Raw genomic sequence first — 461373 nt, 5'->3', positions numbered from 1 at the left:
CTAGGCGAATCCGATTGGGCAAGCAGAAAGTTTTATCCACGCTTGGCCCGGTAGATCCTGAAACCTTGTCCTTCAGCCTTGATCGCGCACACGCCCAGATGCTCTTCGATCAGCGGTTGATACTTCAGGAAGCTGTTCGCAACCAGGCGCAGTTCGCCGCCGTTTTTCAGATGTTTAGCCGCTTTTCGCAGCAAGTTCTCGGTGGCGAAGTAATCGGTATGGACGCCGACATGGAACGGTGGATTGCTCAGGATTGCACTCAGGCCCATCGGTGCCGCATCGATGCCGTCGCCGGTAATCACATCGGCTTCCAGACCGTTGGCGGCAAGCGTCAGGCGACTGCTGGCGGCAGCGAATGCGTCGACGTCGAGCAAGGTGACCTGATTGTGCGGATAACGACGCTTCACCGCGGCGCCCAACACGCCCGCGCCGCAACCGAAGTCGAGCAAGTGGCCGCTCGGCAACTTGTCCAGATGCTCCAGAAGCAGCGCGCTGCCACGATCCAGCCGACCGTGACTGAATACGCCCGGTAGGCTGATGACTTTCAGCGGACCTTCGGCCAGCGGCAATTCATACGTCTGGGCCAGGCTTTCCAGCGACTTGGCTTCTGGCGCGTTGGCCACGGTGACCAGCCAGAGTTGGCAATGCCGCGCGCTGTCGAGCTTGCGTGGCTTGCCGAACGGGTTCAGTTGCTTGGCCGCGCCTTCGATGCCGCTGCGTTTTTCACCCACCAGGTACAACTCTCGACCGGCCAGGCGCGAGGCGAGGGCGTTGAGGATGTAGTCGGTCAGGTCCTTGGACTTGGGTAAAAACACCACGGCTGTCTCGAACTCACGCTCGGGCGCGTTCACACCAAAATGGCTGCGCTCGGTAAAACGCGCGTCCAGCGCCGCTTGATCGCCGGCGTGCCAGCACCAGCCGTGGGCATCGGGCAGTCGGCCCAGCAAATCGTCGGCGGGCAAACCGGCCAGCAGCACCGAACCCTGGAATAACTCGGCCTGACGAAGCAGTACTTCACTGCGCGGATCCATAACTGCTCCTGTGAAAAAAAGTGCCGCAGTCTATCAACTGACGACCCGCAGCGCTTTACCGCTGAAGTAGCCCAGCGCGTTTTCGGTCAATTGACCGACGATCCGCTGCCGCGCCTCACGACTGCCCCAGGCGTTGTGCGGTGTGACGATCAGCCGTGGGATGTCGTGGGCCAGCAAGGGATTGCCGGCAGTCGGTGGCTCGACGCTCAGCACATCGGTGGCCGCGCCGCCCAGATGACCGTTGCGCAAGGCATCGGCCAACGCCTGTTCATCGATCAAGCCGCCGCGCGCGGTGTTGACCACGAAAGCACCTGCTTTCATCGAGGCCAGTTCTCGGGCACCGATGAAGTGCCGGGTGTGTTCGTTGAGTGGGCAATGCAGGGTGAGGGCGTCGATTTGCGGCAGCAGTTCATCCAGCGGCAAGCGATCCGACCGGGCAGGGCGCCCCGGAATCTGGCCCAGCAGCACGCGCATACCGAACGCTTCGGCCAGCCGCGCGACTGCGCCACCCAATTCGCCATGGCCGAGCAGGCCGAGGGTTTTGCCCTCGAGTTCGACAATCGGGTAATCCAGCAGGCAGAACTGTTTCGCCTGCTGCCAGCGGCCTTCACCGACGGCTTTCTGATAATCGGCCAGGCGCGTGGCCAGGTTGAGCAGCAACATGATCGTGTGCTGCGCCACCGACGGCGTGCCGTAACCCTGACAGTTGCAGACAGTGATGCCGTGGACGCGAGCGGCCGCGAGGTCGACGTTGTTGGTGCCGGTGGCGGTGATCAAAATCAGCGTCAGGTCCGGGCTGGCGGCGATGGCGGCCGCATCGATCAGGATTTTGTTGCTGATGGCCACGGTGGCGCCCTTGAGGCGTTCGATCACCTGATCCGGCGCGGTTTGTGCGAACAGCTGCAAGTCGTCGAAGCAGTCGCGCAACGGGCTGAGGTCGAGATCGCCCAAGTCCAGCGACGGATGGTCGAGGAAAACGGCGCGGCGAGAGTTCGTCATCAACTGTACCTTTTGTGCAGTGAACTGAAGGCGTAATCTGCCGAGCCTACCAGATGAAACAAATGGTTACGCAGTGCCAAGCTGGACACTGGCCCTGTAGGAGTGAGCCTGCTCGCGATGACGGAGTGTCAGGCGACATTTGTGTCGCCTGATAGACCGCTATCGCGAGCAGGCTCACTCCTACAGGGGATGGCGTTACCTAGTGTGTTTCATTTCGACCGATCTGCCCCAGAGGAGCCCCCATGTACTGGACAGAGTTCTTGACCGTTGCCCTGATTCACTTGCTCGCCGTCGCCAGCCCCGGCCCGGATTTCGCCGTGGTGGTGCGTGAGAGCGTGACTCACGGCCGTCGCGCCGGGACCTGGACCGCGCTGGGCGTCGGTACGGCGATTTTCCTGCACGTCGGTTATTCGCTGCTCGGCATCGGCTTGATCGTGTCGCAGTCGATCGTGCTGTTCAACGCCTTGAAATGGGCGGCTGCCGCTTACTTGCTGTACATCGGCTACAAGGCCTTGCGCGCGCAACCGGCCAACCCGGTTGCCGACGATCTGCACAAAGAAGCCGGCGAACGCACACCTCGCGGAGCCTTTACCTCAGGTTTCGTGACCAACGGCCTGAACCCGAAAGCCACGCTGTTCTTCCTGTCGTTGTTCACCGTGGTGATCAACCCGCACACGCCGCTGGCGGTGCAGGCTGGCTACGGGATCTATCTCGCGGCGGCGACGGCCGTGTGGTTCTGCCTGGTGGCAAGATTGTTCAGCCAGCAACGCGTGCGCGCCGGTTTCGCCCGGATGGGTCATTGGTTCGACCGGACCATGGGCGTGGTACTGATCGCCATCGGCGTGAAACTCGCCTTCACCGAGATGCATTGATCACACGCGCAACCGTTGTTGCTGTGTAGGAGCAGCCTCGTTTCACTCGACAGCTCCTACATGTTCGGGTTGCCAGTGAATGCTGGCGCAAAGCTAGCATTTGTACGGCTCTGCAAATCATTCCTTTGGCTGATTTGGTCGGCGTATAAGGGTTCTAGAGTGGTTACCTCTAAAAGCCAACACCGTGCAGTCAGAAAAGGGATTCTTATGTTGCAGACTCGCGTTATCCCCCCAGCCGAAGGCGCTTACCAGTATCCGCTGCTGATCAAACGGCTGCTGATGTCCGGCGCTCGTTACGAGAAAACCCGCGAGATCATTTACCGCGACCAGTTGCGCTACAGCTATCCGACCCTGATCGAGCGGGTTGCGCGGCTGGCCAATGTGCTCACGGAAGCCGGGGTCAAGGCCGGCGATACCGTGGCGGTGATGGACTGGGATAGCCATCGGTATCTGGAATGCATGTTTGCCATCCCGATGATCGGTGCGGTGATTCACACCATCAACGTGCGCTTGTCTCCGGAGCAGATCCTCTACACCATGAACCACGCCGAGGACCGCTTCGTGCTGGTCAACAGCGAGTTCGTCGGGCTGTACCAGGCGATTGCCGGGCACCTGACCACGGTCGAGAAAACCCTGCTGCTGACTGATCTACCGGAAAAAACCGCTGACTTGCCGAACCTGGTCGGCGAGTACGAGCAGTTGCTGGCAGCCGCGAGCACGCAATACGACTTCCAGGATTTCGACGAAAACTCGGTCGCGACCACGTTCTACACCACGGGCACCACCGGTAACCCTAAAGGTGTGTACTTCACCCATCGGCAACTGGTGCTGCACACCATGGGCGTGTCGACCATCATGGGCGCTATCGACAGCGTGCGCCTGCTGGGCACCAACGACGTGTACATGCCGATCACGCCGATGTTCCACGTGCATGCCTGGGGCTTGCCGTATGTGGCGACCATGCTTGGGCTCAAGCAGGTTTATCCCGGTCGTTACGACCCGGAATACCTGGTGGAGCTGTGGCGCAAGGAGAAGGTCACCTTTTCCCACTGCGTGCCGACCATTCTGCAAATGATCCTTAACTCCAAAGCCGCGCAAACTACTGACTTTGGTGGCTGGAAAATTGTGATCGGCGGCAGTGCGTTGAACCGCACGTTGTACGAAGCCGCCAAGGCCAATGGCATTCAGCTGACCGCCGCTTACGGCATGTCGGAAACCGGACCGCTGATCTCGTGCGCGCACCTCAACGACGAGTTGATGGCCGGCACCGAAGACGAACGCACCACGTATCGCATCAAGGCTGGCGTACCGGGGCCTTTGGTGGAGGCAGCGATCGTCGATACCGATGGCAACTTCCTGCCCGCCGATGGCGAGACTCAGGGCGAACTGGTGCTGCGTGCGCCGTGGCTCACCGAGGGCTACTTCAACGAGCCGCAGAAGGGCGCCGAGCTCTGGGCCGGGGGCTGGCTGCACACCGGCGACGTGGCGACGCTGGACAGCATGGGCGTGATCGACATACGCGATCGCATCAAAGACGTGATCAAGACCGGCGGGGAGTGGATCTCCTCCCTGGACCTCGAAGATTTGATCAGTCGCCACGTGGCGGTACGCGAAGTAGCAGTGGTGGGCATCGCCGATCCACAATGGGGCGAGCGCCCGTTTGCGCTGCTGGTGATCCGCGAAGGGCATGAGATCGGGGCTAAAGAGCTCAAGGAACACCTCAAGCCATTCGTGGAATTGGGGCACCTGAGCAAGTGGGCGATCCCGAGTCAGATCGCCCTTGTTACTGAAATTCCCAAGACCAGTGTTGGCAAGCTCGACAAGAAGCGTATCCGCCTCGACATCACTGAATGGCAGGCCAACAACAGCACCTTCCTTTCGACGCTTTAAGCGTCTTCTGGCGTGCCCAAAAGGGCACGCCAGCCCCACCAAGCAAGCGCTTGGCTTGTGAAATCCGAATTTTCAGCCATCCTTGCGGTGCCGACATGCGTCGGACTGGCGAAAGGACTGTTCCAGAGTGGCCGGCAGGTGCAAATCACACTTTAGAGGGATCAAGCTCTACTACCTGCTGGCTATAGTCCGCTCAAGGATTTTTAAGAACGGAGCAAACGCACAAAACGGGGCGATGCAATTTTGGAGTGACTTCGGGACGCCTTGGCTCCCCGTCACCCACAACGTTTTTAGAAGTGCTAACTGCCATAACAATAATGCACATGGAGTAGCGTCGATGACATCAGTAAACCAGTTCTGGCGCCGGGCGAAATTGCCCCTGGCGGTCAGTCTCGCCTCTTCGCTCGCCGGGCCTGCATTCGGCGTCAGTTTCAACGTTGGTGAAATCGAAGGTCAGTTCGATTCATCCTTGTCGATCGGTGCCAGTTGGTCGACCGAGAGCGCCAACAAGAACCTCATCGGCGTCAACAACGGTGGCCGCGGCCTCTCCCAGACCTCCGATGACGGTCACTTGAACTTCGAGAGCGGTAAAACCTTCTCGAAGATCTTCAAGGGCATCCATGACCTTGAATTGAAATACGGCGACACTGGCGTTTTCGTCCGTGGCAAATACTGGTACGACTTCGAACTCAAGGACGAAAGCCGTCCTTTCAAGGACATCAGCGACAGCAACCGCAAGGAAGGCGCCAAGTCCTCCGGCGGCCAGATCCTCGACGCTTTCGTCTACCACAACTACTCCGTTGCCGATCAGCCGGGCTCCGTGCGTCTGGGCAAGCAAGTCGTCAGCTGGGGTGAAAGTACCTTCATCGGCAGCGGCATCAACTCGATCAACCCGATCGACGTTTCCGCGTTCCGTCGCCCAGGTGCCGAGGTCAAAGAAGGCCTGATTCCGGTCAACATGTTCTACGTCTCGCAGAGCCTCACCGATACGCTCTCGGCCGAAGCCTTCTACCAGCTGGAATGGGACCAGACCGTCGTCGACAACTGCGGCACGTTCTTCTCCCAGCCCGACATCATTGCCGACGGTTGCGACAACAACCTGCGCGTGCTGAACAAGCGTTCGACCCTTCCTGCCGCGGCACTGGGCCCATTGACCGCTCTTGGCGTCGACGTCAACAACGAAGGTGTTCTGGTGCGTCGTGGCCCGGATCGCGATGCGCGAGACAGCGGCCAGTGGGGCGCGTCCCTCAAATACATGTTCGAGCCGCTGGACACCGAGTTCGGTGCCTACTTCATGAACTACCACAGCCGTGCGCCGATCTTCAGCGCAACCGGTGCCCCGGCATCGACCTATGCCCGGGTGGCGGCTTTGCCAGCGTCGCTGCGTGCTCTGGCGCCACTGGTTGTCGCGGGTAACTCGAACTACTTCGTCGAGTATCCGGAAGACATCCGCCTGTACGGCTTGAGCTTCTCCACCACCCTGCCTACCGGTACGGCGTGGAGCGGTGAAGTCAGCTACCGTCCGAACGCACCGGTGCAACTCAACTCCACCGACATTCTGTTTGCCGGTGTACGTCCTTTGGGCGGCGCGCTGACCAACGCTTCGTTGCTCACCGGCGTACCGGGTCAGGACTTGCACGGCTATCGCCGCAAAGAAGTCACCCAGTTCCAGACCACCCTGACGCACTTCTTCGATCAGGTCATGGGCGCCAGCCGTCTGACCCTGGTGGGCGAAGTAGGCGTGACCCATGTCGGTGGCCTGGAAAGCACCTCCGACGTCCGTTATGGCCGTGATCCGGTCTACGGCCCTGGTGAACTGCCTGCCACCGGCGGTGCCAACACCTGCTCGGCAATCCTCAACACCAGCACCATCAACGGTGCCGGCCCGGGTACTGCGACCAACAACCGCAGCCGCAACTGCAACGATGAAGGTTTCACCACGTCCACTTCGTGGGGTTATCGCGGTCGTGCCATCTGGGAATACAACGACGTGTTCGCCGGTGTGAACCTCAAGCCGAACGTGGCCTGGTCCCATGACGTTGAAGGTTACTCGCCAGGCCCTGGCGGCAACTTCGAGGAAGGTCGCAAAGCAGTGAGCCTGGGTGTCGATGCCGAGTACCAGAACACCTACACCGCGAGCCTGGCGTACACCAACTTCTTCGACGGCAAGTACACCACCGTGGATGACCGCGACTTCGTTGCGCTCAGCTTCGGCGTGAACTTCTAAGCACTGATTATCAGGACGAACACACCTATGAAAATAACCAAGAGTCTGTTCCAAGTCGGTGTTCTGGGGCTTTCGCTGCTGGCGACCGGCGTGATGGCGGCGGTCCCTGCAGCCGAAGCGGACAAACTGGGCAAGAGCCTGACCCCGATGGGCGCCGAAATGGCCGGCAACGCCGACGGTTCGATCCCGGCCTGGAAGCCGATGGCGAAAAACGCCGGCACCGTTGACGGCAAAGGCTTCCTGTCTGACCCGTTTGCCAGTGAAAAGCCGCTGTTCACCATCACGGCGCAGAACGTTGACCAGTACAAGGACAAACTCGCTCCGGGCCAGTACGCGATGTTCAAGCGCTACCCGGAAACCTTCAAGATGCCGGTTTACCCGTCCCATCGCGGCGCGACCGTGCCGGACGCAGTGTTTGCCTCGATCAAGAAAAACGCCACCAGCACTAACCTGGTGTCCGGCGGCAACGGTCTGGAGAACTTCGAAACAGCCGTGCCGTTCCCGATTCCGAAGACCGGCGTTGAAGTCATCTGGAACCACATCACCCGCTATCGCGGTGGCAGCGTGACCCGTCTGGTGACCCAGGCTACGCCGCAGCCGAACGGCTCGTACAGCCTGGTGTATTTCCAGGACCAGTTCGTGTTCCGCGACAAGATGAAGGATTACGATCCGGCGAACCCGGGCAACATCCTGTTCTACTTCAAGCAGAAAGTGACCGCGCCGGCACGTCTGGCCGGTGGTGTGCTGCTGGTGCACGAAACCCTCGATCAGGTTAAGGAGCCGCGTTCGGCGTGGGTCTACAACGCCGGTCAACGTCGTGTGCGTCGTGCGCCACAAGTGTCCTATGACGGGCCGGGTACTGCGGCGGATGGCCTGCGGACCTCCGACAACCTGGACATGTACAACGGCGCGCCGGATCGCTACGACTGGAAACTCGAAGGCAAGAAAGAGATGTACATTGCCTCCGACAGCTACAAGCTCGACTCGCCTCAACTCAAGTACGACGACATCATCAAGGCCGGTCACATCAACCAGGACCTGGCTCGCTACGAGCTGCGCCGGGTCTGGCATGTGGTCGCCACCCTGAAGGAAGGTCAGCGTCACATCTACGCCAAACGTGACTTCTACATCGACGAAGACACTTGGCAAGCTGCGGTGATCGATCACTACGACGGCCGCAATCAACTGTGGCGTGTGGCGGAAGCTCACTCCCAGAACTACTACAACGTTCAAGTGCCTTGGTACACCCTGGAAACCTTGTACGACCTGCAATCGGGCCGTTACCTGGCGCTGGGCATGAAGAACGAAGAGAAGTCGGCTTATGACTTCGGCTTCACCGCGACCACCAGCGATTTCACACCCGCTGCACTGCGTCAGGACGGGGTTCGTTAACCTGCACTGAACAGAGGCCGCACCCTCGAAAAACGCCCCGACTGGTTCGGGGCGTTTTTTTTGCCTGGCCATCCATGCATCCGTAGGAGCGAAGCTTGCTCGCGAAGGCGTCCGTATCTACATCGCATGTTTTCAGATACACCGCGTCATCCCCGATCGCGGGCAAGCCTCGCTCCTACATTCTTTTTGTAGCCATTTGTAGCAATAACCTTCATTCCCTCTTCGTTTACCGATAGTCTGCGGACATCTGCAACGCCGCCACCCGCAATTCAAACAAGAGCCGGCCATGACTGATCTGTTCCCACTCCTGGGCCCTGCAAGCGTTGCCGTCGCGGCACTGGACGGGCGCTTTTTTCGGCCCCCTTTGCCCGACGGCCATGTGCTGCGGCCTCGTCTATGCGAGCGCCTGAGTGCCGGCCTCGGTGGCAGGCTGTTGCTGGTCAGCGCACCCGCCGGCTTCGGCAAGAGCTCATTGGCGGTGGAGTTCTGCCAAGGGCTGCCGGCCCATTGGCACAGTCTGTGGCTGGGGTTGAGTCCTCGAGACAGCGATCCGGGGCGTTTCCTCGAACGGTTGCTGGAAGGTCTTCAGGATTACTTTCCGAAGCTCGGCAGCAAGGCCTTGGGCCTGCTGAAAATGCGTCAACGCCATCAGCCATTCGCCTTTGAAGAATGGCTCGACGGTTTGCTTGATGAGCTGGCCATCCACCTTTCGCCGATGACGCCTTTGCTGCTGGTGCTGGATGACTATCATCTGGCCCAAGGCCCGGTGCTCGATCGCTGCCTGCAGTTTTTCCTCAATCATTTACCCGATGGCTTGCTGGTCATGGTGACCAGTCGACAGCGTCCGGACTGGCACCTGGCGCGTTTGCGCCTGTCGCGGCAACTGCTCGAATTGCATGAGCAGGACCTTCGCCTGACCCACGATGAAGCCCTCACGTTGCTTGATCGACACAGCACCTCCTTGCGTGGCGAGGCCTTGGAAAGCCTGATCCAGCGCAGTGAAGGCTGGGTCGCCGGTCTGCGTTTCTGGTTGCTGGCGGCCTCTGAGGCGGGCACCGACGGTGCGTTGCCGCAGTCCTTGCATGGCGGGGAAGGGTTGATTCGCGATTACCTGCTCGAAGAAGTCATCGATTGCCTGCCCGCCGAAGTGCAGTCATTCCTTTACGACACCGCGCCTCAGGAACGTTTTTGCAGCGAGCTCTGCGATGCGGTTCGCGAGGCCCATGACAGTGCCGAAATTCTGCGTTTCCTTCAGGCGCACCAGGTGTTCCTGGTGCCGCTTGACGAGCACGGCCACTGGTATCGCTATCACCACCTGTTTTCCGACCTGCTGCGAACCCGGCCCACCGCTCAGTCGATAGTGCCGGCCGCTAGCCTGCATCTGCGCGCCTGTCGCTGGTTCAATGCTCAGGGGTTGCTCGACGAGGCGGTGGAGCAGGCGTTGCGCGCCGGGCACCTGGACGTTGCGGCGAACCTGGTGCAAAACCTCTCTGAAGAACAACTGCTCGCCGAACAGAACGTCGGCATGCTGCTGCGCTGGAAAATGGACTTGCCCGACAGCCTGCTGATCAGCACGCCGCGGCTGATCGTGCTTTACAGCTGGGCCTTGGGGCTGGCCTGTCAGCTGGACGCTGCCGAGGAGCTGGCGGCCCACTTGAGCCGCTTCCTGCCAGCCCCGTCGGCCACCGCGCAGAAATCCATGCTGGCGCAATGGCTGGCGCTGAGCGGCATCATCGCCCGGGGCCGAGGTAATCGCGCGCTCACGCAACTGTACTGCGCCGAAGCGCTGGAGAGCCTGCCGGCCAAGCGCTACGGGCAACGGCTGATGTGTCTGTCGACCTTGTCCAACCTGGCGATTGCCGATGGCGACATGTGGCGCGCACGCAGCTTGAACCGCGAATCGCTGGAGTTGGCGCAGCGGGTCGGCAACCCACTGTTCGAAGCGCTGGCCCATTACGACCGCGCGCGAGTGCTGCAAGCGCGGGGGGAAATCATGCGCTCGCTGCAAGAAGTCCGCCAGGGCCTGCAACGGCTGCAAGGGTTATCACCGCAACGGCTTTACGCCGTGCGCGCGCGCCTGACCTTGTACGAGGGCTTTTTGCTGGCCGTGCGCTTGCAACCGCAAGCCGCACGGGCGCGTTTACAAGCCGGGTTGAGTGAGGCCCGAGCCTGTCGCGATATCAGCGTTTTGATTGGCCATTGTGTGATCGCCCGGCTTGAGGGCAGCAGCGGCGAGTTCGCCAAAGCCTTCGCCGAACTCGCTGAAGCTGAACGCCTGATGCACATCTGGGATGTGCCGCCGATTTACTATCTGGCGATGATCACCCTGGTCAAATGCGAACTCTGGCTGGCTCAGGGGCGTACCGATCTGGCCGAAGCCTGGCTGGCGCGACTGGGCCAGACCTACAACGGCGACCACGCAGCAGCGCCGCCGGAATTCCATCCACAGCTGCCGCTGCATATCGAATTGCAGCAAGCCTTGCTGGAGGTGATTCAGGGGCAACCGATGCTGGCCGAGGGGCGTTTGAACGCGTTGCTTGAGCATGGGCAGCAAACCGGCAGGCAGATGCTCAGCGTGATGGCGTTGACTCAGAAAGTGACGTTGTTGCTGGGGGGCGGGCGCGAACCCGAGGCCCGCAAAACGTTGGCTCAAGCCCTGGAGGCGGCGGCCGGTGGTGTGCTGCAACCGTTTGACGGGTTGTTGGCTGAACATCCGGACTGGCTGCGTAACCAACTTCAACTCGGTGTGCCGACCCCCGTTTCATTGAGCCTTTCGGAAAAACTTCCGGCAGTGACAGCCCGTCCCGCAACAGAGTCATCCGCGGCGGCGGAACAACTCAGTGCGCGGGAAATGGCCGTCCTGCGACTGATCGCCCAGGGCTGTTCGAATCAGGAAATCAGCGATCAACTGTTTATTTCGCTGCACACGGTGAAAACTCATGCCAGCCATATCAACAGCAAGCTGGGCGTCGAACGGCGTACACAGGCGGTCGCTCGGGCGAAGGCGTTGGGCGTGTTGGGCTAGCTGAAGATAAAGCGACCTCACCACAGCAAAACACCCCGAACCAGTCGGGGCGTTTTGTTTGCTCCCCCGGTCTGATTGACAGATCGGGTATTGCTCTCAAGATGAAACCGTCAGGCCACCAGGTCGTGGGCACTGAAGGTGTTGACCCCCACCAGTTGGATTTCGAAGTCTGCGCCGGCGTTGCCGCTGACGTTGCCCGAAAGCACATGGTCGACAAAGCGCAGCTGTCCTGCACCGGTGAAGTCATCGGCACCAATGAAGGTGAAGCCGTTGAAGCCACCGCTCAGCAAATCGGCGTCGAACTTCGTCAGATCGATCTTATCGCCCTGCAGACTGCTGAAGTCGGTGATGACATCACGATTGGCGCCTGTGCCCATTTCGTTCACAGCACTGAAAACAAACCTGTCGGCACCTGCGCCGCCGATGAGGGTGTCCGTACCCGCGCCGCCGTTCAGAACGTTGGCATCGGCGTTGCCGGTCAGGGTGTTGTTCAAGCTGTTTCCCAGCGCTGTAAAGGCCCCGTTGCCGAGCAACAGCACGTTCTCGACGTTGTGCAGGTTGCTCAGATTCAGATCGACAGTGTTGGTCTGGGCAGTGGCGTTGTAGAGGACGTAGAGCGTATCGGTGCCTTCATTGATGTTGTCCTGGACCAGGGCCAGCTCGCCGGCCTGATCAAGGCCGTAGTCGTCGTTGCCCTTGCCCCCGATCAGGGTATCAAGACCGGCGCCGCCTACGAGCTGGTTGTTGCCATCGTTACCGGTGATGACGTTGTTTTGGGCGTTGCCGATGCCATCGATGTTGGCCGCGCCGGTCAGCGTGAGGTTTTCCAGATTATTGCCCAAGGTGTAGGTCACCGAAGAGCGCACGGTGTCGATCCCTCCGGCCAAGGTATTGGTCTCGACGACCACATCACCGATGTTGTCGACGATATAGGTGTCGTTGCCATCGCCGCCGTTCATCAGGTCAGCGCCGAGGCCACCGTCCAGGAGGTTGTCGCCGATGTAGCCGTTGATGACGTTGTTCAGGGCGTTGCCGGTGCCGTTGAGGTTGGTGCTGCCCACCAGCATCAGGTTCTCGACGTTGCTGCCCAGGGTGTAATCGATCAAGGAATAGACGGTGTCGATTTCGCTGCTCAGGGTGCTGGTCTCGACGACCACATCGCCGACGTTGTCGACGCTGTAGCTGTCGTTGCCGGCGCCGCCGATCATGAGGTCAGCACCGAGGCTGCCATCGAGGACGTTGTTGGCACTGTTGCCGGTCAGGGTGTTGTTCAGGTCGTTGCCTATTACCGTAAACGCGCCGGCGCCGAGCAACAGCACGTTCTCGACGTTGTGCAGGTTGCTCAGGTTCAGGTCGACCATGCTGGGAAGGCCCGTGGGCTGGGTCACGGAGGCGTAGGTGACGTAAAGGGTGTCGGTGCCTTCATTAGCATTTTCCTGGATCAGGTACAGCTCTTCGGCCTGGTCGAGGCCGTAGTCGTCGTTGCCCTGGCCACCGATCAGGGTATCCAGACCGGTACCGCCAACCAGCTGGTTGTTGCCATCGTTGCCGGTGATGACGTTGTTTGAGGCATTGCCGATGCCATCGATGTTGGCCGCGCCGGTCAGCGTGAGGTTTTCCAGATTGTTGCCCAGGGTGAAGGTCACCGAAGAGCGCACGGTATCGATCTCGCTGACCAGAGTGCTGGTCTCGTTGACCACGTCGCCGATGTTGTCGACGACGTAGGTGTCGTTGCCGGCGCCGCCGATCATCAGGTCAGCGCCGAGGCCACCATTGAGGACGTTGTTGGCACTGTTGCCGGTCAGGGTGTTGTTCAGGTCGTTGCCCAGCGCGGTAAAGGCTCCGGTACCGAGCAACAGCACGTTTTCGACGTTGTGCAGGTTGCTCAGGTTCAGGTCGACGACATCAGTCTGTGCAGTGGCGTTGTAGAGGACGTAGAGCGTATCGGTGCCTTCGCTGATATTTTCCTGGACCAGGGCCAGTTCGCCGGCCTGATCAAGGCCGTAGTCGTCGTTGCCCTTGCCCCCGATCAGGGTATCCAGGCCCGCGCCGCCAACGAGTTGGTTATTGCCATCGTTGCCGGTGATCAGGTTGTTCAGGGCGTTGCCGATGCCATCGATGTTGGCCGCGCCGGTCAGCGTGAGGTTTTCCAGATTGTTGCCCAGGGTGAAGGTCACCGAAGAGCGCACGGTGTCGATCTCGCCGGTCAGGGTGCTGGTTTCAACGATCACATCGCGGGTGTTGTCGACGATGTAGGTGTCATTGCCGGTACCGCCAGCCAGGTAGTCGGCACCGATGCCGCCGTCCAGAATGTTGTTGCCGGTATTGCCGATGATCACGTTGTTCAGGGCGTTGCCGGTGCCGTTGAGGTTGGCTGCGCCCAACAGTGTCAGGTTCTCGAGGTTAGTGCCCAGGGTGTAATCGAGGGAGGACGAGACCGTGTCGATCTCGCTGACCAGGGCGCTGGTCTCACTGATCACGTCGCCGATGTTGTCGACGACGTAGGTGTCGTTGCCGGCGCCGCCGATCATCAGGTCAGCGCCGAGGCCACCATTGAGGACGTTGTCGGCATTGTTGCCCGTCAGGGTGTTGTTCAGGTCGTTGCCCAGCGCGGTAAAGGCGCCGGTACCGAGTAACAGCACGTTCTCGACGTTGTGCAGGTTGCTCAGATTGAGGTCGACGACATCAGTCTGTGCAGTGGCGTTGTAGAGGACGTAGAGCGTATCGGTGCCTTCGTTAATATTTTCCTGAACCAGGGCCAGCTCGCCGGCCTGATCGAGGCCGTAGTCGTCATTGCCCTTGCCCCCGATCAGGGTATCCAGGCCCGCGCCGCCAACGAGTTGGTTATTGCCATCGTTGCCGGTGATCAGGTTGTTCAGGGCGTTGCCGATGCCATCGATGTTGGCCGCGCCGGTCAGTGTGAGAACTTCCAGGTTGTTGCTCAGGGTAAAGGTCGCCGAGGAGCGCACGGTGTCGATCTCGCCGGTCAGGGTGCTGGTTTCAACGATCACATCGCGGGTGTTGTCGACGATGTAGGTGTCATTGCCGGTACCGCCAGCCAGGTAGTCGGCACCGATGCCGCCGTCCAGAATGTTGTTGCCGGTATTGCCGATGATCACGTTGTTCAGGGCGTTGCCGGTGCCGTTGAGGTTGGCTGCGCCCAACAGTGTCAGGTTCTCGAGGTTAGTGCCCAGGGTGTAATCGAGGGAGGACGAGACCGTGTCGATTTCGCTGACCAAGGCGCTGGTCTCACTGATCACGTCGCCGATGTTGTCGACGACGTAGGTGTCGTTGCCGGCGCCGCCGATCATCAGGTCAGCGCCGAGGCCACCATTGAGGACGTTGTTGGCACTGTTGCCGGTCAGGGTGTTGTTCAGGTCGTTGCCCAGCGCGGTAAAGGCTCCGGTACCGAGCAACAGCACGTTTTCGACGTTGTGCAGGTTGCTCAGGTTCAGGTCGACGACATCAGTCTGTGCAGTGACGTTGTAGAGGACGTAGAGCGTATCGGTGCCTTCGTTGATATTTTCCTGGACCAGGGCCAGTTCGCCGGCCTGATCAAGGCCGTAGTCGTCGTTGCCCTGGCCACCGATCAGGGTATCAAGACCGGCGCCGCCTACGAGCTGGTTGTTGCCATCGTTACCGGTGATCACGTTGTTTTGGGCGTTACCGATACCATCGACGTTGGCCGCGCCGGTCAGCGTCAGGTTTTCCACGTTGGCGCCCAAGGTGAAGGTCACCGAAGAGCGCACGGTATCGATTTCGCTGACCAGAGTGCTGGTCTCGTTGACCACATCACCGATATTGTCGACGACATAAGTGTCGTTGCCGACTCCGCCGATCATCAGGTCAGCGCCGAGGCCACCATTGAGGACGTTGTCGGCATTGTTGCCCGTCAGGGTGTTGTTCAGGTCGTTGCCCAGCGCGGTAAAGGCGCCGGTACCGAGTAACAGCACGTTCTCGACGTTGTGCAGGTTGCTCAGATTGAGGTCGACGACATCAGTCTGTGCAGTGGCGTTGTAGAGGACGTAGAGCGTATCGGTGCCTTCGTTAATATTTTCCTGAACCAGGGCCAGCTCGCCGGCCTGATCGAGGCCGTAGTCGTCATTGCCCTTGCCCCCGATCAGGGTATCCAGGCCCGCGCCGCCAACGAGTTGGTTATTGCCATCGTTGCCGGTGATCAGGTTGTTCAGGGCGTTGCCGATGCCATCGATGTTGGCCGCGCCGGTCAGTGTGAGAACTTCCAGGTTGTTGCTCAGGGTAAAGGTCGCCGAGGAGCGCACGGTGTCGATCTCGCCGGTCAGGGTGCTGGTTTCAACGATCACATCGCGAGTGTTGTCGACGATGTAGGTGTCGTTACCGGTACCGCCAGCCAGGTAGTCGGCACCGATGCCGCCGTCCAGAATGTTGTTGCCGGTATTGCCGATGATCACGTTGTTCAGGGCGTTGCCGGTGCCGTTGAGGTTGGCTGCGCCCAACAGTGTCAGGTTCTCGAGGTTAGTGCCCAGGGTGTAATCGAGGGAGGACGAGACCGTGTCGATCTCGCTAACCAGGGCGCTGGTCTCACTGATCACGTCGCCGATGTTGTCGACGACGTAGGTGTCGTTGCCGGCGCCGCCGATCATCAGGTCAGCGCCGAGGTCGCCATTGAGGACGTTGTTGGCACTGTTGCCGGTCAGGGTGTTGTTCAGGTCGTTGCCCAGCGCGGTAAAGGCTCCGGTACCGAGCAACAGCACGTTTTCGACGTTGTGCAGGTTGCTCAGGTTCAGGTCGACGACATCAGTCTGTGCAGTGGGGGCGTAGGTAACATACAGGGTGTCGATGCCTTCGTTGGCATTTTCCTGGACCAGGGCCAGTTCGCCGGCCTGATCAAGGCCGTAGTCGTCGTTGCCCTTGCCGCCGATCAGGGTATCCAGACCGGCGCCGCCGTTAAGCTGGTTGTTGCCTTCGTTGCCGGTGATCACGTTGTTCAGGGCGTTGCCGATGCCATAGGTGTTGGCCGTGCCGGTCAGCGTGAGGATCTCCAGGTTGTTGCTCAAGGTGAAGCTCGACGAAGATCGCACGGTGTCGATTTCGCCGGCCAGGGTACTGGTTTCAACGATCACGTCGTTGATGTTGTCGACGATGTAGGTGTCATTGCCGGTGCCGCCAGCCAGGTAGTCGGCACCGATGCCGCCGTCCAGGATGTTGTTGCTGGAGTTGCCGGTGATCACGTTGTTCAGACCGTTGCCGGTCCCGTTGAGGTTGGCCCCGTCCACCAGTATCAGGTTCTCGAGGTTACTGCCCAGGGTGTAGTCGATGTAGGAATAGACCGTGTCGATTTCCGAAGTCGATGCGCCGCGTTCGATGACCACATCGCCGACGTCATCGACGATGTAGCTGTCATTGCCAGCCCCGCCATCCATTGTGTCCGCGCCGGCCATGCCATTGAGCAAGTTACTCAGTGCATTGCCGATCAGCGAGTCGTCAAATGCCGAGCCATAGGCGTTTTCAATCTTGGCGCCATAGGCAATCGCCAGCCCTTCATTGAAAGCATCGCCATTCTGGTCGGTGAACGCTTTGCCGATCTGGCTGAACTGACCTTCGTTGAGGTTGATGCGCACTGCGGCCAACTGATTGCTGGCGTCGATACTATCGTTACCGCCAGCGTCCCAGATGGTTTCGAACACCGACTGGGTGGGGGCCCAGGAGTAAACGTTGTTACCTGTCATCCAAAAGTTATTGACGCCATAAAGACTCTGGATCGCCAGAATGTCGAGCACCATTGGGGTAGTGGGCAGATAAGAGTAATTATTGTTGTAGCTCATGACGGTAAACGCAACGTCGTCCAGCGCCGGATCGAGCGTGATCGAGTTTAAACCACCCGGCGCGAACGAGTGCTTGAGGCCTATCGAATGACCAATTTCATGGATAAACGTCATGAAGTCATAGCTGCCTTTATCAGGCGTCAGGTCGTTGGTGTTCGGTCCGATCCAGACATCGCCGCCAACGGGGTCGTCGGAGGGGTAATAGGCCCAGCCTGCCGAATCGTCGTCCAGCTTCGTGTAACCACCGAAGCGCAGATCGCCCACGTTGAATGCATTATCGGTGGTCAGCTGGAAGGTGATGTTGGCGACTGCACTCCATGAGGCGAGTGCCCCGGTGGCCGCCGTCTGCTGCGCAGCCGTCAATGCGTACATGTCTTTGTACTCATTGTAGGGGCTGTAGTTGTAGGCGAACTTGGAGATGGCGGGTGATATAAAACTGTACGTCAGATTGGTCACAGCCCCAGGCATCCACCACTTGGAGCTTTCCCATTGGAAGCCGGAGATTAGACTGTCAACGGCTTTAATACCGGTCAGCGAAGAAGACAAGCTATCTGTATAACCAGTGGGACGTGGCATGTGAAATTCCTGGGAGTAGGTTGCGACCCTTCCTGAATGTGGCCGCTACAATCTGCAATTTTGCATGATAAATAGTGCCATTGACATCATATGGCCACTATTTATTTTGATGAGGCCGACGTATGGCGGCTCCGGTCTTTTGTATCGGCCACCGCCGTATAATCCTGAGAGCCTCAATTTCTCTGTACAAGACGGCCTTGCCCTCCCAGGACTCTTATGAACACCGTAAAACCCACCCTCATCCGCGAAACCTTCCCCGTCGGCCCTTTGCAGTGCAACTGCACAATCATCGGCGATCCGATCACCAAAAAAGCGATCGTGGTCGACCCGGGCGGCAATCACGAACTGATCCTCGCGCGCCTCGATGCCTTGGGTCTGAAGGTGGTGAGCATCATCCACACCCATGCGCACCTGGATCACTTCCTGGCCTCCGGTCAACTCAAGGAGAAAACCGGCGCGACCTTGCACCTGCATAAAGAAGATCAGTTTCTTTGGGACAATCTGGAGATGCAGTGCCAGATGTTCGGTGTGCCTTACACGCCGGTGCCATCGCCGGATCGCTGGCTGGCCGACGATGAAGAACTGGCCTGCGGTTGTGGCGTGGCGTTGCACACGCCGGGTCATACGCCGGGTTCCATGAGCTTTTGGTTTTCCGAGGCCAAGCTGCTGATCGCCGGTGACACGCTGTTTCGGCGTGGGGTAGGGCGTACGGATTTGTGGGGTGGCGATCAGGCGACCATCGTGCGGTCGATCAAGCAGCGGCTGTATACGCTCGACGAAGAAGCGACGGTGGTGACCGGGCATGGTCCGGACACGCGCCTGGGCGATGAAATGCGCGAGAACCCGTTTGTGCGGGCTTAGATGTAACCAACGGAATTTTTGTCGGGCAAAATGATCCAACGCCCGCAAAGGTCTATTGCCTTTGTCCGTTGCACCCCAGAATGCAAAAAAGTAGGAGCTCTTCATGTTCACCAAGCAGCGTTTGATTATTGTCGCTACGGCTGTGGCCTTGCTGTCTGGCTGCGCCTCGCCTAACCCTTACGACAACCAGGGCCAGGCCGACGGTGGCTCCACGGGCATGAGCAAAACCGCTAAATACGGTGGCCTCGGCGCTCTGGCCGGTGCTTTGGCCGGTGCCGCCATCAGTCACGATAACCGTGGCAAGGGCGCGCTGATTGGCGCCGCCGTGGTAGGTGCTTCCGCTGCCGGTTACGGTTATTACGCCGACCAGCAAGAGAAAAAGCTGCGCGCCAGCATGGCCAACACCGGTGTCGAGGTGCAGCGTCAGGGCGATCAGATCAAGCTGATCATGCCGGGCAACATCACGTTCGCCACCGATTCGGCGAATATCGCCTCCAGCTTCTATCAACCGCTGAACAATCTGGCAGGCTCGCTCAAGGAGTTCAGCCAGAATCAGATCGAAATCGTCGGCTACACCGACAGCACGGGTGCCCGTCAGCACAACATGGACCTGTCCCAGCGTCGTGCCCAGAGTGTGACGACTTACCTGACCTCGCAAGGTGTCAGCGGTGCCAACCTGTCGGCTCGCGGTGCCGGGCCGGATAACCCGATTGCCAGCAACGGCGACGTCAATGGCCGGGCGCAGAACCGTCGGGTCGAGGTCAACCTGAAGGCGATTCCGGGCCAGCAGTATTCGCAACCGACCCAGTAGTGACGGCAAAAGCCTGACTGAACCCCAGGCGTAAAAAAGCCCGCCCGATCCTCAGCAGATCGGGCGGTTTTTTTTGTGTCGCCAGTTCTGGCCCCATCGCGAGCAAGCGATGAAAACTTCAGAATTAAAAAAGCCCCCGGACAATCACTCGTCCGAGGGCTTTTTTGTTTCGCGCGAAACCTGATTACTTTTTCAGGCCGTAATGTTCATCGAGCATGCCCGGCGCGTTCGGGGCTTTGGGGGCGTAGTCGCGAGGCGGCTCCTGATTGCGCGGTGGCGTCAGGCGTTCCCGTGGTGCCACGGCAGCATCGGCGTGCAGGGCGGCCAGCAAGCGTTGACGGGTCTGCTCGTCCAAGGCCAGGCGGTTGGCACCCTCGGCGAGGTGATCCTGCACTTCCTGATAGCTCGCAGTGAGTTTCTTGACCAGTGTTGCAGTGCTGTTGAAGTGGGTGACCACCTCGTTCTGATAACTGTCGAAACGTTCCTGAATGTCATCCAGCTGACGTTGAGTGCTGCTAGGCGCGGCATTCGGCACCAGGCGAGCGATCAGGAAACCAATGGCGACACCCACAACCAGGGCAAGAGTCGGCAACAACCAAACTAAGAGCGAGTGTTCCACGAGTCCTTCCTCTATAAACGGCTTTGCTTTACGTTAACGGCTCGAACCTGCGCTGTATACCGCGATTCACTCGCAATAGATTGGCACAGACAATTTGCTAGACGAGTCGACCCGATTCGAGGTCACGGAGTTCCTTCCTTGCTTATGCGCGAAACCCCTGTAGTGATTGATGGCCCGGTCGGCCAATTGGAAGCCCTTTACCTCGACAACGAGCAGTCGCGCGGCATCGCGCTGATCTGTCATCCGAACCCGGTGCAGGGCGGCACCATGCTCAACAAAGTGGTCTCGACCCTGCAGCGCACCGCGCGCGACGCCGGTTTGATTACTTTGCGTTTCAACTACCGTGGCGTCGGTGCCAGCGAAGGCAGCCACGACATGGGTACCGGTGAAGTCGATGACGCCCAGGCAGTTGCCGAATGGCTGCGGGCCAAACACCCGGATTTGCCGCTGACCCTGTTCGGATTCTCCTTCGGCGGTTTTGTTGCAGCAAGTCTCGGCGGGCGCCTGGAAGCCAAGGGCGAACAGCTGAAACATCTGTTCATGGTCGCGCCCGCTGTCATGCGCCTCGGCGATCAGGATCAACTGCCGCAACACGGCGAGCTGACCCTGATCCAGCCGGAAACCGACGAAGTCATCGATCCGCAAGCCGTCTACGATTGGTCCTCGACACTCGAACGTCCCCATGAGCTGCTGAAAGTGGCAGAATGCGGACACTTTTTTCATGGCAAGCTGACCGATCTCAAGGATCTGATCCTGCCACGTCTTTCGAACTGATTGCAGTCTGACAAGCGATTACCCATGACGACTCGTACCCGTATCCTCACCGGCATCACCACCACCGGCACGCCGCACCTGGGCAACTACGCCGGTGCCATCCGCCCGGCGATCGTCGCCAGCCGTGACAGCAATGCCGATTCGTTCTACTTCCTGGCCGACTACCACGCCCTGATCAAATGCGATGACCCGCTGCGCATCCAGCGCTCGCGTCTGGAAATCGCCGCGACCTGGCTGGCCGGTGGCCTGGATGTGGACCGCGTGACCTTCTATCGCCAGTCCGACATCCCGGAAATCCCCGAGCTGACCTGGCTGCTGACCTGCGTTGCCGCCAAGGGCCTGCTCAACCGCGCCCACGCCTACAAGGCCTCCGTGGACAAGAACGTCGAAACCGGTGAAGACCCGGATGCCGGCATCACCATGGGCTTGTACAGCTACCCGGTGCTGATGGCCGCGGACATTCTGATGTTCAACGCCCACAAGGTGCCGGTCGGTCGTGACCAGATCCAGCATGTGGAAATGGCCCGTGACATCGGCCAGCGCTTCAACCACCTGTTTGGCCAGGGCAAAGAATTCTTCACCATGCCTGAAGCGCTGATCGAAGAAAGCGTCGCCACGCTGCCAGGCCTCGACGGTCGCAAGATGTCGAAAAGCTACGACAACACCATTCCGTTGTTCAGCAGCGCCAAGGAGATGAAGGACGCGATCTCGCGGATCGTCACTGACTCCCGCGCGCCGGGCGAAGCCAAAGATCCGGACAATTCTCACCTGTTCACCTTGTTCCAGGCCTTCGCTACGCCGGCGCAGTCCGACGAGTTCCGCAGCGAACTGTTGCAGGGCCTGGGTTGGGGCGAGGCCAAGAATCGTCTGTTCCAGCTGCTCGACAGCGAACTGGGCGAATCCCGTGAGCGTTATTACCAGCTGATTGAGCGTCCGGCTGATCTGGAAGACATCCTGCAAATCGGCGCGAAAAAGGCGCGTTCGGTCGCCACGCCGTTCCTCCATGAACTGCGTGAATCGGTCGGCCTGCGTTCTTTTGTGGCCCAGACCCAAGTCGCTGCCACCACCAAGAAGAAAGCCGCGAAAGCTGCGCGTTTTGTCAGCTTCCGTGAAGACGATGGCAGTTTCCGCTTCCGTCTGCTGGCGGCCGATGGCGAGCAACTGCTGCTGTCGCGCAACTTCACCGACGGCAAAACCGCGGGCCAGGTGACCAAGCAATTGCAATCGGGTCAGCCGTTGGATGTGCGCAGTGAAGACCGCAGCTTCAGCGTCTGGCTGGAAGGCGAGTGCGTGGCCGACAGCCAGACCTTTGCTGACGACACCGCTCGCGACCTCGCCATCGACGCCTTGCGGGTTGCTCTGACGCCTGTTCAGGAATAATCAGCGGCTCGGTCCGACCAAGGGCCGATTGCCATTCTTACGGGCCGTCGCTACAGTGACGGCCCGTTTTTGTTGCCTTGCTAACGAATTATGACGCCCCTAGAACGATATCAAGCTGATCTGAAACGCCCGGAATTCTTCCATGACGCCTCGCAGGAAACGGCGGTGCGCCATTTGCAGCGCCTGTACGACGATCTGGTCGCTGCGTCGAACAACAAACCGGGCCTGCTCGGCAAACTGTTTGGCAAGAAAGACCAGGCACCGGTCAAAGGTCTGTATTTCTGGGGCGGCGTTGGCCGCGGCAAGACTTACCTGGTCGACACCTTCTTCGAAGCGCTGCCGTTCAAGGAAAAGGTCCGCACTCACTTCCACCGCTTCATGAAGCGTGTGCACGAAGAGATGAAGACCCTTGGCGGCGAGAAGAACCCGCTGACCATTATCGCCAAGCGTTTCTCTGACGAAGCCCGGGTGATCTGTTTCGATGAATTCTTCGTGTCCGACATCACCGACGCGATGATCCTCGGCACGCTGATGGAAGAGTTGTTCAAGAACGGCGTGACCCTGGTCGCGACCTCGAACATCGTGCCGGACGGTCTGTACAAGGATGGCCTGCAGCGTGCGCGCTTCTTGCCGGCCATTGCGCTGATCAAGCAGAACACTGACATCGTCAACGTCGACAGCGGCGTCGATTATCGTCTGCGTCACCTCGAGCAAGCCGAGCTGTTCCATTTTCCGTTGGACGAAGCGGCTCATGAAAGCCTGCGCAAGAGCTTCCGCGCCCTGACACCGGAATGCACGGCCGCCATCGAGAATGACGTGCTGATGATCGAGAATCGTGAGATTCGCTCGGTGCGTACCTGTGACGACGTGGCCTGGTTCGACTTCCGCGAACTGTGCGACGGCCCGCGTAGCCAGAACGATTACATCGAGCTGGGCAAGATCTTCCACGCCGTGTTGCTCAGCGGTGTCGAGCAGATGAGCGTCACCACCGACGACATCGCCCGACGCTTCATCAACATGGTCGACGAGTTCTACGACCGTAACGTCAAGCTGATCATCTCGGCTGAAGTCGAGCTCAAAGACCTCTACACCGGCGGTCGCTTGAACTTCGAGTTCCAGCGCACCCTCAGCCGACTGCTGGAAATGCAGTCGCACGAATTCCTGTCTCGGGCGCATAAGCCTTAAACAGATTCGGCATACAAAAAGGGCCTTGCAATTGCAGGCCCTTTTTTATGTCCAGAGTTCACCGCAAACCTTGTAGGAGTGAGCCTGCTCGCGATAGCGGTGTGTCAGTCACATCAATGCTGATGGACGGGCGCGATCGCGAGCAGGCTCACTCCTACATGGGTTTTGTGTGTGGATAGAGAGCTACGCAGCCTGCTGAAACTGCTGCCGATACTGGTTCGGTGACAATTCGGTGTGCTGGCGGAACAGCCGCGCAAAGAAACTCGCATCGTCGTAGCCGACTTCATAACTGATGGTCTTGATGCTCTTGCGGCTACCCGACAGCAAACCCTTGGCCGTCTCGATGCGCAGGCGTTGCAGGTAATGCAGCGGCTTGTCGCCGGTGGCGGTCTGGAAGCGGCGCATGAAGTTGCGGATGCTCATGCCGTGTTCGCGGGCGACGTCTTCGAAGCGGAATTTGTCGGCGAAGTGCTCCTCGAGCCAGTGCTGGATCTGCAGGATGATCACGTCCTGGTGCAACTTCTGCCCGCCGAATCCGATGCGTCCCGGCGAATAGCTGCGCTGCACTTCGTAGAGAATGTCCCGGGCCACGGCCTGGGAGACGTTGGCGCCGCAGAACCGTTCGATCAGGTAGATGTAGAGATCGCACGCCGAGGTGGTGCCGCCCGCGCAATACAGGTTGTCGGCGTCGGTCAGGTGCTTGTCCTGATTGAGCTGGACCTGTGGGAAGCGCTCGGCGAAGGCATTGAAGAAGCGCCAGTACGTGGTCGCTTCCTTGCCATTGAGCAGCCCGGCCTCGGCCAGCCAGAACACCCCGGTCGCCTCACCGCAAAGCACGGCGCCGCGAGCATGTTGCTGACGTAACCAGGGCAGGACCTGTGGATAACGTTGGCAAAGGGTATCGAAATCGTCCCAGAAGGCGGGAAGGACAATGATGTCGGCGTTTTCCAGGCCGCCGTCCACCGGCATGATCACATCACTGAAGCTGTTCACCGGTTTGCCGTCGGGGCTGACCAGTCGGGTTTCGAACGCCGGAGTCAGGCCCTGACCCAGTTGTTTGCCATAACGCAGGCTGGCCAGGTGGAAGAAATCCTTGGCTTGCATGAGGGTGGAAGCGAAAACCCGGTCGATAGCCAGGATGCTGACGCGCCGCAAGGGCGTGGAGACTTGGTTAGACATAATTCAACTTTATTCTTATAGGGGAAAGTGGTCACCAGACGGCTGGATCGTCTTATTTTTTGTCTGATGTGTCCAGTGTCCTGTATCGGATGCGAGGCTTAGTCTCTGAAGGTCAACTCCTTCTAACAATTAACGACAGGTGCCGCATGATCCCCAGAACCTTGTTCAGTTCCGAGCACGAATTGTTTCGCGACAGCGTGCGAACGTTCCTCGAAAAAGAGGCCGTGCCGTTCCATGGGCAATGGGAAAAGCAAGGCTATATCGACCGTAAACTCTGGAACAAGGCAGGGGAGGCGGGGATGCTCTGCTCGCACCTGCCGGAGGAGTACGGCGGGCTGGGGGCGGATTTTCTCTACAGCGCGGTGGTGATCGAAGAGGTCGGTCGTCTCGGCCTGACCGGCATTGGTTTTTCTCTGCATTCGGACATTGTGGCGCCGTACATCCTGCATTACGGCAGTGAAGCGCTGAAGCACAAATACCTGCCGAAACTGGTCTCCGGCGAGATGGTGACAGCCATTGCCATGACCGAGCCGGGCGCCGGTTCCGACTTGCAAGGGGTGAAAACCACCGCCGTGCTGGATGGCGACGAGTACGTGATCAATGGGTCCAAGACGTTCATCACCAACGGCTATCTGGCTGATCTGGTGATTGTCGTGGCCAAGACGGATCCGAAGGCAGGCGCGAAGGGCACCAGTCTGTTTCTGGTCGAGGCCAATACGCCGGGCTTCGACAAAGGCAAGCGCCTGGAAAAGGTCGGCATGAAGGCTCAGGACACTTCGGAGCTGTTCTTCCAGGATGTGCGGGTACCGAAGGAAAACCTGTTGGGGCAAGCCGGAATGGGCTTCGCTTACCTGATGCAGGAATTGCCCCAGGAGCGCCTCACTGTCGCCATTGGCGGGCTTGCGTCGGCCGAAGCCGCGCTGAAATGGACGCTGGATTACACCCGTGAGCGCAAGGCGTTCGGCAAGGCGATTGCCGACTTCCAGAACACTCGCTTCAAGCTGGCGGAAATGGCGACTGAAATCCAGATCGGCCGGGTGTTCGTGGATCGCTGCCTGGAGCTGCATCTGCTAGGCAAGCTGGATGTGCCGACGGCAGCGATGGCCAAGTACTGGGGCACCGACCTGCAATGCAAGGTGCTCGACGAATGCGTGCAGCTGCATGGCGGTTACGGGTTCATGTGGGAATACCCGATCGCCCGGGCGTGGGCGGATGCGCGGGTGCAGCGGATTTATGCGGGGACCAATGAAATCATGAAGGAGATTATTGCGCGGTCGCTGTAATTTGCAGTGACTGGGCTGACGCCATCGCGGGCAAGCCACGCTCCCACAGGAAATCACATACCTGTGGGAGCGTGGCTTGCCCGCGAATGGGCCTATGAATCAATCAAGGTGCAGGATTCGGGTGATCCTTGTGAATCACCTCAATACCCGCCAACACTTCATCGGTAAGTTTCAGCTCGAAACTCGCTAAATTGCTTTCAAGCTGCTCCATGGTGGTCGCGCCGATGATGTTGCTGGTCACAAACGGCTGTTGAGTGACAAACGCCAACGCCATCTGCGCCGGGTCCAGACCGTGTTCACGGGCCAGTGCTACATAACGACTGCACGCAGCTTCCGACTGTGGGTTGAAATAGCGGCTGAAGCGGCTGTAGAGACTCAGGCGACCTTTTGGGGGACGGGCGCCACCTTCGTACTTGCCCGACAGGAAACCGAACGCCAGCGGCGAATAGGCGAGCAGGCCGCATTGTTCGCGGATGGCGATTTCCGCCAGGCCGACTTCGAAGCTGCGGTTGAGCAGGTTGTACGGGTTCTGGATCGACACCGCGCGCGGCCAGCCACGGGCTTCGGCCAGGGCGAGGAAGCGCATGGTGCCCCACGGCGTTTCATTGGACAGGCCGATGTGGCGAATCTTGCCGGCCTTGACCTGCTCGTCCAGCGCTTCGAGGGTGTCCTCCAGCGGCGTCAGGTTGGCTTCGATCTTGTGTTTGTAGCCCAGTTGGCCAAAGAAGTTGGTGCTGCGTTCCGGCCAGTGCAGCTGATAGAGGTCGATGTAGTCGGTTTGCAGGCGCTTGAGGCTCGCGTCCACGGCTTCGGTGATGTGCTGGCGGTTGTGACGCAGGTTTTTGTCTCGGATGTAATCGATGGTGTTGCCGGGGCCGGCGATCTTGCTCGCCAGGATCCAGTCGGCGCGATCACCGCGACTTTTGAAGTAATTGCCGATGTAGCGTTCGGTGGTGGCGTAGGTTTCGGCCTTCGGCGGCACCGGGTACATCTCGGCGGTGTCGATGAAATTGATCCCGGCGCTCTTGGCTCGTTCAATCTGTGCGAAGGCTTCAGATTCAGTGTTTTGCTCGCCCCAGGTCATGGTTCCGAGGCAGAGGGCACTCACGTTCAGATTGGTTCGGCCTAGCTGGCGATAGTCCATCGGGCGCTCCTTGGGCAAAACAATCATAAAAGCAGGTTGAAATATTTTTCGCAATCTGCATAATTGCGCACCTCTTTCTGCAGTGGAAGTGATGCGCCGCCGCCGAAGAATCTTGCCGTTGAACGGACGCGCCGACCCGAGCCCCCGAAAGCGTCTGTATCCGGCTGCCTTTGACTTGTCAAAGTACGCACTATTCAGTAAGATCCGCCGTCTAATTTACAGGGCGGCCCCTGAGGCTATAAAGAATGAAAACTTTTACTGCTAAACCGGAAACAGTACAGCGCGACTGGTTTGTCGTCGACGCTGCAGGTCAGACCCTGGGTCGTCTGGCCACCGAAATCGCGAGCCGTCTGCGTGGCAAGCATAAAGCTGAGTACACTCCTCACGTTGACACCGGCGATTACATCGTCGTTATCAATGCCGAGCAGATTCGTGTAACCGGTGCTAAAACCACCGACAAAATCTACTACTCCCACTCCGGTTTCCCGGGCGGCATCAAGTCGATCAACTTCGAAAAGCTGATCGCTAAAGCCCCTGAGCGCGTGATCGAGACCGCGGTCAAGGGCATGCTGCCTAAGAACCCGCTGGGTCGCGACATGTATCGTAAGCTGAAAGTCTATGCGGGCGCTGTACACCCTCATACTGCTCAGCAGCCCCAAGAACTGAAGTTTTAACGGAATAGTTCATTATGTCGGCGACTCAAAATTACGGCACTGGCCGTCGCAAGACCGCAACCGCACGCGTTTTCCTGCGTCCGGGTACTGGTAACATCTCCATCAACAACCGCACCCTGGAAAATTTCTTCGGCCGCGAAACTGCCCGCATGGTAGTTCGTCAGCCGCTGGAACTGACTGAGACTGTCGAGAAATTCGACATCTACGTCACCGTGATCGGTGGTGGTGTAAGTGGTCAAGCTGGCGCAATCCGCCACGGTATCACTCGCGCACTGATGCAGTACGACGAAACCCTGCGTGGCGCTCTGCGCAAAGCTGGCTTCGTTACTCGCGATGCTCGTGAAGTTGAACGTAAGAAAGTTGGTCTGCGTAAAGCGCGTAAGCGTCCGCAGTACTCGAAGCGTTAATTCGCTTTCGCGTTCAAAAAGAACGCCCAGTTTCCTCGCGAAGCTGGGCGTTTTTTTATGGGCGCGATTTATCAAAGAATTGCTCTGTGACAACTTGCCACAGCCGTAGAAGCCCTATACTGCAAGGCTTGGCAGTGGAGCCCCTCGGTAATTACCTTGTCAGAATTGGGGCTTTTCATTACCATTCGGCAAAATTTTTATAAGTTCAGATTTTTACTTAGTAGACGCCTGATTTAACAGGCCACAAAGCTGATGGGAGAGGACTGAATGAGCAATGACGGCGTGAATGCAGGCCGGCGTCGCTTCTTGGTAGCAGCCACATCCGTGGTGGGTGCTGCAGGAGCGGTGGGGGCTGCGGTCCCGTTCGTGGGGTCATGGTTTCCCAGTGCCAAGGCGAAAGCCGCAGGTGCACCGGTGAAAGTGAATGTCAGCAAAATCGAACCAGGTCAGCAGATGATTGCTGAGTGGCGCGGTCAGCCGGTGTTCATTGTCCGCCGTACCGAGGAAATCCTGGGCAATCTGAAAAAGATCGAGGGCCAGCTGTCTGACCCGACCTCCAAGAACTCGACACAACCGACCTATGTCGACCCGGAAACGCGTTCGATCAAGCCAGAAGTTCTGCTGCTGATCGGTATCTGCACGCACCTGGGTTGCTCGCCGACCTTCCGTCCAGAAGTGGCACCTGCGGATCTGGGCAAGGACTGGGTAGGTGGTTATTTCTGCCCTTGCCACGGTTCCCACTACGATCTGGCTGGCCGCGTCTACAAGTCGCAACCTGCGCCTTTGAACCTGCCAGTTCCCCCGCATTCCTATGAGACCGATGACATCATTGTCATTGGCGTCGATACGGAGAAAGCGTGATGAGCAAGTTCATGGATTGGGTTGATGCGCGCTTTCCCGCCACTAAAATGTGGGAAGACCATCTCAGCAAGTACTATGCCCCGAAGAACTTCAACTTCTTCTATTTCTTTGGCTCCCTGGCACTGCTCGTTCTGGTCAACCAGATCGTTACCGGTGTCTGGCTGACCATGAGCTACACCCCGTCAGCGGAAGAAGCATTCGCCTCCGTCGAATACATCATGCGCGATGTCGAGCACGGCTCGATCCTGCGTATGTTGCACGCGGTCGGCGCTTCGATGTTCTTCATCGTGGTTTATCTGCACATGTTCCGTGGCTTGCTCTACGGTTCGTACCAGAAGCCGCGTGAGCTGGTGTGGGTCTTCGGCATGCTGATCTACCTGGCGCTGATGGCTGAAGCCTTCATGGGTTACCTGCTGCCGTGGGGCCAGATGTCCTACTGGGGGGCTCAGGTGATCATCTCGCTGTTCGGTGCGATCCCGGTCATCGGTAACGACCTGACCCAGTGGATCCGTGGTGACTACCTGATTTCCGGTATTACCCTGAACCGCTTCTTCGCCCTGCACGTTGTTGCCCTGCCGATCGTGATTCTCGGTCTGGTGGTGCTGCACGTTCTGGCGTTGCACGAAGTCGGCTCGAACAACCCGGACGGCGTCGACATCAAGAAATACAAAGACGAAAACGGCGTACCGCTGGATGGCATTGCCTTCCACCCGTACTACACCGTGAAAGATATCGTCGGCGTAGTGGTGTTCCTGTTTATCTTCTGCTCGATCGTGTTCTTCTTCCCGGAAATGGGCGGCTACTTCCTCGAGAAGCCGAACTTTGAAGTGGCGAACGCCTTCAAGACTCCTGAGCACATCGCACCGGTCTGGTACTTCACACCGTTCTACGCGATTCTGCGGGCGGTTCCGGACAAGCTCCTGGGCGTAATCGCCATGGGCGCGGCCATCGCTGTGCTGTTCGTCCTGCCGTGGCTGGATCGCAGCCCCGTCAAGTCGATGCGCTACAAAGGCTGGATGAGCAAGATCTGGCTCTGGGTATTCTGCATCTCGTTCGTGATCCTGGGTGTGCTGGGTGTTCTGGCTCCGACTCCAGGTCGTACGTTGCTGTCGCAGGTATGTACTTTCCTGTACTTCGCCTACTTCATTCTGATGCCGTTCTACACCAGGCTCGAGAAGACCAAACCGGTTCCGGAAAGGGTGACTGGCTGATGAAAAAGCTATTTGCTGTACTGATTCTTGCTGCCATGCCTGTGTTCTCGTTCGCGTCGACAGCGGGTGCTCCTGAGCTGGAAAAGGTCGACATCGACGTTTCTGACAAAGCGGCGATGCAGGATGGCGCGCGTACGTTCGCCAACTACTGCATGGGCTGCCACAGCGCCAAGTTCCAGCGATACGAGCGTGTCGCCGATGACCTCGGCATCCCGCATGACCTGATGCTGTCGAAGCTGGTGTTCACTGGTGCCAAGATCGGCGATCACATGAACATCGGCATGCAGCCGGCAGACGCCAAGACCTGGTTCGGTGCGGCTCCGCCCGACCTGACCCTGGTTGCTCGCGTTCGTGGTACTGACTGGCTCTACGGTTACCTGCGTTCGTTCTATGAAGACCCATCGCGTCCCTGGGGCGTGAACAACAAGGTCTTCCCGAACGTCGGGATGCCTAACGTTCTGGTCGGCCTGCAAGGCCGTCAGGTGGTAGGCTGCAAACAAGTTCAAATCGTCGAAGACGGCAAGAAGCAATACGATCCGCTGACCGGTACGGCTCTGACTCATGAGGCGTGTGACCAGCTGACCGTGGTGCCAAAAACCGGCACGCTGAACGCAGAGCAGTTCGACGAGAAGGTCAAGAATCTGGTGACCTTCCTGGCCTACTCGGCCAACCCGGTGAAGCTGCAGCATCAGCGCATCGGTACCTATGTGTTGCTGTACCTGGCGTTCTTCTTCGTATTCGCTTACTTGCTCAAGCGTGAATACTGGAAAGACGTCCATTGATAAAGCTGTAAGCAATTGCTGTTAATCGCACGCGCCCAGGGGCGTCTCTGAAGGTGTAACGAGTCTGGCCAGCCAGACGTTACGGGAGGCGTCCTCTGGGCGTGTGCGTTTTTCCGTTTCCGATAATTTCAACAAGCGAGGAGGACCGCCATGGGCGTGACCAATCGGTTGGCCTGTTACTCCGACCCCGCCGACCACTATTCCCACCGAGTGCGCATCGTACTTGCAGAGAAGGGTGTCAGCGCAGAGATCATTTACGTGGAAGCTGGTCGCCAGCCGCCTAAACTGATTGAAGTGAACCCTTACGGAAGCCTGCCCACCCTGGTCGATCGTGACCTGGCGTTGTGGGAGTCGACCGTGGTGATGGAATATCTGGATGAGCGTTACCCGCACCCGCCCTTGCTGCCGGTTTATCCTGTGGCGCGTGCCAACAGCCGTCTGCTGATTCATCGTATTCAGCGTGACTGGTGTGGTCTGGTGGATCTGATCCTGGATTCGAAGACCAAGGAAGCCGCCCGCGTCGTGGCTCGTAAAGAGTTGCGTGAAAGCCTGACTGGCGTGTCGCCGTTGTTCGCCGACAAGCCGTTTTTCCTCAGTGAGGAACAAAGTCTGGTGGATTGCTGCCTATTGCCAATACTCTGGCGTTTGCCGATTTTGGGTATTGAACTGCCGCGGCCTGCCAAGCCGCTGCTTGATTACATGGAGCGCTCGTTTGCGCGTGAGGCTTTCCAGGCGAGTCTGTCTGGCGTCGAACGCGATATGCGCTAAGGCTTAAGGAGCCGCTATGAACTCCAGTCGACCTTATCTGGTCCGCGCGCTCTATGAGTGGATTGTGGACAACGATTGCACCCCGCACATGCTGGTCAATTCCGAGTATCCGTCGGTGCAGGTGCCTCAGGGTTTTGCCAGTGACGGACAGATTGTCCTGAACGTATCACCGGCTGCCGTGCGTCATCTGCACATGGACAACGAGGCGGTCAGCTTCGAAGGGCGCTTCGGTGGCGTGCCACACACCCTGTACGTGCCTATTGCATCGATCCTGGGTATTTACGCCCGGGAGAATGGTCAGGGCATGGTGTTCGATCTGGAATCGCCTATGGAAGACGACGAAGAGATCGAGCCGGATGATGATATTCCGCCACCCGACAGCGAGCCGCCGCGTCCCAGCGGTCGACCCAGTTTGAAAGTGGTGAAGTAATAAAAAAGGCGATCCGCAAGGATCGCCTTTTTTATTACGTGTAGGAGCCAGCGGTGCGGCGATCCGACTTGCCGGCGAAGGCGTCTTCGAAATCGCCTTCGCCGGCAAGCCTGGCTCCTACAGGTCAATGGCGATCTCAAGGGTCGCCATCACCGGTCAGCAGATATCAGTCAATGTACTCAAACAACTTCACAATCTTCTGCACACCGGAAACGCTCTGCACCAGATTGGTAGCCTGCGCCGCTTCCTGCTTGGTCAACAACCCCAGCAAGTAAACGATGCCGTTCTCGGTGACGACCTTGATGCGCGAACCCGGGATGTTCGGGTCGGTAAGCATCTGGGTCTTGATCTTGGAGGTCAGCCAGGTGTCGTTCTGGCGAGCAAGGAAGCCGGAGGGTGGCAGGACCTGCAGTTCGTTATGAACCTTCTTAACGCGCTGGACGGCGGAAGCAGCCTGTTCGGCCTTGGCCTTGAGGTCTGCGGTCGGCGTTTGCCCGGCAAGCAGCACGACACCGTTGAAGCTGGTGACGACGATGTGTGAGTCATTGTCCAGGGCCGGATCGGCCTTGGCGACGTTCACGCCGACCTTGGTGTCGATCAGGGAGTCGTCGATCTTGCTGCCGAAGGTGCGCGTACCGCGGTCATCTTCAATCGGCGCTTCACGACTGGCGTTCACCACCGAGGTGCAGCCGCTGATGCCGAGGCACAGGGTCAAGGCCAGAAGGCCTAGGCGATTAGGGGTCATTCTTCACTCCCGAACAGTTGGCTGTCGATCAAATCGCAAAGGCAATGGATCGCCAGCAGGTGGACTTCCTGAATACGTGCGGTGACGTTGGCCGGTACGCGAATCTCGACGTCCTCAGGCAATAGCAGCGACGCCATGCCGCCGCCATCGCGACCGGTCAATGCTACGACAATCATTTCGCGATCATGTGCGGCCTGGATCGCTTGAATAATGTTCGCTGAGTTGCCGCTGGTGGAAATTGCCAGCAATACGTCGCCCGGCTGGCCAAGGGCGCGGATCTGTTTGGAGAAGATTTCGTTGTAGCTGTAGTCGTTGGCGATCGAGGTGATCGTCGAGCTGTCAGTGGTCAGCGCAATGGCGGGCAGGCTCGGACGTTCGCGCTCGAAGCGGTTGAGCAGTTCGGACGAAAAGTGCTGGGCGTCACCGGCGGAGCCGCCGTTGCCGCAGGACAGCATTTTGCCCTCATTGAGCAGGGCGTTGACCATCACCTGGCTGGCTTGCTCGATGTGCGGTGCAAGTACGTCCATCGCCATTTGCTTGGTGTCGATACTGGCCTGAAAAAGCTGGCGAATTCGGGATTGCATGTCCATCTGTGTGACCTTAATTAGCGCGGCTACTCGGCACATGAATGTGCAGCCCGCAAAGCAAAGAGCAAAAGTGTTGGGTAAAGGTGTCCGCTTCGGGGCACACGCGATCAGCTGTCGAAGGCATTCTGCAACCAGTTCAACTGATCGAGGTTGCTGTCGATGGCAACCACGTCGAAGCGGCAGGGGGAATTGGCCCAACGTGACTCGCGCTGAAGAAAATACTGCGCGGCGAAAATCAGTTTCTGCCGTATGCGCCCATCGATGCTGTCGAGCGCTCCACCCCATTGGGTGTTTTTTCTGTAGCGGACTTCAACGAATACTACTGTATCGCCATCAAGCATGACCAGATCAAGCTCGCCGCGTTTACACAACCAGTTCTGCGCCAGCAGGCGCAGACCCTGTTGTTGAAGATGCTCGAGCGCATGGCGCTCGGCATCTTTACCGCTTTGCTGACGTGACCTGTCAGGCATCAGCGCGGGGTATCCGGAAGGCGTTGAACCTGACCGCTGACGAACTGTGCCCACGGCAACTGCCGCACCACGCGCTGGTTCTGAGTCATGCCCAGACTGCCCGACTGGCCTTCAATGCGGCTGTCCGGCAGCGCCTTGAGTTGCCCCAGTCGCGGCGCCAGGCGATACGCATCCACGCCCATCGCGTACAGGCGGCCCAGGCTGCCGGCGGCTTGTGGCCATTGTGCGGTGACCTGTTTGCGCAGCGGATCATTGGCGTCCAGCAACCACGGGGTTTCGCAGAAACGGATGCCGTTCATGTCGTTGTACTGATTGACGTCACCGCTGGCACTGAAAACGTGGGAGGTGGCGTAAACCGGCACATCGCCCGCGTACTGGAAGTTCAAAGTCGGTTTGATCTGCTGGGCCTGTTGCGGAGTCGCAGCCAGGAAGATGAACTCGATGTCCTGACGACGCGAAGGCTGGGCTGCTACCTGCGAGCCAACGGTGCTTTGCAGGCTCTTGGCGCGACCTTCGCTCTGACGCAGCTGGAACATGTCGGCAATCTGCTGAGCCAGTTGAACCGGTTGGTCAACGCGTTCGGTGGCGACGATGCTGCCGCCGTTGGCTTGCCAGTCCTGGCTGAACGCTCGCATCACGCGATCGCCCCATTCGCCTTTCGGCACCATGATGGCGGCACGTTGCAGGCCGTCGGCGCGAGCACGACGAGACACTTCGCGGGCTTCATCTTCAGCGGCCAGTCCAAACTGGAACAGCTGAGCCGGACCTTGTTCGCCTTCGCTGTAGTTCAGGGCCAGGGTAGTGATCGGCAGTTGTGGGCGAGCACTCAGCTGTTTGACCAGCGGTTTTTCCAGCGGGCCAACCACCAGTTGCACGCCGTCGGCCTGGGCCTTGCGGTAGAACTCGTCCAGAGAAGTCAGTTTCGAGCTGTCATAGAACTCAATGGCTGGCGGCTTCTGCCCGGCTTGTTGAGCCTGGTAGTGAGCGGCCATGAAGCCTTCCCGCAGTGCTTTGCCGACCGAGGCCAGTGGGCCGTCTTGCGGCAGCAGCAGGGCGATCTTGCTCAGGGGTTGGCTGGCCAGTTCCTTGAGTTTGGTCAGTGGCAGAGGCAGCTGAATGGCGGCCGGGTGCTTAGGATTCTGGGCGCGCCAGGCGTCGATAGCGGCCTGCTGCTGTTCCAGGGTGCCGGCGGTTTTCACGGCCAGCGCCAGAGCCATCCAGCCGCCGAGGTCGTCGGTGGTGGTTGGCTGCAATTGGTCGGTCGGCAGCGAGGCGACCAGGGTCCAGATCGCCTCGTGGTTTTTGGCGGCCGCTTCACCTTCGAGCATTGGCGCGATGAAGATGCGCTCCCGTGCGGCGGCCAGCGTCTGCCCGTCGGCTTCAAGGGCGCGAGCATGGACAGTGCCAGTGCGAACCTGTTGCTCGACCGGCAACTCGTCCAGGCGTTGCAGGCTCGGATGGCTCAAGGCAGTCAGCGCCGCCTTGGGCTGATTGCGCGTCATGGCCAATTCAGCCGCCAGGGTGCTGGCGAAGACTTGTTGGCCGGGCTTGAGTTGTTCCACCGGAACCTGTTGCAGGATTTGCGCGGACTGACCGGCATTACCCTGACGATAGGCCAGGTCTGCCGCGCTCAGGCGCAACAGCGAGGCTTTTTCCGGATCCTTGCTTTGAGCGGCCTGTTCGAGCAGTTGCTCGATACTGGCGTCCGGGGTCCGTGGAAGTTCGCCAAGGCTGGAAGAGGGCGAGCTGGCGCAAGCCGCCAGCAAGGCAGCGAGGCAGAGGGCAGTGAACAGCCGCAGGCAAGCGATCATGTAGTGTTCCTGATACTCGATCAAATTAGCGTGGAATTGTACCCAAGCACTGGCCGGGGCGCGATGTTACTGGCGTGAATCGATCAATTTAGCTCGTGCAAATGTTGCAACGCTGCACAAACGCCTGAAAAACCCGAGGAGGGCGGGGCGATCGCAAGCGCCGCTACGCGCTACAATGTCGCCTTTTACCGATCATGAGGTGTGCGCTTTGACTGCTCCAGGTGCTTTGAATTCCGCTGCTGGCTCGCTTTATGTGGTGGCGACGCCCATCGGCAACCTGGACGACATCAGTGCACGTGCGCTGAAGATCCTGCGCGACGTCGCGTTGATCGCCGCCGAAGACACTCGTCACTCCCAGCGCTTGATGCAGCATTTCGGCATTCCCACGCCGCTGGCGGCCTGTCATGAACATAACGAGCGAGATGAAGGCAGCCGCTTTATCACCCGTTTGTTGGCGGGCGACGACGTGGCGCTGATCTCCGATGCCGGCACGCCGTTGATTTCCGATCCGGGTTATCACCTGGTGCGTCAGGCCCGTGCGGCCGGGATCAATGTGGTGCCGGTCCCGGGTGCTTGTGCATTGATCGCGGCGTTATCGGCGGCGGGTCTGCCGTCGGACCGCTTCATCTTCGAAGGCTTTCTGCCGGCCAAGGCCGTCGGCCGGCGCGCTCGTCTGGAGCTGGTCAAGGAAGAACCGCGCACGCTGATTTTCTATGAAGCGCCACATCGCATCCTTGAATGCCTGCAAGACATGGAGTTGGTGTTCGGCCCCGAGCGTCCGGCGTTGCTGGCGCGTGAATTGACCAAAACCTTCGAAACCCTTAAAGGATTGCCGTTGGCCGAGTTGCGTGAGTTCGTCGAGTCGGACAGCAATCAGCAGCGCGGCGAGTGCGTGGTGTTGGTGGCAGGCTGGTCGGCACCCGAGACCGAGGACGCGGTCAGCAGCGAAGCCATGCGCATCCTCAATCTGTTGCTCGAAGAAATGCCGCTCAAGCGTGCGGCGGCATTGGCGGCGCAAATTACCGGTGAACGCAAGAATGTGCTCTATCAGGTTGCGCTGGATAAACAGAAGGGCGAGTAAAAAACCGACGCGCAGGAGTGGCCTGGGGCGTTTAGCGCTTGTTCTTCGGCCGCTCTGCCGTTAACCTTCGCGGCGGAGAGTCGATTGGACAGTCGCTGCCCTCTATGAAAATTAGGGGGGGGAGGAAAGTCCGGGCTCCATAGGGCGAAGTGCCAGGTAATGCCTGGGAGGCGTGAGCCTACGGAAAGTGCCACAGAAAATAACCGCCTAAGCGCTTCGGCGCCGGTAAGGGTGAAAAGGTGCGGTAAGAGCGCACCGCACGTCTGGCAACAGTTCGTGGCTAGGTAAACCCCACTTGGAGCAAGACCAAATAGGGTCCCAAGGCGTGGCCCGCGCTGGGACCGGGTAGGTTGCTAAAGATGTCCAGTGATGGCCATCGTAGACGAATGACTGTTCAAGACAGAACCCGGCTTACAGATCGACTCTCCACCTTTTTTCCCTCCCTGCTTTAATCATTGAGCAGGGCGCTGGTAGTAGCAAAATCCCTCCTTCCAGAATCGTTGCCAGAACACTTTCGTAATACCGAAAAAATCTTACTCTTAACAAATTACTTTAACTTTCGAACGCAGCCTTCTGTGCTGATTCAAGTTATCGGACAAATTCATCTGCCAGATTCTCGAATCACCTCCTCCTACGCTCCTAAATCTCAGTTCTGTAAGGGTTTTCCTTTAATCCGCGCCTTGACGGTGCGGTAGCCGCATTCCTATAGTGTGCGCAAGTGGCGGAAAGTGGCATGAAGTGGGTTTTTTGAGCGTAAAACGCTAATATTTGGAGAAACGCTGACGTGTTTCGCGGAGCTAACGCTATCAGTCTCGATGCAAAGGGCCGTCTCGCCATGCCGAGCCGGTACCGTGACGAGCTCGTTTCGCGTAGTTCCGGTCAGTTGATCGTCACAATTGATGCCGTTGATCCGTGTTTGTGTGTTTACCCGCTCGATGAGTGGGAAATTATCGAAACCAAACTGCGCGCACTGCCTTCGCTTCGCGAAGAAAACCGCCGCCTGCAACGTTTACTGATTGGTAATGCCGTCGACCTCGAGCTCGATGGCAGTGGTCGTTTTCTGGTTCCACCGCGTCTTCGTGAATATGCCAAGTTGGATAAGCGCGCGATGTTGGTAGGCCAACTGAACAAGTTCCAATTGTGGGACGAGGATGCCTGGGACGCGGTTTCTGCCGCTGACCTGGCTGCTATTCAACAACCGGGCGCCATGCCTGATGAACTGCGTGATTTGATCCTGTGACTATTGATAGCGGCTTTAACCACATCACCGTACTGCTTGACGAAGCCGTGGAGGCTCTCGCCGTACGTCCTGATGGCTGCTATCTGGACGGCACGTTCGGACGCGGCGGGCATAGCCGGTTGATCTTGAGCCAGCTCGGCCCCGATGGTCGGGTCCTCGGATTCGACAAAGATCCTCAAGCGATTGCCACCGGGCAAACGCTAGCGGCCGAAGACGGCCGCTTTGTCGTTGTGCAACGCAGCTTTGCCGAGCTCGGTTCAGAAGTGGCCGAACGCGGTCTGCACGGCAAGGTCAGCGGTGTTTTGCTCGACCTGGGCGTGTCTTCGCCGCAACTCGACGACCCTGAGCGCGGCTTCAGTTTCCTCAACGACGGCCCGCTGGATATGCGCATGGACCCGTCCCGCGGGATCAGCGCTGCCGAATTCGTCAACACCGCACCGGCGGAAGAAATCGCCCGGGTGTTCAAGGAATACGGCGAAGAGCGTTTCTCCGGGCGCATGGCCCGTGCCGTGGCCGAGCGCCGCGACATCAAGCCGTTCGAGCGCACGGCCGATCTGGCTGAAGTCCTGAAAGTCGCCAACCCGGCATGGGAAAAGGGCAAAAACCCTGCCACCCGCGCGTTCCAGGGCCTGCGCATTCACGTCAACAACGAACTGGGCGATCTGGAAGCCGGCCTCGAAGCCGCGCTGGACTGCCTGGAAGTGGGTGGCCGCCTGGTCGTCATCAGCTTCCACTCGCTGGAAGACCGTATCGTCAAACTGTTCATGCGCAAGCTGGTGAAAGGCGAAGCCGACAACCTGCCGCGCAACCTGCCGGTCCGTCACGTCGCTTTCGAACCGATCATGAAAATCCATGGCAAAGCGCAGTCCGCCTCCGAGGCCGAACTCAAAGCCAACCCACGTTCCCGCAGCGCCGTCATGCGCGTCGCGGAGAAGCTGCGGTGAGCAAGCTTTTCGCCAAGCCACTGCCCGGCGGCAGCTTTTTCATGCTGCTGCTGTTTGTCGGCGTGCTCGTGTCGGCTATCGGCGTGTCGTACAGCGCTCACTGGAACCGTCAGTTGCTGAACGCGCTGTACGCCGAGTTGAGCGTGCGCGACAAGGCGCAGGCGGAGTGGGGCCGGTTGATTCTCGAGCAGAGCACCTGGACCGCCCACAGCCGTATCGAAGTCCTGGCGACCGAGCAACTGAAGATGCGCATTCCTGGCGCCGCTGAAGTGCAGATGGTGGCGCCATGATGAAACTCGAGGGCGCACTCTTTCCATGGCGGTTCCGCCTGGTGCTGGGTTTGCTCGGCGTCATGGTCGCGGCGATTGCCTGGCGTATTATCGATCTGCAAGTAGTTGACCGTGCCTTTCTTAAAGGTCAGGGCGATGCGCGCAGCGTTCGTCATATCCCGATTCCGGCTCACCGTGGTCTGATCACCGACCGTAACGGCGAGCCTTTGGCTGTGAGTACCCCAGTCACCACCCTTTGGGCCAATGCCAAGGAAATGCAAACGGCCAAAGAGAAGTGGCCAGCACTGGCGGCCGCCTTGGGGCAGGACCCGAAAGCCCTGGCCGAACGTCTCGAAGCTCAGGCCAACAAAGAATTCATCTATCTCGTGCGTGGGCTCACCCCCGAGCAGGGCCAGTCTGTGCTCGACCTGAAAGTGCCGGGCGTTTATGGCATCGAAGAGTTCCGGCGTTTCTACCCGGCCGGCGAAGTCACCGCCCACATGGTCGGCTTTACCGACATCGATGACCACGGACGCGAAGGCGTCGAGCTTGCCTACGACGAATGGCTCGCCGGTGTCCCCGGCAAGCGACAGGTGATCAAGGACCGGCGCGGCCGGCTGATCAAAGATGTCCAGGTCACCAAAAACGCCAAGGCCGGCAAGCCCTTGGCGTTGTCCATTGACCTGCGTCTGCAATACCTGGCCAACCGCGAGCTGCGTAACGCGATCATCGAGAACGGCGCCAAGGCCGGCAGCCTGGTGATCATGGACGTGAAGACCGGCGAGATCCTCGCCATGGTCAACCAGCCGACCTACAACCCCAACAACCGTCGCAACCTGCAGCCGGCGATGATGCGCAACCGCGCGATGATCGACGTGTTCGAACCGGGTTCGACCATGAAAGCGATTTCCATGAGCGCCGCGATTGAAACCGGGCGCTGGAAGCCGACCGATACCGTCGAGGTATACCCGGGCACCTTGCAGATTGGTAAATACACCATCAAGGACGTATCCAAGAGCGAAGGTCCGGTGCTCGACCTGACTGGTATTCTGATCAACTCCAGTAACGTCGGCATGAGTAAGGTTGCCTTCGATATCGGCGGCGAAACGATTTTCCGTCTGGCGCAAAAAGTCGGCCTCGGCCAGGACACCGGCCTGGGTTTCCCGGGTGAACGCGTTGGCAACCTGCCGAACTACCGCGAATGGCGCAAGGCTGAAACCGCCACGCTGTCGTACGGATACGGTATTTCCGTGACCGCGATCCAGTTGGTCCACGCCTTCTCGGCCCTGGCCAACAATGGTCGCCTCGCGCCGCTGACCCTGATCAAAACCGACAAGGCGCCGCAAACCACACAGGTATTGCCGGAAGCTGTCGCGAAAACCATGCAAACCATGCTGCAACAAGTGATCGAAGCCCCGCGCGGTGTATTCCGTGCGCAAGTGCCGGCGTATCACGTGGGCGGCAAGTCGGGTACTGCGCGTAAGACGTCGGTGGGCACCAAAGGCTACGCCGAGAATTCCTACCGTTCGCTGTTCGCCGGCTTCGGCCCGATGAGCGATCCGCGCTATGCCATCGTCGTGGTGATCGATGAGCCAACCAAGGCCGGTTACTTCGGTGGTCTGGTATCGGCGCCGGTGTTCAGCAAAGTGATGTCCGGGACACTGCGCCTGATGAACATCACGCCGGACAACCTGCCACCGACCCAAACCGCTAACGCCACACCGGTCGTTCCGCTGAAAGCCAATGGAGGGCGCGGCTAATGTCTCTGAGCCTGAACAAGATTTTTGCCCATGCCGGCCGCGATCTGTTGATCCGCGAACTGACCCTGGACAGCCGCAACGTGCGGGCTGGTGATCTGTTTCTCGCCGTCCCTGGCGGCAAGTACGACGGTCGCGCGCACATCGCCGATGCCTTGCAACGCGGCGCTGCTGCCGTGGCTTATGAGGTTGAAGGCGCAACGGTATTGCCGATCACTGATGCGCCGCTGATTCCGGTCAAAGGCCTGGCGGCGCAGCTGTCGGACATCGCCGGTCGCTTTTATGGCGACCCGAGCCGGCACCTGAACCTGGTCGGTGTAACCGGCACCAACGGCAAAACCAGCGTGACGCAATTGGTCGCGCAAGCCTTGGACCTGCTCGGTCAACACTGCGGCATTGTCGGCACCCTGGGCACCGGTTTCTACGGCGCGCTGGAAAGTGGCCTGCACACCACGCCGAACCCGATTGCCGTGCAAGCGACCTTGGCTGACCTGAAAAAGGCTGGTGCCAAAGCTGTGGCCATGGAAGTGTCTTCCCACGGTCTGGATCAAGGCCGCGTCACGGCGCTGGCGTTTGATGTGGCGGTGATGACCAACCTGTCCCGCGATCACCTGGATTACCACGGCACCATGCAAGCCTACGGCGAAGCCAAGGCCAAGCTGTTTGCCTGGAACGATTTGAAGTGCCGGGTGATCAATCTCGACGACGAGTTCGGCCGCCAGCTGGCTGCGGACAAGCGTGAGTCGCGCCTGATCACCTACAGCCTTGAAGATTCGAGCGCCTACCTCTATTGCCGTGAAGCGCAGTTCAACGACGAAGGCGTGCGCGCCACGCTGGTCACGCCTCAGGGCGAGCACCACTTGCGCAGCACCTTGCTCGGTCGTTTCAACCTGAGCAACGCGCTGGCCGCGGTCGGCGCCTTGCTTGGCCTGGACTACGCGCTGGACGAAATCCTCAAGGTCCTGCCGAAACTTGAAGGCCCGGCCGGTCGCATGCAGCGTCTTGGCGGCGGTAGCCAGCCGCTGGTGGTGGTCGATTACGCCCACACCCCGGATGCGCTGGAAAAAGTATTGATGGCCCTGCGTCCGCACGCCAAAGGCCGCTTGCTATGCCTGTTCGGCTGCGGCGGTGATCGTGATCGCGGCAAGCGTCCGCTGATGGCGGAAGTGGTCGAACGTCTGGCCGACGGTGTGCTGGTGACCGATGACAATCCGCGTACCGAAGACCCGGCAGTTATTTTCGATGACATCCGCGCCGGCTTCACTGCTGTGGATAAAGTTACTTTCGTCGCTGGCCGTGGTCAGGCGATTGCCCAGTTGATCGCCAGCGCTTCGGCGGATGACGTGATTGTCCTGGCCGGCAAAGGTCACGAGGACTATCAGGAAATCAACGGCGAGCGTCACGACTTCTCTGATCTGGTCGAAGCCGATCACGCCTTGACCGCGTGGGAGGTGGCTCATGCTTAAAGCCTTGAAACTGAGCGAGCTGACCGGCGCACTGAATGCACAATTGATCGCGGCCGATGCTACGTTCGATGGCGTCAGCATCGACAGCCGCGCGATCAAGCCGGGCCAACTGTTTATTGCCCTGACCGGTCCACGTTTCGACGGTCACGACTATTTGAACGACGTCGCCAGCAAAGGCGCGGTCGCCGCACTGGTCGAGCGTGAAGTCGCCGACAGCGCGCTGCCGCAATTGCTGGTCAAGGACACCCGCCAGGCGTTGGGCCAACTGGGTGCGATGAACCGTGCGGCGTTTACCAACCCTGTTGCAGCGATCACCGGTTCCAGCGGTAAAACCACGGTCAAGGAAATGCTCGCCAGCATCCTGCGTACGCGCGGTCCTGTGCTGGCGACCCGTGGCAACTTGAACAATGACCTCGGCGTGCCGCTGACCCTGCTCGAACTCGCGCCGGAGCACACCGCCGCCGTGATCGAGCTCGGGGCTTCGCGTCTGGGCGAAATTGCCTACACCGTCGGCATGACCAAGCCACATGTGGCCGTGCTCAACAACGCCGGAACCGCCCACGTCGGCGAGTTCGGCGGGCCGGAAAAAATCGTTGAAGCCAAGGGCGAGATCATTGAAGGGCTGGATGCCGATGGCGTCGCCGTGCTCAATCTTGACGACAAGGCGTTCGACATCTGGAAGACCCGCGCTGCCGGTCGCAAAGTCCTGACGTTCGCCCTGAGCAACGTCAGCGCCGACTTCTACGCCAGCGATCTGGATCGCGATGCGCGCGGTTGCCCGGCCTTCAACCTGCACAGTCCTGAAGGTGTGGAACGGGTTCAACTGAACCTGCTCGGCACCCATAACGTCGCCAATGCCATGGCCGCCGCTGCTGCCGCCCATGCCTTGGGCGTGTCGCTGTTCGGCATTGCCACCGGCCTCGGTGCGGTGCAACCGGTCAAGGGGCGCACCGTCGCGCAACTGGCCACCAATGGCATGCGCGTGATCGATGACACGTACAACGCGAACCCCACCTCCATGTGCGCCGCCGTTGATATACTCGCCGGCTTTTCCGGCCGCACCGTTCTGGTGCTCGGAGATATCGGCGAACTGGGCGATTGGGCGGAGCAGGGCCACCGCGATGTGGGCGAGTACGCCCGTGGCAAGGTTTCTGCGCTGTACGCCGTCGGGCCACTGATGGCCCACGCCGTGAAGGCATTCGGTCCCCAGGCCTTTCACTTCAGCACACAGGCTGAGCTGATCAAGGCCCTGGGCGCCGAGCAAGACACAAACACCACCATTTTGATCAAGGGCTCGCGCAGCGCTGCGATGGAAAACATCGTCGCCGCTTTGTGCGGGTCCAGCCTGGAGAAACATTAATGCTGCTGCTGCTAGCGGAGTATCTGCAACAGTTCTACAAAGGCTTCGCGGTCTTTCAGTACCTGACCCTGCGCGGGATCCTCGGTGTGCTGACCGCGCTGGTTTTGTCGCTGTGCTTTGGCCCGTGGATGATCCGCACGTTGCAGAACCGTCAAATCGGTCAATCCGTTCGTAACGACGGTCCACAATCGCACCTGTCCAAGTCGGGCACTCCGACCATGGGCGGCGCACTGATTCTGTCGTCCATCGGTGTCAGCACCTTGCTCTGGGCTGACCTGAGCAACCGTTATGTCTGGACCGTGTTGCTGGTGACGTTGTTGTTTGGCGCTATTGGCTGGGTCGACGACTACCGCAAAGTCATCGAGAAGAACTCCCGTGGCTTGCCGAGCCGCTGGAAGTATTTCTGGCAATCGGTGTTCGGCCTGGGCGCGGCGATCTTCCTTTATATGACCGCTGCGACGCCGGTGGAAACCACCCTGATCCTGCCGATGCTCAAGGACTACAGCATTCCGCTGGGCATAGGCTTCGTCGTTCTGACGTATTTCGTGATTGTCGGCTCGAGCAACGCGGTGAATCTGACTGACGGTCTCGACGGTCTGGCAATCATGCCGACGGTCATGGTCGGCGGCGGGCTGGGGATCTTCTGCTACCTGTCGGGTAACGTGAAATTCGCCGAATACCTGCTGATCCCTTACGTACCGGGCGCCGGTGAATTGATCGTGTTCTGCGGTGCCTTGATCGGTGCGGGCCTGGGTTTCCTCTGGTTCAACACCTACCCGGCACAAGTCTTCATGGGCGACGTCGGCGCACTGGCGCTGGGTGCGGCTCTTGGCACCATCGCGGTGATTGTCCGTCAGGAAATCGTCCTGTTCATCATGGGCGGCGTGTTCGTGATGGAGACCCTGTCCGTCGTTATCCAGGTTGCTTCTTTCAAGCTGACCGGTCGCCGAGTGTTCCGCATGGCGCCGATTCACCACCACTTTGAACTCAAGGGCTGGCCCGAGCCACGCGTGATCGTCCGTTTCTGGATCATCACCGTGATTCTCGTATTGGTCGGCCTTGCCACCCTGAAGCTGAGGTAGAACGAGTGTCTCTGATCGCTTCTGACCACTTCCGCATCGTTGTCGGCCTCGGCAAGAGCGGCATGTCCCTGGTTCGCTTCCTGGCGAACCGGGGCACGTCGTTTGCTGTGGCCGATACGCGGGAAAATCCACCGGAACTGGCCACGCTCACGCGTGACTATCCGCACGTGGAAGTGCGTTGTGGCGAGCTGGACGTCGAATTCCTGTGCCGTGCCGACGAGCTCTACGTGAGCCCCGGCCTGGCACTGGCGACCCCGGCCCTGCAGGCCGCCGCCGCCCGTGGCGTGAAATTGTCCGGTGACATCGAGCTGTTCGCGCGTAACGCGAAGGCGCCGATTGTCGCCATCAGCGGTTCCAACGCAAAAAGCACCGTCACCACCCTGGTCGGCGAGATGGCTGCGGCGGCCGGCAAGCGAGTCGCTGTCGGCGGCAACCTCGGTACGCCGGCGCTGGATTTACTCAGCGACGACGTCGAGCTGTACGTGATGGAGTTGTCGAGCTTCCAGCTCGAAACCACCGATCAACTCAACGCCGAAGTGGCGACCGTGCTCAACGTCAGTGAAGACCACATGGACCGTTACAGCGGTCTGCCGGCCTATCACTTGGCCAAGCACCGGATCTTCCGTGGTGCGAAGCAGTTTGTGGTCAATCGTCAGGACGCCCTGAGCCGTCCGCTGATGGGCGAGGGCCAGCCATGCTGGACCTTCGGTTCGAGCAAACCCGATTTCAAGGCCTTCGGGATCCGCGAAGAAGACGGCGAGAAATTCCTCGCCTTCGAATTCCAGAACCTGATGCCGGTGCGCGAGTTGAAAATTCGTGGCGCCCACAACCAGTCCAACGCCCTGGCGGCATTGGCGCTGGGCCACGCCGTCGGCCTGCCGTTCGATGCCATGCTCTCGAGCCTGCGCACCTTCGCTGGCCTCGAGCATCGCTGCCAATGGGTCCGTGACCTGGATGGCGTGGGCTACTACAACGATTCCAAAGCCACCAACGTCGGCGCCGCACTGGCGGCCATCGAAGGGCTGGGCGCGGACATCGACGGCAAGGTCGTGCTGATCGCCGGTGGCGATGGCAAGGGCGCCGAGTTCAATGATCTGCGTGATCCGGTGGCGGCCAACTGCCGCGCCGTGATCCTGATGGGTCGCGACTCCGACAAGATCGGTGAGGCCATTGGCGATGCCGTGCCGCTGATCCGCGCCGCTTCGCTGATCGAAGCCGTCGAGCAGTGCCGCGCCGTTGCGCAACCGGGCGACGTCGTGCTGCTGTCGCCAGCCTGCGCCAGTTTCGACATGTTCAAGAATTACGAAGACCGTGGTCATCAGTTCGTCCGCGCCGTGGAGGAACTGGCATGAGCCTGCTCAATATCATCAAGCCCTATCCGTCACCGATCATCACCGGGCGCGGGATCGATCTCGACTTCCCGATGCTCGCCGGTTGCCTGGCGTTGATCGGCCTCGGGCTGGTGATGATTGCATCGGCCTCGACCGAAGTGGGGGCGGTGCAGTCGGGCAGTGCCCTGTACTACATGATTCGCCACCTGATCTACATCGTGCTGGGCCTGGGTGCTTGCATCGTCACCATGATGATTCCGATCGCCACCTGGCAACGCCTGGGCTGGCTGATGCTGATTGGTGCCTTCGGCTTGCTGGTGATGGTGATCATCCCGGGGATCGGCCGTGAAGTGAACGGTTCGATGCGCTGGATCGGCTTCAGTTTCTTTAACGTCCAGCCTTCCGAGATCGCCAAAGTGTTCGTGGTGATCTATCTCGCCGGTTATCTGGTGCGTCGCCAGAAAGAAGTGCGCGAAAGCTGGATGGGCTTCTTCAAGCCGTTCATCGTTCTGCTGCCCATGGCCGGTCTGTTGCTGATGGAGCCGGACTTCGGCGCCACCGTTGTGATGATGGGCGCCGCGGCGGCGATGCTGTTCCTCGGCGGGGTCGGGCTGTTCCGTTTTTCCTTGATGGTGGTCCTCGCGGTCGGGGCGGTGGTGCTGTTGATTCAAGTGCAGCCGTATCGAATGGCGCGTCTGACCAACTTTGCCGATCCGTGGGCCGACCAGTTCGGCGCCGGCTATCAGTTATCCCAGGCATTGATCGCGTTTGGTCGCGGCGAGTGGCTGGGCGTTGGCCTGGGCAACAGCGTGCAGAAGCAGTTCTACCTGCCGGAAGCTCACACTGACTTCGTGTTCTCGGTCCTGGCCGAAGAACTGGGGGCCATAGGTTCCTTGTGCACGGTCGCGCTGTTCGTCTTCGTGTGTGTGCGTGGCATGTACATCGGTTATTGGGCCGAGAAGGCCAAGCAGTTCTTCGCCGCCTACATCGCGTACGGCTTGTCGTTCCTGTGGATCGGCCAGTTCCTGATCAACATCGGGGTGAACGTCGGCCTGCTGCCGACCAAAGGCCTGACCCTGCCGTTCCTCAGTTATGGCGGCAGTTCGTTGGTGATCTGCGGTGCCTGTCTCGGCTTGTTGTTGCGCATCGAGTGGGAGAGTCGAACCCACCTGGGCAGCGAAGAGATGGAGTTCCATGAGAGCGACTTCGCCGAGGAGCCGACCCATGGGCGCTAACGTCTTGATCATGGCGGGCGGCACCGGTGGCCACGTGTTTCCAGCGCTGGCCTGTGCTCGTGAATTCCAGGCCCGCGGTTACACCGTGCACTGGCTCGGAACGCCGCGCGGGATCGAGAACGAGCTGGTGCCGATGGCCGGGATCGAGCTGCACCGGATCAATGCCAGCGGGTTGCGCGGCAAGGGCAAATTGTCCCTGCTCAAGGCCCCGTTCATGTTGCTCAAATCCGTCTGGCAGGCGCGGGCGGTCATTCGTCAGCTGCGGCCGGTGTGTGTGGTCGGCTTCGGTGGTTATGTGACCGGTCCTGGCGGCGTGGCAGCCAAACTGGCCGGCGTGCCGGTGATCGTTCATGAACAGAACGCCGTGGCCGGTACCGCCAATCGGTTGCTGGTGCCGTTGGCCGCCCGAGTCTGTGAAGCGTTCCCCGACACCTTTACCCTGTCGGACAGCCGTCGGACCACCGGTAACCCGGTGCGCACCGAGCTGTTCCTCGAAACACAGCGCCCCGCCCTGGCGGGTCGCAAGGCGCGTTTGCTGATCCTGGGCGGAAGCCTGGGCGCAGAGCCGTTAAACAAGTTGCTGCCTGAAGCCTTGTCGCAAGTCGCCCCAGACCTGCGCCCGGAAGTGTTCCATCAGGCCGGCAAAAACCACGATGAAGTGACTGCAGAGCGCTATCGCGCGGCTGGCGTCGAGGCGCAAGTGCAGCCTTTCATCAAAGACATGGCCCAAGCCTATGGCTGGGCCGACCTGGTGGTGTGCCGCGCAGGCGCATTGACCATCAGTGAACTGGCTGCCGCCGGTCTGCCCTCGATGCTGGTGCCTTTGCCCCACGCGATCGACGATCACCAGACCCGCAACGCCGATTATTTGGCCCGTGAAGGCGCTGCCTTCCTGATGCCGCAAAGAACGACTGGCGCAGCGGATCTTGCCGCACGCCTGACAGAGGTCCTGATGCAACCACAACGACTCAACGACATGGCCACCGCGGCACGCCGCCTGGCCAAACCCGATGCAACCCGTAACGTGGTCGATACCTGTCTGGAGGTGGCCCATGGTTGAGAAACAGAAAGCCATGCCGCAACCGGAAATGCGCCGCATCCGTCGCATCCACTTCGTCGGTATCGGCGGCGTGGGCATGTGCGGCATCGCCGAGGTGTTGTTGAACCTGGGCTATGAAGTGTCCGGTTCCGACCTGAAAGCATCGCCGGTGACCGAGCGTCTCGAGTCCTTTGGCGCGCAGATCTTTATCGGCCACCGTGCCGAGAACGCCGCTGCTGCCGACGTGCTGGTGGTGTCGAGCGCCGTGAACACGTCCAACCCGGAAGTCGCCACCGCGCTGGAACGACGTATTCCGGTGGTACCACGCGCCGAGATGCTGGCCGAACTGATGCGCTATCGCCACGGCATTGCCGTCGCCGGTACGCACGGCAAAACCACCACCACCAGCCTGATCGCTTCGGTGTTCGCGGCCGGTGGCCTGGACCCGACGTTCGTCATCGGTGGTCGTCTGAATGCAGCGGGCACCAATGCCCAGCTCGGCACCAGCCGCTACCTGATTGCCGAAGCCGACGAAAGCGATGCCAGTTTCCTGCACCTGCAGCCGCTGGTGGCCGTGGTGACCAACATCGACGCCGACCACATGGCGACCTACGACGGTGACTTCAACAAACTGAAGAAAACCTTCGTCGAGTTCCTCCACAACCTGCCGTTCTACGGTTTGGCGGTGGTGTGCCTGGACGACCCGGTGGTGCGTGAAATCCTGCCGCTGGTGAAACGCCCGACGGTCACTTATGGCTTCGGCGATGACTGCGACGTGCGCGCCATCAATGTACGCCAGCAAGGCATGCAGACTTTCTTCACCGTGCTGCGTCCTGATCGCGAGCCGCTGGATGTCTCGGTGAACATGCCGGGCAATCACAACGTCTTGAACGCCCTGGCCACCATCTGCATCGCCAGCGACGAAGGCGTCAGCGATGAAGCCATCGTCCAGGGGCTGTCCGGCTTCCAGGGTGTCGGCCGACGCTTCCAGGTCTACGGCGAACTGCCGGTAGACGGCGGCAACGTGATGCTGGTCGACGACTACGGTCACCACCCGACCGAAGTCGCGGCCGTGATCCAGGCCGTACGCGGTGGCTGGCCGGAACGCCGTCTGGTGATGGTTTACCAGCCGCACCGTTACAGCCGCACCCGCGACCTGTACGACGATTTCGTCAATGTACTGGCCGACGCCAACGTACTGCTGCTGATGGAAGTCTACCCGGCCGGTGAAGAGCCGATTCCGGGCGCCGACAGCCGCAAGCTGTGCAACAGCATTCGTCAGCGCGGTCAGCTCGACCCGATCTACATCGAGCGTGGCGTCGATCTCGCGCCGCTGGTCAAGCCGCTGCTGCGTGCCGGAGACATTCTGCTGTGCCAGGGCGCCGGTGATATCGGTGGCCTCGCCCCGAAACTGTTGGCCAGTCCGCTATTCGCGGGTGCTGTTGCCGCGCCGACCGTGGGGAAGTTGAAATGACTGCTGCTTACGCCAACCTCGTCTCCACTGTCGCGCCGAAAGACTTCGGCCGCGTCGCCGTGCTTTTCGGCGGCAAGAGTGCCGAGCGTGAGGTTTCCCTGAAGTCGGGTCGCGCTGTGCTCGACGCGCTACTGAGCGCCGGTGTGGATGCGTTCGGCCTCGATGTGGGCGATGACCTTCTGCAGCGTTTGCTGAACGAAAAGATCGACCGCGCCTTCGTCATCCTCCACGGTCGTGGCGGTGAAGACGGCAGCATGCAGGGCCTGCTGGAATGCCTGGGTATTCCGTACACCGGCAGCGGCATTCTGGCTTCGGCACTGGCCATGGACAAGCTGCGGACCAAACAGGTCTGGCACAGCCTCGGCATCCCGACGCCACGCCACGCGGTACTGACCTCCGAGGCTGATTGTATTTCGGCAGCGACGGAACTGGGCTTCCCTTTGATCGTCAAACCGGCCCATGAAGGTTCAAGTATCGGTATGGCCAAAGTGAGTTCCGCGTCGGAGTTGATCGACGCCTGGAAAGCGGCCAGTACCTACGATTCGCAAGTGTTGGTCGAGCAATGGATTCAAGGTCCGGAGTTCACCATTGCCACCCTGCGTGACCAGGTGTTGCCACCGATTGCCCTGGGCACCACGCACAGCTTCTACGACTACGACGCCAAGTACGTGGCTTCCGATACCCAGTACCGGATCCCGTGTGGCCTGGACAGCAACAAGGAAAAAGAACTGATGGACCTCACGGTGAAAGCCTGTGAGGCGCTGGGTATCGCCGGTTGGGGCAGGGCAGACGTGATGCAGGACGCCGACGGGCAGTTCTGGTTCCTCGAAGTCAACACCGCACCGGGCATGACCGATCACAGCCTGGTGCCGATGGCGGCCCGTGCTGCCGGTCTGGATTTCCAGCAATTGGTTCTGGCGATTCTGGCGGCAAGTATTGCCAGCAACGAAGAGCCGCGGGGTTAAGACCATGCAAGGCGCACAGCTGAGACATCAGCCCCCTCCAGTACCCGGCCGCAAGCCGGTGCCGCGGGGTGCCAGCCGAATGGTGGCCAAAGAGCCGATGTCTGCGCGCCTGCCGAAAGCCAATTTTGGCTTTCTCAAAAGCCTGTTCTGGCCGGTGCTGTTGGTTGCGCTGGGGTTCGGTACCTACGAAGGCGCACAGCGTTTGCTGCCGTACGCCGACCGGCCGATCACCAAGATCAACGTGCAGGGCGACTTGAGTTACATCAGCCAGCAAGCGGTGCAGCAGCGGATCGCCCCGTACGTGGCGTCGAGCTTCTTCACCATCGATCTTGCGGGCATGCGTACCGAGCTTGAAACGATGCCATGGATTGCCCACGCCGAAGTGCGGCGGGTGTGGCCGGATCAAGTGGTGATCCGCCTGGAAGAACAACTGCCGGTGGCCCGTTGGGGCGATGAATCGCTGTTGAACAACCAGGGACAGGCGTTCACCCCGCGTGAGCTGGCGAACTACGAACACTTGCCACAGCTGTTCGGCCCACAACGGGCTCAACAGCAAGTGATGCAGCAATACCAGGTGCTGAGCCAGATGCTCAGGCCGTTGGGCTTCTCGATTGCACGCCTGGAGTTGCGTGAACGAGGCAGCTGGTTCCTGACCACCGGTGCCGGCAGCGCGGGCCCGGGGATCGAACTGCTGCTGGGCCGCGGCAAGCTGGTGGAAAAGATGCGCCGCTTCATTGCCATCTACGACAAGACGCTTAAAGAACAGATTACGAACATTGCGCGCATCGATCTGCGCTACGCCAACGGCCTCGCTGTTGGCTGGCGGGAACCTGTAGCGCCCACGACAGCCCAACCCGCTGTCGCGAAGAATTAAGAAGAGGCAGGACCCATGGCAAACGTGCAAAGCGGCAAAATGATCGTCGGTCTCGATATCGGCACCTCCAAGGTGGTGGCGCTGGTCGGCGAGGTCTCGGACGACGGCACGCTGGAAATCGTCGGGATCGGCACTCATCCGTCCCGTGGCCTGAAGAAAGGCGTGGTGGTGAACATCGAGTCCACCGTGCAATCGATCCAGCGCGCGATCGAAGAAGCGCAGCTGATGGCCGGTTGCCGGATCCACTCGGCGTTCGTCGGCGTGGCCGGCAATCACATCCGCAGCCTGAACTCCCACGGCATCGTGGCGATTCGTGATCGCGAAGTCAGCGCTGCCGACCTTGAGCGCGTCCTCGACGCCGCCCAGGCCGTGGCGATCCCGGCTGACCAGCGCGTGCTGCACACCCTGCCGCAGGATTACGTGATCGATAACCAGGAAGGCGTTCGCGAGCCGCTGGGTATGTCCGGCGTGCGTCTGGAAGCCAAGGTTCACGTGGTCACCTGCGCCGTCAACGCCGCGCAGAACATTGAAAAATGCGTGCGCCGCTGCGGTCTGGAAATCGACGACATCATTCTCGAGCAGTTGGCCTCGGCCTACTCGGTCCTGACCGACGACGAGAAAGAGCTGGGCGTGTGCCTGGTGGACATCGGTGGCGGCACCACTGACATCGCGATCTTCACCGAAGGCGCGATCCGTCACACCGCGGTGATCCCGATTGCGGGCGATCAGGTGACCAACGACATCGCCATGGCGTTGCGCACCCCGACCCAGTACGCCGAAGAAATCAAGATTCGCTACGCCTGCGCCCTGGCCAAGCTGGCCGGTGCCGGTGAAACCATCAAAGTGCCAAGCGTTGGTGACCGTCCACCGCGCGAGCTGTCCCGCCAGGCCCTGGCCGAAGTGGTCGAGCCGCGTTACGACGAGCTGTTCACGCTGATCCAGGCCGAACTGCGTCGCAGTGGCTACGAAGACCTGATCCCGGCCGGCATCGTGCTGACCGGCGGTACTTCGAAAATGGAAGGCGCGGTTGAACTGGCCGAAGAGATCTTCCACATGCCGGTCCGCCTGGGCGTGCCCCATGGCGTCAAGGGCCTGGATGACGTGGTGCGTAACCCGATTTATTCCACCGGCGTTGGCTTGTTGATGTACGGCCTGCAGAAACAGTCCGACGGGATTTCGTTCTCGGGCATCAGCAGCCGCGACAGCTACAGCAATGAAGAACCGAAAGCCGCCTTGCTCGATCGCATCAAGAGCTGGGTACAAGGCAACTTCTAAAGATTTACCGCAGCACCGTTGTAGATACAGGCAGTAGGCGAAAAAACTAGAGAACTGAAAGGAGAGGGAAAATGTTCGAACTCGTAGACAACATCCCCGCAAGCCCGGTAATTAAAGTTATCGGTGTTGGCGGAGGCGGCGGCAACGCCGTCAACCACATGGTCAAGAGCAACATTGAAGGCGTTGAATTCATCTGCGCCAACACTGATGCCCAGGCGCTGAAATCCATCGGCGCGCGGACCATCCTGCAACTGGGCACCGGCGTGACCAAAGGTCTGGGCGCCGGCGCCAACCCTGAAGTAGGTCGTCAGGCCGCTCTCGAAGACCGTGAGCGCATTGCCGAAGTCCTGCAGGGCACCAATATGGTGTTCATCACCACTGGCATGGGCGGTGGTACCGGTACCGGTGCTGCGCCAATCATTGCCGAAGTGGCCAAGGAAATGGGGATCCTCACCGTTGCGGTGGTGACTCGTCCGTTCCCGTTCGAAGGCCGCAAGCGCATGCAGATCGCCGACGAAGGTATCCGTCTGCTGTCTGAAAGCGTTGACTCGTTGATCACCATTCCCAACGAGAAGCTGCTGACCATCCTCGGTAAAGACGCCAGCCTGCTGTCGGCTTTCGCCAAGGCCGACGATGTACTGGCCGGTGCCGTTCGCGGTATCTCCGACATCATCAAGCGTCCAGGCATGATCAACGTCGACTTTGCCGACGTACGGACCGTGATGAGCGAAATGGGCATGGCGATGATGGGCACTGGCTGCGCCAGCGGTCCGAACCGTGCACGTGAGGCCACCGAAGCGGCCATTCGCAACCCGTTGCTCGAAGACGTGAACCTGCAAGGTGCGCGCGGCATCCTGGTGAACATCACCGCCGGTCCTGACCTGTCCCTGGGTGAGTACTCCGACGTGGGTAGCATCATCGAAGCCTTCGCTTCCGAGCACGCAATGGTCAAGGTCGGTACCGTTATCGATCCGGACATGCGCGACGAACTGCACGTGACTGTGGTTGCCACCGGTCTGGGCGCGAAAATCGAGAAGCCTGTGAAGGTCATCGACAACACCGTTCACACTTCCATGGCCTCCCAGCCGCAACAATCGGCGCCCGCTCGTCAGGAACAACCGGCGGTAAACTACCGTGACCTGGACCGTCCGACCGTCATGCGCAACCAGGCTCAGGCCGGTGCTGCGACTGCCGCGAAGATGAATCCGCAAGATGATCTGGACTACCTGGACATCCCGGCTTTCCTGCGTCGTCAGGCTGATTGATGGAATGTATCAGGGCTATGAAGGTGATTGGTGTTCAGCAAAGGTCTGGTCTGCTATTATCGCCAGCCTTTGTTGATACCAGTTCGCAATTTGCGCTGAAGCGGCCCAAGCCATGATTAAACAACGCACACTGAAAAATATTATCCGTGCTACAGGTGTAGGCCTGCACTCCGGGGAGAAGGTATACCTGACCCTCAAGCCTGCACCTATCGACACCGGCATTGTGTTTGTTCGTGCCGACCTCGACCCTGTGGTGCAGATTCCTGCCCGCGCGGAAAACGTTGGTGAAACCACGATGTCGACCACATTGGTCAGTGGTGACACCAAAGTGGATACGGTGGAGCACTTGCTCTCGGCCATGGCTGGCCTGGGCATCGATAACGCCTACGTCGAGCTCTCCGCGTCTGAAGTCCCGATCATGGATGGTAGCGCTGGACCTTTCGTATTCCTGATTCAATCGGCCGGCCTGGAAGAACAGGACGCACCGAAGAAGTTCATCCGGATCCTGCGGGAAGTGACAGTGGAAGACGGCGACAAGCGCGCCACTTTCGTCCCTTTCGAAGGCTTCAAGGTAAGCTTCGAGATCGATTTCGATCACCCGGTTTTCCGTAACCGCACACAAAGTGCAAGCGTGGATTTTTCCAGCACTTCGTTTGTAAAAGAAGTCAGCCGCGCCCGTACCTTTGGTTTCATGAGTGACATCGAGTACCTGCGCAAGCACAACCTCGCACTCGGCGGTAGCGTTGAAAACGCTATTGTGGTCGACGCGGATGGTGTACTGAACGAAGACGGCCTTCGCTATGAAGACGAATTCGTGAAGCACAAGATCCTCGATGCAATTGGTGACCTCTACCTGCTGGGCAATAGCCTGATTGGTGAGTTCAAGGGCTTCAAGTCCGGACATGCATTGAACAACCAGCTGCTGCGCAAGTTGATTGAGCAGACAGATGCTTGGGAAGTCGTGACTTTCGAAGACGCCAGCACTGCACCGATCTCTTACATGCGTCCCGTTGCGGCCGTGTAAGCAAAAAACCTCTCTAGTTTTTAAAGGCTGCCTTCGGGTGGCCTTTTTTTATGTCCCGGTTTTTTGTGGCGTCAGGGCTGGCCCCTTCGCGGGCAAGCCTCGCGCCTACAGGGGTACTCGGTCTACTGTAGGAGCGAGGCTTGCCCGCGAAGAGGCCGGTAGCAACACCGCAGATTTCAAGTCGTGACGACCACCCGATTCCGCCCACCTTCCTTCGCCTGATACAACGCCTTGTCCGCCGCAAACAGCAAACTCTCCAGGCTGATATCAGTCGCTGTCGTCCAGGTGCTGATCCCGATACTGACAGTCATCGGCAAATCGGCACCCTCAACCAACGGCAACTCCTCGACAGCCTTGCGGATGTATTCAGCAATCTGCCGCGCACCCGCGCTATCGGTTTCCGCCAGGATCACCGAAAACTCCTCACCACCGTAACGGGCGGCCAGGTCCGCCGGTCGTCGGACGTGGGCGGTGATGACGTTGGCCAACGAGCGCAGCGCTTCGTCGCCGGCCTGATGGCCATGGCGGTCGTTGAACGCCTTGAAGTGATCGGCGTCGATCATCAGCAGCGACAACGGCTGGCCCGACCGTTGCGCGCGAAACCATTCATGGCGCAGGGCCTGATCCAGCGTTCGGCGGTTGGCCAGGCCGGTCAAGGCATCGGTGGCCGCCAATTGTGCCAACTCCTGCTCGGCGTTGTGGCGCAGGCGCAGTTCACGGCAGAACAGCCAGGTCAGCCAAAGCAGGCTGATGCACAGCGCAATGGTCGCAACGCTGACCACCACCGCCGTGCGTTTCCACGACGCAAACACTTCATCGCTGGAGAGCGCAACGATGACAATCAACGGCAAGTTGCCCACCTTGGAAAACGTGTACAGGCGTTCGTCCTTGTAGCGACTTGAAACACTGGTGAAGCTGCCGTCGCCTTCTTTGACGATGCGCTGGAAGTTGGGGCGGTCGCTGAAGTCCTTGCCAACCAGCTCTTCGGCCAGGCGGGGCTCCTGGGCCAGAAGAATACCGTCCGAGCTGATCAGGTTGACCGAACTGTCACGTCCGATACTCAAGCTGTTGAACAATTGATCGAAGTAACTCAAGCGCATGGCGGCTTCGGCCACACCGAGGAATTCGCCCTGTGAACCGCTGACCCGGCGACTGAAGCTGATGCGCCATTCATGTTCAGCCTGTCTGGACCGGAAGGGGCGGCTGATAAACATGCCCGGATCACGATTATTCACGTGGGACTGAAAATACTCGCGGTCGGCATAGTTACCCTTTCTGGGCTCCACCGAGGCTGAGTCGGCGATGACGTCGCCCTTGTTGTCCAGCAACAAAATGTCGCCCTTGTACGGCGCGGCAGTGGCGCGGTCAAACAGGGCCAGATGGCGGATGGCGGGGGAAACGAGTTTGAGGTCTTCTCGCTGCGAGGCCGCGATCAGGCCGAGCAAGGACAGGTCATAGAGTTCGACATTGCGCAGCACGTCGGCTTCGATCAATTGCACGATGTTGGACGCTGAGCGCGTGGCAGACAGTTCTGCGTTGGCGCGTTCGCGCACCAGCAGGAACGCGACGATGCTCAGAATCGCGATCACCAGCAGCAAACTGCCGAGAACCAGAAGCCGCTCCGACCGGGTCGAACGGATCGGATCGTGAGGTTTTGTGTTGCTCACACTCATGGCTCTGGCTTCTGCTGATAGGGCTTTATGAAAGTTCTGTTGCAAGCATCGGGCAGAATTCCGGGAGCCGTTTGCGTTCAGGGCGCCTGTATAAGTCCCTGATAAACAAAAGGCCAGCAAAACGTGCTGGCCTTATGTTTATTCAAGCTTAGAAGACATTGAGCGGGTAGTCGACGATCACCCGGTATTCATCGGTGTCTTGGTCCAGCGCGCCGTAGCCATTGCCGCCACGGTTGGAGGCCCATTGCAGGCGTATTGCCAGATCCTTGGCCTTGCCGCCCTGCACCACGTACTTAAGATCGATGTCACGTTCCCAGTGCTTGGCGTTTTTGCCGTCGGCGCTGTACCACGAGGCGTAACCGCGGCTGTCCGGATCGACTTTGGTCAGGTCCAGTTCGCCCCGGGAGTACGACAGCGCCGAGGTCAGGCCGGGCAGACCGAGGCCGGCAAAGTCGTAGGCGTACTTGAGTTTCCACGAGCGCTCGTTCGGGCCGTTGAAGTCCGAATACTGCTGGGAGTTGTCGAGGAAAACGCTGTCACCCTGGCTGATGTAGTCGAATGGCGTGTTGCCGTTGACCCGCTGATACGCCGCGGTAACGCTGTGATTGCCCACGCCAACGGTGAAATGCAGGCTGTAGGTGTTGTTGTCGATGTTGCCCAGCAGCGCATCGCCGGTGTCTTGCGTGTGATAGAAGTGCAGGCCCGGGTTGAGGCTGACCAGGTCGTTCAGCGCGTAGGTGTAATCCAGGTCGTAGTAGTACTGGTTCCAGATGTCCTTGAGTTCGGACGCGTACAGGCTGCTGGTCAGCCCTGGCAGACCGCTCCAGGCCACGCCGGCCCAGTTCAGGTGCTGACTGTCGTCACCGTCTGCCAGGCTGCCGTAGGAGGTGCCGATGCGGGTGTGACCGCTCTGGTTGTACGGCTTGGTGAAGCTCGCCTGGCCACCCTCGATCAGGAAACCGTCGACGCTGTGGTTGGTCAGGCTGACACCACGAAAGGTCTGCGGCAGCATGCGGGTCTCGCCGCCCGCAATCACCGGGTTGGCGAGAAACAGGTCGCCGGCCTTCAACTCGGTATCAAATGCGCGCATTTTCAGTGTGCCGCCCGCCGTCGAGAACGACCCTGGCGCTTTGCCGTTGCCATCGCTGATCGGCAGGATGCTAGAGCCGTCCGTGCCGCCACCGCCATCGAGCTTGAGCCCGAGCATGGCGTGGGCATCAACGCCGAACCCGACGGTGCCCTGGGTGAATCCCGATTCGAAAATGCCAAGGAAACCCTGACCCCATTCGATGTTGTCGTCCGTCTGCTGCAGACGGTTACGGTTCATGTAGTAGTTGCGGGCATTAAGGTTGAGGCTCGAACCTTCCACAAAACCTTCGTGGCTGGATTCATCGGCGGCGTGGGCGGTCATCGTTGCAGCGATTGCAATGAACAGCGGGGTAAAGCAGAGAGGGAAACGCACTTGCGGTAAAGCTCCTTGGGGTCAATCTGCACTTCATTATTTGAAGCACAGGATGTTTCTTGTAAGGGGAGACGAACTAAACCGGCTTTAAACCACAACGAAAAAAAGCCGCTGATAGCAGCGGCTTTGAAGACAACTTTTCAAAGGGAAGAGCCTATAAAAAGTGTCGAGGGAAATGGAGCGAGTGCGCGGGATCAGCTGTCTTTCTCAACCTGTGGTCGGGTGGCAGACGTTGACGCTTGAGGGGTTTGCGCAGCCTCTTGGGCCTTGGCGGTCATTTCGCTCTGATGCTGTTCGTATGCGGCGGCGCGGGCGGCATTTTGTGCGACGAAAGTCTGGGACTCTTCAGCCACGGCGAACGGGGACAAGAACAACGAGGACAAAACGAAAGCGCTGGCAATACCCATAGTGTTGGACATCTTTAAAACCTTCTTGCTTGGCAAGTGCTGTTTGGTGCGGCAAAGATAAGGGGGATTGGAGAAGGGAAAAAGAGCAGATTCATGAAAGGACTGTTGCGCTAAAAGCAACAGTAGCCAGGGCGACGCGGTACATGTAGCAGCTGCCGAGCAGCGCGAGGCTGCGTTCGGCGACGAAGTCGTCGTAAACCCTGAATACGCGGTCTACCTGACAGACCGCATCGCCTGATTTTACGACGACTCCGTCGCCGAACGCAGCCTCGCGCTGCTCGGCAGCTGCTACAGGGACCGGTGCAGGGTTAAACGGGGAGATGGATACCGAAGGTATTCATGCCGTGGTCACTGCGCACAAACACATCCCCGCCATGCATCAGCGCAATCGCCTTGACGATTGCTAACCCCAGCCCATGGTTGTTTCCGCTGTTACTGCGCGACGCATCCACCCGATAGAACCGCTCGAACAACCGCGACAGATGCTCGCTGGCAATCGGCGATCCCGGATTCGCAACCCCGATGCTCACCTGATGCTCCTCAACCTCGATCCGCACCTCGATCACTTGCCCGGGCTCGGTGTGCTGCACCGCATTGCTCAGCAAATTGATCAACGCCCGGCGCAGATGCGCAATCTCGATTCGCACTTGTGCATCACCACTGACCTGCACCTGAACCTGCGCGTCTTCAAGAATGAAATCCAGATATTCCAGGGTCGTGGCCACTTCATCGGCCAGCGAGGTGGAGGTCAGTTTGGTCGCCTTGCTGCCCTGATCCGCGCTGGCGAGAAACAGCATGTCATTGATGATCGAACGCAGCCGCTCCAGCTCTTCGAGGTTCGATTGCAGCACTTCGAAGTAGTGTTCCGCCGAGCGTCCGCGAGTCAGCGCGACCTGGGTCTGGCCGATCAGGTTGGTCAGCGGCGAGCGCAGTTCGTGGGCGACGTCGGCGTTGAATGACTCAAGGCGTGAATAGGCCTGCTCGACCCGCTCCAGCGTCGAGTTGAACGAATTGACGAACTGATTGAGCTCCGGCGGCAACGGCGACAAGCGCAAGCGCCCGGAACGCAAGGGCGGCGCCAGTCGCTGGGCTTCCTGCGACAACTTGATCAAGGGTTTGAGACCGATCCGCGCCACCCAATAACCCAGCGCCGACGCCAGCAGCACACCGACAATCGCCAGGCTGATCAGCGCGATCAGCAAATGATGCTGCGTCTGCAAAAACGTCTCGGTGTCGATGCCGATCATGAAGCGCAGCGGCGGTCGTTGATCCTTGGCCGGGAACTGGCTGACCAGCACTTTCAGCGGATAAGGCTGATCCGGCAACGTCATGTCGCGCATCCCCAGCGGCCCTTCGGCAAAGGCGCGGACCTGCGGCGTCAGGTTGCCGTATTCGTAGTGCGGATCGCCGCTGATGATCCAGAAACTGATGCGCTTGTCTTCTTCGCCCAGCAGCTTGAGCTTGTTATTGATCTTCACCCAATGCTCGGGCGTGCCGTAACGCCCGACCGTGGATTCGAGCACGCTGTAACGCGCGTCCAGCTCGGCCTCGGGCAACAGACCCAAGCCCTTATCGACCTGCTGGTACAAAGCCCAGCCGATCAACAGAAACACCAGCAGTGCCACCAGCGTGAACATTCCACTGAGGCGCAGGGCAATCGAATTACTGGACACCGCGGCTCTCCAGCACATAACCCATGCCACGAATCGTGTGCAGCAGTTTTTCGTCGAAAGGCCCGTCGAGCTTGGCCCGCAGGCGTTTGATCGCGACTTCGACGACGTTGGCGTCGCTGTCGAAATTAATGTCCCAGACCATTTCGGCGATGGCGGTTTTCGAAAGGATTTCACCTTGCCGACGGGCCAGCACGCTGAGCAGCGAGAACTCCTTGGCGGTCAGGTCCAGGCGCGTGCCCGCACGGGTGGCCTTGCGGCTGATCAAATCTATCCACAGGTCGGCGATGCTCACTTGCACCGGCTCATGGCCGCCGCTGCGCCGGGTCAGCGCTTGCAGGCGCGCCACCAGTTCGAGGAAGGAAAACGGTTTGCCGAGGTAATCGTCGGCGCCATCGCGCAGGCCTTTGATGCGGTCTTCGACACGCTCGCGGGCAGTGAGCATGATCACCGGGGTTTGCTTGCGCGCACGCAAGGCGCGCAGTACGCCGAAGCCGTCGAGGCCCGGCAGCATGACGTCGAGGACGATCACCGCGTAGTCGCTTTCCAGCGCCAGGTGCAGGCCTTCGACGCCGTCGCGCGCCAGGTCCACGGTGTAACCCTGTTCCGTCAGGCCGCGGTGCAGATAATCCGCGGTTTTTTCTTCGTCTTCGATAATCAGAACGCGCATGACCCCGCCTCAGTCTGTGGTTGCCAGCGCCGGCATCGGTGCGGGTTTGGGCTTATGGAAAAGCCGCTCAAGCCACAAGTATATGACCGGAGTGGTGAACAGCGTCAGCGCCTGGCTCACCAGCAAGCCGCCGACCACCGCGATCCCCAGCGGCTGGCGCAGTTCGGCGCCGGTGCCGTAACCGAGCATCAGCGGCAGCGCGCCGAGCAGGGCGGCGAGGGTGGTCATGATGATCGGCCGGAACCGCGTGATACAGGCCTGGTAGATCGCCTCTTCCGGCGGCAGGCCACGATTACGCTGGGCGTCGAGGGCGAAGTCGATCATCAGGATGCCGTTTTTCTTCACGATCCCGATCAACAACACCAGCCCGATCAGCGCCATGATCGAAAAGTCCTGGCCGCAAATCCACAGCATGATCACCGCCCCGAGCCCCGCCGACGGCAACGTCGAGATGATGGTCAGCGGATGAACGAAGCTCTCGTAGAGCACGCCGAGAATGATGTACACCGCCACCAGCGCCGCCAGAATCAGCCACGGCTGGCTGGCCAGCGAACTCTGGAATGCTTGCGCCGCCCCCTGGAAGTTGCCGCTCATGGCCGCCGGCATGCCGATGTCGACCTTGGCCTGGTTGAGCATGATCACCGCATCGCCCAGCGCCACGCCGGGTGCCAGGTTGAACGACAGGTTGGCAGCCGGGAACATGCCGTCATGGGCGATGGACAGCGGGCCGACCGTTGGCGCATCGAACTTGGCCAGCGCCGACAGCGGCACCATTTCACCGCTCAGCGGTGAGCGCAGGTAGAAATAGTTGAGGCTTTCGGCTTTGCCGCGTTGCTTGGTGTCCAGTTCTAGAATCACGTTGTACTGGTTGATCTGGGTCTGGAATTCATTGATCTGCCGCTGGCCGAACGCGTCGTACAGCGCTTCATCGACATCGCTGGCGGTCAGGCCGAAACGCGCGGCGGCGCTGCGGTCGATGCTGATGTGGGTAATGCTGCCGCCCAGTTGCAGGTCGTTGGAAATGTCGCGGAATGCAGGGTTGGCGCGCAGTTTTTCCGTCAGGCGCTGGGTCCAGGTGCTGAGCGTCGCGCCGTCGTTACTCTTGAGCACGTATTGGTACTGCGCGCGGCTCGGGCCAGAGCTGAGGTTGATGTCCTGGCCTGCGCGCAGGTAGAGCACGATGCCCGGGACTTTCATCAGTTGCGGACGAATCCGGTCGATGAACTGGCTGGCCGAGACATCGCGGTCGCCGCGTTTTTTCAGGGAAATCCAGAAGCGGCCGTTGGCGATGGTCTGGTTACTGCCCGAGACGCCCACCGAGTGGGAAAACGCCGCGACTGCCGGATCTGCGGCGACGATTTCGGCCATCGCCAGGTGTTTTTTCACCATGTCACCGTAGGAAATGTCGGCAGCGGCTTCGGTGGTGCCGAGGACAAAACCGGTGTCCTGCACCGGGAAGAAACCTTTGGGGATAAAGATGTAACCGGCAATCGCCAGGCCCAGCGACAGGCAAAACACCCCGATCATCAATTTCTGGTGGGCGAGGGCGCGGCGCAGCAGTTTTTCATAGCCGGCCAGCAAGCGTTCGCCGAATGTGGGTTTGCTGTGGGAGTGATGCACTGGCGCACGCATGAACAGCGCGGCCAGGGTCGGCGCCAACGTCAGCGAGACCACCACTGAAATCATGATCGTCGAGGTGGCGGTCAGGGCGAATTCCTTGAACAATCGCCCGACCACGCCACCCATGAACAGCAGCGGAATGAACGCCGCCACCAGCGAGAAACTGATCGAGACCACGGTGAAACCGATCTCGCCGGCGCCCTTGATCGCCGCCTCGCGCATGCCGTCCCCGGCCTCGAGGTGACGGTGAATGTTCTCCACCACCACAATCGCATCGTCGACCACAAACCCCACGGCCACCACGATCGCCACCAGCGTCAGGTTGTTCAGGCTGAAACCCATGATGTACATCAGGGCGAAGCTGGCGACCAGCGAAACACCCAACACGGCGGAAACAATCAGCGTCGCCGACCACTGGCGCAGGAACAGCGCCATCACCGCCACCACCAGCATGATCGCGATCAGCAGGGTGACTTCCACTTCGTGCAAGGAGGCACGGATGGTCTGGGTGCGGTCGACCAGCACTTTGACCTGCACCGAGGCAGGCAGCATGGCTTCGAGGCCGGGCAGGGCGGCTTGGATGCGGTCCACGGTTTCGACGATGTTGGCGCCCGGTTGCCGGGAAATCACCAGGTTCACCCCCGGTTTATCACCGGCCCAGGCTTGCACGTAGGCATCTTCCGAACCGTTGACGACTTTGGCGACATCCTTGAGATGAACCGGGGCACCGTCCTTGTAGGAAACGATGAGTTGGCTGTACTCCTCGGGGTGGAATAGCTGGTCGTTGGTCGACAGCGTCGAAATGCTCGACTCGCCGTACAACGCACCTTTGGCCAGGTTGAGGCTGGTGTTCTGGATCGCCAGGCGAATGTCCGCCAAGGTCAGGCCGATGGCCGCGAGTTTGTCGGCGGAGGCTTGAACGCGAATCGCCGGACGTTGCTGACCGGTGATGTTGATTTGGCCTACGCCGTCGATCTGACTGATCTGACGCGAGAGCAGGGTTTCCACCAGGTCGCTGAGTTCGGGACCGGGCATTAAGGTTGAGTTGATGCTGAGAATCAGCACCGGGCTATCGGCCGGGTTGACCTTGCGCCATGTCGGCAGGTTCGGCATGTCTTTCGGCAGTTTGCCGGCGGCGGTGTTGATCGCGGCCTGCACTTCCTGGGCGGCGGTGTCGATGCTTTTGTCGAGGGTGAATTGCAGGGTCAGGTTGGTCGAGCCGAGGGCGCTGCTCGAGGTCATCTGGGTCACGCCGGGGATGGCGCTGAATTGCACTTCAAGCGGCGTGGCCACCGATGACGCCATGGTTTCGGGGCTGGCGCCGGGCAATTGCGCGGCGACCTGGATGGTCGGGAACTCAGCTTCCGGCAACGGCGCAATCGGCAGGCGCGGGAAGGCGATGACGCCGAGCAATACCAGGGCAAAGGTCAGCAGGATCGTCGCCACCGGATGATCGATGCACCAGGCAGAAACAGAACCGTGGCCCTTCATGGCTTCGACTCCGATTGCACCACTTGCGGTGGTTCGGTCAGCACCTGCACGGTCGAGCCGGGCTTGAGCCGCGATTGGCCGTCGCTGACCAGCACATCGCCCGGTTTAACGCCTTTGATGATGTCCTGACCGCTGCCTTGGTAAACCATTTGTACGGTGACGGTTTCGACCTTGTCGCCGTTGACCCGGTACACGAAGTGTTGATCGAGACCACGCTGTACGACGGTGGGCGGGACCACCAGCGCATCTTTGTCCAGGGCTGTCTGAATTTTTACCGTCACCAGCAGGCCCGGCCAGAGTTTCTGCCCGGCATTGTTGAATTCAGCCTTGGCGCGGATGGTCCCGGTGTTGGCGTTGATCTGGTTGTCGATCAGGGTCAGGTGCCCTTCGCCCAGCAGGTTACCGGTTTCACCGTCAGTGTCGGCGCCGATATAGGCCTTCACTTGTGCGCGCTCGGGGTCGCCGATCAGGCCTTGCAGGGTGGGCAGCATTTGCTGCGGCAAGGAGAACTCCACGGCGATCGGGTCGATCTGGGTCACGGTGAACAAACCCTGGGTGTCTGTCATGCGCAGGAAGTTGCCTTCGTCCACCGTGCGAATACCGACGCGACCGGTGACCGGGGAGCGAATCTGTGTGTAGGAGAGTTGCACCTGAGCGGCGTCGATTGACGCCTGATTGCCTTGGGCGGTGGCTTTGAGTTGGTTGACCAGGGCTTGTTGCTGGTCGTAGGTTTGTTTGGATACGCCGTCGTCGACGCTCAGCAGTTTGTAGCGCTTGAGGTTGACCAGGGCGACTTGCAGTTGTGCCTGGCTTTCGCCGAGTTGTGCCCGGGTCTGGTCGAGGCTGGCGCGGATTGAGCGGTCGTCGATGGTGGCGAGCAGGTCGCCTTTGTTCACCAGTTGGCCTTCTTTGACCAGGATTTTGGTGAGGATGCCGTCGATTTGCGGGCGAACTACCACGCTGTGCAGGGACAGGACTGAGCCGATGCCGCTGACGTAGCGGGGGACGTCTTTTTCGGTGACGCTGACGACTCGGACCGGGATTGCCGTGGGCGCGGCGAGTTTGGCGGTGGCGGGTTTGGTGAGGTACCAGGTGCCCAGCGCTGCCAAGGCGATCAGCAGACCTGCGATGAAGGCGGTTTTTTTCTGAATTCGCATGCGAGTGGGGCGCCGGGCTGGGTGGTCGGGAGTGGGGTCAGGTTTGTACCTTCCTTTATAAACCTGTTCGCTGGTCAGGAAGGTGACTGCTAACTGACGGCGCTGTCAGTTTGGGCTTGGCTGTGAGCTTTTGATCTTGGCGGCCTGACAGCCGACCATGTTTTTTCAGGTGTACATATCCATTCCTGCGGTAACGGCTGCTTATGGTTTCGCCCTTACGGCGAGTCCCTTTTGCAAACGCCCAAAAGGAACCAAAACGCTTCGCCCCAGCGTCCGGCCCCTCGCCTAGGCTCGGCGTTCCTTCGCTCCGGCATTCATCTGGGGGCATCGCCTCCGGTCGGCTTCGCTTCGACCTCCTCTCGATGTGTTCGACTTCGTCGAACGGCGCTACGCGCCTACCCCCCAGATGAACGCCTCCACTCAGCCTCCCGAAGGGGCGGGTAGATCAAGATCAAAAGCTGCAGGCGAGCTAACGCTCGGCCTGTTGAGTGGTGAGAAGCAGGTGTACGCCGAATCCTGTAGGAGCGAGGCTTGCCCGCGAAGGCGGCCTGACAGCCGACCAATCTCTTTCTGCTTTCCCCGATTGATCGTTCCATACGCGCAGCAAAGGAATGCCGCCCGGGACGCTCCGCGTTCCATTTTTGTGTTGAACGATGTGTAAAAAACACAGCGTTTTCCCACGCATTTTTCAGGTTGCCGGGTAGGAAGCTTGTTCTCTAACCTTTGGCTGTCGCTGCAAATTCAGCGACCGGGCGTGAGATCCCCGGCTTCTAGTATGCATCTAGCGCCAATGCCACCATAATTGGCGCCAGCTTATCCGCTGCCTGTAAATGCGTTATGGCGGCTGTGTGCGGGCAGACTTCGGTCTGGCCGGGTGCCTACTACCGGTGATCTCACACTGCACATAGCTGCCTCCTCTTCGCCGCGTGAGATCCGGCGAATGGTGGCACCCATTTCAGTAGGAGTTTGTATGGATAAGTTAATCCCCGATCCACCCATCGACACCACCAATCCCAGCGACGAGGTCACCCCGACCGAAGCGCTCATCAAAGACCGCGAAGCCATAAAACGCGCTCTCGATTACTACCTTGATCCGCCCGAGCCGTACACCGCAAAACCGCGCCGCCCCAGCACGATGTTCTTGGTCTCCCCTGATGCTGATTCAGAAAGCCTATTGGCCCATGCCTGTGAGTCTTTGGCGTCGGCGAGTGTGATGAGCAGTGATTTTGCGACGAATCGGGAGGGGCCGCAGCGCCATACGGTGTTGGCGATTCAGCAGGTCATCATGTTGGCGGAGTTGGCGGTGAATCGGGTGTTGGATAGGGTAGAGGTTCCGGCGTAGGTAGCGTTTGGTCAGGTTGACCGCGTTATCGTTCTTCGCGGGCAAGCCTCGCTCCTACGGGTGCGGGGGTTGCTCGCGATTGGGGTGTGTCAGTTGGCACAAAACCCGACGGACTCGCTTGCGGCGTGAAGCTTGCGGCTCTCGAGACAGGTATACTGCCGCCTTTCGCGGCTCGCTGACCGGGCCCGACTCTTTTGCATCACCCGGAGCTTTCATGACTTCCCCGACACAACCGCCGGTTGCCGACGCTTTGAGCGACGACCAGGCAGACCTGCCAGACAGCGTCGACTCCAGCGCAGACAGCGAAGCCAAAGCCGCGATCCCGGCGTTCAAGTTCCCGTTCAAGCCGGGTGATTTGGCCGCCGCGAAGAACGCCAGCCAGCCTTGGTACAAGAATGGCGCGAAGAATGGCCATACCAAGACGCCGGGGGCTGCGCCTCCTGGTACTCGTCGTTCGATGGGTAAGCGCTGAGTTTCAGCTTCTGCGGTGCCTGATTTACCGTCATCGCGAGCAGGCTCGCTCCTACAGTGGTTCTTCTCCGTACACAAAATTTGTGTCCTAAGGAGATCAACTGTGGGAGCGAGCCTGCTCGCGATGAGGCCAGATCAGGCAATAAAACTTCTGAATCAAGCCGCCCGCAACGAAATAAACGCATAGTTCACCGGCAGTTCAGTCGCCACTTGCGCCCCGGCTGCCTGTACTTGCCCGGCGACATCATCGCCAGACACATGAAACTGCCAATCACTGCCTGAGCCCGCCAGCGGCTGTCCGGCAAGTTGATCGATAACCATGGCAAACGCATTCATATCCGGGAGATAAGCGGTAAACCCATCCCCCTTCAACGCTGTAGTCCGAATCCCCAGCAACCCACAAATCGCATCCTTGGTTTGAATGTCATCGCGATCCGCCTGACGTGAGCGCTGGATCAATCCTGCCAGTTCCTGATCCACCAGCTCACCACCGATGATCAGGTCCGGTCCCTGTTCCCACGACTCGGGTGGGCATTCCTTGATTGTCGGGTTCAGCGGGATGTGCGGGTTGATTTCCATCGGGTAGATGCGGCACACCAGCGGTCGGCGTTCGTAGATGCGGCAGAGGTTGTCTTCGTCAAGATTCCGGCAGGGGCCGACGTTGTAGGCGGCGAAGGTGATCGCCACGTACGCCTCGGACGTGCCGCTTCGAACCACCACTGAACGGCGTTCGGCGTGTTCGCGTTGCTGCACGGGCAGGCCCAGGCCGTTGCCAAGGAAACCTTCCACCAACACGATCACCTGACCGCCATCAGCCGCCCACATACGGGCTTCGGCCAGGGTCAGGGGCACGTGGTGGTCGTTGCAGCATTTGCCGCAACCTACGCAGGAAAAAGTCGTATTCATTGAGCGATCGGTCGCTTCCGAGGGCAGGAAGCGGCGCCAGAAAGACACCGCAATGGCGCGTTTCGAAGCAAGTTATGCGCCAGTCACTGGGCTTTGGATGCGGGGCGGATGGAGTCCCATTCGGTGACGTAGGCAGTTTTGGTTTTTTTGTTGTAGAGACACAGCTCGGTGCCTTGCTGGCCTTTCATGTGTTTTTGCGGGTATTGGCCTTGCAGCAGGAGCGCGGTGTAGCCGACGCGGTCCTCGAACTGTGCGGCGTTGCCGACGGGTTTGGCGTTTTTCAGGCCGCTGGCTTTGGTGCAGCTGGCGAGCACGGCTTTGTCGTAGGCGGCCCAGGCGTCGGGGCTGGAGGCGTGGGCCTGGGTGGCGAGGGCGGTGAGGCAGAGGAAGGTCAGGGTTGCGGCTTTCATGGGGCGGGCATCCTTGGACAGTGAGTTGGCCGAGGGGTGGAGTATGCCTGATGGTTTGACGGTGAATGTGTCGGCCCCTTCGCGAGCAAGCTTCGCTCCTACAATGATCACGCATGTCCTGTAGGAGCGAGGCTTGCCCGTGATGGCGGTGTATCAGGCTGGAACCAATTCCCGGCGGACCACATACATCCCGGCACTTTCATACAACCGCTGCGCCCGAAGGTTATCTTCCAATACCTTCAAATCCACAAAGCCTTCCCGGCGATCCTGAAATACTTTGAATGCATGCAGCAGCAACGCACGACCCAGCCCAAGGCCCTGAGCCCGAGAATGCACCACCAGGTTCTTGATGTACGCACTGGTCCAGCACTGGCAAACGCCGACGATGCCTTCGCCATCCAGTGCGATAAAACACAGGCTCGGATCGTATTCAGGATCGGTTTCAAATCGCTGTTGCCAGACATCCAGTGCCGGCACACGACCGCCGCCTTCCTGATAACCGAGCTCCATCAAACGATGAACAGCTTCAGCCAGCTCGGGGCGGTATTGGACGAGGTCTATCCCTTGAGGCCAAGTGATCGCAGGCACAACCTCAGCGAGGTTGCGCCGCATCAGAAAGCAAAATGCCTCGGCCAAGTCTCAGTGACCTTGTTCAGCGACGGCTTTGGCCGCCTCGATCAGGCATCGGGTCAGTTCCGGCGAGGAGAACTTGGTCAGCACTGCGTTGGCCCCGGCGAGGCGCGCTTTCTCGCTGTTCATCGCGCTGTCCAGCGAGGTGTGCAGCAGCACGTAAAGGTGAGAGAAGTCCGGCGTCTCGCGAAGGGTGCGGGTGAAGGCGTAGCCGTCCATCTCCGACATTTCGATGTCCGAGACGATCAGGTTGATCTGTTGTGCCGTGCCTTGCAGGTCCAGCAAGCAGTCGATGGCTTCCTTGGCGCTACGGGCGGTGTGGCATTGCAGGCCGAGGTTGCGCAGGGTGTGCACCGATTGCTGCAGCGCGACCTGACTGTCATCGACCACCAGAATCCGCGCGTTGCCCAGCACTTCGGCGTCTTCCATGCTCAGTTCGGTCGGGGCCGTTTCGATCTGCGCCGGGGCGATGCCGTGGATGACCTTTTCGATGTCCAGCACTTGCACCAGGGTGCCGTCGACCGAAGTCACGCCGGTGATGTAAGAGCGCACGCCGCCAGAGCCGAAGGGCGGCGGGCGGATGTCGGTGGTCAGGCAGTGGACGATCTTGCTTACGGCCTGAACGTGCAGGCCCTGCTTGGAGCGGCTGACGTCGGTGACAATCAGGCAGCCACCGTTCGGGTCTTCCAGCGGCCGCTCCCCGATGGCACGGCTGAGGTCGATCACCGACAACGAAGCGCCGCGCAGGGTGGCGATGCCTTTGACGTGGGGGTGCGACTCTGGCAGCTTGGTCAGCGGCGGGCAGGGGATGATTTCGCTGACTTTCAGCAGGTTGATTGCCATCAGCTTGCCACTGCGCAAGGTAAACAGCAGAAGCGAAAGTGAGTCTGCGCGGGCTTTTGTGGTGGACATAAAAACCTTCTGTGGAAAAAGGTGATGGGCGAGTAAAAAGTCGCCAAATGCTATTGATGCCGGGTTATCGACTTGTTGGGGGCAGGCTTTAGGCCAAATGCCCATTACCGGCCCAACGGCGAACCCCTGTGGCGAGGGAGCTTGCTCCCGCTGGAGTGCGAAGCGCTCCCAAATCAGACCTGTGTGCTATCAGGCTATCCGCATTTACAGGTTTTGCGACTGCTGCGCAGCCGAGCGGGAGCAAGCTCCCTCGCCACAATAGGTTGCGTCACTTCATCCCTAATCGCTTGGCCATCCGCCCTAGATTCGCCCGGTCCAGGCCTAGCTCGCGCGCCGCGCTCGCCCAGTTGTCGTGATGCCGTTCCAGGCAAGCGCTGATCAATTGTCGCTGATAATTTTCGGTCGCCTCACGCAAATCTCCAGCAACCAACGCGACGGGACTGGCAACCGGTTGCTCGGTGGCGGCGACTTCAACGCTGCCAGTGGGCAAGTCCAGATCCGCCGCACTCAAACTCAAAATCTTCGGCCGTTCCTTGCAGTTACCCAGCGCCTTCAACGCGCTGCGACCGATCAAATGCTCCAGCTCCCGCACATTCCCCGGCCAACCATACGCCAGCAATGCCGCCTGTGCGTCGCTGTTCAATCGCAGGCTGTTAAGGCCCATCCGCGAGCGGTTCTGTTCCAGGAAATAACCGCTGAGCAGCAACACATCCCGCCCGCGATCACGCAGGGCCGGCACCAGCAGCGGGTAAACACTCAGGCGATGATAGAAGTCGGCGCGGTAGCGGCCGCTGCGCACTTCTTCGGCCAGGTCGCGGTTGGTCGCCGCGATCAGGCGCACGTCCACCTGATGTTCTTTATCCGACCCCAAGCGCTGCAACTGACCGCTTTGCAGCACCCGCAACAACTTGGCTTGCACGGTCAGCGACAATTCACCGACTTCATCGAGAAACAGCGTGCCGCCATTGGCCAGTTCGAACTTGCCGCGCCGATCGTTCATGGCGCCAGTGAAGGCGCCGCGCACATGGCCGAACAATTCGCTTTCCACCAGCGTGTCCGGCAGGGCGGCGCAGTTGAGGCTGATGATCGGTTTATCCGCCCGGGGCGATGCCGCGTGAATCGCCTGCGCCACCAGTTCCTTGCCGACCCCGGTTTCGCCGGTGATCAGCACGGTCAGGTCGCTGCCGCCCACCAGACTGATCTCTTCTACCAAGCGTTTGTGCGCTTTGCTCTGGCCGATCATCTCGCGGTTCTGCTGGCCGCTGGCCTGACGGTAGACTTCGGCGCGTTGATGCTCGTCTTCAACGCGATTGGCCAGGCGTTCGATGCGCTCGGCAGCGTTGACGGTGGCGGCGGCGAGGCTGGCGAAGGCTTCCAGGGCGTCCAGTTCGATGGGTTCAAACTGTCCCGGGTCGAGGGCGTCGAGGGTCAGCAGACCCCACGGACGCTCGTCGATAAACAGCGGACAGCCCATGCAGTCGTGGACTTCCAGATGATCGTCGAGGCCGTCGACCAGTCCGTCGTAAGGGTCGGGCAAGTCGCTGTCGGCGGCGAACCGCGTCGGGCGGTGGCTGCTGAGCAGCGCTTCAAAGCGCGGGTGTTCGCTGACTTTGAAGCGTCGGCCGAGGGTGTCGGTGCTCAACCCATCGACGGCCAGCGGCACCAGCCATTCGCCATCAAGGCGCAGGAGGGCAGCGGCGTCGCAGGGGAGCAGGGCGCGCATGGCTTCGAGCAGGCGTCGATAGCGCTCACCTTCGGGCAGTTCGCGGGACAGGTCGGAGACCAGCGGCAGTAGGGCAGTGAGCAAAGATTTTGCAGTCATAGTGACTCCGTGTAGTCGGTATGACTATAAGTCAGTCTGTGTCGATATGACTACCATGTTTATAACATGTTGATTTTAAACGTTTAAATTATTGGCATGGAAAGTGATATGCATAGGGTAATCAGTTAGTAATCCAAGTAGCCCAGGAGTCACTTTATGCTTAGCGTTCAAGACCGTGCCATCGTCAAATCCACCGTGCCGCTGCTGGAAAGCGGTGGCGAGGCGCTGATCACTCACTTCTACCGCATGATGCTCTCCGAGTACCCGGAAGTCCGCCCGCTGTTCAATCAGGCCCACCAAGCCAGCGGTGACCAGCCACGCGCCTTGGCCAACGGCGTTTTGATGTACGCGCGGCACATCGATCAGCTCGACCAGTTGGGCGACCTGGTGGCCAAGATCATTAACAAGCACGTGGCCCTGCAAATCCTGCCTGAACACTACCCGATCGTTGGCAGCTGCCTGCTGCGCGCCATCTCCGAAGTGCTGGGCGAAGAAATCGCCACCCCTGAAGTGATGAGCGCCTGGGGTGCAGCTTACGGTCAATTGGCCGAGATCCTGATTGGCGCCGAAACCAGCATCTACGATCAAAAGGAACAGGCCATTGGCGGCTGGCGCGGGGCGCGGGAATTCATCGTCGCGGCCAAGGTCGAGGAAAGCGCGGAAATCACCTCGTTCTACTTCGAACCTGCTGACAAAGGCGCGATTCTGGCCGCTGAGCCGGGCCAGTACATCGGCATGAAACTGATCCTCGATGGTGAAGAGATTCGTCGTAACTACTCGTTGTCGGCGTTGGCCAACAAGGGCCAGTACCGCATCAGCGTCAAACGTGAAACCGGTGGCCGCGCGTCTAACCACTTGCACGATCAGCTGCATGTCGGCTCAAGCATTCAACTGTTCCCGCCATCGGGCGAGTTCACCCTGACCGCCAGCGACAAACCGTTGGTGCTGATCAGTGGCGGCGTGGGCATCACCCCGACGCTGGCGATGCTGGAAGCGGCGTTGGCGACCGAGCGGCCGGTGCACTTTATCCACTGCGCGCGCAACGGCAGCGTTCACGCCTTCCGCGACTGGATCGATGGTTTGGCCGAGCGTCACCCGCAACTTAAACACTTCTATTGCTACGCGGAAGATGACGGCGTGAGTCCGGCAGCGCACAAGGTCGGGTTGTTGAGCCGCGAGCAGTTGGGCGAGTGGCTGCCGGAGCAGCGCGATCTGGACGCTTACTTCCTGGGGCCAAAAGGGTTTATGGCGGCGATCAAGCGTCACCTGAAAGCCTTGGGTGTGCCGGAGAAGCAAAGCCGTTACGAGTTTTTTGGCCCGGCTTCGGCACTGGAATAAGCTGTGTGGCGGCTCGGGAGACCGAGTTGCCTCAATCGCGGGCAAGCCCGCTCCCACAGGTTTTATGTTTGCCCGCAATCGCGCGAACAACACAAAAACTGTGGGGGCGGGCTTGCCCGCGATTGAGGCAACACGGTCTTCCTTCGTAAAAATCCTTCGAAAGTTAATCCCTCCTTAACCGGTTTATCGTCTATTCCCCGATCACCACCGAAGCGCGCCGGGCTCTCAAAGGTTGGAGCCTGCGTGTAGACTTCCGGGCAATCGATCTTTACAAGGGAAACGCGATGAGCGAGGAAACGATGCGGTTGGGACGTGAGCGGCGCTATCTGGTGTTGCTGGGCATCATCTGCCTGGCGCTGATCGGCGGCGCGCTGTACATGCAAATTGTGCTGGGCGAGGCGCCGTGCCCGCTGTGCATCCTGCAACGTTATGCGCTGTTGCTTATTGCGCTGTTTGCCTTCATTGGCGCGGCGATGCGCACCCGTCGCAGCATCACGGTGTTCGAGACGCTGGTGGTCCTCTTTGCCATTGCAGGCGTCGCGGTGGCCGGCCATCACGTCTACACCCAATTCTACCCGGCGGTCAGCTGTGGCATTGATGTGCTGCAACCGATTGTCGACGGCCTGCCGTTGGCGAAGATCTTCCCGCTGGGCTTCCAGGTCGATGGCTTCTGCTCCACGCCGTACCCGCCGATCCTCGGCTTGTCGCTGGCGCAGTGGGCGCTGGTGGCGTTCGTGCTGATCGTGGTGCTGGTGCCGCTGCTCACTTCGCGTAACCGTAAAGCGCTGCGTTGAGGTCATCCGCCACTCCCGCGGCAGACGTCTGAAAACGCCCCGGTCCTCATCAAGAGGACCGGGGCGTTTTGCATTTCAGGGCCTGCGTAAAAAGTTCGTGATGTGTGGCAGCGAAGGGTGCGACACATGTGCGACATGTTGTCACAGCAGGTCTGTCGCAAGGCATTTCACAGGGCTGGATCGGTGCATAGCCAGGCAACGAAATTGGTCTATTCAGGCGTCCGCCGATTTAAAGGCTATCGCGTGCAAGCAGGCAGTTTTAACAGGGGCTGGCGAATCGCCAGAGCCCTTGCGTCACAGGGGCTAGGGCATCGTCGAAGTGCCTGCTTGAGTACTGATAGCTGTCTGAACTGCGCTCGGTAGACCTACAAATTTTGGTGTTTTTGTTGAGAATGAATTTCGATAAGATGCCGCGCTTTTGCAAAAACCGTTAATGATTGTTGCTGGAATGGATAAAAATTATTTCGGGATGAGACATGGTTTATGAATCGCTACATATCTACAATCGCCCGCACTGAATTCCGGCACTGCTCACCTTGAGCAGGAAACAGGGCGTCGAGGAGCTTGAACGCTTCATGCGACTCCCAGGTGTCGGAGCCTTCCAACTATCCGCACCAAATGGAATTGGTCTGTAACAAGGCCTTTGACCACGAATTCGAATAAGAACTTACCGCTAGCCCAGGATTTGTCGAACAGCGTCTGACGCGCGACGGGCAGCCCTTATTCAATCCAAGAAAAATGCCAACCCTTGGCAGGGTGAAGTGTTGGCGATCAAAACCCAACTGCATTGCGCAAGCTGCTTTAGAGGTCGTGAGATGAGTAAAAACAGGTACCCCAGGCTACTAGGCTTATTGCCGCTGCTCGGCACGTTGTTGCTGTCAGGCTGCAACATGACCTTGCTCGATCCCAAGGGCCAGGTTGGCCTGGATGAGCGAAACCTGATCATCACCGCAACGCTGCTGATGCTTCTGGTCGTGGTACCGGTCATCGTCATGACCTTCCTGTTCGCCTGGAAATATCGCGCGTCCAACCAGGATGCCGTCTACACGCCGAAGTGGTCGCACTCCACCAAGATCGAAATCGCAGTGTGGACGATCCCGGTACTGATCATCATTGCCCTGGGTTACATCACCTACAAGTCGACCCACGCGCTGGATCCTTACAAGCCGCTGGAATCCGACGTCAAGCCGATCACCATTGAAGTGGTCGCGCTGGACTGGAAGTGGATGTTCATCTATCCGGAGCAAGGCATCGCCACGGTCAACAAGATCGTGTTCCCGGCCCACACGCCGATCAACTTCAAGGTGACTTCGGACTCCGTGATGAACTCGTTCTTCATCCCGGCCCTGGGCGGACAGATCTACGCGATGGCCGGCATGCAGACCAAACTGCACCTGATCGCCAATCAGAACGCTGAAATGGACGGTATCTCCGCCAACTACAGCGGCGCTGGTTTCACTGGCATGAAATTCAAGGCTATCGCAACTTCCCAGGAAGATTTCGACGCCTGGGTAAGTGAAGTCAAAAAGGCACCTAAACAGCTTGAAGAAGCTGAATACGCAGCCCTTTCCAAGCCGAGCCAGAACAACCCAGTCGAGCTCTACTCCTCGGTCACTCCGAACCTGTTCCAGACCATCGTCGACAAGTACGAAGGCATGAAACCGGGTCCGAAGGTCAAGCACGAGAAGAAAGAGAAAGAAGTGGCCGCTACGCAAGGAATGGACATGAACTCGCATTCAGCTGCCGGGGCAGAGGAGTAAACGATGTTTGGTAAATTAAGTTGGGAAGCGGTCCCGTTCCACGAACCGATCGTGATGATAACCATCGCCATGATCGCGCTCGGTGGTCTGGCGCTGTTCGCGGGGATCACTTACTTCAAGAAGTGGACCTACCTGTGGACCGAGTGGCTGACCTCGGTCGACCACAAGAAAATCGGCGTGATGTACATCATCGTCGCCATGGTCATGCTGCTGCGCGGTTTTGCCGACGCCATCATGATGCGTACCCAGTTGGCCATGGCCACCGAGGGTTCGCCTGGCTACCTGCCGCCTGAACACTATGACCAGATCTTCACCGCCCACGGTGTGATCATGATCATCTTCATGGCGATGCCATTCTTCACCGGCCTGATGAACCTTGCAGTGCCGCTGCAGATCGGCGCGCGTGACGTTGCCTACCCGTTCCTGAACTCCCTGAGCTTCTGGTTGCTGGTGTCCGGCGTGGTGCTGATCAACCTGTCCCTGGGCGTTGGCGAATTCGCCAAGACCGGTTGGGTTGCCTATCCGCCGCTGTCGGGTCTGCAATACAGCCCTGGCGTGGGGATGGATTACTACATCTGGGCGCTACAGCTATCCGGGTTGGGTACGACGCTGACGGGGGTCAACTTCCTGGCCACCGTGCTGAAAATGCGTACCCCTGGCATGAAGCTGATGGACATGCCGATCTTCACTTGGACCTGCACCTGGGCCAACGTTTTGATCGTGGCTTCGTTCCCGATCCTGACCGCTACCCTGGCACTGCTGACGCTTGACCGTTACATGGATTTCCACATTTTCACCAATGAACTTGGTGGCAATCCGATGATGTACGTCAACCTGTTCTGGGCCTGGGGTCACCCCGAGGTGTACATCCTGATTCTGCCGGCGTTCGGGATCTTCTCCGAAGTCATCTCGACCTTCACTGGCAAGCGTCTGTTCGGCCACCACTCGATGGTCTACGCATCGGGTGCGATCTCGATCCTGGGCTTCATGGTCTGGCTGCACCACTTCTTCACCATGGGTTCGGGTGCCAGCGTCAACGCCTTCTTCGGTCTGGCGACGATGCTGATTTCGATCCCGACGGGGGTGAAGCTATTCAACTGGCTGTTCACCATTTACCAAGGCCGTCTGCGTTTCACCAGCCAGGTTCTGTGGACCTTGGGCTTCATGGTGACCTTCGCCATCGGCGGCATGACCGGTGTATTGCTGGCCATCCCGGGTGCTGACTTCGTTCTGCACAACAGCCTGTTCGTGATCGCTCACTTCCACAACGTGATCATCGGCGGCGCGGTATTCGGTTACATCGCAGGCTTTGCCTTCTACTTCCCTAAAGCGTTCGGCTTCAAGCTGCACGAAGGTTGGGGCAAGGCAGCGTTCTGGTTCTGGATCTCGGGCTTCTTCGTCGCGTTCATGCCGCTCTATGCACTGGGCTTCATGGGCATGACCCGTCGTCTGAACGCCACCACCAACCCTGAGTGGGTGCCTTACCTGTACGTGGCCATGTTCGGTGCGGTGATGATCGCTGTGGGTATTGCTTGCCAGCTGATCCAGCTCTACGTGAGCGTGCGTGATCGCAACAAGCCAGAAAACATGTGCGAACACGGCGACCCGTGGAATGCCCACACGCTGGAATGGTCGACCTCGTCGCCACCACCGTTCTACAACTTCGCTGTGCTGCCAAAAGCCGAAACCATCGACCCGTTCACCGAAGCCAAGGAAAACGGTACCGCGTACCAGGCGCCTAGCCGGTACGAACCGATCCACATGCCAAACAACACCGCGACCGGTGTGGTCATGGGGGCTCTGTTGACCGTGTTCGGTTTCGCGATGATCTGGCACATCTGGTGGCTGGCCATCGTTGGCCTGGTTGGCACCGTGGTCTACTTCGTGATCCACGCTGCACGTGATGACCAAGGCTACATGGTGCCGGTCGAGACAATCGAACGCATCGAAGCCGAGCAGCACAAGCGTCTGGTAGCGGCCGGGAAAGTTCCAGCCACCGCCACCCGTGTTGAAACCTCGTTGGAACAGGCTTAAACCATGTCGAACTTAGTGACCAATGCTGGACACACCCATGTCGATGGACATGGGCACGATGACCATCACCACGACTCGGGCGAGATGACCGTATTCGGTTTCTGGCTCTACCTGATGACCGACTGCATTCTGTTTGCGTCGATCTTCGCGGTGTACGCGGTACTGGTTAACAACGTAGCGGGTGGCCCGTCGGGCCACGACATCTTCGAGCTGCCCTACGTGCTGGGCGAAACCGCTCTGCTGTTGTTCAGTTCGATCACCTACGGCTTCGCCATGCTGGCGTTGTTCAAGGGCAAGAAGAACCAGGTGCTGGGTTGGCTGGGCATGACCTTCCTGTTCGGCGCCGGCTTCATCGGCATGGAGATCAACGAGTTCCACGTACTGATCTCCGAGGGCTACGGCCCTAGCCGCAGCGGCTTCCTGTCCGGGTTCTTCACCTTGGTCGGCACCCACGGTCTGCACGTGACCAGCGGTCTGATCTGGATGGCGATCATGATGTACCAGGTGCAGAAAAACGGCCTGACGGCGACCAACAAGACCCGTCTGAGCTGCCTGAGCCTGTTCTGGCACTTCCTGGACGTGGTGTGGATCTGCGTATTCACCGTTGTTTATCTGATGGGGACTATGTAAATGGCTAACGCTCATTCCCACGATAGCCACGACGCCGGCCACGGCAGCGTCAAGTCTTACGCTATCGGTTTCATTCTGTCGGTGATCCTGACCGTCATTCCTTTCGGCCTGGTGATGTACCCGTCGCTGCCGAAGTCGCTGACTCTGTGGATCGTACTGGCTTTCGCCGTGATCCAGGTGCTGGTGCACCTGGTGTACTTCCTCCACCTGGACCGTTCCGCCGCGCAGCGTAACAACGTGATTGCGTTTGTTTTCGCCGCGATCGTGATTGTCCTGCTGGTTGGCCTGTCGCTGTGGATCATGTTCAGCATCCACACCAACATGATGGCGAAGTGAGGTAAGTCCGAATGTCCTTGAAGCACTTTATCCAAATCACCAAACCGGGGATCATTTTCGGTAACGTGCTTTCAGTGGCAGGCGGATTTTTCCTGGCCTCGAAAGGGCATGTCGATCTGGCCATTTTCCTGGCAGCAATGATCGGCACCTCCCTGGTAGTGGCTTCCGGTTGCGTGTTCAACAACTGCATCGACCGCGACATCGACCTGAAGATGGAACGCACCAAGAATCGGGTGCTGGTCCAGGGCTTGATCTCCCTGAAACTGGCGCTGATTTTCGCGACCGTCCTCGGTGTTGCCGGCGTTGCGTTGTTGTACAAGGTGGCGAACCCGCTGGCCGCGCTGTTCGCAGTCATCGGTTTCGTCATCTACGTTGGCTTCTACAGCCTGTACCTCAAGCGCAAGTCGGTTCACGGCACGCTGGTGGGCAGTCTGTCGGGCGCCATGCCGCCGGTGATCGGTTACGTCGCTGTGACCAACAGCTTCGACATGGCCGCACTGACGTTGCTGGTGATGTTCAGCCTGTGGCAGATGCCGCATTCCTACGCCATCGCGATCTTCCGCTTCAACGATTACCTGGCCGCATCGATTCCGGTGTTGCCGGTGAAGCGCGGGATCCAAGTGGCGAAGAAGCACATCCTGCTCTACATCCTGGCGTTCCTCGTGGCGACCTTGATGCTGACCTTCAGCGGCTACGCCGGCATGAGCTACCTCGCCGTCGCCGCGGCCATGGGCATGTACTGGTTGTACATGGCCTGGACCGGCTACAAGGCAGTGGATGACACGGTCTGGGCACGCAAGCTGTTCGTGTTCTCGATCTTCACCATTACCGCGTTGAGCGTGATGATGTCTCTGGACTTCAAAGTGCCGAGCGAGTTGTTGCTGACGTACGCGCCTTAAGCGTCGGATGCTGTAAAGAAAAGCCCCGCCCTTTGAGAGAAGTGGCGGGGTTTTTTGTTGGGTGGCTTTCTGGTGGACCGTGTTGCCCCAATCGCGAGCAGGCTCGCTCCCACATTTTGATCGGAGTTGCGTCAGATGCTGAGTACGACGCTGAACCCCTGTGGGAGTGAGCCTGCTCGCGATGGCCGCGCCGCGGTGTGCCAGAAAAAGGACGTCGTGAATAGTTATAGTGAGAAAAGGCTATAACTGAAAATATGTAGCTAGATATTCTCTACTTTTGACGGGGCGCGTAGTTCTCTTCACAGTGTTTCCGGTAAGTGGTGATTGAAAAGCCCCGCCTCTGATCTAAGAGCGGGGCTTTTTCGTTTACGCGCGGTTGTTACACGGTGCGCCAAGCACCTTCATCACGTCATCGATAATTGCCTTGCTTATGTCCTGCAAGTAATGCGACGCCCAGGCATGTCTGTCGGTGTCGCGGACCATGGCAGCATCGGAGGCGAGGAGTTTGGAGATGTGGAGCAGGTCGGAGGCATGAGAGAGGGCTTCGATCACTGGTACTCCGGCGTTGATGCGGAACAAAGATTGGTTGGCGTGGAGGGAGAAGTGGGTGAGACCGATTGTTTTCAGGTCTTGAGGGTTGGTCATTGAGTGTCACCTCCGGTGGTTGGGCGGGGGTGGGGGATGGGCGGTGCAGCAGGGGTGCAAATTTTGGACAAATCGATAACGTGCATGAGCAAAAACTCCAGAATCAAAGTAGAGCTGCCACGTTCGTTATCAGGCGAATGGGTGGCAGCTATGCGCAGGCTGATAAACCGGTATGCACGACCCGGCAGACCCGAAGGTCTCCCACGCACAGCCGCCATTGCACGATTTTGCAGGCACAAAAAAAGCCTGCAGTCATGATCTGGGGCGCTGGTACGCGCGCATGATACCGGGTTATCAGGCCCGGTCGCTGAGTTGGCAGCGACGATCTGAAGTTAGCGTGCGGTGTTGGGTGCCGCAATCGTAGCGATCTGGTGGCTGGGAATGTCATGCCGCCAGCAAACGTTTCGTTGAATGCATGTTTTTGTGGCGAGGGAGCTTGCTCCCGTTCGGCTGCGCAGCAGTCGTAAAGCCTGCCAGGGCGGTGTGTCTCATGAAATGCAGGGGAGTGCTTTGCACTCCAGCGGGAACAAGCTCCCTCGCCACAGAGACGGTGGGTGGTTACGCTTTGTAATAGTCGAGCAATCTGAAGAACCGCTCGCGCACCTGCGGGCTATCGCTATGCGCGACATTGAAGCGCAGGAAGCTGCTGGCATCGGCTGCTTTGCTCAACAGTGTGCCCGGGGCAAGGACGAAGTCGTTTTCAAGGCCTTTGCTGGCCAGCGTTTCGGCGTGCAGGCCTTCGGGCAATCGTGTCCAGATGAACAGCCCTTCACCCGGTATCGATGACACCGAGCATCCAGCCTCTACCAGCCATCTCGTCACGCGACTGCTCGATTCATACAGGCGATCAACCGTGCGCCGGGTGTGTTTGGCGTAGCTGCCATTGCTGAGCATGGTGCAGGTGATCTGCTCCGCCAGTTCCGAGGTGACGCCACCGCAGGCCAGCTTCAAGGTGATCATTCGTGCGGCCAGTTGCGGCGATAACGCGGTATAGCTGACCCGGCTGTTGGCGGTCAGGGTCTTGGAGAACCCGGAGACGTAACTGACATTGTCCAGACCGCCTGCGGCCAGGCGCGGGGTACGTCTTTGCTGGATGTCGCCGTACAAATCGTCTTCGAGGATGTGCACGCCATAACGGTGACTCAGCTCCAGCAGGCGATAAACCTGGGCTGCGGAGAACGAGTGCCCGGTCGGGTTGTGCAGGGTGCTGTTGGTCATATACATCACGGGGCGATGAGCGATCAGCAATTGCTCGAAGGCTTCCAGGTCCAGCCCGTCGCAATCGCGCGCAATGGTGATGACCTTGGCACCGTGCAGCGCCAGATTGGTGTGCATGTTGAAGTAACACGGATCGTCGAGCAGCACTGTGTCGCCGGGTTTAATCAACAGGCGCATCAGCAGGTCGATGGCTTGCACGGTGTTGCCGGTGGTGATGATCTGATCAACCGACACCTCGATGCCGACGGTCGACAGCTTGACCCGCAACGCCTCGCGCAGCGGGAGGTAACCACCGACCTCACCGTATTCGCCCATCCGTAGCGCAGTGGCGCGAAGGGTGCTGCGCACGGCTTTGAGCAGTTCGTCGGCGGGCAGCCACGAGGCGGGCAGAAATCCGCAGCCGGGGCGCAGCGCGCCGTTGTCCAGCAGCATTGCACGGCGGACGCGGCTGAGCGTGTCTTGGGGCTGCAGGTTGGGACCCGCCGCACTGTGGGGCTGGATGCCCGGGCGGTGAATGTAATGCCCCGATCCTTGGCGTGAGACCACCAGCCCCTTGGCCCGCAATCGGTCGAGCGCGTCGACCACCGTGGATTTACCCACGTTCATCAACTCGGAAAGTTCGCGAATCGGTGGCAACTTGGCCCCGTGAGGCAGGCCACCCTGGCTGATTGCCACAGACAACTGATCGACGATCTGCTGTACCAGCGGCACTCCAGGCTGGAACTCGATGGCGGCGATGACGGCGCGCTGCATTTTACTGGTATCCCTGGCAGTAAAGTTCGCTGGATTCTATACGAACTTGCTCTGATCAAAGCAAGCGTCTGTCTCTACCATCATCTGCGCGTATGCATGATTGATTAAGAGGGTTCAGTTAATGAGTAATCAAATGAGTCGCGACGAACGCTTCCTCGCGATGGCTAAAGAACTCGGCTTTGATATCTACGACGAGAACTCTGCAGGCGGGCGTTACGCGCCGCTGATTCGGCACGATGATGAACTGTATGTCAGCGGACTGGTACCGCGGATGAACGGTAAAATCCAATACCCCGGCCGGGTGGGGCTGGAACTCAACCTGGCCGATGCTCAGGAGGCGGCTGGCATCAGCGCGATACGCGGGCTTGCACTGATCCGAGAGGCCATCGGGTCGCTGGATAACGTCAAGGCACTGCTGCGCATCACGGTCTATGTGAAATCCACTTTCGATTTTATGGACCTCAGTGACGTGGCCAACGGCGCGTCTGACGTCTTCACGCGCGTGCTGGGTGACGCCGGAAAACACACCCGAACGACCGTCGGTGTGTACCAGCTGCCAAAAAACGCCCCGATAGAAGTGGATATGATCGCGGCCCTGTATCCGTTGGCGCGGTAAATCTTTCGGGCAATAAAAAACCCCGCTTGGGGGCGTAATGCTGTTCACGGGCGTTCACATTTGTGGCGAGGGGATTTATCCCCGTTCGGCTGCGAAGCAGTCGTAAATCCGGACAACTCGGTCTGTCTGAACGGGCGCCGGGGGCTGCTTCGCAACCCAACGGGGATAAATCCCCTCGCCACAGGTTTTTTGCTCGCCTGAAGATTGTCTTAAGTGAACAACATTGCCCTTCTGGGGCGGGGCTTTCACGCAATCGTGTTACTGCGCGGCGATGCTGTAGCCGTCGAACGCGGTTTGCTGCTGAAGTGCGGTGATGATGTTCTTGCGGTTGACCGCTTGTTCGGCCCCGGTGTTGTCCAGGAACGTCTCGTTTTCAATCGCCGCGTCCTCACCTTCGCCGACGAACGTGAAGCCGAGGAACTCCAGCGCTTTGCGATCAACATTCAGGCTCGAACGTGGCGTGCGCAGCGGCAGCGTGACGCTCACGCCATCCTTGCTGATGGTGAACACTTCGAGGTCTTTCTTGGCGCGAGCCACTTTGCTCTTACCGGTGCTCGGGTTGCTGATGGCTTGGTGAGTCTGGTTCAGCACCTTCAGTGCCAAGCCGTAGACTAATTCCTGGAACGCCGGGTCGTCCTTGAAGCTGGAGAGGATCCGGCTGATCGGGAACTTGCTGCTCAGGTCTTCCAGCGCGGCAATATCGGACGCTTCGGCGTCTTTCAGTTGTTTGAGTTCGCCCATCAGTTCATAGGCTTTATCGTCGTCGAAGCTGTCGTGAGCCTGGCGAATCGCGACGCGCAGTTCGCGGATCTGGTCGCTTTCCCGGGTGGATTGAAAAGCGTCCAGGACCATCTCGCTGATGGTCTTGGCTTGTGGCACATGCTGTGAAAGATTGATGGAGTTTTCGTATTCCGCTTTGGACGACAAGGTGACTACGGATTCAGCGGTATTGGAATCGGACATTGAAATTTCACTACTTCTTTTAACTTGGGTTTAGGCGAGAAAGCACGGAGCCTTTTCAGGCCGCCTAATCTATTGGACCTGACCTGAGTTGTCACGGATGAACAGGCGGTTGGTCATCATTTTTGGCGTGGAGATGTCATTCGCTGAAGTTCCAGCGCGTTGGTCGCCGCCGCGCCACTGGCGGTGTTGTCGAAGATGCACCAGGTGGGAGCGTCGTCGGCGTGGGTCTGTAACTTTTGAACCAGTTCCCCAAGCCATGGCATTTCGTAACTTGAGTAGTAGATTCGCGGTGATCCGTGCAGTCGGTAGTAGCGGATGCCCTGCCAGGCACCTGGTAAATCGCCATTGGGTAGCGGCGAAGGATCGGCAGCTACTTGGCCAATTCGATGCTCAATCAGTAGCGCCTGCGCCTCAGGTGTTTGCCAGCTGACATGCCTGGGTTCAAACACTGCAAACCCTCTGTAGTGCGAACGGAAGGTGGTGAAGAAGGTTTCGGCATTTTTGACTTCGAATGAAAAGGAGGGCGGGATCTGGATCAGCAGGCACCCAAGCTTCTGGCCCAGATGGGAGCATTGCTCGATAAAGTCATCGATCAACGTTTCACAGTTCAGCAAGCGAGCTTCGTGGGTGATCTGCTTCGGGACTTTGACTGAAAACCGAAAGCCCTCCGGCACACTCTCGGCCCATCGTGTATAGGTTGCCGGGCGGTGAGGCCGATAAAACGAGCTGTTGATTTCCGCGCACGTCAACTGTGCCGCATACCGTTGCAGGTGAGTGCCTGCGGCGGGAAATGCCTTCCACTGTTCGCGGGGCAGGCTCCATCCGGCGCAGCCGGTATACAGGGGCGTCGTGGCAGTCATCAGCGTTTTCTCGCCTCAGCATCAGGTTCAAAGCTGTGACCACCGGAACCAGGCTATTTCCCCATCGAATTCAGGTCCATCGAGCGAACGGCCCATTGTTCTGCCGTTTGTTGATCCACCGGCAAGGAGAAGCGGAAGGTCGCACCGCGTCCCGGAACGTCGATCAACTGGATCTCGCGACCGTGCAGCTGCAGGATCCGATGCACGATCCGCAGCCCCAGCCCGCCATCACGCCGGGCACCGCCAATGTTGAACGGGCGCAGGAACAAACCTTCGCGCAATTGGGGAGCGATGCCGGGGCCGGTGTCGCTGACGGTAACTTCGATAAAAGGCCCTTGAGGGCGCAGGCTCAGTTCGATTTCGCCCCCCTGGGGGGTATCGCGCAGGGCGTTGTCGAACAGGTTGGTCAGCACGCGCTCGATCAGCCCCAGGTCGGCGCAGGCGGCTGAAACGTTAGGCGCGAAGGTGGCCTTGAGTTCGATCTGGCGCGCTTCGGCGGTGAGTTCGAATTTCTGGAAGATGTCCTGCACCAGATCGGTCAGGGAAAAACGCTCCAGCACCGGTTGCACGAAACCGTGTTCCAGCCGCACCAATTCGAGCAGTGATTGCGCCAGGCCGCCAACCTTGCGGCTTTGATCCAGGGCGATGCCCAGATAGCGACGACGGTCGGCGGGGGACAGCGTGGCGTCTTTGAACGATAGCGTTTCCAGATAACCGTGCAGCGAAGCCAGCGGTGTGCGCAGGTCGTGGGAGATGTTTGCCACCAGTTCGCGGCGTTCCTGATCCTGGCGAGTCAGCGAACGCCATTGTTCGCTGAGGCGGGTTTGCATCTGACGGAAAGCTGCGTCGAGTACGGCTATTTCATCGTGGCTCGAGGCCTTTTCTACCGGGTCCGATGCGGGCGGTGTGGAGGGGACGCCGTCGATGTCGAACTGGCTGACCCTTTCGGTCAATCGCCGCAACGGTCGGGTGATCAGGGCAAATGCGGTGAGGCCGGCGATCAGGCACAACAACGCCACCAACCCGATGGACAACAGCGCGGTATTGAGCGCGGCGCTGGTGGCACCGCGTTCGGCGAAGCGGTCGTGTTCTTCACTGAGTAACACCACATAGAGGTAGCCTTCCGGTTTGCCGTTGACCTGCAACGGCGCGGCGCTGAACACTTTGCGACCGTCGGCGCTGCGTGGGTCGTCGCCGAGAATCGGCAGCGCATCGCCTTTGAGCAAACGCTGGATGGGTGCCAGATCAATCCGCTCCCGGTGTATCCGGCCTTCGGGGGCGGCGCTGCCGACAATTTGCCCCTCGGTATTGAGCAGATAGACCTCGACACTGGGATTGACCAGCATGAGTTTGCTGAACAATTCGCGCACGGCATTGGGCATCAGGCCGTTGGTGTCCATCAGCACGGTGTCGCGGGCGATGTGCTGGGCAAGATCGCGCGACAGCCCTTGAACCACTTCCAGTTCATGCATCTTGTTGGAGCGCACTTGCATCCAGGCCGAGGTGCCACAGCACACCAGCAACAGGAGGGCGAACACCAGGGAAAGGCGTTGTGTCAGGGTCAGCCTCATGGCTGCTCCTCCTTGGCCGCGAACTTGTAGCCACGACCCCACACCGTGAGGATGCGCGCAGGTTGGGCCGGATCGGCTTCGATTTTGGCCCGCAGGCGGTTGATATGGGTGTTGACCGTGTGTTCGTAGCCTTCGTGGCTGTAGCCCCAGACCGCGTTGAGCAGGTCCATCCGCGAGAACACCTTGCCAGGCTGTCGGACGAAGAAATACAGCAGGTCGAACTCCCGCGGCGTGAGGTCCAGGCGACGACCGTCGAGAGCGACGTCGCGGGTGATCGGGTCGATGGACAGGCCGTCGGTGGTCAGGCTGCCGGCGTCCATTTTCAGGTTGCGGGCCATGGCATCGACTCGTCGAAGCAGGGCTTTGACCCGTGCGACCAGTTCAAGCATGGAAAAAGGCTTGGCCAGGTAATCGTCGGCTCCGAGCTCCAGCCCCAGAATCCGGTGCATCTCGCTGGAGCGGGCGCTGGTGATGATGATCGGTGTGTAGCGGGCCATGGCCCGTGCCCGACGGCAGATTTCCAGGCCGTCGACACCGGGCAGCATCAGGTCGAGGATCAGTGCGTCCCAGCTTCCTTGCTGCAGCAGTCGCATGCCTTCATCACCGTCGGCGCAGTGCACCACCTCGAACTGCTCATCACGTAGATGCAGGCAGATAAGGTCGGCGATGTGCAGGTCGTCCTCGACCACCAGGACACGTTTGGTCTGTTCCATAAAGCTCAATCCTTTGTAGCGCAATGGGCACATTGTGCGGGTTTTCCTCGGGGCGAGTTATCACGAATTGTTTAACTGCCCGTGAGGATTTGGCGATCAACCCAAGCCTAGGCTGTGTTCCCTATCAGGCACCTGGAATTTTGGAGAAGGCCATGTTTTCACGGCGACAGTTTCTTGTAGCGAGCGGCGGGCTGGGCGCTGCAGCCCTGGTGATCGGTGTGTTGCCAAAATTTGCCGCCCGTACTGCGCTGGTCAGCGACGCCAGTGCGTCGGAGGTGTTCGAGGTGACTCACAGCGACAGCGAATGGCGCGCCATGCTCAGCGCCGAGCAGTACGAAATCCTGCGGGAAGAGGGCACCGAGCGCGCCTACAGCAGCCCGCTGAACAACGAGCATCGCGAGGGGACCTTCGCCTGTGCCGGTTGTGATTTGCCGTTGTTTTCTTCCGACACGAAGTTCGATAGCCGCACCGGTTGGCCCAGCTTCTGGGCACCACTGGAGAAGGCGGTGGCGACTCGCCAGGACCGATCCTTCGGCGTGCTGCGTGAAGAAGTCCACTGCCGCCGATGCGGTGGTCATCTGGGCCATGTCTTCGACGACGGGCCCAAGCCCACCGGCCTGCGTTACTGCATGAACGGTCTGGCGATGACCTTCGAGCCCCAGGCAGCGTGACCCATGGGCTCTTCCTTTCACTCACTTTTTGCAGGTCGATGCTATGTGGCTGCTGGTTCTCGCTTATCTCGGTGGTGTGCTGACGATTGTCAGCCCGTGCATTCTGCCGGTATTGCCCTTTGTCTTCGCTCGCACCGGGCAGCCGTTTATGAAAAGTGGCTTGCCGCTGCTGGCGGGGATGGCGCTGACCTTCGCGCTCGTCGCCTCGTTGGCGGCGGTGGGCGGCGGCTGGGTGGTGCAAGTCAATCAGTACGGTCGCTGGCTCGCGTTGCTGTTCGTGGCACTGTTCGGGCTGACGTTGCTGCTGCCTCGATTGGCCGAGCACCTGACCCGTCCGCTGGTGGCGGCCGGCAGCCGACTGTCGGAAGCCGCGGGCGCCGATGCTCGTCCGCGTCCCGGCGCTTCGTTCCTGATCGGCGTCGCCACGGGGCTGCTCTGGGCGCCTTGCGCCGGGCCGATTTTGGGCTTGGTGCTGACCGGGGCCGCGCTGCAAGGGGCAAGCATCGCAACCACGTTGCTGTTGCTGGCTTACGCCGCGGGTGCCGCAACTTCGCTCGCCGTAGCGTTGTTGCTGGGCGGTAAAGTCTTTGCGGCGATGAAGCGCTCGATTGGCGCGGGTGAATGGGTGCGTCGAGGTTTGGGCGCGGCGATGTTGGCTGGTGTGGCAGCCATTGCCCTCGGGCTGGACACCGGGATTCTGGCGCGGGTTTCGACGGCTTCCACTGGCGGCATCGAGCAGGCGTTGGTAGGTCGGTTGGCCGGTAAGTCACCGAACAACAGCGGGGCGATGATGGCCGCTGGCGGGGCGATGAAAATGTCGGCGAAAGCGCCGGGCTCATTGCCGATTGAAGGCAACCTCCCGCCGCTGGACGGCGCCGTGCAGTGGCTCAATTCACCGCCTCTGACCGCACAGGCATTGAAGGGCAAAGTCGTGCTGGTGGATTTCTGGACTTACTCCTGCATCAACTGCCTGCGCACCTTGCCGTATGTGAAAGCCTGGGCCGAGAAGTACCGCGATCAGGGCCTGGTGGTAATCGGTGTTCATGCGCCCGAATTCGCCTTCGAGCGTGATGTGGGCAATGTCACCAAAGCCATGAAGGACCTGGGCATCAACTATCCGGTGGCGATCGACAATGACTACAAGATCTGGCGTGCTTTCAACAACGAATACTGGCCGGCCCACTATTTTGCCGACGCGCAGGGGCGCATTCGTTATCACCACTTCGGTGAAGGCGAGTACGCCGAATCGGAGCGCGTGATCCAGCAGTTGCTGCGTGAAGCAGGTGCCACAAAAGTCGCCGACGGGCTGATCAATGCTGACGCCACGGGAGTTCAACTCGCCCCGGACATGAGTGAAGTCCAGTCGCCGGAAACCTATGTCGGCTACCAGCGTGCGGAGCACTTCGTGCCTGAAACAGGTTTGGTGCCAGACAAGGTGTCGGCGTACAGCACTCCGTCGCAATTGGCACTCAACGATTGGGGGCTGGACGGTCAATGGAACGTCGGTTCGGAACACGCGACCTCAAGTGCGCCGGCCAGCCGCATCGTCTACCGCTTCCATGCTCGCGATTTGCACCTGGTGCTGGGCCCCGGCGCAGACGGTAAACCGGTGCGTTTCAAAGTGCTGATTGACGGAAAAGCCCCCGGCGATGCCCACGGTACCGACGTGGCCCCCGATGGCAGCGGCAGTGTCACCGAGCAACGGCTGTATCAATTGGTGCGCCAGAACGGTGGCGTGACGGACCGCACCTTCAGTATCGAGTTTCTCGATCCGGGTGTATCGGCGTATGCCTTTACGTTCGGTTGATAGCCCTTTCATTTGTTCAGGAGTCAGACTCATGAAAACCACTTTTACCTGGCGCCGCACCTTGTTGTGTTTGGCGGCTGCCGGCGTCATCAGCCAATGCTCGGCGTTCTCTTTCGGTGCCGCTGATGAGGCGGTCATCATCCCGCCGCCTGCCCTGGATGAAACCACTCAGGCCCACAGCGAAACTGCAGTCTTCGCCGGCGGTTGCTTCTGGGGCGTCCAAGGGGTGTTCCAGCACGTTAAAGGCGTGAAAAAAGCCGTCTCCGGTTACGCAGGCGGTGAAGCGAACACTGCCCGGTATGAGCGCGTCAGCGATGGCGATACCGGTCATGCGGAATCGGTCGAGGTCACCTTCGATCCGTCGCAGGTCAGTTACGGCACCTTGCTGCAGATCTATTTCTCAGTGGCTCACAACCCCACAGAGTTGAACCGCCAGGGCCCTGACAGCGGCACGCAGTATCGGTCGGCGATTTTCCCTGCAAACACTGAACAGCAGCGCGTCGCCCAGGCCTACATTGCCCAGCTCGACGCCGCCCGTTCGTTCAACAAGCCCATTGTAACCAAGCTGGAAACCTACAACGGTTTCTACCCGGCGGAGGAGGAACATCAGGACTTCCTGACCGAGCACCCGACGTATCCGTACATCGTGATCAACGACCTGCCGAAAGTAGCGGCGCTCAAGCAGCTGTATCCGGATCGTTATCAGGAGAAACCGGTACTGGTGAAGGCGGGGATGTGAAGCGCAGTTTGTCTATCGACTGCGTGGGCGCTCCATTGCGATGCTCGACGTTTCAAAGCCCAGGCGCGAAAAGAATTCCGAAGCGCCCTCGCGGCCCGCGCGTAGAACCCAGGTGATGTCAGTGTTCTCTCCCATGACATGCTCGACCAGCGCTCGGCCTATACCTTCACGTCGATACTGTCCGGACACGACAACCATCGACAGATAACCGTTGGACAGACCGTCGGTGATGCCACGGGCAAACCCGACAATGTGGGCTTCCTTCACGGCAAGCGCAGTACGTTGAGAGTTGCCGATCAACTGCGCAAAATGTTCAGTTGATCCCAGGCGGTGAGCCCATCCGTTCTGCTCAAGAAAAAGCCGTACGGATTCCACTTCCGAGGCCAGTACATCGCGGACATGCAAGACGGTACTCATCCCGAAATCACATTCTTGCCCGCAATCTTTGACCGATACAGCGCCTGATCCGCCCTGGCCAGAAGACCGGTCTGCTGCTCTTCTTCAAAGCGCTGAACCACGCCAAAACTCATGGTCACGTGAAACTCTCCCACAGGCGGTAGATTTGAAAGGCCGTGGCGGATTTTTTCGGCGATGGATCTGGCGTCGGCCAGCGAAGTATTGGGCAGGATGAGGATGAACTCGTCGCCGCCCCAGCGCGCCAATAGATCGCCTTCGCGTACGCTGCGTTCCACGCTCTCGACGACCTGAATCAACGCCGCATCTCCCAGCGCATGGCCGTAGTAATCGTTGATGTTCTTGAAGTCATCAATGTCCATGGCGATCAGTGACAGCGGCTGCCGAAAGCGCTGGGCACGGTCGCATTCCTGGGGCAGGGCCTTTTCCAGGCGATAGCGATTGGCGATCGATGTCAGCGCATCGGTTTCCGCCAGTTTGCGGTTTTCTTCAAGCTGAATTTGCAACTGCTGATTGACCCGCGACAACTCCCGGGTGCGTTCTTCGACGATAGCTTCAAGGGATTGATTGCGCCGTTCCATCTCCTCGAAGAGGCGTTTCTTGTCTTCGATACTGCGGTGGGCGCCAACCATTCGCGCCACCGATCCGTCGACATTGCGTGCCAGTATGTAACCGCGATCTTCAATCCAGATATAACTGCCGTCCTTCTTGCGGCAGCGATACTCGGCTTGATAGCCCGGCGCGCGATGATTCAGATAGTCATCAAACACCGACATCACCCGAGGGTAATCGTCAGGGTGAATCACGTTTTCCCAGGTAAACACGGTGTTGTCCAGGGAGTGGACTTCGTAGCCGAGCATTTCGTACCACCCGGGATTGCGGTAGACGAACCCGGTGTTGGCGTTCCAGTCCCAAATGCCGTCACTGACCAGTTCCAGAATGGTGTGCAGCATGTCCTCGTTCAAATCCGACACATTGAATTTCAACGGCTCGATATTCGATGCTTCACCCATCACCGCTCTCCCTGCACTGATATCAAAGTGACCCGTCAGTTGGGGAGATTAGTGCATGGCGTAATGCCCCGGCTAGTGTTTGGCCCACAACTGCATGGCGAAGTCGACGAAGCGACGTAATTTCGGCAAGCGGTAGCGATCCTGGGCGTACACCAGGTGCATCGGCCTGCTCGGCAGTTGGTAGTTCTGCATCAACGCCACCAGTTTTCCGTCCAGCAAATCCTGCTCGACCAACGCGTCGGGCAACATCACGACACCCATCCCGGTTCGAGCGGCCTGATGCAGCCCGGCCGAACTGTTGATCAGCATTGGGCCTCTGACCGCCACCATCACTTCGCCTTCCGGCCCGCTCAGGCGCCATTGTTTTTCCACGGATTGCCAGTCATCGCCGACCGGATAGGCAAAGGACAAGCAGTCATGATGTTGCAGGTCTTCGGGTTTTTCTGGTGTGCCTCGGCGTGCCAGATAGTCCTTCGAGGCGCACATGGTCAGCGTGTAGTCGATGAGCGGACGGGCGATCAGGTTGGACGGTTCAATCGCGCCCAGGCGAAACGCCACGTCGAGTCCGTTTTCGAGAAGATCGGGCCGTCCATTGGTGAGCACCACGTCCAGTTTGACTTGCGGGTAACGCAGGGTGAACTCGCTGAGCGCAGGCGCGAGCTTTTCAGTGCCGAAGGTCAGCGGAGCCGTGATGCGCAAGGTGCCGCTCGGCGTGTCATGGCTCTGTTCGGCCAGACGTTCGGAATCGGCCACCAATCCCAGCACCTCCAGACAGCGCTGGTAATAAGCCGAGCCGAATTCCGTCAGTCGCTGACGCCGTGTCGTACGGTTCAACAAGCGCACACCCAGACGTTGCTCCAGCGCGCGAAGGTGATTGCCGACCATGGTCGTGGACATTTCGCACTGCTGGGCGGCGGCCGTCATGCTGCCAGCCTCTACCACTCTGACGTAAACCGTCATTGCCTGGAACAGATCCATTATCAAGCTCAGCTTTAAGATGATTGAAGTGTTACAGCGTTTATCCAACTCAGGTGGCTAACCATACTGCAAAAACACCGACAATTGATGGAGCTTGATGTCATGACCGCCGCCTGCCTGATGACCACTTACCAACCTCTGGCCCTGAGTTTCAGCAAAGGCCTGGGCACCCGACTTTGGGATCAGGCGGGTCGTGAGTATCTGGATGCGGTGGCGGGCGTGGCGGTGACCAACGTTGGCCACTCTCATCCCAAAATCGTGTCGGCGATCAGCGAGCAGGCCGGACTGCTGCTGCACACCTCCAACCTCTACAGCATCGACTGGCAACAGCGGCTGGCGCAGAAACTGACGAAGTTGGCGGGCATGGAGCGGGCGTTTTTCAACAACTCCGGTGCCGAAGCCAATGAAACCGCGCTGAAACTTGCGCGGCTTTACGGCTGGCACAAAGGCGTCGATCAGCCGCTGGTGGTGGTCATGGAAAACGCCTTCCACGGCCGGACATTGGGCACCTTGTCCGCCAGCGACGGCCCGGCCGTGCGTCTGGGATTCAATGAGTTGCCCGGCGACTTCGTCAAAGTGCCCTTCGGCGACCTCAACGCGCTGGAAAAGGTGCAGCAAGCCCATGGCCCGCGCATCGTGGCGATTCTGATGGAACCGATTCAGGGTGAAAGCGGCGTCCAGTTAGCGCCTGCCAGTTACCTGAAAGCCGTACGCGAACTGTGCAACCGGCGCGGCTGGCTGATGATGCTCGACGAAATCCAGACCGGCATCGGTCGTACCGGCCATTGGTTCGCCTTCCAGCACGAAGGCATCGTCCCGGACGTCATGAGCCTGGCCAAGGGCCTCGGCAACGGCATCCCCATCGGCGCTTGCCTGGCTAGAGGCAAAGCCGCCGATCTGTTCACCCCCGGCAGCCATGGCAGCACCTTCGGCGGCAATCCGCTGGCGTGCCGGGTCGGCTGCACGGTGCTGGACATTATCGAAGAACAGGGCCTGCTGGAAAACGCCAGACTCCAGGGCGAACGCCTGCTGGCCAGACTGCGCACCGAACTGGCGGACGACCCGAACGTCCTGGCGATTCGTGGCCAAGGCTTGATGATCGGCATCGAACTCAAACAGCCGATCCGCGACCTGACCCTGATCGCCGCACGGGATCACGGCTTGCTGATCAACGTGACTCGCGGCAAGACCATTCGCCTGCTGCCGCCGTTGACGATTGATGAGCGGGAAGTGGAGATGATTGTCAGAGGGGTTTGTCGGGCAGTGAGCGCAGCCTGAAATATGTATCTCTGTGGGAATTGCCGAGCGTGCACCGAGCCTTCGACAGTTCCTACAGGGTCTGAATCTCCGCCAGCGTAATCAGTCGTCTTGCAGAGGTTTGTCCTGCACGAAGATTATCAATCGACTTGAGTAGACGTTCAGCGTTGGCTGCGGAACTCAGAAGATAAGTTGTTTCATCGGGTGCTTCGGAGCCGGCCAGCGCGATCTTTCCACTTTTTTTGCGATTTGCTGAGTGCTTGACGGTTTGCATTGGTTTCTCTCAGTTTGATAGCGCCGGATGCTGAGTATCCATCGACTAGCCAAGGGATGTTTCCGAGTCAGATGTAATCCCGATCCGATTTGCCCGTGAGATGAATCGGGACGCTACAGAGTGTTCACGAAGGCCAAAATTTCACTTCGACTCATAAGTTTTATTTTTGAACCGCTGAATCCTTCGAACAGTTGTCGGTGTGCGGAAAACCCACTGGAGTCTTCGCGAACCCGATAACTGCCAGCCCATTCCAGCAACGCTATCAGCAACCCGTCGTTGTCTGGTCTGTTTTCTCGCAGGCGAACATTGGCAACGCAGATTTCGTCGTCAACACACAGCCAGACAAGCGCTGTTGCTCTGTGGATAACTTCGCGGACAATCCAGCCGTAAACACCTTCGATCACCCAGCACTCTTCATCGGCCAGCACCCGCGCCATGCCCAATGCTTCGGCGCGAGGGCGGGCGATGCTGCGTTCGTCTGACGCCCAGTGAACCTGATCAAGATCGGTCCACGGCACGTGAAGTTGTTCAGCCAATCGTTCAGCCAGCCAGCTTTTGCCTGAGCCAGAGTTGCCGATGATCAGGGTTCGGGTGAGGTTCATGGTGACTCACACTTTCAGTCGTCATTCTCAGGCGCAACCATCCGCGTCTTCGGCGCACCGTTTGAGTTGTGCTGATAAATTTCCTGGGGTTGTCCTTTCTCATTGAAGAACACCTGGCCGATCCCCGCCGAATTCCACAGCCGTTCACCTGCTTCAGCATGTTCAGGGATGTGCGGGATGATGCGCATGCGACGGCGTTTGGTCAGCCAGTTGAGCGGCGAGCGCGGTGAGTAGAGCCAGCGGTTGAGGCGGTCGAACCATTCGAGCAGCGAGGGTGGGAATTCGTTTTTGATGCCGCTGCTGGTGATCTGCCAGATTCGCGGGCCGGCCTTGCGGTGTCGGATCAGCACTTCGTAGACGAAGGAATAATGCACATCACCTGACAGCACCACGTAGTTACCGGGTGTCCGCGAGTGTCGGAAAATGTTCAGGATGACCTGGGCCGCGCCGCGATGGGCCATCCAGTTTTCCGCGTCGACCAGCAGCGGATAACCGCACCAACTGAACACTTTTTGTACGGTTTCGATCAGTTTGACGCCGAAGATCGGCGCCGGCGAAACGATGATCGCCGACGGGTGATCGAGCAGTTCCTGTTGCAGCTCGCTGAGCGCCTCCCAGTCCAGCAGACCCGAGGGTTGCTTGAGGTTCATCTCGCTGCGCCAGCGTCGGGTGCGGGTGTCGATGACGACCAGCGCCGGTGTCGTGGGCAGCACGTAATGCCAGTGTTGAAAACCGAGCAGCTCATCGATCAGCTCGTCCTGGACGTCGCGGTCGAGATAATGGTCGTGCCCCGTGGCACTCAACAAACGGGTTTTTTCCACGACACCGACGAACGCATCCGGGTTGTTGCCCCAGCCCTGGCACAGCATGTAGGCGAGCAGCGCGTTGCCGATGATGCGCTTGGAGAACGGGTGGCCGTAGGCCGTTTCTTCCCATTGCGCGGAAAGATTCCAGTCATCGGTGATGTCATGGTCGTCGAAAATCATCAGGCACGGCAGGTGCGCCATCGCCCGTCCGACACCCCCCAGACCGGCCTTGAAGTCATCGATGCGCGTTTGTTCAAGGGCATAACGTTTGCGTCTTTCGGGCGTCAGCACCGGTGGTTGTGGCGCGATCAGTGTCCAGGGTGTCGGCGACCAGACCAGCAGGTACATGGCCATGACTTCGGCGAACGTCACCAGATGGTTGTCGGCACTGCTGCTGGTGAAAATCGGCTTGCGCGCACCGCCGAAAAATCGCTCGCGCAAGGTTTTGTTGCTCTCAAGCGCCGGTAACAAATCCGCACGATGGTAGTAACTGGCCGGGTGCTCGTAGAGTTTGGCGCTGTCGCTGACCACCGCCCCTTCGAGGTGTTCTTCGAACAGCCCCAGTTGTGCGATCAGGGCATGAATCGCCCGCAACATCGGGCCGGCGACATCATCGGCGTACACCTGATCGCCGCTCATCATCAGCAGGGCCGGGCGCTCTGTCGCGGCAGGCGCTGTCGCCAGAAAACGATCGACGCACAGCAAACCATCGGCTGCCGGGTGGTGAGGTTTGCGGCAGGAACCGTGCAGCAACTGATCGATGCGCGAACGCAAAACAAAGTTCGGGCAACGCGCTTCGCCGTACAGAAGATGTGGCGCCCAGTCGGCAATACCGGTCGCCGCGTCATCAATCAGCAGGTCATAGTCGATCTGGGTGTCGCAGGGCAGGGCGGTCGTCAGCGGCACATCGATCAGATGAACGAAGGCATGACGGCCAACCGGGATGACTGTGCATTGCCCGGCGTCGAGGCGAATGTCGCCGACACCTTGCAGGCGTAATGTCAGCGATAAGGTCCGGGTTCCCACCAGCCAGAGCACCAGGCGCGTGGGCTCCAGGCGCCGCAACAGCGGGCCGGCGAGGACCGGTGGTAGAGAGCGGTGGCCGTCGGGGAATGGCGAAGACATGGGCATGCAGGTTCAAGACTCTTGGTGCACAGAGCGCGCGATGATAGCGCAGCCAGCGTCCAGGGTTATCTGATGGCCACTGGCTTGCTGCTAAAGGTGTGCCGTCGAAGGGTGAAGGGCTGGGCAGTACTCATTAGCCATTAAAGATCAGTGCGCATATCACAAACGTGAGGAATGCCGTCACCAGACTGCCAGTTCCGGCGATCAAATGACGCCCGACCGGATACTCATCCTGCTTGAACCTGGCGACTACGAAGAGCCATGTCCCGATGAAGACGCCAAGGATCGACATGATCGTATAAAGAATGACAGCGGGTCGTACTTCTGTCTCAACGGGGCTCGCGAACACCAGCACGATCGTGGCGACAATAAAACTGGCCAGAGCACCTGCCAGGTTGGCGAACCACAGATTGAAGCTGCCACGGTTCCTCACTATCCAGAACCAGATCCCCGCCGACGCAGCGAGGAACACCAATATTGCGAAGAGGACCATTCATTCTTCCTTGTTAACAATGGCTTCCATTGTTCTTTGAGGTGAGGCGATGGCGTGCACGATAGCAAATCAGTGGCGTGGTGTTGAAGTGAGACGGGTGATTCATCAAGGCAGCGAAAGGCTGTCCGCTGTTATGACACTGGTTTTCCCATTGGCCACGAGCCAGCGAAACAACTCGCTCACCGACACCGTATGACTGCGCTCGATCCAGCGCACCACCGCCGGGCCGTAGTGTTCGGTGTAGCGGCTGAGCACCAGTTGGCGGCAGTCTGGCGACAGGCGCAGGGTGATTTCCCGGCAGTGCAGATTGGCTGCGTCGTCCCGGATCATCCGTTGTTGCAGAATCAGGTTATTGCCTTCAGAAACCATCGGCCGGTGCTCCTGTGCATTGAGGTTTGGTGTTCTGCGACGAGCCTTGTTTGCCATCAACCACGTAAGCGGCTCGATGCTCGGCGACCACATTGCGCAGAGCGCTGTAATAATCCGGCAGTTTTTGCAGGCTGTCGGTCAGCGGTAACGCTTCTGCTCGACCATCGACGATGCCGCCGACCGTGTTGATGGTGGACAGCGTGTCGACGGTATCGCTGTTGCTGCCGAACGGATCGACCACAAAACTCAGCACTCGCCCGGCGGCGTCGCGGCTGTTTGAAGTGCCGAACACTGGCAGCTCGACGATCGGACCGTTGCCGATGCCCCACACGCCAAACGTCTGGCCAAAGTCCGCGTCGTGACGCGGGATGCCGGCCATGCCGGAGACATCGATCAACCCCACCACGCCGACCGTGGTGTTCAGCGCAAAACGCCCCAGGGTGTTGACCGAGCGCATCGGGTTGCCTTGCAGCAGGTCATTGATAAAGACCTTCGGCTCACCAAAGTTCGCCACAAAGTTATGCACACCCGTCTGGAAAAAGTCCGGCAAGTAGCGATAGCCGCGAGCGACCGGCGCCAGGGCGTAGTCGTCGACCACCCGATTGAACGCGAAGATGCCGCGGTTGAACGGTTCCGCCGGGTCGTACACCGAGTAGCTGATTTCGGCGCAGGTCACGATGGCGGACGAAGGCGGTTGGCTGCTGCAACCCGCCAGCCCTGCGGCGAATACGGCGATCGAAGTGTTGCGGGCCAGCCAGGGAGCACATTTGAAAGGCAGCATGGACGCGAGTCTCGGGAAGGAATTCACCGAGATGCTGAACCCCGAGCCTTGCGCAAAGATGTCTGGTTTATTGCGGCGCTGACGTTTCATTGCAGGATTGAAATATATGACGCGCCGCCCTGAATGGTTTTAGATGACGGTTCCATTCGCCCCCTCAAGTGACCTTCGGTGAACAGCCTTTTAATTGTGGACGATGACCTTGAGGTCCTTGATCTGCTGAAAAAATTCTTCGTGCAGCACGGCTACAGCGTCGCAGTCGCCACCGACGGCGCGTCGCTGTGGGCGGCCATCGAGCGACAGCCGCCTGACCTGATCATTCTTGATGTGATGTTGCCGGGGGACAGCGGGCTGATCCTGTGTCAGCAACTGCGGATTCGCTACGCTATGCCAGTGATCATGCTGACCGCCATGGGCGAACTCAGTGACCGGGTCGTCGGCCTCGAACTCGGCGCCGATGACTACCTGACCAAACCCTTCGACGCCCGTGAGTTGCTGGCCCGAGTGCGCGCCGTGTTGCGCCGTGTGGACGAGCGCCGCCCGGTAGTGCAGGAGCGCCCACGGCCGCTGATCGACTTCGCCGAATGGCATCTGGACGTCACGCGCCGTGAACTGCGCTCGCCAGACAACGTGATGATCCCGCTCTCGGCCGGCGAGTTCGACTTGCTGCTGGTCTTCGTCGAACACCCCCAGCGCATCCTCACCCGCGAACAACTGCTGGACCTGGCGCGCGGGCATTGCCATGACGCGTTCGATCGCAGCATCGACGTGCAAGTCAGCCGGCTGCGGCGCAAACTCGAATCCGACAGCAAACGCCCGGCGATGATTCGCACCGTACGCAATGGCGGCTACCTGTTCACCCCCAGCGTGACCCGGCGATGAGCTGGCTGAAGCGAATTCGCCGGGACACGGTGGCGCGCTGGATCGCCTTGACGATCATTCTGGCGATGCTCATTTCACTGGCGCTCAACGGGCTGTTTATCCAACTGGCCGGCGTGTGGGCGCGCCCGCCGCTGACCGAAACCGGGTTGCTGGATAAAATGGCCGCCATCACCCGCATCATCCAGGCCGCCCCGGCACCACTGCGCAGCCAACTGGCACAATCCGTCAGCGATGAAGGCTTCACCGTCAGTTGGCACCTTGATCGGCGCGAGCTCAACCTTCCGACGGTGGAGGATCTGGATTCCGAAGTCGGCTCGACCGTTCTGCAGCCGTTGCTCAAATTCGCCGGTCGAATCCAGGTCTATGAGCCGGCCGACTGGACGGAAAACTCGGCGGACGCGCATTACGCGCTGCTGATCGAGTTGCCGGACGCCTCCTGGCTGATGTTCGCCGCACACTCGCGCAATTGGGGCCTCGACGATACGCCACGCTACCTGATCGTCATCTTGTTGGTACTCATCTCTACCACCCTCGTCACACTGATCGCCACTCGCCGCCTCGCCACACCCTTGCAACACTTCGCCGACGGCGCCCGGCGTTTCGGCACGGACTTTCGCGCCCCGCCTATCGAGCCCGTCGGCCCACAGGAAATTCGTCAGGCGATTCTCGCCTTCAACGCCATGCAGGCCCAGTTGCAACACTTCATCCGCGACCGCACGCAAATGCTCGCCGCGATCTCCCATGACCTGCGCGCGCCCCTGACACGGATGCGCTTGCGCGGGGAATTCATCGAAGACAGCGAGCAACAGCAGCGGCTGTTTCGTGATGTGGATGAAATGCAGGCGATGATCAATTCGGCGCTGGAGTTCTTCCGGGATGATGCCCGGCTTGAGCCGGCGACCCAGTTTGATCTGGCGGAGTTGCTGCAAACGTTGCTGGATGATTATCGGGATCAGGGTGTCGACATTGCGTTCAGCGGGCCGCTGCGACTGGTGTATTTCGGGCGACCGTTGGGGCTTAAGCGGGTGATGACCAATTTGCTCGATAACGCGATCAAGTACGCCAGTGAGCCGGCGATTGAACTGATTCCGGATAGTGGGGAAGTGCGGATCAAAGTACTGGATCGTGGGCCGGGGATTCCTGAGTCGAGTCTTGAACAGGTATTCACGCCGTTCTTTCGCCTGGAAGGATCGCGTAACAAAAGTACCGGGGGAGTCGGGTTAGGTTTATCGGCGGCGCGGGCTATTGTGTTGGAGCATGGCGGCGAACTGAAGCTGCGTAATCGGTCGAAGGGCGGGTTGGAGGCATTGGTTGTGTTGCCCGTGCATCCGGCTTAGAGGTTCATTTGAAAACAGGGATTGGCAGATGATTGATTTCAACAACAAAGGCTTCTTCAAACTCAAGCAAAACGATGAATACGCCGAACGCGTTACTTCGCTGTTATTGGATGGGGAGCAGGTGATCGACTCCTACAAATCCATGCGCGATGGCGTGGTGTTTACCAACAAGCGGATCATCGCGGTGAACGTGCAGGGCCTTACTGGCAGCAAGAAAGACTTCACCTCGTTGCCGTACAAAAACATCGTGGCGTATTCGGTGGAAACGTCCGGGACGTTTGATCTGGATTCGGAGTTGGAGATTTACTTTTCGTCGTTGGGGAAGGTGAAGTTTGAATTTACCGGCAGGACATCGATGGTGGAGATCTCGAAGCTGATCTCTCAACATTTGCTCTGAACACATAACCCCTGTGGGAGTGAGCCTGCTCGCGATGAGGGCCGTACATTCAGCATAAGTGCTGACTGAACTGACGCTATCGCGAGCAGGCTCACTCCTACAGGTTTTCAGCCCGCAGGCCAATCTCAGGGGCGTGTGAACCTAAGCCTCCCAACCCGCCCCACTGACCGCCGCTTGCGCCAGAGGATGCAAATCCGCCCCCTGATGCTCCGTCTGCCACGCCAGCAATTCCTTGCGCATGCCGGGCGTCCAGTACATCTGCAGATGATTACGCACACCGAGCACGGCCGCTTGCTGGTCCGGTTCGGTGGCGAAGTACTGGGCAATCTGGTTGACCATTTTGATCAGGTTCTCAGTACTCATCGGCGTACCTCCGCTTTAGCGTCACGGGCCTGACGGCGATCCTTGAGCAAACGGTCCTGTTCGTCGCTGAATTCCTGGTAGCGTTTTTGCCACTCCGAAGGGTGGTAAACGCGGCTGACTTCCACGGCGGTGACCTTGTACTCCGGACAGTTGGTGGCCCAGTCGGAGTTGTCGGTGGTGATGACGTTGGCCCCTGATTCAGGGAAGTGGAACGTGGTGTACACCACGCCCGGGGCGACTCGTTCGGTGACCCGCGCACGCAGTACGGTCTGCCCGGCCCGGCTGCCGATGCCGACCCAGTCACCTTCGTTGATGCCACGGCTTTCGGCGTCGGTCGGGTGAATTTCCAGACGATCTTCATCGTGCCAGGCAACGTTTTCGGTACGCCGGGTCTGGGCGCCGACGTTGTACTGGCTGAGGATGCGTCCGGTGGTCAACAGCAGCGGATAACGGTTGTTGACCTTCTCCTCGGTAGGCACGTAACCGGTGAGCATGAAGCGCCCCTTACCGCGAACGAATTCGTCGATGTGCATCGTCGGCGTGCCGTCCGGTGCGGCGGCGTTGCACGGCCATTGCAGGCTGCCGTGGCTGTCCAGTGCGGCGTAGCTGACGTTGGTGAAGGTCGGCGTCAGGCTGGCGATTTCATCCATGATTTGCGATGGATGTGTGTAGTTCATCGGGTAGCCCAAGGCGTTGGCCAACGCCACGGTGCCTTCCCAGTCGGCCTTGCCGCCCAAGGGCTCCATGACCTTGCGCACTCGGGAGATGCGTCGCTCGGCGTTGGTGAAGGTCCCGTCTTTTTCCAGGAACGAACTGCCCGGCAGGAACACGTGGGCGAACCTGGCGGTTTCGTTGAGGAAAATGTCCTGCACCACCACGCATTCCATGGCCGACAGGGCCGCGGTGACGTGTTGGGTATTCGGATCACTCTGAGCGATGTCTTCGCCCTGGCAATACAAACCCTTGAAGGTGCCGGCCAAGGCCGACTCGAACATGTTGGGAATGCGCAGGCCCGGGTCAGGTTGCAAGGTGACGTTCCACGCCTGTTCGAACTGCGTCCGTACCACTTCGTTGGAGATGTGCCGGTAGCCGGGCAGCTCGTGGGGGAAGGAGCCCATGTCGCAGGAGCCTTGGACGTTGTTCTGCCCACGCAGCGGGTTCACGCCGACGCCTTCGCGACCGATGTTGCCCGTGGCCATGGCCAGGTTGGCGATGCCCATCACCGCAGTGCTGCCCTGGCTGTGTTCGGTGATACCCAGACCGTAGTAGATCGCCGCATTGCCGGCGCCCGCGTACAGACGGGCGGCGGCACGGATGTCGGCAGCGTCTACGCCGCAAATGTCGCCAAGCACTTCCGGCGAGTTTTCCGCACGGCTGACGAACTCGCTCCAGCGGGCAAAATCGCTGCCCTCGCAACGGGCGTCGATAAAGGCTTGGTCTTGCAGGCCTTCGGTGATGATCACATGGGCCAACGCATTCAGCATGGCGACGTTGGTACCGGGACGCAGGGCCAAATGCAGTTCAGCGCGAGCGTGCACCGAGTCCACCAGATCAATGCGGCGCGGGTCGATGACGATCAGCCGCGCACCTTCACGCAAGCGGCGTTTGAGTTGCGAGGCGAACACCGGGTGCGCATCGCTGGGGTTGGCGCCCATCACCAGGATCACGTCGGCCTGCATCACCGAGTCGAAGCTCTGGGTACCGGCGGACTCGCCCAGGGTTTGTTTCAGGCCATAGCCGGTCGGCGAGTGGCAGACCCGCGCACAGGTGTCGACGTTGTTGTTGCCGAACGCGGCGCGCACCAGTTTTTGCACCAGATAGGTTTCTTCGTTGGTGCAGCGGCTGGAGGTGATGCCACCAATGGAGTCGCGGCCATATTTTTGCTGCAACCGGCGGAATTCGCTGGCGGCGTAGGTCACCGCTTCATCCCAGCTGACTTCCTGCCATGGGTCGTTGATGTGTTTGCGGATCATCGGTTTGGTGATGCGATCCGGGTGGGTCGCGTAGCCCCAGGCAAAGCGTCCTTTGACGCAGGAATGGCCGTGGTTGGCCTGACCGTTCTTATCGGGAACCATGCGCACCAGCTTGTCGCCTTTCATCTCGGCGCGGAACGAGCAGCCCACGCCGCAATAGGCACAGGTGGTGATCACGCTGCGTTCTGGCTGACCCAATTCCACCACGCTTTTTTCCATCAGCGTCGCGGTCGGGCAGGCTTGCACACAGGCGCCGCAGGACACGCATTCCGAGTCGAGGAAGTTCTCGCCACCGGCGGCGGCGACCCGGGATTCAAAACCGCGCCCGGTAATGGTCAGGGCAAAGGTGCCCTGGGTTTCTTCGCAGGCGCGCACGCAGCGGTTGCAGACGATGCACTTGCTCGGGTCGTAATCGAAGTAAGGGTTGGACGTGTCCTTCACGTCGGCTAGATGGTTGTCGCCTTCATAGCCGTAACGCACCTCCCGCAGACCGACCTGACCGGCGACGGTTTGCAGTTCGCAGTTGCCGTTGGCCGAGCAGGTCAGGCAGTCCAGCGGGTGATCGGAGATGTACAGCTCCATAACGTTACGGCGCAGGGTCGCGAGTTTGGGCGTCTGGGTGTGCACGGTCATGCCTTCAGTGACCGGCGTGGTGCAGGACGCGGGATAGCCGCGCATGCCGTCGATCTCCACCAGGCACATGCGGCAGGAGCCGAAAGCTTCCAGGCTGTCGGTGGCGCACAGTTTCGGAATGGTGGTGCCCATCAGCGCAGCGGCGCGCATCACCGAAGTACCTTCGGGCACGCTAATGCTGCGGCCGTCGATGTTCAGGGTGATTTGCACCTGGCTTTCGCGGGCCGGGGTGCCAAGATCGATATCGGTTTTCGGGTCGAAGAGAGTAATCATTGCTCGGCCTCCGAGGCTTGCAGACCGAAGTCGGCGGGGAAGTACTTGAGGGCGCTGGCGACCGGAAAGGAGACCATGCCGCCCAATGCGCACAGCGAGCCGTATTGCAGGGTGTCGCACAGGTCCTTGAGGATGATCACCTGCGCATCGCGACCGCTCTGGTCCGGCGCGGCCAGCAGACGGTCGATCACCTCCACACCCCGGGTCGAGCCGATGCGGCAAGGCGTGCATTTGCCACAGGATTCCTCGGCGCAGAACTGCATGGCGAAACGCGCCATGTGGGCCATGTCCAGGCTGTCGTCAGCCACCACCACACCACCGTGACCGAGCATCGCACCGATGGCGGCGAAGGCCTCGTAATCCAGCGGCGTGTCGAATTGCGACGGCGGCACCCAGGCGCCGAGCGGGCCGCCCACCTGCGCAGCCTTCAGCGGACGACCACTGGCGGTGCCGCCGCCGTAGTCTTCCACCAGTTCCCGCAGCGTCAGGCCGAAGGCCCGCTCCACCAGACCGCCGTGGCGAATATTGCCCGCCAACTGGAAGGGCATGGTGCCGAGGGAACGGCCCATGCCGTAATCGCGATAGAACTGCGCACCCTTGGCCAGAATCAGCGGCACCGAGGCCAGCGTCAGCACGTTGTGCACCAGCGTCGGCAGACCAAACAGCCCCTTCAACGCAGGGATCGGCGGCTTGGCGCGGACGATCCCTCGCTTGCCTTCGAGCGAGTCCAACAGCGCGGTTTCTTCTCCGCAGATGTAAGCGCCGGCACCGACCCGCACTTCCATATCGAAGGCCAGACCGCTGCCGCCGACATTGGCGCCGAGGTAACCGGCGGTCCGGGCGATGTCCAGCGCCTGGCGCAGGATTGCAACAGCGTCTGGATATTCCGAGCGCACATAGATGTAGCCGTAAGTGGCGCCGACGGTGATGCCGGCAATGGCCATGCCTTCGATCAGCAGGAAAGGGTCGCCTTCCATCAGCATGCGGTCGGCGAAGGTGCCGGAATCGCCTTCGTCGGCGTTGCACACAATGTACTTCTGCGCCGCTTGGGTAGCGCGTACCGTGCGCCATTTGATCCCGGCCGGAAACGCCGCGCCGCCACGGCCACGCAGGCCTGAATCGAACACTTCCGTCGCGGTTTGCTCACCGCCAACGGTCACGGCCCTCGTTAAACCCTCGAAACCGCCGTGGGCCCGGTAATCGTCCAGCGACAACGGCCGGGTAATACCGGCGCGGGCGAACAGCAGGCGTTGTTGAGTCTTCAGATAAGGCAATTCTTCCACCAGGCCCAAGGCCAGTGGATGCGCGGACGGGTCGCCTTGCAGGGCTTCGAGCACGGACAGCACATCGGCAGCGGTCAACGGGCCGAAGCCGATCCGGCCTTGCGGACTGTCCACTTCCAGCAACGGTTCCAGCCAATACAGGCCGCGAGAACTGGTGCGCTGCAACTCCAGGGGAAGATTGCGTTCCTGAGCCGCAGTGATCAGGGCCACCGCCACCTCATCGGCACCCACGGCACGGGCCAGCGAATCACTGGGCAAATAGAGCGACGGCATCATGCGTCCTCCCGACAAGCGTCGAGCAAGGCATCGAGACGCTCAGCGCTCAGCCGCGCATGCACCCGGCCATCCAATTCCAGAGCCGGCGAGCAGGCGCAAGCACCGAGGCAATACACCGGCCGCAAACTGATGCTCCCGTCGGCGCTGCTGCCGTGATCGTCCAGTTGCAGACGTTCGCGCAACTGCGCGGCAAGCGCTTCGGCACCACGGCTTTTGCAGGACTCAGCCCGGCACAGGCGCAGGATATGCCGGGCCGGCGGCGCGGTACGGAAGTCATGGTAAAAACTGATCACCCCGCGAACCTCCGCCTGACTCTGATTGAGGGCGTGAGCAATCTCGGGGATGGCCGCATCGGGGATGTAACCGATGCGTTCCTGAATATCATGAAGAATGGGCAACAGCGCACCCGCAGAGCCCTTGTGGCGCTCCAGCAGGGTGTTGACCACAGGCAGGTGCAAACTCTCATCAGGCATTCAGCAATCCTCACGGTCACGGACAAACCAGAAGGTCGTCGGTCGTCCGAAAGTGTCGGCTGCGGCACTCACACCACGTCACGGAATCGTGGCAATTTCAGGCCGGTGGCCAGGGCACCCTGAGCGGGCATCTTGTTGTGCCCGGCACGGTCTTCGCCGCACCTCTACAAGGGCATTAAGGCAGCTTGCCACGCTGCTTTTGATTCAACAGCACCAAAGCGACGTGTTCGGTTCTGCCTACGACTATCCATTAAGTCTAGATGAGTGAGGCACGGGGCGTTCACTCACCGGCCTAATGCCCTGAGGGCTTGTCGATGGGGGATGTATAGCAAGCATTGCAGGTGAGAAACAGCATCAGATTCGTGGGCATTTCAGGGAGCAGATGCGTTGGTCTATCCCGCTGTAAACCGAAAGCCATTCACCCTGAGCCGAAAAACAAAAAGCCCCGAAAAACCTCGAGGCAAATCCAATATCCCAGTCACCCCACGAAACCCCTGTGGGAGCCAGCCTGCTGGCGATTGCGCCAGCCCAGCCAACATCAATCTCAATGCCCGGCACCACCCCAAGCAGCTCACTCCCCCAGACGTCACGCCAGCCAACGACCGGAACAAAACCATCGCGCCATCGTTCAACCACTACGCTTCAGGCTTCTCCGCCGCCCGCTTAGCCGCCGATGCAGAAGTCCGACCCCGCTTCAGCACCTTCGCCACATCATCAACCACCGCCTTACCCATCGCCGTCAAATAATGCGCAGCCCAGGCATGGCGGTCGGTGTCTGTGGCATAGGCAGCATCTTCATTCAGCTTCTTGGCGAGAAACAGAAAGTCAGAAGCCATGGATAACGCATCGCCGAGGGGGACGCCGCGAGTGACGTGGAATAGGGCTTGATCCGCGCAGTAGATGACGGGAGTTAGGCCGATGGTTTTCAGCTCTGATTGATCGGTCATTTGCCACCTCCGATGACGGAGAGGCGGAGGGAGAGGGTGGACGGCGGGGCGTTACGCAACTGGGAGTCGCGTAGAGGGAAAAGCCAAATTTTGTAAGAATTTGTTCTAGTCATGGGACAACATCCTTGATTTGAGGAGCTGCCACGAGCCTTCTCACAGGCTTGGGTGGCAGCCGTGCGCGGGGTGAGAAACCGGCAATCAAGGCAACCGGTAAACCCGAAAGTCTCCCACGCACAGCCGCCATAAAGCCATATCGCAGACGAAAAAATACGCCACTACAGGTTTTGGGGCGCTTTGCGCCTTGATTGATTCGGGCTCTCACACCCGGTCGCTGAATTGGCAGCGACGGTGGGTATCGTGTAGGTCTCATTCCTGCAACCTTCGAAATCACTAGATAAAAATTTGGCCAAACACCGCGCAAACTCGGTTTATAAAGGTTCAGCGGCCGGTCGGTGGCGTGGCGCACTTCCATCATGAAACGCACTGAAACAAAGTGGCGCCATCCGTCTGCGGGTTACATATTTACGCTTCGGGTCCTTGCGCATTTACCTCATAATCGCCCGCTTCTACCGGTCTTCTCATCGGTAACTCTGCTTCTCTACTAATCTGTAGCCGCTGCCACCAGATTTTTAATAGCCAAGGAGAAAGGCAATGACAGATAACTGGAACAAGCGTCAGTCGGATGCATCTGCCAAGGATGATCTCGAACGTTTACCAGCCCTGTCTGAATTGCCTGCGACCCTATGAGCCAAGCCGCCTTAGTCAATCCAAGCCTGCTCACCTGGTCTCGTGAGCGCGCAGGTCTCTCCACTGAACAGGTTGCTAAAAAGCTGCCGGTGAAACCTGATCGAGTACAGGAATGGGAGTCTGGCGAGACCAAACCCACATTCCTTCAGGCTCAAAAGTGGGCGAGTCTCGCTCACATCCCATTTGGCTTCCTGTTTCTTCCGCAGCCGCCGGTCGAACAACTGCCTTTACCTGATCTTCGGACCGTCGGTGGGCTTTCGCCTCAACGTCCAAGTCTGGAACTGTTGGACACCGTCAGGGACTCCATACGTAAGCAGGATTGGTACCTGGAGTATCTGCAACACCAAGAGCATCAACCGCTGGCATTTGTCGGTCGCTTCAACAGCCGATCTCGAGTCGCAGAGGTGGTGGACGATATCCGCCGGACGCTTGGCGTGAACCCTGACGCTGCTCGATTGGATTACGACAAATACAGCCGTGCCTTGATCGAGGCAGCGGAAGCAGCTGGCATTTTGGTTATGCGCAGTGGCATTGCTCTAGGAAATACTCATCGCAAACTTGAAGTCAGCGAGTTCCGGGGGTTTGCCATCAGTAATTCCCACGCCCCCGTTGTATTCGTCAACAGTTCCGATGCCCCCACTGCCCGCTTGTTCACCCTGCTTCACGAGTTGGCTCATATCTGGATTGGCAGCAGCGGAGTGTCTGACGGAAACTCCGCCAATGGTCGAGACGAGGAACGATTCTGCAATGCAGTTGCAGGTGAATTTCTGGCTCCCGAAGCCCAGTTCCGCGCTCTGTGGAACGCCGATGTTAACTGGGAAGAAAACCTGGCTCCGATGGCAACTCGATTTCACATCAGTAAATTGGCGATTGGTCGCCGCGCATTAGATCTTGGGTACATAAGCCAGGCCCAATACAGCGCTTATTATCGAATGATCCTCAAGGCTTTTCAGGATGATAAAGGTGGCGCGGGTAACTACTATCGCAACGCCACCGCGAAAAACAGCCCTAGCCTAAGCAAGGCGGTGCTAACTGAAGCAATGAGTGGCCGGATGCTGCTGCGCGATGCGGGGCATTTGCTCGGCGTGCAACCTGCCAAATTAAGGACTCTCGCCAGCATGATTACGGAATGAATCATTTACTCGACGCTAACACATTGATCGAAGCAAAAAATCGTTACTACGGGATGGCTATCTGTCCCGGATTTTGGCAGTGGCTACTACTTAAGAATAAAGCGTTGGCTTTATCCAGCATTGCACCAGTGATGGATGAGCTAACAAAAGGGCATGACGATCTGGCGGGTTGGGCGAAGGACAATTCTAATTTCTTTCACTCCACCACCGATCAGGATACACAACTGGCTTTCATGAATGTTGCGGGACTTGTGGCTGATCAAGCGCATAAGATGAAAGTAGGCGCTATGGAAGAGTTTTTAGCGGGTGCTGACCCTTGGTTAATTGCGAAAGCGATGGCTACTGGGGGTACAGTCGTTACTCATGAAGCGCTAAATCTCGATGCTAAACGGAAATTCATCATTCCCAATATCTGTAAGGAGCTGAACGTTCCTTATTTGAATACGTTTGAGTTGTTGCATAACCTTGAAGCTAGGTTTGTGTTGGCTGCTTGAAGTAAGTGACTTGTTCCAGTCTTTTGGGTTTTCGACGAGATGCATGCTTGTTGCTTTTGTTGAGAACTCAGCAATATTTTTTGACGAATTCTGGCCTGCCACTATAGATGACTTTCAGCCCAAACCGATCATTCGAGACCGGCAGAAAACGGCGAGAAGCAATGGGATGGACTCCTCTCTCCTCGGAATCTGAGTTCCAGACTGAAGGTGCGAACCACAATCAACAGCGAGAAAGAGGTCCCACATGAAGCGTATGTGCATTGGGGTGACTTGGAAAAGAACGTGTTTCAGATCCATAGCGTCACCAGCCAGGAGCCATTCGGCATAGCATTCCGGAGCGTACGCTTGAAATTTAACTAAGGCTTGTAGCGAATTGATAATTTTCTGCTAAACATAAAGCAGTGATTTCTTTTGAAGTAAGTGTTGGGTGGGTTTGTCATGCCTAAGTACAATGAAGATCATCAAATCCGTGTTTTGAAAGCAGTGAGTGAACAATGCACTTTGTCCGGCAACAAACCCAGTTTAGATTTTGAAATAGATGGAATGACCTCTAGTGAGGTAATGCAGCATCTAAGGGTTTTGGAGGAAAAAAAGTTTATCGAGGCTTTTATCCTGGACGATAACGGTTGCCCCATGTATTACCCAATCAGGACGACCAGCGAAGGTGAGAAATATTTGGGGGTCGCTAATAAAACATTTTGGGAGACGTTTGCAGAAGTTGTATCTAGTGTCTTAACTAAATATACAGGTGTGGATTTTAAAGTGTTCTTTAAGTTTTTCCGTGCTGTGTATGAGAAATTAAAAAATGAAAAGGAGTAATAGGGTGAAAAAGATTTTAGGATGCTTGTTTGGGTTGGTCTGGTTATTTTTAACCCCTGCATCACAAGCGTTGGATTTACCTAAAAATGTCCAACTTGGAGCTGAGTTTGTTTGGGGATTAGCAGGCGGCAATACCAGTAATTTTAATGATTTTATAACGCACAAAAATCCAAATATTGGATACGAAATCAGAAGTAGCGTGGAGGCGATACACCCCTTGCGCTCTTCGTTGAGGTCGAATGTAGACCTTGTGAATCAAACGGTTTATGGCGGAGGTGAACAAGATCTAATATTTCGAGTTAATTCAGCGGACATGCCGGCGGTTTATATTAGGCTACACATGTTGAACACGACAGATAAGCCTATTATTTACAGCGTGGTTCCAATGAAAGCTGATGAAATCATAAATTTAATTAATGCAAAAAAGCAATTGTCAATTCCCATGGGGCGATAATGTGATTTAATTGGTTGGTCGATTTTTATTGAGTGTCATTTACTTGTCTGGCAGTTTGGGCGTTTTAATGTGTGTATTTTTGATTGTTTTGAAGTGCAGAATTTTCAAGGGTGCCCGATTTCATTAGGTAACTACAAACTGCCTGCGTGGCATTTATTGCTCGGTGAGTGGGATGGATCGCGAGCGACGAAACTAGGTGGGTAACCTGAGTGAGGGTATATCGAAAAAATGGGACAGATTTATGAAAAAATGGGACATGAAAAAATGGGACAGATTTATTATTCACGCACTCTGGCCAAGCGATGCCCGTTAACTCATACAGTCCGAGCGGGAGCGAGCCTGCTCGCCAAAGCCGTCAGGCCGGTTCCCCGATGCACCACCACTGTACTGCGACCTCATCGTCAGATTGCGTTACGTCATGCCCGTGCTCGATGAAGTTTGCTGGTGTGTGCAACGCAAGAGCATGACTGATCCGCTCTGGCATGAGAGCGTTAGTTTCACCGAGAAAACCCAGATAATAATCTCGGTCATAGAAAATGGTGACCTCGCTCTGATGAACCCATGGCCACACCAGCAGGCAAGCGACGCGGTAGTAACCCTGAGAGTGGTCAGCAGCTTTGGACAGGTGGCTAGCGGCTTCGAGCAGTTGCTGAATGCAGAAGGCCTGAACTTCGATCCTGGCTTGAGGGCCTTGAACCAAGGCCGCGTGCACGGGGATCTTCCAATGTGTGTAGCGCTCCATGTGCCCGGATCGCGGGTGAAACTCGGCGCGAAAACTGGAGGCCCAGCGCTCCAGAGCGCGAAGGCGGCGGGGAATGCCTCTGAGTGGCTTGTTGCTGAGGGCGATTTGCCGCATTGATACGTCCTTGTGATGCCGAAAAAGTCTTTCGTTGTTGTCTACTGGCGCAATGGAAAAGTGGACAGATTTATTTCCATAGTCAGCCACAGCCCTACCCCGTACCAGTCGGTGTAAAGGGGCGCCAAACCTGCCCTAACCCGATTCTTCACTGAATATCTTTCAAGTAATTCTTAAGCGCGATGAGCGGCGCATTAAGCTGCTCCAGTGTCCGCGCACTGATGAAATCAGCTGACAACCGTTGCAGCTCCCGCCCAAGCGGCGTTTCAACACCGCCGATAGCCTCCAACGCCAACCCCGCACAATGCGCCACCCTAAACTGAATCCCCTCAACATCCCCCCGCCGCACCAGTAATCCAAAAACCTCCCGCTCATAATCACTCATGATCGGGTCATCCCGCAGAATCGGACTTTCCCCCTCCCGCTCATAAGCCAGCTTGAGGGCGAATAGGGCAACGGTTTCCAGTGGCAATTCCATTGTTTGAATCCTTGATTCGTTAGCTGGGCGGTTTCGCAGATCTTGCGACGCGGCGGGTTGAGCTCACTTTCCTACAGACGAAAAAAAAGGCCTTGCAAAGCAAGACCTTTCTTAATTTTGGTGCCCGAGGGAGACTCGAATATTAGCATAACTGTATAATTAACATAGTTTTTTGCATGTGTACACTTCCACGTTGTACCGTGAAGTGTACACCCTACCTGCCTCCAATAAGGACTGGTGTGGATGGAAGCTTGATCGGATTTCTCCGTCCAATTTCCGACGAGCTGTGAATAATATCTACAAGAAACTAGTTACGGATAGACTCCCTGGTCTGCCCAAAAAATGCCGAACCGACACATGGCGAACTTTCGCGATTAGTCGGGCGTCATGAGCACAGCAAGCGTTATCTTGATGAACTCCTCGTTTCGATCGATCGTGTCTAGGGCGCCCCGAACATTGTCGGCGACGTCCGCCGATCCGCGCATCTCTACCCAGTTCGAAAGCTCCATGATGGCGGCCTCCAGGGCGAGCTGGTTTTCGTTGATCTTAAGCAGCAGGGAAGGGAGTAAGTCTGAGTTTGGCATTGTGCAATCCTCCGTGAAATTTTCAGCGTAGCAGGGGGATTACTGACCTAGGTAGGGAGTTGCGCATGGTCGGAAGGACGCCGGAAGGAGGGTGCATCCACAGCCGATTTCTGCCTGTCGCGGAGGGCCGCTATCAAAAGCGGCCATCGTTGGGCCGTTGACTGTCCGCGTTGAGTCAAGAATGCGCATCACGGATGTTATGTCAAATAGGTCACCTGTTTTAGCCATGCAGCGGTCAGCTTACGGCGCTTAGGACTCCAGCCATCCGCTTTTCTACCTCATCACGAGTAGCAGCCCATGCGGGTACGGTTTCGAGCAGACGTTGTTGCCAAGCGACCAGATTCGGGAACTCTTCGAAAGGTGCGCCAGTTCGATGGTATTGCGAAAAGGGTGCTGCAATATCAATGTCTGCGAGCGTCAACGCATCACCGACGATGAATTTTCGAGTCGCAAGATGGGATTCCAGAACTTCTGCAGCGTTGCGAATATTGGTCATCGCCAACTGGACGATCGCGTCGGTCTTTGGCTTGCCCATGAACGTCGCACCTGCCCACTCATTGAAGAGAAGGGTGGAGAATATCCGCCATTGCTCACCCGACCAGAACATCCATTGCAAGACCTCAAACTTCTCTGACTGAGTCCGCCCAAGCAGGTGGGAGTTTGCTTTCTCGGCAAGGTAGAGGTTAATGGCTGACGCTTCCCAGATGACGGTATCTCCGTCCTGAAGCACGGGAGTGAGCCCGTGCGGGTTCAGCTTCAGAAACTCAGGGGTATGACTTTCACCCTTGAACAAATCCACATTCATACGTTCGACATCGACGCCCATGATCGCGGCAGCAGCAGTGACACGACGAAGGCTACCCGAGCCCGGGTCGCCGTAGATTTTGATGGACATGGTTTTCCTCACATATTGATGTTTGTTTTTCAATCAAGCTTGCAGACGTTCGCTAACTGGCAGCAGCTCAGAAGGATCTGGTCGGCGGCTGTAGTCCGGATTAGCTTCGGCATAGGTGATCATTCCGTCCCTGCCGACTTCCACATCGGCACGCATGGCGTCGAGCTGGACTTGCAAGTTCATGAATGTCTCCGTCAGGCTGATTAGATGACAAGACCAAGGTAAACTTTTTCTCCAGACAAAATTATCCTGTCTTTTCACAGAACATATATTTGGAATGCGAATGAATGATCGCTGGCTTGAGGTCGAAGTTTTTACCCGTGTAGCGGAGTCGGGAAGCTTCACCCGTGCCGCTCAGGAGCTTGGGCTTTCACAGCCATCGACCTCTCGTATCGTCACCGGATTGGAAACTCGACTGGGCGTGAAGCTCTTGCTACGCACGACTCGGAACGTGGCACTCACTGAAGCAGGGGCTGCGTTCCTGGAGGGGGCTCGCCAAGCTGCTGCCGACCTGGAGGACGCTGAAGACGCGGCTCGTGGAATCGATTCCCTCCGTGGCACCATCCGTCTTGCGGTACCTATTGTGTACGGCACCCGAGCGGTCATTCCCGTTTTGCCCGGTTTTCTCGAGCGTTACCCTGATCTGCGAGTCGAAATCACCATGCGAGATGAGCGGCAAAACCTGGTGGCAGCGGGAGTCGACATGGCAATCCGAATGGGCACGCTTGAGGATTCCACGTTCGGAGCTCGGCAAATTGCTTCAGTGGCGCGAGTGTTAGTGGCGTCGCCGGCATACCTCGCCAAGAGAGGGGTTCCGAAAGTGCCTGAAGACTTGGCGTTTCACGACGCACTCTTGCACGAACAAAGCTTTCCAGAGAAAAGCACATTGAAACTGTTCAAGGCGGGCACGGAGTGGATTGTGACGTTGCGTGGAAGAGTCAAGATCGATGCAGCGCCAGGTATTCTGGCTGCCGCAATGGCGGGTCTTGGCATAGCCAATGTGACAACTATCATGTCAGCACAAGAGCGACACGACGGCAGCCTGATTCAACTGTTGCCCGACTACGAGCTCGAGCCTTTAAAGGCGTATGCCGTATTTCCGTCGGGCCCCAAGCCTTCGGCCAAGGTACGGGCACTGGTAACCCACCTCATCGCCGAATTGGGAAACTAGCGAGCTGAGTCGTGGAAAAAAGTCCGCGCTTAGCCGTTCTTTGCCTTCCATGGATTACAAAGCGTGCTGGTCAAATCCGATGCAATCGGTCGTCAGAACGGATGCAAATGACTAGTCAGGTCAAATGCAAACGAGTGGTCAAGTGGGATGCAATTCGCAGCTGCCCACGTCGCAGGACTACCCGATAACAAGACAATCAGTATGCACGAGACAAGAAGGGCCAGGATCTGAAACCGTCCTGAATCGTTCTTGCGAATGAGAGCTGCTCGAGAGGTGGAATCAGGGGCAACCAACGACTGCTTCTGGCCGATTTCTGCCTGTCGCGACCGGCTAAAAACGACCCATAGCTGCCGCTCATGAAGTCGTGTCCCAATGGAAATGGATGTACTCATCTTCATACTCCGCGAACAGCGAAACGATGAATTCCGTTTTCATTGAGTACATCAATAGCGCTCCTACGAAACCGGTCGACTCATGCAGAGGTTGTTTGAGTGGAGCGACCAATTCAATCGCCTGATCCGCAACCATCTGATTGAAAACAGCTTCAGAGATTTCCTCAAACTGAGCGTCGGAAACGTATCCGGGGAAATAACTTTCACCTCCGGGTCGCCAATCGATCCATTCCGCGTGAAGCCAGAAGTTTAATCCATTCCCTTCTTGCCGCTTGAAGGAGCGGGTTACCCTGATGGTCTCCTGAAATGCCGGGCACTGAAAGGCGCTTGATGGATAGGTGACGTAATAGAGCACGGGACAATCATTGTGCGATCTCCAAAAAAGCAGTTGCTCCCTGGAGAGCTGATCAAAGTCGTTTCTGTTGAACATGGAAGAACCTAATGTTTACACCGTACCAATGGGAAGAGCGACCAGCAGTAGCAAAATGATAGCAAATGTTTTTCGGGAACCGTCAGCGACTGGCCGTTCTCTGCCAGTCGCGTGAGACAGAAAGCGACCCAATATAGATAGTCCGTGTCGAGCGCAACAAACCGTCGGGATGAATTACTCCCCGGATTGCAAGCGCTCGATAGCTTCGAGAAGCTGACCGTCGAAGTACTCGGTTTCATCTCGTTCCTGGTCTTTCATGCGGCGCTTCGCCTCGATGAGCAGGTGTTTGGTCGCGATGTTCTGATTCAAAAAAGTAGCGACCATAAGATCATTCAAACTCTCTAGAGGTGTGTCCCATGCCTCCCTGCAACGCTGAATTAGTCCTGTAGGGGCATCCCCGCTCCATGGACCTAAAATATCCGAGACTGCCAAGGTGGAGGTCATGAGCCTGCCTTTGAGAGAAATTGAAGGGCTGGTAATTTCGCACGCTCGGGAGATTGATGAATAGCGAAATCGAATGCCCGCTTTTGTCTGGTTTCTGCCTGTCACAAAGGTTCGCTATCGATCCTGAGTGAGTAACGAAGCTCTCGGGCGTTTGTGAATATTTCGCCCAGTTTTGCAAAGGCTTCGTCAGCGGCAGCGTTTTGCGCAGAAACGGCGTCCGCCGAACTGCCAGATTACTTCTGATGCGCCGTTTTATTTTCCAGCAGCAATCCGCAAGCCAATGCCAGGAAGCTTTCGGCTACATGTTCGGAAGCCTCTTGCGGATCCTCGGCATTGGCAATCCACAAGGACGCGCCGAGCAGCGCGCCCATGATCAGGCGTGCGGTCGCTTCGGTGTTGACCGCTCGGATCGTGCCTTCATCGATCAGCTTTTGGACGCTGCGCTGAGTGCTGCGGATACAGGCATTCTGGCTTGGCCATTGCGATGGATCGCCCAGCACCGACGGGCCGTCGAGGAACACAATGCGCTGGATTTCAGGTTCCAGGGACATCTTGATGTAAGCGATGGATTCATCGATAAAGCCGTCCCATGTGGTGTTGGCCTTCGCAATGATGACCGACAGTCGCGCCACCATTTCTTCATCAATCTGGGCGATGACGGCCTGTAGCAAGCCTTTCTTGTCACCAAAGTGATGGTAAAGCGCGCCACGGGTCAGCCCGGCTTTAGCGGTCAAATCATCCATCGAACTGTCCGCATAGCCCTTTGCAGCGAATGCGTCCCGCGCCGCCTTGATTAGCTTGCCGCGGGTCTCGGTAATCATGTCTGCACGCTTCTGCGCCATCAGTCCTCTTCCTTATCAAAAAATAACATTCATTGCGTATGTTAGTTGACATACGCTGTGCATGTCGTATTGTGACTTACATACGTGGCGTATGCAATGTGTCTTGGCAGTGTGCTGCTTAGGCGCTGAAACGCCGTCATTCAGCACAGGATACTGACCAATGCGTGAGCAGCGCGACTCTGATATTTCACGCCTCAGCACCAACCTGGGCAAAACCATCGGGTTGATTGTCAACCCTGTTGCCGGCATGGGCGGGCGTGTGGGTTTGAAGGGCACCGATGGCCCTGAGGTTCTGCAGGAAGCGATTCGCCGTGGCGCGCGGCCGGTCTCAAGCGAACGAGCCGCTCTAGCGCTCAAGCGTCTCGCCGCCTCGGCCACGCCATTTCGATTGATGACCGGCGCTGGGGCGCTGGGCGAAGACATCGCCCGCGCCGCCGGTCTTGACCCTGTCGTCGTATACCGAACATCACCAGGATCGAGCCGGCCCGAAGACACTCGCAAGGCTGCGCTCGTCATGGCAGACGCCGCCGTCGATCTGCTGCTGTTCGCCGGGGGCGATGGGACTGCGCGTGATGTGCTGGAAATGGTCAGCGATCGAGTTCCCATCCTTGGTATTCCAACGGGCGTGAAAATGTATTCCGCCGTCTTCGCCACCAACCCCGAGAACGCCGGGAGCCTCGCGGCACGTGTCATGGCCGGCGAGTCCAAGGTGCGCTTTCGCGAGGCTGAGGTCATGGACATTGATGAGGCCGCCATGCGCATTGATCAGGTGTCGGCGCGCCTGTATGGCTACGCGCTCAGTCCGCACGAGCGTCACCTGATGCAAAACGCCAAGGCCGGTTCCGTTCCCAATGAAAACCTAGCGCTCGACTCCGTGGCCCGGCAGGTCGTTCGCCAGATGAAAGTCGGCTGCCTATACCTGCTGGGGCCCGGCACCACGACACGGCGGGTGATGACCGAACTCGGCCTGCCATCGACGCTTCTTGGAGTCGACGCGGTCATGGATGGCGCGCTGATAGGCGCCGACCTCAACGAGCAAGCGTTGATCCTCCTGATGGAATGCCATGAGACACGGATCATCGTCGGCGTGCTTGGCGGCCATGGCAGCTTGTTCGGACGCGGCAATCAGCAGCTCAGCGCCGAGGTGATCCGCCGCACCGGGCGCGAAAACATCATCGTGATCACCTCAATGGACAAGCTCATTTCCCTCGACGCCGGCTGCCTGCGCGTCGACACCGGCGACGCCGACGTCGACGCCATGCTCAGCGGCCACATACGCGTGCACACAGGACCCGACCGGTCCGTCTTTTTCAGGGTTCGATCCTGATCATTTGTTTCATCCGAAAAAACGAGGATAACCCCATGAGCAATCATGTCGCCCACCCCTACATGGCGAACTCTGTTCCCGCACTCAAGCAGGAGATGCTCGATTCGATCGGCGTCGACAGCATCGAGGAACTGTTCCAGCAAATTCCTGAAGGCCATCGCCTGCAACGTCCAATCAACTTGCCGCCAGCACTGAACGAGAGCGAGCTACGTCGGCATCTGGTCAGTACCCTGTCGAAGAACAAAACGTGTGAGCAGAACCTCAACTTTCTGGGCGCCGGCTGCTGGCAGCATCACGTTCCGGCGGCGTGCGACGAGGTTGTGCGCCGCAATGAGTGGCTGACGTCGGTGTTCGGCGAGCCAAGCTCCGACCATGGCCGCAACCAGGCTTGGTTCGAGTTCTGCAGCCAGCTCGGCGAGCTGCTGAACATGGACCTGGTGGGCCTGCCGGTGCGCAGCTGGGGCTGCGCTGCGGGCCACGCCATTCGTATGGCCACGCGCATCACCGGGCGTAACGAGGTGGCAATGGTTCGTGCCATTGACCCGGAACGGCTTTCGATCATTCGCAACTACTGCGAACCGGTCGACATGCCGAGCCACATTGTCGTACGCCTCGTCGACTATGATCCGGCAACCGGCTTGCTCGACCTTGATCACCTTCGCGCCTCGATCGGCGAGCAAACGGCTGCCGTGTATTTCGAAACCCCGTCCTACTTCGGGGTGATCGAACAACAAGGCGCCGAGATTGCGGCGATTGCCCATGCGGTGGGCGCGGAAGTGATCGTCGGCGTCGACCCTATCTCCTTGGGCGTGCTGGCGGCACCGATCGATTTCGGCGCCGACATCGTGGTCGGTACCACGCAACCGCTCGGCGTGCACATGAATTGCGGCGGCGGCGTCAGCGGCTTCATTGCGACCCGCGACGAAGAACTCTACGCCCACCAGTACCCGACGCTGTTCATCAGCATCGGCGAGACCACCAAGCCTGGTGAATATGGTTTTGGCCTGAGCCTGTTCGAGCAATCTTCATACGGCTTGCGTGACAAGGGAAACGATTGGACCGGGCACTCGGTGTACATGTGGGCCATCGCCAATGCCGTGTACATGGCAATGATGGGACCCCAAGGCTTTGAAGACGTGGGCAATGTCATCCTGCAGCGGGCTCACTATGCCACGAGGCTGCTGGCTGACATTCCAGGCGTGCGTGTGACGTTTCCAAGCGGTTTCTTTAAGGAATTCGTGGTGAATTTCGACGCGACCGGACTCAGTGTGAAGGACATCAACAAGCGGCTTCTCGCCCTCGGGATCTTCGGCGGCAAAGACTTGACACAGGACTTCCCGGAGCTGGGCGCCAGCGCCCTTTACTGCGTCACCGAGATTCACACCCAGGCAGACCTTGAGCGTCTGACCGCTGCACTCAAAAAGGTAATCGCACAATGAACACAACACTCAAGGAATACCACGCTCCCGTCTGGAGCGAACCGGTCATTCTGGAGATGGGCTACCCCGGCCGTCGCGGAGTGATTTTTACTGACGTGGAAGCCGAGGTGCAAGCCGCTGTTGGCAATGCCGACGGTTTGATTCCCGCGAATATGCGCCGCACGCGTAAACCGGCGTTACCGGAAATGTCCGAGCCCGAGGTGCTTTACCACTACCTGCGTTTGTCGCAACAGACCCTGGGCATGATGAACATCAGCCTGTTCGGCACCTGCACCATGAAGTACAACGCGCAGATCAACGAGGCGATGGCTTGGCGCCCTGAAATCACTCACGTACATCCGTATCAGGACGAAGATACCCTGCAAGGCGCGCTGGAAGTGGTGCATGGCATGGACACGATCCTGCGTGAGTTGTCTGGGATGGATCAGTTCATCTTCCAGGCTGGTGGCGGTGCCGACGCGGCTTACACCAACTGCGCAGTGACCCGTGCCTATCACGCGTCCCGTGGCGAACTGGCGCAGCGTGACGAAATCATCACCACGATCCAAACTCACCCGAGCAGTGCGGCGACCGCCGCTGCAGCCGGGTTCAAGGTGATCACGTTGATGATCGAGGATAACGGTTACCCGTCCCTCGAATCCCTCAAAGCCGCCGTGTCTAATCGCACCGCCGCGTTGATGGTGAACAACCCCGATGACATGGGCGTCTACAACCCGGAAATCCGCGAGTGGGTGCAGGTGGTGCACGAGGCGGGTGGTCTGTGCTTCTACGACCACGCCAACTTCAACGGTGCGATGACCAAGATTCGGGCACGCGAACTCGGTTTCGATGCGTGCATGTTCATGCTGCATAAGACGTTTGGCGCACCAAAAAGTGGAGTCGGCGGCCCGGCAGTGGGGGCTTATGGGTGTTCGGCGGAACTCGCGCCGTTCCTGCCTGCACCGGTGGTGGCGTTCGACGGTGAGCGCTACAGCCTGGATTACGATCGTCCGCAGAGCGCCGGCAAGATCCGTGAGTTCTGGGGCAACGTTCCGGTGATTCTGAAGGCCTATGCCTGGTCGCGCGCCATGGGTGCGCAAGGCATGGCCGAAGCGTCCGATATCTCGGTTCTGGCCAACAACTACATGGAAAAAGGTTTACTGGCGATACGCGGCGTAACCCGTTCCCACCCCGAGGCCACCAGCCCGCGGATGGAGATGACGCGCTATAGCCTTGAGCAACTCAAGGAAGACACCGGGGTCGACGTCCACGACGTGCAGAATCGCATGAGCGATTTCGGCATCGATCCGATGTGGAGTAGCCATCACCCGTGGCTGGTGCCGGAGCCTTTCACGCCCGAGGCGGGCGAAATGTATGGCAAGGAGGCATTGGATACCTGGATTGCCGTGCTCGCGCACATTAGCGACGAGGCCTATTCGAACCCGGAGATCGTCAAGACCTCGCCGCACAACCAGGCGATTCACCGGATGAAAAGCGCGCCGCTGGAAGACCCGCAACACTGGGCCATGACCTGGCGCTCATTCTTGCGCAAAAACAACAAGCAGACTGCCTGAGCCGTTGCAGCGTCCCCGTGGATAAGGCGGGGACGTTTTCGAAACCTGATCAGAGCTAACAATCAGCCATCGGAAGTTGCCAGCATCGCTACACGCATGGCGACTTCCCCACAGGACAACCTCATGTCGATTTTCGAAACGGGCCTGGCGCCCTCGTCAGTCAACCATATTGCCCTCTCGCCGCTGAGCTTCATCGAGCGTACTGCCTGCGTCTACGGTCAGTATCCGGCGGTGATCCATGGCGCTGTACGGCGCAACTGGCAACAAACTTATGAACGCTGCCGACGCCTGGCCAGCGCCCTGCACGGGCGCGGGATCGGCAAGGGCGATACGGTGGCGGTCATGCTGCCCAACATCCCGGCCATGCTCGAAGCGCACTTTGGTGTGCCGATGATCGGTGCGGTGCTCAATACCCTGAATATACGCCTGGATGCGCAGGCCATTGCCTTCATGCTGGAACACGGCGAGGCCAAGGTGTTGATCACAGACCGTGAGTTCCACGCGGTGATCCGTGAGGCTTTGAGTGGGCTTTCCAATCCGCCGCTGGTGGTGGATGTGAACGATCCTGAGTACGGCGAAGGCAGTGCCGTCAGCGCACTGGACTACGAAGCGTTCCTCCTTGAAGGCGACCCGCAGTTTGCCTGGCAATGGCCCGAGGACGAGTGGCAAGCCATCTCCCTCAACTACACCTCCGGCACTACCGGCAATCCCAAGGGCGTGATTTATCACCACCGTGGCGCTTACCTCAATTCCTTGGGTAATCAGATGACTTGGGCCATGGGCAACCATCCGGTTTATCTATGGACCTTACCGATGTTCCACTGCAATGGCTGGTGCTATCCGTGGACCGTCACCGCGGTGGCCGGCACGCATGTGTTCCTGCGTCGGGTCGATCCGCAAAAAATCCTTACACTGATTCACGAGCATCGCGTCAGCCATCTGTGCGGTGCGCCCATCGTCCTCAACGCGCTGGTCAACCTGCCGGATTCGGCCAAGACCGACATCGATCATCCGGTCAGCGCCATGGTGGCGGGCGCGGCGCCACCGGCCAAGGTGATTGGCGCGGTCGAGGAAATGGGCATCAAGATCACCCACGTTTATGGCCTGACCGAGGTTTACGGTCCGGTGACGGTTTGCGCCTGGCACGCGCAGTGGGATGAACAGCCGCTGAACGAGCGAGCGAAGATCAAGTCACGCCAGGGCGTACGCTACCCAACCCTCGAAGGGCTGATGGTCGCCGACCCGCGAACCCTGGAACCTGTGCCTTGCGACGGGACCAGCCTGGGTGAGATTTTCATGCGCGGTAATACGGTAATGAAGGGCTATCTGAAAAACGCCGAAGCCACGGCCGAAGCCTTCAAGGGCGGCTGGCTCCATACCGGCGACCTGGCGGTTCAGCACCCCGACGGCTATGTCGAAATCAAGGATCGCCTCAAGGACATCATCATCTCCGGCGGCGAGAACATTTCCACCATCGAAGTTGAAGACGTCCTCTATCGCCACCCGGCGGTCCTGGAAGCGGCAGTGGTTGCGCGCCCGGATGACAAATGGGGCGAAACACCCTGCGCGTTTATCACGCTTAAAGTCGGGCATGAGGACACGCGAGAGGCTGACGTCATTCAGTTCTGCCGTGAGCATCTGGCGGGTTTTAAGCTGCCCAAAACCGTGGTGTTCGGCGAGCTGCCGAAAACCTCGACGGGCAAGATCCAGAAGTATTTGCTGCGCGATACGGCCAAGGCACTCTGAAAAGCGCGCCCCTTGGAAACACCTGCGTGGATCGTATGTTGCCCATCGCCGGGATCGGCCCATGCCGGTATGGCAACGGAGCAGGGCTGGGGACATGCCGGCTCGGCTCTCATGGTTCCCCCGAGTGTCCGGAACATCCCGCTATCGTTCAGCCGCAATCAGGTGATACTGCTTGTGGACCTTGTCGTGGTCGGGCGGGGGAGGTCGGTAATTCGCAGGGTTCATTGGACTGCGTAGCGTCAGGCGCGCCGGCATCCTCTTGCAACAAGGTATCGCAGGCAAAAAAATCGGCGGGTCGGCAATGCTTCTCGAGAGCAGCATTGTCGAGATGGAAGGGATATGTTCTGAAAAAAGGCATCTGTGGCCTCCGGTGCAATCCCGATGGCGGGCTGATAAACAGGGGCGGAAAATCAAGATCAGCAGTTGATTGAACCGTTCGCTGCAATCCATTCGATTGATTGACGACTGAGGGCAGCGATCAACAATTAACGGGCTGCAGCAAAGGGCTTGGGGACCTTTTGGACCCGCAGGTCTGGCTGACTACAGCCGCGCTGCTTTCTGCGGTTCGCCGCCGCCCCAATACAGCCAGGTCCAATCGTCAGCATTGCGCTGAAAGACTCCGGTCGCCACATATTGGACGATCGTTGGCTCTTCGTTTTCAAGCGTGTGGCCGTCGATGCGGATCTGCGCCCAGGCAATGTCTCCGCGCATCTAGGACACCACAAGCCGTGGTTCCCAGCGGATGTTCAAGGTGGTCACCCAAGTCACTCCATTCTGCACTGCCTCGGCGCCCATGAAGTACTCGTCCAGGCCGGAGCCGGCGATCGCGACGTCCGGATCGGCGAAGTACTTGGCGACGTCCGAGCCAGGGGTGGAAAACCCCTGCAGAACCTTCTTGATAAACGCATTGAGAGATTCCCGGGTTGCCGGGTCGGTAATCATGGACGGCGACTGGTATCCCGCGAGGCTGTCGATCATAAATACTCCTGATTGCTTGCGCATTGGGGTGGGTTGTCTTCGGTTGAAGATATCTGTCCGTGCGCCAGGCAATTCATACGCGGCGTATGTGTTTATATTATTTGGCATACGCTCCGCATGTCAAGTTGCATGCATGCCGTATGTCCCTGCATAAGCCGCAGCAGGGGAAGGTTGGGAGTGGGGGGGCAACGTGTTCAGAACCAGTGGAGGGTTGGACGCGAACAGTCTTGCAATGACAAAAAAAGCATCCAGCAGCTTGAACGTGAACTACTGTGCTATGCCTTGAGCGCGATCGAACGGCAAGACGCTGGGCAACAGCCCAGCGCACGCCCCTCTACATCGAGGATATTTACAGCCGCAAGGCCATGGGTTGTGAGGTTTACGAAGGCCTTCTGCGCTCAGCTAAGAAATTCAGGACATCGCTGGTCAGTTTTTCTCCGACGCTGGCTCGTCGCCAGATGCTTCGATGAGTGCCTGAGCGCTGGCCATATTGGTTTCCAGTTCGTCCAGGGCCTCTTGGTGTTCCTCTCCCCAGCGATAAAGCATTTCCACTGCTTCGGCGAAAGTTTTGCCCAGCGGCGTTAATGCGTATTCCACCTTGGGTGGCACCACGCTATGAACATGGCGTGTTACCAGTCCTCGCGCCTCCACGTCGCGCAGTGTCTGCACCAGCATTTTCTTGGAAATACCGGGCAACGCCCTCTGTAATTGCCCAGTGCGACAACGTCCACCCGGCCAGCGATCGAGTGCGTGCAGCACGATACTGACCCACTTGACGGCGAATAGGCCCATGACCCTGCGTGGCGCGCAGTTGGCGTCAAACACCAAGTGAATATCATCGATTTTCGGCATTTTATGGTTACCAATTGGTATCTATGTCCCTTGATAGTACCTAATTTCCTATTAGGTTCTATGCCTATAGAGTCCCCTATCAACTTTGCACTTCAATTGAGAGGGACTTTTCATGCCTGCTGCCATTTGGGCTCTGGCCATTGCTACGTTCGGCATTGGTGTCACCGAGTTCGTCATCGTCGGTTTGCTACCCGGGATCGCTGCCGAGTTCGACCTTTCCATACCCGCTGCTGCCTATATGGCGACCAGCTATGCACTGGGGGTGTTTGTAGGCGCGCCGCTGCTGATCATTCTGGGCGCGAGGTTGCCTCAGAAAACCATGCTGGTGTCGCTCATGGGATTCTTCATCGTGGGCAATCTATTGACCGCGCTCGCGCCGACCTTTGCCTGGGCCCTGACCGGTCGAGTCGTCACTTCGCTGACCCATGGCGCCTTTATCGGCATCGGCTCGATCCTCGCTTCAGAGCTAGTGGCACCTAACCGTCGCACCAGCGCCATTGCCTTCATGTTCAGCGGGCTGACGCTGGCCAATCTGATCGGCACGCCCGCCGGTACTTGGCTGGGGCAGATGGTGTCTTGGCGCGCAACCTTTCTGGCGATCACGGTGATCGGTGTCGTGGCGATGCTAGCCGTGGCATTGCTGGTGCCGAAGGGTAAGCAACACAAGGCTCCCAGTTTGCGTCACGAGTTTTCAGCTTTCATAGACGTACAAGTTTTGCTGGCGATGGGCATTACCGTGCTCGGGCCTGCCGCATTTTTCACAGCAATCACCTACATATCGCCCATGATGACGGAGTTGTCGGGCTACACCGACCACGGTGTAACGGGTGTCCTCTTTCTGTTTGGCCTGGGACTGTTCATAGGCAACTTGCTGGGTGGCAAACTGGCCGACCGCGCCTTGATGCCGTTGTTGTACGTGACCTTGGCGGGGCAGGCGCTGGTGCTGTTCGCGTTTTTCTTCGTCGTGGAAAGCCGCGTTGCGTCGGCCTTGTGTGTGTTCCTGATGGCCGGATTCGGCTTTGCCAGTGTGTCGCCGATTCAGCGTCTGGTGATGGACAAGGCGCGCGCCGCCGGGGCGCCCAACCTCGCGGCGTCCGTGAACATCGGGTTGTTCAATCTAGGCAACGCGATCGGCGCCTGGCTGGGCGGTTGGGTGATCGCCCAGGGCTTCGGTTATGCAGCGCCGAATTGGGTAGGCGGGATTCTGTCAACTTGTGCATTGCTGCTGGCGTTGGCTTCTGGCGGGCTCACCGTTGCTCATCTTGCCAAGCGCAAGGGAGGCCTTGCGCCTTCTGCGGGTTGAGCAAATAAACAAGCGAACAATCGTTAGTAAAAGCGTGCGTCGAGTCCCGACCGATATTGTTCATGCGCCGGAACAAGCGCTGGACGCTATATTCGGAATTGGTTTCGACATGGTGCAAAGCACGATCAACCAATAGCCGGACGATCGATACACGACGCATCCCATAAAGTCATGATTTGCGTCACGGCGTCGTCTATTTGTTTGAGTGGCACACCGTCTCGGGCCAGTACCGAAATTCCCAGAAGAAAGCTGTCAAACACCGTGGCCAATGCCTCGGGCACAACCGTTGGTCGCAGCTCCCCGTATGCGATAGCGCGTTCGACACACGCCACGATCCCTGCACGGTTCAAGGATCTTGCGTTAGCCAGCGGCTGGGAGATGGCTTTGCTTTCATCCGTGCAGGCACTCAGCAGACCCAGCGCCACCAGGCATCCTGTCGGGTGGTCGGGCTCACACTGCATTTTCGCGGAGCGCCGCAGCGTGAGTTCGATCGACTCTCTCGGGGGGAACGTGGTGTCAAACAGGCTATCGGTCACCCGTCCGTGGGTGTTCAGATAACGTTCCATCACTTCATTGAACAGCGCCTGCTTTGAGCCGAATGCAGCGTAGAAGCTGGGTGCGGTGATGCCGCCGCCGATATTTGCCTTGAGCTGGCTGAGTGATGTTGCGTCATAGCCGTGCTCCCAGAACAAATGCATCGCCTGAGTAATCGCCACGCTACGGTCAAAGGTGCGTGGACGTCCCATCTGTGCCATATGAACCTCCTTCCGATCACTTAAATACTAATCGATATATAAGTCGTTGACTAGATCGCGGTACACCCCCAATATTATACCGATCGGTATATATGTGAGGTGAAAAATGACTACAGATGAGCGACAGAGCGAAAAACTTCCGCTTGGGGCATTACTTGCACTGGCGATGACGGGTTTCATTTGCATTGTCACCGAGACCTTGCCAGCGGGCTTGCTGCCCGAAATTGGCAGTGGCCTGGGTGTCTCTGCGTCTCTGGCCGGACAGATGGTGACTGTCTATGCGTTGGGGTCGTTGCTGGCGGCAATCCCGCTGACCATTGCCACGCAAAGCTGGCGCCGAAGGACGGTACTGCTGCTGACGATTGTCGGCTTCCTGGTATTCAACACCCTCACAGCGCTGTCTTCCGATTACTGGTTGACGCTGATCGCACGGTTTTTCGCCGGGGTTTCAGCGGGGCTGGCCTGGAGCCTTATCACGGGCTATGCACGGCGCATGGTCGCCCCTCATTTGCAGGGGCGCGCATTGGCGGTGGCGATGGTGGGTACGCCCATCGCGTTGTCGTTGGGTGTGCCGATGGGAACCTGGCTGGGTGGATTCATGGGCTGGCGCATGGCCTTTGGGTTGATGTCCGGCTTGACCCTGGTATTGATCGTTTGGGTGCTGATCAAAGTGCCGGATTACCCAGGCCAATCATCCTCACAGCGCATGCCGTTACGTCAGGTGTTTTTCACCCCAGGCGTCCGCTCGGTATTGGCTGTCGTCTTCACCTGGATGCTGGCCCACAACATTCTTTACACCTATGTCGCGCCCTTCGTTTCCAAGGCTGGGCTGAACAGTGACGTCGATTTGGTATTGCTCACATTCGGTGTCGCGGCGCTTGCGAGTATCTGGCTCACGGGCCGACTGGTAGACCGGCACCTGCGGACAACCGTGCTGGCCAGCCTTGCGACATTCGCAGCGGTTTCGATTTTCCTTGGAGTGTTCTCAGGCTCCGCCGCGGCCATTTACGTGGGTGTCTTCATTTGGGGGCTGACCTTTGGTGGCGCGGCCACCCTGCTGCAAACAGCACTCGCCGACGCCGCAGGCAAGGGCTCAGACGTTGCGCTCTCCATGAACGTAGTGGTCTGGAACAGCGCTATTGCAGGCGGTGGACTGCTGGGTGGCGTGTTACTCGGCCAATGGGGAACGAGTGCATTTGCGGGCGTGTTGCTGGCGTTGCTATTGATCAGCCTGGCCATTGCATTTCGGGCACGGGCGCATGGTTTTCCCCAAGGTCAACGGCACACCACCCAGGCGATCCACGGTCATTGATCGTGGGATAGCACGCCTGCGCATGGTCGTAATTTTCAGTCATAACACGATGGAGAAATAAAATGAAAAAGCGCTTTAGATTGGCCCTCGCAGCCGTCGCAATCACCCTGGCTTTGCCATGCTTGGCTCAAGCGGCAGAGTTTCCTGTTCCAGCGGGATTCAAGAGTGAATTCAAAACCATAGACGGCGTCAAGCTCCACTATGTGAAGGGCGGTTCCGGGCCTTTGGTTTACCTGGTCCACGGATTTGGTCAAGCCTGGTATGAGTGGCACAGCTTGATGCCCGAACTCGCGAAGACTCACACCGTCGTTGCGGTGGATTTACCGGGCCTGGGCGAGTCGGAACCGCCCAAGACCAGTTACACCGGCACTGACGTCTCGAAATATCTGTTCGCCCTCGCGACTCAGCTAAGCGGCAACCAGCCGTTTGACTTGGTTGCGCATGACATCGGTATCTGGAACACCTATCCCATGGCAGTAACCCACCAAAGTCAGATAAGGAAACTGGTCTACATGGAGGCACCGATTCCCGACAAGCGTATTTACGATTTTCCGGCATTCTCACCACAGGGTGAGTCGCTGGTCTGGCATTTCAGCTTCTTTGCCGCTGGCAACCAATTGGCCGAAAAGTTGATCACAGGGCATGAAAAGTTGTTTCTCTCGCACTTCATCAAAGAACACGCGACCAACAAGGATGCTTTTACGCCTGAGCTGCTCGATCTTTACGCCAAGTCGTACGCCAAGCCCCATACGCTGAACGCGTCGTTTGAATACTACCGAGCGCTTAACCAATCGGTCACTGAAAACGTCGAGCTGTCAAAGACTCTCCTGAACATGCCCGTGCTGGCAATCGGCGGTGGAGGGCACGGCGGAATGGGGCAATTTCAAGTGGATCAGATGAAAGAGTACGCGACCAATGTAGAAGGCCAAGTCTTGCCTAATTGTGGGCACTGGTTGCCGGAGGAATGCTCCGCTGAATTGAATCCTCTGGTGGTCAAATTCTTGAATAACTGACGGATGTTCTTGATGTGTGAGGTGGCTGCTATTTGAAACGCGGCGGCCACCGATGTGAGCTGAGTCCGGGATTTCGCCAATGTCGGCTTTTGGCCGATTTCTGCCTTTCGTCACCGGCAGCTATGGGTCTAGGCTGTGTGAAAACGTTTGAGAGCAGTCTGGAAGTCAGAATCGGAACGAACGACGCGTTCCTACGCAAACTTCAGGTCTGCTGACTAACCAAACCCTGGCAGATTTTACGTAGCAACCCAGACTACAAAACGGTGCATGCATTTTCACACAGCCTAGGTCGATTTCTGCCAGCCGCAAACGGACCTAGGCGCCCCTCAAACAGGCTTTTAGGGCGCTACATGATGTTGAGCAATGGCCATTTTCTAGAATTCCCTACAAAACCTAAAGATTAAAAAATTGGTTTCTACCTCGTTCTTTAGCTATATAGAGAGCTTTATCGGCTCGGGCCAGTAGTACGTTATCTGGTTGCAGTGGGTCAAATGTATGTAATGAAAAACCAACGCTTATAGTTAAGTATCCTGTGCTGGAAGCGGAGTGCGGTATTCTCAAGTCTCGCACTAGTTGGCATAGAGTTTCGACGTACCGAGTTGATTGGTCTTTCGTCATGCCGTTGGAAAGAATTACAAATTCTTCACCGCCATACCTGGCTGCAAAATCAGAACCTCGCTGGAAAGACTTATTCAAACTATCAGCGACACGTATTAATGCTTCGTCGCCAGCCTGATGCCCATAAATATCATTGAATGACTTGAAGTTATCGACATCAATCATGGCAAGAGTCAATGAGTCGCTGTTGCGGCGTGCAATTTTACATTGAATTTCGAACTGCGTATCAAAAAAACGACGATTGTAAATGCCTGTCAGCCCATCTTTTATGGATAGTTGTTCGAAGTGTGCTTTCATTTCCTCTAGGGACTGATGCTCGTCGCGAAGTTGCTGTTGTATTAGTATGCGAGGCGTTATATCTTTTTGTATACCTAAAAAATTGGTTACAACTCCATTTTCATCATGAATTGGAGATATGCTTAGCTCATTCCAAAACATCGATCCATCCTTGCGGTAGTTTCGCAAGGTTACGAGGCAGTGCTCACCGTTTTTAACGGCGTTGTGAACTATTTCAAGTTCAGGCTGTTCTTGATCGTTTTTTTGTAGGTATCGGCAGTTAATGTTAGTGATTTCTTCAAACGAGTAACCGGTCATGCGCTCAAACGCAGGATTTACAAAAATCAGCGGATTGTCGTCGATACAATTATCGGAGATGGTGATGCCATCTCGAGAATCCATAACTGCCTGTTTAAGAATTTCAATCTTCATGCAAATTCCGTTAGTAGGATTGAATGGAGAAGCGCTATTTTAAAACGGTATAACATCTAGATAGCACAATTAATTAACTTGCTTAATGTGTAAGTGTAGTCGTTGGAAAAATACAATGTCTGTTTTTTATGCTTTCGATAGCCGTTGCGATTGATTTCAGTCAAAAGTTCCGCAGAAAAGGCCTTGGCTGGCTGATTGCGTCAGAAATGACCTGCATTAGGGCATCAGTAATAAAGGCTTAACTGGTCACTTCTTTTTCGCGCGACCGCTTGGTGACCGGCAGCTTTTGGCCGTTTTCTGACCTTCGCTTAGGGGTTGAACTGCCAGGATTTTCCTAGACGATGAGTGAGTAATTACATGGTCAGCAAATAGTAATAGCGCGTCGATTCAGTGCGCTGGTTTAGATGGTGATTCAAAAACCACGCAAGGTGTTTTCTCTGCCAAGTCCATGGATTGTCGCATTGCCAGCGCTCAGCGATTGCTGTTTGGATAGTCTTTGCCTGACGAAGGTGGCGTTGGCGTGTGGTATGCGACCCGGTCAGGACGCCTGACAGGAACAGTTCCATATCGAATGCCGTGCTCATACTCGACCACCAATGTAAGCCGACACTACGTCGATACGACTGTGTCCGAGTTCATAGCTGATTTGCACTCGGGCCTCCTGATCGAGGCGTCGGTCGAGTTGGTGGCGCCTGCCACCGTTGATGGGTGCGAGATGCTGGGTGATTTGCTCGTAGCGTTCGCACGCATAGGCTGCCCGCAATTCGTGGAAGCCTTTGAGGTTGTGCGTATGGAGGACCTCCCGTGCGGGGCGGACGATTCCCCGTTGGAAATCAAGGTAGCTTTCGTTCGGTGCTAGTAGGTTGCGGCTGCCAAGCGGTAAGACCTGCTCGGCATATCTGAGTGCTTCGCGAACATGGTTATCCACCATGATCCAGCGAGGTGCTGTTGCTCCGCCGCGGCCACCTTTGGTGCCGTCCTGGATGTTGATCCTCCCGAGTTGCTCGGCTTCCCGTTGCAGTCGAGGAAGGTCGGCCAAAATCGCCTCACGCAAACGCATACCGGTGGCTCGCGCTAACTGAGCGATGGCCGCGACGCGCGGCGCCTGGTTTTCGCAAAGCACCTCTACGATCCGGTTCACCTGTTCGCGGTCTTGGCCTTGCGGCACTGAACGACGAACAGTGGTGCGCCGCATTCCCAGCGCCTTACTCGGGCTCGGCACTTTCACATGCTGATCACCGCGAAGCGCGGCCATGGTCCGGTTGACGCTGGACAATCGGTTTTGCGCAGTGGCGATGGCGAGCTCACCTTGTTCAACTTGCTGGCGCAGATGTTCGGCGTAGTCCAACAAGGTCTTCCGATCAATTTTCCGCGCATTGTTAACCCCCGGCCCATCCTCCGAGCGACACCAGCGCACAAACGCCTGCCACCGATCACTGTGCGCCTTGACTGTGCAGTAATGCCCGCCACCAAATAGATCTTTCAGTGCCTGCGGCCCGGCATAACTCAGTTGTCGCCCATAGCCAAAATTGCGTCCATCCCGCCTACCTACAAATCCCATGACCAAACTCCTCTCGAAGCCAAACCTTTGAAACCTTCCCCACGTCATCCCGCCATGGATGTTGAGTGTTATCAGGGATCAAGGCCCCTGCGACCTGTGAGGGTTGTCCACTAACGCGGGACTGACGGCTCTTTACGACCGGGAGCTTGGGCATCTCATGATCTAGCCTCCTAAGCACTTCCGAGGAGGTGGGCGGGTGGAGGCTGCACTGGCTGACGAGACCAGCGCCGCGAGATACTGAGTTGGGTGAAGGAGTGAGGCGATGACCGGGGCGTGCCTGACTGTCAGTCAGGTGCAGTCCATTCCGTGGGCTGCGGCACCATCATCTGCATTGCTGTTGCTGGTGACTTCGGTGTTTGTCACGCAGATTGTCACGAGGGGGAATGCCGCAAAGCCTTGTACGAGGTGGGCTGCAGCAGCGGTAGGAGCGCCCGTCTCTTTCCGGGAGAAAGAGACGGGCGCAGATTGGCGCAAGGAAATGGCCAGGCGGATAGGTTGCTGCAGAGCAGCTATGAAAGGGGTTGGGTTGCCGCAGTGGGCGCACTGGTAAAAGTAGGCATCCATCACATCGCTGTGAGCGTGCGAGCCGCCGGACGCTAATCGCACTTTGGGAGAACCACCACGGTGTGGCATAGCCTTAAAGGTCCTGGCTACCTGGGTTGCTGTCAACGACAGCGCTTTGCCCGATCTTTTCTACGCCTGTGGATAATTCGGGTCAAGGCTCGAATTTTTCGGAGTTCCGCGGCTGTGGATGAAATTATCCACCGGTGGAAATCAGTGGTTTTCCACAGACAGCTGTATGGGCTTTAGGTTTTTTAAGTGAGGTCCATCCAAGCAGGGCGGCTTTGCAGCCCTGTTTGGATGGACCCGCGTGGAAGGCTAACTGTGGAGATCTCACCGGCTTACCAGTGTTGGAATGCGCCACGGTAGTTTTGCAAGGCGATGATGTTGTCGCCGATCGGGTCGAATTGGTGAGGCGTCATGTGATCACTGAATCGCCGCTTAGTCTGTCTCGATAGGCAACTTTTGGAGGTGATCATCTTTGTGTGCATGGGATGCTGTTAGAGGCGGTGCAGAAGGACGCGCGAGGAACTGATTAACGCGAGTATCAAATTGATCGCGAAGGTTGGCTGTAATGCCTTCTTTGAGAGCATCGAGATAGTCCGCATACCACTGCATCATGATCCGACGTTGCGATAGGTATAGGGCTTGGTTGTACTCGCCGGAGATGCCGCCCTCGACGTGAGCCAGTTGGCTTTCGACATGATCCTTCAGCCAGCCATGTTCGCGCAGCAGCGTGCTTGCGGTATGACGAGTGCCATGGCTGACGAGTCGTCCTTTGTAGCCGATCTTGGCGAACACCAGGTTGATCGTGTTTTCACTGATGACTGGCTGCTTTTCACCATTGCCAGGGAATAGATACCGGCTGCGTCCAGTGCTTTGATTCAGTTTGATGAGCATGGCGATCAATTGATGAGGTAGAGGGCTGACGTAATCTCTACGCATCTTCATGCGGGCGGCCGGGATGGTCCATATCCCTTCCTCGAAATCGATCTCTTCCCATTTTGCATAGCGAACCATGCCGGGGCGGCTAGCCGTCAGAATTGTCATCCATGACGCAATCCTCGCTGGTAGCCGGCTGGTGGTCTTGCTTAAGGCATGGAGAAACTCAGGTAGTTCGTGTTCGTGCAGATGTGGGTAGTGTTGAGTGGGCGGTGGAGCTATCGCAATGGCATGGAGTTCGGAGGCCGGATTGTGCTCGCACAGGCCGCGTGCAATGGCTTGACTGAAAATCTGTTTAAGCCAGGTCCGGGTCTTATCCGCAACATTGAAGGCGCCTCGTTTTTCGATGCAGGCCTGCAGTTTTGCGCAGTCGCTTCGAGTAATGAGCTCCAGTTGCTTCTCGCCGAGAGCGGGCAGTAGATCTTTATCGAGATAGTCGCGGATCTTCTTCAACGTCGCGGGGCTGCGGCCGGAGTCCGCTTTGAATTGGTACCAGTACTCCGCTGCTCGCCTGAAGGTGTTGAGCCCGGCCTCCTGCTGCCGCAGTTTGTCATCGCGGCGTTTGGTGCCGGGGTTAGTGCCTTGCTTGAGTAGGTTGCGGCATTCTGCAGCTCGTTCACGAGCTTCCTGCAAGGAGATATGCGGATACACGCCCAGTGACATGCGCGCCGCTCGACCCTGATAGGTGTACCGGAAGTGCCAGTACTTGCTTCCGTTGGGTTTCACCAGCAGGGCAAGACCCGAACTATCACTTAAGGTGAACGGTCTGTCGGCAGGCTTGGACGCTTTGATTTGCAAGGCGGTCAATGGCATTGCTGTACACCTCCGGTTCTCGAACTGGAATATGTACAGAAAATGTACCAAAAAGAGGCTGGCTTGCAAGAGATGGGGGTAGAACCCCAGAGACCAAAAACCCCGCAGTTAGCGGGCTCTAGGGGTGTTGCGTAGACGCTGGTAGTCGTCTATGTACTGCAAATGGTGCCCCGAGGGAGACTCGAACTCCCACTCCTTTCGAAAACGGATTTTGAATCCGCCGCGTCTACCAATTCCGCCATCAGGGCTCAATGGCGGCGAAGTATAGAGATGAGATTACCGTCGGTCAATCAGGTACATAGAGAATTTTCACTATTTCGGCTAGACTTCCGGCCCCTGCTAGACGAACCCCATCATGCGCGTTGCTGACTTTACTTTCGAACTCCCTGATTCGCTGATTGCTCGCCACCCTTTGGCCGAGCGTCGCAACAGTCGCCTGTTGACCCTTGATGGGGTCAGCGGCGCCCTGGCACACCGTCAATTCACTGATTTGCTGGAGCATTTGCGTCCCGGCGATTTGATGGTGTTCAACAATACCCGGGTGATTCCGGCGCGGCTGTTTGGCCAGAAGGCGTCCGGCGGCAAGCTGGAAATCCTGGTGGAGCGGGTGCTCGACAGTCATCGCGTGCTGGCCCATGTGCGGTCCAGCAAGTCGCCGAAGCCGGGTTCGAAGATCCTAATCGACGGTGGTGGCGAAGCCGAGATGCTGGCTCGTCACGATGCGTTGTTTGAGTTGGGGTTCGCCGAAGAGGTGTTGCCGCTGCTCGATCGCGTCGGGCACATGCCGTTGCCTCCTTATATAGACCGCCCGGATGAAGGCTCGGACCGCGAGCGATATCAGACGGTGTACGCCGAGCGCCTGGGCGCGGTGGCGGCGCCGACGGCGGGGCTGCATTTCGATCAGCCGCTGATGGAGGCGATTGCCGCCAAGGGCGTCGAGACGGCGTTTGTGACCTTGCACGTCGGCGCTGGCACGTTCCAGCCGGTGCGCGTCGAGAAGATCGAAGATCACCACATGCACAGCGAATGGCTGGAAGTCGGCCAGGACGTGGTCGATGCCGTAGCGGCTTGCCGCGCTCGTGGTGGTCGGGTGATCGCCGTGGGGACCACCAGCGTGCGTTCCCTGGAAAGTGCCGCGCGTGATGGCGTGCTCAAGCCGTTCAGTGGCGACACTGACATCTTTATCTACCCGGGCCGGCCGTTTCATGTGGTCGATGCCCTGGTCACTAACTTCCATTTGCCCGAATCCACGCTGTTAATGCTGGTTTCGGCGTTCGCCGGTTATCCCGAAGCCATGGCCGCTTATAAAGCCGCCGTCGAGCATCAATACCGCTTTTTCAGCTACGGTGATGCGATGTTTATCACCCGTAATCCCGCACCACGTGGCCCTGAGGACAAAGAATGAGTCGCCAAAGTCGTATGTCGTTTGAGTTGCTTGCTACTGACGGCAAGGCTCGTCGCGGTCGTTTGACCTTCCCACGCGGTACCGTCGAGACCCCGGCGTTCATGCCGGTGGGCACGTACGGCACCGTCAAGGGCATGCTGCCGCGGGATATCACCGCGACCGGCGCGGAAATCATTCTGGGCAACACCTTTCACTTGTGGCTGCGTCCTGGCACCGAAGTGATCAAGAAGCACGGCGACCTGCACGATTTCATGCAGTGGAAAGGCCCGATTCTGACCGACTCCGGCGGTTTTCAGGTGTTCAGCCTGGGCGCGATGCGCAAGATCAAGGAGGAGGGCGTGACCTTCGCCTCTCCTGTGGATGGCGCCAAAGTGTTCATGGGCCCGGAAGAGTCGATGCAGGTCCAGCGTGACCTAGGCTCGGACATCGTGATGATTTTCGACGAATGCACGCCGTACCCGGCGGATGAAGACGTCGCGCGTATTTCCATGGAGCTGTCGTTGCGTTGGGCCAAGCGTTCGAAAGAAGCCCATGGCGACAACACGGCGGCGCTGTTCGGTATCGTTCAGGGCGGCATGCACCAGGACCTGCGCATGCGCTCCCTGGAAGGCCTCGACCAGATCGGCTTCGATGGCCTGGCCATTGGCGGTCTGTCGGTGGGCGAACCCAAGCACGAGATGATCAAGGTGCTGGATTACCTGCCAGGCCAGATGCCGGCTGACAAACCTCGTTACCTTATGGGCGTTGGCAAACCGGAAGATCTGGTTGAGGGTGTGCGCCGCGGTGTGGACATGTTCGATTGCGTGATGCCAACCCGTAATGCCCGCAATGGGCATCTGTTCATTGATACAGGCGTGCTGAAGATCCGTAACGCGTTCCATCGCCATGATGATTCGCCGCTCGATCCGACTTGCGATTGCTACACCTGCCAGAACTTCTCCCGTGCTTATCTGCACCATCTGGACAAGTGCGGCGAAATGCTGGGTAGCATGTTGAATACCATCCACAATTTGCGCCATTACCAGGTGCTTATGGCTGGTTTGCGCGAGTCTATTCAACAGGGTACATTGGCCGCCTTTGTCGATGCCTTCTACGCCAAACGCGGGTTACCTGTTCCGCCTTTGGACTGAGTTTTCTGACCCCAAGATTCAACATTTGCAACTGGAGTGCTAAATGAGCTTTTTTATCTCTAATGCCATGGCTGACGCTGCTGCACCGGCTGCTGCCGGCCCAATGGGTGGCGGTTTCGAGTGGATTTTCCTGGTCGGTTTCCTGGTCATCTTCTACCTGATGATCTGGCGTCCACAGGCCAAGCGCGCCAAAGAGCAGAAAACCCTGCTGGGCAGCCTGCAAAAAGGTGACGAAGTTGTGACCACCGGTGGTATCGCCGGCAAGATCACCAAAGTGTCCGACGACTTCGTTGTTCTGGAAGTTTCCGACACCGTCGAAATGAAATTCCAGAAAGGCGCCATTGCCGCCACGCTGCCAAAAGGCACGCTGAAAGCGATCTAAGTTTCAACTTCTACTCAATCGACGGGGCGCGCAAGGCGCCCCGCGTCATAAGCGGGCGGCGTGATGCTGAACAAATACCCTCTGTGGAAATACATTCTGATCCTGGCGGTGCTGGCGGTCGGTCTGATTTATTCCGCTCCCAATTTATATCCTGATGACCCGGCCATTCAGGTCAGCGGTGCAAGCACTGCGCTGCAAGTCAATCAGGCTGATCTGGATCGTGTGAGCGTTGCGCTCAAGGAATCCGGGATCAGCGTCAAGGCGGCCACTCTGGCTGAGAATGGCAAGGGCGGTCTGATTCGTCTGACCAAGGCTGAAGACCAGCTGCCGGCCAAAGACGTCGTGCGCAAGGCATTGGGTGATGACTACGTCGTTGCACTGAACCTGGCGCAAACCACCCCGCAATGGCTGCGCAGCCTCGCCGCGCACCCGATGAAGCTGGGTCTGGACTTGTCCGGTGGTGTGCACTTCCTGCTCGAAGTGGACATGGACAAAGCCCTCGACGCACGCTTGAAAGTGTACGAAGGCGATGTGAAGAGCCTGTTGCGTAAAGAGAAACTGCGCTATCGCAGCCTGCCGCAAATCGACGGTGCCATTCAGTTGGGCTTCACCGATGAAGCCGCTCGCGAGCAAGCCCGCACGCTGATCCGCAAGAACTTCAACGATTTCGACATTGTTCCGGCCGACCTCAATGGTCAACCGGTGCTTCGTCTGGCGATGACCCCGGCCAAGCTGGCGGAAATCCGCGAATACTCCATCAAGCAGAACTTGACCACGGTACGTAACCGCGTCAACGAGCTGGGTGTTGCCGAACCGATCGTTCAGCGTCAGGGCGCCAACCGCATCGTGGTTGAGCTGCCGGGCGTGCAGGACACCGCAGAAGCCAAGCGTATCCTCGGCAAGACGGCCAACCTTGAGTTCCGTCTGGCGGCTGAGCCGGGTGCGTCGAAAGCCACCTCGGAAAGCTTCGAATTTCGTGAAGGCAATCGTCCCCCGGCACAGATCGAGCGTGGCTTGATCATCACCGGTGACCAGGTTACCGATGCCAAAGCTGGCTTCGGTGAGCAAGGCACGCCGGAAGTGAACATCCGTCTGGATGGCCATGGTGGCGAGCTGATGAGTCGTGCGACGCGCAGCAACGTCGGTCGCAGCATGGCGGTGATCTTCATCGAGCAACGTCCTGTCACCACTTACGTCAAGCAAATGGTTAACGGCGTCGAGAAAGACGTTCCGGTTCAAACCTTCAAAGAAGAGAAGAAGATCATCAGTCTGGCGACCATTCAGTCGCCGCTGGGTGCTCAATTCCGCATCACTGGCCTGAACGGTCAGGGCGAGTCGTCCGAACTGGCGCTGCTGTTGCGTGCCGGTGGTCTGGCGGCTCCGATGTACTTCGCTGAAGAGCGCACCATTGGCCCGAGCCTGGGTGCGGACAACATCGTCAAAGGTATCGATGCGTCGCTGTGGGGCATGCTGTTTGTCTCGCTGTTCATCATCGCCATCTACCGCTTCTTCGGCATCATCGCCACTGTCGCTCTGGCAGTGAACATGGTGCTGCTGCTGGCCCTGATGTCGCTGCTGGGTGCAACGCTGACCCTGCCGGGTATCGCCGGTATCGTATTGACCATGGGTATGGCGGTCGACGCCAACGTACTGATCTTCTCGCGGATTCGTGAAGAGATCGCGGCGGGCATGACCGTACAGCGGGCAATCAACGAAGGCTTCGGCCGGGCATTCACCGCGATTCTCGACGCCAACCTGACAACACTGTTGGTCGGCGGGATTCTCTTTGCGATGGGCACCGGTCCAGTCAAAGGTTTCGCAGTGACTATGTCCCTCGGGATCTTTACCTCGATGTTCACGGCCATCATGGTGACCCGCGCGATGGTCAACCTGATCTTCGGCGGTCGTGACTTCAAGAAGTTGTGGATTTAAGGGGCTGCCATGTTACGTACAATCAACTTCATGGGCGTTCGCAACTTTGCGTTCGGCGTCACATTGTTCCTTACCGTGCTGGCTTTGTTCAGCGTCGCCACCAAGGGCATGAACTGGGGCCTGGACTTCACCGGCGGTACGCTTATCGAGCTGACCTATGAGCGTCCGGCCGATGTCACCAAGGTGCGTGAGCAACTGACCACTTCGGGTTATCACGAGGCAATCGTGCAGAGCTTCGGTGCGACTACCGATTTGCTGGTGCGCATGCCGGGTGAAGACCCGCAGCTGGGTCATCAAGTGGCAGAAGCGCTGCTGAAAGTCGGCGGCGACAACCCGGCGACGGTCAAGCGCGTCGAGTTCGTCGGCCCGCAGGTGGGTGAAGAGCTGCGCGACCAGGGCGGCCTCGGCATGCTGATGGCGCTGGGCGGCATCCTGATCTACCTGGCTTTCCGCTTTCAGTGGAAGTTCGCGGTCGGTGCCATCGTTTCGCTGATCCACGACGTGATCGTGACCATCGGTATCCTTTCGTTCTTCCAGATCACCTTCGACCTGACGGTGCTGGCGGCGGTACTGGCGATCATTGGTTACTCGCTCAACGACACCATCGTGGTATTCGACCGGGTTCGTGAGAACTTCCGTGTGCTGCGCAAGGCCAGCCTGATCGAGAACATCAACATCTCGACCACGCAAACCCTGTTGCGGACCATGGCGACGTCGATCTCCACCTTGCTGGCGATCGCGGCCCTGTTGTTCTTTGGTGGCGACAACCTGTTCGGCTTCTCCATCGCGCTGTTTATCGGTGTGTTGGCAGGTACCTACTCGTCGATCTACATCGCCAACGTCGTGCTGATCTGGCTGAACCTGAGTACTGAAGATCTGATTCCTACAGTGGCTACCGATAAGGAAGTCGACGACCGTCCATAACGGCCATCGCTTTTCCAGCTGTCAGCCGAAAAAGGCGCGAGTTGAACTCGCGCCTTTTTTTATGCTCCAAGGCTGGGAGAAGCGCGGACATGTTCCGCGGGTGATGGTCAGGAGGTTCATGTGAACAAGTCGTTACTGGTTGGTGCGGTATTGGGTGCTGTCGGTGTAACTGCCGGGGGTGCTGTTGCCACCTACAGCCTGGTTAAAAGCGGCCCTGAGTATGCGCAAGTGCTAGCCGTTGAACCGGTCAAGACACAAATCAAGACGCCACGTGAAGTGTGCAAGGATGTAGCAGTGACCCGGCAGGCGCCGGTGAAAGATCAACATCAGATCGCCGGTACGGTGGTGGGTGCGCTGGCAGGCGGTCTGCTGGGTAACCAGATCGGCGGCGGCACCGGCAAGAAAATTGCCACGGTTGCGGGCGCGGTTGGCGGCGGATATGCCGGCAACAAGGTGCAGGAGGGCATGCAGGAGCGTGACACCTACACCACGACGCAAACTCGCTGTAACACGGTGAATGACATCAGTGACAAGGTTGTAGGGTACGACGTTCGTTATTCGCTGGACGGCAAGGAAGGCAAGGTGCGGATGGATCGCGATCCGGGTAACCAGATTCCGGTCGACAAGGAAGGCAAGCTGGTCCTGTCGCAGAATGAGCAGGCTCATTAAGTAGCTCACGTTTTAAAAAGAAGCACTCTGCGGGGTGCTTTTTTTGTGCCCTCGATTTAAGCGACACAGCAAAACCCCTGTAGGAGTGAGCCTGCTCGCGATAGCAATCTATCATTCGAAATAGGTGGTGACTGATACATCGCTATCGCGAGCAGGCTCACTCCTACATTGGGTCTGTGGTGGGGCAGGGGCAAATTCCAGGCATAAAAAAAGCACCCCGAAGGATGCTTTTTTGTGGCCGGTCGCTTAGCGTTTCAGCGAGGCTGGCAGATGCGGCTGGATGGCCGTCAGTACTGCTTTGAAGCACTTGGTGTTACCGGCAACGATGTGGCCTTTCTCAAGGAAGTCGTGACCGCCGGTGAAGTCGCTCACCAAGCCGCCGGCTTCCTGAATCAGCAGGGCGCCTGCAGCCATGTCCCACTCGGACAGGCCCGATTCCCAGAAAGCGTCGAAGCGACCAGCAGCCACGTAGGCCAAGTCCAGGCTCGCCGAGCCCGCGCGGCGGATGCCGGCGGTCTGGCCCACCAGGGCGCGGAACATGCCCAGGTAGTTATCGAGGTTGTCCATCTGGTCGTCACGGAACGGGAAGCCGGTACCCAGCAGGGCGCCGTCGAGGCTGGTGCGGCCGCTGACGCGCAGGCGACGACCGTTCAGTTGAGCGCCGCGACCACGGCTGGCGGTGAATTCTTCCTGGCGAACCGGGTCCAGAACAACAGCGTGTTCCAGGCGACCGCGGTATTTGCAGGCGATGCTGACAGCGAAGTGAGGGATGCCGCGCAGGAAGTTGGTGGTGCCGTCCAGCGGATCGATGATCCACAGGTATTCTTCGCCTTCGATCCCGGTGCCGGCGTGCATGCCGGTTTCTTCACCCATGATCGAGTGATTCGGGTAGGCCTTGCGCAGCGCGTCGATGATTTTCTGTTCGGCAGCGCGATCAACCTCGGATACGTAATCCTTGGCGTCTTTTTCGTCGACCTTGATGGTATCCAGGCGCTCGATGGAGCGGAAGATCAATTCACTGGCGCTGCGGGCGGCGCGCAGCGCGATATTCAGCATGGGCTGCATGGATGTGTCACCTAAGGTTGTTAAAGAAAGCCGGGCATTCTATCAGAACTTTTCTACAGGTGAAGGTCGGTGTTCGCTTTCATAGCTGAACGGTGTGCCCCGCCTCAGAAATACGGTCACTTTTGACGAGTGATCAATGTTGGCGGGCAAGGCGCCGCGCCGACTCATAGCGCGCTATGGGGAGAAGCGGCAACGCAGCATGCCGACATTGAGCGCCGTCAAAAGTGAATCGTTATTTTTGAGGCGGGGCACCCTGTTGAGCTGTAAGATTCTGCTCCCCATTAAAGTGTTCGAGAGCGCCTACCTTGCTGCATAACATTCGTGTCGTCCTGGTCAATACCAGCCACCCCGGCAACATCGGCGGGGCTGCGCGTGCCATGAAGAACATGGGCCTGTCGCGGCTGGTGCTGGTCGAACCGCGGCTGTTCCCGCACCACGAGGCCGATGCTCGTGCTTCCGGCGCCGGGGACATCCTTGAAAACGCGCAAGTCGTCGCCACCTTGGAAGATGCCTTGGTCGGCTGCAATCTGGTGCTCGGCACCAGCGCCCGTGACCGGCGTATTCCCTGGCCGTTGCTTGATCCCCGCGAGTGCGGTGTGAAAGTGGTCGAGGAAGCGGCGTCGGGTGCCGAGATTGCCTTGGTCTTTGGTCGTGAAGATTCCGGCCTGACCAATGAAGAGCTGCAGCGATGTCATTATCACGTGCACATCCCATCAGACCCTGAGTTCAGTTCGCTGAACCTTGGGGCAGCGGTGCAGGTGTTGAGCTATGAAGTGCGCATGTCCTGGCTCGCGGCCCAAGGCCAGCCGAGCAAGGTCGAGAAGGATGAAGTGGCGTCCACCAAAAGTGGTGAGCTGGCGACCATGGATGAGCTGGAGCGATTCTATGAGCATCTGGAGCAAACCCTGGTGGCCATCGAATTCCTCGATCCGGAAAAACCACGGCACTTGATGGCGCGCTTGCGCCGGTTGTACGGTCGCAGCTCGGTCAGCCGGGCGGAAATGAATATATTGCGTGGCATCCTCACGGAAACCCAGAAAGCGGCCCGTGGCGAGCTTCTAAAGCGGAAGGATTAAAAATGTTCGAGCGTTTGCGTGAAGATATCCAGAGTGTTTTCCATCGTGACCCGGCTGCGCGCAACGCCTTTGAAGTTCTGACCTGCTACCCGGGCATGCACGCCATCTGGATCCATCGCCTGTCGTCGGCCCTGTGGGGCATGGGCTGGAAATGGCTGGCGCGGCTGGTGTCGAACTTCGGTCGCTGGCTGACCGGGATCGAAATCCATCCGGGTGCCAAGGTCGGCCGTCGCTTCTTTATTGACCATGGCATGGGCATCGTCATCGGTGAAACCGCCGAGATCGGCAACGACGTCACCCTTTATCAGGGCGTGACCCTAGGTGGCACCAGTTGGAACAAGGGTAAGCGTCACCCGACACTGGAAGATGGCGTTGTGGTGGGGGCGGGCGCCAAGGTGCTTGGTCCTTTCACGGTTGGCGCGGGTGCAAAAGTCGGTTCCAACGCCGTCGTCACCAAGGCTGTGCCTGCCGGCGCGACCGTGGTCGGGATTCCAGGGCGGATCATCGTCAAATCCGATGAAGAGCAGGACGCCAAGCGCAAGGCCATGGCCGAGAAGATCGGCTTCGATGCCTACGGTGTTGGCGAAGACATGCCCGATCCGGTGGCGCGCGCTATCAACCAGTTGCTTGATCACCTGCAGGCAGTCGATGGTCGTCTGGAGGGGATGTGCGGGGCATTGAAGGATCTGGGCAGTAATTACTGTGCGAAAGATCTGCCTGAGCTGCGCGAAGAAGACTTCGCCTGTGTGAAGGACAAGGATCAGAGTCAGGCCAGCTAGACCGAGTCGGCCCCTTCGCGGGCAAGCCTCGCTCCTACAAGGGGATCGTTAATCCTGTAGGAGCGAGGCTTGCCCGCGAAGAACGATAACGCGGTACTGCTGGCTGTAACCGGCCAGCCTTTGCTATGATGCGGCCGCTCTTTTGCGGGTAATCCTGACTAAAGTACTAGGTCTTATAGTTGACTTAAATACTCGGGAATTGCATACTCGCCCCATTCCGAACTCCGTGGTAATTGTCCATGCGACTGACTACAAAAGGCCGATACGCCGTAACCGCCATGCTCGACCTGGCGTTGCACGCGCAGCACGGGCCGGTGTCTCTGGCCGATATCTCCGAGCGCCAAGGCATCTCCCTGTCCTACCTCGAACAGCTCTTTGCCAAATTGCGCCGCAGCAATCTGGTCTCCAGCGTTCGTGGTCCGGGCGGTGGCTACCAGCTGTCCCGCGACATGCAGGGCATCCAGGTCGCCCAGGTGATCGATGCGGTAAACGAATCGGTCGATGCCACCAAGTGCCAGGGCCAAGGTGACTGCCATCAAGGCGACACCTGCCTGACCCACCACTTGTGGTGCGATCTGAGCCTGCAGATTCACGAATTTCTGAGCGGTATCAGCTTGGCTGATCTTGTCACTCGCCGTGAGGTACAAGAAGTAGCCCAGCGTCAGGACCAGCGTCGTTGCAACAGCAAGACGCCACGCCTGGACAAGATTGAAGCGTCCGCCGTCGAATGACAGCCAAAGAGCTAGCGGCACGCCAGCCAGCCTGATTTAGGAGATAGTCCATGAAATTGCCGATTTACCTTGATTACTCTGCGACCACCCCGGTTGATCCGCGTGTTGCGCAAAAAATGAGTGAATGCCTGCTGGTCGACGGAAACTTCGGTAACCCGGCGTCCCGTTCCCACGTGTTCGGCTGGAAAGCTGAAGAGTCCGTCGAAAACGCTCGTCGTCAGGTCGCTGACCTGGTCAACGCCGATCCGCGTGAAATCGTCTGGACCTCCGGTGCCACCGAGTCCGACAACCTGGCAATCAAGGGTGCGGCGCATTTCTACGCCACTAAAGGCAAACACCTGATCACCACCAAGATTGAGCACAAGGCTGTCCTCGACACCATGCGCCAACTGGAGCGTGAAGGCTTCGAAGTGACTTACCTCGAGCCTCAGACCGATGGCCTGGTTACGCCAGCGATGATCGAAGCCGCCCTGCGCGACGACACCATCCTGGTCTCGGTCATGCACGTGAACAACGAAATCGGCACCATCAACGACATCGAAGCCATCGGCGAACTGACCCGCTCCAAGGGCATTCTGTTCCACGTTGACGCCGCTCAGTCCACCGGCAAGGTCGAGATCGACCTGTCGAAGCTGAAAGTCGACCTGATGTCGTTCTCCGCTCACAAAACCTACGGCCCTAAAGGCATCGGCGCCCTGTACGTCAGCCGCAAGCCGCGTGTTCGCATCGAAGCGACCATGCACGGCGGCGGTCACGAACGTGGCATGCGTTCCGGCACCCTGGCGACCCACCAGATCGTCGGCATGGGTGAAGCGTTCCGCGTAGCCAAGGAAGACATGGCGGCCGAGAACATCCGCATCAAAGCCCTGAGCGACCGTTTCTTCAAGCAGGTCGAAGACCTGGAAGAGCTGTACATCAACGGCAGCATGACCGCCCGCGTTCCGCACAACCTGAACCTGAGCTTCAACTACGTTGAAGGCGAGTCGCTGATCATGGCGCTCAAGGATCTGGCGGTGTCGTCCGGTTCGGCCTGCACCTCGGCATCGCTTGAGCCTTCGTACGTACTGCGCGCCCTGGGCCGCAACGACGAACTGGCACACAGCTCGATTCGCTTCACCTTCGGCCGTTTCACCACCGAAGAAGAAATCGACTACGCCGCGCAGAAAGTCTGCGAGGCCGTTACCAAGCTGCGCACCTTGTCGCCGCTGTGGGACATGTACAAAGACGGTGTCGACATTTCGAAAATCGAGTGGGCGGCACACTGATTTCAAGTCGCCGCAAACCGGCCCTGCAGGATTTAGGTTCGCAGGGCTCAAGAGCGACTCTCTGATGAGTGAGGATTAAGAATCATGGCTTACAGCGAAAAGGTCATCGACCACTACGAAAACCCGCGCAACGTCGGCAAGATGGACGCGGAAGACCCTGATGTCGGCACCGGCATGGTCGGCGCCCCAGCGTGCGGCGACGTGATGCGTCTGCAGATCAAGGTCAACGAGCAAGGCATCATCGAAGACGCCAAGTTCAAGACCTACGGTTGCGGTTCGGCAATCGCCTCCAGCTCCCTGGCGACCGAGTGGATGAAAGGCAAGACTCTGGATGAAGCAGAGACCATCAAGAACACTCAGCTGGCCGAAGAGCTGGCCCTGCCGCCAGTAAAAATTCACTGCTCCGTACTTGCTGAAGACGCTATCAAAGCGGCCGTTCGCGATTACAAGCAGAAGAAAGGCTTGATCTAAGCATTAAGCGACGAGTAAGGAGTCAACGATGGCTATCAGCATGACAGAAGCGGCTGCTCGACACGTGCGACGCTCCCTTGACGGGCGCGGCAAAGGTGAGGGGATTCGTCTGGGTGTTCGCACCACGGGCTGTTCCGGCCTTGCCTACGTGCTGGAGTTTGTCGACGAGGTGGTTGCAGAGGATCAGGTGTTCGAAAGTCACGGCGAGAAAGTGATCATCGACCCGAAAAGCCTGTCCTACCTGGACGGCACCGAACTCGATTTCGTCAAGGAAGGGTTGAACGAAGGCTTCAAGTTCAACAACCCCAACGTACGCGGTGAATGTGGCTGCGGCGAAAGCTTCAACATCTGAGGCTGCTCGTGGGTACTCCTTGTCATTACGCTTTATTTGAACTGCAACCGAGCTTCCGCCTGGATCTCGATCAGTTGGCCACGCGCTATCGTGAGTTGGCGCGCGGTGTTCATCCGGACCGCTTTGCAGACGCTTCCGAGCGCGAGCAACGGCTGGCGCTAGAGCAATCCGCGAGCCTCAACGAGGCCTACCAGACGCTCAAAAGTCCCCCCAAGCGCGCGCGATACTTGCTCGCCATGGGTGGTCGCGAGCTGCCGCTGGAGGTCACGGTGCATGATCCGGAGTTTCTTCTGCAGCAGATGGAGCTGCGTGAAGAGCTCGAAGACCTGCAAGACAGCGCCGACCTGGCGGGTGTTGCAGTGTTCAAGCGTCGCCTGAAGACGGCTCAGGATGAACTGAACGAAAGCTTCGCAGCCTGTTGGGATGACGCAGCGCAACGTGAGCAGGCCGAACGCCTGATGCGGCGCATGCAGTTCCTCGACAAGCTCACCTACGAAGTGCGCCAGTTAGAAGAGCGCCTCGACGATTAACCCAGTGCCGCTCCGGTCGCACGCCTGATATACAGATAAGTCCTGATAACGATGGCCCTACTGCAGATCGCCGAACCCGGCCAAAGTCCACAACCGCACCAGCGTCGTCTGGCTGTGGGGATCGACTTGGGCACTACCAATTCGCTGGTCGCTGCATTGCGCAGTGGTCTTTCCGAACCTCTGGCCGACGCTGACGGGCAGGTCATCCTGCCGTCTGCCGTGCGCTACCACGCCGATCGCGTCGAAGTCGGCGAGTCGGCCAAGCTGGCAGCCGCTACCGATCCTTTGAACACCGTGCTGTCGGTCAAGCGCTTGATGGGTCGTGGTCTGTCCGACGTCAAGCAATTGGGCGATCAACTGCCGTACCGCTTCGTCGGCGGCGAGTCGCACATGCCGTTCATCGACACCATTCAGGGGCCGAAAAGCCCGGTCGAAGTCTCTGCCGATATCTTGAAAGTGCTGCGTCAGCGCGCCGAAGAAGCATTGGGCGGCGAACTGGTGGGTGCGGTGATCACCGTTCCGGCCTATTTCGACGATGCTCAGCGTCAAGCAACCAAGGATGCGGCCAAGCTGGCCGGTCTGAACGTGCTGCGTTTGCTCAATGAGCCGACCGCTGCCGCGGTGGCTTATGGTCTGGATCAGCATGCCGAAGGCCTGGTCGCGATTTACGATCTGGGCGGCGGTACATTTGATATTTCAATCCTGCGCCTGACCGGCGGTGTGTTCGAAGTCCTGGCCACCGGTGGCGACAGTGCCCTGGGTGGCGATGACTTCGACCACGCCATCGCTGGCTGGATCATCGAGAGCGCCGGTTTGTCGGCTGACCTCGACCCGGGTGCCCAGCGTCATCTGCTGCAAACCGCTTGCGCCGCCAAAGAAGCCCTGACGAATGTCGCGACTGTTGAAGTCGCTTACGGTGACTGGAAAGCGCAACTGACTCGCAAAGCCTTCGATGCGCTGATCGAGCCAATGGTTGCCCGCAGCCTGAAAGCCTGCCGCCGCGCAGTGCGTGATTCCGGCATCGAACTGGACGAAGTGCACGCCGTGGTCATGGTTGGCGGCTCGACTCGCGTACCTCGCGTTCGTGAAGCCGTCGCTGAAGCCTTCGGTCGCCAACCGCTGACTGAAATCGATCCGGATCAAGTGGTGGCCATTGGTGCTGCGATCCAGGCCGATACATTGGCTGGCAACAAGCGCGATGGCGGCGAATTGCTCTTGCTCGACGTGATTCCGTTGTCCCTGGGGCTGGAAACCATGGGCGGCCTGATGGAGAAGGTGATTCCACGCAACACCACCATCCCCGTTGCCCGTGCCCAGGACTTCACCACTTACAAAGACGGCCAGTCGGCCATGGCGATTCACGTGTTGCAGGGCGAGCGTGAGCTGATCAGCGACTGCCGTTCCCTGGCGCGCTTTGAATTGCGTGGCATTCCGGCAATGGTCGCCGGCGCCGCGAAAATCCGCGTGACGTTCCAGGTCGATGCCGACGGTCTCCTCAGTGTCTCCGCCCGCGAATTGGGTTCGGGTGTCGAGGCCAGCATTCAGGTCAAGCCATCCTACGGCCTGACCGACGGCGAAATCGCCAAGATGCTCAAGGAATCGTTCCAGCACGCCAACGACGACAAGGTTGCCCGAGTGCTGCGTGAGCAGCAGGTCGATGCCCAGCGCCTGATCGAAGCGGTGCAGGCCGCCCTGGATGTCGACGGTGAGCGCTTGCTCGACGCCGAAGAGCGCATGGTGATCGAGCTGCAGATGCAGGAACTGACCGAGCTGATGAAAGGTACTGATGGTTACGCCATCGAGCAGCAGACCAAGCGTCTGTCGCAAGTGACCGACGCTTTTGCTGCCCGCCGCCTGGATTCGACGGTCAAAGCCGCGCTGGCGGGGCGCAACCTGAATGAGATTGAGGAATAACGATGCCGCAGGTCATTTTTCTGCCACACGAAAAGTTTTGCCCGGACGGCATGGTCGTGGAGGCTGAGACCGGTACGTCCATCCTCGAACTGGCGCATGAGCACCATATCGAGATGGAAAGTGCCTGTGGCGGCGTCTGCGCCTGCACCACCTGCCATTGCCTGATTCGTGAGGGCTTTGACTCGCTGGAAGAGGCCGATGAGCTGGAAGAAGACTATCTTGATAAGGCTTGGGGGCTGGAAGCCCAGTCGCGCCTGGCCTGTCAGGCAAAAGTCGGGACCGAAGACCTGACCGTCGAAATTCCGAAATACTCACTCAACCATGCGGCCGAAGCGCCGCACTGATTCAAGGAAGCGACATGAGTCTGAAATGGGTTGATGTGCTGGAAATCGCGATCCAACTGGCTGAATCCAAGCCGGATGTGGACCCGCGTTACGTGAACTTCGTCGATCTGCACAAATGGGTGCTGGCATTGCCGGAGTTCAGTGATGATCCGACCCGCGGTGGCGAGAAGGTGCTTGAAGCCATTCAGGCCGCCTGGATCGAAGAAGCAGACTGAGTCTGCGCCGTACGCCGTTAGGCAATACCAAAGAACCCGCGTATAATTCGCGGGTTTAATTTTTCGCAAATTACCGTTTCTGGAGTTACACCATGGCTGTTCAACGTACTTTCTCCATCATCAAGCCTGACGCTGTTGCAAAAAACGTCATCGGCGAGATCACCACTCGTTTCGAAAAAGCAGGCCTGCGCGTTGTAGCTTCGAAACTGAAGCAACTGTCCAAAGCTGAAGCTGAAGGCTTCTACGCTGAGCACAGCGCTCGTGGTTTCTTCGGCGACCTGGTTGCTTTCATGATCTCCGGTCCGGTTGTCGTTCAGGTTCTGGAAGGCGAAAACGCTATCGCTCTGAACCGTGAGCTGATGGGCGCTACCAACCCTAAAGAAGCTGCTGCCGGCACCATCCGTGCTGACTTCGCTGATTCCATCGACGCCAACGCTGTACACGGTTCGGACTCCGAAGCCGCTGCTGCTCGCGAAATCTCGTACTTCTTCGCAGCTACTGAAGTAACCACTCGCTAAGCATTGGCTTATGAGTGAAGGTGAATCCATGACTACATCGACTGTTAAAACTAACCTGCTGGGTCTGACTCAGCTGGAAATGGAAAAATTCTTCGACTCAATCGGGGAGAAGCGTTTCCGTGCCGGTCAGGTAATGAAATGGATTCACCACCTTGGCGTCGATGATTTCGACGCCATGACGAACGTCAGCAAAGCCTTGCGCGACAAGCTCAAGGTCATTGCTGAAGTTCGCGGTCCTGAAGTGGTCAGCGAGGACATCTCCACCGACGGCACCCGTAAATGGGTGGTGCGTGTGGCGTCCGGCAGCTGCGTCGAGACCGTGTACATTCCCCAGGGCAAGCGTGGCACTCTGTGCGTTTCGTCCCAGGCAGGCTGTGCCCTGGATTGCAGTTTCTGCTCCACTGGCAAGCAAGGTTTCAACAGCAACCTCACCGCCGCCGAAGTCATCGGCCAGGTGTGGATTGCCAATAAATCGTTCGGCAGCATCCCGGCGACCGCCGACCGTGCCATCACCAACGTGGTGATGATGGGCATGGGTGAGCCGCTGCTGAACTTCGACAACGTCGTGGCCGCCATGCATCTGATGATGGATGACCTGGGCTACGGGATCTCTAAGCGCCGCGTGACCCTGTCCACTTCGGGCGTGGTGCCGATGATCGATGAGCTGTCCAAGCACATCGACGTCTCCCTGGCGTTGTCCCTGCACGCACCAAACGACGCATTGCGTAACCAATTGGTGCCGATCAACAAGAAATATCCGCTTAAGATGCTGCTCGAGTCGTGCCAGCGCTACATGTCGTCCCTGGGCGAAAAGCGCGTGCTGACCATCGAGTACACCTTGCTCAAGGACATCAACGACAAGGTTGAACATGCCGTCGAGATGATCGAGTTGCTCAAGAACATCCCATGCAAGATCAACCTGATTCCGTTCAACCCGTTCCCGCATTCCGGTTACGAGCGCCCGAGCAACAACGCGATTCGCCGTTTTCAGGATCAGCTTCACCATGCAGGCTTCAATGTCACCGTACGCACCACTCGCGGTGAAGACATCGATGCCGCGTGTGGCCAATTGGTAGGGCAGGTGCTGGATCGCACCCGTCGCAGCGAACGTTATATCGCCGTGCGCGAATTGAGCGCCGAGAACGATATGGCGCAAAACGCCGCGAAATAAATCAAGAGAGGATCTCAATGTCCCTGCGCTTCGCGCTGCTTTTGCTATTGGCCAGCCTGTGTGCTGGTTGCGTCCTGTCGGGCGATTTCAACCCGATGAAGACCAGCAAAGGGCGCGATGAAGCGCGTACGGCCTACGTGCAACTGGGCTTGGGATACTTGCAGCAAGGCATGACCGAGCGGGCAAAAGTGCCGTTGAAGAAAGCCCTGGATCTGGATGACTCGGATCCGGATGCCAATGCGGCGCTCGGGCTGGTGTTTCAGGCTGAAATGGAACCTGAGCTTGCCGACCAGCACTTTCGCAAGGCGCTGTCTTCCCGTCCCAACGATGCACGAATCCTGAATAACTACGGCAGCTTTCTTTACGAAGAAAAACGTTACAAAGAGGCCTACGAGCGCTTTGAACAGGCGGCCGCCGATACCCTGTATCCTGAGCGTTCGCGGGTGTTCGAGAACCTGGGCATGACCGCTTCGAAGCTGGGACAGCGTGATCTGGCGCAGCAGCAACTGGAAAAAGCCCTGCGTTTGAACCGCCAACAACCGCGTGCATTGCTGGAAATGGCTGAGTTGTCATTCGAAGACAGGCATTATGTGCCCGCGCGTGACTACTACGATCGTTTTAGCCTGCTCACCGAGCAAAATGCACGTAGTCTATTGCTCGGCGTTCGGCTGGCAAAAGTGTTTGAAGATCGCGACAAGGCCGCCAGTTTTGGCCTGCAACTAAAACGACTCTATCCCGGTACGCCGGAATATCAGCAATACCTGTCGGAGCAATGATGAAAGCGGCGCATCCCGAAGTTGTAGCAGCGAATCGCGTTAACCCCGGTGAGACTTTGCGCCAGGCCCGCGAAAGCAATGGCTGGTCGCTGGCCGAAGTGGCCCTCAAGCTCAACCTCACCGTTAATTCCTTGAGCAATCTGGAAGCCGGCGCGTTCGACAAGCTGCCAGGGCACACCTTTGCCCGCGGTTATATCCGCGCGTACGCCAAGTTGTTGGGCATGGACCAGACCGTTCTGGTCCAGCAGTTCGACCAATCCACCGGCACCGACTCCCAGGGCAGCAACGTCCACAGCCTTGGGCGTATCGAAGAACCGGTTCGGGTTTCCCACACAATCTTGCGCATTGTCAGCCTGCTGTTGCTTATTGCGGTGATTGGCGGTGGTTTTATCTGGTGGCAGGATCAAACCTCCCTGCGTACCAAAGACCTGATCAGTCCGAGTCCGGAGCACGTCGAAGTCGAAGGCGCCGATGGCACCACCCAGATCCATCCGCTGGACGAGCCGGAAGACCAGGCCGTCGCGGAAGGTCAGACTGAAGGCACAACCGCGCTTGCGTTGCCGCAAGCCGAGACTTCGGCTGAAGCACCGACCGAAGCTGTAGCGACCGCGCCTGCGGCTCCGACTGCACCAGCACCTGCTTCGCCAGCCCCAGTTGCACCGACGCACAGCACCGCCCCGGTTGTCGCAACTCCGGTCGCGCCAGCCCCGACGGCTCCGGTTGTATCGACCCCGCCTGCAAGCGCTTCGGTCACTCCGACCATTCCCGCTCCAGCGGCAGCTGCTCCGGTGGCCGGCCAAGGCCAGGTTCAACTGCAGTTCACCGCCGATTGCTGGACCCAGGTCACCGATGGCACCGGCAAGGTGCTGCTCAGTGGTCTCAAGCGTAAAGGCGAAAATGTTTCCGTCAGCGGCAAACCGCCGTTTTCCGTACGTCTGGGCTTCGCCCGTGGCGCGCAGGTCAGCTACAACGGGCAGGCGGTCGATGTCGCTCCGTTCACCAGTGGCGAGACTGCTCGCCTGAAGTTGGGTCAATAAGTCATGCACGGCGAATCTCCAATCAAACGTCGCGAATCCCGCAAGATCTGGGTCGGTAACGTGCCCGTTGGCGGCGATGCGCCCATCGCTGTTCAGAGCATGACCAACAGCGACACCAATGACGTGGCCGCCACCGTGGCCCAGATCAATCGTCTGGAAGCGGCTGGCGTCGATATCGTGCGCATTTCCGTGCCGGACATGGACGCCGCCGAAGCCTTCGGCAAGATCAAGAAACTGGTCAAGGTGCCGTTGGTTGCCGACATCCACTTCGACTACAAGATTGCGCTGCGCGTGGCCGAACTGGGCGTTGACTGCCTGCGGATCAACCCGGGCAACATCGGTCGCGAAGACCGCGTGCGCGCGGTGGTCGATGCCGCCCGTGATCGCGGGATCCCGATCCGCATCGGCGTCAACGCCGGTTCCCTGGAAAAAGACCTGCAAAAGAAATACGGCGAACCGACCCCGGCAGCGCTGGTCGAGTCTGCCTTGCGTCACGTCGAGCACCTCGAACGCCTGAATTTCCAGGACTTCAAGGTCAGCGTGAAGGCCTCCGACGTGTTCATGGCCGTCGCCGCCTACCGCCTGCTGGCCAAGGAAATCGTCCAGCCGCTGCACTTGGGCATCACCGAAGCCGGTGGTTTGCGTTCAGGCACAGTGAAATCCGCCGTGGGCCTCGGTATGCTGCTCGCCGAAGGGATTGGCGATACTATTCGCATCTCGTTGGCGGCCGACCCGGTCGAGGAAGTGAAAGTCGGCTACGACATTCTCAAATCCCTGCATCTGCGTTCCCGTGGCATCAACTTCATCGCCTGCCCGAGCTGCTCGCGGCAGAACTTCGATGTGGTCAAGACCATGAACGAGCTGGAAGGGCGCCTCGAAGATCTGCTGGTGCCGCTGGATGTCGCGGTCATCGGTTGCGTGGTCAACGGGCCGGGCGAAGCCAAGGAAGCCCATATCGGCTTGACCGGCGGCACCCCAAACCTGATTTACATCGACGGCAAGCCGTCGCAGAAACTGACGAATGAAAATCTGGTGGATGAGCTTGAACGCTTGATCCGCCAGAAAGCGGCCGAAAAGGTCGAAGCCGACGCGGCAGTCATCGCCCGCGGCTGATCGAACGAATTTAAGGATTTATAGTGAGCAAGTCTCTGCAAGCCATACGTGGCATGAACGACATCCTGCCCGAGCAGACTCCCCTGTGGCGTCATTTCGAGGGCACCGTCTCGCGTTTGCTGGATAACTACGGTTACAAGCAGATCCGCATGCCGATCGTCGAGTTCACCGAGCTGTTCAAGCGCTCCATCGGTGAAGTCACCGACATCGTCGAAAAAGAGATGTACACGTTCGAAGACCGCAACGGCGATTCCCTGACCCTGCGCCCGGAAGGCACAGCGGCCTGCGTGCGTGCAGTGCTCGAGCACGGCATCACCGGCGGCGGCCAGGTGCAGAAACTCTGGTACATCGGCCCGATGTTCCGTCACGAACGTCCGCAGAAAGGCCGTTATCGCCAGTTCCACCAAATCGGTGTCGAGGTGTTCAACCTCGACGGTCCGGACATCGACGCCGAGCTGATCGTGCTGACCTGGCGCCTGTGGGGCGAGCTGGGCATCCGTGATGCGGTCAAGCTCGAACTCAATAGCCTGGGCACCGCCGAGTCCCGTGGTCGCTATCGCGAAGCGCTGGTCGAATTCCTGTCCGCTCACCTGGACAAGCTCGACGAAGACAGCCAACGCCGTCTGAAGACCAACCCGCTGCGCGTTCTGGACACCAAGAACGCCGACACTCAAGCGATCCTGGTCGACGCGCCGAAAATGGCCGACTACCTCGACGACGAATCCCGCGTGCACTTCGAGGGCCTGAAGGCTCGTCTGGACGCCGCCGGCATTCCTTACGTGATCAACCCGAAGCTGGTTCGCGGGCTGGATTACTACAGCAAGACCGTTTTCGAATGGGTCACCGACAAGTTGGGCGCCCAGGGCACCGTGTGTGCCGGCGGTCGTTACGACGGTCTGGTGGAGCAAATGGGCGGTAAGCCGACCACGGGCGTTGGTTTCGCCATGGGCATCGAGCGTCTGGTGCTGCTTCTGGAAACTCTGGAGCAGATCCCGGAAGAGATTTCCCGTCAGGTCGACGTCTATCTCTGCGCATTCGGCGAGGCTGCCGAACTGGCTGCCCTGACGTTGAGTGAGAAGGTTCGTGATCAATTGCCCAACCTGCGCCTGCAAGTCAATGCCGGCGCCGGCAGCTTCAAAAGCCAGTTCAAGAAGGCCGACAAGAGCGGTGCGTTGTATGCGCTGATCCTCGGTGACGATGAAATGGCCCAGCAAGTGGTAGGTTTCAAACCCCTGCGTGGCCAGGGCGAACAACAAAGCATTGCCTGGGATGCGCTTGCTGCACACCTGGCCACCTGCGTCGTGCAGGGTTGAAGCTGTCATAAACAGCCGATTTAGCGATTAAGGAGTATTGGGGTGTCGAGTACCGAAGACGAAAACCTGGCGGATTTGAAGGACTGGTGGACACGCAACGGCAAGCCCCTGGTCACTGGCGGCCTGTTGGCGCTGGTCATCGTGTTCGGCTGGCAGGCCTTTCACAAGTATCAGAGCAATCAGTCGCAAGGCGCCTCGATTCTCTATCAGCAACTGCTGGAAACCACGCTGACGCCTGACGGCAAGCCTGATGCCGCCCGTGTTTCGGAGCTGGCCGGCAAGCTCAACAGCGAGTTCGGCGGTAGCGCTTATGCGCAGTACGGTAGTCTGTTCGTGGCGAAAGTCGCGGTCGACAGCGGCAAGCTGGACGACGCAGCCAGCGAGCTGAAAGCCATTAATGACAAACCGGCCAACCCGGCGCTGGGCGAAATTGCCCGTCAGCGTCTGGCGCAGGTACTGGCCGCGCAGAACAAGGTCGAAGAAGCCCTGAAGCTGCTCGAAGGTGATGCCGACAAGGCATTCCTGGCCACTCGCGAAGAACTCAAGGGTGACCTGCTGGTGCAGTTGGGTCGTACCGACGAAGCAAACGCGGCGTATCAAAAAGCCAAGGCGGCACTGTCGGATGAAGCGGCGGTCGGTGGCCTACAAATCAAGCTGGACGACCTGGCCAAAGGGGATGCGTGACGTGATTCGTTGGAAACATGCAGCATTGCTGGCTCTGGCCATTTTGGCCGCGGGTTGCAGCAGCAACAGCAAAAAAGAACTGCCACCGGCCGAGTTGACCGACTTCAAAGAAGAAGTGGTTCTGCAAAAGCAGTGGAGTCGTTCGATCGGTGACGGTCAGGGCGAAACCTACAACATGCTGGTTCCGGCGATCGAAGGCGATACCATCTATGCCGCCGACGTCACCGGTGTGGTGATGGCGCTGGATCGCAGCAACGGCGACGTCAAATGGAAGAAGGACCTTGAACTGCCTGTTTCCGGCGCCGTCGGCGTGGGTTACGGTCTGGTCATGTTCGGTACCATCAAGGGCGAAATCGTTGCCCTGGACGCGATCAACGGTGAAGAGAAATGGCGCGCTCGCGTGTCCAGTGAAGTCCTCGCACCGCCGGCCAACAACGGTGACGTGGTTGTGGTTCAGACTCAGGATGACCGTCTGATCGGTCTGGATGCCGCCACCGGCAACCAGCGCTGGTTGTATGACAGCACCCCTGCGGTCCTGACCCTGCGCGGCACCAGCGCACCGATCGTCACCAACCGCCTCGCGGTGGCTGGCCTGTCGACCGGTAAAGTGGTCGCTCTCGATATTTCCAACGGCGTGCCGGTGTGGGAACAACGGGTCGCGATTCCACAAGGCCGTTCGGAACTGGAGCGTGTGGTCGATATCGACGGCGGCTTGCTGCTGTCCGGCGGTACCCTGTACGTCGCCAGCTACCAGGGTCGCGTTGCGGCACTGGACCTGGAAAGCGGTCGTCAGCTCTGGCAGCGTGATGCTTCCAGCTATGCCGGCGTCGCTCAGGGTTTCGGCAACGTTTACGTGAGCTTGTCTTCGGGCACCGTTGAAGGCGTCGACGAACGTTCCACCACAGCATTGTGGAGCAACGATTCGCTGGCCCGTCGTCAACTGTCGGCTCCGGAAGTGTTTTCCAGCTATGTTGCAGTCGGTGATATGGAAGGCTACCTGCACCTGCTGAGTCAGGTGGACGGTCGTTTCGTCGGCCGCGAGCGCATCGACAGCGACGGCCTGCGTGCCCGTCCGCTGGTGGTGGGTGACACGATTTATGTGTATGGCAACAGCGGCAAACTGGAAGCCCTGACCATCAAGTAAAGATTTGACTATGCTTGGGGTTTAACCCCCAAGCGGCTTCACCGTTTGTTGGACTGTAGGAGCGAGCCTGCTCGCGATGGACGTCAACGATTACGTTGGTGTCCTGAATAAACGCGGTGTATTGGCGTTTATCGCGAGCAGGCTCGCTCCCTCAGACAAGCACACAGTGATTGCCCCGAGCACCAGCCGCTGCCTCGCAGCGGCTTTTGTATTTTCTGAAATAACGAAGTGGAGAGCCGCATGGTTCCCGTAATCGCCCTGGTGGGCCGACCGAACGTCGGCAAGTCCACCTTGTTCAACCGCCTGACCAGGACTCGCGACGCCATTGTCGGCGACTTGTCCGGTCTGACCCGTGATCGCCAATACGGTGAGGCCAAGTGGCAAGGGCGTTCCTACATTCTGGTCGACACCGGCGGTATCTCCGGTGACGAGCACGGTATGGACGAAAAAATGGCCGAGCAGTCGCTGCTGGCTATTGAAGAAGCCGATGTCGTTCTGTTCCTGGTAGATGCCAAGGCCGGTTTCACCGCCGCCGACCAGATGATCGCCGAGCATTTGCGCAAACGTAACAAGCGTTCTTACGTGGTTGCCAACAAGGTCGACAACATCGACCCTGAAATGGCCCGCGCCGAGTTCGCCCCGTTGGGCATGGGCCACGCGATCCCGATCGCCGGTGCTCATGGTCGTGGCATCACTCAGATGCTGGAAATCGCCCTCAGCGACTTCCCGAAAGACGATGACGAGCTGGAAGAAGGCGAGGAAGAGATCGTTGCCGAAGGCGAGGAAGCCAAGCGCATTCCTGGCCCAAGCGAAAAAGACGGGATCAAGATCGCTATCATCGGCCGCCCGAACGTCGGCAAGTCGACCCTGGTCAATCGCATGCTCGGTGAAGACCGGGTAATCGTCTATGACGAGCCCGGCACCACCCGCGACAGCATCTACATCCCGTTCGAGCGTAACGACGAGAAGTACACGCTGATCGACACCGCCGGTGTGCGCAAGCGCGGCAAGATCCACGAAGAAGTCGAAAAATTCTCCGTGGTCAAAACCCTGCAAGCGATCAAAGACGCCAACGTGGTGATCTTTGTGATGGACGCCCGTGAAGGCGTGGTCGATCACGACCTCAACCTGCTGGGCTTCGCCATTGAGTCGGGTCGTGCGCTGGTGATCGCGATCAACAAGTGGGACGGCATGACGCCGAGCGAGCGCGACTTCGTGAAGGTCGAGCTGCAACGTCGACTGTTCTTCGTTGACTACGCCGACATTCACTTCATCTCGGCCCTGCACGGTACGGGCGTGGGCAACCTCTACGCCTCCGTACAGAACTCGTTCAAGTCTGCGGTCACCCGCTGGCCAACCAACCGCCTGACCACGATTCTGGAAGATGCGGTCGGTGAGCACGCGCCACCGATGGTCAACAACCGCCGGATCAAGCTGCGTTATGCCCACTTGGGTGGTGCTAACCCGCCGATTATCGTGATCCACGGTAACCAGATCGAGAAAGTACCGAAGTCCTACGTTCGTTACCTGGAAAACACTTACCGTCGTGTACTCAAACTGGTCGGTACGCCGATCCGTATCGAGTTCAAGGGCGGCGAGAACCCGTACGAAGGCAACAAGACCTCGCTGACCGACCGTCAGGTCAACAAGAAGCGTCGCATGATGTCGCACCACAAGAAGGCCGACAAAAAGCGCCGCGACAAGCGTTGATTCACTACTTGCCTGACTTCTGTAGGAGCGAGGCTCGCCCGCGAAAGCTACGCTGCGGTGTATCAGGTACACCGCGTCACCGTTCTTCGCGGGCAAGCCTCGCTCCTACAGGACCGGGTTGAAGAAAGGGTGCTTTATGCGCCCTTTTTTTATGGGCGCCGGATGGGCTATCCTCGGGCTCTCCCGCGCCGCCGTTAGAGCCGGGTGTAGAGCAGGGAATCACCGATGATCACCAGTAAGCTGCCGAATGTCGGCATCACTATCTTCACTCAGATGTCTCAGCTCGCGGCGCAAACCGGGGCGATCAACCTGTCCCAGGGTTTTCCCGATTTCGATGCCCCGCAAGCCCTGTGCGATGCGGTCGGTCGGCACATCGCCAGTGGCCACAACCAATATTCACCGATGACCGGCCTGCCGGCGCTACGCCAGCAGATTTCGGCGAAAATCGCCCGCAGCTACGGCGTCAACGTGGATGCCGAGCATGAAGTGACGGTCACTCCCGGCGCCACTCAAGCGATCTTCTGTGCGATTCAGGCGGTTATCCACAGCGGCGACGAAGTGATCGTATTCGATCCGTGCTACGACAGTTATGAGCCGTCGGTTGAACTGGCCGGTGGCCGTTGCGTGCATGTGCAACTCGGTCTGAATGACTTTGCCATCGACTTTGAAAAACTCGCCGACGCGATTACGCCGCGCACCCGGATGATCGTTCTCAACGCCCCGCATAACCCGAGTGGCGCGCTGATCAGTCGTGCCGAACTGGATCAGTTGGCGACGTTGATTCGGGATCGTGACATCTACATTGTCAGCGACGAAGTCTACGAACACCTGGTCTTCGATGGCGTGCCTCACGTCAGCGTGCTGAATCACGAAGAGCTGTATCAACGCGCCTTCGTGGTCAGTTCCTTCGGCAAGACCTACCACGTCACCGGCTGGAAAACCGGCTACGTGGTCGCCCCGCCGGCGCTCACCGCCGAGCTGCGCAAAGTGCACCAGTACGTCAGTTTCTGCGGCGTGACCCCGCTGCAATACGCCTTGGCCGACTTCATGGCCGAACACCCTGAACACGTCGAAGAATTGCCCGGTTTTTACCAGACCAAGCGCGATCTGTTCTGCGATCTTCTGGCGCCGTCGCGTTTCAGCTTCAAGCGGGTGACCGGCACGTATTTCCAGCTGGTCGATTACTCGCAGATTCGCCCGGATCTCAATGACGTCGAGATGGCGCTGTGGATGACCCGTGAACATGGCGTGGCGAGCATCCCGATCTCGGTGTTCTACCAGACACCTCCCGAGGGCCAGCGCCTGGTGCGCTTGTGTTTCGCCAAACGCGAGGAGACGTTGCGTGAAGCAGCGGCAAAACTATGCGTGATCTGAGTGCATTGCCCAATCTGAATGTCGCGCTGATCCAGACCACCCTGGCCTGGCATGACCGTCAGGCCAACCTGGAGCATTTCGAGCAATTGCTTGAGCAGGCTCGCGGGACCGACCTGATCATTCTGCCGGAGATGTTCACCACCGGTTTTTCCATGGAATCGGAAACCCTCGCCGAAGCGGAAAACGGTCCGACCAGCAAATGGCTGCGCGTTCAGGCGGCAAAACTCGACGCAGTGATTACCGGTAGCGTCATCGTCCAGGCCGCCGACGGCAGCCATCGCAATCGACTGCTGTGGGCGCGGCCGGATGGGGAAGTCTGGCACTACGACAAGCGTCATCTGTTTCGCATGGCCGGCGAGCACAACCACTACACGCCGGGCGAGCGCCAGGTGCAGTTCGAGCTCAAGGGCTGGCGAGTGCGGCCGCTGATTTGCTACGACTTGCGTTTCCCGGTCTGGAGCCGCGATGCACAGGACACCGACCTGCTGCTCTACACCGCCAACTGGCCCGGAGCACGCCGCCAGCACTGGAACCGTTTGCTGCCGGCGCGGGCGATTGAAAACCTCTGCTACGTGGCCGCGGTGAATCGCATCGGTACTGACGGCAAGGGTTTTGCCTACACCGGTGATAGCCAGGTGCTGGATTTCCAGGGTGAGACATTGCTCAGTGCCGGGGAAGCCGATGGTGTGTTTCAGGTCGTGCTGAATGCGGCGGATCTGCAAGCCTACCGCACGCGCTTCCCGGCCAATCTGGATGCCGATACGTTCGAATTCACCTGAAATCTTCGTTGCCTGAGCCTGCCTCATCGCGAGCAGGCTCACTCCCACAGTGGATCGCGTGAATAGAGATTTTGTGTGCACCCGAAGCCTCCTGTGGGAGTGAGCCTGCTCGCGATGGGGCCATAACAGGCAACACAAAAACAGCAGGCAAACAAAAAGGCCCCGAGATTTTCACCTAGGGGCCTTTTGCATTACAGCGAACGCTTACGCCGCTTTTGCTTCCGGCTGGCTCAAGGAGCGGTTCAACGCGCTGAACAGGGCCTTGAAGCTCGCGGTGGTGATGTTTTCATCGATACCGACGCCATGCACCGCACGCTCACCGTTCACGCGCAGTTCAATGTAGGCCGCCGCCTTGGCATTGGTGCCCGCGCCGATCGCGTGTTCGTTGTAGTCCATGATCTCCACCGGAATCGGCAGGCCGGCCACCAGGGCTTCCAGCGCGCCGTTGCCCTTGCCGCGCCAGTGCAGGTTGGTTTCGCCCTGACCTTTGCCCGAGACTTCCACTTCCACGGCGCTGTGACCGTTCTCTTCCTGCAGGCGATGGCTGACCAGCGCATACGGGGTGTTGGCCTGCAAATACTCGCTGTGCAGCAAGGCGTGGATCTGCTGGGCAGTCATCTCAAGGCCCAGGCGATCGGTTTCACGCTGCACGACCTGGCTGAACTCGATCTGCATGCGACGCGGCAAGCTGATGCCGTATTCCTGTTCCAGCAGGTAGGCGATCCCGCCCTTGCCCGACTGGCTGTTGACGCGGATCACCGCCTCGTAGCTGCGGCCGATGTCGGCCGGGTCGATCGGCAAGTACGGCACCTCCCACAGCTCATCCGGTTTCTGCTGGGCAAAGCCCTTGCGGATCGCATCCTGGTGGGAGCCGGAGAACGCGGTATGAACCAGGTCGCCGACGTACGGGTGACGTGGGTGCACCTGGATCTGGTTGCATTCTTCGACGACTTTGCGCACGCCGTCGATGTCGGAGAAGTCCAGCTCAGGGTGAATGCCCTGGGTGTAGAGGTTCAGCGCCACGGTCACGAGGTCGACGTTACCGGTACGCTCGCCGTTGCCGAACAGGCAGCCTTCGACACGGTCGGCGCCGGCCATCAGGCCCAGTTCGGTAGCGGCAACGCCGGTGCCACGGTCGTTGTGGGTGTGCAGGCTGATGATCACGCTGTCACGACGGTTGATGTGACGGCCGAACCACTCGATCTGGTCGGCATAGATGTTCGGGGTCGCGCATTCAACGGTGGCTGGCAGGTTGAGGATCACCTTGTGCTCAGGCGTCGGGTTCCAGACTTCGATGACCGCGTCGCAGACTTCCTTGGCGAAATCCAGCTCGGTCGCGCTGAAGGTTTCCGGCGAGTATTCGAAGGTCCACTCGGTGTTCGGCTGCTGGGCCGCGTATTTGACGAACAACTTGGCCGCGTTGACCGCGATGGCCTTGACTCCGTCCTTGTCCTGGTTGAAGACAATGCGGCGGAAGGACGGGGAGGTCGCGTTGTACAGGTGAACGATGGCTTTCTTCGCCCCGCGCAGGGATTCGAAAGTGCGTTCGATCAGATCTTCACGGCCCTGGGTCAGCACCTGAATGGTGGTGTCGTCCGGGATGTGGTTGCCTTCGATCAGGGTACGCACGAAGTCGAAGTCGGTTTGCGAAGCGGCCGGGAACGAGGCTTCGATCTCTTTAACGCCGACCTGCACCAGGGTTTTCCAGAAACGCAGCTTCTTGACCGCGTCCATTGGCTCGATCAGCGACTGGTTGCCGTCACGAAGGTCGGAACTGCACCAGATTGGCGCTGCGGTGATGGTCTTCGACGGCCAGGTGCGGTCCGGGATGTCGATGGTCGGGAACGCGCGGTATTTCGAAGACGGGTCTTTGAGCATGCTCATCGGGAAATCCTTATTGTGTGGGCCGAAAAAAGGCGGCCTGCCGGTGGATCAACTGTTTTTGGGGAAAAGCGTGGGGCGAGGCACCGCGATTCAACCTGGCAGTCGTGCGCTGACGAGGCACAGGCTGCGGTGCTGGCGAAGCTGAATGAGGGTGTGCGAGGTTTTCATGCCTTCAACCCTAACCGCCGTGGTTGAGGATGGCAAGCAGTCGAAAAAAATTGAGAGGAATACTCGAATGGAGGATCTTATCGAGATTTTATTGCGATGAAATCGGTTGATCGTGTTGATCGTTGCGCGAGGTTTAATCGTTGCGCAATTGAAAGTTCAGGCTCTTGTCTCAGTGGGCGCAGCTATTCTTAAAGCCTCAACCAGACGACTGGAATGCAGGAGTCGGCAATGAACGAATCGGATTGGAAGCTTTACAGTGCGCTGCGCCCGAAGGCGCATGAACGGATGTGCATTCGGATCATGGAGGAGGTCGAGCGTACGGTTCTCGACACAAGCCTGGCGCCATATGATCGGATAGAAGCCAGCGAAGAACTGCTTAAGGCCGGGCAAAAAGAGCTGTATTGGGCGTTTGGCGTTTTCAGGTTCTCACGCCATGAGGCCCGCTCTCACTTGCTCGGGTTGTGTGCCCGCGAGTTGATCACGGCTGAAGAATTGGCTGGCTTCTCGGATGAAACTCAAACCTGGATCAACCACTGTTTGGCAGATCGGGAAGTCCACGGGATTGAGGATTTGGAAGCGGAATAAGCCGCGTCCTTGAGATCGCCTACGCGGGCAAGCCTCGCTCCTACAGATCTGGGGTGACCACACGGTTTGGGCACGACGCAAATCTGTAGGAGCGAGGCTTGCCCGCGAAGAGGCCGGCAGCCTCAAAGACGATTCAGGGTTGGAAAGCCCCAATAAAAATCGCCGGATCCACCCGCGCATCATTCAAGCTGACATTCCAGTGCATATGCGGCCCGGTAGCCCGCCCGGTGGCGCCGACTTTCCCGACTACACCGCCGCGAGCCAATTGCTGCCCCGCCTTCACATCAATCTTCGACATATGGCAGAACATGCTGATAAAGCCCTGCCCATGGTCGACAAACACCGTATTGCCGTTGAAAAAGTAGTTGCCGATCAAAATCACCTTGCCCGCGGCCGGTGTCTTGATCGGTGTGCCGGCACCCACGGCGAAATCCAGGCCTGAGTGGGGATTGCGCTCCTCACCATTGAAGAACCGGCGTACGCCGAACTTGCTCGATAGCGGCCCGTTGACCGGTTTGTCCAGCAGCAGGTTGCTTGGCGTGTTCGGGCTGAAAGTGCGGTAAGCAGCGATCTGCTCGGCCAGTTCACCCTCGATGCGCTTCAGATTCTCCGGGTTCGGATTGACCTGCTGCGTGTTTTTCAGGGTGATGTGCTGTTCCGGGTACTTCTTGCTGCCGACCGTGAAACTCAAATTACGGCCGCCGCTGCTGACCTGCTGCGTGCCCGGTTTAACCGTCAACGGTACGCCGACAATCGCCAGCCAATTGCTCTGTTCCTTGACCACCAGCACCGGTTTGCCTTGATAGCTGGCTTTTGGCGCTTGGGCAGACGTGCCCAGATCCACCACGGCCACGCCGCCCGGCACCGGTTTGTTCAACAGGCGGGTGATGTAACTGTCGGCGTGGGCATTGAAGGTCAGGCACAGTAACAACAGCGGAGCTAAAAAACGCGGCATGGATCAATCCAGTAAAGAAAGGGTGACAGGCGTCAGGTGATTGTCTTCGACCCGGACTTGCAGCTCGCCATTGCCCAGTTTGGCTTTCAGCCGTTGACCGGTGTGGGTTTGCTCGGCACTGCGGATCGCGTTGCCGCGTTCGTCCAGCAAAATGCTGTAGCCACGGGCCAACGTCGCGAGCGGGCTGACCACCTGCAGGGTCTGCACCTGACTTTGCAGTTGCAGGCGACGGGCCTTGAGCCCTTCGCGCATGGCTCGCGGCAGGCGCTCGGCGAAACTGTCGAGGCGCTGACGCAGCATCGCCAGTTGCCGTCCGGGATGTTGCCCGGCGAGGCGGGTTTCCAGACGAATCAGCCGTTCGCGGCGGGTGTTGAGGTGGCGTTCGAAAGCGCGGCGCATGCGCATGTCCAGGTCATCCAGACGTTGCGCTTGTTGGCGCAGACGTTCGCCGGGATGGCGCAGGCGACGGGACATGCCTTCCAGACGCAAGCGGTCGCGCATCAACCGGTCGCGGATGCGCATCACCAGGCGACGATGCAGGCTCTCGACCCGGCGCACCAGGTCGCTGGAATCCGGTGCAAGCAATTCGGCGGCAGCGGACGGCGTCGGGGCGCGGACGTCGGCGACGAAGTCACTGATCGAGACGTCGGTTTCATGGCCGACGGCGCTGACAATGGGGGTCACGCAGGCGTCCACGGCGCGGGCCACGGCTTCTTCGTTGAAACACCAGAGGTCTTCCAGCGAACCGCCGCCACGGGCGAGGATCAGCGCATCAAAACCACGGGCGTCCGCCAGTTTCAGTGCGCGGACGATCTGCGCAGTCGCTTCGCGGCCCTGCACGGCGGTCGGGATCAGCGTCAGCTGGATCTGCGGCGCGCGGCGGCGGAATACGCTGATGATGTCGCGAATCACCGCGCCAGTCGGCGAACTGATAATACCGATGCGTTGCGGGTGCGCCGGCAACGGCACTTTGCGCTCGGCGCTGAACAGGCCTTCGGCGCTGAGTTTTTCCTTCAATGCATCGAAGGCCAGACGCAGGGCGCCGTCACCGGCCGGCTCCACGGTGTCGAGGATCAACTGATAGTCGCCACGTCCCTCGAACAGCGAAACCTTGCCGCGCACCTTGACCGCCAGACCGTCCTTCAACGCCTGACGAACCCGCGCTGCGTTCTGCCGGAACAACGCGCAACGCACCTGGGCGCCGCTGTCCTTGAGGGTGAAATACACGTGGCCGGACGCCGGCCGGGCGAGGTTGGATATTTCGCCTTCGACCCAGATGTTGCTGAACACGTCTTCAAGCAACACCCGCGCGCGGCCGTTGAGCTGGCTGACAGTCAGGACTTCACGGTCCAGGCCGAGTCTTGCAAAGGGATCTTTAATCATGGGGCGCAGTTTAAAGGCATTCGGCTAACAATCTCCATGAGCCAACAAAAATCCCCTGTAGGAGCGAGCCTGCTCCGGGCGGCGTTCCGACGATTGCGGTGTGTCAGTCGACATTGATGTTGAATGTTAAACCGCTATCGTCGGAACGCCGCCCGGAGCAGGCTCACTCCTACAGGGGGTTGTGCAGGTTTTGATGAAGTGTTGGACCAGTGCGGTGGGATTCTGCCGGCAGGCGAGGGCGACGGTGCTGTGACAATCCGGGTCGGACAATTGCAGGAAATGGATGTCGGGTGGCGCAATGTCCTGCATCGATTCCGGCAGCAGGGCAATGCCGAAACCGGCCTGAATCAATTGCAGTTGCGTGGTTTTGCGCGACACCACCCGCGCCGCTTTCGGGAAGAATCCCTGACGCATGCACAACTCGGCGGACAGATAACTCAACCCGCCACGCTGCGGATGAGGAATGGAGATAAACGCTTCATCCTTCAGCTGCGCCAGATCGATGCCCTGAGTGGACTTATCCACAGCCAGCCGATGATTGGGCGGAACAGCCAGCAGCAATCGTTCGCTGTACAAAGGAACAATCTGCACGCCTTCACGTTGGCGCAACACCGGCAGGCGCAGCAGTCCAGCATCCAGTCGATTGTCGGCCAACGCTTCAAGTTGCGCTTCGGAAGACAGCTTTGAGATGTCCATGGACACACCGACATGCTGATCCAGATAGTCGCTGATGCCTCGCAGCAGGCGGCCACACATAGGCACGGTGCTGGAGTGGCTGAGGCGCAAGGTGCCGAGTTCTCCATTACCGACCTGGGTGGCCATCTCACTGGCTTTGGTCAGTTCGTTCAGCAGGTTTCTGGCCCGGGGCAAGAAGGCTTCACCGGCCGCCGTCAGTCGGGGCTGGCGTGCGGTGCGCTCGAACAATGGCGTTTGCAGGCGGGTTTCCATGTCCTTAATTTGCCGGCTCAGGGCCGACTGGGCAATGAAAAGTCGTTCTGCGGCCGCGCTGAAACTCCCGCAGTCGGCGATTTCCACGAAGTAACGCAATTGGCGGGTTGAAAGCACCGGTCATGCCTTTTTGAGATGGGTGGGCGGCTTTGAAGATATTAGTCGCAAGACTCGACGCTGGCTAAAGTCATCGCAGGTATTCAAGGAAGCCGTACAGATGAATGTGCTTGAGTTGTTGAGCCAATGGCCATTTGGTGCCATGGATTGGCTGGTAATCGGATCGGGCATTGCCCTGGCCTACATCGTGTTCGGCATCGCCGGATTTGGTACCGCCCTGGTGGCGGGGCCGATTCTGATTCTGTTCATGCCGCTGTCGAAGATTGTGCCATTGCTGGTGTTGCTGGATTTCGTCGCAGCCTTCGGCAATTTGCTGCCTTCGCGGCGGGAGGTGGCGAAGCCCGAGTTACTGCGGCTGCTGCCCTGCATGGCGGTGGGCTGCACGCTGGGGGTGATCTTTCTGCTGAACCTCAAATCCGATCTATTGCTGCTGTTGATGGGGCTGTTTATTAGCGCCTATGCGATTTACAGTCTGTGGGTCAAAACCCGGCCGACGCAATTGTCCGCCGGTTGGGCCGTGCCGATGGGAACAGTGGGCGGGCTGTTCGGGGCGTTGTTTGGCAGTGGCGGCTTTCTATATGCGATCTATTTGAACAGCCGGTTGCCCAAAGAGGCGGCGCGTGCGACCCAGAGTGCGCTGATCAGTTGCAGCACCGTGGTGCGCTTGAGCCTGTTTGCTGTCGCGGGTGTCTACGCCGAGCTACCCTTGTTGGTATTGGCGTTGTGTTTGTTGCCGGCCATGGCCTTGGGGCTGTGGATCGGCCGGCGGTTGACCATGAGATTGTCCCGCGAGGCGTTCGTGCGGCTGGTGACGTGGTTGGTGCTGGCGAGCGGGATTGCCTTGATCGGGCGTTACTTGAGTACTTGACCGGATTTTGTCAGGGATTAAGCTGCCGGCCGCTCTGACGCCTTCGTCGGAATGCCGCCCAGACCAAGCCTCGCTCCTACAGGATTTATGTCGTTCGATGTACTTGCGAACGACTCCGTTCCTGTAGGAGCGAGGCTTGCCCGCGAAAGCGTCAGCCGGTACGCCGCAGAACATCCATCTGACGCAGTAGGCTTGCACCATGAATTCGCAAAGCATCATCGTCCCGAAAATCTCCACGCTGCCGGTGCACGAACCCCGGGCCCGGGCGATTGTGCGCTGGCTGGTGCGCAAAAACATCATCCAGGAAGAGCTGACCACCTGTGGTCGTACCGGCAACCGCATGGCCCACGCCATCGCCGACGGTGCCCGCGCCGTGGTGTTGCATCCGCAAGCGCTGCCGTTCGGCGAACCGATCAATGGCCTGGAGATCATCACCAAGCGTTGCATCTATACACCGGCCAAGGGATTCCTGGAGGAGGCGGGCTGCGCCGAATGCCGCAAGGAAGTCGGCGAAGCGCTGTTCGATAGCCTGGAAGACTGGATGCCGGGGCGTACCGATAACTTCACCTGCCCGGAATGCGGGCATGAAGACGACATCAACGGGTTTCTTTTCCTGCAGGAATGCGGTTTTTCCAACCTGGGGTTCATCTTTAATAACTGGGCCGAGGCCGGGTTCCAGCAGAGCTTTATCGATGAGTTTGCCGATTGGCTCGATCAGCCTGTCAGTTGGGTGAAAGTCGAGTTGTAACCGAAACCGAAACCGAAACCGTAGGATCGAGCGGTGCGGCGATCCGACTTGCCCGCGAAGCTTTTAGCGTCAGTGATGACGCCTTCGTCGGAATGCCGCCCAGACCAAGCGCCTCGCTCCTACAGGATTTGCGTTCCAGACCCCCGTCGATCACCCGCATCGATAATAGACAGAGTTTTACATTGAACCCGAGGGGGTGTCTGACTATAATGGCGCGCTTCCATTTTCCCGCTCGGGAGCCCCCGCGATGCTGCGTATCAGCCAAGAAGCTCTGACATTCGACGACATTCTCCTAGTGCCTGGTTATTCCGAGGTGCTTCCTAACGAAGTCAGTCTCAAGACCCGCCTAACCCGTGGCATCGAGCTGAATATTCCTCTGGTTTCTGCCGCCATGGACACCGTTACTGAAGCCCGTCTGGCAATTGCCATGGCTCAGGAAGGTGGCATCGGCATCATCCACAAGAACATGACCATCGAGCAGCAAGCTGCCGAAGTTCGCAAGGTCAAGCGTTACGAAGCCGGCGTGGTCAAGGACCCGATCACGATCGAGGCCGACGCCACGGTTCGTGAACTGTTCGAACTGACCCGCCAGCACAACATTTCCGGCGTTCCGGTTTTGCACAATGGCGACCTGGTCGGCATCGTCACTTCCCGTGACGTGCGTTTCGAAAACCGTCTGGAAGCCACTGTCCGCGAAGTGATGACGCCTAAAGAGCGTCTGGTCACGGTCAAGGAAGGCGCCGACAAGAACGACGTTCGCGAGCTGTTGCACAAGCACCGCATCGAACGCGTCCTGATCGTCGACGACAAATTTGCCCTCAAAGGCATGATGACCGTCAACGACATCGAAAAAGCCAAGGCTTACCCGCTGGCCAGCAAGGACGATCAAGGTCGTCTGCGCGTTGGCGCTGCAGTCGGCACCGGTAAAGACACCGGTGACCGCGTAGCCGCCCTGGTCAATGCCGGCGTTGACGTGGTGGTGGTCGACACCGCACACGGTCACTCCAAAGGCGTTATCGACCGCGTTCGCTGGGTCAAACAGAATTTCCCTGAAGTGCAGGTCATCGGCGGCAACATCGCCACCGGCGCTGCCGCCAAGGCCCTGGCCGAAGCGGGCGCCGATGCGGTCAAGGTCGGTATCGGCCCGGGCTCGATCTGCACCACCCGTATCGTCGCCGGTGTCGGCGTCCCGCAAATCAGTGCCATCGCCAACGTCGCCGCTGCCCTTGAAGGCACCGGTGTTCCGTTGATCGCCGACGGCGGCATCCGTTTCTCCGGTGACCTGTCCAAGGCCATCGTAGCCGGTGCTTCCTGCGTGATGATGGGCTCGATGTTCGCCGGTACTGAAGAAGCACCAGGCGAGATCGAACTGTTCCAGGGTCGTTCGTACAAGGCTTACCGCGGCATGGGTTCGCTGGGCGCCATGTCCCAGGCTCAAGGTTCCTCCGACCGTTACTTCCAGGACTCCTCGGCAGGCGCCGAGAAACTGGTTCCGGAAGGCATCGAAGGGCGTGTTCCGTACAAGGGCAGCCTGAGCGCCATCATCCATCAACTGATGGGCGGCCTGCGTTCCTCGATGGGCTACACCGGCAGCGCCGACATTGAAGAAATGCGCACCAAGCCTGAGTTCGTGCGGATCACCGGCGCAGGCATGGCCGAGTCCCACGTCCACGACGTACAGATCACCAAAGAAGCGCCAAACTATCGGGTCGGCTGACGCCTCCAGCTACGAGCCACAAGCTATAAGCTGCAAGCGGTACTGCGTTCACGCAGCTACCGCGCAGCTTCCGACTACTTGCAGCTTGCAGCTTGAAGCTTGCAACTGCTTTTCAGAGTTTCTCTCATGGCCCTCGACATTCACGCTCACCGCATCCTGATCCTCGATTTCGGTTCCCAGTACACCCAGCTGATTGCCCGCCGCGTGCGTGAAATCGGCGTGTACTGCGAACTGCATCCGTTCGATATGGATGAAGACGCGATTCGCGAATTCGCTCCAAAAGGCGTCATTCTCGCCGGCGGCCCCGAGTCCGTGCACGAAGCCAACAGCCCTCGCTGCCCGCAAGCGGTGTTTGACCTGGGCGTACCGGTCTTCGGCATCTGCTACGGCATGCAGACCATGGCCGAGCAACTGGGTGGCAAGGTTGAAGGTTCCGAACTGCGTGAGTTCGGTTACGCCCGTGTCGACGTGGTCGGCAAGAGCCGCCTGCTCGACGGCATCGAAGACCACATCGACGCTGACGGCCTGTTCGGCCTCGACGTGTGGATGAGCCACGGTGACAAGGTCACCAAGATGCCGCAGGAATTCCACATCCTGGCCAGCACCCCGAGCTGCCCGATCGCCGGCATGTTCGACGACGCTCGCGGCTACTACGGCGTGCAGTTCCACCCGGAAGTGACTCACACCAAGCAGGGCGGTCGCATCCTGTCGCGCTTCATCCTCGACATCTGCGGCTGTGAAGCGCTGTGGACACCGTCGAAGATTGCTGAAGACGCCATCGCCAACATTCGCGCCCAGGTCGGCACCGACAACGTATTGCTCGGCCTGTCCGGCGGTGTTGACTCCTCGGTGGTTGCCGCGCTGTTGCACAAAGCCATCGGCGACCAGTTGACCTGCGTCTTCGTCGACAACGGCCTGCTGCGTCTGCATGAAGGCGAGCAAGTGATGGCCATGTTCGCCGAGAACATGGGCGTCAAGGTGATCCGCGCCAACGCTGAAGAGCAGTTCCTGAACAACCTGGCCGGCGAATCCGACCCAGAGAAAAAACGCAAGATCATCGGCCGTACCTTCATCGACGTGTTCGATGCCCAGTCCAACAAACTGGACAACATCAAGTACCTCGCCCAAGGCACCATCTACCCGGACGTGATCGAGTCGGCTGGCGCGAAAAGCGGCAAGGCTCACGTGATCAAGTCGCACCACAACGTGGGTGGCCTGCCGGAAGAAATGAACCTCAAGCTGGTTGAACCCCTGCGCGAGCTATTCAAGGACGAAGTCCGTCGTCTGGGCCTGGAACTCGGCCTGCCGTACGACATGGTCTACCGTCACCCGTTCCCGGGCCCGGGCCTGGGCGTGCGGATCCTCGGTGAAGTGAAGAAGGAATACGCCGACCTGCTGCGTCGCGCTGACCACATCTTCATCGAAGAACTGCGCAAGGCCGACTGGTATCACAAAGTCAGCCAGGCCTTCGTGGTGTTCCAGCCGGTGAAGTCGGTTGGCGTGGTAGGCGATGGCCGTCGTTACGCCTGGGTCGTTGCCCTGCGTGCCGTGGAAACCATCGACTTCATGACCGCGCGTTGGGCACACCTGCCTTACGAGCTGCTGGAAACCGTCAGCGGCCGGATCATCAACGAAATCGAAGGCATCTCCCGCGTCACCTACGACGTGTCGAGCAAGCCGCCAGCGACGATCGAGTGGGAGTGATCCCGGCTTCAACTGATCGTCTGTAACACCTGAAAGGCCCCGTGAATTCGCGTTCACGGGGCCTTTTGCGTATCAGAGTCTGCTGGGTTACACCGGCAGACGTCCTTCGAGTGTCATGCCCATGCGGTTGAGTGCTCGTGCAAGAAGGTCAATATTCTGGTAGTTGACCTGATGCACATCAGTCCAGGCGGGGCGGTTAATCAGAAAACCGCCACCCTCCGTTCGCTCAATCATCGTGCGTGCAATCACGCCGGTCCTGCTGCGATGGATCAGCGTCCAGATGTCCTCTGATTTATCGATGGTAAACATGCCTGGGCGGTACAGGAGCCGAAGAATTGCTTCCTGTGTTCTCTGAATGACTGGAGTGGGCATTTCCAGGTTGATGTCGGCATACAGGGTGTCAAAGTCTCCACGCATCGGCGGAGGTGGCGGCTGAACGTCACGGCCTACCTCGATGCCATGGTCTATCTCGATGTGCAGACTCTGGTCAGGACTGACCTCTTCGATCCGCAAACCGATACCCCCCTCCGTTTCGCTGATGCCGGCAATGCCCCTGAACGTGTTGGTGTTTTCCTGGCCGGTCAGCGCCACCCATTTTCCCGGGCTGTAGGCCTCGTTGGCCTGGATGATCGTGTGAGTGAGGTAGTTCTTGATGGATTGTTGCGACAGGGTGCCAAAGGACGCGCCTTCGTACCGATAGCTTGCCAGGCAGTCAGTGGCCTGGATTCGAATGCCGTATTGTCGGGCCGTACGCATGACTTCCAGTGGTGTGAACTGCCCGGCGGGATCGCTCTGAAGCTGTTTTAAATACAGTCCCAGCATGCCGTCCATTTTCCCAGTTTCGGCGAATGTGTTCAGGTCGACTTGACTGAAGTCGTTCAGCAAACGGTGCATGTAGATCGTCTTGACGCCTTGCTTCGCCAGGGTCTGCATGTTTTCGATGAGGAACCGCATGCTCGCAATGCGATCCTGACTTTCACCGACGACGAGCCCGGGCGCGGCATCGAATATCTTCTCAATGAGTTCCGGGACGGTCGTGGACGGCGTGATGACGGGCTGTATCGGACGCGCAGGCAATGAGGCGAAAAAATTCCTTGGGGTATGAAATGTGCGCGCATCTCTCACCAGTACCGTGCGCCGTGCGGCGACGAACTCATCGTACGTGGTCACCCCTTTTAGAGTCCCATCGGGAAGGTTGACGATTTTTATGTGCGTTTCTTTTTTGCCTAGTGCCAGGAAGTTCAGTGAACGGCCATTGGGGGCATCGTATTTCGTCAGGTGTCGGAGCAAATCAGCCGGTGGCCGGGCTTGGGTGGATCCCGTGGAGGATCCGGGAACGGGTTCGACGAGGTCCTTTCCGCCGCCCTTTAACCCACTTTTCGGCGCCAGTTCCCATTCACCCTCGGCATTCAGGCGTACAGGCATGGAACCTGAAGAAGCGAGAGGCTTTTGCGGATCAATGATCGCCCATGTACCGCCGCCGTTGATGTCGGCTTCGTAGCGAACGTAGTAAGCCTGGTCGTTCATCATGATGGCGGTGGAAGGGTTTGAGTCCAGCGAGTAGATGCCCTGGAATTTTCCGCTCGTGGCCAGAGGCGTCTGGCTTTCCAGGATTTCATTGCTTTGCCAATGCTCGGGCACTTCTAACGCTTGCCCGGAATCTTTGGGCAGGGGAGTGAACTCCTCAAGCTGACGGATTACTCCCTGAGCATCATCGGACGCTTGTGTGCCGACAGGTTCATCCGGATGACCGGCCGCCCTCAGATCTGCCATCTCAGCCGCTTCGGCTGCGTCGACCGAAGCTCCCACGTCCTCCAATACACTGACTTCCTTGAGCAGCGGGATGTTGAACAGGGCATTGATGCCGTCGAGCACCGCGCCAATGACGCCGGCCTTGCGTTCCGCCGCCGTCTTGCCATTGACCGCTTTGTCGATGTTCAAACCCATCGCCGCGACACTGGCCCCGATCACCGTCAATGCGATGGGCCAGCCCAGAACGGTCAATGGCCCAAACACATGCAGACCGGCAGTCAGGTAGCCCAGCCAAAGCTGTTTGCGCATCTGTCCATGGGTCACCAGTGTCAGGTCGGCCTCCTCCAGCATCGTGCTCTGGACCGCCCGGCTCTGCCAGGTGAAGGCATCGCCGTCGATGGTGATGTCTTTTTGATTGATCAAGTGGTGGTCGTACTTGCCCCAGGTGCCGACCAGCTGGTTCATCAGCGGGGTGATGGTGTCGTGGACTTCTTTACGGACCGACAGCGGGAAATGGGTCATGAACTCGGTGCGTGGCTGCTCTTCATTCATTTGGAGCAAGATCCACCAGTGCATGTCCGTCAGTGTCGGATGCACGTGGAATGCCTGTGCGGCACCGGGAACGTAGGTGATCTGCCGACCCTTTTGGTCAACGATGCGCAGAATATCGGTGGCGACATGCCCTGCGACATCCAGGGCGCAGACACGAAGATCCGAAGGCGAGGAGGTTTGAGACTGCAGGCTCGCCAAGGTGATTGGCCATACTTCGCCACCGACGACGGCCCTTACGACGGTCTGGAAATCCTCCTCTTCCAGTTGACCGTTTTGCCGCGCCTCCACGGCTTTGCTGAGGTAGTTACATTTGGCCAGGGCCCGGAAGTCATCGAAATGAGTCGTCCAGAACGCGTTCAGTTTATTCAGATAACGTTCACTGAGGTTCATCTCCCACAGATCCGTGAGGACCTTGCTGGGGTACATCCGCACTTCGTTGGTTTCATTGAAAATACTGGCGTTTGCATCCGCAGTGTAAAACCCGCCATTACTGTTCAGTTCGAGGGCGTCGTCTTGATCGGTCACGCGGTACCCATGGATGACCAGTTGCGTCAGGGTCAATGATTCGCAGGGTTTGGGGGCGTGTTCCCAACTCAGAAAGGCCTTGGTGCTGCTGGCCGAGACGTTGTCAAACCGATGCCACCAGACCTGATCCGGGTCCATGTCGGTGATACCGTATTTTTTCAGGATTTCGCTGGCCACCCCATGGGCCTCTTCTTTCAAACCCGGGCAGGCTGTCACGACGACGGGGGCAATCGTTTTCAGCTGCTCCTGGTCGGCTGCATTGGGTAACGTTTCAGTACTCTGATCAACAGGCATGCTCTCGCTCCTTGAGAAATGGGCTGTGAGGATTGCCCATTTGCTCAAGGCAAGTGCACTACATAGTTATGCCCACCTGCATTTCGTGACGGTGTAGGGTCAGCGCCGTGCCACATCCGAAAAGTAGAACTTGTCGAGGGTATGCCGTGATTCGGTGTACTCGAACTGGCGACCGTCCTGCAGGAAGGTCTGGTTGCTGACCACGATCACATGGCTCTGGCCGTCGAGGTCCAGGTGATGCTGGTCGTCCTTGCTCCGGGGCACCGCTTCGATGGTGCGCTGGGCGTAGGCGATTTGCAGTTGCAGAGTCTGTTCGATGAAGGCGTAGATCGACTGCTCGGCGATGTCGCGGGACAGGCCGGGAATCACGTCGCTGACGAAATGGTTGATGTCGAGGATCACGCGTTTCCCATCGATCCGCCGCACTCTCTTGATCCGCGTGATCAGGCTGCCTTCTTCAGCCTTGATGTGTTCGAGCAGCGAGCCTTCGAGGGGGATTTGGGTGAATTCGACCACCTCGGTGCTGACGTCGTTGCCCAGTCGCGGATAAGTCTCCTGGAAGCTGACGATGCCGCCCAACTGGAATTCGATCGGGTTGGTCGACAGCACGAAGGTGCCTTTACCGTGGACTTTCTGGGCGAAACCGCGCTCCTGCAATTGCTCGATGGCCTTGCGCACGGTGCCGCGGCTGGCTTGATAGCTGTCCATCAATTCGGTTTCGGAAGGCAACCGGGCGCCGCGTTCCAGACGTTCGGTGGTGATGCTGGCAAGCAGATCGCTGTAGATCTGGTTGTATTTACTCATGGGGATGGCTCTGTGCCGCGATGTGCTCAAGGTTTCGAACCTTAAGGGCAGGGTAGGGGTTTGTCCATGCGGGTTTAGGTTTCATCGTTCCGGGAGGTAGGAAAAATCGCCGACTGTCGGGTTGGAGGCAAACAAAATCAAACTCGTCTGTACGAGTTGTTGCTTTAACTCGTACAGACGAGTACTTTTCGCTTCGGCGTGCTGCCAAAACAAAAAACTACAGCGGAAGAAAAGCATGAGCCACGACTATCCGAACATCGCCAGCGAGCTGCTGCAAAGCCTCGGTGGCAGCGACAACATTGAGCAGGCCGCGCACTGCGTCACACGCCTGCGCCTGGCCCTCAAGGACCCGAGCCTGGTCAACAGCGCCACGCTGAATCAGATTGATCTCGTGAAAGGTTCGTTCTTCACCGGTGGCTTGTTCCAGGTGGTCATCGGCCCCGGCGAGGTTGAGAAGGTCTACGCCGAACTGCGCCGTCAAACCGGTCTCGCCGCTTCAACCATCGCCGACGTTAAACAAAAAAGCGCCGACAAGATAAACGCCATGCAGCGTCTGGTGCGGGTGTTCTCCGACGTGTTCATGCCGATCCTGCCGGCGTTGATCATTGCGGGACTGTTGATGGGCATCAACAACCTGATTGGCGCCAAGGGCATGTTCATCGAGGGCCAGACCCTGCTGGACGCCTACCCGAAACTCGACGGGCTCTGGAGCCTGATCAACCTGATGGCCAACACCTCGTTTGTGTTCCTGCCGGCACTGGTGGGCTGGTCGGCGGCCAAGCGGTTTGGCGGCAGTGAAATCCTCGGCATCGTGCTCGGCCTGATGCTGGTTCACCCGGACCTGCTCAACGCCTGGAACTATGGCAAGGCAGTCGCCGGTCTCGACGGCCAGAGCCTTCCGTATTTCGACATCCTCGGTTTGTTCCAGATCGAAAAAGTCGGTTATCAGGGCCAGATCCTGCCGATCCTGCTGGCGGCCTACGTGATGAGCGTCATCGAAAAATGGCTGCGGGCGCGGGTGCCAAACGCGGTGCAATTGTTGGTGGTGCCGATCACCACCATCGTCGTCACTGGCGTACTGGCACTGGCCGTGATTGGCCCGGTGACCCGGCATCTGGGTATTCTCATCACTGAAGGCGTGGTGACCCTGTTTGACTTGGCGCCGATGGTCGGTGGCGCGATTTTCGGTTTGCTCTACGCGCCGCTGGTGATCACCGGTATGCACCACATGTTCCTCGCGGTCGACTTGCAGCTGATCTCCACCCAGGGCGGCACGTTCATCTGGCCGATGATCGTCATGTCCAACCTCGCCCAGGGCAGCGCTGCACTGGCGGTGTTCTACATGACCCGCAATGTGCGCGACAAAAGCATGGCCTCGACCTCGGCGATTTCCGCTTATTTCGGCATCACCGAGCCGGCGATGTTCGGGGTCAACCTGCGCTACAAGTTTCCGTTCTACGCGGCCCTGACCGGCTCGGCCCTGGGCTGCATCTTCCTGTCGCTGAACAAGGTCCAGGCCTCGGCCATCGGTGTCGGTGGCTTGCCCGGTTTCATCTCGATCATTCCGCAGTTCATCCCGATGTTCGTGATCGGGATGGTCATCGCCATGGTTGTGCCGTTTGTTCTGACCTGCGGGTTGAGCATGAAAATCGTCCGGCCGGGGTATCGGGTCGCTTGATAGATCGCGTTCGCGGGCAAGCCTCGCTCCTACAGAGTTACGCATTTCAATGTAGGAGCGAGGCTTGCCCGCGAAGAGGCCCTCCAGGCCAGTACAAAACCTATTGAAGGAATAGCGCCATGCAAGACTGGCAACGTTCGGTGATCTACCAGATCTACCCGAAGAGTTTTCACAGCCACGCCGGCAACCCCACGGGTGATTTGCTCGGCGTCGTGGCCAAGCTCGATTACCTGCACTGGCTGGGCGTCGACTGCCTGTGGATCACGCCGTTCCTGCGTTCGCCCCAGCGCGACAATGGTTACGACATCAGCGATTACTACGCCATCGACCCGAGCTACGGGACCATGGCCGATTGTGAGTTGCTGATTGCCGAGGCCGGCAAGCGCGGGATCAAGCTGATGCTCGACATCGTGGTCAACCACACCTCGATCGAACACACCTGGTTCCAGCAGGCCCGCAGCAGCCTCGACAACCCGTACCGCGACTTCTATATCTGGCGCGATCAGCCCAACAACTGGGAATCCAAGTTCGGCGGTTCGGCCTGGGAATACGAGGCGCAGACCGGTCAGTACTTCCTGCACCTGTTCGATCACACCCAGGCCGACCTGAACTGGGACAACCCGAAGGTCCGCGCCGAAGTCTTCAAAATGATGCGTTTCTGGCGCGATAAAGGCGTGGGCGGTTTCCGTCTGGATGTGATCAACCTGATCTCCAAGCCGGCGGACTTCCCTGAGGACAACACCGACGGTCGACGTTTCTACACCGACGGCCCGAACGTGCATGAGTACTTGCAGCAAATGCACCGCGAAGTCTTCGAAGGTCACGACCTGATCAACGTCGGCGAAATGTCTTCCACCAGCCTGGAACACTGCATTCGCTACTCGAAGCCGGATTCGAAAGAGCTGTCGATGACCTTCAACTTCCATCACCTGAAGGTCGATTACCCGAACCTGCAGAAGTGGATTCGCGCCGACTTCGACTTCCTCCAGCTCAAGCGAATTCTGTCCGACTGGCAGACCGGCATGCAGGCTGGCGGTGGCTGGAACGCGCTGTTCTGGTGTAACCACGACCAGCCACGAGTGGTCTCGCGTTTTGGCAACGACGGTGAATATCGGGTGATCTCGGCGAAGATGCTCGGCACCGCGCTGCACTTCCTTCAGGGCACGCCGTTTGTGTATCAAGGCGAAGAACTGGGCATGACCAATCCTGGGTTTGATCACATCGATCAGTACCGCGATGTCGAGACGTTGAACATCTTCCGGCTCAAGCGCGAGGCGGGAGCCAATGATGCCGAGAACATGGCGGCGATCATGCAGAAGTCCCGGGACAACGGCCGGACGCCGATGCACTGGAATGCCGAGCCGAATGCAGGATTCAGTACGGCAGAACCCTGGATTGGCGTGCCGGCCAACGCTGCGCAGATCAACGTCGCCACTCAGTTCGAAGACCCGGGCTCCGTGCTGCATCACTACCGTCAGTTGATTGCCCTGCGCCGAAGTGAAGCGCTGATCTCCGAAGGCGTCTATCGGCAACTGTTGCCGGAGCACACGCAACTCTGGGCGTATGTGCGTGAAGGTGACGGTGAGCGTTTGCTGGTTCTGAGTAACTTCTATGGCACGCCGTGCGAAGTGAAACTGCCGGATGAAGTGATCAGCGAAGCCATGGCCCAGCGTCTGGTCATCAGCAACTACCCGGATTGTCCGCCGCGAAACCGGCAAATTCTTTTAAGGCCCTATGAGTCATTCGTTTTGCACCTGACCGACTGACCAGCCACTAAAAACACCGATTCAAAAAAACACGCAGAACGCTGCGCGGGGGATTTTTGCGCGTCGATTTTGCGGAGCAACACAATAAAAATAATGGGGTGGTTCTTGAAAACAACACTAAATCGCAGCCTTGTCGCTGCGAGCGTATGCCTGGCGTTGCCATTGTCGGCGCAGGCCCTGGAGTTCGGCGGTTACTTGCGCAGCGGCGTCGGGACATCGGTAAACAGTGGTAAACAGCAGTGTTTCCAACTGCCCGGCGCGCAGACCAAATACCGCTTGGGCAACGAATGTGAGCAGTACGCCGAACTCGAACTACGTCAGGATTTGTACACCCTGGACGACGGTTCAGTGCTGAGCGTCGACGGCATGGCTTCGCTGTATAACCAGTACGACAAGGACCTGACGTTCAACGGCGATAACGGCTCGGTGCGCATGCCGCAGATGTACGCGCAGTGGTCGAACATGCCCAGCCTCAACGGCGGTTCGCTGTGGGCCGGTCGGCGTTATTACAAGCGGAATGACATCCACATTTCCGACTTCTACTACTGGAACCAGAGCGCCACGGGCGGTGGTATCGAGGATGTGCTGATCGGCGATCTGAAGTACAGCTACGCTTTTTCGCGCAAAGACAACCTGTACCAGAAGGACTACATCAACCGTCACGATTTCAACGTCGCCGGTTTCCAAACCAACCCCGGTGGTGAGCTGGAGCTCGGGCTGAGCTACATCGACAAACCCGACAGTCGCGACGCACATCGCGGCTGGGCAATCACCACCCAGCATGTGCAAAAAGGCTTTCTGGGCGGCAAGAACAAATTGGCTTTGCAGTACGGCGAAGGCCCAGGCACCGGATTGGGTTATACCGGTAACGTAAGGCTGGACGACAGCAACAAAAGTTACCGGGTGGTGGAGTTCTTCGACTGGCAGGTGACACCGCGGTTCGGTGGGCAAGTCGAGGCGGTTTATCAGAAAGACATTCGTCCGGACGGTGCCGATCAGAACTGGATTTCCTTGGGGATTCGCCCGGCGTACGCGATCACCGAGCAGTTCAAACTGGTGACCGAACTGGGTCACGATCAGGTCGACGCCACGGGCGGCACGCGCAAGCTGAGCAAGTTCACCTTTGCCCCTACGTGGTCGCCCAAAGGCCCGGAATTCTGGGCTCGGCCCGAGGTGCGTCTGTATTACACCTATGCCAGCTGGAACGAAGCGGCCAAACGAGCGGCCAATGAACTGGCTGCGGGTTCAGCGTTGTCCGATACCGGCGCCTTCGGCACGGCGCGGCACGGTTCGAATGTCGGATTGCAGGTCGAGTATTGGTGGAAATAAGCGATGCTGTCGGAGCCTCGCGCTCCATCGGCACTTCAAAGAACAAAACAGCAGGTGACGTCATGGCCACACCCCAACAATTGCAACTGCACGCCCCCTTGTCCGGCGTACTGGTGCCACTGGACCTCGTGCCCGATCCGGTGTTTTCCAGCCGGGTCATCGGCGATGGCCTGTGCATCGATCCGACCTCAAATACCTTGTGCGCGCCGCTGGCAGGGGTTGTCAGCAATGTGCAGGCAAGTGGGCATGCGGTCAGCATCACCAGCGAAAATGGTGTGCAGGTGTTGCTGCACATCGGCCTCGACACGGTGAACCTGGCAGGGAAGGGGTTCACGCGACTGGTGGAGGAGGGCCAGCACGTTGACGTTGGGCAGTCGCTGATCGAGTTCGATGCCGATTTTGTTGCATTAAATGCCCGCAGCCTGCTGACGTTGATGCTGGTGGTCAGCGGTGAACCGTTCACTTGGCTGACGCCTGAAACCGGTCTGGTAGAGAGTGGCCAGCCGCTCCTGAGTTTGACCCCTGTCGAACAGGCAACGGATGCGCCGGTAGGGGAAGAGGACGAAACACTGTTTTCCAAACCGCTGACACTGGCCAACCCGAACGGCTTGCACGCCCGTCCGGCCGCGGTGTTCGCCCAGGCGGCAAAAGGTTTTTCGGCGAGCATTTACCTGCATAAAAAGCAGGAGAGCGCGAACGCGAAATCCCTGGTGGCGATCATGGCATTGCAGACAGCTCACGGTGACGTTTTGCAGGTCAGCGCGGCCGGCCCGGATGCTGAAGCGGCGATCAAGACGTTGACCGAACTGCTCATGACTGGATGCGGTGAAACGGTGGTGGCCTCGGTGCAGGTCGAAACGAAGGCGATCGAGTCTTCATCACTGACGGTGCTGCGCGGGGTTTGCGCATCGCCCGGATCGGCGTTTGGCCACGTGGTGCAGATAGCCGAGCAAAACCTGGAAGTGAATGAGCTCGGCGCTACACGGCAGGTTGAATGCGATCATCTGTCCCGCGCCTTGGCCGAAGCGCTAGTGGCCCTGCAACAATTGCGTGATAACGCCATTGGCGACGCGCAGGCAGACATCTTCAAGGCACATCAGGAACTGCTCGAAGACCCGGGATTGCTGGACATGGCTCACGTGCTGATCAGCGAAGGCAAAAGCGCCGGGTTTGCCTGGCGCGCGGCCACCGAGTCGACAGCCACTTTGTTCAAAAACCTTGGTAATGCCTTGCTCGCGGAGCGGGCAGCGGACCTGGCCGATGTGGGCCAGCGGGTGCTCAAGCTGATCCTCGGTGTACGGGAGCAGGCGATGGAGCTGCCTGAAGGGGCGATCCTGATTGCCGAACAACTGACACCGTCACAGACCGCCGGGCTCGATACCCATAAGGTGCTGGGTTTCGCCACGGTCGGCGGTGGCGCCACCAGCCACGTCGCGATCCTCGCCCGGGCGTTCGGTTTGCCGGCGATCTGCGGGTTGCCTGTGCAAGTGTTGGCACTGGTCAACGGCACCCAGGTGTTGCTCGACGCCGACAAGGGCGAGCTGCAGCTGGATCCGGATTTGCAGGCCATTGAGCAGCTGCAAGCCAGGCGGCAGATTCAACAGCAACGTCAGCAGCATGAGTTGGCACACGCGACGCTGGCTGCCTGTACCCGCGATGGTCATCATTTTGAAGTGACCGCCAACATCGCTTCGCTGGCTGAAGCCGAACAGGCGATGGAACTGGGAGGCGAGGGCGTCGGTTTGTTGCGCTCGGAGTTTCTTTATCTGGATCGCAACCATGCGCCGAGCCATGACGAGCAAGCGTCCACCTACAGCGCCATCGCCAAGGCACTCGGGCCGACGCGTAACCTGGTGGTGCGCACCCTGGACGTCGGTGGCGACAAGCCGCTGGCCTACGTGCCGATGGACAGCGAAACCAATCCCTTCCTGGGCATGCGCGGGATTCGTTTGTGTTTGGAGCGTCCGCAGCTGTTGCGCGATCAGTTCAAGGCCATCCTGAGCAGCGCCGGGTTGGCCCGGCTGCACATCATGCTGCCGATGGTCACGCAACTTTCGGAGTTGCGCCTGGCCCGACAACTGCTTGAAGAAGAGGCGCTGGCATTGGGCCTCACGGAGCTTCCCAAGCTGGGGATCATGATCGAAGTGCCGGCTGCGGCACTGATGGCTGATCTGTTTGCACCCGAAGTGGATTTCTTCTCCATCGGCACCAACGACCTCACGCAATACACCCTGGCGATGGACCGCGATCACCCGCGTCTGGCCAGTCAGGCCGACAGCTTTCATCCTGCGGTTCTGCGATTGATTGCCAGCACCGTGAAGGCCGCGCACGCCCACGGCAAATGGGTCGGGGTGTGTGGCGCCATGGCCTCCGAGACGCTGGCCGTGCCGCTATTGCTGGGGCTTGGGGTGGATGAGCTGTCAGTGAGTGTGCCGTTGATTCCGGCCATCAAGGCTGCGGTTCGCGAAGTGGACCTGGTGGGCTGCCGGTCCATCGCTCAGCAAGTGTTGGGCCTGGAAAGTGCCGGACAGGTGCGCGAAGCATTGCGGCTGTATCACGAGGCGACGGTCGATACTTCACTGGTTCTGGAGAACTGAACATGTTCGAGAAAATGCAGCGAGCGTTCTGGAAAGCGTTGACGCCGGATCTGGTGGTGGATGAGCCGAAAGCTATTGTTCAGCCGGTGTCCGGTTTGCCCACCAATGTCGTGGCCGCGCTGGGTGGCTTGGATAACCTCAAGTCGCAGCAGCCGGTTGCGCTGACCCGGGTTCGAGTGGAGTTGCGGGACGTGGCGCGGATGGATCGGCAGGCATTGAGTGTGGCAGGTGTGCCGGGCGTGATGCTGCTGGATGACGGGGTGGTGCATTTGATCACCGGCCTCCAGCCATAACCGGAACCCTGTGGCGAGGGAGCTTGCTCCCGCTGGGTCGCGAAGCGGCCCCAAAACCTGTAACCGCATTCCATCTGACACTCCGCGATGAATGGTTTACGACTGCTTCGCAGCCGAGCGGGAGCAAGCTCCCTCGCCACAGGTGCTTTGCCAGCACTGATATCCCTGTGTCCCATTGCCGTCCCACCCTTACTGTTTCTCAACCGCAGGTGTATCGTATTCGCCTTTTACAGGCCCACGGGCCTGTCGCTGATACGTGAGGTAGTTGAGTTCATGTCCTTTACCCGTCGCCAAATCCTCGGTGGCCTGGCCGGTCTTGTTGTCGTTGGTGTCGGAGCGGGGGGCGCGTCGAGGTACTGGCTGGGCAAGATGGCCGACGCGGACGCCGGCCATGACTATGAGCTGATCGCGGCACCGCTGGACGTCGAACTGGTCGCCGGGCACAAGACCCAAGCCTGGGCGTTCGGTCCGTCGGCGCCGGGTACTGAACTGCGGGTTCGTCAGGGCGAATGGCTGCGGGTGCGCTTCATCAACCATCTGCCGGTGGCGACCACTATTCACTGGCACGGCATCCGCCTGCCACTGGAAATGGACGGCGTCCCCTATGTATCGCAGCTTCCGGTATTGCCGGGCGAATACTTCGACTACAAATTCCGTGTGCCGGACGCCGGCAGCTACTGGTATCACCCGCACGTGAACAGCAGCGAAGAACTCGGTCGCGGCCTTGTCGGCCCATTGATCATTGAAGAGCGCGAGCCGACCGGTTTCAAGTACGAAAAAACCCTGAGCCTCAAGAGCTGGCACGTCGACGAAGAGGGCGCGTTCGTGGCCTTCAGCATTCCTCGCGAAGCCGCCCGTGGCGGCACTGCGGGGCGCCTGTCGACCATCAACGGTGTCTCGCAAGCGGTGATCGACCTGCCCGCCGGGCAAATTACCCGCGTGCGCCTGCTCAACCTCGATAACACGCTGACGTATCGCCTCAACATTCCCGGCGTCGAAGCGCAGATCTACGCGCTGGACGGCAATCCCGTGGCGCCGCGCCCAATGGGCAAGGAATACTGGCTCGGCCCGGGCATGCGCATTTGCCTGGCGATCAAGGCGCCGCCCGCGGGTGAGGAATTGTCCCTGCGCAACGGCCCGGTTCGCCTGGGCACGTTCCGCTCGGTGGCGAACGCGGAAGCACCTACCGAATGGCCGCCCGCGCTGCCGGCCAACCCGGTGGCCGAGCCGGACCTGGCCAATGCCGAGAAACTCAACTTCAATTTCGAATGGGTGGGCTCGGTGTCAGTCAACGTCGACAACGGCAAACCGCCAAGCCTGTGGCAGATTAACGGCAAGGCCTGGGACATCACGGACAAGACCTGCGCCGACCGTCCGATTGCCAAGCTCGAGAAGGGCAAGAGCTACATTTTCGAATTGAAGAACATGACTCAGTATCAGCACCCGATTCACCTGCACGGTATGAGCTTCAAAGTCATCGCCTCGAACCGGCACAAGGTCATTCCGTACTTCACCGACACTTACCTGCTCGGCAAGAACGAGCGCGCGCAGGTTGCGTTGGTGGCGGATAACCCCGGCGTGTGGATGTTCCATTGCCATGTGATCGACCACATGGAAACCGGCCTGATGGCCGCCATCGAGGTGGCCTGATGCGTCAGATACGTCCCGCCGCGATCATCGACCGCAGCCGCGATCGCGACTTCATGCGTGAAGCACTGGCCCTGGCTGCACAAGGCGCGGCGCTGGGTGAAGTGCCCGTGGGCGCGGTGCTGGTGCAAGACGGCGAAATCATCGGCCGAGGCTTCAATTGCCCGATCAGCGGCCACGATCCGAGTGCTCATGCCGAAATGGTCGCGATCCGCGCCGCGGCGTTGGCCGCCAGCAACTATCGCCTGCCGGGCAGCACGCTGTACGTGACACTTGAGCCGTGCAGCATGTGCGCCGGGCTGATCGTGCATTCGCGGATTGCGCGGGTGGTGTATGGCGCATTGGAGCCGAAAGCGGGGATCGTGCAGAGTCAGGGGCAGTTTTTTACCCAGGGGTTCTTGAATCACCGGGTGTTGTTTGAGGGTGGGGTGTTGGCGGAGGAGTGCGGGGCTGTACTCAGCGAATTCTTCAAGGTCCGAAGAGCAAAACCAACAGACTGACCACCTTACCCTTGTAGGAGTGAGCCTGCTCGCGATAGCGGAGTATCAGTCAATAGTGATGTCGACTGACACACCGCTATCGCGAGCAGGCTCGCTCCTACAGGGCATCTGTATTGGCAGGGAAATTGGGGACTATTTACGGGCGACGATGACGGCGCGCATCGGTGCCGGCAGCCCTTCAATCGTCTTGCTGTGGTCTTCAGGATCAAGAAAATCACTCAACGACTGATACTTCATCCATTCCGTCCCGCGCTGTTCCTCGACCGTGGTCACGCTCACGTCGACGCAACGAACATCCGTGAACCCGGCACGCCGTAACCACAACTCCAGTGCCGGCACTGACGGCAGGAACCACACGTTACGCATCTGCGCATAACGGTCTTCCGGAACCAGCACCTGCTGCTGATCGCCTTCGATCACCAGCGTCTCCAGCACCAGCTCACCACCCTTGACCAGGCAGTCCTTCAGCGCCAGCAAATGCTCGATCGGCGAACGACGGTGGTAAAACACGCCCATGGAAAACACGGTGTCGAAGCCTTCCATGTTCGGTGGCAGGTCTTCGAAAGGGAAGGGCAGGTGCCAGGCATTGGGTTCTGACAAGTAACGCTGCACCGCCTGGAACTGGCAGAAAAACAGCCAGTTCGGATCGACGCCGATCACGCTGTCGGCGCCGGCACCGAGCATGCGCCACATGTAGTAACCGTTGCCGCAACCCACATCGAGGATGCGTTTGCCCTTCAGGTCCAGGTGCGGAGCCACCCGCGACCACTTCCAGTCCGAGCGCCATTCCGTGTCGACATGCACACCAAACAGATCAAACGGCCCTTTGCGCCACGGCGACAACCCCATCAGCGCGGTACGCATTTGCACACGGGTCTCAGCGTCGCAATCGGTGTCCAGCGTCAGGCCATTTAGCAGATCAACTTCGCTCGGCTGAATCTTTGGCAAAGCGTCAAGCGCACTTTGCCAGCGCTCCAGATCGCCGTGACCCTTCTCCATTTTCTTGTCGAGTTGCGCTTGCAGGGTGTTGGCCCAGTCGGCCAGCGGGGTGCCGGCCAGGCGGCGGGCGAGGGGGGACAGATCAATCATGGCAAGGCAATCAACGAGGCAAAGTTAAGACACTGGAACCACGGCACGACTTTCGAGAACCCGGCAGCCAGCAGGCGCTCGCGGTGTTCCTCTAGGCTGTCGGGCTTCATGACGTTTTCGATGGCGCTGCGCTTCTGGGCGATTTCCAGCTCGCTGTAACCATTGGCGCGCTTGAACGCGACATGTAAGTCCGTGAGCAGCGCGTGTTCTTCGAGGTCGTTGAAACGCAGCTTCTCCGACAGGATCAACGCGCCGCCGGGCAGCAGCGATTGGCGGATGCGTGAGAGCAACGCGGTGCGCTGGTCCGGGGCGATGAATTGCAGGGTGAAGTTCAGTGCCACCACCGAGGCTGGCTGGAAGTCGAGGGCGAGGATATCGCCTTCGATCACTTCAACGGGCAGCAACTCCTGGAACATCGAGTCCTGACCGTTGAGGTATTCGCGGCAGCGCTCGACCATCGCCGCAGAGTTATCCACAGCAATGACGCGGCAACCGTCGGTGCGCACGTGACGGCGCAACGCTTGAGTCACGGCGCCCAGGGAGGAGCCGAGGTCGTAGAGCACGCTGTTGGGCTGAGCGAATTGCGCAGCGAGCACGCCGAGGTTCTCAACGATGGTCGGATAACCCGGCACCGAGCGCTTGATCATGTCCGGGAACACCCGCACCACGTCCTCGTTAAAGGCGAAGTCAGGCACCTGGGCCAAAGGCTGGGCGAAAAGGCGATCGGGGTCTTTGCTCACGGCGGTTCCGGCGACGAAGGTGGAAAAGGCCGGCATTTTAGCCAAATTGACGGGGGGATGCGCGGGTTGTCTGACGTGGTGAGGGGATTTATCCCCGTTCGGCTGCGCAGCAGACGCAAGTTTTTGATCCTAAGGCCAAAGGTTCAGGGACTGCTTCGCAGTCCAACGGGGATAAATCCCCTCGCCACAAATTCAACGCGATTTCGGGCCAAACGCCGAGGCCGCAATCCCCCATTGCCCCAGCCAGTAACTGAGGATGATCACATAGGGCGCCGCATCGAACGGCACCACAAAGCGACTGATGCCAATCACGCTATCAGAAAACACAAACGCCACCGCACCGGCCGCCGCCAGCAGCGCCGAGCGTTTAGGCACTTCGGTCCCGAGCCGGGCCAGCGCGCGCCAGAGCATCGCGCTGATGGCCAACCCGTAAACAATCACCGGAATCAGCAATGGGCCCAGTCCGTGGGAAATCAAAATCCCCAGCAGCACCGCGCCAACACCCAACGCAATCAGCAATGGGAACAACGCCAACCGCCGGCAATCGCTCAGGTAAGCCTTCAGATACGCCAGGTGGGCGACCAAAAAAGCTCCGAGGCCGAACACAAACAAATCCCCCGGCCATGCCAGCAACACATCGCCAAGCAGGGAAAAGATCAATCCCAGGCTGATCCAGCGCCGATATTCGCTAGGCGGTGCGTCGTGCAACCAGCCGAGCAAGGCCAACACCGGCAACGGCTTGACCAGCAGACAAAGCAGCGCGGCATGCACGCTCAAGCCATACAGAAAGGTCACCGCGCCCATCAGCGCCAGAATCAGCCAGCCCACGATCAGTTAACCGCGATCGCGCAGTCGAAGGTTTTCACGGCCGGCACTTCCGGTGCCCATGGCTGTGAATAGGTCAACCGCAACCGGCCTGTACCGGCGGCAAACGCCTGAAAGCGCCAGGTCGAAATGCCGGCACTACCGACGATGCCGGCGTCTTCCGGGTTGCTGTACACCTCGGGGCTCAGCGCATGCAGCACGCCACCGGCCGAATCCTGGATCGCCCAGCGATAACCCGTGGTCGGGTTGCTCGGCAAGGTCACGATCAGGTTCTGACCGCTGCGCATTTGCACCGGGCACTCGCTTTGTTTTTCCACGGTCAGGTTCTGTTTTGGTTGCGTGGAGCACGCGGCCAGCAGGGAGAGGGCGAGAGGGACAAACAGGCGAGTGGGGGACATAAGGTCTGTGGCTCCGGCGTTCACGACGAACGGCGAGCATAACTGAAGATGAGACAAATTGTGACGGCGACGGGGGATCGTCGTTGTCAGCGCTGACGCCTTCGCGGGCAAGCATCGCTCCTACAGGGGGTGAGTGTTCGTCGCAAAAAATATCAACGACACACAACCCTGTAGGAGCGAGGCTTGCCCGCGAAAGCGGTGGTGCAGGCGCCACATGACTGTCAGAACAAAATCTTCGCCACATCCGCAAAGCGCTTGGCAAAGTGCACGGTAATCCCTTCCTTCAGGTAATCCGGCAGTTCGTCAAAGCTTCCACGGTTAGGCTCCGGCAAAATCAATTCAAAGATCTTCTGCCGCCGCGCCGCGATCACCTTCTCACGCACCCCGCCAATCGGCAGTACATGCCCGGTCAGCGTCAGTTCTCCCGTCATGGCCACGCCTTTTTTCGGCGGCTGGTTGCGGGCGAGCGAGAGCAGGGCGCTGGCCATGGTCACGCCGGCACTCGGGCCGTCTTTCGGGGTGGCGCCTTCAGGGACGTGCAGGTGGACGAAGGCCTCGTCGAAGAATTTCGGATCACCGCCAAACGACTTCAGGTTGGAGCTGACGTAGCTGTAGGCGATTTCCGCTGACTCTTTCATCACGTCGCCCAGTTGTCCGGTGAGTTTGAAACCACGGTTCAGGGTGTGTATGCGCGTGGCTTCGATCGGTAAGGTCGCGCCGCCCATGCTGGTCCAGGCCAGGCCCGTGATGACGCCGGTGCCGGACAGCACTTGTTCGTTGCGGAACACGGGATGGCCGAGTGAGGCTTCGAGGTCTTTCGGGGCAATTTTGATCACCGCTTTCGGCTCGTCGATCAATTTCACCACGGCTTTTCGCACCAGTTTGCCCAGTTGTTTTTCCAAGTGGCGCACCCCGGCTTCACGGGCGTATCCGTCGATCAAGGCTTTCAACGCGCTGTCGCTGATGCTCAGGCTGCCTTTGGACACGCCGGCCTTTTCCAGCTGCTTGGGCCACAGGTGACGCTTGGCGATGGCGATTTTTTCTTCGGTGATGTAACCCGACAGGCGAATCACTTCCATCCGGTCCAGCAACGGGCCGGGGATCGAGTCCAGGGTGTTGGCGGTGCAGACGAACAGCACTTTCGACAGATCCAGGCGCAGGTCCAGGTAGTGGTCGAGGAATTCGACGTTCTGTTCCGGGTCGAGGGTTTCCAGCAGCGCCGAGGCCGGGTCGCCCTGGTAGCTTTGGCCCATCTTGTCGATCTCGTCGAGCATGATCACCGGGTTCATCACTTCGACGTCTTTCAACGCCTGCACGAGTTTGCCCGGTTGTGCGCCGATGTAGGTGCGGCGGTGGCCCTTGATCTCGGCTTCGTCGCGCATGCCGCCGAGGCTGAAGCGGTAGAACGGCCGGCCGAGGGATTCGGCGATGGACTTGCCGACGCTGGTTTTACCCACGCCCGGCGGACCGACCAGTAATACGATGGAACCGCTGATCTCACCTTTATAGGCACCAACCGCGAGAAATTCGAGGATGCGGTCCTTGATGTCGTCGAGGCCGGCGTGGTGTTTGTCGAGCACCTTGCGTGCGTGTTTGAGGTCGAGTTTGTCCTCGCCAAACACGCCCCACGGCACCGAGGTCGCCCAGTCGAGGTAGTTGCGGGTGACCGCGTACTCCGGTGAGCCGGTCTCTAGGATCGACAGCTTGTTCATTTCTTCTTCGATGCGTTTTTGCGCCTGGGGCGGCAGTACTTTGCCCGTGAGGCGTTGCTCGAACTGTTCGATGTCGGCGCTGCGGTCATCTTTGGTCAGCCCCAGCTCTTGCTGGATGACCTTGAGTTGCTCCTTGAGGAAGAACTCGCGCTGATGCTCGCCGATCTTGCGGTTAACTTCGGCGGAAATCTCTTTCTGCAAGCGCGCGACTTCGACTTCCTTGCGCAGCATCGGCAGGACTTTTTCCATGCGCTTGAGCATGGGCACGCAGTCGAGCACTTCCTGCAGTTCGCTGCCGGTGGCCGAGGTCAGGGCGGCGGCGAAATCGGTCAGCGGCGACGGATCGTTGGGGCTGAAGCGGTTGAGGTAGTTTTTCAGCTCTTCGCTGTACAGCGGGTTGAGCGGCAGCAGTTCTTTGATCGCGTTGATCAGCGCCATGCCGTAGGCCTTGACCTCGTCGGTCGGCTCGGTGGGCTGGTGCGGGTATTCGACTTCCACCAGGTACGGCGGGCGATGGTGCTTGAGCCAGGTGCGGATGCGCACGCGTGTCAGGCCTTGGGCGACGAATTGCAGTTTGCCGTTTTCGCGACTGGCGTGGTGCACCTTGACCAACGTGCCGTACAGCGGCAGGGCGGAGGTGTCGAAATGGCGCGGGTCTTCCGGGGGCGTGTCCATGTAGAACAGGGCCAGGGAGTGGTGGTCGGATTTGCTGACCAGGTCGAGGGTTTCGGCCCACGGTTCTTCATTGACGATGACCGGCAGCACTTGGGCCGGGAAGAACGGGCGGTTGTGGATCGGGATGATGTAGACCTTGTCCGGCAGGTTCTGGCCGGGCAGGGCCAGGCCTTTGCCGGTGGAGTGGTGTTCGGCGTTCTCTGGGTCGGCGTATTCGCTCGGGTCTTCGGGGAATTCTTGCTGGTCGCTCATGGGGCACCTGCGCAATGGGGTATGGGTCTTAGATGGGGCAGGTGGGGGGTGGTTTCAATGGGGCGGGATATTTCTGGGTGTGTGTTCAGGGTATGGACAGGTGCTTTTGACTTGGCGGCCTGTGGGCCGACCATGTTGTGGTTGACCGGGTATATATCCATTTATGCGGTAACGGCGGCTGGCGGTTTCGCCCTTACGGCGACTCACTTTTTTTTCAAACGCCAAAAAAAAGTAAGCAAAAAAAGGCTCGCCCCGAGCGTCCGGCCCCTCGCTTAGGCTCGGCGTTCCTTCGCTCCGGTATCCATCCGGGGACACTGCCCTCCGGTCTGCTTCGCGACGACCTACATGCAGCGTGTTCGACTGCGTCGAACGGCGCTGCGCGCCACTCCCCGGATGAACACCTCCACTCAGCCTCCCGAAGGGGCGGGTGGATCAAGATCAAAAGCGGCAGGCGAGCTAACGCTCGGCCTGTTGAGTGGTGGGAAGCGAAGCGTGTACGCCGATCCTTTGTAGGAGCGAGGCTTGCCCGCGAAGACGGCCTGACAGCCGATCAACATCTTGCTGATGTACCCAATTCTATTGTAGGAGTGAGCCTGCTCGCGATGGCGGAGTGTCAGACGACTTCAATGCCGGATGTCAGACCGCAATCGCGAGCAGGCTCGCTCCTACAAGGGATCAGCTGTTCGGCGAAGGTTTTGGTATGGCGACGTTATCGAGCATCCGGTTCACCGCCAGTTCGGCCAGCATGACGATCTGTTGAATGGCCATCGCCTTGTGCCGGTGCGGGCCTTCCAGATAGTCCGCGAAATCACTCGCCATCACACTGGCCTGCGCCAATGACTCGCAGGTGTGGGCCAGCAGGTCTTCGTCTTTGATATCCGGCGCAATCAAAAACATCGTGCTGGGTTTGCGGATGGCCGGGGATTTGAGGGCGGCGGGGTTGAGGTAGTGATCCAGCGCGCGTTCGGCGGCTTCGTTGAGTTTTTTTGAATCGAGGGATTCGTAGGGGGAAACGTCGTCGGTATGCGGGGGATTCGGGGTTTCTTTGAACATGGGGAAGCTCCATTCGGGGACAGGGAGTTCGCCACGACTGCGACCAAGCAGTTGGGTGGCGAACCGTACGCAGGTTGGTCGACCAGGGAATGGAACCCGGCAGGGCCGAAGCCCTCCCACGCACAGCTCGCCATGAAGCAAGCACGAAATGTGCGCCATTCTAAACCTGGGCGACCAAACCCGGCCGCTGAATTTGCAGCGACCCTGAAAGCCTATCGCCCGGGCTTCCGACACGACAACCGATAGAACCTGTCGGAATCGTCTTCCAAAGCAGCATCGGCTGTAGGACGTTAGAAAATAAATTCAGGCCTGACGCGGCCCAATGCAGGAGCGAGCCTGCTCGCGATAGCTGTTTAACATTCAACATTGAAGTCGTCTGAAACACCGCTATCGCGAGCAGGCTCACTCCTACATTTTTGATTTGCAGCGATGCATAAAAAAGGCGACCCCCTCGCAGGAGTCGCCTTTCCTTTATCTGTCTCTACAACTTATTCCGACAGTTTGTACGCAATCACATAGTCACCCTGCTTAGTACCCAGCGAGCCATGACCGCCAGCCACAACAAGCACGTATTGCTTGCCGTCCTTGCCGGTGTAGGTCATTGGGGTGGTTTGCGCGCCGGCTGGCAGGCGGCCTTCCCACAGTTGCTTGCCGTTTTTCACGTCGTAGGCGCGCAGGTACTGGTCGAGCGTACCGCTGAGGAAGCCGACACCACCGGCGGTGGTGAAGGTGCCGCCCAGGCTAGGTACGCCCATGCTCAGCGGGATCGGAACCGGTGAGCTGTCGCGCACGGTGCCGTTCTTGTGCTTCCACAGGACTTTCGACGTGGTCAGGTCGATTGCCGCCACGTAGCCCCAGGCGGGTGCCTGACACGGCAGGCCCATTGGCGAGAGCAGGGCTTCGAGGACGACGCCGTAAGGCGCGCCTTTGTTCGGCTGCACGCCTTCGGTTTCGCTTTTGCGCGGGCCTTGGGCGGCGATTTCGGCGGCCGGGATCATTTTCGATTTGAACGCCATGTAGCTCGGGTTCACGAAAGCGATCTGACGCACCGGGTCAACCGAGATGCCGCCCCAGTCGAACACGCCGAAGTTGCCTGGGTAAACGATCGAACCCTGCAGCGATGGCGGCGTGAACGGGCCGTCGTAGCGCATGGATTTGAAGTCGATCCGGCAGATCAGTTGGTCGAACGGGGTCACGCCCCACATGTCGCGCTCTTGCAGCGGCGGCGGCATCAGGTTGAGGTCGGATTTCGGTTGGGTCGGCGAGGTGCGATCACCTTCGACAGCGCCTTGCGGAACCGGAACTTCGTTGATTGGCACGATAGCCTTGCCGGTGCTGCGGTCCAGCACGTAGATGCTGCCTTGCTTGGTGGACACGAGTACCGCTGGCTTCACGCCGTCAGCGGTTTTCAGGTCCATCAGGGTTGGCTGGCCACCGACGTCCATGTCCCACAGGTCATGGTGGGTCAACTGCATGTGCCAGCGCACTTTGCCGGTGGCGATGTCGAGGGCGGTCAGGCCGGCGGCGTGCAGTTCCGACTCAGGGGTGCGCGCGCCACCGAACTGATCCGGGGTCTGGTTGCCCATCGGCAGGTAGAGCATGCCGAGTTTTTCGTCGACGGCGAACATGGACCACATGTTCGGCGAGTTGCGGGTGTAGACCTTGCCTTCGGCAATCGGCGTGGTGTCGTCCGGGTTGCCGCTGTCCCAGTTCCACACCAGTTTGCCGGTGTGCACGTCGAACGCGCGGATCACGCCGCTTGGCTCGTCGGTGGAGACGTTATCGGTGACGTGGCCGCCAATCACCACCAGGTCTTTAGTGACCGCTGGAGGTGAGGTGGAGTAGTAGCCGCCGGCCGTGAAGCCGCCGATGTTGGCGCGCAGGTCAACCTGGCCTTTGTCGCCGAAGTCTTCGCACATCTTGCCAGTGTCGGCGTCGAGGGCGATCAGGCGGGTGTCGGCGGTCGGCAGGAAGATCCGGCGTGGGCAGACCGTGCTGACCGGCGCAGGGCTGGCGGTGCCGGTCGGGCTCTGCTCGGAAGCGTAAGCGGCGTCATCGTGATAGGTCACGCCACGGCAAGTCATGTGCGCCCAACCCTTGAAGTTCGCCGCGTTCTGCGTGGAGAGCTTCGGATCGAAACGCCAGATTTCCTTGCCGGTGTCCGGGTCAAGGGCGATCACCTGGCTGTGCGGCGTGCACACGTAAAGCATGCCGTTGACTTTCAGCGGGGTGTTTTCGGCAGTGGTTTCGCCTGGGTCGTTCGGCCCTGGCAGGTCGCCAGTGCGATAGGTCCAGGCTGGAACCAGTTTGTTGACGTTTTGCGGGGTGATCTGCGCCAGTGGCGAGTAACGATCGCCGTGGGCGCTGCGGCCGTAGGAATTCCAGTCACCGTCGGGCATAGCCGGTGCAGTGTTGGTCATGCCCGGCACGCTGTCGCGGTCCAGTTGGCCTTTGATTTCACCCGGGTTGGTGAACTGGCTGGCCAGCGCAGCTACGGCGGCCAGCACCACGGCCACGCTCAGTGCGCCGGTGCCCATCGGCGCAGGACCGGTAATCAGCAGCGGACGGCGGAACCACGGCAGCAGCATGACGAGGCCCAGCGCAAACAACATCGCCAGACGCGGCACCAGTTGCCACCAGTCGAGGCCGACTTCCCACAAGGCCCACACGGTACTGGCAAACAGCACCAGTGCGTAGAGGCCCAGCGCAGCGCGTCGGGCCAGGATCAGCAACACGCCGGTCAGCGTCAGGCCGATACCGGCCAGCAGGTAATACAGCGAGCCGCCGAGCAGGCTCAGCTTGATCCCGCCGGCCAGCATGGCCAGGCCCATTAGCAGAAGCAGAATGCCGAGCAGGGTCGGCAGTAGACGGCTTCGACTCAAAGCACCATCAGTGCTCATAGTGTGGTTCTCCGTGACGTTTCAAGTAGTCCCGCGCAAGTTCACTGTAGATGACGATCCCGCGTGGGCATGGTTCATATAAAAAACGGTTGGACGCCGCATTACCTTGTAGGAGCGAGGCTTGCCCGCGAAGACGGATTAACATTCAACATAGATGTTGGTTTATAGATCGCCTTCGCGGGCAAGCCTCGCTCCTACAGGGTTTTTCGGTGTTGGTTAGAACGATGACTGGATCTTGATCCCGCCAATCAGCGCGTCATCGACCTTGTCCACGCCACCGGGGTGGCGGATGTATTGCAGGTTCGGGCGCACGGTCAGCCAGTTCGTGACGTGCACGCCGTAATAGAGTTCGGCGCTGTATTCGGTGTCCTGGGGCGGCAGGAACGAGGGGTTGTCGTAGTCGAAGACGGCTCGGGCCTGATTGGTTGCTTCGGCGTTCTTGCGATAGGCCGGGTTGACGTGAACCCGGGCGAGGGCAAAACCGATGTCGTCCTTGGTACGAGCATCGAACAGGCCTTTGTAGACGACGCCTGCCTGGACATAGTTGTCGATGGTGTTGGTCTTCTTGTCGTGCATCGTGCCGTTGGCGAACACGCTCAAGCCGCGCGAATTGTCGCTGGCGCGGCTGGTGATCTGTTGCTGCACACCCAGCCAAACGCCGTGCTTGCTCGATGCGCTGCGGTACGCCTCGCCACTCAGGGCTGCGGGCTGACCGTTGCTGTCCTTGTAGGCATCAGTGGCTTTGGCGTTGCTGTAGTAATAACCGGCGCGGTATTCGCCCGGCAGGCCGTTGAGCTTCGGCGACCACACCAGTTCGACCGGCAAAATCGCGCCCTGGGTGCCGCTGCCGCTGAGCTTGAAACCGTTGCCGCGATCGAGGTTCGACGGGTTTTGCTCATACGCGCCGACTTGCGCGTACAGCTCAGGCGTCAGGTGATATTTGACGCGCATCGCCCACTGGCTGACCGGCCAGTTGTACCAGATGCCGCCCACCCAGTTGCCGACCTGCGAGCCGCAAAACGCCAGGTTCTGGAAGTCGCACGGGAAGCTGTTGAAGTCCTCGCCCTCGCCGAAGCGGCCGACCTTGATGTCGAGCTTCTGGTCGAAGAATGTCTGCTGATACCACATCTGCGTCAGACGCCAGGTTTGCCCCCGGCCCCAGACTTCCTGAGCCGAGGTGAAGCCGCCGACGCGGGGGTCGTTGATCCTGTCATTGCTGATGTTGTTGCCGCTGCGCTCGGTGATGGTCAGTTGAAACTCAGCGTCGTCCCAGCCGAGGATTTTCTGCAAGTCCAGATGCGTGCCGAAACCAAACTGATCGCTGTAACGCGCGGTGCGATCGTGATCGTAGCCGCCGTGCAGATTGCTGCCCATTTCGCCGGTGTAATCGACTTTGAAGTCGTAGCCTTTTTCCGAAAGTTCGGTGCGCGTGCCATTCCAGTCGCCGAGCATCCAGGGGGATTCGCTATCGAAAGCGGGGGCGGCCTGGGTGCAGGTGGCAAGGCCAAAAGCGCTGAACCCGGCGATCAGGATCAGGGTTTTTCGACTGGCAATAGCGGTGCAGACAGCGCTGTCTCGCGGGGTTGGGAAATCAGGCATAGAGAAGGAATTCTTGATCTTTTTCTGGGGGAGTGAACGGGAAGCGGCACTATGACGCGGGCAGATGAAGCGTTTCAGCTTGACGGGCGCAAGGATAATGTCCTGTTACAAATAGAGAAAGCGCTTTTGCTGACATGGTGCGTTTCGGATTTGGTAACAGTCCGTGGGGAAAGATCGCAGCCTCGTTTCACTCGACAGATCCTACAGGTGAACGCCAATGTAGGAGCTGTCGAGTGAAACGAGGCTGCGATCTTTTGCGTTTCACCTACATTTAGCTGACAGCACACAGATCGCTTCCCCCCAAGGAAACCCTCGGCTAAGGTGCGCGGCTTCCCATCCCTACATCGCTCGAAGGCCCGGCATGACCGAACAGAACAACAACCCGCTGCACGGCGTGACGCTGGAGCAAATCCTCAACGCCCTGGTTGAACATTACGAATGGTCGGGGCTGGCCGAGCGCATCGATATCCGCTGTTTCAAGAGTGACCCGAGCATCAAGTCGAGCCTGACGTTCCTGCGCAAAACCCCGTGGGCCCGGGAGAAGGTCGAACACTTGTACGTGAAGCTGATGCGCACCAAGCGCCCGCTCTGAATATGGTTATCCTCTCGACGCCAGGTTCTGCCGCGAGGCGTCGTTTTGTTGCGGTGGGCGCGGTGCTGGGCTGGTCGGGACTGGCCATTCAGCTGTACCTGATTCTCTACTCACGCTGGACGCTGGAAGCCAGTTTGCTGGGTGGGTTGATGAGCTTTTTCAGCTACTTCACCGTGCTGACCAATACGTTGGTGGCGGTGGTGCTGACCTGTGAGTGGACCACTCGTGAATCGGCGACGCGTCGCTGGTTTTTGCAACCGTGGGTCAGCAGCGCGATTGCCGTGAGCATCATTGTTGTCGGTCTGGCGTACAGCCTGCTGTTGCGCCATTTGTGGCATCCCGAAGGCTGGCAGTTGCTGGCCGATGAACTGATGCATGACGTCATGCCGCTGCTGTTTCTGGCGTATTGGTGGTTGTGTGTGCCCAAAGGCTCGTTGCGGCTGCGGCATATAGGGCTGTGGGTGATTTATCCGCTGGTGTACTTCGCCTATTCATTGCTGCGTGGGCACGAGTTGGCGGTTTATCCCTATCCGTTCATTGACGTCGGCACGTTGGGTTATCCACAGGTGTTTGTGAATGCGGGGGGATTGTTGGCGGGCTTTGTGGTGATCGCCCTCATTATCATCGCGTTGGACAGGTGGCGTGTTCATTGAACACTGATGGTTGTGTAGTGCGTTTTTGTGGCGAGGGAGCTTGCTCCCGTTCGGCTGCGAAGCAGTCGTAAAATCAGCATACGCGGGCTTTCAGGTAAAGTTCGGTTGCTGGTTTTAGCACTGCTGCGCAGCGCAACGGGAGCAAGCTCCCTCGCCACAATATCGAGTCGCGGTCACTCTTCGTCGCTGTCATCCAGCCGCCAGTAACCCACGGCTTTGACAAACTGCTCATTCAAACCGTGCTCATCAAGCAGCACCCGACGAATCTGCCGTGACACCTTGGTCTCGGTCGCCACCCACGCATACAGATTGCCGCTCGGTACTTGCAGTTGCTTCACGGCGGTCAGCAAATTGTCTTTGCCGCCCTCGCGCAAGACCCAGATCACATTGACCTGCGCAGCGCTTTCCAGGCGCTGCTGCTCGGCGCCGTTCTCCACTTCCACAATCACCAGCGCACGCCGATTGGCGGCCAAACCTTCGAGCCGGCGGGCGATGGCGGGCAGGGCGGTTTCGTCGCCGATCAGCAGGTAGCTGTCGAACATGTCGGGCACGATCATCGAGCCGCGTGGCCCGCCGATGTGCAGGAACTGGCCGGGTGTGGCCTGCTCGGCCCAAGTCGCGGCGGGGCCATCGCCGTGCAGGACGAAATCGATGTCCAGTTCCAGGGCATCGAGGTCGTAACGACGGGGCGTGTAGTCGCGCATCGCCGGCATCGGCCCGTTGTCTTTACCGGCGCCGAGCACCAGGGTTTCCAGCGCTGCTTGCTCCGCTGCGGTTTGCGGGAACAGCAGTTTGACGTGGTCGTCCGTGCCCAGGCTGACGAAACCGGCCAGTTCCGCGCCACCGAGGGTAATCCGGCGCATACGCGGCGTCAGGTCGACCACCCGCAGCACTTGCAGACGACGGCGTTTGATCTCATGCATGACACGGTGAATGGATTGCACGATCACTTCAGTCATTCGGCTTTCTCCTGAACGGGTTGAACGGCAGGGCCATCGACGATGGCTTTGGCGGTGTTGTTGAGCAGGTCGCGAACCCGCAGGATTTCTTCCGGGCTCCAGCGGCCGTGGTGCATTTGCAAGGCGTGACGCAAGTTGTTCACAGCCTCGTGGATCTCGGCCGGACGATCATGGCCGCGCAATGAGCGCTTGCTGACCTCGATGCGCATCCGCACGCCGTCCAGCGCAATGGCTTGCTCGGTCAACGACAGACGTCCGGCGTCGGTGATGCTGTAGCGTTTTTTGCCGCCCTCGGCGTCGCCCAAAATCATCTCGCTTTCTTCAAGAAAGGTCAGTGTCGGGTAGATCACGCCGGGGCTGGGGCTGTACGCGCCGTCGAACATGCTTTCGATCTGGCGGATCAGGTCGTAGCCGTGGCAGGGCTGCTCGGCGATCAGTGCCAACAGCAGCAGTTTCAGGTCGCCGGGGGCGAACACCCGGGGGCCGCGTCCGCCGCGTTCACGGCCGGGGCCTGGGCGTTTTTCGAAGCCGTCGCGGCTGTCGCTGTGGTCCCGATGGGAATGATGGTCTCTCATTTTGCGTCTTCTCTCGTCGTGTTTAGATACAACTTAAGATATATCTTTAGGCTTGCGCAAGCGTTCTGGACCAACGGTCGGCCTCGGGCGCCGCTTGAGGGCCAGGCGCAATCAGCGACGAGGAAGGATGCGTGGGTTGCTCTTTTAGAGTAATTGAACTAATTATAGAAGTTCATCGGTTGGTAATTAGTCCACCCGCATGACATAAGTAGTCTCGGTCTTACGGAAGTTTAATTAGTTCTTGTCTGTGTGCTTTTTCAGTTAAAACTGTGTGTAGTATTTATCTGAGGGTCAAACAATCAAGTTGGTGTTTTTTTAACTTTTTTCCTGCTATTCGAAAGCCATTGTTACTACATGTTCTTCGGAAGTTACGTACTTACTTTATCAAGAGATTGGACGATCATTCTCCGGCGTCGAAAGTTAAGCGAAATCGCCAACACGGGAGTGAATGGCGATGGCTTGTTCAAACTTTCCTCGGTCCAATCCTTTGAAAAAGACAGGTACTCAATAATGTTCAAGAAGCTTGCAATCGCCGTTCCGATGACCCTCCTGGCCCTGAGCGCTTCGATGGCGTTCGCTGCGGAAGAATCGCGCACCTCCATCAACATTACCGCTGACATCCCGAGCAAGGTTTTCCACGCTCAGCCTGTAGACAAAGACTTCGGTAAAGACGAGAGAATGCAGTACGTCGTCGGTACCGGTGTGCTGACGGAGGTCCGTGGCACCTTTGACATTCAACACACCAATGGCTCGGTAGGCGCATACGTCGTAGGCGGTCCTACGCCGCTGTTCAACGGTAATGCGACCTTGAACATTCCTCTGACTTACACCTTCAACGGCAAGGAATTGACCGCCGATTCTGAGGAAGTGGTTGGTGACGTCGAGTCCAACGGTGGTATGCGCGCAGACCTGGTCATTACTGCCGCTAAACCGGGCAACAATCAGGTGGGCGTCTACACCGCCAACCCGGTCGTCATGTTTGATGCCATTCCGCGCATCTAAACCAAAGCACGTTCTTTAAGTAAGCCCTGTCTTACTTGACAACGTTCACCGATCGATAGGGTTTCGCCCCTGTCGATCGGGTTTCAACGAATTTATCTTCAGAGTATTTCGTTCATGTTCCCGATGACTCCCATCGCGACGGCGCTTGCCCTATGTTTTTGTGCAACTGCCCTGGCCACGCCAGCGGATAACGGTACTACACCGCGAAGTCTGCTGGCGCAGGCAAAGGGTTTGCCGAGCGAGTTCGAAGAGCATTTCTTTGATGTACCGCTGGCGGTGCGCGTGGAACTTGATCAACAGTTTCTGGGTGAGGCGATGGTCGTGTTGACCCGCGACGATCGCATCACCCTCGTTGACTTCTCCGATATCAGCGACAGCACGATCAAGCCCAGTGAGCGTGACATCTGGGCCAACTATCTGAAACAGGGAGTGGCGCTGGGCGTCTGCCAGGCCAACTGCCCCGAACAGCTGCTGGCCGTGCACTACAGCCTTGAAAACTCCCTGGTGACGATCCTCACCGAAAACGCCGAGCGCGATGATCAAGTGCAGCTTTATTACAACCAGCCCGAAGGTGGCAGCACCGGGTTGATCGTGCGCAACCAGCTGAACCTCAATGGCGGCCAGAACCAGGACCTCGGTGGTCGTTACGGTCTGGAAGCCAGCAGCAGCCTCGGTAACTGGACCCAAGCCGTCAATTTGCAGCTGTCCCGTCTGGGCGGTGTGGACAACCAGACCTATCACGCCGTGCACGAGCTCTTCACCCAGCGCGAACTCGAAGGCAGCTTTGTGCGGCTGGGCTTATTCACGCCCAACTCGGAAGGCCTGACCCGTCAGCCGCGTTCCTTTGGCGCCAGCCCCGACACCGCGGTCGGCGTCATGTACGGCAGTTCCGACAGCCTGGCCATCAACAACCCGAAGCCGGCGGTCTACCCGATCTACGTCACGGCCAATCGCCAGGGTTCGGTGGAAATCTATCGCGACGGGTTGCTGATCAATACGCAGGCAATGCCGGCCGGTTTGCAGACCCTCGATACGCGGCCTCTGCCCGGCGGCATCTATGAAGTGGAAGTGCGCCTGATCGAAGACGGCCAGATCACCTCCAGCACTCAGGAACTGGTCTACAAACCCAACAACTGGCGCAATCATGACGAGCGCTGGCGCTACAACCTGTTCGCCGGGCGTGAATCGAAAGTGCTCAGCAACTGGGATGAGCAGGCCGACGGCGACATGACCGCCGGCGCCGCGTTCAACTTCCTGCTGCACCCGCGGGTGATCCTCGGCCTGTCGGGTCGACAAGTGAAAGACACCCTGCAATACGGCACGTCGGTCGACTGGGCCATCGTCAATAACGCCAGCGTCTATGCCAACGTCTATCAAACCCAGGACTACGGCACCGGCCTCGACGTGCAGGGGCTTTATTCCTACGGTAGCGGCAGCATCGTCGCCAGCCATAACCGCAGTTGGCTCGACACCACGCGGCTCTACGACACCCTGCCCGATGGCACGCGAGTGCGGCAGCGCAACGTGTTTATCGGCCAGACCAGCAACTCTTCCTTATCGGTGAATCATCGACTCACCAGCAAAAGTTCGGTTAACGCCCGGGTGTCCTACAGCGAAGGCAACACCGAAGGCGTCGGCGTCGATTTGGGCTGGACCCAACGCACGCAACTGTTCGGTAGCGACGCCAATTGGCGCTTGTCGCTGTTCGACAGACCGGGCAGTTTCAGCTCGGGGGATGATCGTAATCGTGGCCTTGATTTGAGCGTAAACATCGCCCTTGGTGGCCCGGGAGAACAGCTGTCCGGCAGCATCGGCACCCGTACCGATCGCGACGGCGGACGCGATAACAATGCCTCGATCACCTACCGCAAAAGCTTGCAGGATCACCTGCTGCAAAGCGTTTCCGCCACGGCCATCACCGACACCTACGGCATCGGTTTGAACGCGCTGGCGACGATGCAATCGGACCTGGCCAACGGCGACGGGTTTATCCAGCGCTCGTCCTACAACAACGACCTCACCGGCGGCCTGAACCTCGATAGCACCGTGGCCGTCGGCGGGCAAAAAATGATCGTGACCAGCCAATACCACCGCAACGGTGCGGGCATGATCATCGATGTCGAATCGGACATCGACGACATCACGTTGCGCGCCGACGATTTGAGCGGCGGCAGCGCGGTACTTAAACCCGGGCGCAATTTCGTGCCGATCACGGCTTACAAAAGCAGCTCTGTCAGTTTCGATTTCGAAGGCAACCATGTCCCCGCCGCGACCATCCAGCCGGCCCGTTCCAGCTATCACTTGAACAAGGGCGGCGTGGATTATCGGCAGATTCGCGTGATGCGAACCCTCACCGTACTCGGCCGCCTGATCGACCCTCAGGGCAACCCGCTCAAGGGCCATCACATCATCAACCACGCCAGTCGCGGGGTGAGTGAGGTGGACGGCTTCTTCTCCATGGAAATGAACGCCGGCTCACCGACCCTGGAAGTGCGCTACGGCAATCAGTTGCTGTGCCAGTTCCGACTCGATCCTAGCAGCGGTCGCACGGAAAACAATGTGCTGATGATCGGCGATCTGCGTTGCACGCCGGACACATTGGCGGACCTGACGCTTGAGACGCCGACGGCAGGCTGATGCCCGGCAAAACGCATTATTTTATGAGGTAAATGACGATGAAACGTCGGTTGGCACTGATTGGTTTTTGTTTGTTCACCCAGACGGCGCACGCCGGGCCGAGCATCAATATCGGCTCGGTTTACGACTACCTGGATGGCGACAAAAGTACGTTCTTGAAACGCGTCTTCAACGGTGGTGACAGCACCGCATTCGTCAAGGTCAACATCCTTGAAATCCTCTACGACGCCGAGGGTAAATCCCGGGAAGTGCCGCTCAAATCCAGTGCCGACGGCACCGCCCGAGACGGCTTGATGGCCAGCCCGGCGCGGCTGATCGTGCCCGCCAGTGGCATGCAGGGCACGCGCTTGCTGTACATGGGCGAACGCGACAAAGAGCGCTATTTTCGCGTGCGTTTCGTGCCGGTGGTGCCCGAGAAAGAAGATGAATTTGCGGTCTCCATTGAAGACCGTGAGGCCTACAAGAAAACCCTCTCTGCCGGGGTTACGGTGCTGGCCGGTTATGGCGCGGTGTTTTTTGTCCGTCCCAAGGACACGCGATACGCCAGCGTGATCGAGAACGAGGCGGCCAGGTACCGGATTCGTAACAACGGCAACACCGTGGTGGTGATCGATGAATTCAAGGATTGCTCGGCCAAGAACGAGCAGGACTGCCAGCCAACCACCAAGCATCACATTCTGGCCGGGCGCACTTTCGAGTTCGAGAAACAGGCCGGCCGCGAGTATCGCTTCACCTTGGTTGAAGGCGAGAGCAACAAGAAACTCGATGTGAAAGGCTGATGATTATGTTCAGAAAACTCACGATTCTGATGGTGTCGGCAATGGCCTGCCATTCAGCATTTGCAGCCCGCGAAGTGCAGCACTTCGAGGTGTTCGTGACGATCCCGAGCCAGGCGTTCTACGTCATTCCCGCAGACCCCGACTGGATTCACCGCGAACAGTCATTGCCGTGGAATCTGGCGACCTCGACGTTGGGCGACTTGCGCAAGTATTTCGATGTGAAGAACGAAGCCGGCTCCATCGAAGCCCGCCTTGAGGGGCGGCCCTACTTGTCCAACGGCATGGATGCCCATGACATTGGTTTGCGCGTGCTGTTCAACGGCCAATTGCTGAGCGAACTGGACAGCAGCGAGGTGGTTTCGATGAGCGATGCCGCGTCGGGTAAGCGTGTGTTGCTGGAGATCGCGCCAGTGCCGCCTGTCGATGGGGTTTACAAGCCCGGAAATTACTTTGGGAGTGTCAATATGATGTTCAATGCGGTGGCGCCGAAATGATGAGTTTATTGAATTCGCGATCAGCCCGGACACTGAATGGCTTTGTATTGACCAGCCTGTTGTACGCTGTGTTTTCAATGCCTGCACAGGCGGTGGTGGCAGAGATCACGGCGGTGTTCGAACCGGATTCGGCAAAGCCGCAGAAGAATGAGTTCATTAACACAACCCGATCCGAGGGCTTCTGTCGTCAGGTTCCGGCGGCTTGCGAACCCTTTGGGCTTTTCAGCCTTGGTGCACCGATTTTGTTCACGGCCAATGCCCCGATCCTGGCCAATCATGCTGACCCTCGCCAGGGTGGCATGGCCCGGGTGCCCTCCGAATGGAGGGACGTGTCTGTGACGCATGAATCAGGCGATTCAAAAGTTCTTTCCGTGCGGATTGGGGGGATTGGTCATGAGGCATCAATCCCTCGCACTATCACTCAGTTAACCGGTGGTGGGGGGTGGGACCAGCTGTGGGAAGGTGGGCGCTGGGTTTATGCTCCTGCTCCTTGTGAAGGCGTTGGTTTGGCCACTGCGGGTCCCGTGGGCTACAACAGCTTCTGGAGGGTCCCGGTCGGTGCTGGCGTGTGCAGCAAAAAGGCACTTTTCGACATTCCGATGTCCTTTAAGTATCTGTATTTCGTGTTCGCCTATGAACTACGAACACCTGACCCGCTGAACATGGCGGCCGGTAAATACACCGGTTCCATTACCTACACGGTCGGACCTCATCAGGACTTCGACATGGGCGATGTCATGATTCCCAATGACAACCAACTGACCCTCAACTTCTCTCTGGATGTGCGGCACACTCTCAAGGTTGAAATTCCTCCGGGGGGCAATCGCGTTGAACTGATCCCTCAGGGCGGTTGGCAAGCCTGGCTGACGCAGGGGCGCAAGCCGACACGGTTGTTTCGGGATCAGACGTTCAATCTGTCTTCGTCGAGTCGCTTCAAGATGAGCCTGGACTGCCAGTACAGCCTGGATGGCAACCGCTGCTCGGTGCGCGACCCGGTTTCAGGTCATGTCGTGCCACTCGACGTCAGCCTGACTCTGCCCAATGGTCTGGTGGATGCCGCCGCTCAACCGGTCAGTCGTCGACCGCTGCGACGCGATGGCAGCGGCACCGAGTTGTTCCAACCACGCTTTTATGTCGATCGCAAGCCTGGAACGTTGCACTTCGAGATTGCGCCGGACGAGGTCGACGAAATGCTCAAACCCGGTATCGCCAGATCTTATTCGGGCAATGTAACGGTCATCTGGGATTCGGAAGTGGGTTAAGGGTTGAACCCTGATGCATCACCTGATGCATCAGGGTTTGCCGATTACTGCTGTGCGTCTTTTTGCAGCGCTGCACGGGTCAGCGTTCTGCTCAGCTCTTTTTCTTCGTAGCCCATGTCGTGAAGCAATCGGCCGTAGACCTCATCGGTCATGTCCTGATCGGTCAGCACCACACTGTCGTCGATATTCAGTCGCCGTGCGAGGTCCAGCAGGCGCTGTTTGAGGGCTCGTCGCTGCGCAATCTGCAGGCCTTTGGAACTCGCCCAGGCCTGTTGTGCTTCGCGCAACTCCTCCAGCAACTCACTCTTGGTTTCGTAAAACCGGGTATTGCGACTGAACTCGTTCGGGTACGTGTCACGCAAGTATTTCTGCCAGAACGGCTGATCGATCATGTCGTTGATCAACCCGTCACCGGCTTCCATCGACATCACCGTATCGAAGGCGGTGTCGAGGGTTTTGGCGCTCACTTTGGCCAGTGGGCGATGCAGCATCGACTCCGATTGCCACGGCAAACCGAGGCGTTGAGCCAGGCCGGTTTCGTAGGCGAGATACACCTCCACCTCATCGGGATTGCCCGCACGGCTGCCGAAATCGGCGCGGGCAATGTCATCCACGCGCGCCAGGCGAGCGGCACCTTTTGCCAGGTTCACCAATTTGCTTTCCAGGACGGCGTTGGACGTCGATAAGGCAAAGGCTTCGGAGGCGAGCACCTTGATGCCCATGTGGTTGAACACCTGAGCCCCGGCATCGGCGCACGTAGTGGGCGCCTTGGCCATTTCGAACAGTTCCTTGCGCAACTCGGTGTCCAGGTCGATGGCTTCGATCATGCGCCATACCCGGCTGCTGAGCTGTTGACGCAAATCACCACCGGCCTGGTAATCGGCCGTGCGTGTCTGTTTCTGGATCAAGGCAAAAAAATCTTCAGAACCAGGCTCGGTCATCAAATCGTGCCAGGCTTCCTCCCGGAAAGTACCCAGCCCCGAGACCTCGGCACTCCACCAGACAGAGTCGTCGTTCATTGGCCACAGGTTCATCGCGTCTCTTGCAGCGTCGGCGTAGACCTGCTTGGGGGCAATACCGACTGACCGTCGATACGATTTGAAAATGACCAGGTTTGCGTCCGAGAGTTGCTTTTCGTACAAGCGGGTTCGCGCCACAAGGAAGGCATCCTCCGAGCCGGGCACGACGGTCGGAATAACGCTGATCGGGTTCTCCTGCAAATCCAGAAAGAAACCACGCGGTCGGCGCTTGCTGGAGGGCCCGAGAAGGCCATCGGGCCAGGTGGTTGCCCCGGTGTTGCTCAAACTCAGGATCCTCAGTTTGGGCATGCGCCCGACGTTCGGGAGCCTGCCCAGTTGCGTGTTGTCATCGAGCCTGAGTGTTTCCATGTGGGTCAGGTTTCGCAGTTGCTCGACGGCGGATGGCGTCAACCTGATGTCGTTGTTCATCAGGCGCAAGGTTCGCAGGTAGTGCATCTTGCCGATGGTTTCGGGGAGTCGCGTCAACCCGCAGTTGCGGGCGCTCAGTTGCCGGAGATGAGAAAAGTCACTCAACAGGCTGGAGGAGGTTTCGGAAAAGTTTGTGCGGTCCAGATTCAGGGTACTGATCTGATCGAGGTAGTGCTTGATGTCCGGCAGTTCCTTCCACCAGCGCTCAAGATCAGGCGTATCGAACTCTACGGACAGGTCCAGCGCATAACCGCCGTCGGCAGTGATACTGCGTTCACCGAAGACGGTGGGTTTTCTGCTGAAACAATCGATGAGTCGATCGGCAATATGCAGCCCGCCACCGCGCACGAACCCTTGTCGATCAGGCCCCCACGCATCAGGTCGCTGGTTTTGCCACCGATGGAGCAGCTTTTGAAGGTCATACAGCTCTCGGTCCAGCCTCGCCAGAGTCTGACGCCCTTGCTCTGGCGAACCCAGGGATCGAACGAAGGTATTGACCTCTCGTTCGTTGAAGTGGGGGTACAAATCCTCCACCCGTTGGGTGAGTGTGGCGGCGGTGGTCGATAAGCCGGGGCCGCGTAACAGCGTCATGTCTTCATGGTCCGCCATCGGAAGGATCGGCGGTGCGGCGAGCGCGGTGCGACGCTGCGCAGGTGTCTCGGTCTTTGCCATCACCCATTGCTTGAAAAACTCACCCTGGCCCGGCCGATAACCCAGCTGCGCTCGTTTGTTTTTCGGCAAGGCGTTGAGGACGGCTTCGTAAAAATCAGCGGCGTCGTGCAGTTTGTGGTTGTCGGCGTCCCAGACTTCAAACAGGTTCCCCTCATCCTTGACCAGCATCCGAACCGTCGACGCGTCCTGCGCACCCACAGTGCTGCGCAAGGGGCCAGCATCGCTGCCTTCGCGAACCTCGATGCGCAATTGCGCGAACGTGTCGGTATGAATCCTCAGTGCGTTCAGCGCCAGGCGTTCGGTTTCCGCCACCCACTGCGCGCCGTCGTGAAAACCTTCATAGGCATGGTTCGTCCGGGCTTCGAAGGCGGCTTCACGCGCACGGCTTTTGAGGCTCAACGGAAGGCGCTGCTCCTGGTTCAGGCGCGTGAGGTCGGCAGCGTCGGCATTGTTGAGCAGCGTCTGTGCCGCACGGGTTGGCAGCTCGGGAAATGTCTGGCGGATGAGTCGGATCTGCGGATCGTCGGACGCTTGCGCACCGTGGTAAAGCTGATTGACGATATCAGCGTCCAGTCGACTGGCTTCATCCGCCAGTCGATTGCGCAATGCTTGCACCCGTTCACTTTTGGCGGTTGACCGACCGAGCAGGGTTTGCAGCTCGTCTTCGCTGAGAAACTCGACAAGGTTGGGCGCAAATTGCTCGCTCATGAGGTTGGACAAACTGGTGGACAGCGTCTGCTCGTCGGTCGCGACGGGATTGCCGTACTGGCGGAATCGCCCGCTCATGTCGACGTTTTCGTAGACCCTCAGGGCTTTTTCCTCAGGCCAGCCATCCAGGTAAGTCGCCAGCGGTTCAAACCAGTAGGAGGACGGATCCAGGGGCTGTCCTGATCGGATTTTTTCAATGGCCTGGCGGGTCTGGCGCTGGATTTTCAAGCGTGTGAGGCTGTCGTCCAGTAACGGTGGCGGGGCCGTGTTGTCGACATGCATTCGGCGCAGCGCAGCATCGTCGGTACCGCTGGCGATTCGAACGTCCTCGAGTTCGGCGTCGCTGAAGCCGTCCACGGAGTGGCCCAGACGTCGCATTAATGTCGGGCGCTCCCATGCTCGCGGGTTTTCGGCTTCGTGGGTCCAGGCGCCGCGGCCGTTGTGTTTCAACTCGGGCAAATAAGCCGTGTCGCGATGGGGGTGTTTGATGCGGTAGTCACCGGTCTGCGGGTCCTTTTGCACGGCGTAGTGCTTGTCGTCCAGAGGCAGAATGTCCTGGCCTTCGTGGGCGTGAAGCCCCTGGGCGTCTGGGCTGGAGTCAGCCGGTAACTTCACTTCGGGTAGCTCGTAAGGTTTGAGGTCGGGATGCCACAGACGAGGTTCGCCATTGGGCAGTGTCACCGGTTTCATGCCTTCGATCAGCGGCGACAGTTTCAAGCGCGCAAGGTTGCCAATCTTCGCACCGGCGGCAAACGCCACCAGCGAAAGAAAGTCTGTGACTGCACCGGTAATATGCTCGGCGGCTTCGGTCCACAGCCCCAATGCCATGTCGACGATGCCTTCGATGACGTCGCTGGTCATCTGATACGCGGAGTAGACCAGCATCAGTTCACCCAACCCTGGAACGAACGGCGTAACCACCATCAGGGCGATGTTGAAGAGGTCCGAGGCTATTTTCTTGAAGTTTTCCCACCAGGCCCATCGGGCATCGGTATCGGCATCGGCGGTGGACACGGCGATGTGTCGGGCGTCGTTGAGAACCTTGTTGAGCTTTTGCTGAAAGAGGTACTCCCAGAGTTCGCCGGGGATCGGTGCGGCTTTGAAATGCAGGCTGGGATGGGTGACGGCAACTTCCCGCCAGCTCGGCCCTTGCTCCAATGGCTCTTTCTGATGCCATTTCACTTCGAACAGACGTTGTTGCAGCCCGCCGAAAAAATGCCCTCGGTCTGATTGATCGACGAACCGGCTGAAGAATTGCTGGTAGGTCATGCCGGTGGACGACACGACGTCGTTGTCGCGCAGCTGACGCGTCAGTTCATCCATGAAAGCGACGGTCGAGGGGTACTCTTTCAGTGGGTGCTCGGGGTCTTGCGGGACGTAAACAATCACCGGTGTCACGTCACGGATGCGTTGTTCCGGCCTCGGCGTGATCAACACGATGCCGGTCAGCAGGCTGTCAAGGATGGACAATTCTGCGAATTGCATCACCCGGCCTTTACGGGTGAGGTTGCGCTGGCCTTCGAGCATCTTCAGGACCAGGTCACTGGCATCGGTGTCGATGTCGCCCGTCAGAACGGCCAGTTGAGCGGCCGCTTTGAACGCGGCTTTCTCGCTCTCGACGATTTTGCGTTTCAAGAAACCCTGGGCGAGGCCGTCACTGGGCAGCAACTGCTCTTCGAGGTATTTCTTGTAGCGCGCGCCAATGTCCAGATTGCGACACAGGGTCTGAAACTGGGCGATGGACATTTTGCGTTTGATCGGCAGGATATCGAAGTGCCCGCGCGCATCGGGCTGGCTGATGAAGTTCGAGTCTGCCTCGCAGGTCTCGTGGCTCGCGAAGTTGTGCAGGGCCGCATCCAGCAGTGAAACGGTTCGGGTCACCACACCGCCGAGATCGCTGGCATACCAGGGCAGCTTTTTCGGTAGATAGAGATACAAACACGTTGTCGTTACATCGACGTCAACCCCGAACTGTTTCAGTAACGCCTCGGTCAGTAACGGTTCGGCGAACTCATAGACGCTTTGTACTTTATCCAGCACCCGGTCGACTGTGTTTTGAGCGGACCAGAGTTCAAGGTTGGCGTCTTGTAACGGCGTGTGATCGAAATCTTTGGTGGTTTGTACCCAATGCCCTGAAGCCGTTTGTGTGAGGCTCAGTTCCCGAATCCGTTGCAGTGAAGCGCCTTTGAACGTTGGGTGGATACGGTTCTGGATGAACCCGTAGTGGCGACCTTTATTGTTATCGGCCGCGGGTGCCGGTAGCGCTGATATACGTCCGTGTAAGTCAGTCATGCTTTTAATGAACCTTGAGCGTTAAGTGGAGTGACCAGCCTAACGCCCGAGGCTCAAAGTAAAAGTCTCAATTACAGCTGCTAAATAAGTGTTCGCCCTCGTAAAGCATTGGAATTATCAATGCCGAAAACAATTAATTACCGCCCTCGTTTCTCAGCGTCGTGCCACCTCCACCGGCAGGCATTGCGTATGCGTACCCGGTTGCAGATACGGCGTGAGAATCGGTGCCATGCCCTTGAGCACCTGTACGGGCAGCGCCGAGGTGAACTTGAAGGCTTCGGCGGTGCGCCCCGGTACGAATGCGGTCAGCGTTCCGAAGTGGTTGTCACCGATGAAAAACACGAAGGTGGCCGTGCGGTTGATCGACTTCGAACTCAGGATCCGCCCGCCGGAACCAATGGCTTCGATGCGGTTATCCCCGGTCCCGGTCTTGCCGCCCATGGCCAAGGGTTTGCCATCGGGTGTGATGAAACTGCCGGAAACACGTTTGGCGGTACCGGCATCCACCACTTGCGACAGGGCCTCGCGCATGGCCGTGGCGACTTCGGACGGCATCACCCGTTTACCGGCGTCCGGGTCGTTGATCAGTTTGGTTTCGTACGGCGTATTGGCCGCGAAGTGCAGGGTGTCGATGCGCAATGTCGGCATGCGCACACCGTCGTTGAGGATAGTGCCGATCAACTCGCCCAGCGCCGCCGGACGGTCGCCGGAGCTGCCGATGGCGGTGGCCAGCGACGGCACCAGGTGATCGAACGGGTAACCGACTTTCTGCCAGCGCTGATGAATGTCGAGGAAGGCTTCGATCTCCAACATGGTGCGGATACGGCTGTCGCGGGCGCCCTTGTGACGACTCTTGAACAGCCAGCTGTAGACTTCCTGACGCTCGAAATGGCTGGCTTTGACGATCTGGCTCCACTTCGCATCCGGGTTGTTCAGCAGGTAGCCCATCAGCCACAGGTCCAGCGGGTGAACCTTGGCGATGAAGCCCTGATCCGGCAGGTCGTAGGCGCCGGGGCTGTAATTTTCGTAGAGCCGTTGCAGGCGTTCATCGGTGAGCTTTTCGGTGAGCTTCGCGCCTTTGAGGTGCGAGCGCACGAAGGTGTTGAAGCTTTCCTGGCTGGCCTGCGGCAGCAAATAACGATGTACTGCCGCCATGCGAATCGGGGTAGGGCGCATGCTGTCGAGGAAGGTATCGAGCCGCGCCTGGGTGTCCTTGTTTTTGTACTTCTTCCAGAATTTGAGCAGGAACGAGGTGCCTTCGCGGTCGGCGAAATTGGCCAGGTATTCCTGACGCCGCGGGTCACGATCGTCCTTGAGCAATTCGGCGCTGTTGTTGGGGCCGGAATACGTGGTGTAGCGCACCAGGTCTCGCATCAGGCGAATGAACGGCAGGTTGATCGACTCACGCAAGGCATCGCGCAAGGTCGGAATGCGGCCGTTGTCTTCCTTGCGGAAGTTGACGAAGGTGTGCAGCCCGCCGCCGGTGAAAAAGGCTTCGCCGGGGCTGGCGGAATATTTGCGGTCCAGCGCGGCGCCCAACATGGTCGACAGGTTGCGGTCCTTGTTCTGAATCAGGTAATCGACGGCCCAGCGGCTCAAACGGTCCTGATCTGGGACGTCGACTTTCTTCAATTCCGGAACCGTCATTTCGGCGTACTTATCGTGCAGCTCGGCCATGATTTGCAGGTAGGTGGTGAGCACGCGCATTTTCGCGGTAGAGCCCAGTTCCAGCTTGCTGCCTTCGTTGATGTCGAACGGCTGGTCGGTGCTGTCGGTCTGCACCCGCACGCGCGCGCCGTCCGGTGTCAGTTCAAACAACGTGAAGCTGTAACGCACCTGGGTGGTGCTGGTGGGGGTGAGCAAGCGTTCGCCCATCAGGCCTATTTGTGTCGCAAACACCGGGTCGGCCAGGTGCTTGAGGTACTCGGTGGTCTGGGTTTGCAAATTGCCTTGCAGGGTACTGGTGGCGGACAGGTCGAGGCGGTCGAGATCGTACAGGGGACGATTGAGCAGCCCGCCCAGGCGGCTGCGCGCCACACTGATGCCTTTGTTGGTTTCAATCGGCTGAATGGTCGGCTGGGTTTGCCAGTCGCGGTACGTCACCTTGCTGGCCAGCGCTGCCGCTGCGAAGGGCGCATCGATCACACCATTCGCCGCCAGCAGGCGGATGTGGCTGTCGGTGAGGTCGGCCAGCTCATCATGGCCCTTGGTCAGGTAGTGAGAAGGGCGGCGCTGGGCGATCATCAGCGAGAGCATTTCACGCAGGGCCAGGCCTTTTTCGGCCATGCTCTTGGGATCCGTGTCAGTGCTGGCCAGCCGTTCATTGGCCTTGTTGAAATCGGCGCCGTACCAGACGCGCAACCCTTCGGCCATGCCATGCACTTCACCGTGCCCCGGTACTGCCGACAGCGGCACGCTATTGAGGTAGTCGCGCACCACATTTTGCCGGGCCTGCAAGGTTTCCGGGCCCGCCTGATAGGCACGTACGGTGGCGGAAATCATCTGCCGGATCTTTTCCGCGCCCGACACCGTCAGGCCGTCGGGCGAGTGCCGGTATTTCTCAAGTTGCGTCGCCAGCGTACTGCCGCCCGCCGACTGGCCCGGCAGGTTTATCAGCTTGGCAACTTGCGACCAAATCGCCATGCCGAACCGCGGCCAGTCCACGGCGGGGTTGGCCAAGGGCTGTTTGGGGTCGAGCAAAAAGCGGTTTTCGATAAACAACAGACTGCTGACCACCACCGGCGGGATCGCGTCGAAGCTTGAATAGAGTTGTTGTGGGTATTTGTATTGGTACAGCGGTGCCGCCTGGCAATCGGTAATCGACAATCCCGTCTGTATTTTCTCCGCGTAGGGCACGAAAAAGCCGTTGTCCGTGTAGTCCATCAGCTTTTGAGAAAAGCGGGTTTGTGACGCGATGACGTAGTCACGCTTGATTAAACGCGGCAGGAATTCACCCAGGGAGCTGTAGCCCAGACGCAAATCGAAAGGCCCCGCGCCTGGATAGCGAATCGCGTCGCTGGGGCCGGGTTTCATTTCATAACTCAGAGACGCAGCAAATTTGCTCACCTCTCGGGATTGAAACTTCGAGGTGCGCATCTCCTTGGCGGCAGCGAGCCCCAGGACAATCAGGATAATCAACAGCAACAACCAGAAAGCCCCCCAGCCGTGCTTCGTACGACTGCTAGAGGGTTTTTCAGGTATAGGCGCTTCATCCACACGTTCAGTCGGAACCACAGTTTTACTCGTATCGGTTTGCCATAACGCGCCCATAGTCGACTGATCCATTCACGCAGATTGATCGGACTTGTCTGAAGCTTAGTCGGTGGTTGGCGATGGTGAAAAAATTGTGAACATACAAATCCCGAATTCTCATCGTTAAGTGCCTGTGGAAAGGAGCTTTTGTGGTGCTGGAGCTTTTTGTGGTGAGAGGTTTATGTGGCGAGGGGATTTATCCCCGTCAGGTGGCGCAGCCGCCCCAAACCGATCACTGCTGTCCATTCAGAAAGACCGCATTCATCAGACTGACGGCTGCTGCGCAACCGAACGGGGATAAATCCCCTCGCCACAGAAGGGAAGTGACGTTACAACCAGCAGGCATCCCAGAGTGGGTAATCACCGATTTTTTCTACCAATCCTGCGCGCAACGGGTTGGCAACAATGTAGCGAGCGAACGGAAGAAGTTCTTCTCCATCGCGGATTGCGCGGTCGTGATAGCCGGTTTGCCACAAAGAGCCACTTCGGCCGGTCGTTTTGTTCACTGCCTGGGAGCATCGTGCTTTGGCAGCACCGATGACATTACCTAAATTGCTGTCGTGCAATTGCATCAGCCAATGAAAGTGATCGGGCATAACCACCCAGGCGATTGAGTTCACCAGCCCGGAGTCGTGAACCCGTCGCATTTCTGCGACAAGCAGGCGACCTAATTGCCAGTCAGAGAATATGGGTTGGCGATCATGGATGACTGCGGTGATGAGATAAGCACGACCGGTTTCGGAGTGTCGGCCCAAGCGCAGACGATGCGAGTTAGGTTGAGTAGGCAATCCATTGCTTCCTTGCAAGACAGTTGAGTGACGCTTTCAGGCTAGTAGGCAGTGATCTGTATCGACGCTGAGACTGTTGAGAGAAATTTCTGATTCTTGCGAAGGATTTGGTGATGAGGACTTTTGTGGCTAGGGGATTGCGTGGTGAGTAGAGCTGTTGTGGCGAGGGGATTTATCCCCGTTCGGCTGCGCAGCAGTCGCAGGCCTTCGGGGCGGCTGCGCCACCCAACGGGGATAAATCCCCTCGCCACAACAGCTCTACTCACCACACAGAGGTGGTAGGGTTGGAATGCTTGGGCTAGAGCCGTCTGACGGTAAATTCTGCCTGGGCAGGGACATGACGATGCACCAATGCTGTGCAATACTCGGCGCCGTTTCAGCCGGTGAAAAATCTTACAAAAGCCAGGTAATGCCCCTCCGCAAGCCGGGCTTTTCCCGGGAGTTCCGGCTGAATGTTGTGGTTTATAGAGTGAAAAACCCTGTACGAAGCTTTTTATACTGCACGCCCCGCTGATCTTGCAGGTTTTTTCCTGCAGGACGGGTTTGCTCACGAAGCAGGCCCGGTTTTTCAGAAGCAATGGCTTACCGGTCAGCGCTTTGTTACTCGGTGGTCATATCCAATAACAAGACGAGGTTGTACCCCTATGCCAGTCGGCAATCACCTGCCCCACGGCGAGACCGCTCAGGGCGGCCCGCTTAAACGTGAACTCGGCGAACGGCATATTCGCTTGATGGCGCTCGGCGCCTGTATCGGTGTCGGTCTGTTCCTCGGTTCGGCCAAGGCCATCGAAATGGCCGGCCCCGCCATCATGCTGTCCTACATCATCGGCGGTCTGGCGATCCTGGTGATCATGCGCGCCCTCGGCGAGATGGCCGTGCACAACCCGGTCGCCGGCTCCTTCAGCCGTTACGCCCAGGACTACCTCGGCCCCTTGGCGGGCTTCCTGACCGGCTGGAATTACTGGTTCCTGTGGCTGGTGACCTGCGTCGCGGAAATCACCGCCGTGGCGGTGTACATGGGCGTCTGGTTCCCCGATGTGCCGCGCTGGATCTGGGCGCTCGCCGCGTTGATCAGCATGGGTTCGATCAACCTGATCGCAGTAAAAGCCTTCGGTGAATTCGAGTTCTGGTTCGCCCTGATCAAGATCGTCACCATCATCGCGATGGTGATAGGTGGCATCGGCGTAATCGCGTTCGGTTTCGGCAACGACGGCGTAGCGCTGGGGATTTCCAATCTCTGGGCCCACGGCGGCTTCATGCCCAACGGCGTGCAAGGCGTGTTGATGTCCCTGCAAATGGTGATGTTCGCCTACCTCGGCGTCGAGATGATCGGCCTGACTGCCGGTGAAGCAAAGAACCCGCAGAAGACCATTCCTAATGCGATCGGCTCGGTGTTCTGGCGGATCCTGCTGTTCTACGTCGGCGCGTTGTTTGTGATCCTGTCGATCTACCCGTGGAATGAGATTGGCACTCAGGGCAGTCCGTTCGTGATGACGTTCGAACGTCTGGGCATCAAGACCGCGGCCGGTATCATCAACTTCGTGGTGATCACCGCGGCGCTGTCGTCCTGCAACGGCGGCATCTTCAGCACCGGGCGCATGCTCTACAGCCTGGCGCAGAATGGCCAGGCCCCGGCCGGTTTCGCCAAGACCTCGAACAACGGCGTGCCACGTCGTGCGCTGCTGCTGTCGATCGGCGCGCTGTTGTTGGGCGTGTTGCTCAACTACCTGGTGCCTGAGAAAGTCTTCGTCTGGGTGACCGCGATCGCCACTTTCGGCGCAATCTGGACCTGGGTGATGATCCTGCTGGCCCAGCTCAAATTCCGCCAAGGCCTGAGTGCCAGCGAACGTGCCGGTCTGAAATACAAGATGTGGCTGTACCCGGTCAGCTCGTATCTGGCGCTGGCTTTCCTGTTGCTGGTGGTCGGCCTGATGGCGTACTTCCCGGACACCCGCGTGGCGCTGTATGTCGGTCCGGCGTTCCTGGTTTTGCTGACGGTGTTGTTCTACGTTTTCAAGCTGCAACCGACCAATGTGTCGCAAGGTGCGGTGCGCTCGGCTTCATAAGTCGCAACGCCTGAAACGCAAAAGCCCCGGTCCATTGGCCGGGGCTTTTTATTGGCTGGCAAGATCCCTGTGGCGAGCGAGCTTTTGTGGCGAGGGGATTTATCCCCGTTGGAGTGCGAAGCGCTCCCCAGCGTCCTTTCAGCCACACCGCATCTACAGGTTTCACGACTGCTGCGCAGCCGAACGGGGCGGTGCGACGTTTCGCTAAATCCCCTCACCACAATGGATACTTTGTCGTTATCAAGCAGTCGCGACCTGGGCTGGCCGATTCAGGCGTTTATTGAAATCCAGCCAAACCCCCAGCAAACCCATCAACCCGGCCCCCACCAACGCTGTGAAGATTTGCATGGCAAACGCATCATCGGTCAAGGCATTGACCATGTCCGCCAACGGCGCCAACAACACTCCAAGGCAAAACACTTCCAGCGAGTAACGCCCCATGCGACTGCATTGCTGTGCCAGCCAGTTTTGCGTCCAGCCAGTGTCCGGCAACAGTTTCGCCGTGACATACGCCAGCGCCAGAAAGTGCAGCAGGCGCACCGGCGACAGGTCGGTCTTGCTGATCGGGTACAGCAAATTGCTCAGGGTGGTCGGTACCATCGCATCATGCAGTTGCGGCCACCGCCACAATACGGTCAATACACCGGCAACGCCTGCGTATAACGCCGCACTCACAAACAATGGCTGGCGCAGCAACGAGTGCCTGTCGGGCAAGCGTGGGCGCTGCGCGTGAATCGCAGCGGCGCCGCCGAGGACGAACAATAGTTGCCAGGCGACGGGGTTGAAGTACCACACGCCGTCCTTGATGGCGGCCAGATTCCAGCCGAACAGCGGCACCGTCAGGTACACCGCGAACGACATCGCCACCACCACCGATGGCTTGCGCACAAATATCGGCAGCACCAGCGGCAAGCCTGCCAGCAGCACGATGTAGAGCGGCAACGGATCCATCAGGTTCGGTTTGAAGCGCAACAGCAACTCATCGATCAAGGCTTGCTGCGGATTGCTGATGAAGTGGTGCATGCCCATCTCCTCCACCAGATCGCGGGTTTCCACATGGCTGTTGGCGAAGAACACGATGCCCATCAGCATCGCCAACAGGAAAATATGCACCACATACAGCACCCAGGCACGACGCAGGATTTTTACGCAGGCAATCAAGTAACCGTCGCGGGCCAGGATCTTGCCGTAGGCCAGAACGGCGGCGTAGCCGGCGAGGAAAACGAAGATTTCGGCGGCATCACTGAAACCGAAGTTACGCAGGGTGATCTGACCCAACGGGTTGTGGGGCACGTGATCCCAGAAAATGAAGATCAGTGCAAGGCCACGGAAAAAGTCGATCCGGTGATCGCGTTCAGTCGTCATGGCTGCGGGCTCTTGAACGGGTTTTGAAGCAGGAGCGCCGGCGACACAAAAGGTTGCGCGCCGCACATTGGCGGCGCGCAGGGTGAAGGGATTCGCCGGCAATTGCAAAGTGCGGATATTACGGAATGTCTCAGTGCATCGCTGAGGGAGCAACCGCTTGTCTAAAAGCTGCGCAGGTCGGCGATCTCTGACTACCGTCGAGATTCAAAGCTTTATCGATTGAAGGCGGAATTCCCAAGAGGCGCCGGCATGAGGATCAGCGAATGGCTCGACAAAGAGCTCACAGGCCGTCAGGTCGGGTTGTTGTTTCTCTTTGCGACGCTGCTTTACATCCTCCCGCTGATCCTCGCAGATTTTCCTTACATCGATGACAACTGGCGCGCCCTGGCCGCCGGTACAGGTTGGGCGCAGGAGGGCCGGTTGTTCGCGCAGTGGTTCTACAACCTGCTGACCTTCAGCGGTGCTGCGCCGAACATCTTCCCGTTACCGCTGTTGATCGCCACGCTGGCGATGAGTACGGCCCTGACCCGGCTGACGTTCCACTACTTCCCCGAACCGACGTTTGCCCATTGCCTGGTGCTGCTGCCGCTTTGGTACAACCCGTTTTTCCTGCAAAACCTGTCGTATCAATACGACGGGCCGACCATGGCGCTGAGCCTGGTGGCGGTCATCTATGCGATCACGTTTCGAAGCCCTTCGCGCATCCGGCAACTGCTGATCCCCGCCGCGCTGATTGCATTGGCCATCGGGCTTTATCAGGTCAGCTTCAATGTGTTTCTCGGGCTCTGTTGCCTGGAGTGGTTGCGGGGGGTGAACGACAAATTGGCATGGCCTGCGTGCTACCGATTGATCGGCAGCAAAGTCGCACAAGTGGGGCTGGCCGGGTTGATCTATTACGCCACCGCCTATTCCTTCATGACTCAAGGCCGTACTGCGTTGTTGAACGGGGCAGCGGCTCCGTTGCAGCAAATTGAAACCAATGCGGGGAGGGTGCTGGAAAAAATCGTGCTGTTGTTCCATGGCGGCTTTACTTGGGTGTTCGCCGCGTTGTTGCTGTGCGCCATCGTCGGTGCCATGCGCGTAGGGCAACGCGTACTGGAACGTGAGGACACGGGGCTGACAAAAACTGTGATCGGCATGCTGTGCCTGTTGATCTTGCCCGTCCTGATGTTGCTGGTGCCTGGGGCCTCGCTATTTTTCCGTGACTTCAATGAAGGCGCCCGCACCTTGATGGGCTTTGCTGTCGTGCTGGTATTGCTGTTCTACCTGAGTCATCGGGCGCTGGCGCCGGTGCATGAAAAACTGCCGTTGCTGTTGCTGGTTCCGCTCATTGCGATGCTCTCGCTTGCCTTCGCTTATGGACGGGTGCTGACGTTACAAAAGACCTTCGCGAGCCAGGCGCTGTATACCTTGAGTGCCGACATTGCATCTCGTCCGGCGTTGCGCGAAGCCAAGCGTATTTACATGTCGGTGACTTACTCCGATCACTGGCTGATTGGGGCTGCCGGGTCGTTCAGGCAGATGCCGGTTTTGCATTACCTGCTGAACAACGACTTTTTCATGCTCGCGGAAAACCTGCCCAAGGCAGGCATCGCCAATGTGGTCAGGGAAAAGGAGCGGCGCAACGCCACGCTGGTGGGGTATCAGGGTTATCCACCGCTGGTGGACAGCCTGTTCTATCGCATTTATCTGCTGGGGGACTACGGCTTTATTGTCATGAAAGAACCCGCCCGAATACCTTCGCTGCAGTGGTAAACGGACAGGACCATCGGTCAGAAATGCCGCGCTACCTGTTAGTTCTTACAGTAGACGCACACCTGCCCCCGACTTTAGGTTTGACACCTACCTGAAACGGGAACAGTTCAAGGAACGAACATGAAAGCCTTATGGAAAGCACTCTCCACTTACGCAGTCGTTGGCGTGGCCAATACGCTGATTCATTGGCAGATATTTTACGTACTGACTACAGCGGCCGAGTTTAGCCAGGCCTCCAGCAATTTTTCGGCGTTTTGTGTGGCAGCGACGTTCTCATTCTATGTGCATGCGCTTTACACGTTTGAGGCCGGAGCGTCGGTGGTTCGTTATCTGATCTATGTGTTCTTTATGGGAGTAATGAGTTTCGTGGTCGGGTATTACGCCGATGTCTGGAAAATCCACGGGCTGGTGACCGTCGCGTCGTTCTCGCTGTTGAGTCTGATCTGCGGGTTCTTCTTTTCCAGATTTGTCCTGTATGGCGAGCGCGAAGCGTAAAAGTTTCGCTGTTGAATCTCGATTTTTTCGATGGCCTGTTTTAGGGGGAGCGTCGAAGCATGTGCCATGGAGGCGATTGTGAGTTTTGAATATATAAGGAATATAACGTCAATTGCATTGAAGTCTAAATGGGCCCGGAGTGTGTGGCTACTTATGATGCTTGTTATGTTGCTAGCAGTCGGGGTTAGATTTTATGGCTTAAGTGCTCCATATTTTTGGGGTGATGAAGCTTTTAGTTTGCGTTTGAGTTCCCTGTCTCTTACCGATATATGGTTTTACGCCGGGCGTGATGTGCATCCGCCTCTTTATTATTATGGTCTTCATTTTTGGGTGGATATTTTTGGTGGTGGTGAATATGCGACAAGGTCGCTAAGTGTGTTTTTTGGTGTGGCTACTGTGTTGGCAAGTATGAGGTTGGTGTCGATTGTTACAAATACAAAAGATGCGCTTTTGTGCGGGTTTTTTATGGCGCTGCTCCCAATAGCAGTTCGTTATAGTCAAGAAGCCAGAATGTACAGTTTATTATGGTTTCTTCTGATCGCGACGTTGATACCGCTTGTCAAATGGGTAGAGCAACCATCACAGAAACGTCATGTTGTTGTTTACGTTTTGTTAATGAGCCTGGCAATGTACACGCACTATTTTGCGATGCTGGCTTTATTGTCGCATTGGGTCTATTTGGGAGTGTTGAACTGGAAGCGGCGCGGCGAATGCAAGTATCTAACGCATCCCGTGTGGGTGATCGGTAACGTAGCGTTGTTTGTTCTTTATCTACCTTGGCTGTTAAGTCTGGCCAAGCTGATTATTAACATGAAGCTAGTGGGTTCGAATGGGGCTTTCTGGTGGATCCCTGGTATTTCTTTTAATTCGTTTCCATCAATTATCTGGGAGTTTTTTATCCTCCATAAAGGTCGGGATCTTAACCTTTTTGTTTATTGTCTGATTCCATTCGCTATTGTTGTAGGTGCGATCTACGGGGTGAAGTGCGATAGGGGGGCGCATAAGTTTTCGGTTTTGATTGTTTCATATACATTTTTCCCGTTGCTGATGGCTGCTATTGTGTCGATAGCCGTTCCGATATGGAACGTCAGATATTTAGGGTTTTCATCGATAGGCGTGCCGATAATTTTGGCCATTGCGCTGGGACACACTCGATGGTGCTATCGAGTTACTATTATTGGTTTGTTGGCTGTGCTGCAAGTGGTTGGTTTACTCAATGTGTATAGCCAAAGTGATGATTTGAATTTTTCTCGAGATAAACGGCGTTTTCCCTTTGAAACAGTGCTGGAGACTGTCAGGGAGCGTGCGGTTTCTGGCGATAGGATTATTGTCGAAGGTGGTATTTGGTATTACTCGGTTGATTTTTATAATAAGTCGGGAATTCAACCATTGCTTCATGAGGTTCAGTGGAAAGAAAACCCGCGAGTAGAGAGTTATGGCTTCTTGTCTTTGCTCAGTTCTGCTCGAAATTCTGTATTCGTCGATGATATGGAAAAATTGCCGTTTGGCACCAGTCGGGTGTGGTGGATCAGTGTTCCTGGCGTGTCAGATGTCTCCAGTTTTCCAACTGTCTGGCGTGAACGTTATGTTCAAAGTGCGGGCTTGATAAAACTCCGATTATTTGATATCGGATCGTGATTTTACACGGTCGGACGTATGATTGATTACTTCATTGCTGGACAGGTATTTGTATGTTTGTTTTCAGTTTGATCTTCATCGTGAGGAGGGCCGATCGTTAAGATTGGAACTCACACATTACTTACGCAGCAACCCCCTCATCAGGCTCAAAACTATCCGCCCGCGCCATCTGCCACATCCGCGAATAAAACTCGCCATTCACCTCGCCCGTGAGCAATTCCCCCGGTTTCAAGAACACATGCAACTGCGAGAACAACTTGATCTCGGTTGCCGACATGCGCCGCACCAGATGCTTGGCCGACAGCTGTGACGGGTGATCGAGGCCGGCGGCCGCGAGCATTTCCGCCAGGGCCTTGAGCGTGTTGCGGTGAAAGTTGAAGACGCGCTGGGCCTTGTCCGGGACTACCAGCGCACGCTGGCGCAGGGTGTCTTGAGTGGCGACGCCGGTCGGGCATTTGTTGGTGTGGCAGCTTTGTGACTGGATGCAACCGATGGCAAACATGAAGCCGCGCGCCGAGTTGGCCCAGTCGGCGCCGATGGCCAGGACGCTGGCAATGTCGAAGGCGCTGACGATCTTGCCGCTGGCGCCGAGTTTGATTTTGTCGCGCAGATTCAGGCCCACCAGCGTGTTGTGCACGAACAACAAACCTTCGCGCATGGGTACGCCGATGTGGTCGGTGAACTCCACGGGGGCGGCGCCGGTCCCGCCTTCCTTGCCGTCGACCACAATGAAGTCCGGGAGAATGCCGGTTTCCAGCATGGCCTTGGCGATGCCCATGAATTCCCACGGGTGGCCGAGGCAGAACTTGAAGCCCACCGGTTTGCCGCCGGACAGTTCGCGCAATTGCTGGATGAAGTGCATCAGTTCGATCGGCGTGGAAAACGCGCTGTGCCGCGACGGTGAGATGCAGTCTTCGCCCATCAGGATGCCACGGGTTTCAGCGATCTCTTTGGTGACCTTGTGCTTGGGCAAAATGCCGCCGTGACCGGGTTTGGCGCCCTGGCTCATTTTGATTTCGATCATCCTCACTTGCGGCGTTTGCGCCTGGGCGGCGAAGCGCTCCGGGTCGAAACGGCCGTCAGGGGTGCGGCAACCGAAGTAGCCACTGCCGAGTTCCCAGGTCAGGTCGCCGCCGTTTTCCCGGTGATAAGCGCTGATGCTGCCTTCGCCCGTGTCGTGGGCAAAGTTGCCGAGTTTGGCACCCTGGTTCAACGCGCGAATGGCGTTGGCGCTGAGCGAGCCGAAGCTCATGGCCGAGATATTGAACACCGAGGCCGAGTACGGTTGGGTGCATTGCGGTCCGCCAACGATGACGCGAAAAGCGCTCGGATCGCTCAACGGCGCCGGGCGCATCGAGTGGCCGATGAATTCGAAACCCGATTGGTACACATCGATCAGCGTGCCGAAGGGCTTGTCGGCGCTTTCATTCTTGGCCCGTGAATAGACCAGCGAGCGCTGGGCCCGGGAGAAGGGCAGGGCGTCGCTGTCGGATTCGAGCAGGTACTGGCGGATCTCCGGGCGAATGCCCTCCACCAGATAGCGAATATTGCCCAGGATCGGGTAGTTGCGGCGCACCGCGTGAGGGCTTTGCAGCAGGTCGAACAGGCCCACGAGGCTCAATACGCCGGTCACGGCGGTGATCGGCCACAGCCAGTCGTGTTCCAGGAAGGGCAGGCTGGCGAGGGTGAATATCACGCAAGCGGCAAAGAAGGCGTAGCGGCTCAGGAGTGACAGGCTCATACGGGTTCCTTGGGTTCGGACTCGGTTAGCAGGTACACACGGGCCCTGTAGGAGCGAAGCTTGCTCGCGAAAGCGGTGTATCAGCCAATATCAATGTTCAATGTAAGGGCCTCTTCGCGAGCAAGCTTCGCTCCTACAGGACCGTGCTGTGTCAGGCGTTTTGAGCCTGGAGGAATATCGAAAACAGCTCCGACTGGGATTTGATCCCCAGCTTGCTGTACATGTGTTTCTTATGGACTTTCACGGTTTCAGCAGAGATTTCCAGCTTACGGGCGATTTCTTTACTGGAGCAACCGCTGAGCATCAAACGCCCGACATCCAGCTCCCGGGCGGTCAATTGCGCGCCCTTGAGTTGTTGCACCGAAGCCTCCAGTTGAACCCTCCAGTCGGCCTGAACCGGTGTTGGCGCGAGGGCCACGGCTTCGTTGATTTCGTAGGGCAGGCGCTGGCGCAACAGGCCGAGCACCCAAGGCTGGATCAGCGACAGCAAGGCAATCTGCTGGCCACTGAAACGCTGCTTGCTGCCCAACGACAGGCACAGCGTACGATCGCCTTCGAGCTGGCAATTGAACTGGATTTCATCGGCCACCACATTCAGACGAAAGTAGCGTTGGTAATACTCGGTCAGCTCGAAATGCTCCGGGGCCACTTCCGACAGACGATAGAGCCCGGTGCGCGACTGCTCGCGGCAGGCGATGTAGAAAGGGTCGAGCAGGTACAGGCCGCGCAGGTAATCCTGGAACAGCTGATCGGGGCTGCCGTCCTCGCCAGGGCATTCGGCGAACACTTGCGGGTGCTGGTCAGCGCTGAAAAGCAGGGCCACCCAGCTGTCGAAGGTCACGTATTGATCCAGCAGGCGCACCAGCTGCGTCCAGAAATTAGGCTTGTCCAGGGCGTCGATCAGTTGCCCGACCGAGCGGTGCCAAGCGATATCGTCTAACGAAAGTGTCATGCCTCTACCCCTATCGGGTTACCCCAGCGGCGTGATTCCCCGGCCGGTGTCTTGCTGCGCATACTGGCGCACAGACACCGACCGGGCAATCTTTCTGCCGCCCGGCCCATAACAAGGACTACCCATGAAAGTCGAACTCGCCCAGTTGGCGGGCCGTGACAACGGCACCGCGTACAACCTCGAACGGGCCTTGGCGGCCATCGCTGCCTGCAATGCGGACACGCAGATGATCGTGTTCCCGGAAACCCACCTGATGGGCTTTCCGTCCGCCGACACCGTGGCCCAAACCGCCGAACCGCTGGACGGACCAACGGTCAGCGCCATCGTGGCGGCAGCCCGCGAGCGCAACATTGCCGTGGTGATCGGCATGGCCGAGAGCGACAACGGCCGTTTCTACAACACCACGCTGCTGATTACCCCTGAAGGCATCGCGCTGAAATACCGCAAGACCCACCTGTGGGCATCGGATCGCGGCGTGTTCGAAGCCGGCGACCGTTACGCCACCTGTGAGTGGAACGGCGTGCGGGTCGGCCTGCTGATTTGCTACGACATCGAGTTCCCGGAAACCGCCCGCGCCCTGGCGCAACTGGGCGCCGAATTGCTGATTGTCACCAACGGCAACATGGACCCTTATGGCCCGACTCACCGCACCGCGATCATGGCTCGCGCCCAGGAAAACCAGGCGTTTGCGCTGATGGTTAATCGGGTGGAAGAGAGCGATGACGGGTTGGTGTTTGCCGGCGGCAGTGCGCTGGTCGATCCGCTAGGCACCTTGTTGTTCGAGGCCGGGCGGGAGGAAGGGCAGTTTGCGGTTGAGCTGGATTTCAGCCGGTTGGAGGCGGCACGCAAGGACTATCGGTATCTGGATGATCAACGGCTGAAGTTGCCGGGTGAGATTGTCGAGCAGCCTTCTGGTGTGCGGGAGTTGCTGATTCCTTCGCGCTGATCCGGATTTTGCATCGTTCTGACTGGCCTCATCGCGAGCAGGCTCACTCCCACATTGGATTTCTGTCGTTCACACAATTTGCGTCCACTGAAGATCCCCTGTGGGAGTGAGCCTGCTCGCGATGAGGCCCTTACAGACGACACACCTGTTCGACCGATCACCAAAACAACAACACAACACCCGAAATTTTTGCGCCGAACTCGGCTCTGCCATAAATCTAATAAATTCGGAGTAGTCGCTCATGGCTCGTTTGCAACGCACCCTGTCATTGGGTTCGGTGGTGCTGTTCGGCATCGCCTACATGACGCCGATCATTGTGCTCGGCACGTTTGGCATCCTCGCTCAATCCACCGAAGGCATGGTCCCGGCCGCTTATCTGGCGGCGCTGGTGGCGATGGTTTTCACCGCCATGAGCTACGGCCGAATGGCCTCGGCGTTTCCCGTCGCAGGCTCGGCCTACAGCTATGTGCGCAAGGCCATCAGCCCGAAACTCGGTTTCATCGCCGGCTGGGCGGTGCTGCTGGATTACCTGTTTCTGCCGATGGCGATCTGGCTGATCGGCGCCGCCTACCTCAACTCCGCGTTCCCGGCCGTGCCGCAGTGGATCTGGGTGTTGGCGTTCATCGGCATCACCAGCGCGATCAACATCGTCGGCCTGAAACTGGCCAACGGCATCAACGCCTTGCTGATGCTGGTGCAGTTCCTGGTGCTGATTGCCTTCGTTGCGCTGTGCGTCCACTACGTCGGTGGTGATGCGAGCACGCCGTTGTGGTCGATCAAACCGTTCTTCAACGGTGACATGCAGATGCCGCTGATCATGAGCGGTGCGGCCATCGCCTGTTACTCATTCCTCGGATTCGACGCAGTCAGCACCCTGACCGAAGAAACCCGCGACCCGCGCCGCACCATCCCGCGGGCGATCATGCTGATTACCCTGATCGGCGGGCTGATCTTCGTCAGCGTCTCGTACTTTGTGCAGATCGCGCACCCATCGTTCCAGTTCGACAGCGTCGACTCGGCGGCCTATGAAATCGCCCGCAATATTGGTGGCGACCTGTTCGTGTCGATCTTCCTGATCGGCCTGATCGTCGGCCAGTTCGCCTCGGGCCTGTCGGCTCAGGCCAGCGGCTCGCGGCTGTTGTTTGCGATGGGCCGCGACGGCGTGCTGCCAAAATCATTTTTCGGTACGTTGCACGAACGTTTTGGTACCCCGGTCAGTAGCATCCTGTTGTGCGCGGTTGTGGCGTTGCTGGCACTGAAACTGGACGTCACCACCTCGACCTCGTTCATCAACTTCGGCGCGTTCCTGGCGTTCAGTCTGGTGAACCTGTCGGTGATCTTTCACTACTGGATCGGCGGCGAGAAGAAGGGGCTGCGTGAGTTCGTGCTGTTCCTGTTGTTTCCGTTCATCGGCCTGGTGGCAGACTTGTGGCTGATGGTCAGCCTCGATCACCTGGCGATTTACCTGGGCCTGAGTTGGCTGGCGATTGGCGTGGTGTACCTGGCGGTGCTGACCGGTGGATTCCGCCGCCAGCCACCGGAGATGGATTTCCAGGAGGCCACCTGACCTCTGGACAATGCATAACCCTGTGGGAGTGGGCTTTTGTGGCGAGGGGATTTATCCCCGTTGGGCTGCGAAGCGGCCCCGGCATTTCAAAGTCAAACCGCATGTAATGGGTTTACGACTGCTGCGCAGCCGAACGGGGATAAATCCCCTCACCACAAGGCTCACTCCCACATTTACTACGGTGTTCAGGCCGCTGAGGTTGTCTGGTGCACGGGCAACTCGACCCGGAAGGTGCTTCCTGCGCCCACCTCGCTACGTACCGAAATATCCCCCCGATGCTTCTTCACAATCCCATAAGACAGAGACAACCCAAGCCCTGTCCCCTGGCCCACCGGTTTGGTGGTGAAGAACGGGTCGAAGATTTTCTGCAGGCTGTCCGGTGCGATACCCGACCCGGTATCTGCCACTTCAATCCACACCCGTTCACCCTCAAGCCCGGTGCGCAGGGTGATGGTGCCGCGCTGCGGGCCCATCGCCTGGGACGCGTTGACGATCAGGTTCATGATCACCTGGTTGATTTGCGATGGCAGGCATTCGATGTCGGGCAGCGGCTGATAGTCCTTCACCACATCGGCCTTGTACTTGAGTTCATTGGCGACAATGTTCAGGGTCGATTCGATGCCCTGTTGCAGATTGGTCCACTGCCATTCCTGGTTGGAGTCCACGCGGGAGAAGTCCTTCAGGTCTTTGACGATCTGCCCGACGCGGATGATGCCTTCCTTGGATTCCTTGATCAGCAACGGGATGTCGTCGCGCAGAAATTCCAGTTCGATCCGTTCACGTAACTGCCCGAGCCGTTCGATCACCTCGTTTGAAGCAATCGCTTCTTCGGCCTCGCGATAGGCATCGAGCATTTCCTGCAATTGCTTGAAGTAGCCATCAAGGCTACCGAGGTTGGAGGAAATGAAGCCGATGGGGTTGTTGATTTCATGGGCGACGCCGGCGGCCAATTGCCCCAGGGACGCGAGTTTTTCCGATTGCACCAGTTGCGATTCAAGCTGTTTGCGCTCGTCGATTTCCCGCTGCAAGGCCTCACTGGCCTGTTTGAACTCGGTGGTGCGCTGATCTACCAGATGCTCCAGGTGGCTCATCTGCACATAGGCGCGTTCGGTCATTTCCCATTTGTTCAGCAGGGTGTTGGCCATCTGCTGGACTTCGATGTTGTCGAAGGGTTTTTTCAGGATCAGCAAGCGATCATGGGCTTGTAGACGGTCCAGCAGTTCATCCCAGGAATAGTCGGAGTACGCGGTACACACCACCACTTGCAGGCGCGGGTCTTCCTGCCACAGGTGTTCGATGGTCTGCGCGCCGTCCCAGCCCTCAGGCATGCGCATGTCGACGAACGCGAGGGCGTAGGGGCGGCTTTCCTGCAAGGCCTGAGTGAGTTTGCCCAGGCCTTCCTGACCGCCATAAGCCGAATCCAGTTCGAACAGGGCCGTGGTGGGTTTGACTTCACTGCCAAACAGCGTGGCTTCCATCTCGTCCAGTTCGACGTGCTGCACCGAAACCGGTGTGAGGATCTTGCGAAAGTCATCATGAATGGACGGCGTGTCGTCGATCAGCAGAATGCGCCGGTTCGAAAGCTCACTCATGCCTCCTCCGTGACGGTTTTCAGCGGGATCTGCAGGGTGAACTGCGCACCTTTGCCAGGCCCGTCACTGTGGGCGCTGAGGTGGCCGTTCATTTCGATCGCCGCCAGTGCGCAGCTGTGCAGGCCAAAGCCGTGACCTTCCTTGCGGGTGGTAAAACCGTGGGCAAAGATGCGCGTCATGTTCTCCGGCGCGATGCCTTCGCCATCATCCTTGACGCTGATTTGCAGGGTGGAATCTTCGACGATTTTTACCCCCAGGGTCATTTGGCGTGGACGATTGCTGAGGTCGGACATGGCGTATTTTGCATTGCTGATGAGGTTGATCAGGATCAGCAGCAAGCGGTGCTTGTCCCCCATGACCTGCGGCACCTCGTTGTACTCCTTGACCACCGTGACGTGATGCCGGGTCAGGGCGCCGGAGTTCATGCGCAAGGCGTCTTCCAGCAGTTCGCTGATGTGCAGCGGTTCCATCAGGCTGTTGGCGCCGGCGTAGGACTGCTGGGTGGCGACGATGTCCTTGATGTGATCGACGCTTTTGGTCAGTTGGGCCAGTTCCTCGGTCATGCTTTGCTGTTCGAGGGCAATGGCGTCGACCAATTGATTCAGGTAGCCGGGCAGCAACTTGCCTTTCTCGTCCTGGGTCAAAAAGGTGCCCAGATCGCCTTGATGTTCGTTGACCAGCTGCATCGCCTTGCCCAGCCCTTGAGCCTTGCTGCTGCGCAGTTTGCGACTGACCAGGTCGGCGGAAATGTTCACGCTGTTGAGCACGTTGCCGACGTTGTGCAACACATTGGTGGCGATTTCGGCCATGCCGGCCTGGCGCGCGGTGTCCAGCAGTTCACTCTGGGTATCCTTGAGCTCGCGGGTGCGCTCCTCGACCCGTTTTTCGAGGTCATCATTGGCGGTTTTCAAGGCTTTGTTGACGCGATTGATCACCGTGAAACTGCGCATCAGGTGAATCGCCAGGTACACCAGCAACAGCACCAGCAGCACTGAAAACACCAGCATGTAAAAGTGATAACGCTGGTCGATGGCATCGGTACGCTGCTGATCGTTGTTCAGCAGATCGGTGATGTCGTCCAGCCGTTCGGCCACGGGAATGGCCTCGATGTTTTCCAGCAAGCGGTTGACCACCGGTTGTTCACGCAGGATCAGCTGGATGTGGCTGTCGAGAATATCCAGCGGACTGTGGAATTGCTCCGGCAGTCGCAGTTTGTTCACTTTCAGTTTGCTCAGGCCCACCAGAATTTCGGCGGCCTTGCCGTCAGAGGTGACCATGGCGAATTCCATGGTGCTCAGTACCAGGTCATACGTGTCGTTGGCGATGTTTTGCAGTTGCAGTTTGTCTCCGTCCTGCAACTGGGCGAGGGGTTCCTGAATGTCGTCTTCGGCGGTCGGCAGAAACGCCAGTGAATTGCGCAACACGGCATTGTGCGACTTGAACTGTTCCACCAGCCGGGTCTTTTCCTCGATGGCGCTCAGGTACGCATCATGGCTGGTGAGCCACACGGGCGAGTCGTTGCGGCCGTGATTCGATTCCATCGTGTCGAACCGTTGCCACAACTTCGTCATCTCGGTCAGCGGTGCGACCAGCGGATCGTAGTTATGGTTGATGGCAATCCTGGCCTTGAGGATTTCCGTTTCCCATTGCGCGTTCAGCTGTTTCATCCGGGAAACCAGATCCCGGGACTCGGTGTAGGTCGACGTCTGGTCCGAACTGGATTTGAGGTACAGAAACAGCAGTATCGAGGCGAGTATCAGGGCCACGACACTGAGGAGTGCCAGGCTGCGTCGGCGGGACATTTTCATAACGGCTTGCCCTCCCATTCACCGGTCAGGGTCTTGAGGAATTGGATGATCAGCACCTTGTCCTCGGCGGAGGGGATGCGCCCCAGCTGGAACGTGAACATCACGTCCACAGCGTCTTCGAGGGTTTTGGCCGAACCGTCGTGAAAGTACGGTGCGGTCACCGCAACGTTGCGCAGGCTCGGGACCTTGAACACGTTTCGGTCCTCCTCGTCCTTGGTCACCAGGTAGCGACCCAGGTCGGTTTCGGTCGAGTTGCCTCGGGTCTTGAAGTAATCGCCCATCACCCCGAACTTCTGGAACATGTTGCCGCCGATGTTGACCCCTTGATGGCAGGTGATGCAGCCGTAGTCCTTGAAGCGTTGGTAACCGTATTTCTCCTCGCGGGTGAGAATGTCGGTGTCGCCCAGCAGGTATTGGTCGAAACGCGAGTTGGCGCTGATCAGCGTGCGCTCGTAGGTGGCCAGGGCGTTTTGCACATTGTTCATGGTCACGCCGTCCGGGTAGGCGTCGCCGAACGCGGTTTGATAAGCCGGATCGGCGGACAGCGTTTGCACCACGTGTTCCCAGTTGCTGCCCATTTCACTGGGGCTCTGCACCACGGTGTGGATTTGGGTTTCCAGGGTGTCGGCGCGACCGTTCCAGAACTGCCGGAAGTTCAGGCTGGCGTTGAATACGCTGGGGGTGTTGATGGCGACTGGAAGGCCGTTGAAGCCGATGGAAAACGCCTTGTTGTCGGCACCGCCGCTCTCCAGACGGTGGCAACTGGCGCAGGAAATGCTGCTGTTGACCGACAAACGCGGCTCATTGAACAACTGGCGACCCAATTCGACCCGCAGAGGATTTTGCTGTGGGACGGCCGGCAGCGGTTTGAGCGGCTCGTTCAGTGGCGCACCGCTGGCGATCAAACAAAACCCGAGCAAGGGCAGCAGAAGAAGACGATGGAAGGATGGCGACATCTGATGATTCCTTGGCTGATGGCCCGTGTGTCGCTGCTTATCGGTCATGTGGCGGCAGGAGGAGGGGATTTCACCGACGTCAGGTATTGCACGAACGCATCCGGCGCCACGGCTTTGCTGAAGTAATAACCCTGGCCTTCCTCGCACTGATGGGCCTTGAGGAAATCCAGCTGTTCGAGGGTTTCCACCCCTTCGGCGATGATGGTCAGCTTGAGGCTCTTGCCCAGGCTGATGATGGCGCTTACCAGTGCCGCGTCGTTGCTGTCACGGCTCAGGCCGCGAATGAACGACTGATCGATTTTCAGCACGTCGATGGGAAAACGGCGCAGGTAACTCAGGCTGGAATAACCGGTGCCGAAGTCGTCAATGGCCAGCCGCACCCCCATTGCCTTGATCCGGTTCAGGGCGGTGACCGTGGCATCGATGTTCTGCATCAGCACGCCTTCGGTAATTTCCAGCTCCAGCAATGACGGGTCCAGGCCGGTCTGTTCGAGGACCTGTTCAATGCCGTCGACAAAGCCTCGCTGGCGAAAATCGATGGCCGACACATTCACCGACATGCACAGCTTCGGCAGGCCGGCTGCCTGCCAGGCGCAGGCTTGTCGACAGGCTTGGGCCAGCACCCATTTGCTCAACGGCACGATCAAGCCGCTGTCTTCGGCCACCCCAATGAAATCCGACGGGTAAACCCAGCCGTGCCCCGGTTTCTGCCAGCGAATCAAGGCCTCTGCACCGACCACCTCACCGGTGTTCAGGTCCAGTTTTGGCTGGTAATGCAGGACAAATTCGTCCCGCTCCAGTGCCAGGCGAATACCCGACTCGATGCTTTGCTGATCCCGGGCGCGCTGGTTCATTTCATCGATGAAAAAGCGAAAGTCGTTAGGGCCGCTTTCCTTGACGTTGCGCATAGCGGTTTCGGCTTTCTTGATCAGCGCGATGGCATCGAAGCCGTCATCGGGGTAGATGCTGATGCCCAGGCTGGCGGTCACGCTCAGGTCATGGCCGGCGATGTGCTGGGGCGTGCAGATGGCGTTCAAGAGTTTTTCGGCGATGCCTTTGGTCTGTTGGGGATGGCGGATATCGGCGAGGATCACCACGAATTCGTCAGCGCCGTAGCGAAACACCGAATCGGACTCGCGCACCGTGGACACCAGGCTATGCCCGACCCGTTTGAGCATCTCGTCACCGGCCGGATGGCCCAGGGCATTGTTGATGCGCTTGAAGCGATCAAGGCCCAAAAACATCACCGCCAGTTGCTTGTCATGGCGGCGGGACAACGCCAGCGACTGGTTCAATCGATCACCGAGAAGCGTGCTGTTGGGCAGTTCGGTCAATACGTCGTATTGCAGTAAGTGAGACACCTTGAGCAGTTCGTGGACCCGCGCCTCGATGGTTTGCTCCAGGCTTTGCACTTTCGTCTCCGCGTCGTGCGTCATCTGCCATTTCCAGGTCAGGGCGCTGGCCATCTGACGGATTTCCAGACTGTCGAAGGGTTTTTTCAACACCAGCAACTGGTCGCCGAACTCCAGCCGTTCAGCCATGTCTTCCCAGCTGTAATCCGAAAAGGCGGTGCACAACGCGATTTGCAGATGCGGGTCGATCTTCCAGAGTTGTTCGATGGTTTCCAGCCCGTCCCAACCCGGCGGCATGCGCATGTCGGTGAACGCCATGGCGTAGGGGCGCCCTTCGGCCTGGGCACGTTTGACCAGTTCGAGGGCTTCCTGACCCTGATAGGCGGAATCGAGCTGGAAGGTGAGCCGAGCCCGTTGTTGCGTGCCGAACAACGCTTCTTCGGTGCCGGCCAGGGTCTGTTCACCTTCGGTATCGGGGCCGAGGATCTTGCGAAAATCCTGATGGATCGAGGGCGTGTCGTCGATGATCAGGATGCGCCGGTTGGTCTGAACGGACGAAGTTCTCATCCCTGGCCCTCCGTGGTGTGCGGGTTGTCCAGAGTCGGCCCGTTTGTAGGGCTTGTAGGTACGATAATGCCGGTTTTGAGCAATTGAGCGGCCTGTTGGCTGCTGACCGCTTTACTGAAGAAGTAACCCTGAGCGTTCATTGGCGAGCCTGTGGCCATCAGCGAACTGCGCTGTTCCTGGGTTTCGACACCTTCAGCGATGATTCCGATCCCTACATCTCGAGCGAAATTGATAATCGCGCGCAACGTGTTGGCGCTCGCCGGGTCGCGGGCCGCCGTGTCGATAAAGGCCTGGGCGAGTTTCAGGTGATTGACCTGGTAGGTCTTGAGGTAGTCGAACGAGGAATATTCGGTGCCGAAGTCATCGATGGCGATCTTCACCCCCAGTTCCCGCAGGCGCGGCAGCACGTCGTTGTGGGTCCATTTGGTCTGGGCCAGGGTCGCTTCGGTGACATCGAAGCGCAGGTCCCAGGCGCACAGTTCCCAGCGCGCGGTGGTGCGCAGCACGTCATAGATCAGCTCGGGCCCGCTTTTCAGCTGGGCCAGGGACAGCTTGATGGCAATGACCGGCGGGGCCATGCCTTCGTCGCGCCACTGGCGCATTTGCTGGCAGGCGCGATCCAGCACCCAGTGACCGAGGGCGATGATGGTGCCGGTTTTTTCCGCGGCCGGCAGGAACGCCGGCGCTTCCAGCAACCCACGCTCGGGGTGGTTCCAGCTGACCTGGGCTTCCATGCCGAGGATCCTTCCGCTGCTCAGGTCGACTTCCGGCCAGTAATTGAGTTCGAGTTCTTCATGTTCAATGGCGGTTTTCAGATCGTTGGCGATGGTCATGCGCTCGACCACCTCCTGATTGATCTCCTCGGAGTGGAAGTGATACTGGTTGCGGCCCTTTTCCTTGGAGCGATAGAGCGCCATGTCGGCCTGGTTCAGCAGTCCTTCGGCGCTGGTGATGAGCGGCGAATAGCTGCTGATGCCGATGCTGACCGAAACGCGTACGTCATTGCCGGCCAGGGAGTAGGGCAGCACCAGCGCATCGCGGACCTTGGCGGCTAAAGATGCAGATTGTGTCGGGTCGCCGACGTCCAGTTGCAGGATGGCGAACTCGTCGCCGCCGAGGCGGGCGACCACATCGTTTTCGCGCACACAGGCCTTGATGCGCCGGGCGACTTCCTGCAGCAACAGGTCGCCCACCGGATGACCGAGGGTGTCGTTGATTCGTTTGAAGTGATCCAGGTCCAGATAGAACATCGCGAACGGTGTGGCGCCCCGACGCGCGGCGGCGAACGCCTGGTGCAGGCGCTCGATCAGGGTGGCCCGGTTGGCCAGCCCCGTGAGCCCGTCGGTGCGGGCCAGCAGGGCGATTTTCTCCTCGGCGACCTTGCGTTCAGTGATGTCGATGATGATGCCTTCGACTTCCAGCAAACGTCCTTCGGCGTCACGCACCGGGATATAGCGGTTTTCGACCCAGCGCCAGGCACCGTCGCCGGTGCGCATCCGGAACTCGATGGACGCGCCTGCCGCATGGCGGTCCAGCACCCGGGCCATGGCCGTGTCGACCTTCGATTGGTCGTCCGGGTGGATCAGCTCCTGGGCCCAATTGGCCGAGGCGACCAGGTTCGCCGCGACGTGACCGTACTTGGTGATGTTGTGGGAGATGTACATCAGCGGAAACAACGGTTCGCCCCGCAGGCGATACAGAATGGTCGGGCTGTTCTGCACGATGATGTTGGCGTCGGACAGCTCCCGGGTGCGTTCTTCGACGGCCTGTTCCAATAGCGACATCTTCAGCTCGGCGTCTTCGGTCATCTGCCATTTGGCGGTCAGTGCGCTGGCCATCTGCCGGATTTCGATGGCATCGAAGGGTTTTTTCAGGATCAGCAGGCGATCGCCCAGCTCCAGGCGTTCGTCGATGTCTTCCCAGGAATAGTCGGAATAGGCAGTACACAGCGCCACTTGCAGCTTGGGATCGACTTGCCACAGCCGTTCGATGGTTTGCAGACCGTCCCAGCCCGGCGGCATGCGCATGTCGATAAAGGCCATCGCGTAGGGCAGGTCGTTGGCCAGCGCCCGCTCGACCTTGTCCAGTGCTTCGAGGCCCTGAAACGCCGAGTCGAGCATGAAACTTTGCAGTGTGGCCGTCGCTTGAGTCCCGAACAGAGCGTTTTCGGCGCTGATCAAGTCGTCGTCATCGACCGATGGCGGGCTGAGGATCTTGATGAAGTCCGCATGGATCGAAGCGGTGTCATCGACGATAAGAATCCGACGGTTGGTACGCGCCAGCAGCGTATTCATAGGCATACGCCGGGAGCAGCGGCAGTGTGGAGCGGTGTGCTCATAGGGGCATCCTTTCCCTGATCACGTGGCAACGGTACAGATAATGGATCCGAGTTAGCAGAGCATAGTCGCCCGTGCAGCACTTCGCCCGGGTCACTGAAACGAATCATTTCCAGGGGGCCTTGCTGGAAATCATCTAGCCTGTAGCTCAGGCACGGCCAGAAACGGAGTGTTTTGGCTGATGACTGACGCAACAACGCCCGTTTCGCTTGAGGTAATGCCATGGAAGAGCAACTCCCCACGACTGTCACCTATAAACCAACGATTCTGCTGGTCGACGATGAGGAATCGATCCTCAATAGTCTGCGCCGGCTCTTGCGCGGCCAACCCTACGACGTGCTGCTGGCCACCAGCGGTGCCCAGGCCCTCGACATCATGGGCAAACAGCTCGTCGACCTGGTGATGAGCGATGCGCGGATGCCCAATATGGACGGCGCGACGCTGCTGGCGCACATCCACCAGCGCCATCCCGACACTCTGCGCATTTTGTTGACCGGTTATGCCGACCTGACGATGATCGTCAAAGCGATCAACGAGGGGCAGATTGACCGTTACATCAGCAAACCCTGGCACGATGAGGAGTTGCTGCTGACGTTGCGACAATCCCTCGCCTACCAGCATTCCGAGCGCGAACGGTTGCGCCTGGTGCAGGAGACGTGGGATCGCAACGAGGAATTGAAGTTACTCAACGCGACCCTGGAAAAACACGTCGCGTCCCGCACCTCCGAGCTGCAGCAGACCGCCGACATGCTCGACCTGGCCTACGAAGAGCTCAAACACAGCTATGTCACCGGCACTGAGGTGTTTTCGTTGCTGGCCAACCTGCGTTTACCGCCGGCCAAGCAGACGAACCGGCAGATCATCGAACTGGTGCGGGTGTACTGCAAACGCCATGGCCTGGACGAGGGCAGCACCCGCGACCTGACCATGGCCGCGGCGCTCTACAACATCGGTAAGCTCAGTTGGACCGACAGCATGATGACCGCGCCTGCGGACCTGCTGGACCACCATGATCAGGAGCGCTATCGCGGTTATCCGAAGCAGAGTGAATCGTTGTTGATGACCCTCGATCCGATGAAAGATGCCGCTCGCCTGATCCTTCACCATCAGGAGCGCTGGGATGGCACTGGATTCCCGGACAGGCTCAAGGGCGAGGCGATTCCGCTGGGGGCGCGGTGGCTGAAACTGGCGGTGGATTTCATCGAGTTGCAGCGTGGGCTGATCCTCGAGCGCCAGATGAACAGCGATGAAGCCCTGGTCTATATCCGCCAGTACGCTGGCAAACTTTACGACCCGGCGCTGGTTGAGGACTTCATTCAGGTCTGCGCCGCGTACTTGAGCGATGTGTCGCTGGCCGATCCGACGGTCAAGGTACTGACCACCCGGGACCTGGCGGCGGGCATGATTCTGGCGCGCAACCTCAATGCCGATAACGGCATGTTGCTGCTCAATGCGGGCAAGGTGCTGAGCGGGCCACTGGTGGAAAAGCTGATCGCTTTCGAGGCGATGGAAGGGGCGAAGTACAGTGTTTTTGTGAAGGTGCCGGAGGAAGTGGAGGGCGCAATTCTCGAAGTAGGTCAGGTGGTCCAGACCCAACAATGATCTCCTGTAGGAGCGAGCCTGCTCCGGGCGGCGTTCCGACGATGACGGACTGACATTCACCATTGATGTCGACTGGAAGACCGCTATCGCGAGCAGGCTCACTCCCACAAAGAGCTCGGTGGTGCTTTGCGGGATTTTTCGGGATGACGCAGAACCCGTGCCCATGTGATCCTTGTGATTTTTTACCCAAGGCCAATCCCGATCCATGACGCTTTCATCTACCGCTTCCCCCCGCATCATCCGCATTGCCGCCGCCCTGCTGATCGGCCCCGACGGTCGCACGCTGTTGGTCCGCAAGCGCGGCACCGAAGCCTTCATGCAACCCGGCGGCAAGATCGAGGCCCACGAGCAACCGGTTCACGCCCTGGCCCGTGAACTGGAAGAAGAGCTTGGGCTGGTCATCGACCCCGAGCACGCCATCTACCTGGGACCCTTCTCGGCTCCCGCCGCCAACGAGCCGGGTTTTGTCGTACAGGCCGAACTCTTTCAGCTGACCATCGATTCAGACGTATCGCCTGCCGCGGAGATCGAAGAAGTGCGCTGGATCGATCCGGCTACCGACGGCGATCTCACGCTGGCGCCATTGACACGGGACCTGATCCTGCCGTTTTATCGAGCTTCGCTGACCGCGACCGCTTGATCATTTACGGACCAGGACTGCCCCATGATCCCGCTTCAAGATTTGCTGATATTCGCCGCTGCCGCGTTGCTGATGGTGCTGGCGCCGGGGCCGAACATGATCTACCTGATCTCCCGTTCGATCTGCCAGGGGCGCAAGGCCGGCGTGACCTCGTTGCTCGGCGTGGTCGCAGGGTTTTTCGTGCATTTGTTCGCCGCCGCGGCCGGCCTGACCGCGGTGTTTCTGGCCGTGCCGATGGCTTACGAAGTGCTGAAGTGGGCCGGCGCGTTGTACCTGGTGTGGCTGGCCTGGCAGGCGGTCAAACCCGGGGCGCGTTCACCGTTCGAAGCGCAGCAGTTGCCGCCGGACTCGTCGCGCAAATTGATCACCATGGGGTTTCTCACCAGCGCACTGAACCCGAAGATTGCGGTGTTTTACCTGTCGGTGTTTCCGCAATTCATCTCACCTGAGCATGGCTCGGTGTTCACCCAAAGCATCGTGCTGGGCCTGACCCAGATCAGCGTCAGTTTCTGCGTCAATCTGCTGATCGCGATATTCGCGGCGGGCATCGCGTCGTGGTTCGTCAACAACCCGACCTGGCTGGCGGTGCAGCGTTATTTCATGGGGTTTGTCCTGTCGGCGCTGGCGGTGCGGCTGATGCTTGAGCAACGACGGACGGCTTGACCATGTGGATTGAACGACTGGATGCCAGTCATGCCCTGGACTATCGGGCACTGATGCTTGAAGCCTACGACCTGCATCCGCAGGCCTTCACCTCAAGCGTACGCGAGCGCGCCGCGATGCCGCTGAGCTGGTGGGAATCGCGCCTGACCAGCAAGCTCGATGTGGTGCTTGGGGCGTTTGAAGAGGGCAAGTTGGCGGGTATCGTCGGACTGGCCTTCGAACCCCGGGAAAAGGCCCGGCACAAAGCGACGTTGTTTGGCATGTACGTGTCTGGAAAGGTCCGGCAGCGTGGGGTGGGTCAGCAACTGGTGCAAGCTGCGCTGGCCGAAGCGCAGAACCATCAAGGCCTGCGGTTGATCCAGCTGACCGTCACCGCCGGCAACGAAGCCGCGTTCAACCTGTACCAGCGATGCGGCTTCACCCAGTTCGGCCTCGAACCCATGGCGGTACGCGTCGGCGAAGACTACTTCGACAAAATCCACATGTGGCGCGAGATCTAAGGATTACATAGATCCTGTAGGAGCGAGGCTTGCCCGCGAAGGCGTCGTGACAGTCGACATCTACTTGGCTGACACACCGCTTTCGCGGGCAAGCCTCGCTCCTACAGGGGTATGTGGTGTGTTATCGGACGGCGCTGACACCGTCGAGCGTGGAAAATGATGTGTCTTTGGCCGTCAGCAAGAAATCACGCATGTACGGCGCATCCAGCATGTCCGCGCGAATCCCCGCATACAGCGTCGCAAACAATCCCTTCTCGCCCAGCCGCTTGGCCTTCACGTAACCCCGTGAGCTGTATTCGTGCAGCGCCCAATGGGGCATGCCGCACACGCCACGTCCGCTGGCCACCAATTGCATCATCATCACCGTCAGTTCAGAGGTGCGGACCTGCGCCGGTTCGATGTCGGCGGGTTCGAGGAAGCGGGTGAAGATGTCCAGCCGATCACGTTCCACCGGGTAGGTGATCAGCGTTTCCGTGAGCAGATCTTCCGGAACGATGTAGGCCTTGCTCGCCAAACGGTGCTGGTTGGCCACCGCGAGCATCGCTTCATAAGTGAACAACGGCACGTAAGTGATCCCGGCCAGTTCCAGGGGGTCGGAGGTCACCACCAAGTCCAGATCGCCACGGGCCAGGGCCGGCAGCGGTGCGAAGGAGAAGCCTGAGGCCAGGTCCAGCTCGACTTCCGGCCAGGCATCGCGGAATTGATCGATGGTCGGCATCAGCCACTGGAAGCAACTGTGGCACTCAATCGCCATGTGCAAACGGCCGGCCGTGCCGCCCGCCAGGCGCGCGATATCACGCTCGGCGCCGCGCAGCAGCGGCAGGGTGGCGTCGGCCAGTTGCAGCAGGCGCAGGCCGGCGCTGGTGAACCGCACCGGTTTGGTCTTGCGCACAAACAGCGGCATCCCCAGCCGTTCCTCAAGCTCCTTGAACTGGTGGGACAGGGCCGACTGGGTCAGGTGCAGGCGGTCGGCGGCATCGACCAGGCTGTCCGCTTCGCGCAAGGCGTGCAGGGTCTTCAGATGACGGATTTCAAGCACCGGATGGCTCCATGAGGAAAACTTGTGATCAACACGAAAAGGTTGAGTTTGTCTCATGTTGGGTTGGCTGTCGACAATAGCGCCATGTTTTACAGCCTCTTTTACAGGAAGAAACTCACCATGGCTCTGGCCCACACACTTGGTTTTCCGCGCATCGGCGCTGACCGCGAACTGAAAAAAGCCCTCGAATCCTACTGGAAGGGCGACCTCGATCAGGACGCGCTGAAAAGCGTCGGCCGCCAACTGCGCGCCACCCACTGGCAATTGCAGAAAGACGCCGGCATCGACCTGCTGCCCGTCGGCGACTTCGCCTGGTACGACCAGGTGTTGACCCATTCCCTGACCTTCGGTGTGATCCCCGAGCGTTTCGACAGCGCCAAGGATTCGCGCGGCCTGCCGACCCTCGACACCCTGTTCGCCATGGCCCGAGGCGCCACGGCTGCCTGCTGCGGCGGTGAACACAGCAAAGCGCAATACGCCCAGGAGCTGACCAAGTGGTTCGACACCAACTACCACTACCTGGTCCCGGAATTCACCGCTGACCAGCAATTCAAACTGAGCTGGGAACAGCTGTTCGACGAAGTCGACGAAGCCAAGGCGCTGGGCCACAACGTCAAACCGGTGATCATCGGCCCGCTGACGTACCTGTGGCTGGGCAAAGCCAAAGGCAATGACTTCGACAAGCTCGACCTGCTGGAACGCTTGCTGCCGATCTACGGTGAAATCCTCGGTCGTCTCGCTGCTCAAGGCGTGGAATGGGTGCAGATCGACGAACCGATCCTGACCCTCGACCTGCCACAGTCGTGGAAAAACGCTTTCGAACGCGCTTATCACATCCTTCAATACTCGCCGCTGAAAAAACTCGTGGCCACCTACTTCAGTGGCCTGGAAGACAACCTCGGCCTGGCGGTCGGCTTGCCGGTGCAAGGCCTGCACATCGACGCCGTGCGTGCGCCGGATCAACTCGGCCAGGTGCTGGATCGTCTGCCGACCTACAAGATTCTGTCGGTGGGCCTGGTCAACGGGCGCAACGTCTGGCGCTGCGAACTGGAGCAAGTCCTCGCGCAACTGCAACCGGCCCAGGAACGCTTTGGCGACAATCTTTGGGTCAGCAGTTCCTGCTCGTTGCTGCACAGCCCGGTGGACCTGGAACGCGAAGACAAACTCGACCCGGAACTGAAAAGCTGGCTGGCGTTTGCGGTGCAGAAGTGCGGGGAAATCGCCGTGCTGCGCGATGCCCTCAACGACCCACAATCGCCCAAGGTGCAAACCGCCCTCGCCGAGAGCCGAGCGATTCAGGCCAGCCGCGCCGAGTCACCGCGTATCCACAAAGCGGAAGTGCAGGCACGGATAAATGCCATCAGTGACAAGGACAGCCAACGCCATTCGCCGTTTGCCAAACGCATCGAGCAGCAACGTGCACGCTTGAAACTGCCGCCATTCCCGACCACCACCATCGGCTCGTTCCCGCAAACCGGTTCGATCCGTCTGGCGCGCCAGGCCTTCAAACAAGGCAAGCTGTCGGCCAACGATTACACCGACGTCATGCACAGCGAAATCCGCCACGCGGTGCAAGTCCAGGAGCGCCTGGGCCTGGATGTGCTGGTACACGGCGAAGCTGAACGCAACGACATGGTCGAGTACTTCGCCGAGCAACTGGACGGCTACCTGTTCACCCGTTTCGGCTGGGTGCAGAGCTACGGTTCGCGTTGCGTCAAACCGGCGATCATCTACGGCGACCTGAGCCGTCCGAACGCCATGACCGTCGACTGGATTACCTATGCACAGAGCCTGACCGGCAAGGTCATGAAAGGCATGCTCACCGGTCCCGTGACCATGTTGATGTGGTCGTTCCCCCGCGAAGATGTGTCGCGAAAAATCCAGGCGCAGCAGTTGGCCCTGGCCCTGCGTGACGAAGTGGTCGACCTGGAAAACGCCGGCATCAAGATCGTGCAGATCGACGAAGCGGCGTTCCGTGAAGGCTTGCCGCTGCGCCGGGCGCAATGGCAGGAATACCTCGATTGGGCGGTGGAAGCTTTCCGTCTCAGCGCTTCCGGCGTGCGGGACGAAACCCAGATCCACACCCACATGTGCTACAGCGAATTCAACGACGTGATCGAGTCCATCGCGGCGATGGATGCCGACGTGATCACCATCGAAACTTCGCGTTCGGACATGGAATTGCTCGAGGCTTTCGAAGCGTTCGACTACCCGAACGACATCGGGCCGGGCGTCTATGACATCCACTCGCCACGGGTCCCAGACACGGCTGAGATGGTCAAGTTGATGAGCAAAGCCGTTAAACGCATTCCGGCGGAGCGGTTGTGGGTGAATCCGGATTGCGGGTTGAAGACCCGGGCGTGGCCGGAGACAGAGGCGGCGTTGGTGAACATGGTGGCGGCGGCAAGGCAGTTGCGGAGTCAGTTGGCTTGAAGCACTCAGTGGGGGAGCGGGCAATCCTCTAACGCCGGTCAGTTAAGGGCGATACTGAACCGTGACGAGGGAGCAACCCCCTTCGCCACTCTCGTTCTATCGCTTGACGACCCGCTGTATCGGTGAAGATCAGCGGGTTTTGTTCTTGTTGCGTTTTGAGCATCGACGACGGCTTAAACAGATCCATCCTTTCCTGCGTTGCTCTATGCGGACGTTGCGTTAGAGAGCTGTTGCACAATGATCCACATAATCATGGGGTCATTTCCATTCGGTGTAGATTGGTGGTTGAGAATCTGTAATGTTGCACTATTGTTGTTGGCGATAAATTCGCCTACCAGATCATATTGCTGGAATCTCGGAGGCGTCACTCCGGGTGTCTCCAGTAGATTGTCGATACGTAAGTTAAACAGAGGATCGTAACGTCCTCCCGACCCGGTGAAGTTCACCACTCGAGTCGTGAACCGATACCTTGCCCCTTTTGCCAACTGAAAGGATTTATACAAGATTGCGCCCGCATGGTTGTAGCCCGCTGGCGTGATGTTAAAAAACACGACTCGATTTGCGTATGTCGAAATCGAGCCCGTTCTTCCTCCCGGGCCGACAATCCAACCATTCATGCCACCAGCGAAGTCGGTCACATCATTTAGATCAGGGTGAATAGTGACGGTCCAGTCGGGAGAGATTTGCTGACCGTCCGGTGTTTTAGCGGTCAGGTTGTGGCGACCCAATCCGATATTGACGACCCGCCTCCAGATCCCGCTAACGTCCGTAGTTACCGTGCCTATTGGCGCTGCACCATTGAACAAATGGACCATGCTATTTGGTGTTGCCGTCCCTACGAGTTCAGGTGTTGTATCGTCGCACGCACCACCGTTGACGACTTGCCCGGTAATGGCCCCTTGATTGTCAATAAGCTGCGTAATCATCGGCCTTGCCAGCATTTCCGATTTGATCGTCAGTTCCAGCATACGGAAGAACGTATCAACGCCGCCCTTATCGCTGAAATTGGCGATCGACAATCCATAAACCTGCGTGCCGTCCTTGAACTGTTTGAGTTGTTCCCGAGAGATGACTCCGCTCAATCCGGTGCACACATGATTGGCGGTGATCACCCCATCGAACAGCATGATGACGTATTCGCTCCCGTCGGATTTTTGCCCGCTCAGGGCTACCCGCATCCGGGTGCCGATGGCAATGAACAGCCAGGCAATCAGCGTCCAGTGGGCATCGCCCGTGAAGTTGTTGAGGTTCAGGACCTTGTGATCCGGCGCCTCCTTGATGGTCATGCGCGGGTAGTTGATGTCTTCATTGGCAATGGACGTGACTTCATACTTTGTGGGTGCGGAGCTTTGATCATGTATGCCTTCCTGCTTTACGACATACCAGAAGGACATGAACGTACCCATGTTGGCGGGGACGACGGTCAATGGCAGAGTGAAGGTCAATGTTCCGCTGGCGCTACCTTGAAGTGTCGCAAGCACCGGGCTGCCAAAGCCATCGCGCCCTTTGATGAAGAGCGTGACACGATGGGTGGGGTCCATCCCGGTGTAGGTGACTTTGACCGTGGCAAGTTTCTGAGTGTTTTGCGGATTGATGATATTGCCAGGTGAAGCCTGCACCAGCTTGGGCGGCGGCAGCACCAAGGCCTTGGCGCCGATTCGCAGCACCAGTTCGGGGGCGGTCAGAGGCAGTTCGCGGTTGCGCGCGATGTACCAGTCCACGGTGATCACTTGATTGAGCAGTGCGTTGATAAGCTCATAAGCCAGTCTGAACTCAATGTCTTTGTCGAGATGGGCCGTGGTAATGAGCAATGAGTCTGCAAAAACAAGATTGCCGTCCGGTCCCCGTACTTCCAGGTGAACCGTGTCGCCGAGGCGCGTGTGACCCTTGGCCGGGCAAATGGCTGGGGTGCCGAAAGGAATATCCTTCGGATCGAGCACGCCGTTTTCGTCTTTGCCGACATCGACGACGTTCAGGACATTGGTCACTTGACCGATACGCAGCCGACTGACGTAGGACTCCAGAGGCGTGGCATGCCCGATGCCGGTGACGATATAGGACAGCTGGACCGAACCGTCCTGATAGGTCCCAAAGTGTGTTGTTTCCCAGTCGAATGGCACGACGATGCCGACCCCCGGAATTACCATGCCCTGGGTGACAAACCGTTCGTAGGTTTGCAGGCGGGTGGTGCCGCCGGAGCTTGTACTCAGACAGGTCAGTATCACCTTGTCACCGACCGACAGGCCTTCGATTCCAGGTCCGGCATAGACCACCGTCTCGGCCAGATCTGGCGACAGGACTGCCCCGTGGGCTTGCGGCGCAGTAGGCGCTGGAGCCCGGTATTTTTCGCCAGTCAGCCTTGGGGAATAGGGGTAAGACGGTGTCCGTACTACCGAACCCGACACCATTCTGATCCTGTGGTAGCTCAGTTTTATCGTCGTCGGGACCAGTTTTTTCACGAGTTCGAAAGGGATCTTGAACGTCACGACCCCCGCCTTGTAATCCAGCGGACCAAAGACTTCGCTGAACCCGGTAGCGGCGTCGTGAAGGGTCAACTCCACTTTATCGCCAGCGGCAGCGTCTGCACGTCGCACCAGAACATCAACATCCATGGGATCGCCGTCGAGATCGTCGACCGCCAGGACATCGTCATGGGTGAGTGGCACTGACGGCGCTTCAAGATAGGTGGTGTCCGGTTCCAGCGTACCTACACCGATGTTGGACGTCAGGCTGCTGTTGTGTACCTGGTCATGGATTTTGTAACTCACCAGCAACGGGTCGGCAGGGCCGATCAGCTTGAGGATCGCCGAGGAGACAAACACCACGATGTCCTGACCGACTTGTCCGGCATCAATGACGAACTCGACGATCTGATTATCGATCGTCAGTACGATCCGGTCTCCCATGGTCATGACTGGCCAGGCCGGGATGATGAAGTCAACGCCGGCTTCGACCATCTCCTTGTCAATCACCGCCGGGAAGCGCGGGGCCTCCAGAGGTACACGTTCGCGGGTGTTGCCGGTTGGATCGAGGCTGTCCGGAAAAGTTGGCTTGAACCATACGGTTATCTCTTCTGAACGTTCCGGTCCACTGCCACTCGTGCGTTCGACGGTGTACCACGTCCGATGGATGCCGGGTTTTTCGACGGCCGTTCTGGGAATGAAGCTGACGATGTCCTCATTGTTGTGATCCCGGGGGACGATCACAGTCTTGATCAGTGTGCCTCGATCCGTCGGGTCAGGGGTCTGCCCCGGTTCAAGGCGTTTGCCCATGTACAGGCGCAAGGTGTCAAACGCTGCCATCAGGGGATAGGAGGGGAAAAGGACCCACCATCCAAGCCCGGGACCTGCGGTCTCATCCGCGTTGACCCCATGGGAGGCAGTCGGGTAGTCGACCACGTGCCAACCGGGGATCAGGATGGGGAATATCCTGAACGCTCCATCTTCTGAGAACAGGCTTTGCGACCTGACTTCAGCGAACAAGCCGACCGTTAGTTGCGGGCTTCCTTTTTTCAGCGCGGCCAGTTGTTCTTGTGTGTAAAAAGAAAAGGCAGTCATGGTTGGTCTCCGACTCGCACCAAAGCGCGCGAACCGGGGCGGCAAGGCGCGTCAGAGACTGATTGAAAGCTCAAACCTGCAGGCTGGCTACTGTCAGAAATAACAGGTTAAGACTGGTTTCTGACCAGTGGTAGGCATCAACACTTCACACGACCGCTCGGCAAACTTCATCAAACTGTCACGTAACTGTGGCAGCGCGCTTGATCAAACTTCATCAAACTCGCGCTCTACTGGGGTTCTGCGTTTCGGTGTTTTTTCATGCGTGCACGATTTTTATCAACAGCGGCCTTCCTGGCCGCGTTGTTGTTTGGATTACCGTCTTTCGCGGCGTCTCGTTGCGATGTCAACGTTCCCACCCAACATGCCGATCTGGCGCAGGTGAGCCTGGCGTACCAGAGCATCGGCCGTGCGTCCGACCCGGCGTTGCTGCTGGTGATGGGCCTGGGCGGGCAGTTGATTCACTGGCCGGACGAGGTGGTGGTCGCGCTGTGTCAGCAGGGTTTTCGGGTGATTCGCTATGACAATCGCGACGTCGGCCTGTCGACCTGGCGGCAAGCGCCCGCGGACGCCAACCTGACTTTCGAGGTGTTGCGCTACAAACTCGGTTTGCCGGTCGCGGCGCCGTACACCCTGACCGACATGGCAGACGATGCCTTTGGCCTGATGGATGCGCTGAAGGTCGAGCAATTCCACGTATTGGGCGCGAGCATGGGCGGGATGATTGCCCAGCACATGGCGGCGATGGCGCCGCAACGGGTCGAGAGCCTGACCCTGATCATGACCACTTCCGGGGCCGAAGGCTTGCCGGCGCCGAGTGCGGCGTTGGTGCAGTTGTTGTCGCGGCGTAGCGCGCCGAATCGCGAAGTCGCGCTGGAGCAACAGGCGGATTTACTGGCAGCGTTGGGCAGCCCGACCGTGAGCGATGATCGGCAGGCTTTGCTGCATCAAGCGGCGCTTTCTTATGATCGCGCGTTCAACCCGGAAGGCGTGAAGCGCCAGATCATGGCGATCCTCGCTGAGCGCAGTCGCGTGGCATTGCTTAACCAATTGCGCGTCCCGACGCTGGTGGTCCATGGAACCGCCGATCCGCTGTTGCCGGTGATGCATGGCGTACATCTGGCGGCGCATATCCGTGGCAGCCAGTTGAAGCTGATTCCGGGGTTGGCGCATCGATTCCAGGAAGCGTTCAAGGTGCCGTTACTGGCGGCGGTGTTGCCCTACTTGCAGGCCCATCGCGAAGACACCTCGCATTGGGCGCAGATTGATCCAGTGCCAACCCCGAATCTCCTGTAACCCCCAATCAAACCTGGGAAATAAAACCCTGTGGTGAGGCAATGCTGTTCACTTAAGACAGTCTTCAGTCGAGCAGGAACCTGTGGCGAGGGGATTTATCCCCGTTCGGCTGCGAAGCAGTCGTAAATCCAGACAACTCGGTCTGTCTGAAAGGACGCGGGGGGGCGGCTTCGCCACCCAACGGGGATAAATCCCCTCACCACAAAGGCTCCCTTGTCTTAGTTGGCTATGTCGATGGAACGAGGTTGTCGAGCATCCGGTTCACCGCCAGTTCACCCAGCATCACGGACTGCTGAATGCCCAGCACGGTGTTGCGATGCGGGCCTTCCATCAATGCGGCGAAGTCACTCAACATCACGCTCGCCGACGCAAGGGATTCACAGGCATTGGCCAGCAGGGTTTCGTGATCGATGTCGGGGGCGATGGTGTAGATGGTGCTGGGGCGGCGTGGGGTGTCTTTGGGGATGACCGGTTTGAGGTAGTAATCGAGGGCGCGGTCGGCGGCTTCGTTGAGTTTTTTTGAGTCCGGGGCTTCGTAAGGCGAAACGTCGTCGGTTTCCGGTGGGTTCGGAGTAAGTTTGAACATAAGTAAATCCTCAGGTTGAGCCGCATTCATCTCGCTACTAAACGAAGAGGGAGGCAGCTGTGCGCAAGTTAGTAGACCGGGAGGATTCAAAACCGGCGCGCCCGAGGGCGCCAAGCGCACAGCCGCCATCGAATACAGGCGCAAACCTGACTGAATGACACTTGTGCTGCCGTTAGAACCTACCCGGGCTACTAAACCCGATCACTGTGAATCAGTGACACGAACCAAGTTACCGACGGCCCCCCAGGCGCACAAGCCGGCGGATTCTGACGTTGTTGTAGGCGACGGCGCAAGGCGCTGTAGCTTTCAGGAAGTAACCTTAAACAGAACTAAACACACCCTCCCAAACACCCAAATCCCTGTAGGAGTGAGCCTGCTCGCGATAGCGGTGTATCAGCCAATACAAATATCAACCGACACGACGCCATCGCGAGCAGGCTCACTCCTACAAGGGACCTGCGCGCGCCAGCCTTCGGGTGTATCGTTCAAACTTTCCGCCGCCTTTCCAGCCTGCGAGGTGAATGATGAGTACCCCCCTGAAAATCGATTTCGTCAGCGACGTGTCCTGCCCGTGGTGCGTGGTCGGCCTGTATGGCCTGACCCGGGCGTTGGAAGTGCTGCGTGATGAGGTCCAGGCCGAGATCCGTTTTCAGCCGTTCGAGCTGAATCCGAAAATGGGGCCGGAAGGGCAGAACATCACCGAACACATCACTGAAAAGTACGGCTCGACCCCTGAGCAATCGCAGAAAAACCGCGAGATGATCCGCGCCCGTGGCGCCGAGGTCGGGTTTGCGTTTCGCACCGATGGCAACAGCCGCATCTACAACACCTTTGATGCGCATCGGTTGCTGTTCTGGGCGGGGCTGGAAGGGTTGCAGTTCAATTTGAAGGAAGCGCTGTTCAAGGCGTATTTCACCGATGGCGGTAATCCGTCCGATCACCAGCAGTTGGCGCAGATTGCTGAAAGCGTCGGGCTGGACCGGCAGCGGGCAGCGGCGATTCTGGCGTCCGATGAGTTTGCCAAAGAGGTGCTTGAAGAAGAGCAGTTGTGGTTGTCGCGCGGGGTGAGTTCGGTGCCGACGGTGGTGTTTAACGGGCAGTATGCGGTGAGTGGTGGGCAGCCGGTTGAGACCTTTGTCGGGGCGATCCGGCAGATCATGAGTGAAGCAAAGGGCGGGACCGTTAGCTGATCACCGGGAATGCTTCTGTGGCGAGGGAGCTTGCTCCCGCTGGGCTGCGAAGCGGCCCCAATGTCAGCACCGTTGTAGCCAGGCAGACCGCATTCGCTGGATTTACGACTGCTGCGCAGCCGAGCGGGAGCAAGCTCCCTCGCCACAGGGGGGCGGTTACCTGACGATTTTGTCTACGTGGATGCCTAGTTTCTTCAAGCGATACCAGAAGCTGCGCTCAGAGATCCCGATCAACTGTGCCGCTGCGGCCTGCACGCCGTTGCTCTGCGCCAGGGCCGCCAGAATGTAGGCCTTTTCGACCTCGGCCAACGCCGCTTCCAGATCCGCCGGCACGCTGCCTTCGGTGACCAGAACGCCGCTGCTGCCAGCGTTTGAGGCAAACAGATAAGCCGGCAAATCTTCCTCTTCAATCACCGCCCCCGACGCCACAATCGTCGCCCGTTCCACGCAATTCTGCAGTTCGCGAATATTTCCCGGCCACGAGTAATTGGCCATCGCCTGCAAGGCTTCCGGACTGAACCCGGTAAAACGCTTGCCCGCCGTTGCGCCCAGGGTGTGAGCAAAATGTCGGGCCAGCGGCGCGACGTCTTCAACCCGTTCGCGCAGGGCCGGCAGGGGGATCGGGAACACGTTGAGGCGGTAATAAAGGTCTTCGCGAAACTCTTTGTTGGCCACCGCGTCCAGCAGGTTCTTGTTGGTCGCGGCAATCACCCGCACATCCACTTTACGCTCGCGCGGATCGCCCACCGGCTCGATCACCCGTTCCTGCAACGCCCGGAGGATTTTCGCCTGCAAGGCCAACGGCATTTCGCCGATCTCGTCGAGAAACAGCGTGCCCTTGTCGGCCTGCATGAAACGCCCGACGCGGTCCGCCACCGCGCCAGTAAACGCGCCTTTGCGGTGGCCGAACATTTCGCTTTCCAGCAAGCCTTCCGGGATCGCCGCACAGTTGACCGCGACGAAGGGTTTGTCGGCGCGGTTGCCGTGTTTGTGGATCGCCCGGGCGACCATTTCCTTGCCGGTGCCGCTTTCGCCGGTCAGCAGAATCGTCGCGTTGCTTTCGCGAACCGAATCGATGGCGTGCAGCACCCGACGGAAGCTCGGGCTGTCACCGATCAGGCTGTCGATCTGCTGATGCTCGTCGAGCTCGGCGCGCATGCGCTGGTTGTCTTTGAGGATGTCGCGAAATTGCAGGGCTTTGCTGACGGTGATGTCCAGTTCGTCGATGTCGAACGGCTTGGCGATGTAGTCGAAGGCGCCGTTGCGCATCGACTGCACGGCGTTTTTCACCGTGCTGTAGGCGGTCATGACGATCACCGGCAACTGCGGAAAACGCGTTTTGATTTCTGCCAGCAGTTGCGGGCCGTCCATGCCGGGCATGCGCCAGTCGCTGATCACCAGGTCGATGTCCTCGCACTCCAGCACCTTGAGCGCGTGCAGGCCATTGCCGGCGGTGAACACCTGAATGCCGTTCTGACCCAGGGCCGATGCCAGCAGGTCGCAGAGCTTGGGCTCGTCGTCGACCACCAGTACGTTATGTGTCATCGCTGCCCTCGTCGAAGTCTTCACCGTTGGCCGGAATGTACAGCGTGAAGGTGGTGCCGGCATCTTTTTCACTGACGCATTCGATGCGCCCGTCATGACTTTCCATGATCGAGAACACCTTCGCCAGCCCCAGCCCGGTGCCCGAGGCCTTGGTGGTGACGAACGGCGTGAAGATCCGTTCGAGCATATCCGGTTCGATGCCCTGGCCGGTGTCGCAGACGCTGATCACCGTGTAGTGCTCGTCACTGCTGATGCTGACCGTCAGCCGCCCGCCATCGGGCATGGCGTCGATGGCGTTGACGATCAGGTTCAGGCCGGCCTGCTTGAGTTGCCGCGCGTCGGCGTGAAGGGTCGCGCCGGGTGCCTGATCGTCGATTTGCACATCGACTTTGTGGCTGGCCAGTTCCGGGGCGCAGAAACCGATCAGCTCATCCACCAGTGGCCGCGCCGCCAGGGTCGAGCGCATGGGCGCACTGGGCTTGGCGAAGTCGAGGAAATCGGTGATGAGGTCGTTGATGCGGCTGACTTCACTGACTACGTATTCCAGGTGACGCTTGTCGGTCTCGGGCAAATCGGCGCGCCGGTGCAGCAATTGCGTGGCGGTTTTGATGATACCCAACGGATTGCGGATTTCATGGGCCAGGCCCATGGCGACTTCGCCCAGCGCATGCAGTCGGTCGCGGCGGCGCAGTTGCGATTCCAGGTGCTGCAACTCGGCGAGGCGTTCGCTCATGTGGTTGAAGGTGCTGCTCAGTTCCGCCAGTTCGTCGCCGCCGGTGACTGGCAGGCGCTGGCGATAATCCCCGGCAATCACTGCTTGCACGCCTTTGGACAGCCCGCGCAACGGCTTGGTCAGGCGCTGCGACACCAGCCAGCCGACCGCCAGGGACGCCGCCGAGCTGAGCAGGAAAATCAGGATGAACAGGTTGCTCTGGTTCACCAGCCCGACCAAGCTGGTGTGGCGCAGCAGACCGCTGAAGATCACGCCTTGCAGTTCACCGTTTTCGTTAAGGATCGGCCGGTAAATACCGCTGTAGCGATTGGTGAATTGTTCTATGGGTTGTTTGGTGTTGCGCAGGATCTGTTCGATTTTCTCCGGCACGGCGGCCGGGTGATCTTCGAAGCGCTGGGTGGAGAAGATCTCCGAGAAATCATTGGCCTTGGCCAGGTACAGCCGCAGGTCGAGGGAATGCACGTCGGCGACGCTGGTGAGGAAACTGCTGTCCAGGTACGTGGCAATGACCAGTTTGTAATCGACGCCGTCCTGATCGGTCTCGAAGGTCGAGACCACGGTGCCGGTTGCGACGCCGCCGACTTGCAGCGTCTGTAACACTGCTTTGGGCTCGGTGCTGATTTGTCGGACGATGTCATCGGCGGCGGTGCTGAACACCACTTTGTGATCGCTGTTGCGCACCAGCGCCACGACATCGATGCCCATGGAGTCGGCGATGTCGCTGGTCAATTTGTCGTGTTTGCTCGACAACCGATCCGTGGGCGGGCGCGTGTAGCGCAGGAACAACTGCGCGGCCCGGGCGTTGTCCCGCAGGATTTCGCTGATCTCGTCCTCGACGATCTTGGTCGATTCCTGCAGCCAGATCCGCACGTTGCTGTCGAAAATCTGCGACAGGGTGGTGGCCGCCAGTTCCGCCGCAATCATCGTCGGGATCACGCTGACCAGCCAGAACGCGAGCACCAGTTTGCGCTGCAGGCTCCAGCCGGAGAGGGCGAAAGGTCGGGCGGTGGCGGGGCGGTCTTTCATCATTGGGTTTCGCTTATCGCAGCAGCCATGGCGGAATCGGAACGGTCCGGTCGAATGAACATTTTCACCACGCGCAGCAGGCTGTCGAGCAAGCGATTGCGATGGCGGAAAAACACGGTGTTGCCGGTAAACGAGCAACCCAGGCGCAGCTTACTGGCATAGCCGGCCTGACCGCACGCGTAGATCGGGATGCCGTGTTCAATACAGTAGTCGACATTGGCCAGCCAACTGCGCACGTACAGGTTGTGATCGCGGGTTCGCGTCAGGTCATGTGCGAAGAATTTGTCGACCAGGCGTTGCTCGTCCAGCAACACCAGGTTGAACGCTACCAGCTCTTCGCCGACCCAGTAGAGCACGCACGCGGCGCGTTCATCGAGGTGTTCGAGGACCTGGCGAAAGTAGTCCGGCGGCAGGCGTTCGAAGGTCAGGTCGCTGCGCTCTAGGGTGGCTTCGTACAGCGCCATCATTCGCGGCAGCAGGTCTTCGACAGAGCGCCGCCACTCGATGCGCGGACCTTGCCCGCGCAAGGTACGGCGCAGGTCTTTACGCGTGGATTTGCCGAGGGTGCCGAGGTACGCGTCCACGGAACCAAAACGGATCGGCAGTTCGGCGCTGGGCAGACCGGGCATGCTCTGCAGGCCGGCGCCCTGGCACACCTGCAACCACTGCGGGTCCCGCTGGGAGGCGTCCTTGACCGCCAGCAGACCGATGCCGGCCTGATCGGCGTCGTTGCGGGCCAGGGTCAATAATTGCTCAAGCAAGGCCGGTCGCCGTGCGGGGTCGATCTGGCGTGCGGTCCCGACGTGGCATTGTTCCGCCACCGGCGAGCCGAGGGCGTAGAGGCGCACGTCGAACAGCCCCGGCCACCAGCGGCGCAATTGTTCGGTGACGCGTTTGCCCGAACCCTGAACCGTGGTGTCCAGCGAATACGCGGTGGTAAACGCCACCGCCGCCGCGACCAGAACCTCGTCCTCGTACAGCGCCAGATAACGCCACTGAAAATCCGCAATGCCCGCCTGTTCAACGGCCCGGTAATACTCCCAGCCCTCCAGTTCAGCGGGGAAACAGTCATTCCAGGCAGCGCGGTCGATGGCTTCGATCGTCGAAAAGGCAAGGGCAGTGATCACATCGGTTCCTTAAAATTTCTGTTACTTGCGGGCCATTTCCGATCTGTACATCTTTGCGCCATCGCACAATCCCTGTAGCAGCTGGCGAAGCCTGCGTTCGGCTGCGAAGCAGTCGTAAACCCTGACAACTCGGTTTGCCTGATACACCGCAGCGCATGATTTTACGACTGCTTCGCAGCCGAACGCAGGCTTCGCCAGCTGCTACAAGGGTCGAGCGTTCGTCAATGTGTCAGGCCAGCTGCCGGTAGTCCTGGCGCACGGGTTGCGGGGCGGTTACCTGTTGCATGAAACGGTGCTGGATGAAGTCCGCGCTCAGCTCCACGACACGGCGGTATTGCAGGTCGACGGTGATCATGTGGTAGCAGTCGTCGAGCAGGATCTTCACCACCGGGCCACCGAGTTTGCGTTCCACATAATCGGCGTTCCAGCGGCTGGTGATGTCGTCTTCGCGCGAGTGCAAAACCAGCGCTTGAGTGGTGATCTGCGGCATGCGTTTTTTCACCGCGGCCACCAGCCGATGCAGTTCCCGGACACTCACCCCGGACATGGTCAGCAGCCCGGCATTGCTGCTTTCACCGGCCTTCATCTGCCGCTCGACGATGGCGCGCAAGCGTTCGTCCTTGATGCCGAACGGAGATTTTTCGTTGAAGCGGCACAGGTGGACGCCATACGGAATCGCCATCAGCAACGGTGTGAGCACGGCGACTTTGGGCATGTTCCAACCGTCGTAGCGCAGGGTGGTCGAGTACAGCAGCAAACCTTCGATCTGCCCCGGATGCTCGGCGGCCAGGTACATCGACAGCACCGCGCCCATCGACAAGCCGCCGACGAACACATGCTGATGTTTGCGCCGCACACCGATGAAAGTGTTGCGCGCGCTCTCGTACCAGTCGCGCCACCCGGTGGCTTGCAGGTCGGCGTTGTCCCCGCAGTGGCCGGCCAGGGTCGGCACGTAGACCGTGCAACCGGCCTTCGCCAGGCCCATGGCGACCCGGCGCAACTCGGTCGGCGTGCCGGTGAGGCCGTGGATCAACAACACCGCGACCTCCCCGTTGCCGAGAACGAAACCGGCGCTGCCTTCGCCCATGTCGATCTCTGCTGCACTTGAAAAAAAATCGTTCATCGTTTCATCGCCCGATGCAGCAGACGGTCGAGCAACGCGATGCCGAGGTCGATTTCCGGGTAGCTGATTTCCAGCGACGGCGCGAGGGTGATCACGTTCTTGTAGTAACCGCCCACATCGAGGATCAGGCCCAGGCGTTTGCCGTCGATTTCGATGTCGCCCTTCATGCCTTCTTCGACCATGAAATCCAGGGTGGCCTTGTCCGGCGTGAAACCGTCCGGCCCACAGATTTCACAGCGCAGGGCCAGGCCCAGACCGTCGACGTCGCCGATGATCGGGTAGCGTTTCTGCAAGTCTTTCAGGCCTTCGAGGAAGTATCTGCCCTTGTTCATCACCATCGCACCGTAGTCGACTTCGCTGGTCATCTTGAACATTTCCAGACCCACCGCCGTGCCCAACGGGTTGGAGGCGAAGGTCGAATGGGTCGAGCCTGGCGGGAAGATTTTCGGGTTGATCAGCTCTTCCTTGGCCCAGATACCGCCCAACGGATTGAGACCATTGGTCAGCGCTTTGCCGAAAACGATGACGTCCGGTTTGACGTCGAAGTGCTCGATCGACCACAGCTTGCCGGTGCGATAGAAGCCCATCTGGATTTCATCGACCACCATCAAGATGCCGTGCTGGTCCAGCACATGCTTGAGTTCGCTGTAGAAGTTCATCGGCGGAATCACGTAGCCGCCGGTGCCCTGGATCGGCTCGACGTAAAACGCGGCGTATTCGCTCTGGCCGACTTTCGGGTCCCAGACGCCGTTGTATTCGGTCTCGAACAGGCGGGCGAATTGCTGCACGCAGTGGCTGCCGTACTCTTCCTTGGTCATGCCTTTCGGGCCGCGGAAGTGGTACGGGAACGGGATGAAATTGGCGCGCTCGCCGAAGTGGCCGTAGCGGCGGCGATAGCGATAGCTGGAGGTGATCGACGACGCGCCGAGGGTCCGGCCGTGGTAACCGCCCTCGAAGGCGAACATCAGGCTTTTGCCGTTGGTGGCGTTGCGCACCACTTTCAGCGAGTCCTCGATGGACTGCGAACCGCCGACGTTGAAGTGCACACGACCGTCGAGGCCGAACTTGTTCTTCGCGTCCACGGCGATCATTTCCGAGAGCTCGATCTTGCCTTTGTGCAGGTATTGGCTGGCGATCTGCGGCAGGGTGTCGATCTGCTGTTTCAGCGCGTTGTTCAGGCGCGGGTTGGCGTAGCCGAAGTTGACCGCCGAGTACCACATTTGCAGGTCGAGGTAGGCCTGGTCTTCGGTGTCCCAGACGTAGGAACCTTCGCAGCGACTGAAGATGCGCGGCGGATCTATGTAGTGAACGGTGTCGCCGTAGGAGCAGTATTTGGCTTCTTTATCCAGAAGGACCTGGTCTTCTGCGGTGGCGATTCGAATATCAGACATGGTGGAAGAGTTCCTGTGTTTCTACGTTGAAGGAGGTGGCGTTGGCGGCGTTGGCCCTGTCGTTGGTATGGCGCAGCAGAGCGAGCAACGCAGGCAGTTCGGCGAAGCTGTCGAAGCGGGCGTAGGCGATGCCGTTACGCTCGCAGTGCTCGGCCAGGCGATCCTTGGCGAACACGAAATCGGCAGTGGCGGCCACGCACATGTCGGACTGGCCGTCGCCGATCACCAGCACCCGTTTGGTGCTAGGGGTGGATTTGCATTTGCAGTTGCCGGAGGCGGCGCGGCAGGCGTCACTGGCATGCGGGAAGTCGATGCGCCAGCTCTGGTGGTCGAGTTGGCGCAAGCGGTTGGCGAGGATCGGCAAGAGGCTGACGTAGTTGCGCGCCAGGATCCGTGCGATACCTTGCTCGATGCCGTCGCTGACCACTTCAAGGGACGCGCCGAGGCCGATCACGTGGTCGACGAAGTCGGGGAAGTCCGGGTCGATCTCGATGGTGTCGAAGAACCCGAGCAGCTCGGAAGGTGTGGCCTTGACCAGCGAGAGCTGGCGGCTGAGGCATTCACGCGAACCAATGTCGCCCGCCAGCCACTCGTTTTCGATCGCTTCCCAGCTCGGGTCGGCGAACCGCTGGAGGATGCTGTCGATCACGTCGGTGCGGGTGATGGTCCCGTCGAAATCACACACGATATGCCAGTCATTCATCTCGGTACCTATTGGGCAGAATGCGCTGTTTGCGCTTGCCAAGGGGGTAGAGCAGGGACTGTGCCAATCGGGTTTGGCCCAGCGGGGCTGGGGTTTTGGCGTGTGTGGGTGTCGGCGAAGCTACAATTTTTGTAGGTCGCTACAAACAACATGAGTGCTTGCGCGGGACGCGCGATTCGGGGATTGATGCGCGCATGTCCAGTTCAAGGAATTGCCTCATGTCGAGGATTACTGTTGCTCTATTCGCCGCGCTGACGTGCCTCTCGGCCAACGTTTCAGCGGACGGCATTACCGGTGAGGCAGGGGTTGGCCTCAGCTATCAGCCACACGATCCGACCGGCAGCCGCTACGAAACCCGGCCGGTGCCGTACCTCGATCTGGACTGGGGCGATGTCAGCCTCAGTACTGATGACGGGCTGACTTGGGACGCATTGAGCACCAATGGTTTCAGCGCCGGACCGTTCGTGAATTACCTGCCGGGGCGCACCTCCAACGGCGAGCTGCATGGCTTGCGCGACGTACCTGACATGGGCGAAGTGGGCGGCTACGTGCAGTACGCGCCGGCTGATTTCTGGCGGGTGTTTGCGTCGGTCGGGCAAGCAGTGGGCGGGCGCGGCGGCCAGGGCGGGGTGTTGGGGCGCGTCGGCGGGGAGGTGGGTTATCCGCTGGGTGGCGGGGTGATTGGCAGCTCCAATCTGACCGTGCATTTTGCGGATGCCCGGCAGAATCAGACGTTTTTTGGAGTGAGTGGCGAAGAGTCTCAGGCTTCAGGGATTCGGCCGTACAACGCCGGTGGTGGATTGCAGAATGTGGCGTTGACACAGAGCTTTGAGTTTCCATTGGCGCCGCAGTGGTCGTTGCTGACGAGCGCGAGCTGGATTCACCTGACGGGGTCTGCGGCGGATAGCAGCATTGTCAAAGAGGTCGGGGATACCAACCAGGGTGAAGTACAGGCGGCACTGGCCTACAAGTTCAACTGAGCACTTGTGGCGAGGGAGCTTGCTCCCGCTGGGCTGCGAAGCGGCCCCGAAATCTGATAACTCGTTCCTCCAGGAGTACCGCGTTAGCCTGTTTTACGACTGCTGCGCAGCCGAGCGGGAGCAAGCTCCCTCGCCACAGGTGTTGAGGTGAATTTCAGGTTTCTTCACCCTCGGCCAGCAACGCAATCCCACCCATAATCACCGCCACACCCACCCAGTGCAGCACGCTGATCTGCTCGCCCAGCCCCAGCCACGACCCGAGCAACACCCCGACAAACACCAGCGAACTCAGCGGAAACGCCAGGGACAAACTGCTGCGCCGCAAGATCAGCATCCACACGAAAAACGCGCCGATGTAGCAGGCAATCGCGAACCACACCCCCGGATTAACCGCCACGGCCAGCAGCCATTGCAGGTTGAAATCCATCTGCCCCAGCTGATCTCCACCGACCTTGGTGGCGATCTGGCCGGCGCTTTCAAAGCCGATCAACAGCGCCCACAGCACCACCGTGCCGAGGCGCTCATGCAGCCAGTCGGTCTTCCCTCTGATCATCGATTGAGCCTCATGCATGGGCGACACACACGAGCATCACGCCCGCCGTAATCACTAACGTTCCGAGCCAGCGCCGCCGGCTGACGGTCTCGCCGAGGATCAGTTTGCCGGCCAGCACCACGCCGCAATACGCCAGCGCCGCTGCCGGAAACAACAGACTCAGGGGCGCCCGGGACAGGGCTTCGAGCCAGACGAAAAATTCGATCACGTAAGCGCCGATTCCGCACCACAACAGCGGCGCGTTGAACACCTGGCCCCAAAACGCATTCAGTCGAAACCCGCCTTCGAGTTCCGGCAAACGGTCCAGGCCGAGCTTGAAACAGAGCTGGCCGATGACGTCCAGCACAATGGAAAACGCCACCAGCACAATCACGGTGTAGGTCATGGAAACAGCTCCTCGAACAGATCGATCAAGGCCTGATTGGTCGCCGAATTGCGCAGCAGATCGGCTTCGCTCCAGCGTTCGGCCGGGGGCTGGTCGGACTTGGCTTCCCAGCGTTTGAGCGCGTTGCTGAAGGCCGGGCGGGCGTACTCGCCGCAGATGTCGATGCCGATGATTCGCTTGCTGGCCGCCAAGGCCCTGATGGCTTGCAGCAAATGGCTCAGGCGCATGCCGCCCTGGTCCCAATTGGTCGCCGCGTCTTCGCTGGCCAACACGTCCTTGTCGACGGTGATCCACACCGCGCGGGTGGGCAGGCTGGCGATCATCTGATCGAGAAACACTGGCCAGTCGAGTTCCGCCAGATTGCGCCAGTGCAGCAGGTTTTCCTGCTGTTGATGCCCGGCGCCGTCACCGACCCGCCCCCAGACTTTCGAGGGCGGGTGCTGCCACGGAAACAACTGCAACACGCCGCGTTTGAGCGCTTTTACATTGCCGCCCTTGAGCTGCGGATTTTGCAGGTCGTCGCTGCACGGGCCGAGGGTGACGATGCGCTGGACGTTTGGCAGTTTCAGCGCCTGATTGACCCACGAACCGCAATGCCGGCGCGGCGCGAAGCGGACCCAGTCGGGGTGATTGTCGAAGTGGATCAGGCTCACCGGTTCCGGCAAATCAGTCAGGAAAGCCGGGGTCAGATGGTGGTAATCACCAGAGCCGACGAAGAAAATTTCCGGTTGTGGGCCGATGTGCCGGGGCCGTTGCTGCAAGCGTTCGGCGAAGCGGCGCCAGGTTCGTTCGCTGGACCACAGGCGCAGTTTCGGGCCGAGGTCGAGCAGGTCGAGACGTTTGGCACGGCCGCTGTCGAGCAGCCATTTGATGGGCGCCTGGGCAGTCAGGCTGTGGTCGAGATCTAAAATGTTCAAGGTCGCAATTCACCCTTGTCGGACCCTCCCAGACACCGGCTTCATCGATCATGAAGGCCGGCCGAGGGGGCTTTTGGGGGTAAATGCAAGGGACGGGCCAGCCACCAACCATCAGACACCGCAGACCTTGTAGGAGCGAGGCTTGCCCGCGAAGGCGGTGTCCAGCCGCAAGAGATGCGTCGGATGTACCGGCCTCTTCGCGGGCAAGCCTCGCTCCTACAGAGGGGAGGTGCTAGACGTGGAGGCGGACCCAGACGGTGACGAGGAGGGTGGCCGCCATCAGCCACGCGACGGCCGCGACCGCTAACGAAGCCTCTAGCCGCATCCGGTCGACCATCACATACAACGTCGCCAGATAAACGAAGTACGGAATGATCGACCACATCCCGAACACGATGGTGGTTTTCAAATCATCCAGCGAACGTCCCTTGCCGACGATGTAATGCGCAATCAGCGCAAAGGTCGGAAACAGCGGCACAAGGCCTGCGATGTAATAGTTTTTGGTCTTGGCCAGTGCAGCCAGAATCACCACGACAGCCGCACCCAGCGCCGCTTTCAGCATCAGGTCCATCAGTGGCTTAGCCCGTATTTTTTGACTTTGTCGAACAGCGTGGTCTTGGCCATCCCCAGTTCCAGGCTGGCCTGGGTCAGGTTGCCGCCGCTACGTTGCAACGCGTCGCTGAGCAAATTGCGTTCGAACGCTTCCACCGCTTCGGCGAAGGCCAAACCCTGATTGCTGCCGCTGGCGCCGGACTTCTTGAACGCCGGCAGGCCGAGGGCAAAACGTTCGGCAACGTTACGCAGTTCGCGCACGTTGCCCGGCCAGTCGTGGCTCATCAGGTTCGACAGGGTCTGGTTGTCCAGGTCCGGCACGGCGCGGTCGAAGCGCAGGGACGACTGCTGCAGGAAGTGTTCAAACAGTTGCAGGATGTCTTCGCGACGTTCGCGTAGCGGTGGCAGTTCCAGGGTCACCACGTTCAAGCGGTAATACAGGTCGCTGCGAAACTCGCCGGCCTTGCTCGACTCGTCGAGGTCGGACTTGGTCGCCGCAATCACCCGACAATCCACGGCCACGCTCTGGTTCGAACCCAGGCGTTCAAGGGTGCGTTCCTGCAACACCCGCAGCAGTTTGATCTGCAAGGGCAGGGGCATGCTTTCGACTTCGTCGAGGAACAGCGTGCCGCCGTCGGCGTGTTCGATCTTGCCGATGCGCCGTTTGCCAGCACCGGTGAAGGCATTGGCCTCGTGGCCGAAGATTTCGCTTTCGAACAGGTTCTCCGGCAAGCCGCCGCAGTTCAGCGCGACGAACTGTTTGGTGTGCCGACGACTGAAGTCGTGCAGGCAGCGCGCAACCAATTCCTTGCCGGTGCCGGTCTCGCCCTCGATCAGCACGTTGGCCGACGTATCGGCGACGTTGGCGATCAGTTCACGCAGGTTCTGCATGGCCGGCGAACGGCCGATGATCCGGCCTTCCAGGGAATCGCGCTCCGCCAGTTGCCGACGCAACGAAGAGACTTCCCGGGCCAGGCTACGTTGCTCCAGCGCGCGACGGGCGACATCCACCAAGCGTTCCGGCGAGAAGGGTTTCTCCATGAAGTCGTAAGCGCCTTTCTGCATCGCGCCGACGGCCATGGAGATGTCGCCGTGGCCGGTGATCAACACCACCGGCAGGCTGCGATCGCGGGCCTTGAGGCGGGTCAGCAGCTCCAGGCCATCGATGCCCGGCAGGCGAATGTCGCTGATGACGATGCCGGCAAAGTTGTCGCCAACCCGTTCCAGCGCTTCTTCGGCACTGCCCACGCCCACGCAGGGAATGTCTTCCAGGGTCAGCGCCTGCTGGCAGCCGAGCAGCACATGGGGGTCGTCTTCGACGATCAGCACACTAAGGTCGTTGTTCATATTGGCTCGGCGTGAGTGGGGCTTACCAACGGTAAACTGAGGACGAAGGTGGTACCACCGCTGGCCGGGTGCTCGACACCCAGATGCCCGCCGGTGGCAGCGGCCAGGCTGGCGGAAAGGGTCAGGCCGAGGCCCAGGCCTTGTTCGCCGGGTTTGGTGGTGAAGAAGGGTTCGAACAAGTGCTTGCGCGCTTCGGTGTCGATGCCGTGGCCGTTGTCGCGTACCCGAAGGCGATATTTGCCATCGAACTCCTCGCCTTCCAGCCACAGCTCGGGCAAAGGTTGAGCCTGCATGGCGTCGAGGGCGTTGCCGATCAGGTTGACCAGAATCTGCTCGAGGCGGGTCTGGTCGATCTGCACCTGCACATCATTAAAGTCACGATGCACTTGCAGATGCGCGCTCTCCACGCGACCGCCCAGCAGTTGCAAGGCGGCGTCCATCGCTTTGCCGAGGCTGGCCCGGCCTTTGTCGTCACCGCGACGGGCGAAGGAGCGCAGGCTGGCGGTGATCCGGCCCATGCGGTCGATCAATTCGTTGATGGTCTTGAGGTTGGTGCTGGCGACATCCAGCTGACCGCGTTCGAGAAAGCGCACAGTGTTGCCGGACAAGGTGCGCAGCGCCGCCAGCGGCTGGTTCAGTTCGTGGGCGATGCTGGTCGACATCTGCCCGATGGCGGCGAGTTTTCCGGCCTGCACCAGTTCATCCTGGGCGCGGCGCAACGTCTCTTCGGCCTGACGCCGTTCGCGGATCTGGCCCTTGAGGCGTTCGTTGCTGGCGCGCAGGTCGGTGGTGCGTTCGGTAATCCGACGCTCCAGTTGATTGTTCGCTTCCTGCAGGGCTTCACGGGCGGCGAGGCGGGTGGCGATCACTTTGCGCCGCTCGTTCCAGGCAATTAGCAGGAACGCCACGAGGGCAAATGCCACCGCCACCAGAATCCCTTGGTTGATCGCTTCACGGCGCAAATCCTGTAGCGGCGTGAGCAGGGTGAAGTTCCATGGGGTGTCGCTTAGCGGGCGGGTTTGCGAGAGGTAGCTGATGTCCTCTTGATCGGATTCCACTTCGCTGTTGGCGGGGAAGGTCAGTTTTTCCTCGCCTTCGGCCAGTTTTTCCCGGGCCAGCGGTTGCAGTTCGTTCAGCGGGAACCAGTAGTACTGAAGGCTGCGAGCCAGTTTTTCTTTGGTTTCGTCGCTCAAGGGCACAACCGACTTGAGCCGTCGCGCCGGATCGCTGGACAGAATGATGATGCCGTTCTCGTCGCTGACGAAGGCTTCGAGGCGTGCGCGTTGCCAGCGTTCTTCCATGGCTTCGAGGCGCACCTTGACCACCGCGACGCCGATGATTTTGCCGTGCTCTTCCAGGCCGTGGGCCAGGTAGTAACCGGGTTCGCCGCTGGTGCTGCCGATGCCGTAGAAGCGCCCCGGCTGACCGCGCACGGCGTTCTGGAAATAGGCGCGAAAGGACAGGTCTTCACCCAGGTAACTGTCGACATCGCGCCAGTTGCTGGTGGCCATGACGCGGCCGGTGGTGTCCATCACGTAGATAGCCCGACTGCGGCTGCGCCGGTTCAGGCCTTCGAGGTAGTCGTTGACGGTCTGCCGGTGTTCCGGTGACGGGTCGGCCAGCAGTTTTGAAACACTGGATTCAAGTTCCAGCAGGCTGGGGAGGTAGGTGTACTTGCTGATCTCGCTCTCGACGGCGCGGGCGTGCAGTTCGAGCTGACGCTGGCCGTTCTCGCTGAGGCTGCGAATCCCGTAGTGTTCACTGACCCAGAAGCCGAGGTAACCCAGTCCGATCATCAGGGCGATGACCAGCGGTGGCAGGAACAGGTGGCGAATCAGACGGGGTTTCACGGCGAGTGATGGCGGCGCGGCGCGATAGAGAGTGGGGTCGCATTTCATCACAGATGCCTTGGGTCAACCAGCTTGCTCTGGTTTCCAGTCGAACGCGGAACCTGTGGCGAGGGAGCTTGCTCCCGCTCGGCTGCGAAGCAGTCGTAAAACCGGCAAATGCGGTGTGTCAGACAAAAATGCATTTGCAGGTTTTGGGGCCGCTGCGCGACCCAGCGGGAGCAAGCTCCCTCGCCACAAGGGCAAGCCAGTACCGTCTTAGTGCTGCAGAATCTTGTTAAGGAAATGCTGTGTACGCTCGGCGCGGTGGCTGATGTCGCCGAAGAACTCTTCTTTCTTGCAGTCTTCGATGATCTTGCCCTGGTCCATGAAGATCACGCGATCCGCCACTTTGCGGGCGAAGCCCATTTCGTGGGTCACGCACATCATGGTCATGCCTTCGTGGGCCAGTTGCACCATTACGTCGAGTACTTCGTTGACCATTTCAGGGTCCAGCGCCGAGGTCGGTTCGTCGAACAGCATGACGATCGGGTCCATCGCCAGCGCACGGGCAATTGCCACGCGCTGTTGCTGGCCACCGGAGAGCTGGCCCGGGTGCTTGTGGGCGTGAGCCGAGAGGCCGACGCGCTCAAGCAGTTGCAGGCCTTTCTGGGTGGCTTCTTCCTTGCTGCGGCCCAACACCTTGATCTGCGCGATGGTCAGGTTTTCGGTGATGGTCAGGTGCGGGAACAGTTCGAAATGCTGAAACACCATGCCGACGCGCGAGCGAAGTTTCGGCAGATTGGTCTTCGGGTCGGCGATGGACGTGCCATCGACCACCACGTCGCCTTTCTGGAACGGTTCCAGTGCGTTGACGCATTTGATCAGGGTGGATTTGCCGGAGCCGGACGGCCCGCATACCACGATCACTTCGCCTTTTTTGACCTCGGTGCTGCAGTCAGTCAGTACCTGGAAGTCGCCATACCACTTGTTGACATTCTTGATAGAGATCATACGGCAAACCTTTTTTGCAGACGCTTGACCAGCAGCGAGGCGGCAAAGCTGATTGTGAAGTACACGAGACCTGCGAAGATCAGGAACTCATTGGAGCGACCGATGATGTCGCCACTGGCACGCGAGGCATTGAGGAAGTCCACCAGGCCGACCGCGTAGACCAGCGAAGTGTCCTGAAACAGGATGATGCTCTGTTGCAGCAACAGCGGGGTCATCTTGCGGAACGCTTGCGGCAGGATGATCAAACGCATCATCTGGCCATAGCTCATGCCCAGCGCTTGCGCGGCGCCCATCTGACCCTTGGGGATCGACTGCACACCGGCCCGGACGATTTCGCAGAAGTACGCCGCTTCGAACATCATGAAGGCCACGATGCAGGAGGCGAACGCGCCAATCGGGGTGTCTTCGCCGGTGATCCAGCGCAGCACGAACGGCACCGCCAGGTAGAACCAGGTGATGACCAGCAGCAACGGGATCGAACGGAAGTAGTTGACGTAGGCACCGGCGATGTTCGACAGCAGCTTGCTGTGGGACAGGCGCATCAAAGCCAGGATCGTGCCGAGGATGATCCCGCCGACAACGCCCAGCGCCATCAATTGCAGGGTCATGACCATGCCGTTCCACAGACCCGGCAGGGACGGGATGATGCCCGAGAAGTCGAATTCCATCATTTACCCCCTACGGAGATCAGGCCCGGTACGGCAACTTTCTTCTCGACCATGCGCATCAGCAGCATCAGGCTCATGTTCAGGGTGAAGTAGATCAGCGTCGCCAGGGTGAAAGCTTCGAACAGGTTCGCGGAAAACTCGGCGGTCTGTTTGGTCTGTGCGAGCAATTCCATCAGGCCGATCAGCGAGGCGACGGAGGTGTTCTTGAACACGTTCAAGAATTCCGAGGTGAGCGGCGGAATGATGATCCGGTAGGCCTGGGGCAGCAGCACGTTCCAGTAGATCTGTGGCAGCTTGAAGCCCATGGCGCGAGCGGCCGCTTCCTGGCCTTTGGGCAGCGCCTGGATGCCGGTGCGCACTTGTTCGCAAACGCGGGCGGTGGTGAACAGGCCCAGGCAGACAACAACGCTGAGGAACGCAGAGGTGGTCGGGTTCAGGTCCTGTTTGTACCAGTCCTGCAGGTTTTGTGGCAGCAGATCGGGTACCAGGAAGTACCAGATGAACAGCTGAACCAGCAGCGGCACATTACGGAAGAGTTCGACGTAGCAGGTCGCGATGCCCGATACGATGCGATTCGGCACGGTGCGCATGACGCCCAGGATCGAGCCCAGCGTCAGCGCGATGATCCAGGCCACGATGGCGATGGCGATGGTCCAGCCCAGACCGGTGAGGTACCAGTCGAGATAAATCTCGCTGCCCACGCCGGTGGACTTGAAGAACACGCCCCAGTCCCAGTTGTAATTCATTAGGGTCTCCCCTCAGATCGATCGATGTACAAGTGCCCGCCTGGGGAAGCTCCGTTCCCGCCCAACCATAGTAGTCAGGCACACACGAGCGGCTCGACAGCCACCGGTTCGAGTGTTTCCAAAAATGCCAGCAGGGAGTGACTACCTCCTGAAAGGGCAGCGGCCCTTTCAGGAGGTAAGGTTAGTCAGAAATCAGGATTTCTTGTCGTCAGCCGCTTTATCGGTCGGATTGGCGATCAGGGCCTTGAGCTCGTCGCTCATCGGGAAGTTCAGGTTCAGGTTTTTTGGCGGGATTGGCGACATGAACCATTTTTTGTAGATTTCGTTGATCTCGCCCGACTTGTAGGTCGCAACAATCGCGTCGTCCACGGCTTTCTTGAACGGTGCGTCGCCCTTGCGAACCATGCAGCCATAGATTTCGTAGGACTGCGGGTCACCGGTCACTTCCCAGTCACTCGCCTTCTTGGCTTTGGCCGCTTCACCGGCCAGCAGCGCGTCGTCCATCATGAATGCGACGGCACGGCCCGATTCCAGCATCTGGAAGGATTCGCCGTGGTCTTTGGCGGAGATGACGTTCATGCCCATCTGCTTGTCGGCGTTCATCGACTTGAGGAGGCGCTCGGACGTGGTGCCCGCGGTGGTCACGACGTTCTTGCCTTTCAGGTCGTCGAAATTCTTGTACGTGGAGTCTTTCTTGGAGAGAAGACGCGTACCGATCTCGAAGATGCCGACGGAGAAGTCAACTTGTTGCTGACGCTCCACGTTGTTGGTGGTGGAGCCGCACTCGACGTCCACGGTGCCGTTTTGCACCAGCGGGATACGGGTTTGCGAGGTCACGAGGTTGTATTTGACCTGGAGGTTCGGCATGTCCAGGTCTTTCTTGATGGCTTCGACGATTTTCAGCTGGATATCGTGGGAGTAGCCGACCGGTTTGCCGGAAGCGTCCGCGATATAGGAAAACGGAATGGAAGCGTCACGATGCCCGAGGGTGATGGTGCCGGACTCTTTGATCTTCTTCAGTGTGCCGGTGAGCTCGGCAGCGAAAACTGGAGTGCTAATCAGAGCGGCAGCAATGGCTGCGCCCAGGATATGGGGAACGATGCGCATCAAATTTTCCTCGACATTGTTTTTTTTATGGAGCCAGTTCATCGGCCCTTTTGTGCTTCGAATGCCTGATGGTTCCTGAAGTGGGGTGCAACAGGCATTCGTCCAAGAGTGTAGAGCATGACTCGTGCCAGGCCAGGCGACAAGGATCAAGCTATTGATTTATAAGATTATTAAATATTTATGGCGTTAATTTTTGCGCAGGATAATCCGGTTAACCGAATCGACCGACAGGTCGCGTTCGGAAAACCGAATGCAATCTATCGACTTGCGCATATTCCCTGTAGGAGCGAGCCTGCTCGCGATGAGGCCATCAGATCCAGCATTGATGGCGCCTGACACTCCGCTATCGCGAGCAGGCTCACTCCCACAGGGGGGATAGGTATCTGGCGGAATGCAAAAAAGCCCCTGAATCGTGAGATTCAGGGGCTTTCGTTCAAGCGGATCGGCGATCAGGCCGCTTCGATCTTGCTGCGATTCTGCTCGACCTTGCTCAGGTAATCCGCCAGTTTCTGCTGTTCGGCGGGGGTGGTGAACAAGCCCAGCTTGCTGCGACGCCACAGAATGTCATGGGCGGTGGTCGCCCACTCTTCGCTGCACAGGTAATCGACTTCGCGGGTATAGAGACCGCCGCCGATGTGTTCGCCCAGGTCGCTGAGGTTCTGCACGCCTTCCATCATGCGCCAGGTGCGGCTGCCATAAGTGGTCGCCCAGCGGCGTGAAATTTCAGACGGGACCCAGTCGAACTTGTCGCGAATCAGCGAGCTCAACGCCTGCGGGGTGGTCATGTCTTCACCGCCCGGCAATGTCGCGCTAGCGGTCCAGGTTGGCTTGATGTGCGTGAAGTACGGCGCCAGTTGTGCCAGTGCCGACTCGGCCAGTTTGCGGTAGGTGGTCAGCTTGCCGCCGAACACCGACAGCAATGGCGCTTCTTCGCCAGTGCCCGAAAGCGCCAGGGTGTAGTCGCGGGTGACGGCCGACGGGTTGTCGGATTCGTCGTTGCACAGCGGACGAACACCGGAATAGCTGTGCAGGATATCGTCGCGGCTGATCTGCTTCTTGAAGTGGGCGTTGACCACTTTGAGCAGGTAATCGGTTTCGCCTTCGGTGATCGCCACTTTGGCCGGGTCGCCGGTGTATTCGCGATCGGTGGTGCCGATCAGGGTGAAGTGGTTCAAGTACGGAATGGTGAACACGATGCGCTGATCTTCGTTTTGCAGAATGTGCGCGTGTTCGCCTTCGTACAGTTTCGGCACGATCAGGTGGCTGCCTTGGATCAGGCGAATGCCGTACGGCGATTCCATCTTCAGGTCGTCACGAATGAACTTGGCGACCCACGGGCCGGCAGCGTTCACCAGAGCCTTGGCGCGGATCGAAAACAGGCTGCCATCGGCGCGTTCCAGGTGCAGATGCCACAAACCCTTGGTGCGACGGGCGCTGACGCAACGGGTCTGGGTGTGAACGTGGGCGCCTTTCTCGCGGGCGGCCATGGCGTTCAGTACCACCAGGCGCGCATCGTCGACCCAGCAATCGGAGTATTCGAAGCCTTTGGTGATTTCGCTTTTCAATGGGCTGTCCGGACCGAACTTCAGGCTTTTCGAACCTTCGAGTTTTTCCCGCTTGCCGAGGTTGTCGTACAGGAACAGGCCGGCGCGAATCATCCAGGCTGGTCGCAGGTGCGGACGGTGCGGCAGCACGAAGCGCATTTGCTTGACGATGTGCGGCGCCTTGGCCAACAGCACTTCGCGTTCGGCGAGGGCTTCGCGCACCAGGCGGAATTCGTAATGTTCGAGGTAGCGCAGGCCCCCGTGGATCAGCTTGCTGCTGGCCGATGAAGTGTGGCTGGCCAGGTCATCCTTTTCGCAAAGGAACACCGAAAGGCCGCGGCCGGCGGCATCCGCTGCGATCCCCACGCCATTGATCCCGCCACCGATGACGGCGATGTCGTAGACCTCAGCGAGAGGGGGCGTAGGCAAGGTAGAAGTGGGCATCGGCTGGCCTCGGGCTCTTTTGATTTTCTGTATTGGAATACGAACATTAATGTTCATTTGCGAAAATAGTAGCCCATTAAACCGCCCACAGCCAGTCAACTTCGATTGAAAATACTGATCGAAGGGCCGAGAAAGGAAAATTTACGAACATTGAACGTGGAGAGGAGGGGAGGTGGCGCGTGCTGTTGTAGGAGCCAGGCTTGCCGGCGAAGGCGTACTCAAGGCCGCCTTCGCCGGCAAGCCTGGCTCCTACGAGGTTGTTTAACCGCCTTCGGTGTTAAACAACCTCCAACCGAATCTTGTGCTGACTCAACAACTGCGCCAACGCCGGCACAGGCTGCTGATCGGTGACCAGGCAATCAATCAGGCTGATCGGCCCCAGACGAATCATCGCGTTGCGCCCGAATTTGCTGGAGTCAGCCGCCAGAATCACCTGCCGGGCATTGGCGATGATCGCCTGCGACACCCGCACTTCCTGATAATCGAAGTCCAGCAAGCTGCCGTCTTCATCGATACCGCTGATGCCGACCAGGGCAAAGTCGACCTTGAACTGGTTAATGAAGTCGACACTCGCCTGACCGACCACGCCGCCATCGCGCCGCACATTGCCACCGGTCAGCAGAACGTCGAAGTCGTCCTTGGCGCTGAGCATCGAGGCCACGTGCAGGTTGTTGGTGATGATTTTCAGGTGGTTGTGGTTGAGCAGCGCCCGGGCAATCGATTCGGTGGTGGTGCCGATATTGATGAACAGCGAGGCGTGATCCGGAATCTGAGCCGCAATGGCTTCACCGATACGCTGCTTTTCATCGCGCATCTGGTCGGCGCGCATGGCGTAAGCGGTGTTTTCGACACTGGAATCGTAGGCCGCGCCGCCATGGTAGCGACGCAACAAATTGGCTTCCGCGAGCTGATTGATATCGCGGCGGATGGTCTGCGGTGTAACGACGAACAGCGTGGCCATTTCCTCGATGCTGACATAGCCGCGTTCGCGGACCAGTTCGAGGATTTGCTGCTGACGGGGAGGCAGATTCATGGGGCTTCCTTTGGCTGCCGTGCAAAATTTGCCCATGATGCCGCAGGAATCCGCTCCCGACCAGTTACAACCCTGCTGTTGGCTTATTCAGCGCCTTCATGCGGTTCCCAGTCGCGGGTGCGGCTGACGGCTTTTTTCCAGCCTGCGTAGAGTTTTTCCTTGGCGGTTTCGTCCAGGGTCGGTTCGAATTCGCGTTCGATCACTGCCTTGCCGCGCAACTCATCCAGGCTGCCCCAGAAACCGCACGCCAGGCCGGCCAGGTAAGCCGCACCCAATGCGGTGGTTTCGCGCATTTGCGGACGCTCGACCTGAGTGCCGAGAATGTCAGCCTGGAACTGCATCAGGAAGTTGTTCGCGACCGCGCCACCGTCCACGCGCAGGGATTTCAAGCGTTCGCCGGAATCCTGTTGCATGGCGTCCAGAACATCGCGGGTCTGATAGGCAATCGACTCCAGCGCTGCACGAATGATGTGATCCACACGTACGCCGCGGGTCAGGCCGAAAAGGGCGCCACGGGCATACGGGTCCCAGTACGGTGCGCCGAGACCGGTAAAGGCTGGCACCAGGTACACGCCGTTGCTGTCCTTGACCTTGTTGGCGAAGTATTCGGTGTCGTGGGCATCGTTGATGATCTTCAGCTCGTCACGCAACCACTGAACGGTCGAACCACCGTTGAATACCGCGCCTTCCAGTGCGTAAGCCACTTCGCCACGCGGGCCGCAGGCGATGGTGGTGAGCATGCCGTGCTTGGACTTCACGGCTTTGTCGCCGGTGTTCATCAGCAGGAAGCAGCCGGTGCCGTAGGTGTTTTTCGCCTGGCCTGGCTCGACGCACATCTGGCCGAAGAGGGCCGCTTGCTGGTCGCCGGCGATGCCGCCGATGGCGATGCCGCTTTTGGTGTGGCCATAGATTTCGGACGAGGACTTCACTTCCGGCAGCATCTCGCGCGGAATATCCAGCACCTCCAGCATCTTCTCGTCCCACTCAAGCGTGTGGATGTTGAAGAGCATGGTGCGCGAGGCGTTGGTGTAGTCGGTAACGTGGACCTTGCCGCCGGTAAATTTCCAGATCAGCCAGCTGTCGACGGTGCCGAACAGCAATTCACCTTTGCGCGCACGCTCGCGGCTGCCTTCGACGTTGTCGAGGATCCATTTGAGTTTGGTGCCGGAGAAGTACGGGTCGGTGACCAGGCCAGTAGTGTCGCTGATGTATTGCTCGTGGCCATCGCGCTTGAGCTGCTGGCAGATTTCGGTGCTGCGGCGGCACTGCCAGACGATCGCGTTATAGATCGGGCGGCCGGTGGTCTTGTCCCAGACCACGGTGGTTTCGCGCTGGTTGGTGATGCCGATGGCCGCGACCTGGTCGTGATGCAGGCCGGCTTGCGCCAGGGCCTCGACCATCACGGCGCTTTGGGTGGCGAAGATTTCCATCGGGTCGTGTTCGACCCAACCGGCTTGCGGGTAATGCTGGACGAATTCGCGCTGGGCGGTGCAGACCACGTTCGCGTCACGATCGAAAATAATCGCGCGGGAGCTGGTCGTACCCTGATCGAGGGCAATGATGTAGTTCTTATTCTGAATGTCGGTCATGTCGATTGCCTTGGACGAAAAAAGGGAGAGAGGTCCGGCGCGCGATCTTATGGGCAGGATCACGCGCCTACGGTATCAAGAAGTTCTTGGTTTGCCGTCAATGGCCGGTGTTGCGTCCTTTGTAGCAGGTGTGGCGTTGGGCAGATGACGGGCAATCAGCCCGCGATACGCGGCAGCGCCGAGGCAGGCACCGACAATCGGTGCAAAAATCGGAATCAGGAAATACGGGATATCGCGGCCGCCAGTGAGGGAAATTTCACCCCAGCCGGTGAAGAAAGTCATCAGCTTCGGACCGAAATCACGCGCCGGGTTCATCGCAAAACCGGTCAGCGGGCCCATCGAGCTGCCAATCACCGCAATCAACAGGCCGATCAGCAGCGGTGCCAGAGGCCCCTTTGGCAGACCATTGTTGTCGTCGGTCAGGGACATGATCACGCCCATCAGGATGGCGGTGATGATGACTTCGACCAGGAAAGCCTGGGCGGTGGACAGGGCCGGGTTGGGGAAGGTGGAGAACACCGACGCCAATTCGAGGCTGGCCTGGGTGCCACGAACCATATGGTGAGTTTGTTCGAAATCGAAGAATAAATTGCTGTACAGCGTGTAGACCAAAAATGCCCCGCAGAACGCGCCGGCAATTTGAGCGAGGATATAAAACGGCAGTTTGCGCTTTTCGAAGTCGGCAAAAATGCTCAGGGCAATGCTCACGGCAGGATTGAGGTGAGCCCCGGAAACCCCAGCGGTCAGGTAGATCGCCATGCTCACGCCGACGCCCCAGATGATGCTGATTTCCCATAGGCCAAAGCTGGCACCCGCGACTTTGAGCGCAGCAACGCAACCGGTGCCGAAGAAGATAAGCAGTGCAGTGCCCAGAAACTCGGCCATGCATTGGCTTGAGAGCGACGGTTGTTGTAAAGCAGTTGTCATTGAAAACCTCGTTTTTGTTGTTGTCTGGCGCTTCTTTCATCATGGCCAAAGCGCGTTTTCCACCGAGGCAGAATCCCCATCCTGTTCTCGGCCTGCTGCTGGGTGCTGCGATGACACATTCGTACGGTATTCAGATTCGAAAAAATATAGACAAGAAACGCCGCTGTCAAAGGTCGAAAGTGAACCGTCAGTCACAATTCAACTATTAGTCACGTGAATGATCGTATCGTTCACGCAACGGCCTTAACCTGGACGAACGGCGCAAGGCGCTGCCAAGCCTTTGAAACAGTGGCGCAATAGAGCCTTTTGCCGATCAATGTCCTAGAATTCAGCGCAGGATTTTTCTACTGCCGCCCAGTCTGGAGCTGCCATGACCCCCGCATTGGATTTGTTGAAAAAAGTTCGAGCCGAACATCGCGTGCACAGTTATGAACATGATCCGAAGGCTGCGTCTTATGGGCTGGAGGCCGCGGAGAAACTCGGACTGGACCCGGCTCAAGTGTTCAAGACCCTGCTGGCGGCTAGTGAGAAAGGTGAATTGCTGGTGGCGGTGGTGCCGGTCGTCGGAAGTCTGGATTTGAAACATTTGGCTCACGCTGCTGGCGTGAAAAAAGTCGAAATGGCCGATCCTGCCGCGGCGCAACGCGCGACGGGTTACCTGTTGGGCGGTATCAGTCCGTTGGGGCAGAAAAAGCGTTTGCGCACCTTTATCGACAATTCGGCACAGCCCTTTGCCAGCATTTTTGTCAGCGCCGGTCGACGCGGTCTGGAGGTGGAATTGGCGCCGGCCGTGCTAGCCGAACACACCCAGGCAACGTTCGCTGATATCGGCCGTGCCTGACGAGGGCTTCCGGCTCGGCGCTGTATGGTGGAAATTGACGGGCTCTGTCACTGGTGTCGGGTTGGCGGCAGCTTCATGCTCCGTGGCCTGACAAAGGGAGAAGGTTATGCAGCTTGAGTTTCATCAGGTCGATGCGTTCAGTGATCGGCCGTTCAGTGGCAACCCGGCGATGGTGTATCGGCTCGAGGCTTGGCTCGCCGATGAGTTGATGCAGAAGATCGCCGCCGAGCACAACCTCGCCGAAACCGCCTTCGTGGTGCGCGAAGGGCAGGGCTGGCATATTCGCTGGTTTACCCCGACCACTGAAGTGCCGTTGTGCGGTCATGCGACCCTGGCAAGCGCGTATGTGTTGTTTGAAATCTATAAGGAACCGGTCGAGCGCCTGGACTTCTTCTGCAAATCCGGCCCGCTGAGTGTGAGTCGTGAGGGTGGGCGCTTGTGGCTGGATTTCCCGGCCATCGTGCCGTCTGAAGTGGGCGTGACCCTGGATGTCGAACGCGCCTTGGGCGTCGGAGTGGTCGATGTGCTGGGTTCAAATGAATTGTTCGTGGTGCTGGAGTCCGAGCAGGCTGTGCTCGATTGTCAGCCCGACATGGTCGCCCTGGCCAAGCTTCCGTGGCCGGGCGCCATCGTCACCGCCAAGGGCAGCAAGCATGATTTCGTGTCCCGATACTTTGCCCCGGCGATTGGCATCAATGAAGACCCGGTGACCGGTTCGACCCATTGCAGTTTGATCCCGTATTGGTCGAAGCGGTTGGGCAAGTCGAGTCTCAGCGCTTATCAGTGCTCGAAGCGAGGCGGGGAGTTGTTCTGCCGGCTGGAAGGGGATCGTGTGAAAATCGGCGGGAATGCGACGCTGGTTGCGAGCGGAACACTCATTCTCGCCTGATATCCTGTAGGAGCGAGGCTTGCCCGCGAAGGCGTAGTGTCAGGTAATGATGATATCGACTGATACGACGCTTTCGCGGGCAAGTCGGATCGCCGCACCGCTCGCTCCTACAAAATCAGGTATCAGCTGGTGGTGCTGTAACGGCGGACACCGGACTCTACCGCCGGGATCTGCGCCGCCGTGCTGCCTGACGCCTGGAACAGCACCAGATGCTCAGCCGCAACTCGAATACCGACTTCGGCACCAACTTGATGATCAGCATGGCTCGGGAAAATCGATTCAAGCTGTGCACCGGTCGGCATCTGCAAACGGTACAACGTCGATGCCCCCTGGAAAGACTTACCGACAATCCGCGCCTTCAAACCGCTGTCGGGTGCGTAAACGATATCGTCCGGGCGCAGCAACACGTCTACCGCACCGCCCACTGGCCAAGTGTAGGCACGATTACCGCGTAACTCTCCCAGTTCGGTCTGCACCGACTCCGGGCTGCTCAACTGGCCGCGAATGAAATAACCCTGGCCAATGAAGCTGGCCACAAACGGTGTCAGCGGTTCGTGATACAGGTTGTAGGGCGTGTCCCACTGTTCCAGCCGGCCTTCCTTGAAAACCCCCACGTGATCGCTCACTGCGAAGGCTTCTTCCTGGTCGTGGGTCACCAGAATCGCGCTGGTACCACGGGCCTTGAGAATGTCGCGCACCTCATGGCTGAGCTTGCGCCGCAGTTCGCCATCAAGGTTGGAGAACGGTTCGTCGAGCAACAGCAATTGCGGTTCCGGTGCCAGTGCGCGGGCGAGTGCGACACGCTGTTGCTGCCCACCGGACAACTCATGCGGGAAGCGTTTGCCGAGGTTTTTCAGGTTGACCAGTTCCAGCAGTTCTTCGGTGACGCGATCCTTTTGTGGATGCTTGCGGATTCCGAAGGCGATGTTTTCGGCCACGCTCAAATGTGGAAACAGGGCGTAGTCCTGGAACACCATGCCGATCCGTCGTTTCTCCGGGGCGAGGGTGAAACCGGCGCGGGAGATGGTCTCGCCCGCCAGCGTGATTTCACCTTCGTGCACCGGTTCGAAACCGGCAATTGCCCTTAGCGTGGTGGTCTTGCCGCAGCCCGAAGAGCCCAGCAGGCAACCGATATCGCCGGCATTCAAATGCAGGTTGAGGTTTTGCACCACTCGCTGGTCCTGATAGCCGCAAGCGAGGTTGCGCAGTTTAAGCAGTAATGGATGGCTCATGCGTGGTGGTACGAAGGCGGGACGAGAAACTCGAGCAGGGCCTTTTGTGCGTGAAGACGGTTTTCCGCTTGATCCCAAGCCACGGATCGCTTGTCATCGAGCACGTCGAGGCTGATTTCCTCGCCACGGTGGGCCGGCAGGCAGTGCATGAACAGCACATCCTCGGCAGCCAGGTCGAGCAGGGCGCGGGTGACCTGGTACGGTGCGAACAGCTTCAGGCGCTTGGCGGTTTCTTCTTCCTGGCCCATGGACGTCCAGACGTCGGTGCTCACCAAATGAGCGCCACGCACGGCCTCCTTCGGATCGCGGACGATAGTCACGCGATCACCGGCCGTGGCCACGAATTGCGGGTTGGGCTCAAAACCTTCAGGGCAGGCAATGCGCAACTGGAAGTCGAACTGGATCGCCGCTTCTATATAGCTGTTGCACATGTTGTTGCCGTCGCCGATCCAGGCCACGGTCTTGCCCTGGATCGAGCCGCGATGTTCGAGGAATGTCTGCATGTCGGCCAGCAACTGGCATGGGTGCAGGTCATCGGACAGGCCGTTGATCAGCGGAACGCGTGAATTGGCGGCGAACTCGGTCAATGTGCTGTGGGAAAATGTACGGATCATCACCGCATCGAGCATGCTCGACATGACAATGGCGGCGTCGCCGATCGGTTCGCCACGGCCCAGCTGAGTGTCGCGCGGCGACAGGAAAATCGCCTGGCCGCCGAGCTGGATCATGCCGGCCTCGAACGAGATGCGGGTGCGCGTGGAGGACTTCTCGAAAATCATCCCGAGCACGCGGTTTTTCAGAGGCTCGAACAGTACGCCGCGGTTACGCAGGTCCTTGAGCTCAACGCCTCGACGGATCACGCTGACCAGCTCTTCGGGCGTGCAATCCATCAGGGAGAGAAAGTGCCTTGCGCTCATCATTGACTACCTTTTTGCAACAGACCGCAGATACTCAAAGCCTTGTTTAACTGAAAAACGGGCGAGACCTGCGGCGTAAGCCGCACGGGGCGACGAAATAGGGGGAGGCGCGATATTGACATTAAATGTCGCGTTTTTCCAATAGGGGGCTGTTTTTACAGCTTCCAACATGTTTCAAGCTTTACAACCGTTTGAGCTGTGCACCGTGGCATTGATCCAGGTTGCGCAGGCCCAGAGCAACATTTGTACACGTTGCCGAAGCTGGAATGCAATAAATGCCGTGATCAGGCTCGACATCCGACTAAGAGTGACAGACCCGTTGAGCAGCGCTCTCTGCCCTCGAACTGCGCTGCGTCAGTGGCGCCGTTTCAAGGTGGCGGAGTCGTTTGCTGTTACGTTTTCAGGTGCCGGGTATCGGGCTGCGCTCGGGTATTATCCGCCCCATTGCGGATTCTCGACTGCGTAAAGTCAAACACTCCCAGGGAGGGAGCGCTGTATGGCGATCAATAAAACCGGACACACTGGCCTTACGCGACTTCGTCGTGTTTCCCCGGCATTCGATATGGCTGTGATTTCCACGGTCATGGGCTTCGCGATTATCGCCAGCACGATTTACCCGGGCGTTCCGAGTGCCGTGGTTGGCGCCATCGTCGGCGCTTTTATCGGCGTGAAGAATTTCAAGGATGACGCGATTGCAGATTGATTCAACCCAGTTTTTGGTATTGGGAGGATTGATCGCAATTGGAATCTATCTGGGGGCTTCACTACTCGCCCGGTCGACGCCCGACCTGAAGCATGGCGCTGCGTTGGTGGTCGCGTGGTTCACCGTGGTGAGCGTCATTGATATTGCTTTGCAGGTTTATCAAGCCGAGCCTCATCAGCTGGGCATCCTGGCAAACCAGAAAGCGATTATCCTGATCGGTTCCGGCGTCATGCTTTGGCTGGCTGTCGGCGGAATATGGACGGCATTGACCTCACCTCTTAAAAAGAAGGCGCTGAAGATTTCTCAGCCTCAGTGAGTATGTCTGTGTGGCCGTACTCATGTTTTGACAAAGCCTCAAGGCGCCGGCTGTCACTGTGTCAGGCCTGAAACATTTGCTTATGCAAAGTGCTGGGTTATAACTAACTCACGAGTGACGCAGGAAGCCTTCGGAATGGAATCGAAAGAACAGCTGTTAATGGATTTACTCGGCCTCACGGCCCGTTCCTTGACCCACCTCACTGCTTCCATGACGTCGATGTCCTTCGAGTTGATGCGCAGTGACGACGAAGTGACCAAGGCGGCCGGTCGACGCATGATCGACCGCATGGCAACCATCAGCACGGGGCTCGACGAGCACTGGCGACTGATCGGCGAGCTCACCGGCGTACATGTCGCCCAGGAACAGATCGAAACCGTCCAAGAGATCCAGTTGCAGGCGCCGCCCCGGTTACCGCCGAACTGATTTATGCGTGGCCATCGGCTGGCCTGATGGTCGCCGATTCACAAGACGAACGTCGCTGGCGCAGTCGCGGATCACGCGCCATAGTTTTGTTCCCGCGGCTGATATTGCCCGCCCAGAACAAAACAGAGACTGGCCATGACCAAGACTCTCCATCACCGTGCCTGCCACCTGTGTGAGGCCATCTGCGGCCTGACTATCGAGACTTCCGAGGTCGAAGGCCGTGGCGTGCAGATCACCTCGATCAAGGGCGATCCGCTGGATACGTTCAGCCGTGGGCATATCTGCCCCAAAGCGGTTGCCCTGCAGGACATTCAGAACGATCCGGATCGACTGCGTCAGCCGATGCTGCGAGTGGGCAGCGAATGGCAGCCTATCGAGTGGGAAGACGCCTTCCGCCTTGTCGCTGAGCGCCTGGCGGCGATTCAAGAGCATCACGGGCAGAACGCGGTGGCGGTTTATCAAGGCAACCCCAGCGTGCACAACTATGGCTTGATGACCCACAGCAATTACTTCCTGGGCCTGCTGAAAACCCGCAACCGGTTTTCCGCGACCTCGGTCGATCAGTTGCCTCATCACCTGACCAGCCATTTAATGTACGGCCACGGCTTGCTGTTGCCGATTCCGGACATCGACCATACCGATTTCATGCTGATTCTTGGCGGCAATCCTCTGGCTTCCAATGGCAGCATCATGACCGTGCCGGATGTGGAAAAACGTCTGAAGGCGATTCAGGCCCGGGGCGGCAAAGTGGTGGTGGTCGATCCGCGTCGCAGCGAAACGGCGGCGATGGCCGATCAGCATCTGTTCGTGCGCCCCGGTGGCGATGCGGCGCTGTTGTTCGGCTTGCTCAACACCTTGTTCACCGAAGGCCTGACCCGCGACAGTCATTTACCGGTTGACGGTCTGGAAGACGTGCGTCAGGCGATCGCGACATTTACCGCCGACACCATGAGCCCCTTGTGTGCGGTGCCGGCAGAGCAAATTCGCCAACTGGCCCGGGATTTCGCGGCGGCGCCGACTGCGGTCTGCTATGGGCGGATGGGCGTCTCGACCCAGGCTTTCGGCACGCTGTGTCATTGGCTGGTGCAACTGATCAACCTGGTCACCGGCAACCTCGACCGCGTCGGCGGTGCGTTGTGCACCGAACCGGCGGTGGATCTGGTGGCCTCGACGTCGGGCGGGCATTTCAATCTGTGGCAGAGTCGCGTGTCCGGGCGTCCCGAGTACGGTGGCGAATTGCCGGTGTCGGCGCTGGCAGAAGAGATGCTGACGGGTGGGGAAGGGCAGGTCCGTGCGCTGATCACCGTCGCCGGCAATCCGGTGCTATCCACACCCAATGGCCGACAACTGGAACAGGCGCTGGACGGGCTGGAATTCATGGTCAGCATTGACCTGTATATCAATGAAACCACGCGCTATGCCGACCTGATCCTGCCGTCGACCTCGGCGTTGGAAAACGATCACTACGACACCACGTTCAACATGTTCGCGGTGCGTAACGTGACCCGTTTCAACCGGGCGATCCTGGGCAAACCTGAAGGTGCGTTGCACGACTGGGAGATCTTTGTTGGCCTGGCCCAGGCCTTTGCGGCGAAGACCGGCAAGGAGCTGAAACCGACCATTCCACCCGCGCAGATGATCGATCGTGGTCTGCGGATGGGGTTTTATGGCGATGCCTCGCCACACAAGCTTTCGTTGGCGACGCTGTTCGATCACCCGCATGGCGTCGATCTGGGTCCGCTCAAATCCAACCTGGCCCCACGCCTGAAAACCGCCAATCAGCGAGTCCAGGCCGCGCCGGCCGCGATCCTCGCCGACCTGGCCCGCTTCGCCACGCTGCAAGCACCGGCTGCTGAAGAATTGCTGATGATTGGCCGCCGCCATGTGCGCAGTAACAACTCGTGGATGCACAACTATCACCGTCTTGTGAAGGGTAAGCCGCGCCATCAATTGTTGATGCACCCGGATGACCTGGGCAGTCGTGGACTCAGCGATGGGCAGCGTGTGCGGGTCAGTTCGCGGGTCGGCGTGATCGAAGTTGAAGTGCTCGCCAGCCTGGATATGATGAAAGGCGTGGTCAGCCTTCCTCACGGTTGGGGCCATGCGCGCCCTGGCGTGCAGATGACGATCGCCAGTGGTCAACCCGGTTCCAGCGCCAATGACCTGACCGATGAGTGTCAGCTCGACGAGTTGTCGGGGAATGCGGCGTTGAACGGTGTTCCAGTGACCGTGGCGGCGGCTTGATCGTGTCTGTCGGGCAGACCGAGCATGGCGCTCGGCTTTCCGTTACAATGCGCCACCGTGCCGACCCTTGAGTCGGAAAGTTCAGCCGAGGTGCTCCATGGATATCATCGAAACGATTAAAGAGCAGATTGCTAACAACACCATTCTGCTTTACATGAAAGGTTCGCCGAATGCCCCGCAGTGTGGCTTCTCCGCGAAAGCCGCGCAGGCCGTGATGGCATGTGGTGAAAAGTTTGCGTACGTGGACATCCTGCAGAACCCGGAAATCCGCGCCAACCTGCCAAAATACGCCAACTGGCCAACCTTCCCGCAACTGTGGGTCGGTGGTGAGCTGGTCGGCGGTAGCGACATCATGACCGAGATGGCTGCTGACGGTTCGTTGCAGACCACGATCAAGACTGCTGTTGAAGCGGCTGCTGCGAACAAGACCGAAGCCTGATTCGGTACCTTTTGTAGGAGCGAGAGTTGCCCGCGAAAAGGGCGCCTCGGTCTATCAGGAAATACCGCGTCATCGTTCTTCGCGAGCAAGCATCGCTCCTACAAGAGAGATCATTAAAAAGCCCCGCCTCTTTAAAAGAGAGCGGGGCTTTTTACTGTCTCGAATTTAGCAGGTACTCACTTACTCGTCTTCGCCCATCTGCGATTGCAGATAGTTCTCAAGACCGACTTTATCGATCAGGCCCAATTGGGTTTCCAGCCAGTCGATATGTTCTTCTTCGGATTCAAGAATATCTTCGAGCAGTTCACGGCTACCGAAGTCGCCAACGGTCTCGCAATGTGCGATGGCGACCTTGAGGTCAGCATGACCGGTTTTTTCGATACGCAGGTCACACTCAAGCATTTCCTGGGTGTGTTCGCCGATCTGCAGCTTGCCCAGGTCCTGAACGTTCGGCAGACCTTCGAGGAACAGAATGCGCTTGATCAGCTTGTCGGCGTGTTTCATCTCGTCGATGGATTCGTGGTATTCGTGCTTGCCGAGCTTGTTCAGACCCCAATCTTCGTACATGCGCGCATGCAGAAAGTATTGATTGATCGCGACCAGCTCATTGGCAAGGATCTTGTTGAGATGCTGGATGACTGTAATGTCGCCTTTCATGATGGGGTCCTGCCCTGTATTAGCTGTCTATAAGGCAGAGTTTGAGCCGCACAACTAAGAGTGTCAAACCTAAGTTATTGAAACTTAAGTGAAAATTAATCGGAATAAGAATGTTTGTGTTCCGCGTCTAGAGCGTAAGCAGTTGATTTTCAGGCATAAAAAAACCGGACTTCAAGTCCGGTTCTTTGGAATACGGTAATTACGCAGCAGTAAATTCTACCGGGAAAGGAATCGCAGCCTGGGCCGATTGTAATTTGGTCAGGGTTTCACGCACCACTTCCTTGGCAAGGCAGGCGCATTTACCGCATTGGCTGGCTACGCCGGTAGCCTGACGGACTTCTTTATAGCTGCAGCAACCTTCATAGATTGCATCGCGGATTTGACCGTCGGTGACGCCAGTGCAGAGGCAGACATACATAAGTGAGAACCGTCGCTGGTTGTGACTCAATTGCGATGGATCTTAATGTTAACGAGAATGATTGTCAAAGTGGTTTCTGAAAGCTTTGCGTTATAAGCGCGTGAGACTGACGAACGGTTTTCCTCCAGGCGATCTGCCATTAGCTGCTGCGACGGTCAATTTGATGAGCCGGTGAAAAACCGTTGAGGACAGCTCAAAAACGCCGTGTATGATGGTCGGTCCTTGCGAAGGGGGTCGTGTCACAGGGCTGTCGCCTGAGGGTGGCAGGCTGACGCGAGCCCAGTTCTTCACGTTAATAGACCAGGAGATATTCAATGAGCGTACTCGTAGGCAAACAAGCCCCGGACTTCACCGTACCGGCCGTTCTCGGCAATGGCGAAATCGTAGACAGCTACACCCTGTCCTCGGCCATCAAAGGCAAATATGGCCTGGTGTTCTTCTACCCACTGGACTTCACCTTCGTTTGCCCATCCGAGCTGATCGCTCTGGACAACCGCATGGCTGACTTCAAGGCTCGTAACGTTGAAGTGGTCGCGGTGTCGATCGATTCGCACTTCACCCACAATGCATGGCGCAACACCCCGGTGAACAGTGGCGGTATCGGCCAGGTTCGCTACACCATGGCTGCCGACATGAAGCACGAAATCGCCAAGGCCTACGACGTTGAGTCCGAAGGCGGCGTGGCTTTCCGTGGCGCGTTCCTGATCGACGACAAAGGCGTTGTCCGTTCGCAGATCATCAACGACCTGCCGCTGGGCCGTAACATGGAAGAGCTGATCCGTCTGGTCGACGCGCTGCAATTCCACGAAGAGCACGGCGAAGTTTGCCCTGCCAACTGGAAAAAAGGCGACAAAGGCATGAACGCTTCGCCAGAAGGCGTCTCGGCTTACCTGACCGAGCACGCTGCGGCGCTGTAAGCCCATGCGTCAGGCATAAAAAAACCGGCCGCTGAGGCCGGTTTTTTTATGGGCGGGATAAATCCAGCGACCATGATCAGTCGTTGAAATCTTCCCAGCCACCCATTTGTTTCCAGCGATTGACGATGCCGCAGAACAGCTCGGCGGTCTTCTCGGTGTCGTAGCGTGCCGAGTGAGCCTCGCGACCATCAAAATCGATGTCCGCCGCCTGGCAGGCCTTGGCCAGTACGGTTTGACCGTAAGCCAGACCGGCGAGGGTCGCGGTATCGAAGCTGGAGAACGGATGAAACGGGTTGCGCTTCATGTCCAGGCGCGCGACAGCGGCGTTAAGGAAACCCAGGTCGAAGCTGCTGTTATGCCCGACCAGAATCGCCCGTTTGCAGCCGTTGGCTTTCAGGGCCTTGCGGATGCCACGGAAGATGTCGGTCAACGCGGCTTCTTCGCTCACCGCCATACGCAGCGGGTGATCGAGTTTGATCCCGGTGAATTCCAGCGCGGCCGCTTCAATGTTCGCGCCTTCAAAAGGCTCGACGCGGAAGAAATAGGTGTGATCGGGGTACACGAACCCTTTTTCGTCCATGGCGATAGTGGTCGCGGCGATTTCCAGCAAGGCGTCAGTGGCAGAGTTGAAACCACCGGTTTCAACGTCGACAACAACTGGCAGGTACCCACGGAAGCGAGCAGCCATCGGGTGGCGCGAACCACCTCCGCCGCCTTGACCGTCCTGTTCGTCGTCGAAATGGTCTTCACTCACGCGTGTTCCTCCAGCAGGCGCCAGCGCAGTTTTTCACCGGCGCGCAGCGGGATTACGGTCAGCTCGCCAAATGGCAGGCTGGTTGGGGCGGTCCACTCATCGCGGACCAGGGTGATGCGGTCGGTGTTCACCGGCAGGCCATAGAAGCGCGGGCCGTTGAGGCTGGCGAAGGCTTCGAGCTTGTCCAGTGCGTTGCGTTGTTCAAAGGCTTCGGCGTACATCTCGATCGCCGCATAAGCGGTGTAGCACCCGGCACAGCCGCAGGCCGCTTCCTTGGCGTGCTGGGCGTGGGGCGCCGAGTCGGTGCCGAGAAAGAACTTGTCGCTGCCGCTGGTGGCGGCGTCGAGCAGGGCTTCCTGATGGGTATTGCGCTTGAGGATCGGCAGGCAATAGAAGTGCGGCCGAATCCCGCCCACCAGCATGTGATTGCGGTTGTACAGCAGGTGATGCGCGGTGATGGTCGCGCCAACGCTGGCCGAAGCCTCGTTGACGAACTGCACGGCGTCCGCGGTGGTGATGTGTTCGAACACCACTTTGAGCGTCGGGAAACGCTCGACCACACGACGCATGTGCTCATCGATGAAGAGTTTTTCGCGGTCGAACACATCGACATCGCCACGGGTGACTTCACCGTGAATCAGCAAGGGCATCCCGACTTCGGCCATGGCCTCAAGTGCAGGGAAGATCTTGTCGATGCTGGTGACACCAGAGTCCGAGTTGGTGGTCGCGCCGGCCGGGTACAGCTTGGCGGCGTAAACGAAACCGCTGGCCTTGGCCTCGCGAATTTCTTCGGGCTGGGTTCGGTCGGTCAGGTAAAGCACCATCAACGGTTCGAAACGACTGCCGGCCGGGCGTGCAGCGAGAATCCGCTGGCGATAGCCGTCGGCTTCAGCGGCGTTACGCACCGGAGGTACCAGGTTGGGCATGATGATGGCGCGACCAAAGGTGCGCGCGACATCCGCAACGGTATTGGTCAACACAGCACCATCGCGAAGATGAATATGCCAGTCGTCGGGACGCAGCAGGGTCAGGCGGTCGGACATGAGTGGATTCCAGGCGGGTCAAACTGAGGGGAATGCTACCGGAAAAGACTCTCTCAGGCACTCGCTATCAAGTTTTGCAGGAACCTTCCGATATCCAACAGGTATGCCGTAAATATGTGTGTCGGTCTTTTTGTTGTCGAAGCCAGTGGAGCCTCCCGTGCGCCAGCGTTATTTAGCCTTGCTCAGTGTGTTTGCCAGCCTCCCTGCGATGGCGCTCACTTTCCAGACACGTCTGGAGAGCATCGAGTGGACGGTCGAAGGTGACAAGTTCGAGTGCCGCCTGACTCAACCGATTACCGATTTCGGTTCGGGTGAATTCGTGCGCCGTGCCGGCGAGCAGGCGACGTTTCGTCTGAAAGCCTACAACGCGATGATCGGCGGCGGGTCCGCGACCCTGCTGGCGGCCGCTGCGCCGTGGCAGCCGGGACGTGGCGACATCAACCTGGGTTCGGTGAGAATCGGCAGCGGTAATGTGTTGTTCAACAGTTCGCAAGTTCAGGCCGGGCGCCTGATCAGCGGGTTGATGGACGGCCGCAGTCCGGTCATTCGGCATTCATCCGGCGATGGTCGGGTGTCTGAAGTGCGCCTGTTGCCGGTCAAGTTCAGCAAGGCCTTCAACGACTATCAGGGTTGCGTTGCGAAACTGCTGCCGAAGAATTTCGAGCAGGTCAAACAGTCCGAGATCGGCTTCCCGGGTGAAGGCGTCGATCTCGATCCGCAAGCCAAGTCTCAGTTGCAGGTGATGCTGGAGTTCATGAAGGCTGACCCGACGGTCAATCACATCGAACTCGACGGGCACTCCGACAACAGCGGCAATCGCCTGACCAACCGCGAGTTGTCACGCCGCCGCGCGCTGGCGGTGATGGACTATTTCAAGGCCAATGGCATTCAGGAGTCACAGATCACCATGCGTTTCCACGGTGAGCGATACCCTGTGTCGCCAAACACCAATGCCAGCAATCGCGCGAAGAATCGCCGGGTCGCCGTGCGCCTGGAACGGGTGGCTCCGACCGAGAAAGTCGCGCCTCAATCCACGACCCCGGGAAGCGCACCTGCGACTTCCTGAACCCGTCGACATCGTCGCTCGTTCGACAGAATCTGTCGCTTCGTCGTCATAAGCTGTCGCGCCTCTGTAAATTATTCCGTATGACCGGTAGACTTCACGGCTTTCCGTAGAACCCCGTGGAGTGATGGCATGGCGGACGTAAACAAGGTCGTTCTGGCGTATTCCGGCGGCCTGGACACTTCGGTGATCCTCAAGTGGCTGCAGGATACTTATAACTGTGAAGTGGTGACCTTTACCGCTGACCTGGGTCAGGGCGAAGAGGTCGAACCTGCACGCGCCAAGGCTCAGGCCATGGGCGTGAAAGAGATCTACATCGACGATCTGCGCGAAGAATTCGTGCGTGATTTCGTCTTCCCGATGTTCCGCGCCAACACCGTTTACGAAGGCGAGTACCTGCTGGGTACTTCCATCGCTCGTCCGTTGATCGCCAAACGCCTGATCGAAATCGCCAACGAAACCGGCGCTGACGCCATTTCCCACGGCGCCACCGGCAAGGGTAACGACCAGGTTCGTTTCGAACTGGGCGCCTACGCCTTGAAGCCAGGGGTGAAAGTGATCGCTCCGTGGCGCGAATGGGACCTGCTCTCCCGTGAAAAGCTGATGGATTACGCTGAAAAGCACAACATCCCGATCGAGCGCCACGGCAAGAAAAAATCCCCGTACTCGATGGATGCCAACCTGCTGCACATCTCCTATGAAGGCGGCGTGCTGGAAGACACCTGGACCGAGCACGAAGAAGACATGTGGAAATGGACCGTCTCCCCGGAGAAGGCTCCTGACAAGGCGCAGTACCTGGAACTGACCTACCGCAACGGCGACATCGTTGCACTGGACGGCGTCGAAATGACTCCGGCCACCGTGCTGGCGACCCTGAACCGTATCGGTGGCGAACACGGTATCGGCCGTCTCGACATCGTCGAGAACCGTTACGTGGGCATGAAGTCCCGTGGCTGCTACGAAACCCCTGGCGGCACCATCATGCTGCGCGCTCACCGTGCGATCGAATCGATCACCCTGGATCGCGAAGTGGCTCACCTCAAAGACGAGCTGATGCCTAAATATGCCAGCCTGATCTACACCGGTTACTGGTGGAGCCCTGAGCGTCTGATGCTGCAACAGATGATCGATGCGTCCCAGGCACACGTGAACGGCGTTGTGCGCCTGAAGCTGTACAAGGGCAATGTGATCGTCACCGGTCGCAAGTCTGACGAATCGTTGTTCGATGCCAACATCGCGACCTTCGAAGAAGACGGCGGCGCCTACAACCAGGCCGACGCGGCGGGCTTCATCAAGCTCAACGCCTTGCGCATGCGTATTGCCGCGAACAAAGGCCGGAAGCTTTTCTGAGACCTTTGAAGCTGCAACGACGGTAATGGAAATGTGGCCTTGTCGATGACAAGGCCACACATCTGAAAAAGGGAGTATTCCTGTCGGAGCATTGGTTTCAGCTTTCTTGTTGTTCATACACATACGATTTTGTCTGCTATTGCTCTCGGATTTTCTTCGAGAGCTGTCTTCTGCTATCGGTACTCAAGCCATAGTCGTCATGCCATGTGAGCTCAGATTGTAAGCAATCCAGAACGTAGTGCTGTTGCGTTTCCTGGTTTGTTTCGAATGCTTGTGTGCGCCTTCCTTCAGCAATGCCTCTGAATCGGTACACGTGAGAAACACGATCACGCGTGCAGGGTTTTCCTGTGGTTGCTGGACCTTCTCCATCAACGTGTTGAAATCCATTTTGCTGCTCATCCATCGCGCGTCGACGATGTGCAGATCTTTTAGTGACACCGTTGAACGTACGTGATGCTCAACCAAATGCTCGGGTGTGTGGCTCTGCAAGTGATCGGCATCGGTCATGGCCTTTATGAAATGCTTTCCTTTCTCAAAATCAGAGGGCGCGTAAAGCGATCGATAGTTGAAGTTGAGTGTAGCGAAGAATAGAAAGAGCAAATAAAAAGGGAAGCTGATAAGGAACCAGATATAGACCTCTCGTTCCTCGTTATCGAGAAAGGGAAGAGAAATAGCGGCCGATGTCTCAGACAGCGTTGCAAATATCGCAATGATTGTCATGGGGTTGGTAATTCTTGTTTTGAATTTGATCATGTTTTTTGCTCATGAAAGATTGTCTTTTCTCGTTTGGTTTATGGGGAGGCTGCGGGTGTGGGTAGATTAAAGTGTGGCCGGGAGGGGCTTATATTGTTTTGTGGTTTCCTTTTAGTTGGTTTTTTAGTGGGTGTTCATAGTAGCTGTATTGTTTGTGGGTCGGGTACTATTGTTGTGCTTGTTTTTAATAAGTGCGTGTTGGTTTCTGTTTTTGAAGTGTTGCATGATGTTAAGTTTGTTGTGGTGGTTTAAGGTGGAGGGGTAGGGTTTTAACTATCTGGTGTGAATCTTTATTTGACAAGAATGGTTGCTTTTTAAGCGTAGCTCAATCGTCAGCGCTTGTCGGGTCGTTTGGATAGAATCCTGTTTCTTTGATTTTCTGATGTAAATCGATACAAGAAAATTTCAAAACGAACAGCGTCGACTGGACGGTAAAATTTAAGACACACAGTATTCGCCTGATTTTTGTAAGACTTATCCTTTTTGTTTGTAGGGAATGTCTCTCGGTGCAGGTGGCCGAGGGGGGCGGCATGCCATGGATGAAACGACTAGGCTATTGTGCGGGCTCTAAAAATTCGAACAGCGAAATTGGACTTGCCCATGAATAAAGTGCTGATCGTGGATGATCACCCCGTCATTCGTCTTGCGGTACGTATGCTGATGGAGCGTCATGGCTACGAAGTCATTGCAGAAACAGATAATGGCGTGGATGCGTTACAACTAGCCCGCGAACTTATGCCGGATATTGTAATTCTGGATATTGGAATACCCAAACTGGATGGGCTGGAAGTCATCGCACGCCTGACCTCGACGGCGATGCCTATTAAAGTTCTGATATTGACCTCTCAGGCCCCCGGGCATTTTTCCATGCGTTGCATGCAGTCGGGTGCAGCGGGATATGTCTGCAAACAACAGGATCTCACTGAATTGCTCAGTGCGATAAAGGCCGTACTCTCTGGCTACAGTTACTTTCCGAATCAAGCACTGCACACCGTGCGCTCAAGTCTTGGGAATGCCAGTGAAGCCGATATGGTTGATCGTCTGTCCGGACGCGAAATGATGGTGCTGCAACAGTTGGCCCGAGGAAAGACAAACAAGGAGATTGCCGATGGAATGTTCCTCAGCAATAAAACCGTCAGTACTTACAAGACCCGTCTGTTGTTGAAACTCAATGCTCGCTCCCTGGTCGATCTGATTGAGCTGGCTCAACGCAATGGACTGGTATGAGAGCAGTGGCGATTGAGGGATTGGCACTTAGTAAAAAGCCTCCGTTTCGGGAGGCTTTTAGGTGTCAAAGGTCAAAATCGTAATCGGCCAATTGCTTTTGCAGTCGGCGCTCCTCCAGCAGGTTATCGATGGTGCGGCGTTTGCTCAGGTTGGTCTTCGCCACTTCAACCACCGGTTCAGCGTCATCGGCCTCAACGGGTGTGAAGTCGTCATCTACGTCCAATTGCTCTTTGCCAGTGCTCATAAGGTTAACTCCAGGCTAAGACTGCCTTTGGCGCCCCTTATATCGACAATCTCTCGGCGGGTAAAAAAGATTTTTTCAATCGATGCATCAATAAATCTAATAGCGCCTCAATCGTCCGAGGTCTTTTGCTTGTATTCGCACAGGTCTTCGATCCGGCAGCTACCGCAGCGAGGCTTGCGGGCCAGGCAAACATAGCGTCCATGCAGGATCAACCAATGGTGGGAATCGAGCAGGTATTGCCTGGGGACAAACTTCATCAGTTTCATCTCCACCTCGACCACGTTCTTGCCTGGCGCAATGCCTGTGCGGTTGCTGACCCGGAAAATGTGGGTGTCCACGGCCATGGTCAGTTGGCGAAAAGCGGTATTGAGCACCACGTTGGCGGTCTTGCGGCCGACGCCGGGTAGCGCTTCCAGCTCTTCTCGGGTTTGCGGTACTTCGCCGTCATGGCGCTCCACCAGCAAGCGACAGGTTTCGATCACGTTTTTCGCTTTGCTGTTAAACAGGCCAATGGTCTTGATGTATTCCGACAGCCCTTCAACCCCCAAGGCATGAATCGCCGCCGGTGTATTGGCCACCGGGTAGAGTTTGGCGGTGGCCTTGTTCACGCCGACATCGGTTGACTGGGCGGATAGAATGACGGCAATCAGCAATTCGAACGGCGAGGAATAGGCCAGTTCGGTCTTCGGTTCCGGGTTGTCTTCGTGAAACCTGCGGAAAATTTCCAGACGTTTTGCGGCATTCATGGGCAGTGCGTTTCCTCGAAATCAGTCAGTGTGAGGGAGTCGGGCGGTTCCAGGCTTGCCAGGCGGCAATCAGCAGTCCCAGGAGAATGAATCCGCCAGGGACCAGCGTGGCCAAGTGCAGGCCGCCGGTGCCGATAAGTTCGCGCAGCAGACCAAGGCCGACCATCAGCGCGCCAAACAGGCTACACAAGCGCAGGCGATCAAGTCGCGATTCCTGAAAAAAGCCATTGTGTTCCAGCACCACGCATTGCACGGCGATCAATCCTGTATAGATCCCCACGTGCTGATGCCATTGAAGTGACCCGACCTGCGCGGCAAGTTCCGCACAACTGGTCAACGTGGCAGCCAGCAGGATGCTGGCAAGCAAGCGGGTGGACGGAATCAGCCGTGATCGCAAGGCGCCCATGCTGACGTCATAAGCATTGATCACCACGAAGAACATCAGCCACAGGCCCAGGGCCGTCAGCCAGGCGTCCGTAGCGCCGATCAGAGGCGCAAGCATCAGTGAGTTTCGTAGCGTTGCTGACTTATTCATGAGCGCTGCTCCCGATCAGCTGTTGCGGATGTTCATCGAAATAGCGCAACGCGTCATGGACGGCGCTGATCACCGCTCTTGATGTAATGGTCGCGCCCGCTATCTGATCGAATTGACCCTGGTCTTTCTTCAAAGCCCAGCCCGTGTCGCCGGGGTCGGTTCGAGACTTGCCGGTGAATACCTGAAGCCAGGCATTGGGCCAGTCTGCAATCTTGCCGCCCAGCGCAGGGGTTTCCGATTGCTTGAGGGTCTTGACCCCCAGCAACTTGCCGTTTGCGCCGATGGCGACCAGCAGCTCGATGGAACCCTCGTAGCCCAGCGTCTGACTGCGCAGCAACACCGCGCGAGGTTGGCCGGCCTTGGTCGCCAGATAGCCACCCAGCAGCATGCTGTTAGCCAATTGAATGTCTTTGAGGGCAAGCGGCTGGTCCAGCGGTTGATTGTCGTAGCTGTCGGGCGCAAGCAGGTCCAGCAGGTTGCGGCTGTCGATCAAGCGCTGTTGCGCGCTGATGCGCGGTTCGCTGGTGTGTTGCACGAAGTACGTCGTGCCAATCCCCAGCCCGGCCAGCAGCGCCAGCATCACAACGCTCGTCGCTCGGTTCATGGGGCAACCTGCTCTTGCCTGGACGCGACAATCCGCTCCAGCGCCGGGACGCAAAGGTTCATCAGCAGCACGGCAAACGCTACGCCGTCCGGGTAACCGCCCCAGGTTCGAATCAGGTAGGTCAGCAATCCCACGCCGGCACCGAACAGGAGTCGGGCGCCGGGACTTTTCGCGCCGGACACCGGCTCAGTGGCAATAAAGAATGCACCCAGCATGGTCGCGCCGGTGAGCAGGTGAAACAGCGGCGAGCCATGGGAGTCGGAGCCCGATCCGTTCCAGCACAGCAGGCTGATGATGAACAGGCTGGCGAGCATGCCGACCGGTGCGTGCCAAGTGAACACCCGCCGTTGCAGAAGAAACGCGCCGCCAGCGAGAAAGGCCAGGTTGACCCATTCCACGCCGCGTCCGCCGAGGCGGCCGAACGCCGGGTTGCCGGCGAAGAGTTCGTCCATGGTCAGGCTTTTGTTGATCCGCAGGCTGTCCAGCGCCGTGGCCTGGACCCAGGCATCTGGCATCTGGCCGAAGCCGAAGACCTGCTGCAAACCATCAAGCAGATTCATGCCGTGCGATGACGGCCAGAGGGTCATTTGCTGGGGAAAGGTCACCAGCACCAGGGCAAAACCGAGCATCGCCGGGTTGAACGGATTCTTGCCGACGCCGCCGTAGAGGTGTTTGCCAAGCATCGCGAATGCCGCCGCACTGACCGTCAGCCACCATGGGCAATAGGGCGACAAGGCCAGAGCCAGCAACGTCGCGCTGACCAGGGCGCTGCCGTCGCTCAGGGTCGGTTTGATCGATCGCTTGCGCAGTTGCAACACCGCTGCTTCAACGGCCAATGCGCTAACGGCCGCCAGAATCAGGTTGATCAACACGCCCCAGCCATACAACCAGAACAACACCAGCATGCCCGGCACGGTGGCCAGCAACACCAGCTTCATGGCCTGCTGAAGGCGTTCGTCGACCGATTCAAGGGGCGACATAGGCATCCACCTGGCGCTCGGCGTCCTTCACCGCGAGTTCCAGCGCTGCAATCTGTTCAGCCTCTGCTTCGCTGGTGCGCGCTTTATTGAGTTCGGAACGGCGCATGGCCAGCTGGATCTTCGCCCGTTTCAGCTCGGCGTCCTTCGCTGGAGCGACTGGCGTCGGAGTTGGCGGCGCGCTGCTTTCCAACTGCGCCAAGGCTTGCTCGGCCGCTTCGAACTGCTGTTGCAGCACGATCAGTTGCGACTGCTGCTCGAACGTCGGCGGATGACCGAAGGCCTTGAGCGACTTGTTCAGTTGCGCGCGACTCATCGCCACATCGATCTTGGCTTTTTTCAACGCCGCATCGGCGTTTGCCGCTTTTTGCGCGCGCACCCGCTCAAGCGCTGCCTGAACCGGGTCGAGCGTCGTCACTTCGTTGTGCGGCACGGCGCGTTGGGCACGGGCCTGACGTTCGGCGAGTTTCTGTTCTTCTTCACGCCGCAAGCGGGCGTTGCGCTGTTCGAAGCGACGCCGCGCATGATTGCGCTTGGCCGTCCGGGCGCGTTGTTCCTCAAGGCTGAACGCCAGGCCCCCCACAATTGGCAGCACCGTGGCCAAGGGCAACGGCCGCATCTCGATGCAATCCACCGGGCAGGGCGCCACACACAGGTCGCAACCGGTGCATTCGTCGACGATCACCGTGTGCATCAATTTGGCTGCGCCGACGATCGCATCCACCGGGCAGGCCTGGATGCATTTGGTGCAACCGATGCATTCGGCTTCGCGAATATAAGCGATTTGCGCCGGTGCCGAGCCGCGACTGACGTCCAGTTCCAGCACCGGTACGTGCAGCAAGTCAGCCAGCGCCGAGATGGTTTCACTGCCACCTGGCGGGCACTTGTTGATCGGCTCGCCGCTGGCGATGCCTTCGGCGTACGGCTTGCATCCGGGGTGGCCGCACTTGCCGCATTGGGTCTGCGGCAAGAGGGCGTCGATGCGTTGAATCAGACTCATGTTTTGATCAGCCCGCTGAATCCGAGAAAAGCCACTGCGATCAATCCGGCGCCGATCAACTCGATCGGCAGGCCACGAAAGGGCAGGGGAACATCGTTATCGAGGGTGCGCTGGCGCAGGTCGCTGAAAAGACTCAGCACCAGCCAGAACCCCAGCCCGGCGCCGAGGCACAGGGCAGTGGCGTGAAAGAATCCTTGGTCGTCCCGGGCGTTGAGCAATGTCAGCCCAAGCACGCCCGCGTTGCCCAGCAGCAGAGGCCAGAGGCCATCGAACGCAAGTTTTGGAAATAGCCGCGACAGCAGCTTCAACATTGGGCCAATCAGCAGGACGCTCAATGGCAGGAATACGAAAAGGTGCAGCGAAGTCAGCTCCAGCGGCACCAGCAGCCAGTGCCAGGCTGAGTAGCTCAACAGGCCGACAACCAGCATCAGACAGGTCGTCGCAATGCCCAAGGCATGGACCTGATCACGCTCGCTGCCCAGCAGCGGATCGACGCCCAGCGGCCAATGCAACACGAGGTTGTTGATCAGGGCAGCGCTGATAAGCGTAAGAAGCATCTCGGTCATGATCGTGCCGGTTGAAATAGGGCTTTTTAACAGAGCGGTCTAAAAAGCTTAGGCATTATCCGGCAAGGACGGAGGGTGGGGCCAGATATGAAAATCCCACAGTCACACCAGGCACGACTGTGGGATCGGTTTACCGCAGAACCTTACTTGATGCGCTGACCCGGCTTGGCGCCGCTGTCGGGGCTGAGCAGGTAGATTTCCTCACCACCAGGGCCGGCTGCCATCACCATGCCTTCAGAGATACCGAACTTCATTTTCCGTGGCTTGAGGTTGGCGATCATCATGGTCAGACGACCATCGAGCTTGGACGGGTCCGGGTAAGCGCTCTTGATGCCGGAGAACACGTTGCGTTGCTCGTCACCGATGTCCAGGGTCAGGCGCAACAGCTTGTCGGCACCTTCTACATGCTCGGCCTTGACGATCAAGGCCACGCGCAGGTCGACCGCAGCAAAGGCGTCGAACTCGATTTCCGGCGACAGCGGATCCTTGGTCAGTTCGCCGTTGCCGGCCGGCGCAGCATCACCGGTATCGGTCTGGCTGGCGGTCAGGTCTTCTTTCGAGGCGTCGCTCATGGCTTGCACTTTTACCGGGTCGATACGGGTCATCAACGGCTTGAACTCGTTCAGTTGATGGTTGCTGAGTAAGGTGGCGTGGTCGTCCCAGGTCAGCGGCGCGACGTTCAAGAACGCCTCGGCATCGGCGGCCAGCAGCGGCAGCACTGGCTTGAGGAAGATCACCAGTTGGCGGAACAGGTTGACGCCCAAGGCGCAGATGGCCTGGACTTCGTCCTGCTTGCCTTCCTGTTTGTTCAGCGACCACGGCGCCTTGTCGGCGATCCAGGCGTTGGCACGGTCGGCCAGGCCCATGATCTCGCGCATGGCACGGGCGAAGTCGCGAGCCTCGTAGGCCTCGGCAATGCTCGGTGCTGCAGCGAGGAACGCTTCGGTCAATTCTGGCGCGGCGTTGCCGGCCACCAGCACACCGCCGTTACCCTTTTGGATGAAACCGGCGCAACGGCTGGCGATGTTGACGACTTTGCCGACCAGGTCGGAATTGACCTTCTGCACGAAGTCTTCGAGGTTCAGGTCAAGGTCATCGACGCCACGGCTCAGCTTGGCCGCGTAGTAGTAGCGCAGGTATTCCGGCGACAGGTGGTCCAGGTAAGTCCGGGCCTTGATAAAGGTGCCACGGGACTTGGACATTTTTTGACCGTTGACGGTCAGGTAGCCGTGCACGTTGATGCCGGTCGGTTTGCGGAAACCGGCGCCTTCGAGCATCGCTGGCCAGAACAGGGCGTGGAAGTTGACGATGTCCTTGCCGATGAAATGGTACAGCTCGGCGGTGGAGTCCTTGCCCCAAAACGCGTCGAAGTCCAGCTCCGGCGTACGATCGCAGAGGTTCTTGAAGCTCGCCATGTAGCCGATTGGTGCGTCCAGCCAGACGTAGAAGTACTTGCCTGGCTCGTCGGGGATCTCGAAACCGAAGTACGGCGCATCACGGGAGATGTCCCACTGTTGCAGGCCGGCATCCAGCCATTCGGCGATCTTGTTGGCCACGGCTTCTTGCAGGGTGCCGCTGCGGGTCCAGGCTTGCAGCATTTCCTGGAAGTCCGGCAGTTTGAAGAAGAAGTGCTGGGAATCCTTGAGCACCGGGGTGGCGCCAGAGATCGCCGACTTCGGATCCTTCAGGTCGGTCGGTGCGTAGGTTGCACCGCATTTTTCGCAGTTGTCGCCGTACTGGTCTTCAGTGCCGCATTTCGGGCAGGTGCCCTTGATGAAGCGGTCGGCCAGGAACATTTTCTTTTCCGGGTCGAAATACTGGGTGATCGAGCGCTGGGCGATGTGCCCGGCGTCACGCAGCTTCAGGTAGATCTGGCTCGACAGCTCACGGTTTTCTTCGGCGTGAGTGGAGTGGAAGTTGTCGAAGTCCACCAGGAACTCGGCAAAGTCGGCGCTGTGTTCAGCCTGGACGTTGGCGATCAGTTGTTCCGGGGTGATGCCTTCCTTTTCCGCGCGCAGCATGATGGCCGAACCGTGAGCGTCGTCGGCGCAGACATAAATGCATTGATTGCCGCGGTGCTTCTGGAAGCGCACCCACATATCGGTCTGGATGTATTCCAGCATGTGGCCAAGATGGATCGAACCATTGGCATAGGGCAGGGCGCTGGTGACGAGGATCTTGCGTGGCTCGGACATGGGGCTCGGCTACTTGATGAAACGGAGGTCGGCCACTATAAAGCGCCGGCGCATATTTTTCACCCCCGCGACTGGCATCCACGGACCCTTGTAGCAGCTGGCGAAGCCTGCGTTCGGCTGCGCAGCAGTCGCAAATTCAGACAACTCGGACTACCTGAGGCACCGCGGCGTCTGGTTTTACGACTGCTTCGCAGCCGAACGCAGGCTTCGCCAGCTGCTACAGGTATTGGGTATTCGTCACATTCTGAAAGCATGCCGTCCAGGCCATAGAACGGTTAGGATACCCGCCTGATTTTCCAGTCTTGCTATCGGAGTTGCCCATGAGCGTCGTCAATCGCGCAGCGGTGGAAGCCGTCCTTCGCCAATACACCGACCCTTACCTGAACCAGGACCCGGTCAGCGCCGGGTGCGTGCGCGGCATCGACATCCAGAGCGATCGCGTCAGCGTTCAACTGGAACTGGGCTACGCCGCCGGTCTGTTCAAAAGTGGCTGGTCGCAGATGCTGCAAATGGCGATCGAAGGCCTCGACGGCGTGACCAGCGCTCGCGTTGAGATCACCAGTGTGATCGCCGCGCACAAGGCTCAGGCGCAGATTCCGGGCCTGGCCAACGTCAAGAACGTGGTGGCCGTGGCGTCCGGCAAGGGCGGTGTGGGCAAATCCACCACCGCCGCCAACCTCGCGCTGGCCCTGGCCCGTGAAGGCGCCAAGGTCGGGATTCTCGACGCGGACATCTACGGTCCAAGCCAAGGCATCATGTTCGGCATCCCTGAAGGCACCCGACCAAAGGTCAAGGATCAAAAGTGGTTCGTGCCGATCGAATCCCATGGCGTCGAAGTGATGTCCATGGCGTTCCTGACCGACGACAACACCCCGATGGTCTGGCGCGGGCCGATGGTCTCCGGCGCGCTGTTGCAACTGGTTACGCAAACCGCCTGGGGCGATCTGGATTACCTGGTCATCGACATGCCGCCAGGCACCGGCGACATCCAGTTGACTCTGGCGCAGAAAGTCCCGGTGGCCGGTGCCGTCATTGTCACCACCCCGCAAGACCTGGCGCTGCTGGACGCGCGCAAAGGCGTGGAGATGTTCCGCAAGGTCAACATCCCGGTACTGGGCGTGGTGGAAAACATGGCCGTGCACATCTGCTCCAACTGCGGGCATGCCGAGCATCTGTTCGGTGAAGGTGGCGGGGTGAAACTGGCCAATCAGTACGGCGTCGAACTGCTGGCGTCGTTACCGCTGGCAATGGCTATCCGCGAACAGGCCGATGGCGGCAAGCCAACGGTGATTGCCGAGCCGGACAGCCCGATTGCGCTGGTGTACCAGGAACTCGCCCGCCACGTCGGCGCGCGGATTGTGTTGCAGGAAGCGGTATCGCCGGCGATGCCGAACATCACCATCAGCGACGACTAAACCGCTTTTTGTAGGAGCCAGGCTTGCCGGCGAAGGCGTCTTCAAGGCTGCTTTCGCCGGCAAGCCTGGCTCCTACAAGGGCCGTGGTGTGGCTTTAGATCCGCAACCCGCCATCCATTTCCAGAATCCGGCCGGTGTAATAGTCGTTCTCGAAAATGTACGCCGCCGAATGGGCGATCTCTTCCGGTTTGCCCATGCGCTTGAGCGGAATCCCGGCCGTCATCTTCTCCAACGCTTCAGGCTTCATGCCCAGCGTCATCTCTGTTTCGATAAAGCCCGGTGCAATGCCCGCCACGCGAATGCCGTAACGCGCCAGTTCCTTGGCCCAAGTCACGGTCGCCGCAGCCACGCCAGCCTTGGCGGCGGAGTAGTTGGTCTGGCCAACGTTGCCGGCACGGGAAATCGAGGAGATATTGATGATCGCGCCGCTGTTGTTCAGCTCGACCATTTTTGCCGCGACTTCACGGGTGCACAGAAACACGCCGGTCAGGTTGACGTCGATGACGGCCTGCCATTGGGCCAGGCTCATCTTGGTCATTTCGCCATCCTTGACCTTCAGCAGCAGGCCGTCGCGCAGGATCCCGGCGTTGTTGATCAGGCCATGAATCGCGCCGAAATCTTCGGCCACCTGGGCAACCATGTGTGTCACTTGCTCTTCATTGGCAACGTTGCACAGATAAGCCCGAGCTTCGACGCCCTTGGCTTTGCAGGCCGCGACGGTGTCGTCGAGCTTTTCCTGGTTCAGGTCCACCAATGCCAGCTTCGCGCCTTTACCTGCGAAATACTCGGCCATGGAACGGCCTAAACCCTGGCAACCGCCCGTGATAATGATTACTTTGTCAGTGAGTTGCATTCGCATGCCCCAATAGCAGGTTCAGAGTGGTTTCCTTCCTAGAGGGCCTCTCGATCTGCACCTGATGCGGCCTGGTTGCACATGAGAACTGCCCCGATGGCGTACTGGAACTTATCCCCAGGCGCCTGTCCGTTTTTTTGACGGATTCTATATAAGGAGTCATAAATTGAGCGTTGAAGCGGCCAAGAATGCCCGAGAATTGCTTCTCAAGGAATACCGTGGGGTCCTGTCGACGCACTCCAAGTCGATGCCCGGCTTCCCGTTTGGCTCCGTGGTTCCCTATTGCCTGGACGAGCAGGGCCGGCCGCTGATCCTGATCAGCCGCATCGCCCAGCACACCCACAATCTGCAGAAAGATCCGAAATGCTCGCTGTTTGTGGGTGAGCGCGAGGCCGACGATGTACAAGCCGTTGGTCGCCTGACTTACCTGGCTGAAGCCGAAAAGCTCGAAGACGAGGCCGCGATCGAAGCAGCGGCCGAGCGTTACTATCGCTATTTCCCTGATTCACAGAGCTACCACAAGGCCCACGATTTCGATTTCTGGGTGCTCAGGCCTGTGCGTCACCGCTACATCGGCGGTTTCGGCGCGATTCACTGGGTCGACCACCTGACTGTGGCCAACCCGTTCGCCGGCAAAGCCGAACTGAGCATGGTTGAGCACATGAATGCCGATCACGCCAAAGCCATCGCCCATTACGTTGAGTTGGCAGGCTTGCCGAAAACCGAGCCGGCGCAACTGGCGGGTATCGACACCGAAGGCATGCACCTGCGCATTGGTCAGGCGCTGTACTGGCTACCGTTTCAAGCGCCTTGTAATACGCCGACACAAGTGCGCGAAGCCTTGGTTTTCCTGGCTCACGCCGAGCATTGGCCGAAAAATGAAGTGGCCGACGCTTGAATTCACGAAACGGCGACGTCATCTAGGGAAGACTGGCAAGGCATTCTTGCGTTGAGGAACCATTTGATGCGCCCTTTTTTATTGCTCTTTGTACTGTTTCCGGTGTTGGAGCTGTTCGTATTCGTCAAGGTCAGCGGGGCCATCGGGTTTTTCCCGGCCCTGCTGCTGATCATTCTCGGCTCGATGCTCGGCGTGTTCGTGCTGCGTATCGCCGGACTGGCCACCGCGCTGCGTGCTCGTGAAAGCCTGAACCGCGGCGAGCTGCCGGCCCAGACCATGCTGGAAGGTTTGATGCTTGCCCTGGCGGGCGGTCTGTTGATCCTGCCGGGGTTCGTCACTGACGTGCTCGGTCTGATCATGCTGCTGCCGATCTCCCGTCGGCTGCTGGCCAATAAAATGCGTCAGCGTGCCGAAGAGGCGGCGATCCGTCAGCGTGCGTTCGCCGACGATCTTCAGCCACGTGGCGGTCCTGTTCCGCAGCAGCCGCTGGGCCGCGAGCCGAACGTGATCGAAGGCGAGTTCGAACACCGCGATTCCAAGTAAAGCGTTTCAGCTGCACGGCACCTTCGGGTGCCGTGTTCGTTTTCAGGGCATTGATGCAAAAAATTTCGATCCCCGCCCTTGTAATAAGCTTATGCGCCCTTATGTAACGGTCACCGCAAGGTTTCTGGCGATCACGCCAGACAGACTTCCGCGGTTCGCTTGACGAACCGCACCCGGCACCGCCGGATTTGTTAAACCCGCCGGGAATACACCGGCCGATGAAAACCACAATTAGGAGAGATCGACAATGAAGCTTCGTCCTCTGCATGACCGCGTCGTCGTCCGTCGCAGCGAAGAAGAAAAGAAAACCGCTGGCGGTATCGTCCTGCCAGGTTCGGCTGCTGAAAAGCCAAACCAGGGCGAAGTCCTCGCTGTAGGCCCAGGCAAAGTCCTGGACAACGGTGAAGTGCGTGCGCTGTCCGTGAAAGTGGGTGACAAGGTTGTGTTCGGCCCTTACTCCGGCAGCAACACTGTGAAAGTTGACGGCGAAGACCTGCTGGTCATCGGCGAAAGCGAAATCCTCGCTGTCGTCGAAGGCTGATTCCCCGCTCATTTTCCCGCTACTACAAAGTATTTAAGGAATATCGATCATGGCTGCTAAAGAAGTTAAATTCGGCGATTCCGCCCGTAAGAAAATGCTCGCCGGTGTCAACGTCCTGGCTGACGCAGTAAAAGCGACCCTGGGCCCTAAAGGGCGTAACGTGATCATCGAGAAGAGCTTCGGCGCTCCGACCATCACCAAGGACGGCGTGTCCGTTGCCAAAGAAATCGAGCTGAAAGATCGCTTCGAAAACATGGGCGCGCAGCTGGTCAAAGACGTTGCCTCCCGTGCCAACGATGACGCAGGCGACGGCACCACCACCGCTACCGTTCTGGCTCAATCGATCGTCAACGAAGGCCTGAAAGCCGTCGCTGCCGGCATGAACCCGATGGACCTGAAGCGCGGTATCGACAAAGCGACCATCGCAATCGTCAAAGAGCTCAAAGCCCTGTCCAAGCCTTGCGCTGACACCAAGGCAATCGCTCAGGTCGGCACCATCTCGGCCAACTCCGACAACTCCATCGGCGACATCATTGCCGAAGCCATGGAAAAAGTCGGTAAAGAAGGCGTGATCACCGTTGAAGAAGGCTCGGGCCTGGAAAACGAACTGTCGGTTGTTGAAGGCATGCAGTTCGACCGTGGCTACCTGTCCCCTTACTTCGTCAACAAGCCAGAGACCATGACTGCCGAGCTGGACGGTCCGCTGATCCTGCTGGTCGACAAGAAAATCTCGAACATCCGTGAACTGCTGCCAGTACTGGAAGCCGTTGCCAAAGCAGGTCGTCCACTGTTGATCGTGAGCGAAGACGTTGAAGGCGAAGCCCTGGCGACTCTGGTTGTGAACAACATGCGCGGTATCGTCAAAGTGGTTGCCGTCAAGGCTCCAGGCTTTGGTGACCGTCGCAAGGCCATGCTGCAGGACATCGCTGTCCTGACCGGCGGTACCGTTATCTCCGAAGAGATCGGTCTGAGCCTGGAAAGCGCTACCCTGGAACACCTGGGTAACGCCAAGCGCGTAGCCGTCACCAAGGAAAACACCACCGTCATCGACGGCGCCGGCGTTGAAGCTGATATCCAGGCTCGCGTTCTGCAAATCCGTCAGCAAGTGGCCGACACTTCCTCCGACTACGACCGTGAAAAACTGCAAGAGCGTCTGGCCAAGCTGTCCGGCGGCGTTGCAGTGATCAAGGTTGGCGCTGGTTCCGAAGTTGAAATGAAAGAGAAGAAAGCCCGCGTTGAAGACGCCCTGCACGCTACTCGTGCAGCCGTTGAAGAAGGCGTGGTACCTGGCGGTGGCGTAGCGCTGATTCGCGCTCTGCAAGCCATCAGCGAACTGAAAGGCGACAACGCTGATCAGAACGTCGGTATTGCTGTACTGCGTCGCGCTATCGAATCGCCACTGCGTCAGATCGTTGCTAACTCCGGCGACGAGCCAAGCGTAGTTGTCGACAAGGTCAAGCAAGGTTCGGGTAACTTCGGTTACAACGCTGCTACCGGCGAATACGGCGACATGATCGAAATGGGCATCCTCGACCCTACCAAAGTGACTCGTTCTGCTCTGCAGGCTGCGGCGTCCATTGGTGGCTTGATGCTGACCACCGAAGCCATGATCGCTGATGCTCCGGACGACAAACCAGCTGGCGGCGGCATGCCAGACATGGGCGGTATGGGCGGCATGGGCGGCATGATGTAAGCCAGCCATACCCCGTACATAAAAACCCCGCCGGCGATGAGCCAGCGGGGTTTTTTATTGCCCGTCGCAAAGATGTGTTGTTTGTGAGGGCCTCTTCGCGGGCAAGCCTCGCTCCTACTGGCTAATGGTGCGCCACGCTCTTGTAGGAGCGAGGCTTGCCCGCGAAGGCGTCAGTTCAAACGCTGATTGGTTCTACCTTGCTGACCCGACCAGCCTTGGATGCCGGTCGGTACAGGATGTAGTAATACGACCCCAGACAAATCAACCAGCAAAAAATCGCCGTCCACACGTTGTGCGAAAAGAAGTGCGCCCCCTGCATCATCCGGCTCACCGAAAACACCGTGCCCAGTGCAAACGCAAACACAAACGCCTGGCGCGCCAGACGCGGACGCCGGTCACGCAGTACAAAGAACAGCGCAAACAGCGTAAACCCGGTAGCCGCATGACCGCCCGGCCAGCAACGGCCAGGCTTGTCGGTGGGCGGGCGCGGGCTAAGCAATTCGCTGTAGGTTTCGTGACCGCCGAATTGCTCGAGACTCCAAGGGCATTGCACCGCCGTCACCGCTTTGACCGGCGTCACGAACGAGGTCGCCAGCGCCAGAGACAACACCAGGCAGCCCAATTCACGTTTGAACGGTTTGAGCCTGTCCACGAAAAAGGCGCCAATGAAGCCGAAGATGGCAAACACCGAAAACGCGATGACCACTTGCTTGGCGCGGTCATGCAGAATGTTCTCAAGGAAGTAACTGTGACGCCCGATGAAGTCCCCGGCGACCGGGTCGTAGAACAGCTTGGCCAGGTCCATGTCCAGCGACGTCAGTTCCAGCAGCAGCAAAATGATCGCCGCAGTGGCAGGTACGCCCAGGCACAACCAGAAGTTGAGCGGTCTGGAAGCGGGGCGGGCAGCGGTCGAAGCCATGGCAATTCCTTGGTCGGTGAAGGGTTCTGGAGAGCGCATCCGCGCGGAGTCTGAGCCCGGTGCTGTCGCCAACGTGTGAATCGATAGTGAAAAACTTGTTAAGCCGTCATCGGCTTTTTCTTTCCGATTTACAACTGCACGCAGTCCTAGCCCTGAGCCACACTTGGCCTTAAGCTGCGCGGGCCACGACGGCCGTTACTGTGTACGGAGGAGGTGCCCATGCGAATTCTATTGGTTGAAGACAACCGCGATATCCTGGCCAATCTGGCCGATTACCTGGGGCTCAAGGGCTACACCGTGGATTGCGCGCAGGACGGTTTGTCGGGCCTGCACCTGGCGGCTACCGAGCATTACGACTTGATCGTGCTCGACATCATGTTGCCCGGCATCGACGGCTACACCCTGTGCAAACGCCTGCGTGAAGACGCCCGCCGCGACACGCCGGTGATCATGCTCACCGCGCGCGATCAGCTGGATGACCGGCTGCAAGGCTTCAAGTCCGGTGCCGATGACTACCTGATCAAGCCGTTCGCCCTGTCCGAACTGGCGGCGCGCATCGAGGCGGTCATGCGTCGTGCCCAAGGCGGCGGTCGTCGAGCCTTGCAGGTGGGCGATTTGAGCTACGACCTCGACACCCTGGAGGTGACGCGCGAAGGTCGTCTGCTGAAACTCAACCCGGTGGGCCTGAAGTTGCTGGCCGTGCTGATGCAGAAAAGCCCGCATGTATTGCGCCGCGAAATTCTCGAAGAAGCCCTGTGGGGCGATGACTGCCCGGACAGCGACAGCTTGCGCAGTCACGTCCATCAACTGCGTCAGGTGATCGACAAGCCATTCGCCAAGCCCTTGCTGCAAACCGTGCACGGTGTGGGTTATCGCTTGGCCGAGGGCCGTGATGGAGTTTAAGCAGAGCCTTGCCCAGCGGATCATCATCGCCTTTGCGCTGATGAGCGCACTGGTGGCAGGCGCCTTCGCCATGGGCATCGTGGCGACCGTGCACCTGGTCGAAGAGAAGTTGATTTCGGCCGGGCTGGGCGGCGATTTGCAACGGCTGTTGCTGATGGACAGCGTCTCGGACTGGAGCCATCGCCCCGAGCCGGACCAGCTGTTCTATTTCAGCGGAGGGCCAGGGGACTTTGAGTTACCCAAGGATCTGCGGCACCTGGATTCCGGTTTCCACGAGGTCTTTCGCGAGCAGCTGTCGTATCACGCGATGGTCGAAATCGTCGATGGCCGGCGTTACGTATTGCTTCAGGACCAAAGCGATTTCGAAGAGCGTGAGCGGGTGCTGTTTGCTGTGGTGCTGGTGGGCTTCGTGCTGAGCCTGGCGCTGGCGGTCTTTCTCGGCTGGGTCCTGGCGCGCAAAGTGATGGCGCCGGTGGTGCGGCTGGCCCGCCAGGTGCGTCATCGCGATCAATTGCTGGGTCTGGCGCCGCCTTTGGCACCGGATTATGCCGCCGACGAAGTGGGCGAGCTGGCCGTTGCCTTCGACGCCACCCTTGGGCGTTTGCGCCAGGCGTTGACCCGTGAACGATTGTTTACCAGTGACGTCAGCCACGAACTGCGCACGCCGTTGATGGTGCTGGCCAGTTCCTGTGAGCTGCTGTTGGAAAACCCCGGTATCGACCAGCGCGGCCGTGCCCAGGTCGAACGAATCGCCCGTGCGTGCGCAGAGATGCGCGAGTTGGTGCAGACGTTTCTGATGTTGGCCCGGACCCAGCGAGAAGACGCCAGCATCGCGCCGCAGCAGTCGCTGAGTCAGGTCGCCGATGGGCTGCTCAACCAATGGCGCGAACCGATTGAAGCCAAGGGGTTGAATCTGATCTTTGAGCCGGGCAGTCCGCCCGGCACCTGCTACAACGCAACCCTCTTGCACGCCGTCATGGGCAACCTGTTGCGTAACGCACTGCATTACACCGAACGCGGGTTCATCCGCTTGACCCTCACGGCCACCGGTTTCACGGTCGAGGACAGCGGCGTGGGCATTCCCGAGGAAAAACGCGAGGCAATGTTCGAACCTTTCGTGCGCGGCAGCGAAAAGCGCGGCGAGGGCCTGGGGCTTGGGCTGTCACTGGTGCAGCGGATCTGTGAGAACCAGGGCTGGAACGTCAGCCTGACTAACATGGAGCCCAATGGCTGTCGTTTTGAAGTGGCGTTGAGTCAAGGATAGCGGTGCTAAGAAATCGAGACATCGAGCCATGACTGCCACTCTGAAAAACCTTGAAATGATTGCGCGTTTACATAACAATTTTTTCACAAAGGCATGACCTGACGCTGACACTACGCTACCTAAGGTAGATGTCATCAGAAGTTCAGGAGACCTTAATGATGGACGGCCCGATCAAACTAGATTTTTCCGAAAAATACGACGACCAGCACGCTCAACGATATTTGCGAAAGCATCAGGATGGCCTCGGTCGTCGACTGTCCCACTGGCGTGACGAGCAGTTGGCGCGAAAGGCGCTGGCGCTGGTCGGTGAGCCTGGGCTGGTCCTTGATTTGCCTTGTGGTGCGGGGCGTTTCTGGCCATTGCTGGCGGAAAAAGCCAATCGCGCGATCATCGGGGCCGACAACTCCGAGTCAATGCTGAAGATTGCCACCCAGGCGCAACCTGTCGACGTGGTGAAACGGGTGCAGCCCTTGCACACTTCTGCATTCGACATCGCCTTACCCGACAACGCTGTCGACAGCATTTTCTGCATGCGTTTGCTGCATCACATCGGTGAAGCCGAGCATCGACTGGCTATTCTGCGCGAATTTGAACGAGTCACGCGTGACAGCGTGATCCTCTCGTTGTGGGTGGACGGCAATTTCAAAGCCTGGAAACGCAAGCGTTCAGAGAAACGGCGTGGACAGGAAGGTTACCAAAACCGATTTGTGTTACCGGCGGCCACGGTAGAGAAGGAGTTTGAACAGGCGGGGTTCCGTATCCAGGAACAACTGGACTTTTTACCGCTCTATGCCATGTGGCGAGTTTACGTATTACGCAAGAGGTAACAGGATGGCAGTGCAATGTGCAGCAGAAACGGACGTCGCTTCTCAGGACCGCTTCGACTACTTCTGGAATCAGCGCGGTGAATGGGTAGAAGAACCCAACGTCCGTCGCGGTGGAGAAAGTGGCGTGGAGCGTGTCATGGGCAGCGATGGACAACTGCTCTACGCCAAGCGGCAGACCGGGCATACCTATCGCAGCTGGCAGCACCCATTCGGCCGCCCGACCGTGTTGCGCGAGCAGGATGCGCTCATTGGCCTGCGCGCACTTGATGTGCGGGTTCCTGAAATCGTTTTCTGCGGCGCACAGCGCGACCCTGTGCACAAATGGCGCGCATTGCTGGTGACCAAGTCGCTGGATGGCTTTGAGGAGCTCGAACATTGGTATGCCGGCGGCGGTCGCGAGCGCCATGGTGAGGTGGTGCATGATCGCGTCTTGAAGGAACTGGCCGACAATCTTGCCCGCATGCACAAGGGCCGTTGGCAGCACAGCTGCATCTATATCAAGCACGTATTCGTGCGGGTTACCGGCGAAGACGACTCGGCCAAGGTCGAGATTGCCTTGATCGACCTGGAGAAGTGCCGACAGCGCTTGACCGCCTATCGCGCGGCTGCTCATGACCTGAAGCAACTGCGTCGCCACTCGTCGTTCAGCACGACGGACTGGCGCAAACTCGTCTATTTTTATGAGACGGCGTTTGGCAGCGCCATCAAAGGTTTATAGCAATGAAACTAGAAATTGCACGAGGTGTTTTTTTGATAGGAGCCTTGGCAGTTGCTTCATTGGCGGTGGCAGCGTGGGAGCAGCCCCGCACGCAAGTCCTCAGTTCAGTGAGCGCTGATGCTCACTGTCCGTTGCCACGGGTTGCCAAGGCATCCGTGGCATCCCAACCCGATCATGATTTATTGCTGTTCATGTTCGGACTTTCTCAGGGAATGAGGCCACAGAGTTGAACAGATTGAAGCCAAAATAAAAGGCCTCGCCAAAATGCGAGGCCTTTTTTTGTGCCCGGATTTCAAGCCTTACACCAGACCAATGTGGGAGTGAGCCTGCTCGCGATAGCGGTGTGTCAGGCCACATCAATGTTGGCTGATCGGCCGCCATCGCGAGCAGGCTCACTCCCACAGGGGTTATGGGTTCGCTTTAGAGTCGGGTTTGGCTAAAAGGGTGTAGATGCATGGCAGCACGAACAATGTAAACAACGTCCCAATCGACATCCCCGTTGCGATCACCATGCCGATATCGAACCGGCTGACCGCCCCTGCGCCCGTGGCGATGATCAACGGCACCATGCCGAACACCATCGCCGCCGTGGTCATCAACACCGGACGCAGGCGGATCGCCGCCGCTTCTTCCACCGCCTCGCGAGGTGTCAGCCCCTTCTCCTTGCGCAACTGGTTGGCGAATTCGACGATCAGGATGCCGTGCTTGCTGATCAGCCCGATCAAGGTTACTAACCCCACTTGGGTATAAATGTTCATGCTCGACCACCCAAGGAACAGCGGAATCAGCGCGCCGCAGATCGACAGCGGCACGGTCACCAGGATCACCAGCGGATCACGGAAGCTTTCGAACTGGGCCGCCAGCACCAGGAAAATGATCGCCAGCGCCAGCGCGAAGGTCACCCATAGCGCGCTGCCTTCCTGCACGTATTGCCGCGACGCGCCAGCGTAATCCATGGCAAAACCGGCCGGCGCTTCTTCCAGCGTGATCTGCCGCACGGTGTCGATGGCTTCACCCATGCTGACCAGTGGCACCCCGGACAGGATCGCCGAGTTGAGTTGCTGGAACTGGTTCAACTGCCGTGGACGCGCCCGGTCTGTGACAGTGATCAGGGTCGACAGGGCCAGCAGTTCGCCTTGGGTGTTCTTGACGTAATAGTTGTTCAACCAGTCCGGGTTGTCCCGGAAAGGTCGTTCGACCTGAGCGATGACTTTGTAGCTGCGGCCCTCAATGGTGAAGCGGTTGATCTCCGCCTGACCCAGCAACGTCGCCAGTGTTCCGCCGAGGTCCTGCATGGACACGCCCATCTGCGCAGCTTTCGCCCGATCGATATCCACGACGACCTCGGGTTTGTCGAAGGCCAGGTCGACGTCGACGAAGGCGAACTTGCCGGACTCCATCGCCCGTTTTTTCACCCGGTCCATCACTTGCAGCAGCGCTTCGTAATCGTTGGCCGTGTTTATCACGAACTGAAACGGTAACCCTTCGCCAGTGCCGGGCAGGGAGGGCAGGTTGAAGCCGAAGACCTGCAAACCCGAAATGCTCTCCAGTTTGCGCTGGACCTCGGGCAGGATTGCCATCTGCGTGCGGTCGCGTTCGTTCCATGGTTTGAGCAGGAAACCACCGATCCCCGACTGCACGCCGTTGAATCCATTGATCTGGAACGAGGAGTAGTACTCGGGAAACTCTTTGAAGATCGTGATGAATTCGTCGGTGTAGGTGTTCAGGTAGTCGAGGTTGGCCGGTTGCGGGGCGTTGGCCAGCATGAAAATGATGCCCTGGTCCTCGTCGGGCGCCAGTTCCGACTTGGTGAACTTGAGCAGCACCGGAATCAGGCACAGCACGATTATTGCAAACACCAGCACCACCGGCCGGGTGTTGAGGGTGCCGTGGAGCATGCTTTGGTATCGGCGCTTGAGGCCTTCGAAAATCATGTCCAGACGATGGGCCAGACCGCTCGGGTTTTCATCGTGACGCAGGAGCAGGGCGCACATCATCGGCGACAGGGTCAGCGCGACCACGCCCGAAATCACCACCGCCCCGGCCAGCGTCAGGGCGAACTCCTTGAACAGCGCCCCCGTAAGCCCGGTCAGGAAACCGATGGGTGCATACACCGCCGCCAGGGTGATGGTCATCGAGACCACCGGCATGGCGATCTCCCGGGCGCCTTCGAGGGCCGCATCCATCGGCGTCTTGCCTTCCTCGATGTGCCGGTGAATGTTTTCCACCACCACAATGGCATCGTCCACCACCAGCCCGATGGCCAACACCATCGCCAGCAGGGTCAGCAGGTTGATCGAGTAACCCATCATCTGCATGAAGAACATCACGCCGATCATCGACAGCGGAATGGTCACCACCGGAATCACCACTGAACGCAGTGCCCCGAGAAACAGAAACACCACCACGATCACGATCAGCACGGCTTCGAAGAGGGTTTTCACCACTTCATCGATCGAGGCCTGGATGAACAGCGTGGCGTCGTAAGCGATTTCGCCTTTGAGGTTGGGCGGCAGCTGGGCTTCCAGTTCCGGCATGATCTTGCGCACTTCCTTGATCACGTCCAGCGGGTTGGCGCCCGGCGTGGCCTTGATGCCGATGTACACCGAGGGGGTGCCACCGAAGGAACTGATCGAGTCATAGTTTTCCGCGCCCATCTCGACCCGCGCCACATCGCTGAGCAGCACGCGACTGTCGCCATCGACCTTGAGCGGAATCGCTGCAAACGCATCGGCGGACTTGAGCTCGGTGTTGGCATTGATGCTGGTGACGACGTACTCGCCTTTCACTTCACCGGCGGCAGAGAGGAAGTTGTACTGGCGCACCGCGTTGGTCACGTCGCTGGCGCTCAGGCCGAAACCGGCCAGCTTCACCGGGTCCAGCCACAGGCGCATGGCGAACACCTGATTGCCAAGAATCTCGGCTTCAGCCATGCCCGGCAAGGTCGCCAGTTTCGGCTGGATGACCCGCGACAGGTAGTCGGTAATCTGCGGGTTGCTCAGCTCCTTGCTGAAGAAACTGATGTACATGAGTGCCGAGGCGTCGGCGGCTTCCTTGCTCAGCACCGGGTCTTCGGCGTCCTGAGGCAGCTGGTTTTTCACCTCGTTGGCCTTGGCCAGCAGTTCGGTGAACAAACGGTCGCTGTTCGCGCCGATGCGCGCGTAGATCGAGATCACCGAGAAGTTCTGGCGACTGACCGAGGTCATGTAGTCGATGCCCTCGGCGCTCGCCAGGCTTTGCTGCATCGGTTGAGTGATGTAGCCCTGAATGGTTTCGGCATTGGCCCCGGGGTACGCGGTGGTCACCGTGATCAGGGCGTTTTCCATTTGCGGGTATTGGCGCAGCGGCAGCTTGCTCCAGGCCTGAAAGCCCAGCAGCACAATCAACAGGCTGACCACGGTGGCGAGCACCGGGCGGCGGATGAACGGGTCGGTAAAAGCCATGTGGATTCCTTGATCAGTCAACGCGAGGCTGACTGCTCTTCTCGGCTAGGGTCTTGTCGTCGCTGATGGCAATGTGTGCGCCGTTGTCCAGTTTGATCTGTCCGGCCGTGACCACTTTTTCGCCGTTCTGCACGCCTTTGGTAATCATCACCAGCCCGTCGCGGCGCTCGCCGGTTTCGATGAAACGCCGTTCGGCGATCAGGATCGGCTGGCCCTTGTCGTCTTTTTCGAGGCTGCCGTCTTCGGCTTTTTTCTGCGCGACGACGTAGAGCGAGTTGCCGTACAGCGTGTAAGTGATCGCGCTTTCCGGCACGACGATGCGCAACTGCGGGTCGGGCAGCATCACTTGCAGGCTGGCGAACATGCCCGGCAGAAGTTTGCCGTCGGGGTTGGCCAGGGTCGCGCGGACCTGCACGTTGCGGGTGCTGTTTTCGACTTTCGGGTTGATTGCGCTGATGGTGCCGGGGAAGGTCTGTGTCGGGTAGGCCGAGACAATGATCTTGACCGACTGGCCGATGCCGATCTTCGGCACCGACTGTTCTGGCACGAAGAAGTCGACGTAGAGGCTGCTGAGGTCTTGCAGGGTGGCGATCATGGTGCCGCTGGCGACGTAGTCGCCGACATCGACCTGACGAATACCGATGGTGCCGCTGAACGGGGCGAGAATGCGCTTTTTCGCCAGCGACGCCTTGAGCTGGTTGACCGTGGCCTGATCCTTTTTCATGATCGCCGTGAGTCGGTCGAACTCACCTTTGGAGATCGCCTGGCTTCCCACCAGTTGGCTGCCGCGGTTGTAATTCACGGTCGACAGCCCGAGGTCCGCCATCGCGGTTTCCAGCAAAGCCTTTTCCACGCCGCTGTCGAGCTGCACGATCGGCTGGCCAGCCTTGACCTGCTGCCCGGACTCGAACTGCACATCCATGACGGTGCCGGCAATCTCCAGGCTCAGGTCTACCCCTTGCAGCGCCTTGAGGGTGCCAACGGACGGCAAGCGGGCTTGCCACGGGCGTTCGGCGGCAGTGGTCGCGGCGACACTGATCGGCGGTTTCGGCGCGGAAAAGCCTTGAATCATCGTGTAGATGGAGAAGGCTTTATAACCGGCCAGGACCAGCACGATCAGCAGAACAACACCCAACATGATCAGCATGCGGCGACGCAGCATATTTCCACTTCCTTGGAGAAAATCAGGTGAGACAGGGGGGCACATTACTCCGAGAGTGGCAGTGAATCCAACTGCCACTTATTACAGGATGACGCAAAACCTGTAGGAGCGAAGCTTGCTCGCGAAAGCGATGTATCAGTCAGCATTTAAGTTGGCTGACATACCGCTTTCGCGAGCAAGCTTCGCTCCTACAGGGAGTGGGGGTATCAGACCAGGTGAAGGTGGTTGTCCCAGAGGCCTGCGGGAAGATCGAGCGGTTTTGCAACCAGATTTGTCTGGCGGCAATCGTAGTACCGGCAGCGGCCCTGACCGGAAGTCACCACAAAACCATCAGCCACTGCGCCAACCCCTGCGCAATCGGGAAGTGGCGCATCCAGGCGCACTTCGCCGCTGTCCATGTCCCAGATGAAAACGCGGTTGCCGCGCGGGGCGGTCAACGCGATCAGGCGCAAGTCACTGTGGACCGCAACGCTGGCGGTGTAATGCCCCATCGCCTGCAACTGATGCTCCGGCACCGGGAAGGCCACGAACGGTTGGCCGGGACGCTTGATTGCCAGCAGCTCCGAAGACTCGTGGGACGGCCCCATGAACTGCTGACCGGCGACGATGGTGCCGTCGCTGGCGATCCCCAGATGACGCACGCTGTTCATCTGCTGGGCGAGGGTTTCCTTGCTCAGCAGGGTGCCGTCGCGTTGCATCAACACCAGGCTCGGCTCCATGGCATTGAGGTTCATCTCGACCCGGCTTTCGGCTTCGGTGCGAATGCCGCCGTTGGCCACCACCAGGGTTTCGCCATCCGGCATCCACGACACCTGATGCGGGCCGATGCCATGGGTGGAAATTTCGCCGCTGTGCACCAGCCGCTCACCTTCGAACTTGTACACACCCAACAGGCCGCGACCCGGATCGGAGGTGTCGTTTTCGGTGGCGTACAGCCAGTCGCCGCTCTTGTGAATCACCGCGTGACCGTAGAAATGCCGGTTCGGCAGCGAGGCCACGGTTTGCAGGAGCGTGCCGTCGCGCAGGTCGATCAGGTAACTCTCGGTGCCTGGGCGGCGGGCGACGAACAGCGCAATCGGCAGCGTCGGGTGGTTGATGATGTCGTGGCAACGCTGGCCGACCTGAGTGGCGAACACCCGGGTGCCGTCCAGCCGATAACCGACGGCGTAATGCTTGCCGTCGCCATCATCCCGCGCCGACAGCAGCAGCGGGCTTTTGTCCTTTTGCTTGAACAGCGTCCAGCCGCCCAGTGTCACTGCTCCCAGCAGCAAACTACCTAAAGTCAGAGCCTGACGTCGCAGCATGGCACTCACCCTCATCAGTCACCGTCGTTGGCATTGAAGCCCAGTTGGATGCCCAGCGCCTTGGCCAGTTCGCCTTCGTGCAGGCGATGGACGACGTTGAGGCTGTCGTAGATATCGTTGAGTTGCTGGCGACCGGCGTCGTCGTTGAGCATCTCGGTCAGCGGACGCTGATTGCTGGCGAACAGTTTCAGAGACGCGGCGTAAGCGGCATCGATCTTGTCGGCCAACGGTTTCTGCTCGCTCGGCAACAGGCCGCGCAGGCCTTTGTTGTCGACGCCTTCCCACACGGTTTTGGCGGCGGCGAGGCTGGCTTCAAGGCCGGTCAGGGACGACTGGCTGCGCCATGCATCGGCCTGGAACGGTTGCGGCACCCCCTTGCTCTGGCGGCCCATCGGTGTGCCAAGTTTTTTCTTCAAGGTGTCGAGGGCGGTGACCTGGACACGCAGCAGATCGGCGATGGCTTCGTGGGAGTCGGCGTAACGCTGGTTGGGGAATTTGCTCATTTGCGCGAGCATGCCGTCGGTGTTGTTCCAGCTTTGCAGAATCTCTTCGGCCAGCAGTTTCTGACGCTCGCCAATCGCCTTCAGCAGTGGGCAGTACTTGGCTTTTTGCGCGTCGTTGGCCACGTCCGGTTTACTGTCGAACAGAATGTATTCATAGGCCGAGAGGCCTTGCACCACGACGCTGGACTTGGCCAGGGCGGCGGCGTCGATCTGCGGCTGCGCGGTAACAAGTTGCTCGACCTGACGGCCGACCAGGTTTTTCTTGTCCGGCCAGAACTGCACCTGCCAGGCGCGATTGCCTTCGGCCAGCGGCCCGATCAGCAGCGGTTGCAACTCGGCCCAGGCTTTCTGCGCATGCAGGAAGTCGGCGCGGGCGGTGTCGAGGTTTTCCTTGCCTTCGCAGTAGGCGAGCGCACTGACGGCCAACTGGCGGTCGGCTTCAACCCAACGGGTGTACGTCGGCAGGATCACCGATTTGGCGATGGCGGCCGAGGTAACGGCTTGCGGGTCCTGTGGCGAGCAAGCGCCGAGGGCGAGTGCGGCAAGGCTGGTGAACAACAATTTGGGACGGAACATGTCGGGCTCCCGCGATGGAATACGGTTTAAAGGGAATTCAAAAACGCCAGCAACGCAGCGCGCTGCTCGGCATTGAAAGACAAAACCTGTTGCTGGGCCGCTTGCGCTTCGCCGCCATGCCAGAGCACGGCTTCAAGCAGATTGCGCGCGCGGCCGTCATGCAAGAACTGGGTGTGGCCACTGACCGCCTGCGTCAGACCGATGCCCCACAACGGCGGGGTGCGCCAGTCGCGGCCACTGGCCTGGAATTCGCTGCGGTTGTCGGCCAGACCGTCGCCCATGTCGTGCAGCAGCAGATCGCTGTAAGGGCGAATCACTTGATTGGCCAGTTCAGGTTCGGCGGCGTTGGCGGCGGTGGTGTATTTCGGTGTGTGACAGGACTGGCAGCCGGCCTGGAAAAACAGGTTCTTGCCGGCCAGCACTTCGGGCGCGTTGACGTCGCGGCGGGCTGGAACAGCCAGGTTGCGGCTGTAGAACAGCACCAGGCGCAGGATGTTATCGCTGACTTCCGGCTCGCCATTCGGGCCGCTGCCGTTGGGGGCCTGTTTGCAGTTTGTTTGCGCGTCGGTGCAGTCGTCGAAGGGGCGCAGGCTGGTGGTCAGGCCCATGTCGCCGGAAAACGCGTGAACGTTCTGTTGATTGAGGTTCGGTTGCCCGGCTTTCCAGCCGAATCGGCCCAGGACGGTCTTCTGTTGTACGTCGTCCCAGACCCGGTTCGGACGTCCGGCGATGCCGTTTTTGTCCTTGGCCTGGGCCTCGGCGTTGGCCAGGATCGCCTCGTCGGGGATGGCTTCGAGCAAGCCCAGGCCAATCATCGGCGGGGCAACGCGGGCCGAGAAACGGGTGTCGGGGTGCATCGGGCCGTAACCCAGTTGGGTGATGTTCAGGCTGGGCTTGCGCAGCTCGATTTCGGTGCCGTCCTTGAAACGGATCGGAACGGGCGTGTAATCGACACGCACTTTGCCTTCCGGGGTTACGCCGGGCACAGCCATGTCCTGGAACTGGCCACCGTAGACTGGCTCGGGGACCACGCCGAGCTGCTCGATGACCTTGGCATACGCCGGCGCATCCGGGATCGACAGGCGCACCAGCATCGATACCGCGTTCACGGCATCGGGCGTCGGCGGATGACCGCGACCGTCCTTGATGTGGCAGCCCTGACAGGCGTTGGTATTGAATAGCGGACCGAGGCCGTCCCGGGCGGTGGTGGTCGAGGGGGCGATCACCCAGGGGTTGCGGAAGAAGCTGTTGCCGACGCTGAAATCCACGCGCCGTGACGGCGACAGGTTCGCGGAGGGCAGGGAGAAAGCGTTCTGATCGGTCTTGCGCACGGTCGCTGCGCCACCGGACCGGGCTTCACCGGGTTCGGCCTTGGTAAAACGCGGGGCGTCATCGCAGGCACTCAGGCCCAGGGCCAGAAACAGTGCGGACAAGCGAAGAAGCAGCGAGGGCATCAGACATCCTGCAAGACGAGCAAAACAAGGGCGCAAAGTCTAACAGGGCAGGGGGGATTGAATAAGAGGAATTATCGTTTGGTTGATGTGGGGCATGTATTCACAGAAGACCGAGGCGCGGCCATCGCGAGCAGGCTCGCAGAATCTGCGCAGGTCTTTGTAGGAGCGAGGCTTGCCCGCGAAGGCGGCATTGCATTCAGCATCTATGTTGGCTGACGCGGCCCCTTCACGGGCAACGCTCCCACAGGATCCGCGCAAGACTTTGTAGGAGCGAGGCTTGCTCTCGAAGGCGGCATTGCATTCTGCATCTATGTTGGCTGACGCGGCCCCATCGCGGGCAACGCTCCCACAGGATCCGCGCAAGACTTTGTAGGAGCGAGGCTTGCCCGCGAAGGCGGCATTACATTCAGCATTGATGTTGACTGACGCGGCCTCATCGCGGGCAAGCCACGCTCCCACAGGATCCGCGCAAGACTTTGTAGGAGCGAGGCTTGCCCGCGAAGGCGGCATTGCATTCAGCATCTATGTTGGCTGACGCGGCCTCTTCGCGGGCAAGCCTCGCTCCTACAGAGGGGCGTGTCAGGCGGGCATGAAAAAGGCGACCCGAAGGTCGCCTTTTATTCAGCCAGCGTTGATCAGAACTCGTGATCAGCGTTGTCCGGGTTCAGGTCGGTGATGCCCAGTTTGCCAGCGGCGGCTTCGATCGAACCGGTCTGCTTGACCAGGGATGCGATAGCGTCACGGACGATCTGGTTGCCAGCGGTGTTGCCGGCAGCGATCAGCTGGTCGTAGTGCTCACCCTTGTTGGCGTGATCGACGATGACCTGCATCTTGGCTTCAGTGGCGGCCAGATCGGCTTTCAGTGCGGTGTCGGCAGCCGGGTCGGCTTTGGCCACCAGGGACGACAGGCTGGCGCCGGTCATTTTGGTGCCGTCGACGCGGGTGTATTCGCCCAGGTAGACGTTACGCACACCCTTGGCATCGTAGAACTGCGAGTTATGGGTGTTGTCGCTGAAGCAATCGTGTTCGTCTTCAGGGGAGTTGGCTTCCAGGGAAACCTTCATGCGCTCGCCCGCCAGTTCGCCCAGGGACAGGCTGCCCATGCCGAACAGCATTTTGCGCAGGCCGGTATCAACCGGTTCGGCTTCCAGGGTGGCGCGGTAGTTGTCGGCCACGTTCGGCTTCCAGTTACCGACCATTTCTTCCAGGTCGCTGACCAGCAGCTGGGTCACGGATTTCAGGTAAGCGCGGCGACGATCGTTGTGACCGCCAGTGGCGCCTTTGCCTTCGAGGTAATCGGAGGCTGGACGTTTGCCGGCGCCAGGGCCGGTGCCGTTCAGGTCCTGGCCCCAGAGCAGGAATTCGATGGCGTGGTAGCCGGTGGCGACGTTGGCCTCGGAACCGCCCAGCTCGTTCAGGCTGGCGAGTTTTTCCGGGGTGATGTCTTTGACGTCGATCTTGTCTTCGCCGACCTGAACCTGGACGTTGGCGATGATGTTGGCCGTGGCGCCTGGGTTACCCAGTGCGTGCTCGTAGGATTTGTCGACATAGTCGATCAGGCCTTCGTCCAGTGGCCAGGCGTTCACCTGACCTTCCCAGTCGTCGATGATGGTGTTGCCGAAACGGAACACTTCGCTCTGCAGGTAAGGAACGCGGGCAGCAACCCAGGCAGCCTTGGCGGCTTTCAGGGTGTCGGCGTTCGGCTTGGCGAGGAAGGCGTCGACGGCGGTTTGCAGGGTTTTCGCGGTGGATTCGGCATCGCTGTAAACGGCGAAGACGATGTCGGCGTAATGCGCGACAACGGCTTTGGCAGCGGCTTCGTCGACTTTGCTGGTAGCGGCAGGTGCGGTGGCTGGAGCCGGCGCGGTCGTGCTGGCGGCCGGCGTAGGCGCTGGAGCTGCAGCTTTGTCTTTGCCTTCGCCACAACCGGCGAGGGAAATAGCGATGGCCAACAGACTGGCGGTAGCCAGAGGCATACGAATCATGGCGAACATCCTGCTTCGAGAGGGGGTGGTATGGCGCAGCGAGTGCGCAAAACTGCGACATAATGCAAATCTTTCGCATTATGTGTAAAGGGTTGTAGCTGGAAATATTTCTTATTCACACAAGAGTTGTGTCGTGGATCAAAAGATCGCAGCCTCGTTTCACTCGACAGCTGCTACAGAGGCACACGGACCCGTAGCAGCTGTCGAGTGAAACGAGGCTGCGATCTTTTGATATCTACAAAATAGCTGCGTTACTGCGCTGTGCCTGTTTCAGGTAGGCACTCAATTCCCGCGCCGGCAGCGGTTTGCTGTAGTGGTAGCCCTGACCTTCATGGCAGCCTTCGGAGATGATGTAGGCCTCTTGCTCGGCGGTTTCCACGCCTTCGGCAATCACCTGCATACCCAGGCTCTTGCCCAGCTGGATGATCGCCCGAACGATGGTGGCATCGTCGTCGTCATCGAGCAGGTCCTGCACGAAGCTCTTGTCGATCTTGATCTTGTCCAGCGGCAGGCTTTTCAGATAACTCAAGGACGAATAACCGGTGCCGAAATCGTCGATCGCAATCAATGCGCCGGAGCGACGCAGGCTCAACAGATGCTGGGCGGCGGTGCTGATGTCTTCCATCAGGCCGGTTTCGGTGACTTCCAGCTCCAGGCTGCGAGGAGGAAGGCGGTACATCTGCAGCAGGTTGTTGACCACCCGCGGCAGCTCGGCGTGGTGCAGTTGCACCGTGGACAGGTTCACCGCCATGCGCAGGTCGCTGAAACCCTGGTCATGCCATTCGCGCAATTGTTTGCAGGCCTGATCCAGCACCCATTCGCCGATGGCGATGATGGTGCCATTCTGCTCGGCCAACGGGATGAATAGGTCGGGCGGCACCAGGCCATGCTCGGGATGCTGCCAGCGAATCAGCGCCTCGACGCCCACCACCCGGTGATCGCGGTAGCTGATTTGCGGTTGGTAGACGAGGTAGAACTGGTCCCTGCGCAGGGCGTCGCGCAGGTCTTTTTCCAGTTCCCGGCGGCGGCGCATCTCGGTGTCGACGCTGGCGATGTAGAACTGATAACGGTTGCGCGAGCGGGTTTTCGCCAGCGTCATGGTCTGCTCGGCTTTTTGCAGCAGTTTCTCGGTGCTGTCGCCGTCCTCGGGAAACAGGGTGATGCCGATGGTCGCGCGCAGGCGGATTTCCTGATGATCGAGGGCAAACGCCGCTTCCAGATCATCGAGAATGCTTTGCGCCAGTTCAGCGGCTTCATAAGGTTGTTCGATATCGGCCTGAACCAGGGCGAATTGGTCGCCACCGAGACGGGCGAGGGCGCCGAGGCGACCACTGTGAGCGCGCAGGCGATCGGCCAGGGCCAGCAGCAGTTGGTCGCCGGTCTGATAGCTGAACTGTTCGTTGATCCCTTTGAAGTCGTCCAAGCCCACCACCAGCACCGCAACCCGACGTTGCAATTTGCCAGCGTCGACCAGGATCTTGTCCAGTTGCTGCTGCAATTGCTGACGGTTCGGCAGGCCGGTGAGGAAGTCGTACTGGGCCATGCGCAGCAGGCTGTTTTCCGCTTCGTGGCGCAGGTGGGTATTGCGTTCGATGGATTCGAGCAACTGGTTGGCGGTGTTGATCCAGATACCCAGTTCGTTCTTTTCGTGGCCCTTGAGCTGCGGAATCTTGTGTGCGCTGGGGCGGTCCGGATTGATTTCGGTCAGGTGTTCGATGATTCGCGACAGCGGTTTGGTCAGCAGCCAGTGGTAGACCAGGTACAGCACCAGGCCCATGGCCAAGGCGCGTAACACGCCGGAGATGAAGATGATCACCGAGCTGACGATGAAACCCTGCCCGTAGGTGGCGGTGTCGAGGGTGATGCTCAGGTCGCCGTAATATTCGCTGTAGGGGCCGCGGCCTACCAGTTGGGTGGTAAAGGTGCGTTCTTTGCCGAGGATCAGGTCGGTCAGCCAGCGGCTGTTTGAATGCTGCAACTCACGGGATTTTTGCGCGAGCATGGCTTCGTTGGGATGGCCGATGGAGGCCTGGCGCACGGCGTCGTCCTGGAACAGGCCTTCGATGACTTGCATGCCCATTTCCCGGTCCAGGCTGTAGACGGCCTGGGTGGAGGGGTCGCGGAACATGTCGAGGATGCGCTCGGCATCGTTGGCCACGGCCTGGCGTGTTTTATAGGCATCGAAAACGATCTGCGCGCAGCTCAAGACCACGCCGACGATCAATGCCGACAGGAGCACGACCCGGAGCAACTTCACCGACAAGCTGTTCTTGAGTTCCAGCTTCAAAGGGGTATTCCTTGTTCCGTGCGGGTAGCATCAAGTTGCCATGAGTATTGGCAATCCCGTGTTGGCAGTCAAAGGGACAATCAATCTCAGGGTTTTTTGCCGGTAGCTTGGCAGAAATGCTGTTGTTTTGAGTATTTGCCCTATTAGTACTGTGTCGGTAGTTGGGTCCTTCAACTTGAGGGGGATTGGGACTATTTTTCCGTTTGTTGATGGTAGCCTGCTGTGGCGTGGGGGCAAGGGACTGAACGCTGGTTTCATTGTCGGACATTGGCCTGGTTGCTTGGCGGCCTTATAGCCGACCATGTTCTTGTTGGTTGTGTACATATCCATTCCTGCGGTAACGGCCACTTATGGTTTCGCCCTTACGGCGACTCCCTTTGGCAAACGCCCCAAAGGAAGCAAAGGTCTTCGCCCCAACGTCCGGCGCCTCGCCTAGGCTCGGCGTTCCTTCGCTCCGGCATTCATCTGGGGGCATCGCCTCCGGTCGGCTTCGCTTCGACCTCCTCTCGATGTGTTCGACTTCGTCGAACGGCGCTACGCGCCTACCCCCAGATGAACGCCTCCACTCAGCCTCCCGACGGGGCGGGCAGATCAAGATCAAGATCAAGAGCAGGCGAGCTAACGCTCGGCCTATTGAGTGGTGAAAAGCGAAGCGTGTACGCCGATCCATTGTGGGAGCTGGCCTGCCAGCGATGGCGGCCTGACAGCCGACCAATTTCTTTCTCCTTCCCCCGATTGATCGTTCCCTACGCGCAGCAAAGGAATGCAGTCCGGGACGCTCCGCGTTCCATTTTTGTGTTGAGTGATGTGTAAAAAACACAGCGATTTCCCACGCATTTTTCAGGTTGCCGGGTAGGAAGCAGTCTCTCTAATCTCTGGCTGTCGCTGAAAACTCAGCGACCGGGTGTGAGAGCCCGGCAACTTATGGTCATCCAGTGTCTGTACACGCATAATCGCCGCCAGCTTACTCGCTGCCAGTAATTGCGTTATGGCGGCTGTGTGCGGGCGGACTTCGGTCCGGCCGGGTGTCCATAACCGGTCTTCTCACCTCGCACATAGCTGCCACCTCTTCGCCGTGTGAGAAGCGGCAAGTGGAGGCTCCAACGCTGGAGAAATTCAATGGACAAATTAATCCCCGATCCACCCGTCAACACCGCACCCACCTCCGAAGCCCCCGAAGCCGAAACGCTCCTCCGAGACCGCGAAGCCATAAAACGCGCCCTCGACTATTACCTCGACCCGCCAGACCAATATCTCGAAAAACCCCGTCGCCCCAGCACCATGTTCATGATCACCCCCGACATGGACAGCGAAAGCCTCCTGGTCCAAGCCTGCGAGTCCCTGGCCTCGGCCAGCGTCATGGCCAGCGATTTCGCCGCGAACCTGATCGGCCCGCAGCGGCACACGGTGTTGGCGATTCAGCAGATCATCATGCTGGCGGAGTTGGCGGTGAACCGAGCCTTGGATAACGTCGATCCGGCGTAGTAGTTCAAAGACCGCGTTATCGTTCATCGCGAGCAGGCTCACTCCCACAGAGGGCGTTGTCGTTCGCGAATTCTGCATACGACGCAAATTAACTGTAGGAGCGAGCCTGCTCGCGAGGCGGCCGGACAGCCGACCCATTTTTCAAGGCCGCTCAGGGCTCTCTGACTTTTCTCCAGCCCATAAAAAAACCCGGCATAAACGCCGGGTTTTTTGTCTGGCGTCGATCTTAAGCCTTGAAGGTTTTGCCTTCAAATTGCTCAGCCACGAATTTCCAGTTGACCAGGTTCCAGAACGCTTCGACGTATTTCGGACGAACGTTGCGGTAGTCGATGTAGTAAGCGTGTTCCCAGACGTCGCAGGTCAGCAGCGGGGTGTCGCCGTTGGTCAGCGGGTTGCCGGCGCCGATGGTGCTGGCCAGGGCCAGGGAACCGTCAGCCTTTTTCACCAGCCAGCCCCAACCGGAACCGAAGGTGCCGATGGAGGTTTTGCTGAATTCTTCTTTGAACTTGTCGAACGAACCGAAAGAAGCGTTGATGGCTTCAGCCAGCGCGCCGGTTGGTTGACCGCCGGCGTTTGGCGCCAGGCAGTTCCAGTAGAAAGTGTGGTTCCAGACCTGCGCGGCGTTGTTGAAGATACCGCCCGAGGAAGATTTGACGATTTCTTCCAGAGTCTTGCCTTCGAACTCGGTGCCTGGCACCAGGTTGTTCAGGTTCACGACGTAGGTGTTGTGGTGCTTGTCGTGGTGGTATTCCAGAGTTTCCTTGGAAATGTGCGGCTGCAGGGCATCGTGTGCGTAAGGCAGCGGCGGCAATTCGAAAGCCATGATGATTCTCCTAATCAGGTCAGTTGCGGTGAGCGCAAGGCCGATCACGGGCGGCCAGACAAGCGCCGGGGAGTTTGTACTCTTTGCGGCGCATCGAATCGGATCATAGCACCGGGGGTGCGGCATAACCACGCAACAACTGTGTGGAATAGAGGTTCCAGAGCCTTTTGGAATAATCAGCCGGCAACGATTAATTGAAAGGCCACTGCAAACATCATTACCGCGACCAACAGATCGAGAATCCGCCAAGTGCTCGGCCGGGCCAGCCACGGCGCCAACCAGGCGGCGCCCAGTGCCAAGGTGAAAAACCACAACAACGACGCGCTCGCGGCCCCCACCACATAAGCACCGGGCTCGGTTTGTTGCGCGCCGAGCGAGCCGATCAACAGCACCGTATCCAGATAAACGTGCGGGTTGAGCAGGGTCACGGCCAAGGCGCTGAGCATCACCGCGCGCAGCGAGCGCACCGTCTGGTTTTCACCTTGTTGCAGGCTTTGTTTCGAGCACGCCCGGCGCAGCGCCTGGCTGCCATACCAAATCAGAAATACAGCACCACCCCAGCGGGCGACCGCCAACAAGGTCGGGTTTTGTGCGAGCACCGTCGCCAGTCCGAACACCCCGGCGGCAACCAATAAGGCATCGCAGGTCACGCACAACGCCGCCACCGGCAGGTGATGTTCACGCCGCAGGCTTTGCGCCAGCACAAACGCATTCTGAGTGCCGATCGCCATGATCAGCCCAGCGGCCACCAGCAGGCCGTTCACATAGCTTTGCCACATAAGGTTTACTCCGCGTTGGCTGCCAGGTCCCGCAGTACTTGCAGGGCGCGTTGAGCATCGGTTTGACCGACGAATAAATGGTCGTGGTAGTACCCGGCAATCACGTTGCAACTGATGCCGGCCTGGCCCAGTGCCGTGGCGAACGCGGCGGTCAGGCCGACGGCTTCGAGGGCCGAATGCACGTTCAAGGTGATCCAGGCCGCGACGTAGTCGAAGCTGAAACCGGCCTGTTCGGCGTGGGAACGTTCCAGAATCACTGTCAGGCCTTCCTGCTCGCGAAAGCTGCCGACGATCTCGAGACCGTCGGGCAACTTGCCGTCGCGCAGCGTGCAGAACACGTATTCGCCGTCGTTGAGCTGCGGGCTCATGCTGCGCAGCAGCGTTGCCAATGAAGTTTCGCCAGCCATGTCGGTGATCCTTGTTCAAGAGTTCTTGCTGGCCATTCTCCGGTGCAACGCTGTATAAGAAAAACCAATCATGCTGATCGCTCATTAGGAAAACTGATGTTCGACTATAAATTGCTTTCTGCCTTGGCCGCCGTGGTCGAGCAGGCCGGGTTCGAGCGCGCTGCGCAGGTGTTGGGTTTGTCGCAGTCGGCGATCTCCCAGCGCATCAAGCTGCTGGAGGCGCGGGTCGGCCAGCCAGTGTTGGTGCGGGTCACACCGCCGGCGCCCACCGAGATTGGGCGGCGCTTACTCAACCATGTCCAGCAGGTGCGTTTGCTTGAGCGCGATCTACAGACGCTGGTCCCGGCGCTGGATGAAGAAGGTCTGCCAGAACGCCTGCGCATCGCCCTGAATGCCGACAGTCTTGCGACGTGGTGGGCCGCAGCCGTCAGTGATTTCTGCGCCGAGCAACACCTGCTGCTGGATCTGGTCGTGGAAGACCAGACGGTCGGCCTCAAACGCATGCGCGCTGGCGAAGTGGCCGCGTGCATCTGCGCCAGCGAGCGCCCGGTGGCTGGCGCACGCAGCGTGTTATTGGGCGCCATGCGTTATCGAGCGCTGGCAAGTCCAGCATTTATCGCCCGACATTTTCCTGAAGGCGTGCGGGCTGATCTGCTGGCCAAAACCCCGGCGCTGGTGTTCGGCCCGGACGATTTCCTACAGCATCGCTACCTCGCATCCCTCGGTGTCGATGGCGGTTTCGAGCACCATTTATGCCCATCGTCTGAAGGCTTCATTCGCTTGACCGAGGCCGGACTGGGCTGGGGCCTGGTGCCGGAATTGCAGGTGCGCGAGCAACTGGAACGCGGTGTTTTGCTGGAGCTTTTGCCAGATAAGCCCATCGATGTGCCGCTGTACTGGCATCATTGGCGCAATGGCGGTCAGCTTCTGGGGTTGCTGACCGATCAATTGGTGCGCTCATCCAGGCAATGGCTGGTGCCCTGGAAGCAGTCATAAGCGTCAAGCTGCAAGCTGCAAGTGAAGCGCTTGCGGACCGTTTTTAACTTGCAGCTTGTAGCTTGAAGCTCACAGCTGCATTTGTTGGAGCTCTACATGAAAATTCTGGTCACCGGCGCAAGCGGCTTCATTGGCGGACGCTTTGCGCGTTTCGCCCTGGAGCAAGGCCTGGACGTGCGGGTCAACGGTCGCCGGGCCGAAAGCGTCGAACACCTGGTGCGCCGTGGCGCCGAGTTCATCCAGGGCGACTTGAGCGACCCGGAACTGGCCCGCGAGCTGTGTTCCGATGTCGAGGCGGTGGTGCATTGCGCCGGCGCGGTCGGTGTGTGGGGGCGTTATCAGGACTTTCACCAAGGCAACGTGCAGGTCACCGAAAACGTGGTCGAGGCCTGCCTGAAGCAGCGCGTTCGGCGCCTGGTGCATTTGTCGTCGCCGTCGATCTACTTCGATGGTCGTGATCATCTTGGGCTGACCGAAGAACAGGTGCCTAAACGGTTCAAGCATCCCTACGCCGCCACCAAATTCCTCGCCGAGCAAAAAGTCTTTGGCGCACAGGAGTTCGGTCTTGAAACCCTGGCCCTGCGCCCGCGTTTCGTGACCGGGGCCGGTGACATGAGCATCTTCCCGCGACTGCTGAAGATGCAGCGCAAGGGGCGACTGGCGATCATCGGCAACGGCCTGAACAAGGTCGATTTCACCAGCATGCAGAACCTCAATGAAGCGTTGCTGAGCAGCTTGCTGGCCAGTGGTTCGGCACTGGGCAAGGCCTACAACATCAGTAACGGTGCGCCGGTGCCGTTGTGGGACGTGGTCAATTACGTCATGCGCAAGATGGAAGTCCCACAAGTGACGCGCTACCGTTCCTACGGTCTGGCTTACAGCGTTGCCGCGCTCAATGAAGGGGTGTGCAAGCTGTGGCCGGGTCGTCCCGAGCCGACGCTGTCGCGACTGGGCATGCAGGTCATGAACAAAAATTTCACCCTGGACATCAGCCGCGCCCGGCATTATCTGGATTACGATCCGAAAGTCAGTCTCTGGACGGCCCTGGATGAATTCTGCGGCTGGTGGAAGGCCCAGGACATTCGCTGACTTTCCAGTTACCCGTCTGCCAGCACTGAACCGAGTTTGGCGTTGAGGGTCAATCGGTGCGGCAGTGGGGTTTATACTCGCCGCATATAGCGATCACCGCGTTCTACAAAGGTTGACTCAATGTCCATGCGTAACGATGCCAACGACGACTTCGATTTACCGAGCCTGCGCGCAGACGTCCCCGATGACGATGATTTTCCGACCACGACCCGCACCTCCGTGCATTCGCGGACGGCGCCGGTCGTCAAAGTCAAAAGCGCCAGCACCGGCCCTCTTTGGGCTTTGGTTGGCGCGTTGTTCTTTGCCTTCGCCGGCCTTGCCTGGTGGAGCTTTCAGCAGATTTCGCTGATGGAACAGCAACTGGTGGCCACCCAGGAAAGTTTCGCGCGCATCAGTGAGGATGCGGCGGGGCGCTTGCAGGACATTTCCGGCAAGGTGGTCGCCAGCCAGACCAACGTCACCAGCGACAGCGAAGCTTTGAAGCTGCAAATCAAGCAGTTGGAAACCCAACTGCTGGATCAAGGCAAGCAGCAGCAAGGCGTTGTCGGTCAGACCAGCGATCTGGACAAGCGTCTGGCACAGATGACTGCGCAAACCACCGATCTGGACAAACGCCTGGCGCAGATCACCGCCCAGAGCACCGAACACCAGACCACCAACACGCAATTGCAGGCGCAGGTCAAAGCCTTGAGCACCGAGTTGGCCGCGCTGAAAAGCACCCCGGACGACAGCAGTAAATTCGACGCCCAGCTCAAAAGCCTCGGCGCCGACATCGTAGCGCTGAAGAAACAAGGCAACCCGAGCGCCGCTATCGAGCGTCTGGAACAGGACATGATCGTGCTCAAAAGCGAGCAGGACAACCGCCCGTCTCCTGCGCAAGGCGCCACCAATATTGCGGAGTTCGACGCTTTCCGCGGGCAAACCACCCGCAACATCAACACCCTTCAGGCGCAGATCCAGAATCTGCAGCAACAACTGCGCGCCCGGCAGTAAACCTTCGGCGACCCTGTGTAGCCGCTGTCGGACCTGTAGCAGCTGTCGAGCCCCAGCGAGGCTGCGTCCGGCTGCGTAGCAGTCGTAAAATCAGCCAACACGGTGTTTCAGGTAAACCGAGTTGATTGGATTGACGACTGCTTCGCAGCCGGACGCAGCCTCGCTGGGGCTCGACAGCTGCTACAGGGTTCTGAATGTTCGTACATATCCCATTGCCGTCTACGCTCTTGAAACACCGAAAAGAACGAGGGATGCATTATGGGGGGGCTGCACAAGTTAGCCGTGCTCGGCGGGATGCTATTGCTGTGCCTGGGGCAGGTTCAAGCCGCCACAGTGGAAAAGGACGACAGTCAGGCGGCCAAAGCCTTGCTGGAAAAAGCCCTGGCTTATTACCACGACAACGGCGACAAGGCCTTCGCCGCCTTCAGTCGCCAGGGCGAGTTTGTCGACAAGGATCGTTACGTCTTCGTGGTCGATACCAAGGGTGTGATGCTCGCCAGCGGCGGGCCGTCTTCGGCGTTGATCGGGCGTGATGTGTCTGAAACCCTCGGGCCGGATTTGCAGAAAGCCTTCAAGGACGCCTTGAACGTGCCGGAGGGCAATGGCATTCAGCAGGCTGAATATCGCTGGCAGAACTGGTCCGACGGCAAGGTCGAGCGCAAGCATGTGTTCTACCAGCGCGTTGGCCAGCGGATTATCGCCGTGGGTTACTACCTGCCACGGGCGTCGGCGGAGCAGGCGATGGCCTTGCTGAACAAAGCGTCGACCGACCTGGCCAAGGACGAAAAGGGCACGCTGACCGCGATCAATTCCCTCAAGGGCGGTTACTTGCAGGATGACCTGTACGTATTCGTCGTCGACTTGAACACCCAGCGTTACGTGGCCCACGGCACCAATCTGCGGCTGATCAATACAGACTTCGGCAAGATCAAGGACCCGGAAGGCAAACCGGTGGGCGAGCCGATCCTGGCATTGATCGCCAAACAGGATGACGGCGAATACGAATACCGCTGGAAAAACCCGGTGACCGGCAAGGTTGAAGACAAGCATGCCTACCTGAAAAAGGTCGGGCATTTTCTGGTGGCTGTCGGGTATTACAGCCCTTGATTCATTTGTGTCTGTGAGGACGCCTTCGCGGGCAAGCCTCGCTCCTACGGGGATTACGCTGTTCCTGTAGGAGCGAGGCTTGCCCGCGAAAGCCGCAACTCGGTCTATCTATCGAACCTTATCTTCCCGCCCACGCAACACCATATTCGGCATCGCAATCGCCGCCGCCAACCCCAACAACGACACCGCCGCACTGACCATCAACAAATGCTGGAAGGTCAGCAGCAACTCAGCACGCAAGGCGTCCTGCGCATCCCCCGGCGCAGCGTTCAAGCCATCCAGCAACACATTCCCCGAACTGCCCTCGGCAATCAGCGACGAGCCGGCCAGATGGGCAAAGCTCGAATCCTGCAGCAACGCCAGCAGCAGCGCCGACATCAACGCCACCCCCACCGCGCCGCCCAGCGAGCGGAACAGGTTGGTGGTGCTGGTGGCGACGCCGATATCCCGTTGTTCCACCGAGTTCTGCGTCCCGACCAGGGACGTCGGGAACTGCATGCCGCCGGCAATCCCGCTGAGCAACATAAACAGACTGCTGAGCAAGAAAACCTGGGGCGGACTGAACGCCATGCCGAGAATCGAGATCGGCATAAGGAGGGCGCCGGCCAGGATCATCGGTTTGTAGCGCCCGGTCACCGACGTGCGGCGTCCGGCAAAATAAGCCCCGATCGGCAAGCCCATGGCCAGCGGCAACAGGTGCAGCGCAGCGCTGTCGGCCCCGGCGCCGGTGACGCTCTGGAAGCGCAGCGGCATCAGCACGATCAGCGAGATGGCCTGGAAACTGGTGAAGAAAATCGTGCACCAGCACAGGATCGCGTTGCGGTTGGCGAACAGATGCATCGGCAGCAACGGCTCCCGTGCCCGGCGTTCATGCCAGACAAACAGCGCCAGCACCAACACCGCACACCCGAGCAGGCCCAGCACTTCGGCGCTGCGCCACGAGTGGCCCTGACCGACTTGGGTGATGCCCAGCAGCAGCGCGGTCAAACCGATGATCATCAGCAACGTGCCGAGGTAATCGATGATCGGTTTGCGTTGTGGCACAGGCAAACCCACCAACGTGCGATTGGCCACCAACCAGGCGCCCAGGCCCAGCGGCAGGTTGATCAAAAATACCCAGCGCCAGGACAGGTATTCGGTCATGTAGCCGCCGAGCACCGGACCGGCGACACTGGCCACGGCGTACATGCTGCTGAAATAACCCTGATAGCGACCGCGCTCCCGGGGTGGGACGATGTCGCCGATGATCGCCTGGCTGACCGAAATCATCCCGCCCGCGCCGATGCCTTGAATGATCCGCGCCAGCACCAGTTGCTCCATGCTCTGGGCCATGCCGCAGAACAACGAAGCGAGGGTGAACAGCCCCATGCCGAACAGCATCAACTTGCGTCGGCCGTACAGATCGCCGAGTTTGCCGTAGATCGGCACGGCCACGGTCATCGCCACCATGTAGCCGGAAATCACCCAGGCCAGCAGGCTGACGTCCTTGAATTGCGCGGAGATGGCCGGCATTGAGACGGCGACGATGGTCTGGTCCAGCGCGCCAAGAAAAATCGCCAGCATCAGGGCGATCAACACGCTGCGAATGGCCGATTTAGGCGTTTCAGGCTGGTTGAGATTGGTCACGGGCAGAACCTGCGGGCAGTGATTGACCCGCAAGGCACCAGGCGAGCGGGGATGCTCGCCAGTGTATCAGGGCGTGTCATCCATTATTTCCCGCGTCGCGTTGCCGCCTGAAAGCGGGCCAGGCAAGGCGAAGTCCGAAGGTAAGGGTTGTTTCCTTGCCGAGGACTTCAACGCAGCATGGCCCGCTTTCAGGCGACAACCCGAAGGGCCGGGCGTGCTGTTGCGCAGGGCTGCGTTGCTCGGAGCTTATTTGGAATGACCAAACCGCGCTCCTCGCGCCTTGCCCTGCGCAACAGCACACCCGGCGCGACGCGGGAAATAATGGATGACACGCCCTCGGGTAGCAGGCTATTCGATAGCCTCATAAGGAAGCCCGACGTAATTTTCTGCAATGGTTTTTCGACCCGCTTCGGAGTGGACGAAGTAGTCCAGCTCCGACTCGCTGATGCGCTGACTGAAGGCGTCGTGATCATCGAAACGGTGCAGCATCGAGGTCATCCACCACGAAAATCGTTCGGCTTTCCAGATCCGGCGCAGGCAGATTTCGGAGTACTTTTCCAGCAAATCCAGACGCCCCTCACGGTAAACCTTCAGCAAAATCGTGAACAAGGTGCTGACGTCGCTGGCCGCCAGGTTCAGGCCTTTGGCGCCGGTAGGCGGAACAATGTGCGCCGCGTCGCCGACCAGAAACATGCGCCCGTACTGCATCGGTTCGACCACAAAACTGCGCAGCGGCGCGATGCTCTTTTCGATAGACGGCCCGGTCACCAGCGATTCGGCTAACGCCGCGGGCAGACGCGATTTGAGCTCGTCCCAGAAGCGCTGATCCGACCAGTCCTCGACTTTCTCGTCCGCCGGCACCTGGAGGTAATAACGTGTACGGGTCGCCGAGCGCATGCTGCACAGGGCAAAACCACGCTCGTGGCGGGCGTAGACCAACTCCTCGTGGACCGGCGGCGTATCGGCGAGAATCCCGAGCCATCCAAACGGATAGACCCGTTCGAAGACCTTCAGGCATTCCGTGGGAATCGATTGCCGCGCCACACCATGGAAACCGTCGCACCCGACGATGTAGTCGCAATCGAGACGATACGTCTCGCCATCCTTCTCAAACGTCACGAATGGTTCTGCGGTTTTCATCCCGTGCGGTACGACGTTGGCGGCCTGGTAAATGGTCTGCGCGCCTGCCTCCCGACGAGCGGCCATCAGGTCGCGGGTGACTTCGGTCTGGCCATAGATCATCACGGTTTTGCCACCGGTCAGGGCTTGCAGATCGATGTGCACCCGGCGCCCGTCGAGGGCCAGTTCGAAACCGCCATGGACGAGCCCTTCGGCGTCCATGCGCTGACCCACCCCGGCCTGGCGCAACAGCTCTACCATGCCTTGTTCGAGGACACCGGCGCGGATCCGTCCGAGCACATAGTCGGGGGCCTGGCGTTCGAGGATCAGGGTGTCGATTCCGGCGTTATGCAGCAACTGGCCGAGCAGTAAACCGGCGGGACCGGCGCCAATGATGGCGATTTGGGTTTTCAGCATTTTCATTGTTTTTATGACTCGCAAGCTTCACGCGGCCACGGCCGGTGAATGATTTTTATGGATCGAGTGCTTGCATTTTTCCCTTGCGGGTCTGTCAATTGAAGGTGAAAACTGAGCCGATACCTGTACATTCTGCCAATCGGTGCGATTATCGCCCGTAAACCCCTGAGGCCTGGATTGAAGTGATGAACAAGCCTGACCTGCCTTCGATTCCAGTGTTCAAGCTCTACGGTGAAAGCCTGGATTGGCCGACCCCCGACTTGCTGCACTGTGAAACCATTTCCAAACGCAGCCGCGAACACCAATGGGAAATCAAACCCCACCGTCACGCTGATTTATGCCAGTTGCTCTTCGTATTCAAAGGTCAGGCAGAGCTTGAAATCGAAGGCAAACAGACGCAACTGACTGAACCGGCCATCCTGATCCTGCCGCCGTTATCGGTGCATGGTTACCGGTTTTCCGAGGACGTCGAAGGGTTCGTCGTGACCCTCGCCGCGCCGTTGGTTGCCCATCTTCAGGCGCAACTGGGCAACTCGGTGAACACCCTGTCCCAGGCCGAAAGTTACCCGGCGGGCAAGGAAAGCGACTACCTCAACAGTCTGTTTTCGGCGCTACAGGACGAATACACCGGCCACCAGCCCGCGCGCGAGATGCTCATGCATTCGCTGGTCAGCGTGATCATGGTGTGGGTCAGCCGTCAGGTGATTTCGCGCCGCAACGCCAGTCAGCGTCCGCAACGGGCTCGGGAATACCTCAATGGTTTTATCCAGCTGGTCGAAGAGACCTACCGCCAGCACGTCAAGGTCGAGGACCTGGCGCATCGGCTGGGGATTTCCGTGTCCCACCTCAATGGCACCTGCCGTGAACTGGCGGGGCAACCGGCGTTGCAGATCATGCATGAGCGCCAATTGCTGGAGGCCAAGCGCTTGCTGACCTACACCAGCATGACCATTTACGAAATGTCCGACGTGTTGGGGTTTTCCGATCCGACCAACTTCACGCGCCTGTTCCGACGCCGGGTGGGGATCTCGCCCAAGGCTTTCCGCGACCGCTTGAAGGCCGATCAGGACAACGAGGCCTGAGCGCCTTCGTTACCGAAGGGCGTTGAGGGTCGCGTTGTGGGGAATGCAGCGCTCGAAGTTACAGCTCGCGTAATCGCGGGGCAGTTGTCGCAGCTGCTCGACACGCCAGGCGGCAGTGCCATACAGCGCCAGCGTCGCCGCGCAGGTGATGAAAATGGCGAGGTATCTTCTTGTTTTGATGTTCATGGCGTTGACCTCTGAACGAATACCCTTCGGTACTCCTTTCAGCATAGGTCAGCGCGGGTGAGTTGCCAGTAACACATCCTGCGTATGTACCTCGACATTCAGAACACTGATATCCCCCTGTGGGAGCGGCGGTGCGACGATTCGACTTGCTCGCGAAGAGGCCGTGCCAGTCGACATCACTGTTGAATGACAAACCGCTATCGCGAGCAGGCTCACTCCCACCAGGGATTGGTGTCGAACACAAAAGCTGCGGTATCCCCAATCAAACTGTGGGAGTGAGCCTGCTCGCGATAGCGGAGTTTCAGGCAACAGTGATGTTGAATGTCAGACCATCATCGCGAGCAGGCTCACTCCCACCAGGGATTGGTGTCGAACACAAAAGCTGCGGTATCCCCAATCAAACTGTGGGAGTGAGCCTGCTCGCGATAGCGGAGTGTCAGGCAACAGTGATGTTGAATGTCAGACCATCATCGCGAGCAGGCTCACTCCCACCAGGGATTGGTGTCGAACACAAAAGCTGCGGTATCCCCAATCAAACTGTGGGAGTGAGCCTGCTCGCGATAGCGGAGTGTCAGGCAACAGTGATGTTGAATGTCAGACCATCATCGCGAGCAGGCTCACTCCCACCAGGGATTGGTGTCGAACACAAAAGCTGCGGTATCCCCAATCAAACTGTGGGAGTGAGCCTGCTCGCGATAGCGGAGTGTCAGGCAACAGTGATGTTGAATGTCAGACCGTCATCGCGAGCAGGCTCACTCCCACAGTTTGATGTGGTTACAGGCCGATATCCCACGCTGGTTCTTCGGGAAATCTCAGCACCAGGAAATCCAGCATGCTGCGCAGCGCCGCCGGCATGTGCTTGCGTGAGGCGTACACCGCGTACACGCTCATCTGCCGTGGCTCGGCCTGGGGTAGCAGGCGAATCAGCTCGCCACTGTGGATATGCACACCGGCCTGATAACTGGGCAGCATCGCCACGCCCGCCCCGGCAATTGTTGCGCGCAGCAGGGTGCTGGCTTCATTGGCGCTGATATTGCCCTGCACCGGCACCGACACCGGCTCGCCGTCCTCCTCGAAATGCCAGAGGCTTTTGCCGAAGTAGGAGTGGGTCAGGCAGTTGTGCTGGCTCAGGTCCTCGACCCGTAGCGGCGTCGGGTGTTCGCGCAGGTAAGCGGGGGAGGCGCAGATCACCGAGCGGCAGACCGTCAGCCGCCGGGCGATCAGGTTCGGGTCCAGGTCGTTGCTGGTGCGGATCGCCAGGTCGATGCGTTCATCCACCAGGTTCACGGTGCGGTCGAGCATCTGCATATCGATGCTGACACCGGGAAAGCGTTTGACGTAAGCCGCCATGGCATCCGCCAGTTGCGCCTGGCCGAACGAGGTGCTGACGCTGATGCGCAGCAGGCCGCGTGGCGCCTCGTCCGGCTCGCTGACAGCCGCTTGCATGTCGGTGGACAAGTCGAGCATCTGCCGACAGCGAGGCAGGATTTCGCTACCGGCGGCGGTCAGGCTCAATTTGCGCGTGGTGCGGTGCATCAGGCGTGCGCCGACCCAATCTTCCAGCTCTGCCAGATAACGCGAAACCACTGGCCGTGACAGGTCCAGATGATCGGCGGCGGCCGATTGGCTGCCGAGGTCGACCACCGAGACGAACACCCTCATTGCTTGTAGACGATCCATGATTTGCCCGCTTTCAGAAACAAACTATGTTCAAGCATCGCATTTTTTGTACTGAGTCAGGCAACTAAGCTCTGTCCCATCGCCAAACACGGCATTCGGACCACGGAGCAACAGATGATCGGCTTCACCTCTCTCAAGCGCATTTTGCTGGCCACCGCCACCCTCGGCTTCGCGGCCCACGCCGCGGCGGCATCGACCCTGACCCTGGACGTTTACAACCCGGGCGACAAAGCGATCTTCCCGGTGACCTCGGTTCTGGTCAGCGGCGAGAAAGAAGCGATTCTGGTGGACGCGCAATTCGGCAAATCCCAGGCCGAGCAGGTGGTCGAAAAGATCCGCGCCAGCGGCAAGCAACTGACCACCATCTACATCAGCCACGGTGACCCGGATTACTACTTCGGCCTCGACACCCTGACCGCCGCATTCCCGAACGCCAAAGTGCTCGCCTCGCAGCCAACCGTTGATCACATCAAGCACACCGTCGACGGCAAACTGGCGTTCTGGGGGCCGAAGATGGGTGACGACGTGCCGGCCAAAACCATCGTGCCAGGCGTACTCAAGGGCGACAGCCTGATGCTCGAAGGGCAGAAGTTGCAGGTGGTGGGCCTGGACGGCAAGCAGCCTGACCGGACCTTTGTGTGGATCCCGTCGATCAAGGCTGTCGTGGGTGGTGTGGTCGTCGCAGAAAACATCCACGTGTGGATGGCCGACACCCAAACCGCCCAATCCCACGCCGATTGGTTGACTACGCTGCACTCCATCGAAACCCTGAAACCGAAAACCATCGTGCCGGGTCATTACCTGGGTCAGAGCGCCCGTTCGCTGGCCGCCGTGCAGTTCACCGCCGATTACATCAGGGCCTTCGACGAAGAAACCGCCAAGGCCAAAGACTCAGCCGCGCTGATCGCTGCCATGAAAAAACGCTTCCCGGCAGTGGGCGAAGTGAGCTCGCTGGAACTGAGCGCCAAAGTCGCCAAGGGCGAGATGAAGTGGTAACCGGATTTATTGACTGAGGAGACCTTGTGGCGAGGGAGCTTGCTCCCGCCGGAGTGCGAAGCGCTCCCCCGCAGTGTGTCAGCCACAGCACATTCTCAGGTTAACTGCTGCGCAGCCGAGCGGGAGCAAGCTCCCTCGCCACAATGATGGGTGCCAAACGAGTCAATACGCTTACCCCCAAGCCAACTGGAGAACATCATGAGCAAAATCGCAATCATCGGTGCCACCGGCCGTGCCGGCAGCCAACTGCTGGAGGAAGCCCTGCGTCGTGGTCACAGCGTCACGGCCATCGCCCGGGACACGTCGAAGATCGGCCCGCGTGCGGGTGTGGTCACCAGGAATGTTGATGCCCTGGATGCCGAAGCGTTGCAATCCGCCGTCGAAGGCCATGACGTGGTGATCAGTGCGGCGCACTTCGCGACCCTTCCTGCCAGCGCCGTCGTCGGGCCGGTGAAAAAGGCCGGGGTGAAACGTTTGCTGGTGGTGGGCGGTGCGGGTTCTCTGTTGCTGCCGGATGGCACTCGCGTCATCGACAGCAAGGACTTTCCGGAGGCGTACAAGGCTGAGGCCAGTGCCGGAGCTTTGTTTCTGGAGAACCTGCGTCAGGAAAAGGATCTGGACTGGACCTTTCTGTCGCCGTCGGCAGAGTTTGTCGAAGGTGAGCGCACGAGCTCGTTTCGCGTTGGGAAGGATGATTTGCTGGTGAGCAGTGCAGGGCGGAGCTGGATCACGTTCGCCGATTATGCGATTGCGATGCTCGATGAAATCGAAGCGCCGAAGCATTCGCGGCAGCGGTTCACAGTCGGATACTGATCCCCGCAACACCACAAACTTGTAGCAGCTGGCGAAGCCTGCGTTCGGCTGCGCAGCAGTCGTAAACCCTGTATCCACGGTTTTCCTGGCACACCGCGGTGTATGGTTTTACGACTGCTGCGCAGCCGAACGCAGGCTTCGCCAGCTGCTACAGGGTGCAATTCTGCGCAAGGCTCAGCGCGCCTGAGCCTGCTCCACCAACCACCCCATCAGCTCGCGCAACTTCGGCGAAGGGCCGGGTTTTTCCGGGAACACCAGGTAATACGCCAACCCCGTCTTCACCTTCAATTCAAACGGCATGACCAGCCGCCCGGCGCTCAGGTCGTCGCCAATCAACGACCAATCCCCAATTGCCACACCGGTCCCTTGGGATGCCATCGACATCGCCAGGTCCAGGGTTTCGAAATGCTGGCCCTTGCCGACATTGCTCAAGCGAACATCGGCGCTGGCCAGCCAGGCTTTCCAGTCGCGTTCGTCGCGGGTCGGGTGCAACAGCATGTGTTGTTCCAGATCTTCCGGCGCCTGCAACGGCACCGGTCCTTCGAGATACGGCCGGGAGCAGACCGGCGTCAGTTGCTCATCGAACAGCCGATGGGACGTCAGTGACGTCTGCGGTGGTACGCCATAGATCACCGCCGCATCGAACTGCTCGCGATGAAAATCCACGCCGTGTTTCACCGTGGTGGTCAGTTCCACCGGCACATCCGGGCGCTCCCTTTGCCACTGCACCAGGCGCGGCAACAACCAGCGCATCACGCACGTGGGTGCCTTGAGTTGCAGGGTTTTGCGCTTCTCGCCGATCTGCTCGACCGCCTCGTCGATCAAGCCGAAAATCTGCTGGACCCGTGGCAGCCACTCCCGCCCTTCGGCGGTCAGGTCGAGGCCGCGGGCCTGGCGGATAAACAGTTCATAACCCAGATGTTCTTCCAGCCCGGCGATCTGCCGACTCACCGCGCCTTGGGTGATGTACAGCTGTTCGGCCGCCCGCGTGAAGTTGCAGCACTGCGCGGTGATCAGAAAAGTGTGCAGCGCCGGCAGGGGAGGCAATCGTTTCATGGGGATCCAAGGTATGACGTGAGGACATGGCTAGTATGACTTTTTATCCATTGTTGCGGCTACGTGTCGCCCGTTCCAATGAGGCCATCCCTGGACCTGCCCACGCATCATAAACACTGCGCAGGCCCGGCGTCTCAAACGAACAAAAAGGGCAAAGACATGGCGACGTGCGGCGAAGTATTGGTCAAGTTACTCGAAGATTACGGTGTCGAGCAGGTGTTCGGCATTCCCGGGGTTCATACCGTGGAGCTGTATCGCGGGCTGGCCCGTTCGAGCATCAACCACGTCACGCCGCGTCACGAACAGGGTGCCGGTTTCATGGCCGACGGTTATGCGCGTACCAGCGGCAAGCCGGGTGTGTGCTTCATCATCACTGGCCCCGGCATGACCAACATCACCACCGCCATGGGCCAGGCCTACGCCGACTCGATCCCGATGCTGGTGATCTCCAGCGTGCAATCGCGCAGCCAGTTGGGCGGCGGTCGCGGCAAGCTCCACGAGCTGCCGAACCAGAGCGCTTTGGTCGGCGGTGTGGCAGCGTTCTCCCACACCTTGATGTCGGCGGCTGAATTGCCGGGCGTGCTGGCGCGTGCATTTGCGCTGTTCCAGGCCGGTCGTCCGCGTCCTGTGCACATCGAAATTCCGCTGGATGTTCTGGTTGAAGAAGCTGACGACTTGCTCGCCAGCCTTCCAGTCAACATCGACCGTGCCGGCGCCTCGCCGAGTGCGATCAGCCGCATGACCGCGCTGCTGGCCGGTGCCAAACGCCCACTGATTCTGGCCGGTGGCGGTGCCATCGATGCGGCCGCCGAGCTGACTGAACTGGCCGAACTGCTGGACGCGCCAGTGGCCCTGACCATCAATGCCAAAGGCATGCTCGAATCCAATCACCCGTTGTTGATCGGTTCGACCCAAAGCCTGGTCGCGACCCGCGCCTTGGTCGCCGAAGCCGATGTGGTATTGGCCATTGGCACCGAACTGGCCGAGACCGATTACGACGTCACGTTTGCCGGCGGCTTCGAGATTCCCGGCGTGTTGCTGCGTGTAGACATCGACCCCGACCAGACCGTGCGCAACTACCCGCCGAAAGTCGCTCTGGTGGCTGACTCGCGCAACGCCGCGCAAGCGTTGCTGAGCGAGCTGTCCAAGCACTCGCTGGCCGTGCGCCGCAACGACTGGGGCCAGGTCCGCGCTGCCCGTCTGCGCGAAGACCTCGCCGCCACTTGGGATGCGCCGACCCTGGCCCAGACCCGCTTCCTCGAAACCGTCCTGCACGAATTGCCGGACGCAGTCTTCGTCGGCGATTCGACCCAACCGGTGTACACCGGCAACCTGACCTTCAACCCGGAACGTCCGCGTCGCTGGTTCAACTCGTCCACCGGTTACGGCACCCTCGGTTACGCCTTGCCGGCAGCGATTGGCGCCTGGCTCGGCGGCAGCGTTGAAGGCGGCGTGCGTCCTCCGGTGGTGTGTCTGATCGGTGACGGCGGCCTGCAATTCACCCTGCCGGAACTGGCCAGCGCCGTTGAAGCGCGCACCCCGGTGATCGTCCTGCTGTGGAATAACCAGGGCTACGAAGAGATCAAGAAATACATGGTCAACCGCGCCATCGAGCCGGTGGGCGTGGACATCTACACCCCGGACTTCATCGGTGTGGCCAAGGCGCTGGGCTGTGCGGCCGAAGCGGTCAACGGAGTCGAGCAACTGCGCAACGCACTGCGTGCCGCCGCCGACCGTCAGGGTCCGACGCTGATTGAAATCGATCAGACTCAGTGGATGAAGGCGGTGTCGAAATGAACTTTCCGACGACTCTGGACGGCCTTTATATCAATGGCCAATGGTCGGCGGGCAACGAACATTTGCGGGTGATCAACCCGGCGACCGAAGCCCTGTTGACCACCGTAAATGGCGGCGATGAAAAAGCCGTCGATCAAGCGGTCACCGCCGCCACCAAGGCTTTCGGCGACTGGTCGAAAACCACCGGTGCCGAACGCGGCGCGATCCTGCGCCAGATCGCTGCGGGCGTTCAGGCCGGGCGTGAACACCTGATGAAGTTGCAGTCGAGCAACAACGGCAAGCCGCTGTTCGAAGCCGCCATCGACGTCGATGACGTGATCGCCACGTTCGAGTATTACGCAGGTCTGGCCGAAGGCCTCGATGCCAAACAAGACAGCAACGTCGAGCTGCCCACCGACGATTTCAGCGCTCGTGTGCGCCGTGAACCGTGCGGTGTGGTCGGCCTGATCGTGCCGTGGAATTTCCCGATGGTCACCACCGCCTGGAAACTCGCCCCGGCCCTGGCGGCTGGTTGCTGCGTGGTGCTCAAGCCTTCCGAAGTCACGCCGCTGCCAGAGCTGGAACTGGCCGCGATCATCGCCGAAGCAGGCTTGCCCGCCGGTGTGTTCAACCTGGTTTGCGGCACAGGTCTGGCCGTCGGCGCACCGCTGTCGGCCGACCCTCGTATTGCCAAAATCTCCTTCACCGGCAGCAACGCGGTCGGTGTGCAGGTCATGCAACGGGCGGCGGAAACCGTCAAAGGCGTGAGCCTGGAGCTGGGCGGGAAATCCTCGCTGCTGGTACTTAAGGACGTCGACATCGGACTGGCCGTGGAAGTGGCCTGTGGCGGCGGTTTCTTCAACGCCGGGCAGATGTGTTCGGCCACCAGCCGCGTGCTGGTCGCTGATGAACTGGCGGATGAGTTCTTATCAAAGTTGAAAATCCGCGCCGAAGCCATTCGCGTCGCCGACCCGTTCGACCCGGACGTCGAAATGGGCGCACTGGTCAATCAAGCGCAATACCAGCGGGTGCTGGGCCACATCGATCATGGTTTGAGCGCGGGCGCCAAGTTGATCTGCGGCGGCAACCGTCCGGCAGACCTGTCGCGCGGTTATTTTTTGCAGCCGACGATTTTCACCGAAGTGCCCCTCGACAGTGCGTTGTGGTGTGAAGAGATTTTCGGGCCAGTGATTTGCGTGCGCAGTTTTGCCTCTGAAGCCGAGGCGATTGCCTTGGCCAACGACAGCCAGTTCGGTCTGGTGGCCAGCGTGGTTACGCGCGACGTGGAGGCGGCGGATCGCGTCGCCAACGCTTTGCAGGCGGGGCTCGTGTGGATCAACGCGCCGCAGGTGATCTTTCCGCAGACCGCCTGGGGTGGCTACAAACAGAGCAGCATCGGCCGCGAATTGGGGCCGTGGGGTTTGCAGGCTTTCCAGGAAATCAAACACGTGATTCGAGCGGTCTGACGGCTCGAAAAGGGTCAGCGCATGCCTCGCGATGAGGCATGCGCTGGCGTCATGGCTTCAATGAGTTTTTATCGATAGTCAGGTGTTTTACACGACTTCAGGATGAACCCGCTGGTTCAGCCAAACCCCCGAAAATACGAGGGATAACGCTGATCCGGGCGCGCGGATGCAACAGTTTCGACCTGCCTTATACCTACAAAAACAAAGGGAGTCCGTAATGGGCGAGCATGATCTGAACAGACGTCAATTCATCAAAACCGTGGGCGTGGCCTCGGTGGCAGCGGCGGCCATGAGCTTGCCCTTCGTCAAGGCCAATGCCAGCGACACGCGCTTCCAGGGCAAGACCCTGCGCTTGCTGACCTGGTCCGATGACACGGGCCTGGCCGCATTGCGCAACATCGCGGCAACCTTCGAAGACAAGTACGGCTGCAAGGTCATCGCTGACCGCACCGGCAGTACGTCGGAAATGGTTGCGAAACTCAAGGCAGCGGGTGATCGTCCGCAGTACGACATCATCACCCTGGCCGGCGTCGGCGCTGAAGGTCTGGCCGCGGCCAACCTGCTGGAAAAACCCGACCTCAACCGCATTCCCAACCTGGTCGACGTACCAGAGAAATACCGCACCGGCGCCAATGGCCACGGTATCGGTTACCTGCTCTGGTGCAACAGCCTGGTCTACAGCACCCGCACCATCAAGGAAGCACCGGACAGTTACGCCGCCCTGTGGGACGCCGAGCTGTCGCCGAACATCTTCCTGCCGCCGCCGAACTGGACCGAAGCGATGGACCTGATCATCATCGCCGCCAAACTGGCCGGTGGTGACGAGCACAACATCGAGCCAGGCTTCAAGAAACTCGCCGAGCTGAAAGATCGCGTGGTGACCCTGGGTGAAAACCCGAACCAGATCGCCGAACTGTTCCGCACCGGTTCCCTGGACATGGGCGGCCTGTACGCACCGGCCTTCTTCCCGAAACAGATTCGCGATCCGGCCTACGGTCTGGGCGCCACGTTCGGCATGAAGGAAGGTTTTTACACCGACCTGATGCTTTCGGTGATGCCGAAGAATCGTCCGGGCGATACCGACCTGGTCTACGCCTTCATCAACCACTCTCTGGACCCGCTGGTGCAGGGCAAGATGGCTGAGGATATTTACAACGGCCCGGTCAACGCCAAGGCGATCATCTCCGCCGAAGCGCGCAAGAGCCCGTACATCCTCACGCCGGAGCAGATTGCCGAAAAGGCGATCATGCACGACAACGCCTTCCTGGCCTCCGTGCATGACCAATGGATTCGTCGTTACACGGAAATCTTTTCTTCCTGATCGAGTGGCGAACACAAGATCTTCAAACCACTGAAGATCCCTGTAGGAGTGAGCCTGCTCGCGATTGCGCACTGACATTCAACTTCGATGTCGGCTGACAGATCGCCATCGCGAGCAGGCTCACTCCTACAAGGGGCCAGTGTGGTTTTGAGGCTTGTGTACGCCAGCTGCTTTCCATTGACGAGACCCTTGCTATGGAACACCAACCTTTGACTCATCCGGTCGCCGCCGCTCCATCGCGCGCTAACCGGGGTGTTTCGCCGACGGCGCGTGCCTGGTTTTTCCTCTCGCCGTCGATGCTGTTTCTGGGCGTGCTGATTGCCGCCAGTCTGCTGGTCCTGCGCATGAGCGTGGGCACCAAAGGCGCGGAATGGACCGGGTTCAGCCTGGCCAGTTACGCCCAATTGCTCGAACCCTATTACCTCAAGTCCTTGCTGCTGACCCTGCGCCTGGCGCTGATCAGCGCGGTGATCGCGGTGGTGCTGGCGATTCCTGTGGCCTACACCATGTCGCGGCTGACCTCACCGTTCGTGCGACGGATCTTCCTCGCCGCCGTGCTGTTGCCATTGCTGGTCAACCTGCTGCTGCAAAGCTACGGCTGGCTGGTGATTCTCGGCCCGGGCGGGATGCTCAATCAGGCGCTGATGGGCCTGGGCCTGATCAAGCGTCCGATCATGCTGCTCTACAACCAGAACGGCGTACTGATGGGCCTGGTGCAAACCGCGTTCCCGTTGGCCGTGCTGCCGATTGCCAGCGCCATGCGCGGCGTTGCGCGTACGTATGAAGAAGCCGCCGCCACCCTGGGCGCGAGTCGCTTTCAGGTGTTCCGCCAAGTGGTGCTGCCGATGAGCATGCCGGGGATCATCACCGGCGCGACGTTGGTGTTCGCCTACAACGCCAGCAGCTTCGTGGTGCCGTTGTTGCTCGGTGGCCGGCGCGTGCCGATGTTGGCGGTGATGGTGCATGACCAGATCGCCCCGCTGATGAACTGGCCCGCCGCGTCCGCTGCCGGCGTGGTGCTGATCGTCACCACCCTCGCGATCATGACCTTGTCCGAATTCATCACTGGCCGTCGTCGGCGCATGCTGGAGGCTTCGCAATGAGCACGTTGACCAAAAAGCGTTATGGCCTGCTGCCCGGCGAGACCGGCAAGTTTGCTGGCATCCTCTCGGGCTTCATCCTGCTGCTGGCGGTGTTGCCGATCCTGACCATGATTGTCATGTCGTTCAGCGGTGCGTCGAACCTCGACTTCCCGCCGAGCAGTTACAGCCTGCAATGGTACAAGGCGGCCTGGCACACCTTCGTGTCGCCGGATTCCAGCGATGTGCTGAGCCTGGGCAAAGCCATGACCACCAGCCTGATGGTGGCGTGCCTGACCATGATCTTCGCGACCATTGTCGCGGTGCCGGCGGCTTATGCGCTGACCCGTTGCGAATTCCGCGGCAAAGCCGTGGCGCTGCAATTGATGTCGCTGCCGCTGGTGTTTCCGATGGTGGTGTTGGGCCTGGCGTTGTTGCTGGTGTTCGACAGCCTGCCGTTCCAGATGACCACCTCGCGATTGGTGATTGCTCACGTGATTCTGGCGTTGCCGTTCGTGGTGAAAAACTGCACCGCGGCGATGCTCTCCATCGGCAGCGAAGTCGAAGAGGCCGCGCAAATGCTCGGTGCCTCACCGCTGCGGGCGATTATCGATGTGGTGGTGCCGTTGATGAAGTCGGGGATTCTGGCGGGCATGCTGCTGGCGTTCATCGTTTCGTTCAACGAATTCACCGTGACCTATTTCCTCTACACCATCGACGTCATGACCGTGCCGATCTGGATGTACAGCCGCACCGTGTCATCGCTCGACCCCACCGTATTTTCGTTTGCCGTGCTGATCGTGCTGATCGACTTCGTCCTGATCTGGGCGCTGGAGAAGCTGGTTGGTGAAGGTGGCGTTTCGTTCTGATTTCTTGAGGTGATTCATATGTCTGGTCTGATTCTGGAAAACGTCGAGAAACATTACGGCTCGGCCTGCGCGGTAAAGGATGTAAACCTGCATTTGCCGGAAGGCAAACTGGTGTGTTTCCTCGGCCCGTCGGGCTGCGGTAAAACCACCTTGCTACGGATGATCGCCGGGCTCGAAACCCTGAGCGGCGGCGAGATTCGCCTGGACGGTGAAGACATCGGCCACACGCCGGCGCATCAGCGCAATTTCGGCATGGTGTTCCAGTCCCTGGCGCTGTTTCCGCACATGACGGTGGGGGAGAACATCGCCTATCCGCTGAAACTGCGTGGCGTCAGCAAGGCTGATCAGCAGGCGCGGGTGGTGGAGTTGCTTGAGCTGATTCAACTGCAGGAAATGATTGATCGCCCGGTGGCCAAACTCTCCGGCGGTCAACGTCAGCGCGTGGCGATTGCCCGGGCGATTGCCAACCACCCGAAAATCCTGCTGCTGGATGAACCACTGTCAGCGCTGGACGCCAAGCTGCGCGAGTCGATGCAGGTGGAAATTCGCCAACTGCAACAGCGCCTGAACATCACCACCATTATGGTGACCCACGATCAGCGCGAAGCCATGACCATGGCCGACATCGTCGTGGTGCTGGGTGAGCATCGGGTGCAGCAAGTGGGCACGCCGATTGAAATCTACCGGCACCCGGCCAACGAATTTGTCGCGGATTTCATCGGCTCGGGCAACATCTTCCCGGCCACGGCGCTGGGCAACGGCAAGATTGGTTTGCCGGGTGGCGATGCGCTGGAAGTGCCGATCTGCAGCAGCATTGTGGTCGGTGAGAAAGTGAAAATGCTGATTCGTCCTGAGGACCTGCAACTGTCCCATCCGCAGGCGACGGCGGGGAACCGGTTGCTCGGCACGGTGACGTTTGTGCGTGATATCGGCGCGACGATTGAAACGACGGTGGAGTGTTCCGGGGTGTCGTTTACGGCGTTGAGTACGCCGTGTCAGGGGTTTGGGTTGAGCATTGGTAATCCGGTGTCGGTGACGTTGCCGGCCGAGGCTTGCCGCGTGCTCGGCGCCTGACTTTAGAGCCTGGCTGGATTTTCTGACCTCATCGCTGGCAAGCCAGCTCCCACAAGGTTCATGGGTGTTCACGTAATTTGTGATCACCCACAATCCCTGTGGGAGCTGGCTTGCCAGCGATGGCGTCATCCGCAACTCCACGGAATCCGGATCAGACAGACAACCGCAACCGCGCCAAATCCCGCAGCGGCGGCGCGCCGAACAGCCGGCTGTACTCCCGGCTGAATTGCGAAGGGCTTTCATACCCCACCCGATACCCCGCCGCCGAGGCTTCCAGCCCTTCGGCCAGCATCAATCGCCGCGCTTCCTGCAAGCGCAACTGCTTCTGATACTGCAACGGGCTCATCGCCGTCATCGCCTTGAACCGGTGATGCAACGTCGACACGCTCAGGTTCACTTCCTTCGCCAAGTCATCGATGCGCAGCGGTTGCTCATAATTGCCGTTGAGCCACTTGATTGCCTGGCTGATGCGGTGGCTCTGGCTATTGGCGATGGCAATTTCATACAGCCGATGCCCCTGCTGGCTGCGCAACAACCGATAAAGAATCTCCCGACGAATCAGCGGCGCGAGCATGGCGATGTCTTTCGGGGTATTGAGCAATCGAGCGAGACGCAGCACGGCGTCGAGCATTGCGGAGTCGATCCGTTCGACATACAAGCCGCGTCCCGTTGGTCGGGTCGGTACGCCGAGGGGGCCGGCGTCGGCAATCAGCGCAGTGATTTCTGTCGGGTCGATGTCTAGTCGCACCGCGAGAATCGGCTCTTCAGACGTGACATTCACCACTCGTCCGCTCAGGGGCATCGAGACCGACACCACCAGGTAATTCAGCGGGTCGTAATTGAAGTATTCGTCGGCCAGCCTGACCTCTTTGCGACCCTGCGCCATGATGCACAACGCAGGTTGGGCCAGCACCGGGGCAAAGTCATGGGACTTGCTGTGTTTGGACATGAACAGCGAACCGACGGCAGTCGCATAATTGCCATCGTCGGTGGTGTTGCGACGGATGATAGCGGCCAGTTCTGCGCGCTGTTTCTCCATGTCGGCATCCAGCGGGGCTTGAAAGTGATCGAGCGACGACATGCAAGGCATCCTCGGTGGTGCGTTGGTAATGGGGCGAGCTTAAGTTTGTGCAAGACGATGCGGTAGACACATCCTGCCTCAACCTTGCCTGATTCTGCACGGGGTGAATAAACGGCGCTTCTATGACAGGCCAGCCCAAGGGAAACTTGCTTGAAAGCCGTGTTTCATTGGCACGAGGACTTTTACAGGTTGTTACAGGTTTTGCGAAACGCCGCGCAGGATTGTGCAAAAAGCCGGCAGGAATCGACTAACCGCGCTTCCCTCGGCGCGCTTAACCTTTGATCCTGTCGCAGCCCGTCCCACGGCTGCCACTCGAGTACCTGGGAGGGTTGAACATGTCTACGCAGATCCCCGTCAGTCATATGGCGTTTGTTCGTGCCCGCGCCGGGCGTTCGGCGGAGCTCGGTGTGCGCCTGAGCGCCTTGATCGAGCCGTCCCGCAGCGCGCCGGGTTGCCTGAGCTTTTCCCTGCAGCATTCGCAATGCGATCCGGAATTGTGGCTGGTGTCCGGTTTCTGGACTCACCAGCAAGCGATGAACGCTTATTTCGGCACGCCAGCGATGGAGATTTTCGCCGAGCTGGTGCAGGAGCTGGTGGTCAACAGCCTGGATTTTCATACATTCATGGATGTATCGGCCGACCAGGCGCTGTGGCAGTCCCGGTCACGGGTACACAAAATGGCGGGTTGAGGGTTTAATGGCTCCATTCTTAATCAGCCAGGATCCGCGACATGGCACGTAAAGCCTTTGAAACCTTCGAAGCCGTATCCGCCGTTGTACCGGGCGAGGCTGGTTACCACGCCGCGATCGCCGTCAAAGCCATCGGTGGCACCGGTGCGCCACGTTTTCACAAAGTGCTTGAAGGGCAAATCTTCAAGACGGCCAACGAGGCTGATCTGGCCGCCGCCAAAGAGCTGACCCGCCTTAAAGACGTCAAAGAAGACGCCGACCTGCTCTGGTAATCACTTGACCGCCCCCGGGCGGAACATCTTGAACAATGCCTCTGGCCCCAGCTGAAAGTAATCCGCTGGCCCGCCGCCGCGCAGAATCGGTTCTGCCGCGGCGGTGTCGTACACCCCATCCTTCAACAGCCACTTGGCGATATGCACGGCGACCACTTCGCCGAGAATCAGCCAGCTCGGCACCACGTCCCCGTCCGCCCGCTGCAACTGAATGATTTGCGTGACCTTGCATTCGAAGGACACCGGGCTTTCAGCCACCCGTGGTACTTGAATGATTTTCGAAGCGACCGGGGTCAACCCGGACAGTTCGAACTCGTTGACCTCGGGCGCGACCATGGCGCAGCTCTGGTTCATCTGCTCGGCCAGTGGACGCGTGGCCAGGTTCCAGGCGAACTCACCGGTCTGCTCGATGTTGTTCAGGCTGTCTTTACGGCCGACGCTGGAAAACCCGATGATCGGCGGAATGTAGTTGAAGGCGTTGAAGAAACTGTAAGGCGCCAGGTTCAGGCGGCCGTTGGCGTCCTGGGAGGAAATCCAGCCGATGGGGCGAGGGCCGACGATGGCGTTGAACGGGTCATGCGGCAAGCCGTGGCCGTTGGCGGGTTCGTAGAAATGGATGTCGTCGGGCATGGAAAGGCTTTCCTGGGGCTTATTCGGAGATCGCGCCATAGTGCAAGGACGACCACCGAATTTCCAGTCGACTTAGTACCTGTAGGAGCGAGGCTTGCCCGCGAAAGCGGTGTATCAGTCAACCAAAGTGTTGAATGTGACGACGCCTTCGCGGGCAAGTCGGATCGCCGCACCGCTCGCTCCTACAGGGGACTGTGTGGATTCAATGAAAAAGGGGCAGACCCGTTAAGGTCTGCCCCTGTTTTTATTGCGCGGGCGGACTCAGTCCGTCTCGATCCGCGAATGCTTGCGGGTGTCTTTCATGGTGATGTACACCAGCAACGACACGGCAATACACGCCGTCACATACCAGTAGTAACCGGTTTCCATACCGATGCTCTTGAACCACAGCGCGATGTATTCAGCGGTGCCGCCGAAGATCGACACGGTCAGCGCGTACGGCAGGCCGACGCCCAGCGCACGAATCTCGGTCGGGAACAGTTCGGCTTTCACCACCGCGTTGATCGAGGTGTAGCCGCTGACGATGATCAGTGCCGCCATGATCAGGAAGAACGCGCCCCACCAGCTCTGAATCGTGTGCAGGGTGGTCAGGATCGGCACGGTGAACAGCGTCCCCAGAACACCGAAGGCAATCAGGATCGGACGACGACCGACTTTATCCGACAGCCCGCCGATGATCGGTTGCAGGCACATGAACAGGAACAGCGTGGCAGCGGAAATGGTGGTGGAGTCGGAGATGCTCATGCCGACGGTGTTCACCAGGTATTTCTGCATGTACGTGGTGTAGGTGTAGAACGCCAGGGTGCCGCCCATGGTCAGGCCGACCACGGTCATCAGTTCCTTGGGGTGGCGCATCAAGGTGCGCATCGCGCTTTCCTTGGCCTTCTCTTTCTTGGTGAACGACTCGGTTTCTTCCATGCCACGACGCAGGTACAGCGCGACCACGGCACACAGCGCGCCGATGGCGAACGGGATGCGCCAGCCCCAGGCGTACAGCTCTTCGGTGGTCAGCACTTGTTGCAGTACGATCAACACCGCCAACGCGATGAGCTGACCCGAAATCAGGGTCACGTACTGGAAGCTGGAGTAGAAGCCGCGACGTTCCTTGGTCGCCATTTCACTGAGGTATGTCGCCGAAGTGCCGTACTCGCCACCGACCGACAGGCCTTGCAGCAGGCGGGCGAAAATCAGCAGGATCGGTGCGCCAATGCCAATGGTTTCATAACCGGGGCTCAGGGCAATCAGCAGCGAGCCGAAACACATCAGGTACACCGAAGCCATCAGTGCTTTCTTGCGACCGGCCTTGTCGGCGTACAGGCCCATCAGCCAGCCACCGATCGGGCGCATCAGGAAGCCCACGGCGAAGATCGCGGCGGTGTTCAGCAGTTGTGCGGTGGTGTCGCCTTTGGGGAAAAAGGCCTTGGCGAAATACAGGGAGAAGGCAGCGTAGACGTACCAGTCGTACCACTCGACCATGTTGCCGACAGAGCCGCTGAAGATCGACTTGATGCGACTGGCGGTGGTTCTTTCTTTGGCGGGCACGGCAGCCGACCCAAGGGGCAGGGCGTTGGAGTTATCCATTGAAGGATCCTTCGTTTAATTGTTTTTGTGGAGCGCGTGGAAACGCAGCCTGCCTGGGCTATAGCAGGAGGTGTGCCATATCAAAGAGGGCTGGTTTAGAGGGGTTGCGGGGGACTCAGTGAGCGGAAATCCGCTTATGCTGGAATGCGTGTGAGCGGAAAATCGCTTACAGGTCGTGAGACGATTTGTCTGTGCCGGCCTCATCGCGAGCAGGCTCGCTCCCACAGGGTCATGTGTACACAGTTCAAATGTGGGAGTGAGCCTGCTCGCGATGAGGCCAGAAGAAGCACTGCAAAAATCAGCTGTCTTGTAGAAACATCTCGCGGGTCAGGCCATGCCGCTGCATCTTTTCATTGAAGGTCCGGCGCGGCAGTTGCAACTCTTCAAGCACCGCTTTCACATCGCCCTTATGCCGGGTCAACGCCGAGCGCAGGCAATGCGCTTCAAACGCTTCAGCCTGCGCCGCCAGCGACTGCCCTGGATCGATGCCCACCGGTTCCGGCTCACCCAGCCCCAGAACCTGCCGCTCGGCGACGTTCGCCAGTTCGCGCACATTGCCCGGCCAGTCGTGGCTCAGCAGATGGCTCAACTGCGGGCCGCTCAACGGTGGAAAAGTGCGCCCCAAGCGCTCGGCGGCATTTTGTGCAAACGACTCGAACAACAACGGAATGTCTTCACGCCGTTCACGCAAGGGTGGCAGGCGCAATTCAGCCACGTTCAACCGATACGCCAGGTCTTCACGAAAACGCCCGGCCCGTGCCTCATCCAGCAGGTCCGGCTTGGTCGCGGCAATGATCCGCAGATCCACGCGAATGCTCTGGTTGGAGCCCAATCGCTCCAGCTTCTGCTCCTGCAACACCCGCAGCAATTTCACTTGCTGGGCCAGCGGCATGCTTTCGATTTCATCGAGAAACAGCGTGCCGCCATCGGCGTATTCAAGCTTGCCGATACGCTTGCCCGAAGCGCCGGTGAACGCGCCGCTCTCGTGGCCAAACAACTCAGCCTCGAACAGCTGCTCGGGAATTGCCGCGCAGTTCAACGCCACAAACGGCTTGTCGGCGCGCGGCCCGAAGTCGTGCAGGCAGCGGGCGACCAACTCCTTGCCGCTGCCGGTTTCACCACGGATCAACACGTTGACCGGCAGCGCCGCCAGATCCAGCACCTGCCGACGCAACGTCTGCAAGCCACGGGACACGCCCAGCAGCGTCGCGTCGAGTTTGGCGCGATTGTCCGCCAGCTCATGCAGCGCGCGGTTTTCCAGCACCAGCCGGCGCTTGTCCAAGGCCCTGCGCAAACTGCTCAGCAGGGCTTCCGGGCTGAAGGGTTTTTCCAGGAAGTCATACGCGCCGTCGCGCATCGCTTCGACCGCCATCGGCACATCGCCGTGGCCGGTCAGTAGAATCACCGGCAAATCGGGATCACGCCGCTGAACTTCGGCCAGCAGCTCAAGCCCGGTCATGCCGGGCATGCGCACGTCGCTGAGGATCACGCCCGGGAAGTGGCTGGGCAATTGCGCCAGGCACTCATCGGCGCGGCTGAACAGCTGCACCTCGAAACCCGACAGGCTCAACCATTGTTCAACGGCGCTGCGAATGCTGCTTTCGTCGTCGACCACCATCACTGAATTCAGCATGGGCCGGGGGCCTCCAGGTCGATGGGCAAGGTCACGGTGAACACCGCGCCGTTGTCGTGATTGTCGGCGCTCAAGCGACCGCCCGATTCGTGAACGATGGCAAAGGATACGGCCAAGCCAAGGCCCAGACCATCACCCACCGGTTTGGTGGTGAAGAACGGATCGAAGACGTTCGGCAGATGCTCTTCGGCGATGCCGCCACCGTTGTCGGTGACCGTCAGGCGCCAGAGTTGCTCGTCGGCTTCGAGGCGGATTTCCAGGCGTTTGCAGGGTTTGTCCTGCATCGCATCCAGCGCATTGCGCAGTAGATTGATCAACACCTGTTCCAGCCGAATCGCGTCGCCGCGCACCCACGCCGGACGCGTCAGGTGCAGCACGGTGCTGACCTGTTCATCTCGCAGGCGCGCGTCGAGCAATTGCAGCGATTGGTCGACCACAGCCGCCAGATCAAGACGTTCGCGCAAACCGCTGGGGCTTTTGCGCGCAAAGGTTTTCAGGTGGCCGGTGAGGGCGGCCATGCGCGTCAGCATGTCGTCCACCGGTTTCAACGCCTTGTAAGCGTCGTCGACCCGACCGTGATCGAGCAGCAGCCTCAGCGTCGCAAGCTGCATGCGCTGGGCGGTCAGCGGCTGATTGATTTCATGGGCGAGGGCGGCGGACATCTGGCCGAGGGCCGCGAGTTTGGCCGATTGCACCAGACCGTCCTGAGCAGTGCGCAGGTCGCGGGTGCGCTCTTCTACTAATTGTTCGAGTTCTTCACGGCTGCGCTGGCGCATCTTCGCCAGACGCCAGCGCTGGTTGAGGAACAGCAACAGAAACACCAGCGCCAGCCACAATCCGGCAGCGGCGAGCGCGGCGTTGCGGCTGTCCTCGAAGGCGACTTGCGGGCGCCGAAGAAGGTGCAAGGTCCAGCTTTCCGTGGTCAGCGGCAGGGATTCCCACAGGTAATTCGCCGTGCCGTCAGGACCGACGACGCGCGCCAGATCACTGTTGTCGTCGAAGCGCTGCAGTGATTGATAGTCCAGCGGTGACAGCGGTTGTTTGTCGTATTGGCGGGTGACCTTGAGCTCGGCATGATCGCTGTCACTCAAGGGTTTCAACAGGCGATAGCGCCAGCCCGGCTGGTTGGCGATGAAGATAATCCCGCGTGCATCGCTGACCAGCAGCGTGTCGCTGCCTTGACGCCATTCGCGCTCCAGTTCCGGAAACTCGAGCTTGACCACCATCGCGCCGAGGAACTCGCCGCTGTCGCTGGTCACCGCGCTGGACAGGAAATACCCCGGAATGCCGCTGGTGACGCCCACCGCATAGAAGCGCCCGGTGCCCTGGGTGCGAGTCTGGCTGAAGTAAGGGCGAAAACCGTAGTTGTGACCGACGTAGCTGCTGGGCAAACGCCAATTGCTGGCGGCCACGGCCAAGCCCGTGCGGTCGAGCAGTTCCAAGGTTGAGGACTGCGCAGCGCCGTTGATTTTTTCCAGTTTGCGGTTTAGCGCAAGCTGCTGTTCGGGGCTCACTTCACCGTTCAGCGCGCCGCGCAGCTCTGGGTCCAGCGCCAGCACGGCGGGGAGGGCGCGATAGCGATCAATCAGGGTGTGCAGGGAATTGGCGTACAACGCCAGTTGCTGATTGGCGCGGGCGGCGTCCTCGACCAGGGCCTGGCGTTCGGCGTGACGCATAGCGAAGCCGGCCGCCAGTGCGGTTCCCGCGAGGATCAGCAAGGTGTACAGCGTCAGGCGTAACGTGCGCGAACGAGCAAGCATGGTGTCTGAAACAATCAGCAATAGGGGCGCGCACCATAACATGGTGTCGCCCCGAGAAATCAGGGGCGGCGCCAGGGTGCAGACGGTCAGGCGGCTCTTTTTTCGATGAGGTACTGCGAGACTCTTCCGACCAGGTTCCTGGCTTGCTTGATCCCGCTTCGTGCGACTTTGAACTCATGCTCAATCTTCGACTTATCAACGGGGCCCGAATTCATCGGCATGTTCAGGGCGCCGATCAGCCTGTCATCGCTTGCGGCAGCGCCCGCCAGCGTTTCAAAGGCTTCGTTGACTTGCGCCTCTACGTCATTGAGATAGGTGTCCAGCGCATTGAGATTGGCCGTTATCTTGTCGAGATCGCCTTGGCCAAGGGAATCGTTGAGTGCTTCGGTCAGTTGGGTCGCCTGACGCGCGAGGGCCAGGGTTTGTTTGAGGTAAGGCACTTTTAGGTGTTTACCGATGACTCGGACAGTCGTTTCAATGGCCGCTTTTGTCAGGCCTGCCGAATTCTCCGGGTTGAAGCTTTGCGCCACAGCTTTCACGCTGAAAGGCTCGGCGCGGGATTTGCTTTTAATGTTACTGACCGAAAAACCTGTCGGATCCGGTGTGATGGCATAGCCCAGTCCCGTTTCCTCGCCGATTCTGTCCATGACTTTGGCCGCCGCTTCAGCGGCAAAAATACCTCCGACAGCCGCTGCTACCGGCACCGCGACGGGGGCCGCCGGGCCCGTCAGGCTGCCGACGCCTGAACCCACTGTCGCGCCAGCTGCCCCCGCATGAAAAGTGGCGACAAACGATGCCACGCTATACAGCAGCTTTTTGCCCGCCGTTTTGTAGATGTCGCGGGTCCGAGTGAGATTGTAGAGTTGATAATTGAGTTTCTTCATTTCGCTGTTGACGGTTGATAGCGTGTTTGAAGTGTCGATGACCTGCTGTTCTGCAGCCTCCTCCTTTTGCATGCCACCGTTGTCCACATAGCGCAGCGGGTTGTTTCCCACAAACGCATACAGATTCAACCCATCGATACTTCCCGCGGGATCGGCGCTCACCCAACGCTGCAACCACGGCGCGTAGTAACGCGCGCCGTAGTAATAAAGCCCGCATTCATCCATTTCCTTGCCCGAATACCGGATGGTTTTGTAGCCGACCTCCAGTAAGGAAGCCGCCGTCAGCCAGGCGCTGCCACCGAAAGGGTAATAACTCTCGTGGCTGATCAGTCGGGCGTTCTGGTCAAGCTCCATGAGGCAAGAACCCAGTTCGTCATCGAGGCTGTAGCGCAGCTGATCCTGTTCGATACCCTCGGGCTTTTTGTCGACCCAATGCAGGCAACGCACGCTGCCACGGCCCCCCGGCAAAGTGATCACGTGCAGCGTTTCGCCGTTGTCGCGGGTGCGGATTTCCAACCCCGGCAAGTAGATCACTTGATGAAAATGGGTGAGGGTTGCAGCTTGCCATTCATGGCGTTTGAACACCCGTACGCCCTGACTGTAGCTAAAGACTTCTTCATCGTTGGGGCCATTGTCACGTTCAACCAGTGTCGCACTGGTCAGTTGATCGCGGCTGTTCCAGTACAGGGGGCGTCCCGGGGCCGAGGCCTTGAGGCCGCCATTGCGGGTGAACAAGCTGTCGAAATCCGGATCGTCACCTTCTTTCCAGCGCACCCCACGGTTGCTGGTCGGGTCGATGAACATCTCGTGTGTGTAACCGCCCACCGCACGTTCGTGGACCAACTTGATCAGGTTGCCGCCGGTGTCGTACTCGTATTTCTGTGTGTAGTTGAGGTGGTTGTTGGGATCACTTGGCGAAGGGCGGCCAGGCAGATCAACGCTTGGGGCGGCGTCATGGCCGGTGGCACCGGTCAACTGATAGATCGAGTTGTAGGTGAATGCGCGGTGGCCATCGATGAGCTGATTTTTGAAGTACGCCGGTTTAAACGTCAGATCATCGATGCGCACAACGTTACCGACCCGGTCATACAGGTAATTGAAATGCTGGAGCGGTTCCTGCCCGGGCACACCGGCCTTCAACGCAGTGAGAAAGCCATTGGCGTCATCGTAAATCCAGCTGCTGACCACCTTGTTGCCGGCGCGCTGCTCGATGATCTGGCCGGCGGCGTTGTAGCGGGCGTCTTCAAGAACCGGCTGCCAGGCTTCGGTGGAAGCGAGCCGCAACTGAACCTTTTGCAACTGCCCGGCGCGGTCGTAAAACATTCGTTGCTGATGCTCAGCGGCATCGGTCTGGGTCAGCAGCGTGCCGAGCGGGCTGTAGGTCCGGCTGCCGGGGAAGGTGCCGACATCGGTGATCGTTCGGCGGTCGTGCAATGGTTGGCTGCGCAGGCTGAAGCTGTCGAAATCAACTGTGCCTGAGGAATCGACCCGTTTGATCAACTGGCCGCGAAGGTTGAACGCTGGATTGGCTGTGGCATCGGCATAGCTGAAGGTTTCGACGATGCCTTGAACGTTCTCTTCAAGGGTGAGCAAGCGCAACTGATTGTCGTAAACGGTGTACCAACGGTTGCCCTGTCCGTCCCAGGTTCGGACGATTTCACCGGCCAGCCCAAGGAGGATTGTCTTCTTGCCGGCATCGACGCTGTCGACCATGACCGGTTGCTCGGTAAGGCCGTAGACCGTGGTCAGGTTGGGCTTGGGAGCATCGGCCAGTCGCGGGTCCCGTTGCTCCACCCGCTGCCCGTTATCGTTATGGCAATGCCGAGTGATGAGAGGTTCAAGAACGGCACTGGGCCCCTTGCGCAGATAAGCAATATGGCGAGCCGGCAGACCCCGCGGCTCATGGGCAATGACCGAGGGGGTGCGATAGTGCAAGTTCTGGCTCATAGGCAAGCTTCGCAAGTGCGTCGGTTCATGCGACTGACTCAGACACTGTTCTTTGCAACTTCTGTATGAGCTTTCTGGGTTTAGGCACGGGTCTCTCTATCGCAGTCACCTCAACGTTCTGGGCCAACTCGGTAAGCCTTTGGGTCACGCCCTCTGCTTCGCTTGGGAGCTCCGCAGCGGCTTTCGCCAATTCCAGCACTTTGGTGATCGCTTCAAAAGGTTCGATACCGGTGTTGATCAGCGCCATCACTTCACGTTGACTGGGTGAGGCGAGTTCTTCCAGTTGTTTGTAAAACACGTTCTGCATTCGCTCTGGGTAGCTATTGATGGCTGCCATGCCATTTTTTATTTTTTCGAGTACATCGCCGGCACCACTGACAAGGTCATGGGCACCGTCGACCACTTTCTTCGTGGTGTCGGCGGCGGTACTCAAGCCATCTCTGATTTCCTGGGTATGCAGCGTTTCTGCAAGTTTTAAACTTTTCTTGAAAAAGTAATACCGCAGTAACGGCATCGCTATGGCACCGACAACCATACCGACAGCAGCACCAATCGCAGTGCCGACGCCCGGCACCACTGTGCCCAACACTGAAGCCACGGTAGAGCCCGCAGCGATACCGGCGAAAATCGATTTGAGTCCATATTTGGACTTGAGGAATTTGCCCAGCGTCATGCTCTCTCGAACTTCGGCAATATCGGCGCCTTCAGGAACGAGGCCATCGAATTCCGTCGCGAGGTTGTGGATCTGGTCGGCGGCATTTTTGGCTTTGTCGAGGACGCCAACGAAGCCCCTGGCCAGTTCAAACACGCCCTTCCTCGCACCCGACTTGTCGGTGTACAGCAGCGGATTGTTACTGACCATCACGTACAGATTCGGCCCATCCACATTCCCTTCAGGGTCCGGGCTAACCCAACGCCATAGCCAGGGCGCGTAATAGCGCAGCCCGAAATAATAAAGCCCGGTGACGTCCATTTCCTTGCCTGAATAGCGAATGGTTTTGAAACTGGCTTCCAGCGCCGAGCGCGCGGCCCACCAGGCGGTACCGCCGAAGGGGTAATACACTTCGTGGCTGATCAAGCCGCCGAGGTGGTCCAGTTCCAAAACGCAGGAACCGAGGTGATCATCAAGGCTGTAGCGCAACTGGTCGGGATGCTCGTGGGTGACCCAGTGCAGGCAACGCACGCTGCCGTAGGCGAGGGGCAGGGTGATCACGTGCAATTGTTCGCCATTGCTGCGGGTGCGGATTTCCAGGTCTGGCAGGTACAGAACGGTATGACTGTGGGTGACCGAGGGGGTATGCGTCACATGGTGTTTACGGATCCGTTCGCCTTGACTGTAGTGGTACGTTTCGACGTCATCTGACAGCTCATTGTCATGGATGACTAACGTCACCTTCTCCAGTTGATCGCGGGCATTCCAGTGCAGCGGCTGATGACGCTGTAAATACAATTGATTGCCGCCCGGGTCGAACAGTGTTTCAAAGTCCGGCTCCGGCTGGTCTTCCTCCTGACGCACCCCGCGGTTGCTGGCGGGATCGATAATCATCCGGCGGGTAAAGCAGTGGTTGTCGCGCACATGGTGCAGCTCTTTCAGGTTGTTGCTCGTGTCGTAGATGTACCTTTCGGTGTAGTTGAAGCGCGGGCCCGGATCGAGTGGAGTGATCACATCAGGCAAGCCTGGCCGATCATGGGGAATTTCACCCTCGAAGCCGCTGGCGCTGGTCAGTCGGTACAACGAGTCATAGCCGAAGTTACGGTGCCCATCGATGCGCTGGTTGGCGAAGTGCACTGTGGCCAGGGCGTGATCTTCGATGCGCAGGATGTTACCCATCCGGTCATAGAAGTAATGCAGGTTTTGCCGTAAGGGTTCGTCGGGTTTACCGGCCTTCAGGGTGCAGAGGCGACCGTCGGCCGGGTCATAGCTCCATTCGCTGACCACACCGTTGCCGGCGGTTTGTTGCACAATTTTGCCCGCGGCGTCGTACTGCGCATCCGCCAGAACACACTGCTGCTCGCCGCCCTTGAGTCGAAAAAATACTTGTTTGAGTTGTCCGGCAATGTCGTAACGCAGCTGTTGCTGGTGCCCGCCGGCATCGGTCTGGGTCAGTACGACGTTCAAAGGGCTGAAGGTCCGGCAGGTCGAGTGCACATCGGCATCGACAATCGTTCGGCTTTCGCGCATTGGCTGACCCTTCAGGCTGAAGCTGCTCAAGTCGAGCCGGCCCGAGCGATCGACCAGCGCGAGCATCTGGCCACGCTGGTTGAGCGTGGGGTCGCCCGTCGAATCGGCATAGCTGAAGGTTTCGACATTCTGCTGATCGTTTTCATCGACGGCAACGACGCGCAACTGGCCATCGTACCGGGTGCGCCAATGATTGCCGCGTGAGTCCCAACGTCGATTCTCTACGCCAGCCGGACAAGGCAAGATCAGGCGCTTGCCGGCGTCTACGCTGTGGATGCTGATCGCTTCGCCAGAGAGACGATAGACGTTGCTCAAATTAGGGATGGGCAGCCGCGGATCCCATTCCTCGATCAACTGCCCGGCGGAGTTATGGACCTGCCGGGAGATGAGTGACTCGACGGCATCACCGGTTTTCTTGCGCAGATAGGCCACCTGACGAATCGGCAGGCCTCTGCTGTCATTGGCGGTGACATCAGGGGTGCGTAAATATACGGATTCGGTCATCGCGGTGACCCAGGAGCATTCATCAAGTCACCTCGCTCGCTCAATTGGATGTCATCTGGGCAGTGTGCTTACGGTATCGATTCAGTCCTGCTGTTGTATTGGCAATGCTATCCAACGCTCGCTCTGTGAAAGGTTGAGCCGTTTTTTTATTGACGGTATTCGCTTTGCTGGTGCCTACGCGTCCCAAACCGAGGTCAACCAGATAATCCATGCCGTGGTGGCTTTCGTCGTAAAACTCATTGATTTCCAGTTCGGCAAAGTTCCTGTTTATCAAACCCGCGGTGTCGTTGACTGCCAGGCTTAGTTGCTCAAGTGTTGACTCGATCTCGTTCAATTCGAAATTGAACAAGCCTTCTTCTGCCCTGTTTGCGTCTTCAGCGACTTTGGCCAGGGCAAAGGCCTCTCCGACCCCCGGGATGTAAGCCCCGGCAGTTTTCGAGACCAGAGCAATCGAGTTTTCCAACAATTCATCACCTGAGTAGGCGCGTAACCTGCTGGGACTTTCAGAGTTTGAGAGTCCTGCTCTTTCTCTAAGCGTGTCGGCGCTGAAGGCGGAAGGGTCCGGCACAATAGGGGTATTAAGTTTCGCTTTACTCATCACCTTTGCATAAATCCCGGTGCTTTTATCGGCGACCCTGTTGCCTAACAGCATGCCGGACACGGCACCTGACAGATGAGGGGAGGCAACGCTGAAGTCGGGAAAGGCTTCACCAGCTTTGCCTGCGACATAGGCTGAGGAGTACCATCCGACAGCAATGCTGCCCGCCTGATAGACAACGTTTTTAAGGATGTTCAAACGAAATGCGGCGGGGCGAGACAGGTCGCTCAATTGCTGATTCAGCGTGTTCATTTCGTGGTGCACGGAGGAAAGGAACTTGAAACCGCTGATGATTTCCGACTTCAACTGGCTGGGTGTTTTCTTTTCGCCAATGTCGTCGAAGTAGTTCAGTGGATTGTTCCCAACAAACGCATACAGATTCAACCCATCGATACTTCCCGCGGGATCGGCGCTCACCCAACGCTGCAACCACGGCGCGTAGTAACGAGCGCCGTAGTAATAAAGCCCGCATTCATCCATTTCCTTGCCCGAATAACGGATGGTTTTGTAGCTGACCTCCAGCAAGAAAACCGCGATCAGCCAGGCGGTGGCGCCGAACGGGTAATAACTCTCGTGGCTGATCAGTCGGGCGTTCTGGTCAAGCTCCATGAGGCAAGAACCCAGTTCGTCATCGAGGCTGTAGCGCAGCTGATCCTGTTCGATACCCTCGGGCTTTTTGTCGACCCAATGCAGGCAACGCACGCTGCCCCGGCCCCCCGGCAAAGTGATCACGTGCAGCGTTTCGCCGTTGTCGCGGGTGCGGATTTCCAACCCCGGCAAGTAGATCACTTGATGAAAATGGGTGAGGGTTGCAGCTTGCCATTCATGGCGTTTGAACACCCGTACGCCCTGACTGTAGCTAAAGACTTCTTCATCGTTGGGGCCATTGTCACGTTCAACCAGTGTCGCACTGGTCAGTTGATCGCGGCTGTTCCAGTACAGGGGGCGTCCCGGGGCCGAGGCCTTGAGGCCGCCATTGCGGGTGAACAAGCTGTCGAAATCCGGATCGTCACCTTCTTTCCAGCGCACCCCACGGTTGCTGGTCGGGTCGATGAACATCTCGTGTGTGTAACCGCCCACCGCACGTTCGTGGACCAACTTGATCAGGTTGCCGCCGGTGTCGTACTCGTATTTCTGTGTGTAGTTGAGGTGATTGTTGGGATCACTCGGCGAAGGGAGCCCGGGCAGATCAACGCTTGGGGCGGCGTCATGGCCGGTGGCACCGGTCAACTGATAGATCGAGTTGTAGGTGAATGCGCGGTGGCCATCGATGAGCTGATTTTTGAAGTACGCCGGTTTAAACGTCAGATCATCGATGCGCACAACGTTACCGACCCGGTCATACAGGTAATTGAAATGCTGGAGCGGTTCCTGCCCGGGCACACCGGCCTTCAACGCGGTGAGAAAGCCATTGGCGTCATCGTAAATCCAGCTGCTGACCACCTTGTTGCCGGCGCGCTGCTCGATGATCTGGCCGGCGGCGTTGTAGCGGGCGTCTTCAAGAACCGGCTGCCAGGCTTCGGTGGAAGCGAGCCGCAACTGAACCTTTTGCAACTGCCCGGCGCGGTCGTAAAACATTCGTTGCTGATGCTCAGCGGCATCGGTCTGGGTCAGCAGCGTGCCGAGCGGGCTGTAGGTCCGGCTGCCGGGGAAGGTGCCGACATCGGTGATCGTTCGGCGGTCGTGCAATGGTTGGCTGCGCAGGCCGAAGCTGTGGAAGTCAACTGTGCCTGAGGGATCGACCTGCTTGATCAGCTGGCCGCGAGTGTTGTGGTTCGGGTCACCCAGCGCGGTGGCGTAGGTCGAGGTGTCGACGACGCCCTGATCGTTCTCTTCCAGGGTGAGCAAGCGCAACTGATTGTCGTAAACGGTGCGCCAATAGTTGCCTTGTCCGTCCCAGCGCCGGAGGATTTCACCGGCCAGCCCCGGGAGAAATGTCTTCTTGCCGACGTCGACGCTGTCGACCATGACCGGTTGCCCGGAAAGGCGATAGACCGTGGCCAGATTGGGCCTTGGCGCATCGGCCAGTCGCGAGTCCCGTTGCTCAACCAACTGCCCGATGTCGTTGTAGGCATTGCGGGTGGTGAGGGTTTGCGTGTCGCCACCGACGACCCTGCGCAAGTAATCCATCTGGCGCACGGGCAGGCCGCGCGGGTCAATGGACGTCACCGATGGCGTGTTCCAATGGACAGAGGTCGTCATGGCGTGCCGGCCTTGTTTGCTTGCGAAGGCAGCGCACCCTCATCGGTGTCATTGAAGTCCAGACTGGTCTTGTACCAGGGGTGGATAAATGTGAGTGCGAAGTAGTCTTTGGCGTTGATGATCTTGATCAGACGCCCCAGCACATCGTAGAAACTTTTATCGTGAATGCCGAATTCCTTGAAGCAATCGTCATTGACGTAGCCGTAACGGTTGACGAAATAGGGACGGTAGGTGCGTACAGGTAATCCCTTGTTGTTGTATTCCACGCGTTCGCTGATGCGCCAGCGCAGGTTGGCGTGCGCCACCCTTGGCTTGCCGTTTTCGATCACCAGTTTGCCGTCTTCCACGACGTAGGCATCTCCCTGCTCAACCTGTTGCTGGGTTTGCAATGGCCGTCCGAAACCGTCGAAAAACGACAGGATGATCTGGATTTGCGCAGCTATATCATCCCCGGGGTACCGGTCCGCGCTAAGAACGACGCTGTGCACCGGAATGCGCTCGACGCTGAGCAGCATTTCCCACAACGCCTGCTCGGCTGGCGTCCGGGACTTGAGCCTGCCCAGACGCAGTCGGGCACTGGCGCGGATGTGCAGGCTTGGCAACACGTAACCTTTAGCGGTCCATTCGTTCAGCCAATCGTGTGCTTGCCTGACGGATTCGGGGAGTTGGCCCATCCAGCTGAACAGGTCCTTGCGAAAGGTACTGGCGGCGTCCTGAAGCGCGTCCTTGGGGAATTCGATGGCTGTGTCCGGTTTATCGCTGACGGGGCGCTCGTATTCTTCGATGGGCTTGAAGCCGACGGGAGCGCCGGATTCTGTCCCATGAAAGGTGACGGTGTGCGGACCGGACGGACCGTGAAGGGCTTGTTCAACGTTATCGTTGGCATCGGTGATCTGTATCGGTTGCCCGGAGCAGTAGTCGAACACAACGCGCGTGGTGCAGCCATCCGGCCGCTCGACGCTGATTATCATCAGGTTGTAGTCGTCGTATTGCGCCTTGGTAATGCCGTGGCTAAGCGTTTCGTTGTATTCCACCACCCTGTGGAAGTGATTGAGGTCTGCATACTTGGCAAACGTGTATAGGACGGACCAGAGATTTTGCTGTTTATCCTCTTCTTCGTCGGCTTCTTCGTCCGTACCAAGAAACAGCTTCATGCACAGATAACCAATCTTCGTCAGTTCTTCCCGGATATTGATCGGCGGATCCACGTCGCCGTAGACGTCCAGCGCGGCCTTGTTCAGTTGGGCGATTTCCGTCGTCCCAGCCAAGCCTTCAAATCTGGCAGTGCCTTCCGGCAACGTTTCGTTGGCCGTAGTGACATAGTGTTGTACCGATTGCGATGTCAATTCCCGCTGCGCCACCCATTCGGCTGATGCGAACAGGTCGAGAAACTGTTCATAGGAAATCCCTTTGGGTTCAAGACCTCCAGCGGCCGGCTTCTTGGGCAATATCAGCGCATTACCGCGTTGCCGATACGGCAGGCCGAGCCTCCAGCCTTGCAGATCGACCAAGTGAATAAACGCGGCGAGGGTTTCTTTCAAATAGTAGAACTGCTGAGCCCGATCATGGGCATCAATCCACCATTTCCTTTCATCGACATCGGTAAACGGTGGCTCGTCTGTCTCGGTCCGGCGCCGGGCATAACTGACCGTGATGGTGTGATTCGTCAGCCCAAAGACATCCCGGCTCAAGTTGATGACATGACGGCACAGCGGGTCTTCGACAAAACACTCATAGTGGTAGCTGATTTCTTCCAGCAGCGACGCCATCAACACCGCGTGGCGATAGTGTTCGCCACGCTCACGCACTTCACGGACGATGTAGCGGTTCTCGACAACCAGGAAGGGAATGGCCGGGGGTTGGTCGTTCGCGGCATAGGTCTCTATTCTGAGCACTGAGCCAGCGAGCGTGCGGGCGACTCCGTGAGCGGTGGCTTCATCGGCAGGCGTAATGAGTTCCTCGTATTCGCCGCTCGGGTGATACCGGCAAAACAGCGTGTTGCCCAGCGGATGTGCCTCATCATCAAGATCGAAATAACCGTCGCGAGGCATGTCGATGTGCCTGCCGGTATGAAACCTGGTACGGACCAATGCCGGGGCGGTGAAGCTTTCGTCTTCGCCCGAGCCGGTTTCACTGTCGGTTTGGTCCAGCCGCCCGAAGCCACGCCATTCCCGATCCCGATGGTCGTACCAGGCCTCGAAATAACTGAAAAACTGATTCAGGCAATTGCCGGTGATTTCATCCCGCTGGGTTTGTTGACTGACGACTTGCATGGCGAAAGGCAGGTAGCAGACGGGCAGGCGCTTGAGCTTGAGAATTTCCTGCTTTTCGTCCAGCCAACACTGCGCAGAACTCCTGTGCACCACCTCCGTGCTGCAGCCCATGTTGTTATTGCTGGCGACCATCAAGTACGGCTTGGCGCGGACAAAATCATAACGCCAGTGTTGAGGCTTCATGTGCGGCACGGTGAGGATCAGGCTGGCACAGCCTAGCCCTTGCAGGTCGGCGAAGGTGACCTGACACAGATTGTCGTAACGCACGCCTTCGGGCCAGGGGACAGAAATGGGCTCCAGTTCAAAGCCATTGCCACCGTGGTTGAGGTAAATATCAAAGCCATCGGAATTCAGGTAGACGATCGCAGGGGCACCGGTCCCGTTCAGATCCGCGATTCTCACCCGCGCTGCGTCGAATGTTGCGTACTCGAAACGTGGTCCTCTGATGGTAAAACCCGTGCCGAACTTTCCGTGCCCCAGGTTTGGCCAGCATTTGATCTCGTCGTGACGAATGCGGCACAGACAGGGCATGTCGCTGCCCGACAGATCGCTCAAAACCACCAGTTCGCTGCGTGAGTTGCTGAACAATGGCAACCGGTCATCTGCCGGCTCATGAGGGACATCCTCGCCCTTGGCAAAGCCGTCTGCACGCTGATTGCCGTAAAGGCGCACGGAGTTGGGACCGATCAGCGCCAGCGAGCTGAGACCGTCGCCCGTCAAATCGCCCATCTGTGAAAGGGTGTTGAAAAACTCGATAGGGAAGGCCGAAAACGGTATGAAGCCTGACCAGGTGCGATCCGGGTTCAGCGTATAAAAACCAGACATGCCGGGTTGGGCGATAATCCAGTCCAGACGACCGTCGCCGGTCATATCCATGAGGGCTTGATGCGCGGGTTTATTGCGGTCGGCCACCGGGATCTTCGTCAGCGCTGTCCACGGTCCGTAGTGGATGTCGTCGGGGCCGGTCGGGGCACGCAAGGGCTCGCGGTAGTACCAGCATTGGTCATAGCGACACAGAAAGCCCGGCAGGCCTTCACCGAACAGGTCGACGCATTGATAGAACTGGCCGTCTTCGATACCCGGCATGTTCTCGAACGGGAAGAAGGCACTCGGCTCTAAATTGAGTTCAAAAGCTGAAGAGTGGAACTCCACCGGTGGCATGTTTTCCACGGTGCCGCTGGCGTCATACGCCTGATAATGCGCCGCTACGATCTGGCTATAAGACCACGGGGCTGTGTTGGCCGCGTACTCCAGCAGCAAGCGGCGGACCAGCACCGGCTGGGGACCCAAAACCTGGAAGTTATGGAACATCAGCACTTGCTGGCAGAGGCGGCGAGTGCCTACTTCAAAGCCCTGTCGATAGGACGAAAAGGGGTCGTTGCGGATCAACCAGGGCTTGAGCGTCGGGCCGTCATAAACAGGTTTTTCTGTCAGGTCCCGCGTGCGTTCGCCGTAGTCGAACACCAGGTGGAAATGCCAAGCAGGCGTCGGCGTTTGCGGCGTGCTCCAACCGTACAATTGATCGTACGCCGCAACGTTGCCATACAGCACGCGATGCAAATAGCGTTGGGCCCGGTAGTCATGCGACGCAGGCTCTTGGTCAGGATCCTCGTCTTTCAGGTATTCGTAGCCGATATGCTCGCCCAGAGCATTCATGCTCTCCTGCAACAACCAGGCAACAATCCGTTCCGGATTCAGTGGGTCAGCCTTGCGCGCGCTCTCGATTTTGCCGAACAGGTGCAGGCTGCCATCGGCACCGTGCACCAGCCAGAAACCGATGGAGTTGGCAACGGAACACCAGTATTCAATCAAATCAAAAGTGCTTTCGACCCGTGGCCAATATCGCACCACACTGTGCAGACCTATCGCCAAACCACGGTATTCAGAGACTTCAATTTTCCTGATCTCACCGTTGGCGTCCCGCTCAGCCATCAGCTCCTCACCCGTGGGGCCAATGAAAACATCATCATCGGTATAACGCGGTACACCTTTGCTGGTCTGGCGGGTGATGGCGCCGAGGTTCAACTGCCAACCGATGCCAAACGGTCCGTTGCCCGACTGACTGCTGTACCTCAATGAGAGGACGGGATCAAAGCCGCGTCCGGCTGAAACCGGTATCGGCAGCCCGGTTGAAGCCTCCCCCGTCCAGCCGACCTTGCCCATGCTGTTACCGATGCTGGCGATCGACGCACTCTTGGCTATCGAGGGTTCAATAATACTCAGGGACGCTTGGTCTTCCATGGGGCTGATCCTGTTTTGGCCTGGCGTTCGCCCTTGGCAACGGTGTCGCTTGATGGATCAGACGCTAACAAGATGGGTGTCGTGCGTAACCTGTCAGATCTGACAGGTTGGTAGGGTTTATCTAGATCAAATGGCTGTAAGCGGAAGGTTTTTAATGCCATTGGTATTCTTCCAGACAAAAAAACGGCCGGTCGTCCATTCAGACGTGCCGGCCGTATTTGGAAGTTGAAGCGCTTACTGCACTTCGACCGCCAGGCTTTCACTGATCTTTTGCTGCCAGATGGCAGGACCGGTGATGTGTACCGACTCACCCTTGCTGTCGACTGCAACCGTCACAGGCATGTCTTTAACGTCGAACTCGTAGATCGCTTCCATCCCCAGTTCGGCGAACGCCACCACGCGGGATTTCTTGATGGCTTGTGCCACCAGGTAAGCCGCGCCGCCGACTGCCATCAGGTAAACGGCTTTGTGGTCCTTGATCGCTTCGATCGCGGTAGGGCCGCGCTCGGATTTGCCGATCATGCCCAGCAGGCCGGTTTGCTCGAGGATCTGACGGGTGAACTTGTCCATCCGCGTCGCGGTGGTCGGGCCGGCAGGGCCCACTACTTCTTCGCGCACCGGATCAACCGGGCCGACGTAGTAGATGAAGCGACCCTTGAGATCCACCGGCAGGGTTTCACCCTTGTTCAGCATCTCGACCATGCGCTTGTGCGCGGCGTCGCGACCGGTGAGCATTTTGCCGTTGAGCAGGACGGTTTCGCCCGGCTTCCAGCTCTGCACGTCTTCCGGGGTCAGGGTGTCGAGGTTGACGCGACGAGCCGACGGGCCGGCTTCCCAGACGATTTCCGGGTAGGCGTCCAGCGGTGGCGCTTCCAGCGAAGCCGGGCCGGAGCCGTCGAGCACGAAATGGGCGTGACGGGTGGCGGCGCAGTTCGGGATCATGCACACCGGCAACGAAGCGGCGTGGGTCGGGTAATCCATGATCTTCACGTCGAGCACGGTGGTCAGACCGCCCAGGCCCTGAGCACCGATGCCCAGTTGGTTGACCTTCTCGAACAGCTCCAGGCGCATCTCTTCGATACGGTTGGACGGGCCGCGCTTTTTCAGCTCGTGAATGTCGATGGATTCCATCAACACTTCCTTGGCCATCACGGCGGCTTTCTCGGCGGTGCCGCCGATGCCGATGCCGAGCATGCCCGGTGGGCACCAGCCGGCGCCCATGGTCGGAACGGTTTTCAATACCCAGTCGACGATCGAGTCGGACGGGTTGAGCATGGCCATTTTCGACTTGTTCTCGGAACCGCCGCCCTTGGCTGCCACGTCCACTTCCACGGTGTTACCCGGAACGATGGAGTAGTGGATAACGGCCGGGGTGTTGTCCTTGGTGTTTTTACGAGCGCCCGCCGGGTCGGCGAGGATCGAGGCACGCAGGACGTTTTCCGGCAGGTTGTAAGCCCGGCGCACGCCTTCGTTGATCATGTCGTCCAGGCCCATGGTGGCGCCATCCCAACGTACGTCCATACCCACGCGGACGAAGACGGTGACGATGCCGGTGTCCTGGCAGATCGGGCGGTGGCCGGTGGCACACATGCGCGAGTTGATCAGGATTTGCGCCATGGAGTCACGGGCCGCTGGCGATTCTTCGCGCAGGTAGGCTTCGTGCATCGCCTGGATGAAGTCAACGGGGTGGTAATAGGAAATGAACTGCAGGGCGTCGGCAACGCTCTGAATCAGGTCGTCTTGCTTGATCACGGTCATGAGTCGCGCTCCTCTAAAAGACGGGAACATTCAATAAGGTGCTTGCAGCTTGGATGCATCGGTCGGTTGCAAGCACCTTTCAAGGCACGCCGGGGCTGCTGGCGCGACGCTAAAAAGGCGCGGCAGTATAACGCGCCTCGGTGGCGGGCACACCCGCCGGCAATCAATCGTTGGTCGCATATCGCACGCGCACATGGATATCTGGAAAACTGCCTTTGTGGCGAGGGAGCTTGCTCCCGCTCGGCTGCGCAGCAGTCGTAAAACCTGACAGCAAGTACTCACTGAATGACTGCAGGGGGCCGCTTCGCAGCCCAGCGGGAGCAAGCTCCCTCGCCACAGGATTGTCACCAGTTCAGGACATGCTTTTGACGCCAGTTTTCTGCCCCGAAAATTGAATGGTCATTTATCAGACACCCCACTAAAGTGGCATTCGGTCTGTAGAGTAGGACACTCGATCAGCCTCCTTTCGCACGGTGAGTCAACGATTGACCCATAACGCCATCCAACGGCTTTTACTCAAACGCTTCGCCCTCGCAGCCGGCACCTACGCCCTGGCGTTGGTGTTGCTGTGGCTGGCGTTTTTCACCGGGCATTATGATGAACCGCTGGCCAGCGTGGTCATCGGCAGTGCGCTGGTGGTGATCACGCAGGCGACGTTGTTCGCGTTGTTTTACAGCGGCTGCAACTTACGATTTTCCGACCCGAGCCTGACCGAAGCGCAGGTCCTGATGGGTCTGGGTTGGCAGACGTGGCTGATTGCCAATCTGGATGAGGCACGCGGTGCGTTCCTGGTGTTCTACCTGCTGATCATGCTGTTTGGGCTGTTCCATCTTTCGCGTCGTGCGTTTGTGCGCTGCGCACTGTTGGTGTTTTTCAGTTTCAGCGCGATCACGCTGTGGGAGGGTTACCACTTCCAGTTACCCGACCCGGCGCTCGCCGCGTTGCAGGTGTGCGTGCTGTTCATCGTGCTGGTCTGGCTGGAGCTGTATGCCCGTTACGTCCAGGCTTCGCGCCAGCGCATGCGCCAACGCCGGTTTGCCTTGCAGGCGCATCAGGACACCCTGCGCGGGATGATGCGCCAGCTCGAAGATCTGGTCGCCACCGACGAACTCACCGGGCTGTTCAACCGCCGGCATTTCCTGCGCCTGGCCTCCCGCGAGCTGACCGCGATGGAAGCGGGTGTGGTGCATGGCCTGGCGCTGATCGACCTCGACCACTTCAAACGCATCAACGATGTGCATGGCCACGCGGCCGGCGATCAGGTGCTGCAAGCCTTCGCCGCCGTGGCCATGGCCTGCCTGCGCGATGGCGATGTGTTGGCTCGTTATGGCGGCGAAGAGTTCGTGGTGCTGTTGCCCGACTGCAACGCCGAACGCCTGACATCCTGTTGCGAGCGGCTGCGTATTGCCTTTACCGATGTCGAACTGATTGGACTCAACGTCGCCCATCTCAGCTTGTCCGCCGGCATGACCTTGCTGGAGCTGGGCGATGATCTCGACGACGCCTTGCAACGCGCCGATCAGGCGCTTTACCGCGCCAAACGTGACGGTCGCAACCGATGCGCGGCGGCGTGGGAGAACGTCGATGCCTGAGTTGCGCGTCGGCGAGCGCCACTGGTCGGTGGCGCCGGGCAGCAACCTGCTCGATGCCCTGAATCAGAACGGCGTGGCCGTGCCCTACAGTTGCCGTGCCGGCAGTTGCCATGCGTGCCTGGTGCAATGCGTTCAAGGTTTGCCCTGCGACAGCCGTCCCGATGCCTTGAGCGCCGATCAGCGTCAGCAAGGCTGGCGTTTGGCGTGCCAGTGTCAGGTGGTCGAGGACTTGCAGGTGCATACCTTCGATCCGCAAGTGGACGGCCGCCCGGCGCAGGTCGCTGCGGTCGATTGGTTGAGCACCAGCGTGCTGCGTTTGCGCCTGACACCTGAGCGACCGCTGCGCTACAGCGCCGGACAGCATCTGGTGTTGTGGGCGGGCAACGTGGCACGGCCTTACTCCTTGGCCAGCCTGCCGGAAGAAGACCGTTTTCTGGAATTCCACCTCGATTGCCGCCAGCCGGGGGAATTCAGCGACGCGGCCCGTCAGTTGAAAATTGGCGACCCGATCCGCCTCGGCGAACTGCGCGGCGGGGCGCTGCATTACGACCCCGACTGGAACACCCGGCCACTCTGGCTGATGGCCGCCGGCACGGGGTTGGGGCCTTTGTTTGGTGTGCTGCGCGAAGCGTTGCGTCAGGATCACCAAGGCGCCATCCGCGTCATTCACCTCGCCCATGACGCCAGTGAGCATTACCTGGCCAAACCCCTGCAAGCCATGTGCGATGTGCGTGAAAACCTCAGTCTCGAATGCTGGACCCCGGCCGAGTTGCCGCAGGCGTTGGCGCAACTGCGGCTTGTTTCCCGGCAAACACTGGCCTTAGTCTGCGGAGCCCCCGACAGTGTCGACGCCTTCGCCCGGCGTTTGTACCTGGCCGGATTGCCGCGCAACCAACTGCTGGCGGATGTCTTTGTTCCCCGTGGTTGAGCGCTGACTTTGTGGCGAGCGAGCTTGCTCCGGGCGGCGTTCCGACGTTGGGCTGCGCAGCGGCCCCAAAATTTTGTGAGCGCTGCGCACTCAAGCGCGAGCAAGCTCGCTCGCCACAGTTGATCCTCTCAGAACAGGACTCGCCATGACCGATGCCATCCAGCTTGAACGCGAACGCGGCCTGCTGACCCTGCGCCTGAACCGCCCCGACAAGAAAAACGCCCTGACCCGCGCCATGTACAGCCACCTCGCCGAAGCGCTGAAACAGGCCGACACCGATCCCGAAATCAACGCCGTGCTCATCACCGGTAGCGCCGAGTGCTTCACCGCCGGCAACGACATCGCCGACTTCATCCAGCAACCGCCGAGCAACCTCGACAGCCCGGTGTTTCACTTCATGCTCAACTTGCTGGAGTGCCGCAAACCGGTGATCGCGGCAGTGGCGGGCGCGGCAGTGGGGATTGGCACGACGATGTTGCTGCATTGCGATCTGGTGTACGTCAGTCGTGATGCTCGCCTTCGTATGCCGTTCGTGAATCTCGGGTTATGCCCTGAGTTTGGTTCCAGCCTGATCCTGCCGCGACTGCTCGGGCATGCCAAAGCGGCGGAGTTGCTGCTGCTCGGCGAAGGCTTCAGCGGTGAACAGGCGGCAGAGTGGGGGATTGCGACCGAGGCGTTGGACAGTGGCGTAGAGGCGTTGGAAAAGGCGCGGGAGATGGCGTTGCGCTTTGAGTCGTTGCCACCGGAAGCGGTGCGCATCAGCAAGCAATTGATGAAAGCGCCGGACCGGGAACAGCTGCGCAAAGTGATCGAAGAAGAGGGCGCGTTGTTCACCCAAAGGTTGCGGTCGCCTGAGGCGATGGCGGCGTTGTCGGCATTTATCAAGCGGCACTGACACCGATCATTCCCACGCTCTGCGTGGGAATGCAGCCCGGGACGCTCCGCGTCCCTTCAACAGCCGAACGCGGAGCGTCCGCAGAGGCATTCCCACGCAGAGCGTGGGAACGATCACCAAAAAGCCCCGCCATTCGCATGGCGGGGCATACGCAAGCGGAGTTCTAAGAAAAGTAACGCAGCATTAATGCTTCAGATCTTGAGGTAGTCGCTGCGACTACTATTTTGTTGTCGTCCTGAACGGCTATACCGCTAGCCTCTTCAGGACCTTGCCCGATGTGAGTACGTGTCCAGCCCAAGTTATTAAAAGTGGGATCGAACCCTTTGCCGGTGAACCGCGCCACGACAATATCAAGTTCCGTTTCGGCGGAAGCGGCGCTACCTGCTACTACTACCTTTCCGTCGCCTTGAATGACTCCGCCCGCCCATGCGGTTAGTGATTCTTCAATCGAGGTGTACTGGGGCAATCCTTCGTTGAAGTCAGTATCAGGCGTGCCATCGGAGTTGATGCTCATTAGCACGCCCGTCGTATTGAGAAGTGTTGGTGTGTAGCCAATGCCCATAATTCGGTTATCAGATTGCAGAGCCATTTGGTGAATGCGTAGCCCGTACTCGTCGCGTGGAGCCCGGAGGACATAACCCTTATCTCCGAACGTATTGTCTAGACTGCCGTCTTTGTTGAAGCGCACAAACATCGCGCGATGAGGTCTGTCGTCATCGTATACCGCGCCGCATCCCAGGTACTTGCCATCCGGCTGCACCAAGATGTTCATCAGCTGCGTTCTTGCCAGCACATATTCGTGATGGACTACCGTGATGTATCCAATTTGGTTGAAGGTGTGATCGAGCGATCCATCTTCATTAGCCCGGATAATCAGGCCCACCGCTGGTCCAGTGCTAAAGGTATAGTGTTTGGATAGAAGTAGTTTGCCATCGGGGAGGATTTCGATACCGAAGGGCTTGGAATTACTGTTATCACTTGACTGCGATTTTTCGGGTTGGCGCTTATTAGCCGGCGGATGAAGGGGAATCTCGTAGATCTGTTTGCCACCTTCACCGAAACTTATATCCAATATCCCATTAGTGTCATATCTAGCGAGAGCAGGCATACCCGTGATCGCTTGGACATCGGCTTCGCCATATACCACGATTTTCCCGTCTTTCAGCACGGCCAGTGATGTGACTATCGAATCGTGACCTTGGAAATTGTCAGTGATCAGGCCGTTCCCAGCCTCGCCAAACGTATTGTCCAGGGAGCCGTCCGTATGCAGGCGACCCAAAAAATAAGATGTTTTGTCGGTGTTGTATTCACCTGCGATGTAGATCTTGCGATCAGGTCCGGCACCCACGCACTGAATGCTATGAATGGCCACGTGATTGGCCCCAGGAATTTTGATCGCAACGCAACCTTGAATCCCGAAAGTTCTATCAAGCGACCCTGCCCCATCAATACCCTTATTCATTTAATTTCTCCGTTAGTGGGTTAGGCCGACTACTCCGGATAAAAAGATAAAGGCATAAGCCTCATGACGGTAGCGACGACTGGCCGAGGCTTGATTGAAAGGTTTCATTGCAGAACTGTCTACTGTCAGACTTGACAGTAGACAAGCCCGGATTCTTCATTGGACTCGTTTGTTTAGACGAAAAAAAACCGCCATTCACATGGCGGTTTTCTATTTCAGCAGTTTGGTCACTCAGACCATCGGATCGCCAACGTGCAGGATTTTCATCCCGTTGGTGCCGCCGATGGTGTGGTAGCTGTCGCCCTTGGTCAGGATGACCCAGTCGCCTTTCTCCACAACACCGCGCTTGAGCAACTCGTCGATCGCGGCCTGGCTGACTTGCTCAGGCGGCAGCGATGCCGGGTCGAACGGTACGGTGTAGACACCACGGAACATGGCCGCGCGGGCCTGGGTTTCGCGGTGCGGGGAGAACGCGTAGATCGGCACCGAAGAACGGATGCGCGACATGATCAACGGCGTGTAGCCACTTTCGGTCAGGGCGATGATCGCTTTCACGCCCGGGAAGTGGTTGGCGGTGTACATGGCGGCCAGGGCGATGCTCTGGTCGCAGCTTTCGAAGACCTTGCCGATGCGGTGGCTGGAGGTCTTGCTGGTCGGGTGCTTTTCAGCGCCGACGCAGATGCGCGCCATTGCTTGCACGGCTTCGAGCGGGTACAGGCCGGCAGCACTTTCCGCCGAGAGCATCACGGCGTCGGTGTAGTCGAGCACGGCGTTGGCCACGTCGGACACTTCGGCGCGGGTCGGCATCGGGTTCTGGATCATCGACTCCATCATCTGGGTCGCGACGATCACAGCCTTGTTGTGGCGACGTGCATGCAGAATGATTTTCTTCTGGATGCCCACCAGCTCGGCGTCGCCGATTTCCACACCGAGGTCACCACGAGCAACCATCACAGCGTCGGACGCTTCGATCAGGGCATCGAGGGTGTCGTCGTCGGCCACGGCTTCGGCGCGTTCGATCTTCGCCACCAGCCAGGCGGTACCGCCGGCCTCGTCGCGCAGTTGACGGGCGTATTCCATGTCGGCGGCGTCACGCGGGAAGGACACGGCGAGGTAGTCGACCTGCATTTCGGCAGCGAGCTTGATGTCGGCCTTGTCTTTCTCGGTCAGGGCCGGCGCCGTCAGGCCACCGCCGCGACGGTTGATGCCTTTATGGTCGGACAGCGGACCGCCGATCAGCACGGTGCAGTTCAGTTCGGTGGCGGTGGCGGTATCAACGCGCATCACCACACGGCCGTCGTCGAGCAGCAGCTCGTCGCCCACGCCGCAGTCCTTGACCAGGTCCGGGTAGTCGATGCCGACCACTTGCTGGTTGCCTTCGGTCAGAGGATGGCTGGTGGAGAAGGTGAATTGATCACCGATCTTCAGCTCGATCTTCTTGTTGGCGAATTTGGCGATACGGATTTTCGGGCCTTGCAGGTCACCCAGCAGGGCAACGAAGCGGCCGTGCTTGGCAGCGAGGTCACGCACCAGCTTCGCGCGAGCCTTGTGCTCGTCGGGGGTGCCGTGGGAGAAGTTCAGGCGGGCGACGTCCAGGCCAGCCAGAATCAGCTGTTCGAGAACTTCCGGCGAGTTACTGGCCGGGCCAAGGGTAGCGACGATTTTGGTACGACGGACGGACATGCAAAGACTCCTGAGTTCAAGCGCTGAGTGAGGCTACTATGCTCCGCAGATGTAGTCATTGTTCGTTTGCACTACTTATTCGTTTTTATCTTGAAACGAACATTCTTGAAAATGATGAGCGGGAATTACCGTCTGTCGGGACTGTTATTTCTTACAGCTAGGCGTATGGGGTGGGCGCGGGTTGAATGCTCTGGAACCTCGTCAAACGGTGATGGGGCACGGAGATGAAAAAATGACTACGGAAAGTAAGTCGCTGCCTGTTCCGGTAATTCATAAACCAACAGGAGGCTCCCTTGTGACGCACCCGGCTTGGATAGGTGGAACCACTGAGGTGGCCGGTACGGTTCAAGTCACCCTTGCAGGTGGGAGCATGCTTTTTGAGTTTCGAGTGGACGAGGGCGGCGGTAAGTGGGAAGGCACATTACCCAAGGATCTGAAGGGCGAAGTAGTGATTACAGCTCGCTTGTTCCGTGACAATGAGTTTTCTTCTTGGGCGCCGGAACGACGATTCAAGGTCGAGTGACCGCGCTCCTGTTCATGATAAATGCCTGCTGAACCATCGTGGATCAGTGGGCTTTTTTTCGCCTGATCCGGCTGTCCATGATTAAACTTCGGCCCGACTCTTCACTTAGTCCCTCAGCGATGAATGTCTGATGCTGCCACTACACTTAAATCCATCACCACTTTCCTGAAGATTTTCGCCAACGGGTCGATACAGAGCTCAAGACAGGAGAACCCCCATGCGATTCGTGCCCATTGCCGCCCTTGCCCTCAGCGTCCTCAGCGTCACGGGCTGCACCCGTTGGTCGATGAACCATCATTTGAATAACGCTTACAGCGCGTACGATCGCGGCAATTGCGAGCAGGTGATGCTCGAACTGTCGAAAGTCGAACGCTCCAGCCGTGCGCGGCCTTATGTGTGGCCGGAAGTGTCGATGATGCGCGGCCTTTGCCTGGAACGGCAGAAGTTGTTCATTGATGCGGCGCAGACGTACCAGTACATCATCGCGTCCTACCCGCAGAGCGAATACGCCTATCGCGCCCGTGCGCGTCTGGAAACCTTGCAGAGCCTGGGCCATTACCCGATGCGCAGTGCGGCGGCCGTGCGCCCGACGCGGTTCTGATTGCAACGGTCATGCAAAGGCTGGCCGCCCTGCGCTGGTGAGCTATAGTCGAAGAGATCGGTTTTAGAGCCTTGCCTCTGAACCGAGGTCATACCTGTGATCGGCAGGAGTGAGCGTCAGCGGTTTCATGGACTGATGCACCGGGATCGGGGAGAGCGCGCCAGGCTTTTCTACAAGAGCAATAACAGGCACGTTCCGAAGCATTAGTGCGGCCCTGCTTAAGGGCCTTGCTGGGCCATTGCGCATGTTTACCGACCGCCGGATCGAGCGGCATCAACTGCCGTATTTTCTGAAAGTGTTCAACAGCGTCACCGACAAACCCATCGGCTTCCTGGGCAATGTGTCCGCCGACGGGCTGATGCTCATCAGCCAGTTGCCCATGATGGTGGGCGTCGACTTTGACCTGCGTTTGAAAATCCCCACCAGCGACGACTGCCAGCAGGTGATTGACCTGACGGCGTGTTGCCTGTGGTGCCATGAAGACGAAACTCCCCACCACTACGACGCCGGGTTCAGCCTGCAGCGGGCACCGCCGGAGTATGGGCAATTGGTGGAGGCGTTGACGCAGTACTTCAGTTTTCAGCCGTTGCCTGCGTCTGCCTGAACAGCAAAAGCATCGCGAGCAGGCTCACTCCCACATGGGTATCGGGTGTTCACAAATGTTGTGGTCACCGAAGATCCCCTGTGGGAGTGAGCCTGCTCGCGATGGCGTCAGCCCAGACAACAAAAAATGACAGGCTGAACGCTACGTCACCTTGATCGCCTTCTCGTTATCCAGCGACCGCTCCACCAGCATCAACCCCAACTCACTCATCCGATAAATCGCCATCGCCAGATGCCGCGGCTTGTCGTCCAGGCTGTCGGCCAGGTCGAGCAGCAACGTGCTGACCGTCGAAAAGGTTTCGTAGGTCTCGATGTTCAACGCTTCGGGATTGGCATCGGCGACAACGGTGAACATTTTCATGGCGCGGTCCTGGGAGGAGCGAAGGGATTCGACGTCGGGTTTGAGGTAATGGTCCAGCGCCTTGTCTGCGGCGGCGTGGAGCTTTCTTGAATCGAGGGTTGCGTAGGGGGAAACCGAGTCGGTTTCGGGGGGATTGGGTGTTGCTTTGAACATAATTTCGTACTCGATTGGGGCTGACACGACCTCGCGACTAAACGAGGGGGTGGCGGCTGTAAGCAGGTTAGTCGACCGGTGAGTACGAGAACCGGCGCGCTCGAGAGCGCCCTGCGAACAGCCACCATCAAGTGCGGGGATAGGGATTACCCGACTGGATGACGCTTATACACATCGTACAAAAACCGGGCGACTAAACCCGATCGCTGATTGGCAGCGACACGGATCAAGTTACGGGGCAAGTCCAAGGCGCACAAGCCGGCGGATTCTGGCGGATGTGTAGTCCGTTGCGCAAGGCGTTGTAGTCACTTGGCGAGGGCCTGAAGGAACAGGCTGACGCGCTATTTGACAGCTGTGCAGTTCGTCGGAACTGTCAGATTTTACAGGTAGTCAGAGCTCCTTTTTCGGGGCTTGATAACGCTTTCAGGAAGCTGTAACTCGAATAGGAGCACTAGACGATGTCAGACGAACCATTCCAGCCCGATACAATAGACCCAGTGATTATTACTTTTCCGGTGAATAATGGCCTCATGCTAAGTGATGACCTTTTTAAAGGTACAGGTTACAGCCGTTATAAGGTCTGGGTTTATCTTGCAGGTACATCTACTAAAGTGAGTGAAAGAGTAGAGATTGGAGCCGGTGTTTGGGAAGCTGCTCAAAGTCCGATAATGCGCAGTGGTAGATATAGCGTTGAGGCTGTTATATCTCAGCCAGAATCCCCTACCCATCGGTCACCCCCCGTATATTTTTCCTTACTGGGTTACCCGCAGTTTGTGGGCCCCGATATCCCACAAGAACAGACATTTATCCTCAAGGGAAACAATGGGCTTGTCGGTGCCAAAGTCGAAGTATACGAAGACTTGGGAAGCACTAAGGTCGCTGAGAGCGACGTGCTGACAGATTCGGACTGGAGCATTCCAGTTACCGTGAAGCCTGGGCGAATAGGGTTAGTTGCGTTGCAACTTATAGGAGGGACTAACTCAGGACGCGGCATTCCCCGTGTCTTCAACATCCGCCCTCCCGCATTAATCGCTATTACCGTCACCTATCCCACTGGAAACGCCGTAAAGTTTTCAGGCCGCGGCCATGCCGGCGCTTCTGTCGATATCAGGATTGTCAGTGGCCCAGGCGGAACGGCGCCGCCCTCTGCCACGGTGAAACCCAATGGCGAATGGGAAACGACGGCCCCGGATTGGGGTTTTGGTTCGCGCAACTGCAACGCGATTCAGAAAGTTTCCGACAACGCCAATGGCTGGATCGAATCGCAGCCATACCAGTTCACCGTCAACCGGCAACTGGAAGATCCGACCAATGTGCAGTACACGAAAGACTACCAGCCGACCTTCTCTGGCAATGGCAACACCGGCGCTACGGTCAGCATCGCTAACTCCGCTGGCTCTCCGGTCGCCCCCGATGCGCTTGTTGCCAATGGCCAATGGTCGAGCAAGGCTTCAGAAGTGTGGGGCCCGACGCTCAATCGAAAGGTTTATATCAAGCAATTCTTGAATGGTCAGCAGTCACCGAACTGGGTCGAGCTGAACGTCTGCATCCCACCTTTGGCGCCGGTTATCGACAAGGTGGACGTTGAGGGTTTATCAGTCAGCATTTCGGGCACTTGCTGGTCGAATGCCGAGGTTGAGATCACGTTAAGCGACAGCGGCAGGACATTCCCTGCCCAGGTGATGGGTACAAACTGGCGCTTTGGGCGCAAGGCCCCCTTTAAACCGGACATTCCCCATACCGTCATGGTGACCCAGACCGCGGCCGGGCAAACTTCACTGGCCGCATCCAAAACCTTCCAGATCGATTCGCCCATCCCCAAGCCGGTCATCACTTATCCCGCCGCCAACGCAGAGGTGGGCCGCGACATAACTGTCCAGGGGAATGACGGCCTGGAAGGGGCCACGATGCAACTGCACGATGTGCATTTCGGTGGGGAGCTGGGTGACCCCAAATTGCTGACTCGCAATGGTCCATGGGCGATCGACCTCATCGCACTCGAGATACGTCCGTACAACATCAAAGCTCAACAAACGCTCAACGGGCGAGAGTCGTTGCCCAGTGATCCGTGCACGTTTGAAGTCGTGTTACTGCCACCGTTCATCACGAAGCCGATGGAGAATGACGATCTGCCGCGAACCTCGACGCTGGAAGGCTGGGGCATCTCGGGCGGGCGGGTCGAAGTCTTGCAGCAGGGTGACCCCGAGCTTTTACTCACGAATATTGAGGTAGGCAACAACGGCCGCTGGAAAGCAGAGGTGACCTTGCCGGTGGGGGCTAAAACCCTCTGGGCCCGGCAAACTTTTGAAGGGAAGACGTCAAAAGACAGCCCGCTAGTGATCTACAACGTGGTGCCGCCAAAGCCGAGTATCGAAACCCCGGCAGAGGGCGAACAAATCGGTCGGCAGGCGGTGGTGTCAGGCTTCGGCGAGCCGGGGGACACGGTGGCTGTGATACTGATCAACGGGGAACGTACGGTGTTGGGGCAGAGTCCGGTGCTGGAAGATCGCACGTGGTCGGTGACGGTGGCATTCGATCAGCCCGGGGGGCGCTGCAGTCTGGTGGCCGTGGCCTCGTACGACGGGTTCGAATCCGCCGATTCCCTCGAACGATCGGTGGTGCTGGGTACGTACGTGCCCACTATCGAGTCGCCCGCAGCGGGACGTCGGGTCAGTCACCCGGTCGAGTTCAAAGGCCAGGGCAGGGAGGGGGGCGGCGAGGTTGTGAGCTGGTTTAACCCCGAGCTGAAATGGGCCGTGAATATTCCCGTCTCCGGGGGGTGGCAGGGCGTGGCCTCGCTGCCGCTGCCCTTGGGCGGCCAGTGGTGCCTGTTCAGTCAAACCATCACGGACAGCGAGGATGGAGCGACGGTTTCCGACTGGGGCCAGAGCAAACGCTTCGAAGTCGTGCCTGCCCCGTCAACGGAATCCTGACGCCGAATATCCGATAAACGGTCGTAAAAACTGTCAATTCTGACAGTAGACGAAGGCTGTGTCCTGGCGCCAAATCTCTTTCATCGAAAGCACAGCCTGACAGGTTTGTCAGGCTGTTGTGGGCTGCTATTGACCAAAGGAATCTGAACCATGGCTGACTCGCTCAACCTCCCCGCCTTGCAGCTGTTCGACGAGGTGATTGATTCGAAAACACGCGAACAATATTCCAGTTTGCGAACTTACCTCCTTGAGGGTGGATCAATCTTTCCTCTGGTTGAAAAGGGGTTTGATGGATTAGTCCAGGGTTATGGGGTCAACCCGCAGGACGCACAGCAGTTACTGCGACGGCTCAACAGCATGGCCACCTTTGTGCGCCGCCAGTTCATCGAGCACTCGCTGACGGGCGGTGAAAAGGCAGCAACAGGGCCATCGAGCGGATTATTGTCGTTTGTCATAGGGCCAAATTATGAGTCCTTGTTCGACACGCGATTTGACGCGCTTTGTCCACCGGAGGCCCTGGAGTCGATCGCGTCGCCGGTGGCTTATCTGATCGAACTGCTGAGGTGGATCAAGGACCGTATCGAATTTTTTGGCGTGGCCGCGGAAAAATACCCGCTACATGATCGCCGCGCAGACCTGAAAGCGTTGTCTGTGGATTTCAATGCGGTGCACAAGTCGGTGTCCTCGGTCGACATCATCGTTTCGGTGCTGGAAGCATTCATCACCAGACATGATCCGCAGACGCAGCTTGAAGATGCGTTGATTCAGGCGCGCTACCCGAACGGACTGCCTTATTACCAGCATTGGGTCACCGTGGATGCCATTGCGCTGCACCATGGTCTGTCGGTGGGTAATTTTGCGCACATCATTGACCTGAACTTCCCTTATTTTCTGCAACCGGAGGCCTGGGATGCCGATGCCGGACGCGCGCTGGCCCATGCATCGCGACTGGGACCTTATCAGCGCAAGCTGCTGACGGAGCCACCCGCGGTGTTTGCTGAGAGAGAAACTTTTTACGCCGCAAACTTTGGTACGGACAACCTTCAAAAGTATCAAAACCTGAATCAAGTGAAGTTCTTCGGTGTGCAGACAAAACTCGATACTTTCGGACTCGAGAAATTGCTATCAATAAGCATTTTCTGGCCTAAGCGCTCAGCCAATGTGACGTACGTCCCGGCGACGCCTACCGGCCCGGAAAGCGAGCGTTCCGGTTCGGTTTACGTCAATGCACATACAGCACCCGCTATCGAGATTACGAGTAGCGGAGACGGAGCGACTTTCCTGCATCGATTGTCAGAGGGTCCCGACAATGCTGCCGGGTTTGCCCGATATGACCGATTGAACCGCAAGTTGCGTCTGGACAACTGGCTGGAAATGCCAAGCGACCATGTTGATGCCTTGCTGACTGCGGCCATCAGGGCTGATGTGCGCGGCGGCGCGACTGGAGACGCGTGGTGGATAACGGACAACGTGGTGCATGCGCTGGGGCTCTTTCAATCGTTACGCGAGCGCTACGGCTGTACTGCGCAGGACTTCGCGGTGTTTATCGATGAGCTGTCGGTTTACGGTCGCGGGAACGCGCTCTCGCAATTCGACCAGGTCTTTAATAGCCAAGGCGATTATCGCCAGCCCTTGAAGCTCGATAACCTGGAGTTCCCGGTGCTGCCCGCAGAGGGGGCGACCGACTTGACGGTCAACCAACTGTGCAGCGGTCTGGATATTGATCTGCAAACCTACGCTTACCTGGCCTTGGCAATTGTTCAGGCACATAACCCCGCAGACAAAACAAAACTCAAACGCAGCGCGGCGGTCATTTCAAGTTTCTACCGCCTGGTGAAGCTGGCGCGAATGTTGGGCATCACGCCGGTGGAAGGCGTGTTGATGCTGACGTTGCTAGGCGAGGATAGCTGGGTAAAGGGGCTGGCTGGGCTTCCTCAAATCAACAACGCCTCAGGCGGCACGCCGGATGTACTGAACCTGATCTACGCCATGCATTCCTGCGTGGGCTGGTGCCGGGACCGTGATATCCCGGTGCTGTGGATGCTGCAGCAGGTGTCTGCACCTCGGCCCAGCGCTGCCTCGGAACTTGAACTGCAATTGTTTGCGCAGATCAGCAACCTGCTGCAGGCCGCGCTGTTGACCAACGCCGGGTTGTTGATGGCCGGGGTACCGCCGTTGCCGGCTGCCGACTGGCTCAATCTGCTGCAGGGCCTGGCCGATGCTGATGGTCTGGTGCTGACACCGGGCACGACAGAATCTGATTACCTGGCCCACGCTCGCGAAGTAATTGAAAAGGCGGTCAAGGACGGCTTGGGCGAAATTGATGCCACGTTGCGCGCGGCCATTGTTGAAAAAATGCTCGGCGTACTTTTGCAGGCCCGGGACGCTCAGGTGTCGGTGGTCAAGGAATGCCTGGCGGTCTATGCCGGTGTTGATGCAGAGCAAGCCATACGGGTACTCGACTGGGCCAATGCAACGATTTATCGGCTTCTACATCTGGTGGTCGAGCGGACTGGCACGGGATCTGAAGAATCGGCGCGTGGGCGCAACGAGCAGCCTGATCCCTTGCTCGCGTTGCTGGCCGACGTGCGCCGTCGCAGTGCGGTGGTGGTCAAACTGAATCTGAGTGCTGTCCTGTTACAGGACTACCTGGATTACGGTTATAGAGCCTGGATAGGCCAGCAAGACAAGTATGCGTTCTCGGTGACAACGCTCTACTACCTCACCGCGCTCACCCGGGCGTTCGAACTGAGCGAACTGCCGGCGCAGAAACTGCTCGACTATCTGCGCCAGGTCAACGCACTGCCGACCGTGGCCGGTGATGCGTTGGCCCTGGCCCAGCAGGCTTCGTCCATCAAGCTGGCCGAGTTTTTTGGCTGGAGCGTTCAGGAAGTGCGCGAGTGTGTCAGCCGTATTGATCCGGAACTCAAGGTTCTGAAAAACCTGAGACAGCTGGACCTGCTGATGCGCATCCGCGCGCTGTCGGCGCACAGCAATATGGATGCCCTGACGATTTTTCTGATCGGCAGATTGCCTGAATCCGTTGATACGGCCCCTGATAAGCAGGCGTATGCCGCTGCGGCCGAGCGCGCCCTGCTGAGCCTGTCCGAATCGCGCGAGCCCCCTGTTCAAACCTTCGGCGATCTGAAGCAACTCGTCGACATAGAATGCAGCATTGTTGGCAACAGCTCCGTGGTGGCCAATAAACCTGGCGAAAAAATCACTTTTCTGGTGACCCTCAAGGATGCGGCAGGAGCTCCATTGAAAGGGGTCAACGTTTACTGGCACGCGGCCCTGGGCACCATTGCCACAAAAGCAACCGAGGTGGATGGAACACTCAGCGCGGAGTTTATCCCGGGCAAAGTGATGGGCACGGAAACGCCGCGGTTCTGGCTGGACCTGTTCGACGCGGTGAATGCCCCCACCATCAACGTCATGGCCGACACCTTGACACTGACCTTTCCGCGACCACACATGTCCCCGGTACCGCGGGGCCCCGTGGCACCTGGTCACGAAGTCGAACTCTTCGCCACGTTGATGGACCAGTATGGAAACCTTGGAAAAAACCAACTCGTGCGGTGGTTTTTTGAATCCGAGGGAGGGAATAAGATGACGTCAGCCATTTTCCGGCCCGATCAGTCCTACACCGACCAGGATGGGCTCGCGCGAGTGTTTGTCTACAGCAAAACCGGCGGCAAATTCACCCCCAGAGTCCTGAGTGATGGCAGCGAAACAGCGGCCGATTTCGAGCCCATTACTTTCGAACGCGATGAGAACCCTGGATGAAGGTATCGCTTGCTGACGCGCGTCCCCCGGTTAAAAGCTAAGGAGAAAGGATCATGGAATCGATTATCGTTGGTCGGTTGTTGGAAAAACGTCGCACCGCGTTGGTGGAACACTGCATCGGCACTGTCAAAACAAGTGCAGAAGGGAAGTCTTACGCCTTCGTGAAAACACCGGAAGACCTGTCCGAACTGTTGCGCTGTGATCTGCTGGACAGCCACCCGGTGCAGAGCTCCTGGCTCGCTGACGCAATTAAATGTGCGCAGGAGTTCATACATGCCGCGTATCACAAACTGGAACCCGGTTACGCAGCGCACTCGTTCGGCAAACCGGACCTGGATACCTGGGAGCTCTACAGCAATTACCCGGACTGGGCGGCGCTGCAATACATCTCGTGCTACCCGGAAAACTACATCAACCCTTTTGTGCGCCAGCGCAAGACCAGCCTGTTCAAAGCCCTCGAAAACAACCTGAACCAGAGCAGTTTGAACACCGACTCCGTTCAAGCGGCGTTGCAGGATTATCTGCACACGTTCGAGAAGACCTGTGATCTGGACGTGCTCAGCGGCTTCATGGGCGGTTTCAAATGGGATGATTCACGCCCGCCAGTGCCCGCTCGAGCGGATTATTTCTTCATTGGCTGCACGCGGACTACGCCTCCCAATTACTTCTGGCGCAAGGCTGAAGTTGAACTCGGAGACGAGCAAACCGCCATCAATCCGGCAGCGTGGAGCGAATGGCAACCCGTGGATGTTCCTTCGGGTGCCAAGGTGTTGGACATTCGTCTGGTGTCCTGGAATGGACGGTTGTGCGTGGTGTGGGCCGATTGGCGCGACAAGCCCGTCGATCAACCCGTTGACTCGAATTTGCTCTACCGACTCGATATCAACCTGGCCTTCATGACGCAAAACGGTCAGTGGTCCCCACCACTGAACCTGCATGCTTCTGCGCACAAGGAAGACCTCTCCAAAGGCGCCCGGCTGATTGCGACTGTGTTGGTCAATGATAAATATCCCAAGGGTAATTTGGGGGTGCTGTTGACGAACGACAAGGCGGATGCGGATTCCCTCAAAGTCGTGGCGGTGCGGGATGTGCTGATGCGTCCCGTGGACGATGATGACGGCTACTGGCTGGATCAGATGGCGGTCCGATTTGCTACCCGCTTGACGGTGCAGCATACGGTGATCAGTCGACCGTCAGTCGTTGTGACTAACGACCCTGGCATGAACGATTTAATTAAATATCTGGATTTGCGCGTCGTTGTAATTCCTGTTGGTGACAACGATGTACTACTTGTTCAAGGTTTTTGCCCGCAAACGCCTTACCCCGGACACAGCATTGAATTCGAGTTGAAGTTAGTAAATCCGGCCAGCGACGACCCGGCACCGATAAAGAAAGCCTTTCCAACTGAGGGGGGCTGGAGTACTGAATGGCTGGTCTTTACACGAACAAAAGGTGGATGGACGGTTCCGGTTAGCTTTTCATTTGGTGAAACTACCCGTAAGTTCAAGCACTTTGCATTCACGATCTCCAACGTTTCGCACTTCACCCCACCAGCCCTGCTTAAAAACACCCTCGATGCAGCGCAGTTTCTCTCGCTCAACCAAGCGGAAATGGCACTGAAATACACGCGCCTGAACTCGCTGTTCGGCCCCGACCTCGTACAGCGTTCCAATATTTCCGTCGATGACGTACTGAATTGGGACACACAGTTCCTGTGGGAACCGGGCCCGACCGGTGTGTCGTTCAACGAACCGAACGGTGCATTCGACGGCGCCAACGGGTTGTATTTCTGGGAGCTTTTTTTTCACCTGTCGCACCTGCTGGCCACACGCTTGCGTGATGAAGGCCGTTTTGCGCAAGCACAGAACTGGTTGCGATACGTGTTTGACCCACAAGCCAAAGCGGAATCCAATGCGCCGAATCCAAAGCCGCTGTACTGGCGCTGCCGGCCATTGACGAACCCCGGTAACCCCGGCTCTGAAATCCTGAACCCGACCGATCCGGACGCCATCGGCTATGCAGCCCCTCGGCATTTTCAGATTTTGATGTTTACCGAGTACGTCAATAACCTGATGGCGTGGGGCGACTGGTATTACCGTCAACTGACCCGTGACAGCCTGGTAGCGGCCAAGCTCTGCTACGTCCAGGCCAAGTTTCTGATGGGCAAGGCGCCCTTGGTGCGCACTGTGAACAGTTGGCAAACGGCGACGGTTGAAGACCTTTTGAGGAGCAGCCGTTCACGCCCTGCGCTGGAGCAATTTGAACGCGAGCTCGATTTCAGCCTGGTGGATTTTCCTGCTGCCTGCGACAACCCACCCCTGTTGGGGCTATTAGCGAACGGACCTTTCAAACTGCCGATCAACCAGCTTCTGCTCGACCTGTTTAAACTCCCCGACGATCGCCTGTACAACCTGCGCAACAATTTAGACATCAACGGCAATCTGCTGGACATCCCTAACTTCAGCCCCATTTCCGACCCTAACCAATTGCTGCGCGATCTTGCGGGTGGTGGCGTTGCAGGGCCGAGACCGATGGGCGGGCGGCTGGTGGTGGGTGCATTTCGCTGGCGAGTTACATTCGAGGCGGCGTTGCGTGCCGTGCAGACCTTGCAGGATTACGGTAATCAAGTGCTGAACATGCTTGTACAACGGGATCGGGCGGAGCAGGAGGAATTGCAGCAAAACCATTTGGTGGAACTGGGCTCCTATGTCGAGATCGTGCAACGGCAGACCATCGACCAAATGGTATCGAGTATGTCGGCGCTATCAAGCAGTAGAGAGGTGGCGCAAGAGCGGGCGCAGGCGTATTCGAAACTCTATGAGGAAAACGTATCGAAGGTTGAATACGAGGTCATGGACAGCCTGCATCAGTCAAAAGTACTGGCGCTCACCTCTTCAGCGATTAAACCCGTTGGTGCAGTGATTGCCTCTTTGCCCAATATCTTTGGCATGGCGGCCGGTGGACATGAGCCGGCTAAAATTGTCGATGCAGTGTGCTACGGATTGGACATCGCCGCATCGGTGCTGCAAATCGATGCGGACAAACAAGCCACCACCGAAGCCTACCGCCGCCGCCGTGCCGATTGGGAATTGCAGCGCAATCAGGCCCAAGCAGAGGTTCGGGCGATCGACAGTCAGATCGACGCGCAGAACCATGCGGTACTGGCGGCCCGGACCAGCCTGGATCAGGCGCTTCGTGCCAACAGTCAGGCGTTGACGGTTTATACCTTTCTCAAAAAACGTGCGACCAATGCCGAACTGTTCGGCTGGATGCTGGGCCAACTCAAGGCGTTGCATTATCAGGCTTACGATGCGGTGGTCAGCCTGTGCCTCAGCGCGCAAGCCTCGCTCAGTGCCGAAACCGGCGATTACGACTCGCCGATTCCCTTGCCTCGAGTGTGGGAGGACAGTCGTCACGGCTTGGCGGCAGGTGAACACCTGCGTGGGCATTTGCTGCGTATGGAACGCGAATACCTGCAACGCCATGAGCGGCGGCTGGAGCTGATTAAAACCATCTCTTTGCGGCAGTTGTTTGAAGACACGGTCGATCCGCAGACTGGAATAGATAACTGGAAGTCTGCATTGGAGCAGTTGCTCAGCAGCGGATCGCTGGAATTCAAGCTCACCCAATTGCTCTTCGATCGCGATCATCCGGGGCATTACTGCCGGCAGATCGGTTCGGTCGAATTCGATCTGCCGATGCTGACCGGGCCTAACGAGAATGTGCAGGCCACGGTGCTTCAGATCAGCAGCATGATCGCGACCAAGGCAACCGCCCAATCCGTGAAGCACCTGCATAAACCGGCAGGCAGTGTGGCCCCGCGCGATGTGCAAATCAACCTGCGCAGCGGTCAGCGAATAGCCCTGTCGATGGGCATCGGCGACAACGGAATGGTCGCGATGAAACCCGATGACGGTTTGCTCAACCCTTTCGAAAACACCGGGGTGGTTTCTCGCTGGATATTGAATTTCCCCTGGGCAAGCAAAGAGCCGCAGCTGTCGATGCTGAGATCTCTGACCGACATCATCATGCGCATTCGTTACACGGCCAAAGTCGGCGAGCCGACCTTCACGCGCGCAGTGGAAGACATGGTGACCCTGGCCACAACTCCCCCACAAAACAAAAAGGACAAAGGTGCAGGCGACCATGCGTAAATCCATCATTCAGGCCAATGTCGATCTGGTTCTAAACGGAGATTTCAAAAGGGCGTTCAGCGGTTGGAAGAAGGGCTCAGTCAGTCAGGATTATTTAGGTATAGAGAGTGAGGAGTATCAGAGCATACTCACCCCGTTTCTGGCTGCGGGTAATGAGTCTTCGGTCAGTCAGGAGATAGAACTCCCCAAGAAATCCGACCCTGATGCGAAGTATGTTCTGAGCTTTCTGTGCGAGACACGACATACCAAAGCGGGTTTGCTGCGGATCAGCATCAATGGGACGGAGGAAAAGCAGGAGATCAGCCTTGCGCCAGGCAAGCAACGTAATCAGGAGGAAGGTCAGCCGCTGGCGTTTATCCCTGTCGAGTACACGGTAGAACTGCGCCTTCCGTTCAAAAGTCAGGATAGGGTGACCATCAGCGTATTCAGCCCCAAGAACGAGCCTTCGGACTATCTATCGAAGATCTGCATCACCCGAATCAATCTCGCCCTGCATCTGGCGCCGGCAGAGATGCAAGCACGGTGGTTTGACGACATGCCCGTCCCAACGGACGGGACTTTGCACCTGTGCGTGGGCGCACTCCATACGTTGATGTTCGAGCTTGCGCCCGACAACGTGTGGAAGGACACCCACGCTGCGCTGATCAGCGAAAACAACCCGGATGGCGCGGTAGTCGCGAAGCCACTCTGGGGCGAGAATCAGTCGATTGCGGATAAATGGGAGATCAATTGCCCATGGATGGAAGTTGACGAACCCCGCCTTCTTTCACTGAGTCTGCACAACCAGTACACCGCTGACCCTTACCTGATGAACGTGTCGCTCGGACACCATCGATTGGCGTTCCGTGAAGTGCTAGAGGCGGCTTATTACCCGGTGCTTGAATTCAGCCAGGGTGTACGGCTGGGGGTCCAGGTGATTTCGCATTACACCTCGCTGCCTGTCAGCGGGAGGCCGGTGACCTGGACGCTTGGCGGTCAACAGGTAATGGGCGTAACCGATACTAGTGACGAAGGCTGGGCGTACTTTGATTTTGAGCCGACGCAGGCGGGTGAAGTCGGCATCGAAGCATCGGTCGAGAGCTTGTATTTTGCCACTGGCGTCGTCACCCACACGTTTGCAGTCTTGGTGCTGGCCACGGATCCGTGGAAGGATTTATTGGCAGTCGTCGAGGGAGTTGCGACGCGTTGGGAAGAAAAAAAGGGCTACCCCAATCGGGGTTCTGGTTATCGCGTCATCGTCAAACTGCCTGCCACGTTGGTGGGTACCGAATTTGCGTTGCACTGGAGTGGTGACGCCCATGAACAACTGGGCGTTGTCGTCAGCCCGGCGCTTGAGAGTTCAGTGCCGGGCACGGGCGGCGAGCTTGTCTGGACGCTGACGAGCGAGGATCGCTTGGACGGCCGGTTCGAGCTGTCGCTGGTCTGCTCGAAATTGCTGCTGCCTTCGCCGAAAAAAACCATGTCGTTGGCGCGTAACGTCGTCAAGGTCGGCGACGTGCGTGAGGCGAACAAGTTTCCAGAGGTGGACGAGCAAGAAAGTGTGTTGTTGCGGGTTCAGGTCGTGCACGAGGTTAACGGCGGGACGGGTGATCCGGTCATCGGTGCACTGGTTGACTGGAAGGTTAACGGGGTAACGAGCTCGACCCGTTCGGGAACCGGTGGCTGGGCCAGTTTTCTGTTTACGCCAATACACCCCATCAGTTATGTCGTAACTGCCAGCATCCGCGCCCATCTGGAAGCCGTTGCAGTTGAGCGGGAATTCAATGTGCAGGCGATGGCGAACAACCCCTGGAGGCGCGAAGTCAAGATCCTGCTTGATGAGAAGGAAGTCGAGCGGGTTGAGCTTGGCGTGCTCTGTCGGCGTGGCCAGACCCATACGTTGAAGGTCGTGCCAGTCTCCGGCAGTCCATGGATCGACAAAAACATCAGTTTGCATTGGCGAGGTGTCGCGCCGGATATCGGACTGGTGCCCACTGACCTTGGTACGCCCAAACCTCTAGTGGCAACAGGTGTGGAATGGAAGCTCGTTTCAGAGGCAAATGCCAGCATCAGTAGCCTGTTTGATCTGGAGCTGCGTCTTGAGGGGCACTCCATTGTTCGAGAAATCTTTGGGCGATTAGTGTCTGTGGATCTGAAAGAAGAAATGAGGGTGGTACTCGATCAGATACCCGCAGCACTCGATGGCCAGACACTTCATCCCTGCCTGGGTGCATCTCACCGTTTTAACGTATTGCCCAATGCGCTGAGCCCGCTGGTGGGATTGGTGGCATCGCTGACATGGTCGGGAACACCTGCCGATCAACTGGGCGCAACCATCAGGCCCGAGTCCGGTGTCTTGCAGCCCCTCAGTGACGGCAATACGGTCTGGGAACTGGACTTTGAAGCCAGCCGGGAACCGGGGCAGTTTGCCCTGACGTTGGCACTGCCTCAGCTGAGTTTTGTCGCCGCCGCGACCCCGATGTTGCTGGCGCATAACAAAGTCAGGATTGAGAAGTGGTATGAGCCAGCGGTGGATCCGGTTGTCGGGCAAGAGCCCACCAGTCTTTGGGTTCAGGTGTTCTCTCATTTCACCGGGAAAGCTGTAGGTGAGGTGCCGGTGAAGTGGAAGGACGCAAGCGTGGTGTCAACGGATGAGGAGGGCTGGTCCGGGTTTGATTTTTCGCCAGTTGATGCCGATCAGGAGCATCAGGTGAAGGCTGTGGTGGAGAGCCCTTACGACGGTTATCGAGAGCAATGTCTCATGACAGTCCGTGCGCTGGCGAGCGATCCGTGGGCGGGATTGAGGGTCAGTTTTGACAAACAAGCGTTTCAGCCCTGGGGCCAAAAAACCTGTTTTCCGCGTCGCAACGGTGAACACTCGATCGATTTGGAAGCGGCAGAAAACAGTTCATTGTTTGGTCGTGTCTTGACGCTGGGAATGACCGGAACCGGACCTGCTGCACTGGGTATCAGCTTTTTGTCAGAAGGGCTCGGGGTGCCTCGACCGTTTTACGACCTGGGATTGCAGTACCTGTTCAGGGTGGGAGATCTGAAGGACGGTAGTTTTGCATTTCGCCTGTCGTCCGAGCGGCTGGCGAGCCTGTCGCCGGCGAACGCGATGTCCGTTGGGGAGGGCTCGCAGGTGCTGAAAATCAGCACCAACAGCAGCGCTTTCCAGACACTGGACTGGGGGCAAGCGTTTGTCGGAACGGTCACAGTAGTGTCGGTTATCAGTGGCAGGCCGATGGTGGGTTGGACGGTGACTTGGCGTAGCCCGGATCTTGGGGTTGTGACCTCACGGACCAATTATTACGGTGTGGCAACAATTAGTTTTATCCCCACCACGCCCGGAGCGGCCGAGCTGACCGCGACGGTGGGGGATGAGCTGAACTCGGAGTCGATAGCCCTGATCTACACGCTCAATGAGCCGCGGACAATCGTTGAACTCATCGAGGTGAACGACAGCGTATTGGTGAATGATCGGGCGATGGAAACTCGCGTGCGGGCGAAGGTGCTTTCCAGTCGTACGGGGTTGCCACTGGAAAATGTCGAAGTCATGTGGGAGTACGATAATCAAACCTTGCCGTCTTCGTTTACCGGTGCGGACGGGTTTGCCTACCTGAGTTTTGGCCATGATGTCCAGAATATGGCTGTGTTGTGGGCGACAGTGAAAGGCGGTGCGAGTGGCTGGGATTCGGTTCCGCTTGTGTATAAACAAGAAGCAGTGATCCGGTCACTCACCTGTGACAGACCCAACACCTATCCCGGGCATGAAGTGAACGCTCGAGTCACGGTGATTGGTGCTCTCACAGGCAGGCCTTTGAAAGGCATCACGATCAGGTGGAGTTTTGCGGGGGCGTCCTTGCCTGACTCGGTTTCCGATGATGCGGGCGTCGCCTCGGTAACGTTCGAGACACTTGGCGTTGGTGAATATCAACTGGTGGCGTCTTTGGATTCAACTGTGCCAGGTTCGAAGACGCAGGTGATAACGGTCAATCCTTTGGTGGATTCGATGTTGTTGGGGATCTATGCCTTCCCCGCCGTTATCCGGGCAGGACAGTCTTCGATTATTTCGGTACAGGTCAAGAGTTTGGCATTCTTGAAGCCGCAGGCAGGGCGCAGGGTCCAGTGGAAAGTTAATGGTCATCCTTTGGCGTCGACGTATAGCAATGATGGGGGCTGGACTTCGTTTGAATATCGTGGCAACGAGCCCGGTGATATACGTTTTGATAGTTCCGTAAAAAATCAGGTCGGTAGTGCAAATACGTCCATTGTCCTGAAAGTCCTTGAATAGCCATAGGAGGGCATCGGGTGAACGGTTGGGGTGGCAGGCATGTCGCTAAATCTCCCCGGCCCTTTTCCAGCTCAAATACCGCGTCACCAACTCGGCCCCCAACTCAGAGGGCCGGGCATCCACCACCGGCACTCCATGAGCACTCAACCGCTCATGGAGTTGCGCCCGGTCATTCAAGTAATCCACCGTCCCGCAATAGGCCAGCGCCTCCGGCAAGGTTTGCACCGGTGCGTGCCGCAAATTGTCGAGCAAATCTTCGCGCAGGCTCGCCACCAGCACCCGATGCAGTTTGCTCAGGCGTTTGACGGCGGTGAGCAGTTCTTCGTCGTCTTCATCCCGCAGGTTGGTGACCAGCACCACCAGCGCCCGGCGTTTTTGTCGGGCCAGTAGCTGCGTAGCAGCGGCCTGATAGTCGGCCGGGAGTTGGGTGCTGTCGAGGTCGTAGACGGTGTTGAGCAGTACGTTGAGCTGGCCCGTGCCTTTGACCGGGGCGAGGTAATGCGGTCGGTCGCTGGCGAAAGTACTCAGGCCCACGGCATCGCCTTGGCGTAGCGCGATGTAGCTGAGCAACAGGCAGGCATTGAGGGCGTGATCGAAATGGGCGAGTTCGCCGTCCTGGCTGCGCATTCGGCGGCCGCAATCGAGCATGAAGATGATTTGTTGATCGCGCTCGTCCTGGTATTCACGGGCGATGGGTGTGCGTTGTCGTGCGGTGGCTTTCCAGTCGATCTGACGCAGGCTGTCGCCTTCGCGGAATTCGCGCAGTTGATGGAATTCCAGGCCCAGGCCACGACGTTGGCGCTGGCGCACGCCGAGTTGGCTGAGCCAGTTATCCACCGCCAGCAGTTCACCTCCGTACAGACGGGCGAAGTCAGGGTAGACGCGGGTGCTGTCGACGACGTTGAGCAGGCGTTTGTCGGACCATAAACCCAAGGGGCTCGGCAGGTTGATTTCGCAGTGTTCGAAGGTGAAGTGGCCGCGCTTGAGGGGGCGGAGTCGATAGCCAACCAGGCTTTGTTGACCGGGTTGCAGTTCTACCAGAAGCGGGAGGTTTTCGAAGCTCAGGCCTTGCGGAACATGGTCGAAGATCTGAATGTTCAGGGGGTGACTGAAGTCATGCTCGACCTCCAGACGCACTTCACTCCACCGACCGAGTGCGAGGCTGCCGGGCATTTGGCGCTGGAGGCGCGGAGAGGGCAAACGCTTGAGGCGAATGGCGTCGAGAACGGACAGGGCCAGCAACGCGAGCAACAATCCCCAGTTGATCGACAACAGGCGCGACGGTACGTCGAATTCCAGTGCCCGCAATGTGCCCAGGACGATGCCGATGGCCAGCAGGATGGCAAGCCAGATCAGCAACAGGCGTGACGGTTTCATCAGCGCAGACCTTTTGTGGCAAAACAGCTTTTTGTGGCGAGGGAGCTTGCTCCCGCCGGGCTGCGAAGCGGCCCCAACATTTCTGATAAGGCGAAGAGCTTGCCAGCGCTGCGCACTGGAGCGGGAGCAAGCTCCCTCGCCACAGAATTTGTGTTGGGCAGAGTCGTGTTCACAGTCGTGGCGCCGGTACTTGGTCGAGCAACTGCTTGAGCACTTGATCGACGTCCAGCCCTTCGATGTCGAGTTCCGGCGCAATGCGCACGCGATGACGCAGCACCGCCAGCGCGCAGCCTTTAATGTCATCCGGAATCACGAAGTCGCCACCGCGCAGCAACGCCCGGGCGCGGGCGCAACGCACCAGCGCAATGGAGGCGCGTGGCCCGGCGCCGAGGGTCAGGCCCGGCCAGGTGCGGGTGGTGCGGGCCAGGCGCACGGCGTAATCGAGGACCTGATCGTCCAGCGGCAGATCGCTGGCAATGCGCTGCAAGGCCAGCACGTCCTTGGCTTGCAATACGGTGCGCAGCGGTTGCACGTCGAGCATGTCGGCGCGGGTCGAACGGCTGACCTGACGGACCATGTCCAGCTCTTGCTCGGCGTCGGGGTAATCCATGCGCACCTTGAGCATGAAGCGATCGAGCTCGGCTTCGGGCAGTGGATACGTGCCTTCCTGTTCGATCGGGTTTTGCGTGGCGAGCACCATGAAAGGTTGCACGATGGGCAGGGCGCGACCTTCGAGGGTGACCTGGCGTTCCTGCATGGCTTCGAGCAACGCGGCCTGGGTTTTCGCCGGGGCGCGGTTGATCTCGTCGGCCAGCAGCAGGTTGGTGAACAGCGGACCTTTGCGCAGTTTGAACTGCTCGGTGTTCAGGTCGTAGACCGCGTGCCCGGTGACGTCGCTGGGCATCAGGTCCGGGGTGAACTGAATACGCGCGAACTCGCCGCCGAAGCAGCGGGCGAGGGCACGCACCAGCAGCGTTTTGCCCAAACCCGGCACGCCTTCGAGCAACACATGACCGCCAGCGATCAGCGCGGTGAGGACGTCGTCGATCACGCTGTTCTGGCCGATCACGGCTTTCTGCAACTCATTGCGCACGGCCTGGGCCAACTGACTGGCGCGCTGGCGTTGCTGGGCGGCGTGGGTCGCGCTGCCGGGCTCGATCTGTTGACTCATAGCGTGTTCCTCAAGGTTTGCAGGTGCGCGACCTGACGGCTGAAATCAGCGCTGGACAGCCGCTGTTTCGGTCGCGGGCTCATCGCCTGGCTGATGGCGCGAGTGGGTTGGCCGGTCAGGCGCGCGAGCACCAGCCATTGCTCGGCAACGCCGAGTTGTTCGAAACCGGGATGACGGCGCCGCACACGCCGCAGAATGTCTTGTTGCAAGGCTTGCAGCAGGTGCTGCTGGCCGTTGCGGCGCAACATGAAATCGGCGCTGGCGCGCAGGTGTTCCTGAAGTTGTCGGCGACCTTTCGCAGCCGGTTCCAGTAGCGGGCCATGGCGCACCGCGACATGCCAGAGCGCAAGACCAATCAGGGCGATGAGGGCGACCAACGCCTGAGGAAAGTTTCGCAGCAGCAAAGTCAGCAGGCTGTCGTGATCGGTGTTGAACAGCAGTGTCACGCTCGTGTCGGCGGTCAGGTACCAGAGCAGCCAGGCGTTGTCGTATTGATCGATGGCCGGGGTTTTCCACAGGTCGGCGTCGGTGACTACAGTGATCGAACCGAGCCCGTGGTTCAGCTGCATCATGTGTGTGGCCTTGCCACTGTTGGCCCAGGCTTGCGCGAGGTTTTTCGGGTCTTCAAGATGGAACGCGGTATCGAAGCTGGCGTAGGCCGGCGCGTCCTCGTCTTCCAGGTACAGCTTGGTCAGTTTGGGGTAGGGGTCGTCGAGGGGATCGGGCGGTGGATCCTTGAGGTCTTTGCTCAGCGACTGGTGCAGCTGCACGCGATCGAGCAGCAGGTCATTGCTCTGGCCAGCCTTTGCATCCCACAGCGACTGGGCGACAAACAGCAGACGCCCGCCGGCCCGGGTCCAGTTCATCACTTGATCAATCTGGCGTGGCGTCATGTTGTAGCGATCGCCGAGCAACAACAGGCTGTGCTGATGCGGATCGAGGGTGGGCAGCACGTCGAGGCTGTTGGCATGGCCGACGGTCAGGCCCTGTTTGCGCAGGAAATGCTCGGCGGCCAGATAGGGATTGGCCTGGGCTTCGGGTGTGGGGCCGTGATCGATTTCTGCCTGATAGGGCGTGGCCTTCAGGTACAGATAAACACTCAGCGCACCCACCAGCACGGTGATGAACACACCGATAGAAAGCCACAAGCGCCGGCTCAACGGGCCGCCCCCGGGCCGAATAATGTTCGCCAGCCGTCACACAGTTCCTGTTGCAAATGCGCGGGTGGCAGGCGATGCCCGTAGGCCATGTTCTGCCAGTGCCCGGTCAGGGTTTTGCTGAAGGCGAGCAAGGCCGGTTGGTGCAGTTGCTCGAGGCGTTGCAGTACCTCGCCTTCGGTGTCGGCGGGTTTCAGCGCCATGTTGTGATCGTGCAGCAAGTGGCTGAGCAGGGCGCGATAGAGCAACCCGAGGGCCGCGCGCGGGTTGGTTTGCCACAGGCTTTCGGCGCTGGCGGCGATGTCGGCGGGCAGGGTTTCGCGGCTCAGGTCCAGGCCGAACGCTTGCTGTGGCAACTGGCGCGCGGCTTTACGGGTTAACACCGGCCGACGGCTGACGAACGCCAGCAACCAGTCGCGGTAACGCCAGATCAACATGCCGACGCCGCCGAATACCGCACCCCACAGCAGCACTTCGATCAAGTTGGCGAGAAAACCGAAACGCTGGCTGTCGAGCAGGCTGGCGAGTGCCTTCAGCCATTCAGGTGTTTTCCCGTCGTCCGGGGTTTTGGTGTCGGGTTTGTCTTCGCCAAATCGATAGCGGGTCACCGTTTCCTTGTTCTTGAACGGCGGCTGATCGAGGAGGGTTTTGATGCTGTCTCTGGAGGCCTGGCTGGTCAGCGGTTGGTCCAGCAGGCGTGGGCTATCTGGGGTAATGACTGGCTCGGCAGCCCAGACGTTTTGTGCGGCCGGCACCAGCAGGATCACCGCCAACAGCAGAGTGACCGCCGTGGTGTTGAGGCGTTGGCGCAATCGGCGGAACACCAGTTCGATGTCCCAGGCTTCGAGCACCGTGCGCCGATTCAGGTAAAGGCTGAAACCGCAGGCTACATAGATCGGTTCCCAGACAATCAGCACCAGCACGTAAAAGGCATTGGTCAGGTGTTCCAGCCAGTTCCAGTCCTGCACCGCGGCGGTAATCAAGGTCTGCCAGCTCCAGTCGAGTTCGACCTGCTGTGGCAGGAACATGTAGAACAACACCATCAAGCCAATCCACAGCGCGCTTTCCAGATGCACGCCGATGATCGTCAACCACTGCGCGGCGCCGGCGTTGCGCTGCAGCAGTACCCGCAAGCGCTGTTGTCGTTCGTCACCCGCCAGGCCTTCGAGTTGCACCACCGGCATCAGAAAACTGCGGCTCAGACTCAGTCGGCGCCAGGTCAGGCTGGCCAGCAGTTGTGGCTTGAGCAGGCGCGGCCATTGGCGCAGCGCCTGTTTCAAGGTGGGCGTTTCACCGAACATGGATTTGGACAAGATGTACAACGGCAGTCGCTCGAACGCCGGTTTCAGCCACCAGAAGATGAACACGGCGAGGGAGGGTGAGTCCCACAGAAACAAGGTGAGCAGGGCGAAGATCGGCACGGTGATGATGGCCCAGCTGGTCATCAGCAGTCGTCGATGACGCTGGCTCAGCAGCACGCCCAGGTCCATGGCTTCCCAGGTGGTGCGCGGGCGGATCACCACCGTGGCGTCACTCAGGCGCATGGCGGGTTCGTCCGGCAAACAGCAGGTAAGTTGCCACCAATAGCCAAAGCGCCGCGCCGACCAGGTATTTGGTCATGGGCGCCGGCGCGGTCATCGACGACCAGTAGGCTTCGATAAATGCGGCAATCAGCAGAAACAGCATGACGCCGCAGATCAGCAACACGCTTTTACGTGCCGCCAGTCGCAACGCTTCCGCGCGGGGCAGGCGCCCCGGTGCGATCAAGGCCCAGCCCAGTTGCAGACCGGCGGCACCAGCCAGGGCAATGGCGCTCAGTTCGAACGCGCCGTGACCGATCACGAACGACCAGAAGGTTTGCCCGAAACCGATGTGCGTCAGGTGCCCGGCCACCGCGCCGATCATCAACCCATTGAAGAACAGGAAAAAGGCGCTGCCCAGACCAAACAGCAAACCGCTGGCGAAGGTCTGAAAGGCGATGCCGATGTTGTGCATGATGTAGTAACCGAACATCACCCAGTCTTCACTGGCGGCGCGTTCCGCCGAGCGGCCCAAATGACCGGCGACCGGGTCGTACATACTCTGCATCTCATTGACCTGTTCGGCCGGGATCAGGTTGTAGATCAGGTCCGGGAACAGATACACCAGCAGCGCGAAGCCGATCAGGCTGCCAAAAAACATCAGGCCGGCGGCGAGCACGAAACGCCATTGTTCGCGCACCAGTCGCGGGAAACCGGCAAGTATGAAGCTCAGTATGTTGGCGCCCAGTCGACTGCGATGCCGATAAAGCTGTTGATGCCCGCGTAGCGCTTGTTGCTGCAACGAGTCGATCAGGAAACTGCTGTAGCCGCGCTCCTGAGCCAGTGCCAAATGCTGGCAGAGCCGCCGATAGTCTCTCGGGAAACTGGCGATTCCGGATGCTTTCTTACCGCGCTCCAGTTGTACGAGCATCAGGGAAAACTGCTCCCATTCGGCCTTGTGGCGATTTTCGAAAAGGCTTTGTTTCATGCGGGCCCCAACAAACCACGGGCGATGCCGTTGAGTTCCGCCACAGCGCGTGGTTCAGAAACCTGCAACGGTTGGGCAAGGATGGACGCGAGTTCATGGGTCCGCGCCTGGGAGAGTTCACTCTGGCGTTCGGCAAACCCGAGGATGGCCCGTTGTTCGGGCAGCGTCAGGGCAAAGGCCGGGCGCCGAGGCGGGACGTCGGGCAGTTGTGGTCGGGTCAACGGTTGTTCACGGTAGATGACTAGCGTGCCGGCGGCGAGGTCGCCGAGGCGTTTGAAGGAGGGGTGTTGCAGGCAGCTGATGGCGCCGAGGAAGTAGCCAAACGGCAACAGGTCGACGAATCGCAACAGGTTACGCAAGAGCGAAGCAGACCAACCGATCGGGGTGCCGTCGTCCTGTACCACGCGCAACCCCATCCATTGTTTGCCCGGCGACCGGCCCTGATTGAGCACCTCGAACAGCACCATGTACCACCAGCTCACCCCGAACAACAGGATCGAGCCCAGCCCGGCACCGAGTTTTCCGAGAAACGCCAGAACGATAAACAGCACGCCGAGAATCAGCCCGCGCAGCCCGAGGTCGATGGAGAAGGCCAGCGCACGCACCATCAACCCGGCCGGGCGCAGTGGCAAGTCGATGCCTTCGGGCGTTTCGACTTGATACCGCGTATCCAGTGGCGGGGGCAGCGTCGCTTTCCTTGGCAGTGCTGTGGTCTCGAGCATGGGCAACCTTGATGTGGCCTGTTCGGGATTCGATGTCCGTCCGATGCTAGCAGCCTCTCGGGGGGAAACGACATAACTATGTATTGCACGGTGAGTGGCCAGAGGTGATTGAATGACAGATTACTGGCCGGGGCGGGATGTGAACGCCTAGACTTTGCCGATCTTCAGTTCAGGAACAGCCCGTGACCTCGATCTTCTGGTACGACTATGAAACCACTGGCATCAACCCCCGATGCGACCGCCCGCTGCAGGTGGCGGGAATTCGCACCGACTTCGATCTCAATGAAATAGACGAGCCGGTCAACCTGTTTTGCCAACCAAGCGATGACATCCTGCCGCATCCGGCCGCTTGCGCGATCACTGGCATTACGCCCGGCCAGTTGGCCGAACACGGTTTGAGCGAAGCCGACTTCATGACCCGGGTGCATGCTCAGTTGGCGGCGCCGGGGACGTGCGGGGCGGGTTACAACACCTTGCGTTTCGATGACGAGATGACCCGTTACAGCCTGTACCGAAACTTTTTCGACCCGTATGCGCGCGAATGGCAGGGCGGCAACAGCCGCTGGGACTTGATTGATGTGGTGCGAGCAGCCTACGCCTTGCGTCCCGATGGTCTCGTCTGGCCAACGGATGATGACGGGCGGGTGACGCTCAAGCTCGAACGGCTGACCGCCGCCAATGGCATTGACCACGGCAATGCCCACGAGGCGCTGTCGGACGTTCGCGCCACCATCGCCCTCGCTCGTCTGATTCGCGAGAAGCAGCCGAAGTTGTATGAATGGCTGTTTCAGTTGCGCGGCAAACAAAAGGTGATGGATCAGATTCGGCTGTTACAGCCGATGGTGCACATTTCCGGGCGATTCTCGGCGGCTCGCAGTTATGTGGGGGTCGTGCTGCCACTGGCCTGGCATCCGCGCAACAAAAACGCCTTGATTGTCTGTGACCTGCATCTGGACCCCCAGGGTTTGCTCGATCTGGATGCAGACACCTTGCGTCAGCGGCTGTATACACGCCGCGATGACCTGGCCGACGGCGAACTGCCGGTGCCGCTCAAACTCATTCATATCAATAAGTGCCCGGTGGTGGCACCGTTGTCGGTACTTCGCCCTGACGATCAGCAACGCCTGGGACTGGACATGGGCCTTTATCAGGAACGTGTACTGCGGCTAAGTGACGCACAACAAGTTTGGCGGGATAAAGTGCTGGCGATTTATGCCAGCGAAGATTTCACCCCGAGCCAGGACCCCGAGCAACAGTTATACGATGGTTTTATCGGTGATCGTGATCGTCGACTTTGTGAGCAAGTCAGGGCCGCCGACCCTGCCCAATTATCACAAGAGCAATGGCCTTTCGATGACGAACGTTTACCTGAATTATTGTTTCGTTATCGCGCACGCAACTTCCCTGATACGTTGAGTTTCGAGGAGCAAGAGCGCTGGCGAATATTCTGTCAGCAACGTTTGTCGACCCCCGAGTGGGGGGCGCCAAATACGCTAGAAACTTTTGTAGAAGCCGCGGCCCAATTGAACGTTACTGCTACATCGTTTCAGCGAGAGGTGCTGAATGAATGGCAAAATTATGTCCAGGGATTACGCAAACGTTTGAATCTTTGAAAACGAGAAATGCCCGGTTTTTATACCGGGCATAAAAAAACGCCAGCATCAGCTGGCGTTATTTTTTGTCGCGGATAAGTCTTTGACAACCTCTGGGGATTAGCCCAGCAGGGTAGCCCAGCCTTCAACCACGTCACCGCCCCACTTGGCTTTCCACTCTTTCAGAGTCTTGTGGTTGCCACCTTTGGTTTCGATGACTTCGCCGTTGTGCGGGTTTTTGTATTGTTTAACTTTGCGAGCACGCTTGGTGCCGGTAGTTTTTACTGCGCCGCCGCGTGGCGCTTTGGTTTTGGACTCTGGATCCAGCAAAGCGATGATGTCACGCAGGGACTTGGAGTATTCGCCCATCAGGGTGCGCAGTTTGCCTTCGAATTCCAGCTCGGTTTGCAGTTTGTCGTCTTGGGACAGGTTCTTCAAACGGGCTTGCAGCTCTTTGATAGCTTCTTCGGTGGCACGATATTCGTTGATCAAGGACATGAGGACTACCTTATGTTGGGCGCTGGATGGCAGGGTGACAGTGCCGCAATAATAGTCAGGGTGTTTCATCAAGTAAACATTTAACCGGTGTTTTATTTAAATTAGTTGCGGTGAATAGGGCGCAAATTGAACGCAGAGTTAAAAGTGTGATGCAGTCATCACAGATATTCACAATTGAATGCTTGAAGATTGACTACAAGAACACCATCGCGCGGGCGGCGAGGTGCTGCCGGATCCTGTTCCACTGACCCGCGTGCAGGGCAATGCGTCATCAATACTGCAGTTTTGCTGCGCAATCGCTAGAATGGCGGCCTTTGCGAAGTTCTGGAGTTTCCCCCTCATGCGCACTTTTCGGCTGGTGATTGCTTGCCCGGACCGCGTCGGCATCGTTGCTAAAGTCAGTAACTTTCTGGCGTCACATAACGGCTGGATCACTGAAGCGAGCCATCACTCGGACAATCAGAGTGGCTGGTTCTTCATGCGTCACGAAATTCGTGCCGATTCGCTGCCTTTCGGTATCGAAGCCTTTCGCGAAGCGTTTGCACCGATTGCCGAAGAGTTCTCGATGAACTGGCGCATTACCGACACCGCGCAGAAAAAGCGCGTTGTGTTGATGGCCAGCCGCGAGTCTCACTGCCTGGCCGACTTGCTGCACCGCTGGCACAGTGATGAACTGGACTGCGAGATCTCCTGCGTGATTTCCAACCACGACGACTTGCGCAGCATGGTCGAGTGGCACGGCATTCCTTATTACCACGTGCCGGTCAATCCACAGGACAAAGAGCCGGCCTTCGCCGAAGTCTCGCGGCTGGTCAAACATCACGATGCTGAAGTGGTGGTACTTGCCCGTTACATGCAAATCCTGCCGCCCGCGTTGTGCCGCGAATATGCGCACAAGGTCATCAACATTCACCACAGCTTCCTGCCGTCGTTCGTCGGCGCCAAGCCGTATCACCAGGCTTCCATGCGTGGCGTGAAGTTGATCGGTGCGACGTGCCACTACGTGACCGAAGAGCTGGACGCTGGTCCGATCATCGAGCAGGACGTGGTGCGCGTCAGCCACAGTGACAGTATCGAAGACATGGTGCGTTTCGGCCGTGACGTCGAGAAGATGGTGTTGGCCCGCGGTCTGCGTTATCACCTGGAAGACCGGGTGCTGGTGCACGGCAACAAGACCGTAGTGTTCTGATAGCCACACAACACGGTTGAAATTCGAAGGGCCTGGGCGTTCAATCGCTCCAGGCCCTTCGCCGTTTCTGCACTGAGGACATGACCATGGCCGATCCACTCGACAAAGCCACCTCCAAGGCCCCCGCCACGTTGGGGGAGGGCTGCCTAAGTCGCTACGACCCGGATGACATGAGCCCCGAAGACGGCACGGAGTTCCCCGGTGCCGCCGAGTTGTGGGAGCAGTTGCAGCAAGAACCCGACGAAGAAATCGGGGAAGCCTGAAAGATCGTCCGAACGCAGCCCTAACCTTCTACAGTTCCTGCATGGAGATTTGCGGTGAATGACCCATCGTCATCGCGAGCAGGCTCACTCCCACATTGGATCTGTGCCACACCAAAGCTCCCCTGTGGGAGTGAGCCTGCTCGCGATGAGGCCCGAATCGGCGCTGCAAATCTCCTTGTAGGGGCTGCCGCGGGCTGCGATCTTTTCAGACCTGCTTGAACTTCATCAGCTTCTTGAGCAATGGCCGTCCCAGCATCAGCAAAAACACCGGGCCACCCACCACCAGGTAGAAGTAATACGTCACCGCCCGCCAGATCAGAATCGCTGCCGCGGCAGTGGATTTCCCCACCATGGGCGCCAGCAGCGCCGCCGACGTCAACTCCGCCGCACCGGCACCGCCCGGTAACAGACTGAATTGCCCGGCACTCAGCGACAGCATCTGGATCAGGAAACACCAGGCCCACTGTAAATCCGCACCCAGCCCGCGTAACGCCAGATACAGCACGCTATAGCGCAGGAGCCAATGCACGCAGGTCAGGGCGAACACCTTGATCAACGTAAGAACAGGCAGCTTCAGCGTGTCAGTGAACGCTGCCAGAAAGTGCAGCAGCTTTCGCGCCCAGCGCAGGCGCGTGGTGCCTTTGACATTAAGGCGAACGAGCAACCGGCCACTCAAGCGAATCAGCAGTCGATGGTAGCGGGCCACCACCACGCAACTGAGCAACCCGCCGAACATCGAGATGGCACTGACGATCAGCAACCATTCCAGGCGTTCGCTGAGGTGCTGGAACAGCGCATAAATCAGAATCCCGCTCAACGCGCAGAGGAAAAACAGCAGGTCGCTGAGCTGGTCCATGGCGAACACCGCGCTGCCCCTTGCCGGGCGCACGCCATTGCGCGCCAGCAACGCCATGATGGTCAGCGGGCCACCGCTGCCGCCGGGTGTGGCGCAGTAGGCGAACTCGGCGGCCATCACCACGCCAAGGCTTTTGAGCCGGCCCACCTTGTCGCACTGGTCGCCCAATAACAGGCGCAAGCGCTGGGTGTTGACCACCCAGCACAGCAAGATCATGCCGAACATGATCAGCAATTCATTCAACGGAAAGTTTTGCAGTCGTGACCACGTCTCGTTGCCGCCCAACAGCAACGGAATCAGCACCGCGGCGAGCAGGGCGATAAACAGCAGAATCCCCCGGCTCATGCGGCGCGACCGAGACGGTCACTGTGCCGCGAGAGCCACTGGGCCTTGGTCATCGGCACGCGACCTTCATCGAGCAAGCGCCTGAGGGTTTGCAGCCAGTAATTGCGTGAAAACCCATGACGCATGTCCACCGGGTGCAGGCCGAGACGAATCACCGGCGCTTGCCGCCAACGCTGTTCACGCTGATTGCTGACGAATTTCGACAGGCCCCGGCGCCAGGCACTGCGCGCACTCCAGACCAGTCCCGGCGCATCGATGGCCGTGAAATCCGGCAGTCGATAGAGATGCTGAGGATCACTGGTGTAGCTCAGCGGTAACTGGCGTAACGCCTGACGCGTGCCTTCGCTCATCAGCCAGGCCGGGGCGACGAAGCCTTCCAGCGGCCAGTGATAGCGATGGAACACTTCGATTCCAGCCCGCAGGCGGGCGAGGGCGGCGGCTTGGGTCAGGCTGTAAAACTCGCCTTCGCGGGTATAGATCCTGCGCATGAACCAGTCTCTGGGATTGCTGGGAGTAGAGGCTTCATCGCAATGAAAGTAGCCGTGCAAGGCCAGTTCGTCACCTCGGGCGACGCGGCTGGTGAGCAAGCGTCTGAATCCCGGGTGCTCGTCCAGATCGTTGTGCTTGTGGAAGTTCGGCACCACCAGCCAGGTCATCGGCACCTCGCCCAAGGCATCCACGGCTTCGACAAAAGGCTGGTAATCGCCCCAGGTTTGCGGCGCAACGTCGTGCAGCACGAGTAACAGGCTGGGCGGGTTCATGGGCTCAACCATTGGCGGTCGCCGGCCATTGGCTGCCGAGAACAGCGTGATAGTGACCCAGCAGGCTGGTGACCACGGTGTCCCAGGCGTAATGCTGTTCAACATGACCGCGGGCTCGTTTACCCAGGGCGGCGCTCCCCTGACCGAACAGCTCGCGCACGGCGTTGGCCATCGCCAAGGGGTTGTTCGGCGCGCAGAGCAGGCCGCATTGATCGGTCACGATTTCCTGAAAGGCCCCGGCCGCCACGGCCACGACCGGAATGCCGCTGGCCATCGCTTCGAGGATCACCAGGCCGAATGTTTCCTGATCGCCGGCATGCACCAACGCGTCAGCGCTGGCCATTAACCGCGCGACTTGCGTGGCCGGGCAAAACTCCTCGATGACGGTCACGTTGTCCGGCACCACGGCGGGCATCGACGAGCCGACCAGCAGCAGGTGATAGCGAGGCCCGAGACGCTGCATGCAGCTGAGCAGGACCGGCAGGTTTTTTTCCTTGGAGCCCCGGCCGGCGAAGATCAGCAGATGGGTGTTTTCATCGATGCCCAGTTCAGCCCGCAAGCCGCTGTCCCTGGCTCCGGGATGGAACGTTTGCAGATCGACGCCCAGCGGCTGTACGAACACATTCTTCACCCCCAGACCGATCAGTTTGTCGGCCATGATCTTGCTCGGTGCCAGAACCCGGTCGAAGTTGCCATACAGCTTGCGGACATAGGCTTCGACATTCGGGGTCACCCAATTGCCCATTCGATTGCTGACCAGCAGTGGCAGGTCCGAGTGATAAAACCCGATTACCGGCACATCCAGCTGCCGACGCGCATCCAGAGCCGCCCATGCGGTGAGGTAAGGGTCGCCGACTTCGATCAGATCGGGCTGTAAGTCTTGCAGGACATTTCGCCATGGAGCCAGGCGGAGGGGGAAACGATAACCCTTGCCGAAGGGCAGGGCCGCGGCTGGGACGGTGTAAACGCCATCCTGTTCACTCAGGTGTGCCCCCGGGATCAGCAAACTGTGGCGAATGCCTGGCTTGATACTCAGGCGACGGTGCTTGGCATCCAGATACGTGCGCACGCCTCCGCTGGCAGGGGCGTAGAACATGGTTATGTCCGCGATATGCACAATGAGCATCCCTCCGGTCCGTTGTTCTCCCTTGGTTGACCTTTATGAAGGATAGATGTTCGGTTGGGGTTTTGTGGCGGGGGAGTCGGCGAGGTTTTTGCGGTGTATTACAGACCGCCTTCGCGGGCAAGTCGGATCGCCGCCCGCTCGCTCCTACAGGTTCACACGAATCCTTGTAGGAGCGAGCGGGCGGCGATCCGACTTGCCCGCGAAGAGGCCCTATCAGTCACTAAATACGGAAACTGCCTACCAACTGCTTCAAACGCGCCGCCTGCTGCTCAAGGTCCGAGCAAGCCCGCAACGTCGATTGCAAGTTCTCCACACCTTCCTGATTCAGCGTATTGATCTCGGTAATGTCGACGTTGATCGACTCCACCACTGCCGTCTGTTCCTCAGTCGCCGTCGCCACCGACTGGTTCATCCCGTCAATCTCACCGATACGCAACGTCACGCTGTTCAACCGCTCGCCCGCCAGGTTGGCGATTTCCACGCTGTCCTGGCTGTGGCGCTGGCTGTCGCTCATGGTGCTGACGGATTCGCGAGCGCCGACTTGCAGCTCCTCGATCATGGTCTGTACCTGTTGCGCCGATTCCTGCGTGCGATGCGCCAGGTTGCGCACTTCGTCCGCCACCACCGCAAAACCCCGTCCGGCTTCACCGGCACGGGCCGCTTCGATGGCGGCGTTCAGTGCCAGCAGATTGGTTTGCTGGGAGATGCTGGTGATCACTTCGAGAATTTGCCCGATGTTCACGGTTTTGCTGTTCAGCGATTCGATATTGGTACTGGACGCGCTGAGCATGCTCGACAGCTGATTCATCGCTTTGATGCTGCGATCCACCACTTGTTGGCCGTCTTCGGCCAGGCTGCGGGCATCGCTGGCCTGACTGGAGGCCTGGGCGGCGTTGCGGGCGATTTCCTGGGCGGCGGCGCCGAGCTGGTTGATCGCCGCGGCCACGCTGCTGGTGCGCGAGGCTTGCTGGTCGGAGTTGAACATCGACGAGTTCGAGGCAGCGACCACACGCAGCGCGACTTCGTTGACCTGGCCGGTGGCCGAGGACACTTCACGGATCGAACCGTGAATACGTTCCACGAAACGGTTGAATGCGGTGCCGAGAACGCCGAATTCGTCGTTGTTGACGATGGTCAGACGCTTGGTCAGGTCCCCTTCGCCGTCGGCGATGTCCGCCATGGCGCGGGTCATGACGTGCAGCGGCTGAATCAGGATGCGGATTAGCATGCCCAGCAGCGCAATGATGATCGCCACGGCGATGATGGTCGCGACGACCGCCGAGGTGCGGAATTCGCTGAGCATCGAGAAGGCTTTGTCTTTATCGATCGACAGGCCGATGTACCAGTTGACCGACGGCAGGCCTTTGATCGCGGTGAAGGTGACGATGCGGGTCTTGCCGTCAACCTCCACTTCACTGAAGTCGCTGCTGATGCGCGGGGTGTTTTTCGGGTACGCCTCGCTCAGGGATTTCATCACCAGGGTCTTGTCCGGGTGAACCAGGATCTTGCCGTCGGCGCTGACCAGGAACGCATAGCCCATGCCGGAGAAGTCGCGGGCGCTGAGGGTGTCGATCAGGGTTTGCAGGCTCAAGTCGCCGCCCACCACGCCCACGCTTTGTCCGGCCTTTTTCGAGGCGGTGGCGATGGAGATGATGGTCTGGCCGGTGGCCGCATCGATATAGGGTTCGGTCAGGGTCGCCGTGCTGCTGCTTTCGGCGCCTTTGTACCAAGGGCGCACCCGCGGATCGAAGCCGGCGGGCATTTTTGCGTCCGGGCGAATCGTGAAGCTGCCGGTGGCATCGCCCAGGTAGGATGCCATGAAGGTCGACGTCAGGGCTTTCTGCTCAAGCAGACTGGCGACGTTGGCCTGTTCAGGATTGACCGCTATGTTTTGAGCAAGGTTGTCGATCAGCAGGATACGACCGGCCAGCCAGGTCTGGATGTTGTTGGCGGTGACGTCTCCCATCTCATTGAGGTAATTGTCCAGGTTTTCGCGAATGGCGTTGCGCTGCAGGTAGTCGTTGTACAGTGTGAACGAGGCGAAGGCGGCAATAACAATGAGGGCGGCGGCAAGCAAAATTTTATGGCTGAAGCGCAGGTTTTTGTTCATGGCTTGGGGTTCCGCTAAGGTCTTAATGTCCTGAGCGTGCTTTTATAAAGGCACGCAAAATGGGCAATGTTGAAAAAAAGCTGATATTTCCATCCTCTCCTTAGGGAATTACCGACGCTATTTTCGGATTGGTCTTACAACTATTTATATCGGCCGTGCAGGATCAAAGATTAACCATGGGTGACAAAATGCCTGACTCATCGCAACTCGTTATCGGCGCTGACCTTGGCGGCCAGCCTGTCTCTCAGGCCATGCGCCTGGCGAACCGTCACGGTCTGGTCGCGGGCGCTACCGGCACCGGCAAGACCGTCACATTGCAGCGCCTGGCCGAAGCATTCAGCGACGCTGGCGTGGCGGTGTTCGCGGCAGACATCAAGGGCGACCTGTGTGGCCTGGGCGCCGCCGGCAATCCTCAAGGCAAAATCGCCGAGCGGATCGCCGGGATGCCATGGCTGAACCACAAGCCTGCGGCGTATCCGGTCACCCTGTGGGACATCCACGGTCAATCCGGTCATCCATTGCGCACCACCTTGAGTGAAATGGGGCCGTTGCTGATTGGCAGTCTGCTGGAGCTGACCGACAGCCAGCAGTCGGCGCTGTATGCCGCGTTCAAGGTGGCGGACCGCGAAGGGCTGTTGCTGCTGGACCTCAAGGATTTGAAGGCGCTGCTCAATCACCTGCGCGACAACCCCGAATTGCTGGGGGACGACGCGGCGTTGATGACTACCGGTTCCAGTCAGGCGCTGTTGCGGCGTCTGGCGACCCTGGAACAGCAGGGCGCCGAAGCGCTGTTCGGTGAGCCGGCGCTGCAACTCGAAGACATTTTGCAACCGACGGCGGATGGTCGTGGACGTATTCACTTGCTGGATGCCAGTCGTCTGGTACACGAAGCGCCGAAGGTGTATGCGACGTTCCTGCTGTGGTTGCTGGCTGAGTTGTTCGAGCAACTGCCGGAGCGTGGCGATTCGGACAAACCGCTGTTGGCGCTGTTTTTCGACGAAGCCCATTTGCTGTTTGCCGGCACGCCCAAGGCGTTGCAGGATCGCCTGGAGCAGGTGGTGCGGCTGATTCGCTCCAAAGGCGTGGGCGTGTATTTCGTCACGCAATCGCCGGGCGACTTGCCGGATGACGTGCTGGCTCAGCTCGGCCTGCGTATCCAACACGGTTTGCGCGCCTTCACCGCCAAGGAGCAGAAATCCCTGCGAGCGGTGGCGGAAGGCTTCCGGCCCAACCCGGCGTTCGACGCTTTGTCGGTGCTGACTGAGCTGGGGATCGGCGAGGCGCTGGTCGGCACCTTGCAGGACAAGGGCACGCCGGAGATGGTCCAGCGTGTTTTGGTCGCACCGCCGCAATCGCGGATCGGGCCGTTGACCGAAACCGAACGCACGGTGCTGATCGCCGGGTCGCCGTTCAAGGGGCGGTATGACAAGCCGGTTGATCGGGAATCGGCGTACGAAATATTGATGGGTCGTAAAGGTCTGGCGCCGGAGCCTGACGCCGTTCCGGGTAAACCGGCGGCCGAAGAGCCAAGCTTCACCGACAAGGCCGGGGAATTCCTCGGCACGGCGGCGGGGCAGGCGCTGAAATCGGCGATGCGCCAGGCGGCCAATCAATTGGGCCGACAGCTGGTACGCGGTCTGATGGGCTCGCTGCTCGGCGGCAGCAAACGCCGATAGCCAGCGAGCACAATCAAACTGTAGGAGCGAGCCTGCTCGCGAAAGCGATCTGACATTCAACGCATTGGTTGTCTGACACACCGCTATCGCGAGCAGGCTCACTCCTACAGGGGTTCTATGTCATTCCTTGGGTTTGGCGTGCGCCGCAAGGCGTTCCAGCGCCGCCCGCAGATTCGGATCGCTGATCCCATCGGCCGTGGCCTGAATGGTCGCGCCCGCGTCCGTCGACAAACTGATGGTATGCCCCGCCGCCCCTTGCTGGACGGTCGGCGGCTGCACTTTGAACAAAATCCGCGTCAGGCTGGCGAATTCGTCGAACATCTGTAACTGGCGTTGCAGACGCTTTTGCTGATAACGCAGGCGGGTGGCCCAATGACCGTCGGTGACGATCAGCAACAAACTGCCTTCGCGCCACGAGGCCACGTGGCAATGCTCGCGCGCGGCAGGCTGCAACTGGCTTTCGAGCAGACGTTGTAAATGACCCAGGCGTTGAGCGTGACTGAAAATGGCTTTCAGCGGCTTGGCTTCGCGAAGCAGAACGGCGGGTGCTCTGGCCGTGAGAGGGCGAAATGCCATGATCAGACACCTGAAGTAACAGAGCCGCCATGGTAGCAGAAAGCACCACCTGCACCCGACCCATTGCTTTGCGAGCGCTTTACCCATTAAATCAACGAGTAACTTCTGCCGCGAATGGCTTGAAGTTGCGCAAAAAGCCCTTATTTTAAGTGAGCCCCGTTACAGCGCAGTGCATGCATCGTGGAATAACGCCACTTTCCTCACCATCGTTTCCGGGTAGAATGCTCGTTCGCATGCGGCCATGAGGGCTGCACGGGCGACTCACGGGGCCGCCCTCCATCCCTTTAGTGTGGAAGATCCTGCCGATATGTTTGCGCCTTTGTTAAAGAAACTTTTTGGAAGCAAGAACGAGCGTGAAGTCAAACGCATGCTCAAGACGGTGCAACTCGTCAATGCCTTCGAAGAGCAAATGGTGGCCCTTTCGGACGATCAATTGCGTGCCAAGACAGATGAGTTCAAGGCCCGCATCGCCAAAGGGGAAACCCTCGACAAGCTGTTGCCAGAAGCCTTTGCGGTCGCCCGCGAAGCCGGCAAGCGTGTCATGGGTATGCGCCACTTCGATGTCCAGCTGATCGGCGGCATGACCTTGCATGAAGGTCAGATCGCGGAAATGCGTACCGGTGAAGGCAAGACCCTGGTGGCAACACTGGGCGTTTACCTCAACGCACTGTCCGGCAAGGGCGTGCACGTTGTGACGGTGAACGACTACCTGGCCCGTCGTGACGCCAACTGGATGCGTCCGCTCTACGAATTCCTCGGCATGTCGGTCGGTGTTGTCACGCCGTTCCAGCCGCCGGAAGAGAAACGTCTGGCTTACGCTGCCGACATTACCTACGGCACCAACAACGAATTCGGTTTCGACTACCTGCGCGACAACATGGCGTTCAGCATGGAAGAAAAATTCCAGCGCGAACTCAATTTTGCCGTGATCGACGAAGTCGACTCCATCCTCATCGACGAAGCCCGTACCCCACTGATCATTTCCGGTCAGGCCGAGGACAGCTCCAAGCTGTACATCGAGATCAACAAACTGATCCCGCAGCTGGAGTTGCACGTCGAAGAAGTGGAAGGCGAAGTCACCAAGGCTGGCCATTACACCGTCGACGAGAAGACCCGTCAGGTCGAACTCAACGAAGCCGGTCACCAGTTCATCGAAGACATGCTCACCCGCGTCGGCCTGTTGGCAGAAGGCGAGAGCCTGTATTCGGCGCATAACCTGGGTCTGCTGACTCACGTTTATGCCGGTCTGCGCGCTCATAAACTGTTCAACCGCAACGTTGAATACATCGTACAGGACGGTCAGGTAGTGCTGGTCGACGAACACACCGGTCGTACCATGCCGGGTCGTCGTCTGTCCGAAGGCCTGCACCAGGCCATCGAAGCCAAGGAAAACCTGAACATCCAAGCCGAGAGCCAGACCTTGGCTTCGACCACGTTCCAGAACTACTTCCGTCTGTACAACAAGCTGTCCGGCATGACCGGTACTGCGGACACCGAAGCGTTCGAATTCCACCAGATCTACGGTCTGTCGGTGATGGTTATCCCGCCGAACAAACCGCTGGCGCGTAAAGATTACAACGACCTGGTGTTTCTGACCGCCGAAGAGAAATACGCGGCGATCATCAATGACATCAAGGAATGCATGACCCTGGGCCGTCCGGTGCTGGTGGGTACTGCAACCATCGAAACTTCCGAGCACATGTCTGCGCTGCTGCAGAAGGAAGGCATCGAACACAAGGTCTTGAACGCCAAGTTTCACGAAAAAGAAGCCGAGATCATTGCCCAGGCCGGTCGCCCGGGTGCGTTGACCATCGCCACCAACATGGCCGGTCGCGGTACCGACATTCTGTTGGGCGGCAACTGGGAAGTGGAAGTCGCGACCCTGGAAAACCCGACCCCTGAGCAGATCGCCCAGATCAAGGCCGACTGGCAGAAACGCCACCAGCAAGTGCTGGAGTCGGGCGGCTTGCAGGTGATCGCTTCCGAGCGCCACGAATCGCGCCGTATCGACAACCAGTTGCGTGGTCGTGCCGGTCGTCAGGGTGATGCTGGTTCGAGCCGTTTCTACCTGTCGCTGGAAGACAGCCTGATGCGCATCTTCGCCTCTGACCGGGTGAAGAACTTCATGAAGGCCCTGGGCATGCAGTCCGGTGAAGCGATCGAGCACCGCATGGTGACCAACGCCATCGAGAAGGCTCAGCGCAAGGTTGAAGGTCGTAACTTCGACATCCGTAAGCAACTGCTCGAGTTCGATGACGTCAACAACGAACAGCGTAAAGTGATTTATCACATGCGTAACACGTTGCTGGCCGCCGACAACATCGGTGAAACCATCGCCGACTTCCGTCAGGACGTGCTCAACGCCACCGTCAGCGCGCACATTCCACCGCAATCGCTGCCTGAGCAGTGGGACGTGGCCGGTCTGGAAGCCGCGTTGCAGAGCGACTTCGGTGTGGCGCTGCCGATCCAGCAATGGCTCGATGAAGACGACCACCTGTACGAAGAAACCCTGCGCGAGAAGCTCATGACCGAGCTGCTTGCCGCGTACAACGAGAAAGAAGAGCAGGCGAGCGCCGAAGCGCTGCGCACCTTCGAGAAGCAAATCGTTCTGCGTGTGCTCGACGACCTGTGGAAAGACCACCTGTCGACCATGGATCACCTGCGTCACGGCATCCACTTGCGTGGCTACGCTCAGAAAAACCCGAAGCAAGAGTACAAGCGCGAGTCGTTCACGCTGTTCTCCGAGCTGCTGGATTCGATCAAGCGCGACTCGATCCGTGTGTTGTCGCACGTTCAGGTTCGTCGCGAAGATCCGATCGAAGAAGAGCAGCGCCTGCGTCAGGAAGCCGAGGCACTGGCCGCGCGCATGCAGTTCCAGCACGACGAAGCGCCGGGTCTTGAGCAACCGCAATTGCTTGGTGAAGAGGTCGACGTAGCTCTCGCCACCGCACCGGTTCGCAACGAACAGAAGCTGGGCCGTAACGAACTGTGCTACTGCGGTTCGGGCAAGAAATTCAAGCATTGCCACGGGCAGATCCAGTAAAACCCGTTTCATACGCTGAAATACCCGCGCCGCGACCGGCATAAGCCGTCGCGGCGTTTTGCCATTTACACCACCGTTCTTCCTGAAAGCGGTGCTGACATCATTTATTAAGGAGCGCATTCATGGCTGTTGGTCTTGGTCCTTTGCCAACGTTGCACCCGGTTGCCGGTTTTGAACTCGGTATTGCCTCGGCCGGTATCAAGCGCCCGGGGCGCAAGGATGTCGTGGTCATGCGCTGCGCCGAAGGCTCTACGATTGCGGGCGTGTTCACCCTGAACGCCTTTTGCGCCGCTCCGGTGATTCTGGCCAAACAACGCGTGCAAGGCCCGGTGCGTTACCTGCTGACCAACACCGGCAATGCCAACGCCGGCACCGGCGAACCTGGTCTGGCCGCTGCCGAGCGCACGTGCGCGAAACTGGCTGAATTGACCGGCGTTGATGCCAGCCTCGTGCTGCCGTACTCCACCGGTGTGATCGGCGAGCCGCTGCCGGTCGAGAAAATCGAAGGCGCCTTGCAGGCTGCCCTAGATGATCTGTCGGTCAACAACTGGGAAGCTGCTGCCACCGGCATCATGACCACCGATACCTTGCCAAAAGGTGCCAGCCGCCAGTTCCAGCATGACGGTGTGACCATCACCGTTACCGGCATCAGCAAAGGCGCGGGGATGATCCGCCCGAACATGGCGACCATGCTCGGCTACATCGCCACCGACGCCAAAGTCTCCCGCGACGTGCTGCAAAACCTGCTGCTGGATGGCGCGAACAAGTCGTTCAACCGCATCACCATCGACGGCGACACGTCGACCAACGACTGCTGCATGCTGATCGCCACCGGTCAGGCTGCGCTGCCGGAAATCACCTCCGCGAGCGGTGAATTGTTCGCCAAGCTGAAACAAGCGGTGTTCGAAGTGTGCATGGACGTGGCCCAGGCCATCGTGCGTGACGGCGAAGGCGCGACCAAGTTCGTGACTGTCGAAGTCAACGGCGGCGGCACTCACCAGGAATGCCTGGATGTCGGCTACACCGTCGCGCACTCGCCGCTGATCAAGACCGCGCTGTTCGCTTCCGATCCGAACTGGGGCCGTATCCTCGCCGCCGTCGGCCGTGCCGGTGTACCGAACCTGGACGTGAGCAAGATCGACGTATTCCTCGGCGAAGTCTGCATCGCCAGCCGTGGCGCTCGCGCCGCGACCTACACCGAAGCCCTGGGCGCGGCGGTGATGCAGCAGGAAGAGATCACCATCCGTATCGAACTGGGTCGCGGCGATTGCAGCGAAACCATCTGGACCACCGACCTGTCCCACGAATACGTGAAGATCAACGCCGAGTACCGCACCTAAGATAGATCGCCTTCGCGGGCAAGCCTCGCTCCTACAGATCACACCACCTGTAGGAGCGAGCGATGCGGCGATCCGACTTGCCCGCGAAGACTGCCGACCAAACACTAAAGATTCTGGCCTGCTTCCCTTCTCAAAAGGTCCCGAACATGAGCCTCCACCTGATCATCGGCGACAAACTGCTTTCCTCCTGGTCCCTGCGTGGCGCGCTCGCCCTTGACCTCACTGGCGCCCCTTACACCGAAGAACTGATCAAGCTGAATCAGCCAGACACCCGCGAACGTCTGCTCAAGCACTCGCCGACCGGCAAAGTCCCGCTGTTGAAAACCGAACACGGCACCATCGCCGACTCCCTGGCGATTGCCGAATACCTGGCCGAGCAATTCCCCGATGCCGGGCTGTGGCCCAAAGACACTGCTGCTCGTGCCCAGGCACGTTCGGCCTGTGCGCAGATGCACGCCGGGTTCTTTGCCATGCGCGGCAACATGCCGTTCGACCTGAGCCGCGATGCACCGCTGACGCCGACGCCTCCTGACGTGCAGGCAGACATCGAGCGCATGCTGGCGTTGTGGGCCGAGTGCCGCGAGGCCGCTACTGAAACCGGTCCGTTCCTGTTTGGCCGCGCGACCCTCGCCGATGCCTTCTTCGCTCCGATTGCCGTGCGCCTGCGCACTTATCAGGTGAAGTTGCCGGCGGTTGACGAAGCCTATGTCGAAACCCTCTACCAATGGCCGTCGTTCAAGGCCTGGCAGAAGGCAGGTCTGGAGGAGATCGGGCAGTGAAACGAGTACACGTAGCCGCCGCCGTTATCCGTGACAGCAGTGGCAAGATCCTTATCGCACGCCGTGCCGACACCCAGCATCAGGGCGGCCTGTGGGAATTCCCCGGGGGCAAGGTCGAGGACGACGAATCCGTCGAAACCGCCCTGGCTCGCGAGCTCCAGGAAGAACTGGGTATTGTGGTCAGCGCTGCGCGACCGTTGATCAAAGTCCGCCACGATTACCCGGACAAGCAAGTGTTGCTGGACGTCTGGGAAGTCTCGGCCTTTACCGGCGAACCCCACGGCGCTGAAGGCCAGCCTTTGGAATGGGTGGCTCAGCGCGATCTGCTGAGCTACGAATTCCCGGCGGCCAACCAGCCAATCGTTGCGGCTGCTCGGTTGCCTGCCGAATACCTGATTACCCCGGCAGACCTGGAAACGCCGGCGCTGCTGCGCGGTATCCAGAAAGCCATCGCTGGCGGCATCAAGTTGATCCAGCTGCGTGCGCCCAACGGCTATGATCCGAAATACCGTGATCTTGCCGTGGATGCGGCGGGGCTGTGTGCCGGCAAGGCGCAGTTGATGATCAAGGGGCCGTTCGAGTGGTTGGGCGACTTCCCGTCCGCGGGCTGGCACATCACGTCGGCGCAGTTGCGTAAATACGCGGCAGCGGGTCGACCGTTACCGGCATCGCGCTGGTTGGCGGCGTCTTGCCACAACGCTGAAGAACTGGCGCTGGCCGAGCAGATGGGGGTGGATTTTGTGACCTTGTCGCCGGTGCAGCCGACGCTGACCCACCCCGATGCGCTGCCGTTGGGTTGGGAGCAGGCTTCGGCGCTGATCGAAGGCTTTAGCAAACCGGTGTTTTTGCTCGGTGGTGTTGGCCCGGCTGAGCAGCAGAAGGCTTGGGAGTCGGGGGCACAGGGTGTGGCGGGGATTCGGGCGTTCTGGCCTGATTCTTTGGTGTAGCCATTGGCCTCTTCGCGAGCAAGCCTCGCTCCTACATTGGATCGCGAGTGATTCCGTAGGAGCGAGGCTTGCCCGCGAAGGCGGCCTGACAGGCGCCGATTATTCCTGAGGTTTAGCGGCCGGCTGCCAAAGAATCTCCGCAATCCCCTGGCGCTTGGCAATTACCCTTGCCACCACAAACAATACATCCGACAACCGATTGATATACGCCAACCCAACCCCGGCCAACGGCTCAATCGCATTCAAATGCTGACAGCGACGCTCAGCGCTGCGCGCCAGGCTTCTGCACACATGGGCCTGCGCTATCAGCGCTGAACCACCCGGAAGAATGAAATTCTCCAACGGCCCCAGTTCTTCATTCCACACATCGATCGCCGCTTCCAGGCGTTCGATTTCCGCTGCATTCAAAGCCTGATACGCCGGCATCGCCAACTCGCCACCCAGATCGAACAACCGATGCTGGCAGGGCGCCAAAACCTCAATCACTTCATTCAAACCCGGATACGCAGCGCTTTCCGCCGTCAGCCCGGCCAATAGCACGCCCACTTGGCTGTTCAAGGTATCGACTTCGCCAATGGCCTCGATCCGTGGGTGGTCCTTGGGCACGCGGCGGCCATCGCCGAGTCCGGTTTCGCCTTTGTCGCCGGTGCGGGTGTAAATCTTCGACAAGCGAAAGCCCATGGGTTACCTCGATAGCTGATTGAGTTCTTGAGAGATGACGGTGCTGCCCGCCAGCGGCAGGCGCAAGGTGAAACAGGTGCCTTGGCCCAATGTCGATTGCACCTCCATCTGCCCCTTGTGGTTATTGGTGATGATGAAATACGAAACCGACAAGCCAAGGCCTGTGCCCTGACCGATTTCCTTGGTGGTGAAAAACGGCTCGAAGGTGCGTTTGCGCACGTTCTCGCTCATGCCGATGCCGTTGTCCTCGACCTGGATTTCGGCCCACGGCGGGTTCAGCCGGGTGCGCAGAATGATTCGCCCGGGTTCGCTGTCGTCTTCACGTTGGTGAATAGCCTGTGCGGCGTTTTTCAGCAAGTTGAGCAGCACTTGTTCCAGTTCGTTGGCCGTGCCGGGCACCGGGCCCAATGCCGGGTCGAACTGACGGATGATCGCCTGGCCCTTGAAGTCGAAACCGATGGCCAGATCGAAGTCGTTACCGGCGATTTCCACCGCTTGATCGATCAGCGCCGGCAGGTCGCACGGGGCCATTTGCCGGGTGCTGCGGCGGCTGAAGCTGAGCATGTGGGTGACAATCTTCGCCGCCCGGGCGCCAGCCTGTTGGATGCCATCCAGCAGCTGCGGCACTTCGCGTGCTTGCAGGTATTTGTTGACCGTTTCCAGAGAAATGCCGGCTTGTTCGGCCTGCTCGAGGTTCTTCGGCAGGTCGGGCGACAGGCGTCGTCGAATGTTCTGTACGTTGTGCAGGATCGCGCCCAACGGGTTGTTGATTTCGTGGGCCATGCCGGCAGCGAGGCCACCGACCGAGAGCATTTTTTCTGACTGCACCATCATTTCTTCCAGCGACAGGCGCTGGGTGATGTCGTCGATCCGGATCACCACACCGCGACCGGCCCCGCCCATCAGCGGGTAGAAAGTCAGCGCGTAATGCTTGGGTTCATCGTCCTTGAACCAGGTGACGCGCTCGATCTTCGCCACTGTGTGCTGCTCGACGGTTTGCTTGAGCTGGGGCAGAAACGGCTTCAGCGGCTCGAAGGCAAGGAAGATTGGCTGGTTCAAGGCTTCGTCCAGACGGGTGCCGGACAGGGCGCTGGCTTCCTGATTCCACTGAGTCACGTAGAGCTGCTCGTCGAGGGCGATCAGCGCCGACGGCATGGAGTCGATGATGCTGTTGAGGTAATTCTGGAAACCGGTGAGTTTCTTCTCGATCTTGCTGCGCACCTGAACTTCGAGTTCCAGTTTGCGATTGGTGTGGCGGGTTTCTTCGGCCAGGCCTTGCGCCTGATCGTAAGCGGCCTGGGAGTCATCGCGGGCACGTTTGAGCTGCTGTTCCCGGGCTTCGATCCGCGAAAGCATGGTGTTGAATGCCTCGGCGAGGCTGCCGATTTCATCGTGGTTGCCACGGGAGGCGCGCAGGGCGTAGTTCTCTTCGCGGGTCACTTGCCGGGACAGCTCTTCGAGCTGATGGATCGGCCGGGTAATCAGGCGTTTGATCTGCCGGGCGATCACCAGCCACAACAGCACACTGAAGATCAGAATGCCCAAACTGGCGGTCAGGGTCCCGGTGTAGAACGCCACCGGCAATTCGCTGCTGGCCACCAACAACAAATGCCCCGGTGCGGTGCCGGGGCGGGGCAGGGTGATCACCTGGTTGCTGCGAAACTCGGTGGCCTGCCAGGATTCGATGTGCCGATAGCGATCAGGCAGGTGCAGCTTTTCGCCATGCTGCAATTGCGCCAGGCGCTCACCCTTGCCGTCATACAGGGCGGCCGCTCGCAGCGGTGAATAACTGTTGAGTTCGTTGAGCAGGCGTTCGGCGCTTTGCGGCGACGTCAATGCGTCGGCCACCAGGCTCGGATTGGAAACGAGTCGGCCGATGGTCTGCAAGGCCTGAGGCGCCATGCTTTCCTGGGAGATGTAATACGCGGCGCTGATAAAGGTCAGGTTGGCGACCAGCAGGATGGTGATCAACAGCACGAGTAGGGCGGCCAGCAGTTTCTGGCCGACGGGGAGGTTTTCGAGACGCTGGCGCAGTGGCATCAGGTTCATCGCTGAAAAGGAACAAGTGGCCAGCGTAGCCGCTGCTCAGTCGCTGGGCAATCCAAGGCTGTGAAGATGGGCGATCAACCTCGATTCAAGCTGATTGAGATGGGGCAGGTTCAGCCGGTGCCGCGAGGCCACTTTGCAGACATAGCCCAACAGGTAGCTGATTTCGGTTCGGCGCTGGCTCGCGACGTCCTGGTGCATCGAGGAGTAGTTGGCCGCCGTGGCATGGATCACCCGTTCGACTTCCTGTTGCAGGTCCTCGGCCGCTGCCGGTTGGCCGCAACGTTCCAGCAAGTCAGTCAATTCATCGCACAAGGTGGCGACTTCGCAATGATGTGCCTGTAGGCCGCCGTTGCGGCAATCGTGCAGCACCGTCAGCGGATTGATCGCACAGTTAAGCGCCAGTTTTCGCCACAGCCTTGTCAGGATCTCGGTGCTCCACTCGTGAGGAATACCGGCCGCATTCAAGTCGTCCAGCCAGATCGGCGCCACCGGATGGCCCGCATCCCCCAGCCAGGTGTAGCCGTGACCGGCGAACACCACACGCCAGTCGCCATCGCGAAACGCGCCTTCGGTGCTGGAGGCGAATACGCAACGCGCCTGGGGAACCTGCGCGGCGACAGCGTCCTGACTGCCCAGACCGTTTTGCAACAGGATCAGTTCGGCATCAGGCGTCAGACGTGGCGCCAGTTGGGCGACGGCCTTTTCGGCATCGTAGGCTTTGCAGGCCACCAGCAGACGATGGATCGGCTCGCTGCTGTTCGGTGTTTCACCGGGGATCTCATAGGTATTGGCTACGCCGTGCTCCACCAGCGTCAGCCCGCCTGACGCTTGATACGCCTGCAAGCGCTGTTCGTCGCGCACGATCAATTTGACCGGCACCCCGGCCCGCGCCAGGCGGGTGGCCCACAACGTGCCGAGGCTGCCGGCGCCCAATACATGCCAGGTGGTGGACATCAGCTTTTTGCTCGGTTTGGCGCAGGCATGTGAGGCTCGCAGTATCGGTTGGAAAAGACCCGTTATAATGAGCCCGATTTTAACCGCAAGCCAAGCGCGCGCCATCGCTATCGAGCGCGCCTTTTATTGGAGAGATTACATGCCGTCGTTCGACGTGGTATCCGAACTGGACAAACACGAAGTCACCAACGCGGTCGAGAACGCCGTCAAGGAACTCGATCGTCGTTATGACCTGAAAGGCAAGGGCACCTTTGAGTTCAAGGAAAAGGACCTGACCGTCAACCTGACCGCCGAAGCGGACTTCCAGCTGGAAGCGATGATCGAGATCCTCAAGCTGTCCCTGGTCAAGCGCAAGATCGACGTGCAGTGCCTTGAGGTCAAGGATGCCTACGCGTCGGGCAAGCTGATGAAGCAGGAAGCCGTCCTCAAGGAAGGCATCGACAAAGAGCTGGCGAAGAAAATCGTTGCTCACGTCAAGGACGCCAAGCTCAAGGTCCAGGCTTCCATTCAGGGCGAGCAAGTGCGCATCACCGGCAAGAAGCGTGACGATTTGCAGGAAGCCATCGCGGCCCTGCGCGCCAAGACCTTCGACATGCCGCTGCAGTTCAACAACTTCCGCGACTGATACGGGAACCTCTCGACGTTTTCGGCGTCCGAGGCCCAAGCGACGGCAGAAACGATTGAACCCATATGGGTTTGGTCTTTCTGCCGCTCATTTTTTCGCGTGCCGGGAAGCCGGGAATCAGGAGAAAAAACATGGATTTGAATGCTGAAGTAGACAATCTGGTCAAGGCGTCTCAAGCCTGGATCCCAATGATCATGGAATACGGCAGCCGCGTGTTGCTGGCGGTGATCACCCTCGGCATCGGCTGGTGGCTGATCAACAAGGTCACGCAAAAGCTCGGCGGTTTGCTGGCACTGCGTAACGCCGACCTCGCGCTGCAAGGTTTCATCAGCAGCCTGGCGAATATTATTCTCAAGGTTTTGCTGATCGTCAGCGTGGCCTCGATGATCGGTGTGGAAACCACCTCGTTCGTTGCTGCCATCGGTGCGGCGGGTCTGGCCATCGGTCTGGCCTTGCAGGGCAGCCTGGCAAACTTCGCTGGCGGCGTATTGATTTTGTTGTTCCGTCCGTTCCGTATTGGTGACTGGATCGAAGCTCAAGGTGTTGCGGGTACTGTCGACAGCATCCAGATCTTCCACACCGTACTGCGTACCGGCGATAACAAAACCATCATCGTGCCTAACGGCAATCTGTCGAACGGTATCATTACCAATACAAATCGTCAGCCAACCCGAAAAGTTGTGTTTGATGTGGGTGTGGATTACGAAGCGGACTTGCAGAAAGCCCGTGAAGTGTTGCTGGAATTGGCCAAAGACGAGCGTATTTTGGCTGAACCGGCACCTCAGGCAGTGATTTCGACGTTGGGCGATAGTTCGATCACTGTTTCTCTGCGAGTGTGGGTGAAAACGGCGGATTACTGGGATGTGATGTTCATGTTCAATGAACAATCCCGTGATCGTTTGAAAACGGCCGGTATCGATATTCCGTTCCCGCAGCGAGTTATTCGTGTGGTTCAGGAAGCAGCAGTGAATTGAGGTGTGTCGTTACCAAGGTCTGACTTAACGGTCAGGCTTATTGGGTAGCAAGCTAATCATTAACGTCTTGCGCAACGCGGTTAAAAAAAAAGGCCCATCCGAAGATGGGCCTTTTTATTTGTTACCGCAAACTAACTGGATGCGATTACAAAATCGACAGTGGGTAGTCGACGATCACGCGGAACTCTTTCACGTCGCCTTCACCTTCGTCGGCGTTAGCAAAGTGCCAAGCTTGACGGAAGCGCACGGACAGATCTTTTGCCGGGCCAGACTGAACAACGTACTTGGCTTCGAAGTTGGTTTCGTTGTGTTTGCCATCTGCACCGTACAGGCCGGTGTAAGCGCTGCCTGCTGGAGTTTTGGTACCGTCGATGTCCCAACCTTTCACATAACGGGTCATGAAGCTCAGACCAGGAACGCCGTACTCAGCCATTTTCAGATCGTAACGAACCTGGGCAGACTTCTCGCCAGGGGCGTTGAAGTCAGAGTACTGGATGGAGTTGGCGAGGAAGATCGAGTCGCCGCCGCGGTTGTTCTTGCCGATACCGACGTAGTCGAACGGGGTATCGCCATTAACCTTTTGGAAGGCCAGGGTGATGGTGTGTGCTTTCAGGAACGAGAGAGCAGTAGCCAGCGAGAACGCGGTGTTGCTGATGTCACCGGCTTTCGCGTCACCGGTGTCGGTGGTGCGGTAGATGTTGAAATCGGTGTTCAGCGACGTGTCACCACCAAACGGAGTGGTGAGGTTCACGTTGGCGTAGTACTGGTTCCAGATATCTTCCAGCTTGGCGCCATACAGCGATGCGCTCAGGTTGTCGGTGATGCCGTACTTGCCACCGAAATAGTCCATGCTGTCGGCTTTCACGCCGGCATAGTTTGCCCACAGGTCGCCGTCACGGGCGTTTTTGTCCTGGCTGGAACCCGAGTAGAAGTGACCGGCTTCGAGGTCAAGGTCTTTGACTTCGCTGCTCTGCAGTTGGAAACCGCTGGCAACTTGAGGAAGGATACGGGAACCGCCAACAGCAAACACTGGAGCAGTGCTTGGCGACATGTCGCCGAATTTCAGCTCGGTTTTGGAGATGCGGAACTTAACGGCAGCGCCGGCTTTACCCTGGCTGTCGTTGACGTCGCGGCCACCGTTGGCGTTGACAGTGTCGCTACGGCTCATGTTACCCGAACCGGAAGTGCCATCGCCGCCATCCAGTTTGATGGCCAGGTAACCGAATGCATCAACGCCAACACCAACAGTGCCTTGGGTGTAACCGGAGTTGTAGGTGCCCCAAAGACCTTGAGTCCAGTCTTTGACGTCGCGGCCGCCGTCTTTGTTGTCACGGTTGAAGTAGTAGTTGCGAACCAGCAAGTTCAACGAGCTGTCTTCAACAAAACCTTTGGCTTCAGCCTGGTCACTTACGAAAGGTGCGGCCATAGCCACTTGAGTACCGGCTGCTGCTGCAACTGCCAGTGCGATCATGCTCCACTTCATCACGCGCATCGTGATTTGCTCCTTTGGTTTTTAGAAGAGTACTGCCGTCCCACCTGTTTTATTATCTGGGCGGCTCTTTCTTTTTGTGTCGGCGCAAAGTTATATCACGCCGACCATGTTGGCGATACTTGCGTATCTAACCTTGCAGCTTCTTTACGACCCTGTCGCAAACAGCTGGGTAGATGTCGCAAATTTAAAGCCTCGACGCAAGCGGATTGGCAACTTTAGTGTTGTTTTCCAAGGCTTGTGCATCGGTAAAAAGAGTCCCTGGTGAAACGTTTGAATCTCCATTGGGCAACCCTGCCACTGTTTTTATTTGCCTTGGGGCTTCCACTTCCAGCGGAGGCTTCCAGGGCGATGTGGGAGTGAATGCAACAAGCGTGCACAAACCGGAATTTTGCTCCTGTTTTTTTCTGAAAGCCTGCTTGTCGCTGTAAAAACCTCATAAAACCGGGGGCTTCAAGCGCGTTTTTTGTGCGCTTGACGCCGTGCATTGCATGGTGTTGTAACCGTGAAATCGATCGCATGACAACCAAAAATGTTACCGGTTCACCCCTTCGGTGAGTAATTCACGGATGCTGACGCACTCAGCGTAGACGCACTGTGCGGTTTTGGTGCAAAAAATTTTAATCACTGTGCTGAAATCACACAGTGCGCTCGTAACGACGAATGGAACTATTCATTGGATATCAGTCATTTCGCCTTTGCGGTTGCGATCTTCGGTTCTGTGTTGGTGCGTCTCGACCGAAAACGGCCCATCTCGGGGCATCCGTTCAGCGTGATGCCAGCGGTGATCACGGGTATGCTGCCGTCCTGTCGCTTGGTGCGCAGCCTTTCTGGATGGGCGCTAAGCTGAAAAATGATGACCAGGCGGGAGTGCGCAGAGTGTTCGCTTTAGATCCACGACTTCAACAAGACACGCTACCGATCGGGGATTTCCCGCTGTGCCGGCTGCTGTTATCCAATGATTCGAACTACCCCTGGTTCATCCTGGTGCCACGCCGCAACGATATCAGCGAGATATTTCAGTTGGGTGTCGCAGATCAACAGCAGCTGTGGCAGGAAACGACCGCGCTGGCGCAGTTGCTCAAGGATTCGTTCGACGCCGACAAGATGAATGTCGCGGCGCTGGGTAATGTCGTCAGTCAGTTGCACATGCATGTCATTGTGCGCAAACGCGAGGACGCGGCCTGGCCAGCCCCGGTCTGGGGCAAACTCCCGGCCGTGCCTTACAGTGCAGAGCAGGTCGCGGCCATTCGCGAGCGCCTGCGTCTGGTATTGACCGAAGACTTCACGTTTCTGGAGGGTTGAATCATGAGCCTGGAAGATCGCGTTACCGATCTGGAGAGCCAACTGGCGTTTCAGGATGACACCATCCAGTCGTTGAGCGATGTGCTGGCGACGCAGCAGCGTGCCGTAGAGCGCCTGCAGCTGCAAATGGCCGCATTGCTCAAGCGTCAGGAAGAAATGGCTGGCCAGTTCGAAACCTTCGAGGAAGAAGCGCCACCGCCGCATTATTGAAACTGCAGGCATAAAAAAACCGCGAGCAGCTCAGCTGCTCGCGGTTTTTTTTAGCCTTGAATCAGCGACGCGGCAATGCGGCGATCACGTCTTCGGCTTGCAGCCCTTTGTCACGATTCATGACAGAGAACTCCACGCGCTGGCCTTCGACCAGAACACGGTGACCTTCGCCACGAATGGCCCGGAAATGCACGAAAATATCATCGCCGGAATCACGGGAAATAAAGCCGAAGCCTTTGGATGTGTTGAACCACTTGACGGTGCCGGTATCGCGGTTGCTCATGTCGTAGCTTGGCGAGGCGGCAGCCGGTGAAGATTTGTAGAAGCTGATAGCCAGGTGCAGAAGAACGGCGATCAGGGCAGCTACCAGGCTGAACAGCACGGCAGGTTGACCGGCAATGACAGGCATTGGCGCGAGCAACGTCAGGGTTTGCAGGACAACGGCCAGGACCAGTAAGGCGCTGACCAGGTTTTGCAGTTGATGACGTGGGCCTTTGTTCCAGTAAGGGATAACGGGAGCAAGGGTGAGGTTGAGCAGGCCGAAAAAGGCCAGGTACAGCGCATCGGGTTGTTGCAGGTAAGGTACTGCTTCGGATCGCAGGCTAGGGATGAAGGACAGCAGCAGGGCTGCTGCGCCCATTAGCAGGTGGACGATTTTCAACATTTTGATTAACTCACGTTAAGACGGATCACAAGGAAGAGCTGATGGAGCACGGTTCGCTTCAGAACAATAAGAGGCGTTGGACACGTACCCGGTACCAGCCTATGCGCAGCCCCCGGAAAATAGGTGGTCGCGACACACTGCCTATTTAACAGCAAAGCCTGCAGCTACTCAAATCAGGCAGTCCGGCGGTGCTTCGCGGGGCGATTTGCCGCAGGCGATTGTGCAATCCCGGGCTGCGAGGGGGTGGCAGGCTTGCTAGAGTGGTCCTGCACCTGTTGGATGAACTCATCACCTTTAGGGGATAAACATGGCAATCGATATCGGTATCAGTGAAGAGGACCGCAAGTCCATCGTCGACGGGCTTTCGCGTCTGCTGTCGGACACTTATGTGCTGTATTTGAAAACCCATAACTTCCATTGGAATGTCACCGGTCCCATGTTTCGGACCCTGCACCTGATGTTCGAGGAGCAATATAACGAGTTGGCCCTGGCCGTCGATTCGATTGCCGAGCGCATTCGCGCCCTCGGGTTTCCTGCGCCAGGCGCCTATTCAATTTATGCGCGGCTGTCCTCTATAAAGGAAGAAGCCGGCGTGCCCAGCGCCGAAGACATGATCAAGCAGCTTGTCGAGGGGCAAGAGGCGGTAACACGTACGGCGCGCGGGATCTTCCCGCTGCTGGAAAAAGTCAGCGACGAGCCCACGGCTGACCTGTTGACCCAGCGCATGCAAGTCCACGAAAAAACCGCGTGGATGCTGCGGTCCCTGCTGGATCAGTAATATCGTCGGCGCGCGAATAATGCCCGTCGGGTGTTATTCGCGGTCTTTTACTTCTTCAAATCGCTTTTGCGCTCGTTAAAACTCGTCTGGTTATGTAGGAAAATGGCCGGCCTAGGACGGTCTCCATGATCGCCCTTCAGTTGTTGGCTTATCCTACGTCGATGGTCATAAAGTCATCTGGATATACCTTTGCGCCTGCGCTTTTATAAGGCAACGGATATTGCTCTTACGGAAGGCAAGGATGGCAAAGGAGTGTCAACGATATGGATTACGAAGACAGGCGAAGCGAGGGGCGGGTCGGTCCGGTCAAGGAGATAAGGATTGATCCATTTGTCAGTGAGTTTGATATGGGGCTGGCCCAGCCTCTATCCCGGTCGGTACGGTTGAATGGCTTTGCCACCTGCTTGCGGCTTGAGCAGGTGTACTGGGATATTTTGGGCGATATGGCCAAGGTCAATTGCTGTACGGTCAGCGCGCTGCTGTCCCATGTGGATCGCGAAGTGCATTTGCGCCATGGCGGGGTCAAGAACTTCACCGGGCTGGTGCGGGTTGTCTGCGTCGTGCACAGCCTGAAAGAAGGTAGCTGCGCCGCAATGCCCTAGCCACAGCGGTGGATCGGGCAGAGTGTCGGTCTGTGCAGTCTTACGGCTGCACAGGCCGCATTTAATGGATATAATCCCGCTCTTTGCCGCAAAACCCAGCGTGTGCGGTAGCAACCTGATCGCCGAGACAACCCCCATGCCGATGTACGACTATCAATGTGCTTCCTGTGGTCATCAGTTGGAAGCCATTCAAAAGATCAGCGCAGCACCGCTGGTCGACTGCCCTGCCTGCCAGGCGCCAGAGCTTAAAAAGATGCTGTCCATGCCGGGCTTCCGCCTGAGCGGCACCGGCTGGTACGAAACCGATTTCAAGACCGGTTCCAAGAAAAATCTGGCCGGCGGCGACAAAGCTGACTAGGGTCTGGAACCTGAGTTGAACGACTACGCGCGAGCTCTTGCAACATCCGCAAGGCCTCCAACCGAATTTCGAATTACGAGAAGTGAAACCACTACCATGATGCGCAGCCATTATTGCGGCCAACTGAACGAAGCCCTGGAAGGCCAGGAAATTACCCTTTGCGGATGGGTTCACCGTCGCCGTGACCACGGTGGGGTGATTTTCCTCGATATCCGTGATCGTGATGGTCTGGCCCAGGTGGTGTTCGACCCGGACCGCGCCGAGAGCTTCGCCGCCGCCGATCGCGTGCGCAGCGAATACGTCGTGAAGATCACCGGCAAGGTTCGCCTGCGTCCGGCGGGTGCCACCAACGCCAACATGGCGTCGGGCATGATCGAAGTCCTGGGCTACGAGCTGGAAGTGCTGAACGAATCGGAAACCCCGCCGTTCCCGTTGAACGAGTACTCCGACGTCGGCGAAGAAACCCGCCTGCGTTATCGCTTCCTTGATCTGCGTCGCCCGGAAATGGCCGAGAAGCTGCGTCTGCGTTCGCGCATGACCACCAGCATCCGTCGCTACCTGGACGAGAACGGCTTCCTCGACGTCGAGACGCCGATCCTGACCCGTGCTACGCCTGAAGGCGCACGTGATTATCTGGTACCGAGCCGTACTCACGCCGGTTCGTTCTTCGCCTTGCCGCAATCGCCGCAGCTGTTCAAGCAACTGCTGATGGTGGCCGGCTTCGACCGTTACTACCAGATCGCCAAGTGCTTCCGCGACGAAGACCTGCGTGCCGACCGTCAGCCTGAATTCACCCAGATCGACATCGAAACCAGCTTCCTCGATGAAAAAGACATCATGGGCCTTACCGAAGGCATGATCCGCAACCTGTTCAAGGAAGTGCTGGATCTGGAATTCGGTGAGTTCCCGCACATGACCTTCGAAGAGGCCATGCGTCGTTACGGTTCCGACAAGCCAGACCTGCGTAACCCGCTGGAACTGGTGGACGTTGCCGACCAGTTGAAAGAAGTCGACTTCAAGGTCTTCAGCGGCCCGGCCAACGATCCGAAATGCCGTGTCGCTGCCTTGCGCGTACCCGGTGCGGCGAGCATGCCGCGCAAGCAGATCGACGACTACACCAAGTTCGTCGGCATCTACGGTGCCAAGGGCCTGGCGTACATCAAGGTCAACGAGCGCGCCAAAGGCGTTGAAGGCCTGCAGTCGCCGATCGTCAAGAACATCCCTGAAGCCAACCTCAACGTGATCCTCGATCGCGTTGGCGCGGTTGACGGCGACATCGTGTTCTTCGGTGCCGACAAAGCCAAGATCGTCAGCGAAGCCCTGGGTGCACTGCGGATCAAGGTCGGTAACGACCTGGACTTGCTGACCTGCAAGTGGGCGCCAATGTGGGTCGTCGACTTCCCGATGTTCGAAGAGAACGACGACGGCAGCTTCAGCGCCTTGCACCACCCGTTCACCGCGCCGAAGTGCACTCCGGAAGAACTGGAAGCCAACCCGGCGACCGCTTTGTCCCGTGCCTACGACATGGTTTTGAACGGCACCGAGCTGGGTGGCGGTTCGATCCGTATCCACCGCAAGGAAATGCAGCAGACGGTGTTCCGTCTGTTGGGTATCAATGAAGCAGAACAGGAAGAGAAATTCGGCTTCCTGCTCGACGCCCTGAAATACGGCGCGCCGCCGCACGGTGGTTTGGCCTTCGGTCTGGACCGTCTGGTCATGCTGATGACCGGTGCCCAGTCGATCCGTGAAGTGATCGCCTTCCCGAAAACCCAGAGTGCTGCCGACGTGATGACGCAAGCCCCGGGTGTTGTAGATGCCAAGGCATTGCGCGAGCTGCACATTCGTCTGCGCGAAACGCCAAAGGCTGAGTAAGGCTGACCGCAAAGGCGCATCCTTTTGGGATGCGCCTTTTCTTTAGGTCGAGATTTTTTTCTTGCTGGCCGACACAGCGTGCGCGGCGGGCAATGTTTCAAAGAGAATTCGGAGCGAGTTATGGCGGGTCATTCCAAGTGGGCGAACATCAAGCACCGCAAAGAACGTCAGGATGCCAAGAAGGGCAAGATTTTCACCAAGTGGATTCGTGAACTGACCGTTGCTGCCCGTCAGGGCGGCGGTGATCCGGGCTCCAACCCGCGCTTGCGTCTGGCGCTGGACAAGGCCCTTGGCGCGAACATGAGTCGCGACATCATTGATCGCGCAGTTGCCCGCGGTGCCGGTGCTGCCGATACCGACGACATGGTCGAGCTGAGCTACGAAGGCTACGGCCCGGGCGGCGTGGCGGTGATGGTCGAGTGCATGACCGACAACCGTAACCGCACTGCCGCTGCTGTTCGCCATGCGTTCAGCAAGTGTGGCGGTAATCTCGGTACTGACGGTTCTGTGGCGTATCTGTTCGAGCGCAAGGGACAGATTTCCTTCGCGCCGGGCATTGATGAAGACGCACTGATGGAGGCGGCCATGGAAGCCGACGCCGACGACGTGGTCACCCATGAAGACGGCTCGATTGATGTGTTCACCTCGTTCGCCGGTTTCTACTCCGTTCGTAACGCGCTGGAAGCCGCGGGTTTCAAAGGCGATGACGCGGAAATCGTGATGCTGCCGACCACCAGTGCCGAACTGGACCTGGAAGGCGCCGAGAAGGTGCTCAAGCTGATCGATATGCTCGAAGACCTGGACGACGTGCAGAACGTCTACTCCAATGCGGATATCCCCGAAGCCGTGGCCGCACAGCTCGGTTAAGGGCGACCAAGATCCAGTGTAGGAGCGAGCCTGCTCGCGAAAGACCTGAGAGCGCCGCGCTAATTCAGGTGTAGCGCGTTATCGTTAACGCCCATCGCGAGCAGGCTCGCTCCTGCAGTGTTGTGGGTTCGCCACGCAAATTCATTACAACCCGCAGGCGTTATGACTTTAATTCTTGGTATCGACCCCGGTTCGCGCATTACCGGTTATGGCGTGGTACGCGATACCGGGCGTGGCTGCGTGTACGTGGCGTCGGGCTGCATTCGCACAGGGTCCGGCGAGTTGCATGAGCGTCTGCAAATCGTCTATCGCGGTGTGCGTGAAGTCATACAGACCTACGGCCCGGTGACCATGGGCATTGAAAAAGTCTTTATGGCGCGCAATGCCGACTCTGCCCTCAAGCTCGGTCAGGCCCGGGGCGCTGCGATTGTCGCGGGTGCCGAAGAAAGCCTGGAGATCGCCGAGTACACCGCGACCCAGGTCAAACAAGCCGTTACCGGCACTGGCGCAGCCAATAAAGAGCAGGTGCAGATGATGGTCATGCACATGCTGAAATTGACCAGCAAGCCGCAAATCGATGCCTCGGATGCCCTGGCCATCGCCATTTGTCATGCTCATACCCGTTCCAGCCTGTTGCCGCATGGCCTGGGAACGGCACGCAGTCGTGGCGGGCGCCTGCGTCTCTGATAGCATCAGCAGTCATTTTTAGGGAATGAGGGTTTTGCGCCTGTGTTGCCGGCGCAAAACCCTTGTTCTGTCAGTCGCCAGTCATTGATCTGGCCAACGCTCAAGGATCTGAAACGTGATTGGACGCTTGCGCGGCACACTGGCTGAGAAACAGCCGCCGCACCTGATTCTGGATGTAAACGGTCTGGGGTATGAGCTGGAAGTGCCCATGACCACGTTGTATCGCTTGCCGTCGGTCGGTGAACCGCTGACCTTGCACACCCATTTGGTCGTACGTGAAGACGCGCAGTTACTCTATGGCTTCTTCGGCAAGCGCGAGCGAGACTTTTTTCGCGAGTTGATCCGTCTCAATGGTGTAGGGCCGAAATTGGCCCTGGCCTTGATGTCGAGCCTGGAAGTGGATGAACTGGTCCGTTGCGTGCAGTCTCAGGACACCTCGGCGCTGACCAAGGTGCCGGGCGTGGGCAAAAAGACAGCCGAACGTTTGCTGGTGGAACTCAAGGATCGCTTCAAGGCCTGGGAAACGGTGCCGGCGATGTTCGCCCTGGTGCCGAACCAGCCGGGGGGGCCAGATACGGCTCCGGTCGCCACCGCCGAAAATGATGCGGTCAGCGCGTTGATTTCCCTGGGCTACAAGCCGCAGGAAGCCAGCAAGGCGATTTCCTCGATCAAGGAGAAAGGTTTGAGCAGTGAAGACATGATTCGTCGTGCCCTGAAGGGAATGATCTAAGTGATTGAAGCTGATCGTCTGATTACCGCCACGCCTGGCCCTCGCGACCGCGAGGAAGTTCAGGACCGGGCGATTCGTCCTGTCAGTCTGGCCGAATACATCGGTCAGCCGACCGTTCGCGAACAAATGGAGTTGTTCATCCAGGCGGCTCGCGGGCGTAACGAGTCCCTGGACCACACGCTGATTTTCGGCCCGCCGGGTCTGGGCAAGACCACCCTGGCCAACATCATTGCCCAGGAAATGGGCGTGTCGATCAAAAGCACCTCGGGCCCGGTGCTTGAGCGTCCGGGCGATCTGGCTGCCCTGTTGACCAATCTTGAGCCTCACGACGTGCTGTTCATCGATGAAATCCATCGGCTGTCGCCTATCGTCGAAGAGGTGCTGTACCCGGCCATGGAAGATTTCCAGCTCGACATCATGATCGGTGAAGGGCCGGCTGCGCGCTCGATCAAGCTGGATCTACCGCCGTTCACCCTGGTCGGCGCGACAACGCGTGCCGGCATGCTGACCAACCCGTTGCGCGACCGGTTCGGCATCGTCCAGCGTCTGGAGTTCTACAACACTGCCGACCTGGCAACGATTGTCAGCCGTTCGGCGAACATCCTCGGCTTGCCGCTGGACCCGGAAGGCGCCTTTGAGATCGCCCGTCGTGCCCGCGGTACGCCGCGGATCGCCAACCGCTTGCTGCGCCGGGTTCGGGATTTCGCCGAAGTTCGTGCCAAGGGCCACATCACCAAACCGATCGCCGACCTGGCCTTGAACCTGCTGGATGTCGATGAGCGTGGCTTCGATCATCAGGACCGGCGTCTGCTGTTGACCATGATCGAGAAGTTCGACGGTGGGCCGGTCGGCGTAGACAGTCTGGCGGCTGCAATCAGCGAAGAACGTCACACCATTGAAGACGTGCTGGAGCCGTACCTGATCCAGCAGGGCTACATCATGCGCACGCCGCGGGGGCGAGTAGTCACCCGGCACGCGTATTTGCATTTCGGTTTAAACATTCCGTCACGAATGGGCGAGATGCCCGTGGTAGACGAGTTCCTTGATGCCGTAGACGATTAATCACCTTTGCGCGCTGATTTATTCGGAGTTTGTGCGGTCTGAGGACCGTACTTTCGCCAGAAAGCCGCGAATCAATGAAAAACAGTTGCCTGGCCGGATTGGCAACCCGAGGAGTAAGCACTAGAGTATGCGCGCGCAAAACGGGCTTGAGCCGTTCGCACTTCGTTGTCGCGTTTATTACGAGGACACCGATGCGGGCGGCATCGTGTATTACGTCAATTACCTCAAGTTTATGGAACGGGCTCGAACCGAGCGGCTCCGGGATCTGGGTTTTGCCCAGTCGGCGCTGGCAGGTGAGGACCTGTTGTTTGTCGTGCATTCCAGCGAAGCGCGTTATCACGCGCCGGCGCGACTGGACGACGAGCTTCTGGTAAGCGCTGAAGTAATCGAATTGAACCGTGTCAGCCTGCGCTTTAAACAGCAGGTCAGGCGAGCCACGGATAATGCGCTGCTCTGCGAAGGGCAGTTTCTGGTGGCCTGTGTGCGCACTGAAAGTTTAAAACCCCGGGCCATTCCCGAAGCTCTACGAGCGGCCTTCGCCGACGTGAGCGGCGCGGGTACACACTCAAAGCAGGAGATAAAGCGTGGAAGCTAACGTCGTCGACCATTCCTCCATGTGGAGCCTGGTCAGCAATGCCAGTATCGTGGTGCAACTGGTAATGCTGATCCTGGTAGCCGCATCGGTGACCTCATGGATCATGATCTTTCAGCGCAGCAACCTGCTGCGTGCCGGTCGACGTGCCCTGGAGAGCTTTGAAGAGCGCTTCTGGTCCGGCATCGACCTGTCCAAACTCTACCGTCAGGCCGGCAGCAACCCTGATCCGGATTCGGGCGTCGAGCAGATCTTCCGTGCCGGTTTCAAGGAATTCTCCCGTCTGCGTCAGCAGCCAGGCGTTGACCCGGAAGCGGTCATGGAAGGCGTGGCCCGTGCCATGCGCGTCGCTATTTCCCGCGAAGAAGAAAAGCTCGAACAGAGCCTGCCGTTCCTCGCCACCGTAGGTTCCGTCAGCCCGTACATCGGTCTGTTCGGTACCGTCTGGGGGATCATGAACTCCTTCCGTGGCCTGGCCACTGCCCAGCAAGCGACCCTGGCCACTGTGGCTCCGGGTATCGCCGAGGCACTGATCGCCACTGCGATCGGCCTGTTCGCGGCCATCCCGGCCGTTATCGCTTACAACCGTTTTGCTGCTCGCAGTGAGACCCTGCTGGGCCGTTACTACACCTTCGCCGATGAATTCCAGGCGATCCTGCACCGCAAAGTGCACACCAGCGAAGAATAAGCAGGTAATTTCCAATGGCTTTAATCGCTCGAGCTCGCAAAAAGCGCAAGCCGGTTGCCGAGATGAACGTGGTGCCTTACATCGACGTGATGCTGGTGCTGCTGGTCATCTTCATGGTGACCGCTCCGATGCTCAATCAGGGCGTGAAAGTTGATCTGCCCAAGGTTTCCAGCGAAGCCTTGCCGCAGGACAACAACACCCAGGTCCTGACCATTTCGATCAAGTCTGACAAGACCTACTACTGGAACCTTGGCAGCGAAGTCGACACTGAAAAGCAACAGGACAAGGCCATGACCTTGCCGCAGATGACTGACGCGGTGACCAAGATCATTCGCGCGGGTACTGAAGGCGGCAAGCGTACCCAGGTGTTCATTCGCGGCGACAAGACCGTCGATTACGGTTCCGTGATGGGTGCCATGGGCGGGTTGCAGAAAGCCGGGGTCGGTAATGTTGGCTTGATTACCGAGGCACCCTGATGCAGCAAATGCGAGAGCCGTCCGCCTCGGAAAGCTACTTCTGGCCTAGTGTCCTGGCGATTGTCTTGCACGTGCTGGTGTTCGGCATGCTGTTCGTCAGTTTCGCCTTCACACCGGAGCTGCCGCCGGCCAAGCCGATTGTCCAGGCGACCTTGTACCAGCTGAAATCGAAAAGTCAGGCGACCACCCAGACCAATCAGAAGATTGCGGGTGAAGCGAAGAAGTCCGCCGCGCGTCAGACCGAAGTCGAACAGTTGGAACAGAAAAAGATCGAACAGGAAGCGATCAAGGCCGCGGAACAAAAGAAGGAAGATGCGGCTCAAAAAGCCGAAGAATCCAAGAAGGCCGACGAGACGAAGAAAGCGGAAGAGGCAAAAAAGGCTGATGAAGCCAAGAAAGCCGATGAAGCGAAGAAGACCGCCGAAGCCAAAAAGGTCGAAGAGAAACAATTGGCTGATATAGCCAAGAAGAAATCTGAAGAAGAAGCCAAGAAAGCTGCTGAAGAAGAGGCCAAGAAAGCGGCCGCTGAAGAAGCAAAGAAAAAGATCGTCGAAGACGCGAAGAAGAAAGCCGCGGAAGACGCCAAGAAGAAATCTGAAGCTGAAGACGCGAAGAAGAAAGTCGCCGAAGACGCGAAGAAGAAAGCTGCTGCCGATGCTGCGAAGAAGAAATCGCAGGAAGCGGCACGTAAATCCGTCGATGAGAAAAAGGCTCAGGCCCTGGCAGATTTGCTTTCCGACACGACGGAGCGTCAGCAGGCCTTGGCGGATGAGCAGGGCGATGAAGTCGCGGGTAACTTCGACGATCTGATTCGCTCGCGTGCTTCTGAAGGTTGGGCGCAGCCACCGTCGGCCCGCAAGGGCATGAAAGTGATCCTGCAAATCAACATGCTGCCTGATGGAACAATCTCCGGCGTATCGGTTGCCAAATCCAGCGGAGATGCACCGTTCGACAGTTCAGCGGTAGCGGCGGTAAAAAATATTGGTCGATTGACCGAAATGCAGGGTCTGAAGCCAGCTGATTTCGCACCCTATCGTTCATTCAAGATGACATTCACACCTGAGGATCTAGCCTTGTGAGAAACCTTCTTCGAGGACTGCTTGTAGTCATGTTCTGCTTTGCAGGACTGGCCACCGCAGATGAAAAAAATATCCTGGTCAGCAGTGGTAGCTCCCAGGCAACTCCAATTGCCGTAGTGCCATTCGGTTTCCAGGGCGGCACCGTACTGCCGGATGACATGGCCGAAATCATCGGCAACGACCTGCGCAACTCGGGTTACTACGCGCCGATTCCAAAGCAGAACATGATCAGCCAGCCGAGCCAGGCCAGCGAAATCATTTTCCGTGACTGGAAGGCGATCAACGCTCAGTACATTATGGTCGGCAGCATCGTGCCAGCGGGCGGTCGCCTGCAGGTTCAATACGCTCTGTTCAACGTCGCCACCGAGCAGCAAGTGCTGACCGGCAGCGTGTCGGGCAGCGTCGATCAACTGCGCGACATGTCGCACTACATCGCCGACCAGTCGTTCGAAAAACTCACCGGCATTAAAGGTGCGTTCTCGACACGTCTGCTGTACGTGACGGCTGAACGTTTCTCCGAGAAGAACACGCGCTACACGCTGCAACGCTCGGACTATGACGGTGCCCGCGCCGTGACCCTGCTGCAATCGCGCGAGCCGATCCTGTCGCCGCGTTTCGCACCGGATGGCAAGCGCATCGCTTACGTCTCGTTCGAGCAGAAGCGTCCGCGTATCTTCATGCAGAACATCGACACCGGTCGCCGTGAGCAGATCACCAACTTCGAAGGCCTGAATGGCGCACCCGCCTGGTCGCCGGATGGCAATCGCCTGGCATTCGTACTGTCCAAAGACGGTAACCCGGACATCTACGTGATGAACCTGGGGTCGCGTCAGATCACTCGCGTCACCAACGGTCCCGGCATCAATACCGAACCGTTCTGGGGTAAGGATGGTTCGACCATCTACTTCACCTCCGACCGTGGCGGCAAGCCACAGATCTACAAAACCAGCGTCGGTGGTGGCGGTGCGGAACGTGTGACCTTTATTGGTAACTACAACGCCAACCCTAAACTTTCGGCTGATGAAAAGACCCTGGTGATGATTCACCGCCAGGATGGCTTCACTAATTTCAAGGTGGCGGCCCAGGATTTGCAGCGAGGTAGTGTAAAGATCCTCACTGATAGCACTCTGGACGAGTCACCTACTGTTGCGCCCAACGGCACCATGGTAATCTACGCCACCCGCCAGCAGGGCCGGGGAGTCTTGATGCTCGTGTCCATTAATGGACGCGTAAGGCTCCCGCTTCCTACCGCACAAGGCGAAGTCAGAGAACCTTCCTGGTCCCCTTTCCTGAACTGACGCGGCGCTACACGTTGTACTTAACACACTGGGGTTCATTAGGAGTTTCACGATGGAAATGCTGAAGTTTGGTAAATTTGCTGCGCTGGCTCTGGCCATGGCTGTAGCTGTAGGTTGCTCGTCCAAAGGCGGCGACAACGCCGGTGAAGGCGCTGTTGATCCAAACGCTGGTTACGGCGCAAACACTGGTGCCGTTGACGGTTCCCTGAGCGAAGAAGCTGCTCTGCGCGCAATCACCACCTTCTACTTCGAATACGACAGCTCGGACCTGAAGCCAGAAGCCATGCGCGCTCTGGACGTTCACGCCAAAGACCTGAAAGCAAACGGCGCTCGCGTTGTTCTGGAAGGCAACACCGACGAACGTGGTACTCGTGAGTACAACATGGCACTGGGCGAGCGTCGTGCGAAAGCCGTTCAGCGCTACCTGGTACTGCAAGGTGTTTCCCCAGCTCAGCTGGAACTGGTTTCCTACGGCGAAGAGCGTCCAGTTGCTACCGGCAACGACGAGCAGTCCTGGGCTCAAAACCGTCGCGTCGAACTGCGTAAGTAATTCGTCATGCGAACGTGCCGTCGTGCTGTAACTGTTTTGGCTCTCAGCCTCGCACCGCTTGCGGTGTGGGCTGCGGTTCCTGTGGTCGATAACGACTCCGGCTATAACAATAGCGGGACTAGTAATCCGCCTGCGGGTTACGGTACGAACGGCGCCTATGCCGGGGGAGGGGTTTCGACCCCTGTCTCGGCACAGGGCCAGCTGTTCAACCAATTGCAATCCATGCAGGATCAGATCTCGCGCCAACAGGGTGTGATCGAAGAACTGCAAAATGATGTAGCGCGCATGAAGCAAGAGAACCTGGAGCGATATCAGGATCTTGATCGGCGCATAGGAACCGGCGTTGCACCAGCCGCGACTCCTGATAATTCTTCCGCCGGTGGCAGTTTGAATGCCCCCGGTGCAGCAGCTGGCGCAGGTGCAGGAGCGGCCGCCGCTCAAGCGCCTGCCGCGGGTACCGAGCCGGCTGATCCGGCGAAGGAAAAACTGTACTACGATGCAGCCTTCGACCTGATCAAGGCCAAGGATTTCGACAAGGCCAGCCAGGCTTTTGCCGCGTTCCTGCGCAAGTACCCGAACAGCCAATACGCGGGCAATGCCCAGTACTGGTTGGGCGAAGTGAACCTGGCCAAAGGCGATCTGCAAGGTGCAGGTCAGGCGTTTGCCAAGGTTTCGCAGCTGTACCCCAAGCACCCTAAAGTGCCTGACTCGCTGTACAAGCTCGCTGACGTAGAACGCCGCTTGGGTCATACCGACAAGGTCAAAGGCATTCTGCAGCAGGTCGTGTCCCAATATCCGGGCACCTCCGCTGCTCAGCTGGCTCAGCGTGACCTGCAGAAAATGTAAGGTTGCTTGACCTGTTTCGAAGAAACCCGCGCCAGTCGCGGGTTTTTTCGTTAGAATTCACGCCCTTTTTATGAAACACGCTTTTTGGGATCTACGCGGTGGCGGGGTTCCTTGAAGTGCCTGACGGAGGCGGACAGCCTGTTTAGCTGTTATGCCCGTGGCGACTATGCAAGACACATTGAGAATCACCGAAGTTTTCTACTCGTTACAGGGTGAAACGCGGACTGCCGGGCTGCCCACTGTTTTTGTGCGCCTGACCGGTTGCCCGTTGCGTTGCCAATATTGCGACAGCGCCTACGCGTTCACCGGCGGCACCGTTCGCCCACTCGACGACATCCTCGAGCAAGTGGCCGGTTTCCGTCCGCGTTACGTGTGTGTCACTGGTGGCGAGCCGCTGGCACAACCCAACGCCATCCCATTGCTCAAGCAGTTGTGTGACGCCGGTTACGAAGTGTCGCTGGAAACCAGTGGTGCTCTCGACATCTCGGCGGTAGATTCCCGGGTCAGTCGCGTCGTCGATCTGAAAACCCCGGGTTCGAAAGAAGCCCACCGCAACCGCTACGAGAACATCGAACTGCTCACGCCCAACGACCAGGTGAAGTTTGTCATCTGCTCGCGGGAAGACTACGACTGGGCCGTGTCCAAGCTGATTCAGTACGGCCTCGACAAGCGTGCCGGCGAAGTGCTGTTCTCGCCAAGCCACCATGACCTGAATGCGCGGGACCTGGCTGACTGGGTGGTGGCGGACAACCTGCCAGTGCGCCTGCAATTGCAGCTGCATAAATATCTTTGGAATGACGAGCCGGGGCGCTGAGATGACTGAACAACTGAACACTGCTGAAAAACGTGCGGTCATCCTGCTGTCCGGCGGCCTCGACTCCGCGACGGTCGTGGCCATGGCCCGCGCAGAAGGCTACAGCTGCTACACCATGAGCTTCGATTACGGTCAGCGCTCTCACGCCGAACTGCACGCAGCCGAACGTGTCGCCCGGGATTTGGGTGTAGTGGAACACAAGGTGATCGGCCTGAACCTCAACGGTATCGGCGGTTCGGCACTGACCGACACCAGCATCGACGTGCCGGAAGAGGCGGGCGAAGGTATTCCGGTGACTTACGTGCCAGCACGCAACACAGTGTTTCTGTCCCTGGCGCTGGGTTGGGCTGAAGTGCTCGGCGCGCGTGACATCTTTATCGGCGTCAACGCAGTGGATTATTCCGGTTACCCGGACTGCCGTCCCGAGTTCATCGAGTCCTTCGAACGCATGGCCAATCTGGCGACGAAGGCCGGTGTAGAGGGCAACGGCTTCCGTATCCAGGCGCCACTTCAGAACCTCAGCAAGGCGCAGATCGTCCAGGCAGGCGTGAAGCTGGGGGTCGATTATGGGCTGACTGTTTCCTGCTATCAGGCAGACGATAAAGGCTACGCCTGCGGCAAATGCGACAGCTGCCGACTGCGTGCAGAAGGCTTTGCAGCGGCCGGCGTGAGCGACCCAACACCTTATTTTTGATTTATTTCGAATTAGGTGTTGAATAGTCCTTAAAAATCAGTATTATACGCGCCACCACACAGCGGGTCGTTAGCTCAGTTGGTAGAGCAGTTGGCTTTTAACCAATTGGTCGTAGGTTCGAATCCCACACGACCCACCATTTTTGTAGCAGTTTTAAAAGTCTGGAAGGCCCACGCAAGTGAGGATTTCCGGATTTTTTTTTGCCCGCGATTTGAGCTCGGCTCGGCGCGGGGCTGCACCGCGTGACGCAGGTCAGAATCATCTTTTGCATCCCTCGGATATTCTGTAGCCTTGCGCATCTTCAACGCTGTCCGTGCCTGATGATACTCACTCTCCCGGCGGTACCCTGAAGGGTCCGGAGCCGGGTGTATACTCGACTTTCGCGCGAAAGCGCCTGCAGGTCTTGCGAACATGACGCAGATTTCCGAACGCCTTCTGGTTCAAGCCCACCTCGACGCCAAGCAGCCCAAGCCGCTGACCGTCGAGGAGGAAGCTTTTTACCGTGCCGCCATCGCTGCCGAGCTCAAGGCTCAGGACGCGGTGCTGGTTGCTCACTTCTATTGCGATCCGGTGATTCAGGCCCTGGCCGAAGAAACCGGTGGTTGCGTCTCCGACTCGCTGGAGATGGCTCGCTTCGGCAGTGCTCACCCGGCCAAGACCGTGCTGGTCGCCGGTGTGAAGTTCATGGGCGAAACCGCCAAAATCCTCAATCCTGAAAAACGCATTCTGATGCCGACCCTGGAAGCGACCTGCTCGCTGGACCTGGGTTGCCCGGTGGATGAGTTCTCGGCGTTCTGCGATCAGCATCCGGAGCGTACGGTGGTGGTGTATGCCAATACCTCGGCGGCGGTCAAAGCCCGTGCGGATTGGGTGGTGACGTCCAGCTGCGCGCTGGAGATCGTCGAAAGCCTGATGGATAACGGCGAAACCATCATCTGGGGCCCGGACAAGCACCTGGGCACCTACATCCAGCGCCAGACCGGCGCGGACATGCTGCTGTGGGACGGTGCCTGCATCGTTCACGAGGAGTTCAAGTCCAAGCAGCTCGAAGACATGAAGGCGCTGTACCCGGACGCAGCCATTCTGGTGCACCCGGAGTCGCCGACCTCGGTGATCGAACTGGCGGACGCCGTCGGTTCCACCAGTCAGTTGATTGCGGCGGCGCAGAGTCTGCCGAACAAGACGCTGATCGTGGCCACCGATCGCGGCATTTTCTACAAGATGCAGCAGCTGTGCCCGGACAAGGTCTTCATCGAAGCCCCAACGGCCGGTAACGGCGCAGCGTGCCGCAGTTGCGCACATTGCCCGTGGATGGCAATGAATACCCTTGAGCGCACGCTGAAGTGCTTGAAAGAAGGGACGAACGAGATCTTCGTTGATCCGGCGCTGATTCCGCAGGCTATTCGGCCGTTGAAGCGGATGCTCGACTTCACACAGGCCGCCCGGATGAAGCTTGCCGGTAACGCCTGAATCACAAAAAATGTAGGAGTGAGACCGGCTTGCCGGCGATAGCGGTCTGTCAGTCACATGCGTGTTGACTGACAGACCGCTATCGCCGGCAAGCCGGTCTCACTCCTACAATGATTTGTGCTGTGCGAATTTATTTGGTCTTCTTCGGGATGCGCACGAGTTGCGTGTTGGAATACATGTCATGCCAGCTGCGTTTCTGTTTATCGAACAGCGACCAGAAAAACCCAAGCCCACCACACAACAGCGAAGCGATCGACACCACAAAGCGCAGCAACGCCTGCCACAAGCTGATCGATGAGCCATCAGCGTTCTGCACGCGAATGCACCACACCTGCATGCCCAGGGTCTGACCGGACCAGGTCCAGAACTTGGCGAAGAAACCGAACAACACGAACAGCAGCACCGTCGACAGCAGGGGATCACCGTCCAGCGCGCCGGCTTCGGTCAGGGTGCGCATTTTGTCTTCGCCGATGATTGCCATCTGGATCATCTTGTAAACGCCGCTGGTGACGATCAGCAGGGCGGTACACAACAGGAAGTCATAGAACATCGCTGCCAGACGACGACCCAGGCTGGCGGCGGGGAACTCGCCCTCGGGTTTGAGCAGGTGTTTCGACATGGCAGCCTCTGGGCGGAAAAAGAAGCCATTTTACGGATTTACGCACACAAAAAAGCCCCTGATGTCAGCATCAGGGGCTTTTTCGTTACAGAAGATTAGCCTTCTGCTTGTACTTCGTCAGCCTGCATGCCTTTCTGGCCTTGCACAGCAACGAACGTCACTTTCTGGCCTTCTTTCAGGCTCTTGAAACCGTTGCCCTGAATAGCGCGGAAATGCACGAACAGATCCGGACCGCTTTCTGGAGTGATAAAACCAAAACCTTTCTCGTCGTTAAACCACTTGACGGTACCGCTCTGACGTTGGGACATTTCTTATTTCCTATGACGCAAAATTAATGACAGCCTCCTTCTTGTGAAAGAGTACTGGGGCTGGTTGCAGGAGAGTAAGAAGACGTCGAACGGGATGTAGCTAACTTGTAGGCTACTGCCCAGGTCACGATTCCAAGCGACCCATGCAAACACAGTGAACAAACTCTACGCCAACTACGGGAGAAAAAACAAGCCCTGCGAGAGGCCCGGTTTTGCTCAGGTTGATGGCAGTAGTGTGTCCACTAGTGCCGGCTTATTCGATAGGGTTGTTCAATTGTTTTCGAACGTTATAAGCAACGTTCATTATCGAAGCTTGCCGATAAGGTATGCACTGTTTTATGGCGGTTGCGTTACACATTAGTGCACTGTTAACGCAACCGCGTTACTTATAGAAACAGTCAATCAACCGCGATAGTAGCGTTGTGCAACAAATGGCATTTTGCTTACAAGCAAAGGCACCTTTTTCCCACGAACAATCGCCCATACGGGGGTGTCGATCACGATGTAAGCGCTGTCGAGGTAACCCATGGCCAATGGAGCGCCGAGGGTTGGGCCGAAACCACCGCTGCAAACGGCACCGATGATGTCGCCCGCTTCGTTGACGATTTCTGCGCCTTCACGCACCGGCGTGCGTTCCTGAGGCAGCAGGCCCACACGCTTGCGGCTGACGCCGGCTTGCTGTTGAGCGAACACCGTCTCGGCGCCAGGGAAGCCGCCGGCCCTTGCGCCATCGGCGCGACGTGGCTTGGAGATGGCCCACAGCAGGCTGGCTTCGATCGGGGTGGTCTCGGTGTTCATGTCGTGGCCATAGAGGCACAGGCCGGCTTCAAGGCGCAGCGAATCGCGAGCACCCAAGCCGATCGCCGCCACTTCAGGTTCGGCCAGCAGGGCGCGAGCCAGGGCTTCGGCGTTGGCAGCCGGTACGGAGATTTCGAAACCGTCTTCACCGGTGTAGCCCGAACGGCTGACAAAGCACTCGACACCCACCAGTTTCACGCGGGTGAACTGCATGAAGGTCATCTTCGCCACTTCAGGCGCCAGGCGCGCGAGCACGGTGACCGCGGCCGGACCTTGCAGGGCCAGCAGCGCGCGTTCTTCGAACAGCGGTTCGATGGTGCACTGTTCGCCGATGTGCTTTTGCAGATGCGCGAGGTCCTGATCCTTGCAGGCGGCGTTGACCACCAGGAACAGTTCGTCGTTACCCAGGTTGGCGACCATCAGGTCGTCGAGGATGCCACCGGTTTCGTTGGTGAACATCGCATAGCGCTGCATGCCCACCGGCAGGTCGATGATGTCCACCGGTACCAATGTCTCCAGGGCCTTGGCGGCATTGGCGCCGGTCAGGCGGATCTGGCCCATGTGCGAAACATCGAACAGCCCGGCCTGATCACGGGTGTGCTGGTGTTCTTTCATCACGCCCAGCGGGTATTGCACCGGCATGTCGTAGCCGGCGAATGGCACCATGCGCGCACCGAGTTCGATGTGCAGCGCGTGCAGTGGGGTTTTCAGCAATTGTTCGGTGGACATATTCAGCTCCTGAAAAGTGTGCGGATGCGCGTGAGCATCAGCACTCGATAATGTTGACCGCCAAACCGCCACGGGCGGTTTCCTTGTATTTGCTTTTCATGTCGGCGCCGGTCTGGCGCATGGTGCGGATGACCTTGTCGAGGGAGACGAAGTGTTGACCGTCGCCGCGCAGGGCCATGCGCACCGCATTGATGGCTTTCACCGAGCCCATGGCGTTGCGCTCGATGCAAGGCACTTGCACCAGCCCGCCAATCGGGTCGCAGGTCAGGCCGAGGTTGTGTTCCATGCCGATTTCGGCAGCGTTTTCCACTTGCTGCACGCTGCCACCCAGCACTTCGCACAAGGCGCCGGCCGCCATGGAACAGGCCACGCCGACCTCACCCTGACACCCGACTTCGGCGCCGGAGATCGAGGCGTTTTCCTTGTAGAGAATGCCGATCGCGGCGGCGGTCAGCAGGAAGCGGACGACGCCGTCTTCGGTGGCGCCGGGGATGAAGCGCATGTAGTAATGCAGCACCGCGGGGACGATGCCCGCGGCGCCGTTGGTGGGCGCAGTGACCACGCGTCCGCCGTTGGCGTTTTCTTCATTGACCGCCAAGGCGTACAGGTTGACCCAGTCCAGCACCGACAGCGGATCTCGCAATGACGATTCCGGGTTCTTGCACAGTTGCCGATGCAAAGCGGCGGCCCGACGTTTGACCTTCAGGCCACCCGGCAGGATCCCTTCATTGCGGCAACCGGCGGCGACGCAGTCCTGCATCACTTGCCAGATGTTCAGTAGGCCGGCGCGGGTTTCCGCTTCCGGGCGCCAGGCGCTTTCGTTGGTCAGCATCACCTGACTGATGGACAAGCCGTATGTGGCGCAATGACCGAGCAGGTCCTTGGCGCTTTTGAACGGGAAGGTCAGCGGCGTGGCGTCTTCGACAATGCGGTCGGCGCCGGCGGCGTCTTCATCGACCACGAATCCGCCGCCGACCGAGTAGTACTCGCGGCTGCGGATCTGCAGGCCGGCGGCGTCAAATGCGCGAAAGATCATGCCGTTGGGGTGATAGGGCAATGGTTTGCGGATCATCGCCAAATGTTCTTTCTCGTTGAACGCAATGCTGTGTTCGCCGAGCAGGTTCAAGCGACCATTGCCGCGAATCTCTTGTAGACGGGCGGCGACGGTTTCGGTGTTCACGGTGTCCGGGTGTTCGCCTTCCAGGCCGAGCAACACGGCTTTGTCGCTGCCGTGGCCTTTACCGGTGGCGCCGAGTGAGCCGTAGAGCTCGACTTTGACGCAGGTGGTTGCCGCCAACAGCCCTTCACGGCGCAAGCCTTCGGCGAAACGTGCAGCGGCACGCATCGGGCCGACGGTGTGAGAACTGGAGGGGCCGATGCCAATCTTGAACAGGTCGAACACGCTTAACGACATGGTTGTTCTCCGGTTTCTTGTTATGAGGCGCACCCCAAACCTGTAGGAGCGAGGCTTGCCCGCGAAGAGGCCATCACGGCCGCTAAAAGCTTCGCGGGCAAGCCTCGCTCCTACAAAGTCGGTGTGTCCTTGTGGGGGCGAGTGAACCCGCCCCTATAGATCAAGCGTAGCTTTCGATCGACGGGCAAGCGCAAACCAGGTTGCGATCACCGAACACGTTGTCGACGCGACCGACCGGTGGCCAGTATTTGCCTTCGATCAACGACGCAACCGGGTACACCGCTTGCTCACGGCTATACGGATGCGTCCACTCGCCAACGATTTCCGCAGCGGTGTGCGGTGCGTTTTTCAGCGGGTTGTCGTCCTTGTCCAGCGTGCCGTTTTCCACCGCGCGGATTTCTTCGCGAATGCGGATCATGGCGTCGCAGAAGCGGTCCAGTTCTTCCTTGGATTCGCTTTCGGTCGGCTCGATCATCAGCGTGCCGGCCACCGGGAACGACATGGTCGGGGCGTGGAAGCCGAAGTCGATCAGGCGCTTGGCGACGTCATCGACACTGATGCCGCTGCTGTCTTTCAGCGGACGCAGGTCGAGGATGCATTCGTGCGCCACCAACCCGTTGCTGCCGGTGTACAGCACTGGGTAATGCTCTTCGAGGCGACGGGAAATGTAGTTGGCATTCAGGATCGCCAGTTGCGAAGCGCGCTTGAGACCCGCGCCGCCCATCATCCGAATGTACATCCAAGTGATCGGCAAAATGCTCGCGCTGCCGAACGGTGCCGCGCAGACCGCGCCTTCCTTGCGTTCCATCTGGGCGTGGCCCGGCAGGAACGGGGTCAGGTGCGATTTCACGCCAATCGGGCCAACGCCCGGGCCGCCACCGCCGTGCGGAATGCAGAAGGTCTTGTGCAGGTTCAGGTGGCTCACGTCGCCGCCGAACTTGCCCGGGGCGCAGAGGCCGACCATCGCGTTCATGTTCGCGCCGTCGATGTACACCTGGCCGCCGTTGTCATGAATGATGCCGCAGATTTCGCGGATGCCTTCTTCGAACACGCCGTGGGTCGACGGGTAGGTGATCATCAGCGCCGCGAGGTGTTCGCGGTGCTCGATGGCCTTGGCGCGCAGGTCTTCGATGTCGACGTTGCCACGGGCATCGCAAGCCGTTACGACCACACGCATGCCAGCCATGTTGGCGGTGGCCGGGTTGGTGCCGTGGGCGGAGGACGGGATCAGGCAGATGTCGCGACGGTCTTCGCCACGGCTTTGGTGGTAAGCACGGATCGCCAGCAGACCGGCGTATTCACCTTGGGAACCGGCGTTCGGTTGCAACGAGATCGCGTCGTAACCGGTAGCGGCGCAGAGCATCGCTTCCAGTTCATCGGTCAATTGCTGGTAACCGGCGCTTTGTTCGGCCGGGGCGAACGGGTGCAGGGCACCGAATTCAGCCCAGGTCACCGGGATCATTTCGCTGGCGGCGTTGAGTTTCATGGTGCACGAACCCAGCGGGATCATGGTGCGATCCAGGGCCAGGTCCTTGTCGGCGAGCCTGCGCAGGTAGCGCATCAGCTCGGTTTCCGAGTGGTAGCGGTTGAACACCGGGTGGCTGAGGATTGGCGACTGGCGAACCAGTGCGGCCGGGAGGGTACTGACCACGATCGCTGCGAGGGCGGCGAAGTCCGGCAGCGCTTTGCCGTCGGCCAGCAGCGACCACAGGTTTTCCACGTCAGCTTGCGACGTGGTCTCATCAAGGGACAGGCCTAGACGTTCAGCATCCACCACGCGCAGGTTGATCTGCTGGGCGCGAGCCTGGTCGTGCAGCTTGGCGGTGTTGGCGCCGGTCTTGATCGTCAGGGTGTCGAAGAAGCTTTCTTGTTCGACGTTCAGGCCGATTGCTTTCAGGCCTTGGGCCAGAATCGCGGTCAGGTGATGCACGCGGTTGGCGATCTGCGTCAGGCCTTTCGGACCGTGGTACACGGCGTACATGCTGGCGATGTTGGCCAACAATACTTGCGCGGTGCAGATGTTCGACGTGGCCTTCTCGCGGCGGATGTGTTGCTCGCGGGTCTGCATGGCCAGGCGCAGGGCCGGCTTGCCGAAACGGTCCACGGAGACGCCGACCAGACGACCCGGCATGTCGCGCTTGAACGCGTCCTTGGTGGAGAAGTACGCCGCGTGCGGGCCACCGAAGCCCAGTGGCACGCCAAAGCGTTGCGCACTGCCGATGGCGACGTCGGCACCGAATTCGCCCGGCGGGGTCAGCACGGTCAGGGCCAACAGGTCGGCGGCGACCGCGACCAGCGCGTTGGCGGCGTGGAAGCGTTCGGTCAGTTCGCGGTAATCAAAGACGTCACCGTTGCTCGCCGGATACTGCAGCAGGGCGCCGAAGAACGGCGTCACGTCAGTCAGTTCAAGCTCATCACCCACGACAACGTCGATGCCCAACGGCTCGGCACGGGTGCGCAGCACGTCGAGGGTCTGCGGGTGGCAATGCACCGAGGCGAAGAACGCGTGGCTGCCCTTGTTCTTGCTCAGGCGTTTGCAGAAGGTCATCGCTTCGGCGGCGGCGGTGGCTTCATCCAGCAGCGAGGCGTTGGCGATCGGCAGGCCGGTCAGGTCGCTGATCAGGGTCTGGAAGTTCAGCAGCGCTTCGAGACGGCCTTGGGAAATTTCCGGCTGGTACGGGGTGTACGCGGTGTACCAGGCCGGGTTTTCCAGCAGGTTGCGCAGGATCGGCGACGGCGTGTGGGTGCCGTAGTAGCCCTGGCCGATGTAAGTCTTGAACAGCTGGTTTTTGCCGGCGATGGATTTGATCAACGCCAGGGCATCAGCTTCGCTCAGGCCGTCTTCGAGGCCGAGCACGCTGGTGCCTTTGATGCTGTCGGGAATGACGCTGGCGCTCAGGGCTTCCAGGGAATCAAAACCGAGGCTGTTGAGCATGGCTTGCTCGTCGCCGGAACGCGGGCCGATGTGGCGGGCGATGAATTCGTTGGCGGTGGTCAGGTTTACTTGAGTCATGTCAGCGCTCCTCAGGCTTCGGCGTTGGCTTTGATCAGACGGTCATAGGCGTCCTGATCCAGCAGTTTGGCGACCGCCGAGGCGTCGCTTGGCTGGAAGCGGAAGAACCAGCCTTCACCCATCGGGTCTTCGTTGACCAGTTCAGGGCTGCTGTCGAGTGCCGGGTTCACTTCCAGCACTTCACCGTCGAGTGGCATGTACACGCCGCTGGCAGCTTTTACCGATTCCACGGTGGCGGCTTCGGCGCCTTTGTCGTAGGACTGCAGCTCAGGCAGTTGTACGAAAACCACGTCGCCCAGGGCGTTCTGCGCGAAAGCGGTGATGCCGACGGTGACGGTGCCGTCAGCTTCGGTGCGCAGCCATTCGTGATCTTCAGTAAAACGCAATTCGCTCATGGAAACTCCTAAGGGGGCCAGACTCGTCTGGTGGACGCGATGGAATGCTTGGGCTAAAGCCCTGCTTTATGGCGGGTTACTAAGCAAAATCGCGGCCAATGTTTTTTTATCGTTATAAATCAACTGGTTAAGTTGTTATTCGGCGGGTAGAGAATTGATGGCTGTAGCGAAATCGCTACAGCAGCAAGCAAAGAAAAAAGCCTAGGTGGATCAAAGCCTTGCGCAGCGGTGATCGGGAGAGGGTGTAGCGATATCGTTCCGCTGTAGCGCTTTCAGTACAGATGGAGGTCGTTTTTAAGCAGGTTTTCAGGCCGGATACAAAACCTGTGGGAGCCAGCCCTGCTGGCGATTAGGTTCTGTCAGTCGACATCTTTTTTGCCTGCCACACCGCAATCGCCAGCAGGCTGGCTCCCACAGGGGGTCACGGTGTGTCTGGGCGATTTCAGGGCTTATTGGGAATGCCGTACTTGCGCAACCGATGGGCAATCGCGGTGTGGGACGTTTGCAACCGACTGGCCAGTTGCCGGGTCGATGGATAGCTGACGTACAGCTTTTCCAGCAGGGTCTTCTCAAACTCTTCCATCGCCTGCTCCAGGCTGTCGACGTCGCTGTCACTCTGGCGCGCCACGGAAGTGCCGGCGATGTCGAGGTCGCCGATGTCGACCAGGCTGCTTTCGCAGATCGCCGCCGCGCGGAAGATCACGTTCTGCAATTGCCGCACGTTGCCCGGCCAGCGGTTGCCCAGCAGCGCAGGATAAGTGCCTGGAGCCAGGCGACAGACCGGACGCTGGATCTGCGCACAGGCCTGCTGCATGAAATAGCGCGCCAGCAGCAGGATGTCCTGGCCGCGTTCGCGCAGGGGCGGGACTTCGACATTCAGGACATTGAGGCGATAGAACAAGTCTTCGCGGAACGACCCTTCGCTGACCATTTTTTCCAGGTTGCGGTGAGTCGCGCTGAGGATCCGTACGTTGACCTTAACCTCGCGATCACCGCCCACCCGACGGAAGCTGCCATCGTTCAAAAAACGGAGCAACTTAGCCTGCAAGTACGGCGACATCTCGCCGATCTCATCAAGAAACACCGTGCCCTGGTTCGCCAGTTCCATCAGCCCCGGTTTGCCGCCCCGTTGTGCGCCGGTGAAGGCGCCGGGGGCATAGCCGAACAGTTCGCTTTCAGCGAGGTTCTCCGGCAGTGCCGCGCAGTTCAGCGCCAGGAACGGCGAGCTGTGCCGGGCGCTGATGGCGTGGCAGGCCCGGGCAACGAGTTCTTTGCCGGTGCCGGTTTCGCCCTGGATCAACAACGGTGCATCCAGTGCCGCCACACGCTGGGCGCGCGCCTTGAGTGTACGAATCGCCGGGGACTCGCCCAGCAACGCGTCGAAACCTTCGGCATGGTCGTGGTGCAGCGCCGAGAGGCGTTCGCCAATGCGGTTCGGTTGATACAGGGTCAGCAGGGCGCCGGCGTCGGTGATCGGGGTGGCGTCCAGCAGCAGGGTCTGGCCGTTGACGGTGATCTCGCGCAGCGGCAGGCGAAAGCCGTGTTCCAGCAGGGCATCAAGCAGCGCTGGATCGGCAAACAGATCCGCGACACTTTCACCCGCCGGTTCACGACCATACAAAGCGATCAACGCCGGGTTGGCCAGCAACACCTTGCCGGCGCTGTCCAGGGCCAGCACCGGGTCGGTCATGGCGGCGAGCAGTGCATCGAGCTGCAAGTGCCGACGTTGCCCGGGCAGGATGTCGACCACCGTCATCGCTTGCACGCCACGCACGCTGAGCAACGCATCGCGCAGCTCTTCGAGCACTTGCGGGCTCAGGGTCGGGGCGTCGATGTAAACGTTGGGCGGGACCATTTCCACCGCATCCAGATTGAGATTACGCCCACCGAGCAGGGCCAGGACTTCCTGGGTAATGCCGACGCGGTCGATGAAGCTGACGTGGATACGCATGGGGCGGTTTTTTAATCTGACGTGCGGAGGGTGGCAAGTATGCCTTGGGGCGGGCGAATGGTGAAATACGTGTGTTCAACCCGTAGGAGCGAGCGGGCGGCGATCCGACTTGCCCGCGAAGAGGTCATCAAGACCGCTAAAAGCTTCGCGGGCAAGTCGGATCGCCGCCCGCTCGCTCCTACAGGTCGTGGGTCGCAGTCTTTCAGTCGCCATCCATAGCGAATGAAAGTCCGTCATCGCGAGCAGGCTCGCTCACAGGGACCGTGGGTTACTCGAAGTTCTCGAGGTTCACCGGGTCGCCGGATTTCATATCCAGCTGCTTGCGGATGTCTTCAAACATTAAATCGTAATGCTTGTGAACCGAACCGATCTGGCTATGTGACTTCGGGATTCCGTATTTCTCGGCGATTTTTGTCACGTTGTTGGCGAAGTTGTAAGCCTCCGCCTTGGGCAGAAAGAAGGGCTCTGACATGTCCTTGCCCTGAATGCTGCCATGCAGGGTGAACTGGATGCCCTTTTCCCCTTTGTCGTTCTTGCTGACCTCATAGTCGAGGTGAACGTTGTAGTTGACGTCATCCGGGGTCAGCGCGTGGCGCTCGATGTGCAAGTGACCGGGCTCGAACGTTGCCATTGACGTTTCTCCTTACAAGTAAGTTATGCCAGGTGTCGCCGTGCTGATGCGGGTGCCGGCCTTGCCCTGGACGATCGCTTCGATGTCCGAGAGTGAACCGATCACCGCAGTTTTTCCAGTATGGCGGGCAAACTCGCAGGCGGCCTGGACCTTCGGTCCCATGGAGCCGGCCGCGAAGCCGAGTTTTTCCATTTCGTCGGGGTGGGCCTGGGCGATGGCTTTCTGGGTGGGTTTGCCGTAATCGATGAACGCCGCGTTGACGTCGGTGGCGATCACCAGCAGATCGCTTTCCAGCTGCTCGGCCAGCAGCGCCGAGCACAGGTCCTTGTCGATCACCGCTTCCACGCCTTGCAGCTTGCCGTGGGCGCCGTACATCGTCGGGATGCCACCGCCGCCCGCACAAATCACGATGCTGCCTTTTTCCAGCAGCCACTTGATCGGGCGGATTTCGAAGATGCGTTTCGGTCTCGGGCTGGCCACCACACGACGGTATTTGTCGCCGTCCGGAGCAATCGCCCAGCCTTTTTCGGCGGCGAGTTTTTCCGCTTCGGCCTTGGCGTAGACCGGGCCGATGGGTTTGGTGGGGTTCTGGAAGGCCGGGTCGTTGGCGTCGACTTCAACCTGGGTCAACAGGGTCGCGAACGGCACTTCGAAGTCGAGCAGATTGCCCAGTTCCTGTTCGATGATGTAGCCGATCATGCCTTCGGTTTCGGCACCGAGCACGTCCAGCGGATAAGGCGAAACCGAGGTGTAGGCGGCAGCTTGCAGCGACAGCAGGCCCACCTGCGGGCCATTGCCGTGAGCGATCACCAGTTCATTGCCGGCATGGATCTTGGCGATTTGTTCGGTGGCGATCCGGATGTTGGCGCGTTGATTGTCCGCGGTCATGGGTTCACCACGGCGGAGCAGGGCGTTACCGCCCAGAGCAACGACGATACGCATAATGCAGTCCTTCTGAATGAGGTGACTCGGTCTTCGTCGAAACCGTATTTCTGTAGGAGCCGGCTTGCTGGCGATGGCATCACCGCGGTTTGTCTGATACACCGTGGCGATGCCATCGCCAGCAAGCCGGCTCCTACAGGGGGAGCGCAGGCCGTTAGATATCCGCCAGCGCCGACACCAGGATCGCCTTGATGGTGTGCATGCGGTTTTCCGCTTGCTCGAAGGCGATGTTGGCCGGCGATTCGAAGACTTCTTCAGTCACCTCGACGCCGTTGGCCAGGTTCGGGTAGCGTGCGGCGATGTCTTTGCCGACCTTGGTTTCGCTGTTGTGGAACGCCGGCAGGCAGTGCATGAACTTCACGCGTGGATTGCCAGAGGCTTTCATCATGTCGGCGTTGACCTGGTACGGCAGCAGTTGCTCGATGCGCTCGTCCCACGCTTCCACCGGCTCGCCCATCGACACCCAGATGTCGGTGTGGATGAAGTCCACGCCCTTGACCGCTACTTTCGGGTCTTCGGTGATGGTGATGCGCGCGCCACTTTCTTCGGCGAAGGCTTTGCACTGAGCGATGAAATCAGCGTGCGGCCACAAGGCTTTGGGTGCGGCGATGCGCACGTCCATGCCGAGTTTGGCGCCGATCATCAGCAGCGAGTTGCCCATGTTGTAGCGCGCGTCGCCGAGGTAGGCGTAGCTGATGTCGTGCAGCGGCTTGTCGCTGTGCTCACGCATGGTCAGGGTGTCGGCGATCATTTGCGTCGGGTGGAATTCAGCGGTCAAACCGTTGAACACCGGTACACCGGCGAACTTGGCCAGCTCCTCGACGATTTCCTGTTCGAAGCCCCTGTACTCGATGGCGTCGAACATCCGGCCCAGCACGCGGGCGGTGTCTTTCATGCTTTCCTTGTGGCCGATCTGCGATGACACCGGGTCGATGTAGGTGACGTGGGCGCCCTGGTCATGGGCCGCGACTTCGAAGGCGCAACGGGTGCGAGTCGAGGTTTTTTCGAAGATCAGCGCGATGTTTTTGCCTTTCAGGTGTGGACGCTCGGTGCCGGTGTATTTGGCGCGTTTGAGGTCGCGGGAAAGGTCCAGCAGGTAGTTCAGCTCGCGAGTCGTGTGGTGCATCAGCGAGAGCAGGCTGCGGTTGCGCATGTTGAAAGCCATGATTGGATCTCCTTTGGTTTCGGTTATCCGCCTGCTTCACGCTTTATAAGCGCGAAGCAGGGCACAGGAATTAATAGTCGATAGGGTCGCGGATGATCGGGCAGGTCATGCAGTGGCCGCCGCCACGGCCGCGTCCGAGTTCACCGGCGCTGATGGTGATGACTTCCACACCGGCCTTGCGCAGCAGGGTGTTGGTGTAGGTGTTGCGGTCATAACCGATCACCACGCCCGGCTCCACGGCCACCACGTTGTTGCCGTCGTCCCACTGCTCGCGTTCGGCGGCAAAGCTGTTGCCGCCGGTTTCCACCACGCGTAGCGCTTTGAGATTCAGGGCCTTGGCCACGGTGTCGAGGAAGTTGGTTTCTTCGCGGCGAATGTCGATGCCGCCCGGTTTGCCTTCATCAGGGCGCAGGGTGAAGGCGACGATCTGGTTCACCACTTCCGGGAAGATCGTCACCAGGTCGCGGTCGCAGAAGCTGAACACCGTGTCCAGGTGCATCGCCGCGCGGGATTTCGGCAGGCCGGCGACGATGATTTTCTCGACGGCTTTGTTCTTGAACAGGTTCACCGCCAGTTGGCCGATGGCTTGGCGGGACGAGCGTTCGCCCATGCCGATCAACACCACACCGTTGCCGATCGGCATCACGTCGCCGCCTTCAAGGGTGGAGCTGCCGTGTTCCTGGTCCGGGTCGCCGTACCAGATTTCGAAGTCGGCGTTGGTGAACTGTGGGTGGAATTTATAGATGGCGGTGGCCAGCAGGGTTTCCTGACGACGCGCGGGCCAGTACATCGGGTTCAGCGTCACGCCGCCGTAGATCCAGCAGGTGGTGTCACGGGTGAACTGGGTGTTGGGCAGTGGCGGCAAAATGAAGCTGGAGTGGCCGAGGAAGTCGCGGAACATCTGGATGGTCTTGCCGCCGAAACTGTCCGGCAAGTCGTCAGCGGAAACACCGCCAATCAGGAACTCGGCGATCTTGCGCGGCTCCAGGCTGCGCAACCACGAACCCACTTCGTTGATCAGACCCAGGCCCACCGAGTTGGCGGTGACCTTGCGTTCCAGAATCCAGTCGAGGGCTTCAGGGATGGCGACGATGTCGGTCAGCAGGTTGTGCATTTCCAGCACGTCGACTCCGCGCTCACGCATCTTGGTGACGAAGTCGAAGTGGTCACGCTTGGCCTGGGCGACCCACAGCACATCATCGAAAAGCAGTTCGTCGCAGTTGTTCGGGGTCAGCCTCTGATGGGCCAGGCCGGGGGAGCAAACCATGACTTTGCGCAGTTTGCCGGCTTCGGAATGTACGCCGTACTTAACTTTTTCCGTGGTCATTACAGTGATCCTCCAGATGACAAAACAAGTCGGGTGTTACAGGGTCAGGAAGCCGTCATACAGCCCGTAAGCCGCCACCAGGGCGCCCACGACGACTGCGGCGAAAATCAGCTTCTCGACGTTGGTGAAAACCGGTTTGCCGAGTTCTCGCTTGGCCTTGGCGAACAGGATGACCCCGGGCGCATAGAGCAGGGCAGACAACAGCAAGTATTTGGTGCCCCCTGCGTAGACCAGCCAGACCGCGTAGATCACCGCAATGGCGCCGATGAGCAAATCCTTCGAGCGTTCGCCTGGGTCGTTTTCATAACTCTCGCCACGCACCGCCAGCAGCAGCGCATAAGCCGCGGACCACAGATACGGCACCAGAATCATTGAAGTGGCGAGGTAGATCAGCGACAGGTAAGTACTGGCCGAAAACAAAGTGATGATCAGGAACAGCTGCACCATCGCGTTGGTCAGCCACAAGGCGTTGACCGGCACATGGTTGGCGTTCTCCTTGCGCAGGAATTCCGGCATGGTGTGGTCCTTGGCGGCGGCGAACATGATCTCCGCACACAGCAGCACCCACGACAGCAACGCACCGAGCAGGGAAATGATCAGGCCGACGCTGATCAGCGCCGCGCCCCACGGACCGACGATATGTTCCAGCACCGCGGCCATCGACGGGTTCTGCAGTTTGGCCAGTTCCGGTTGGGTCATGATGCCCAGCGACAGCACGTTCACCAGCACCAGAAACAGCAACACGGTGATGAAACCGATCACCGTGGCCTTACCGACGTCGCTGCGTTTTTCCGCACGGGCCGAGAAGATGCTCGCGCCTTCGATGCCGATGAACACCCAAACGGTGACCAGCATCATCTTGCGCACCTGGTTCATCACGCTGCCCAAGTCCGGGTTTTTCACACCCCAGATGTCAGCGGTGAAGATGTCCAGTTTGAACGCGAAAATCGCGATCAGGACAAACAGCAGCAGCGGCACGATCTTGGCGACGGTGGTCACCAGGTTGATGAACGCCGCTTCCTTGATCCCCCGCAGCACGAGGAAATGCACACCCCAGAGCAGCACCGACGCACCGATCACCGCAGCAACCGTATTCCCCTCACCAAAAATGGGAAAGAAGTAGCCGAGGGTGCTGAACAGCAGAACGAAGTAGCCGACGTTGCCCAGCCAGGCACTGATCCAGTAACCCCAGGCGGACGAGAAACCCATGTAGTCGCCGAACCCGGCCTTGGCGTAGGCGTAGACACCGCCGTCCAGGTCAGGTTTTCGGTTAGCGAGGGTCTGGAAGACGAAGGCCAGGGTCAGCATGCCGACTGCGGTAATGGCCCAACCGATCAGTACGGCACCGACGTCGGCGCTGGCGGCCATGTTCTGCGGCAGGGAAAAAATCCCGCCACCAATCATTGAGCCGACAACCAACGCAACCAGTGCGCCCAGCTTTAGTTTTCCGGGGGATTCAGACATTGCATGACTCCAATGCAGGAGAAGAGAGGAAACAGGTTAAGTCTGTTAGCTTTTCAATCATCTGACTTAGATCAATGCATGGTGACATTCCATTGTTAATTAATGACTTATGTCGTGTTTATGGGCATAAAGCCATTACCTGAAAAGCCCGTTCCAAAAGCTTTGGCTGTCGGTTGAAGAAATAATGTGGACCCAGTGAAGTTTAGACGCTAGTTCGTTTTTCTGGTTTGGCAAGTGTGGGTATCCGAATTTTGAGTGTTATTGGTTTATTAGGATCTATCGATAAAATCGCTATTTCCAGTGGGTCGCATAGCGTGAACAGTTATAAATAAAAAGCACAGGGATTGGCGTTATTTGATAAACGTTATTACGCTTTATCTATTTAGTTAAAACCAACTATGTGACGGTCTCGCGGTAGTAGTCGCGGCGGGAAATGGAGACGCAGGAATGTCGCAACCGACGCAAAAGCTTCGCTTGAGTGCGCTGATTGCTCTGGTGGTGGGATCGATGATCGGCGGCGGGATTTTTTCATTGCCGCAGAACATGGCGGCGCGGGCCGATGCCGGGGCAATCTTGATTGGTTGGGCGATCACCGCCGTGGGCATGCTGACCCTGGCCTTCGTGTTCCAGACCCTGGCCAATCGCAAACCTGAACTGGACTCCGGGGTGTACGCCTACGCCAAGGCCGGTTTCGGCGATTACATGGGGTTCTCGTCCGCCTGGGGTTACTGGATCAGCGCCTGGCTGGGCAACGTCGGTTATTTCGTGTTGCTGTTCAGCACCCTCGGATATTTCTTTCCGGTGTTCGGCCAGGGCAACACGCCGATCGCCATCGGCTGCGCCTCGGTGCTGCTGTGGGCCGTGCATTTTCTGGTGATGCGCGGGATCAAGGAAGCGACCTTCATCAACCAGCTGACCACCGTGGCCAAGATCGTGCCGCTGATCATGTTCATCGTGATCGCCGCTGTGGCCTTCAAGGCGGACATCTTCACCCGGGATATCTGGGGCCACAGCAACCCGAATTTTGGCGGCGTGATGGATCAGGTGCGCAACATGATGCTGGTCACCGTTTTCGTGTTCATCGGCATTGAAGGCGCCAGTGTCTATTCGGCGAGGGCGGAGAAACGCTCGGACGTCGGTCGGGCGACGGTCATCGGTTTTCTCGGTGTGTTGGCTTTGCTGGTGCTGGTGAACGTGTTGTCCCTGGGGATCATGAGCCAGCCCGAATTGGCTAACTTGCAGAACCCGTCACTGGCGGCGGTGCTGGAGCATATCGTCGGCCCTTGGGGCGCGCTGCTGATCAGCATCGGCCTGGCGATTTCGCTGCTCGGTGCGTTGTTGTCCTGGGCGCTGCTCTGCGCCGAAATTCTGTTCGCCACGGCCAAAGACAAGACCATGCCGGCCTTCCTGACCAAGGAAAACGCCAACCACGTGCCGGTCAATGCGCTGTGGCTGACCAACGTGATGATCCAGATTTTCCTGTTGATCACGCTGTTTTCCGCCGGCACTTACACCAGCCTGATCTACCTCGCGTCGTCGATGATTCTGGTGCCGTACTTGTGGTCGGCGGCGTATGCGGTGCTGTTGAGCGGACGCGGCGAAACCTACGAACACGCGTCGGCCGAGCGGACCAAGGACCTGATGATCGGCGGCATCGCCCTGGGTTACGCGGTGTGGTTGTTGTATGCGGGCGGGGTGAAGTATTTGCTGCTGTCGGCGCTGTTGTATGCGCCGGGGGTGATCTTGTTTGCCAAGGCCAAACACGAACAGGGGGAGCCTCTGTTTACTCATATCGAGAAAGGCATTTTCACCTGCGTGATCAGCGGCGCAGGGCTGGCCGCCTACGGGTTGTACAGCGGATTGTTGTCGTTTTGAGGTTGTTGCTGACGTATCAACCGCCTTACGACTGGCCGGCGATGCTGGGATTTTTGTCGGCACGGGCTGTGGCCGGAATGGAAACGGTGGTCGATGGTGTTTACTCGCGCAGCATCGGGTTGAACGGTGTACACGGCAGGTTTTCGATCAGGCCCGTGGCAGGCGATGCGCTGGAAGTGACGCTGGATTTTCCTGATCCGACGGCCGTGCCGCAGATCGTCACACGGCTACGGCGGATGTTTGATCTGGATGCGGATTTGCCTGAGATCCATCGACAGTTAGCGGGTGATCCGTTGATGCAGCGGCTGATTGCCGAACGTCCAGGGCTGCGGGTACCGGGCGCGTGGGATGGGTTGGAGTTGGCGATTCGTGCAGTGCTCGGCCAGCAGATTACCGTGGGTGCGGCGATCAAGCTGGCGGGGAAACTGGTGGCGCAGTATGGACAGCCCTTGCAGTCACCGATGCCTGGATTGACTCATGTGTTTCCTGACGCAACGGTGTTGGCGGTAGCGGATCTGGCGACGTTGGGGATGCCGAAAAGTCGCGGGCGGACCTTGTCCGGCGTGGCTCAGGCGTTGCTGGATGATCCCCTGCTGTTTGAACCGGGACGGGAGGGTGGCGCGGCGCGGTTGCAGGCGTTGCACGGGATTGGCGACTGGACGGCGCAGTACATTGCGCTGCGCCAGTTGCGGGAGATGGATGCGTTTCCGAGTGGGGATGTGGGGTTGATCAATGCGCTGGCGGCGTTGGAAGGTGGACCGGTGACAGCGAGAGATTTGTTGAGGCGGGCTGAAGCGTGGCGACCTTGGCGAGGGTATGCGGCGCAGGTGCTTTGGACGTCGCTGAGCCGGATGGATTGAGTTGTTTGTTCCGGCCTCATCGCCAGCAGGCTGGCTCCCACAGGTTTTGTGATCGACATAAATCCGCTGTGGGCAACTGTCTTGATTTTGATGATTTGGTTTGGCTGGCTCCCACAGGTTTTGTGAACGATACAGATTCACTGTGGGAGCCAGCCTGCTGGCGATGGGGCCAGAACGGTCACCACCATTGCGCGCGATGCGAGCCCAGTTCCGAGGCCGGAAGCGCCCATTGCAACGGCGTCCCGGTGATTTTCAGCGGCACATGAAGCCGATGCGCCGGCCCCCAGGGTGTCTGCTCAACCAATATTCCTTGATCGTTTTCATCTTCTGCCCGAAGCGCAATACCCGTCCCGGCACCTTGTTCAATCAACAACTTCGCCGTGCGCGCCAACGACAACCGGGCCGACCCACCCCGTCCCAACAACGTGATCGCTGCAGCCGCCATCAAATACCCGGTCGCATGATCAAGCGCCTGAACCGGCAGCGGCGTCGGCTTGTCCGCTTTCTTCCACTGCATGCCCGCGTCGGCAATCCCGCTGCTCATCTGCACCAGGCTGTCGAAGCCGCGGCGGTTCTGCCAGGGGCCGCTCCAGCCGTAGGCGTTGAGGCACACGTCAATCAGGCCCGGCGCCAGTTTTTGACGCTCGGCGTCACCGTAACCCAACTTTTCCAGGGCATCGGCGCGGTAGCCGTGGAGCACGATATCGGTGTCCTTGAGCAGGCTTTCGAACAGCGCTCGGTCGTCGTTGTTGTGCAAGTCCAATCGCGCGCAGCGTTTGCCCAATGTGACTTCCGGCACCACGCCCGGTTCGTTCCAGGTCGGCGGGTCGATGCGCAACACATCGGCGCCGAGGCCGGCGAGAAAGCGACTGGCGACGGGGCCAGCGAGCACGCGCGTGAGGTCCAACACCTTGATCCCGGCCAGGGGTTGCGCCACAGAACCTTTCCACGATTTCGGCTGTTGAGAGGAAGCGGCACTGAACTGAATCAACGGTTCGGCGTTCACCGCCAACCCTTGGGGATGCGCTTGCCATTGCGCCCATGTGCGCATCTCGGCGGCGCACCCACCGGCCTCGACCACGGCCTGTTCCAGATCGGTTTTAGCCCATTGCGCAACCTTGCCCGCCATCGCCGCATGGTCGGCACAGGCACCGAGCACGCTTTCGGCGGCGGCGCGGTGATGCGGCGCGTTGGTGTGCAAGCGGATCCAGCCGTCCTGGGTCGCGTAGTCACCGGCCACCGGGTCCCACAGCGGTGGAACGCTCCAGCCCACGGGGCGAATCGAAGTGGCGAACCAGAAAGAGGCCAGGCGGCGGTCGACTTCAAGGCTGGGTAAACGACCGGTGTGTTGCTGCAGTAATTCGCCGACCGCCTGGCCTGCGACAGCGATGCTGGCGCAGGCCAGGTCAGTCACGGCAAACGTCGAGGGCAGGGCGCCGCTCGACGTAAAAGGAATCGGCGTATGAGGCAAGCCGAGTGCGGCTTGAATGGACGTGAGTAAACCAGTCATCGAAGGCCCTCCGGAACGAGAGCCCGAGCATAGATCAAAAATCTGGCATGTCAGATGAAATCCTGTGGGAGTGAGCCTGCTCGCGATAGCGTTTTTTCATTCAGCATCCATGGTGAATGTTAGCCCGCTATCGCGAGCAGGCTCACTCCCACAGGGGATTTGCGGTGGGCCAGTCAGACGCGGAACTGATCCATCAATTTCATCTGGTGGGTGGTCAGGGAGTTGAGTTGGCTGCTGATCTGCGCCGATTCAGTGGCCTGGCCGGTCAGGGTTTCGGTGACGGTACGGATCGCCGAGACGTTGCGATTGACCTCTTCGGCCACCGCGCTTTGCTGTTCGGCGGCGCTGGCGATTTGCAGGTTCATGTCGCTGATCACGGTGACTGCATCGCTGATTTTGCTCAACGCCTGGACCGCTTGCTGGATCTGCCCGGCGTTGCTGTGCGCCTGGGTCTGGCTCGAATGCATGGTGGCGACCACGCCGCGGGTGCCGGTCTGGATGCGCTCGATCACGATGCGGATTTCTTCCACCGAATCCTGGGTGCGTTTGGCCAGGTTACGGACTTCGTCAGCCACCACCGCAAAACCACGCCCGCTCTCGCCGGCACGCGCCGCTTCAATCGCCGCGTTCAGGGCCAGCAGGTTGGTCTGTTCGGCGATGCTTCGGATCACTTCCAGTACCGAACCGATTTGCTCGCTGTTGACCGCCAGTGCTTCGACTTCGGTCACGGCTTTGCTGACTTCGTCGGCCAGTTGATTGATGTCGCGGGTGCTGCGTTCGATGATCGACATGCCATCGCGAGCCGACTGGTCGGCACCTTTAGCGGCATTGGCCGCGTTCGACGCGCTGTTGGCGACGTCGTGGGCGGTGGCGCTCATTTCGTTGGAGGCGGTGGCGACCTGGTCAATTTCGCGGAACTGCACCTGCATGCCTTCGCTGGTCTGACGGGCGATTTCCGAAGACTGGTCGGCGGTGCCACGGGCGTCGGTGATGCTCTGTTTGATCTGCGCAATGGTCGGTTGCAGCTTGTCGAGGAAACGGTTGAACCAGCTGACCAGTTCACCCAGTTCGTCCTTCTTGCTGTAGTGAAGACGCTGCGTCAGGTCGCCGTCGCCGCTGGCAATTGCCTTGAGCATCTCGGCAACGCTGTTGATCGGCCGGGTCACGCCCGAGGCGGTGAGCCAGATCAGCAACAGACCGACCAGGCCGGCCGCGACAGCCACCAGCACCGCTTTGATCGTGCCGCTTTGCTGGGCGTCATCGAGTACCGCTTGCAGCTTGACCGAGTCGGCCAGCAGCACGTGTTTGGGCAGGTCGATCACTACGCCCCAGGCTTTTGAGTCGGCAATCGGGCTGACCGGGTACACCGCACGGATCAAGTCGCCTTGTTCGAGAATCTTCGGTGCGCCGCCGCTGAGCAATTGCAGGACTTGCTTGCCATCCGCGCCCAGCGTGTCGCCGATGCTTTTGCCGACCTTGCTCGCGTCAACGCTGTAACCGGCGAGCACGCCGCTGCCGGAGAGGATCAGCATGTGTCCGGCGTTGTTGAACAGATCACGCTGGGAATCGACAGCGGCTGCCTGCAGAGCGTCGAGAGCGATGTCGACACCGACCACGCCGATGGATTTGCCATCCACCAGCAGCGGTACGGAAATGGTGGTCATCAGCATTTCCTTGCCGCCGACGGTGTCGGCATACGGATCCAGCAGGCAGGTGCGTTTGCTGTCGCGAGGGCAGGTGTACCAGCTGTTGTAAGGCGTGCCGCTGAGGCTCAAGGTGGTTTTGGTCATGTCGTCTTCGACCATGACCGTGTTGATCCCGGGACCACCGGCACGGCTCCAGTAACTGGCGAAACGCCCGATTTCGTTGGATTGGCGAGCTGCATCGTTGGCGAACTCGCTGTCTTTGCCGTCCAGGCCATTGGGCTCGAACGCCAGCCAGATCCCCAGCACTTTACTGTTGCGCTCGAACGCGGTTTTCAGGCTCTGGTTCAACTCTTCACGCAGGGCACCGGCCTCAAGCGAGCGCTTGGCGGCCAGGGTGCGCATGTCCTTGATCTGGTCCGCCAGGGCGGTCACCACCAGCAGACTTTCGCCGAAGGTCTTCTGCACCCGCACGGCTTGCTCGGCGGCCTTGGCCTGGATCAGGTCCTGCACGCTGGCGGTGAGCATCTTGCTGCTCGAGGCGCTGACCAGCTCATCGTTCTGATTGGTCTGGTAGAAGTTCATGCTGACGATCAACGCGACCACGCCCAGCAGGCACAGGCCGGACAGCAAGACGATTTTCAGGCGGATGGAGAGAGAGTCGAACATAGGGCGAACTCGCGAAGGATGAAGTGTTGGCTGTGAGTCGAGGTCGACCCGGTTCGCCAAATCCATTCAGCGCCATTTAATGCACATCGGCGTGGGGCGAGCATGCATGATGGTGGCTCCGACGAACGGTCATGGTTGAACGTTTGCGCGGAAAAATGTGCCGCTAAGCGGATTAAAACGGGGAAAAATCGCGGTGGAATCAGGAGGGTTGCGGCAGTGATTCCGGTCGCGACCATATCCACAGATTGCCCAGGCTCATGCCTGCAATGGCCAGGTAGATCGGCCAACTGTGATCGAGCATCACCAGCATCACCCCGGCGCACAGCAGCATGCTCACGGTGGCGCTGACCTTGGCTCGACGCGCGATGATTTTGCCATTGCGCCAGTTGCAGAGGATCGGCCCGAACAGCCGATGGTTTTCCAGCCAGGCACTCAGACGCGGTGAACTCTTGGTCGCGGCCCAGGCGGCGAGCAGGATGAACTCAGTGGTCGGCAGGCCGGGGATGACGATGGCGATCAGGCCGATGCCCAGGCTGACGTAAGCCAAAAGGCCGAACAGTAGGCGGGAGAGTTTTGAGGAGGAAGGGTGAGGCATGGGCTCAAATTGCGCGACTGAGGCTTGATCGGGATCGTGCAGGCACACTCGGTCCCTTGTAGGAGTGAGCCTGCTCCGGGCGGCGTTCCGACGATGACGGAGTGTCAGTCGACATCATTGCCGCTTGACCCACCGCTATCGCGAGCAGGCTCACTCCTACAAGGGTGATGTGTTTCTTCAGGCGAGTTCGGGGGTGGTGGTGTAAGCCTGTTCCAGCAGCACGGTGAAGCGGTTGAATGCATCGACAGCGGCTTGCTCGATTTCCGCTTCTTCCTGAGCGCTGAAGGTCAACGAGTCGAGGGTTTTGACAAAGCTTTTCCAGCCTTCAGCGCGGCCGCCGGTCGGTTCCCCGAGATGACGGGCACCGAACGTTTCGCTCAAGCCCAAACCGACCGCACGCTTGATCAGGAATGCTGCACCCAGCTTTGAACCTTCGGAAACGAACAGCCATCCCAGCGCTTCAGCCTTGCTCGGGTTCTTCACCGAGCCAGCCACCGGTGCTGGCACTTCAGTGTCCAGATCCGTCAGGTCAGCCTTGGCCGCTTCAGCCCGGCAACGCGCCGGCAAGTCCGCAACGATGGCCGTCAGCTCTGCATCGTTGTACAGCGCCACCAGTTCCGACTGGAACAGATACTGCGCCACCACAAAACGGGCGAAGTTGGCCTGGGTTTCAAACGGTGCGTGGGCTTTGACCAAGGCATCGAGTTTGGTATGAGGCTCGTG

General features: G+C 58.9%; 389 protein-coding genes, 2 tRNA genes, 1 other RNA gene and 4 pseudogenes (1 of these 396 running past the window's edge). 205 read left to right on the top strand and 191 right to left on the bottom strand.

Annotated features, from left to right (window positions below):
• Positions 1-32 precede the first annotated feature (32 nt).
• Complete coding sequence (locus ACYZTY_RS23375; RefSeq protein ID WP_461955666.1) at positions 33-1031, bottom strand: methyltransferase; 999 nt, start codon at positions 1029-1031, stop codon at positions 33-35.
• Positions 1032-1064: 33 nt separating this feature from the next.
• A complete protein-coding gene (locus ACYZTY_RS23370) occupies positions 1065-2030 on the bottom strand; it encodes a 2-hydroxyacid dehydrogenase (RefSeq protein ID WP_461955665.1) in 966 nt (321 codons plus the stop codon).
• Between the two features lie 242 nt (positions 2031-2272).
• Between ACYZTY_RS23370 and ACYZTY_RS23365 the strand changes: the two genes are divergently transcribed.
• From ACYZTY_RS23365 to ACYZTY_RS23345, 5 genes are all read left to right on the top strand, one after another.
• Complete coding sequence (locus tag ACYZTY_RS23365; RefSeq protein ID WP_461955664.1) at positions 2273-2902, top strand: LysE family translocator; 630 nt, start codon at positions 2273-2275, stop codon at positions 2900-2902.
• A 207-nt stretch (positions 2903-3109) separates the two neighbouring features.
• Positions 3110-4792: a fatty acid--CoA ligase gene (locus ACYZTY_RS23360; protein WP_461955663.1), complete on the top strand. Its 1683-nt coding sequence runs from the start codon at positions 3110-3112 to the stop codon at positions 4790-4792.
• Between the two features lie 337 nt (positions 4793-5129).
• The gene (locus ACYZTY_RS23355; RefSeq protein ID WP_461955662.1) at positions 5130-7019 is read left to right on the top strand and encodes a DUF1302 domain-containing protein; all 1890 of its coding nucleotides are present in this window, start codon (positions 5130-5132) and stop codon (positions 7017-7019) included.
• Positions 7020-7046: 27 nt separating this feature from the next.
• Positions 7047-8411: a DUF1329 domain-containing protein gene (locus ACYZTY_RS23350; protein ID WP_461955661.1), complete on the top strand. Its 1365-nt coding sequence runs from the start codon at positions 7047-7049 to the stop codon at positions 8409-8411.
• 286 nt (positions 8412-8697) lie between these two features.
• On the top strand, positions 8698-11436 hold the full coding sequence (locus ACYZTY_RS23345; protein WP_461955660.1) for a LuxR C-terminal-related transcriptional regulator: 2739 nt from the start codon (positions 8698-8700) through the stop codon (positions 11434-11436).
• Between the two features lie 110 nt (positions 11437-11546).
• Here the strand turns inward: ACYZTY_RS23345 and ACYZTY_RS23340 are convergent, their stop codons facing one another.
• The gene (locus ACYZTY_RS23340) at positions 11547-17816 is read right to left on the bottom strand and encodes a calcium-binding protein (RefSeq protein ID WP_461955659.1); all 6270 of its coding nucleotides are present in this window, start codon (positions 17814-17816) and stop codon (positions 11547-11549) included.
• Positions 17817-18032: 216 nt separating this feature from the next.
• Between ACYZTY_RS23340 and ACYZTY_RS23335 the strand changes: the two genes are divergently transcribed.
• Together ACYZTY_RS23335 and ACYZTY_RS23330 are read left to right on the top strand one after the other, a co-directional pair.
• Positions 18033-18677: an MBL fold metallo-hydrolase gene (locus ACYZTY_RS23335; RefSeq protein ID WP_461955658.1), complete on the top strand. Its 645-nt coding sequence runs from the start codon at positions 18033-18035 to the stop codon at positions 18675-18677.
• A gap of 103 nt (positions 18678-18780) precedes the next feature.
• Positions 18781-19488, top strand: coding sequence for an OmpA family protein (locus ACYZTY_RS23330; RefSeq protein ID WP_461955657.1), 708 nt, complete (start codon positions 18781-18783; stop codon positions 19486-19488).
• 184 nt (positions 19489-19672) lie between these two features.
• On the opposite strand, the gene ACYZTY_RS23325 is transcribed toward ACYZTY_RS23330, so the two are convergent.
• Positions 19673-20107 (bottom strand): Z-ring associated ZapG family protein, encoded by a 435-nt coding sequence (locus ACYZTY_RS23325; RefSeq protein WP_131059452.1) that lies wholly within the window; start codon positions 20105-20107, stop codon positions 19673-19675.
• A gap of 144 nt (positions 20108-20251) precedes the next feature.
• Here ACYZTY_RS23325 and ACYZTY_RS23320 point away from each other — a divergent pair, with 144 nt between their 5' ends.
• From ACYZTY_RS23320 to zapE, 3 genes are all read left to right on the top strand, one after another.
• Positions 20252-20881: an alpha/beta hydrolase gene (locus ACYZTY_RS23320; RefSeq protein WP_461955656.1), complete on the top strand. Its 630-nt coding sequence runs from the start codon at positions 20252-20254 to the stop codon at positions 20879-20881.
• Between the two features lie 24 nt (positions 20882-20905).
• On the top strand, positions 20906-22261 hold the full coding sequence (locus ACYZTY_RS23315) for a tryptophan--tRNA ligase (RefSeq protein WP_461955655.1): 1356 nt from the start codon (positions 20906-20908) through the stop codon (positions 22259-22261).
• 90 nt (positions 22262-22351) lie between these two features.
• Positions 22352-23446, top strand: a complete 1095-nt coding sequence (gene zapE, locus ACYZTY_RS23310; protein ID WP_461955654.1) for a cell division protein ZapE — start codon at positions 22352-22354, stop codon at positions 23444-23446.
• 183 nt (positions 23447-23629) lie between these two features.
• Here the strand turns inward: zapE and ACYZTY_RS23305 are convergent, their stop codons facing one another.
• The gene (locus ACYZTY_RS23305; RefSeq protein ID WP_461959384.1) at positions 23630-24526 is read right to left on the bottom strand and encodes a GlxA family transcriptional regulator; all 897 of its coding nucleotides are present in this window, start codon (positions 24524-24526) and stop codon (positions 23630-23632) included.
• Positions 24527-24771: 245 nt separating this feature from the next.
• Between ACYZTY_RS23305 and ACYZTY_RS23300 the strand changes: the two genes are divergently transcribed.
• Positions 24772-25908 (top strand): acyl-CoA dehydrogenase family protein, encoded by a 1137-nt coding sequence (locus tag ACYZTY_RS23300; protein ID WP_461955653.1) that lies wholly within the window; start codon positions 24772-24774, stop codon positions 25906-25908.
• A gap of 103 nt (positions 25909-26011) precedes the next feature.
• On the opposite strand, the gene ACYZTY_RS23295 is transcribed toward ACYZTY_RS23300, so the two are convergent.
• A complete protein-coding gene (locus ACYZTY_RS23295) occupies positions 26012-27052 on the bottom strand; it encodes an NADP(H)-dependent aldo-keto reductase (protein WP_461955652.1) in 1041 nt (346 codons plus the stop codon).
• 245 nt (positions 27053-27297) lie between these two features.
• Between ACYZTY_RS23295 and rplM the strand changes: the two genes are divergently transcribed.
• The 7 genes from rplM to ACYZTY_RS23260 all read left to right on the top strand — a co-directional run bounded on the left by rplM (position 27298) and on the right by ACYZTY_RS23260 (position 32185).
• A complete protein-coding gene (gene rplM / locus ACYZTY_RS23290) occupies positions 27298-27726 on the top strand; it encodes a 50S ribosomal protein L13 (RefSeq protein WP_007905295.1) in 429 nt (142 codons plus the stop codon).
• A gap of 14 nt (positions 27727-27740) precedes the next feature.
• On the top strand, positions 27741-28133 hold the full coding sequence (gene rpsI, locus ACYZTY_RS23285; RefSeq protein ID WP_003216038.1) for a 30S ribosomal protein S9: 393 nt from the start codon (positions 27741-27743) through the stop codon (positions 28131-28133).
• Positions 28134-28400: 267 nt separating this feature from the next.
• On the top strand, positions 28401-28994 hold the full coding sequence (petA, locus tag ACYZTY_RS23280) for a ubiquinol-cytochrome c reductase iron-sulfur subunit (RefSeq protein WP_007905300.1): 594 nt from the start codon (positions 28401-28403) through the stop codon (positions 28992-28994).
• Entirely contained in the window at positions 28994-30205 is a 1212-nt protein-coding gene (locus ACYZTY_RS23275; RefSeq protein WP_461955651.1) for a cytochrome b, read from the top strand. The genes petA and ACYZTY_RS23275 overlap by 1 nt, the downstream gene beginning before the upstream one ends.
• Positions 30205-30987 carry a cytochrome c1 gene (locus tag ACYZTY_RS23270; RefSeq protein WP_461955650.1) on the top strand — a complete coding sequence of 261 codons (783 nt, stop codon included), beginning with the start codon at positions 30205-30207 and terminating at the stop codon, positions 30985-30987. The genes ACYZTY_RS23275 and ACYZTY_RS23270 overlap by 1 nt, the downstream gene beginning before the upstream one ends.
• A gap of 150 nt (positions 30988-31137) precedes the next feature.
• Complete coding sequence (locus ACYZTY_RS23265; RefSeq protein WP_027922678.1) at positions 31138-31755, top strand: glutathione S-transferase N-terminal domain-containing protein; 618 nt, start codon at positions 31138-31140, stop codon at positions 31753-31755.
• Positions 31756-31771: 16 nt separating this feature from the next.
• The gene (locus ACYZTY_RS23260; RefSeq protein ID WP_074880107.1) at positions 31772-32185 is read left to right on the top strand and encodes a ClpXP protease specificity-enhancing factor; all 414 of its coding nucleotides are present in this window, start codon (positions 31772-31774) and stop codon (positions 32183-32185) included.
• Between the two features lie 166 nt (positions 32186-32351).
• Here ACYZTY_RS23260 and ACYZTY_RS23255 read toward each other — a convergent pair whose 3' ends face one another.
• The 4 genes from ACYZTY_RS23255 to ACYZTY_RS23240 form a co-directional block, all read right to left on the bottom strand.
• Positions 32352-32930 (bottom strand): BON domain-containing protein, encoded by a 579-nt coding sequence (locus ACYZTY_RS23255; protein ID WP_131059442.1) that lies wholly within the window; start codon positions 32928-32930, stop codon positions 32352-32354.
• The gene (locus ACYZTY_RS23250) at positions 32927-33520 is read right to left on the bottom strand and encodes a phosphoheptose isomerase (RefSeq protein ID WP_008025961.1); all 594 of its coding nucleotides are present in this window, start codon (positions 33518-33520) and stop codon (positions 32927-32929) included. The genes ACYZTY_RS23255 and ACYZTY_RS23250 overlap by 4 nt, the downstream gene beginning before the upstream one ends.
• Before the next feature lie 104 nt (positions 33521-33624).
• Positions 33625-33987, bottom strand: coding sequence for a YraN family protein (locus ACYZTY_RS23245; RefSeq protein WP_461955649.1), 363 nt, complete (start codon positions 33985-33987; stop codon positions 33625-33627).
• Positions 33987-35798, bottom strand: a complete 1812-nt coding sequence (locus tag ACYZTY_RS23240) for a penicillin-binding protein activator (protein WP_461955648.1) — start codon at positions 35796-35798, stop codon at positions 33987-33989. Before ACYZTY_RS23240 ends, ACYZTY_RS23245 begins: the two co-directional genes overlap by 1 nt.
• Before the next feature lie 175 nt (positions 35799-35973).
• On the opposite strand from ACYZTY_RS23240, the gene rsmI reads away from it, so the two are divergent.
• The 18 genes from rsmI (at position 35974) to lpxC (ending at position 55479) form a co-directional block, all read left to right on the top strand.
• Entirely contained in the window at positions 35974-36879 is a 906-nt protein-coding gene (gene rsmI, locus ACYZTY_RS23235) for a 16S rRNA (cytidine(1402)-2'-O)-methyltransferase (RefSeq protein ID WP_165557428.1), read from the top strand.
• Between the two features lie 76 nt (positions 36880-36955).
• Positions 36956-37309: RNase P RNA component class A (gene rnpB, locus ACYZTY_RS23230), an RNA gene on the top strand.
• 354 nt (positions 37310-37663) lie between these two features.
• Positions 37664-38119: a division/cell wall cluster transcriptional repressor MraZ gene (gene mraZ, locus ACYZTY_RS23225; RefSeq protein ID WP_008147486.1), complete on the top strand. Its 456-nt coding sequence runs from the start codon at positions 37664-37666 to the stop codon at positions 38117-38119.
• On the top strand, positions 38116-39063 hold the full coding sequence (gene rsmH, locus ACYZTY_RS23220) for a 16S rRNA (cytosine(1402)-N(4))-methyltransferase RsmH (protein ID WP_461955647.1): 948 nt from the start codon (positions 38116-38118) through the stop codon (positions 39061-39063). The genes mraZ and rsmH overlap by 4 nt, the downstream gene beginning before the upstream one ends.
• Positions 39060-39353: a cell division protein FtsL gene (gene ftsL / locus ACYZTY_RS23215; RefSeq protein WP_461955646.1), complete on the top strand. Its 294-nt coding sequence runs from the start codon at positions 39060-39062 to the stop codon at positions 39351-39353. The genes rsmH and ftsL overlap by 4 nt, the downstream gene beginning before the upstream one ends.
• Complete coding sequence (locus ACYZTY_RS23210; protein WP_461959383.1) at positions 39353-41092, top strand: peptidoglycan D,D-transpeptidase FtsI family protein; 1740 nt, start codon at positions 39353-39355, stop codon at positions 41090-41092. Before ftsL ends, ACYZTY_RS23210 begins: the two co-directional genes overlap by 1 nt.
• Positions 41092-42555: a UDP-N-acetylmuramoyl-L-alanyl-D-glutamate--2,6-diaminopimelate ligase gene (locus ACYZTY_RS23205; protein WP_461955645.1), complete on the top strand. Its 1464-nt coding sequence runs from the start codon at positions 41092-41094 to the stop codon at positions 42553-42555. Before ACYZTY_RS23210 ends, ACYZTY_RS23205 begins: the two co-directional genes overlap by 1 nt.
• Complete coding sequence (locus ACYZTY_RS23200) at positions 42548-43915, top strand: UDP-N-acetylmuramoyl-tripeptide--D-alanyl-D-alanine ligase (protein WP_461955644.1); 1368 nt, start codon at positions 42548-42550, stop codon at positions 43913-43915. Before ACYZTY_RS23205 ends, ACYZTY_RS23200 begins: the two co-directional genes overlap by 8 nt.
• A complete protein-coding gene (gene mraY, locus ACYZTY_RS23195; RefSeq protein ID WP_131059435.1) occupies positions 43915-44997 on the top strand; it encodes a phospho-N-acetylmuramoyl-pentapeptide-transferase in 1083 nt (360 codons plus the stop codon). The genes ACYZTY_RS23200 and mraY overlap by 1 nt, the downstream gene beginning before the upstream one ends.
• Before the next feature lie 5 nt (positions 44998-45002).
• Entirely contained in the window at positions 45003-46349 is a 1347-nt protein-coding gene (murD, locus tag ACYZTY_RS23190) for a UDP-N-acetylmuramoyl-L-alanine--D-glutamate ligase (RefSeq protein WP_461955643.1), read from the top strand.
• Positions 46346-47563 carry a putative lipid II flippase FtsW gene (gene ftsW, locus ACYZTY_RS23185; RefSeq protein WP_461955642.1) on the top strand — a complete coding sequence of 406 codons (1218 nt, stop codon included), beginning with the start codon at positions 46346-46348 and terminating at the stop codon, positions 47561-47563. Before murD ends, ftsW begins: the two co-directional genes overlap by 4 nt.
• Positions 47553-48623, top strand: coding sequence for an undecaprenyldiphospho-muramoylpentapeptide beta-N-acetylglucosaminyltransferase (murG, locus tag ACYZTY_RS23180; protein ID WP_461955641.1), 1071 nt, complete (start codon positions 47553-47555; stop codon positions 48621-48623). The genes ftsW and murG overlap by 11 nt, the downstream gene beginning before the upstream one ends.
• A complete protein-coding gene (gene murC / locus ACYZTY_RS23175) occupies positions 48616-50076 on the top strand; it encodes a UDP-N-acetylmuramate--L-alanine ligase (RefSeq protein ID WP_461955640.1) in 1461 nt (486 codons plus the stop codon). Before murG ends, murC begins: the two co-directional genes overlap by 8 nt.
• Positions 50073-51041, top strand: coding sequence for a D-alanine--D-alanine ligase (locus tag ACYZTY_RS23170; RefSeq protein ID WP_461955639.1), 969 nt, complete (start codon positions 50073-50075; stop codon positions 51039-51041). The genes murC and ACYZTY_RS23170 overlap by 4 nt, the downstream gene beginning before the upstream one ends.
• 4 nt (positions 51042-51045) lie before the next feature.
• A complete protein-coding gene (locus ACYZTY_RS23165) occupies positions 51046-51915 on the top strand; it encodes a cell division protein FtsQ/DivIB (protein ID WP_461955638.1) in 870 nt (289 codons plus the stop codon).
• A 15-nt stretch (positions 51916-51930) separates the two neighbouring features.
• Positions 51931-53190 (top strand): cell division protein FtsA, encoded by a 1260-nt coding sequence (ftsA, locus tag ACYZTY_RS23160; protein ID WP_046048247.1) that lies wholly within the window; start codon positions 51931-51933, stop codon positions 53188-53190.
• 71 nt (positions 53191-53261) lie between these two features.
• Positions 53262-54455 (top strand): cell division protein FtsZ, encoded by a 1194-nt coding sequence (gene ftsZ, locus ACYZTY_RS23155; protein WP_007943486.1) that lies wholly within the window; start codon positions 53262-53264, stop codon positions 54453-54455.
• A 112-nt stretch (positions 54456-54567) separates the two neighbouring features.
• Positions 54568-55479 carry a UDP-3-O-acyl-N-acetylglucosamine deacetylase gene (gene lpxC / locus ACYZTY_RS23150; RefSeq protein ID WP_008147525.1) on the top strand — a complete coding sequence of 304 codons (912 nt, stop codon included), beginning with the start codon at positions 54568-54570 and terminating at the stop codon, positions 55477-55479.
• Positions 55480-55655: 176 nt separating this feature from the next.
• Here lpxC and ACYZTY_RS23145 read toward each other — a convergent pair whose 3' ends face one another.
• The 7 genes from ACYZTY_RS23145 to ACYZTY_RS23115 all read right to left on the bottom strand — a co-directional run bounded on the left by ACYZTY_RS23145 (position 55656) and on the right by ACYZTY_RS23115 (position 65629).
• The gene (locus ACYZTY_RS23145) at positions 55656-57152 is read right to left on the bottom strand and encodes a sensor domain-containing diguanylate cyclase (RefSeq protein ID WP_461955637.1); all 1497 of its coding nucleotides are present in this window, start codon (positions 57150-57152) and stop codon (positions 55656-55658) included.
• 148 nt (positions 57153-57300) lie between these two features.
• Positions 57301-58563 (bottom strand): OprD family porin, encoded by a 1263-nt coding sequence (locus tag ACYZTY_RS23140; RefSeq protein WP_461959382.1) that lies wholly within the window; start codon positions 58561-58563, stop codon positions 57301-57303.
• Between the two features lie 245 nt (positions 58564-58808).
• A complete protein-coding gene (locus tag ACYZTY_RS23135; protein ID WP_461955636.1) occupies positions 58809-59033 on the bottom strand; it encodes a hypothetical protein in 225 nt (74 codons plus the stop codon).
• Positions 59034-59329: 296 nt separating this feature from the next.
• Entirely contained in the window at positions 59330-60694 is a 1365-nt protein-coding gene (locus tag ACYZTY_RS23130; RefSeq protein WP_461955635.1) for a heavy metal sensor histidine kinase, read from the bottom strand.
• Positions 60684-61361 (bottom strand): heavy metal response regulator transcription factor, encoded by a 678-nt coding sequence (locus ACYZTY_RS23125; RefSeq protein ID WP_007916978.1) that lies wholly within the window; start codon positions 61359-61361, stop codon positions 60684-60686. The genes ACYZTY_RS23130 and ACYZTY_RS23125 overlap by 11 nt, the downstream gene beginning before the upstream one ends.
• Positions 61362-61370: 9 nt before the next feature.
• Positions 61371-64472 (bottom strand): multidrug efflux RND transporter permease subunit, encoded by a 3102-nt coding sequence (locus tag ACYZTY_RS23120; protein WP_461955634.1) that lies wholly within the window; start codon positions 64470-64472, stop codon positions 61371-61373.
• Positions 64469-65629, bottom strand: a complete 1161-nt coding sequence (locus ACYZTY_RS23115; RefSeq protein ID WP_461955633.1) for an efflux RND transporter periplasmic adaptor subunit — start codon at positions 65627-65629, stop codon at positions 64469-64471. Before ACYZTY_RS23115 ends, ACYZTY_RS23120 begins: the two co-directional genes overlap by 4 nt.
• Before the next feature lie 970 nt (positions 65630-66599).
• Here ACYZTY_RS23115 and ACYZTY_RS23110 point away from each other — a divergent pair.
• Both ACYZTY_RS23110 and ACYZTY_RS23105 read left to right on the top strand, forming a co-directional pair.
• Positions 66600-66971, top strand: a complete 372-nt coding sequence (locus ACYZTY_RS23110; protein ID WP_461955632.1) for a DUF6124 family protein — start codon at positions 66600-66602, stop codon at positions 66969-66971.
• 214 nt (positions 66972-67185) lie between these two features.
• Positions 67186-67443: a hypothetical protein gene (locus ACYZTY_RS23105; RefSeq protein WP_028620828.1), complete on the top strand. Its 258-nt coding sequence runs from the start codon at positions 67186-67188 to the stop codon at positions 67441-67443.
• A gap of 155 nt (positions 67444-67598) precedes the next feature.
• Here the strand turns inward: ACYZTY_RS23105 and ACYZTY_RS23100 are convergent, their stop codons facing one another.
• The 5 genes from ACYZTY_RS23100 to norR all read right to left on the bottom strand — a co-directional run bounded on the left by ACYZTY_RS23100 (position 67599) and on the right by norR (position 72122).
• On the bottom strand, positions 67599-68348 hold the full coding sequence (locus ACYZTY_RS23100; protein WP_461955631.1) for a YkgJ family cysteine cluster protein: 750 nt from the start codon (positions 68346-68348) through the stop codon (positions 67599-67601).
• 83 nt (positions 68349-68431) lie between these two features.
• Positions 68432-68758, bottom strand: coding sequence for a hypothetical protein (locus ACYZTY_RS23095; protein ID WP_461955630.1), 327 nt, complete (start codon positions 68756-68758; stop codon positions 68432-68434).
• 153 nt (positions 68759-68911) lie between these two features.
• A complete protein-coding gene (locus ACYZTY_RS23090) occupies positions 68912-69370 on the bottom strand; it encodes a GNAT family N-acetyltransferase (protein ID WP_461959381.1) in 459 nt (152 codons plus the stop codon).
• Between the two features lie 27 nt (positions 69371-69397).
• A complete protein-coding gene (locus tag ACYZTY_RS23085; protein WP_461955629.1) occupies positions 69398-70300 on the bottom strand; it encodes a chemotaxis protein CheW in 903 nt (300 codons plus the stop codon).
• 268 nt (positions 70301-70568) lie between these two features.
• Complete coding sequence (gene norR, locus ACYZTY_RS23080) at positions 70569-72122, bottom strand: nitric oxide reductase transcriptional regulator NorR (RefSeq protein ID WP_461955628.1); 1554 nt, start codon at positions 72120-72122, stop codon at positions 70569-70571.
• Positions 72123-72278: 156 nt separating this feature from the next.
• Here norR and hmpA point away from each other — a divergent pair, with 156 nt between their 5' ends.
• The 7 genes from hmpA to cyoE all read left to right on the top strand — a co-directional run bounded on the left by hmpA (position 72279) and on the right by cyoE (position 79913).
• The gene (hmpA, locus tag ACYZTY_RS23075; RefSeq protein ID WP_461955627.1) at positions 72279-73460 is read left to right on the top strand and encodes an NO-inducible flavohemoprotein; all 1182 of its coding nucleotides are present in this window, start codon (positions 72279-72281) and stop codon (positions 73458-73460) included.
• Positions 73461-73744: 284 nt separating this feature from the next.
• A complete protein-coding gene (locus tag ACYZTY_RS23070; RefSeq protein WP_461955626.1) occupies positions 73745-74254 on the top strand; it encodes a disulfide bond formation protein B in 510 nt (169 codons plus the stop codon).
• An 815-nt stretch (positions 74255-75069) separates the two neighbouring features.
• Positions 75070-76014, top strand: coding sequence for a ubiquinol oxidase subunit II (cyoA, locus tag ACYZTY_RS23065; protein WP_461955625.1), 945 nt, complete (start codon positions 75070-75072; stop codon positions 76012-76014).
• Between the two features lie 3 nt (positions 76015-76017).
• On the top strand, positions 76018-78048 hold the full coding sequence (gene cyoB / locus ACYZTY_RS23060; RefSeq protein WP_131059417.1) for a cytochrome o ubiquinol oxidase subunit I: 2031 nt from the start codon (positions 76018-76020) through the stop codon (positions 78046-78048).
• 3 nt (positions 78049-78051) lie between these two features.
• Positions 78052-78678: a cytochrome o ubiquinol oxidase subunit III gene (locus tag ACYZTY_RS23055; RefSeq protein ID WP_461955624.1), complete on the top strand. Its 627-nt coding sequence runs from the start codon at positions 78052-78054 to the stop codon at positions 78676-78678.
• Positions 78679-79014 (top strand): cytochrome o ubiquinol oxidase subunit IV, encoded by a 336-nt coding sequence (cyoD, locus tag ACYZTY_RS23050; RefSeq protein WP_084320724.1) that lies wholly within the window; start codon positions 78679-78681, stop codon positions 79012-79014.
• Between the two features lie 11 nt (positions 79015-79025).
• Positions 79026-79913 carry a heme o synthase gene (gene cyoE / locus ACYZTY_RS23045; RefSeq protein ID WP_403100034.1) on the top strand — a complete coding sequence of 296 codons (888 nt, stop codon included), beginning with the start codon at positions 79026-79028 and terminating at the stop codon, positions 79911-79913.
• A 366-nt stretch (positions 79914-80279) separates the two neighbouring features.
• Here cyoE and ACYZTY_RS23040 read toward each other — a convergent pair whose 3' ends face one another.
• Positions 80280-80558 carry a DUF3077 domain-containing protein gene (locus ACYZTY_RS23040; RefSeq protein WP_461955623.1) on the bottom strand — a complete coding sequence of 93 codons (279 nt, stop codon included), beginning with the start codon at positions 80556-80558 and terminating at the stop codon, positions 80280-80282.
• A gap of 558 nt (positions 80559-81116) precedes the next feature.
• Positions 81117-82529, bottom strand: a complete 1413-nt coding sequence (locus ACYZTY_RS23035; RefSeq protein WP_461955622.1) for an aminotransferase-like domain-containing protein — start codon at positions 82527-82529, stop codon at positions 81117-81119.
• Positions 82530-82662: 133 nt separating this feature from the next.
• On the opposite strand from ACYZTY_RS23035, the gene ACYZTY_RS23030 reads away from it, so the two are divergent.
• A complete protein-coding gene (locus tag ACYZTY_RS23030; protein ID WP_461955621.1) occupies positions 82663-83145 on the top strand; it encodes a RidA family protein in 483 nt (160 codons plus the stop codon).
• Between the two features lie 258 nt (positions 83146-83403).
• On the opposite strand, the gene ACYZTY_RS23025 is transcribed toward ACYZTY_RS23030, so the two are convergent.
• The 4 genes from ACYZTY_RS23025 to ACYZTY_RS23010 form a co-directional block, all read right to left on the bottom strand.
• Entirely contained in the window at positions 83404-84108 is a 705-nt protein-coding gene (locus ACYZTY_RS23025; protein ID WP_461955620.1) for a hypothetical protein, read from the bottom strand.
• A gap of 116 nt (positions 84109-84224) precedes the next feature.
• Complete coding sequence (locus ACYZTY_RS23020; RefSeq protein ID WP_461955619.1) at positions 84225-84968, bottom strand: DUF72 domain-containing protein; 744 nt, start codon at positions 84966-84968, stop codon at positions 84225-84227.
• Between the two features lie 53 nt (positions 84969-85021).
• Positions 85022-86539, bottom strand: a complete 1518-nt coding sequence (locus tag ACYZTY_RS23015) for a HAMP domain-containing sensor histidine kinase (protein ID WP_461955618.1) — start codon at positions 86537-86539, stop codon at positions 85022-85024.
• Positions 86536-87252 carry a response regulator transcription factor gene (locus tag ACYZTY_RS23010; protein ID WP_461955617.1) on the bottom strand — a complete coding sequence of 239 codons (717 nt, stop codon included), beginning with the start codon at positions 87250-87252 and terminating at the stop codon, positions 86536-86538. The genes ACYZTY_RS23015 and ACYZTY_RS23010 overlap by 4 nt, the downstream gene beginning before the upstream one ends.
• Before the next feature lie 152 nt (positions 87253-87404).
• Between ACYZTY_RS23010 and msrB the strand changes: the two genes are divergently transcribed.
• Genes msrB through msrA form a run of 3 tightly spaced genes read left to right on the top strand, consistent with a single transcriptional unit; the run spans position 87405 to position 90469 of the window.
• Positions 87405-87923, top strand: coding sequence for a peptide-methionine (R)-S-oxide reductase MsrB (gene msrB, locus ACYZTY_RS23005; protein WP_461955616.1), 519 nt, complete (start codon positions 87405-87407; stop codon positions 87921-87923).
• Between the two features lie 43 nt (positions 87924-87966).
• Positions 87967-89730, top strand: a complete 1764-nt coding sequence (locus ACYZTY_RS23000) for a cytochrome c biogenesis protein DipZ (protein ID WP_461955615.1) — start codon at positions 87967-87969, stop codon at positions 89728-89730.
• Positions 89731-89761: 31 nt separating this feature from the next.
• Positions 89762-90469, top strand: coding sequence for a peptide-methionine (S)-S-oxide reductase MsrA (msrA, locus tag ACYZTY_RS22995; RefSeq protein ID WP_461955614.1), 708 nt, complete (start codon positions 89762-89764; stop codon positions 90467-90469).
• A 12-nt stretch (positions 90470-90481) separates the two neighbouring features.
• Here msrA and ACYZTY_RS22990 read toward each other — a convergent pair whose 3' ends face one another.
• From ACYZTY_RS22990 to ACYZTY_RS22980, 3 genes are all read right to left on the bottom strand, one after another.
• Positions 90482-90886 (bottom strand): GNAT family N-acetyltransferase, encoded by a 405-nt coding sequence (locus ACYZTY_RS22990; protein ID WP_461955613.1) that lies wholly within the window; start codon positions 90884-90886, stop codon positions 90482-90484.
• Positions 90883-91896 (bottom strand): sensor domain-containing diguanylate cyclase, encoded by a 1014-nt coding sequence (locus tag ACYZTY_RS22985; RefSeq protein WP_461955612.1) that lies wholly within the window; start codon positions 91894-91896, stop codon positions 90883-90885. Before ACYZTY_RS22985 ends, ACYZTY_RS22990 begins: the two co-directional genes overlap by 4 nt.
• 72 nt (positions 91897-91968) lie before the next feature.
• Positions 91969-92874 (bottom strand): LysR family transcriptional regulator, encoded by a 906-nt coding sequence (locus tag ACYZTY_RS22980; RefSeq protein WP_461955611.1) that lies wholly within the window; start codon positions 92872-92874, stop codon positions 91969-91971.
• Between the two features lie 102 nt (positions 92875-92976).
• Here ACYZTY_RS22980 and ACYZTY_RS22975 point away from each other — a divergent pair, with 102 nt between their 5' ends.
• Entirely contained in the window at positions 92977-94152 is a 1176-nt protein-coding gene (locus tag ACYZTY_RS22975) for an acetylornithine/succinylornithine family transaminase (RefSeq protein ID WP_461955610.1), read from the top strand.
• 52 nt (positions 94153-94204) lie between these two features.
• Here ACYZTY_RS22975 and ACYZTY_RS22970 read toward each other — a convergent pair whose 3' ends face one another.
• The 6 genes from ACYZTY_RS22970 to ACYZTY_RS22945 form a co-directional block, all read right to left on the bottom strand.
• On the bottom strand, positions 94205-94405 hold the full coding sequence (locus ACYZTY_RS22970) for a type II toxin-antitoxin system Phd/YefM family antitoxin (protein ID WP_461955609.1): 201 nt from the start codon (positions 94403-94405) through the stop codon (positions 94205-94207).
• A gap of 113 nt (positions 94406-94518) precedes the next feature.
• On the bottom strand, positions 94519-95007 hold the full coding sequence (locus ACYZTY_RS22965; protein ID WP_461955608.1) for a P-loop NTPase family protein: 489 nt from the start codon (positions 95005-95007) through the stop codon (positions 94519-94521).
• Between the two features lie 14 nt (positions 95008-95021).
• On the bottom strand, positions 95022-96944 hold the full coding sequence (locus ACYZTY_RS22960) for an alkaline phosphatase D family protein (RefSeq protein WP_461955607.1): 1923 nt from the start codon (positions 96942-96944) through the stop codon (positions 95022-95024).
• Between the two features lie 127 nt (positions 96945-97071).
• The gene (locus ACYZTY_RS22955) at positions 97072-97431 is read right to left on the bottom strand and encodes a hypothetical protein (protein ID WP_461955606.1); all 360 of its coding nucleotides are present in this window, start codon (positions 97429-97431) and stop codon (positions 97072-97074) included.
• A gap of 105 nt (positions 97432-97536) precedes the next feature.
• Positions 97537-97800 (bottom strand): hypothetical protein, encoded by a 264-nt coding sequence (locus ACYZTY_RS22950; protein WP_461955605.1) that lies wholly within the window; start codon positions 97798-97800, stop codon positions 97537-97539.
• Positions 97790-98581: an MlaA family lipoprotein gene (locus tag ACYZTY_RS22945; protein WP_461955604.1), complete on the bottom strand. Its 792-nt coding sequence runs from the start codon at positions 98579-98581 to the stop codon at positions 97790-97792. The genes ACYZTY_RS22950 and ACYZTY_RS22945 overlap by 11 nt, the downstream gene beginning before the upstream one ends.
• Before the next feature lie 168 nt (positions 98582-98749).
• Between ACYZTY_RS22945 and ACYZTY_RS22940 the strand changes: the two genes are divergently transcribed.
• The 3 genes from ACYZTY_RS22940 to ACYZTY_RS22930 are packed head-to-tail and all read left to right on the top strand — an operon-like array spanning position 98750 to position 101194.
• Entirely contained in the window at positions 98750-99460 is a 711-nt protein-coding gene (locus ACYZTY_RS22940; protein WP_461955603.1) for a response regulator, read from the top strand.
• Positions 99457-100797: a sensor histidine kinase gene (locus tag ACYZTY_RS22935; protein WP_461955602.1), complete on the top strand. Its 1341-nt coding sequence runs from the start codon at positions 99457-99459 to the stop codon at positions 100795-100797. Before ACYZTY_RS22940 ends, ACYZTY_RS22935 begins: the two co-directional genes overlap by 4 nt.
• Positions 100798-100825: 28 nt before the next feature.
• Positions 100826-101194 (top strand): PH domain-containing protein, encoded by a 369-nt coding sequence (locus ACYZTY_RS22930; protein WP_131059399.1) that lies wholly within the window; start codon positions 100826-100828, stop codon positions 101192-101194.
• Between the two features lie 141 nt (positions 101195-101335).
• On the opposite strand, the gene ACYZTY_RS22925 is transcribed toward ACYZTY_RS22930, so the two are convergent.
• The 5 genes from ACYZTY_RS22925 to ACYZTY_RS22905 form a co-directional block, all read right to left on the bottom strand.
• Entirely contained in the window at positions 101336-101557 is a 222-nt protein-coding gene (locus ACYZTY_RS22925; protein ID WP_094470784.1) for a formate dehydrogenase subunit delta, read from the bottom strand.
• Positions 101554-104436 (bottom strand): formate dehydrogenase subunit alpha, encoded by a 2883-nt coding sequence (fdhF, locus tag ACYZTY_RS22920; RefSeq protein WP_461955601.1) that lies wholly within the window; start codon positions 104434-104436, stop codon positions 101554-101556. Before fdhF ends, ACYZTY_RS22925 begins: the two co-directional genes overlap by 4 nt.
• Positions 104433-105995 carry a formate dehydrogenase beta subunit gene (locus ACYZTY_RS22915; protein ID WP_461955600.1) on the bottom strand — a complete coding sequence of 521 codons (1563 nt, stop codon included), beginning with the start codon at positions 105993-105995 and terminating at the stop codon, positions 104433-104435. Before ACYZTY_RS22915 ends, fdhF begins: the two co-directional genes overlap by 4 nt.
• Positions 105992-106468, bottom strand: a complete 477-nt coding sequence (locus tag ACYZTY_RS22910) for a formate dehydrogenase subunit gamma (RefSeq protein WP_461955599.1) — start codon at positions 106466-106468, stop codon at positions 105992-105994. The genes ACYZTY_RS22915 and ACYZTY_RS22910 overlap by 4 nt, the downstream gene beginning before the upstream one ends.
• 635 nt (positions 106469-107103) lie before the next feature.
• Positions 107104-107415, bottom strand: coding sequence for a DUF3077 domain-containing protein (locus tag ACYZTY_RS22905; protein WP_461955598.1), 312 nt, complete (start codon positions 107413-107415; stop codon positions 107104-107106).
• Positions 107416-108158: 743 nt separating this feature from the next.
• On the opposite strand from ACYZTY_RS22905, the gene ACYZTY_RS22900 reads away from it, so the two are divergent.
• The 4 genes from ACYZTY_RS22900 (at position 108159) to ACYZTY_RS22885 (ending at position 111062) form a co-directional block, all read left to right on the top strand.
• Complete coding sequence (locus ACYZTY_RS22900) at positions 108159-109295, top strand: ImmA/IrrE family metallo-endopeptidase (protein WP_461955597.1); 1137 nt, start codon at positions 108159-108161, stop codon at positions 109293-109295.
• Positions 109292-109789 carry a DUF4411 family protein gene (locus tag ACYZTY_RS22895; protein ID WP_461955596.1) on the top strand — a complete coding sequence of 166 codons (498 nt, stop codon included), beginning with the start codon at positions 109292-109294 and terminating at the stop codon, positions 109787-109789. Before ACYZTY_RS22900 ends, ACYZTY_RS22895 begins: the two co-directional genes overlap by 4 nt.
• A 438-nt stretch (positions 109790-110227) precedes the next feature.
• Positions 110228-110608 carry a hypothetical protein gene (locus ACYZTY_RS22890; RefSeq protein WP_461955595.1) on the top strand — a complete coding sequence of 127 codons (381 nt, stop codon included), beginning with the start codon at positions 110228-110230 and terminating at the stop codon, positions 110606-110608.
• A 4-nt stretch (positions 110609-110612) separates the two neighbouring features.
• Positions 110613-111062: a hypothetical protein gene (locus ACYZTY_RS22885; protein ID WP_461955594.1), complete on the top strand. Its 450-nt coding sequence runs from the start codon at positions 110613-110615 to the stop codon at positions 111060-111062.
• A 355-nt stretch (positions 111063-111417) separates the two neighbouring features.
• On the opposite strand, the gene ACYZTY_RS22880 is transcribed toward ACYZTY_RS22885, so the two are convergent.
• The 5 genes from ACYZTY_RS22880 to ACYZTY_RS22860 all read right to left on the bottom strand — a co-directional run bounded on the left by ACYZTY_RS22880 (position 111418) and on the right by ACYZTY_RS22860 (position 114058).
• Entirely contained in the window at positions 111418-111918 is a 501-nt protein-coding gene (locus tag ACYZTY_RS22880; RefSeq protein ID WP_461955593.1) for a DUF3916 domain-containing protein, read from the bottom strand.
• Between the two features lie 148 nt (positions 111919-112066).
• Entirely contained in the window at positions 112067-112396 is a 330-nt protein-coding gene (locus tag ACYZTY_RS22875) for a hypothetical protein (protein WP_461955592.1), read from the bottom strand.
• Between the two features lie 374 nt (positions 112397-112770).
• Positions 112771-112980 carry a hypothetical protein gene (locus ACYZTY_RS22870; RefSeq protein ID WP_461955591.1) on the bottom strand — a complete coding sequence of 70 codons (210 nt, stop codon included), beginning with the start codon at positions 112978-112980 and terminating at the stop codon, positions 112771-112773.
• Positions 112981-113215: 235 nt separating this feature from the next.
• On the bottom strand, positions 113216-113875 hold the full coding sequence (locus ACYZTY_RS22865; protein ID WP_461955590.1) for a glutathione S-transferase family protein: 660 nt from the start codon (positions 113873-113875) through the stop codon (positions 113216-113218).
• A gap of 33 nt (positions 113876-113908) precedes the next feature.
• Positions 113909-114058: a hypothetical protein gene (locus tag ACYZTY_RS22860; protein ID WP_461955589.1), complete on the bottom strand. Its 150-nt coding sequence runs from the start codon at positions 114056-114058 to the stop codon at positions 113909-113911.
• A 100-nt stretch (positions 114059-114158) separates the two neighbouring features.
• Between ACYZTY_RS22860 and ACYZTY_RS22855 the strand changes: the two genes are divergently transcribed.
• Positions 114159-115046 carry a LysR family transcriptional regulator gene (locus ACYZTY_RS22855; protein WP_461955588.1) on the top strand — a complete coding sequence of 296 codons (888 nt, stop codon included), beginning with the start codon at positions 114159-114161 and terminating at the stop codon, positions 115044-115046.
• Between the two features lie 354 nt (positions 115047-115400).
• On the opposite strand, the gene ACYZTY_RS22850 is transcribed toward ACYZTY_RS22855, so the two are convergent.
• The 3 genes from ACYZTY_RS22850 to ACYZTY_RS22840 all read right to left on the bottom strand — a co-directional run bounded on the left by ACYZTY_RS22850 (position 115401) and on the right by ACYZTY_RS22840 (position 117154).
• Positions 115401-115868, bottom strand: coding sequence for a hypothetical protein (locus tag ACYZTY_RS22850; RefSeq protein ID WP_461955587.1), 468 nt, complete (start codon positions 115866-115868; stop codon positions 115401-115403).
• Between the two features lie 174 nt (positions 115869-116042).
• On the bottom strand, positions 116043-116312 hold the full coding sequence (locus ACYZTY_RS22845) for a hypothetical protein (protein WP_007985568.1): 270 nt from the start codon (positions 116310-116312) through the stop codon (positions 116043-116045).
• Between the two features lie 233 nt (positions 116313-116545).
• A complete protein-coding gene (locus ACYZTY_RS22840; RefSeq protein ID WP_461955586.1) occupies positions 116546-117154 on the bottom strand; it encodes a TetR/AcrR family transcriptional regulator in 609 nt (202 codons plus the stop codon).
• A gap of 160 nt (positions 117155-117314) precedes the next feature.
• Between ACYZTY_RS22840 and ACYZTY_RS22835 the strand changes: the two genes are divergently transcribed.
• From ACYZTY_RS22835 to ACYZTY_RS22820, 4 genes are all read left to right on the top strand, one after another.
• Positions 117315-118481, top strand: coding sequence for an ATP-NAD kinase family protein (locus ACYZTY_RS22835; protein ID WP_461955585.1), 1167 nt, complete (start codon positions 117315-117317; stop codon positions 118479-118481).
• A gap of 35 nt (positions 118482-118516) precedes the next feature.
• Positions 118517-119920 (top strand): aminomethyl-transferring glycine dehydrogenase subunit GcvPA, encoded by a 1404-nt coding sequence (gcvPA, locus tag ACYZTY_RS22830; protein WP_461955584.1) that lies wholly within the window; start codon positions 118517-118519, stop codon positions 119918-119920.
• Positions 119917-121473, top strand: coding sequence for an aminomethyl-transferring glycine dehydrogenase subunit GcvPB (gene gcvPB / locus ACYZTY_RS22825; protein ID WP_461955583.1), 1557 nt, complete (start codon positions 119917-119919; stop codon positions 121471-121473). Before gcvPA ends, gcvPB begins: the two co-directional genes overlap by 4 nt.
• 123 nt (positions 121474-121596) lie before the next feature.
• Positions 121597-123219, top strand: coding sequence for an acyl-CoA synthetase (locus tag ACYZTY_RS22820; RefSeq protein WP_461955582.1), 1623 nt, complete (start codon positions 121597-121599; stop codon positions 123217-123219).
• A gap of 540 nt (positions 123220-123759) precedes the next feature.
• Here ACYZTY_RS22820 and ACYZTY_RS22815 read toward each other — a convergent pair.
• The 3 genes from ACYZTY_RS22815 to ACYZTY_RS22805 all read right to left on the bottom strand — a co-directional run bounded on the left by ACYZTY_RS22815 (position 123760) and on the right by ACYZTY_RS22805 (position 125049).
• Positions 123760-123930, bottom strand: coding sequence for a hypothetical protein (locus ACYZTY_RS22815; protein ID WP_461955581.1), 171 nt, complete (start codon positions 123928-123930; stop codon positions 123760-123762).
• Positions 123931-124197, bottom strand: a complete 267-nt coding sequence (locus tag ACYZTY_RS22810; RefSeq protein ID WP_461955580.1) for a hypothetical protein — start codon at positions 124195-124197, stop codon at positions 123931-123933. It abuts the gene before it with no gap.
• A gap of 426 nt (positions 124198-124623) precedes the next feature.
• A complete protein-coding gene (locus ACYZTY_RS22805) occupies positions 124624-125049 on the bottom strand; it encodes a winged helix-turn-helix transcriptional regulator (protein WP_461955579.1) in 426 nt (141 codons plus the stop codon).
• Between the two features lie 112 nt (positions 125050-125161).
• On the opposite strand from ACYZTY_RS22805, the gene ACYZTY_RS22800 reads away from it, so the two are divergent.
• A complete protein-coding gene (locus tag ACYZTY_RS22800; RefSeq protein ID WP_461955578.1) occupies positions 125162-126352 on the top strand; it encodes an MFS transporter in 1191 nt (396 codons plus the stop codon).
• A 125-nt stretch (positions 126353-126477) separates the two neighbouring features.
• On the opposite strand, the gene ACYZTY_RS22795 is transcribed toward ACYZTY_RS22800, so the two are convergent.
• Positions 126478-127107 (bottom strand): TetR/AcrR family transcriptional regulator, encoded by a 630-nt coding sequence (locus tag ACYZTY_RS22795; RefSeq protein ID WP_461955577.1) that lies wholly within the window; start codon positions 127105-127107, stop codon positions 126478-126480.
• A 106-nt stretch (positions 127108-127213) separates the two neighbouring features.
• Between ACYZTY_RS22795 and ACYZTY_RS22790 the strand changes: the two genes are divergently transcribed.
• Together ACYZTY_RS22790 and ACYZTY_RS22785 are read left to right on the top strand one after the other, a co-directional pair.
• Entirely contained in the window at positions 127214-128419 is a 1206-nt protein-coding gene (locus ACYZTY_RS22790) for an MFS transporter (protein WP_461955576.1), read from the top strand.
• A gap of 62 nt (positions 128420-128481) precedes the next feature.
• Positions 128482-129432, top strand: coding sequence for an alpha/beta fold hydrolase (locus ACYZTY_RS22785; RefSeq protein ID WP_461955575.1), 951 nt, complete (start codon positions 128482-128484; stop codon positions 129430-129432).
• A 393-nt stretch (positions 129433-129825) separates the two neighbouring features.
• Here the strand turns inward: ACYZTY_RS22785 and ACYZTY_RS22780 are convergent, their stop codons facing one another.
• From ACYZTY_RS22780 to ACYZTY_RS22760, 5 genes are all read right to left on the bottom strand, one after another.
• Complete coding sequence (locus ACYZTY_RS22780) at positions 129826-130758, bottom strand: GGDEF domain-containing protein (RefSeq protein WP_461955574.1); 933 nt, start codon at positions 130756-130758, stop codon at positions 129826-129828.
• Positions 130759-131111: 353 nt separating this feature from the next.
• Entirely contained in the window at positions 131112-131342 is a 231-nt protein-coding gene (locus ACYZTY_RS22775; protein ID WP_461955573.1) for a hypothetical protein, read from the bottom strand.
• Positions 131339-132319 carry an integrase domain-containing protein gene (locus ACYZTY_RS22770; protein WP_461955572.1) on the bottom strand — a complete coding sequence of 327 codons (981 nt, stop codon included), beginning with the start codon at positions 132317-132319 and terminating at the stop codon, positions 131339-131341. The genes ACYZTY_RS22775 and ACYZTY_RS22770 overlap by 4 nt, the downstream gene beginning before the upstream one ends.
• Before the next feature lie 1002 nt (positions 132320-133321).
• Positions 133322-134635 (bottom strand): tyrosine-type recombinase/integrase, encoded by a 1314-nt coding sequence (locus ACYZTY_RS22765; protein WP_461955571.1) that lies wholly within the window; start codon positions 134633-134635, stop codon positions 133322-133324.
• A 163-nt stretch (positions 134636-134798) separates the two neighbouring features.
• A tRNA-Leu gene (locus ACYZTY_RS22760) sits at positions 134799-134883 on the bottom strand.
• 107 nt (positions 134884-134990) lie between these two features.
• Between ACYZTY_RS22760 and queA the strand changes: the two genes are divergently transcribed.
• From queA to ACYZTY_RS22730, 6 genes are all read left to right on the top strand, one after another.
• Positions 134991-136040, top strand: coding sequence for a tRNA preQ1(34) S-adenosylmethionine ribosyltransferase-isomerase QueA (gene queA, locus ACYZTY_RS22755; RefSeq protein WP_461955570.1), 1050 nt, complete (start codon positions 134991-134993; stop codon positions 136038-136040).
• Positions 136041-136054: 14 nt separating this feature from the next.
• Positions 136055-137170: a tRNA guanosine(34) transglycosylase Tgt gene (gene tgt / locus ACYZTY_RS22750; RefSeq protein ID WP_461959380.1), complete on the top strand. Its 1116-nt coding sequence runs from the start codon at positions 136055-136057 to the stop codon at positions 137168-137170.
• A 43-nt stretch (positions 137171-137213) separates the two neighbouring features.
• A complete protein-coding gene (gene yajC, locus ACYZTY_RS22745) occupies positions 137214-137552 on the top strand; it encodes a preprotein translocase subunit YajC (RefSeq protein ID WP_109634621.1) in 339 nt (112 codons plus the stop codon).
• Positions 137553-137615: 63 nt separating this feature from the next.
• Complete coding sequence (secD, locus tag ACYZTY_RS22740) at positions 137616-139484, top strand: protein translocase subunit SecD (protein WP_461955569.1); 1869 nt, start codon at positions 137616-137618, stop codon at positions 139482-139484.
• A 9-nt stretch (positions 139485-139493) separates the two neighbouring features.
• The gene (gene secF / locus ACYZTY_RS22735) at positions 139494-140408 is read left to right on the top strand and encodes a protein translocase subunit SecF (RefSeq protein ID WP_131059387.1); all 915 of its coding nucleotides are present in this window, start codon (positions 139494-139496) and stop codon (positions 140406-140408) included.
• Positions 140409-140528: 120 nt separating this feature from the next.
• Entirely contained in the window at positions 140529-141077 is a 549-nt protein-coding gene (locus ACYZTY_RS22730; protein WP_010457893.1) for a glycine zipper 2TM domain-containing protein, read from the top strand.
• Between the two features lie 246 nt (positions 141078-141323).
• On the opposite strand, the gene suhB is transcribed toward ACYZTY_RS22730, so the two are convergent.
• Complete coding sequence (gene suhB, locus ACYZTY_RS22725) at positions 141324-142142, bottom strand: type III secretion system regulator SuhB (RefSeq protein WP_008014726.1); 819 nt, start codon at positions 142140-142142, stop codon at positions 141324-141326.
• 305 nt (positions 142143-142447) lie between these two features.
• On the opposite strand from suhB, the gene trmJ reads away from it, so the two are divergent.
• The 21 genes from trmJ to ACYZTY_RS22620 all read left to right on the top strand — a co-directional run bounded on the left by trmJ (position 142448) and on the right by ACYZTY_RS22620 (position 161438).
• Positions 142448-143218, top strand: coding sequence for a tRNA (cytosine(32)/uridine(32)-2'-O)-methyltransferase TrmJ (gene trmJ / locus ACYZTY_RS22720; RefSeq protein WP_010457884.1), 771 nt, complete (start codon positions 142448-142450; stop codon positions 143216-143218).
• 2 nt (positions 143219-143220) lie between these two features.
• A complete protein-coding gene (gene cysE, locus ACYZTY_RS22715; protein WP_033061461.1) occupies positions 143221-143997 on the top strand; it encodes a serine O-acetyltransferase in 777 nt (258 codons plus the stop codon).
• 239 nt (positions 143998-144236) lie between these two features.
• The gene (gene iscR, locus ACYZTY_RS22710) at positions 144237-144728 is read left to right on the top strand and encodes a Fe-S cluster assembly transcriptional regulator IscR (protein ID WP_008042436.1); all 492 of its coding nucleotides are present in this window, start codon (positions 144237-144239) and stop codon (positions 144726-144728) included.
• Between the two features lie 50 nt (positions 144729-144778).
• Positions 144779-145993, top strand: coding sequence for an IscS subfamily cysteine desulfurase (locus ACYZTY_RS22705; protein WP_461955568.1), 1215 nt, complete (start codon positions 144779-144781; stop codon positions 145991-145993).
• An 84-nt stretch (positions 145994-146077) separates the two neighbouring features.
• Complete coding sequence (iscU, locus tag ACYZTY_RS22700) at positions 146078-146464, top strand: Fe-S cluster assembly scaffold IscU (protein ID WP_003443374.1); 387 nt, start codon at positions 146078-146080, stop codon at positions 146462-146464.
• Between the two features lie 28 nt (positions 146465-146492).
• Positions 146493-146816, top strand: a complete 324-nt coding sequence (gene iscA, locus ACYZTY_RS22695) for an iron-sulfur cluster assembly protein IscA (RefSeq protein WP_028620147.1) — start codon at positions 146493-146495, stop codon at positions 146814-146816.
• An 8-nt stretch (positions 146817-146824) separates the two neighbouring features.
• On the top strand, positions 146825-147346 hold the full coding sequence (gene hscB / locus ACYZTY_RS22690; RefSeq protein WP_131059383.1) for a co-chaperone HscB: 522 nt from the start codon (positions 146825-146827) through the stop codon (positions 147344-147346).
• Positions 147347-147397: 51 nt separating this feature from the next.
• Positions 147398-149260, top strand: a complete 1863-nt coding sequence (hscA, locus tag ACYZTY_RS22685; protein WP_461955567.1) for a Fe-S protein assembly chaperone HscA — start codon at positions 147398-147400, stop codon at positions 149258-149260.
• A gap of 2 nt (positions 149261-149262) precedes the next feature.
• Positions 149263-149604 carry an ISC system 2Fe-2S type ferredoxin gene (fdx, locus tag ACYZTY_RS22680; RefSeq protein WP_131059381.1) on the top strand — a complete coding sequence of 114 codons (342 nt, stop codon included), beginning with the start codon at positions 149263-149265 and terminating at the stop codon, positions 149602-149604.
• 14 nt (positions 149605-149618) lie between these two features.
• Complete coding sequence (iscX, locus tag ACYZTY_RS22675) at positions 149619-149819, top strand: Fe-S cluster assembly protein IscX (protein ID WP_008147746.1); 201 nt, start codon at positions 149619-149621, stop codon at positions 149817-149819.
• Between the two features lie 92 nt (positions 149820-149911).
• Positions 149912-150337, top strand: coding sequence for a nucleoside-diphosphate kinase (ndk, locus tag ACYZTY_RS22670; RefSeq protein ID WP_007916882.1), 426 nt, complete (start codon positions 149912-149914; stop codon positions 150335-150337).
• A 28-nt stretch (positions 150338-150365) separates the two neighbouring features.
• The gene (rlmN, locus tag ACYZTY_RS22665) at positions 150366-151508 is read left to right on the top strand and encodes a dual-specificity RNA methyltransferase RlmN (protein ID WP_054045377.1); all 1143 of its coding nucleotides are present in this window, start codon (positions 150366-150368) and stop codon (positions 151506-151508) included.
• A gap of 17 nt (positions 151509-151525) precedes the next feature.
• The gene (pilW, locus tag ACYZTY_RS22660) at positions 151526-152284 is read left to right on the top strand and encodes a type IV pilus biogenesis/stability protein PilW (RefSeq protein WP_461955566.1); all 759 of its coding nucleotides are present in this window, start codon (positions 151526-151528) and stop codon (positions 152282-152284) included.
• Positions 152284-153321 carry a RodZ domain-containing protein gene (locus tag ACYZTY_RS22655; protein ID WP_461955565.1) on the top strand — a complete coding sequence of 346 codons (1038 nt, stop codon included), beginning with the start codon at positions 152284-152286 and terminating at the stop codon, positions 153319-153321. The genes pilW and ACYZTY_RS22655 overlap by 1 nt, the downstream gene beginning before the upstream one ends.
• Before the next feature lie 3 nt (positions 153322-153324).
• Positions 153325-154434 (top strand): flavodoxin-dependent (E)-4-hydroxy-3-methylbut-2-enyl-diphosphate synthase, encoded by a 1110-nt coding sequence (gene ispG / locus ACYZTY_RS22650; RefSeq protein ID WP_461955564.1) that lies wholly within the window; start codon positions 153325-153327, stop codon positions 154432-154434.
• A 23-nt stretch (positions 154435-154457) separates the two neighbouring features.
• Positions 154458-155747 carry a histidine--tRNA ligase gene (hisS, locus tag ACYZTY_RS22645; protein ID WP_461955563.1) on the top strand — a complete coding sequence of 430 codons (1290 nt, stop codon included), beginning with the start codon at positions 154458-154460 and terminating at the stop codon, positions 155745-155747.
• A gap of 42 nt (positions 155748-155789) precedes the next feature.
• On the top strand, positions 155790-156431 hold the full coding sequence (locus ACYZTY_RS22640) for a tetratricopeptide repeat protein (protein ID WP_461955562.1): 642 nt from the start codon (positions 155790-155792) through the stop codon (positions 156429-156431).
• Complete coding sequence (bamB, locus tag ACYZTY_RS22635; RefSeq protein WP_461955561.1) at positions 156424-157575, top strand: outer membrane protein assembly factor BamB; 1152 nt, start codon at positions 156424-156426, stop codon at positions 157573-157575. The genes ACYZTY_RS22640 and bamB overlap by 8 nt, the downstream gene beginning before the upstream one ends.
• A gap of 240 nt (positions 157576-157815) precedes the next feature.
• The gene (gene der, locus ACYZTY_RS22630; protein WP_008147761.1) at positions 157816-159285 is read left to right on the top strand and encodes a ribosome biogenesis GTPase Der; all 1470 of its coding nucleotides are present in this window, start codon (positions 157816-157818) and stop codon (positions 159283-159285) included.
• A 225-nt stretch (positions 159286-159510) separates the two neighbouring features.
• The gene (locus ACYZTY_RS22625) at positions 159511-160659 is read left to right on the top strand and encodes a pyridoxal phosphate-dependent aminotransferase (protein ID WP_461955560.1); all 1149 of its coding nucleotides are present in this window, start codon (positions 159511-159513) and stop codon (positions 160657-160659) included.
• Positions 160647-161438 carry an amidohydrolase gene (locus ACYZTY_RS22620; RefSeq protein ID WP_461955559.1) on the top strand — a complete coding sequence of 264 codons (792 nt, stop codon included), beginning with the start codon at positions 160647-160649 and terminating at the stop codon, positions 161436-161438. The genes ACYZTY_RS22625 and ACYZTY_RS22620 overlap by 13 nt, the downstream gene beginning before the upstream one ends.
• Positions 161439-161642: 204 nt before the next feature.
• Here the strand turns inward: ACYZTY_RS22620 and leuA are convergent, their stop codons facing one another.
• The gene (gene leuA, locus ACYZTY_RS22615; RefSeq protein ID WP_461955558.1) at positions 161643-163322 is read right to left on the bottom strand and encodes a 2-isopropylmalate synthase; all 1680 of its coding nucleotides are present in this window, start codon (positions 163320-163322) and stop codon (positions 161643-161645) included.
• Between the two features lie 396 nt (positions 163323-163718).
• Here leuA and ACYZTY_RS22610 point away from each other — a divergent pair, with 396 nt between their 5' ends.
• Positions 163719-164075 carry a hypothetical protein gene (locus tag ACYZTY_RS22610; protein ID WP_461955557.1) on the top strand — a complete coding sequence of 119 codons (357 nt, stop codon included), beginning with the start codon at positions 163719-163721 and terminating at the stop codon, positions 164073-164075.
• 133 nt (positions 164076-164208) lie between these two features.
• Here the strand turns inward: ACYZTY_RS22610 and ACYZTY_RS22605 are convergent, their stop codons facing one another.
• From ACYZTY_RS22605 to ACYZTY_RS22595, 3 genes are all read right to left on the bottom strand, one after another.
• On the bottom strand, positions 164209-165030 hold the full coding sequence (locus tag ACYZTY_RS22605; protein ID WP_461955556.1) for a peptidoglycan DD-metalloendopeptidase family protein: 822 nt from the start codon (positions 165028-165030) through the stop codon (positions 164209-164211).
• Positions 165031-165033: 3 nt separating this feature from the next.
• Positions 165034-166413, bottom strand: coding sequence for an exodeoxyribonuclease VII large subunit (gene xseA, locus ACYZTY_RS22600; RefSeq protein ID WP_461955555.1), 1380 nt, complete (start codon positions 166411-166413; stop codon positions 165034-165036).
• 126 nt (positions 166414-166539) lie between these two features.
• Positions 166540-167478, bottom strand: coding sequence for a LysR family transcriptional regulator (locus tag ACYZTY_RS22595; RefSeq protein ID WP_461955554.1), 939 nt, complete (start codon positions 167476-167478; stop codon positions 166540-166542).
• Positions 167479-167578: 100 nt separating this feature from the next.
• Between ACYZTY_RS22595 and ACYZTY_RS22590 the strand changes: the two genes are divergently transcribed.
• The 4 genes from ACYZTY_RS22590 (at position 167579) to guaA (ending at position 172515) form a co-directional block, all read left to right on the top strand.
• Positions 167579-168346: a sulfite exporter TauE/SafE family protein gene (locus ACYZTY_RS22590; protein ID WP_461955553.1), complete on the top strand. Its 768-nt coding sequence runs from the start codon at positions 167579-167581 to the stop codon at positions 168344-168346.
• Positions 168347-168545: 199 nt separating this feature from the next.
• The gene (locus ACYZTY_RS22585; protein WP_461955552.1) at positions 168546-169094 is read left to right on the top strand and encodes a sugar ABC transporter ATPase; all 549 of its coding nucleotides are present in this window, start codon (positions 168546-168548) and stop codon (positions 169092-169094) included.
• A 247-nt stretch (positions 169095-169341) separates the two neighbouring features.
• Positions 169342-170811 carry an IMP dehydrogenase gene (gene guaB / locus ACYZTY_RS22580; RefSeq protein ID WP_109634587.1) on the top strand — a complete coding sequence of 490 codons (1470 nt, stop codon included), beginning with the start codon at positions 169342-169344 and terminating at the stop codon, positions 170809-170811.
• Between the two features lie 126 nt (positions 170812-170937).
• Positions 170938-172515, top strand: a complete 1578-nt coding sequence (gene guaA, locus ACYZTY_RS22575; RefSeq protein ID WP_033061488.1) for a glutamine-hydrolyzing GMP synthase — start codon at positions 170938-170940, stop codon at positions 172513-172515.
• Between the two features lie 87 nt (positions 172516-172602).
• Here guaA and ACYZTY_RS22570 read toward each other — a convergent pair whose 3' ends face one another.
• Positions 172603-175638: a membrane-targeted effector domain-containing toxin gene (locus ACYZTY_RS22570; protein WP_461955551.1), complete on the bottom strand. Its 3036-nt coding sequence runs from the start codon at positions 175636-175638 to the stop codon at positions 172603-172605.
• Between the two features lie 99 nt (positions 175639-175737).
• Complete coding sequence (gene treR / locus ACYZTY_RS22565) at positions 175738-176442, bottom strand: trehalose operon repressor (protein ID WP_461955550.1); 705 nt, start codon at positions 176440-176442, stop codon at positions 175738-175740.
• 235 nt (positions 176443-176677) lie between these two features.
• On the opposite strand from treR, the gene treP reads away from it, so the two are divergent.
• The 7 genes from treP (at position 176678) to tadA (ending at position 186252) form a co-directional block, all read left to right on the top strand.
• Positions 176678-178120, top strand: coding sequence for a PTS system trehalose-specific EIIBC component (gene treP, locus ACYZTY_RS22560; protein WP_461955549.1), 1443 nt, complete (start codon positions 176678-176680; stop codon positions 178118-178120).
• Positions 178121-178239: 119 nt separating this feature from the next.
• Positions 178240-179886, top strand: a complete 1647-nt coding sequence (gene treC, locus ACYZTY_RS22555; RefSeq protein WP_461955548.1) for an alpha,alpha-phosphotrehalase — start codon at positions 178240-178242, stop codon at positions 179884-179886.
• Between the two features lie 105 nt (positions 179887-179991).
• Positions 179992-181215: a carbohydrate porin gene (locus tag ACYZTY_RS22550; protein WP_461955547.1), complete on the top strand. Its 1224-nt coding sequence runs from the start codon at positions 179992-179994 to the stop codon at positions 181213-181215.
• 62 nt (positions 181216-181277) lie between these two features.
• Positions 181278-183812, top strand: coding sequence for a phosphoenolpyruvate--protein phosphotransferase (gene ptsP / locus ACYZTY_RS22545; protein ID WP_461955546.1), 2535 nt, complete (start codon positions 181278-181280; stop codon positions 183810-183812).
• 2 nt (positions 183813-183814) lie between these two features.
• Positions 183815-184105: a PTS transporter subunit EIIB gene (locus ACYZTY_RS22540; protein ID WP_461955545.1), complete on the top strand. Its 291-nt coding sequence runs from the start codon at positions 183815-183817 to the stop codon at positions 184103-184105.
• 273 nt (positions 184106-184378) lie between these two features.
• Entirely contained in the window at positions 184379-185755 is a 1377-nt protein-coding gene (locus ACYZTY_RS22535) for a multicopper oxidase family protein (protein ID WP_461955544.1), read from the top strand.
• Positions 185755-186252 carry a tRNA adenosine(34) deaminase TadA gene (gene tadA / locus ACYZTY_RS22530; RefSeq protein ID WP_461955543.1) on the top strand — a complete coding sequence of 166 codons (498 nt, stop codon included), beginning with the start codon at positions 185755-185757 and terminating at the stop codon, positions 186250-186252. The genes ACYZTY_RS22535 and tadA overlap by 1 nt, the downstream gene beginning before the upstream one ends.
• Before the next feature lie 132 nt (positions 186253-186384).
• On the opposite strand, the gene cmoB is transcribed toward tadA, so the two are convergent.
• From cmoB to ACYZTY_RS22490, 8 genes are all read right to left on the bottom strand, one after another.
• The gene (gene cmoB, locus ACYZTY_RS22525) at positions 186385-187341 is read right to left on the bottom strand and encodes a tRNA 5-methoxyuridine(34)/uridine 5-oxyacetic acid(34) synthase CmoB (protein WP_461955542.1); all 957 of its coding nucleotides are present in this window, start codon (positions 187339-187341) and stop codon (positions 186385-186387) included.
• Entirely contained in the window at positions 187338-188117 is a 780-nt protein-coding gene (gene cmoA, locus ACYZTY_RS22520; protein WP_461955541.1) for a carboxy-S-adenosyl-L-methionine synthase CmoA, read from the bottom strand. The genes cmoB and cmoA overlap by 4 nt, the downstream gene beginning before the upstream one ends.
• Before the next feature lie 156 nt (positions 188118-188273).
• Positions 188274-188909 carry a lysoplasmalogenase gene (locus ACYZTY_RS22515; RefSeq protein ID WP_461955540.1) on the bottom strand — a complete coding sequence of 212 codons (636 nt, stop codon included), beginning with the start codon at positions 188907-188909 and terminating at the stop codon, positions 188274-188276.
• A 2-nt stretch (positions 188910-188911) separates the two neighbouring features.
• The gene (locus ACYZTY_RS22510; protein WP_438657875.1) at positions 188912-189304 is read right to left on the bottom strand and encodes a protease inhibitor I42 family protein; all 393 of its coding nucleotides are present in this window, start codon (positions 189302-189304) and stop codon (positions 188912-188914) included.
• 221 nt (positions 189305-189525) lie between these two features.
• Positions 189526-191943, bottom strand: a complete 2418-nt coding sequence (gene lon / locus ACYZTY_RS22505; protein ID WP_461955539.1) for an endopeptidase La — start codon at positions 191941-191943, stop codon at positions 189526-189528.
• 675 nt (positions 191944-192618) lie between these two features.
• Positions 192619-192996: a DUF6124 family protein gene (locus ACYZTY_RS22500; protein WP_461955538.1), complete on the bottom strand. Its 378-nt coding sequence runs from the start codon at positions 192994-192996 to the stop codon at positions 192619-192621.
• Between the two features lie 488 nt (positions 192997-193484).
• Entirely contained in the window at positions 193485-195896 is a 2412-nt protein-coding gene (locus ACYZTY_RS22495) for a glucose/quinate/shikimate family membrane-bound PQQ-dependent dehydrogenase (protein WP_461955537.1), read from the bottom strand.
• Positions 195897-196112: 216 nt separating this feature from the next.
• A complete protein-coding gene (locus ACYZTY_RS22490) occupies positions 196113-197495 on the bottom strand; it encodes a carbohydrate porin (protein ID WP_461955536.1) in 1383 nt (460 codons plus the stop codon).
• Between the two features lie 361 nt (positions 197496-197856).
• On the opposite strand from ACYZTY_RS22490, the gene ACYZTY_RS22485 reads away from it, so the two are divergent.
• Both ACYZTY_RS22485 and ACYZTY_RS22480 read left to right on the top strand, forming a co-directional pair.
• Positions 197857-198087 (top strand): VF530 family protein, encoded by a 231-nt coding sequence (locus ACYZTY_RS22485; RefSeq protein ID WP_131060937.1) that lies wholly within the window; start codon positions 197857-197859, stop codon positions 198085-198087.
• A 2-nt stretch (positions 198088-198089) separates the two neighbouring features.
• Positions 198090-198740 (top strand): Pr6Pr family membrane protein, encoded by a 651-nt coding sequence (locus ACYZTY_RS22480; RefSeq protein ID WP_461955535.1) that lies wholly within the window; start codon positions 198090-198092, stop codon positions 198738-198740.
• Between the two features lie 173 nt (positions 198741-198913).
• Here the strand turns inward: ACYZTY_RS22480 and ACYZTY_RS22475 are convergent, their stop codons facing one another.
• Entirely contained in the window at positions 198914-199699 is a 786-nt protein-coding gene (locus ACYZTY_RS22475) for a siderophore-interacting protein (RefSeq protein WP_461955534.1), read from the bottom strand.
• A complete protein-coding gene (locus ACYZTY_RS22470) occupies positions 199696-200274 on the bottom strand; it encodes a PadR family transcriptional regulator (protein ID WP_461955533.1) in 579 nt (192 codons plus the stop codon). The genes ACYZTY_RS22475 and ACYZTY_RS22470 overlap by 4 nt, the downstream gene beginning before the upstream one ends.
• A 510-nt stretch (positions 200275-200784) precedes the next feature.
• On the opposite strand from ACYZTY_RS22470, the gene ACYZTY_RS22465 reads away from it, so the two are divergent.
• The 4 genes from ACYZTY_RS22465 to ACYZTY_RS22450 all read left to right on the top strand — a co-directional run bounded on the left by ACYZTY_RS22465 (position 200785) and on the right by ACYZTY_RS22450 (position 205186).
• Complete coding sequence (locus tag ACYZTY_RS22465) at positions 200785-201276, top strand: CS1 type fimbrial major subunit (protein ID WP_461955532.1); 492 nt, start codon at positions 200785-200787, stop codon at positions 201274-201276.
• A 114-nt stretch (positions 201277-201390) separates the two neighbouring features.
• Positions 201391-203913 (top strand): TcfC E-set like domain-containing protein, encoded by a 2523-nt coding sequence (locus tag ACYZTY_RS22460; RefSeq protein ID WP_461955531.1) that lies wholly within the window; start codon positions 201391-201393, stop codon positions 203911-203913.
• A gap of 38 nt (positions 203914-203951) precedes the next feature.
• Positions 203952-204692, top strand: a complete 741-nt coding sequence (locus ACYZTY_RS22455) for a molecular chaperone (RefSeq protein ID WP_461955530.1) — start codon at positions 203952-203954, stop codon at positions 204690-204692.
• A gap of 5 nt (positions 204693-204697) precedes the next feature.
• Positions 204698-205186: a CS1 type fimbrial major subunit gene (locus tag ACYZTY_RS22450; protein WP_461955529.1), complete on the top strand. Its 489-nt coding sequence runs from the start codon at positions 204698-204700 to the stop codon at positions 205184-205186.
• Here ACYZTY_RS22450 and ACYZTY_RS22445 read toward each other — a convergent pair.
• Positions 205164-205343 carry a hypothetical protein gene (locus ACYZTY_RS22445; protein ID WP_461959425.1) on the bottom strand — a complete coding sequence of 60 codons (180 nt, stop codon included), beginning with the start codon at positions 205341-205343 and terminating at the stop codon, positions 205164-205166. The genes ACYZTY_RS22450 and ACYZTY_RS22445 overlap by 23 nt on opposite strands.
• Here ACYZTY_RS22445 and ACYZTY_RS22440 point away from each other — a divergent pair.
• The gene (locus tag ACYZTY_RS22440; protein ID WP_461959379.1) at positions 205264-206448 is read left to right on the top strand and encodes a hypothetical protein; all 1185 of its coding nucleotides are present in this window, start codon (positions 205264-205266) and stop codon (positions 206446-206448) included. The two genes, ACYZTY_RS22445 and ACYZTY_RS22440, sit on opposite strands and share 80 nt — an antisense overlap.
• A gap of 44 nt (positions 206449-206492) precedes the next feature.
• Here the strand turns inward: ACYZTY_RS22440 and ACYZTY_RS22435 are convergent, their stop codons facing one another.
• The 3 genes from ACYZTY_RS22435 to ACYZTY_RS22425 form a co-directional block, all read right to left on the bottom strand.
• Positions 206493-211568, bottom strand: a complete 5076-nt coding sequence (locus tag ACYZTY_RS22435; protein ID WP_461955528.1) for an NEL-type E3 ubiquitin ligase domain-containing protein — start codon at positions 211566-211568, stop codon at positions 206493-206495.
• Between the two features lie 153 nt (positions 211569-211721).
• Positions 211722-214838, bottom strand: a complete 3117-nt coding sequence (locus ACYZTY_RS22430) for a transglycosylase domain-containing protein (RefSeq protein ID WP_461959378.1) — start codon at positions 214836-214838, stop codon at positions 211722-211724.
• A 311-nt stretch (positions 214839-215149) separates the two neighbouring features.
• Positions 215150-215608: an REP-associated tyrosine transposase gene (locus ACYZTY_RS22425; RefSeq protein ID WP_461955527.1), complete on the bottom strand. Its 459-nt coding sequence runs from the start codon at positions 215606-215608 to the stop codon at positions 215150-215152.
• Between the two features lie 644 nt (positions 215609-216252).
• Here ACYZTY_RS22425 and ACYZTY_RS22420 point away from each other — a divergent pair.
• Positions 216253-217674, top strand: coding sequence for an amino acid permease (locus tag ACYZTY_RS22420; RefSeq protein ID WP_461955526.1), 1422 nt, complete (start codon positions 216253-216255; stop codon positions 217672-217674).
• 240 nt (positions 217675-217914) lie between these two features.
• Here ACYZTY_RS22420 and ACYZTY_RS22415 read toward each other — a convergent pair whose 3' ends face one another.
• Entirely contained in the window at positions 217915-219039 is a 1125-nt protein-coding gene (locus ACYZTY_RS22415) for an OpgC family protein (RefSeq protein ID WP_461955525.1), read from the bottom strand.
• Between the two features lie 249 nt (positions 219040-219288).
• Between ACYZTY_RS22415 and ACYZTY_RS22410 the strand changes: the two genes are divergently transcribed.
• From ACYZTY_RS22410 to ACYZTY_RS22400, 3 genes are all read left to right on the top strand, one after another.
• Positions 219289-220794: a glucosyltransferase domain-containing protein gene (locus tag ACYZTY_RS22410; protein ID WP_461955524.1), complete on the top strand. Its 1506-nt coding sequence runs from the start codon at positions 219289-219291 to the stop codon at positions 220792-220794.
• Between the two features lie 120 nt (positions 220795-220914).
• Complete coding sequence (locus ACYZTY_RS22405) at positions 220915-221289, top strand: GtrA family protein (RefSeq protein WP_461955523.1); 375 nt, start codon at positions 220915-220917, stop codon at positions 221287-221289.
• A 78-nt stretch (positions 221290-221367) separates the two neighbouring features.
• Positions 221368-222927 carry a glycosyltransferase family 39 protein gene (locus ACYZTY_RS22400; protein ID WP_461955522.1) on the top strand — a complete coding sequence of 520 codons (1560 nt, stop codon included), beginning with the start codon at positions 221368-221370 and terminating at the stop codon, positions 222925-222927.
• A 121-nt stretch (positions 222928-223048) separates the two neighbouring features.
• On the opposite strand, the gene ACYZTY_RS22395 is transcribed toward ACYZTY_RS22400, so the two are convergent.
• Positions 223049-224668, bottom strand: a complete 1620-nt coding sequence (locus ACYZTY_RS22395) for an FMN-binding glutamate synthase family protein (RefSeq protein WP_461955521.1) — start codon at positions 224666-224668, stop codon at positions 223049-223051.
• Positions 224669-224819: 151 nt separating this feature from the next.
• The gene (locus tag ACYZTY_RS22390) at positions 224820-225620 is read right to left on the bottom strand and encodes a helix-turn-helix transcriptional regulator (protein ID WP_461955520.1); all 801 of its coding nucleotides are present in this window, start codon (positions 225618-225620) and stop codon (positions 224820-224822) included.
• Between the two features lie 124 nt (positions 225621-225744).
• Between ACYZTY_RS22390 and ACYZTY_RS22385 the strand changes: the two genes are divergently transcribed.
• Together ACYZTY_RS22385 and ACYZTY_RS22380 are read left to right on the top strand one after the other, a co-directional pair.
• Complete coding sequence (locus ACYZTY_RS22385; RefSeq protein ID WP_461955519.1) at positions 225745-226566, top strand: carbon-nitrogen hydrolase family protein; 822 nt, start codon at positions 225745-225747, stop codon at positions 226564-226566.
• Positions 226567-226807: 241 nt separating this feature from the next.
• On the top strand, positions 226808-228133 hold the full coding sequence (locus ACYZTY_RS22380; protein ID WP_461955518.1) for an APC family permease: 1326 nt from the start codon (positions 226808-226810) through the stop codon (positions 228131-228133).
• Positions 228134-228318: 185 nt separating this feature from the next.
• Here ACYZTY_RS22380 and ACYZTY_RS22375 read toward each other — a convergent pair whose 3' ends face one another.
• Genes ACYZTY_RS22375 through ACYZTY_RS22355 form a run of 5 tightly spaced genes read right to left on the bottom strand, consistent with a single transcriptional unit; the run spans position 228319 to position 236708 of the window.
• Positions 228319-229725 (bottom strand): ATP-binding protein, encoded by a 1407-nt coding sequence (locus tag ACYZTY_RS22375; protein WP_461955517.1) that lies wholly within the window; start codon positions 229723-229725, stop codon positions 228319-228321.
• Positions 229722-231533, bottom strand: a complete 1812-nt coding sequence (locus tag ACYZTY_RS22370; RefSeq protein ID WP_461955516.1) for a DAHL domain-containing protein — start codon at positions 231531-231533, stop codon at positions 229722-229724. Before ACYZTY_RS22370 ends, ACYZTY_RS22375 begins: the two co-directional genes overlap by 4 nt.
• Positions 231530-232489 carry a cytochrome-c peroxidase gene (locus ACYZTY_RS22365; RefSeq protein ID WP_461955515.1) on the bottom strand — a complete coding sequence of 320 codons (960 nt, stop codon included), beginning with the start codon at positions 232487-232489 and terminating at the stop codon, positions 231530-231532. Before ACYZTY_RS22365 ends, ACYZTY_RS22370 begins: the two co-directional genes overlap by 4 nt.
• 44 nt (positions 232490-232533) lie before the next feature.
• Positions 232534-234408, bottom strand: a complete 1875-nt coding sequence (locus ACYZTY_RS22360; RefSeq protein WP_461955514.1) for a putative bifunctional diguanylate cyclase/phosphodiesterase — start codon at positions 234406-234408, stop codon at positions 232534-232536.
• Positions 234405-236708: an EAL domain-containing protein gene (locus tag ACYZTY_RS22355; RefSeq protein WP_461955513.1), complete on the bottom strand. Its 2304-nt coding sequence runs from the start codon at positions 236706-236708 to the stop codon at positions 234405-234407. Before ACYZTY_RS22355 ends, ACYZTY_RS22360 begins: the two co-directional genes overlap by 4 nt.
• A gap of 258 nt (positions 236709-236966) precedes the next feature.
• Between ACYZTY_RS22355 and ACYZTY_RS22350 the strand changes: the two genes are divergently transcribed.
• From ACYZTY_RS22350 to ACYZTY_RS22335, 4 genes are all read left to right on the top strand, one after another.
• Positions 236967-238346 carry an HD domain-containing phosphohydrolase gene (locus tag ACYZTY_RS22350; protein WP_461955512.1) on the top strand — a complete coding sequence of 460 codons (1380 nt, stop codon included), beginning with the start codon at positions 236967-236969 and terminating at the stop codon, positions 238344-238346.
• 205 nt (positions 238347-238551) lie between these two features.
• Entirely contained in the window at positions 238552-238986 is a 435-nt protein-coding gene (locus tag ACYZTY_RS22345) for an NUDIX hydrolase (RefSeq protein WP_461955511.1), read from the top strand.
• Between the two features lie 24 nt (positions 238987-239010).
• On the top strand, positions 239011-239649 hold the full coding sequence (locus ACYZTY_RS22340; RefSeq protein WP_461955510.1) for a LysE family translocator: 639 nt from the start codon (positions 239011-239013) through the stop codon (positions 239647-239649).
• Between the two features lie 2 nt (positions 239650-239651).
• Complete coding sequence (locus ACYZTY_RS22335) at positions 239652-240149, top strand: GNAT family N-acetyltransferase (RefSeq protein WP_461955509.1); 498 nt, start codon at positions 239652-239654, stop codon at positions 240147-240149.
• A gap of 121 nt (positions 240150-240270) precedes the next feature.
• On the opposite strand, the gene metR is transcribed toward ACYZTY_RS22335, so the two are convergent.
• Positions 240271-241188 carry a transcriptional regulator MetR gene (metR, locus tag ACYZTY_RS22330; RefSeq protein ID WP_131060908.1) on the bottom strand — a complete coding sequence of 306 codons (918 nt, stop codon included), beginning with the start codon at positions 241186-241188 and terminating at the stop codon, positions 240271-240273.
• 120 nt (positions 241189-241308) lie between these two features.
• Between metR and metE the strand changes: the two genes are divergently transcribed.
• Positions 241309-243621, top strand: coding sequence for a 5-methyltetrahydropteroyltriglutamate--homocysteine S-methyltransferase (gene metE / locus ACYZTY_RS22325; RefSeq protein WP_461955508.1), 2313 nt, complete (start codon positions 241309-241311; stop codon positions 243619-243621).
• A 203-nt stretch (positions 243622-243824) separates the two neighbouring features.
• Here the strand turns inward: metE and ACYZTY_RS22320 are convergent, their stop codons facing one another.
• Positions 243825-247178 (bottom strand): hypothetical protein, encoded by a 3354-nt coding sequence (locus tag ACYZTY_RS22320; RefSeq protein WP_461955507.1) that lies wholly within the window; start codon positions 247176-247178, stop codon positions 243825-243827.
• Between the two features lie 258 nt (positions 247179-247436).
• On the opposite strand from ACYZTY_RS22320, the gene ACYZTY_RS22315 reads away from it, so the two are divergent.
• Complete coding sequence (locus ACYZTY_RS22315; protein WP_461955506.1) at positions 247437-248471, top strand: alpha/beta fold hydrolase; 1035 nt, start codon at positions 247437-247439, stop codon at positions 248469-248471.
• 226 nt (positions 248472-248697) lie between these two features.
• Here the strand turns inward: ACYZTY_RS22315 and ACYZTY_RS22310 are convergent, their stop codons facing one another.
• Positions 248698-249057, bottom strand: coding sequence for a DUF6124 family protein (locus ACYZTY_RS22310; protein ID WP_461955505.1), 360 nt, complete (start codon positions 249055-249057; stop codon positions 248698-248700).
• Between the two features lie 524 nt (positions 249058-249581).
• Between ACYZTY_RS22310 and ACYZTY_RS22305 the strand changes: the two genes are divergently transcribed.
• Positions 249582-250247: a DsbA family oxidoreductase gene (locus ACYZTY_RS22305; RefSeq protein WP_461959377.1), complete on the top strand. Its 666-nt coding sequence runs from the start codon at positions 249582-249584 to the stop codon at positions 250245-250247.
• Between the two features lie 156 nt (positions 250248-250403).
• Here ACYZTY_RS22305 and ACYZTY_RS22300 read toward each other — a convergent pair whose 3' ends face one another.
• From ACYZTY_RS22300 to ACYZTY_RS22275, 6 genes are all read right to left on the bottom strand, one after another.
• Positions 250404-251792: a sigma-54-dependent transcriptional regulator gene (locus tag ACYZTY_RS22300; RefSeq protein ID WP_461955504.1), complete on the bottom strand. Its 1389-nt coding sequence runs from the start codon at positions 251790-251792 to the stop codon at positions 250404-250406.
• Entirely contained in the window at positions 251782-253554 is a 1773-nt protein-coding gene (locus tag ACYZTY_RS22295; protein ID WP_461955503.1) for a sensor histidine kinase, read from the bottom strand. Before ACYZTY_RS22295 ends, ACYZTY_RS22300 begins: the two co-directional genes overlap by 11 nt.
• Positions 253551-254678 carry a GNAT family N-acetyltransferase gene (locus ACYZTY_RS22290; RefSeq protein WP_461955502.1) on the bottom strand — a complete coding sequence of 376 codons (1128 nt, stop codon included), beginning with the start codon at positions 254676-254678 and terminating at the stop codon, positions 253551-253553. The genes ACYZTY_RS22295 and ACYZTY_RS22290 overlap by 4 nt, the downstream gene beginning before the upstream one ends.
• Positions 254679-254907: 229 nt before the next feature.
• Positions 254908-255801, bottom strand: a complete 894-nt coding sequence (locus ACYZTY_RS22285; protein WP_461955501.1) for an alpha/beta hydrolase — start codon at positions 255799-255801, stop codon at positions 254908-254910.
• A complete protein-coding gene (locus ACYZTY_RS22280; protein WP_461955500.1) occupies positions 255798-257192 on the bottom strand; it encodes an aspartate aminotransferase family protein in 1395 nt (464 codons plus the stop codon). Before ACYZTY_RS22280 ends, ACYZTY_RS22285 begins: the two co-directional genes overlap by 4 nt.
• The gene (locus tag ACYZTY_RS22275) at positions 257185-257895 is read right to left on the bottom strand and encodes an MtnX-like HAD-IB family phosphatase (RefSeq protein ID WP_461955499.1); all 711 of its coding nucleotides are present in this window, start codon (positions 257893-257895) and stop codon (positions 257185-257187) included. The genes ACYZTY_RS22280 and ACYZTY_RS22275 overlap by 8 nt, the downstream gene beginning before the upstream one ends.
• A 218-nt stretch (positions 257896-258113) precedes the next feature.
• On the opposite strand from ACYZTY_RS22275, the gene ACYZTY_RS22270 reads away from it, so the two are divergent.
• Positions 258114-258875 (top strand): MipA/OmpV family protein, encoded by a 762-nt coding sequence (locus ACYZTY_RS22270; RefSeq protein ID WP_461955498.1) that lies wholly within the window; start codon positions 258114-258116, stop codon positions 258873-258875.
• Positions 258876-259029: 154 nt separating this feature from the next.
• Here ACYZTY_RS22270 and ACYZTY_RS22265 read toward each other — a convergent pair whose 3' ends face one another.
• The 14 genes from ACYZTY_RS22265 to ACYZTY_RS22200 all read right to left on the bottom strand — a co-directional run bounded on the left by ACYZTY_RS22265 (position 259030) and on the right by ACYZTY_RS22200 (position 273527).
• Positions 259030-259428, bottom strand: a complete 399-nt coding sequence (locus ACYZTY_RS22265; protein WP_176457759.1) for a DMT family transporter — start codon at positions 259426-259428, stop codon at positions 259030-259032.
• Positions 259429-259438: 10 nt separating this feature from the next.
• On the bottom strand, positions 259439-259813 hold the full coding sequence (locus ACYZTY_RS22260) for a DMT family transporter (protein ID WP_461955497.1): 375 nt from the start codon (positions 259811-259813) through the stop codon (positions 259439-259441).
• Complete coding sequence (locus tag ACYZTY_RS22255) at positions 259810-260730, bottom strand: arginase family protein (RefSeq protein ID WP_461955496.1); 921 nt, start codon at positions 260728-260730, stop codon at positions 259810-259812. The genes ACYZTY_RS22260 and ACYZTY_RS22255 overlap by 4 nt, the downstream gene beginning before the upstream one ends.
• Positions 260731-260962: 232 nt before the next feature.
• The gene (locus ACYZTY_RS22250; protein ID WP_461959376.1) at positions 260963-261292 is read right to left on the bottom strand and encodes a GlpM family protein; all 330 of its coding nucleotides are present in this window, start codon (positions 261290-261292) and stop codon (positions 260963-260965) included.
• Between the two features lie 8 nt (positions 261293-261300).
• Positions 261301-262581 (bottom strand): two-component response regulator AauR, encoded by a 1281-nt coding sequence (aauR, locus tag ACYZTY_RS22245; RefSeq protein ID WP_232252234.1) that lies wholly within the window; start codon positions 262579-262581, stop codon positions 261301-261303.
• Between the two features lie 44 nt (positions 262582-262625).
• Positions 262626-264527 (bottom strand): two-component sensor histidine kinase AauS, encoded by a 1902-nt coding sequence (gene aauS, locus ACYZTY_RS22240; RefSeq protein WP_461955495.1) that lies wholly within the window; start codon positions 264525-264527, stop codon positions 262626-262628.
• Positions 264528-264734: 207 nt separating this feature from the next.
• The gene (locus ACYZTY_RS22235) at positions 264735-265469 is read right to left on the bottom strand and encodes an amino acid ABC transporter ATP-binding protein (protein ID WP_461955494.1); all 735 of its coding nucleotides are present in this window, start codon (positions 265467-265469) and stop codon (positions 264735-264737) included.
• Positions 265466-266137 carry an amino acid ABC transporter permease gene (locus ACYZTY_RS22230; protein ID WP_253405805.1) on the bottom strand — a complete coding sequence of 224 codons (672 nt, stop codon included), beginning with the start codon at positions 266135-266137 and terminating at the stop codon, positions 265466-265468. The genes ACYZTY_RS22235 and ACYZTY_RS22230 overlap by 4 nt, the downstream gene beginning before the upstream one ends.
• Positions 266137-266883, bottom strand: a complete 747-nt coding sequence (locus tag ACYZTY_RS22225; RefSeq protein WP_461955493.1) for an amino acid ABC transporter permease — start codon at positions 266881-266883, stop codon at positions 266137-266139. The genes ACYZTY_RS22230 and ACYZTY_RS22225 overlap by 1 nt, the downstream gene beginning before the upstream one ends.
• A gap of 192 nt (positions 266884-267075) precedes the next feature.
• Positions 267076-267990, bottom strand: coding sequence for a glutamate/aspartate ABC transporter substrate-binding protein (locus tag ACYZTY_RS22220; RefSeq protein WP_461955492.1), 915 nt, complete (start codon positions 267988-267990; stop codon positions 267076-267078).
• 449 nt (positions 267991-268439) lie between these two features.
• Positions 268440-269978, bottom strand: coding sequence for a glycerol-3-phosphate dehydrogenase (glpD, locus tag ACYZTY_RS22215; RefSeq protein ID WP_461955491.1), 1539 nt, complete (start codon positions 269976-269978; stop codon positions 268440-268442).
• 277 nt (positions 269979-270255) lie between these two features.
• Entirely contained in the window at positions 270256-271011 is a 756-nt protein-coding gene (locus ACYZTY_RS22210) for a DeoR/GlpR family transcriptional regulator (RefSeq protein ID WP_007916700.1), read from the bottom strand.
• An 83-nt stretch (positions 271012-271094) separates the two neighbouring features.
• Complete coding sequence (gene glpK / locus ACYZTY_RS22205) at positions 271095-272600, bottom strand: glycerol kinase GlpK (RefSeq protein WP_461955490.1); 1506 nt, start codon at positions 272598-272600, stop codon at positions 271095-271097.
• A 75-nt stretch (positions 272601-272675) separates the two neighbouring features.
• Positions 272676-273527, bottom strand: a complete 852-nt coding sequence (locus tag ACYZTY_RS22200) for an MIP/aquaporin family protein (protein ID WP_461955489.1) — start codon at positions 273525-273527, stop codon at positions 272676-272678.
• A gap of 370 nt (positions 273528-273897) precedes the next feature.
• On the opposite strand from ACYZTY_RS22200, the gene ybaK reads away from it, so the two are divergent.
• Positions 273898-274368, top strand: coding sequence for a Cys-tRNA(Pro) deacylase (ybaK, locus tag ACYZTY_RS22195; RefSeq protein ID WP_461955488.1), 471 nt, complete (start codon positions 273898-273900; stop codon positions 274366-274368).
• 106 nt (positions 274369-274474) lie between these two features.
• Positions 274475-275257 carry a PhzF family phenazine biosynthesis protein gene (locus ACYZTY_RS22190; protein WP_461955487.1) on the top strand — a complete coding sequence of 261 codons (783 nt, stop codon included), beginning with the start codon at positions 274475-274477 and terminating at the stop codon, positions 275255-275257.
• A gap of 122 nt (positions 275258-275379) precedes the next feature.
• Here ACYZTY_RS22190 and ACYZTY_RS22185 read toward each other — a convergent pair whose 3' ends face one another.
• Complete coding sequence (locus ACYZTY_RS22185) at positions 275380-276489, bottom strand: ABC transporter ATP-binding protein (RefSeq protein ID WP_461955486.1); 1110 nt, start codon at positions 276487-276489, stop codon at positions 275380-275382.
• On the bottom strand, positions 276486-277406 hold the full coding sequence (argF, locus tag ACYZTY_RS22180) for an ornithine carbamoyltransferase (RefSeq protein ID WP_461955485.1): 921 nt from the start codon (positions 277404-277406) through the stop codon (positions 276486-276488). Before argF ends, ACYZTY_RS22185 begins: the two co-directional genes overlap by 4 nt.
• 496 nt (positions 277407-277902) lie before the next feature.
• Here argF and ACYZTY_RS22175 point away from each other — a divergent pair, with 496 nt between their 5' ends.
• The 5 genes from ACYZTY_RS22175 (at position 277903) to grxD (ending at position 281534) form a co-directional block, all read left to right on the top strand.
• On the top strand, positions 277903-278109 hold the full coding sequence (locus tag ACYZTY_RS22175; protein WP_461955484.1) for a hypothetical protein: 207 nt from the start codon (positions 277903-277905) through the stop codon (positions 278107-278109).
• Complete coding sequence (locus ACYZTY_RS22170; RefSeq protein WP_461955483.1) at positions 278099-278425, top strand: hypothetical protein; 327 nt, start codon at positions 278099-278101, stop codon at positions 278423-278425. The genes ACYZTY_RS22175 and ACYZTY_RS22170 overlap by 11 nt, the downstream gene beginning before the upstream one ends.
• Before the next feature lie 135 nt (positions 278426-278560).
• Positions 278561-278851 carry a hypothetical protein gene (locus ACYZTY_RS22165; RefSeq protein WP_461955482.1) on the top strand — a complete coding sequence of 97 codons (291 nt, stop codon included), beginning with the start codon at positions 278561-278563 and terminating at the stop codon, positions 278849-278851.
• Between the two features lie 135 nt (positions 278852-278986).
• Positions 278987-281095, top strand: coding sequence for a molybdopterin oxidoreductase family protein (locus ACYZTY_RS22160; RefSeq protein WP_461955481.1), 2109 nt, complete (start codon positions 278987-278989; stop codon positions 281093-281095).
• A gap of 97 nt (positions 281096-281192) precedes the next feature.
• Entirely contained in the window at positions 281193-281534 is a 342-nt protein-coding gene (gene grxD / locus ACYZTY_RS22155) for a Grx4 family monothiol glutaredoxin (protein ID WP_140668353.1), read from the top strand.
• Positions 281535-281714: 180 nt separating this feature from the next.
• Here the strand turns inward: grxD and bfr are convergent, their stop codons facing one another.
• Positions 281715-282191 (bottom strand): bacterioferritin, encoded by a 477-nt coding sequence (gene bfr / locus ACYZTY_RS22150; RefSeq protein WP_461955480.1) that lies wholly within the window; start codon positions 282189-282191, stop codon positions 281715-281717.
• Between the two features lie 199 nt (positions 282192-282390).
• Positions 282391-282609 (bottom strand): bacterioferritin-associated ferredoxin, encoded by a 219-nt coding sequence (locus ACYZTY_RS22145; RefSeq protein WP_007943567.1) that lies wholly within the window; start codon positions 282607-282609, stop codon positions 282391-282393.
• Positions 282610-282923: 314 nt separating this feature from the next.
• On the opposite strand from ACYZTY_RS22145, the gene ACYZTY_RS22140 reads away from it, so the two are divergent.
• Positions 282924-283526, top strand: coding sequence for a peroxiredoxin C (locus ACYZTY_RS22140; RefSeq protein ID WP_461955479.1), 603 nt, complete (start codon positions 282924-282926; stop codon positions 283524-283526).
• A gap of 76 nt (positions 283527-283602) precedes the next feature.
• On the opposite strand, the gene rnt is transcribed toward ACYZTY_RS22140, so the two are convergent.
• A complete protein-coding gene (rnt, locus tag ACYZTY_RS22135; RefSeq protein ID WP_461955478.1) occupies positions 283603-284280 on the bottom strand; it encodes a ribonuclease T in 678 nt (225 codons plus the stop codon).
• On the bottom strand, positions 284277-285323 hold the full coding sequence (gene pyrC / locus ACYZTY_RS22130) for a dihydroorotase (RefSeq protein WP_461955477.1): 1047 nt from the start codon (positions 285321-285323) through the stop codon (positions 284277-284279). Before pyrC ends, rnt begins: the two co-directional genes overlap by 4 nt.
• Before the next feature lie 157 nt (positions 285324-285480).
• Here pyrC and ACYZTY_RS22125 point away from each other — a divergent pair, with 157 nt between their 5' ends.
• Together ACYZTY_RS22125 and ACYZTY_RS22120 are read left to right on the top strand one after the other, a co-directional pair.
• Positions 285481-286389 (top strand): flagellar protein MotY, encoded by a 909-nt coding sequence (locus ACYZTY_RS22125; RefSeq protein WP_461955476.1) that lies wholly within the window; start codon positions 285481-285483, stop codon positions 286387-286389.
• A gap of 129 nt (positions 286390-286518) precedes the next feature.
• On the top strand, positions 286519-287736 hold the full coding sequence (locus ACYZTY_RS22120) for an argininosuccinate synthase (RefSeq protein ID WP_007898502.1): 1218 nt from the start codon (positions 286519-286521) through the stop codon (positions 287734-287736).
• Between the two features lie 183 nt (positions 287737-287919).
• On the opposite strand, the gene ACYZTY_RS22115 is transcribed toward ACYZTY_RS22120, so the two are convergent.
• Positions 287920-288489 carry a hypothetical protein gene (locus ACYZTY_RS22115; protein WP_461955475.1) on the bottom strand — a complete coding sequence of 190 codons (570 nt, stop codon included), beginning with the start codon at positions 288487-288489 and terminating at the stop codon, positions 287920-287922.
• Between the two features lie 600 nt (positions 288490-289089).
• Between ACYZTY_RS22115 and ACYZTY_RS22110 the strand changes: the two genes are divergently transcribed.
• Positions 289090-289716 (top strand): response regulator, encoded by a 627-nt coding sequence (locus ACYZTY_RS22110; RefSeq protein ID WP_461955474.1) that lies wholly within the window; start codon positions 289090-289092, stop codon positions 289714-289716.
• A 64-nt stretch (positions 289717-289780) separates the two neighbouring features.
• On the opposite strand, the gene ACYZTY_RS22105 is transcribed toward ACYZTY_RS22110, so the two are convergent.
• The 8 genes and pseudogenes from ACYZTY_RS22105 to metG all read right to left on the bottom strand — a co-directional run bounded on the left by ACYZTY_RS22105 (position 289781) and on the right by metG (position 296583).
• The gene (locus tag ACYZTY_RS22105) at positions 289781-289960 is read right to left on the bottom strand and encodes a PA3496 family putative envelope integrity protein (protein WP_046819033.1); all 180 of its coding nucleotides are present in this window, start codon (positions 289958-289960) and stop codon (positions 289781-289783) included.
• A gap of 107 nt (positions 289961-290067) precedes the next feature.
• Positions 290068-290706, bottom strand: coding sequence for an endonuclease III (gene nth, locus ACYZTY_RS22100; protein ID WP_461955473.1), 639 nt, complete (start codon positions 290704-290706; stop codon positions 290068-290070).
• A 25-nt stretch (positions 290707-290731) separates the two neighbouring features.
• A complete protein-coding gene (locus ACYZTY_RS22095; protein WP_461955472.1) occupies positions 290732-291241 on the bottom strand; it encodes an Rnf-Nqr domain containing protein in 510 nt (169 codons plus the stop codon).
• Positions 291234-291845: an RnfABCDGE type electron transport complex subunit G gene (locus tag ACYZTY_RS22090; RefSeq protein ID WP_461955471.1), complete on the bottom strand. Its 612-nt coding sequence runs from the start codon at positions 291843-291845 to the stop codon at positions 291234-291236. Before ACYZTY_RS22090 ends, ACYZTY_RS22095 begins: the two co-directional genes overlap by 8 nt.
• Positions 291842-292825 carry an RnfABCDGE type electron transport complex subunit D gene (locus tag ACYZTY_RS22085; protein WP_461955470.1) on the bottom strand — a complete coding sequence of 328 codons (984 nt, stop codon included), beginning with the start codon at positions 292823-292825 and terminating at the stop codon, positions 291842-291844. Before ACYZTY_RS22085 ends, ACYZTY_RS22090 begins: the two co-directional genes overlap by 4 nt.
• A gap of 601 nt (positions 292826-293426) precedes the next feature.
• Positions 293427-293801, bottom strand: a pseudogene (gene rsxB, locus ACYZTY_RS22080) (electron transport complex subunit RsxB); the annotation flags it as partial.
• 17 nt (positions 293802-293818) lie between these two features.
• Complete coding sequence (locus ACYZTY_RS22075) at positions 293819-294388, bottom strand: electron transport complex protein RnfA (protein WP_461955469.1); 570 nt, start codon at positions 294386-294388, stop codon at positions 293819-293821.
• A gap of 143 nt (positions 294389-294531) precedes the next feature.
• Positions 294532-296583: a methionine--tRNA ligase gene (gene metG / locus ACYZTY_RS22070; RefSeq protein ID WP_461955468.1), complete on the bottom strand. Its 2052-nt coding sequence runs from the start codon at positions 296581-296583 to the stop codon at positions 294532-294534.
• A gap of 320 nt (positions 296584-296903) precedes the next feature.
• Here metG and apbC point away from each other — a divergent pair, with 320 nt between their 5' ends.
• Positions 296904-297998 carry an iron-sulfur cluster carrier protein ApbC gene (gene apbC / locus ACYZTY_RS22065; RefSeq protein WP_461955467.1) on the top strand — a complete coding sequence of 365 codons (1095 nt, stop codon included), beginning with the start codon at positions 296904-296906 and terminating at the stop codon, positions 297996-297998.
• 94 nt (positions 297999-298092) lie between these two features.
• Here apbC and ACYZTY_RS22060 read toward each other — a convergent pair whose 3' ends face one another.
• Positions 298093-298851, bottom strand: a complete 759-nt coding sequence (locus ACYZTY_RS22060) for an SDR family oxidoreductase (protein ID WP_077749886.1) — start codon at positions 298849-298851, stop codon at positions 298093-298095.
• 166 nt (positions 298852-299017) lie between these two features.
• On the opposite strand from ACYZTY_RS22060, the gene ACYZTY_RS22055 reads away from it, so the two are divergent.
• The 4 genes from ACYZTY_RS22055 (at position 299018) to groL (ending at position 302526) form a co-directional block, all read left to right on the top strand.
• Positions 299018-299749 (top strand): HugZ family pyridoxamine 5'-phosphate oxidase, encoded by a 732-nt coding sequence (locus tag ACYZTY_RS22055; RefSeq protein WP_461955466.1) that lies wholly within the window; start codon positions 299018-299020, stop codon positions 299747-299749.
• A gap of 66 nt (positions 299750-299815) precedes the next feature.
• Positions 299816-300292 (top strand): FxsA family protein, encoded by a 477-nt coding sequence (locus ACYZTY_RS22050; protein ID WP_172791548.1) that lies wholly within the window; start codon positions 299816-299818, stop codon positions 300290-300292.
• Between the two features lie 247 nt (positions 300293-300539).
• Positions 300540-300833, top strand: a complete 294-nt coding sequence (locus ACYZTY_RS22045) for a co-chaperone GroES (RefSeq protein ID WP_007948593.1) — start codon at positions 300540-300542, stop codon at positions 300831-300833.
• Positions 300834-300882: 49 nt separating this feature from the next.
• A complete protein-coding gene (gene groL, locus ACYZTY_RS22040; protein WP_129438004.1) occupies positions 300883-302526 on the top strand; it encodes a chaperonin GroEL in 1644 nt (547 codons plus the stop codon).
• A 175-nt stretch (positions 302527-302701) separates the two neighbouring features.
• Here groL and ACYZTY_RS22035 read toward each other — a convergent pair whose 3' ends face one another.
• Positions 302702-303445 carry a phosphatase PAP2 family protein gene (locus tag ACYZTY_RS22035; RefSeq protein WP_461955465.1) on the bottom strand — a complete coding sequence of 248 codons (744 nt, stop codon included), beginning with the start codon at positions 303443-303445 and terminating at the stop codon, positions 302702-302704.
• Between the two features lie 219 nt (positions 303446-303664).
• Here ACYZTY_RS22035 and colR point away from each other — a divergent pair, with 219 nt between their 5' ends.
• From colR to ACYZTY_RS22010, 5 genes are all read left to right on the top strand, one after another.
• Complete coding sequence (gene colR / locus ACYZTY_RS22030; protein WP_054045155.1) at positions 303665-304348, top strand: two-component system response regulator ColR; 684 nt, start codon at positions 303665-303667, stop codon at positions 304346-304348.
• The gene (locus ACYZTY_RS22025) at positions 304338-305612 is read left to right on the top strand and encodes a sensor histidine kinase (RefSeq protein ID WP_461955464.1); all 1275 of its coding nucleotides are present in this window, start codon (positions 304338-304340) and stop codon (positions 305610-305612) included. The genes colR and ACYZTY_RS22025 overlap by 11 nt, the downstream gene beginning before the upstream one ends.
• 158 nt (positions 305613-305770) lie before the next feature.
• Positions 305771-306439 carry a class I SAM-dependent methyltransferase gene (locus ACYZTY_RS22020; protein ID WP_461959375.1) on the top strand — a complete coding sequence of 223 codons (669 nt, stop codon included), beginning with the start codon at positions 305771-305773 and terminating at the stop codon, positions 306437-306439.
• 4 nt (positions 306440-306443) lie between these two features.
• The gene (locus ACYZTY_RS22015; RefSeq protein WP_461955463.1) at positions 306444-307157 is read left to right on the top strand and encodes a lipopolysaccharide kinase InaA family protein; all 714 of its coding nucleotides are present in this window, start codon (positions 306444-306446) and stop codon (positions 307155-307157) included.
• 2 nt (positions 307158-307159) lie between these two features.
• On the top strand, positions 307160-307387 hold the full coding sequence (locus ACYZTY_RS22010) for a hypothetical protein (RefSeq protein ID WP_461955462.1): 228 nt from the start codon (positions 307160-307162) through the stop codon (positions 307385-307387).
• Positions 307388-307564: 177 nt separating this feature from the next.
• On the opposite strand, the gene ACYZTY_RS22005 is transcribed toward ACYZTY_RS22010, so the two are convergent.
• The 7 genes from ACYZTY_RS22005 to ACYZTY_RS21975 all read right to left on the bottom strand — a co-directional run bounded on the left by ACYZTY_RS22005 (position 307565) and on the right by ACYZTY_RS21975 (position 319871).
• On the bottom strand, positions 307565-310600 hold the full coding sequence (locus tag ACYZTY_RS22005; protein WP_461955461.1) for a multidrug efflux RND transporter permease subunit: 3036 nt from the start codon (positions 310598-310600) through the stop codon (positions 307565-307567).
• Between the two features lie 13 nt (positions 310601-310613).
• The gene (locus ACYZTY_RS22000) at positions 310614-311762 is read right to left on the bottom strand and encodes an efflux RND transporter periplasmic adaptor subunit (protein WP_461955460.1); all 1149 of its coding nucleotides are present in this window, start codon (positions 311760-311762) and stop codon (positions 310614-310616) included.
• Between the two features lie 206 nt (positions 311763-311968).
• The gene (locus tag ACYZTY_RS21995) at positions 311969-313066 is read right to left on the bottom strand and encodes a DUF1513 domain-containing protein (protein ID WP_461955459.1); all 1098 of its coding nucleotides are present in this window, start codon (positions 313064-313066) and stop codon (positions 311969-311971) included.
• A 14-nt stretch (positions 313067-313080) separates the two neighbouring features.
• Positions 313081-314145 carry an imelysin family protein gene (locus tag ACYZTY_RS21990; RefSeq protein ID WP_461955458.1) on the bottom strand — a complete coding sequence of 355 codons (1065 nt, stop codon included), beginning with the start codon at positions 314143-314145 and terminating at the stop codon, positions 313081-313083.
• 26 nt (positions 314146-314171) lie between these two features.
• Positions 314172-315599 carry a di-heme oxidoreductase family protein gene (locus ACYZTY_RS21985; protein WP_461955457.1) on the bottom strand — a complete coding sequence of 476 codons (1428 nt, stop codon included), beginning with the start codon at positions 315597-315599 and terminating at the stop codon, positions 314172-314174.
• A gap of 635 nt (positions 315600-316234) precedes the next feature.
• A complete protein-coding gene (locus ACYZTY_RS21980) occupies positions 316235-317584 on the bottom strand; it encodes an imelysin family protein (protein WP_461955456.1) in 1350 nt (449 codons plus the stop codon).
• A 235-nt stretch (positions 317585-317819) separates the two neighbouring features.
• On the bottom strand, positions 317820-319871 hold the full coding sequence (locus ACYZTY_RS21975; RefSeq protein WP_461955455.1) for a putative bifunctional diguanylate cyclase/phosphodiesterase: 2052 nt from the start codon (positions 319869-319871) through the stop codon (positions 317820-317822).
• A gap of 1119 nt (positions 319872-320990) precedes the next feature.
• Between ACYZTY_RS21975 and ACYZTY_RS21970 the strand changes: the two genes are divergently transcribed.
• Positions 320991-321356, top strand: coding sequence for a DUF6124 family protein (locus ACYZTY_RS21970; RefSeq protein WP_461955454.1), 366 nt, complete (start codon positions 320991-320993; stop codon positions 321354-321356).
• Between the two features lie 226 nt (positions 321357-321582).
• On the opposite strand, the gene ACYZTY_RS21965 is transcribed toward ACYZTY_RS21970, so the two are convergent.
• The 3 genes from ACYZTY_RS21965 to ACYZTY_RS21955 form a co-directional block, all read right to left on the bottom strand.
• A complete protein-coding gene (locus tag ACYZTY_RS21965) occupies positions 321583-322179 on the bottom strand; it encodes a superoxide dismutase (protein WP_461955453.1) in 597 nt (198 codons plus the stop codon).
• A gap of 176 nt (positions 322180-322355) precedes the next feature.
• Positions 322356-322958, bottom strand: a complete 603-nt coding sequence (locus ACYZTY_RS21960) for a LysE/ArgO family amino acid transporter (RefSeq protein ID WP_008156083.1) — start codon at positions 322956-322958, stop codon at positions 322356-322358.
• A gap of 5 nt (positions 322959-322963) precedes the next feature.
• The gene (locus ACYZTY_RS21955; protein WP_461955452.1) at positions 322964-323365 is read right to left on the bottom strand and encodes an ACT domain-containing protein; all 402 of its coding nucleotides are present in this window, start codon (positions 323363-323365) and stop codon (positions 322964-322966) included.
• A gap of 96 nt (positions 323366-323461) precedes the next feature.
• Between ACYZTY_RS21955 and ACYZTY_RS21950 the strand changes: the two genes are divergently transcribed.
• The 4 genes from ACYZTY_RS21950 (at position 323462) to ACYZTY_RS21935 (ending at position 327550) form a co-directional block, all read left to right on the top strand.
• Positions 323462-324361, top strand: a complete 900-nt coding sequence (locus ACYZTY_RS21950; RefSeq protein ID WP_461955451.1) for a LysR family transcriptional regulator ArgP — start codon at positions 323462-323464, stop codon at positions 324359-324361.
• A gap of 96 nt (positions 324362-324457) precedes the next feature.
• The gene (locus tag ACYZTY_RS21945) at positions 324458-325450 is read left to right on the top strand and encodes an NAD-dependent epimerase/dehydratase family protein (RefSeq protein WP_461955450.1); all 993 of its coding nucleotides are present in this window, start codon (positions 324458-324460) and stop codon (positions 325448-325450) included.
• Between the two features lie 120 nt (positions 325451-325570).
• Entirely contained in the window at positions 325571-326443 is an 873-nt protein-coding gene (locus ACYZTY_RS21940; RefSeq protein WP_461955449.1) for an ATPase, read from the top strand.
• Positions 326444-326701: 258 nt separating this feature from the next.
• Positions 326702-327550: a cache domain-containing protein gene (locus ACYZTY_RS21935; protein WP_461955448.1), complete on the top strand. Its 849-nt coding sequence runs from the start codon at positions 326702-326704 to the stop codon at positions 327548-327550.
• 108 nt (positions 327551-327658) lie between these two features.
• On the opposite strand, the gene ACYZTY_RS21930 is transcribed toward ACYZTY_RS21935, so the two are convergent.
• The gene (locus tag ACYZTY_RS21930) at positions 327659-329176 is read right to left on the bottom strand and encodes an MDR family MFS transporter (RefSeq protein ID WP_461955447.1); all 1518 of its coding nucleotides are present in this window, start codon (positions 329174-329176) and stop codon (positions 327659-327661) included.
• Between the two features lie 348 nt (positions 329177-329524).
• Positions 329525-330709: a 4-hydroxybenzoate 3-monooxygenase gene (pobA, locus tag ACYZTY_RS21925; protein WP_461959374.1), complete on the bottom strand. Its 1185-nt coding sequence runs from the start codon at positions 330707-330709 to the stop codon at positions 329525-329527.
• A 188-nt stretch (positions 330710-330897) separates the two neighbouring features.
• On the opposite strand from pobA, the gene ACYZTY_RS21920 reads away from it, so the two are divergent.
• Positions 330898-331794, top strand: coding sequence for a helix-turn-helix domain-containing protein (locus tag ACYZTY_RS21920; RefSeq protein ID WP_461955446.1), 897 nt, complete (start codon positions 330898-330900; stop codon positions 331792-331794).
• A 9-nt stretch (positions 331795-331803) separates the two neighbouring features.
• On the opposite strand, the gene ACYZTY_RS21915 is transcribed toward ACYZTY_RS21920, so the two are convergent.
• Both ACYZTY_RS21915 and ACYZTY_RS21910 read right to left on the bottom strand, forming a co-directional pair.
• Positions 331804-331980: a hypothetical protein gene (locus ACYZTY_RS21915; protein WP_167362940.1), complete on the bottom strand. Its 177-nt coding sequence runs from the start codon at positions 331978-331980 to the stop codon at positions 331804-331806.
• 774 nt (positions 331981-332754) lie between these two features.
• Positions 332755-333660, bottom strand: a complete 906-nt coding sequence (locus ACYZTY_RS21910; RefSeq protein ID WP_461955445.1) for a LysR family transcriptional regulator — start codon at positions 333658-333660, stop codon at positions 332755-332757.
• 114 nt (positions 333661-333774) lie between these two features.
• On the opposite strand from ACYZTY_RS21910, the gene ACYZTY_RS21905 reads away from it, so the two are divergent.
• Both ACYZTY_RS21905 and ACYZTY_RS21900 read left to right on the top strand, forming a co-directional pair.
• The gene (locus tag ACYZTY_RS21905; RefSeq protein ID WP_461955444.1) at positions 333775-334656 is read left to right on the top strand and encodes an MBL fold metallo-hydrolase; all 882 of its coding nucleotides are present in this window, start codon (positions 333775-333777) and stop codon (positions 334654-334656) included.
• A 198-nt stretch (positions 334657-334854) separates the two neighbouring features.
• Entirely contained in the window at positions 334855-335469 is a 615-nt protein-coding gene (locus tag ACYZTY_RS21900) for an NAD(P)-dependent oxidoreductase (protein WP_461955443.1), read from the top strand.
• Positions 335470-335643: 174 nt separating this feature from the next.
• Here the strand turns inward: ACYZTY_RS21900 and ACYZTY_RS21895 are convergent, their stop codons facing one another.
• The gene (locus ACYZTY_RS21895; protein ID WP_461955442.1) at positions 335644-336525 is read right to left on the bottom strand and encodes a LysR substrate-binding domain-containing protein; all 882 of its coding nucleotides are present in this window, start codon (positions 336523-336525) and stop codon (positions 335644-335646) included.
• A 159-nt stretch (positions 336526-336684) separates the two neighbouring features.
• On the opposite strand from ACYZTY_RS21895, the gene ACYZTY_RS21890 reads away from it, so the two are divergent.
• From ACYZTY_RS21890 to ACYZTY_RS21865, 6 genes are all read left to right on the top strand, one after another.
• Complete coding sequence (locus ACYZTY_RS21890; RefSeq protein WP_461955441.1) at positions 336685-338322, top strand: 5-guanidino-2-oxopentanoate decarboxylase; 1638 nt, start codon at positions 336685-336687, stop codon at positions 338320-338322.
• Positions 338319-339767, top strand: a complete 1449-nt coding sequence (locus tag ACYZTY_RS21885) for an aldehyde dehydrogenase family protein (protein WP_461955440.1) — start codon at positions 338319-338321, stop codon at positions 339765-339767. The genes ACYZTY_RS21890 and ACYZTY_RS21885 overlap by 4 nt, the downstream gene beginning before the upstream one ends.
• A 217-nt stretch (positions 339768-339984) precedes the next feature.
• Positions 339985-341088 carry an extracellular solute-binding protein gene (locus tag ACYZTY_RS21880; protein WP_131063254.1) on the top strand — a complete coding sequence of 368 codons (1104 nt, stop codon included), beginning with the start codon at positions 339985-339987 and terminating at the stop codon, positions 341086-341088.
• Positions 341089-341282: 194 nt separating this feature from the next.
• A complete protein-coding gene (locus tag ACYZTY_RS21875; RefSeq protein ID WP_461955439.1) occupies positions 341283-342191 on the top strand; it encodes an ABC transporter permease in 909 nt (302 codons plus the stop codon).
• Complete coding sequence (locus tag ACYZTY_RS21870; RefSeq protein WP_109634370.1) at positions 342188-343036, top strand: ABC transporter permease; 849 nt, start codon at positions 342188-342190, stop codon at positions 343034-343036. The genes ACYZTY_RS21875 and ACYZTY_RS21870 overlap by 4 nt, the downstream gene beginning before the upstream one ends.
• Before the next feature lie 18 nt (positions 343037-343054).
• A complete protein-coding gene (locus ACYZTY_RS21865; RefSeq protein WP_461955438.1) occupies positions 343055-344110 on the top strand; it encodes an ABC transporter ATP-binding protein in 1056 nt (351 codons plus the stop codon).
• A gap of 151 nt (positions 344111-344261) precedes the next feature.
• On the opposite strand, the gene ACYZTY_RS21860 is transcribed toward ACYZTY_RS21865, so the two are convergent.
• Positions 344262-345191: an AraC family transcriptional regulator gene (locus ACYZTY_RS21860; RefSeq protein WP_461955437.1), complete on the bottom strand. Its 930-nt coding sequence runs from the start codon at positions 345189-345191 to the stop codon at positions 344262-344264.
• A 335-nt stretch (positions 345192-345526) separates the two neighbouring features.
• Here ACYZTY_RS21860 and ACYZTY_RS21855 point away from each other — a divergent pair, with 335 nt between their 5' ends.
• Both ACYZTY_RS21855 and ACYZTY_RS21850 read left to right on the top strand, forming a co-directional pair.
• Positions 345527-345880: a putative quinol monooxygenase gene (locus ACYZTY_RS21855; RefSeq protein WP_461955436.1), complete on the top strand. Its 354-nt coding sequence runs from the start codon at positions 345527-345529 to the stop codon at positions 345878-345880.
• A gap of 41 nt (positions 345881-345921) precedes the next feature.
• Entirely contained in the window at positions 345922-346152 is a 231-nt protein-coding gene (locus ACYZTY_RS21850; protein WP_461955435.1) for a hypothetical protein, read from the top strand.
• Here ACYZTY_RS21850 and ACYZTY_RS21845 read toward each other — a convergent pair whose 3' ends face one another.
• From ACYZTY_RS21845 to ACYZTY_RS21805, 9 genes are all read right to left on the bottom strand, one after another.
• Complete coding sequence (locus ACYZTY_RS21845; protein ID WP_461955434.1) at positions 346153-346782, bottom strand: flavin reductase family protein; 630 nt, start codon at positions 346780-346782, stop codon at positions 346153-346155.
• 261 nt (positions 346783-347043) lie between these two features.
• Positions 347044-348363, bottom strand: coding sequence for an MFS transporter (locus ACYZTY_RS21840; protein ID WP_461955433.1), 1320 nt, complete (start codon positions 348361-348363; stop codon positions 347044-347046).
• Positions 348364-348661: 298 nt separating this feature from the next.
• Positions 348662-349996 (bottom strand): sigma-54-dependent transcriptional regulator, encoded by a 1335-nt coding sequence (locus tag ACYZTY_RS21835; RefSeq protein WP_461955432.1) that lies wholly within the window; start codon positions 349994-349996, stop codon positions 348662-348664.
• Positions 349990-351756, bottom strand: coding sequence for a sensor histidine kinase (locus ACYZTY_RS21830; RefSeq protein ID WP_461955431.1), 1767 nt, complete (start codon positions 351754-351756; stop codon positions 349990-349992). The genes ACYZTY_RS21835 and ACYZTY_RS21830 overlap by 7 nt, the downstream gene beginning before the upstream one ends.
• 86 nt (positions 351757-351842) lie before the next feature.
• Positions 351843-354587, bottom strand: coding sequence for an RHS repeat-associated core domain-containing protein (locus ACYZTY_RS21825; protein ID WP_461955430.1), 2745 nt, complete (start codon positions 354585-354587; stop codon positions 351843-351845).
• A gap of 25 nt (positions 354588-354612) precedes the next feature.
• Complete coding sequence (locus ACYZTY_RS21820; RefSeq protein ID WP_461955429.1) at positions 354613-357273, bottom strand: RHS repeat-associated core domain-containing protein; 2661 nt, start codon at positions 357271-357273, stop codon at positions 354613-354615.
• Between the two features lie 40 nt (positions 357274-357313).
• A complete protein-coding gene (locus tag ACYZTY_RS21815) occupies positions 357314-360073 on the bottom strand; it encodes an RHS repeat-associated core domain-containing protein (protein WP_461955428.1) in 2760 nt (919 codons plus the stop codon).
• A complete protein-coding gene (locus ACYZTY_RS21810) occupies positions 360070-364587 on the bottom strand; it encodes a SpvB/TcaC N-terminal domain-containing protein (RefSeq protein WP_461955427.1) in 4518 nt (1505 codons plus the stop codon). Before ACYZTY_RS21810 ends, ACYZTY_RS21815 begins: the two co-directional genes overlap by 4 nt.
• A gap of 234 nt (positions 364588-364821) precedes the next feature.
• Positions 364822-366345 carry a fumarate hydratase gene (locus tag ACYZTY_RS21805; protein WP_131062231.1) on the bottom strand — a complete coding sequence of 508 codons (1524 nt, stop codon included), beginning with the start codon at positions 366343-366345 and terminating at the stop codon, positions 364822-364824.
• Positions 366346-366830: 485 nt separating this feature from the next.
• Between ACYZTY_RS21805 and ACYZTY_RS21800 the strand changes: the two genes are divergently transcribed.
• The 3 genes from ACYZTY_RS21800 (at position 366831) to ACYZTY_RS21790 (ending at position 369760) form a co-directional block, all read left to right on the top strand.
• Positions 366831-367937, top strand: coding sequence for a GGDEF domain-containing protein (locus tag ACYZTY_RS21800; protein WP_461955426.1), 1107 nt, complete (start codon positions 366831-366833; stop codon positions 367935-367937).
• Positions 367930-368865: an iron-sulfur-binding ferredoxin reductase gene (locus ACYZTY_RS21795; protein WP_461955425.1), complete on the top strand. Its 936-nt coding sequence runs from the start codon at positions 367930-367932 to the stop codon at positions 368863-368865. The genes ACYZTY_RS21800 and ACYZTY_RS21795 overlap by 8 nt, the downstream gene beginning before the upstream one ends.
• 145 nt (positions 368866-369010) lie before the next feature.
• A complete protein-coding gene (locus ACYZTY_RS21790; RefSeq protein WP_461955424.1) occupies positions 369011-369760 on the top strand; it encodes an enoyl-CoA hydratase-related protein in 750 nt (249 codons plus the stop codon).
• 163 nt (positions 369761-369923) lie between these two features.
• Here the strand turns inward: ACYZTY_RS21790 and ACYZTY_RS21785 are convergent, their stop codons facing one another.
• Together ACYZTY_RS21785 and pyk are read right to left on the bottom strand one after the other, a co-directional pair.
• Positions 369924-371222 (bottom strand): hypothetical protein, encoded by a 1299-nt coding sequence (locus ACYZTY_RS21785; RefSeq protein WP_461955423.1) that lies wholly within the window; start codon positions 371220-371222, stop codon positions 369924-369926.
• A gap of 231 nt (positions 371223-371453) precedes the next feature.
• A complete protein-coding gene (pyk, locus tag ACYZTY_RS21780) occupies positions 371454-372905 on the bottom strand; it encodes a pyruvate kinase (RefSeq protein ID WP_461955422.1) in 1452 nt (483 codons plus the stop codon).
• A 181-nt stretch (positions 372906-373086) separates the two neighbouring features.
• Between pyk and ACYZTY_RS21775 the strand changes: the two genes are divergently transcribed.
• The 3 genes from ACYZTY_RS21775 (at position 373087) to ACYZTY_RS21765 (ending at position 374633) form a co-directional block, all read left to right on the top strand.
• On the top strand, positions 373087-373428 hold the full coding sequence (locus tag ACYZTY_RS21775; protein ID WP_461955421.1) for a hypothetical protein: 342 nt from the start codon (positions 373087-373089) through the stop codon (positions 373426-373428).
• Positions 373429-373645: 217 nt separating this feature from the next.
• Positions 373646-374029 (top strand): tetratricopeptide repeat protein, encoded by a 384-nt coding sequence (locus tag ACYZTY_RS21770; RefSeq protein WP_461955420.1) that lies wholly within the window; start codon positions 373646-373648, stop codon positions 374027-374029.
• Between the two features lie 244 nt (positions 374030-374273).
• Positions 374274-374633, top strand: a complete 360-nt coding sequence (locus ACYZTY_RS21765; protein WP_461955419.1) for a PilZ domain-containing protein — start codon at positions 374274-374276, stop codon at positions 374631-374633.
• A 141-nt stretch (positions 374634-374774) separates the two neighbouring features.
• Here ACYZTY_RS21765 and ACYZTY_RS21760 read toward each other — a convergent pair whose 3' ends face one another.
• On the bottom strand, positions 374775-375146 hold the full coding sequence (locus ACYZTY_RS21760) for a DUF6124 family protein (protein WP_461955418.1): 372 nt from the start codon (positions 375144-375146) through the stop codon (positions 374775-374777).
• 458 nt (positions 375147-375604) lie between these two features.
• On the opposite strand from ACYZTY_RS21760, the gene ACYZTY_RS21755 reads away from it, so the two are divergent.
• From ACYZTY_RS21755 to ACYZTY_RS21740, 4 genes are all read left to right on the top strand, one after another.
• Positions 375605-378079, top strand: a complete 2475-nt coding sequence (locus ACYZTY_RS21755; protein WP_461955417.1) for a hypothetical protein — start codon at positions 375605-375607, stop codon at positions 378077-378079.
• Positions 378080-378229: 150 nt separating this feature from the next.
• Positions 378230-381865, top strand: coding sequence for a Tc toxin subunit A (locus ACYZTY_RS21750; protein ID WP_461955416.1), 3636 nt, complete (start codon positions 378230-378232; stop codon positions 381863-381865).
• A gap of 53 nt (positions 381866-381918) precedes the next feature.
• Positions 381919-386019: a Tc toxin subunit A-related protein gene (locus tag ACYZTY_RS21745; RefSeq protein ID WP_461955415.1), complete on the top strand. Its 4101-nt coding sequence runs from the start codon at positions 381919-381921 to the stop codon at positions 386017-386019.
• A complete protein-coding gene (locus ACYZTY_RS21740) occupies positions 386012-390292 on the top strand; it encodes an Ig-like domain-containing protein (RefSeq protein ID WP_461955414.1) in 4281 nt (1426 codons plus the stop codon). Before ACYZTY_RS21745 ends, ACYZTY_RS21740 begins: the two co-directional genes overlap by 8 nt.
• A 45-nt stretch (positions 390293-390337) precedes the next feature.
• Here ACYZTY_RS21740 and ACYZTY_RS21735 read toward each other — a convergent pair whose 3' ends face one another.
• The 6 genes from ACYZTY_RS21735 to ACYZTY_RS21710 all read right to left on the bottom strand — a co-directional run bounded on the left by ACYZTY_RS21735 (position 390338) and on the right by ACYZTY_RS21710 (position 397227).
• Positions 390338-391669 carry a DUF58 domain-containing protein gene (locus ACYZTY_RS21735; protein ID WP_461955413.1) on the bottom strand — a complete coding sequence of 444 codons (1332 nt, stop codon included), beginning with the start codon at positions 391667-391669 and terminating at the stop codon, positions 390338-390340.
• Between the two features lie 169 nt (positions 391670-391838).
• Complete coding sequence (locus ACYZTY_RS21730) at positions 391839-392840, bottom strand: AAA family ATPase (RefSeq protein ID WP_461955412.1); 1002 nt, start codon at positions 392838-392840, stop codon at positions 391839-391841.
• A complete protein-coding gene (locus ACYZTY_RS21725) occupies positions 392837-394000 on the bottom strand; it encodes a DUF4350 domain-containing protein (protein ID WP_461955411.1) in 1164 nt (387 codons plus the stop codon). The genes ACYZTY_RS21730 and ACYZTY_RS21725 overlap by 4 nt, the downstream gene beginning before the upstream one ends.
• A complete protein-coding gene (locus ACYZTY_RS21720; RefSeq protein WP_461955410.1) occupies positions 393997-395541 on the bottom strand; it encodes a DUF4129 domain-containing protein in 1545 nt (514 codons plus the stop codon). The genes ACYZTY_RS21725 and ACYZTY_RS21720 overlap by 4 nt, the downstream gene beginning before the upstream one ends.
• Positions 395528-396505, bottom strand: a complete 978-nt coding sequence (locus tag ACYZTY_RS21715; RefSeq protein ID WP_461955409.1) for a stage II sporulation protein M — start codon at positions 396503-396505, stop codon at positions 395528-395530. Before ACYZTY_RS21715 ends, ACYZTY_RS21720 begins: the two co-directional genes overlap by 14 nt.
• Positions 396502-397227 (bottom strand): RDD family protein, encoded by a 726-nt coding sequence (locus ACYZTY_RS21710; RefSeq protein ID WP_461955408.1) that lies wholly within the window; start codon positions 397225-397227, stop codon positions 396502-396504. Before ACYZTY_RS21710 ends, ACYZTY_RS21715 begins: the two co-directional genes overlap by 4 nt.
• 182 nt (positions 397228-397409) lie before the next feature.
• Between ACYZTY_RS21710 and sbcB the strand changes: the two genes are divergently transcribed.
• Positions 397410-398840 (top strand): exodeoxyribonuclease I, encoded by a 1431-nt coding sequence (gene sbcB / locus ACYZTY_RS21705; RefSeq protein ID WP_461955407.1) that lies wholly within the window; start codon positions 397410-397412, stop codon positions 398838-398840.
• Positions 398841-398939: 99 nt separating this feature from the next.
• Here the strand turns inward: sbcB and mvaT are convergent, their stop codons facing one another.
• Positions 398940-399317 (bottom strand): histone-like nucleoid-structuring protein MvaT, encoded by a 378-nt coding sequence (mvaT, locus tag ACYZTY_RS21700; protein WP_007933316.1) that lies wholly within the window; start codon positions 399315-399317, stop codon positions 398940-398942.
• A gap of 340 nt (positions 399318-399657) precedes the next feature.
• Between mvaT and purU the strand changes: the two genes are divergently transcribed.
• Positions 399658-400506 (top strand): formyltetrahydrofolate deformylase, encoded by an 849-nt coding sequence (gene purU, locus ACYZTY_RS21695; RefSeq protein WP_461955406.1) that lies wholly within the window; start codon positions 399658-399660, stop codon positions 400504-400506.
• An 86-nt stretch (positions 400507-400592) separates the two neighbouring features.
• Positions 400593-400769, top strand: a complete 177-nt coding sequence (locus ACYZTY_RS21690) for a hypothetical protein (protein ID WP_461955405.1) — start codon at positions 400593-400595, stop codon at positions 400767-400769.
• 205 nt (positions 400770-400974) lie between these two features.
• On the opposite strand, the gene ACYZTY_RS21685 is transcribed toward ACYZTY_RS21690, so the two are convergent.
• From ACYZTY_RS21685 to ACYZTY_RS21665, 5 genes and pseudogenes are all read right to left on the bottom strand, one after another.
• Complete coding sequence (locus tag ACYZTY_RS21685; protein ID WP_461955404.1) at positions 400975-401970, bottom strand: lysylphosphatidylglycerol synthase transmembrane domain-containing protein; 996 nt, start codon at positions 401968-401970, stop codon at positions 400975-400977.
• Entirely contained in the window at positions 401967-402743 is a 777-nt protein-coding gene (locus ACYZTY_RS21680) for a DUF2334 domain-containing protein (RefSeq protein WP_461955403.1), read from the bottom strand. Before ACYZTY_RS21680 ends, ACYZTY_RS21685 begins: the two co-directional genes overlap by 4 nt.
• Positions 402736-403857 (bottom strand): glycosyltransferase family 4 protein, encoded by a 1122-nt coding sequence (locus ACYZTY_RS21675; protein ID WP_461955402.1) that lies wholly within the window; start codon positions 403855-403857, stop codon positions 402736-402738. Before ACYZTY_RS21675 ends, ACYZTY_RS21680 begins: the two co-directional genes overlap by 8 nt.
• Positions 403858-404077: 220 nt before the next feature.
• Entirely contained in the window at positions 404078-404842 is a 765-nt protein-coding gene (locus ACYZTY_RS21670) for a methyl-accepting chemotaxis protein (RefSeq protein ID WP_427701491.1), read from the bottom strand.
• A 141-nt stretch (positions 404843-404983) separates the two neighbouring features.
• Positions 404984-405823 (bottom strand): annotated as a pseudogene (locus ACYZTY_RS21665) (HAMP domain-containing protein); the annotation flags it as partial.
• A gap of 332 nt (positions 405824-406155) precedes the next feature.
• On the opposite strand from ACYZTY_RS21665, the gene ACYZTY_RS21660 reads away from it, so the two are divergent.
• The gene (locus ACYZTY_RS21660; protein WP_461955401.1) at positions 406156-407643 is read left to right on the top strand and encodes a helicase HerA-like domain-containing protein; all 1488 of its coding nucleotides are present in this window, start codon (positions 406156-406158) and stop codon (positions 407641-407643) included.
• A 120-nt stretch (positions 407644-407763) separates the two neighbouring features.
• Here the strand turns inward: ACYZTY_RS21660 and ACYZTY_RS21655 are convergent, their stop codons facing one another.
• Entirely contained in the window at positions 407764-408219 is a 456-nt protein-coding gene (locus ACYZTY_RS21655; protein ID WP_461955400.1) for a DUF721 domain-containing protein, read from the bottom strand.
• Positions 408220-408526: 307 nt separating this feature from the next.
• Here ACYZTY_RS21655 and secA point away from each other — a divergent pair, with 307 nt between their 5' ends.
• The 4 genes from secA to ACYZTY_RS21635 all read left to right on the top strand — a co-directional run bounded on the left by secA (position 408527) and on the right by ACYZTY_RS21635 (position 414328).
• Positions 408527-411262 (top strand): preprotein translocase subunit SecA, encoded by a 2736-nt coding sequence (gene secA / locus ACYZTY_RS21650; RefSeq protein WP_461955399.1) that lies wholly within the window; start codon positions 408527-408529, stop codon positions 411260-411262.
• 122 nt (positions 411263-411384) lie between these two features.
• On the top strand, positions 411385-412602 hold the full coding sequence (gene argJ, locus ACYZTY_RS21645; RefSeq protein ID WP_461955398.1) for a bifunctional glutamate N-acetyltransferase/amino-acid acetyltransferase ArgJ: 1218 nt from the start codon (positions 411385-411387) through the stop codon (positions 412600-412602).
• 146 nt (positions 412603-412748) lie between these two features.
• Complete coding sequence (locus tag ACYZTY_RS21640; protein ID WP_461955397.1) at positions 412749-413381, top strand: glutathione S-transferase family protein; 633 nt, start codon at positions 412749-412751, stop codon at positions 413379-413381.
• Positions 413378-414328, top strand: a complete 951-nt coding sequence (locus tag ACYZTY_RS21635) for a Nudix family hydrolase (protein WP_461955396.1) — start codon at positions 413378-413380, stop codon at positions 414326-414328. The genes ACYZTY_RS21640 and ACYZTY_RS21635 overlap by 4 nt, the downstream gene beginning before the upstream one ends.
• Before the next feature lie 99 nt (positions 414329-414427).
• Here the strand turns inward: ACYZTY_RS21635 and ACYZTY_RS21630 are convergent, their stop codons facing one another.
• The 3 genes from ACYZTY_RS21630 to ACYZTY_RS21620 are packed head-to-tail and all read right to left on the bottom strand — an operon-like array spanning position 414428 to position 418012.
• Positions 414428-415009, bottom strand: a complete 582-nt coding sequence (locus ACYZTY_RS21630) for a cob(I)yrinic acid a,c-diamide adenosyltransferase (RefSeq protein ID WP_461955395.1) — start codon at positions 415007-415009, stop codon at positions 414428-414430.
• Between the two features lie 3 nt (positions 415010-415012).
• Positions 415013-417049: a sensor histidine kinase gene (locus ACYZTY_RS21625; protein WP_461955394.1), complete on the bottom strand. Its 2037-nt coding sequence runs from the start codon at positions 417047-417049 to the stop codon at positions 415013-415015.
• Positions 417050-417094: 45 nt separating this feature from the next.
• On the bottom strand, positions 417095-418012 hold the full coding sequence (locus ACYZTY_RS21620; RefSeq protein WP_461955393.1) for a putative 2-dehydropantoate 2-reductase: 918 nt from the start codon (positions 418010-418012) through the stop codon (positions 417095-417097).
• Positions 418013-418151: 139 nt separating this feature from the next.
• Here ACYZTY_RS21620 and ACYZTY_RS21615 point away from each other — a divergent pair, with 139 nt between their 5' ends.
• Both ACYZTY_RS21615 and ACYZTY_RS21610 read left to right on the top strand, forming a co-directional pair.
• Positions 418152-418637, top strand: a complete 486-nt coding sequence (locus ACYZTY_RS21615) for a YajQ family cyclic di-GMP-binding protein (RefSeq protein ID WP_054045015.1) — start codon at positions 418152-418154, stop codon at positions 418635-418637.
• A 131-nt stretch (positions 418638-418768) separates the two neighbouring features.
• Entirely contained in the window at positions 418769-419611 is an 843-nt protein-coding gene (locus ACYZTY_RS21610) for a mechanosensitive ion channel family protein (RefSeq protein WP_461955392.1), read from the top strand.
• 145 nt (positions 419612-419756) lie between these two features.
• Here the strand turns inward: ACYZTY_RS21610 and ACYZTY_RS21605 are convergent, their stop codons facing one another.
• Positions 419757-421103 carry an OprD family porin gene (locus ACYZTY_RS21605; RefSeq protein ID WP_461955391.1) on the bottom strand — a complete coding sequence of 449 codons (1347 nt, stop codon included), beginning with the start codon at positions 421101-421103 and terminating at the stop codon, positions 419757-419759.
• A gap of 876 nt (positions 421104-421979) precedes the next feature.
• Here ACYZTY_RS21605 and ACYZTY_RS21600 point away from each other — a divergent pair.
• Entirely contained in the window at positions 421980-422405 is a 426-nt protein-coding gene (locus tag ACYZTY_RS21600; RefSeq protein WP_461959373.1) for an HIT domain-containing protein, read from the top strand.
• A 3-nt stretch (positions 422406-422408) separates the two neighbouring features.
• The gene (locus ACYZTY_RS21595) at positions 422409-422615 is read left to right on the top strand and encodes a SlyX family protein (RefSeq protein ID WP_010457497.1); all 207 of its coding nucleotides are present in this window, start codon (positions 422409-422411) and stop codon (positions 422613-422615) included.
• A gap of 61 nt (positions 422616-422676) precedes the next feature.
• On the opposite strand, the gene ACYZTY_RS21590 is transcribed toward ACYZTY_RS21595, so the two are convergent.
• Entirely contained in the window at positions 422677-423279 is a 603-nt protein-coding gene (locus ACYZTY_RS21590) for a cold-shock protein (RefSeq protein ID WP_074879478.1), read from the bottom strand.
• 307 nt (positions 423280-423586) lie between these two features.
• Between ACYZTY_RS21590 and ACYZTY_RS21585 the strand changes: the two genes are divergently transcribed.
• From ACYZTY_RS21585 to nadA, 19 genes are all read left to right on the top strand, one after another.
• On the top strand, positions 423587-424057 hold the full coding sequence (locus ACYZTY_RS21585) for a Dps family protein (RefSeq protein ID WP_461955390.1): 471 nt from the start codon (positions 423587-423589) through the stop codon (positions 424055-424057).
• A gap of 263 nt (positions 424058-424320) precedes the next feature.
• Positions 424321-424659 (top strand): ribbon-helix-helix domain-containing protein, encoded by a 339-nt coding sequence (locus tag ACYZTY_RS21580; RefSeq protein WP_461955389.1) that lies wholly within the window; start codon positions 424321-424323, stop codon positions 424657-424659.
• Positions 424660-424795: 136 nt separating this feature from the next.
• The gene (locus ACYZTY_RS21575) at positions 424796-425017 is read left to right on the top strand and encodes an FmdB family zinc ribbon protein (RefSeq protein ID WP_010457489.1); all 222 of its coding nucleotides are present in this window, start codon (positions 424796-424798) and stop codon (positions 425015-425017) included.
• 96 nt (positions 425018-425113) lie between these two features.
• Positions 425114-426889, top strand: coding sequence for an aspartate--tRNA ligase (gene aspS / locus ACYZTY_RS21570; protein WP_461955388.1), 1776 nt, complete (start codon positions 425114-425116; stop codon positions 426887-426889).
• Between the two features lie 120 nt (positions 426890-427009).
• A complete protein-coding gene (locus tag ACYZTY_RS21565; protein ID WP_461955387.1) occupies positions 427010-427756 on the top strand; it encodes a YebC/PmpR family DNA-binding transcriptional regulator in 747 nt (248 codons plus the stop codon).
• Between the two features lie 162 nt (positions 427757-427918).
• Complete coding sequence (gene ruvC / locus ACYZTY_RS21560; protein ID WP_008147379.1) at positions 427919-428443, top strand: crossover junction endodeoxyribonuclease RuvC; 525 nt, start codon at positions 427919-427921, stop codon at positions 428441-428443.
• A gap of 115 nt (positions 428444-428558) precedes the next feature.
• A complete protein-coding gene (ruvA, locus tag ACYZTY_RS21555) occupies positions 428559-429173 on the top strand; it encodes a Holliday junction branch migration protein RuvA (protein ID WP_461955386.1) in 615 nt (204 codons plus the stop codon).
• On the top strand, positions 429174-430235 hold the full coding sequence (gene ruvB / locus ACYZTY_RS21550) for a Holliday junction branch migration DNA helicase RuvB (protein ID WP_461955385.1): 1062 nt from the start codon (positions 429174-429176) through the stop codon (positions 430233-430235). It abuts the gene before it with no gap.
• A gap of 127 nt (positions 430236-430362) precedes the next feature.
• Positions 430363-430830, top strand: coding sequence for a tol-pal system-associated acyl-CoA thioesterase (gene ybgC / locus ACYZTY_RS21545; RefSeq protein WP_461955384.1), 468 nt, complete (start codon positions 430363-430365; stop codon positions 430828-430830).
• On the top strand, positions 430820-431515 hold the full coding sequence (gene tolQ / locus ACYZTY_RS21540) for a protein TolQ (protein ID WP_008147369.1): 696 nt from the start codon (positions 430820-430822) through the stop codon (positions 431513-431515). Before ybgC ends, tolQ begins: the two co-directional genes overlap by 11 nt.
• A 23-nt stretch (positions 431516-431538) precedes the next feature.
• On the top strand, positions 431539-431991 hold the full coding sequence (tolR, locus tag ACYZTY_RS21535; RefSeq protein ID WP_162556275.1) for a protein TolR: 453 nt from the start codon (positions 431539-431541) through the stop codon (positions 431989-431991).
• Positions 431991-433070: a cell envelope integrity protein TolA gene (tolA, locus tag ACYZTY_RS21530; RefSeq protein WP_461955383.1), complete on the top strand. Its 1080-nt coding sequence runs from the start codon at positions 431991-431993 to the stop codon at positions 433068-433070. The genes tolR and tolA overlap by 1 nt, the downstream gene beginning before the upstream one ends.
• A gap of 29 nt (positions 433071-433099) precedes the next feature.
• Positions 433100-434368, top strand: a complete 1269-nt coding sequence (tolB, locus tag ACYZTY_RS21525) for a Tol-Pal system beta propeller repeat protein TolB (RefSeq protein WP_461955382.1) — start codon at positions 433100-433102, stop codon at positions 434366-434368.
• 52 nt (positions 434369-434420) lie between these two features.
• The gene (gene pal / locus ACYZTY_RS21520; RefSeq protein WP_003178634.1) at positions 434421-434918 is read left to right on the top strand and encodes a peptidoglycan-associated lipoprotein Pal; all 498 of its coding nucleotides are present in this window, start codon (positions 434421-434423) and stop codon (positions 434916-434918) included.
• A 6-nt stretch (positions 434919-434924) separates the two neighbouring features.
• The gene (gene ybgF / locus ACYZTY_RS21515; RefSeq protein ID WP_461955381.1) at positions 434925-435764 is read left to right on the top strand and encodes a tol-pal system protein YbgF; all 840 of its coding nucleotides are present in this window, start codon (positions 434925-434927) and stop codon (positions 435762-435764) included.
• A 166-nt stretch (positions 435765-435930) separates the two neighbouring features.
• The gene (gene queE / locus ACYZTY_RS21510) at positions 435931-436578 is read left to right on the top strand and encodes a 7-carboxy-7-deazaguanine synthase QueE (RefSeq protein ID WP_461955380.1); all 648 of its coding nucleotides are present in this window, start codon (positions 435931-435933) and stop codon (positions 436576-436578) included.
• A gap of 1 nt (position 436579) precedes the next feature.
• The gene (gene queC, locus ACYZTY_RS21505) at positions 436580-437272 is read left to right on the top strand and encodes a 7-cyano-7-deazaguanine synthase QueC (protein WP_131059797.1); all 693 of its coding nucleotides are present in this window, start codon (positions 436580-436582) and stop codon (positions 437270-437272) included.
• A gap of 63 nt (positions 437273-437335) precedes the next feature.
• Positions 437336-437411, top strand: a tRNA-Lys gene (locus tag ACYZTY_RS21500).
• A 272-nt stretch (positions 437412-437683) separates the two neighbouring features.
• Entirely contained in the window at positions 437684-438742 is a 1059-nt protein-coding gene (gene nadA, locus ACYZTY_RS21495; RefSeq protein WP_077748706.1) for a quinolinate synthase NadA, read from the top strand.
• Positions 438743-438872: 130 nt separating this feature from the next.
• Here nadA and ACYZTY_RS21490 read toward each other — a convergent pair whose 3' ends face one another.
• From ACYZTY_RS21490 to arcD (ACYZTY_RS21435), 12 genes are all read right to left on the bottom strand, one after another.
• Positions 438873-439361 (bottom strand): RDD family protein, encoded by a 489-nt coding sequence (locus ACYZTY_RS21490; protein WP_461955379.1) that lies wholly within the window; start codon positions 439359-439361, stop codon positions 438873-438875.
• 95 nt (positions 439362-439456) lie between these two features.
• Positions 439457-439669 carry a cold-shock protein gene (locus tag ACYZTY_RS21485; RefSeq protein WP_007934683.1) on the bottom strand — a complete coding sequence of 71 codons (213 nt, stop codon included), beginning with the start codon at positions 439667-439669 and terminating at the stop codon, positions 439457-439459.
• Between the two features lie 402 nt (positions 439670-440071).
• Positions 440072-441196: a glycine cleavage system aminomethyltransferase GcvT gene (gene gcvT, locus ACYZTY_RS21480; protein ID WP_461955378.1), complete on the bottom strand. Its 1125-nt coding sequence runs from the start codon at positions 441194-441196 to the stop codon at positions 440072-440074.
• Positions 441197-441233: 37 nt separating this feature from the next.
• A complete protein-coding gene (locus tag ACYZTY_RS21475; RefSeq protein WP_461955377.1) occupies positions 441234-442610 on the bottom strand; it encodes an L-serine ammonia-lyase in 1377 nt (458 codons plus the stop codon).
• Positions 442611-442770: 160 nt separating this feature from the next.
• Positions 442771-445623 carry an aminomethyl-transferring glycine dehydrogenase gene (gcvP, locus tag ACYZTY_RS21470; RefSeq protein ID WP_461955376.1) on the bottom strand — a complete coding sequence of 951 codons (2853 nt, stop codon included), beginning with the start codon at positions 445621-445623 and terminating at the stop codon, positions 442771-442773.
• 11 nt (positions 445624-445634) lie between these two features.
• Positions 445635-446018: a glycine cleavage system protein GcvH gene (gene gcvH, locus ACYZTY_RS21465; protein WP_461955375.1), complete on the bottom strand. Its 384-nt coding sequence runs from the start codon at positions 446016-446018 to the stop codon at positions 445635-445637.
• 442 nt (positions 446019-446460) lie between these two features.
• Positions 446461-447969, bottom strand: a complete 1509-nt coding sequence (locus tag ACYZTY_RS21460) for a sigma-54-dependent transcriptional regulator (RefSeq protein ID WP_438662221.1) — start codon at positions 447967-447969, stop codon at positions 446461-446463.
• A gap of 268 nt (positions 447970-448237) precedes the next feature.
• Entirely contained in the window at positions 448238-448600 is a 363-nt protein-coding gene (locus tag ACYZTY_RS21455; RefSeq protein ID WP_461955374.1) for a DUF5064 family protein, read from the bottom strand.
• A 12-nt stretch (positions 448601-448612) separates the two neighbouring features.
• Entirely contained in the window at positions 448613-449542 is a 930-nt protein-coding gene (gene arcC, locus ACYZTY_RS21450; RefSeq protein ID WP_461955373.1) for a carbamate kinase, read from the bottom strand.
• A gap of 154 nt (positions 449543-449696) precedes the next feature.
• Positions 449697-450707 carry an ornithine carbamoyltransferase gene (locus tag ACYZTY_RS21445; protein WP_461955372.1) on the bottom strand — a complete coding sequence of 337 codons (1011 nt, stop codon included), beginning with the start codon at positions 450705-450707 and terminating at the stop codon, positions 449697-449699.
• Between the two features lie 70 nt (positions 450708-450777).
• Positions 450778-452034 (bottom strand): arginine deiminase, encoded by a 1257-nt coding sequence (gene arcA / locus ACYZTY_RS21440; RefSeq protein WP_461955371.1) that lies wholly within the window; start codon positions 452032-452034, stop codon positions 450778-450780.
• Between the two features lie 36 nt (positions 452035-452070).
• The gene (gene arcD / locus ACYZTY_RS21435) at positions 452071-453498 is read right to left on the bottom strand and encodes an arginine-ornithine antiporter (protein WP_461955370.1); all 1428 of its coding nucleotides are present in this window, start codon (positions 453496-453498) and stop codon (positions 452071-452073) included.
• Positions 453499-453945: 447 nt separating this feature from the next.
• Here arcD (ACYZTY_RS21435) and arcD (ACYZTY_RS21430) point away from each other — a divergent pair, with 447 nt between their 5' ends.
• Together arcD (ACYZTY_RS21430) and ACYZTY_RS21425 are read left to right on the top strand one after the other, a co-directional pair.
• Positions 453946-455373 carry an arginine-ornithine antiporter gene (arcD, locus tag ACYZTY_RS21430; protein WP_461955369.1) on the top strand — a complete coding sequence of 476 codons (1428 nt, stop codon included), beginning with the start codon at positions 453946-453948 and terminating at the stop codon, positions 455371-455373.
• Positions 455370-456233: a DNA-3-methyladenine glycosylase family protein gene (locus ACYZTY_RS21425; RefSeq protein ID WP_461955368.1), complete on the top strand. Its 864-nt coding sequence runs from the start codon at positions 455370-455372 to the stop codon at positions 456231-456233. The genes arcD (ACYZTY_RS21430) and ACYZTY_RS21425 overlap by 4 nt, the downstream gene beginning before the upstream one ends.
• A 178-nt stretch (positions 456234-456411) precedes the next feature.
• On the opposite strand, the gene ACYZTY_RS21420 is transcribed toward ACYZTY_RS21425, so the two are convergent.
• The 5 genes and pseudogenes from ACYZTY_RS21420 to ACYZTY_RS21400 form a co-directional block, all read right to left on the bottom strand.
• Positions 456412-457743, bottom strand: coding sequence for a CoA transferase (locus ACYZTY_RS21420; RefSeq protein ID WP_461955367.1), 1332 nt, complete (start codon positions 457741-457743; stop codon positions 456412-456414).
• A gap of 173 nt (positions 457744-457916) precedes the next feature.
• Positions 457917-458444 (bottom strand): annotated as a pseudogene (locus tag ACYZTY_RS21415) (methyl-accepting chemotaxis protein); the annotation flags it as partial.
• 378 nt (positions 458445-458822) lie between these two features.
• Positions 458823-459791 (bottom strand): annotated as a pseudogene (locus ACYZTY_RS21410) (methyl-accepting chemotaxis protein); the annotation flags it as partial.
• A gap of 463 nt (positions 459792-460254) precedes the next feature.
• Positions 460255-460650 carry a YbaN family protein gene (locus tag ACYZTY_RS21405; protein ID WP_461955366.1) on the bottom strand — a complete coding sequence of 132 codons (396 nt, stop codon included), beginning with the start codon at positions 460648-460650 and terminating at the stop codon, positions 460255-460257.
• A 177-nt stretch (positions 460651-460827) separates the two neighbouring features.
• A protein-coding gene (locus ACYZTY_RS21400) for a biliverdin-producing heme oxygenase (RefSeq protein ID WP_461955365.1) crosses the window boundary here: on the bottom strand, positions 460828-461373 show its 3' portion. Its footprint extends 63 nt past the window's final position; only the last 546 of its 609 coding nucleotides appear in the window; the start codon falls outside the window, past its right edge — the gene reads right to left on this strand; the stop codon is at positions 460828-460830.

Source organism: Pseudomonas sp. LB1P83, assembly GCF_054897885.1.
The sequence above is the reverse complement of the archived record's forward strand: the minus strand, read 5'-3'. Positions and strand labels throughout refer to the sequence as shown.

Coding starts and splice junctions, on each gene's coding strand:
- ACYZTY_RS21835 (WP_461955432.1), bottom strand. CDS start 349,996: ATGCTGAATTCAGTGATGGTGGTCGACGACGAAAGCAGCATTCGCAGC.
- gcvPB (WP_461955583.1), top strand. CDS start 119,917: ATGAACACAACACTCAAGGAATACCACGCTCCCGTCTGGAGCGAACCG.
- cyoD (WP_084320724.1), top strand. CDS start 78,679: ATGGCTAACGCTCATTCCCACGATAGCCACGACGCCGGCCACGGCAGC.
- ACYZTY_RS22295 (WP_461955503.1), bottom strand. CDS start 253,554: ATGATGAAAGACCGCCCCGCCACCGCCCGACCTTTCGCCCTCTCCGGC.
- ACYZTY_RS21815 (WP_461955428.1), bottom strand. CDS start 360,073: ATGACGACCTCTGTCCATTGGAACACGCCATCGGTGACGTCCATTGAC.
- ACYZTY_RS22765 (WP_461955571.1), bottom strand. CDS start 134,635: ATGCCATTGACCGCCTTGCAAATCAAAGCGTCCAAGCCTGCCGACAGA.
- ACYZTY_RS23145 (WP_461955637.1), bottom strand. CDS start 57,152: ATGAGTGTGAGCAACACAAAACCTCACGATCCGATCCGTTCGACCCGG.
- ACYZTY_RS21910 (WP_461955445.1), bottom strand. CDS start 333,660: ATGGATCGTCTACAAGCAATGAGGGTGTTCGTCTCGGTGGTCGACCTC.
- rsmI (WP_165557428.1), top strand. CDS start 35,974: ATGTCGCCTTTTACCGATCATGAGGTGTGCGCTTTGACTGCTCCAGGT.
- ACYZTY_RS23330 (WP_461955657.1), top strand. CDS start 18,781: ATGTTCACCAAGCAGCGTTTGATTATTGTCGCTACGGCTGTGGCCTTG.
- ACYZTY_RS21680 (WP_461955403.1), bottom strand. CDS start 402,743: ATGGTTGAGCCCATGAACCCGCCCAGCCTGTTACTCGTGCTGCACGAC.
- gcvP (WP_461955376.1), bottom strand. CDS start 445,623: ATGACTCAAGTAAACCTGACCACCGCCAACGAATTCATCGCCCGCCAC.
- ACYZTY_RS22610 (WP_461955557.1), top strand. CDS start 163,719: ATGAACGAATCGGATTGGAAGCTTTACAGTGCGCTGCGCCCGAAGGCG.
- ACYZTY_RS23370 (WP_461955665.1), bottom strand. CDS start 2,030: ATGACGAACTCTCGCCGCGCCGTTTTCCTCGACCATCCGTCGCTGGAC.
- aspS (WP_461955388.1), top strand. CDS start 425,114: ATGATGCGCAGCCATTATTGCGGCCAACTGAACGAAGCCCTGGAAGGC.
- ACYZTY_RS21965 (WP_461955453.1), bottom strand. CDS start 322,179: ATGGCTTTCGAATTGCCGCCGCTGCCTTACGCACACGATGCCCTGCAG.
- ACYZTY_RS23365 (WP_461955664.1), top strand. CDS start 2,273: ATGTACTGGACAGAGTTCTTGACCGTTGCCCTGATTCACTTGCTCGCC.
- ACYZTY_RS23335 (WP_461955658.1), top strand. CDS start 18,033: ATGAACACCGTAAAACCCACCCTCATCCGCGAAACCTTCCCCGTCGGC.
- ACYZTY_RS22140 (WP_461955479.1), top strand. CDS start 282,924: ATGAGCGTACTCGTAGGCAAACAAGCCCCGGACTTCACCGTACCGGCC.
- ACYZTY_RS22855 (WP_461955588.1), top strand. CDS start 114,159: ATGAATGATCGCTGGCTTGAGGTCGAAGTTTTTACCCGTGTAGCGGAG.
- nth (WP_461955473.1), bottom strand. CDS start 290,706: ATGAATGCCGCAAAACGTCTGGAAATTTTCCGCAGGTTTCACGAAGAC.
- secF (WP_131059387.1), top strand. CDS start 139,494: ATGTTACGTACAATCAACTTCATGGGCGTTCGCAACTTTGCGTTCGGC.
- ACYZTY_RS21690 (WP_461955405.1), top strand. CDS start 400,593: ATGGCCGATCCACTCGACAAAGCCACCTCCAAGGCCCCCGCCACGTTG.
- nadA (WP_077748706.1), top strand. CDS start 437,684: ATGACGCAGATTTCCGAACGCCTTCTGGTTCAAGCCCACCTCGACGCC.
- ACYZTY_RS21750 (WP_461955416.1), top strand. CDS start 378,230: ATGGCTGACTCGCTCAACCTCCCCGCCTTGCAGCTGTTCGACGAGGTG.
- ACYZTY_RS22110 (WP_461955474.1), top strand. CDS start 289,090: ATGAATAAAGTGCTGATCGTGGATGATCACCCCGTCATTCGTCTTGCG.
- ACYZTY_RS21490 (WP_461955379.1), bottom strand. CDS start 439,361: ATGTCGAAACACCTGCTCAAACCCGAGGGCGAGTTCCCCGCCGCCAGC.
- lpxC (WP_008147525.1), top strand. CDS start 54,568: ATGATTAAACAACGCACACTGAAAAATATTATCCGTGCTACAGGTGTA.
- bamB (WP_461955561.1), top strand. CDS start 156,424: ATGCGTGACGTGATTCGTTGGAAACATGCAGCATTGCTGGCTCTGGCC.
- rpsI (WP_003216038.1), top strand. CDS start 27,741: ATGTCGGCGACTCAAAATTACGGCACTGGCCGTCGCAAGACCGCAACC.
- ACYZTY_RS22260 (WP_461955497.1), bottom strand. CDS start 259,813: ATGACCTACACCGTGATTGTGCTGGTGGCGTTTTCCATTGTGCTGGAC.
- ACYZTY_RS22015 (WP_461955463.1), top strand. CDS start 306,444: ATGGCAGTGCAATGTGCAGCAGAAACGGACGTCGCTTCTCAGGACCGC.
- ACYZTY_RS22410 (WP_461955524.1), top strand. CDS start 219,289: ATGAGGATCAGCGAATGGCTCGACAAAGAGCTCACAGGCCGTCAGGTC.
- iscR (WP_008042436.1), top strand. CDS start 144,237: ATGCGACTGACTACAAAAGGCCGATACGCCGTAACCGCCATGCTCGAC.
- ACYZTY_RS22020 (WP_461959375.1), top strand. CDS start 305,771: ATGGACGGCCCGATCAAACTAGATTTTTCCGAAAAATACGACGACCAG.
- ACYZTY_RS21670 (WP_427701491.1), bottom strand. CDS start 404,842: ATGTTCAACTCCGACCAGCAAGCCTCGCGCACCAGCAGCGTGGCCGCG.
- ACYZTY_RS22890 (WP_461955595.1), top strand. CDS start 110,228: ATGCCTAAGTACAATGAAGATCATCAAATCCGTGTTTTGAAAGCAGTG.
- leuA (WP_461955558.1), bottom strand. CDS start 163,322: ATGAGCATGCTCAAAGACCCGTCTTCGAAATACCGCGCGTTCCCGACC.
- ACYZTY_RS22005 (WP_461955461.1), bottom strand. CDS start 310,600: ATGGCTTTTACCGACCCGTTCATCCGCCGCCCGGTGCTCGCCACCGTG.
- ACYZTY_RS22485 (WP_131060937.1), top strand. CDS start 197,857: ATGACCGAACAGAACAACAACCCGCTGCACGGCGTGACGCTGGAGCAA.
- ACYZTY_RS22510 (WP_438657875.1), bottom strand. CDS start 189,304: ATGTCCCCCACTCGCCTGTTTGTCCCTCTCGCCCTCTCCCTGCTGGCC.
- ACYZTY_RS23085 (WP_461955629.1), bottom strand. CDS start 70,300: ATGTCCACCACAAAAGCCCGCGCAGACTCACTTTCGCTTCTGCTGTTT.
- ACYZTY_RS21595 (WP_010457497.1), top strand. CDS start 422,409: ATGAGCCTGGAAGATCGCGTTACCGATCTGGAGAGCCAACTGGCGTTT.
- ACYZTY_RS22390 (WP_461955520.1), bottom strand. CDS start 225,620: ATGACACTTTCGTTAGACGATATCGCTTGGCACCGCTCGGTCGGGCAA.
- ACYZTY_RS21475 (WP_461955377.1), bottom strand. CDS start 442,610: ATGTCGTTAAGCGTGTTCGACCTGTTCAAGATTGGCATCGGCCCCTCC.
- colR (WP_054045155.1), top strand. CDS start 303,665: ATGCGAATTCTATTGGTTGAAGACAACCGCGATATCCTGGCCAATCTG.
- ACYZTY_RS21920 (WP_461955446.1), top strand. CDS start 330,898: ATGAACAAGCCTGACCTGCCTTCGATTCCAGTGTTCAAGCTCTACGGT.
- ACYZTY_RS22175 (WP_461955484.1), top strand. CDS start 277,903: ATGGCGATCAATAAAACCGGACACACTGGCCTTACGCGACTTCGTCGT.
- petA (WP_007905300.1), top strand. CDS start 28,401: ATGAGCAATGACGGCGTGAATGCAGGCCGGCGTCGCTTCTTGGTAGCA.
- ACYZTY_RS23030 (WP_461955621.1), top strand. CDS start 82,663: ATGAGTCGCGACGAACGCTTCCTCGCGATGGCTAAAGAACTCGGCTTT.
- ACYZTY_RS21825 (WP_461955430.1), bottom strand. CDS start 354,587: ATGAGCCAGAACTTGCACTATCGCACCCCCTCGGTCATTGCCCATGAG.
- ACYZTY_RS22970 (WP_461955609.1), bottom strand. CDS start 94,405: ATGCAAACCGTCAAGCACTCAGCAAATCGCAAAAAAAGTGGAAAGATC.
- ACYZTY_RS22470 (WP_461955533.1), bottom strand. CDS start 200,274: ATGAGAGACCATCATTCCCATCGGGACCACAGCGACAGCCGCGACGGC.
- ACYZTY_RS22875 (WP_461955592.1), bottom strand. CDS start 112,396: ATGGAATTGCCACTGGAAACCGTTGCCCTATTCGCCCTCAAGCTGGCT.
- ACYZTY_RS23210 (WP_461959383.1), top strand. CDS start 39,353: ATGAAACTCGAGGGCGCACTCTTTCCATGGCGGTTCCGCCTGGTGCTG.
- ACYZTY_RS22120 (WP_007898502.1), top strand. CDS start 286,519: ATGGCGGACGTAAACAAGGTCGTTCTGGCGTATTCCGGCGGCCTGGAC.
- xseA (WP_461955555.1), bottom strand. CDS start 166,413: ATGATTAAAGATCCCTTTGCAAGACTCGGCCTGGACCGTGAAGTCCTG.
- ACYZTY_RS22145 (WP_007943567.1), bottom strand. CDS start 282,609: ATGTATGTCTGCCTCTGCACTGGCGTCACCGACGGTCAAATCCGCGAT.
- ACYZTY_RS21900 (WP_461955443.1), top strand. CDS start 334,855: ATGAGCAAAATCGCAATCATCGGTGCCACCGGCCGTGCCGGCAGCCAA.
- ACYZTY_RS21660 (WP_461955401.1), top strand. CDS start 406,156: ATGCCTGACTCATCGCAACTCGTTATCGGCGCTGACCTTGGCGGCCAG.
- ACYZTY_RS23350 (WP_461955661.1), top strand. CDS start 7,047: ATGAAAATAACCAAGAGTCTGTTCCAAGTCGGTGTTCTGGGGCTTTCG.
- ispG (WP_461955564.1), top strand. CDS start 153,325: ATGCACGGCGAATCTCCAATCAAACGTCGCGAATCCCGCAAGATCTGG.
- ACYZTY_RS23110 (WP_461955632.1), top strand. CDS start 66,600: ATGGATAAGTTAATCCCCGATCCACCCATCGACACCACCAATCCCAGC.
- ACYZTY_RS22050 (WP_172791548.1), top strand. CDS start 299,816: ATGCGCCCTTTTTTATTGCTCTTTGTACTGTTTCCGGTGTTGGAGCTG.
- arcC (WP_461955373.1), bottom strand. CDS start 449,542: ATGCGTATCGTCGTTGCTCTGGGCGGTAACGCCCTGCTCCGCCGTGGT.
- ACYZTY_RS22045 (WP_007948593.1), top strand. CDS start 300,540: ATGAAGCTTCGTCCTCTGCATGACCGCGTCGTCGTCCGTCGCAGCGAA.
- iscU (WP_003443374.1), top strand. CDS start 146,078: ATGGCTTACAGCGAAAAGGTCATCGACCACTACGAAAACCCGCGCAAC.
- ACYZTY_RS22990 (WP_461955613.1), bottom strand. CDS start 90,886: ATGAGTACCGTCTTGCATGTCCGCGATGTACTGGCCTCGGAAGTGGAA.
- fdhF (WP_461955601.1), bottom strand. CDS start 104,436: ATGATTACTCTCTTCGACCCGAAAACCGATATCGATCTTGGCACCCCG.
- der (WP_008147761.1), top strand. CDS start 157,816: ATGGTTCCCGTAATCGCCCTGGTGGGCCGACCGAACGTCGGCAAGTCC.
- ACYZTY_RS21875 (WP_461955439.1), top strand. CDS start 341,283: ATGGAACACCAACCTTTGACTCATCCGGTCGCCGCCGCTCCATCGCGC.
- guaA (WP_033061488.1), top strand. CDS start 170,938: ATGGCCCTCGACATTCACGCTCACCGCATCCTGATCCTCGATTTCGGT.
- tolB (WP_461955382.1), top strand. CDS start 433,100: ATGTTCTGCTTTGCAGGACTGGCCACCGCAGATGAAAAAAATATCCTG.
- suhB (WP_008014726.1), bottom strand. CDS start 142,142: ATGCAGCCCATGCTGAATATCGCGCTGCGCGCCGCCCGCAGCGCCAGT.
- ACYZTY_RS22190 (WP_461955487.1), top strand. CDS start 274,475: ATGCAGCTTGAGTTTCATCAGGTCGATGCGTTCAGTGATCGGCCGTTC.
- ACYZTY_RS22275 (WP_461955499.1), bottom strand. CDS start 257,895: ATGAATGACTGGCATATCGTGTGTGATTTCGACGGGACCATCACCCGC.
- ftsA (WP_046048247.1), top strand. CDS start 51,931: ATGGCAAACGTGCAAAGCGGCAAAATGATCGTCGGTCTCGATATCGGC.
- ACYZTY_RS22590 (WP_461955553.1), top strand. CDS start 167,579: ATGAATGTGCTTGAGTTGTTGAGCCAATGGCCATTTGGTGCCATGGAT.
- ACYZTY_RS23010 (WP_461955617.1), bottom strand. CDS start 87,252: ATGGAACAGACCAAACGTGTCCTGGTGGTCGAGGACGACCTGCACATC.
- ACYZTY_RS22910 (WP_461955599.1), bottom strand. CDS start 106,468: ATGCCTGATGAGAGTTTGCACCTGCCTGTGGTCAACACCCTGCTGGAG.
- ACYZTY_RS22840 (WP_461955586.1), bottom strand. CDS start 117,154: ATGGCGCAGAAGCGTGCAGACATGATTACCGAGACCCGCGGCAAGCTA.
- ACYZTY_RS22035 (WP_461955465.1), bottom strand. CDS start 303,445: ATGGCTTCGACCGCTGCCCGCCCCGCTTCCAGACCGCTCAACTTCTGG.
- ACYZTY_RS22220 (WP_461955492.1), bottom strand. CDS start 267,990: ATGCGCATCGTTCCCCATATCCTGGGCGCAGCCATTGCTGCCGCTCTG.
- ACYZTY_RS22535 (WP_461955544.1), top strand. CDS start 184,379: ATGTCCTTTACCCGTCGCCAAATCCTCGGTGGCCTGGCCGGTCTTGTT.
- hscA (WP_461955567.1), top strand. CDS start 147,398: ATGGCCCTACTGCAGATCGCCGAACCCGGCCAAAGTCCACAACCGCAC.
- ACYZTY_RS23135 (WP_461955636.1), bottom strand. CDS start 59,033: ATGTCCAACACTATGGGTATTGCCAGCGCTTTCGTTTTGTCCTCGTTG.
- pyk (WP_461955422.1), bottom strand. CDS start 372,905: ATGTCCGTCCGTCGTACCAAAATCGTCGCTACCCTTGGCCCGGCCAGT.
- ACYZTY_RS23015 (WP_461955618.1), bottom strand. CDS start 86,539: ATGAGGCTGACCCTGACACAACGCCTTTCCCTGGTGTTCGCCCTCCTG.
- ACYZTY_RS22365 (WP_461955515.1), bottom strand. CDS start 232,489: ATGTCGCCATCCTTCCATCGTCTTCTTCTGCTGCCCTTGCTCGGGTTT.
- secD (WP_461955569.1), top strand. CDS start 137,616: ATGCTGAACAAATACCCTCTGTGGAAATACATTCTGATCCTGGCGGTG.
- ACYZTY_RS21620 (WP_461955393.1), bottom strand. CDS start 418,012: ATGTCCACCACCTGGCATGTATTGGGCGCCGGCAGCCTCGGCACGTTG.
- ACYZTY_RS22440 (WP_461959379.1), top strand. CDS start 205,264: ATGCCTGCACAGGCGGTGGTGGCAGAGATCACGGCGGTGTTCGAACCG.
- ACYZTY_RS21980 (WP_461955456.1), bottom strand. CDS start 317,584: ATGATTCGTATGCCTCTGGCTACCGCCAGTCTGTTGGCCATCGCTATT.
- ACYZTY_RS22280 (WP_461955500.1), bottom strand. CDS start 257,192: ATGTCTGATATTCGAATCGCCACCGCAGAAGACCAGGTCCTTCTGGAT.
- cmoA (WP_461955541.1), bottom strand. CDS start 188,117: ATGCCGGCCTTTTCCACCTTCGTCGCCGGAACCGCCGTGAGCAAAGAC.
- treP (WP_461955549.1), top strand. CDS start 176,678: ATGAGCCACGACTATCCGAACATCGCCAGCGAGCTGCTGCAAAGCCTC.
- aauS (WP_461955495.1), bottom strand. CDS start 264,527: ATGAAATGCGACCCCACTCTCTATCGCGCCGCGCCGCCATCACTCGCC.
- ACYZTY_RS21805 (WP_131062231.1), bottom strand. CDS start 366,345: ATGACCGTGATCAAGCAAGACGACCTGATTCAGAGCGTTGCCGACGCC.
- ACYZTY_RS21630 (WP_461955395.1), bottom strand. CDS start 415,009: ATGGGCTTTCGCTTGTCGAAGATTTACACCCGCACCGGCGACAAAGGC.
- ACYZTY_RS21760 (WP_461955418.1), bottom strand. CDS start 375,146: ATGTTCAAAGCAACACCCAATCCCCCCGAAACCGACTCGGTTTCCCCC.
- ACYZTY_RS23100 (WP_461955631.1), bottom strand. CDS start 68,348: ATGAATACGACTTTTTCCTGCGTAGGTTGCGGCAAATGCTGCAACGAC.
- ACYZTY_RS22375 (WP_461955517.1), bottom strand. CDS start 229,725: ATGAGTGAGCTTTCGAACCGGCGCATTCTGCTGATCGACGACACGCCG.
- ACYZTY_RS22570 (WP_461955551.1), bottom strand. CDS start 175,638: ATGCCTGTTGATCAGAGTACTGAAACGTTACCCAATGCAGCCGACCAG.
- ACYZTY_RS21580 (WP_461955389.1), top strand. CDS start 424,321: ATGGATTACGAAGACAGGCGAAGCGAGGGGCGGGTCGGTCCGGTCAAG.
- ACYZTY_RS22095 (WP_461955472.1), bottom strand. CDS start 291,241: ATGAATAAGTCAGCAACGCTACGAAACTCACTGATGCTTGCGCCTCTG.
- ACYZTY_RS22900 (WP_461955597.1), top strand. CDS start 108,159: ATGAGCCAAGCCGCCTTAGTCAATCCAAGCCTGCTCACCTGGTCTCGT.
- ACYZTY_RS23055 (WP_461955624.1), top strand. CDS start 78,052: ATGTCGAACTTAGTGACCAATGCTGGACACACCCATGTCGATGGACAT.
- ACYZTY_RS22605 (WP_461955556.1), bottom strand. CDS start 165,030: ATGCCGCGTTTTTTAGCTCCGCTGTTGTTACTGTGCCTGACCTTCAAT.
- ACYZTY_RS22200 (WP_461955489.1), bottom strand. CDS start 273,527: ATGACAACTGCTTTACAACAACCGTCGCTCTCAAGCCAATGCATGGCC.
- ACYZTY_RS23120 (WP_461955634.1), bottom strand. CDS start 64,472: ATGAAGGGCCACGGTTCTGTTTCTGCCTGGTGCATCGATCATCCGGTG.
- ACYZTY_RS21960 (WP_008156083.1), bottom strand. CDS start 322,958: ATGTGGCAAAGCTATGTGAACGGCCTGCTGGTGGCCGCTGGGCTGATC.
- ACYZTY_RS22785 (WP_461955575.1), top strand. CDS start 128,482: ATGAAAAAGCGCTTTAGATTGGCCCTCGCAGCCGTCGCAATCACCCTG.
- ACYZTY_RS21990 (WP_461955458.1), bottom strand. CDS start 314,145: ATGTTCCGTCCCAAATTGTTGTTCACCAGCCTTGCCGCACTCGCCCTC.
- ACYZTY_RS21790 (WP_461955424.1), top strand. CDS start 369,011: ATGACCGATGCCATCCAGCTTGAACGCGAACGCGGCCTGCTGACCCTG.
- ACYZTY_RS22945 (WP_461955604.1), bottom strand. CDS start 98,581: ATGCTGCCTTTCAAATGTGCTCCCTGGCTGGCCCGCAACACTTCGATC.
- iscA (WP_028620147.1), top strand. CDS start 146,493: ATGGCTATCAGCATGACAGAAGCGGCTGCTCGACACGTGCGACGCTCC.
- ACYZTY_RS21730 (WP_461955412.1), bottom strand. CDS start 392,840: ATGAGTCAACAGATCGAGCCCGGCAGCGCGACCCACGCCGCCCAGCAA.
- ACYZTY_RS22265 (WP_176457759.1), bottom strand. CDS start 259,428: ATGATCAGAGGGAAGACCGACTGGCTGCATGAGCGCCTCGGCACGGTG.
- ACYZTY_RS21840 (WP_461955433.1), bottom strand. CDS start 348,363: ATGGATAACTCCAACGCCCTGCCCCTTGGGTCGGCTGCCGTGCCCGCC.
- ACYZTY_RS22115 (WP_461955475.1), bottom strand. CDS start 288,489: ATGATCAAATTCAAAACAAGAATTACCAACCCCATGACAATCATTGCG.
- ACYZTY_RS21880 (WP_131063254.1), top strand. CDS start 339,985: ATGGGCGAGCATGATCTGAACAGACGTCAATTCATCAAAACCGTGGGC.
- ACYZTY_RS23320 (WP_461955656.1), top strand. CDS start 20,252: ATGCGCGAAACCCCTGTAGTGATTGATGGCCCGGTCGGCCAATTGGAA.
- rplM (WP_007905295.1), top strand. CDS start 27,298: ATGAAAACTTTTACTGCTAAACCGGAAACAGTACAGCGCGACTGGTTT.
- ACYZTY_RS21485 (WP_007934683.1), bottom strand. CDS start 439,669: ATGTCCCAACGTCAGAGCGGTACCGTCAAGTGGTTTAACGACGAGAAA.
- ACYZTY_RS21745 (WP_461955415.1), top strand. CDS start 381,919: ATGGAATCGATTATCGTTGGTCGGTTGTTGGAAAAACGTCGCACCGCG.
- ACYZTY_RS21655 (WP_461955400.1), bottom strand. CDS start 408,219: ATGGCATTTCGCCCTCTCACGGCCAGAGCACCCGCCGTTCTGCTTCGC.
- ACYZTY_RS23125 (WP_007916978.1), bottom strand. CDS start 61,361: ATGCGCGTTCTGATTATCGAAGACGAAGAAAAAACCGCGGATTATCTG.
- murC (WP_461955640.1), top strand. CDS start 48,616: ATGGTTGAGAAACAGAAAGCCATGCCGCAACCGGAAATGCGCCGCATC.
- ACYZTY_RS21865 (WP_461955438.1), top strand. CDS start 343,055: ATGTCTGGTCTGATTCTGGAAAACGTCGAGAAACATTACGGCTCGGCC.
- ACYZTY_RS21860 (WP_461955437.1), bottom strand. CDS start 345,191: ATGTCGTCGCTCGATCACTTTCAAGCCCCGCTGGATGCCGACATGGAG.
- queA (WP_461955570.1), top strand. CDS start 134,991: ATGCGCGTTGCTGACTTTACTTTCGAACTCCCTGATTCGCTGATTGCT.
- ACYZTY_RS21575 (WP_010457489.1), top strand. CDS start 424,796: ATGCCGATGTACGACTATCAATGTGCTTCCTGTGGTCATCAGTTGGAA.
- ACYZTY_RS22480 (WP_461955535.1), top strand. CDS start 198,090: ATGGTTATCCTCTCGACGCCAGGTTCTGCCGCGAGGCGTCGTTTTGTT.
- ACYZTY_RS21605 (WP_461955391.1), bottom strand. CDS start 421,103: ATGCGCGTGATGAAGTGGAGCATGATCGCACTGGCAGTTGCAGCAGCA.
- tadA (WP_461955543.1), top strand. CDS start 185,755: ATGCGTCAGATACGTCCCGCCGCGATCATCGACCGCAGCCGCGATCGC.
- ACYZTY_RS22860 (WP_461955589.1), bottom strand. CDS start 114,058: ATGAACTTGCAAGTCCAGCTCGACGCCATGCGTGCCGATGTGGAAGTC.
- ACYZTY_RS21460 (WP_438662221.1), bottom strand. CDS start 447,969: ATGCGTATCCACGTCAGCTTCATCGACCGCGTCGGCATTACCCAGGAA.
- ACYZTY_RS22770 (WP_461955572.1), bottom strand. CDS start 132,319: ATGGGATTTGTAGGTAGGCGGGATGGACGCAATTTTGGCTATGGGCGA.
- ACYZTY_RS22435 (WP_461955528.1), bottom strand. CDS start 211,568: ATGACTGACTTACACGGACGTATATCAGCGCTACCGGCACCCGCGGCC.
- ACYZTY_RS22085 (WP_461955470.1), bottom strand. CDS start 292,825: ATGTCGCCCCTTGAATCGGTCGACGAACGCCTTCAGCAGGCCATGAAG.
- ACYZTY_RS22415 (WP_461955525.1), bottom strand. CDS start 219,039: ATGACGACTGAACGCGATCACCGGATCGACTTTTTCCGTGGCCTTGCA.
- ACYZTY_RS22795 (WP_461955577.1), bottom strand. CDS start 127,107: ATGGCACAGATGGGACGTCCACGCACCTTTGACCGTAGCGTGGCGATT.
- rlmN (WP_054045377.1), top strand. CDS start 150,366: ATGACTACATCGACTGTTAAAACTAACCTGCTGGGTCTGACTCAGCTG.
- msrB (WP_461955616.1), top strand. CDS start 87,405: ATGTTTTCACGGCGACAGTTTCTTGTAGCGAGCGGCGGGCTGGGCGCT.
- pilW (WP_461955566.1), top strand. CDS start 151,526: ATGTCCCTGCGCTTCGCGCTGCTTTTGCTATTGGCCAGCCTGTGTGCT.
- guaB (WP_109634587.1), top strand. CDS start 169,342: ATGCTGCGTATCAGCCAAGAAGCTCTGACATTCGACGACATTCTCCTA.
- ACYZTY_RS21915 (WP_167362940.1), bottom strand. CDS start 331,980: ATGAACATCAAAACAAGAAGATACCTCGCCATTTTCATCACCTGCGCG.
- treR (WP_461955550.1), bottom strand. CDS start 176,442: ATGAGTAAATACAACCAGATCTACAGCGATCTGCTTGCCAGCATCACC.
- ybgC (WP_461955384.1), top strand. CDS start 430,363: ATGCGCGCGCAAAACGGGCTTGAGCCGTTCGCACTTCGTTGTCGCGTT.
- ACYZTY_RS23260 (WP_074880107.1), top strand. CDS start 31,772: ATGAACTCCAGTCGACCTTATCTGGTCCGCGCGCTCTATGAGTGGATT.
- ACYZTY_RS22420 (WP_461955526.1), top strand. CDS start 216,253: ATGCCAGTCGGCAATCACCTGCCCCACGGCGAGACCGCTCAGGGCGGC.
- ACYZTY_RS22385 (WP_461955519.1), top strand. CDS start 225,745: ATGAAAGTCGAACTCGCCCAGTTGGCGGGCCGTGACAACGGCACCGCG.
- ACYZTY_RS21940 (WP_461955449.1), top strand. CDS start 325,571: ATGTCCATGCGTAACGATGCCAACGACGACTTCGATTTACCGAGCCTG.
- mraY (WP_131059435.1), top strand. CDS start 43,915: ATGCTGCTGCTGCTAGCGGAGTATCTGCAACAGTTCTACAAAGGCTTC.
- ACYZTY_RS22250 (WP_461959376.1), bottom strand. CDS start 261,292: ATGCTGAAAGCGGCGCTGGGTGCGGCTGTCGTGGTGATTCTGGCTGCA.
- fdx (WP_131059381.1), top strand. CDS start 149,263: ATGCCGCAGGTCATTTTTCTGCCACACGAAAAGTTTTGCCCGGACGGC.
- ACYZTY_RS21985 (WP_461955457.1), bottom strand. CDS start 315,599: ATGCCCTCGCTGCTTCTTCGCTTGTCCGCACTGTTTCTGGCCCTGGGC.
- ACYZTY_RS22495 (WP_461955537.1), bottom strand. CDS start 195,896: ATGAGCACTGATGGTGCTTTGAGTCGAAGCCGTCTACTGCCGACCCTG.
- ACYZTY_RS21855 (WP_461955436.1), top strand. CDS start 345,527: ATGTCTACGCAGATCCCCGTCAGTCATATGGCGTTTGTTCGTGCCCGC.
- ACYZTY_RS21890 (WP_461955441.1), top strand. CDS start 336,685: ATGGCGACGTGCGGCGAAGTATTGGTCAAGTTACTCGAAGATTACGGT.
- ACYZTY_RS23105 (WP_028620828.1), top strand. CDS start 67,186: ATGACTTCCCCGACACAACCGCCGGTTGCCGACGCTTTGAGCGACGAC.
- ACYZTY_RS22655 (WP_461955565.1), top strand. CDS start 152,284: ATGAAAGCGGCGCATCCCGAAGTTGTAGCAGCGAATCGCGTTAACCCC.
- glpK (WP_461955490.1), bottom strand. CDS start 272,600: ATGACCGACATTCAGAATAAGAACTACATCATTGCCCTCGATCAGGGT.
- ACYZTY_RS21615 (WP_054045015.1), top strand. CDS start 418,152: ATGCCGTCGTTCGACGTGGTATCCGAACTGGACAAACACGAAGTCACC.
- gcvH (WP_461955375.1), bottom strand. CDS start 446,018: ATGAGCGAATTGCGTTTTACTGAAGATCACGAATGGCTGCGCACCGAA.
- ACYZTY_RS22160 (WP_461955481.1), top strand. CDS start 278,987: ATGACCAAGACTCTCCATCACCGTGCCTGCCACCTGTGTGAGGCCATC.
- ACYZTY_RS22810 (WP_461955580.1), bottom strand. CDS start 124,197: ATGATCGACAGCCTCGCGGGATACCAGTCGCCGTCCATGATTACCGAC.
- norR (WP_461955628.1), bottom strand. CDS start 72,122: ATGACTGCAAAATCTTTGCTCACTGCCCTACTGCCGCTGGTCTCCGAC.
- cyoB (WP_131059417.1), top strand. CDS start 76,018: ATGTTTGGTAAATTAAGTTGGGAAGCGGTCCCGTTCCACGAACCGATC.
- ACYZTY_RS21565 (WP_461955387.1), top strand. CDS start 427,010: ATGGCGGGTCATTCCAAGTGGGCGAACATCAAGCACCGCAAAGAACGT.
- queE (WP_461955380.1), top strand. CDS start 435,931: ATGCAAGACACATTGAGAATCACCGAAGTTTTCTACTCGTTACAGGGT.
- zapE (WP_461955654.1), top strand. CDS start 22,352: ATGACGCCCCTAGAACGATATCAAGCTGATCTGAAACGCCCGGAATTC.
- ACYZTY_RS22790 (WP_461955576.1), top strand. CDS start 127,214: ATGACTACAGATGAGCGACAGAGCGAAAAACTTCCGCTTGGGGCATTA.
- ACYZTY_RS21625 (WP_461955394.1), bottom strand. CDS start 417,049: ATGCCACTGCGCCAGCGTCTCGAAAACCTCCCCGTCGGCCAGAAACTG.
- ACYZTY_RS23375 (WP_461955666.1), bottom strand. CDS start 1,031: ATGGATCCGCGCAGTGAAGTACTGCTTCGTCAGGCCGAGTTATTCCAG.
- ACYZTY_RS22225 (WP_461955493.1), bottom strand. CDS start 266,883: ATGAATTACAACTGGGACTGGGGCGTGTTCTTCAAGTCCACCGGCGTG.
- glpD (WP_461955491.1), bottom strand. CDS start 269,978: ATGCCCACTTCTACCTTGCCTACGCCCCCTCTCGCTGAGGTCTACGAC.
- ACYZTY_RS23090 (WP_461959381.1), bottom strand. CDS start 69,370: ATGCGGCGCAACCTCGCTGAGGTTGTGCCTGCGATCACTTGGCCTCAA.
- metE (WP_461955508.1), top strand. CDS start 241,309: ATGGCTCTGGCCCACACACTTGGTTTTCCGCGCATCGGCGCTGACCGC.
- ACYZTY_RS23360 (WP_461955663.1), top strand. CDS start 3,110: ATGTTGCAGACTCGCGTTATCCCCCCAGCCGAAGGCGCTTACCAGTAT.
- ACYZTY_RS21830 (WP_461955431.1), bottom strand. CDS start 351,756: ATGCTTGCTCGTTCGCGCACGTTACGCCTGACGCTGTACACCTTGCTG.
- ACYZTY_RS22460 (WP_461955531.1), top strand. CDS start 201,391: ATGTTCCCGATGACTCCCATCGCGACGGCGCTTGCCCTATGTTTTTGT.
- ACYZTY_RS23355 (WP_461955662.1), top strand. CDS start 5,130: ATGACATCAGTAAACCAGTTCTGGCGCCGGGCGAAATTGCCCCTGGCG.
- ACYZTY_RS22210 (WP_007916700.1), bottom strand. CDS start 271,011: ATGAATCTGCCTCCCCGTCAGCAGCAAATCCTCGAACTGGTCCGCGAA.
- ACYZTY_RS23040 (WP_461955623.1), bottom strand. CDS start 80,558: ATGACCAACCCTCAAGACCTGAAAACAATCGGTCTCACCCACTTCTCC.
- ACYZTY_RS22455 (WP_461955530.1), top strand. CDS start 203,952: ATGAAACGTCGGTTGGCACTGATTGGTTTTTGTTTGTTCACCCAGACG.
- arcD (WP_461955369.1), top strand. CDS start 453,946: ATGTCGCAACCGACGCAAAAGCTTCGCTTGAGTGCGCTGATTGCTCTG.
- ACYZTY_RS23295 (WP_461955652.1), bottom strand. CDS start 27,052: ATGGACTATCGCCAGCTAGGCCGAACCAATCTGAACGTGAGTGCCCTC.
- ACYZTY_RS22935 (WP_461955602.1), top strand. CDS start 99,457: ATGAGCTGGCTGAAGCGAATTCGCCGGGACACGGTGGCGCGCTGGATC.
- ACYZTY_RS22465 (WP_461955532.1), top strand. CDS start 200,785: ATGTTCAAGAAGCTTGCAATCGCCGTTCCGATGACCCTCCTGGCCCTG.
- ACYZTY_RS22800 (WP_461955578.1), top strand. CDS start 125,162: ATGCCTGCTGCCATTTGGGCTCTGGCCATTGCTACGTTCGGCATTGGT.
- ACYZTY_RS21640 (WP_461955397.1), top strand. CDS start 412,749: ATGAGCCTCCACCTGATCATCGGCGACAAACTGCTTTCCTCCTGGTCC.
- ACYZTY_RS21945 (WP_461955450.1), top strand. CDS start 324,458: ATGAAAATTCTGGTCACCGGCGCAAGCGGCTTCATTGGCGGACGCTTT.
- ACYZTY_RS21935 (WP_461955448.1), top strand. CDS start 326,702: ATGGGGGGGCTGCACAAGTTAGCCGTGCTCGGCGGGATGCTATTGCTG.
- ACYZTY_RS21405 (WP_461955366.1), bottom strand. CDS start 460,650: ATGCCTCACCCTTCCTCCTCAAAACTCTCCCGCCTACTGTTCGGCCTT.
- ACYZTY_RS22865 (WP_461955590.1), bottom strand. CDS start 113,875: ATGTCCATCAAAATCTACGGCGACCCGGGCTCGGGTAGCCTTCGTCGT.
- ACYZTY_RS21895 (WP_461955442.1), bottom strand. CDS start 336,525: ATGAAACGATTGCCTCCCCTGCCGGCGCTGCACACTTTTCTGATCACC.
- ACYZTY_RS22340 (WP_461955510.1), top strand. CDS start 239,011: ATGATCCCGCTTCAAGATTTGCTGATATTCGCCGCTGCCGCGTTGCTG.
- ACYZTY_RS21950 (WP_461955451.1), top strand. CDS start 323,462: ATGTTCGACTATAAATTGCTTTCTGCCTTGGCCGCCGTGGTCGAGCAG.
- cmoB (WP_461955542.1), bottom strand. CDS start 187,341: ATGATTGATCTGTCCCCCCTCGCCCGCCGCCTGGCCGGCACCCCGCTG.
- ACYZTY_RS21740 (WP_461955414.1), top strand. CDS start 386,012: ATGCGTAAATCCATCATTCAGGCCAATGTCGATCTGGTTCTAAACGGA.
- ACYZTY_RS23165 (WP_461955638.1), top strand. CDS start 51,046: ATGCAAGGCGCACAGCTGAGACATCAGCCCCCTCCAGTACCCGGCCGC.
- arcD (WP_461955370.1), bottom strand. CDS start 453,498: ATGTCTGAATCCCCCGGAAAACTAAAGCTGGGCGCACTGGTTGCGTTG.
- ACYZTY_RS23140 (WP_461959382.1), bottom strand. CDS start 58,563: ATGACCGCCCACGCCGCCGATGAATCCAGCCACGAAGGTTTTGTGGAA.
- ACYZTY_RS22315 (WP_461955506.1), top strand. CDS start 247,437: ATGCGTGCACGATTTTTATCAACAGCGGCCTTCCTGGCCGCGTTGTTG.
- ACYZTY_RS22870 (WP_461955591.1), bottom strand. CDS start 112,980: ATGCCAAACTCAGACTTACTCCCTTCCCTGCTGCTTAAGATCAACGAA.
- ACYZTY_RS22395 (WP_461955521.1), bottom strand. CDS start 224,668: ATGAGCCTGTCACTCCTGAGCCGCTACGCCTTCTTTGCCGCTTGCGTG.
- ACYZTY_RS23255 (WP_131059442.1), bottom strand. CDS start 32,930: ATGACCCCTAATCGCCTAGGCCTTCTGGCCTTGACCCTGTGCCTCGGC.
- groL (WP_129438004.1), top strand. CDS start 300,883: ATGGCTGCTAAAGAAGTTAAATTCGGCGATTCCGCCCGTAAGAAAATG.
- ACYZTY_RS21765 (WP_461955419.1), top strand. CDS start 374,274: ATGTTTACCGACCGCCGGATCGAGCGGCATCAACTGCCGTATTTTCTG.
- iscX (WP_008147746.1), top strand. CDS start 149,619: ATGAGTCTGAAATGGGTTGATGTGCTGGAAATCGCGATCCAACTGGCT.
- ACYZTY_RS23340 (WP_461955659.1), bottom strand. CDS start 17,816: ATGCCACGTCCCACTGGTTATACAGATAGCTTGTCTTCTTCGCTGACC.
- ACYZTY_RS22000 (WP_461955460.1), bottom strand. CDS start 311,762: ATGCTGCGTCGCCGCATGCTGATCATGTTGGGTGTTGTTCTGCTGATC.
- grxD (WP_140668353.1), top strand. CDS start 281,193: ATGGATATCATCGAAACGATTAAAGAGCAGATTGCTAACAACACCATT.
- argJ (WP_461955398.1), top strand. CDS start 411,385: ATGGCTGTTGGTCTTGGTCCTTTGCCAACGTTGCACCCGGTTGCCGGT.
- ACYZTY_RS21885 (WP_461955440.1), top strand. CDS start 338,319: ATGAACTTTCCGACGACTCTGGACGGCCTTTATATCAATGGCCAATGG.
- ACYZTY_RS22310 (WP_461955505.1), bottom strand. CDS start 249,057: ATGTTCAAACTTACTCCGAACCCACCGGAAACCGACGACGTTTCGCCT.
- ybgF (WP_461955381.1), top strand. CDS start 434,925: ATGCGAACGTGCCGTCGTGCTGTAACTGTTTTGGCTCTCAGCCTCGCA.
- ACYZTY_RS22490 (WP_461955536.1), bottom strand. CDS start 197,495: ATGCCTGATTTCCCAACCCCGCGAGACAGCGCTGTCTGCACCGCTATT.
- ACYZTY_RS22955 (WP_461955606.1), bottom strand. CDS start 97,431: ATGGTCCTCTTCGCAATATTGGTGTTCCTCGCTGCGTCGGCGGGGATC.
- ACYZTY_RS22360 (WP_461955514.1), bottom strand. CDS start 234,408: ATGAGAACTTCGTCCGTTCAGACCAACCGGCGCATCCTGATCATCGAC.
- treC (WP_461955548.1), top strand. CDS start 178,240: ATGCAAGACTGGCAACGTTCGGTGATCTACCAGATCTACCCGAAGAGT.
- ACYZTY_RS22345 (WP_461955511.1), top strand. CDS start 238,552: ATGACGCTTTCATCTACCGCTTCCCCCCGCATCATCCGCATTGCCGCC.
- ACYZTY_RS21850 (WP_461955435.1), top strand. CDS start 345,922: ATGGCACGTAAAGCCTTTGAAACCTTCGAAGCCGTATCCGCCGTTGTA.
- arcA (WP_461955371.1), bottom strand. CDS start 452,034: ATGACCACGGAAAAAGTTAAGTACGGCGTACATTCCGAAGCCGGCAAA.
- yajC (WP_109634621.1), top strand. CDS start 137,214: ATGAGCTTTTTTATCTCTAATGCCATGGCTGACGCTGCTGCACCGGCT.
- ACYZTY_RS22165 (WP_461955482.1), top strand. CDS start 278,561: ATGGAATCGAAAGAACAGCTGTTAATGGATTTACTCGGCCTCACGGCC.
- ptsP (WP_461955546.1), top strand. CDS start 181,278: ATGGCCACACCCCAACAATTGCAACTGCACGCCCCCTTGTCCGGCGTA.
- ACYZTY_RS23240 (WP_461955648.1), bottom strand. CDS start 35,798: ATGATCGCTTGCCTGCGGCTGTTCACTGCCCTCTGCCTCGCTGCCTTG.
- secA (WP_461955399.1), top strand. CDS start 408,527: ATGTTTGCGCCTTTGTTAAAGAAACTTTTTGGAAGCAAGAACGAGCGT.
- bfr (WP_461955480.1), bottom strand. CDS start 282,191: ATGAAAGGCGACATTACAGTCATCCAGCATCTCAACAAGATCCTTGCC.
- cyoE (WP_403100034.1), top strand. CDS start 79,026: ATGTCCTTGAAGCACTTTATCCAAATCACCAAACCGGGGATCATTTTC.
- gcvT (WP_461955378.1), bottom strand. CDS start 441,196: ATGTCCACCGAACAATTGCTGAAAACCCCACTGCACGCGCTGCACATC.
- ruvC (WP_008147379.1), top strand. CDS start 427,919: ATGACTTTAATTCTTGGTATCGACCCCGGTTCGCGCATTACCGGTTAT.
- ACYZTY_RS21735 (WP_461955413.1), bottom strand. CDS start 391,669: ATGAAACCGTCACGCCTGTTGCTGATCTGGCTTGCCATCCTGCTGGCC.
- ACYZTY_RS22965 (WP_461955608.1), bottom strand. CDS start 95,007: ATGAACCTCACCCGAACCCTGATCATCGGCAACTCTGGCTCAGGCAAA.
- purU (WP_461955406.1), top strand. CDS start 399,658: ATGCGCACTTTTCGGCTGGTGATTGCTTGCCCGGACCGCGTCGGCATC.
- ACYZTY_RS21715 (WP_461955409.1), bottom strand. CDS start 396,505: ATGAAACAAAGCCTTTTCGAAAATCGCCACAAGGCCGAATGGGAGCAG.
- ACYZTY_RS22985 (WP_461955612.1), bottom strand. CDS start 91,896: ATGGGTGAAGCATCGAATATCGAGCCGTTGAAATTCAATGTGTCGGAT.
- pyrC (WP_461955477.1), bottom strand. CDS start 285,323: ATGTCCGACCGCCTGACCCTGCTGCGTCCCGACGACTGGCATATTCAT.
- ACYZTY_RS21610 (WP_461955392.1), top strand. CDS start 418,769: ATGGATTTGAATGCTGAAGTAGACAATCTGGTCAAGGCGTCTCAAGCC.
- ACYZTY_RS21710 (WP_461955408.1), bottom strand. CDS start 397,227: ATGCTCGAGACCACAGCACTGCCAAGGAAAGCGACGCTGCCCCCGCCA.
- ACYZTY_RS23200 (WP_461955644.1), top strand. CDS start 42,548: ATGCTTAAAGCCTTGAAACTGAGCGAGCTGACCGGCGCACTGAATGCA.
- gcvPA (WP_461955584.1), top strand. CDS start 118,517: ATGAGCAATCATGTCGCCCACCCCTACATGGCGAACTCTGTTCCCGCA.
- ACYZTY_RS22500 (WP_461955538.1), bottom strand. CDS start 192,996: ATGTTCAAAGAAACCCCGAATCCCCCGCATACCGACGACGTTTCCCCC.
- ACYZTY_RS22975 (WP_461955610.1), top strand. CDS start 92,977: ATGACCGCCGCCTGCCTGATGACCACTTACCAACCTCTGGCCCTGAGT.
- murG (WP_461955641.1), top strand. CDS start 47,553: ATGGGCGCTAACGTCTTGATCATGGCGGGCGGCACCGGTGGCCACGTG.
- ACYZTY_RS22285 (WP_461955501.1), bottom strand. CDS start 255,801: ATGAACGATTTTTTTTCAAGTGCAGCAGAGATCGACATGGGCGAAGGC.
- ACYZTY_RS23000 (WP_461955615.1), top strand. CDS start 87,967: ATGTGGCTGCTGGTTCTCGCTTATCTCGGTGGTGTGCTGACGATTGTC.
- ACYZTY_RS23300 (WP_461955653.1), top strand. CDS start 24,772: ATGATCCCCAGAACCTTGTTCAGTTCCGAGCACGAATTGTTTCGCGAC.
- msrA (WP_461955614.1), top strand. CDS start 89,762: ATGAAAACCACTTTTACCTGGCGCCGCACCTTGTTGTGTTTGGCGGCT.
- ACYZTY_RS22905 (WP_461955598.1), bottom strand. CDS start 107,415: ATGACCGATCAATCAGAGCTGAAAACCATCGGCCTAACTCCCGTCATC.
- ACYZTY_RS21770 (WP_461955420.1), top strand. CDS start 373,646: ATGCGATTCGTGCCCATTGCCGCCCTTGCCCTCAGCGTCCTCAGCGTC.
- ACYZTY_RS21795 (WP_461955425.1), top strand. CDS start 367,930: ATGCCTGAGTTGCGCGTCGGCGAGCGCCACTGGTCGGTGGCGCCGGGC.
- ACYZTY_RS22405 (WP_461955523.1), top strand. CDS start 220,915: ATGAAAGCCTTATGGAAAGCACTCTCCACTTACGCAGTCGTTGGCGTG.
- cysE (WP_033061461.1), top strand. CDS start 143,221: ATGTTCGAGCGTTTGCGTGAAGATATCCAGAGTGTTTTCCATCGTGAC.
- ACYZTY_RS22270 (WP_461955498.1), top strand. CDS start 258,114: ATGTCGAGGATTACTGTTGCTCTATTCGCCGCGCTGACGTGCCTCTCG.
- ACYZTY_RS22980 (WP_461955611.1), bottom strand. CDS start 92,874: ATGGATCTGTTCCAGGCAATGACGGTTTACGTCAGAGTGGTAGAGGCT.
- ACYZTY_RS21955 (WP_461955452.1), bottom strand. CDS start 323,365: ATGGCTGGCGAAACTTCATTGGCAACGCTGCTGCGCAGCATGAGCCCG.
- hmpA (WP_461955627.1), top strand. CDS start 72,279: ATGCTTAGCGTTCAAGACCGTGCCATCGTCAAATCCACCGTGCCGCTG.
- ftsZ (WP_007943486.1), top strand. CDS start 53,262: ATGTTCGAACTCGTAGACAACATCCCCGCAAGCCCGGTAATTAAAGTT.
- ACYZTY_RS21995 (WP_461955459.1), bottom strand. CDS start 313,066: ATGCTGCGACGTCAGGCTCTGACTTTAGGTAGTTTGCTGCTGGGAGCA.
- ACYZTY_RS22620 (WP_461955559.1), top strand. CDS start 160,647: ATGCGTGATCTGAGTGCATTGCCCAATCTGAATGTCGCGCTGATCCAG.
- ACYZTY_RS22350 (WP_461955512.1), top strand. CDS start 236,967: ATGGAAGAGCAACTCCCCACGACTGTCACCTATAAACCAACGATTCTG.
- ACYZTY_RS21675 (WP_461955402.1), bottom strand. CDS start 403,857: ATGCTCATTGTGCATATCGCGGACATAACCATGTTCTACGCCCCTGCC.
- ACYZTY_RS22850 (WP_461955587.1), bottom strand. CDS start 115,868: ATGTTCAACAGAAACGACTTTGATCAGCTCTCCAGGGAGCAACTGCTT.
- ACYZTY_RS23025 (WP_461955620.1), bottom strand. CDS start 84,108: ATGTCCGATTCCAATACCGCTGAATCCGTAGTCACCTTGTCGTCCAAA.
- ACYZTY_RS22775 (WP_461955573.1), bottom strand. CDS start 131,342: ATGAGCACGGCATTCGATATGGAACTGTTCCTGTCAGGCGTCCTGACC.
- ACYZTY_RS21685 (WP_461955404.1), bottom strand. CDS start 401,970: ATGAGCCGGGGGATTCTGCTGTTTATCGCCCTGCTCGCCGCGGTGCTG.
- ACYZTY_RS23070 (WP_461955626.1), top strand. CDS start 73,745: ATGAGCGAGGAAACGATGCGGTTGGGACGTGAGCGGCGCTATCTGGTG.
- queC (WP_131059797.1), top strand. CDS start 436,580: ATGACTGAACAACTGAACACTGCTGAAAAACGTGCGGTCATCCTGCTG.
- ACYZTY_RS21970 (WP_461955454.1), top strand. CDS start 320,991: ATGGACAAATTAATCCCCGATCCACCCGTCAACACCGCACCCACCTCC.
- ACYZTY_RS22925 (WP_094470784.1), bottom strand. CDS start 101,557: ATGAGTACTGAGAACCTGATCAAAATGGTCAACCAGATTGCCCAGTAC.
- ACYZTY_RS23170 (WP_461955639.1), top strand. CDS start 50,073: ATGACTGCTGCTTACGCCAACCTCGTCTCCACTGTCGCGCCGAAAGAC.
- ACYZTY_RS22705 (WP_461955568.1), top strand. CDS start 144,779: ATGAAATTGCCGATTTACCTTGATTACTCTGCGACCACCCCGGTTGAT.
- ACYZTY_RS21420 (WP_461955367.1), bottom strand. CDS start 457,743: ATGACTGGTTTACTCACGTCCATTCAAGCCGCACTCGGCTTGCCTCAT.
- ACYZTY_RS23020 (WP_461955619.1), bottom strand. CDS start 84,968: ATGACTGCCACGACGCCCCTGTATACCGGCTGCGCCGGATGGAGCCTG.
- ACYZTY_RS22540 (WP_461955545.1), top strand. CDS start 183,815: ATGTTCGAGAAAATGCAGCGAGCGTTCTGGAAAGCGTTGACGCCGGAT.
- ACYZTY_RS22585 (WP_461955552.1), top strand. CDS start 168,546: ATGAATTCGCAAAGCATCATCGTCCCGAAAATCTCCACGCTGCCGGTG.
- ACYZTY_RS21720 (WP_461955410.1), bottom strand. CDS start 395,541: ATGCGCCTGAGTGACGCCACGGTGGTGATCCGCCCGCGCACCACCTGG.
- ACYZTY_RS22300 (WP_461955504.1), bottom strand. CDS start 251,792: ATGACACATAACGTACTGGTGGTCGACGACGAGCCCAAGCTCTGCGAC.
- ACYZTY_RS22060 (WP_077749886.1), bottom strand. CDS start 298,851: ATGCAACTCACTGACAAAGTAATCATTATCACGGGCGGTTGCCAGGGT.
- ACYZTY_RS22845 (WP_007985568.1), bottom strand. CDS start 116,312: ATGACCTCCACCTTGGCAGTCTCGGATATTTTAGGTCCATGGAGCGGG.
- ACYZTY_RS22880 (WP_461955593.1), bottom strand. CDS start 111,918: ATGCGGCAAATCGCCCTCAGCAACAAGCCACTCAGAGGCATTCCCCGC.
- ACYZTY_RS23245 (WP_461955649.1), bottom strand. CDS start 33,987: ATGCCTGACAGGTCACGTCAGCAAAGCGGTAAAGATGCCGAGCGCCAT.
- ACYZTY_RS23270 (WP_461955650.1), top strand. CDS start 30,205: ATGAAAAAGCTATTTGCTGTACTGATTCTTGCTGCCATGCCTGTGTTC.
- ACYZTY_RS22335 (WP_461955509.1), top strand. CDS start 239,652: ATGTGGATTGAACGACTGGATGCCAGTCATGCCCTGGACTATCGGGCA.
- ACYZTY_RS22895 (WP_461955596.1), top strand. CDS start 109,292: ATGAATCATTTACTCGACGCTAACACATTGATCGAAGCAAAAAATCGT.
- ACYZTY_RS22915 (WP_461955600.1), bottom strand. CDS start 105,995: ATGATGCCGTCGCTCTATTTGCCCAGTGATTCGCTGGCCCGTGCCGTG.
- ACYZTY_RS22625 (WP_461955560.1), top strand. CDS start 159,511: ATGATCACCAGTAAGCTGCCGAATGTCGGCATCACTATCTTCACTCAG.
- ACYZTY_RS22230 (WP_253405805.1), bottom strand. CDS start 266,137: ATGGAATTCGACTTCTCGGGCATCATCCCGTCCCTGCCGGGTCTGTGG.
- ACYZTY_RS23035 (WP_461955622.1), bottom strand. CDS start 82,529: ATGCAGCGCGCCGTCATCGCCGCCATCGAGTTCCAGCCTGGAGTGCCG.
- ybaK (WP_461955488.1), top strand. CDS start 273,898: ATGACCCCCGCATTGGATTTGTTGAAAAAAGTTCGAGCCGAACATCGC.
- ACYZTY_RS23275 (WP_461955651.1), top strand. CDS start 28,994: ATGAGCAAGTTCATGGATTGGGTTGATGCGCGCTTTCCCGCCACTAAA.
- ACYZTY_RS22305 (WP_461959377.1), top strand. CDS start 249,582: ATGAGTACCCCCCTGAAAATCGATTTCGTCAGCGACGTGTCCTGCCCG.
- ftsW (WP_461955642.1), top strand. CDS start 46,346: ATGAGCCTGCTCAATATCATCAAGCCCTATCCGTCACCGATCATCACC.
- ACYZTY_RS23315 (WP_461955655.1), top strand. CDS start 20,906: ATGACGACTCGTACCCGTATCCTCACCGGCATCACCACCACCGGCACG.
- ACYZTY_RS22445 (WP_461959425.1), bottom strand. CDS start 205,343: ATGAACTCATTCTTCTGCGGCTTTGCCGAATCCGGTTCGAACACCGCC.
- ACYZTY_RS22090 (WP_461955471.1), bottom strand. CDS start 291,845: ATGAACCGAGCGACGAGCGTTGTGATGCTGGCGCTGCTGGCCGGGCTG.
- ACYZTY_RS22835 (WP_461955585.1), top strand. CDS start 117,315: ATGCGTGAGCAGCGCGACTCTGATATTTCACGCCTCAGCACCAACCTG.
- ACYZTY_RS21585 (WP_461955390.1), top strand. CDS start 423,587: ATGGCAATCGATATCGGTATCAGTGAAGAGGACCGCAAGTCCATCGTC.
- ACYZTY_RS22370 (WP_461955516.1), bottom strand. CDS start 231,533: ATGAAAATGTCCCGCCGACGCAGCCTGGCACTCCTCAGTGTCGTGGCC.
- ACYZTY_RS21455 (WP_461955374.1), bottom strand. CDS start 448,600: ATGGCAACGTTCGAGCCCGGTCACTTGCACATCGAGCGCCACGCGCTG.
- ACYZTY_RS22780 (WP_461955574.1), bottom strand. CDS start 130,758: ATGAAGATTGAAATTCTTAAACAGGCAGTTATGGATTCTCGAGATGGC.
- ACYZTY_RS21845 (WP_461955434.1), bottom strand. CDS start 346,782: ATGCCCGACGACATCCATTTCTACGAACCCGCCAACGGCCACGGCTTG.
- ACYZTY_RS22430 (WP_461959378.1), bottom strand. CDS start 214,838: ATGGGCGCGTTATGGCAAACCGATACGAGTAAAACTGTGGTTCCGACT.
- ACYZTY_RS22930 (WP_131059399.1), top strand. CDS start 100,826: ATGATTGATTTCAACAACAAAGGCTTCTTCAAACTCAAGCAAAACGAT.
- ACYZTY_RS21785 (WP_461955423.1), bottom strand. CDS start 371,222: ATGAATAAGGGTATTGATGGGGCAGGGTCGCTTGATAGAACTTTCGGG.
- metG (WP_461955468.1), bottom strand. CDS start 296,583: ATGTCCGAGCCACGCAAGATCCTCGTCACCAGCGCCCTGCCCTATGCC.
- ACYZTY_RS22380 (WP_461955518.1), top strand. CDS start 226,808: ATGGCTCGTTTGCAACGCACCCTGTCATTGGGTTCGGTGGTGCTGTTC.
- ACYZTY_RS21590 (WP_074879478.1), bottom strand. CDS start 423,279: ATGTTGAAAATCGTCCACCTGCTAATGGGCGCAGCAGCCCTGCTGCTG.
- ACYZTY_RS22185 (WP_461955486.1), bottom strand. CDS start 276,489: ATGAGCCATCCATTACTGCTTAAACTGCGCAACCTCGCTTGCGGCTAT.
- tolA (WP_461955383.1), top strand. CDS start 431,991: ATGCAGCAAATGCGAGAGCCGTCCGCCTCGGAAAGCTACTTCTGGCCT.
- ACYZTY_RS21820 (WP_461955429.1), bottom strand. CDS start 357,273: ATGACCGAATCCGTATATTTACGCACCCCTGATGTCACCGCCAATGAC.
- pal (WP_003178634.1), top strand. CDS start 434,421: ATGGAAATGCTGAAGTTTGGTAAATTTGCTGCGCTGGCTCTGGCCATG.
- ACYZTY_RS22105 (WP_046819033.1), bottom strand. CDS start 289,960: ATGAGCACTGGCAAAGAGCAATTGGACGTAGATGACGACTTCACACCC.
- ACYZTY_RS22320 (WP_461955507.1), bottom strand. CDS start 247,178: ATGACTGCCTTTTCTTTTTACACACAAGAACAACTGGCCGCGCTGAAA.
- ACYZTY_RS22815 (WP_461955581.1), bottom strand. CDS start 123,930: ATGCGCGGAGACATTGCCTGGGCGCAGATCCGCATCGACGGCCACACG.
- ACYZTY_RS22960 (WP_461955607.1), bottom strand. CDS start 96,944: ATGCCCATGTCTTCGCCATTCCCCGACGGCCACCGCTCTCTACCACCG.
- ACYZTY_RS21445 (WP_461955372.1), bottom strand. CDS start 450,707: ATGGCTTTCAACATGCGCAACCGCAGCCTGCTCTCGCTGATGCACCAC.
- ACYZTY_RS21870 (WP_109634370.1), top strand. CDS start 342,188: ATGAGCACGTTGACCAAAAAGCGTTATGGCCTGCTGCCCGGCGAGACC.
- ACYZTY_RS23115 (WP_461955633.1), bottom strand. CDS start 65,629: ATGCGAATTCAGAAAAAAACCGCCTTCATCGCAGGTCTGCTGATCGCC.
- ACYZTY_RS22450 (WP_461955529.1), top strand. CDS start 204,698: ATGTTCAGAAAACTCACGATTCTGATGGTGTCGGCAATGGCCTGCCAT.
- ACYZTY_RS23265 (WP_027922678.1), top strand. CDS start 31,138: ATGGGCGTGACCAATCGGTTGGCCTGTTACTCCGACCCCGCCGACCAC.
- apbC (WP_461955467.1), top strand. CDS start 296,904: ATGAGCGTCGTCAATCGCGCAGCGGTGGAAGCCGTCCTTCGCCAATAC.
- argF (WP_461955485.1), bottom strand. CDS start 277,406: ATGAGCGCAAGGCACTTTCTCTCCCTGATGGATTGCACGCCCGAAGAG.
- ACYZTY_RS23250 (WP_008025961.1), bottom strand. CDS start 33,520: ATGGACATGCAATCCCGAATTCGCCAGCTTTTTCAGGCCAGTATCGAC.
- ACYZTY_RS22820 (WP_461955582.1), top strand. CDS start 121,597: ATGTCGATTTTCGAAACGGGCCTGGCGCCCTCGTCAGTCAACCATATT.
- cyoA (WP_461955625.1), top strand. CDS start 75,070: ATGAGTAAAAACAGGTACCCCAGGCTACTAGGCTTATTGCCGCTGCTC.
- lon (WP_461955539.1), bottom strand. CDS start 191,943: ATGAGCGACCAGCAAGAATTCCCCGAAGACCCGAGCGAATACGCCGAC.
- ACYZTY_RS22075 (WP_461955469.1), bottom strand. CDS start 294,388: ATGACCGAGATGCTTCTTACGCTTATCAGCGCTGCCCTGATCAACAAC.
- ACYZTY_RS22025 (WP_461955464.1), top strand. CDS start 304,338: ATGGAGTTTAAGCAGAGCCTTGCCCAGCGGATCATCATCGCCTTTGCG.
- ACYZTY_RS22355 (WP_461955513.1), bottom strand. CDS start 236,708: ATGCCTATGAATACGCTGCTGGCGCGTACCAACCGTCGGATTCTTATC.
- ACYZTY_RS22010 (WP_461955462.1), top strand. CDS start 307,160: ATGAAACTAGAAATTGCACGAGGTGTTTTTTTGATAGGAGCCTTGGCA.
- ACYZTY_RS22475 (WP_461955534.1), bottom strand. CDS start 199,699: ATGACTGAAGTGATCGTGCAATCCATTCACCGTGTCATGCATGAGATC.
- ACYZTY_RS21905 (WP_461955444.1), top strand. CDS start 333,775: ATGATCGGCTTCACCTCTCTCAAGCGCATTTTGCTGGCCACCGCCACC.
- mvaT (WP_007933316.1), bottom strand. CDS start 399,317: ATGTCCTTGATCAACGAATATCGTGCCACCGAAGAAGCTATCAAAGAG.
- ACYZTY_RS23095 (WP_461955630.1), bottom strand. CDS start 68,758: ATGAAAGCCGCAACCCTGACCTTCCTCTGCCTCACCGCCCTCGCCACC.
- ACYZTY_RS21755 (WP_461955417.1), top strand. CDS start 375,605: ATGTCAGACGAACCATTCCAGCCCGATACAATAGACCCAGTGATTATT.
- ACYZTY_RS22805 (WP_461955579.1), bottom strand. CDS start 125,049: ATGCCGAAAATCGATGATATTCACTTGGTGTTTGACGCCAACTGCGCG.
- ACYZTY_RS21810 (WP_461955427.1), bottom strand. CDS start 364,587: ATGGAAGACCAAGCGTCCCTGAGTATTATTGAACCCTCGATAGCCAAG.
- ACYZTY_RS23205 (WP_461955645.1), top strand. CDS start 41,092: ATGTCTCTGAGCCTGAACAAGATTTTTGCCCATGCCGGCCGCGATCTG.
- ndk (WP_007916882.1), top strand. CDS start 149,912: ATGGCTGTTCAACGTACTTTCTCCATCATCAAGCCTGACGCTGTTGCA.
- ACYZTY_RS22235 (WP_461955494.1), bottom strand. CDS start 265,469: ATGATCTCTATCAAGAATGTCAACAAGTGGTATGGCGACTTCCAGGTA.
- ACYZTY_RS23345 (WP_461955660.1), top strand. CDS start 8,698: ATGACTGATCTGTTCCCACTCCTGGGCCCTGCAAGCGTTGCCGTCGCG.
- ACYZTY_RS22950 (WP_461955605.1), bottom strand. CDS start 97,800: ATGGTTTCTGAAGGCAATAACCTGATTCTGCAACAACGGATGATCCGG.
- tgt (WP_461959380.1), top strand. CDS start 136,055: ATGTCGTTTGAGTTGCTTGCTACTGACGGCAAGGCTCGTCGCGGTCGT.